A 461,373-nucleotide genomic window follows, 5' to 3' on the forward strand; every position below is an offset into this window, starting at 1 on the left:
TTCTTTCGGACCTTCATCCAGCACGATTTCATTGTTCGCCCCGAGCATACCAACAGAGTCTAAACGATATACCTGTAGAACTTTATTTGTTGGAACTTCAGCAAGATACAAATAGTTGTTTGTATTCTTCTTTACTTTCACTCCAAGTTTTTCAAGCTCTTTTGTAAGATCAGCCCCACCGTGTTCTTTTGCAACAATAATTAATTCCTGTTTTGATTGTTCACTTGCAGCAAGTGAGGCAATCTCCTGTGTGACAGGAAGCTTAAATTTCTTCGTTTCTGTTAAAGCGGCCTCAGCTTTTTCTGGATTATACGTCATTCCCGCGAATGAAGAAGCAACAAGAGAAGCGCCCGCAACAATAGTCAGGACTTTTTTCTTAAACGTCATTTAATTAAATCCCCCTTAGTAATTTGTGAAGTTCCTGCAATCGATCCTCCTTATGAGTGGAATTATTATAATAATTCACTATTTTCAGTTTAATTATAAAGAGATTAAGAGTCAATCTTTAACTGTTAAAATTGTGAAATTTTTTGATAATTTGTAGATATTTTAGGACTTTTGTCCATAAAAGCTTAATAATGACGTAGTGAATAAATCCTCTCAAACGCTCAGTTAACTAGATAACATAAAAAGAAGCGTCAGTATTTTCACTGACGCTTCTTTTTTATTGAACAAGCATTTGATCAATATCCCAAGCTTTTGTTTGATTTATGGCTGCTGGACCACCTAGAATCCGATATTGATTTATTCCTTGATTATTCAAATAGAGAATGGACTTCTCTAAAGAATTATTCTCTCTAGTAGGGTGAACCAAAATAATAGAATGACCTGATAACGATGCAGCCGCCCCGCCAGTTAAAGCATCTGGAAACTTAAGACCAGTAGCAAAGTAAACTCCCTCACTATTTTCTGCTACTCCAAACCTTAGCAATACTTTGAAGTTTGTATCAAAGCGGTCTTCTCCCCCAATTCTCTCCGTATTGGAAGATGGGATTTGAGAGTAGACTCTCTTACCTATGATCGATTCTCCACCAATAACATAAGCTTTGTCTGGATCAAAATCGTTCAAAAAACCCTTCGTTTCAGCTGGTAAAAAATCACTTTTCGTAAAAAGAACAGGGGCTCCGAACCTTGATGCAAAAGATGAAATAGACAAAGCATCTGGGAACTTTTCACCAGAAACGATGAATGCTTCTTTTGTCTTTTCACTACCGACGATATTCGCAATTTTAGTCGCTGTTTCATAGCGGTTATCTCCTGCAATGCGTGTACTCGATATCCCTTCCGCTTTAAGCTGTTCTGTAATTGCTTCAGGAATTGCATTATTCCCACCTATAACTAAAACATGATTAGCAGATAACCTACTAAGTTCCCTCATTACATTGATAGATAGACTATTTTTTTTCGTGAGTAGAATCGGACTACCAAGCATAGAAGCAAGCGGAGAAGCGGCTAAGCTATCAGGAAATTCATCTGAGCGAGCAAGTACTACGAAGCGACCTTTCTTGTTATCGCCTCCAATGGATAGCGTTTGTTCCTCCAACGTAGTCCAATTATTTTTGGAAATTTCGATTGCTGTATCAATTGCAGTGTCACCATAGATACGGTTAAACTCTGTTACTCCGTTAATAGCTCCTTCCATATTTAACACGCCACTTCCAAGGTCGTATGAACTAGTCAGAGCACTAGCCGTTTGCTTTAATAATTTAAACGTTTGCTTATTCGTTAAATATGGAGCATATTCCTTTAGTAAAACACCTGATGAAGCGACAATTGGCGCAGACATACTTGTACCTTTGTCAAAAGCATATTCTCCATTCAATGAAGTACTATAAATGTCCGTGCCAGGAGCAGCAATATCAACTAATGATCCATAATTTGAAAAGGAAGCTTTTTCTTCAGTTCCTGTTTTAACAGAGGCTACGGCTAAAACGTCAGGATAAGCCGCTGGAAAAACCACTCCTGAATCATTATCATTACCGGCTGCACCTACGATAAGAATATTTTTTGAAATCGCTTCTTCAATTACAGTTCTTAGAGCAAACGAGTTATTATAGTTTCCTAAACTTAAATTAATTACATCTGCATCGTGATCAATTGCATAACGAATACCTTGAACAACGGTTGATAAATTGCCAGTACCATTTTCTGTCACTTTAATTGGCATAATCGAAGTTCCACGCGAAGGAGAAACTACCCCTAGTTGATTGTTCGTTACAGCTCCAATAAGTCCAGAAACTTTTGTACCATGACCATCAATATCCTGAACCGATTTAGACGGTTCCACTAGGTTAATCGCATCTACAAGATTTGGTTTTAAATCTGGATGAGTCAGATCAACTCCTGAATCAATTACCGCAACCTTTAATGAACTTGATTCAACATTAGCAAGCTCCCACCCTTTTATGAGATGAATCTGGTCGATCCATGGCTTTTGATATGATAAAAAAGTGTCATTGGGTTGTACTGAATCCATTAAATAAACTGGTTGGTCCATTTCGACATGCTGAACATCTTTATTTGCTTCAAACTGTTCAATCATTTTATCTACTTCATTGACAGGTACATTAATGACTTCTACTTTGGTAGAAAGTTTCGAATCTCTTGATGGACTTTTAGTCTGTTCATATGTAACAAGAATACGCTCTGTCTCATTATCAGATTCCGCTTCTGATAATTCAGGATTTACTGAAAAGAAGAAACTGCATAATAACAATAGAAAAATAGTTTTTGACTTCAGTTGTGACACCTCTCCCATGATTGAATAACTTCATTTCTGCTATCTCTAGTCTATAACGAATTTTTCGACAAATCACTAGAATAGTATCACAATAAGAGTTAGAAAAAAATGGTTTAGGGGGAGTAAAGTCGCATATATTTGGGAGTTTTATCGCTGAAAAAGGGGTTAAACACGTTCATGTAGAAGATTTTGGTGTTGTTGCTGGATTGCCTGGAGTTTTTCTTCGAGGTTATGTTGTTCTTTCCGCATACTTCCAATAATTTGAATCAAACTCGTGATCATTGTTTCTACGCGTTCTAACCGATCTTCTTGCATTTTCGACACCTCCTTTTCATTTTCATCATTTTACCATATAATGGTCAGTATCGTTCGAAAATTCTTTCGACAAACTCATGTTGGGAAAACTACGTCGAAAATAGGCATTTAAACCCTATAAATTCGTTTATATTTCCCAACCTCAAAACTATTCTCTTTTCTGAGAATTTTTAGTAAACTGTAATCAAATAGTTCTAGGAGAAAGGGAGCAAAGAATGATTGGAGCAAAAATCCGATACTTCAGACAAATGAAAGGCATCACTCAAGAACAACTTGCTTCCGGTATCTGTTCTATTCCTTATCTAAGTAAAATTGAACACGGACTTGCCCAGCCAAGTGAAGAACTTGTCGAACATCTATGTAATGAGCTAGGTGTCTCTTTAGAACAGGTTGATGATGAAGATAAAATGAAAAAACTTCATCTTGATCTTGATGCCTGGTACAAAGAAATGCGTCTTCGTAATTTTGAAGAAGTGATAAATTTTAAAAACCGTATTGATGAAGAGATTGATGGTGTAGAAGATCCAGATACTTTAACTAAATATCTCCTTCTATCATTTAGATACCATATATTGTTAAGAGAATCTGATAAAGCTAATGATATTTTAGAAAGACTATATCATGTACAAGAAAGATTATCTGAACAACTAGAATTTTATTACTTTTACTTTTTAGGATTATACTATTACCAGAATAGTAAGTTTAAAGAAGCAGGTGAGCAATACAAAAAGGCGCATTTTCTTCTCACTTCTATGAAATCGAATTCGGCAGAGTGGGCGGAGTTTTATTATCAGCAGGCACTTGTTCATAATCGCCTTAGTCAAATCACATTATCCAACAATCTAGCAATCAAGTGCTTGGAGATGTTTAACAAAGAGTATAACTTTAAAAGAGCGTCTGATACTGAAATATTGTTAGGCGTTAATAATAGAGTCATTTTAAACTACGGAGAAGCAGAGCATCACTTTCAAAATGCTCAAAAATATGCAGAGTCTTTCAATGATAAAAGATTAAAAAGTATTATTTATCACGACCTTGGATATGTGTATTCTTGCCAAAATGAATCTGCTTTGGCTTTAAAATATTATCAACTAGCATTACAAAACAGTGAAGTCCATGAGATTGAAGATCGAGCTAAAACAATTTATTTAATTGCTTCTGAGTATACAAAAAGCGGTGACTATGAACTAGCTCGTAATTCAATCGATGAAGGAATGGAACTAGTCACTAAAACAGAGTACTTAGAATATATTCATCATTTTAAAGTCTTGATTTTAAAACTTAATACGAAACAAAGTGAAAATCAAGAAATGCTCCTGAAAGAAGCAGTGGAGTATTTTGAAGAAAAAAATCATTGGTACTATGTTTCAGAGTACGGTGAAATGCTGGCAGACCATTATTTTAATAATGGCCAATATAAAAATTCAAGTTTTTATTTTAGGTTAGCGAACGATGCCAGGAAAAAAATCATGAATTAGAAAGGGAGAAATAAAATGAAAAAACTAATGGTAAATGCACTACTTATTACTAGTTTGGTAGGAATAGTTACACTTGGAAATCACGATAGAGTACCTGATTCCCATGATAGAGTACCTGACTCAAGCCCAGCAAAAGCTGAAGTACACATCTAATAACCAAAACCCGGCTCAGTTTGAGTCGGGTTTTTTATTTGCCCTTCCATCCTCCCCAACGCTATACTAGTCATAATTTAATTCGAATAGGAGAGTGCTAATATGGCTTTTTATATGTTTGATGTTGATGGCGTTCTAACAGATGAGAATGCTAGACCAGATAAAGAAGTTGTTAAGATGATTGAAAAGCTAGCTACAGAGGGACATATTCTTTCTTTCGTCACAGGGCGTTCTAGAGGCTGGCTTTCCGATCACCTCTTCCCTCTATTTGATGATGAAATTGATTGGTCTTCCCTATATTGTGTTTCTGAGCACGGGGCGATAAAAGGGCGCGGAACCGATATTTCTTCCTGGGAGCTAGATGAGGAATATGTGATCGCGGATGAGGTAAAAGATAAACTATATAAAGTTAGTCAAAAAGAACAATATGATGGTCTTATTCAATGGGATCAGACAAAAGAATCTATGGGTACGGTTGAAGCTGTTCATGGTGATCCTGGTAATAAAGAGCACTTAAAGAAAACACGAGAAGCTCTACAGGAATACGCAGATGATGTAGGTTCGATTTCTTCTAAATCTGGTAATAAAACAGTCGTTTCCACTTATGGGGTCGATGTGATTCATCCAGATTTGTCTAAAAAAATTGGAGCGACGTGGATTATTGATGAAATCCAATCTGCCGATAAAGTGTTTGTTTTTGGAGATAGCGGCGGCGATATGGTTATGGCTGTAACTGCTAGAGAGCATGAATTAGATAACATTACGTTTCATTGGGTTGGAGAAGGTGAAACACCAGAAGAAAAGAATATCACTTCTATTTCAAGCAAGAAGTCCTATTCAGAAGGAACGAAGGAACTTCTAGAAAAGCACATTGGCTAATCCAATGTGCTTTTTTTATTATACTAGCTCAACTGGTTGATTTTTATCAATAGATTCATAGCAAGCTTCTATCGTTTTCAAATTATTTACTGTCGCTTCGCCGGAATATGATGGTGTATGCTGGTTTTCAACACAACGCGTGAAATGTTCAACCATAAGTGTATACTGCTCACCTTCAGCCATTTCTTCTCTCACGTTGCCTTCGCTATTTTTAATTCGAATTAAACCACCAGCTCCAGGCGCGTCTGGACGGTATGCAAATGGAACATGAATACTTCCTTTTGTACCAAGAATTTCATAGGAATTGCTCATTTGTCGTTCAAAGCTACAATCAAATGAAGCTGTTACTCCATTTGCAAACGTAAAGATTCCTGCAGCCGAAAGATCTACGCCAACTTCCTTAGGAATGGAAGCCTGAGCGTAAACTTTTAATGGTTCGCTTCCAATAATGAACCTAGAGGAGTGAATACAGTAACATCCCACATCCCAGATGCTGCCACCACCTAGTTCACTGTTGAGACGGATGTTATTTGGTTTGTCACCGATATAAAATGAAAAATTAGTACGCATATGCTTGACGTCACCAATTTCACCTGAAGCAATCACTTCTCTTACAATTTCATGTTGGGGATGGAATTGATACATAAATGCTTCCATAAAAATAACACCGTTGTCTTCACAGGCTTGCACCATTTGCATGGCATCACGGGCTGTAATGGCAGCAGGCTTTTCGCATAGTACGTGCTTTCCTTTTTGAGCCGCTGCAATTGTCCATTTTTTGTGTAATGTATTGGGAAGTGGAATGTAAACCGCATCGATTGATTGATCATCTAGCATCGCTTCATAACTGTCATGATAATGCTCAATACCCATTTCTGCTGCAAATTCTCTTGCTCGACCACTACCGCTAGCAACACTTACCACTTCAGCACCTTGAGCATTTTGAATAGCTGGAATAACAGCTTTTCTAGCAATATTGGCTGTTCCCATAATACCAAATCTAATTCCCATATTTAGCACTCCCTTTCTAAGTATACTCGTATAATTTTACCATATTATCCCACGAAGAGAACTGTATCAAATTCTTTCATTCTTCCTACCATTCTACCCCCAGCGTAATAGCGTATAAACCGAAACATTAAGTAATCCCTTTAATCCCCCCTTTTGATTATAAGGAAAACAAGAGCCGTACTCGTTATGACGAGTACGGCTCTTTTAATTAGTGATTCTTACATAGTAAGTTTTCATTTATATTAGCAACTAATCTACGAGCTTCTCTAGCAGTAACAAAACGACTGACTCAATCTACAAATCGCTTGATCACTTCCATAAGCTCAGGGCGAATATGATGCTCTAAATCTTTAATTTGAGATTGGTTACGGTATTTTTTTTCAATAAGATCTCGCTGCTTACTATTTTCTAACAACCAGTGCAACCAGTGCTTATCATCCGTTTCCGTAAATGCTTCTGTTTTTTCGTACTTGTTATGTAGATCTTTCAACAAATGACCGAGACTTTTCTCTGGATGTTCATTCCAATATGTTCGTAAAGCATCGCACAGTATTTCAATTTCTTTTTCCTGGTGCAAGACATCACATCCTTATCTGAGTTTATTTTGCTATATGTCTCTCGTTATGTCCACGTTCTTATAAAAATGAAATTACCCATTTTAATTATAATAACATAAAACACCTCTCTATTTTTAAGAGAGGTGTCCATTGCTAATTTGATAGTTTATCAACTGTTTCTTCAACAGGTTTACTAATAGCAGCTTCCCCGCCCAAGAAGTAGTATTCTCTACTCATTGATTTCTTAACATACTGTTCAGCTTCATTCGATAGTTTATTTTGCTTCGTTAAAATGACTGGTGCGCTCATGGCAGCAGCAAAGGGCGATCCAGGAAGTGCATCAATAAATACATCTCCATTTGCAAAGAAAACACTCTTATTTTCAAAATCAAATGTTTCTGCAATCTTCACGCTTGTTTCGTAACGATTATCGCCAGCAACTCGTTTGACCGTTGAAGTTGTAGCAAGTTTGTCCTCAACAACACTTGAAACCGCATTTTGCCCACCGATAATCGTAGCCGCAACAGGTTTCGTTGTATTCATATACGAACCAGTAGCTTCACTTAACTTTTCACTATTAGTCAATAAGATTGGAATTTGCTTTGAAGCTGCATAAGGAGCGATTGATAGAGCATCAGGGGAAGTGTCATCTCCTGTTGTCACGATCACTTGATTACTATTCCCTACTTCATTAGCAACTGCGATTGACGTTTCATATCGATTTTGACCGCTTATTCTTTCTACATCAGAAATATATCCTTTAGTAGAAAGTTGATCAATTACCTTCTCTGAAATGGCTGCTGGTCCACCTAGAATATAAATCTTTTCAGGTTGTAAACGATCTAATTCTTCCTCAACGACAGAAGGCAGTCCCTCACTTTTTGTTAAAAGTAATGGAGCATTGTACTTCTTAGCAAGAACGCTTCCCGTAAGAGCATCTACTGAAAGATCTCCTCTTCCAAGTACAACAACATCTGAGGAATGCTTCCACCCATCTTTTGATATAGCTACGCTAGTTTCATATCTATTATTTCCTGCAAGTCGTGTAATCAAGTTTGTTTCAAATGATTCTTTGACTAATTCTGTCCCAGGATAATAGAATGATAGAATTTGTTCGTAATTACGTCCATCTTTGGACTGTTGATAAGCTCCGTATTGGCTCATTCCAATACCATGCCCAAACCCACTACCTGAGACGACAAATGAATTACTCGTTTGTTTAATTTCTTTCACATAAGGACTTTTCATAATCGTTGTACCAATCATAAATCGGATATTATAAGAAGTATCCTCGATTTTCATCGTATGCTTTTTCAATTCCCCATTTGTATCCATAACAAATCCATCTTTGCTTTTTAAAAAATACTGAATCTCGACACTACCTCTTAATACTTCATCAGATTTAAATGGTGGAACTGTGAAATTAATATTCGAAATATCGGTGATTTTTATTTCATCTGTAGATTTAATTTTCCCTTTAGATAATAGCCATGACTTCATATTCTTTAATTCTGTTACGTTTGAACTTAGCTCAGTCACGTTAGACCACCAGGACTCAGGCTTTTTCAAATCTAGTTTTTTAGTGTCAATTTGTTGCTTTCCTAATGTATAGTCCCAATAATCAAAGCTTGTTATCATCTTCTCATCATATGGATCTACTTTCGTCTGCAAATATGGAATCCAACTACTTCCCCACGAGTTCGTATTGGACATAACCATTCCACCATTTGTGGAAGAATAAAAGGCACCTATGTACTTCCCGTTATACTTTAGTGCTTTTCCAGCAGTTGCATCTACCGCTTCGTTTGTCGTTTGATACCAGTCATAACCTTTATAAACTTGACTGGATTGACTATCCATTAGAGAATCTTTCTGTGGTAAAGCGAAAGTCCTAGCAGCGATTGCCTGGGCTTTTAATGCTTCCATTCCACCATTATTTCCCCAGTAGGCCGGCATTTCGCTTGGCACTACCCCTTTTAAATATTCCTCAATAGAGAGCGTATTTATCGGACGGATGTACTTTCCATCAATTGCAAATTTCATTTCTCCGAGATATTTTTTGTCACCTATTCCCACATAGCTGTCCATCGCTTTGGATATTGTTGGAACAATCGTCATAGAGTCCCCGAAATCTTCAAGCTGGGTATTGCCTCGATAAAGGACCACTTTACCCGCTTCAGCTTTTACACTGTATTCATCAGCCTGGGAACTGTCTATTTTAATGCTACTACTTTCAATCTGATAACTGCCTGTCACATTAAATTTGATTACGGTCGTATCCTTAATATAGTTTACTAGTTTAACCGTAACTGACTCTCCTGCAGCCTGAACACCATTCATGGATAAAGAAAATGCTAAAATGCCAATCAAAAATGACGTAAAAAGTTTCAAATCTTTTCCCCCTAAGATTTTTTAAGAAAATATTAGTTCTATTCTCCCTTTTTAACACTTTAGCATAAATTTTACATTAAAATATCATCCAAATGACGAATATTACAAAAATAACATAGAATACCCAGGTACATTGTCGAATCTATAGGTTATTTTTACTATAAAAATAATAGTAGTGATTTTTGAAAGAGTATATGTTAATGAGAAATGTTGCATTTTGCTTCTACGCTCTGTTCCAAAACTCAACAGTATAAGCTGAGCTTTCACATTAAAAAAGCTCCCGCTATGCGAGAGCTTTTAAGATGGAGTAATGCCATATTTTATAAAGGATAACGCTATGTAGGCATCCAGCAAGATCCACAATCACATCAGTGATTAACGCTGTCCTTTCTGGTAAAAAAGCTTGAATAAATTCATCCGTCACAGCAAAAATAGCTACAACAATAATGACAATGAATGTACGAAAAACAGATGATTCCCCTTTAAATAGCTGTAGTAAAACTAATGCTATGAAACTGTAAACAAAGAAGTGACCTAGCTTACGAACGACAAAATGTGCCAATCCTAGTTCTCCGTTTTTTTCTAAACTTAACGTCAAAGGTCCGTATTGGAACTCCCTAGACTGGATAATGGAGGATACACTATCCACAATGAAGGGAGATGGTTCATGCCCTATTAGTGTAAGCATTGCCATACATGAAATCAAAAAACCGATTCCTAACCAGCACTGAATACAAACCGAAACGATAGTCCGAGACACCGACATGATTGTCTCCTCCCTAAATAAGCTCTCTTAAGTATCGCCTAATGGGGAAAAGGTTATTCCGTTCGTTCAGCCATTTTCTTTAATTCAAGGGCTCTCTTTTCTAGCAGATTTTTCATATACTTTTTTAAAAACAAAAGGTTTGCGATGCTACCAATTAAACCAAACGGAGCTTCATAACTAAATTCATCGATCATTAACGTTACATCATCGATTTCCTCAAAACGATGAGAATGAACAAAAGATTTAAATGCTCCCTTTGTCATTTCATCAATAAACCAATCTGGTTCCTGCATCCCAGTGATTTTGGCAGTTAATTTTTGCTTAATGCCAAAGTGAGTCGCTTCCCATGTAACGGCATCACCATTGCCTAGCAATCCTTTCGTAACCCCGCTTACCGCTTTCTCATTTGTTTGCTCTGTGCTTCTCATATGTGCTTCAACACTTCTTGCGTAATTGAAGCAGATTTCAATAGGAGCTTCAATCAATGTTTCCAGGTAAATAACAGGCATGTATCAACACCTCCATAATTCTTTAGACCTTATTCTCTACCATTATTTTGAATAAAAACAGGCCATAAAGATTATTTCATAAAATTCGACATTTAAGGCTAAATTATTTAAACAAATGAACCGATAATAAAAATAAAAGACACATCACTTTCACGCGCATTATACATGAAAGTGACGTTACTGGGCGGATTCATATGAGACGAAACTGGAAAACTCCTGAAGAAATTCAATTTCAAAAAAAACGCAAGGAAAAGATCCTTTTCCTTGCCATTCCTATCCTATCCATTCTGTTAGGAGTTGTTATTGCGATAGCCGCTAATAGCGGATTTTAAGTGTTTTTTTACTGTTTTCTTTTTTCTGCTTCGTTTTCTGTTTTTAAAGGGTGGAAGGCTCTCTATAGGAGTTCGATTATTTGTTATTTTAGCGTTTGCTTTACGCTTTCTCAATAAAACCGGGCTTTACGAAATCTTCGAAAGAAAGCATTCACGCTTTAAATATGACATTGGGAAACCTGCTCTACAAAATCTATATTTGATAAAACAAATTAAATGCACTTTCCCAATATACATCGTTTCCAGAATACGCTATACTTGAAACTGTAGTCATTTTTCGACAATTTTTAATTTTTTATGACTTCGTTTTCTTATTTTTATATGCTACTAATCGTACGAGAATGGCAAAATCATTGAAAAATGATGACGCAAAGCTATAGGGACTTCGCGGACTGATTTCCGACAGTCAGCCAGCTGCCGAATACGGCCTCCACTGCGATTGTTGCAAGAACCAAGGGGGATATGAATGATGAGAGAATCATGGCTAACGCCAGAGGAAATCCAGTACAGACGACAACGTAAAGAGAAGATGGTTTATCTTCTTCTACCCGTTTCAGCTATTGTGATTGGAGCAGCTATTGCTTTCCTTACACAAATGACATATTAAAACCGGGGAAGGGGAGCGAATCGTAGCTCTCCTATTTTATTGATCTTTTTTGAACAAAATAAAAAAGACAACCCTCACTTCAGGTCATCTACTTCGCATCGCTCTTATTTGTTACTGATTTACGTAGCTTTTTTATTCCAATTAAAATAAGGCGTATGGCCACATATAGTATAAATAACACAATAAAGCCCTGCAGTCCAACAACAGCGTCTGCAAACTCCATATTTCCTCTTCCGGTGATTTTCTGTTGAATTTCAATGGCAAAAACGACTACAAGCAATACAGTTACCGTATAAATAAACGAAATCGCTGTGATACTCCAATTTGCAAGTATACGGAACAAGAATTGCACAACAATAAATCCTGCCATCCCTAGTAAGCCAATCACCCAAAAGTGTAGTTGTTTATCTGTGACGGAAAAGCCTAGGCTATACATTAACATAATGACAATATCATGAAGCTCATTAACAATGGCAACGATTAACTTGATAAACTCTCCCATATCACACTATCCTTTTAAGTCGAATATTCATTATTCTAGGCGTCTTTCATTCAGGTGACAAGTACCACTAACCATCACCCAGAGCTTTTCACGCAAAGCTCGTCCTAAAGAAAATAAGTAGGTCCATTATAGGTTATTTCTTCTCTACTACTGCCTTATAAAGGTAGTCCTCATTGTTCACTTGAATTTCCGTTAAATCTTTTCCACAATATGGACATATCCATTCTCCTTGATAATTACTGCTATAAGAAGGTTTTTGACATTTATCACACGTTTTCTCTACCATTTCACCACTCCATTCAATCTTTTTTATTTCATTCAGAAATCCTAGTTGTCTCCATAAAGTGTACTGACAAACATATTTTACCAAAGTGGATGGTTTTTTCAAGTAAAAATATTCTGAACTCGAGATATTTTTGATCTGTTATTAAAATTTCAAGCTATGTTATCTTACAAATTTAGATCTCGATTTTTGCTCATTTGAGTAAAATTTTTGTATAAAGAAGCTTCCTGGAGCGAGCCCCCCTCCCCTCAGTAAGAATGTTTACGTAAATAGCTCAATATAAAAAGTTCAAAAAAAATTCGACGAACAGCTAAGGCTGCTTTGTCGAATTATTAAACCGTTGAAGAGACTTGTAATTGATTAATGGTGGGCCGACCTATAGAGATATAGTGTAGTGGATATTTCGCCGTATCTTCTAATGAATAACAATTCCTTCCGTCTATCACAATGGGAGAAGTCATTCGTTTCACATATACATCTAAATCTAGCTCTTTAATTTCTTTCCATTCTGTTATGATGAGTGCCGCATCTGCTCCAGTTAAAACCTCTATTAAGGATTCTTTAAAGATCACTTCTTTAGGCAAGTGGCCTTTAGCATTCGATATCGCAATGGGATCAAAAGCAAGAACTTCTGCTCCTTCTTCTACTAAAGAGCGAGCAATTGGGATAAAGGCCGCCTCACGCATATCGTCTGTATTAGGTTTGAAAGCTAAACCGAGTAACGCTACTCTTTTCCCTTGAAGTGGTCCAACTACCTCTTTCGCTTTTTGAATAAGCTTATTTTGCTGAGTATTGTTGACCTCGATAACAGATTTCAACAACTGAAAGTTATGTTGGTTATTACCTGCAATTTGTACTAGAGCGTTTGTATCTTTTGGAAAACACGAGCCCCCATAGCCAATCCCAGCTTGTAGGAATTGATCCCCAATTCTCTTATCCTTTCCCATTCCAAGAGCCACATCATCTACATTTGCCCCAACTTTTTCACAAATAGCTGATATTTCATTTATAAAGCTTATCTTCGTTGCTAGAAATGCGTTAGACGCATATTTAATTAGTTCAGCGCTTTTCCGATCCGTATGATAAATTGGAATGCCAAAAGGCTGATTAATGTCTTCTAATACTGCGGCGGCTGTTTTATTCTCTGATCCAATAACAATTCGATCTCCATGAAACGTGTCATATACAGCTGAACCTTCTCGTAAGAATTCTGGATTTGAAACAACTTCTATTTTAATGTTCGACCTTAACGTTTGCTCAATCCACTTTTGTATCAGTTCATTTGTTCCTACGGGGACCGTACTTTTCGTTACAACGATACTATCCTGCTGAAGTGATGTCCCAATATGTCGGGCAGCTTGCTGGATGTATTGAAGGTCGGACGTTCCATCAGATCGTTGTGGTGTACCGACCGCAATATAGATCACGTCCACCGTTGCCAATGCTTCCTGATGAGCTGTTGTAAAGTGAAGCCGATCATCCAATAAATTTCTTTTCATTAACTTCTCTAAATCAGGTTCGAAAATAGGCGAATAGCCGTCAGTCATCATCGCAATTTTCTTGTGGTCGACGTCAACGCACGTTACTTGATGGCCGATTTCAGCTAGGCATACTCCTGTTACTAGACCGACATAACCGGTACCGATGACAGCAATCTTCATCTTATATCTCCTTTCTCTTTCATCTATTTTCTATTATAAGTGAGCAGAAATAATTTCAGATCCCCTTCACTCGATCAACACAAAATCTTAATATTTCTTTGGAAAACCACTCCCTATTATGCACGAAATTCGGTATGATAGGGACTAAACTGCTTAAGAAAGAAAGTGGAAAATGCATGAAATGGTTCGGTAAGCGAAAATGGCTTAGCCTCGCACTCTTAATGATGATCATACTTTTCATCTCCTCTAATACCCCTTATCAAAAACAGGATATGAAACCGTTCTTTAAAGGAATGATTTCGATCCAAGAAGAGGATTTACCCCCAATTGAATTCACCTATGATGGTGCACTTGTTACACCTTCAGCGCCATATCAATATGTTGAATTTTTTCTTAGGAAAGGAGCCCATGTTGCCTCGTTCGGTTTACTAGCTTTTTTATGTATCATGGCATGGAAAGAAAGCAATCGAAAAGCATCCCTTATCCTAGGCTCATTAACAGCTTTTCTCTATGCATTATTTGATGAATACCATCAAAGTCTCGTTGAGGGTAGAACGGGACATTTAATTGATGTGCTTGTACCAGACTCATTAGGTATAGTGCTTACGTTTATGGCCTTTGTCATCATCTCACAAAGAAAAAGTAAAGCTGCACGCTGAAAAGCCCCGCTCAATTTGCGGGGCTTTTCAGCGAAATTATAGAAAGTTAAAGATCCTGTCTCGCCTCAGAGGACTGTGATTTATCGGTCATTTGCTCTTCGTTCTCAATATCTTTCCCCATCCCTTTCAAAAAAGTGATTAGAATGGTTAAAGATCGATTAATCTCCGGATCTTTTAGTGCGCGAAGAAGACTCAGATAGCTAGTCTTCTCGTTGTCTTCAGAATGCTCAGCAACATTCTCAATACCTGAGTTTACCTTTAAAAGCAATGGCTCAAGATCCTGAACATTAATCTTTCCTGCTGCTCCAAAGAGAAGCATCAGATTTTTTAACGCCGTTGTATTTTCCGGAACATTTAATAGATCGACGATGACCTTCAGAACGCGGTCGCCTTCTCCAAAAAGACCGTTTAAAAGCGTTAAGATGCCTCGATCTTTCATCCCACCTACAACGCTTAATGTTTCAAGAAGGGCATCTTTATTTTCAATCAAAGCATCTTCAATCTCTCTAAGATCACTCGCGCGTTTCTCTTCTTCAGAAACTTCAATACGTTTGATTTGCTTAATGGCTTTTGCCATAGTTAATGCCCTCCTTTTTCACCATATCTCCAGGGAAGAGATAATCTTTTCTAGCCCATTTCCGCTCAACCATGACCCCTTTTTGAGGCTGTGGATTTCCATAGCGATGATTGATCTTTGGAAGTGGTGAAGTCCCTTTGTCTTTCAAAATTTCCATCTTCGCTTTCACTTCTTTATAAACAGGCGTGTCAGTATCTTTATCCGCCTTGCTACTTGTAAGTAAGTTAATCGCCGCATCATCTTGATCATTTAGCGGAATGTATACTTCTTTTCCTTGCACACGGTCTGTTACAAGACATTTAATCTTAACAGCTCCATATGGTGACACAAGTCTAACTAACGTTCCGTCAGATAACCCTCTTTCTTCTGCTAATTCAGGAGAAACTTCAACGAACGTACTTGGTGTTTTCGATTTAATGCCTTCATTTCGATACGTCATATTTCCTTCATGAAAATGCTCTAGCAAACGCCCATTATTAACATGAAGATCGTACTGCTCATCGTACTCGAGTGGTTTTGTCCATTCGACCGGGAATAGTCTTGCTTTTCCATCCGGAAACGGAAATTCTTCTGTAAAGAGTAGTGGTGAATCCGTGCCATCTGCCGCAACTGGCCACTGCTGACTCTTATATCCTTCAAGACGTTCATAAGAAACCCCAGCAAACATGTCAGCAAGCTGAACAGCCTCAGCCATAATGTCACTCGGACTGTCATAATCCCAACCTGCTCCCATTTCGTTTGCGATTTCCATGATGATTTTCCAGTCGGGTTTCGAATCACCAAGTGGTTCTAGTGCCTGATAGAGACGTTGAAAACGGCGTTCCGTGTTTGTAAACGTTCCTTCTTTTTCAAGGCTTGGACTCGCTGGAAGTACGACATCTGCAAACTGCGCTGTCTTCGTAAGGAAAAGATCTTGCACGACGAAGAAGTCTAGCTTCTCAAATGCAGCGTGAACATGGTTAATGTTAGAATCGACAATTCCCATGTCTTCTCCTTTTAAATACATCGCTTTTAATTTTCCTTCATGAATATGTTCGACCATTTCATGATTATTTAAGCCGACTTCTTCAGGAAGTGGCGTTCCCCATGCTTTTTCATACTTATCACGCACTTTTTGATCGGTCACATTTTCGTAACCAGGCATTTTATCAGGCATGCTTCCAAAGTCACTCGCACCCTGGACATTATTATGACCTCGAAGTGGATAGGCACCTGCTCCTGGTTTGCCATAATTTCCAGTAACAAGAAGTAAATTTGAGATGGCAGTACTCGTATCTGACCCGCCACTATGTTGTGTGACGCCCATTGCCCATAGCGCTACAGTTGTCTTTGCTTCATGGATCATTTCAGCGATTTGGATTAATTCCGCCTCTTTAATCCCTGTTACTTCAGATGCATAGCTCATAGTGTACTTCTCAAGACTGGCGATATAGTCATCAAGACCATTCACGCGATCCTTCAAGAAAGCCTTATCAGCCCACCCCTGATCAATAATATACTTCGTTACGGCAGAGAGCCAAACAAGATCAGAACCTGAAGAAGGACGAATAAATAAATCAGAGCGTTCAGCCATTTCATGTTTTCTCAAATCGGATACGATGAGTTTTTGACCGTTCAATTTATTCGAACGCTTTACCCTTGTTGATAAAACAGGATGAGATTCCGAAGTGTTCGATCCAATAACAATGACAAGCTCAGACATTTCGATATCTTTTATCGATCCAGCATCACCACCGTGGCCTACTGTACGGAATAACCCTACTGTTGCTGGAGTTTGGCAATAGCGAGAGCAGTTATCAATATTATTTGTTCCAATGACACTTCTTCCTAGCTTCTGCATTAAATACGATTCTTCATTTGTACACTTGGAAGAACTAATAAAGGAAAGAGCATTTGCACCATAATCTTTTTTCACCTCAAAAAACTTTCGGCTAATGAGTTTAAGTGCCTCTTCCCATTCTGCTTCTCTAAATGAATCACCTTCTCGAATAAGTGGTTTTGTTAAACGTTCTTCACTATTCACGTAATCCCAGCCAAATTTCCCTTTTACACAAGTAGAAATCCCGTTCGCTGGAGCTTCTACTTGTGGCTCTACTTTTAAGATATCTCTCCCTTTTGTCCAAATGTCAAAACTACATCCTACACCGCAATACGTACATACGGTTTTTGTTTTTTTAATTTCATTTTCACGCATGGACGATTCCATATCAGATATCGCAAGAATAGAATTATACCCAGTTTCCACGTTTTTTGTTAATTCGATCATAGGGCGAAGCGTATCCTGTTGAATACCAGTTAAAAAGCCAGCCTCACCTTCCATGCCTTTCTCCATCATGGCATTACAAGGACACACGGTTGAGCAATGTCCACAAGAAACACAAGAAGATTCATTAATATCAACGTCATTATCCCAGATGACGCGCGGACGTTCTCTCTCCCAATCAATTGTTAACGTCTCTGTTACCTGCACATCCTGGCAAGCTTCGACGCAGCGTCCGCAAAGAATACACTGATCTGGATCGTATCGATAGAAAGGATTTGAATTATCAACAGGGTCTGGTTTTTGTTCGAAAGGAATCGCCTGATGATTCATCTTCATTTGTTTCACCGTATTATGTACTTCACACGTGCCGTTATTGTAATCACAGACAGTACAATAAAGCTCGTGATTATGAAGAATACGATCCATTGCAATATTCTGAGCTTCCTTTACGTGAGAAGCTGTTGTGTTAATGCTATCTCCATTTGAGAGAGTCGTTGAACAACCTCTTACAACTTCTCCGTTTACTTCCACCATACATGTGTCACAAGTTTCGATAGCTCCAAGACTTGGATGATAACATATGCTCGGCAAGTCTAGATTATGATCATTAAGTGCTTGAAGCACACTTTTCTCACTTGAAATCTGTTCACTTTTACCATTAATCGTTACATGGATGGAATCCGACAAATGACATCACCCTTTATCATAATTTTCAGTATTACTAATTATTTCTTTCCCTACTTATTATTGGTTTAGACAATATTTTCTAAAAAATATTTATTAACCTATTAAAATATTTAAATGCTCTTGCTTTTCGTAAGATATTAAGGCTTCTAGTGTTGATTATCACATTTAAGTAAAATCAAAAAAACACAGCTCATATCGAGCTGTGCTTCAGTTGATTTTTTAAATGATGGAGAAAAGAATCTTTCATTGGTAAATCAACTTTTCCAGTTACGCCATCCACCATATAAACTTCTCTTCTATTTCCTTTGATATAGCCTACCCAATAAGGCAAATACAGTTTGGATGGTTCCTCTAAAGAAATGTTGATCTGTTTTTTCTTTTTTTCTTTTCCAAACGCTTCCCAATATAACGCATGTTTTGCTTTATCTGGATCTGGAGAACAATGGGTAAACATTTCCCCAGGAACCTTCCCTTCTTTAAGAGGGTAGTCCACTGGTAGAATAGCTGCTTGTTCAGAGATTGACTCAATTGCAATTCTTCCGGTAATTCCTTCTTTTAATGAGGTTGTTTTTAGATGATACTCATACATCCAAAAAGGGAGATAAACGAGTTCACTCGATTCAATCCTTTTTTTATTTTCAACGATGCGCAGCAGCAGACTAGAGGTATATTGTTTCATCGCTTTCAAAGCTTTCTGCCGATCAATTGTTGGTTCAATATAATAAGTCATCTTCTATAACCTCCTTTAGATCAGGCCTATGAGATAGAGCACAATCATAACGACAACGAAATACCCAACTAAATAAATCGGCCATCTTGACGTACGGCGTTCTTCTTCAATTTCTTCATCACTTAGAGACGACGCTGCTTCAGAACGTGCTTTTAACACTTCTTGTATATCGTCATCTAAATCAAACAGCGTAAGCCCTGCTAGTTTCTCAGCTTTAGGTTTTGCTCCAATAAAGCTAACAACATATCCAACCCCTACTGAAACAATCGCCCCTACGAAATTATTGTATAACCATGATACTTCAGCAAACTGAGTAACGCCCCAAACAGAAAGCATCCCCGCTATAATACCAGTCACTGCACCTACGCCGTTTGTTCGCTTTGTAAAAATGGCGAGGATAAACACACCCAGAAGTGCACCATAGAAATAGGAGCCTATCTTATTTACAGCTTCAATAACCGGACCAAGATTAGCTGCAAAGAAAGCGAAAATTGTTGCGTAAATTCCCCAAAAAATTGTAGCCCATCGCGATGCTTTTAAATAATGCTGATCCGATGCATTCTTTTTAACGAATTGACCATAGAAATCTCGAATCGACACGGCTGACAATGAATTAAGAGCAGAGTCCAGGCTAGACATAGCGGCTGCAAACACCCCTGCAATAATAAGACCCGAAATTCCTGCTGGTAATTGGTTTACAACGAATAGTGGAAATAGTTCATTCAAGTTATCAACATTTGGGTCACCAAATGTTTGATAGAATGCAAACAAAAGTATACCGATAAAAAGAAAAAGCAGCATTTGCGGGATTAATAGAACTCCACTTAGAACGAGTGAAAGTTTACTTTCGCGTATTGACTTACTTGTTAAAACACGCTGAATTTGACTTTGGTCTGTTCCAAAGTAAGCAGCATGAAGGAAGAAGCCGCCAATCACACCAGCCCATACGCTATATTCAATAGAAAGGTCAAAGGAGAAATTGAGCGATTGGAGCATACCTGCGTCTGAAGCGCTGGCAAGAATACTAGTCATTCCGCCCGGAACTTTCACTAAAATAACTACGATACTAATAGCCGCACCTAACCATAATACGAACATTTGGATTACGTCAGTCCAGATAACGGCACTGATCCCACCAAGTACGGTATATGATACCGCTATCACAGCCATTAAAATAATCGTTATCTTAATATCCCATCCAGTTACAACGGATAGTACTAATGCTGGGGCATAAAGAACGACACCTGTCGCAAGTCCTCGAGCCACTAAGAAGAGGGCGGCGGATAATGTTCGTGTTCCCGTTCCGAAGCGTCTCTCTAAATACTCATAAGCCGTATAAACTTCTGCTCGATAGAAAAAAGGGACAATTGTAGCGATAAGAAAAGCCATTGCAAGCGGCACATTAATAAACGTGTTAATGCGCTCTAGTCCACCTTCATATCCCCAACCAGGTGCACCTATAAATGTGATCGCACTCGCTTGTGTTGCCATAACTGAAAGCCCGATTGCCCACCACGGAATGCTTCTTCCGCCAAGAAAGTAATCCTTTGTCGTGTTTTGATTCTTTCCAAAACGCGCTCCAAACCAAGCAATCCCAAGAATATAAACAACAAGAACCACGTAATCTAGCATTGTGAATTGGCTCATTTTCTATTCTCCCTTCCCCTCATTAATCCATTGATAAAGCGTCATAAAGCGCTTGCTTGCACGGTACAATAACTCTGGTCCTCGAGTCATGGCTACTTTCAATTCCATTGGCTCATCAATAATAGGTAGAACGGTCATAATGCCCATCTCCCTATCTTCTAGAATCGTAGAAGTACCAGCGAAAGCGATCGCAGGAACATTAACAGATTTAGCTAGCCGAGAAATACCCGAAGGCACTTTACCATATAACGTTTGGGCATCTAGCTTTCCTTCTCCCGTAATCACTAAGTGACTCGACTTCATTTGTTCTTTTAAACAGCTATGCTCAGCAAGTAAAGAGAAGCCGCTCATAAAAATTGGATCTAAGTAGGCTAGTAGGCTAAAACCAAACCCGCCAGCTGCTCCGCTTCCATCGCTGTTCTCCAGATTCATGCCAAATTTTTCACTCACTCTATTCGCATAGTTTTTCATTCCAGCTTCAAATCTACTAATATCGTTTACACCCTTTTGTGGACCGAACACAGAAATAGCGCCTTCCTTCCCAAGTAAAGGATTCGTTACATCAGACGCTACTACAACTTCTACGTCTTTCAGACGAGAATCTAATGCTGTAAGGTCGATAGAAGAAATACGAGCAAGAGATGCTCCATCTGCCTTTATTCTTTCACCTTTCTGATCGAGAAACTGAACCCCGAGCGCTTCAAAACAACCAGTTCCTGCATCAACAGTTGCGCTACCACCTAAACCGAGTATGATTTTTCGTGCCTTCTTATTCAGAGCATGCTCAATTAACTGTCCTGTCCCATAAGTAGAGGCTTGATGCGGATTGAGTTCACTTTCTTTAAGAAGAGGGAGACCTGAAGCAGATGCTGTTTCAATAATCGCAGTAGATGTTGATTCTACCCAACTATATGTCGCCCTAATTGGCCGGCCAAGAGGATCACTGATGCCTTCCACTGCGATCTCTTGCCCATTAAGAATAGTAGCTAATGCATCTACTGTTCCTTCTCCACCATCTGCCATTGGTATGAGAATCGTTTCTGCATCAGGAATAACTTCCTTTATCCCACGATTAATGGCGTGGGCGGCATTAAGACTACTCATAGATCCTTTAAAAGAATCAGGAGCTATAACGATTCTCATTCACTCACCTCCGATGTTGCACACACCCAAAGAACTTCATAAGGAGATAACGTTATATTCGAAGAAATTTCACACTCGGAAATGAGATCGAAAGCAGTACCATCAAAATAAAGATCAAGTATTTCTCGTTTGAGCGTAACGGTGTCATCCGAAACATTTGTAATCGCTACAACTCTGTCTCCTGTCTGTTCATTCGTACGAACAACAGAGAAAATGCGCTGATCCATTTCCAACACTTCTTGAGAAGCATTGGGATGAAAAGCTTTAGTTGATTTGCGCGTTCTGATAAGCTTCTTAAGATCATTGAAAACTAGATTCCGTAAGCTTCCTTCTTTTTGAAGTTCATCTTCAAGCGTTGATCGTGTTAGCTTCTCTCGATTAATCGAGCGGTATCGTCCTGTTTCATCGACGCCACTTTGATCATTTTGAGAGCCTAGTAAACTATGAACGTAGATACCAGGTACGCCCATCAATGAAAGCAGGACTGATTGAGCTGCAATAAACCGCTTTGCCTTTTTCTCATTCGATTCTCCATTATTTGAAATCGCATCTAAATAATTAATGTTCAATTCATATGGACTCTTTGTTCCATCACCATTATTTTTATAAGATACGTAACCACCATTCTCTTGAACTTTATCCGCCATTCTCTGCACTTCAGATGCTGATAGGATACCTTCTACAGGTCGAACACCTACTCCATCATGGGAAGCTAAAAAATTAAAATAAGTGGTTGTTTCCGTAGTAGCTTCAAGTGATTTGGCCCATTTCGTTAACTCCGATGCATCGCCAGTTTGAAAGGAATGGAGCGTCAATGGAGGTAAAGGGAATTGATAAACAAGATGTGCTTCGTTTGAACCGTCCCCAAAATAACTAATGTTATCTTTATGGGGAACGTTGGTTTCTGTAATTACGATCGTTCCCGGTGCTGCTTCTTCAAGTACTTCTCTCATAACCTGCACTAGCAAATGAGTTTCCTCCAGGTGAATCGATGTCGTACCTAGTTTTTTCCACATAAAGCCAATCGCATCTAATCTTAAAAAGCGTGCTCCTTTCTCAACATAAGTGAGAAGAATATCAAGGACTTCAAGGAGCACACGATCACTTTCGTAATTTAAATCAATTTGATCTTCACTAAACGTCGTCCAAATGTGCTTCTCTCCATTGTTCGTTTCAACTTTTGTTAAAAGAGGAAGTGCGCGAGGACGCGTCACTTTGCTATAATCCGCTTCAGGATCAGCTTCAATAAAATAATCCTGATAAGCCTCGTTTCCTTTCAAATATTCTTTAAACCAATTACTTTCACTTGAAATATGATTTATAACAGCGTCAAACATTAGATCCGTTTGATTAGAAAGCGCTTGAATATCGTCCCAATTACCAAGCTCTTCATTTATTGTTTTATAATCCATTACTGAAAATCCGTCATCGCTCGTATAAGGATAGAAAGGAAGAATATGCACCGCATTGATTTCATTAGTAAGGTGATCAGATAAAAATTCTCCAAGCGTTCTAAGAGGAACTTCCCCCTCTTCTTTAATAGAATCACCATAAGTAATCATCATAATATCTTTTTCATCTACCCATTTTTTCTCAGGCTCTATTTGCTTTCGCTTATATGATTTAATTAGTTCCATTACTTCAGATGTCACAGAAAGCGCTCTTTGTTCTCCGTATAGTCGCTCTAACTTGTTGTATATGCTCCCTTGAATTGATGTTCTCATCTGTTATGCCTCCCGAATTATGTTCTACTATTAGTTTATTAAATCTCACGAAAGCTTTCTATGTTACAGAGAACTAAAAAAATGCGTATTACACATATGTTTTTAGTACACATAATAAAAGACACTTTTTTCAAAGTGTCTTTTACGTAGGGTTGGATTTATAAAAAGCAAGAGCTACTTGCAGAAGAACAGCATCCTCATAATTTCTAGGGTCATATCCAGTAAATTCACTAATTTTCTTTAAGCGGTACTGAAGAGTGTTCTTATGGATATATAAATCACTCGATGCTTTTTGAATGGAGCCATTTGCTTTATAGAAAGCTTCAAGCGTTTCAATCATTTGATCTTTTTTCTCTAATTGTTCTAAAGGGAGAACCCGTTCAACAAAATCTAATCTCACTTCTGGGGCGAGATCATACACAAAAGATTCAATGCCAAGTTGATCATAGAAAAACAAATTACTCTGCTTTCTGGAATGAAGCAAGGCTTTCTCTGCTTCTTGTACAGACCTTGATATTTCTCGTGGCGTTGTATACATCCTTCCAATACCCGCAGCCATTGTGAAGGGGTAAGAAGATTCGATAGCTTGCTGGATTTGTTCCAGTCGAAATTGAATCTTTCCTTTACGATTCACCTCGGCCACTTGATCATTAACGGATAATAAAAGAATATAACGTGTACTTCCTGTTGGTATGATCACATGCTGACTATTGGGTGGAAACCTCGATTGAATCTCTTGAAGAATATCTCGACGAAAACGCTGAATTTCAAGTTCTCCTTTAACATCAGCTTGGTAGCTTGATAATTTATTATAAATAAGATCATTCATCCCGATCATATCAAGAATGACAGCGACTCTCGGAATATGGACATTGATGCCAAGAATCCATCCTCTTGATGCAAATAATTTATCATTTTCCCACTTTCCATCGATCCATTCATCAATAAAAGCTTCTTTCGCTCGATCTTCTAGTTCGAGCTGTTCATCAAAGTAAGCTTCCTTTACAAGAATTTCAGTCATTTTTTGGATTACCTCGCCCATCTGTTTGATTTCTTCAGGGGCTCCGGTAATACCGATCACACCAATAATCTGGTCATGCAAAAAAACGGGGAGGTTTATGCCTTTTCTCGTTCCTTCTAACTCATCATCCTCTTCGATCACTAAACTTTGTTGCCGTTGCAGAACATTATAGGCTCCTTCATGGAAGTGCCCGATACGATTTGGATCAGTACTAGCAATAATTTTTCCTTCACTATCCATAAAATTAATATTGCGACTAATGATCCTCTCTGTTTCTTCTACGATTGATTGAGCTAGCGGAGGTGAAATAATCAACCATTGTCGCCTCTTTTCTGTTTGATTAGCGGTAAAGGTATCGCTTAAGAAAAAAATATCTAATAAACAAAACCTTACATGAATGCTACTACTATTTCCATGCTTTCAAGCTGTTTTAGTGATGGAAGAATTTCTAATATAAAAAACGGGCAGCTTCTTACCCGCTGACCCGTTCTTCTAAATTCTTTACACCTACACTAACGTTAAGCGTGTGAGCTCCGCCGATATATACCCCTTTTAGAGGAGAAATATCACGATAGTCTCGGCCTACTGCAATCCGAATGTGCTGTTCGCGAGCTACGGCATTATTCGTTGGATCAAGGCCAATCCAGGCTAGGCCCGGCACTTTAACTTCAAGCCACGCATGAGTTGCCGCGTCCCCACGATAAGCGGAATTCTCCCCAATATAAATATATCCACTAACATAGCGAGCTGGAATTCCTCGATGCCTACAGAGCGCAAGCATTAGATGAGTATAGTCCTGACAAACGCCTGTACGATGAGTGAGAATTTTTTCAGCGGTCGTTTCAACATTTGTGGCTCCTGACACGTACTCCATCGTGTTATAAATATGTTCATTAAGCTTCACTGCGAAGTCAAGTTCATCTCTAGCATTTGCCCAAAGCTCTCGCGTTTCTTCTTCCATCACGTGCTTGGAGATTGTCGTATAATCCGTTTCGATCATATATTCGGCATGTGCTTGCTTAAAAGATTCTGAATGAAGTTCAGCTAGCTGGTTATCCGTAAGTGGTAAAGTAACATCCAGCGCAAGTGGATGAATTTCAATCGTTGAAATCGTTTCAATTTCAAGATCTTGATGTTCACCCCATAGATAGAACGTTTCAACATAGTTGCCCCAATAGTCGGTATGTCCGTAAGTCTTACTATCAGGTTGGATGCGAACGCGATAGTCATGAAGCGTTTGTTGCACATCATGAAGTGGTCGCAATCTGAACTGATTAATACTCTGCCTTACTGGCAGCTCATAGTGATAAGTGTTCGTTTGGGTAACTTCATATTTCATGGTATCACAACTTCCCCCAGGTAATAGGTTTTCGTAATGTGCATGCCGATCGTCATACATCTGTGTTGAAAACTCTGAAGAAACGCATGAGCTCCTTGATTCAAAATTTCTTCGATTGAGAAATCATAAAGATCATTGGCAAGGTGCTCGAGCTCTTGTGCAAGTGATTCTGAATAATGTTCGACATGACCATCTTCAAGCGCGACAAATGCATTTCGCACTTTTTGAATACAGTACATCATTGACCTCGGAAACTCAGCATTTAAAATGAAAAACTCAGCGACATTGCGACTTTTAATCAACGGTCGATACGTTTTAATGTAAGCTTCATGTCCACTCACAGATTGAAGAACTGACCACCAGTGATGATACTCCACAATTTCTGTATTCTGGTAGCTCTCTAAATTTTTGTGATAATAAACATCCAATATGCGAGCTGCCTTCTCAGCTCTTTCCAGGTGTTTACCCATTTCCATGAAAAGATAAGCATCTCCTCGCGGCATTGTTGCTTCAACAATCCCCTGAAATAGAAGAGATTCCTTCTTAACAAATTCACAAATATCGCTAACTTCTTCCATCGTCCATGGCGTGTGGCTTTGTTGCTTTAATTTTAAATAAAAAGAATTAATACTTTCCCATAGTTCATTGGGAATAATTTCTCGAACGGCGCGTGCATTTTCCCTAGCAATAGTTATTGTATTGAGTACTGAATTAGGATTTTTTGCTGAAAACAGTAGAAACTCCATCACATTTCGATCCATCGGTCGATCATGTTCTTCATCAAAAACTTCTTGAAATCCGCTTATTTCAATCAGTTCATACCAGTTCTGATTCGTCTCTTCGATTGGATTGGCATTCTCAAGACGACTCGTTAACTTAACCGCGATCAATCGCGCATTATTCTCTGCTCGTTCGACATTTCGGGTTAACCAATAAAGCGAATCAGCTACTCTGCTTAGCATGGTTGTCACTCCCCCCCCGTTACAATTGGATTCTCTTCTAGTACCCACGTATCTTTCGCTCCGCCTCCCTGTGAAGAATTGACAACAAGAGACCCTTCCTTGAGAGCGACACGTGTTAACCCACCAGGAAATACGTGAGTCTTCTCTCCACCAAATATAAACACGCGAAGATCAACGTGACATGCAGCAAAGCGGTCTTCTTTAAATGCTGGGAGGCGAGATAATTTAATTGTCGGTTGAGCAATAAATTCAGATGGATTTTTTAAAATTTGCGCTCGATAGGCTTCAATCTCCTCTTCCGTAGCATGAGGACCGATGAGCATGTTATAACCGCCTGAAGCGTTCGTGTGTTTGACGACTAACTCTGACAAATGATCAAGAACATATTCCAACTGATCGTCATATCTCAGAAGATATGTATCGACATTTTTCACTAGTGGCTCTTCCTTTAAATAATAGCGAATCATATCAGGAACAAAATGATAGATCGCTTTATCATCGGCAACTCCATTACCAATACCATTTAATATCGAAACATTTCCCGCACGATACACATCAATGAGCCCTGGAACCCCAAGAAGCGAATCTTCACGAAATTCCAGTGGGTCAAGAAACTCGTCGTCTATTCTACGATAGATCACATCTACCTTCTTCAATCCACGAGCAGTTTTCATAAACACCTGTCGCTCCCTCACAACAAGGTCTCTGCCTTCTACGAGTTCAATTCCTGTTCGCTGAGCAATAAAAGAGTGGTCGTAGTATGCTGAATTATGAACACCAGGTGTTAATAATACAATCGTCGGTGATGTGCTATCATCAGGAGCAAGCGAGGCCATTGCTGAGTGAAGATATGAAAATTGCTGTTCAAGAGATTGAACAGAATATTGATTGAAAAATTCAGGGTAAACTTTTCTCATTACATAACGGTTTTGAAAAACATAAGAGAGGCCAGAGGGATTACGAAGATTATCTTCTAGAACGCGATACTCCCCATTATCATCCCGAATTAAATCAATTCCTGCCATAAAAATATGCTGCCTTCTCGGAAGATCAATCCCTGCCACTTGTTCGAAAAAATGCTGGCAATTGACGATCAGATCCCGTGGAATAATGCCGTCTTTAAGAATGTTTTGTTCGTGATAGACGTCATCAAGAAAAGCATTGAGCGCATCAAATCGCTGCATGAGTCCTCGCTCAAGATGTTGCCATTCGTCTGGTGGAATTATTTTGGGAACAAAATCAAATGGCATTGTCCGTTCTGTACCCTCATTGTCACTATAAACGGTAAACGTAATGCCCTGGCGAAGAAAATCGCTTTGCGCTAGTTCATACCTCGACTGTAATTCTTCCGGAGCTACCTCGTTTAATTTCTCATGGAACGGTTTGCAATGTCCCCTTGGTTTCTTGCCTTCTTCAAGCATTTCATCAAAGTAACCATCTACTTTATACGAATGAAACATCAGCACTCCCCCTCCACTATTATAAGATCACTTATTAATTTTACCATTTTTCTAACTATTCTAACAAATTTCAAGATAAAGCATCGAAATCCCTCTATTTAAGACACTCATTCAAATAAAAATAGCAATGTTATCTCATGATGTTGTTTTCTCGATTTTTGAATCATCCATGTGAAAGGTCATCACAGAACGTAAATGAGTAAAAAAAAGAACAGCATGAGCTGCTCTTATCAAAAGTGGATTTCACCCTTTTACTGATCCCGCAAGTAATCCTTTTACAAAAAACTTACCTAAGAAAATATAAACGAGTAGAGTTGGCAGTGCAGCAAGGAGTGCACCTGCCATTTGTACATTCCATTGAACGATTTGACTGCCGGATAAATTCTGAAGAGCAACCATAACAGGTTGTTGATCAGATGTTGTGATCGTGACAGCAAATAAAAATTCATTCCAGATGTTCGTAAACTGCCAGATTGCGACTACAACAAACCCTGTAATTGATAAAGGCATCATGATGAAACGGTAAATTCCGATAAACCCTGCCCCATCTATTTTGGCAGATTCAATCATCGAATCAGGAATGCTAGCATAGAAATTGCGAAACATAAGTGTCGTAATCGGAATCCCATACACAACGTGAACAAAGATAAGCCCTGCAATAGAATTATATAATCCGATTTCTCTAAGAAACTGAATGAGCGGGATAAGGATACTTTGATAGGGTATAAACATTCCGAACAAAATAACCGTAAATAGCGTATTTGCGCCTTTAAACTTCCACTTTGAAAGTACGTAGCCGTTAAGTGATCCTAATAACGCTGATAGCAATGTAGCTGGGATAACAAGATAGAAACTATTTAATAAGTTTGGAGCAAGCTTCGTAAACGCTACTGAATAACTACTAAAATCAAGTGTTGAAGGTAACTGCCACATTTGACTTAAGGTCACTTCTTCAAGAGGCTTCAGGCTCGTTATGATCATGACGTAAACTGGCATTAAATAAAAGCATGATAAAGCAATAAGAAGAGCATAAAGAAGCGGACGGGTGATCGTTCTAATCGCCATCAAGTTTCCCCCTTTCGACTCGACCACAGATATGGAACGATAAAGATAGCAACAGCGAGAAGCATGACCACAGCAATGGCTGCTCCGTTTGCGTAATAATTACCACGGAACGTCGTTTCGTACATATATACACCTGGAACATCGGTTACAAAGTTCGCTCCAGGACCTGTCATTGCGTAAATCAAATCGAAAATTTTAAGTGAAATATGAGCCATAATAATAATGACACTAACCGTAATCGGGCGAAGGATCGGCATGATGATTTTCCAATATACTTGGAATTCATTCGCTCCATCCATTCTCGCTGCTTCTCGCACTTCTTCAGGCACCCCACGTAAACCGGCAAGATACATGGCAACAGAGAAGCCCGTCATTTGCCATACTGCAGCAATCACAACGGCAATCATCGCTATCGGAATCCCGAATTCAATCTTTCCCCATCCAATTGCAGGGAAAATGGTTGTATCCGTGTACCATTTTGAATCAAGACCAATCTTTTCAAGAAATAGGTTAACACCTGTCGAAGGGTTTAATAGCCATTGCCAAACTACACCCGTTACAACAAACGAAAGCGCCATCGGAAAGAAAAAGATATTTCGAAAGAGTGACTCCTGCTGGATTTTTTGATCAAGAAGAATGGCAAGAAACTGCCCCACCACAATCACGACTAGAATGAAGAGAATCGTAAAAAATAGTGTATTTCGTAAGTCAGCTTGAAAACGAAAATCACTAAACAAGTAGATGTAATTTTTCAATCCAACAAATGAAAAGTCTGGTACAAGTGAATTCCAATTACTCAAAGAGACATAGCCAGTCCATCCGATAAAACCATAAACAAAAACACCTACTAATAGGATGGATGGAATAAGGAATGCAATGGCGATTATGTGATCTTTCGTAAGTGAACGTCTTTTTCGAGTTGTTACAGCTTTAACAGATTGGTTTATCATTGTTTCAGTCTTCATCCTCATCCCCCTTACGATAGAAAAAGGGAGAAGAGCAATCCCTCTCCCCCCATCCTCTTTTACTTAAGATCGCCTGAAGCATCTTCTAGCGAACTAATAAATTGATCCACATCCTGCTGTGTAACAAAGATATTAATCGCCTGGTTCACTTTTGTGACAAAGCCTTCAGGTGCAGCCGATCCGTGGGCAAGACTTGGAGCAAGACTAGCATTTTTAAAGTCTTCAATTGTTTCTTTCCCATACTCATCATAGTTCGAGAGATCGGCATCAACACGAGCTGGAATAGAGCCTTTTAATGGGTTGAACGCATCCTGTCCTTCAACAGAACCAAGAACAGATAAGAATTTCTTAACGTCTTCAGGATTTGAAACTCCCTTTGGTAGACCAAATGTATCTGTAATGACCATAAACATACCGTCTGTTCCAGGTGTTGCCACCCAACCAAAGTCTTCTTTCACCTTTAAGTTAAGGTCGTTCACAAAATAACCCTTTGCCCAGTCTCCCATAACGTTCATCGCCGCTTCTCCATCTGCAACAAGCTGGGAAGCATCCTGCCAATTTCGTGAGCTATGGTCTTCATTCACATAGCTGAGCATCTTCTTAAAGTTCTCAGCGGCTTCCTTTACTTTCGGATCACTAAACGACATTTCTCCAGTGAAAAGCTTTTTGTAATCATCTGCTCCAAGCGTTCCTAAGAGCGCAGTCTCAAACAAATGAGTTGCTGTCCAGGGCTCTTTGTCTCCAAGAGCAAGCGGCGTAACACCAGCTTCTTGTAATTGGTCAGCAGCAGCGAAAAATTCATCAAACGTCGCTGGCGGCTCCACACCGTTCTCTTCAAAAATGCTCGTGTTATACCAAAGAACATTTCCGCGATGAATATTCACAGGAACCGAATAGATATCTCCATCTTTACTAACAAGATCAATTAAATCTTCAGGAAACTTATCTCCCCAACCTTCGGATTCATACAGGTCGTTAAGCGTTTCCATTTTGTCAGCCGCAACCCATCCATCGTTCAATTCAGAACCACCATGAACCTGGAACGTTGCTGGTGGATCATCACCCTGCATGCGACTTGCAAGCACGGCTTTCGCGTTCGTTCCTGCTCCGCCCGCAACTGCTGCGTTTTCTACTTCAATATCAGGGTATTCTTCTTTAAATAAGTCAATTAGCGCATTCAATCCATCCTCTTCACCAGCACCTGTCCACCAGCTAAAAATATCAAGCGTTTCTTCTTTACTAGCACTTCCTTCACTACTGCTATTCGTTTCCCCAGAGTTTGAACAAGCAGAAAGTGGTACAAGAGCTAGGACAAGAACGAGAATCCATCCCGTAAGTTTTTTCAACGTTCCCTTCATACAATCAATCCCCCCGTTTCTTTTATTACATTTACTTTATCAAATTGAATGGCTCCCAACCCATGTAAGCGCCTTCATATTTTTGTTGTTATCTTCACTTTTTTGTGGTCTTGCTCATAAGCTAGTACAGAACTACGAAAGAAAGGATCTCTTGATTAAAAGGAGAAGAGAGTTACTAAGAAATGTCCTAACGAGGTGAAAGAGAAATGATGTTTTCTGAAGTTAATCTGGACAATCTCTCAAGGCAACAAATTACTTCTTTCATGTTCGATAGCATTGTAGATGATGGAAAAGATGGAGAGTGCATTCTCGTTTTTGGTGCAAAAACGATCCATCGCGTTCAAAAAGCAGCCAGACTATATCATAACGAGCGCGCTCCAAAAATTTTAGTTTCCGGATCTGCAGCAAGATGGGGTAAAGAAGAAGAGTCAGAAGCCATTTGGATGAAAAACCACTTACTTAACTTTGGCGTACCCGAGGAAGATATTCTTCTCGAACTCGAAGCAGCGAATACGACAGAAAACGTCATTGCTTCACTTATGGTACTTCAACGCTCATTTGGGCTGAATCACATCAATAGACTTCTGATTGTGAGCTCCCCCTATCACATGAAAAGGTGTCACTTAACTCTCACCACCTATATGCCGGACTGGATCTCCTATACTCTCTGCCCCGATGACAGAGAATCTGGACAGGGAGACAACTGGTGGAAGAATGATAGAGAAAACGCTAGAGTCATGAAAGAACTTCACTCCATGCAGAAGTATATACAGAAAGGCATTTTGAAGGATCTACCATTCCAATAACAAAAAACCGCTAGTCGGTTTCTTTTTTTGTCATACGTGCAATTGTTCACGGTACTGAGATGGTGAAAAACCTGCTTTTCGTTTAAACACTCGACTAAAATAATTTGGGTCCTTATAACCAACATTGAAACAAATTTCTTTCAAGCTCTTTGAAGGATCAAGCATTTCTCGTTTCGCTGCTGTAATTCTAACTTCTGTAACATAATCTATAAACGTCATACCACTTTTGTCTTTAAATAATTTACTTACATAATAAGGACTAAGATCAACATGCTCAGCTGCTTCTTCGAGTGTTAGCTGCTCATGATAATGTGTGTGAATGTATTGCTTCACCTGTTCAAGACGATCTCCTCCATGAAGCGAACGCCATGTTTGCACACTCTCATTCAATTTCCGAAGCTTTGCTCTGGCTAGATTTCTTGCCTCATTTTCGCTTTCCGCTTGAATGTACTTGTAGGAAGTTAAGAAAATTCCGTTATTTTGTAAAATTCGTTCTGCAACAAGAAAGAGCTCGTTCACCTTTTGAACAAATATAGCAGGCTGTTCACCTGAGATCATACCAAGATACACTTCAAGTTCTTGCATCGCTTTGGTGAAATCACCATTATTAATGGCGTTGATCACGATAGACTCCTGCTCCTGAGTTCCGCTCTGGCGCGGTACGTTAGGAATCTTGCTTTCTTGATAAAAGGCATATGTGACCTCTCGTTGAAAGTCTAGTGTGTTTACAGCATGAAGCGCTTCGCGATAAGATTCAACAAATTGATCAGCTTCCTGATAAGGTCTGCCAACGCCGATACATACGACCTCTCGGAAATCCTGATAAAATTCATGAAGAAGTTGTCTTAACGTAGGCTGTAACTTCGCTTTTAATCGTTTATCCTTCTCCAGAAGATCTTCACTAAAAAGAAAGCAGGGTAAATACGTATCATCCCTCACTCCAATCATCGCCTCACCAGGCACGTTGGATTTCATTTTTTCTTTTACCCACTGAACCATTTCATTGACGATCGCTTTTCTTTCCTCAGGAAATTTAAAGATAACCGCATACCCAACTGTCGTCTGAAAGCCTAACAGCTCACTCCACTCTGAAGGACTAAACTCTGTGACGTGATCCATTAGGATCGCGTTCATCCACTCTCCTTCTAGAAGATGAACAGCTTTTGTCAGCTGTGCTTGTACATGATCTTGCTTCTCAGCTTCTACTCGTTCATTTTCAATTTCGGCTGAGAGACGGGTAATGGCGGAAAAGATCTCTTGCTTTCCCCCTGGCTTTAGTAAATACTCTTTCACTCCCTGCTTCATCACTTCGCGGGCATAGTCAAACGTATCGAACGCGGATAGCATGATAAATTTTATTTCGGGTTGATTTCTCTTTATCGTTTTCACTGCTTCTACCCCATCGATACCTGGCATTTTAATATCCATAAAGACAATCTCCGGCTGAAACTTTTCGGCAAATTCAATGGCTTCTCGTCCATTTTTCGCTTTCTGAATGGTGACTTGATCTCCATATTCTCTTTTAATCATCAATTCGACCGCTTCACGCTCTAACTGCTCGTCATCTACAACCATAATCCTAAGCAAGCTGTTCATCTCCTCTCATCTTCGTATAAGGTAAATTCAGACGAACGGTCGTACCTGAACCTTTTGTGGATTCCACCGTCATCGTGCCTGTTTCCTGATAGTATAATTCAATTCTTTTTTTTACATTTTGCATGCCAAGCCCCGTCGAATGTCCTTGTCTCTTCTCAGAAACCGATCGGCCGTCATTGAAGAGAAGCTGTGTTAGTCTTGCTTTATCAATTCCAACACCATTGTCTGCCACCTCCACAACAACATCATTTTGATCAGAATAGACCCGAATGACGATTTCTCCCCCTTCTTCATACGACTCCACTCCATGTATAAACGCATTTTCCACGATCGGCTGAAGCGTTAAGACAGGGATCATGCAATCAAGAACCTCTTCATCTGCCACTACGTTAAACGTAACCCTTTCACCAAATCGTGACTGCTGGATAAAGAAATATTCTCGAACAATATTCAGTTCTTCTTTTAATGTGACATCCTTCGCTAAATTTCCTAGATTGTAACGAAGAAGTGCGGCAACAGATTCAATGAGCTCACTCGTTTGATCCGCGCCTTCGATATAGGCACGTCTCGAAATCGTATTTAGCGTATTAAAAAGAAAATGTGGGTTGATCTGACTTTGAAGACTTTTGAGCTCCATTTCTTTCAACAGCTGATCTAACTCTGATTTCTGTTTTATCTCTTTAATTAATCCTCGGATGTTCTCTTGCATGCGATAAAAAGTATCCGCTAGTAGCTGTAGCTCATTTCTAGATCTCACAACTACTCTATTCGCCGTAAAGTCCCCTTTCGATAGCTTCTTAGCTGCTGCTGCAAGCTCGTGTATGGGCCTTGTGATACCTCTTGAGAACCAAAATGCCATCAACAAACTAAATAAAATCATCGAAACGAATAATGATATGCCCATCCACTGCAAATACGTACTCTTTTCCTCCATCTGGTTGTAAAACATGCGATAATCCGTTAGCTCAGAATTAATTAATGTTAGCGTCGTTTCTTGGATAAATGCTGAGATTTGAGCAGCTTCATTTAAATGACCTGAATATTGATTAATATCCTGTCGTTGAAAAGCTTGCACTGTAATATCACATTCAAGCAGGAAGCTTTCGATCATCTTTTCATAATTCGTGACGGTTTGATCGTTCGCTTCATTTTTTACCGAGCTAAGAAGCTCGTCTTTTTCTTCAGAGAGAATCTTTCTCTCCATGGCGTATGCTTCTAATTCTTTCTGTGTCCGTTCTGTTAGAAAGGTATTCATCGCCTCATACACTTTATTTGTTTGCTGTGATATTTCGTTCAGCACGATAAAGCGTTCAAAGCTCGTATGGTAATCATCAATAGTTCGTTGACTGCTATGAAACAAATAGAAAGCGACACCATTCATTAAAATGACGAGCATGGTAAAAAAGAGAATAAATTTGCCCTGGATTTTCATGGTAGTTTAATCCCTCCCGGCGTCGTTCTTTCTAGTTGCTTTAAGTCTTTTTTTCTCAATACTTCTGTCATCGTATGATGATACGTTGAAACATCCTTTCCTTCGATAATTTGTATCATTAATTCCACCGCGTTATATCCCATCTCATATGGCTTTTGTTCAACTGTTGCTTCTAACTTTCCATCTTTAAGTAGCTGCATCGTCTCAGGAAGCACATCAAAACCAATAACATAAACCTGGTCGGTCATCCCGATGCTTTCAAGAACCTGCACGATACCGATCGCATCAAGAGCGCTCGTCCCATAAAAAGCATTGATTTCAGGATGTGCTTTTATCATTTCGTACGTTTTCTCCGCTGCTTGTATTCGCGTAATTTGTGAGGCATCGATGGCAACAACATCGACGCGATCGCTATTTTTAATAGCATCTTTAAACCCTTCTACACGAAGCTTTTGATTCGCTGAATCAAACCTTCCCGTAATAATCCCAACCTTTACTTCGTCATTTGTATCTTTAAGAAGCGCCTGACCTGCGAGAAATCCAGCGTAATAATTATCTGTGCCTACATATGCCACACGCTTACTATCAGGAGCATCTGTGTCCACTGTGAGAAAAGGAAATCCTTTCTCTGTGACACTATTGATAATTGTCGCGGATACGTCTTGATTTAATCCCTGTGCCATAATGCCATCAGGTTTAGATGCCGCTGCCATCTCAATCGTTTTGATATGTTCTTCAAGGTTCGCTTGTTTTGGCCCTGTGTATTCAAGTGAAACATTGTACTTTGTAGCCGCTTCCCGCGCTCCTTCCTCCACAAGTCGCCAGTAATCGTTATCGATCTCCTCCGTTACAAGAACGAAACGATAATCCGGTACTGTATAGGAGGCAGAAGGGCGATCAGGCGTAATATTGAAAGCCCTTACAGAATAGAAGATAAAAAAAGAAAAGGACAAAATCACTAAAAAACCCCCAACAACGTAAATCCAGCGTGCCATCGCTCAACCTCCTTTTTTTGATGGGGGTCAGGTACGTACCTGACCCCCTCAAAAGACACTTGTTCTCGCTCACGAGACTCTCTTACCTTTACGTCATTATATATCGTAGTAGCTTCATAGAATCAACTTGTTTTTCATATAAGATTAGCAGCAAAACAAAAAACTGCCTCTATAAACGGTTCTAAAACACGTTGATAGAAACAGCTTTTGTTCTTTAACGCCATTGCTTCCACTTTTCCATAAACTGTTGTTTTTTTAACTGAAGTAGTGTATTTCCTTCTTTATCTTTATTTTGCTTCTGCCATTCGTAGAAACTTGCAACAGTAATGAGTGTAGCTCCTGCGATTAATAGGTAGGCCCACCATGGCATATTCCCCCAATAAGGTCGCGTTTGCAGAAGAAGGTTCAAAAGAAGAACGCTACATCCGATGACAAAGTATGATTTAATGCGATAGTAAAAACCTGCAAGCACGGAACCAAGGGATAGCCCACCAGCTATGATCGCATCATATATTGTATTACTCATCAAAGCATCACCTACAAGAACTGCTGCTACGATTAAAAGAATGCTCCATTCTATGAAACTCATGATTTGCTTGCTTTGATTCCACGTACGCTTTGATAAATAAATCGTTAACGCAATCCATGGCAATACATAAACTTCTGTCACAATATACTTATTGATTTCAATGTGATGAAGGAGCGTGTAATAAGGGACTAATAATGACAGGGCAGTAATGCTTTTCATTACTTTTGCAGCCAAACCAGTCGGCACTCTCCTTACTTGAAGTGCGAAAAAAACAAAGATAAACAGTGCTCGTAACTCATCAGCCCAGAAAGAGTCGAATGTAAGCTCTTGATAAAGATTAAGTACTGTTAAAAGAGCTGTTACGGAGTACCAATCAATATGCTTTTCCTTCAGTTGCTTTACTCTAAAGGAATAGAGCCTTTTATGAATAAGGAAGCCCGCAGTTAACATCCCTACTGCCACTCCTACAAAAAGAAGCGTTCGCATCTCCATTGTCTCAACGGGGAGAAGAAATACCAGCGTTTGAACGAATAGGAGAGGGATAATCGTGATGATCTGCCAATCAGATTGGTGAATCAAGTAAAGCAGCAGAATCGCATAGAGTAGACCAACACTAAAAGGCACAGAACTGATTTCACTGTATTCGGTTATAAAAGGAAGAAATCCTAAGATAGCAAATGGAACCGCATACCACTTAATCCTCTCTTTCCACCTTCCACCAAGGAAAAACCAAAGCGCAAACATAATGATACTTGATGCAAATCCTGTATACGTGTATGCCTCACCGTCTAAATTAAAAGTATCAACTAACGCCATGTAGAGAAAAGGAAGAACGGTAAAACCTGCATAAAGAAACGTTCGAACCTCCCATTCGATTTTCCTTGTTAGAACGGAATAAGCATAAACGAAAAGGCCAACGATATATAAGACTGGCTCATTCCCCTGCTCTAAAATGGTATAAATGAGAGCGATCGGCAAATAGACATGTCCTAAATAAAAATAACTACGCTGTATAACAACGTCTTTTTTTCCAAGCGTGTCAGCAATCAGGATCAGCAGAACCGCCCCGATAATCCACTGAAACATTCCTTGAATAGGAAATGCTTCCGCAACAGAAAGATAAGCACCCAAAGTAAATACACTGATCACTGGCCATAACGTCTCTTCCTCTGTGCGCTTAAAGATCAGATAGAGTACGCCAATAGCTCCTACCAACAGTCCCGAGCGAACAAATAATTCCTCTACCGTCGCGCCGAACAAGAGAAGCAATGCCAATCCATAGAAGCTGACACCGGTCCAAAAAGCCATTTCCTCCAGGTCTTTTACATTCCTTTTTTGCCAAATAAAATGAGTACCGATAATGAGTAGCGCTGCAATCGCCGTATGGAATGGCGCACCCAAGCTATCTTCATAGAAATCATTTTTCGCCAATAAAGGATAAAGCGCCAACAGCGCAGTTCCCCATGAAATAGAATGCAGTAACGCTCCCGTTTGACGAAGCCATTTCCACTTCCCTTTTCGATAGATCGATAGATGAACAATTCCTAACATGAATAATAGGATACTTTCTAGCCACCATAGCTCGCTAAGAAGACCAAGCAATAGGGAGAGCATCATAGGACCAAAAGAAACGAAGAGCGATCCAGTTTGAATTCTTTTTGTCACGCTCCATGTATTCAAATAATAGCCACCCACATATATCGTTACGCCTGTAAAAAACAAATGAAGCATCACTGTTTCAACCGATGGATTCGTATAAAGTAAACTTATCGCATACAGTCCTGCAGCAGCTAGAAATAGTGGAGCCAAAAAACCAAAAATTCGATAGCGTGATAGATTAGCAAGGTATATATAATTAAGACTAATGAGCAAGTAACCAAACACAAGCAGCCAGGACGGATCATCAAAGCGCAAAATCAAGCCTTTGTATGTGATAAAAAAGAATGCACATAGTGATACAGCACCACTTGTCAGTTGGAATGCTTTTCTCATATATGGATTTTGAAGACGATCCACCGACTGTAAGCCAATAAAAATAAAGCCGACAAGTGCGTATAACATAACGTCCGCAGCTTCAAGGAACGAGTGCTCAATAAGCTGATAAATGCCATACACAAGTAAGAACGTAAAGACAAAATGATATTCCTTTTGTTTTCCAATAAAAATCATAGAAAGATAAAGAAAAGCCGTCACGATCACATTAAAACTATAAAAAACGTCACTTTCATAAAAGAATAGTAGGAGCAGCGTTGAGAGAATAAGATTCCCCTGCGCATAGATAGGAAGTTCTTTCGTAAAAAGAGCGAAACTCTTTATATTTTTTGTTTGAGCATAGATTAGGAGCAACAGTCCATTAAAGATCACGATTCCAAGATAAAAGAGATCTACATGCGGGTTGAATACCTGGATAAAAAAGGCCGCACCGATGCTTAACGTCACAAAAGAAAACCAAACAAATAAACGTGATTGTTGCCGATTTGCTTGCAGGAAATAGAGAGGCAAACAAACCAAAACACCAATAAGACCAAGCACTTCATTCCCATCGCCTCTCACAGATAACCAATCTCCAAAAAGTTGAAAATAACCTGCTGAAAATACGACGATAGGCAGAAATAGGCTTCCGAGAACTAAAAAGGAGAAGGCAGTCTTCTCAATGCGAAGCTTATGTCCACTGAGCCAGCTAATCCCAAAGAACACAGCCGCAATTCCGCCAATGAGCGCGGTCTTCATGATCGATGTCATCACATCCCACGTACTAGTGGCAAGTACCAGCGCACCAAGTAACAAGAACACCACACCAATAACCAGAATCCATGTTAAATTTCGATCTCTAAGCTCCTGTGTTGATTTCACTTTCTTTTCTTTTACAGGATTTGGCGCCTCTGACTTAGTTGGAACTATTTCTCGTGGGACAATTACTTCCTCATGCTTTTCCTCCGCTTCTATAGCCTCATCCATCATTTTTTGATACGCGTTCGAAACAGTACCGTATGTCTGCTCTGATATGTAATCTTTCACCCTGAGCTTTTGCAGCTCAGATTGAAATGCTTTTTCCCTCTCTTCCTCATTCATTTTTCACACCTCCAATGATTAACAACATTTTCCTAATTTGTTTCTTGCTCTTAGTTTACTCATACTCATTTCTTCCTTGCAATATGATTCCTTCTATTTTTCTGTTTATTCACAAAACAAAGCGATTGTCCATGTATGGTGGACAATCGCTTTGTTTTATCTTTGAGTGGGGTCAGGTACCGACCTGACCCCACAAATAACCTTTCTGTTCTAACAATTCCTCATGTGTGCCCTTCTCAATGATTTCACCATGATCGAGGGCGATAATTTGATCAGCTCGTTGAATCGTATTCAGGCGATGCGCGATAATGAAGCTCGTTCTACCTTCCATTAACGCCCAGAGCGCCTTTTGAATTTGAATTTCAGTTCGTGTGTCAATGCTGCTCGTGGCTTCATCGAGAATTAAAATCGCTGGATCGGCAAGCACCGCTCTTGCGATGGAGAGAAGCTGTCTTTGACCATGACTAATTCCCCCTCCATCCTGGTTCAATACAGTATCATATCCTTCTGATAACCTGGAAATAAACGTATGAGCATTAGCAACTTGAGCTGCTTTTTCTACTTCTTCATCGCTTGCATCCAGTCTCCCGTAGCGGATGTTTTCGCGAACCGTTCCGTTGAAAAGAAACGTGTCCTGAAGAACGAATCCCATATTTTGCCGCAAGCTTTCTCTTGTCACTTTCGTAACATCATGATCATCTACTTCAATCTTGCCACCATTCAGTTCATAGAAGCGCATCAATAAGTTTACGATGGTGGTCTTTCCGGCACCAGTTGGCCCAATAATTGCGATCGATTCACCTGGCTTCGCTTCAAAAGAAATATTCTTAAGCGTCGAACCTTCTTTATCATAGCCAAATGAAACATTTCGAAACGCCACTTTTCCCTTTACCTGTTTCAGTGCTACTGCATTTTCCTCATCCGGACGCTCTTCTTTCTCATCCAAAATAATAAAAACACGCTCTGCACCTGCAACCGCGGATAGTATCGTATTAAACTGATTTGCAAGATCGTTTAGCGGTCTCGTGAAAAGTCGAGAGTATTGGATAAAGGCTACAATCACACCGATCGAAACCATCCCTTTAATAGACAGCCAACCGCCTGCCGCTGCTATGAGTAAAAAACTTAAGTTATTTAACACGTTCATCAATTTAGGTATAAAACCAGAATAGGTCATCGCCCAGAATCCTGACGTACGTAGCGCTTCATTTTTTTGATCTAACTGCTTTAGCACACGCTTTTCTTGAGAAAATGATTTGATAATTTGCTGTCCAGAGAGCGTCTCTTCAATAACACTGTTCATCTCACCTAGATTACGCTGCTGTTCTTTAAAATAATGTCCTGTTCGGTTCGTGATCCACTTCATTCCGAGAAACATAAGAGGAATGATAGTGAACGTAATTAAAGTAAGCAGCGGACTTAACCACAACATCAGCCCTACCGTACCAACAAGAGTGAGCACACTTGAAAAGATCTGGATCACAGAACTATTTAACGTTCGACTCACATTTTCTATGTCATTTGTTAATCGGCTCATTAGCTCTCCGTGCGTCTTCTTATCGAAGAATGGAATCGGCAAACGATGCAGGTGATGAAATAAATCTTTCCGCATTCGATAGACCGTTTCTTGTGCAATCCCAATCATCCAGTAGTTTTGGAGAAAGGTAGCTGCTGATTGTAATACGTACACCCCGACTAATAGTCCGAGAATGAGCAGTAATCCATTTAAATCAGCTGGTACAAGATATTCATCAATTGCAATGCTCGTTAGATAAGGCCCTAGAAGACTAAATCCTGAACTAAAAAGAACCATCACAATGACGAGGAAAAGCAATCCTTTTTGCATCGATAAATAGCGCCAGATGCGCGCAACAGTTCCCTTCAAATCATCTGGTCGCTTTCTCGCTTGTTTATTAGAGGGTTTGTTGTTTGAACTCATTGGACGCCTCCTCTCCGTACTGAGACACATAAATCTCACGATAAACGTCATTGTTCCGAAGAAGTTGCTCGTGAGTCCCTTCTCCAATAATTGCGCCATCTTCAAGTAAAATAATTTTATCCGCCTCTTTAATTGAACTGATTTTCTGAGCAATTAATAAAATCATGCTTTCACGATGCCTTAACGCTTTTTGTAACTCAGCTTCTGTTTTTAGATCAAGTGCACTTGTACTGTCGTCAAGAATAAGGATTTCCGGATTACGGATAAGGGCACGCGCAATCGATAAACGCTGTTTCTGCCCTCCAGAAAGGTTAATTCCTTTTTGTCCAAGTACCGTTTCATATTGATTAGGAAGCGTCTTAATAAACGAATGGATTTGGGCTGCTTTAGCCGCTTCTTCAACCTCTTTTGCGGTAGCATCTTCCTTTCCCCAGCGAATATTCTCAGCAATGGTGCCGCTGAATAACACAACTTCTTGAGGAACCACTCCCATACGGCTCCTTAATTCATCAATACCGATATCCGTCTCATCCTGTCCGTTGAACGTAATGTGACCTTCTACAGGTTCATACAATCTTGGAATAAGCTGAACCATGGATGACTTACCTGAACCTGTCGCACCCATGACACCAATGAATTGTCCTTTCTCTGCAGTGAAATTTATATCTCGCAGCACATCGTCCTCTGAATCGGGATAACGAAAGCTCACATGGTGAAACTGAAGTTTCTCTAACGCTAATGGCTGAACACCTGATGCTTCTTTGGAAGACGTATTTGTATCCAACACTTCCTCCATCCGATAGGCAGAAGCTCTTGCTCGTGAAAGAAGCATCAAAATAAACGAAAACATGGTTAGCGCTACTGTAATCCGTGTGCCATATGTAATGATGGCTGAAATTTCACCAACCTGAGCTGTTCCACCGACCACTTTCACTCCGCCAAACCAGATTACGGCAACAATTGCCACGTTCATAAGAATCAACAGTACCGGCGTAGCAAGTTCAATCAAACGAAGAGATGTTACCGTTTGATTCATTAAATTCTCGTTCACTTTTTTAAACCTTTGTTGCTCATGCTTACTTCGAAGATAAGCTTTAATGAGTCTAACGCCAACTAGATTTTCTCTCATCACTCCATTAACTCGATCAAGTTTTTCCTGTACTGAGCTGAAAAGCGGAACTCCCTTTTTCATCACAAAATAAAGAAAGACAATGACTAAAGGAATCGCTGCTGTTAAAAGAAGGGCGAGCTGTACATCTACAACAAAGGCCATGATTACCCCACCAACCACAAGCAGCGGGGCTCGAACCATAATACGGAGTCCCATAAATACTACGAGCTGCACCTGATTCACATCATTCGTTAGTCTTGTTAAAAGAGATGAAGTGGGGAAGCGGTTAAAGTCAGCAAAAGCGAAAGACTGTACCTTTTCAAAGAGAGCTTTTCTGAGGTCAAAGCCGAAATGTTGACTAACGTATGAAGCAAGGTAAGTATTTACGATCGAAGCAATAAATGAGACAACCGTTAAAACAAGCATCCAGATCCCCAGTTCAGTAATGACACTAAGGTTTTCCTTCGCAATACCGTTATCAATAATATCCGCCATAAATAGCGGTAGCCAAAGTTCAACGGCTAATTCAACAAGCATTAAAAGGGCCGCTACAATCGCCGCCACCTTGTATGGTTTAATAAAGGATAGTACTTTTTGCATGGCATCCTCCCTCATCCTACATCCTTTTTCTTAATTTTATATTATACAGGATATTTAGGGCCTCGAACAAAAATGAGCTTTTTCATAATCCCTACGAATATTCATCGGAAATAATAAAGGCCAGCTCACTTTCGAGCTGGCTTAGAACTATGCTTTATTACTTTTAGAAACAATCATTTCAAGATCGCCTTCTAGCTTACAATCTTTCATTGTGGCAGGGATGATTAGATGGTCTCCCTGCTTAACAGAGTGAGAGGTTTCCGAAGATATAATCATGCCTTCTCCACTCAGCACACTAACAAGTAAATAAGGATGATCTTGCGAAAGAGAATATTCTCCATCAAGTTCCCATTTATAAACCGTGAAATATTCCGATGATACAAGCTCAACCTGGTTTAATCCTTCTTCTTCCGTTACGACAGGTGAGAACGGCGGATCTTCATGCGGAATCGTGGATACATCAACCGAGCGTTCAATATGAAGCTCACGTGTGTTTCCATTTACGTCTGTACGATCATAGTCGTACACGCGATAAGTTGTGTCAGAGCTTTGCTGAGTCTCAAGAATCATCGTTCCGGCACCGATTGCGTGAATGGTTCCGCTTGGTACAAAATAAAATTCACCTGGCTCAATCGGAACACGACGTAGTAAACTGTCCCATTCACCCTTTGCAATCATTTCTTCAAAAGACTCTTTTGACTGTGCATGATGGCCAAAGATCAGTTCTGAACCTGGATCACAATCAATAATATACCAGCACTCGGTTTTCCCATAGGCTTCACCTTCTACTTCTCTTGCATATGTATCACCAGGGTGAACCTGAACAGAAAGATCACGATCGGCATCCAGAATTTTAATCAAAAGTGGAAAATGCTCTCCGTCTTCATTCCCGAACAATTCACGATGACTATCCCAAACTTCATTTAACTTCTTTCCTGCAAGCGGACCATTTCTTACCTCACTTGGCCCATTCTGATGAGCTGAAATTCCCCAGCATTCTCCAGTCGTTTCTGTTGGAATCGTATAGCCGAATACATCTCTCAGTTTTGTGCCGCCCCAAAGACGATCCTTAAATTCTGGCGTTAGAAAAAGTGGTTCATGTTGGTACATACTATGTGCCCCCTAATTTTCTTTATATTTTTCATTTTCAAAATTCTGCCGGCCATGCATAGCGGCACCAATTATCCCAGCCTTATCATGCAGATGTACTGGTTCAATCTCTATTTTCCCACGTAGTCCTTCGTATACATAAGAATCTACTTTTTCTTTAAGAAGTGGTAGAATCATATCCTTTGCCTGCATCACGCCACCGCCCAGTATAATAACAGATGGATCAATAGAATGAACGATGTTCGCAATGCCTATCGCTAGTGCATCCATAGCTTCGTCAATAATAGCAACAGCTTCCTCATTTTCTTGTTCCGCAAGCTCAAAAACTTCTTCAGCACCACCCGAAATTTCAAGTCGTGCCTTACCTTCTCTTGCAATCGACGTCCCAGAAGCAAGTGCTTCAAGAGATCCTGCGTTCATGTTGGCATGCTTTTGACCTCCAGGCTTAATGATCATATTACCGACCTCAGCACTGTAGCCATGCTCGCCTTGAATAAGGCGATTATTTTGAACGTAACCCCCACCGATCCCCGTACTTACAGTTATGTAAAATGAGCTTTCGCGACCCTTTCCTCCTCCATACAATGCTTCACCAAGAGCAGCAGCGTCAGCATCATTCACAAGATACGTAGGGATACCAATCGCTTCCTCTACCATTTCTGTAATCGGAACATCTTGCCAACCTGGAAGATTAGGCGGTGATACAACAACTCCATCAAAAGGATTAAGCGGCCCGGGTGAACCAATCCCAATAGATACAGCTGAATACGCTTTTTTTACTTCTTTTATTAGTTCAACCATTCTAGTTATAATCGATTCGTAACCTAAGCTTGCCTCTGTAGGTATTTGTTTTACTTGTAGTATTCGTCCGCTCTCGTCTACGAGACCGACGCGGAGATTTGTACCGCCAAGGTCAACTCCTATATATACATTTTCCAACATCCTACCTCCCAAACTTTCTTTTCTATATATTATCACGAATTTTCACTTTATAAGAAACGAAACAGCGATTACGATAGAATCTCCAATTTTAGATATGAAAGAACTAGAATGAAGACAAAGTTATAAGATGGCTATATCAATGATCCAAGCATTAAGAAATCAACAATATTAACGCACCTAGTCTAACAGATTGGAAATTAATATATTATTTCAGAAAATTCTTCCTAATCATCCAAACCTCTGCTAAACTATTAATAAAACTACACAAATCGGGTGACTCAATGGTTTTTGACGGCATTTTATTATCTATTCTTGTCGGGTACCTACGCAAAGGTAGCTTAAAAGGCTTTGCTTTTCTTTCCTTTAAAGCAGGTTGGATCTTCCCCCTGTTGCTTCTTATTGAAATTGGCATTTTCACATTCCAATCTTCCTATTCCTGGCTCGGCACGCTGAGCGCACCACTCTTTATGGTTATTTATATTGTAGGACTCATTTTTCTTTGGTTAAATCGTAAAATGAACATCGGCATTATGCTTCTTTTCATAGGAGTGCTCCTTAACTTTATCGTAATGGCGATCAATGGAGGGCGAATGCCGGTATCACTTGAAGCGGCAAACATACTTGATCCCGCATATGCAGAAGCCATCAAAAATGGTCTCTATGGAAAACATGCAGTCCTAACCGACAGTACTGCCTTTGGGTTTCTCGGTGACATCATTCCTATTACTGATCCTTATCCAAAAGATCAAGTCATTAGTATTGGCGACATCATTATGAACATTGGTATTTTTATTTTCATCCAGCGCGTTATGGTTAAGTCCAAACATCCAGAAGACCTCATCAAATCACCTGCGCCTCAAAAAGGAATATGAAGGGAGGTGACGTTCATGGAACGTAAAGAGGGCATTAAGCTAACAGGCATCCTTGTGAATATCGCTATCATTACTACTGCTGTTATCGCACTAACTTCTGGATTTAAATTGGTTTAATCAAGATGGAGAGGCATTGCTTCTCCTAAAAAACTAAATTTAAATGAGAGTGATCGAGACATGAAGGGCATATTTCAGAAATTCACTAATGTTGTAAGCGTGTATATTACACTGGCATCTATCACAGGGATTTCTTTATTTCTCACTCAGTACTTCTTGACATATACACCTCTTAACTGGAGTCTGGCCTTCACGTTTGTAGCGGCAATTTTACTATTGAATCACTATACAATTCTATTGCCACCAAGCGGCAATTCCCTATCAATGGATTCAGCGATCTATTTGGCAGTCCTATTTGTATTTGGTATTCATATGGCGCTAACCATCTTGTTACTAACCTCGATCATCTATGCTCTGTATAAAAAAAGCGTTGTTTGGTGGAAGCATTTATTTAATTTCTCTATTTATAGCATCATGATTATTGGAACGTATGAAGCTTTCTTTCTATTTGGTGGAACTATCGGAACACTATCATTTTTTAATGTAACTTCGTATATGCTTTCGCTTAGCGTTTATTTTCTGCTGAACGTGTTATTCATTGGGTTTTTCTTTGTTTTAACCGCCACCGAGAATCTTCTTCAAATTGTTAAAGGAATGTTAAAGGAAACCATCTCAAGTTATTTAATCACGTTAATTCTTTCCTTGAATCTTGTCCTACTCATGAAGCAGCAAATTATACTTGGCGTTCTATTATTTCTAACTGTAGCCGTGCTACTCTCCATTTCCTTCAAACAATATTTTGAGCTCTATCAAGAAGTATCCCAAAAAGCGGACATTGATCATCTAACAGAACTATACAATCATGGCTATTTCAAATCTCTTTTGGAAGAAGAAATCAAAACAGTAAAACTAGCAAATCAGCCTCTATCAATCGGTTTGATCGACCTTGATGACTTCAAGAAATACAATGATCAGCACGGGCACCTTCAAGGAGATAAGCTTCTTAAACACTTCGGAGCAGAATTGAAAAAGAGTGCGAGCGACGCGTTTACAGCTGCTCGCTATGGAGGAGAAGAGTTTGCACTGCTAATGCCTGGTAAGACGGAACTCGAAGCCTATCAATTCATCAATCATTTTCGAAAAGACATCAATGATCAATATTTCGAAGGAGTCGAAGTGCTTCCACACGGCTGTCTCTCGTTTTCTGCAGGAATCATCCAATACAACCAGGACATGTACGATTCCTCAGAAGTCCTTGAAAAAGCCGATCAAGCGATGTACTATGCCAAGACTAAAGGAAAGAACAACGTTTGTATTTTTGACGCTGATAATGTACCTGCTAAAACCTTTTATAATAACAAAGAAATGGAATTATTGGAGCAGCAGCTAAAAATCTTTCTTTATAAAGATGTGTACACGTACAAACATAGCAGAAGAGTTTATGAATATGCGATTGAGTTCAGCAACAAGCTTAACTTGAATAGCAATGATCAGAAAATACTTGTCATGGGAGCACTCATTCATGACATCGGAAAGCTTGAGATTCCTCGTGACGTTATCAACAAAAAAGGAAAGCTTACGAAGGATGAGTGGGAGATGGTTCAGAAACATGTCATTTGGGGGAGGGAAATTGTATCAACAAACCGCGAGCTAGCTGATCTTCTTCCACTCGTTGAACTTCATCACGAACGTTATGACGGGAAAGGCTATCCGTACGGATTAAGCGGACAAGAAATCCCTCGACTTGTTCGCATGTTAACAATTATCGATTCCTTTGATGCCATGACGACTGAGCGCCCCTATCAAAAAACAAAGTCAATTAGTGAAGCGATAGACGAATTACAAAAATGTGCTGAAACGCAGTTTGATCCCGAACTTGTTCATGCGTTTATTGAGGTGATTCATTCAAGTCCACTGCACAAGCATTCAATTGAACAACCAAACAAAATCAGCATTTAAAAAAGCGAATGTGGCCGCATTCGCTTTTTTGTTTCCGTTAGAAACGCTTCACATTTTATTTTCGCTACCATAACGGCTCATTATGATCAGTTACTTCAAAAAAATATGGAAGAATGAAGACCGTACCAACCGCCATCACGACTTCGATTGGGATAATGACTGAAATGGGAACTTGGAATGCGATCATTGGTAACCATAGAAGCGCAACAATACTTGGAATAACAGATAAGTTATTCCTTGCCCGACGTGTTAAATACTGTTCCCTATCACAATAGGGACAGACAACAGCTTTTTTAAACGAAAACAACATAAGGAACGATTCTTTCCACGTCCACTCCGAATGACATTGCTGACAAGTTGTCATTTTTATGACCCCCATACTACTTATACGAACTCAACGTCATGAGAGTTTCAAAATTCTGTTAATCTCCTTCTAAATCCGATAAAGCATGAATCATAATCTTAATGGCGTCTCGTATGCTAGTGAACGGAAAACCAGTATGTGCTGAATGATGGAGCGTCATCTCGAATGTAGGTGGAACATGAATGAATCCTGCTGGGATATCGCTGTCTTTTTGTTCAAGTGCATACAAAACGCTATACATCACGTTGTTACATAAATAAGTTCCAGCTGTATTGGATATTTCTGCAGGTATACCATTTTGTACAAGTGCCTCAGTCATCTTTTTAATAGGAAGAGTTGAGAAATAAGCTGCCGGTCCACCTTCCACGATTGGCTGATCTTCCGGCGCACGCCCCACATTATCTTCTACACTATCATTCACATTAATTGCAATTCGCTCAGGCGTTACTTTTGTTCGGTCAGCGGCAAGTCCAAGCATGATCACAGCAATCGGTTCACATTGTTCAACATACTCAATCAGCATTTCTGATGCTCGCTCATAATCAACAGGAAGAACACGTGAGATAATTTCATAGCCTCCTATCACTTCCTCATCCAATTCCTTGACGATTTGCTCAGTTGGATTATGACGATGTTCAAGAAAAGGCTCAAAACCAGTCAACAATAGCGGTCTCATTCTCTTCTCCCCTTTCGCTTAATAACAAATTACTCCAAATAATCTGAACACTCATCTTTCTATTACCTCTTTCAAACCGGTTTAACCTTCAAATTATAGTCATTTTTTACCACCTTTTCATTTTCTTCACAAGCGTTGAATGATCAATCCTTAATTCCTTAGCTGCAGAACGAAGAGATGGATGTTGTTGAATCGTATCTAATATGATTCTCTTTTCAAAACTTCCTACTCGCTCTTTCAATGAAAGTGGTTCGTTCCCTTTTATACGATAATCCGTAATATGAACTGGTAAATGATGCGGTTCAATAGAGATGGTAGGAACAGATACGACAAGACTTTCAATCATATTTTTCAGTTCTCGAACGTTTCCAGGCCAACGATAAGCAAGCAAGGCGCTACGTGTTTCTTTAGTCATCCGTTTTTCAATATGATATTTCGAACAAAAATAAGAAAAGAAATGATCTACCAATACTTCAATATCATGGACGCGATTAGCTAACGGAGGAATAGAAATCTCAATAACTTGAAGCCTGTAATAAAAATCTTCGCGAAATGAACCTTTCTCGATTTCTTCTAACAACTGTTTATTTGTAGCAGAGATGATCCGAATATCAAGTTTAATCGGTTTATTTCCACCAATTCGATAAAACTCGCTCTCTTGTAAAACCCTGAGAAGTTTCACTTGGAGAGAAACAGGCATCTCCCCTACTTCATCAAGCATAACCGTCCCACCCTGGGCCAATTCGAGCAAACCGATTTTTCCTTCCTTACGCGCTCCAGTGAACGCGCCTGACTCATAACCAAATAACTCTGATTCTAATAAATGTTCAGGGATAGCTCCACAGTTCACTTTAATAAAAGGCTTGTCCTTCCGATCACTTTCATAGTGAATTAAATTAGCCACAACTTCTTTACCTACGCCTGATTCTCCAGTTAATAATATGCTTGTAGGGTATGGAGCTACCTGTTTTACTTTCTCGTAAATGACGCCCATTTCTTTACTTCGAAAAACAACCTTGTCAGCTACCCCTTTCAATTGAAGGGAATACCTATTTTGATTCAACTCGGAGAAAGTTTTGGCACGATCAAGCTCAGAGCGCAAACCGTTTAATTGTGTGATATCTCTTACGCTTGTTACCACCAATTCGATCTCGTGATTCTCATCAAAAACCGGACTTCCCGTCACGATAACGTCCTTCTTACCCCCGATTTTTTGTAGAATGGACACCCGCTCTTTTTCTTTTAGTACAAGCAAAGAAACGGACTGATCGATATACCCTTCTTGCATTAAATCTTTCATATGTCGCCCAATTAATTCAGAGCGCGGAAAGCCGGTCATTTCTTCATATGCAGAGTTAACGTAAATCGTCGTTCCCTCTTTATCCACAACATATAATCCGTCTGTCGAAAACTCAATAATTGATTCAAACTGTCGCAGCAAATCGCGGTAGTGTTTCACTTCCGTAATATCCTGAATGACACTAATGACGCCAATAAGCTCTTCGTCCTGATATAGAGGCGTTCGATTGACAACACATTCACGATCAAACAGTTGGAGACGTTCACCTATTAAACTATGCTCGTTTTCAAGTACTTCGCTGATTCTTGAATTTGGAACGAAAGCACGAATAGTTGCCCCTTTCCAATCCTGTACACGAAGAAGGTCTTCAGCTGATGCATTCATGTAAATAATTCGTTCTTCCCGATCTATCATAACAACCCCATTGTGTAAGGAAGAAAAGACCTCTTCCCAACCAGTTGTTTTGGCTATATTCAGCATAAAACCCACCTCTCTAATGGTGAAATTTATCAACTTATGGTGAACTACGACACCACTTAAATATTCAATCTATTCAGACAAATACCTGCCTACTGGTGAAAAAAATCACCTAACAATTGTTAATTTATCTAAAAAGGCTATGTTGTCAGCTTTTAAAAGTTGGCACCAAACTTGCATCACTAAAAGTCGTAACGAAAGATCTAACTGTGCTATCTGAACACACCCACACCAGACCATTACTTAAGAAAGAAGTATTCCAAAGATCATCTGTATGGTCTCAATACCCCTTAGCGTTAAAAGGTTAGCGTCTCAACCCTTGAATGAAATTTTTCACAATTTAAACCAACATAATAGGAGGAATATGAATGAACATTATTAACAAACACCCGAAATTGTACGTAATGGATAATGGGCGTATGAGTATGGATAAAAACTGGATGATTGCGATGCACAATCCCGCTACGATTACGAATCCCAATGCCCAAACTGAATTTGTTGAATTCCCTATTTACACAGTTCTAATCGATCACCCGGCCGGCAAGATCCTTTTTGATACAGCTTGTAATCCAAATTCGATGGGACCAGAAGGCCGTTGGACAGAAGCGACACAGCAAACTTTCCCCTATAAAGCTAGTGAGGAATGCTACCTTCATAATCGGCTGGAGCAGCTGAATGTACGTCCTGAAGACATTAAATTCGTTGTCGCTTCTCACCTCCATCTTGACCATGCAGGATGTCTTGAAATGTTTACGAACGCTACCATTATTGTTCATGAAGATGAATTGAACGGAACGCTTCAGTCCTATGCGCGTAATCAGAAAGAAGGCGCCTATATTTGGGGAGATATTGATGCATGGATTAAAAACAATCTTCAGTGGCAAACCATTAAGCGAAATGAAGACAATGTGCAACTTGCAGAAGGTATTAAAGTATTAAACTTTGGCAGTGGACACGCCTGGGGAATGATTGGTCTGCATATTCAGATGCCGGAAACCGGTGGAATCATTCTCGCCTCAGATGCCGTCTATACAGCCGAAAGTTTTGGGCCACCGATCAAACCACCTGGCATTATCTATGATTCTCTCGGCTACGCAGCATCAGTAGAAAAAATCCGACGACTCGCAAAGGAAACGAATAGTCAGGTATGGTTCGGTCATGACTCAAACCAGTTTAATAATTTCCGTAAATCAACAGAAGGCTACTACGAATAAAAGGAGGATTTGAATGACTTTTTCCAAACTCGTCTTCACCCCACTAAGCTACACTGGCTGGGGATCACTTGCACAACTCTTACCTGAAGTTAAAAAATATACTGCAAAGCGAATTTTGGTCGTAACTGACCCTGTATTAAATGATATCGGTATCGTAGATCGCGTCAGCATTCCTTTAAAAGAGGCCGGATATTCAGTCGATATATATACTGATATACAGCCAGAGCCACCGCTTGCCATCGGCGAAAGACTCGTCAACTATACGAAAGAAAATGCATTTGACCTCGTTATAGGACTCGGAGGAGGAAGTGCGCTAGATCTCGCGAAATTAACAGCTGTTCTGTCAGTACATGAAGGTTCTGTTTCTGACTACCTCAACTTATCAGGAAGCAGACAGATAACCGATAAAGGTTTGCCAAAAATATTAATCCCAACAACTGCCGGTACCGGGTCAGAGGTTACAAATATATCTGTTCTTTCACTCAAAAGCACAAAAGATGTCGTCACACACGACTATCTTCTAGCTGATGCAGCCATCGTTGATCCCGAGTTAACCGTTTCCGTTCCAGCAAAAGTGACCGCAGCAACCGGTGTCGATGCGCTTACCCATGCGATTGAGGCTTATGTCTCGATTAACGCTAGCCCGACAACGGATGGCCTCGCTCTCCAAGCAATTAGGTTAATTAGTCGCTCGATCAGACGTGCTGTTTCGGATGGTGAAGACCGCGAAGCACGAATCAATATGAGTAACGGAAGCTATATCGCTGGCCTTGCCTTTTTTAATGCTGGCGTAGCAGGAGTTCATGCTCTTGCCTATCCTCTTGGAGGGCAATTTCATATCGCTCATGGTGATTCCAATGCCGTTCTTCTTCCTTACGTGATGGGATATATTCGGAAAAGCTGTACGAAACGAATGGGAGATATTCTGAATGCGCTTGGCGGTAACTCACAATTCCTTTCAGAAGAAGAAGCCTCGTATGAGTGCGTACGAATGCTAGAAAGACTCGTTCAAGACGTTGGCATCCCAAGTACTCTTGGTGGATTCGAAATTCCAGCTAACGCCCTGGAGTCCTTAACAGAAGATGGCCTGAAACAAAAAAGACTGCTTGCAAGAAGCCCTCTCCCTCTTCATGAGGATGATATTCGCGCAATCTATCAATCAGCATTTAAGGGAGAAATTGTTGAAGCATCCCCTATTACTATTCAACATCCATAAAGTCATTCAATCATAAAGCCCGCTTACGCAGCGGGCTTTATGATTGAATTCACCTTTCATAGGGAACAACAATTAAAAACGAATTAGGTGGTGTCACTCTTGGGTTACTTCTTACTTCTTATACTTTCGGTTACCATCATGATTTTTCTTATACGAGTACCGCTATCCGATCGCTTCCCTCCTGCTATTCGCAAAATGGGCGTGATCTTTCTTGGATTAATATCGATTATCTTTCTCGCATTATTGATTGCTTCATTTATTTGATGATCAAAAAGGCGAAAGAGTCCGCTGTGAGTGGACACTTTCGCCTTTTTTGTTTGTAGTGGGGGTCAGGCTCGAGCCTGACCCCCACTTTATACAAACGTCGTCGCTAAATAAATGACCACCGGCATCGTCGCTAAGCTCGACACGGTGGAAACAAGCGTTGCGCTTGAAACGTTTTGGGGTTCAGTATGAAACTGAATCGCGTACATTGTCGTGTTCGCGGCAGTTGGGGTAGCAGCCATTATTATCATAATTTGCTTTGTTAATGGATCAACAGGCATAAGAAGCACAATGCCAGCGGCAATCAGCGGAGCAACCATAAGCTTAAGTGATAATGCCGTTGATAGCTTGCGCCAGTCAATCGCCCGAATACGAATGTTCGCAAGCTGCATACCAAGCGTCACCATAATAACGGGAATAGCCGCATCCGCAATTAAATCCACGCCATCACTTATTGTACCCAAAGGAAGATGTAACCATTGAAACAACAGCCCGACAATGGCGCCGTAAACCATCGGCATTTTCCTAACAGCTTTTAAAGCTGCCTTTATCCCATCGTGGTCCGGACTTCCCTTTGCGGCATAATATACGCCAAGTGTGCTCATTAACAGTTGCTGCAACACCATTAAAACAATCGCTGTTTCCATCCCGACTGCCCCAAACAGAAAGAGAACAAGCGGAGTTCCGTAATTTCCGTTATTCATAAACGCGCTCGATAAAACCAATCCGCATCGTTCTGATTCGGTATAGCCATATAGTTTTGAGAGAATGCTCACGATCCCAATAAGCGCAAAGCAAAGTCCAAGCATGTAGATCGACAAATAACCATAGGAGGAATCAATTTCTTGCTCATAAAATGTTCGAAAAACGAGAAGCGGAACGAGGACATATAAAGCGAGGTTTGAAAGCACCCTTGTCTCCAAGTTAAGAAAACGTTGCGCAATATATCCGACTACAAATACGAAGAAGATCGGCAGCAATATGGTTATGATCGACATCTTCATTCTCCTTCAGCTTCTTAAAAGGATAGCGTGCCCTGGAATACGAATAAAACAGGATGAAAGGGAACTGATAAAATCAGCCCCCTTTCTTCGCTTATCCGTTAAAAACGATAATTTTTTCTTCTGTCATTTCTTCAATCGCATAGCGTGGACCTTCTTTTCCCGTTCCGCTTTTCTTCACACCACCATATGGCATATGGTCAACGCGATAACCTGACGTATCGTTAATAATCAGTCCACCCACATGTACCTCATTGATCGCTTTTAACGTAAACGCTAGGTCGTTCGTGAATAGGCCAGCTTGAAGGCCATATTCCGAATCATTCACTCTCGCAATCACTTCATCTGTGGAACGGTACGTGCTTACGGCAACGACTGGTCCAAAAACTTCCTGGCGACATACTTTCATATTATCATTTACATTTGAAAGAATAGTAGGTTGGTAGAAGACGCCATTTCTTTCTCCGCCTGTTTCAACAGTAGCTCCCTGCTCAACCGCTTCGTTCACCCAACTTTCTACACGAATGGCTTCACGCTCAGCAATCATCGGCCCAACATCGGTTGCCTGATCCATTGGATCTCCTAAAACAAGGCCTTCTGTTACTTCCTTCATTTTTGCAAGGAACGGCTCATAAACATCTTCATGAACATAAACGCGTTGAACAGAAATACAAACCTGGCCAGCGTTATTAAAACTTTTCTGTGCGGACTGAGTAGCAGCTGTTTCAACATCTGCATCGTGATGCACAATTGTTGCGGAGTTATTTCCTAACTCAAGCGCTACTTTACGTAAACCAGCTTTTTCACGAATATGCTGACCAACGCGAGGGCTTCCCGTAAATGTAAACATGTTCACGTCCTGGTTAGATAGAAGCCATTCACCTACTGTAGCCCCGTCCCCAGTGACAAGGTTCAGGCGGCCTGCCGGAAGACCTGCTTCTTCCATAATCTCTGTTAACAGAATCGCACAAACCGGCGTAACTTCAGCTGGTTTTAGTACAACGCTATTCCCGGCGGCTAGCGCTGGGCCAATTTTGTGGCAAACAAGATTTAGCGGCACGTTAAACGGCGTAATCGCTGCGACAACACCAATCGGAAATCGTCTCGTGTAAGCTTGACGCTGTTCAGACCCTGGCGCTGACTCCACTGGGATTCCTTCGCCGTGGATCCGTTTGGCTTCCTCTGCTGAAACTTCCAAAGTTAAAGCAGCTCTTCCTACTTCACCCTTACACTCGGCTAATGGCTTACCAACTTCTTTCGCCAGCACTTCACCTAGTTCATCTTGACGAGCTCTGAGCACTGCAGCTGCTTTAATAAGTACCGTATATCGTTCATAAGGAGAAAAAGTGGTTTTCAAAGCTTCTTTGGCAGCTTGGACCGCATCTTTTACATCTTGTTCTTCAGCGGCAGCCGTTTTGGCCGTTATTTCTTGGGTATATTTATTTAGCACATCATCCGTTGTCGTTTTATCTCGCCATTCTCCGTTAATGTATAATCCGTACGTTCGTACTGAAGTTTGCGTTGTCACTTTAACATCATCCTCCCTTTTTATAACGTTACTACCTTTTTCTCTGACAAAAGTTCTTCTGCTTTTCCTTGACTTCCAAATACGCGAATTTTTTCTTGTACTTTTTCCTTCATTCGTAAACGGCCAAGACCAAGTGAGCTCGCGAGCACAATGTCATTTTGATTTTCGCCAAAAGCTTCTTGCACGCCTCTAGTGAAAGCTTGACGTAGCTCAGTATCAACATTGATTTTCGCAATACCTAGAGAGATCGCGCGCTGTACTTGCTCATCTGGCACATCTGAACCGCCGTGAAGAACGACAGGGCGCTCGACTGCCGCCACAATTTCTTTCAGTCGTTCGAATCGAAGATTTGGCGTTTCTTTATAAATACCGTGTGCTGTTCCAATTGATACAGCGAGATAATCAACATCTGTCGCTTCTACAAAAGCAACAGCTTCTTCAGTAGTTGTAATAAGGGCGTCCTTTTCATCAACGGTAATATCATCTTCAGTTCCACCGATTTTACCAATCTCACCTTCAGAACCAATGCCTAGTGCTCTTGCAATGTCGACCACTTTCCTCGTTGTCGCCGTATTTTCTTCAAACGATAAACCTGAACCATCGAACATAACGGATTGGAAGCCCATTTGAACAGCTTGCATCGTTTGTTCGAACTGACGACTATGATCAAGGTGAATCGCAACAGGAACATCAATTTCTTTTTCGTACGTATCAATTAGACCTTTTAATGCTTCCATACCTAGCGTTTGAATCACCTTTTGTCCAACTTGAATCATAATTGGTGCTTTTTCCTCAGCAGCTGCTTCAAAAATTGCTAGCACTGTTTCCGCATTATGGGCGCTAAAAGCACCTACCCCATATCCGTTTTGAAAAGCATGATCCAGCATTGTTTTTCCGTTAATAAATGGCATAACCATTTCTCCCTTCTATCGCTTCAATTCAATATTGTAGTGGTACTGATCACTTCGGTATTTCGTTTTGGTGTATTCTATTAGATGGTCATTTAGTCCATAGCTGAGACGTGTCATTTCCAGTAGCGCTTCACCCGGCCGTATCGCCAAAGAATCCGCTTCATCCAACGTCGCATTAATCGCTGCAATTCGCTCCTGTGCTTTGTTTAAATAAATCTGATAGTTTTCGAGTATTTCATAGTATTTCGCTTCATTTAAATCATGTTGAATTAGTAGCTTGCCAATCGATTCTGGCCAGCATGTGCGTTCAAGCGCAACTGGCGTCTCATCAGCAAATCGTATTCGTTCTACAAGTAGAATAGGTGACCCCTCTGCCACTTGAAGCATTTCACTTTCATGGAAAAGGTTATACTTGAATTCAGCTCGGATAACTTTTGACGAAGGAACTTGACCTTTTTCCATTACTTCTTCCGCAAAACCTTTCAGCTGCCCAAGATTCCCAACCAATTGATGAGGCTTGACGATGGTCCCATGGCCCTGCTTTTTCTCAAGCAGTCCATTCTGAACGAGAATCGTAATCGCCTGACGAATTGTTGTTCGACTCACACCGAATTCCTTAATGAGCGCTTGCTCTGTTGGAATGAGCGTATTCGATTTCCACGCACCAGTCTGAATGCGCTCAATAAGGACATCTTTGATTTGGAGGTAAAGAGCATCCCCATTTGGATCAATCTGATTAATCGACATAGATCTCATTCCCCTTTATAGGTGGTGGATACGTCGCAAGATCTTCTCCAATGAGCGGCTTCAACCATTCATAGTAAGCCTTCTTATTTTGAATGAACGCATCAGGCAACACACGTTCACCAGCTGCGACAACTTTTTCAAGTTCAATCGGAAGCATTCTCACCGAATAACGATGATGAGCATTCCTTTGAATTGAAACCATAACGTTTGATAATCCTTCACGAATCCATTCAGCGCCAACTCTTCCAACCGTATAAGCTTCTTCTCGATCAACATCTGATATGACTGCGGAGAAGCTTCGCTGATTCATTCCTAGGAGTTCAGCCCTTGTCATAACGCTTAGCTCATTTTTTAAAAAGTGAGCCACTTGACTTGAAATGCCACCCAGTATTGTTCTGCCATCCACATTTCCTCTCTCAACCTGACCACTATTCCCAAATAAAACACCTTCACTTACAACGACTGTTGCGTAACCAAACCGGTTCAAAGCCGTATTTACATTCTCGAGAAGGACTTCTTTTTTTATAGGGCGCTCAGGTATAGCGATAAAATGAGGGCCTTCTTCTTCATATTCTTGTAATAACCCTGACGCTGCGGAAAGCCAGCCGGCATTTCTTCCCATCGTTTCAAGAACCCTGACCTTTTCAAAGTTCTGCATCGACGCGAGATCCCGGCTCATATCTCTTGTGGCCTGGGCGACATATCGTGCTGAGCTTCCAAAACCTGGCGCATGATCCGTCCCTCCAAGGTCATTATCAACCGTTTTAGGGAGTCCAAGAACCTGAAGCGAAACGTTTTGCATTCTCGCTTCGGCTTCTACTTTGGCTAGCGCCTCCATCGTTCCATTACCACCGATAAAAACAAGCACATCGACACCCTGCGCCTGAAGCAAGCGCACACCATTTTCAATATGCTCATCTGTTAACGGAAAGCGTCCAGAACCAAGACACGCACCCGGGACATCCTGATGTAGATGAACGCGACTAAGCATCTCACTATCTCCGTCAAGATACATTCCGTGCGCCAGTCCTTCATAACCATTTTGAATAAAAAGCAGGGCATGATCTCGTTCGATTTCCTTCACAAACCCTGCGAGGGTAGCATTAATGACGGCCGTAGGTCCCCCGGCCTGGCCAATGGCGACCTTTTTCATGCAACTGTCTCCCTTCAGTTCTTCGTATAGATCGTCGTCTCAAGCCCAAGCTGCTTACCAAGTTCAACAAGCTCATCCGCAACATCATCATAAATAATGGCGTAATGTGGTTCGAAGCCCTCTTCCATTAAGCCGTATAGCGTATCATTTATTTCCGTTTCCAGTTCCACTTCGACAGACGTACCATTGAAGCGCTGCGGCGTATCCAATGCGTTCCCCCTCATAACCAACAAGCGATAACCTTCTGGCGTATAACCAACTCGGAACATCGTTACGCGACCTGGCTTTAAACCGAATTCCATCGTAAAGCCGAGCTTACGGTTTGGATGAACGCCAGGTCGAGCGCCTTGATCAGGATGTGCAAGCGAATACGCGCCTGCGCCGCAATGCCAGAACACAACTGAATTACTCGCCTCGTTCACGTGAACCATATCACCAAGGTATGGGGCGCTTCCTGTTAGCTGCTGAAGAATAAACATCGAAACGGAACCATGAATATCCGATTCACACGATGAAACCACACCGTCTTCTGTAAATTGAGAAAGAGTTGAGCATGCTGCAGCGCCAAGTTCATTGAAAAAGTCAGGCCAACAACGTATCGCAAGCGCCGAAACATCTTCCGCATCAATTTGCTCCTGCACGTACGTTGTAAACTGAGCAAATCGCTGAACGGTTTCTTCGTTACGATTTAGCCCAATCACCTGCTGCTCCGCTCGTTCAATCGCGCCTTCCCATCTTTCCCGAGGGAGCTTCACACATTCCTCAAACGCTTTGTTTAAATCAAAGTTTTTCACTGTCACACCAAGCTGTTTTTGCAAGGCTTCTTCATCCGTTCCTGAAAAGAAAAAGCCTGGAGGATGCTCCCCGATCACACCAATGGTGAGACCTTTGAGATCTTCAATCACCTTTTGAACCTTTAGTTGAATCTTGATTCTCTTTTGCACCTGCGCTTCATCGCCATTCCCAAATACAAAGCTAAATGGATGATTCGCACATCGAAGCACATGACTTGTGCTATTGCCGCCGGTTAAGGAGTTTAAGCGAAGTCTCCCGCCAACACTTGGTTCACGAACGGACCAGACAATCACTGGCGCTTCTACTTTTTTAATGAGGGCCTCAATGAATTCACCGTCCGCAAACGTGACGCTTTGATAAATACTAGCAACAATGTCTTCGCTGTTAACGTTTTCAAGAAAAGTTTCTAGATCTTCAGGTGATGTGATGATCTCTTCAGGCTCAATCACATTTGCCGTCACACTATGAAGAAATTCTGAACTTTTCTTTCTTTGTAGTTCCCCCGCTTCAAGATCAAACGTTTTTCTACCAATTGGTACATATAGAATGCTTGTTTTAGCCACGATTGGTCACAACCTTTCTCCTCTGTTTGTTACAAATACTATATCATACATTATTATGTTTTAAAATAGGTAGTAACCTTTATATTTACTTTCTTATTTTAACTCAAGGGCTGCTTTTTGGAATACGTCTGCATAAGAAGAACCCTTTCGATAGAAAACAGGAGTTTCTCCGATTGGAGCCTTTACTTCAACTCGTCCTCCACCAATCTCTTTGCCACTCCATAAATGAACCCATTCATCTTCAGGTAAGTACACGGACCAGTTTTCTTTTCCTTCTTCATAAACCGGGGCGACAACCATATCTGATCCAAGCATATATTGATATTGAATGTCATAAGAGGCTAGATCATTCTCATATTCCATAAACAATGGACGTTGCATCGGTATTCCTTTTTCAGCATTTTCTTTGCTCAGCTCTTTAAGATAAGGCTTAAGTGCTGTATAAACGTTCGTCATTTTCACAAAATGCTCAAGCGTCTCTTCGTCTTGATCAAACTGGAAGCAATCGTCAGGACGGTTGCCTTCGTGCGTTCGCATGACGGGAGTAAATGCCGCCATATCAACCCAGCGAAGCAACAGTTCTTTGTTCCGCTTGTTCCCATGAAGACTTGTATATCCGCCGATATCACTATGGTGAACGCCATTCCCACTCATTCCAGCAGATAATGCAGCTGGAATAACAGATGCAAGACCATCGTCAAGGCTCCAATCGACACTTTGATCACCAGCCCATAGAAGTGGACAATACCCCTGACTTCCTGAGTATCCTGCGCGCATAAAGTAAACAACATCGCCCCATCGTCCAGCTTTCTTTACAGCATTGTGATTCACTTTTGCCCACATCACTGGCCAAGCATTGTGCATTTTTGTAGCAGATTCACCATTGTGAAGTCTTAGATCAGTCGGCAAGTACTCACCAAAATCGGCCATCCACCCGTCCATACCAAAATCAATCATGTTCTTTTGAATGACATCTTCGTACCATTCACATGCTGCTTCGTTTGTAAAGTCGACCACGCCGCAATAAAACTCACCAAAGTCAACGATATAATCACCGCCATCTAACGCTGTAGCAAGATAGCCGTTGTCATAAGCTTCACGGTAAAGATCACCTTCCACAGCGACATAGGGGTTAATATAGCCCATAAAACGAATCCCTTTTTGCTTCCATTCTTTCACTTTTTGGTCAAGCTCCGGGTACTCCTCTGGATTCCATTTCCAATTCCACATTAATCGCTTACCGAATGACGTCACACGCTTTCCCTGCCAATCTTGACACCAAACAGCACCGATTTTCATCCCTTTACCAATAGCGCGATCAAGCTTATTTTGTACTCGTTCTGTTCCTCCTTGCATTCCGAGCCAGATGCCATTATACGTCCACTCAGGCAGCTCGGGTTGTCTGCCGAGACGAGAAGTTAGTTTTTCAACGAGATCCTTATATGTTTGTCCCGTTTCAAAAAGAATCGAGGCTGGCGCTTCCCAGATATGCAGCTCATGAAAATCGTCTCTTTGAAAATCAAAGTCTGCAAAAGCAGTTGTCTCTACATGGCAATAATATTTATTCGTAGATACATAGGTTGGTTGCGGATAATTCGTATTGTAATAGTCACCACCAGCTTGATCTTTCACGTCGGCCTGCCAAGTTGTATACGTAGATTTATTCCGCCCCACACCAGGTTCAGACGTCCATAAAGGGAAATTCTTTCCCCTTAAATTAAAGTAGGAAAGCTGTTCCCCACAACCATAAATCTTCTCATCTGCATCGGCTACAACGCGAACCCAGAAGCGATTAAAAAGTGGATCGACGAGCTCGAAAGAAACGCGAAGTCCATCTTTGTCCTGCTTTAATACCATTGTTAGTAATTCATGATCATGAGAGAAGTGACGAAAGCCGATTCGACACGTCTCGCCTTCATACCGCACTGTGGCATAACGAAGAGCTACTCGTTCCACTACATAATCCTTTATTTTAAAATTCCCTCTATACATATCAATCGTTTCTTCACCGCTACCAATGAAAATAAACGGGCGGGCAGGTGAATGCCGAAACAATAAGCGACGGTCAAAATAAACTTCGAATTCTTCTCCATTTTGCTTCACTTCAAAACCAGGTTTAGTCTTTAGTGTATTCAATGTAATTCCCCCTACCTTCTTTTCGTTTAAGCACTTCTAAATTTTTTCTCAGCGTTTACCGCTTCTTCATGTTTTCTTGTTACAAAACCTGAATATTTTTTATTCCAGGATTTTAATGCGAAAAGATAACAAAGCGTTCCGACTACAGCCGCACCTAGTATTGATGGCCAGAACCATGCTGAAACCATTCCACCTGCATAAGCAAGTCCAATAGGGGAGAATAGGATATAAACCATAACAACGAGACTAATCAGAACAACAGAGACTGGAATCGTAAACTTCCATGGAACCATATCAACCTTAGGGTTTGCTCTAAATTCATACGCTTCAGGAAGAGGACTAATGCGACCGACAACCATCATGATAGCAACTTCAATAAGGAAAAGAATCGCTGAGATATGAATAAAGTTCATCGTAATCTCAATGCTAAATAGCTGGTTTAATCCCCATACAAGCATGTAGTACGTAATCACATGGAAGATAATCGCGATTTTTGCACCAAGCGCAGGAATGCGTTTAGAAACTATCCCCACAAGAACAATCGCAATGATCGGTATGTTAAAGAATCCTGTAAAACGGCGAATCAAATCCCATAATCCATCAGGTGCGTTCATCAGCATTGGCGCAATGAAAAAAGAGACAAGTGCGAGAACGCTTCCAAAATACTTACTGACATTGATTAGTTGTCGATCTGTTGCATTTTTATTAATACCTGCTTTGTATACATCAAGCGCAAACATCGTAGCCGCACTATTTAATAGAGAGTTAAAACTTGAGAACACGGCACCAAGAAGCACAGCTAGAAAGAGTCCAGACATAAATGTAGGTAGCAAATTTGATACAACCGTTGGATAAGCTAGATCAACAGGATCCATTGAACTGCCATAAAGATGAAAGGCAATAACACCTGGAATCATCATCATAAACGGAACAGTTAATTTATAGAATCCTGATAAAAGAACTCCTTTTTGTCCTTCAGCAAGGTTTTTCGCCCCAAGCGTTCGTTGAATCACGTACTGGTTTGTTCCCCAGTAGAACATATTCATAAAAATCATACCGGTAAAAATCGTTGAAAACGGAACAGAATCCGTACTTGAGCCAATTGCATTTAATTTCTCAGGGTTTTCTGTCGTAATGGTTTTTATCCCATCTAACATGTCGCCATTTCCAAGTGCTATAAAACCTAGTACTGGAACAATTAATCCAATAAAGAGAAGACCAATTCCGTTCAGGGTATCAGAGACTGCCACCGCTTTTAATCCTCCGAAGATCGCATAGATGGCACCGATAATACCAATAACCCAAATCACGACCCAGACAGAGGATTGAAAGGAAATACCGAGTAGCTCCGGTACATCAAAAAGTCGAAGAATAGCAAGCGCTCCTGAATACAGTACTGATGGAATCGTTACAAACATATAGCCAAGCATAAACAGAATAACTGTATATCTGCGAACGCTTTCATCATATCGTTTACTTAAAAACTCAGGTAATGTTGAGAAGGCTCCGCCAAGATAGCGCGGCAGCAAAATTAATGCCATAATGACAATTGCAAAAGCCGCCGTTACTTCCCAGGCCATGTTGGAAAGATTTGTTCTATAGGCCTGTCCATTCAAACCAATTAACTGTTCTGCTGATAAGTTTGTGAGCAAAAGAGATCCTGCAATAAATCCTCCTGTTAACCCACGACCTGCGAGAAAGTAACCATCCGAGTCATTAACTGAATTTCTTGTTTTTAAGTATGAAACCCAAGCAACTAGTGCCATGAAAAAGACGCACGATACTAATGTGAATGTAATACCAGACATGAGCTTGTCCTCCTTTATAGCTTGCTGTAAGCAACTGTTATATTTTCACCGACTATTCCTTCGTGTGCGCCCTGTGCCATAAAACGTTCATGTTCACGATGAGCAAGAAGCCATTTATTTTTCATGAATAGAAGCGGATCGTGCCCTCTTTGCGATTGTGCTAATGGTAAATTTGTGCCTTCAGGTAAGATCACCGTACATTTAAATCCTTCATCACTTACTTTACAAGGAGCAAGGTGAAGCGTCGTTTGGTACATTTCAATCGCGGTGCCTTCTGGAACATAAAATACCTGGATGTTCTTCACATCGTATGTATGATCCACAACGTCATTCATATGTCCTAGTAGGAGCACAAAATCCGTCACTGCCACGTTTATTTCGCTGCCCTTATGAAACTCAAGTCCTCCAAGAGAAGAATTATTCCCGTTGCAGTACCCAATTTGGACCGGCATCCCTCCATAGTAGCTGTTCTCGATGAACTTTTTGATACGATCATCCTCAAGTTCTTCTTTTGAAGGAACGTACTGATTTCCTTGTTCAGGAATAACCGTTTCCTTCATTAACTCCGACATTTGTTCATATGGGAAATCATGAAGAATTCTGCCATACGTCTTAAAAGCTGCCGAGTCAACTGACTGCACATCCAGATTTGGATTCCGTTCCTTTACTATTTCAATCATAGCCGAACCTCCGATATAAGTAGTAATGTTTATTTAAACATCATAACCTTTTATAACATTATATTGTAAACGTATTCATGATTGCAATGGTTTTTTTGAAATTATCAGTAATTTATATCACAGAGGTGGTCAGGTACGCGCCTGACCCCCTCTGCGATACCACTTTAATATACCACAGCATTTGTTAAATCGATGTTATTCACTTCTTCTCGACTATCAATCAACCATTCCCCTCCGCTTTTTACAAGTTTATAATGAAACGCACTTGAGGTTACCTCTGTCTTCACATTGCTCTCGCCTCGGTCATGGTTCGCTGAATCCATCGTAATGAGAACGTCGATTTCTGCTTTCTTTCCGGAAGAATCGATGTAGAGGCTGTCGAGGTCAAAAGCTGCTTCTAACACTTCTCCCGTAAAGGCCGCATTATTTTCTTTCACAGAAATAAAGCGATCTTCAAAATACGAATTTAGCTCAGGTGTTAGATTTGAAAAGTAGCCCGTATCTAAATTCTCATAAGCCATTATCCAGTCATATAAATACGTGTTTACTGCCGCTATTACTGCATTCGACTCATCATGATCAGTCTCTGGAACATCGATTGCCACTTCCTTCTCGATCACTACAGGCTCTTGTTCACTATAATCAATAACGAAATAAACATCATCACCTTCAAATTGAACGGAAGGACTTTTAACTACGCCAGCTTCGAAGTTTTTTTCTGCATGCATCACAACCGAACCGTCTGTTGGATAGGGACCTATTTGACCGGTTTTGCTAATCGTTTCCCCGGTATCTTTCCCATTAATAAACAAGCGAGCATCCTCATAATTGGAATCAGGTGTTAGAAACGCACCGTTTACAGGAAGGTCCACTTCTAAATGTTTGCCCGGTTTAATCAATTCTACTTCCGCTTCTCCCCGCATCTTATAACCTTCATTTTCTAACTTTGTTTCAAAATGATAGTCCCCTGGAAGGAACGGACCCATTTTCTTCCCCTTTTCTCCAATTGTGCCGCTATCTTCTTCGTTAATAAATAGAGCTGTTTTAGAGAATTGTGTATGAAGCTGTACGTAAATAGGTACAGGTGAAATGACATAATCATTGAAAAGATAAAAAGTTTTCCCTTCCTCTACTAATTCCAATTGGATAAGCAAGTCTTCGTTCCGACTCAGGAGTGTATGGTCCTCTATCGCTCTTGCTTGTCGTTCTAAATCTTGAAGCAATAGCGTCCGTTGATCTGGATGATTCTTTAATAACGATACAAAACTCGCAATCTCAGCTTCATGCGAAAGGACAGGATTAACCTTTGGAATAGCTTCCCCGATCGCTTCATAATCCTCTTGCAACAGAGCCTCTCGAAATTGATCAACTGCACGTTCAGGAGAAGATATCCAACTTAATGTAAAAAAACTGCCTATTAGTACGATCATAATTCCTACAACGATTGCTCCCCATAACAGCCACCCATTTTTCTTTACCTGTGCAGGAGCTGTTCTTGTTACCTTTTGTCCACATTTTACACAAAATGCACCGGCCTCTTCCCTGTTGCAGTGATGACACCAATTCATCTTCCCACCTCCACCCATTATTCCAAATCATATGGGAGAGATTTCTAATTATGACCACTTTTCCCTACTATTTTCCTATGCATTTTTTAACATGATTAAGGACTTTGTACATAACTATGAAAAAGTACGTGAAAAGCACAAGCTCCCTGAAAATCCTGACAAGAAACTTTTATTTCACTTAATAAGGAGGAATGATAATGTCAGATTTGCAAACTAAAATAGGCGGAGGACTATCAAAACTTCAAGATGGTCTTCAGCAAGGAAAAAGCAAGCTTCAAACAGCTCAGGAAGTTTCACAACTTAAGAAAAACGCGAGCGATGCTGCCACAAACCGAACAAGAATCATTAGTCAGCTTGGCGAACTCACCTATCGTTTGATCCGTAAAGGGGAGATCCAACAACCCGAATTAAATGAACAAGCTGAGCGCCTTCTTCAATATGATCTAGAACTCTATCAAGCGAACAGAGCTTTAGAGAGTCAATTGCGAAAGGAACCGGGTGGTGACGTATGTGAGTGCGGAGCAGCCGTTAATGAAGAGGATACGTTTTGCGGCAGCTGTGGCAATCGAGTTCAATTATCAGAAGCACCAATACCAGTACCGACAGTTCAATGTACCACCTGCAAGGAAGAAATCCCTGAGACGGCTTTATTTTGTGGGTGTTGTGGTTCGAAAAACGGCTAGGAGGTGATCAAAGTCATGTACTGTACAACGTGTGGTAACGAAGTTCCGTTTGGTGATAATTATTGCCCCTTTGATGGGACATTTCAGCTTCACACAGAACATCACACCGTCACGACTGCATCACCAAAGTTTTGTTCAGATTGTGGTACATCGAATACTTGTGATCATCCCTACTGTATTCAGTGCGGTTCTTTTCAACTCACTCTCATTCCATTTAAAGTAGAACGCGTAAAAGAAAAAGTAGCAGCTCCCTCGCACGCGATACCAGATCTTAGCGCCATTAATAAAAAGCTTGCGATACTATGCGGTTTTCTCGCATTTCTAGTTGTTGGTATTATGTCGTTTATTGTATCGGAGGGATTTCAGCAACAAGCCGCTACTTTTCAGCAAACCCTTGAAGAATTCACTGAGTTAGGTCCAACGGAAGTAATCAATGATTTTTATTATTACTTTGGCAACGAAAATTCCCAGTTAACTGTAGAACCTTTTTATGGAATGACAGACTACTGGATGTCAGCTCACCTTCTCAATTCAACCCTTTCTTTCAACACGCAAGGGGCGGGAAATTTATTGAGCGGAGAGATCGAACTCCATTCAGGAATGCTCATTCTTTTATTACTACCTCTCGTTGCACTACTGCTTGCTGGATATATGTATGGACGAAAAACAACGTGTACCCTCCAGCAATACTGGCTTTCTTCACTTCTTATCGGAATGATTTACGGATTACTGACAGCGATGATCGCTCTTTTCGCTGGATTCAACTTTGAAGCTTCTGCACAAGAGGGTGGAATCGTTTCGAGTTTATCAATTGAAAATAACTATCCGCTTTTGAAAGCTTTATTTGGTGGTTTATTCCTTGGAACAATCTTTTCGTTTATTGGTAGTTTGTACGGCAGTCGTTCAATGAAAGAATTAACTTCTTCTCCCCTTAAAGAAGGAGTGCGCACACTCACACTAGGGGTCTCCATCTCAATCGTCTTGATGATTCTCTTCCTTTATCGCTTTATGTTCGAAGATAACTCACTTATTAGCTTTCAAGATATTCCGGCGAGTTATTTTCTTATCATCGTTTTTCAAGGAGGGTTTCTTCTATGGAACACACTGAACCTTTCTTCCCTTACCTTCGATATAAATATTCCAGGCGAGAAATTTCAAATGATCTATTCAGTACTTGGTGGGATGAAGATCGAAACAAATGAATCTATTTCTATTTTCACCTACTTATTTAGCGACCCAGGTAACACGAAGATCTACATGATGATTGGTTTGCTGATTCCACTATGTTTATTCATTTCGGCAGGTTATCGGATGCACCAGGAAGGAGCGATTCAGTTCCACCGCATGATTATCTTCGGCTTGCTATACGCCTTTATGATGTCGCTATTAGCAGCAGGCTTGAATACAGGATTCACCTTTAATTTGGAGAGCTTCGCCGGAGAAATTAGCGACATAACAGAAGTCCCGTTTCTATTCATTGGTTTCTCGGCAATTGCTACATTTTTTAAGTGCTTTATCTACTCAACTCTCCTAGCCATTTGTGGCGCCTATTGGAAGAGATACCGAACACAATAAAAAGGGACTTTCTTTCGTTCCTATTCAGTCCTCTGAGGGTGGACATTTCCTTCTTTTTGTCTTTTTAGGGGGTCAGGCTCGCGCCTGACCCCCTTACATTTTCCCCTCACTCATATCCATTCGGATTATTTTGATGCCAGCTCCAGGCATGAGATACAATCTGCGCGAGCTCTGGGTATACTGGCTTCCAGCCAAGTGCGCTCATTGCTTTCGACGAAGAGGCTATCAGTGTCGCTGGATCTCCGGCACGGCGTGGCGCTACTTCTGCTTCGATCGTTTTTTCTGTCACGATTCGACACGTATCAATCACTTCTTTAACCGTAAACCCTTTTCCATTTCCAAGATTGTATACGCCGCTCTCATTCGTTTCTTTCATCTTTTTCAAAGCAAGGTAGTGAGCCTGCGCAAGGTCAAGCACATGAATATAATCGCGCACACACGTGCCATCCTTCGTATCATAATCATTACCGAAAATAGATACCTTTTCTCTTTGACCAAGTGCAGCTTGTAGAACGATTGGTATAAGATGAGACTCGGGTTGATGATCTTCCCCAATTCTTCCTTCTGGATCAGCACCAGCAGCATTAAAGTAGCGAAGAGAAGTTGATTTAAGCCCATAAGAATCATCACACCAGCGAAGCATCTTCTCAATCGCTAGCTTTGTTTCGCCATATGGATTTGTTGGATTAGTAGCGTCACTCTCTTGAATCGGCGTACGTTCTGGATTCCCATAGGTGGCCGCTGTCGAGGAGAACACAATGTACTTTACATCGTGTTCAACTAACTTTGAAACAAGCGCCTGAGAACCCGCTACGTTATTTCGATAATATTCAAGCGGATTCGAAACACTTTCTCCAACTAGCGAGCTCGCAGCAAAGTGAATGACAGAATCGATCGAATGATCGGCGAAAATTTGATCAATCACTTTCCCATCTGTTAAGTCCCCTTTATACAAAGGAACGTCAAGCACAGCTTGCTCGTGACCTTTTGTTAGATTGTCCAGCACGACTACGTCTTCTTTTTGCTCACGCAAGTACATAACCGTATGGCTACCAATATAACCGGCTCCACCAGTCACTAAAATCGCCATGTTATTCCCTCCATTTAGTAAAAATTCGTCGATATCCATCGTTATTTCCCGGAAAATACTAATTAAGCTTTAGTACAGACGATCCAAGCGGTTTAATAGACATTTCTCCACTAAATTCATCATGAGAAACGGCATCTACCCAGGTTCCTTTCGGCAATGTTAGCGACCCTTTTTCGTCCGTCGAATGATTCACAACACATAAGAATACCGCCCCGTCTTGTCCTGTACGCGTGACAGCTTCTACGTTTTTACTTGAAGCGATCGTTGTTACGTCTGTTTCTTGGAAAACTTCTGCATAAAGAGCATCCATTATTTCCTCCTGGAGTGCAGAGCCGATGTAATAGACCGTTCCTTTTCCATATGCGTTTTTTGTAATCGCCGCCGTTTTTTCGTAGAAGCAAGATCGATATTCAGCAAGTACTTCCGCAGTTGTCGGCTCAACAAGATCACACCAGATGGAAGCAACGGAGCTCATACCTTTCATTGCACCTTGAACGCCTTCAACCTCGTTGTTTTGTCCGAGCTGAAGTGATTCATATTCATTAATTTCTACTCCTGCAAGCTCACGTAATGCGCCTGGCAACGTATCTTCTACAACAAAGTTATTCTGTTCCTTCACACCGGCGCGATAGGATAAGATCACCGTTCCACCTTGCTCAGCAAAACGTGAAATTTTGTCGTTTACAACTGGGTCTGTAAGGAAATAAACCGGTACAACGAGCACTTTGTACCCATCCAGCTTGCTTTCTTTCGTCACAATGTCCGTCATGGCATTCATACGGTGCGCAGGGCTATAGAAGCGGAGGAATTCTCGCTTGTATTCAAATGCATTGCTTTGTGGCTGAATACCCCATGCCCAGGCGTTCTCTACATCATAATACACAGCGACATCCGCCTGGTACTTAGACGCAATCCAATCATCTCCAAACACGCTAAGAGAATCGATTACTTCTTTTACTTCATTATATTTACGCTTTGGCTTACCATCATGATCGAGCACACCATGGCAAAACTCTTCCGTCCCAAAGCGTGCCGCACGCCAGCGGAAATAAACAATTGCTTCCGCTCCACGAGCAATCGCCTGATACGTCCAAAGTTTAATATGACCTGGACGAGGTAAGTAACCGATGCGACTCCACCCTTGCGCTCCTGAAAGTTCTTCCATTACCCAGAAGCCTTTTCCACCCTTTGAAGAGCGACAAAGGTCGTGTTGATGTGCGATCGCAGCAGGCGCAATCGGTTCTGGTAAACCGCCCCATACCGGATAGTTATCAAATGAAATGAAGTCAAGATCCTTTGCCATATCCCATTGATTAATCGCTAAGTCTGTAAATACGAAGTTATGCGTAATCCACTGATCCGAGCGAATATGTTTACGAAGAATGTCAGTTTGAATCTTATTATAAGACGTATACGCATCCGCACAGAAACGATCAAAATCAAGAAGCAAGCTTGGATTATGTTCCTGTAATACTTTACGAGGCACAGGGATTTGTGACCACGCTGTATACGTTTGACTCCAGAAAACCGTACCCCAAGCTTCATTTAAAGCATCAAGCGTTTCGTATTTTTGCTGTAGCCAAATTTGGAATGCTTTTTGATCCACTTCTCCATAGCTTCGATCAGATTTTTCATGACCGTATTCATTGTCTACTTGCCAGCCAATAATTCCTTCGTGCTGACCATAGCGTTTCGCCATTTTCTCAACAATCTTTGCTGTCAATTCTTGATATACTTCACTGTTCACGGTATAGTGACGTCTCGCTCCGAATGAAATGACTGTCCCGTTAGGATCCACAGGTAAAATTTCTGGATACTTTTCAACCATCCACGCAGGCGGCGTGGCCGTTGGTGTCCCAAGAACTACCTCGATGCCGTTACTTGTCATTAGGTCGATCGCTTCATCATAAAGCGAGAAATCAAACGTTCCCTCCTCAGGCTCCATCAGCTGCCAGCCGAATTCAGCAATTCGAACGACATTCACACCGAGTTCTTTCATCAATCGTACATCTTCTGTCCAACGCTCTTTCGGCCATTGTTCCGGGTAATAATCAACACCTACATACATCATGTTAGCTCCTTTTACCGATCTATTTTTTTGAGTATTACATCAATGAGAAAAGAAGCCCGCCAGAATCGGCAAGCTCTTATTGGTTTAAATGGTTGTTAAACTCATGTGTAAAGCGGTCAAATGCTTCCTGACCTGAAGCCGTTCGTTTAAAAACGCCTGCATGGCTTAAAATATTGGAGAAGATCAACCCAACCTCATGACGCAATCGTCCCTGTACATTCGATGAATTCAGGTCTGAATACTTCTTAAGAAGAGAATCAGCCCATGTAACATGTTTCTGAATGCGATCATCTTGCTTAATACTTTCTAGCGGATTTTCACTTATAAGAGATTCACCAAGCAAGTGAAGCTCTTCTTGTAATCTACCAGGAAGCACAGCTAGCCCCATTACTTCAATTAAACCGATATTCTCTTTTTTTATATGATGCACTTCTCCATGGGGGTGAAAAAGTCCCATTGGATGCTGTTTCGTTGTTCGATTGTTCCGGAGTACAAGATCAAGCTCATAGCGCTCGCCATTTCGACGAGCTATAGGTGTAATCGTGTTATGAGACTCATTACCTGTAACCGCGCGAACATCAACACTCTCATCACTATATCCCTTCCAGAATTGAAGAATCGCATCAGCCAGTTCACCAAGTTCATCTCGATCGTTGCTTTGAAGTCGTAGCACAGACATCGGCCACTTCACAATGCCTGCCTTCACGTTCGGATAAGCTGATAGAACGACGTTTCGCTCCATCTCTGCTTTCGCCATCGGGAACTCATGCTTCCCTCCCTGGAAATGATCATGACTTAATATCGAACCGCCTACAATTGGTAGATCAGCATTCGAGCCGATAAAATAATGAGGAAACTTGCCAACAAACTCTAGTAGTCTGTCAAACGTACCTCGTGAAATTTTCATCGGCTCGTGTTCACCGTATAACACAATCGCATGTTCGTTATAGTAAACGTATGGAGAGTACTGCAAATACCACTGTTTCTCTTCAAGGGTTATAGGGATCATCCTAAGATTTTGTCGCGCAGGATGAGTTAATCGTCCCGCATACCCTTCGTTCTCTTTACAAAGCAGACACTCAGGATAGCCGCTTGACTTCATCGTTTTGGCTGCCGCAATCGCTTTCGGATCTTTCTCTGGTTTAGAAAGGTTGATCGTGATTTCCATCTCACCATACTCTGTTTCCGTAAGCCAGTCTTCATTTTTTGCTATGCGATCGGTACGAATGTAATGAACGTCTTTTGAATATTGATAAAAGTTAGCCGTTGCTGCTTCAGGGCCGGCATGTTCATAAGTCGCTTCAAACTTCTCAATCACTTCTGAAGGTCGCTCGGTTAAACACCCCATAATTTTTGTATCGAGCAAGTCACGATAAGTTACCGTATTTTCTATTAGTCGATCATGATCATATGCCCAATTCAGGATGCGATCTAAAATAGAAACAGGGCTATCTGGAATATCCGCAGGAACATCACTTGTATCAATCTCCTCAAGCTGAAGAACTTCTAGAATTTGATTGCGAACATATGATAAATCCCACTCACGAAAAAGATGTTTATTCAATCCGTATTGGAGGAGACGGTTAATCTCTTGATCGATGTTCGTCATGGTTTCTCTCCACTCCTCTCCAGAATTACAGTGCTTCCGAAAGCTGATTTATTTCTCTTGCTCCTGCACCTATTTCCACAACGTAAAATTCAGGTGTTAAGCCCGTTTTCTCTTTATATGTTTTCGCTACATTAGTTTGGAATGATGTTAAAAATTGATCCTCCACAATGCTGATCGTACAGCCACCAAATCCTGCCCCAGTCATCCGAGAGCCAATCACACCTTCTTCTGACCATGCAGCTTCTACTAAAGCATCAAGCTCAAGACCAGTTACTTCATAATCATCGCGCAAGGAAACATGTGACTCATTCATTAACTGACCAAATGCTCCAATTTCTCCAGCCTTTAAACGTTTAGCCGCTTCAATCGTACGAACGTTTTCATAAACTGCATGTTTCGCACGTTTCTGATCAATCAGATTTGTGATGTGGTGTTTATGCGCTTCAAACGAGTCAATTGTTAAATCACCAAGTGATTGAATCGAAACATGTTCTTGAAGCTCGGCGAGTGCCCGCTCACATTCAGAACGTCGCTCATTATATTTTGAATCAGCAAGCCCTCTTCGTTTATTCGTATTTGCAATAACGAGTGAAGCTTTTTCTAGAACTACCGGGCTGTATCTATAAGCAAGCGTGTTGCAATCAAGAAGAACCGCTGCTTTTTCTTTCCCCATCCCAATGGCAAACTGATCCATGATGCCACAGTTTACGCCTACAAATTCATTTTCAGCACGCTGACTCATCTTCACCATTTCTACCATCTCAAGATGAAGGTGATTTAGTTCATTTAATAGAACAGCCGTCGCAAGTTCGATTGACGCTGAAGACGAAAGTCCCGCTCCATTCGGAATGTTTCCAAAGTAAAGGACATCAAATCCGCTAACGTCATAACCTGACTCCTTAAAGATCGAAACAACGCCTTTCGGGTAATTCGCCCAATCATGTTCAGCATCATACGCAAGACTTGTTGAATCAACTGTCATCACACCTTGCGTTTTGAAGTTCAGCGAATAAAACCGAATAAGATTATCTTTTCTTTTCCTAGCAACGGCATAGGTACCAATACTAAGCGAGCATGGAAAAACATGTCCCCCATTATAATCCGTATGTTCGCCAATTAAATTGACGCGCCCTGGCGAGAAGAAGCTTCTTATCTCGCCACCTTCTCCATACATCTCTCGAAATGTTTCGTATAGGGTTTTCATTAATTTCACCCGGCCTCGTTTATTTACTGCTCTTCCGCAGCTTCAGTTTTGTCGACATCGTCACTTTTTTGGCTACTTTCCTTCTCAATAGACGCTCCATCAAAAGGCCAACAGCCGTTTCACCCATCAGTTCTGTGTACACTTTGACCGTACTCAAAGCAGGATAAACATACTTCGAAACGCTAATGTCATTCACTCCAATTAAGCTAACGCGATCAGGAACAGCTACGCCGTTCTCATGAAGAGCGCGGAGACACCCAATCGCCATTGTGTCATTTCCTACAAAGAACGCAGTCGGTAGCTTCTCTCCAAGCTCTTCGATCGCACGATTCATAAGGGAATAACCATCATCTACCGTAAACGATCCTGTGTACACGTAAGATTCATGATCCTGATCACGTTCCGTCATATAGCGCTTGAACGTGATTTCGCGTTCATCAACAATTTCAGCACTAGCATCTCGAAATGTTTCTCTGCCACCAATGTAGCCAATTCTCTCATGACCTTTACTCGCAAAATAATCGAGCACTTTTTTGGTCGCCTTTTCAAAATCAACGACAACCGCGTCGTACTTTTCATTGTCTGGATCATAGTCAACGAATACGATATTAGGGGTGACTTTATTTAATGAAGCTATTTCTTGACTACTAAATTTACCTACGGCTATCATGCCCTGAATGTTTTCTTTTTCTAATTCATCATAGTTATCTTTAAAAATTTTCACGAGTTCAAGCCGCTCTTCCTGACAGCGCTGCTCGACTCCTAGTCGAATCGACATGTAATACAGGTCATTCAACTCTTCCTTTTCGGTATACCAATGGATAATTGCAATTTTCGGTGTTAGTGATTTTTTTCCGCGTTTTTTACTATAGGAAAGCTCTTCTGCCACTTCGAAAATCCGCTTTTTCGTATCATCTGAAACAGATAACGTTTCATCGTAGTTAAGGACGCGTGAAACAGTCGATGGTGAACATTTCACTTTTTGTGCGATGTCCTTAATCGTTGCCATGGTCATCATCCTTTTTTATTCTGCTTTTAAATAAAACACTTTCGATTGAAAGTCACCACCGCGCTCAGCTTGCTCGCCATTCGCTCCATTGAACTCAACCGGAAGCGGAATGCCGTGCTGCATCAGTTCATCTCCGAAGTATGTCTCCTCATCGACGTTATAATGACGATCAGGAGCTAAACCTTTTAATTTCACAAACTGATTGGTGCGTGGATTCGGAGTGCTTGATGATTTATACCAGCCAACAAGCGCTTCATTTCGATTCGACGAAACGACCATCCAGGCCGTTTCATTGCTTTCAAATGGACTTTGTAAGCGAATGAAATCACCATCACGGACAAGCTGTCGAAATGACTGGTATCGTTTAATTTGTTCTTTTACAATTTCTTTTTCTTCATCAGACAGGGTTGAAGGATCCAATTCATAACCAAAGGTTCCAAAATACGCAACATCTGCCCGCATTGACAGCGGAGTTGAACGAAGCGTTTGGTGGTTTGGTACGGCTGATACGTGAGAACCCATGCTATAGATAGGATAAGCGATAGAGGTACCATATTGGATTTTCAGACGCTCCACCGCGTCTGTATCATCACTCGCCCATGCTTGTGGGGCGTAGTAAAGGAGAGCCGGATCAAAACGACCACCGCCGCCCGCACACGATTCAAACAGTACATTTGGAAACTCTGATGTTAACCGTTCATAAAGATCATAGACACCGAGAATGTAACGATGGAAAAACTCTCCCTGGTGCTCTAAACCTGCAGAGTAGGCCTCCGTAATGTTCCGATTCATATCCCATTTAATATAATCCAGATTCGTCGACTCAATGATCGTTTTCATTCGTCCGAAAATATAGTCCACTACTTCTGTACGCGTATAATCAAGTACGCGCTGATTCCGGCCAAGCGTAAAGTGCTCACCTGGAATACCTACAGCCCATTCAGGATGCTCTCTGTAGAGCTCACTATCAGGACTAATCATTTCAGGCTCAAACCATAAACCAAATTGCAAACCCGTTTCCTTCACTTTTTCAGCTAGAGAGGCAATGCCATCTGGGAGTTTGTTAAGATCAACCGTCCAATCTCCTAGTGAAGATCGGTCATTGTTTCTCTTCCCAAACCAACCATCATCAAGGACGAAAAGTTCAACACCAAGTTCTTTTGCCTCTTTCGCAAAATGAATAAGCTTCTCTTCATTAAAATCAAAGTAAGTAGCTTCCCAGTTATTAATTAAGACAGGACGCTCTTTCTTTTTCCACTGTTCACTAATCAACTGATTGCGGTAAAGATGATGGAACGTTTGGCTCATCCCGTTCAATCCTTGATCAGAGTAAACCATAATCGCTTCTGGTGATTGGAACGATTCACCGGGACTAAGATTCCACTTAAAACCAAGCGGATGAATACCAAGCTGCGCACGTGCCACGCCATAATGATCAACTTCCGTTTGCGCTAGAAAATTCCCGCTATACACGAACTGGAATCCAAACACTTCACCCGTATGTTCTGTTGCATCCATTGTTTTTAGTGCAAGAAATGGATTGTGATGATGAGAGCTTGCTCCACGTATACTCGAAACGGACTGAATGCCCTGCTCTAATTTCCTCGTTTTCACATGACGCTCACGGGCCCATGTTCCTGAGAGGTGCACCATTTCCATATCAGCATAAGGAAGATCAACAGACAGTGACATCATTCGATCAATGGATAGCTCGCTATCTGTGTTGTTAATAAGACGCGCGTTCCTCGCAATCACAGATTCATTTTCAAAAATCGTGTAGCTGAGATGAAGCTCAACCTTCTGATACTTATCCTCCAACACAATAAGTAACGTCTCCGCTTCTTGCGCATTCGCATAAGTGGCCGGCAAACCTTTCAAGCAAGGCTTCCCTTTCACTTGCTCATGTGATCTATAAACAAAGTTCGCTATAGGCTTTTGACCTGCTAACACCATAAAGGCAGGCTCTCGAAAATCTCCTTTTCCATAGGCCGGGTACTCCTGCCTAATCGTTTCAAGCGAAAAAGCCGCGTCGTTCTCATATGAATGACAGCTAGCCGGCGTTGGATTGTTCGTGTTCTGAAAATGACCATAATCACGATCAGGACGAAGCGCTTTTCCGAAATACAAATGACCGAGCTGACCATTTTTTAAAATATGAAAGATGTAGCTGATCTTTCCATTTGTTAGATGAAACTGCTGTTGGTTAATCAGAATGCTCATTGCCATCGATCCTTTATCCGAGTTTAGGTTCGTTCACTAGTTTTACGCTGCTTGCAGTATGTCCTTCTAATTCCAGAACGACAATTTCATTTGTACCTTCATTTAACAGTGGACCTGGCAAGTAAAGGCGCTGCTGTGGTCCCATCGTTTGCCAGTAGCGACCAAGACTAAAGCCATTAATATAAACATTCCCTTTTGTAAACCCTTCCAAATCAACAAATGTATCATAGCATTGATCAGCATGAAATTCGCCTTTGAAATATTTCGGATAACGTTCTCCTGATGAATACGTCTTCGGTAAACGATCTCCTTCAATTTTGATCATTTCCCAGTCAAACCAATACTGGTTGTTTAGCCAGAGATTCTGCACAATCCCCTTCTGGTCAGATAGATGTTTTCCATAATTCACTCTTCCAAGGTTTTCAACAAGTATTTCAAGAGCATTTACTTCATTCGGAAACGGAATCATAACCGATTTTGACTCATCATTTACTGAAACCGTCGCCTCATGTTTCCCATTGACGTAAAGAAAAGCTCGATCATGAATTGGCGTTGTATCAAGCTCAAACGTTCCAGTGTCGTTAATCGACGTTCGATAAAGCGTGTAGCCGAAACTCTGATCAATCTTCTCCATGCTCCGTGGTGCAACGTGCTCTACCCTGGTTCCTACTTCTTGGAGAACATCGAACAGGCTTGCGCTCTCCACTAGCTTCACTTCTCCATAGCTTTTCGTCTCAACTTTAGAAACGTCTTCAATCGAAACGTCTGCTACGCTTTTCAACACCTCCGCCATTGCGAGATACTTGTCTGTCACGTCGCCCCATTCTGTTAAAAGCGAATCGTAGTCATAGCTAGTAATCGTCGGAGCATATTTTTCGTAATGATTCGCACCGTTATAGAAACCAAAATTTGTTCCACCGTGGAACATGTAGAAATTCACAGATGCGCCCATATCCATTAACTTCTGGAACACTTCCGCTGCTTCCTTTGCGTCACGTGTATGATGCTCGCCGCTCCAGTGATCAAACCAGCCGATCCAAAATTCCGTGACCATTTTAGGTGAATCAGGTTTCATCGCTTCAAGTGCCGCAAAGGCTTCTTCTGGCCTTGAGCCAAAATTCAGCGTCGTTACGACATTATCCATTGAACCTTGTTTAATGAAATCCGGTCCGTCTGATGTGAAGTAAAACGTATCAATGCCATGTTTCTCGTACTGTTCTTTATGAAACTCAAGATAGTTCTGATCGTTGCCATATGCGCCATATTCATTTTCAATTTGAAAGGCAATCACCGGACCGCCGTTCTTTTGTAAGAAAGGCTTCAACCGTGGAAGAAGGTCATTAAAGTATTCCTCTACATGTTTTAGAAAAGCAGGATGACTACAGCGAAGTGCCATGTCATCTTCTTTTAGTAGCCAAGAAGGAAGTCCCCCCATTTCCCACTCTGCACAAATATAAGGAGAAGGACGAACAATAACATAAAGCCCAACGTCCTGTGCTTCAGCTATGAACCGCTCCACATCAGCCATTCCTTCAAAATGAAACTGACCCTTCTTCGGTTCATGAAAATTCCATGGTATATACGTTTCTACTGTATTCAGTCCAAGTGCCTTCAGCTTCTGAAGGCGATCTCTCCAATACTCAGGGACAACTCTGAAGTAATGAAGACCTCCTGAAAGAATTTGGAAGGGTTCGTCATTTAAGTAAAAGTGGTTCTTTCTCGCTTCCAGCATAACAGCCTCCTACTATTTCAAGGCGCTTCCGAGCATACCTGAAATAAATTGTTTTTGCAGTGTTAAGAAGAATGCAATGATCGGAACAGTCGCTAACGTAACGCCCATCATCACTTGACCGTAGTCGATATAAGAGAGTCCCATTAAGCTAGATAGCGCAACAGGGAATGTGTACATATCGTTCGTATTCAATACAACGAGCGGCCACATAAAGTTGTTCCACTGCGTCATGAAAAGGAAGATCGAAGCAGCTGCTAAAGCTGGTCGCATCGATGGAATGACGATCGAGATAAAGATACGCGTTTCGCTTGCGCCATCAAGACGTGCTGACTCCATCAACTCTGTAGGGAATGCCAGGAAGTTCTGTCTTAATAAGAAAATCGCAAATGGGAAGCACAATTGCGGTGCGATAACTGCAAAGTACGTGTTTAATAGATTAAAATCAGACATCATTTGGAACAACGGTATCAGTGTTGCCTGGTAAGGAATCATCATGGAAAGCAAGAATGCAGTAAAGATGAACTTTTTCCCTTTGAAGTTGTACTTCGCTAGAACGTAGGCTGCGCTCGCACAAACTGCAAGGGAAATCACTACATAAAGTCCTGAGACGAAGAGAGAATTAAACAGTACTCTGAAAATACCAATTGACTCATTTAGATTGGTTAAGTTCGTCATAAACTGATCGCCAGGTAAAAGCGTTGGCGGGTTCGTAAACATTTTACTAGAGTCGTTCGTCGCCCCGATAAACATCCAGTAGAACGGGAAGATCGAAACAACAAGGAAGATGCTTAGTAGCGTATACATCCAAACGGCTTTTAGCTTATTTTTCTTTTTCTTAGGTTTCTTTTGTTGCCTTTGAGCAAGGGTGAGTTTATTCGTCGACTGTTCAATTACCTCAAGGTTCTTAGCCATTAATCATCACCTGCTATCTTAAATTGGATAATGGAGAGAATACCAACCATCACAACAACCGCGTATGCAATTGCGGAAGCGTAGCCGAAATCAAAGTATTCAAATCCACTCTGGTAAATATAAAGTCCAAGGGTCATCGTTGAATCCGCCGGTCCACCGCCTGTTAAGTTGAATGGCTCGTCGAAAAGCTGAAGCGTTCCGATGGTTGACAGAATACCTGCAAAAAGAATAACGGGTTTTAGTTGTGGAACAGTAATGTAGAAAAATTGCTTAAACTTATTCGCTCCATCAAGAGAAGCGGCTTCGTATAAATCTTCTGGAATGTTTTGAAGAGCTGCTAAGAAAATAACCATGTTATATCCTGTCCATCTCCACGTCATGGCGATAATGATCGAAGCCTTTGCCCAAAACGGATCAGATAACCACGGAATTGCGGTAATCCCAATGTAGCTTAATGCCGTGTTAATAATTCCTTCTTCTTGAAGCATGATCGAAAATAAAATCGAGTAAGCTACAAGCGATGTGACAGCCGGAAGAAAGAATGAGACGCGGAAAAATCCTTTTAGCTTTAACAACTGGTTGTTCAACACGTTGGCTAGTACCATTGCAAGAATGATCATAACTGGGACTTGAACAACAAAGATAATGAATGTGTTCTGCATCGCCGTCCAGAAAATATCATCATTCCAGAGACGCGTATAGTTTTTCAATCCTGCAAAAACGTATTCTCCACCAACTCGTTCCTGAAAACTGAGAACGAAGGAAGCGATAATCGGATAGACGGTAAATGCTAGGAAAAGCAGAATGGCCGGAGCTGCGAATAAATATGGAAAACGTTTCGCTCGATTCATGAATATCCCACCTTAACATGACAGGGGTCGAAATGAATCAACCCCTGATGATTTCTGTAGCTTATTGAATACGGTTTTTCAAACGATCTTCTGAAGCTTTTAATGCTTCTTCAATGCCTTTACCGTTCGCAATTTCAGATTGCGCTTTAACAGCTTCATCCTTCGCTACGGCATAGTCTCCTGTGTAGTTAACAGCAGGAATGCTATCCATTTCGTCAGCAAGTAGACTCCAGATCGGCTGATTGTTAAAGAACTCAACTTCTTTTGTAAATGCCTCGTTACCATAAATCGTGTTTAGTGAAGGGAACAAACCACCTTCCATTGCAGTTAATTGAACATCTTCATCTGTTGAGAAGAATTCCATAAAATCATACGCTAGATCAGCATTGTCGCTTGCACTAGGAATCATGTAGTTACTTCCGCCCAAGTTAGATGCGCGATTGCCACCTTCTTCAAACGCCGGTAGCTCAATTAATCCCCATTTTCCTGAAGTATCCTTGCCCTGCTGAGTGATCGAACCGTACAACCATGCACCCGATGGAGCTGTCGCAACATCTCCACTAGTCATAGCGCTAATCCATGCGTCCCAACCTACTGTTTCTTTAACTAGTCCTTCTTCATTTAGATTCTTTTGTACTTCCATTGCTTTTTTTGACTCTTCTGAAGTGAGGGCTACATTTTTCTCATCGTCAAAGTAGAATGTGCCTTGCTGATTGAGCATCATACGATAAAGACCGTCATCACCGTTCAGATCAAGACCAATCATTGCTTTATCCGTTTTTTCTTTAATTGTTTTACCAGCTTCGATATAGTCATCCCACGTTTTAATATCTTCCGCATTTACGCCAGCTTCTTCAAAAATATCGGTGCGATAGAAAACTCCTGTTGGTCCACCGTCAAACGGGAATCCGTACATGGCGCCGTCTTTTGAAACAAGCTCTGTCTTATAAGACGGGAAGCTCTCTTTCATTTCGTCAAATCCTTTATCGGAAACGTTTACAAATGCGTCCGGAAAAGCACTCATATAACCTTGAACGCGGTCATCTTCCACAAGAACGATATCTGGTAAACCTTTACCTCCTGCTTGAAGACCAGTTGTTAACTTCGAGTAAACATCGTCAGTACCCATTTCAACAACTTCTAGTTCAAAATCCGGATTTTCTTCTTTAAATTTCTCGGCTGCTTCTTCAAGCACCGGTACATTAATATTCCAAGCCCAGGCCGTTACTTTATTGCTATCGCCTGATCCTTCACTATCATCTCCACCATTCCCACACGCCGCAAGAAACAGACTTAAGACAAGCATCATACTTATACTAACTAGACCCGTTACCTTCTTCATCGACTACCCCTCCAATTAATTACTGAAAACTTTCAAAATTCGTAATGAAAGCGTCTACACTTATTAGAATAGTCGAAGAGGTAAACATAGTCAAGTAAACTTTTACTAAAAGTTTACTACTTTATTTACTTAACAATTAATGGAAGTTGTTACACAAGAAGAAAGTGTCCATCTATGACGGACACTTTCTTCTTTTTGTCTTTATAGGGGGTCAGGTGCGTACCTGACCCCCGCACTATTATTGAATCCGATTCCTCAACCGATCTTCAGCCGCTTTATAAGCCTCTTCAATCGATTTCTGACCATTCATCACTTCGGATTGTGCTTTGATTGACTCATCACTTGCAAGCGCATAATTACCTGTATAGTTCACAGAAGGAATATCATTCATCTCGCTTGCAAACAGCTCCCAGATTGACTGATTGCTAAAGAATTCCACATCCTTTGTGAATGCATCATTTTCATAAATCGTGTTCAGCGTTGGAAATAAACCATTGTCCATCGCCGTTAGCTGTACGTCATCACTAGTAGTAAAGAATTCCATGAAATCGTAAGCCATATCCTGATTCTTGCTCGCGCTTGTAATCACATAGTTACTTCCACCAAGGTTCGCTGCACGGTTTCCATCTTCTTCAAACGCCGGAAGCTTAAACACTCCCCAGTTACCTTCTGTGTCTTTAGCTTGCTGTGTAATAGAACCGCTCAACCACGCGCCAGAAGGAGCCGTCGCAACATCACCTTGTGCCATTGCACTAATCCACGCGTCCCAACCCACTGTATCTTTAACTAGTCCAGCTTCTTTCATCATTTGTACTTTTTCTGCCGCCATTTTAGATTCTTCAGAAGTGAAGTTCACATTCTTTTCATCATCAAAATAGAATGTTCCTTGCTGCGTCATCATCATACGATAAAGACCGTCATCACCATTCAAATCAAGGCCAAGCATTGCTTTTCCTGTAGCTTCTTTGATCTTTTTCCCCGCTTCAATAAAGTCATCCCATGTCTTAATATCATCGGGATTTACACCAGCTTCTTCAAAGTAATCTGTTCGATAAAAAACGCCCGTTGGACCACCATCAAATGGGAAACCATACATTGCATCTTCTTTTGAAAGAAGGTCTGTTTTATAAGTAGGAAAGCTATCCTTGCTTTCATCAAACCCCTTATCAGATACATTTACGAACGCATCGGGGAATGTTTCCATATAACCCTGAATACGATCATCCTCGACAAGTACGATATCTGGCAACCCTTTCCCTCCAGCTTGAAGGCCAGTCGTTAATTTCGAATAAACATCTTCACGACCGAGTTCCACAACCTCTAGTTCAAAATCCGGATTTTCTTTTTTAAACTTCTCTGCCGCTTCTTCAAGAACTGGAACATTAATGTTCCATGCCCATGCTGTCACCTTTTTACCATTACTATCTCCGTCTCCCGCCGACCCTTCACTTGAGCTATTATCACTAGAACAAGCACCGAGAACTAACATCAGAACAAGCAAGAAACTAACTCGACCGATTACCTTTCTCAAAATAACCCCTCCTGTTTGTTTACTAAAAAATATTGAACGACAAAAATGAAAGCGCATTCATGTTTATAGATTAAGGTACATTCAAAACTTAGTCAAGTAAATGTTTACTGATTAATTTACTTTTTTGACGGCTATATTCTTTTCATTCTGCCTCATGTATTTTAAGTTTTTGTAAAATATTGAAGAAAAGCAAATTTCAAAGGTATAAATGCTATAGTATTAGGTGGATTATATTTAATTATTGGAGGAGCTATATGGTATTTAGTAATCTCGTTTTCTTATTTGCTTTTATGCCGATCGTCTTATTTTCTTATTTTTTTGCTAGAAAAAGTTTTCGAAACATCGTGCTTCTTATTGCTAGTCTTGTTTTCTACGCATGGGGAGAACCACAGTATGTCTTTCTGATGCTCTTCTCTATTATAATGAACTATGGTTTTGGGAGAGGAATTGGCTATTTTCATAATCAGCTCGCAATAAAAAAATTCCTCCTAACGTTATCGATCGTCGGTAACATTGCAATTCTTGGTTACTTTAAGTACGCAGGCTTCGTATTAGCTAATGTTAATGGCTCCTTTGGGACAAGTTTTGAACTTGGAGAGCTGCCTCTTCCAATTGGAATCTCGTTTTTTACATTCCAAGCGATGAGCTATGTCATTGATATTTATCGAAAAGACGCACCCGTTCAGAAAAATGTTTTCTCACTAGCTCTTTATATCTCTCTTTTCCCACAGCTCGTTGCAGGGCCAATTGTTCGATACAACACCGTTGATCAACAAATTCATTCTCGCTCTATAACTGCTGATAAGGTACACGAAGGAATCAAACGATTTATTATTGGTTTATCAAAAAAAGTACTGTTAGCTAATAGTTTCGCAGTTGTTGCGGATCAGGCATTTAACACTCCCGCAGGTGAAATGAGCGTGATGATGGCGTGGATTGGTGTTATTGCTTACACACTACAAATTTACTTTGATTTCTCAGGGTATAGTGACATGGCCATTGGTCTAGGAAAAATGTTTGGCTTTGATTTTCTAGAGAACTTTCGATACCCCTACATATCTAAAAGCATTTCAGAATTCTGGAGAAGATGGCACATTTCTCTTGGGACATGGTTCAAAGATTACGTTTATATCCCACTAGGTGGGAATCGCCATGGAAAGCTTGTGCAGGTACGTAATCTTCTAATCGTGTGGACGATTACTGGGTTCTGGCATGGCGCTAGCTGGACGTTTATGGCCTGGGGATTCTACTACGGGGCAATTATCGTAATTGAAAGCCTCGGATTTGGTAAATGGTTAAGTCGCCTATGGTCGCCTCTTCAACATATCTATGTCCTACTGCTCGTCATGATCGGCTGGGTCTTTTTCCGCGCTGATAACTTTACGTATTCATTTGAATACTTACAAACGATGTTCGGCTTTAATCAGGCTGCTTTCGCAGATTCAATGTTCCTATTGCAGTGGAATGATAACTGGGTGTTATTCCTAGCTGGCGTTATTTTCAGCACACCTTTCATAGCGAATATCGGCAACATTTACAATCGAATGGCGACGAAAGCAAAGGGACTACAGGTCGTCACGCTTTTCTCAGAACCAGCGATTTATATGACGCTAATGATTTTCGCTATGGTTCGATTAGTCAATTCTAGTTACAACCCATTTATTTATTTCAGGTTTTAATGCCAATAAAGGAGCTTTGCTATGATTCAGCGACTTGAAAAGGCAAGGAAGTGGATGCTCATTATCTTATTCTTTGCGTTTATCTTTACCGTTTTCTTCTATCTTACAGTTTCAGCAGATATTGAAGTATCTGACGTAGAAAAAAGAGAACTAGCTCAAAACCCTGATCTTTCAATTGAGAATGTTTCGAACGGAGAATACATGAACGATTTTGAATCGTATTTTCTTGATCAGTTTCCCGGTCGAAATATCTGGTTGAAATCATATCTTCAATATCAGCAAATGACGAACAAAACCTATATTTTTGATTACTATGTATCTGACTCGAATTGGATCATCCCAAAACCGAGTTATAGTAAGCCTTCTACCCATATTGATGAGGCAGTTGATAACTTAAATGAATTTGCGACAACGATAAAGGATGAGGGTAAGGAAGTTTATTTTGCTTCTCTTCCTCATAAAGTGAATACCATCGACATCCTGCCGTCTTATATTGAAGAGGGAACAGGAATAGAAAAGAAAGATTACTTTTTCTCAAAATTTAACCAAAAGAGCATCCCAACAGTTGATGTTGGGAAAGAATTTAAAGAAGAATATACTGATGATGAATTGAAAGAGCGCTACTTCAAGACAGACCATCACTGGAACATGTTTGGGGCGTTTGAAGGCTATCAAAAAGTAGCAGACCTTCTCTCTGAGAATTCAACTTACTACACAAACATGAACGAAGACGACAGTGACTATGAATTAAAGTGTTATAACGACAAACAATTTATTGGAAGCTATAATAATCAGCTTTATTTAACGGTTGATGCAACAGGTGAAAAGATCTGTCACATGTTACCTAAAGATAATCTATTTGATAACTATCAAATTACCTGGAACGGCAAAGAGCGTACATTTAAACAGGTCTATGGTACAGACATATTTAGAGATAACGATCCTATCGATTTTGGTGGGCTGTACATGAACAATACAGCTGAAATTACAATCGAGAACCCTGCCGTTCAAGAAGAAAGTCGACTATTGATTTTAAAAGATTCCTACGCAAACCCAATTGCGTTCCACATTGCCCAGCATTTCTCCAATACGACTGTTTATGATATCCGTTATAACGATGATCAGATATTAACAGAGTATATGGCGGATAAGGATTTTGATGTAGTCCTGTTCTTGTATAATGACGCCATGCTTCAAGGCGAATCCTTCCGCTTCTCAACACCAATGGAAGACTAAATCGAACGAAGTTTTAGTTGAGCAAAATAAATGAAACCAGCTCTCAATGAAGAGAGTTGGTTTTTTTGTCTTTGTTTTGAGAACAGCTGTCTTTTGTTGGGGACAGGTACGCACCTGACCCTCCCCTCATACTTCCGCAGTTACCCCATATACAGACTCATGAAAATGGTGTATTTGAGGTTCAAGTCCATTCTCTTTAAAAATCTGCATCATCTTCTCAGAAGAAATTCGCTCATGAAGTGGTGGGCCCATATCCATTTCAATGGCTTCCCATTCAAGTACAAGCAATTTCTGTCCCGCCTTAATAATTCGCTTAAATTCTTGGAATGCTCTCGTAAGATCGGGCACTTCATGAATCACAAACGCCGCAATCGCTTTGTCAGCGACGTGATCTGCCAAATTCATCTGCTCTAGGCTACTGACAACGTACTCGATATGTCCAGCTAGATCTTCTTCTGAAACACGCTTCTGAAGAAGATCTAGCATCTGCTTTTCAATATCAACCGCATAAACCTTTTCAGCTGCTTCCGATAACGGCAATGTAAAATACCCATTACCCGCTCCTAAATCAGCTACATGATCGGTTGCCTTTACACCAAGATGAGCGATAACTTGTTCAGGTGAAATAATTTCCTTTCGTTTCGGATCAAGTAGTCGATCCGCATTACCTGGTTTGAATCGTTTACCAGCCACAACGAGAACCTCCTTAGAATTTCTTTCTAATTCTTCACAACCCTACTGGCAGATATACAATATTTAAACACTAAAGCCCACTCATTAATGAGCGGGCTTTAGTGTCCTCTATAGAAAGACAGCTGTCCTCCGTGGGGGTCAGGTACGCACCTGACCCCTCTTATACCCATCAGGATTTTCCGACTGCCAGCGCCACGTGTCGCGGCACATTTCTTCAATGCCTTTTTCCGCTTTCCAGCCAAGCTCAGCTTCAGCTTTCGCCGGATCTGCATAGCATTCTCCAATATCGCCAGGACGGCGCGGAGCAATGGAGTACTTCACTTCTTTCCCAGTCGCTTCTTCAAAAGCCTTCACCATCTGAAGCACGCTATACCCATTTCCCGTGCCAAGGTTATACGCTTCTACTCCCGTTGTACCTAGGATATGCTCTAACGCTTTCAAATGCCCGTTAGCCAGATCCTCCACATGGATATAATCACGAACGCCTGTACCATCTGCTGTATCGTAGTCATCTCCAAACACGCTAAGCTTTTCGAGTTTTCCAACCGCAACCTGACTAATATACGGCATGAGGTTATTTGGAATCCCGTTAGGATCTTCCCCAATTCTTCCGCTCACATGAGCTCCGATTGGATTGAAATAGCGAAGAAGGGCAATGCTCCAGTTTGAATCAGAAACATGAAGATCACGAAGAATCTGTTCAATCATGAGCTTCGTTTGTCCATACGGATTCGTTGCGCTTAAAGGGGCTTCTTCAGTGATTGGCATAAGATCAGGCATACCATAAACGGTTGCAGATGAGCTAAACACAATGTTTCGAACGTTAAATTTCTCCATCACTTCACAAAGAATGAACGTCCCTGTTAAGTTATTATGGTAATAATGAAGTGGCATGGAAACCGATTCGCCAACAGCTTTCAAGCCTGCAAAATGAATGACTGCTTCAATTTCATTTTCTTCAAACACCATTTCTAAAGAAGATCGATCAAGTAGATCCACTTCATAAATCGGAAAATCTCGCTCAGTTAACTCTTTCACACGATCAAGCGATTCCATTTTACTATTCGAAAAGTTATCCACGACAACAATATCGGAACCTTGATTAAGTAACTGAACACACGTATGACTTCCAATATATCCAGCACCGCCTGTTACTAATATAGCCATTCTTACTCCCCCACTTCTTGTTATGTCACCAAAAAATTCCTTCTCATCATATCACATTCATTCCCATAAATTCAGCGCAAATAATGAAAAAATCGCTCTCTATGAGAGCGATTCTGCTATAGAAGGAAGCAAATCATCTAGACAAGAGTCTGGATTTCTTTCGTTTTCCTTTCTCTTCTGAATCAGCAGCTAAAAGACCTTCCTGCTTCTTCATTCCTTCTTCTTTGAAGCGACGCTTTTCTTCTTTCGACCACGATTTATACTCTTTAATAAAAGCTTCATACTTCGGCATGATATCTTTCATTGCGCCATACTCACGGATCGTGCCATGTTCAAGCCAGATTGCTTTATTACAAAACTTCTTCATCTGGCCGTTTGAATGACTAACAAAGAAAATTGTTTTTCCTCGTTCCTTAAACTCCTCCATTTTGACAAGGCACTTATCGGCAAACGTCTTGTCACCTACAGAAAGGGCCTCATCGACGATCAGAACATCTGGGTCAACGCTAATGGATATTGAAAAACCTAGACGTGATTTCATACCACTGGAATATTTTTTAACAGGCATATCGATAAATTTACCGATATCTGCAAAATCAATAATGTCAGGCTTCATCTTTTCAATAACGTCTTTCTTATATCCCATCATAAGCAGCTTCAATTCGATATTCTCGCGCCCTGTTAGCTCTTTATTTAAGCCAGCAGAAACAGCGATAAGGGAAACATCACCTTTTACGTCAATTTCCCCACTAGTTGGTGGCGTGATATTAGCGACAAGGTTTGAGAACGTTGATTTCCCGGACCCGTTCACTCCGATGATACCAACGACATCACCTTCACCTGCTTCAAATGTTAAATCACGAATGGCATAGAAATCCTCCCCGTAGCCACCAGGGAGAAGAATATCCTTGAGCTTATCAGAGTTCTGCCTGTGCATTTTATATTTTTTCGTAATCCCGTTTAATTTAACTGAATAACTCATAAACGACAGTCCTTATTAAATATAGTCTACGAAATGACTCTTGAACTTCATATGCAGGTAGGAACCAATCATCAGTAAGAGCACAACGACTACCCAGTAGTAAAGGGTATATTGCAGTGTCTGATGAACCCAGCCCATGCCGAGAAGTGCATCTCTGTAGCCTTCCACTATATAGTATAGCGGATTAAGTTTCATCCCAATCTGAATAAATCCAGGAAGATCATCAATTGTCCATAAAATTGGTGTTAAATAAAGAAACATCCGAATAAACGACTGAAGCATTTTGTGCACATCTCGAACGATTGTCGATAGCGTCGACGTAATGAGAGAGATGGCAAAAATGAGAATAATTAAAGCAAACATATAATACGGTAGTTGAAGCAAATGCCAGGATACCCCCTGGCCAGTTAATAACACTGCTGCAAAGTATATACCAAGTAAAATCAAATGTTGATAAAAGACTGACATAATCACATAGCTCGGAATCGTACTCATTGGAAAGTTCATTTTGGATACCATTGATATCCTAGTATAAATCGACTTTGATCCTTGAATAACAGCAGGATTAAAGAAGAACCATACAACAAGACCAGCGGACATCCATAGAACAAATGGGACGCCATCAACCGGGTTCCCGTTTCGTATTCCAAAGCCAAATACAAACCAGTAAATACTCATTTGGAAAAGGGGATTTAGAATCTCCCAAACCATACCAAGATAATTATTGCTATTCGTGCTCTTTACCTGATAAACCGAAAGCCGATTAATTAGGTAGAAGTTGCTAACTTGTTCTTTTAAAACTGCAATCATAGAATTCATGCTTATTTTGCCTCACTAACAAAAATTTGGTCAACAACCTTTTTGGTAGCAGACCCTCCTTCAAGGTAACAATAAGTGTTATAGAAATCGTTATACTTTTCTTCAAATACGCCAAATCCTTCATTTTCAAACGTTTGAATGGCGTGTAAAACTTCTTCAGATGTTGTCACGACAGGACCTGGCGCCTCTTCTTCAAGATCAAAGTAAAAGCCACGCAATTTATCACGATATGAAGCAAGATCATAAGCGAAGAAAATAATTGGTCTCCTCAAATTAGCATAATCGAAAAAGACAGATGAATAATCTGTAATCAACACATCAGAAATTAAATAGAGATCATTGACATCGACACCAAGTGATAAATCAAAAACAAATCCTTCATATGGAGAAAGATCAAACTGCTCTGCAATTAAATAGTGCATCCTTAATACAATAACATATTCCTCGCCGATTTCACGTCTCAATAAATCAAGATCTAATTTCAGCTCATGTTTATATTTCCCCGGTTGATAAAATTCATCATCTCTCCAGGTTGGGGCATAAAGAACCACTTTTTTTTCTGTAGGAATGCTATACTCCACTTTCAATGCATCAATTTTTTCTTGATGATTTTCAAGATGAAGACGATCATTACGTGGATAGCCCGATTCTACCATTTTTTTCTTAAAACCAAATGCTCTCTCAAAAATCTCAGATGAGTACCGATTCGGCGAGATTAAGTAATCCCACTTCGCTGCTTCCTTATAGAAATTATCTTTATAGGAAAGCGTGTTTGTTCCAGGCATGTACACTTCTTCCATATCACCTGCAAGCTTCTTAAGCGGCGTTCCATGCCAAGTTTGTACATAGACAGTGTGAGAAGGCTTAGGAATCCAAAGCGACATCCGACTATTAGTCACCCAATAACGAGCACGAGCCATGAGATAAAACCATCTTAGCGAAAAACGCTTTACAGTAGGTATACCCCTTTTACGGAAAGACTCAGCATGAGATTCTTCAACACTCCAAATCATGTCTAAATCATAGTCGTGCTCTAACAGATATTCGTAGATCGCCCTTGGATTACAGCTGTACTGCTTTCCAGAAAAGCTCTCAAAAATAACAAGGCGCTTGTTTGCTGGAAAACGGCCCAACGCCACAAAAAGAAGTCGACTAAACGCCTTCATTAACGGATATATTTTCAACATTCTCAATAGCTTTTTCATGAAATGGACACCATACTCCCGACTAGTAGTAGATTACCTCTATTCGAAATGCGCTGTCGCTTTGAAAAAACAGGATAGTGCCATATCGCCTTCACCAGCGGCAGTACCCTGTTTCTCTAAAGTCTATCTACATTTCAGCTTTCTCGGGCTCAAATACCCTATTAATTACTTTTCTAGAAGCGTGCCCATCATCAAGATGACAATATTTATCATAGAATGCATCAAAATTGCTTTGATAGGTAGCTTCTATTTTATCGATATGCTCAATCGCATCTATGACACCGTCCGACGTTTTAAGAAGCGGACCTGGTGCTTCATTCTCAAAATCCATATAGAATCCGCGAAGAGAATCGCGATATTTTTCAATGTCATAAGTGAAAAATAAAATGGGACGACGTAAATTTGCGAAATCAAAGAATACGGATGAATAATCAGTAATCAGAATATCTGATAATAAATAAAGCTCCGCAATATCTCCGTAGTCAGATAAATTGTATACAAAATCGCTCATTCCAGTCGTATCAATATGCTCTGCAATTAAATAATGCATGCGTAGACCAATCACATATTCGTCACCAAGACGTTCCTGCATTTCGCTAAGGTTCAGCTTTAAATCAAACTTATACTTCCCCTTACCGTGAAACTCGTCATCCCGCCACGTTGGGGCATAAAGAATGACTTTTTTATCAGCAGGAATACCAAGTTTAGCCTTTATTTCCTGCTGACGTCTAGCTTTTTCTTCATCCTCAAGATAGAGGATATCGTTTCTCGGATAGCCCACATCAAGAACTTCTTTCCCGAACTTAAAGGCTCTTCTGAAAATAGAAGTCGAATAATCATTTGGCGAAACGAGATAGTCCCATTTTTGTGCTTCATTGTAAAAGTTCCGCTTATATTTTTCTGTTGTCGTGCCAGGCATACGTACTTCTTTCATATCAGCTGCCAGTTTTTTGAGCGGTGTACCATGCCATGTTTGTAAATAAACTGTCTCAGGACGTTTAATCGCAAAGTTTGGCATTCTGGCATTCGATACCCAGTACTTGGCAGTCGCAAGATGGTAATAGTAAGCGGGGCTTAAGCGTCTCACCTGCTTAGGATTCCCCGGTATATCCTTTTTCTTTTTATCATAAACCCATAAATAATCATACTTATGATCGCTTTTTAACAGTTCTTCATAAATGTAGCGAGGGCTATCTGAATACCCCTTACCACCGAAGCTCTCAAGAAGTACTTTTTTCGGTTTCATTGGCATTTTCACAAGAACCGTTCGGTAAAGCTGACGCATGAGTAAGTGTTTCTTCCTCAATGATCTACGCCACTGCCTTAAGCGTACTCGAAACATCATTGACTTCAGAACGGCTTCTTTTTTCCCCTTTTGTAGAAGACGATGCTCTCTTCGTTCGATGATATTCCGTCTCTTAATCCTTCCAGGTGCTACTAAAGAGAGACTGTTCTTTAAAGCAGTGAAATGATCAAACAAAACGTTAGAGTTCTTCACGGCTTTATTAGTTATGCTCTTTGAATAATAATTTAACAAGAGAAGGTCCAAATAGCGACTAATGCTTTTCGTATCAGCGTACGACATCTTCATTTTATGATAGACATAAAATAAATCAGGCAACTTCTCCTCTACAGAATGGAGCATGAGAGTTGGGTGGTCGATCGGATCATAGCATTCTCCTTTTAAATAAGTGGGAACGCCTGTAATCATCGGAATCTCCTCTGTATTTACTATTGCTGGAATGGAGAAGGTAAGGTCCGTGTAAAAGGTAGCTTGTTCATCAAAACGAAGCTCATGAACATCCACAAAGTCTTTGCGTAGCAACAAGTTAGTAGCACTCCTACGACGAAGTGCTTTGATTTTTCTTCCACCACTTAATCTACGCAAATAGTAGGAATCTTCCCCGATTTCCATTGGAATAGCAATTTTTCCAGCTTTGAAAATAGAACCACCAATGAAGTGATCTTCTCCTATGTTGTTTAGGAGAAGGTCTAGTGTGTATGGCGCCAGGTAATCGTCACCGTCAACAAAATAGATAAACTCGCTTGAAGCGTACTCGATCCCCATGTTGCGCGCTTTTGAGACACCAACATTTTTATCTAGATGATAGCAAGTCATTCTCGAATCGCTGTAACGCTCAATAATCCCCTTACTATTATCAGTTGATGCATCGTTAATCAGAATGATTTCTATATCCTGAAAAGTCTGCTGTAATAGGGAATCAAGGCATTTTTCGATATAGTCTTCTTTATTATAAACGGTTACTATTACACTAATTTGTCCCATAACAATTCCTAGCACCTCAACTATTTATTCTTTCTTTCTACAATTGCTTATCCGTTAGATACAAGTAGCTCTTTCTTGATTTTCGATGTCGAAATTCCCGCTGTGCGAGGAAGATAAATGACTTCACAATGATCTTTCAAGAAATCAAATTTCCCTTCCCAATCATCACCCATCACAAAGATGTCTACATCGTGATTTTTTACGTCATCTACTTTTTGCTCCCAGTGTTCTTCTGGAATCACTTCATCAACATAGCGAATTGCTTCTAATATCATTTTGCGATTTTCATAGCTATGATATGCTTTTTTATTTTTAATTTCATTAAATTCATCTGTTGAAATAGCTACAATAAGATAATCACCAAGATCTTTCGCTCTCTTCAATATATTAATGTGGCCCCAATGCAATAAATCAAATGTACCGTAAGTCAAAACCTTCTTCATTTCGACCCCTCCAGTTAGTAGTGTTTAATAATTTTTACGAGACGTGAATTAACATACAATTTACAATCTTTAATAACACTTAACATCACGCGAGTTCATTATGATTTATAATGGATTTATATTGAATATTAGCTTTTATCAAATGAACGTGATGTAATGAAGACCCGTAGGCCTGTCTTTAATACAAGCATGGCAAGGAAAAAGGATATATAGTAAAGTAGCAGATCTACTCCTGTTAGTTGTTCAACAATGATGATAACAACGACAGCTACAAAGAAACCAGGTAGACCGAGCAGAACAGCTACAATATCAAAGAATAATGATCCATCTCGAATCGAATTAACAGGATCTTGAGTGGTTGATTGTGACATCGTCAGCTTCGTTAATTGATAAGCAATCGGAACGAGTAATGCCATAATAATCGCAACAAACGTCGCATAAACAAGAACCATTTCGAGAATACTAACATCTAGCATTCCAGCTTGTCTTAATACCGTTAAAACCATCGATAAAAAGACAGGTAGAGCAGCTGCTTGGATAATAATATCAATATAATAACCTTTCGACGACGTTTGCTTCGTAATGCGAGCAACTTCACCATCTACACAATCAAGTAGATAACCGAGATTGTAGAAGAGCGCCGCAAGTATAATGGATAGTGGTGTAGCGATCACAAGTGATAAGCCTGAAATGAGAATGAAGAATACACTCATCCAGCTTATCGTATTTGGTTTTATACGCATCTTACAAAAAAGAATTGTAAGGTAAATCGAAATTCGACGCAGTACGTACCATGACCACAGGTCTTCTTTGTAACTTAATGTTTGAGACTGCTTACGATATGCAAGGATCGTCTCATTATCAAGAAATGTGGTCGGTAGTAATTCTTGCCCATTTTTCATGACCGGTCTTCACCTTCCAGTATTGTTTGCTAAAGTATCCGCCTACTAGTCCAAGTCCTCTCGTAAAGTGAAGCAAAAAGAACTGCATCACAGTTGGGAAATAAGCGCGGAAACCATGTTTTTTAATAACTCCTAGCGAAGAAATGCCGATCATCATCATATAAATAGTAACGAGCGTGATTAAGCTGATTAGAAACCCATTGTTAAATAGCGCTCCAATTCCAAGACCTGTTCCAGTTAGAAATGCTATTAACGGAGCAAGCTGTCGGAATCTCATCACACCTCGAGTACTTCTCGATGCAATAATACCCCATTTTCCATCTGCATAGGATTTCTGAACAAATGCTTTCAGACTATCTCTTGCGTAGTAAGTGGAAGCAATTTCGCTTGATAAATAAAACTTGCCACCCTGATTCCGTACTCTCGCATGAAATTCAATATCTTCACTTCTTCTTAAGTTTTCGTTGAATAATCCGGCTTTCTGGAACACTTCACGTTTGTAAGCGCCATAGGGCACGGTATCTACTCGCCCTTCCCATTTGCTAGAGCTCTTTGTGATGCGGAACATAGAGTTCCCAACGCCCATAGGATGTGAGTAAACATAAGCATTAATCGTTCCCCAGAACCCTTTTCCTTCTGTTCGAATGACTCCACCAACGCAGTCCATATCTGGCTGACGCTGAGTTAAGTCGTAATAACTCGTAAGGAAATTAGTTGGAATCATAGTATGACCATCTACTCGAAGAATGTATTGCCCCTTCGCGTTTTGAATGGCAAGATTCCATCCTGTCGGCAACGTCTCTTTCGGATTTTCAAACAACCGTATTCTTCCCGGGTTCTTACTACTAACATCTTCTATAATATCCTTCGTTCGATCGGACGACATTCCATCTACTACTAGAATTTCATATGAATCTTGAGGAAACTCCTGTTGCAAGACACCTTCCAGCAACTTTCGTATATACCTCTCTTCATTCTTCACGACGAGAAGCACGGAAAAGAACAATTCTTTCATTTCTTTTCATCCCTTCACAACTTCGCCTTATCTCTCTTTTAATCTAAGAGACTTACATAAACCTTTTCAATCTAATATTTAAGTATACATGATACAGGTTAAAGAATCATTGTAAAAATAAGGGAAAAGTAATTTATTTTCTTTCAATTGTGTGAACAATCATTGGCCATTGCTGTCGTTTTCTAAGAATAAACAAAGACTTATCGCAGAAAAGCGAGTTTGAAATGAGCAGTATTTTAATATTTCATAATGCATTTACGTCTTAATTAACATACTGACATCCTTCGTCACTCTCATTAAGATTGTGGCCCTACAATCACTTGCAATAAATGGATGCTTAGTTAGAATCACGTACTTTAGTGACCTATGCAATCTAAATCCGGCACATACTTTTTGATTGCTATGGGAATAGGAGATTCTATCGTTGAAAAAAATGATCCATTTTATGCTTAAACAGACTTATACATAGTTAACCTACATTACCCTTTTAGATGTAATTAAAAACAATGAAGAAATGAGAAGTAAAGGTCAATAAAAGCAAACAAGACCCAATAAATACAAAGGAAAGCGTTATTTCGTTATGCTTTATCATAACATTACCCAAATGAGAAGGATACCGACTATCGCTGTCGAAAAATCTGTTATGGAGGCTAACGATAATGAAGAATGGCTTCTTATTTGGAAAGCTACGTTAGCTTAAATTGTTGATTCTTGATTTTAGGCTAATTCGAGTGAAGTCTTCCTATCGTCATGTCTTTTCATTATGAAAATGCAGGAAAATAGTCATGATATATGTTAATATTAGTAAGCACTTATTGGGATTTTGAAAACAATTAGTTACTGGGAGGATTCAACATGAGAGTTAGAAAGGCGATTATACCTGCCGCTGGTCTTGGAACAAGGTTCTTACCAGCAACTAAGGCACAGCCAAAAGAAATGCTACCAATCGTGGACAAGCCAACGATTCAATATATTGTAGAAGAGGCTGTCGCTGCTGGAATTGAAGACATTATCATCGTTAGCGGTCGCGGAAAGCGTGCTATTGAAGATCATTTCGATAAATCATATGAGCTCGAAGAAACGCTTATCAAGAAGCAAAAAGACAAGATGTTAAAAGAAGTACAACAAATTTCTAATCTCGCTAACATTCACTACATTCGTCAAAAAGAACCTAAAGGACTTGGGCATGCCATTAATTGTGCTAGCCGCTTTATCGGCAATGAACCTTTCGCTGTTCTCCTTGGTGATGACATTGTAAAATCAGACCAACCATGTATCGGCCAGCTAATGGATAGCTACAATCGTTACCGCACTTCAATCGTAGGTGTTCAACAAGTGGCTGACGATGCTGTTTCTAAATACGGAATCATCTCTCCTAAGGGAGAACAAATTGACAACGGCATTATTCCAATTAAGTCACTCGTTGAGAAACCATCCCTTGAAGAGGCACCTTCTAATTATGCCATTCTTGGACGTTATATCTTAACTCCTGAAATCTTCTCCATTCTTGAGAACCTACCTAAAGGTGCAGGCGGAGAAATTCAGCTTACAGATGCGATTAAGGTGCTAAATGAGCAGCAAGCAGTCTTTGCTCATGAGTTCGAAGGTCAGCGTTATGACGTTGGTGATAAATTTGGATTCATAAAAGCAACAGTTGATTTTGCCCTTAATCGTCCAGATCTCCAAAAAGATGTGATGAACTATTTAAAACAAGTTGTGGATCAAGAACTCACAACAAAGAAATAAATAAGTAAGTAAGACAAAAACCGCACTCCTCCCATAATAGAGGAATGCGGTTTTTATTATTTGATTTTCTCTAGCTGTTTCTCTGCAAATTCACCACCAATCGGTAGCTTATACATCTGTCCCTGATAAGCTTTTACCATTAAGACAATCCAAACAATTAAGCTTAGCGGTGGCAATATAAGAAGAGAGACAAGCGATCCTATAATTGGAATCACATTCATAACAAGACTTGCGACAAATAATGTTCCGAACACAACGATCGACTGCATGGCATGAAAACGCACAAACTTGTTTTCCTTTTCAATCAACAAGAAAATAATACCTGTCACGAACCCCAGCACATAGGTCAACAGTCCTGCGACATTTTCCTCCATACCACTCGATGTTTTGCGAGGGGTTTGGCCCATTTTTTCAGGGTTATTCCCTGTTTCCACTGCGATACCTCCCTTATTTTGTAAATTCTGAATATTGTTTAAATTAATTTTATCAAAAGAAGGAATTGGAGGGTAGTATACGAAAGTATACTACTTAGACAAAAATCGAGTACTTTTTCAGTGGAGTGTGATAAGGATGAACCTTCCAGATAACCCCAATCAAGAACAAATTCAGTCGAAGGCTTTTCCGTTTAATATTACGAGAGAAAAAGAGTTAGCCGTATTTTCTCGTTTGCTAGATCAAAACGGTAGCAGCATTCTATCCGTATATGGACAGCCCGGGACAGGAAAAAGTGAGCTAATGACGCATTATCAAAAGGAAGCGTCAGACAGAGATATTGTTTTCTACCTTGTAAACGCACAGTATTCAAAGGCTGAACCATCCGCTTTTCTCCAATTACTATTGGAGCAAATGGGAGCATCTAACCTATACATTTCGCCTCTTGAGGCAATTAATATGCATATTCAACATCTTGAACAACAAGGAATTCGTTTCGTCATAGCCATTGACTCCTATGAACGCTTTGAGAAATTAGATGAATGGTTTAGACAATCTTTCCTTCCATCTCTTCCCTCTTCAAGCATTCTTATTTTTTGCGGACGTAAAAAGCTCAGGGAATCCTGGAGGGCATCGATCTGGTATCCGTTCATTACTTCCATTGAATTAAAAGGTTTCAGCATCGGACAGTATGATTCTGCCTTTCGCACTCTTAAACCAGAGCTCACTAAGTTAGCCTGGCAATTTTCAATTGGTAATCCCTATGCATTATCGCTTTGCGTTCAGAAACTAAACGAGACGCAGGAATGGAATGAAAAGGATGAGCAGAAAATTTATAGAACCGTCGTCCAAGAATGGCTAAGTGAACTTGAAGATGATCGCCTCCTTCCCTACATAGAAGTGGCGTCGATTGGTCACTACATTCAACAGGAAAAGCTTGAAGTAATGCTGGATCAAACGATCTCGCGAAAAGATTTTGAAGCACTCGTATCCCTTTCCTTTTTTGAGGAAACAGAGTCAGGGTGGCAGCTTAACACTCTTTTTCAACGGGCAATGAGAGACGACCTGCGTAGAAGAAAACCCACGTATTATCATCAATTATGGAAACGCGCCCTGCTCTATTGTCGATCCTTTTTTAAGCATGACCGTGTCATGGATTCCACCGAAATTAGCGAATTCTTCTACTTGCTTGGTGAACCAATGATGCGTGCTTCTTTATTTGATCATGACACGCTCTCTACTTATAGCATGACATCTGCTAGCTCAGACGATTGGGACGTGGTCCTACCTTATTTGAAGAGTCCTCCCACGATGAATGAAGCGTTGTTTGATGATGATCAAAGTACCAAGGGTTTTCAGCAACATGTTCCAAAGAGCCGTGATAAGCAATCAGCCTATATAACGAAGGAAATGATTGAGTCTGTAGGGATTCAGCATGTGAAACTGCTACGTCACCGTGGTGGAAAAGTCATTGGAATCGCGTTTCTTATTCCAATCCAGTCCAGCACGCTTAAGAAGCTACAGCAAAGCCCTGTTACAAGAAGTTATTTTAAGAGGCTGTCTTCTGCAGAAGAAAAAAGTATTTTGTCTCAGGATAAGCCGGCAGGGTGGGTCATTCGATACCTCGGTGTTAAAAATGTGAGTCAAATGGAAGATCGCCAGGCACTTTTGTATCATCTTCTGCCTCTTGTTCTAACAGAAGGAATTCTCGTTGCATCGACACCGCTTCCTTTTTATCAAGATTTATTAGAGCAGTTCCGTTTCAGCGAAGTACACGAGGCAATGCATTTTGACTATGGTCCAGACCGACCTTCCAGGACTTATGAACTTGATTTAAGAAACGCTCGTCTTTCCCAGTACCTTGAAACATTCGCCCAGGCGCTCGGCGTAAATCTAACCGAAACACCACACCATCCATTTCAGTTTACTCCGCGTGAAGAAGAAGTTGTTACACTCGTCATCCAAGGATACTCAAATGCTAATCTTGCTGCTGAACTCTCCTTAAGCGAAGTGACTATCAAAAAGCATTTAAGTCGAATTTATGAGAAAACTGGTGTAAAGAACCGCACGCAGCTAACGCGTATTATGCTTGAGAGGAAATAATGGAAGAGCGGGGGTCAGGTGCGGACCTGACCCCCGCTCCTTTAAAGAGGTGAAGCGCTAAATGAATGAAACGAAAATTTATCTTGTACGTCATGCTCATTCTTCTTATACACCTGATGAATACGGACGAGGATTATCACCGAAGGGCAACAGGGATGAAAAGAGCCTTACACATCTAATGAAAGAAAAACAAATTGATGTTGTGCTTTCTAGCCCTTATAATCGAGCGATTCATACAGTTGAAGCCATCGCAAAACATCACTCGATAGACATTCAAGTTATAGAAGCATTTAAAGAGCGAACACTTGCTGGACAACCTGTTGATGATTTTCAATCCGCGATCGACGCTGTTTGGCAAGATGAAACGTTTAGCTACCCTGGTGGTGAATCCAACGAACTCGCTCGTAGCCGAGGAGTGAGCGCCCTACAAAACGTACTAAAAACATACAAAGGAAAAAGCGTAGTGATTGGTACTCATGGGAATTTAATGGTTCTCATGATGAGTCATTTCGATGATCAGTACGATAGACACTTTTGGGAAAATCTCGATATGCCTGATGTCTATTGCCTCACCTTTCAAGGAGAAGAGTTAATGAAGGTGGAGCGTATTTGGGAAAGAACAGCATAAAAAATGACGGCCCTTATGCGCCGTCATTTTTTATGCTGTTCAAGTGTGTGGTTTACTTTCTTGTGAAAAGCTTGAATCCTCGATATGTCTCAATTTAAAGAACCTTACTCTAAAATCCCCTCTTTCTTTAACTTCTCCTCTACGCTAGCGAGAATGTTTCGATTCCCTTCATTTTCAGGACCTTTACCATGAAAATCTTCACTACAGTGTGACTCTGTTAAATAAAAAGCATTATAAAGGAGGCGGCGATCTTCTATAGTGATTCCGCTATTTGGGAACAAATACGTACAGCTTGTATCAATTTCAGTACGTTTGTCTTTTTGATCCACGTAATAAAATTCATCCGTTACTGCCCCGTATTTCATATCTTCCGTTGAAGTTAAATACGTACCGTCTTCGCTATAGGGAATAACTGTAAATCCTTTTTCTTGTTTTAATTTCGGAGCGCCTTCCACGTTGTAAATCACGATCAATTTCCCCTCAAACCCCTCAGGAACTAAATGAACGGTATCTGTTTTTTCATGATGAACGGTTGTAGCCTTAGACGAACATGAAGCGGCCATCAACATTATCAAAACCACGATGAGTAATCTGATCCCATACATACGCTTCTCCCCCTGACCGTTTGTACCTTTATCTTTTTCGACGGTGGTGGTTGCACTTCCTTCACATGGAAAAATTCCTAACAACAAACTGACCGGGTTATGACGATGCACTATGTCAATCGAGTTATTCTTCTCATAAAAAAAAGCCCGCCTTCTATGGAAAGCGGGCTTCATCCGTTAGTTAAACGGCAATATCTTTTTCAACAGCATTTGAATCATTGAACTTATCGTGGTTCAACTTGCCAAGAATTCGTGATGTGAGTGTACCTGAGGTCATCGCACCATTCACATTTAACGCCGTCCGCCCCATATCAATGAGTGGCTCAACAGAAATGAGAAGACCGGCTAAGTAAACGGGTAGGTTCATAGAAGAAAGAACGATTAACGCAGCAAATGTCGCTCCGCCTCCCACTCCAGCCACACCAAACGAACTAATGCCAACGATTAAGACAAGTTGGATTAAAAAGCCAGGACTGAGCGGATCAATACCTACCGTTGGCGCAATCATAACTGCGAGCATCGCTGGATAAATTCCCGCGCAACCATTTTGGCCAATCGTTGCACCAAAGGATGCAGACATGTTCGCTGTTCCTTCATCAACACCAAGGCTATTTTTCTGAGCGGAAATATTCAAAGGAATTGTCCCTGCACTTGAACGAGAAGTGAAGGCAAACGTAAGAACAGGTAATACCTTCTTCAAATATGTTAGTGGATTTAATCCACCTGTCGCAACCAAAATCAAATGAATGATAAACATCACAAGCAGTGCTAAATAGGATGCAAGAACGAATTTCCCGAGTTCGAGAATACCGCCTACGTTCGTTTGAGCGACGGTAGTTGCCATCAAGCCCATAATCCCGAATGGAGTTAACCGAAGAACTAGTGTGACGATTCTCATAACGATCGCATAGACAGCATTCACACCTTTCGTAAAGATGGCTGCTTGCTCTGGATTTTTACGACGTACACCTAGTGCCGCGATTCCAACAATAGCTGAGAATATAACAACGGCAATCGTTGAGGTCGGGCGAGCTCCTGTCATATCTTCAAACGGATTTGCAGGGATAAACGCAAGAATTTTATCTGGCGTACTCATATCTTTCACACTACCAAGCGTTTCTTCTAGATAGCTTCCACGATCCTGTTCCGCTTGCCCTGCTTCAATTTGCTCTGCATTTAAATCAAAGACGAGCGAGCTACCTACACCAACAATCGCTGCAACCATTGCGGTTGATACAAGAATTCCAATAATCCAGCCTGACATTTTGCCAAGCTCTGAAGTCTTCTCAAGGTTCGTAATCGATTGAATGATCGAAACCATGACAAGGGGTATAACAATCATCATTAGAAGGCGTACATATCCGCTCCCTACAATGCTATACCAATCTGATGTTTGACTCACAATCTCTGAGCTAGCTCCGAAGACAGCTTGCAAGTAAACACCTAACACAACCCCAAATCCTAAACCAGCAAACACACGCTTACTAAAAGACACATGTTTCTGTTGCATCTTAATTAAAACACCAATAAGAACAAGTAAAATGGCAATATTCACAATGACTAAAAATGTATCCACGCTATTTCCCCCTTTTATTTTCTCTATAAAACCAAAACTTTATAATCCATATAAGTTTAGTCGGCATTAATCTAAAATACTACCAATTTGTGGCACTGTCAAGCGCTGGTGCCTGTCACTCCCCGCTATTTGTCGAATGGAGGAAAAGGCTTAGGAAATCTCCATCTTAAGTATGAGTTGAAAACCGAACTGGTGACTGGTTTATTTGATAAGCATACGGCGTAGACTGTAATTAACAAGGAAAGAGAGAAACAAGGAGGTGCTGGACATGGAGAACATTTACGTTCTTGAACAGGAAATTATTAATAGGCGCTAACCAACACATTCGTTGAATCGGAGGGGAACATTTCAATGATCTTATTACTCATCAAGAACTATTTTCAACCAGGTGCTGATCAACAATGTCAATGGAAGGAACATCGCAATCGCCATCTTGATCTACTCGCAAAATCCATCTATCATATTTAGCCCCCTAGAAGTTGAACAGTAACTTCCAGGGGACTTTTTTTCTCACTAGATATGCCTAATCAACTTAACGTAACTTGTAATGCTTCTAATCCAAGAATTGCTTCCACTACATCATTTTTCGTCACATGACCTGAAGGGAAATGAATGGACTCCCCATCTCTCGTAGCGTATTCTGCGATAACTTGACCTATGCTCTCCACATTTGTTGGTTCAATGCCAATTGACTCTAACGAGAGGGGCAAACCTATTTCTTTATAATAGGCAAATAAACCTCTCACCTCTTCCCACTCACCTTCTAGTACAAGTTGCACAAGTATGCCATAAGCTACTTTCTCACCGTGAAGAAACGAATGAGCTTCAGATAAGTGTGTTAAACCGTTATGAATGGAGTGTGCCGCTGCAATCCGACCATAGCGATCGCCAAGACCTCCTACCATTCCTCCTGATAAAAGATTTGTTTCAATCACCCGGATAAACGCATCACTCAAACGACCATTCTGTTGATCCCTAACCGCTTTTTCTCCGTCTGCTACAAGGACATCACGGCAGCTTCTTGCTACTTCATACGCTAGTTTTATGGGAATTGGCGTTGAAGGCAGTTCCTCAATGAGTGCTCTCGCTTCATACCATTTGGCCAGCGTATCACCAATACCTGCTTTCAAATAAGCGATTGGTGACTGCACAAGAATTTCAGGCTCTACAAGAACAAGATATGTACTTCTTGGAAAAATAGTATACTCAATAAACTCTCCCTCGTCTGAATACTTCACACTAAGTGGCGTCGTTGCGGCACAAGTAGACGCGAGCGTTGGCACAAGAGCCACATCTTTGTTTACTTCATTACCAACCGCTTTCGCTACATCCAGAACCTTTCCACCACCTACACCGAGTATCAAATCGGCACCGTGAATATTGGCTAATTCAGACTGTCTTTTAATTTCCGTTTCTGAACATTCACCACTGTACGTAGAATAAGCTACATGAAAGGCAGATAGATCTGGAAAATAACCCTGAGCTGCTCCCCAAGATTGATGTCCAGAAATCACAAACACTTTTTGAAACTGCCCATCCTTAAGCAATCGTGGTAATTCTTGAAGGATACCTGATCGACATTCATAATGTCCTGGCGTTGCTCTTACCTGAATTGATTCCATCTTTTCTTCCTCCTAAATCTGATGAACAAACTGATCATGAAGTTCATTTATTGAAGACACACCTGCTAATGACAATGAAATACAAAGATCTTCTTTTAACTTAATCCTTCTTCAAACGAGCGGAGAGAACATTCCCAAACGATTGGAGTCCCTGAACAAGGACAATAAGGAGAAATACCGTAACGTACATCACATCGACTTCATATCGCAAATGACCGTATCGATAAGCGAGATCACCAAGCCCACCTGCTCCAACGAGCCCAGCCATTGCCGTTGCCCCAATCAGTCCAATTGTCGCAATCGTTAATCCAAGAACGATCGATGAACGAGACTCCCTTACAAGAACATGCCAGATAATGTGTCTGGTTTTTACCCCCATTGCTTCATAGGCTTCTACTACTCCACGATCGACCTCAAGAAGAGCGGACTCCATCAACCTTGCGATATACGGCGCCGTAAAGACAACGAGCGGCACAATCACACCTTTTACTCCAATTGTTGTACCTGCAATCATTTTTGTAAAAGGTAAAATGAAAAACAGTAAAATGATAAATGGAATCGACCTGATCACGTTTATAGCCGCATTTAATATGCGGAAAAGAACTTTATTTTCTAATGCTTTTTCAGGTCTAGTTAAAACAAGTAGCACACCAAGCGGGAGCCCAATCAACACTGAAATCAGTAGTGAGATCCCAACCATTTGAAATGTTTCAATAATCGCGTTCCAAATGTCTGCACCCCAAAGATCAATAAACTCCGATACCTTAGCTGACATGAGCTTCCACCTCCTGAACATAGCCTTCTACTACGACGCCACTTTCCTCTAAAAACGCAACGGCCCGAGCCGTCTCTTCCGCTTCCCCATCTAAATGAACGACTAGCCTACCAAAAGGCTGATCCTTCAGTTGTGTAATGTTCCCTGCTAAAATGGACGGATACACGTCGAACTTCTTACTAACAAGCGCAAGAGCGGGACTACCTGATTTCTCCCCAATAAATGAAAGATTCACGATCTGACCACGCTCTTTCAATCGAGACACAAGCGACTCTGGAAGCTCATCCTGGAATAACGACTGAACAAATCGTTTGGCCGTCGTTGTAGCAGGCTTACTAAAGATATCGATCACTCGCCCCTGTTCAATCACCTTCCCGTTCTCCATCACAGCCACTTCATGACATATTTTCTGGACAACGTGCATTTCATGCGTAATGAGTAAAATCGTGATTCCAAAATCACGATTGATTTGTTCCAATAAAGATAGGATTGATTCTGTCGTATCTGGGTCAAGGGCACTCGTTGCCTCATCGCACAGTAGCACTTCAGGTTCATGAGCAAGCGCACGGGCAATCGCCACACGCTGCTTCTGACCACCTGATAGCTGGGAAGGATAAGCATCCCGCTTATCCGATAACCCAACGATACCTAAATATTTATCAACTCGCGCTTCAATCTCTTTTTTACGAAGACCCGTAAGCTTCAGCGGAATAGCAATGTTTTGATACACAGTGCCTGTTTTCAATAAATTAAAAGACTGAAAAATCATCCCGATGCGCTGTCTTGTTTTTTGAAGCTTTCCAGTAGACAAAGAAGTGAGCTCAATGTCATTGATAAATACCTTTCCATCTGTCGGTCGCTCCAGAAGATTCACCATTCGGACAAGCGTGCTCTTTCCAGCACCACTATAACCGATGACGCCATAGATGCTTCCTTTCTCAACTTCTATGGAAACATCATCAACCGCCTTCGTAATCGTCTCACCGCTTTTATACGTTTTCGTTATATTTTCTAATCGAATCATCGTGCTCACTCCTCTTTCGAATTACCAGGATGCAACAACAGAACCGTTAAATTCGTCCTGGATAAATTGCTTCACTTCATCTGATTGATAGTAGTTCACTAGCTTTTGAATACGTTCATCATCTTTGTTCTCTGTTTGTGTTGCAATCACGTTCACCCACGGGGAATCTTCGGGTTCCATTTCAAGAGAATCTTCTTTCGGTACGCGTCCACTTTCCATTGCAAAGTTCGTATTAATTGCTGCAATCGCAAGCTCACCAAGCTGTCTTGGAATTTGTGAAGCTTCTAATGGAACAAATTCGAGATTATAAGGGTTCTTCTCAATATCTTTGATCGTTGCTTTAACACCAACGCCATCTTTCAACTCAATAATGCCAGCTTGCTCAAACAACATTAGCGCTCTAGGTTCACCTGTTGAATGGTTAGGCAAGCCAACTTTGTCGCCTTCTTGCAATTCATCAAGACTCTTATATTTGTCAGAATAAATTCCCATTGGGAAAGTAATCGTAGTTGCTACCTTGGAAAGCTCGAGTCCTCTTTCTTTTACATAATCATTCAAATAAGGTTCATGCTGAAATACGTTCGCATCCAATTCCCCTTCATCAAGGGCTGTATTTGGCATCACATAATCATTAAACGCAATCACTTCAATTTCAAACCCGTCTTCCGCTGCGATTTCCTTCACCTTGTTCATCACATCTTCATGCGGACCAGCCGTTACCCCTACCTTCAGTGGGCCATCTTCTGAATCTCCAGAAGCCTCATTTCCAGAACAACCTGCCAAAAAGACTAAAATAAGTGCACCTAATAAATACAATGATTTCTTCATTTCTCAATCTCCTTTAAAGTTCATATAGTAATGTAAAGCGTTTTAGCGCTAAAATATAAAAGCGCAAAAGTGCTTCGATCTGCTAAAATCCCCTCCCAATAAAAAAACTCCCTCTGTAAAGTACAGAGAGAGTTGTATCATTTCATCATTATCAGCAGCGCTGAACTCTCTCTCATCTTTCAAACGATTGCTCGTCTGCTGGAATTAGCACCTTTCTCACGAACTGAGATGGTTGCTGGGCGTCACAGGGCCAGTCCCTCTGCCACTCTTGATAAGAGTTTTCAATATTATTTAACTATTTTCAATAGTATAGTATCTTTCTCGAAGGGCGTCAAGGGAAGATCTCAAAAAGTGCCTGTCACCGCCCGCTATTTGTCGAAAGATTTCTTATTGTCTTCCTTCTAGGTAATTGTCGAACCAGTTTCCTAGATGCTTAAGTCGTTCCACTCGTAGTTCTGGATGACCGCTTCTTGATAAATTATGATCAGAATCTGGGAATCTTACAAACATCGTTTCCTTCCCACGATGCTTTAAAGCCACATATAACTGTTCTCCTTGCTCTATAGGGCACCTGTAATCATTTTCGCTATGAAGAATTAAAAGTGGGGTTTCGATTTGGTCCACATACTTAAGCGGTGAATGATGCCATAGCTTAGCAGGGTTTTCATCTAAATCACTTCCAACTTCCCACTTTGTGAAAAAGTATCCGATGTCACTAACGCCATAGAAACTCTGCCAATTCGAAATGGAGCGCTGGGTAACCGCTGCTTTGAATCGATCGGTTTTCCCAACAATCCAGTTCGTCATAAAGCCACCGTAGCTTCCTCCCGTCACGAAAAGTTGAGCTTCATCAATAAAGGAATACTTGTTCAAAGCGGCATCAACACCCGCCATCAAATCCTCATAATCACCCCCACCATAATCTCCTCGGCAACCATTCACAAACTCTTGTCCATATCCCTGACTACCACGTGGATTCGTATAAAGGACAACATATCCTTTTGCTGCAAGAAGCTGAAATTCGTGCATAAATGAATTACCATACATCATATGTGGTCCACCGTGAATTTCAAGAATAAGGGGATGTTCCTGATCTTCCTTAAAATCCTTTGGCTTCATGAGCCAGCCCTGAATCTCCAAACCGTCTTTCCCAGCGTATGTAAACATTTCTGGTGTCGAGAGATCCAGGCATTCGAGAACGTCAGCATTTGATTGAGACAAACACAGTTCATTTACCCGATCTCCATGAAACGAAAGCGTATAAATATCGCCAATGTTAAGTGGATCGCTAATTGCAACAGCCGCTTCATTCGCGCCTGGCAAGTAGTGAAATGCATAATGGTGCCTGTCACCACCCGCTATTTGTCGAACCGTGCAATCTTCTCCGACGAAATAAACACCAGTGTTTCCTTCTTTACTAGCAAGGAAATAGAGTCCATCTCCATTTTGGCTCCACATCGCACCAGGAGAAGCGCCTCCCCAGTGCATATCTGAAATCAATACATCCGAACACTCTAAATCAACCTCCTCTGTTAAACAAGTAAACTCTTTCTTCGCTATGTCAACAGTCCAGATTTTATTCAACGTAGCTCCTTCATGCTCAAAGTTATGCCCAATGAATGAGAGCTTCTTCCCATCTGGTGACCAGTTCGGTGTGCTAAAGCTCCCACCCTCACGATTTAACTGATCAGGCTCTGATCCTTCATTCAGACCCTGAATAAAGATGTCGGCTCGCATGTAGGACCCCTGTTCTTCATATCGATCTCTCACATATACAATGGATTGTCCATCCGGTGACCAGTTAGGGCTAGAATGATTAAATGGTGCATCTGTTAGCCATTCTATTCTCTTTTCACCTGAGGTTACCTCGATCAAGACAACTTGCATATGGTGATTGTCAAGCAAACCACTGCTGTCTGCTTTATAGCGTAAGTCAGTCACAACGAGAGGCTTACGTCCTTCTTCTTTCTCTTTTGTATCCTTACTTAAAACAAGTAGCGAAGAACCATCGGGTTTCCAAACAGGAGCGGAAACACCACTTTTAAAATCAGATAGTTGTCGCGCTTCGCCACCATCAGTTGAGATAAGCCATATTTGATTTTCTCCTGATCGATTCGAAACGAAAGCAATCGTCTTCCCATCAGGCGACCAGCGCGGAGAGTGATCTTTTTTCTCCCCAGAAGCATATGTCCAATCATGCTCAATTTCAGTATCGCGATTTACTATGACTAAATTTGAAGTATATTCTTTGTTCTCATTTATTACTTTCTTTACATAAACAACGTAGCTCCCATCCGGTGAAAGTTGGGGATCACCAACAAAAGTAAAATCATAAAGGCTTTCTTCCAATTTCTTTTGTTTCTTGGCACTTCCAATTTCTATTTCCATCATCCACACTCCCTTTCTACATCTTCTCTACTTCCATTGAATAGGAAAAAACTCCTGCAGAGGGAACAAATCTCCTTCTAAATCCATCTCTAATTTTGATTCTAACCATCTCTTCTAGAATAAAGATCACTTCATCCAGTTTGTTTAAAAGGAGGAAACAACCAAAATACACATTTTTTTCAAGCCAAATCCAAAAAACAAGAACATACATTCTCTTTATTACTCTTATTCCCCGAACTTCCGCTCACTTTCATAGCAATTTCACATCGGTTCCCTGCAATATATCTCATTTTGGTATTTGAATCATCTCATTGTGAGATGTATAATAAAATTAACAAATTGAAAGCGGTTACCAAACAGGAATTGCCGCTTAAAATACAGGGAGGATTTACAATGAGCCAGCAAGCACGAAACCAATTTATTGATCTTTTGTGCGACAAAACGACAATGAACAGAGAAGAAGTTCTGAGAATGTCTGATGCGGAAGTAGAATATTTTCACTGGCTCTACTTTGATGACTCACCAGCGGACTTAATGATGTAATAAATATTTACAGCCCCTGCGGTAACTCCGCAGGGGCTGTTTTAATAGAAAGAATGCGATGTGTCTTTGTTGAGAAAACAGATGTATTTAATAGGGGTCAGGTACGTCACCGGTAACGCACCTGACCCCTTACCTATCTTCACCCCTCCATCGCAGCCACAAAATCCCCATCCTTCTCCTCAAGCAGTTGCCTCGCTCGATCCGCATCAACTCTCCGCAAAATCATCAGCACCGCTACCCGCGCATCACCTTCTGCCTGTTCACTGTAGCGTTCAGCTTCTGCTTCACTCACTCTCGTTAACTCCTGAATAATCGAAACTGTTCGCTTCCGTAGCTTTTCATTCGATGCTTGAACGTTCACCATTAAATTACGATAGACCTTCCCAAGCTTGATCATCGATGCTGTCGTAATCATATTTAATACCATCTTCTGTGCTGTTCCTGCTTTTAGTCGAGTTGAACCTGTCACCACTTCGGGACCTACTGGTAATTCAATCGGATATGTAACCATTTTTGAAAGCGATGCGCCTGTATTACACGAAATCCCTGCTGTCACTACACCCATTTTATTCGCTTCTTCGATAGCGCCAAGCACATAAGGGGTTCTTCCGCTTGAAGCAATACCGATAACCAAATCGTGTGCACTTACATGCTTCCTTATATCCTCTCCCCCCGTTTCCCGACTATCTTCGGCCCCCTCGATTGGATACCTGAGCGCTCGGTCTCCTCCAGCAATTACCCCATTCACTAGGTCAGCCGCAACACCAAATGTCGGCGGGCACTCAGAAGCATCTAACACGCCGAGACGCCCGCTCGTACCAGCTCCAAAATAAAAGAGCTTTCCGCCTTTTTTCATCACAGCAATAGCTTGACCAACCACTTTCTCAATCTCGGGAAGGGCGGTTTTTACAATTCCGGCTACGCTCCCATCCTCTTCGTTCATCAGTTCGATTATTTGAAGCGTTGAAAATTGGTGCAGATTTTCCGATTTAGCATTTCGCATTTCTGTCTTCATCTCATTCACATCTGTCAACGTCATCTCTCCCCTAGTTTAGCCGTCCATTACGTGATGAGACGACATCAGATTTACTTTTCGTTCGTCTACGATCGGTACGCCACAACAAAGCAGTGCACAAATGCATGCCCCTACAGCTGGAGATAAGTTAGGGTAATACACATCGCTTACCCCTCTTGTTTTCAATTCTTCAAGAAACCCATTTCGAAAGAAGGAGGATTGCATTAGCCCTCCGCAAATCACAAGTTGATTGCCCCTAATCTCGATAGCACGAACTAATTCACTCAAACTTTCACAAGCTCTCTGAACGATCTTCAACGCCGTTTGATTTTGTCGCTCAGCAAGCTCGATGACGTTCTCAGCAACAGAAGCGATTTTCATACGCGCATAGGAATCCTCATAAATCGCCGTAATTATTTCAGGCGCACCGTTTACCTGTAAGAAGGAAAGGATGTTACTACAAAAAGCTTCGTCCAACATCATTCTTCCATCATGCATCATCGCAACTGTCCGGAGCGCCTTCCGCCCAATATCGTAGCCGCTTCCTTCATCACCAAACAAATAGCCCCAGCCTCCCACACGACGGGAACCATTTGCATCAATCGAATAGGAAATCGAACCAGTACCCGCAATGAGAACGGTCCCTTCCATCGAAAATGTACCGCTTGCAAGCGCACCGTAAGCATCGTTCTTAACCTTGAGAATCCCTTCAAAACTCGGAAGCCTTTCCCTCAGCCATCTTTCCCAGCGCTTCTGATCCTCTTCTCGGTCACCACCCGCCGTTGAAACAAAGATTCCTGCAAGCTTTCCATCTTTTAATCCCGACGTTAATTCTGTAATCACGTGATGAATGGCAGATCGCACCTCTTGTTCTGCGCGAGATTTTAGATTTGTCGAACCTGCCGTACTTTTAGCTAAAATCACTCCATTTTGATTGCACAATAACCCAAGAGTTTTCGTTCCTCCGCCGTCTATGCCAATGTAGAATCGCTTATTTAATTGCACCTTGAGTAAGTCCTTCCATAAATTGTTTTGATGCGATGAAGAACAGGACAATCATCGGAAGTGACGCAAGGGTCAGACCTGCAAAAAGGGATCCCCAATCTGCAGAGTATTCGCCAAATAAGGAAAGCATGCCAACTGGGATTGTCTTTTTCATGTCATCGGTAATAAAAATAAGTGGGAAGAAAAAATCGTTCCAGGCTTGGATAAATTGGATGATCATCACGGTTCCAAGCGCCGGTCTCATCAGTGGTAGCACAACACTCCATAAAATACGAAGGTTTCCAGCTCCATCAATACGTGCAGCTTCTTCTAGTTCACGAGGCATCGTTCGAAAGAATCCAGTCAAAATCAAAATCGACAGTGGTATTCCCGTGGCAACATACATAAAGATCAGTGACCAGAGCGAGTTTAGTAGATTAAGATCTTTCATTAAAATAAACAGCGGCACAATGCCTAGTTTGATCGGAAGCATCATTCCCATTAAGAAGAAAAAGAAGATGATGTTATTCCATACAAACGTGAAGCGTGCGATATAGAAGGCTGCAAGTGACGAGGTAATCAAAATTAATAGAACAGAAACGACGCTCACAAACACGCTATTCATGAAATACGTTGTAAACGGTATAATCTCTAGTAAATTCCGATACGTATCAAGCGTGAACGTCTTCGGGAATGAGAGTGGACTTGTGAAAATCTCTGCGCTTGTTTTAAAGGAAGAGAGGATCATTAATAGAATTGGATAGATGCTAATGGATGCGATGAGAAAAGCAAATACATAGTAAAACGGTCTCGTCCAAATCGTATGGTTCATAGTATCGCCTCCTTACATGTCCACTTGTTTTTTCTGCATATAGCGTAAATAGAGTGCGGTAAAGAATGAGATAAAGAGAAAGAGCACCACCGCAAGTGCTGATCCTAATCCGACTGCCGTTGTCGATCCTCCTGCAGAACCTCCGAATGCGAGACGATAAAAGTAAATCGCAAGCGTATCAGTAGAATGGTAAGGTTCTCCCTGCGATCCCTGCATCGCGTAGACGAGTTCAAACGCTTCAAATGACTGAATAAATGTGAGGACTGTCATAATCATGAACGAAGGAACCATTAACGGAAGCACGATTTTACGTATCATCGACAAACCATCTGCGCCATCAAGCTTGCCTGCTTCGAACAGTTCTTTCGGGATCGACTGAAGACCGGCAAGAAAAATAAGGACACCGAACCCAATACCATACCAGCAGTTAACGAGAATAATAGAAATCAAAGCTGTATCTGGATCACCAAGCCACGCTTTTTGAAGCTGTTCCAAACCGAGCTTTTCAAGAATCACATTCAGTGCACCGTAGTTAGGATTTAGAATCAGCTTCCAGAGAAAACCGACAACGATGACGGATAGAAGTCGCGGCAGGAAATAAGCAATTTTAAGAAATTCCGATCCCTTCACTTTTTTATAAATAATATAGGCAAGTACAAAAGCAAGGCCGTTCTGGAAAATCATCTGTAGTACAAAATAAAGAATGTTATGGCCAAATGCGCCCCAAAACAGTCCCGAAAAAGGCTCCAGCGTAAACAGATCTTTAAAATTTTTCAGCCCCACGAACTCCCCACGTACAATTCCTTTCCAATCAAAAAAGCTGTAGGTTAAGGCTGCAAACAAAGGATAAACAATGAAAAGTCCATATATAATCAGGGCAGGAATCGGGAAAAGGTGAATGGTCCACCTTTTCCAGTTCCTTTCTTTTTTGATTTTCACGATTGAATTTGTAGCTAGTTTCATATTGTCCGCCCCTTATTACTGTAGTGGCTCATACCAGGACTGTGCGCTTTCTTGAATAGTCTTTGCTACTTCCTCTGGTGTACGTTCGCCAAGATACATCCCCTGAAGCTCTGTTTCGATCGTCGCTTTTGTGGAAGGATTTCCACCAGCGAAATGAACGAGCATCATGTACGGTGTTGACTGTTCTTCTGCTGCTTTTCCAAGCGCATTGACAAGTTCATCTTCCGACTCAATACCAGGGATTGCGCTGATCATTTTAAATTCTTCTGTGAACATCGTGCCAAACTCTTCTGTTGTCATAAACTGAAGAAATTTCTTCGCGGCATCTTTATGCTCCGAGCTTGCATTGATTGCATAAGATCCATCTACCCAAGTTGTAATCGTAGGTTCTTTTCCTACAGCAGACGGCATTGGGAAGAAGCCAAGTTCAAGATCAGGATTCATTTCACGTAGCACTTCAATTTCCCAGCTTCCAAGTGGGAACATCGCTGCATCACCTGTAAAGAACATCGTACGAATATCTTCCATTCCAAGACCTTCGTAATTTTCTGGGAAGTATTCTTTCAGTTCATCCATCGCGTCAATCGAACTCTGAAATTCATCACTTGTAAAATCCGTCTCACCAGCTGTAATTTGATCAACAAATTCATTACCACCATAGTGAGCTGGACCAATAATTCCGTGCGATAATGATAAGAGCCACCCTTCCTTTGTTCCAAGAGCGATCGGTGTAGTACCTTCCTTCTTTATTTTTTCATTTAGCGTCATGAACTCTTCCCACGTTTGCGGTTCTTCAAGACCCATTTCTTCAAACATTTTCTTGTTGTAGAACATTTGCGTCGTGCTCATATTTAGCGGCACACCGTACTGCTTATCATCCGATCCTTTCGAAGCAGCAAGGGTTTCCTCTGGATATTGATCTAGTCCTTCCAGATCATCTAGCGGCTCAAGGTATCCAGCATCCGCAAGCTCGATGCCCGGTGTATAAGGGCGAAGGTGAATGATATCAGGACCTTCCCCACTTTGAAGGGCCGTATTTAAGATCGTGTTATACTCCGTATTCTTTGAAGGTTTGAATTCCACGTTAATATCCGGATTTTCTTCATTAAAAGCATCAATCATTTTTTGATAGCTTGCTTTGTCTTCTGTTCTCCAGCTTCCGATCGTTATCGTAACGCTATCTTCACTTGCTTCAGAGTCTCCCGAATTCCCACCACTTTCTGAGCTACACGCAGATAGAACAAGAATCAACGCTAGAAAACCAGAAAAAGTAAACACTTTCATTTTATCCATAATATTTCCCCCTCATTTAATTAGTAAAAGAGTCATGAATCAAAGAATGAAGATGAGGTCTAATCTGTCTCATGTTGTGGTTTCTTCCGTAATGCACGATATTCGTTAAAAAAGTGACGATCAGCTCTTCTTTAGGATCAATCCATAAACTAGTACCAGTAAACCCCGTGTGGCCGAAGCTTCCTTCTGACCACCCCCTTCCACATGATAATGCCTTTCCTTCTCCGTTCCAAACCTCAAAGCCAAGCCCACGATTTTGTATCACATGCTTTCTAGCATTCCTAATCGTCTCTGGTGACAGCACCTGCTGCGTTTCTGGATACAGAAAATATCGACCGAATTTTCCGACATTTTTAGCTGTAGAAAATACACCTGCACTTCCGCTTGCTCCGCCTAGGTGGAGCGCTTTCTCGTCATGCACCTCCCCCTGAACGTAATGATCGTAATGCCATTCTGTTGCAGCAATTCCCTGGTGTTGCGGAGGATTGAACATCGTTTTCGTTAACCCCCATGGCTTGAAGAGTTTAGTATTCGTGAAGGTAGGTAAATCCACGCCGCTCACACGCTCTATTACTTCTCCAAGTAAAATCATGCCTAGATCACTATACTGCACAACGCTCCCTGGTTGATGGATAAGATCTGCGTTGACAACTTCTTGCAAAATCAACCGCTTTTCGTCTCTTTTGATAGGCGGATCAATGTCTGCAGGTAAGCCTGTTGTATGTGTAAGTGCTTGGTGAATCGTGATATCTGAATGGTTCAATTCTGGGATGTAGGTTTGAATGGTGTGATTTAATTCAACTGACGTGTTGTCGATCAGCCATAAGATAGAAGGAAGGGTTGCCACCACTTTTGTTAGGGAGGCTATATCAAAAAGCGTTGTGATATTCATGGTGTGAGATTGTTGTATCCTGTCTTGAAAACGACCGTAAGCTTGATGAAAAACAGTGCTCCCTTTATGTTGAACATGAAGAACAGCGCCAGGGAGCTCCTTTTCGTCAATTAATTTTTTTAAGTAAGCATCAAAATCATACATGCTTCTTCACAACCTCAACTGCTTTTCGCGTTCGCTCAAGTGCAGCAACGCTCTCATCGTAGTTTCGACTGGTCATGCCAACATATAGAATATCAATGACGTTCAGTTGGGAAATACGTGAGCTCATCGCACCACTTCGAATGCTCTTTTCAAGAGAGCTTGTGAAAAGCTTAATATCAGCGAGGTCAGAAACTGGATTTGTACCGTATTTGGTTAAGGTAATCACAGTGGCACCATTGTCTTTTGCGATTTTCAGAGATTCAATAATGTCTCTTGTTTGGCCAGAATAAGAAATGCCGAAAACGACGTCAGCTTCTCCGAGGTTTGCGCTAATCGTCCCTTGTGTATCATAATCGACTGCAGCTTCACACCAGCGATTAATACGAGAAAGTTTTTGTTTGAAATCCTGGGCAATTAATCCTGATGCTCCAATACCATACAGCGCAATTTTCCTCGCACGACTTAAAACAGTGATTGCTTTCTCTACTTCCTCTTTTGATAGAACAGAAATTGTATCATTAATCGATTGAATATTATTGTTTGATACATTTTCAATAAACGAATCCACCGTCCCATCAATCGATATTTCTTGATAAGATTTGCTCGTCTGCTTCGTTGCAAGATCACCTGCGATTCGAAGCTTCAATTCTTGAAACCCTTTGTAGTTCAGCGTTCGAGCAAGGCGGATAATTGTCGCTTCACTCACTTCTGTTCGTTTCGAGAGTTTCTGAATGGAAAGGTTGATTACTTCTTCCGGATAATGAATGATATATTCCGCTACTTTTCGTTCTGAAGGTTTTAATGAAGTGATTGATTCCTGAATACTGATCAGGCCTCCGTTCATTCCTAGCCCACCTTTACCTGAATAGATTTTCAATCATTTCATTTTAGCATATCTTATTTAGCGATTCTTACCTTAGCTTGTCACAAAAGCAGATTCAATCGCTTTTCGCAAATGCCCATCATACCTTTCTAATGTCGAATGAACGATTTCTCCTTTTAATCCTGTTAGTAACGAAAGAATCGCTCCTTTCGTTGATCCGTATTCTTCAAGAGCTTTCTCCGCCTCCTCAGCAGATACACCTGAAATTTCTGCAACAATGTTCTTACCACGCTGAACAAGTTTACTATTTGTTGGTACAACATCAACCATCAAATTGCTATAAACTTTTCCAATTTTAATCATCGAAGCAGTCGTTAACATATTTAATACAAGCTTCTGGGCTGTCCCCGCTTTCATCCGCGTCGATCCAGTGACAACTTCTGGTCCAACATTCGCAACGATGCTGTGGTGAGCCACTTCTTCCATCTTTGTATTTTCACTACACGTAACCGCTCCAACCGTTGCACCAATTTCTTTGGCATAAGCCATTGCAGCTACCGTATAAGGTGTGCGTCCACTAGCTGCAATCCCTACGATCACGTCTTCCTTCGTAAGCGACAGCTCTTTCATGTCTAAGACAGCCTGCTCTTCATCATCCTCAGCACCTTCAAGCGCATATTGAAGAGCTTTATCGCCACCCGCGATCACACCAATCACCTGATCTGACGGCGTTCCGAACGTTGGAGGGCATTCAGAGGCATCAAGAACGCCAAGTCTCCCACTCGTCCCTGCCCCAACATAAATTAAGCGACCATTATGTTGAAAGCCATCTACAATTCGATCAACAAGACGTTCAATAACTGGTAGGGTTTCTTTAATAGCGTCTGGTATAACATGATCTTCCTCGTTTATGATGTTAAGAACTTCATATGTTGTCATTTGATCAATGTTCAGTGTGTTTTGATTTCTACGCTCGGTCTGGATGTTATTTAAATTCATTGTCTTAATTCCTTTCATGAGTAGCATCAGTTTTCAAAAGTAATTCAAATGGTTGAGATGCCCCAATGTAATTTAATAGAGGCAAATCTTCTCTAATCACATTTCCAATAACATTCACACGATCGTCCTCCGGAAGATCGTGCTTTACAAGTTGAATTTCACCAGCATAGCGGCCATAGTTCATATTATCAATCGTGATGGCGCCGCGTTTTCTTTTTAATGAAGGTATTGGTTCAGGACGATGTTGTAACTGTCTCGACTCTACTGAACGGATCACATCCCGCGCTGGATCGGGACGGTTCTTATGTTTTCCCTTCACCTGAAAACTTTCAAACTGATCATCCACTTTCGAAACCTCAAGCGGAATCACTCCTTTTGCAAGGAGTGAAAGCTTTTCTAATTGGTTATCACTTACTGAAATATCTCCTATCAGAACTTTATCAACTTGATAATGATAAAGTAGCTCAGCACAGGCCATATGAGGAGACATAGAACGATGTTTCTCAAGTGTTGGAAGGCCAGAGTAAATCGGTCCTCGAAGGTTTTGATCGCCTGGAATAAATGCCATTGTTTGAATGCCATATTCTCTAAATAAACGATTTCGTTCTGAAAAAAAATCAACGTCTAATCCAGTTTCTGGTCTTGGGTAGTAGTTATGCCACGCCTCTAGGTTCGAAACGTTTGCACCCATTTCAAGCCACGTCTCAATTTCCTCTCTCGAAACAGTACTTGCATTCAAGCCCACTTTCATCAACTGAGATAAAGAAACAATTAAATCATCGGTATAACCATAGTCCGGACGAACGCCATTCACTCCCCAGTCCAATAACTCTTCATAATGTTGAATATTTAAATGGATAATGGATTCTGGCGAAATATCTGCGACAAGCTCCATCTCAAATTTCCTTGCTAATTGACCAAGCTCTTTCAAACGAGTTTGATAGAGCGAATGATCATCTTCAGGGATATGGAGGGATGTAAAGATAGCATCGAATCCAATTGATTTAGCTCTTTCTAAGCGTTGCTCAACATCTCCTCCATCACTTCCAAGATAAACAGATATTCCAAGCATGACATCTGACCCTCCATTTTCTTATGCAGCTGTGTTCGTTGAAGCCCCTTTATCAATCGCAACGGTCATTTCTTCTTTAAACCCGAAGAGATACGTGAAGACAAAACCAAAGAAATAAGCAACAACGAGAGAAATAATATAATATAAAATTTGATTTGAATTCACGAGGAAGATCAGCGGTAAGCCAGATACTCCGATCGCAATTGTCGCCACTTTAAAGAATGCGGCAAACGCGCCTCCAATGGCTGCGCCAAGACATGCCGTAATAAATGGACGACCAAGTGGTAGCGTCACACCGAAAATCAGTGGTTCTCCGATCCCTAAAATGCCGACTGGCAAGCCAGCTTTGATCACTTTTCTTAGTTTCTTATTTTTCGTTTTGAAATATATCGCGAAGGCTGCCCCTACTTGACCAGCGCCTCCCATGGCAAGGATCGGAAGCAATGGATCATCACCAATCGTGTTGATTAATTCCATGTGAACAGGCGTAAGCCCTTGATGAAGCCCTGTAACAACTAGAGGAAGGAACGTTCCTGCTAGAATCAATCCGGAGAAAATACCTCCTGCGTCAATCAATCCTAGTAGCCCTTTTGTGATAAGGTCTGATACAAATCCACCAATTGGCTGTAGGACAATTAATGTCGCAAATCCCGTAATCAAAACAGAGATCGTTGGCGTCACGATAATATCAAGAGACGATGGAACAAAACGACGCACGCGGCGCTCGGTCCATGCCATGAAAAACGCTGCAAGCATGACGCCTACTAAGCCGCCTCGACCAGGTACAAGCTGTTCACCAAAAAGCGTAATATCAGCAAGTGCTGGGTTAATGATTAAAATACCAGCGATACCGCCGAGTGCAGGGGTTCCACCAAATTCCTTGGCTGCGTTTATACCAACGAAAATGCCAAGGTAGCTAAACAAGCCCCAACCAATAAAGTTTAGAATAGAAACAAGTGACGTTTCCGGATCAACACCTGATCGAATCACAATATTCGTTATTCCAGCAATTAATCCTGACGCAACAATAGCTGGAATAAGTGGAATGAATATACTAGCTATTTTTCGTAAAAATAACTTAAATGGCGTTGCATTCTTTTGCTTAAGATCTGATTTTGTTTGATCTGCGAGTCCTTCAAAAATGTTCTCATCATCTTCCAAATCCTCCGCATCAACACCACTCAGCTTTGAAACTTCTTCTGCTACCTTTGTCACAATGCCAGGACCTAAAATAATTTGGATTGTTTCAGCTTCCACAACGCCAAGCACGCCGTCAATTTCTTTCAATCGATCAAGATCTACTTTTGTATCATCAATCGGTGTTACCCTGAGCCTTGTCATACAACTTGTTAATGAGTTAATGTTCGATGGTCCACCTAAATGCGGTAGAATCTCCCCTGCTAAGCGTTCTTCTTTTCTCACAAGCCTTCCCCATTTCTTCTTATGATTTCGTGATGTATTCCGTTTCCTCATATTGATGGAGCCTCTGGCTATGTAGTAACTGCCTACAAATGTGCCCTAATCAATCCTGTTTATTTCGTTCGTGATCCGCCCTCCTTTATATCTGTTCATCGAATTGAATTTTCTAATAATTTCAGTTTAACAAGTTTTATTTAATAATGTAAGTGTTTTTGTGAAGTTTTATTACATAAAATAAAAAAAGCACTCGACGCTATGCGAGTGCTTATCAATCTATCTAGTATAGTAAATAGTCTTCTCTTACTTCTTTAAAATCTTTTAAATCATCTTCCCACTGCTTCTCCATCTTTTTCACGCTGTCTCCATTTTCAATGCCTTCTCGAATCCATCCGTTTCCAACGAGAAGGTCAAAGAATGAGACGCCTGCGCTATTTTCTGCGCGAAACTCAAAGTCTTCAGGATAGAGATCGTGAATGTTTTTCACTAGGCTTAATCCTGTTTTGACTGGCTTGAACGCTTCTTTATCAGTCACATGAATTTGAACGCCATGTGTTAACTCTCCCGCATGCTTCGAAAACGAAGGAGTAAAGGAAGCTGCCCTAAAATCAACGCCTGGAAGTTTCAATTCGTTCAGTTCACTGGCAAGTTCTGTTGCGTTAATAAATGGTGCACCAATTAATTCAAATGGCTTTGTGGTGCCTCGACCTTCAGATACGTTTGTTCCTTCGATCAAGGCAGCTCCAGGATAAGCGAGTGCTGTATCGAGCGTTGGCATATTAGGCGAGGGCAATACCCATTCAAGTGGCGTATCATCGTAATACATATCCCTCTTCCACTTATCCATTTCGACGACTGTTAAATCAGCACCGATTTCAAATTCTTCATTGAAAAGTGAAGCAAGCTCACCTACTGTCATGCCATGACGAAGTGGAATTTCATATTTTCCGACGAACGAAGAGTATTCATCATCAAGAACGGGACCTTCCACCGCTTCCCCACCTAGAGGGTTAGGACGATCAAGCACGATAAATTCAATGTCATTCTCGCTGGCAGCTTCCATAGCATAGGCCATCGTATAAATGTACGTATAGAAACGCGTGCCTACATCCTGAATATCGAAAAGAAGAACATCAATGCCTTCTAGCATTTCTGGCGTCGGCTTTTTAGTAGATCCATAGAGACTGTAAACGGGTAACCCTGTTTCCTCATCCGTATAATACTCGACATATTCTCCTGCCTGTGCGCTTCCACGAACGCCATGTTCCGGTCCATAAAGTGCCTTTAAATCAACATCGGAATCATTGTGAAGCAAGTCAACAATGCTATTAAGCTCCTGATCTACCCCTGTAGGATTTGTAATCAGGCCAACGCTTTTTCCTTCGATAAGCTCTTTTTGATCTTCGAGTAGAACTTCCACACCAAGCTTAAACTTCTTACGCTTATCATGACCGTGTCCTTTCCCATTGTTATCAGCGAATGCCACAGATAATGATGATAAGACAAGCATCGTAGTTAACACCATCACAAGCCACTTTTTCATGTTTAAAACGCCTCCCCATTTTTTAAGAATCGGGAAGAACAAGTCTTCCCGACCACAATTTTAGTACGTTAACCCATGACCAAAGTTATAAAGCACGCCGCCCGTTTCCCCCGGGATCGTTATTGGTAGCTTACCTGACGGGGCATTTTCACCAAAAATGGTAGCTGCTGTTGCTTCAAAGCTAGCTGTTCTAAAACCATACTGAGCAATATAACTGTCAACGTTCGGATAAGCCATAATGTCATATGGATTTCTGATTCCAATCGCAATCACATCCGCATCCGTTTCACTCATAATCGTATCGACCATCATCATCTGTGGATGCTCAGGCGAACGCGTACTCACACTGTACGTATACGTGCCAATGATAATTTGATCAGCGGACGCAAGAGTTTCACGCTGTTCATCTGTTAGTGTGTAGCTTGCATTTACTTCAATAACCGTCGTATTGTCATGCGCTGCTTTTACTGAGTTACCGAGTGATTCAACAAAACTTCGTCCAATAACGACAACGTGATCATCACTGTTCCCGTCAAGAGGAAGGACATTGTCATTCTTTACAAGCGTAATGGATTTATCCGCCGCTTCTTTCTCAACGGCTTTATGCTCGTCTGACCCTACTGTCTCGAGCGCATCTTGAATTTGTTTATTTACGTCACTCGGGTTCTCCGACTTGATGATTCCGCGATTTACTTTTAATGTTAGGATTCGTTTCACTGATGCTTCGATCCGTTCTTCAGATATGTCACCTGATTCAACTGCTCCATATAATCCTTCTGCCACTTCTTGAAGTCCAACTGGCATCAGGACGATATCGGTTCCTGCTTTCACTGCGCGAATCGCTGCGTCAACAGATCCGAAGTGATCCTGGATAGCACCCATGTTCATCGCATCCGTTGTAATGACGCCTTCATACCCCATCTCATCACGCATTAATTCTGTTAAAACTTTGTGCGAGAGTGTGGCCGGAAGAGAAATTTCTGTACCATCTTTTTTGGAAATCACTTTCGTATCATCGATTTTAGGGAACGTCACGTGCGCTGTCATAATCGCGTCAATCCCAGCTTCCATTGCCTTCTGAAATGGATAGAGTTCGACTTCCATGAGACGTTCTTTATCATAAGGCACTTCTGGAAGTCCTAGATGTGAATCAACTGCTGTGTCTCCATGTCCTGGAAAGTGCTTAGCTGTTGCTGCAACGCCAGTTTCCTGAAGACCTTTTGTATACGCAATACCAAGGTCCGCAACAAGCTCTGGATCTTCTCCAAATGAGCGAACACCAATAACAGGATTATCGGGATTGTTGTTCACGTCCATATCAGGTGCGAAGTTCATGTTAATACCGAGGGAGGCAAGCTCTTCCCCAATCGCATTTCCAACTTCCTTCGTCAGATCTTTGGAACGCGTAGCACCGAGCGCCATGTTCCCTGGCATATCTGTGCCCGACTGAAGACGCGTTACAATGCCTCCCTCCTGATCAATTGTCATAAGCAGACCGTACTTCTCGGATGCTTCCTGATAATCAGCAACAAGCTTTGTCGTTTGCTCGGTTGTAACCACGTTTTCTCTGAATAAAATCACGCCTCCAAGATGATATTCTTCAATTTGCGCTTCAATTTCCGGAAGCATCTCTGTTACATTTTCACCGTTCCAATTTCGATAGTCCGGCATCAGCATTTGACCGACTTTTTCTTCCATCGTCATACCGTCAATCGCATTTTCGATAATGTCGTATTGGTGCCCTTTCTGTTTAATCAAAGACGGAGCGGATGATTTTTCATTTGATTTATCCACTTTATAATCAAGGGCAATCCGATCTTTGTTCTTACCATCTGAAACCGTAATGAACGTCCGGCCACGCTTACCTGTCAGCGTTACGTTCCCTTCACGATCTACTTTTGCCACCTTTTTATTGGATGACTTCCACTTTAGATTTTGATCTGTTTTCATAAAGTGACCATCATCGTAAATGTGAAGCGCATGCAATGCAATGCTTTTCCCATCAAATTCTGAACTCACTTCAGGAACATTTTCCATTAAAATCAACTCGGGTGAACCTGCTTTTTTTGCGGAAGCTTTCCCCGGTAACATAACTGCCTGGGAAAAGATCATTAACAATGCAAGAAAAGTGACAATCATCCGTTTCTGTCTCGTTCGCATGCTATCCCTCCTGGTTTTTAATATGATCGCTTCATCCATTCATCACTCGTCAGCGTGACTGTTGAGCCATTCACCTTCAAATCATCAACATACCAACCACGTTTGTTTGTAGAGCCATCTGTCTTATATGTGAAGCGAACGTACTTTGTGTTTGCAGGAAGAGCGACTTCTCTCGCCTCCCATTTCTTACTGCTTCCTGTTAGCTGAAGCGCTTCGGTCCATTCATTCCCATTCTCTGAAACCTCTACTGTTCCCATGTCGTAGCCTTCCTCAATTTGGTACCACGTATCAAAAGTAATAGTAGATTCTTTATGCACGTTAACTTTAGCAGTCAGATACTTCGATTCGTTATCTCCATAGCCGGCAAACCAGGGATCAGCTTTCTTGTTCATCGCAACTGGAATCGCATCGGCTACCTTTCTTGCAAACTTCCGTCTCGTTGGAGAAGTAGATACGGTTTCACGCGTCGGATGAACCCGATTCGTTAATAAGATCGCAATTGTCTGATTCGTTGGACTGACAACGATTGACGTCCCTGTATAACCTGTATGACCGAGCGTTGTGCTTTCAGATAGAGCATCCATGAACCAACCTTGTTGAAGCTCCCAACCGAGGCCATGATCGTCACCTGGAAACTCTGGAATCCGATTTTCTGTTAAAAGTTTCACCGTCTCCGGTTGAAGAATGCGTGTCCCACCATAGCGTCCTTCCATCAGAAACATATGAGCAAATTTAGCGAGATCGGATGCTGTCGAGAAAACACCTGCATGACCAGCGACTCCGTCCAATGACCAGGCACTCTCATCATGAACTTCCCCCCAGACAAGCCCTCTGTTCGTCCATGCCTGGTATTCCGTAGCCGCAATTCGTTCCTTTAATTCAGCAGGAGGATTGTACATCGTATCCTTCATATCAAGCGGATTGGTGATTTCTTTTTTTACATATTCATCTAGACGTATCCCAGACAATCGTTCAATGAGAGCACCGAGTGTAATCATGTTAAGATCGCTGTATGTATACTCACTCCCCGGCTCTGATTGAAGTGGATAGTTAAAAACATACTCCAGGCGATCTTCTCGATCGCCTTCGATCGTATAGAGTGGAATCCATGGTTTGAATCCCGATGTATGTGTCATCAGTTGTTCGATGGTAACGCTTTCCTTTCCGTTCGCTGCAAATTCCGGAATATACTTCGCTACCGGATCATCCAACTTAAATTCCCCATCTTCATAGAGCGTCATTGCCGCCGTTGTTGTGAAAAGTTTGCTAATTGAGGCAAGATCAAAAATGGTTTCCTTACTCATCGGAATTGGGTTGTTCATTTCAGTAAACTCATCATCTGTGTATTGCGCAGCATAACCGTAAGCTTCTTCCTTTACGATATGTCCTCTTCTCGCTACAAACGCAACCGCGCCAGGCATAACCTGTTCATCGATGGCGCCTTCAATCAAATCATCAATCTCATTAAGTGGTTCTACTCGCATTCCGGCCCCTTTGACTGAACCAGGATGCAGCACAGGCGATGTCGGTCCAGGATTGTCCCACGAAAAAGTTGGATGACTTTTACTTTGACTCATGTTGATCTTACCCGCTTTCTCAATCGTTGGACCAGGTGCAGCCAAACCAGATCCTGGAGCTAAAAGTGACGTACCAAGCGCGGTGGTCAAAAGCAGTGACAGCGTTTTTCTTTTCATAGTGCCCTCCCCATTGTTATTGAATACAAGTAATAACGAGCTACCTCCTCAATGAAACAAAATAACATTCAGAATATTCTATTCAAATCGTAACCTCTTCCTTTATAGTCGTCTATACCACTTAAGTCATAGATAAGAGAAAAACACCCTGATTTATCTATCTTTATACCCGGGTCATTGGAATGATTTTGGAGTTTTATACCGTTTTATTTATTTCGTTTCCGTAGCTTTATTTCAGAATATGAGTGTATACGTTAAATAAACGTTTGTTTAGTAGCGGTATATTAGGTGGTGCCTGTCACTCGCGAATTCGCGAGTGACAGGCACCACGAATTCCGCCCTTCTCACTTCAACGCATTAATCAACAATCCCCAAAACTTCTCTTGATTAATGCCATGCGCAAACTTCACATTCGGCTTTCTTCTCGTCACATGCAGACGATCAACGCACGTTGTACCGTATGTAAATTCTCCTTTTGTCTCAATATCCACTCGAACCGTCTCGAATTCAAAAATCGATTCATCAATTAAATACGCTATCGTGCATGCATCGTGAATAGGAGCTCCTTCAAAACCAAAAACCTCTTTATACGTTTTCGTGAAGAATACAAGAAGATCCCCCACAAATTTCGAAACGTTCGTGCCAATCGAAGAAATCTCCTGAAGAATCGTCGGCGTTGTAATCGCCTGATGCGTAACGTCTAGACCAAACATTGTCACAGGCACTCCACTGTTAAAAACAACATCCGCCGCTTCGGCATCGACATAAATATTAAATTCCGCCGTAGGTGTCCAATTTCCAAACGTCCCTCCACCCATCAGTACGATTTCACGAATCTTTCCAACGATCGCAGGTTCCTTTTCAATCGCTAAAGCGATATTCGTGAGGGGACCTGTCGGAACTAGCGTAATCTCTCCATCAGAATCTAACAATCTCTCAATGATAAAATCGACAGCATGCTGATCGATCATCATTTTCTTTGGAACTTCCGGAAGCTCTGGTCCATCAAGACCAGAATCTCCATGAATGTCTGGTGCGAATTCACGCGTTTTAACTAGTGGCTGCTCAGCTCCACGAGCAACTGGCACGTCGAGCCCTATGAAATCACATACTTTTAACGCATTAAGCGTTGTCTTCCCAACATCTACGTTCCCCGCTACCGTCGTAATGCCTTCAATCTGAATCTGATCACTAGAAGCTGCAAGAATAATCGAAATCGCATCATCATGGCCTGGATCACAATCTAAAATCACTTTTCTCTTTTCCCTCATTCAGCATCTCTCCTCGTTGTTAAAATAGAAGAACCCTGAGCACCTCCAAGAAAGGAAGCTAATCAGGGTTGAGTTATTATTGAATAGACTCGTATACGATATTCGCGATATGTTTCGAAAGTCCTCCAGTGCTTGGATAGGATCCAGATTCGAGAGGGCCGTTATTTTGTTTATTAGTTAACACAATAATTTGGAGATCATTAGATGGGTCAAAGATCACTTGGGTCCCTGTAAAACCTGTATGCCCAAAAGTCGCTTCTGAATGTTTGTCACCCATGTACCAGCTCTTGTCGAGTTCCCATCCATAGCCCTGTCCAAAACGCTGAGGGGTTGTAAAGTCTTCAATAACCTCCTGATCATATAGCTTCACTTTACCGTAACTCCCACCATTCAACATCGCCTGTCCAAGTACGGCAAGATCTCGTGCCGTGGAGAACAAGCCAGCGTGTCCAGCTATACCTTCGTTTGCATAAAAACTATTACCGTCATTAACTTCTCCAACAAGTGTTTCAGTTCGCCACCTTCCAAAGTCCTCAGCTCGCTCAGGAACGTTGTAGCCGAAATCAGGATCATCAACCATTTTATATTCAAAAGGATTCCCCCATGAGGTGGCTGCGATTTTATCATCAAGGTGATCTGAAGGAGTAAACATCGTATCTTTCATTTTCAATGGCTCATAAATATTTTTCTGAAGATAATCATCAAGCTTCTCTCCGCTTATTTCCTCAATGATGAACCCTAGCGTCATAAAACTAAAATCACTATAGCGACGATCTGTGCCGGTTTCGTATTCGAGTGGAAGTGCATTAATATAGTTTAGAACTTCTTCCGAATTCTTAGCATGAAAATAAGTCGGCTGCCAAGGAGTTAAGCCAGAGGTATGTGTTAAAAGGTCTGCGATTGTAATATCTTCCTTACCATTAGAAGCAAAATTAGGAATATATTTTGCTACTCGATCATTTACTGATAATTCCCCATCACTGACAAGCTTCATAATTCCTTGCGTTGTTCCCATTACTTTAGTTAAAGAGGCAAGGTCAAACATTGTTTTCTTTTTCATTTTCCTTGGTTTTTCTAATAGATTTCCCATATCATATTTTTGTGCATCTCCATAGGCAGACTCTTTTACGACTTTACCACTTTTAACCACAAGTACCACTGCTCCAGGAGTTATATCATTACTTATAGCTTCTTGCACTACGTCATCAATTTCCTCAAGTGTAGTAGCATTCATTCCAGCACTCTTCGGACTACCATGACTCAGCTTCTCTCCGTTGGCAGTAGCTGAAGCTGTGGAAAAGACAGAGATATTCAACAGCAGAACCACGATCGGTATTATAAAAATTCGTTTCTTCATATATACTCCTCCTTAGTTTTTGAGGATTTGATTAAGAAAGCTAGTACCTGCTTCAGTGGATTCAATACGAAAATAATCACTCAAGGTTGCCCCTATATCTGCCATAGTATTTCTTATCCCAATCGATACTGGCTTCACTTTAGGACCAGTAACCATAAGAGGAGTATACTCTCTTGTATGTTTTGAGTGCCCGATCGTAGGGTCATTCCCATGATCTGCCGTTACTATTAAAATATCATCTTCTTTAAGTAGAGGAATAAATTTCTCCAGCCAATTATCTACTTCTTCAAGAAGTGATGCGTACCAATTCGTATCCTCTGCATGACCAGCAAGGTCCGTTTCTTGTACATTTACTAGAAAAGCCCCATGCTTTTCTTTACTAAATGTTTCTTTTAGTTGTTGAAGCACCTCCGCTGTATTCACAATAGAATAAGCCCAATGCTTTCCTTCGAGTACATCTGCCGTTTTCCCAATTCGATAAACTGGAATTTTAGATTCAGCTAGGGTCTGGAATTGTCTTTGTACGTTAACACCATATCCCAGGTGACGAACTTGATAGTCTGGCCCATACAAGCCTGCTTTAGGGCTATCAATTCCCCACTGCCCCGCTTCCCCTTTTTTTACTACTGATAGAAGTCGCTCGACCGAAGTGTGAGGACCGCCTAATGTAATAACTCGACTTGTATCAACAACTCTCCTTACAACGCTTCCTACTTTAAGCGCATACTCAAACGAAACCTTTGTCAGGTCTGCCGTAACATTAATAATATTTCCAGGGGTTGATTCAATGTTATCTGCAATAATGATTGCATCGTCAATTAACAATATTGGCAAATCTTCAAAAGGATAGGTTACTTTGAAATTTTCCCTTAGTAGACTCGTAGCTATATTCTCATGAACGTCTTTCATCAATCGTTTGGCGGGACGTTTCGGAAGACTTCCTACAATCTCTTGGTGTCCCATATAAGTATCAGCTCCGTAGTGTGCGAGTCGTGCTTTTCCGTAAGCTCCTTTTGGTGTTCCGGTTTCATCTACAAGTTGATTAAGTCCAAGCGAATACATGGTGGGAATGGCCATCGGTACTTTTTTTCGAATATGCTCGTACGTATTTGCTATGCAGTCCCCTGGTTCAAAATCTGCACAGTCATCCATTGCTCCAATCCCAAAACTATCGAGAACGAGCACTACGATACGTCCCATCGTTAACCTCTCCTTTCAAAATGTACAATTTCTGGAACACCATCATGTAACCCACGAACAAGGGCAACATTTGCCCTTGTTACAAACACTTGCGTCCGAAAAGCATATATTGCCGTATCACCGATAGATACTCTTGATTCACGTTCAAGTCTTCCATAGTAATCAATGTACTCAGAATTTAGAGGCTTGCCTTTTAAAAATGTATCAAAAATACGTTCAGGGGAGCTTCCGACGTAAGCGCCTGTCATATTTCCCCTTTCGTAAAACCCTCCTCCAATCACATAAAAATTCTCCTCATCTTCATGAGAGACTTCAGATACATAGATAATAGCAGGATCCTCAGGAAGAGTTCGCACCGCATGAAGTGGGGTAGTCCCTGTTAGAGCATGTCCAGGTTCCCCATGTGTAACCCCGGCTTTTTTTAGCATTGGAATCGTTTCTGTACTTGTTGCACTTGGACCATTTACCTGACGAATATGAAATCCCGATGCTTCAAGGATTGCTTTTGCCGAAAGAATTGTTTTCAGGTTCTCCGTAAACAATAGCTCCTTACGTTCTTTGTCCATTAGCAATAACGGAAATGAAGTAACGCCCATTACTTCGATTCCTTTCAGCTGCTTTAGCTCTGGAATAAAACCTTGAAGCTCCTCTACCTGAAATCCTCCCCACTGTCCAGGATAAATCGTGTCTGATGAATTGATTACTCGCAGAATGACCTCCTGTTTTTTTCCCAGTTTCATAGCTGCATCTGATACTTGTCTTGCTCGCTCAATCGAAAAAACCGTCACAACTTCTGGATCGAAACTAAGAACCTCATCCCACTGATGTTTCCCAGGTTGGACAAGATGACCCACGTTACCAATACTGACACCGGAATGATATAGTCGGTAAGCTTCTTCAAATTCAACGGCAACAGCTTTTTCAATTCCATGTTCCGCAATCCAATTCCCGAGATCGCCTATACGACCAAGCTGCTTACTCATAAAATACAATGTAAAATCATTCTCTTTAGCAGCTTGCGCCATTCTTCTGACATTGTGGGCTATTGTGTCAAGGTCGAGAACATACGTATTGGGAGGAATAAGCCCAGATTGGTGAAGTTTTACTCCCGCTTTAATGAGTTCTGGATTTCTCTTCTTTGTAAGTGAAAGAAACAATGTAGTAGCCTCCTAAACAACAGCGTATAGATTATGTCTTGATGTATACTTACTCTCCTCGCAATGATTCTCGAAGAATACGAATAACAGTCTCTGCTCCAGCCTTCATAGGGTTAATCCGTAAACCATATTCAAGTAATGCGGGTGTACTTTCGAGGAAACTACCAGAAACTCGATAAATCATTGGAACAAGTTCAAAACGTGATTCTGCTCCAATTGGATATGTTGCTGCTCCAAAGGCCTTACTTCGCTCGATTACTTCACGGGCAACTGGCTCTTTCAGTTCAACAATGACATTCTTTGATTGAGAGTTTGTAATATATGCCTCTTTTACTCCATACACTTCACCTTTATTTAACAAGTCACATAGAACTTCAACTTGCTGACTCTGAATAGCTAATGAGACAGGTGCAAAAGGTAGGGATCGAAGTAACTCCATCGCTTCTGGTCCCTGAACTTGACTGCCTCCAGAATAATTTCGCTGTTGAATTGTTTTAATGGCGCTCTTCCCTATCACTACTCCAATTCCTTCAGGTCCAAGTAGCTTAAATCCGGAAAAAGTGGAATAATCAGCGCCAGCCTCTACACCAATTCCATGCATTTTCAATGCACAATAATTATCATCAACAACTACAATCATTTCAGGGTTGATCGTCTTAACTAACTTAATCACTTCTTTAAGACGATAAGTGTCGATTGGTTGCTGCCTTGCATGTTGGATATAGAAAACCTTTGCTTCTGAATGAGGAAGACTTTGTTTAATAGCATCTAAATCATTGAAATTCACTTCTTCCGTTCGTAACCCAAGCATTCGGATCGTTTCTTTAGTCGTCATATAAATAGGTGCAGTGTGAATCATCATGGATTCTCCCGGTTCAAGGAGGGCACTTAAGAGAGATCGAATTGCACCGGTACCCGATCCTCGCACAAGTACTGCCTGATCACCTCCAAAAATACTAGCAAGAACGTTCTCAACTTTCGCAGTTGTTCTAGGTCGTTTATAGATCGGATGCACACCGCGATCGCCATCATGGAACATTTCATTGTCTTTAAATTCCTTTGTGATATAATCCACAATTTCAAATTGTTTATTTGTTGCTTCTGCAAGTGACATCTGAGGTATAACAGATTCCTGGTATTTCAATGTTATGCAATCCCCTTTCGACTGAAAGCATGAGCTGGATTATCGATTAGCATCATTCTGATATTCTCATCAGACAAGCCTGCTTCTTTTAAACGAGGAACAAATTCATTGAGAACATAGTCATATCCAATACCTCCGTGCTTATGCCAATGTGACTTTCTAGTTAAATCAGCTGATAATAAAATCTGCGCACCATATCCTCTTTCAAATAGACGACAAATTGTATGAATTCGCTCTTCATCAGGTCGATAATTAATTTTTCCAATCGTATCAAATCCTACAAATGCCCCTGCTTCCACAACAGAAAGTACTCGTTCATCATCTTGATTAAGGTCTTGATGCCCCACAATCAATTGGTTCATTGGCAATCCAAGGGCAGAATAAAGTTCAACTTGCTCGACTCCCATCGTTCCGAGCGTTGTATGTGTGGTGAGCGGAAGCCCCGTTTCCATTGCTGCGATTCCCGCACCAGTTAAGAGCTCTTCTTCAATAGGCTTGATTTCATAGTGACTGCTCCCTATTTCTCCAATAACGCCAGGATAAACGTCTGTTCCTTCAATTCCGTTCTTTATTTCATCAATCATGTATTGTGCAAACTGATCGCGATTCCACTCAGTCGCTTGGTTTGGAAGGAATGGGTCTTTGTAAAAACCGGTACTTGCGATCAAATGCACTCCTGTCGTTTCGCTTAACTTTCTAAGGAGACTTGCATTACGACCCATTCCGTCATTCGTAACTTCTATCATCGCCTGCCCACCTGAAGCTTTAAAATAGCGAAGTTCTTCTTCCATTCCGCCTATATCGTCAAGAATAGTGTCAGGATCATTTTTAATTCGTGATAAATCAATACAAAGATGTTCATGAGCGGAACAAATCCCGAGCTCAGTAGGATCAATTGGTCCTCTAACCGTTTGAATCATCTTATCTCCTCCTTCTACTGTGGTATTTGCATGAGGCCAAGTACGACAAGAACATTCGCCAAGATACCAACTGCTATTGCGCCAATCGGTCCTACTGCCATTCGCACAATTGGACGGCCTGCAATCTCATTTAACAAATAGAACCCTGCAATGATAAAAAATCCAAGCCCTGGAGCAATAGCATTAGCTGCGTTTGCACCACCAATTAAAAGAGCCACTTCTAAAATTCGACTCATCGCTGTACGAATATTTTCTCCTGATTGTCGTACTCCGGGATATTTGTCAAGGAAACGTGCAATCTGACTCAATAACATAACCTCAAGAAAAACAGTAATAATACCAAGGATAGCCGCAACCCATACATTAGGAACAAGCAACCCTACAACGAAAATGATTGTAAACCCAACTGGACTATACACCCCTGTTGCAATCGCCGTACTAGCAACAAGTGGGATGAATCCCAGCGCTCGGGCTCCTGCAGCGATAGCAGCATCTGTTATTTTTCCGTCTGCTATTAAATTTAAAGATATTGGATCTCCAGCCATAATCAGAAGGTTCGTAGCCGCAGCAATAAGCCCACCCATAATCATGAAATAAACCACATGCTTTTTAATGCGATCGACTCTCTCACTGAAAACCGAAGCAAGATCAATCCCGCTTCCGTCCCCTTCAGGTTTTTGACGCACAGCATATGTAATTAAGAAAATCATTCCAGTAATGAGAGCCATTCCTTCTTGATTTAACGTAACCGTCGTATCACCAAAAGTCATGGCACCGCTTTCATTTAACCATACAGCTAATTGCCGAATAATGGCTGATGTAATAAACGTCAAAACACCTTTTTTAACACTGAATTGCAACGCCACTGCTAGAGCTGGAAATGCCATGAAGGTTACCACGACCGGCGATCCCACTTGCCCCATCGCATCTAGAAAATTCAATGGTAGTTTTTCAAATAAGGTGACAAATCCTTCTAGTCCAACTAACAAACCTGCACCATATGCGCCACCAACAATTGCTGCAACAGGCGTACCCCATTTATTTCGCGGGGTGATTAATCCAATAATATCTGTTCCAAGCAGAATGCTATGGATAAGAATAATACTCGCTGTAATGGTAAACGGAATCCCAAAACCAACTACAAGTCCAAAACTCATAGCAAAAGCCGTTAAACCAAGCTCTTTACGTCCCATTCGCCCTTCAGTATTTTCAGGTACAATTGGTCGTAAGCCGTCATTAAACACAGCTAAATTTAAATTTGCAAGAACAGCTGCCATAGCCCCGATCAAAATGACGAGAACCATTTCCATGTGCCGAACCCCCTTCTAAATTAAAGTGCTTTAATTGCTCTCATAATCATTGGAACGACCGTTTCCATATGATCAGCAGTAAAACCGAATGCTTTCTTTCCGTCCTTAACAGCCTGTTGAATTTTCTCTTCACTCGGTTTTCTTCCTGGCATTGAAACAGTTTCACAGCTTGGTTTTCCAATAATAGCAATCGCCATTGCTAACGCACCTCCACCACCAGTGTGACACGCTCCAACATAGTATTCTGCTTGACCTGTTTTTACTGCCATTGCCGCTTCTACATCTGATTTAATGGAAGTTTCCACTCCATTTGGTCCATGTTCCTTCACTAGGGCTTCGACTTCCTTTTTATCTACCTGTCCACCAATAACAATTTTCATAAAAAATCTCCTCCTATTTCATTTCTTTAAAAATAGATACATAGTGCATTTTTAAAAAAGCGATCTCAGATTTTGGAATTTCCTCACCCCAATTGGATTTAAGCCAATTAATCTCTCTATTCGCTAGATCAATTTGCTCAGATTTCTCTATTTCTGAAAAAAGCTCATCAGGTGGGCCGTCGACCGATTCACCGCGGGACATACGCGTTAAGGCTGATGCAAGATGAGTAACGAGCATTTCTATTTTATTTTGAGGAAGCGGCCTTTGCGTATGGTCACTTAATCTTTGCACCGCTTCCTCAGCGATAGTTGATGCTTCCTCACTAATCACATCGCCAGCTTTCAGAATATCTAGTCGTTCCTTAATCGTTGACATAAAAACCAACCTCCAATATACAGGATTTAGTATATTAAAATCATAGGGATTCAAAATGAAATCCCGCCTAATATCGAGGATAAATTTCCCCCTTTTCTACTCGAACTTGTAGCTCCTTGACGTTAAATACTGACAGGTCGAGTAGTGCATCTCTAAGTTCTATCCTCTCCCTATTTAAGAGCATAGTTGCTTCATTCACCTTTCGACTTAATTCCTGAGCTTTTATCGAACGAAACGATCCTTTACCCATTCCTTCAGAATGAATAATCTCATCCTTATTCCAAACTGCTGCATCAATTTCATTGTTCTTAAGCATCTCCATCATCTGCATGTAGTTCACTTCAATTAGCTGAACATCAATACCTTCTATTTCATACTCCGTTAGAAGATGCTGATCAGCTGAAGAATAATCAATACCTACCCGCATGCCGTTTTGAATACGCTCTGTTTTAGAGTCTGAAAAAAAGATTTCATGTCCGGAAACATATGAGTTATTTCCAAATGTTTTTGCCATTTCGATACGAGCGTCATTCCGAACAGCAAGCTCAGCCGCATGCCTTGAAACAATCACAAAATCATATCTTCCAGCTTTCAATGCCTCTATTCTATTCGATGAGCCTCTCATGAAAGCCAAATTAAAAGGTATTTTCATCATTTCAAGCACCTGAACTAAACCAGTAGCAAGGCCTTCATATTTTCGCGAATATGGTAAAGGCATTGCCCCCATAACAGAACCAAGTCCTGCAATATCCCAAAGTAGCTCTCGATCCGTTCTAACAAGAAACGTACCAAGGTGTCCTCTTGCTTCAAGAACAATAGCTCCTATTTCTTCGAGTAGACGTAACGCTCCCTGAATTGTCCCCCTTCCAAGTGATGTTTCTGTAACAAAATCACTTACGCGAGGAATACGGCTTCCTGGCTCGATCGCTATTAGATTAGCTGCAATTCTCCTAGCTGCCAGTCCATTCTTGCTGTATAATTTCTCCCATTTGCCTTCCATATCCTCACCTCAATATACAATTTTTCGTATTTTCACTTTAAAGAATAAATCAAAAATCTGAAAATTTCAACTGATTTCCTAAAAAAGAATGCGCGGTGTAATTAGTCACCTCGCATTCTTACTGTCTTTTTAACTATTCTATGCTAATAAAACTTGTTGATTTCTATAGGTTTGACACCTTCAAATAAAATATTGATTCACTCGACTTTTAGCGTGATATAAGGGTTATAAATAAAATAATAAAGTGAAAGCTAACAAAGCAAAACCGTTCTATATAAATTCTATAATTAAAACAAATTAGAATTAATCACCTTTGGTAAGTAAAAAGCAACATCCGGTACAAACGCAACTACTAGCAGTACTACGAGTACTATAGCTATATATGGCATAACGGCACCTAGTGAACGTTCAACTGGTAATTTTCCAATTTTCGCAGCTAAGAGTAAACATAAACCATATGGGGGCGTCACTAGACCTACAGCTAAAGTCATGATTGTAACGATACCTAATAGAATGGGATCAATCTCAAAACCGATCGCAACTGGCAAGATCACTGGGATAAATAAAATCATTGCTGGTATAGCATCCATGAATGTTCCTACAAAGAGGAAGAATGCAATGATAATTAATAGAAAAACCCATTTACTATCGATATTATTTGCGAAAAATTGTTCCGCCCATGATGATAATTGGTAGTAACTCATCAATTCTCCTAAAGCATTTGCTGCGGCTAAGGCGAATAAGGATAATGAACTAAGTGTTAACGTATCCACTAAAATTTTAGGGAAATCTTTTATTTTTAGTGTCTTGTAATAAAAAAGGCCAATGATGACTGTATAAAGTGAAGCAAATGCCGCTGCTTCAGTCGCTGTGAAAATTCCGGTGATAATCCCACCAATCAGAATTACGGGTGTCATTAGTGCAGGAATTGTGCCAACAAACTGTTTCATGAAATTTTTCATTGAAGCTTTCTGATATGTGGGATATCCTCTCTTCCTAGCAAGAATATAAACAAGGATCATCATACCGAGTCCAACGAGGATACCAGGGATAATTCCTACTAAGAACAAAGCGCCAACTGATACATTTGTTAGCCCCGCAAAAATGATCATCGGGATACTTGGGGGAATGATAACACCGATTGTAGAAGAGGCCGCTGTAATACCAACAGCTGTTTCAGTGTCATATCCTTGTTTTTTCATATTAGGAATTAGGATTTTACCAACCCCGGCCGTGTCAGCTTGAGCGGCGCCTGAAACCCCTGCAAAGAGCATAGATACGAGAATATTGGCGTGCGCTAATCCACCACGGATGTGCCCGACAATTGCTAGTGCTAAGTCTATTAACTTTTGGGAGATTTGGCCGCTATTCATCAAGTTAGCTGCTAGTATGAAAAGAGGAACGGCTAATAAAACAAACGAATCGAGACCGTTCAGCATTTTAACTGGTACTGTTACTTCAGGAATATAAGGTACGTTCATAATTCCTAGCAGGGCTACAATTCCGATTACGAAAGCAATAGGAATACCAAGAAACATCAGGATAATAAAGAGACCAACTAACAGAATACCAATCATTCGGTTACCTCCTTCTTAGAGAAGCTTCTTACGTTACGTAAAATGTGAGCAAACGTATATATCATCATCGTTCCACCCATAATCGGAATTGAAATCCATACATACCCCATTTTTAATTCCGGGATAGAAACCCAGGTATAGTTCCAGAAGTTTTGAACAGCTTCTATTCCTAAATAAAATAAACCTGTACTAAATACTAGAAGAATAAGATCATTAATGAGATATAGGCTGTTCTTACTTTTGCCAGTTAACTTATTCAACAGAAGATCGAATTTAAAATGCTCTCTTCGATTGAGCATGACGGATGCCCCCATAAACACGGCCCAAATAAAGGAATAAGTCGCAACTTCTTCCGTCCAAATAGCTGAAACCCCCATATACCGCGTAATAACCTGGATAATGATCGTGATAAAAAAGACAACTAGAAACAAGACACCAACAGTTAATTGAATTTTCTCAAGCAGCTTAACGAGCACGGCTAACTTCCCCTTTCTACAAGCGCAAGGCTAATGATTAGAATAAGAGCGAAGGTACCGACTATACCCTCGCTTCACTCTTTACTTATTTCAAATCACGAATTTTTTTCAAAAGATCCGTCGCACCAATTTCTTCTGCTGTTTTGTCTTGAATAGGCTTCGCTAATTCAATGAACGGTTTACGATCAATGTCATTTACTTCTGCCCCTTCATCAATAGCTTTTTGTTTGTACTCTTCTTCTTGCTTGTGAAGGACCTCAATCTCTTTCTTTACTGAAGCTTCAGCTGCTTTTAATACGGCATCTTTTTGCTCATCTGTATAAGAATCAAATTTCTTTCCATTAATGAGTAATAAACGAGTCGTGTAGTCATGCGCTGTTTCTGTGATGTACTTTCCATTTTCAGTTTTATGGTGATTTTGTTGAACGAAGTATGGATAAGCGTTCTCAGAGGCATCAACGACACCTTGTTGTAAAGCTTGATATAACTCTCCCCATGCTACCGATGTTGGTACAGCTCCAGTTTCTTCCCAGTACTCTGCAATAGCACCAGAAGTTTGCGTCCGGAATTTCATCCCTTCAATATCCTTCATGGAATTCAATGGCTTTTTCCCATAGTAATGACGAACTCCAGCTGTCCAATAGCCCAAAACTTTGAATGTATTATCAGACTTCTCATTAATCGTTTCAGCAATTTGATCGCCAACTTCTCCCTCAACTGCTTTCTCCCAATGTTCATAACTATTAAATACGTAAGGCATAGCGAATAGATCGATTTCTTTAATACCCGTTTTCGACATAAAACCAGGAGACACGAGAACAACATCAGCACCGCCAAGCTTAAGCTTTTCCACAAGTTCTGATTCACTTGTGCCCAGAGTTCCTGCATGGACTTCTACTTCAATATTACCGTCTCCATTTTCTTCAGCTACTTTTTTAAATTCCTTCATCCCATATTGGTAAGGATTTTCAGGTGAAGTTTGGTTATGTGCCGCAATAATTTTAATCTTGCCATTTTCGTTTGCTCCAGCATTTTCACTGTTACCGCACCCCGTCAAAAAACCTAGAGATAAAATCATAACTAACAATAATGTAAATACATATTTCATAAAAGCTCCCCCTTTATTTTCTGAATCCGCTTTCAAATAATGAAGTATGATTTGCTCCTCTTAGCTTTTCAACATATTGACTTGCCAATTCTTTTAAACTATTGAAATCGTCTTCTGACGTTAGATGATCACATTGAACAAGTTGGCCTCCAATCCCAACAACCTTAGCTCCCGCTTGGAAATAATCAAGCATATTTTCCTTATCGATTCCACCAGTTGCCATTATTTCAATTTGAGGTAGAGGACCGAGAATATTTTTTATATAACGAGCGCCCATTGTGTCCGCCGGAAAAACTTTCACCATATCAGCGCCTGATTCATAAGCTGTCACCATTTCCGTTGGGGTCAAGGCACCTATAATGCATGGGACTCCATATCTTTTCGCCACTTTAACTGTATTTAGATTCACCGTAGGAGAAACAATAAAATCGGCACCCGCCATAATAACTGCTCTGGCTGTTTCACCATCGAGCACAGTTCCTGCACCTATTAATAACCCATCAAAACTATCTCTAACTTTCCTAATCAACGTTTCAACCTCTGGTGTTTCAGCTGTTATCTCGATTGCTTTAATACCACCCTCATATAAAGCTTGAGCAATTGGTAATATATTGTTTTGATTTGCTTTACGGATGACAGGAATAATTTTTGCCTCCTGTACTTTTAGCAGGTTAGCCATTTAGTACACCTCTATTCCATATTTGCGTGTTTGGAAGTCATTCTTTCGTTATCCGTTTGCTTTGATTGATTAATTGTGTAGATGATAATAGCGTCTAGGAGCAAGTGCAGCGATTGATCAAATTGGTTTCCAAGCGGCTGAATCGTACTAGGCTCTTCTGGTAATCTCTTTTTAGTTGCTGCAGGAACGACTAACACATGATCACTTATTCCAGCAAGCCTAGAGCTGCCATTCGTTGTAACCGCTGAAATACATGCTCCTATTTCTTTTGCTTTTTCTGCATAAAAACAGATAGACTGAGTTGAACCTGATCCAGAGATAGCGATTAACAAATCACCAGTTTCGATATTCGGAGTAACGGTTTCCCCTGTAACATATACCTCATATCCACCATGCATTAATCGCATAGCAAATGCTTTTCCCACTAGTCCAGAACGTCCCTCACCAGTCACAAAAATTCTTTTAGCTTCTTCTATATGAGTTGAAAGCTGCTTCGCTTGATCTTCGTTCACTTCTGATAACACCTGATTAACTTCATTAACTACAGTGTGAATGACTTTTTTCATATTCCTTGATCGCCTCCTTAATTTGTGCAGCCGCTTGTTTACGGTTATCCTGCTTCGTAATGCCTCCCCCAACGATTAAAGTATCGGGAGCGTAAGAAAGAATTGATGACAGAGAATCAAGGTTGATTCCACCTGCTACAGCAATTTCTATACCTGAGGATTCGCTTACAAGTTCAAAGAGATCACCGGTGATATTTCCTTTTTTCTGCATATCTTTACCAAAATGTAGACTAATGAGATCGACTCCAAGGTTTTGGAGCTGATTGATGCGCAATTTATTAGTAACGCCCAGTAAATCAACCATTACTCTGCCTTTATGCTCTAAGGCTACGTCTAACATATCGGAAATCGTTTGATCTGCTGCGAAAGCCATGACTGTCGTAATATCAGCCCCAGCTTCAAAAGCCTGAGCAGCTTCATGTTTGCCCGCATCACATGTTTTCATATCTGTTACAATGATTAATTCAGGAAAGGACTCTCTGATTTCCGTTACAATTGACATTCCGTATTCTTTGATAACACCAGTTCCAATCTCAATCCAGTCGATGGAATCATATGTCTCTCCCAAAATGTCTAAACACTCTTCACGGGATAGCCTGTCCAATGCTAATTGAAGTTTCATCTATCTCACCTCTCAATAAATTCTCTTTCTCCAAGCTGTGTAAGAACTTCACTTAGTTCTGGCAACCCTTCATTATCTCCATAAACGCTCACTACCATAGAACCAATTGCATTTGAGAACTTAAGAGTTCTTTCAAGAGTCCAGCCATTTAGTAATCCATAAACAAACCCTGCATCAAACCCGTCTCCTGCTCCTACCGTATCGACCACTTTTTTTGGAGGTATTGCTGGCGCATGAACAAGTTGACCATTCTTATAAGCACTAGCTCCATGCTCACCTTTTTTGATCGCTATTGTTGAAATACCGTATCTTTGACAATCCTGCGCAATTTGTTCAGGTTCATGAACTCCAAAAAGTAATTCAGCTTCATCTTCACCAGTAAGCAGTACGTCTACATATGGAAGCAGTTCTGTTAAGCCGTACTTAGCTTCTTCGGGAGACCACAATTTCAATCGTATATTAGGGTCGAAAGTGATTATCGCTCCATTATCTTTTGCTATCGTGGCAGCTTTTTGGAGAAGTGAAATATTCTTATCCGGATTAATTGCAGCAAAAACGCCAGTTATATGTAACACCTTGCAACGTCTCAGCATAGCTTCATCAAGGGTAGCCTCTGTCAGTGCCTCCGTAGGTGATTGATGACGATAATAGAACGTTCGACCATTACCGTCTTCTCTAATCTCCTTGAAATTCAACGAGGTTGAATATCGATCGAGCAACTGCACTTCTGAAACATCGATTCCCTCACCTCTAGCAAAATTACGAATATATTTTCCAAACTCGTCATTCCCTAACCTACTAATCCATCCTGTTTGTAACCCGAGCCTTGCACATCCAACAGCGAAATTAAATTCAGCTCCACCTGCTTTTCTTTCAAAATTGGAAGCATACCGCATTGGGCCATGATGTGAAGGATCAAATGTGATCATCGCATCTCCAATCGTAACAACATCTTTTTTCATGCCCGATCTCCCTTCTATTTAGTTAACTGATTCTCTTATCATCAATTTTGGTTCAAAACGATACTCTGGCTGATCATTTATCCTTGTCGTTTTGTTAATTTTATCCAACAAAATCTCGGCTGCCATTTTACCCATTTTAAAAGTAGGCTGCGCAACTGCCGTGATGGGAGGAGTAAAGAAACTCGCATACGGTACATCATCAATTCCGATAACAGATAAGTCCTCAGGAATGCGCAAAGATTGCTGCTTGGCAAAACGAAGCACTTCTTTTAGTACAAAATCATTTCCTGCAATAATACAATCTGGAGGTGAAGGAAGTGCTAACATCTTTTCAAGTGATGAAGCAATCAAATCTGGATCAACACATTGGATATAATCTTCTTTTAATTCAATGTTTCGTTCAATCAGAGCTTTTTTATAACCTTCTACTCTCTCATACCGTGAAGAGATGTTATCTATAAAAGATGTAGTCATAATGGCAATACGCTTATGCCCTTTACGAACAAAATGTTCAACAGCTAATTCGGAAGCTTTTTCATTGTTGAGCATTATAGAGGATGCTGGAATATCTGGAACTAGACGATCTAGAAAAACGAGCGGATATTCTTCATCCAACATTTGTTTGTAGAGTTCACGGTTGTTACCCGTTGGAAAGATAATCAATCCGTCCACCTGTTTGGCACGAAGCATTTCAATGTAACGCTTTTCTTTAACTGGATCATCATCAGCATTACAAATGATTGTATGAAAACCTTTTTCATGACACAAATCTTCTACTGCTCTACTCACTTCTGTTGAAAAAGTATGGAGAATATTAGCAACAATGACTCCAATTGTTTTCGTAGATTTTTGTTTCAAGCTCCTGGCTACAATGTTTGGTTGATAACCAAGCTCTTTAATCGCTTCTTCAATTCTTACTTTCGTTTTTTCACTCATATAGTCATATCGTTTGTTTAAATATTGCGAAACGGTGCTCTTCGATACTTGTGCTTTTTTTGCAACGTCTGCCATAGTTACAGTTCTCATAAATCATTCTCCACATCTAAAGTGATTTTACTAAACCGATTTAGTAAATCGATTTAGTTGTATTATAAAGGGTATGTAAGCGTTTTACAACCCTTGATTTTAAAATCGACAGATTATTTAGTCAATACTACGGTTACGGTACAAAAGAGAAGGAAAAAATAAAAGAGTGGGAAAGACATTTGTCTTCCCCACTCCTCTAAGCCCTCACATCCCAACAAACTCCTTCTTCCTCTCTCGAAACACCGTCCAATTCTTAAATCCAATCTCCTTCAGCTTTGTTCGAACTTCTTCAAATTCTTCTCCAACGCGTAAAGGCCAATGAGCGTCAGATCCGAAAGTAACTCCAACACCATAATGGCAGGCCATTTCGAGCATGTCATTCGCGGGATACCAGCCGCCGCAGTCTTTATGCTTACCAGATGTGTTGATTTCAATCGTTGACTCAAGCTCTCCGAGTCGCTTCAATGCTTTTTCGACTTCAGGTGTTTGAACGTTTGCGAAGTCTGGATAAAATCCCTTCATGGCATCAATATGGGCTAGAATATCGAAGACGCCGCTTTCAGCTGATTCTACGATTAGCTTGTAATAATGCTCTTTTTCTTTGCGTATGTCTTCTTCAATTAAATTTTCCCATCGACTTTTATCAAAGATGTTAGTTCCATTACTAAAATGAACAGAGCCAATTATATAGTCAAACGGGTACTGATCATAAATGCTTTTATATAACGGGTAATGGTCTCGAAAAAAGTCAGATTCAACACCAAGCAAAACGTCAATCTTGCCACGGTACTTTTCCTTCAGCGAGAGCACTTCTTCTACATAAGAAGCGAACTCACTCTTGGCCATAGCAATGCGAGGCAACGCTCGATCCTTCTCACTTGCAAAAAACGGTGAATGATCAGAAATTCCGATCATCTGCAAATCATTTTGGATTGCTGCTTTTATGTAATCTTCAATTCCTGCTTCTGCATGACCACATCGTTCATGGTGCGTATGGTAATCAAATTTCATCGTACCGCTCCTTCCCAATACTTGTAAGTCGTAATATCGTTATCCTACCATATTTGTCTTATAAGAGTTGACTTTCACGCAATGTATTTACAGAAAATTGATACTCACGATCTATATTTTTGAAAATTCTAACATAATTAAATTGACATCGTTTTCATAATTCAGTAAAGTTAAATCATAATAAAGAACACCGTTCCTTATTAAGGAACAAGGAGGAGGCAGTTTATGCAATCACAATTGGATGTCGTCACACTCGGTGAAACCATGGTGCTTTTTGATGCCGCTTCTACCGGCCCTCTTCGATATACGAATCAGTTTAACAAGCGAATCGGCGGGGCTGAATCAAACGTAGCGATCGGTCTTTCAAAGCTTGGTCACTCTGTAGGCTGGATCAGTAAGCTGGGCGATGAAGAATTAGGTCATTTTACATTAAATGCCATTCGTGGCGAAGGGGTCGATACAACGAATGTCCTTATGGACCCTGAAGAACAAACGGGCTTATATGTTAAAGAAAAGCGAACAGATCACAATCAAGTTTACTATTACCGCAGTGGTTCCGCTGCAAGCACTATGACTACAGCAGACATCAACTGGGACTACATAAAAAGGGCGAGAATCGTTCACTTAACTGGCATTACTCCTCTGTTGAGTGAATCTTGTTATGAGCTAGTGAATGAGGTTTTCCACTTTGCTAAAAAACATGAAATTAAGGTTTCATTTGATCCTAATATTCGAATAAAACTGCTGAAGAATATTCCAAATGGACAAGAAAAATTGCTAGACCTCGCAAGACAAGCGGATATTCTTCTTCCAGGACTAGACGAAGCTGAACAATTGATAGGTACAAGTGATCCTGATGAAATCATTTCATTTTTTCTAGCCTCTGGCGTTCAGAAAATCGCGATAAAAAACGGAGCAATTGGGACCACCTTTGCCACAGCAAATGGTGAGAATGGATTTGTGAAAAGCTATCCTGTCTCTAAAGTGAATGATCCCATAGGAGCAGGAGATGGTTTTGCTGCAGGAGTTCTCTCTGGCCTTCTGAAGGGGAAAACATTTCAAGAATCTGTTGATCTTGGCTCATTAATTGGTTCCATCGTTGTTTCTGTATTTGGCGATATTGAAGGGCTTCCAACGATTCAAGAAATTGAATCTTTAAATGCAACGAAACAGGATGTATTAAGATAAAAGGAGTGGGAGAATGAAACAGGCGATCTTAACAAAAATGATTGACGGTGGTGTTGTAGCCGTCGTTCGAAAAGTTGACCGAGATAAAGTGATGCAAGTGATTGAAGCGATCGTAGATGGCGGGGTTAGTGGGATTGAAATCACACTTGATTCTGATGGGGCACTTGATGTGATTCGTGAAGCAAATCTTGCTTTTAAAGGTCAGGCAGTTGTTGGGGCAGGTACCGTTCTTGATGCGCAATCAGCAAACATGGCGATTCACGCTGGTGCCGAATTCATTTTCTCTCCAACAATGAATACAGAAACCATTTTGACCGCTAATCGATATGGTAAAATTGTGATACCTGGTGTATTCACGCCGACAGAAATACTGCAAGCCCAACAAGCTGGGGCAGATCTAGTGAAAATTTTCCCTGCAAGCGTACTTGGACCAACTTTCATTAAAGATGTAAAAGGCCCTCTCTTTCACGTGCACATGATGCCAACCGGCGGAGTAAACCTTTCAAATACAGCGGAATATATACGAGCTGGGGCAGCTGCCGTTGGTGTTGGTGGCTCCCTATTACAAAAAGATTTAATTGCAGAAAAGCGATACAGCGAACTACAATCCCTCGCAAAGCAATATTGTGTTGAAGTACAAAAAGGCCGACATGTCCTTGTCAATTCGAATTAAATCGTTCTGATTGTCGTGATCGGTCTAGGAAAGGAAGATGTTATGATTCAGTCTGTCGATCGATCACTTCAAATTTTAGAGCTATTGAAAGAAAAACCAGAAGGAATGGGCATTACAGAGCTCGCTAACAAGCTTAATGTGGCAAAAAGCACGATACATCGACTAGTTTCTACCCTTGAGTCACACCAATATATCCAGCGCTCGGCTGATCAAACATCTTATCGACTTGGGTTGAAATTCATTGAGATGTACCATGTGGTTGTCGATGAATTAAATATTTTAGAAGTCGCCCGGAATGTTCTTGAGGAATTAAGTGAACGAACTTCAAAAATCGCTCACCTTGTTATGATCGAAGAAGATCATCAAGTCATTTATCTTGATAAAGTAGAGACACAATCCACAATTCGAATATACTCCCGTACTGGGCGAAAAGCTCCGCTTCATTGCACAGGTGTAGGGAAAGCGATCTTAGCATATTCGAGTGATAAGCAACTAAACGATTTCCTTTCAACTAAAGAGTTATTTAAGCTAACAGATCGGACCATCACGGACGCTACAGAATTTCAAAACGAATTAGAAAAAGTTCGTCAAAATGGCTTCGCTATTGACGACGAAGAACACGAAGAAGGCATTCGTTGCATCGCTGTTCCGATCTTTGACCATCTCGGAAGTGCAACGTACGCGATCAGCATTACAGGCACCGTTCCTCAAATGTCAGAAGAGCGTTTAGCTGAATATTTACCCATTCTGAAACAAGCCGGGAAAGAAATATCGAGAAGACTCGGGTATAAAGGAAGCCGATAGGAGTGATCCTATCGGCTTATGATGGTGCCTGTCACTCGCGGTTTATGTCGAATCTCTCTCCCCCTTACTATCCAACCTTTCTCCCATGTCTATCGGTCTGTTTTTAGTAAATTCTGATATTTTACATTCAATCCGTTTACTATCCTCCGTTCCTTATATATACTAAAATCGAAACGTTTCACTAATTTTGAAAGGAAGTGGATTCATGAGAAAATTTCTTTTGTTTTTTCTTGTAGCAGCCATTGTTTTAACCGGATCCTTGCCAGTCACTAATGCTGAAAGTTCTACCAAAGGAAAGAATCATGCCTTTTCCAAACAATTGAAAGCGATTTCAAAGACGACGTATCGGTACTTTGAAGATTTCACGGATGAAAAGACTGGATTAACGTATGATGCCGTTCGAATGAAGAATGGTGAAAAGACAGTACAAGACTTTACATCACCAACAAACATCGGCATGTATTTCATGAGTACAATATCTGCTCAAGAAATTGGGATAATTTCAAGAGATGAAGCAGTCCACAGGATTCAAACTACACTTCAAACATTAGAAGAACTCGAGACGTGGAATGGTTTATATTATAACTGGTACTTCACTAAGGATGGTTCACTTATGACCGACTGGGGTGAGTTCATCTCAACCGTTGATAACGGCTGGCTATCCGCTGGTTTAATCGTAGCCGGACAAGCTTATCCTGAGTTAAATGATCAAACAAGTGAATTAGTGGAAGCGATGGACTATTCTAAGCTCTACGATTCAGAGGTTGGCCAAATGCGCGGAGGGTACGATGTAGCAACTGAAAGTGTTACAGAGCATCACTACGGAGCGTTTTATACAGAACCACGCCTTGCGAGCTATATCTCGATTGGTAAAGGAGACGTTCCTGTAGAACATTGGTGGAAAATGTACCGGACAATGCCTGCAAGCTGGGATTGGCAATCTCAAGTACCAGAAGGCTATACCAAAACATATGATGGGATTGATGTATTTGAAGGTCACTATACATACAATGACCAAAAGTATGTACCAAGCTGGGGAGGTAGTATGTTTGAAGCCTTGATGCCGGGTCTTGTCTTGAAAGAAAAGGAACTTGGCCGAAATGCCCTCGGCTTAAATAATCAAAAGCATGTGGATATCCAAATCGAGTATGCAAAAGAAGAGCTTGGCTATCCTGCATGGGGATTATCTCCTGCCGCAACTCCTGAAGACTATTCCGAATTTGGCGCAACTCCTCTTGGTATGGAAGGTTATAGTGCAGAAGGAGCAATTGTAACACCACACGCGTCTTTCCTTGCATTAGAGTACGCACCTAAAGAAGTGTACAAGAACTTAAAAACACTTAAAGACTTTGGTACTTACGGGAAATACGGCTTTTATGATTCGGTAAATGTCCTAACTGGAGAAGTAACAGAAGCGTACCTCGCGCTTGATCAAGGAATGTCTATGGTTGCGATCGCAAACTACCTGGAAGATGGCATTATTAAGGAATACTTCCATGAAGATGGCATTGGCGAAAAACCAGAAGATTTATTAATAAAAGAGAATTTCTCAATTAAATAAGGTAAAAATAAACCGGGATATCGAAACGTATCGATATCCCGGTTTCATTATTTTATTCCACAATTACCTCAAATGTTACATCATAACCAAATTTCAATAGTGTTCATGCCGCTATTCAAATACTTTTCAGCAACTGCCTTTCGAACAACCATTCCGCCCTCACGATAACGATTAGAGCTAAGAGCTGTTTCAACTCGCTGACCGTTAATATGAACTTTTCTTTCTTCATTTGTTAGATGATACTGAAAAGTAACGTCCAGCCCCCAGAACTGATAGTGCAATTGAAGGCCATCTAGTCTATTAGGAAGGATAGGGTCAAGCACCATGTTTCCTTCTTCCTGGCGGATGCCAAGTGCATTTGTTACAAGCTGATTCATATAAATTCCTGGTCCACTTGAATAAATCCGCCAACCGCCTTTCACCGGAACTGATCCGCTTTTAAGATCATCAAACCGATTCTGCGCCTCGTAACGCGTATTGAATTTCCCATCTGAACTACTGAAGTAGGCATTACTTTGTCGTTTCTCTGCGTTTGACACCACATCCGTAATACCAACCGGATTAATAACTTGTAGCCCCTTCCAAACTTCTTCCCTTTGGCCAAGTTTCGCCATTGCCTCAATAAAACGAATATGTGCATGAACATATTGAAGTCCAATTTCTCTTCCAAAGTTCGCTGCTTGCTCCGCTCTTTTGAAATGAGTACTCACTCCACCTTTATAATTCGCAGGCTTATCCATTAATCGAACACCATCCGGACATGTGAGCTTTTCTTTAATAATTTGGTAATGATCTCCTGCTTCCTCTGCAGATAAAAGCTCACTGATCATCCCTCGAATCATCGGTAATAAACGATAATGGATACCTGTCTTCTTATCCTCTGGATGAAGCATCTTTTCAGGACGCTTTTGATCTTCCATATATAAAAACCCTGGAAGAACTCCTGTATCGAGGAGAAATTTCTGATAGTCGCGTTCAATTCCAAGTGCAAGCTCCTGAAGATCCTTTTTCCATTCAGGCTCTACTAGTGCATCCGCAAACTTACGCACAGCCTGGTAAGTCAGCGCAACCGTCCAGCTACTCACCATGTATTTTTTTAATTGAGCGTTCGCAGGCTGAAGGGTATCATCCCAATCCCCATCACCATAAGAAGAAAGGAAGGTATCGTTGAGAAAATGTCGTTTCACATACTCAATCTGTTTTTTAATATGTTCCTTCAATGAATGTTTCTTTTCGCTAAATGTAAAATCTTCTCGCAGGGTATATGGTAATTCCATAGCTAAAATTGTATGATCACCTGTTACAGCAAGGTAGTCAGCGACGACTTTTAGCGGCCAAATCACAACATCCCCATGACTTTCCTCCTGCTGAACACCCCCATACTCATCAAACATAAACCACTGTGGCCAGTTACCTTCATCTTCATATTGATGAGCATATACTGTTTGAATGATTTCTTTCACAGAGTCATAATTCTGCGTCGCCATGAAATATTCAGTTGGCCCCTGGCAAACATCTCGTGTTCCCCAAGCTGCCCCAATCGATTGCTCAAGACCTCTTGGAACAGAATAATGCACAAGCATATTGTGCGTGTACCACCAAGCAAGTGCGTTCATTCTGTCTAACTCGGCATTCTTTTCTTTATGACTGAGATGAAACTGATTCATAACCTTTCCTAAATAGTCCCGGTAGCGTTTAATTTCAGCACTTGCATCTCGTTCAGAAGGAGCATACTCTCCATCACGTGTCCCCTGTATATGTAATGAGAACTGTTGTGTAGATTGAATTTGAAGCACAACAAGCGAAGCATCCCCTTCTTCAATAGGATGAACGAGTAGACGCTCATCTCCCACTTCCATATCAGTACCGGAGACGGACAACTGATAAGTGAGGTTAGGATTGACCTTTGTACTTTCGGAACTATGTGGTCGGAACGTTAAAACACGACCTTTCTGCTCCACATCATAGACTTCTTCATATTCATGGTTAGCCATTGAGATTTGATTCGTAACCAAATAGCGATATTCTTTACCACTTTTCGAACTCACATCTAACTGCACTTGCTGAGAATCAACGGTTGTAAAATTTGTGATGATAATAGTGTCGTTCTCAAATTTGTAATACCAGCGCGCGTAATTAAATCCCATTTCAAATAATGAAGGCATTGTTAAAAGTCGATAGGTTCCTTCGTATTCCACATACAATCTCTGGCCCGACGTTTTTAGAACATTAAGGGGATTACGCTGATTGCTCATCATCTTATGAAACGATGTATTTCCTAAAGAAATTTGGGAATTGAAGACACCATACATATAGGACGTTGTCGAAATAACATTCCGATTCAATCGATCATTTTCCCCAGACATCAAAATATGCCCATGTGGCCGTTCGACTAGAAGTTCTTTTTGCTTTAATACGACGTGCTCATACGTATCGGTGAAAAAAGATAGTAGCGCCCCATTCTCACGCTCTTCTTGTTGACGATTAGGAAATAGCTCGATGATATCTTCCTCTGTCATATCAAGAGATTGAATAGGCTGTCCGACATGATGCTGCACTCGTTCTTGTGCTTTTTCTAGGTGTGGGTCCAATTTAATCGAATCCCAAGAAGCGATAATGTTATCTCGACTAACAGGCTTTGAAGTCGAATGAGGATGATCATTTTGAAATAGTCCATAAAAAGTGAATTCTTTTTCTCCATTTAACTTCACGCGATCTGTTTGAAGAGCTGTATAGGCGAATTCATATTGATAGATTTCATTTGCTAGCGACTCTTCCTTCAACCTTTCTGGTTCATTTGTTTCCTTATAAGATAACCCGAAGAACTGAAAACCATCTGTAGAATAGCCTTTTGTATTCCCGAGTGAACCTTGTTGAAGGTAAGGAAATCCCCCCTGTTGTGGTTGATTTTGACGTGTACAAACGATGTAACCATCCTCTTCAAAAACGGTATGATCCATATACTGAGACGTGTATGCTTCATTTGTTCGAACACCGCCTTTTTCAGCAAGTCCAAGATCCTGTCCGTATACAACGTCTACTTCAACATCATTTCCTTCAAGCGTGACGTTCCAGAACCAAAGATTCTGTTCCGTAAGATGAAAAGCAACGGTATAGTGCACATCCGCAACTTTCCCTCTCCAAATTGCCTCAGACGTTCCAAATTGAAAAGTACTATTGGATTTAGTTCCGATTAAAGGGTATGTGCTAATTTCTTCATTCGTAAACACTCGTAAATATAAATTATTTAATGCACCATCAATAGCATTCGATAGCACTTGATTGATCATAATATTTCCCGTCGTTAATTCATAAAGATCTCCACTTTTTAGAAAAATGGCTTCCATGTCTCCAGCTCGTAAACATGCTTTTCCTCGATCGATCATTATCACTCGAGCCCCACTCCTTTACTTCACTAATTTAAATGGCAATTCTTGAACGTCATGACTGTTAGAACCAACAAAAGCAATATAGTTTCCTGGATCGCTTTCAAAAGATAAATCACTATGATGATAACGAAGTTGCGTCTCTGTTATTGTAAAGACAACTTCCTTTGTCTCACCGGGTTGTAACGTAATTTTCTTAAAATCTTTCAGCTCTTTCATTGGTCGTACAACCTCTCCAGCGATATCTCTTACATATAGCTGAACGACTTCCTCACCTTCATATGACCCAACATTTTCAACAGTCACGTGAACGACTAAATCTTCTTCACTCATAATAGAATCGGATAGTGTCGCATTACGGTAAGTAAAGTCTGTATAGCTTAATCCAAAACCAAACGGAAATACCGGTTCATTCGGAATATCAAGATATTGCGACACATAGCGAACTTGCGCATCCGGCGCATCTTTCGGACGTCCCGTGTTAAAGTGATTGTAGTAAACAGGTACCTGTCCAACTGAATGTGGAAACGACATCGCTAACCGTCCAGAAGGATTCGCATCTCCGTAAAGAAGATCAGCAACTGCCGCCCCTCCTTCCGTTCCTGGATACCACGCCTCAAGTAACGCATCAGCTTCCTCAACCACACCGTGAAGATCAAGCGGCCGTCCATTAAAGAGCACAGCAACGATAGGTTTATTCAGCTTCTTCATTTCAGCAATGAGCTCAAGCTGAACCTTCGGAAGACGAATGTCGCTTCGACAACCTGCTTCACCACTCATATCTGAATCCTCTCCAAGAGCGAGCACAATCACATCTGCATCCTTTGCAACCTCAACCGCTTCTTTTAACGCTTCTTTTGAGCCATTTTCGATATCGCACCCTTTAGCAACTTGCAAAAGAGAAGAGTCTATTTTTGATAACAATCCTTCCTTTAAAAGAACGGCTTCATCTCCTGACCCTAACCAAGACCACGGGCCAAGAATGTCATTACTCTCTCCAAATGGTCCGATAAGCGCTACTTTCTGCTCTTTCTTTAGAGGAAGCACAGAATCATTTTTTAACAGCACGCTTGATTTCTGAGCAAGCTTTCTTGCCACTTGCCGATGTTCTTCGCATAAAACAACTTCCCTTTCCCGTTCAACATCAGCCCCTCTGAATGGATTTTCAAACAATCCGAGCTTCTCCTTCAGATCTAGAATTCGAAGTACAGCTTCATCAATGACCTCTTCATCTATAGCGCCTTCTTCGACAAGCTGTGGTAGGTGGTGAACATAAGTCGAGGTCATCATCTCAATATCCACTCCTGCAGCAATCGATTTTAATGCAGCTTCTCGCTCATCTTCCGCAACACCATGAGGAATGAGCTCCTTCACGGCCCCCCAGTCAGAGATCACGACACCATCAAAACCCCATTCTTTACGTAGTAAATCGCGCATTAACCGCTTATTCCCACTTGCCGGGATGCCATCGACCGTATTAAATGCCGTCATCACCATTTCACAACCCTCATCAAGGGCAGCTTTGTACGCAGGTAAATAGGTTTCGCGAAGCTCTCGTTCTGATAAATCAACATAGTTATAATCACGACCGCCTTCAACGGCACCATATGCAGCGAAATGCTTCACACAAGCGGCAACTCGTTCAGCATCGTTTCTCAAATCTTCTCCCTGAAAACCTCTCACAAATGCCCGTGCATATTCACTATTTAAATGTGGATCTTCTCCAGTCGATTCCATCACTCGTCCCCACCTAGGGTCTCGAACAAGATCAACCATCGGAGCAAAGGTTACGTGAATGCCCGAAACGCCCGCTTCCCGAGCTGCCACTTTTGCGCTTTCTTCTGCAAGGTTCAGATCCCATGAGCATCCAATGGCAAGTGGAACCGGAAAAATCGTTTTATAGCCATGAACGATATCAGACATAAAAAGAAGAGGAATCCCTAATCTACTTTCTTCAAGATAAGTCTTCTGGATATTGCGGATATTTTCCGCTCCGGATGCTCCGAGAACAGAACCACTATGACGAACCTGTTCTTCATCAAGGTTTAGCTGTTCTAATGGACCCGTTATCTCCCCAGCTTCTTTCGCCCCTTTAAAGAAAGGCGTTGCGAGCTGCATCAACTGAGCTGTTTTTTCATGTATCGTCATTTGACTAAGTAAGTTCTTCAATTCATTAGGTTTCATTTCTTTCCTCCTCACCTTTTATCGAAACGTTTCAATTTTATCTTAGTTGAATTATAAGCATGTCTAAAATAATTAGTCAAAGAGTGATTTCATTAAATTTCTTCATAAAACCATATTAGTAAAGCTTCTAATCACCGTTTTCAAATAATTTTAACAAAAGTGTTGAAAGCGGATACACATTTGATTATAATCGAAATATCGAAACGTTTCAATAAAGTTTGTATGTCAGTCGCAAGTTAGTAGGCATGGAAAATAGAGTGAAAAAGGAGATGGATTGCATGAAGAAGAAAACCGCAGCACTATTGGCTACGTTCTTACTTACAATTTCAATGGTTCTTGGAGCTTGTTCAAACGATGACAGTAGTTCAAGTGATGGCAAAAAGGAAATTACGGTATGGGCAATGGGTGAAGAAGGAAAAAAACTTAGTGAGCTCAGTGATAAATTCGAGGAAGAAAATCCCGACATAAAAGTAAAGGTTCAGGCCATCCCCTGGGAAAACGCCCATGATAAGCTGCTAACAGCTGTCGCTTCCCAAAAAGGACCAGACATTGTTCAATTAGGAACAACCTGGGTACCTGAATTCGCAGATGCCGGTGCTTTACTTGATCTTTCTCCTTATCTTGAAGACTACCCTGAATTTAAGCCAGAGAATTATTTCGAGGGTGCTGCTGATTCCATGACATTCGATGATCAAGTCATTGGCGTTCCTTGGTACGTTGAAACACGCGTCCTCTATTATCGTACAGATTTATTGAAGGAAGCTGGTTTTGAAGAACCTCCTGCAACGTGGGATGAACTGAAAGACGCAGCAACAAAGCTTTCCGATCGTGGAGACGACTACTATGGACTTGATATTGATATGAACGATCAAATCACCCCATTTATTTTCGCATGGCAAAATGGATACGAGATGGACGTTGAGAACAAAGATCTAAACTTCGACAGTCCAGAATTCCGCGAAGCAATGAAGTACTATAACAGCTACTTTAAAGAAGGACTCAGTCAAACAGCTGAAGGCGTTGATATTGTCCAGGCTTTCAAAGACGACAAGAAACCAATGTTTTTCAGCGGGCCATGGATGATTAACATTTTGAACGACCAGGCTCCAGATCTTGAAGGCAAGTGGGATGTAGCCGTTATGCCTGAGAAGGAAACAAATACATCAAGTATCGGAGGATCGAACTTCTCTATCTTCCATAACTCTGAAAATGTGGACGAAGCGCTAAAGTATCTTTCCTATATGAACGATGTGGATACACAATTGGAATGGCTTGATGTATCGAACACTCTTCCATCTCGAGTGGAAGCTTGGGAAGACCCTGCTTTAAGCGATAATGAAATGTACGCCACGCTAGGTGAGCAGCTTGAGAATACAGAAGGTGCTCCACAAATGAAGGAATTTGAAGCAATGGCTCAGGAACTACTAGCCTCAATTGAACGAATTAATGTTGGCGGTGCTGATGTAGATAAAGAGCTTGATGAATTTAGCAAAAAAGCAAATGAAATGCTAGAAGACTAATCACTGACGGAGTTACAGGCGTATATCGTCTGAACTCCGTTTTATCGAAAGAAAAGCGCTCTTCAGATAGGTGGGATAACATGCGCAGTATACTAAGAAATGCCTTTCAAGCAAGACATGGACTAATGTTCATCGCCCCTGCAGTTCTCATATTAATTGTCTTCAGTATTGTTCCGATTCTCATCGCATTTTTTATCAGCTTCACGGATCTGAACCTTAAAGGGCTTGCTGACTGGTCAAATATTAGCTTTATTGGATTCGAAAACTACGTGGATCTTTTCTCAGACGATCTGTTTCATAAATCTGTTTTTAACACGATTTTCTATGTGTTAATTGGGGTACCACTCGTCATTTTCTTCTCTCTCGGTATCGCCCTTCTATTAAACTACGGAACATCAAAACTGTTTACGTTCTTTCGGGCAGTCTATTACATGCCATCCATTACTAATATTATTGCGATCGCAGTCGTATGGGGCTACCTCTACAATACCGAGTACGGGCTCTTTAACTATATCCTTTCGTTGCTCTCTGTCGATTCGATTCCATGGTTAACAGAACCTACGATTGCAAAACTATCACTTATTATTCTTGCCGTCTGGAAAGGAATCGGGATTAACATGATCATCTTTCTTGCCGCTCTTCAAGGCATACCAAAATCTTATTATGAAGCGGCACAAATTGACGGCGCCAATCGGATTCAGGTGTTATTCAATGTCACCATTCCTTTACTGCGATACGCCACATTCTTTGTGACCGTAACAACATTGATTGGTTGGATGCAATTTTTCGAAGAGCCGTTCGTCATGACCGATGGTGGCCCGCTAGATGGAACCATATCAATGGCGCTCTTTATTTACAAAAACGGCTTCCAGTTCAGCGAATTTGGCTATGCAGCTGCAGGCTCATTTGTTCTTTTTATTTTCATTATCATTGTCACGCTTGTTCAATTTAAGGTGCGAAAATCGGATACAGAATATTAATAGACAGGATCGGAGTGAAAAGAATGGAATCAAGATCCTTTTTACAAAAAATCGAAAAGCCTTTTGTGACGTTACTGCTCATCGTAGGTGGCGTGGTTGTCTCCATCCCTTTTCTTTGGATGCTTTCAAGCTCGTTCAAGCAAGAAAGTGACGTCTTAAACATACCGCCACAACTCATTCCAAGTAATCCAACGTTAGACAACTATATAAACCTTTTTCAAAGCTTAAACTTTGGGCTTTATTTGAAAAATACGCTGATTATCGTACTCTTCTCTTTCCTTGGTCTTCTATTAAACGCAATGGCAGGATATGGATTTGCGAAATTTAATTTTAAAGGAAAAGAAAAGATCTTTTACATCGTTCTTGCTACAATGATGATCCCAGCCCAAGTGACGATGATCCCTGTTTACCTTCTATTAAATGAAATGGGGCTAACGAACACAATGACCGGAATCATTCTCCCCGGCCTCGCCGTCGCCTTTAGTATTTTTCTCTTCAGGCAATTCATGACGACGATTCCGACGGATTTAATTGAAGCGGCCCGCCTTGATGGCGCTGGTGAGTTCTATATTTTCTTTAAACTTATCATTCCTATCGCAAAACCAATCTTTGCTGTGCAGGGAATCTTAACATTCATTGGCGCTTGGAACAGCTTCTTATGGCCGTTAATTATCGCAAATGATGAAAGACTATATACGCTTTCTGTTGGGCTGTCACTACTGAAGGGACAATATGCAAATAACTACGCCCTCCAAATGGCAGGAGCTGCTATTATGGTCGTTCCGATCGTCATCATCTTCTCTTTCTTTCAGAAATACATTGTGGAAGGATTTACAATGTCAGGTCTTAAATAAAAGTGAGCTGGAAGAAGTCGGGCAAATGATTCACCTGACAATTGCTAACAATTAGTTGTACACTTAAAGTAAACATATTATAAAGTTGTCTAGATAGAGGATGTGAAAAGATGGCAACGATAAAGGACGTAGCAAAACGCGCAGGTGTAGCCGTCTCAACGGCTTCCTACGCATTGAATAACATAAAAAAAGTTAGTCCTGCAACGGTGAAGAAAGTGCAAGACGCCGCCAGAGAACTAAACTATCAAAAAAATGGCTTTGCTTCTGACCTAAAGCGAACAAAAACAAATACGATTGCATTGATTCTAAAGGATCTTTCAGGACCCTATTACTCTGAGCTGATTAAGGGCGTTCAAGAAGTAACCATGACAAATGGTTTTGACTTGATCGCCTGTAGCTCAATAGGTGGCGCTCAATCCACTGCGGTAAAATTTCTCACGGAAAAGCGCGTTGATGGGGCAATTATTTTAGCTCACAACATAACTGATGAAATCATCAGTGAAGCAGCTCGTGAAGGCTTTCCTCTGGTCGTACTTGATCGAACATTAAACAATGATCACGTTATTCAAGTAGAGGTCGATAACATTCAGGGTGGTTATCTCGCAACGGAACAGTTAATTCAGAATGGTCACAAGGATATCGCTTATATTAGCGGCCCATATAATTCTCATGACAATAAAATGCGCTTCAAAGGATATGAACAAGCATTAAAGGAACACGAGCTTCGTTTTCAAACGAGATGGAAAATCTCAGGTGACTTCACTAGAGAAGGTGGCTATCGTGCAACAAAAATGCTAATTGCTCAAGGCAACCTCCCCACAGCTGTTTTCTACGGAAATGATGAAATGGCGATCGGAGGCATTCAGGCATTTAATGAAAAGAAAATCTCTGTCCCAGATGATATTTCCATCATTGGCTTTGATGACATCCAGCTATCCGAATATGTCTCACCACCGCTAACAACGATTAAACAACCCAAATATGAGGCCGGCGCTCTTGCCGTTCACCTTATCTTCCAGCAGCTTTCACTCGAGAAAGTGGATCGCTATTATAAACTTCCTACAGAACTAGTTGAAAGAAAGTCTGTTGCTAGGAAGGATTAAAATCAAACCACCGCGGGGCGTGCCTGCGGTGGTTAAATGGTGCCTGTCACCCGCGGTTTATGTCGAAATTATTAATATTCTCATGCTAAAAGTCCTGATACCACGAGTGCTATTTTCCCCTCACTTTTGAACCACGTTACAGGTTTATTAGCCTCTTTCAAGAGACCTTCCCCTCATTTTTTCCTGTCCATCCCTCCTAACCTCCACTTCAACGCTTCTAACAAAACAATTGAATTCGCCCTTTTCTATTTAAAAATCCGCCTTATGTAAATCACCATTTACATTCATTGAATATACTATCAGTTGAATCGATTTTGAAAGGATGATAGTGATGAAGATGAAGCGGAGATTTAAAATTGCAGCATTATCAATGAGCATTTTCTTATTTGCAAGTATGCTCCCGACTGGAGCTGCCTCAGCAGTTGAAAAGGACAAGTCTCCAGGCATGAACTCTAACAAACTATTAAACGTAGCTCACAGAGGTGCTTCTGGACATGCTCCTGAACACACGCTTGCATCCTATAAACTTGGGGATGAAATGAAAGGCGACTACATTGAAATCGACCTTCAGATGACGAAGGATGGTAAACTCATTGCCATGCATGATGAATCAGTTGATCGGACCACAAACGGGACAGGCCTTGTAAAAGACTATACACTTGAGCAGCTAAAAGAGTTAGATGCAGGTAGCTGGTTTAATGAAAAATATCCTGAGAAAGCTAATCCTGCTTACGAAGGGCTTCAAGTGCCTACTCTTGAACAAGTACTCCAAACATTCGGGAAGGATGCTCGCTATTATATTGAGACGAAATCTCCCGAGGTATATCCTGGTATGGAAGAAGAGCTCCTTCGCATTCTTAACAAGTACAATTTAACAGGTGTTAATGAACGATCTAGTAAAGTGCTTATTCAATCTTTTAGTCAGGAAAGTCTATTGAAAATGCATAACCTCAATCCTAATTTACCGCTTATTCAGCTCATCTCATATAAAGAGCCAGCAACAATTTCTGAGGGAGAACTTCAAGAACTAGCTGAGTATGCAGTCGGCGTCGGAATGTCTGCTTCAAAAATTGACGAAACGTACGTACAAAAAGTAAAAAGCGCTGGTTTACTCATTCATCCTTATACAGTGAATGAGAAAGACCAAATGACGCGCTTATTAGACTGGGGCGTAACGGGGATGTTTACGAACTACCCTGATCGTTTGAGTGATGTACTTCATGGTAAATAATCACAAAAAAAGGTATCAGTTGGTAACTACCAACGAATACCTTTTTGACGTTTACCAGCCATATTGCTGAAGCAGCTCTGCAATCGCAGAATGATCGCTCTCTTCCGCTAACGCAAATGCCTCTTCACTTTCCTCAATAGAAGAAGGAAGGGCTCCCGCTACGAGGAAAGCTTCAACAAGTGAAGGATTGTCTTGTTTGATTGCTTCAAATAGCAATGGATCTCCTTCGTAACGAGCATTCGCATCCCCACCTCTACCTAGTAGCAAAGAAACAAGTTCGGTAGACTTTTCTTTGGTGACTGCCGTAACTAGTGCACTTTCATCGTTTTTTTCTACCGTAAAGTTTGGATTTGCTCCAGAATCAAGGAGTAATGCACTTGTTTCTTCATTTCCTTGTGCGATGGAATAAGTTAATAAAGTATCATGCTCGCCTTCCACTTCTATTTCTAGGTTCGGATTATAACCATTGTGTAATAAAATTTTGATGAGCTCGATGTTTTCTTCCTTTACAGCTTTGACTAACATTTTCTCATTTCCGATTTCAAAATGAGCACCCATTTTTAATAGCAAGTCAACAATTTCGTTATTTCCTTGTTCGACTGCTACTTCTAGAAGGTTCTCATTTTTCTCATGATTTACTTCAGCATCCCCATCGTGATCCGATTCTTCATGATCATGTACCTCTACCCCATTCAGAAGTAGGAACTCAACAAGCTTGCTATCTCCTTCCATGACCGCATAAGTGATTGGTGATACGCCATCATTGTTTACTGTATCTGGCGAAACGCCCTCATGAAAAAGATCCTCCATCTCCTTTAATGTCGTTTCATCTGAACGATTCTGATAGAGGAGTTCCCACAATTGGTCTTCTTCTGTAAGAACGTCGGTGTCTGTTCCTTGATTTTCTGCACTAGCTTCTTTATGTGATTCAGACGTCGTTTTATCTTGATTTAATTCAGAACATGCCGCTACCACGATCAACATAGGCATGATCATCCAAAGTAACTTTCGCTTCATTGTTTCCCTCCAACTTTATAAAAAGTCAATTCCTAAACCATTATATCGTGAAACTCTCTGAGGAAAGATTAAAATTTAGTGAAATATGTCTTCGAATGGGACAACTTCCGCCCGTCATACACTTTAATAGTCAAGCTTCAGGGAGGACGAGACGTTGTCATACTTTAAAACGAGGAGGAAGCGCGGAGGTTCAGGAAAGGTTATTTTTAGCTTAATCGTCTTGCTGCTTCTCGGTGGCAGCATCGCTATTTGGATCTGGCAACAGCCTAAATCACAAGCTGTAGCAACTGTAAAGGAATTCTATTTATATGAGCAAAGTGGTGATTTCAAAAAAGCCTGGAACCTTTTTCATCCAGAAATGCAGAATCGGTTTTCAGATGAACAGTACAGTCAATTACGCTCCCAGTTGATTACACAAGATATTGGCGCTACCTCGTTTACGTTCGATATTGGCAAAGTAAAAACAAAGAAAAATTGGCGTTCTGGAGTAAATGGAGTGATCATGAAAAAAGTTTACACAATGAAAGTCACGCTTCAGTTTCACGATCAGTTTGGAAATTTTGATCTCGTTCAGGAAGTGTTTGTAATAAAAGAAGAGGGAGAATACAAGGTCTTGTGGGATTACAAGTAGAAATAGAAGATTAAACAAACGTTTGATTAAGGGGAGGTGCCGGATAAAGTCGGCATCTTTTTTATTTTGAATTTAGCTTAAACCTTCCTTCTGTGATAAAAGGGATTGCACAATAACATCTCTTCGTGCCATCACGAACTTACAGTACTGCTTTTTCTTTTGATGGATAGTCCCAGGATAGCCTTCAATTAACGGAAGTAAATAAAGGTAGGGTTTATTAGGTTTATTACGTAAACGGTAGTAGTGATAGCTCGACCATGGATAATCTTCTGGGTCTGAGACAAGGTTTGCTTTTACGGGATTCAAATGAATATAACGGCTAACTTCAAGCATGTTTGATGAGCTATTTAACGGTTCATCAAAATAGCGTTTTTCAAAAACGTGGCCAGTTAACTCATATCTTCCATTGAAATAAGTCGCGTATCGTTTGTTAATGAGTGACATGATCTTTGAAATGGAATGTTCTTTGGAGCGAAGTTGAAGATGATAGTGGTTGTTCATTAAACAATAAGAAGCTAACTCAAACGGGTGTGTTTCGAAGACTTGATCGAGGATAGACAAAAACGTTCGATAATCTCTGTTATCGTAAAACAAAAGTTCTTTACGATTTCCTCGACTCACGATGTGATAGAAATGATTCGGAAGCCAAACTCTTGGTTTTCTCACCATACCATTAGTGTTGTTGCATGTGGATTTAATAGATTCCTGTAACAAAGTAGCTTCGTCATTTTTCTTCCTCCCTTGTCAGTAATCTTCTCTTTCTCCAAGAATAATCTTCCCTCTCTTACTCGTCAATCAAATTTTATCGACAGGATTCGGGGAGTGACAGGCACTCGCAATTTTAATACCAAATTAAACCAAATTAATGGTAGTATAGGGAAGTATTGGGCAAAAAGGGGGATATAAATGAAAAAAATTCACTTATTTAGCTTTGTTTTACTAGCTATAATCGGGAGTTTAGTAGGGTTTGGATGGGGCGACATGGGCACTATTGATCTAGATCAAGTTACATTATCTACTAATGAAAGCAGTTCTACAGCTGAAGCTTCTCATCAAGAAGATCATGAAGAAGAAAAAATTAATGAGCAAGAACTTAGAATTCGAAAACTAGAAGAAGCTGCTGAAAGAGGAGCTGCTCCTCATATACCTGTGTTAACCTATCATAATATAATCTCAAAAGAAAATTTGAAAGAGAGACACTATGGCGATGATGGTAATCTATCAAGCACCATTGTTTTACTTGAAGACTTTAAGCAACAAATGAATGTTTTGCATGAAAATGGTTTTTTTACGTTAACGCTTGAGGAATTCGAAAAATATATAACTAGCGAAATACCTGTCCCTGAAAAAAGTGTTTTACTTACGTTTGACGATGGTCATAAGAATAATTACATAGAAGCTTATCCGGTATTGAAGAAATATGATTTTCACGCTGTTGAATTTTTGATTACGAATCGAAATAAAGACAAAACCGTTCCATATAATACTGATACAAATCAATATCTCAGTCATCAAGAAATTGAAGCAGCAAGCGACGTCTTCGAATATGCAAGCCACACCAACAGTTTTCACAATTTGGATAACGGCCCACCTTATCTAATCTCAAAATCTCTTCCTGAAATTCAAGAAGATGTAGAAACAAGCATTGAATTAATTGGTGATACAAACGCACTTGCTTATCCTTATGGGGCTTACGATGAACAGACGATGGAAGCAATGGATGTTGCTGGAATCGACTTTGCTTTTACTGTACAAGCTGGCTACGTTCAGCCCGGAGATGACATGCTACAGATTCGCCGAAATTCCGTGAGACCTTATAATACAATTGAAGACTTTAAGAATGTGATGGAAATCAACTAACTTTATGCCATATAAAAGAACAGGCCATTGTGCCTGTTCTTTTATATAGCATTCGGCACCAATCCGGTGGTATCGGGTGGTGACAGGCACTATTGCCTCTACACCTTATTTGGCGCCTCTTCTCCTTCAAGTACTTTCAATAAGTTCATAGCAGCGACTTCTGCCATTCTCAACCTCGTTTTTACACTTGCACTCCCTATATGAGGAAGGGTAACGACGTTTGAAAGACGAAGCAAGGGATGATCAAGCGGTACTGGCTCTTCTTTAAAAACATCTAAACCCGCAGCCCATATAACACCATTCGTTAGGGCTTCATAAAGAGCATCTTCATTTACAATTCCTCCTCTTGCTGTGTTGATTAAAACAGCGCTCCTCTTCATCGTTTCAAGCTGCTTTACCCCAATTAAATTCTCAGTTTCAGGCGTTAATGGTGTCAAAACACATACAAAATCAGACTCCTTTAAAAGATCTTCAAACTCTTTAAACTGAAGATCTAATCTACTTTCTGCTTCCTGATTCCGACGACGGTTGTGATAAACCACATTCATATCAAATCCTCTAGCTCTTTTCGCCACAGCTTCCCCAATTCTCCCCATGCCTATAATCCCTAATGTCGCCCCATAGATATCCTGCCCTGTTAGCTGCATAGGTGACCAGGCTTCCCAGTTTCCTTCACGCAAATAATTGGATGCTTCAGGAATTCGGCGTGCGGTAGCCATTAGTAAAGCAAAGGTTAAGTCGGCTGTTGTTTCCGTCAGAACCCCCGGAGTATTCGTCACAACAATCCCGCATTCTTTAGCTGCTTCAATATCAATGTTGTTATAACCTACAGCCATATTGGCTACTACTTTCAGGTTGTTGGCTTTTTTTAGAAGTGAGTGATCTACTTGTTCAGTTAACATACAAAAAAGCCCGTCCACACGCTTAATTTCTTCTTCTAAGACAGCGTGCGGCACTGGTTCTTTATCCTTGTCCCACATCCTTACTTCACATGTTTCACGAATAGGCTTCACAATTTCATCTGGCAACTTCCGCGTAATATACACTTTGGGTTTCATCCACATTCCACTCCTTAACTCAAATTGTCTCTATCCTACATGTTTCACGAATAAAAACGAAATTCCTCTTCCACATAGAGACATTACCCGGGAAATTTCGAAGCGATACGCAAAATAATAACGGAATATTGTGATAAAATAAAGAAAATCGAAAGTTGAGGTAAACCATGTTACATAACTATCACTTTTCTTTTCCCATCCGCGTTCGTTACTCCGAAATCGACGGTCAAAAAATTGTATTCAATGCCCACTATTCTACTTATATTGACATTGCTACCACTGAGTATTTCCGACACGTCTTAGGTGATCGATTACAGAAACTTGCTGAAGATCGGTTGTTTGATCCGGTATTAAGGAAAATAACGATTGAATTCATCAAACCAGCAAAATTGGATGATCTCCTTGATGTGTACTGCCGAATTACTAAAATAGGTCAGAGTAGTTTTCAACTTGAGCACACTATAACAAGAAATGAGGAAACTCTTGTAAAAGCAGAGGTCATACAGGTGAATTTTGACTCAACTACCGGCCATGCAAAAGCGATCCCTCAAGAAATTAAACAAGCGATTACTATTTTTGATAAGATAAGTGATCATTAACCTTCTCATCATTTTGTGGATTTACAGAAAAAGTCGGCATGCCAATGTAATATGTACCCTATAGAGTAGACACTTAAAAAAAGTCTGCCCTATAGGGTACTTTTATGTATAATGAGGACAAATTCTACGATGGGAAATGATTATTAATGAGTAAGAAAGTATTCTCAGAGGAAGATGTCAAAACACTTGCCTCTAATAAATTTGTGAAATCAGTTAGTGAAAAAGGAATCACATACAGTGATGAATTTAAGCGAATATTCATTACGGAGTATGAAAAAGGAAAACTACCGAGTCAGATTTTTAAAGAAAATGGATTTGATGTCGATACTCTCGGACACGAAAGAGTACATTCTGCCGCGAGAAGGTGGAGACAGGGTTATAAAAACAAAGGGATTAATGGACTTACTGACACTCGTAAAGAAAGCTCCGGAAGATCCAAAGATAAGGAACTGTCTTTAGAGGAAAAATACAAACGTTTAGAAGCTCAAAATAACCTATTAAAAGCAGAGAATGATCTCCTAAAAAAGCTCGAAATGATGGAAAAGGGGATGGGAAAAAAGAGATAAAATTAGCTGCTTCTCTCAAGTTTGAATTAATCCGCCATATCATCCATGAGTATCAACTTAAAAATATGGTCCGATACTTATGTTCCGTAGTGGGTGTCTCACGATCTGGTTATTATCGTTATTTCACTGAAGGTGCTCGAAAGCGTCGAACAGAAAACGAGGCGCGAGACCAAGTTTTAAAAGACTGGATCCTAAAAGCCTATGCCTTTAAAAAGCGAAAAAAAGGGGCACGTCAAATCAAGATGACGCTAGCTAACCAGTATCAAATAACCTATAACTTAAAACGCATACGCAGAATCATGAAAAAATACGGAATCGTATGTCCGATCAGAAGAGCGAATCCCTATCGTCGTATGGCGAAAGCAACGAAAGAGCACAGCGTTGTACCAAACAAACTTGAGCGAAACTTCAAACAAGGCATCCCAGGGAAAGTACTTCTAACTGACATTACCTATTTGTTTTATGGAAATAAGAAGAAAGCGTATCTATCTACCATAAAGGACGGCTCTACGAATGAGATCCTAGCTTATCATGTGTCTGACCGAATTACGCTCGATCTAGCGACAGATACGTTAGTAAAACTTAAAAACAACCGTAAAGCAAAACTAGATGCGAATGCCTTTATTCATTCTGATCAAGGCTTTCACTATACTCACCCTACCTACCAAAAACAGCTAAAGAAATACGGTTTAGATCAGTCTATGTCTAGAAGAGGAAACTGTTGGGATAATGCCCCACAGGAATCTTTCTTTGGTCACTTTAAAGACGAAGCCTCAATAAAACCTTGTCAAACACTAATCGAATTAAAACGTGAAGTTAAGAGTTATATGATGTATTACAACCTGGATAGATGTCAGTGGAACTTAAAAAAGATGACCCCTGTTCAATACAGGAATCATCTTCTTAATGTTGCCTAGTCTTTTTTAAACTGTCCTTTACACAGGGTACATATTAATGAAAGCATACCGACTTTTCTATTTACTACGGTGACCAAAAAAGTTGAAAATGTGAAACTCCTTCATGAAACAACTTCATTATCTGCGAATTTTACTCCTTCTGAGCAATCCGCACTGCTGTTTGATAAAGCAATTGCACTCCTTTCTCAATATCATCCATTTCCGTAAACTCAAGCGGGTTATGGCTAATCCCCTTTTCACATCGAACAAAAATCATCCCATAATCACTGATATACGACATAAACAGAGCATCATGGAATGGTCCGCTCATTAAAACAGGGGATTCGAAACCGAGCGCTTTATCCTCTTCACTCATGATTTCTTTAATCCAGTCAGCACAATAGCGCGGCTCACTTCTTGTATCTTCGGTGATCGTATAGGTAAGTTTGTAAGTCGTGGCGGCTTCTTCAATGATCGTGTAAAGCTTTTTCTCAAGCATCGTACGGTGCTCCAGGTCGATGTCACGCAAATCCATTGTAAATTCAACTTTTTCAGGAATGATGTTACGTGAATTCGGAAATACCTGCACACTTCCCACAGTCCCAACCGTTGTTTCTTTCCCCTCTTCTTTTATTAACTGATCAAATTTCGTAATGATCTCACTGGCTCCAACCATCGCATCTTTTCGTAACGGCATCGGAACAGAGCCTGCATGTCCAGCGAATCCTTCAAGTGTAACGGTTAACCAGATAGGACCTGATATTCCCGAAACAATTCCTACAGGTTTGTCTTTAGATTCCAGAACCGGTCCCTGTTCAATATGAAGCTCGAGAAACGCTTCAATATCGCCTTTCTTGTATACCGGGCTTTGTGAAAGATCAGGCTCGACACCGAATTCTTTCAGTGCTTCTTTTCGTGTCATCCCTTTCTTATCTTTTCGCTCGAGTTCACCATCTTCTAAAAGGCCAGCAAGAGCCCGAACTCCGAAAACACCTTTATTAAAACGTGAACCCTCTTCATCAGAGAAACAAACCACTTCGATCGTTCGCTTTGGTAATACGCCGTTGTCCTTCATCGTATGTACAACTTCAATCGCTCCAAGAGCTCCAGCCGTGCCGTCAAAGCGACCTCCATAAGGTTGAGAATCGATGTGAGAGCCAAGCATGAGGATTGCCTTATCTTTTTCTGAGCCTTCTATTCTGCCAATTAAATTCCCAAAACCATCAATTCGAGCAGTTAGTCCAGCCTCTTCCATCCATCCCTTTACAACTTCCACAGCTTCCCGATCTTCTTTCGAGTGAGCAAGACGACAGACTCCTGTTTCCCCAATCTTTCCAATCTTAGCGAGTTCTTCAAGATGACTCTGTAAACGACTTCGGTTAATCCCCATTCACACTCATCCTTTTCGGCTTTTTATTCACTATAGCAAAGCAAATGCCATCGCACATTATACAAAACGTAAGGTATTAGCTGGTTATTATATATACTTCGTCTATTCAGGCAAGATATTGCCCCAAATGACATGGTATGCATTCGACATTATCCACCATAAAACGGGTGGTGACAGGCACCATCATACCATCACCCTCTTGCCACAGCACCCTTCATTGCATATAATAGAGCTAGATAACATAAAGTATAAAAAAAGAACGCCGGTGCTTTCGCACCAGCGTCCATACAGCTGCTCCGCATGACGAGCGGCGGCTCAAAAGGCAAAAAGTAACTCACCTTAATCCTTGGCCGGGGCAGGGTGGGTTACTTCTTTTTATTACTGGAAACAGTAATAATCGTGACCACGAGAGAAGCAAAACTGATCATCAATACAAGCGCCTCGTATGTGCTCATCATTATAGGCAGCACCCCCTTTCATAAACGGGGTACCGCCGCCCACCCTGCTTTGCAGCTGATACTATTCATTTTATCATAGACATCTACCCTATTTGGATAGACCATTTACCTATGTTAGTGTCAAAACAAAATATGCCAAGATTCTAAATAAGGCTTAACGATGCGGGGCCACCCCACCTCGTTAAGCCTTTTCTCTTACAATGGACGATCATCAAAATCATAGTCTGCTGGATTCGGCGCAACTCGCGCCTTCTCAAGTGCAGGAGTATCTGGTCGTGCAATCTGATAGACGGCTGCTCCTACAATTTCCGCAACATTTTGGAGTTTCTCTTTACTTATTTTATCAATCGTATCATCTGGAGAATGGTACCACGGCTCAAGCGGCGCATGAATAAAGAGAGCAGCCGGTATCCCTTTTAGAAAGAAAGGCACGTGATCGCTTCTTCCGAGTTCTCCATAATCAACTGCGCCTGAAATCCTCGCTCCAGCTGAAGCACCAAGATCGGTTACAAGATTCTTGTTCCCATCAGGCGTGAACATAATAAGTTCCCCAGCATCACGACTTCCCACCATATCCATTTGGAAATGAGCAACCGTGCTTTCTATTTCATCATCAGTCAAAGAGTCTGCATAGTGGTAAGAACCGACTAATCCTTTTTCTTCAGCACCAAATGTAACAAATCGAAGCTCTGTATCTGTAGGGGTTTTCGCCATGATTCTGGCTAATTCTAGCGTTGCCGCTACTCCAGATGCATCATCGTTAGCTCCGGGACCATTAGGGACGGAATCGTGATGCGCACCAATGCTGACAATTTGTCCATTATCCTTATTCGGGTGCGGTTCTTTTTTCGCAATGACGTTATAAGAGGTTTTATCAATTGTCCCAGCATTTTCTACGCTTACAGTAGCTTTCACGTCTTCATTATTCAGCTGCTCCACAAGTTGAAGGCCAGCTTCTCTTGTTATCGCTACCGCCGGGATATCCTGTCCTTCATAAGCGTAGCCAAATGAATTGCCAGAGCGTCCTTCTCCGTTAAACATAATGACGCCAATTGCTTCCTTATCATAGACGTTCTGAATCTTTTCATAAAAACTATAAGTCCCACGCTCAATTAATGCGATCTTCCCAGCAACTTCAACACCTACTTCATCCTGAGAACCAAGTCCTACATAAACAAGAGATCCTGTGGCGTGATCGTTAATGGATCCTTCAAACGTATAAACATCGCCAGAAAAGACTTGCTCATTAAGAGAAAGCGATGAAGCTCCACCATCCCACTCCTGAATGGTAAAAGGCTGTAATTCCGTCTCATAGCCATAGCGTTCAAACTCACTTTTTATGTACTGTACCGCTTTGTATTCCCCTTCTGTACCTGATGCACGAGGTTGCTTTGATAATAAGGCAATGTTGTTATACATGTTTTCGCTGCTAATTTTCTTTATCACTTTGTTGTCAAATGCGTGGTCAGATTGTTCATTTGGAACAGGCTTAGCTGCATCAACCGAGAAAGACATTGGACTTAGAACCAGACCTGTTGCCAAAGTAATTGTTAGCGCTTTCTTATTCAAATAGTATTCCTCCTTAAGATGAAGTAATCAGCATAATTATTCCATTAATTGAATGTTTAGTAAATTACTCATTTAATCCTAATAAGAGCTTAACAATCCAAAATATGGACTTTTCACCTACAAAAAATTGAGCAATCTCAACCTTTTTCAGTCGAAATTTGTATATAAGTGTAGAGAAAATGAGCATTCTCGGTCATTTTTTAATTGTTTTTATTTTTTTCGTAAAACACTTTTAATTACTGTCCCATTGCAGTTATTTGTCCGCTTACTATAGAATGCTATCCAAATATAAATAAAGAGCCCTCCAATGAAGAAGAGCTCCTAATTAATATTTCCTTATTTATCATTCGACAAATTCTCTCAAAAAGCGGGTAGTGACAGGCACCATTTCACACCTTCCATAACCTCAATACTACATCTTCCTGAACCACAGCATGTTTCTTCTCCGTCATCAAACTCACGCTCACATAACTAAGAAACGAAAGCAGTACCGGCAACACAACCGTATGCATCCCAAATGCATTTGGCATAAATGTATTAAATCCAATATAGCTTCCAACTCCAACAAGAATGGAAGCCATCGCACCGCTCGCATTTCCCTTCTTCCAATAAAGTCCCATCACAACCGGCCAGATGAACGCAGCTTCAAGGCCTCCAAAAGAGAATAAGTTTAACCAAATGAGAAGTTCCGGAGGGTTAACAGCCATTGCAAACACCAACATTCCCAATACCATTGTCACACCTACGCTAATTCGCTTGATCGTTTGATCGCTCGCTTCAGGCTTCACGTAATTCAGGTAGACGTCTTTCACGATGGCAGAACTAACAAGTAACAACAGCGAATCCACTGTCGACATGATAGCAGCCATAGGAGCAGCTAAAACAATGCCCGCGAGCCAGGAGGGTAGCACTTCTAGAGCAATTCTCGGCATAACTGTATCTCCTACCTCAATTCCAGGAAGCACCGCGCGTGCAAACACCCCAGTGAGATGCATTCCGAGCATAATGACGCCAACTACGATCGTTCCAATTATTAAAGCACGATGCATGCCTTTTGAGCTTTTATAAGACATCGCTCGAACGGCCACCTGTGGCAAACCAACGACCCCAACACCCACGAGAATCCAGAAAGACGATACATAAAGTGGTGTTAAAGATCGATCAGCACCAAAAGGAGAAATTAAGTCAGGATTCTCAGACGCAAGCGTGGTAACAATGCTCTCAACGCCACCACCCGCTATAACCGTTCCAACTAGGATAACAAGCGTTCCACCTAACATCACGATGCCCTGAACCGTATCCGTGATCGCAACCGCGCGAAATCCTCCGATAATAACATACACAAGAACAGACACCGCAAAAATAAACAGTGCCCCCGTATAAGGCAACCCTGTCAGCGATTCAATGAGTCTTGCACCCCCGACCCACTGGGCAGCCATCGCAGAAAATAAGAAAATAATGATACTAAGCGCAGATAAAATAACAACCGCTTTGCTTTGGTAACGTTCCTTCAGGAAATCAATCAACGTTACTGCCCGAATTTTCCGAGACATAATCGCGAATTTTTTCCCAAGAACAGATAATACGAAATAACCAGTGGCAAGCTGAGACATCGATAAAAGCACCCATCCCAGCCCCATCGTGTAAGCTACACCAGGGCCTCCGATAAAACTACTGGCACTTCCATATGTAGCAATCATCGTCATCGCAAGTATAAATCCACCAAGTTGCCGACTACCTAGAAAGTACTCTTGCAAAAAGTTCGAAGTCGATTTCAAATGTGTTGAGGCATAAAAACCAATAAGAAAAATGATAACAAGAAAAATAAGGAGAGGAATCACAACTTGCCAATTCATTCGTCCTCCTCCTCATCAAACGGAACTTCTTTAAACAAGAAGACAACCGCAAAAATCACAAGGACAATCACAATCCCAGTTCCAAGCAGACAGCTGTAGAAAAACCACGCTGGTAATCCCCATATATAGCTATACTCCTCTACTGGTTTTGAACCAAAACCGTAGGCAAATCCATACCAGAGTATAAAATTTATTAAAACAAGCCCAACGCCAATAAGCGCTTCACGATTGGCCACGAGGTATCGCGGATCATCTTTAGGCGTTTCTTCGTGTTGCTTCATGCTTTTCCTCCTTCAAAACAAACCTCGTTCTATTATAACCAGAAGGTCTTCTTCAACCATAATGAAATGTTTATCACAGCGGACTCCTTAATGAGTATAGCAGTGAAACATTATAAGGATAAAAGAAATAATAACATGCTGCCATGTTTTTCTTTATATATCTCAGTAAACTAGTTTAAATAAGTACAGGCAAGCTTAGCCTACGTTAAAAGAGTGAAGCGCCCTATTCATAGGACGCTTCACTCTTTTATTTTGATATTAAACAAACGTTTATTTAACACCCATTACGCCTTCCGATAAGCCCTTCTCTCCGCATAGGACACACATTTAAAACAAACCGGCTTCCGATTTCCCTCATCATCTAAATAATATTGAGGACGTGTAGGTTTCCTATGACAAATCATACATTTCTCTAATCCAATTAACCTTCGAAAAAACCCCTTCATATTTGTCACACTCCTAATCTTTAGTAAACTAATATACAGTACGAACCAAAATCACAACTGTTCCTTCAATCAAACTTTATCAGAAGGAAGTTGAGAATACATGATATGACAAATATCGGGGAGTGCCTGTCACCACCCACACAACCCAAACGAACAAAGGATGAGCATGCATGAAAGTAATCCTCGCTACCCCTTTCTTTCACCAGCTTCGTGGAAATACGATCACCGTTCAGCGTATCGCTGATGGATTGAATCATTCTGGTGTCGAAACGGAAGTGATCTCCATAACAGAGCAAGACGATCAGCATCATTCCCTTAAAGATGCTGATTTGATTCACGGCTTTAATGCTTATCGTTTTTATCAATTTATAAAAGCAATAAGCCTTCCAATCACAAATTATACCGTTACACTAACGGGAACGGATTTGAACCATGATCTAAAGAACCCAACTAGAAAAAACGATGTTATTGCCTGTTTAACAAATGCATTAGCAGTCCATGTTTTTGATGAAAAGGCTAGGCGCATTGTTCTCGATATTTTACCGAAGTTAGAAAATAAGCTTTATGTGATTGCTCAAGGAACGGTTACCTCAAGAAAAAGAAACGTACCAGAGAACACCACACCGGACACGTTCCATTTTCTTCTTCCCGCAGGTATACGAAAAGTAAAAAACATTCCGTTCGCAATTAACAGTCTACTGGAATTACGCAAAACTCACCCAAACATTAACTTAACAATTGTCGGCCCAATAATAGAGCCTGATGAGGGAGAGCTCGTTCAACAGCTAGTTTTAGAAAACAGTGGCTGGGTGACTTATAAAGGAGTGATTCCTCATAAAGACATGGAAGCATTATACAGAAATGCAGATGCTGTGATTAATACATCCCATAGCGAAGGACAATCCTCTGCCATCCTCGAGGCGATGAGTTTCGGTTTACCTGTACTCGTCTCAAAAAACAAAGGAAACATGAGCCTCGTTTCGAACGAAGAGACTGGATTCGTTTATGACGGCATCAATCAATTCTTAACATATGCTATTCGTTTAATCGAGAAAGCGTCTCTCCGAGAAGTACTAGGTGAAAATGCAGCTGCGTATGTTGAAGAGCACCATTCTGCGACACAAGAAATCTCAGCTATGGTTAACATGTACGAAAAAAGTCTGGCAGAGCTAAAGAAAGGAGGAAACGATGATGATTAAAAGTCCATGAGTCGTTGACAGCTCCAGGGTTGTGTACGACTCTATTGATCAAAACGTCATTACATCAGGAGAAAAAGGAGCAAATAAGACAGTCATCTTAACCTTTGATGATGGTCCAGGACGTGTGCTTCCTAAACTTCTCGATATTTTAAAAAAGGAAGAGGTACAAGCCATGTTTTTCTGGCAGTCACGCCTCCTCTATAAAGAAAGACCTTGGAAAAGAGTGCTAGATGAAGGTCACCTAATTGGCACCCACTCTTGCAAACATCCTAATTTAACAAAACTTAGTTATGCCGAGCAGTTTGAGGAGCTTGAATACAGCAAGCTAAAAATCCACGAAATCACCGGCTCACCTGTGACTTATTTTAGGCCGCCGTTTGGTCAATATAACCTTGATACAATTAAAGCAGCTAAGGATCTTGGCTTAACAACGGTGATGTGGCGAATTAGCTCAATGGATTGGGAACTTGCACGCCATCAGGAAGAAATCTTACAAAATGTGATTCAGAACCTTGAAAATGGTGCCATTATTCTCCTTCATGAACTACAACAAACTATCCAGGTGCTCCCAGATCTAATCAAAAAAATCCGCGCCGAGGGCTATGAATTTTCCTTACTACCACCGTTGGAAAAATAAAAAAGAGGAGGTGGCTCATAAATGGCTACCTCCTTCCCTTTTTAGATCACGCAACGACTCATTTACCCTTCAACCTCTACTTCATTTACGCCTTCCACTTTTCGAAGAAGCTGATAAATATCCGTCGTATGATTTTTTTCAAACGTCATAAGTTTCAACTCAACTTGCGGGTTTCTATCTTTTGTATCTCGCACACGAACGTGTCGAATCTCAAAATCATTTGCCACAATGGCTTTCATAAAATGAGTCACATCTACACTTTTCTTTAACGTGATTTTGGCACGCATTTCCCGCTGTCTAAGTGCCTTTGGTCCAATCCGTTTGATGATCCATGGAAGAATATTCACACTGAACAGAATCAATCCAGCACCAACAAAAGCTTCATAATAAAAACCGGCACCCGCTGCTATTCCTAATCCAGATGCTCCCCAAATAATCGCTGCAGTTGTTAACCCAGAAATCGCATCATTATTACGCCGCAAGATTACACCAGCACCGATAAAACCAATCCCAGAAACAATTTGAGCGGCCAATCGCATTGGATCCGTTCGAATATTCGGGGAAAGCTCCGCGAACGTTTCCGCTGATTCAATCGACACGATCGTTAACAAACAGCTGCTTACTGCAATGACAATACAAGTCTTTAAACCGAGTGGCTTATGCTTTAACTCGCGTTCAATTCCAATCAGTAATCCAAGCAAAGCTGAAATACTTAGTTTAATAAGCACAACTACCATCGTTCGTCATCTCCAACGTCGTAAAATAGAAGTAGCGCACCTCTGTATTACTCTATTCAGGAGAAGGAAATATTAGAATAAGACCACTAGTCACTTTGAAATACTTAGTTGATAGTTCGACAAAATGTGAGCTTAATCGGGCGGTGACAGGCACCTTCGCGCCCCGCTACGCGCTACCCCTCAACCTCCACAAACGTTGCGCCGTCAATGTCTCTTAGCTGCTGATAAATACTAGTCGTATGATTCGCTTCAAAGGTAAGCAGACGCAAATCTATTTGATGGTTCTTTTCCTTCGTATCGCGAACGCGGACGTGCTTGATTTCAAAATCGGCCGCCTGGATGGTTTTCATAAATGCGGTAATGTTCGTTCCTTTTCGAAGCGTAATTTTTGCTCTCATCTCACGCTGTCTTAGCTGGCTAGGGCCAATTTTTTTGATAATCCAGGGAAGGATATTTACGCTAAACAGAATCAAGCTTGCCCCTACAAACGCTTCAAAATAAAATCCCGCTCCTGCGGCGATACCTAGTCCAGAAGCTCCCCATATAATCGCCGCAGTTGTTAATCCTGAGATGGCATCATTATTTCGTCTTAAAATAACGCCCGCACCGATAAAACCAATCCCAGAAACAACTTGAGCAGCAAGTCGCATTGGATCTGTTCGGATGTTGTCAGATATCTGAGAGTACGTTTCAGCGGATTCAATGGAAACAATCGTTAATAAGCAGCTGCTCACTGCAATAACCATACACGTTTTTAAACCTAGAGGCTTATGCTTTAACTCGCGTTCAATTCCAATCATGAGTCCTAGACAAGCTGATATACAAAGTTTAACGACGATAACTACCACGCGACACACCTGCCTTCAATAGATATTTCTATTATTTTACCAATAAAAGGAGCAAAGGATCAAAAGGAATTTACACTCACCCACGAAATAAACCAAATGCGTGAATTACACCACAAAAAAAAGAGTCGCTAGAGGATCATCCCCTGCAACTCTCAAACGACTTTTATATCATCACTAATGTATATCTTTTTTCTTAAAGCGACCGCCTCTTACTTCTGCAATATCGGCCATCGCAAGGAAAGCCGAATCATCATGGTCAGCGACAATGTCTTTTAATTTCGCTTCTTCTAGTCGAGTGATCACACAGAAAATCACTTTCTTATCATCACCAGAAAAAGCACCCTCGCCGTGCAAATAGGTTACCCCTCTGCCTAAGCGGCTTAAAATAGCATCGCCGAGTTCTTTATGGTTATCACTAATAATCCAAACGGACTTTGATTCATCAAGACCTTTGATCGTAATATCGATCATTTTATAAGCAACATAGTAGGCGAGCAATGAATACATCGCGCGATCAAAGCTGAATACGAATCCTGCGCTACCAAGAATGAACAGGTTCGCGAACATGATAATTTCTCCGACAGAGAACGGAAGCTTTTTACTCGCAAGAATCGCAAGAATTTCTGTTCCATCAAGTGATCCACCAAAACGAATGACCATTCCGACCCCAATTCCAAGGACCACTCCGCCAAACAATGTGGCTAAGAGAATGTCATCAGTAAAAGCCGGGACAGGATGCAATAGCGCAGTCGATATGGATAAAATCACGATACCGTACAGCGTTGAGAAAGCGAACGTCTTGCCAATTTGTTTGTAGCCAATATAAATAAACGGAAGGTTAAGAACGAATAAGAAAATTCCTAAGCTAATGCCACTTAAATGGGAGAGCATAATGGAAATACCAACAATCCCTCCGTCAATAACCTGATTGGGTACTAGAAAAACTTCTAGACCAACAGCCATAATAACGGCACCTAATGTAATCATAAACGTTCTTCTCGCTTTTTCTTGAAGCGGTGTTTTTTTATGAATTTTCGTTTCATTAATTAACTCTTCTAACGGTTTACTTTCACTCAAAATATTGCCTCCTCTTTATCTATCAAAACATTGTACTTATTTAAAATAAGATAACACTAACTGCAGTACACGATGACTAGACAGTTCCCTGAGAGCTTAATCCTCCCCATAATTGGGAGGGTTAAAAGAACAGCCCATCCGAAACGTTCAAGCTTGCTTTGCCATCATTATTTCGCTCAACTATGGGCATTCACCATTTTAAACTTTTCAAGAAAATGACATAGTAGTTCGGCATCATTGCTATTAGTGAATGATTGTTTATAGAAGGTTGATGAGGTAATTAGAGTGAACAGCATATACATTCAGGAAGCCTCTCGCATCAGGAAAAGCTTCTATTTGCATCATGTTTTTTTGAGGATATGTAAGATGATCCTGAAAGTTCTGCTCACTCGTAAACGGAACAAAAGGGCCAATGATCTTTTGTTTCTGAAGAGAAACTGATGTCGGGGGAGGAATCAACTTTGCATCTGGGAGATAAGCAAATTCACTGATCGTCGGTTTATCGGCAGAATGATAATCATATTGATTTAATTGCTGTGCTGGATATATAAACACGAGAAAACCAAATAACATCAGCAGTAGCACCTGTCTCATCTCAAACCCTCCTCTCCCTGTCATACTTATCCACATCTTATTAATTTTATCACTGCTTGAAATTATTTGTCCACAAGTAGACAACGCACGATAGAAGTACTCGACAAAACTTGAGTTTATTCGGGCGGTGACAGGCACCATTATTTCCCACCTCTTCCTAAAGAGCAAGACTATTACACTACTGTTTTTCCAACAAAGGAAAATAAAACCATTTTTACAGGCTCTTTCACATGTTGACCCTCCCCAAATAAGAGGAATACGATTGGAAAGTACTTTAGAAATTCAAGCAATCTATTAAGAAAGAAGGAATTGTTATGTGTGGCATTACAGGTTGGATTAATTGGTCTGGTGACCTCTCAACGGAGCAAGATACGCTAAAGAAAATGGCAGATTCTATTGCTCACCGTGGACCTGATGAAGAAGGATTCTGGCTATCAGAACAGGCGGCACTCGCTCATCGTCGTTTGATCGTTATTGATCCTCGCGGCGGTAAACAGCCGATGACGTCATCAGATCAACAACTTGTTCTTACGTATAACGGGGAACTCTACAATTATCGGGAATTAACACAGGAACTACAGCAGAAAGGGCATACATTCACTTCTAATTCAGATACAGAAGTAGTCCTACACGCTTACATGGAATGGAAAGAAGAATGCGTGAAACATTTTAACGGCATCTTCGCATTTGCGATCTGGGATAAAAAGGAACAACAGCTTTTCCTTGGCCGTGACCACCTCGGTGTCAAGCCGCTTTTCTATTCAAAACAGGGCGATTCACTCTTCTATGGCTCTGAAATGAAAGCGATTCTCGCGCACCCATCCGTGCAGCCACAAGTCGACCGTAAAGGCCTTGCTGAAGTTTTCGGAATGGGACCTATGCGAACACCTGGACAGGCTATTTTCAAAGGGATTGATGAAGTTCGTCCTGGGCATTACGTGATCGCAACAGCCGATTCCATCGAAGAGCACCGCTATTGGAAGTTAGAATCAAAGCCTCATACAGATGATGTTGATAAAACTACTGAAACAATTCGTGAGCTTTTAACAGATACTGTTCAACGTCAGCTCATCTCTGATATGCCTGTTGTTTCAATGCTTTCAGGAGGACTTGATTCTAGTGCCCTAACAAGTCTAGCCGCTCAAGAATTCAATCAATCGGACAAAACGCTAGGAACCTATTCAATTGATTTCGACCAAAACGAAGATCACTTCCAAAAGGATTTCCTCAGACATGATATGGACGAGCCGTGGGTCAAACGAGTGTCTGACCATGTTGGAACAGACCATCATTCTGTCACGTTCGGAGCGGACCAGCTGCTTTCAAATCTCCTTGAACCAATGAGAGGACGAGATCTGCCCGGCGTCGGTGAAATCGAAACATCGCTCTATCTTCTTTTCACAGAAATGAAAAAGGATGCTACCGTGGCGCTTTCTGGTGAGTCTGCCGATGAGGTATTCTCAGGTTATCCATGGTTCCATCAGGAAAAATATCTGGATGCTGAAGTATATCCATGGCTCGTGAACCTAAAAGGCATTTCTTCCGTGCTTTCTGAAGAAACGAAAAAACAAATTCAGCCTGAGCAATACCAGAAAGAGCGTTTTGCAGAAGCTTATGAAGAAATTCCATTCCTTGAAGGGGAAAGTGAGTTTGAAGCGAAACAGCGTCAAATGTCTTACTTTTTCATCACACGCTTCCTACCGTTTATGCTTGATCGCAAAGACCGCGCAAGTATGAAAACAGGCTTTGAAGTACGCGTACCTTTCTGTGATTATCGTATCGTTGAATACCTGTGGAACGTTCCAATTGATTACAAAAACGTCGATGACATCGAGAAAGGAATCCTACGTCGCGCTATAAAAGGAACGCTTCCAGATGATGTCCTTTATCGTAAGAAAAGTGCGTATCCAAGTGATAAAGACCCAGTTTATCTTGAGGGCGTACAAAATTGGATGATCGACATTCTCGACAATCCAGATTCCCCTATTCTTTCATTAATTGATACGAAAAAAGTTCGTGCGATTGCTTCGAATGAGGCAGAAGGATTGAATACCGATCAAATGAAAGGTCTACTCGACTACTTGATTCAAATCAACGCATGGCTTGATGAATACGATATTGAGCTTGTCAGCTAGACAAATATCACCGGAGAACGACTAGGTCGTTCTCCTTATCTTTTTAATTCAATTGTAATCGTTAGAATGCTTCGTCTAATTTTCATAAGTCTTTACATTCCTTCTTAAATGCAACCAAACTAACGATTTAAAGGCATTATTGAATCAAAAAACCTCCAATTTTCGACAGTGAATCCGTGATACCTCCTTATAATTTTTACAAATTTAAAAACATTTTAAAAAGGTGCACTTTTTCATTAACGCTTTAAATTGACAAATAATTTGCTAAAATGGGGAAGTTATAAAAAATTGGAGGTTTGATTATGGACACCACCATAGACGAGAAGCCAACGAAAAAAGGGAAGCTAAAACACCCTCCTGGCTTGTATCTTTTGTTTATCACAGAAATGTGGGAACGCTATAGCTTTTATGGTATGCGTTCAATTCTCATTCTTTATTTAACCGCTGAGTTAATTAGCGGAGGACTGGGGATGGATCAAGATAAAGCACTACTGCTATACGGTATGTACACTGGTCTTGTTTATTTCACACCATTAATTGGTGGTTATTTAACCGATAAATTCATCGGATTAAGAACGGCCATTACCATTGGTGGTATTACAATGGCCATCGGTGATTTTACACTGTTTGCTGTCCAAGAACAATGGGGCCTTTATACCGGGTTATTGTTACTGATTATCGGTAATGGTTTTTTCAAACCTAATATTTCCACTCTTGTTGGAGAGCTATACAGTAAGAACGATAAGCGAAAAGATTCAGCGTTCACCATTTTCTATATGGGAATTAACCTTGGTGGCTTGATTTCACCATTAATTGCCGGTCTTTTATACGCTAATGTTTTCTATACAAATACAGGCGGCGTTGAAACATTTGGATTTAAATATGCATTTCTAGCATCATCAATTGGGATGATTATCGGACAAATTACTTTTAATCTACTTTCTAAAAAATATCTTGGTAATATTGGAAGAACACCATCCAGTAACCGTGTAACACCAACGATTGAAGGAAAAGCTAAGCCGCTTACAAAAATCGAAAAGCAGCGTACTTCAGTCATTCTAATCCTAGCCATTTTCACCGTTACATTCTGGGCAGGATTCGAACAAGCAGGTGCTTCCTTTACGCTTTATACAAGGGATTTCATAGATAGAACGGTCTTTGGCTACGAAGTACCAGTATCCTTCTTCCAATCACTGAACCCCATGTTTGTATTATTGCTAGCACCAATCATTTCAGCCATTTGGCTAAAACTAGCAAAATCAAAACGCGGTGATTTTGCCATTCCTACAAAAATGGCATTCGGTTTAATCCTACTGGGTGTCGGATTCATGGTAATGGTTCCGGCGGTTATGATGACCGGTAGTGATGAAGGAAACATTGCAGTGAAAGCTAGCATGCTATTTATGGTTGTGACGTACTTCTTCCATACACTTGGCGAACTATCGCTTTCACCAATCGGACTTTCTCTAGTTAGTAAAATGTCTCCAGTTAAAATCGCTTCACTATTGATGGGTGTTTGGTTCCTAAGTAACGCTGCTGCTAACTACCTGGCAGGTTACATCGCTTCACTCACAACATCAGCGGGCTATCTTGAAATCTTCATTTATTTAGGTGTCGCTGCTCTAAGTTTAGGTGTGATCCTGCTCTTGCTTTCTAAGAAGCTACAAAAACTCATGCATCTTGAAGAATTTAATGAGGATCATGTTGCTAAGCAGATGAACTAAACCAATAAAATAGGCTAGTCAAAAAAGGGTTTGCTCTCCAAATGGAGAGCAAACCCTTTTCTATTAATTCCTCACTGTTCTTACTATCGATAAACAATATATTTCTGTTCAGACCTCACTCTACCTCTCAAGCTCAATATTATAGTGATATTGATCGCTCCGGTACTTCGTTCTCGTATATTCGATCGGATGATCATTTATACCAAGACTTAGACGCGTCATTTCCAGGAGCGCTTCACCAGGGCGAATACCTAGTGCGTCTGCTTCGTTGATCGTGGCGTTAATGGCCGTGATTCGCTCACTCGCTTTTTTGAGATAATAGTGATGTTGTTCAAGTACTTCATAATACATCGCCTGATTAAGATCAAATTTAATTAAAATCTCGCCAATTTCCTTTGGCCAGCACGTTCGTTCAAGAGCTATCGGCACCTCGTCCGCAAAACGAATACGTTCCACAAGAAGGATTGCCTCACCTTCCGTTACCTTCAGCATATCGTTCTCATGGTAAAGGTCATCACGAAATTCTGCTCTCAGCACCTTTGAATGGGGAGTTTGTCCACGTTCCAGCACTTCTTCAGCGAAGCCCCTAAGCTTCCCAAGATTTCCGATCAAATTCTGTGGTTTGACTACCGTTCCGCGCCCCTGCTTTTTCTCTAACAAGCCATTCTGCACAAGAATCGAAATCGCCTGCCTGATTGTCGTTCGACTTACATCAAATTCTTTGATGAGATCCTGTTCAGTAGGAATCAACGTATTCGGCTTCCAGGCACCGGTTTGAATTCGTTTGATCAGAACATCTTTTATTTGAAGGTATAGTGCTTCACCTTTATTATGATTGAGTTTATCTGATGACATATAAGCCTCTCCTCTTGAGCCGCCAACTGTTTGGCTCGGTTCATACATTCATTATAGCTAAAAAGGAGCTCGCTTTAAAAGAGTAGTACCATTCTTGAGGCTAGGATCCCTTTTTGATATACCACTCGTTCGACAAAGAAGGACAAACATCGAGCGGTGCCTGTCACCGCCTAACCTCTTCCACATTAAGTAGACGATTAACACGCATTAATCTAATACCGAGTTTGGTTGTCAGAGCTGAGATCTTGAGTGCAATTCGTTCTGAATCCACACAGATTTCAGCTGGCAAGAAACCGAGTTTATTAAGCATTTCTACTAGTGCAGCCTGTAGCTGTTTTCCATAATCTACTCTCTCAAACACCTGATAATAAACGATCATAGCCCCTTCATCTTCAACCCCAAGAACAACATTCGGAAAAAACGGACGTTCTCCATCTCTTTCCTGAATCGCTTCTTCTTCAAAGTATGATGCAAACTCAAGACGCATTTTCACCTGTCTATATTTCTGAATCCGCCTCATTTCAATCTCGGAAATCAGCACCGCCTCTTCCTCTTCAGGTTGTATAACAGCATTCATCACGCCATTTACCCACTGACCTGATTCCAGCAACCGTGCACGCCACCGCCCATCATAACCTTCTAACAAGTAGGCGTCATTCTTCTCCGTCTCTTCTACCACGTGAATCGCCTGCTTTAAGATCTCACAAAACGTCCGTACTTCCTTTCGAGAGAAATGCCACGGATAATATCCGGATGACATACTTCTAAAAACCGGCCATTCCTGCCGACCACGAAAACGAAGCCCCAGCTTTTTAATCCACCGAAGATCCTCTGTCTTTAACTCATCGCGAGCCTGAAACGCCAGCAATAAGCTAGGCTCATATTCAATTACAGTCTGAATATCATCACGGCCATCCCTTACCGCCATTTTATAAGCAAGACCGTCATTACCAAGGTGGACGCCAAGCCCAAAGTGCTGCCCATTCATCCCGAGCACCGAACAATAAGCAACTTCACCCGTTCCCGGTATTTCTACAATGAACATCTCGTTGCTATGAATCCACTTCCAAGGTTGAAGCTTTCTATAGGCCATCGTAAGTTCAAAAAGCTCTTTCCACAGATCATGCTCACCTACCTCACTCTCCCTAAAAACAGCAATTTGCTCATTAATACGCTTCATCTCACCTGCAGAAAGCATTTTTCCTTGCTCATACTGATCTCGCTTCCCTTCTTCAGGTGCGCCTTTATAGACCATTAAACATGTTGGAAAAGTTGCATCCTTCCGACCGCTAAACGCTTTTTCCAGAAAAATCTCATGCAGCCAGTTCTCCTCCGAACCATAAACGTATGTTAATGAAACCTGCTCCTCATTTAAAACATCTGAAATCCGAACTTTACGTTCATCACGCATTTCCATTCCAGCGTTTTGAGAATCTACTTGTGTGGGACCAATGAATAATTCACTTTCTTCATCACCTAATGTAAATAAATCGCGATGATCCATAATAAAATAATGATGATGTGCGTTCGACCAATTAAAAGCAATTTGTATGTATTCATGTAGCTCACTAAGAAAGATCGAATCATCTACCTCAAGTCGTCTCCAAATCTTTGATTTCATCTCAACTAGGCTTACTTTTATTTGGAAAATCACCATCTCTCATCCTTTCCTTACACTCTTGTAAAATGACTTTTTTCACAGTATAGCATGTCCCTCCGAAACACAGACTCGCCATTTTATGTGATAAATGACCTATCCCAGCAATATACATAGGATAGTAGCTTACTAAGACATGTTCGGAGGAATGTGTGTTGAAAAAAGGCCTAATCCTTACCCTCTCCATTGGAGGCGTAATCGCAACCATCCTTGTCAGCGTTTTAATCGGAGTGTTAATTGGGAACGCGGATCTTGAAGAAAACTACACCGAGGATTTGAAGAAAATCAAAGCAGAGATTACTGAATCTGAGAAGGCAGCGAAAGAAGAAGGTGAGAAGCTTCTATCGATTCAAAATGAAATGAGCAGTACAGAAGAGAAGCTTGCGACTGAAACTCAGAATCTAGAAGAAGCTAAAGTAAAAGCTGAGGAAGTAAAAAAGTTACTCGATGAGAAGGAAAATGTCTCTGCAGATATTGAAAAGTTAAAAAAAGAAAAGGAAAGCACGAAAAAAGAAATGAGCAAGCTTGAAGATGACATTAAAGCGAAAAAGGATAAAGTGAGCACACTAGATGACACAATCAAAGCAAAGAAAAAGGAGATTGATCAACTCGAAGAAACCATTGTAAAGAAAAACGAAGAACCTATTAAACTCAGCGCCGGCCAATATATTGTTGGCAGCGATATCCCAGAAGGTCGTTATCAAGTAACGAACGTTGGAGAAGGCACAAACTTCTTCGTTTATAACCCTAGTGGATTACCGACAGTAAACACCATACTAGGAGACAGCATTGTTGGAACGGGGGATTTCGTCTTCTTCACCAGTGATGGGGATGTGATCGAAACGCTGGGACCGGTGAAGTTAATTCCAGTTGAATAAACTGAGGTATGACTAAGAGAAGCCCATAGGTTAAATCACTCAGGGTTTTTCTTTTATTTTGTTACTTCTATCACGTTGGGATTCTATGATATAGTTTATTAAATCACAAGTACCATTTTTACCCAAAATATCAGAGGTGAATTTATGAACATAGGTTTAGATATAAAAATAACAAACTATTTTCGAGATAGTCTCGCAGCAAAACTTAAAATAGACTTTAAAAATGAAACTTTTGAAAGTGTGAACAAACAAGACTTTATTAATGGAAAAATCGATGTTGAAGTTTCCAAGAAGTTCTTTGAGACAAAAAAAAATAAACCTAATCTATTAAATATTATTATAGTAGCAAAAACGATTAAAACTGAATTTATAGCTCAAGAAAAAAGAAGCTCCGACACCGATGATTTGACTGGTATATTTTATGTTCCAGCAACCTTGGATGAGAATGGAAATTTACATCCTCCTGAAGGAAAATACCCGTGGATTCCAAGAGAACATCTTTACCCAATTCTAGAAGAAGAGCTAGCGATAGGTCACCTGAGTGATTTTGATGATTTCTTAAGTCACAACTTCCATAAACTAACTAATGATGTATCTTGGACAACCTATTTTCATTTTGCCAAAGATATGTATGAACAGGTTACCAAATCCTCTATTATGGATTTAATAGTTGGGAATATTAACCTTAATAAAAATATTTTTATTTTTGAAGATAAAACAGTCAACGCTAACCGAAGTATTCTTTCCCTTTATGATCATTTATTGAATAGTAACTTAGATAATGTACCACTGTTTAAAAACTTTATTAATACAAAATTCAGCCCTCAGAAGGAACTCATTCAAAACTCATCATATGAAATGATGAACCACGTTGCTCAAATGGGCGGGGAATACCCTCTCTCACCTTCTCAAAGAGAATGTGTAAATCATTTTAATCATATGAAAAACGGAGATATACTGGCAGTTAATGGACCACCCGGCACTGGAAAAACCACGTTGTTACAATCTATAGTAGCAAACCTATATGTTGAAAAAGCTTTAAAGAAAGAAAAGGCTCCTTTAATTGTGGCTTCTTCAACAAACAACCAGGCAGTTACAAATATTATTGAATCATTTGGCGAAATAAAAAGACAGTGGAAAGAACATAACCTCGAGAAAAGGTGGATAACAGGAGTCGATAGTTTCGCAGTATATTTCCCTTCGAAGAGCAAAGAAAAAGAAGCCCTGAGTAAGAATTTTCATTATACCAATGCGAAGGGTGAAAACTTCTTTACTAACGTCGAAAGTGAAGAAAACTTACAATCTTCTTATGAGAATATGATTAATGAGTGCAGTGAATTTTTTCAAACCAAGTTTACAACCGTTCAGCAATGTAAAAACGCAATACACGATCAATTACTTCATTTGAATCAAGTACAAAAAATGTTTATAGAGCTTTATAAAGAATATGAAGAACTATGTATTGAGCCTATTAGTATGGACACTTTCCTAAGTCAAATTGAATCAGATCAAGAGGATATAGTAAATCAAATAGAATACAATCAATCAAGAGTAAGTGAATGGGATATGATTTTCATGAAAACCCCATTTTTATTCCGACTTCTTCCCTTTCTTCCTGCTTCCAAACGTCATGTGAAATCTCTAATAAAACTTCATTTGAATCATGATGAAATGCCTCTAAATGTTGCCATGACAAGAGAAGATATTCTGGATTATTACGGTAACTATTCTCAAAAATTAAGAGAAGAAATGCACGAGAAGAAACTACTATTTGAGAAAATAACAAACATAAAGACAACCTACCGCGGGTTACTAAACGTAATCACTTATTACTATACTCACAATAAAGAAGTCGAAGAAATTCATTCTCTAGACAAGATCAATAAATTTCTCGATACGACCATTCGATACTCTTCTTTCTGGCTTTCTGTTCACTATTTTGAATGCAAATGGATATTAGAGAAACGGTTAACGGAAAAACAACAAGGGAAAAATTTCGAAAATATACTAAACCAATTCCATAATAATTTAAGTATGATCACTCCTTGCTATGTTATGACGTTTTTCCAACTTCCAAAATTATTGCTTGCATATAATGGAAGTAATGATTACTATCTCTATAATGAAATTGACTTACTAATTGTGGATGAAGCCGGACAGGTAAGTCCTGAAATAGCTGCCTGCTCTTTTGCTCTCGCTAAGCGGGCAATTGTCGTTGGAGATGTGTATCAAATAGAGCCAGTTTGGAACATTTCCCCTGGATTAGATCTTTCACTCGCACACTCTTCAGGGCTCATAACCAAGAAAAGTGAATTTGATAATTTGGGAAAAAACGGACTAAATACATCCCAATCAAGTGTGATGAAAGTGGCCGCAAAAAGTTGTTATTATGAAAAGAATAAAGAAAGAGGTTTATTTCTAAGCGAACATCGAAGGTGCTATGATGAAATCATAGATTATTGCAACAAGCTGGTTTACAGAGGGAACTTGGAGCCATCAAGGGGTTCAGGTGACTTGGATGAAAAGAATTCTTTAAGAGCCCTTTCGATTCCTTATATCGGTCACTATCAAATAACTTCAAAAAAATCCAAGAAAAGTTCCGGAAGTAGAATAAATCATTATGAAGCAACTGAACTCGCTAATTGGATAGAAGAAAATTTCGATCTTATTAAAATGGCTTATCCAAATGAAAACCCTAATAATCTTTTAGGTATAATTACGCCATTTAAGATGCAAGTTTCCAAAATCAAAAAGGCTTTACCACTTTCAGTTAGGGAAAATATTAGTGTAGGCACTGTCCATACCTTTCAAGGAGGAGAAAGAAAAATCATCCTTATGTCCACAGTATACGGAAGAGATGATGGTTGTTATTTCATTGACTCAAATGCTAGTTTATTAAATGTAGCGGTATCCCGCGCAAAAGATAGTTTTCTTACCTTCGGAGATCTTGAATGCTTATCCGAAAACCAAGATACACCAAGTGGACTTCTTAAAACGGTAATCAAGAATAATCAAGTACCTACTGCAGTATTGCCTCCTAGGTAAGGTAAGCCAACAACTAGTAAGATCAATTTTTTCGATAATAGCTGAGATATTCGTATGATGACACCTCCGTATTACAGTAAATTATTAGTATTTAATATTGAAAACCCCAACTAATTTTAGCTGGGGTTTTCAATATTCGACAATAGTTGCGCTATTCCGGGCGGTGACAGGCACTCGCGACTTGCGAACTCACGCAAACTCACTTCGGCAGCCGCACCGTACTAAAGTTCACTAACTTCCTCACTCCAGGCCATACCGATACCCTCGTCAATACATCTCTAACAAAAATCCCCCACCAGGAAGAAGGCAAGAAGAAGCTCGCAAACCTTCTAGCCGACTTCTGAAGCTTATCGATATCTGGATGGAGAGACCGTTCATAATCCGTAAGCGCAGCTTCCAAATCATTTGGATGTTGATCAAGCGATTTTGCAAGCGTATATGCTCCCGCCATCGCCATGGAAGCACCCTGCCCGGCTAGTAACGAAATGCACTGACAGGAATCACCCACAAAAGTAATCCTGCCGTTTCGCCACTGGGATAATCCTACTTGCGACACCTCATCGAAGTAAAAATCCTTCGCCTCTTTGCCTGCTTCGAGCAAATCTGGAACAATCCAATTCATATGACCAAAATATTCATTCAGTTGCTCCAGTGCTTTTTCCTTTTGCACATGCCCCTGTTGTTCTGGATAGCGATATAAGAAAAACGTCGCCACTTTATTGCCTCGAATCGGATACACAGAAACCTGGCGATTCGGTTCCGAATACGTATAAAAATTCTTATCAATTTTTTCAAGAAAAGCAGGGTCTTCAACAATATAAGCCGCTGTATAATAACCCATGTAGCGAATTGGCTCCTTCTCTTCCTTAAACAAAAGAGAGCGCACTTTCGATCGCATACCGTCCGCACCTACAACTAAATCACATGTAAACTTCGTACTATCTGAGAGACTCACATGCGCCTTTTCCGCATCCTGTTCAATTAGCTCTGGAGATACCCCAAACCGAAACGTAACCTGTTCTCGAACCTTCTCATAAAGCACTGTCTCAAGATCTCCGCGCATAAAATTGAAGTGCTTTTGATTTAATAACTCACGCAGAGACTGATAGGAAACCCTGTATTTCTCCGAGCCATTTCCCTTCAAAAAAGCAAGTGAATCGATCGGATAATGAATACGACTTAAATCATCGAGCATGCCCAGCTTTTCAGCCACGTCATAACCTGCTCCAAAGAAATCAATCATATACCCTTCCGTTCGTATCGAAGGAGATTTCTCAACAATCGTGACTTGATCTCCTCTTTCACTCAAACAATAAGCAAGGGTTAATCCTGCAATACCGCCACCCACAATACATACGTCCATCACGATTCACCTCACTTTAAAATAAATGTAAGCTTACGACCCGTTTGCTCTAACACTTCTTCAAGACTGCGCTCCTCCTGGTAAAGGTAAATAAGCGTTTCAAACATCACTGAGCTATAAATAAGCTCAGCGGCAATTTCTACTTCGAAATAATCCTGAAGCTTACCTAGTCGCCTTATTTCCTTAAGAAGTTCAACCAGCTCTTCAATAAACATAAAATCGAGCTGCATCAAGCTCTGCAGGAATTCTGGTTTACTTTGATAAGCATTCAATGATGCCACAATCAATTCTCGAAAAAGCTTCTTCTCTAGCAAACTGAAGCCTTCCAAACGCTTCTTTAAATAATTTCGAACGGTAGCTTCAGCTGTCTCCTGAACTTCAAAACTTAGATCCTTCCTCTCTTCCATACCTGTAAATTCCGCTCGCATCACTTCAACGAGAAGCTCTGCTTTAGAAGGAAAGTAATTAAATAACGTTCCTGAACCGATCCCGGCCCTCCTAGCTACAAGCTCTGTTGATGTCGCTTCATATCCTTTTTCAAGAAAAAGACCTTTCGCTACCTCCATGATCGTCTTTCTCGTTGCCTGCTTCTTTTGTTCACGTAGTCCGCTCATCATAACCTCCTAACAGCTCAGTTAATTTATGACTGCGCTCATTTATGAGTATACTCATATTTTAAACCTACTCGTATGAAACTGCAACCTTGCATGGCAAGACTTCCTTCTTCTTAAATCCACATTAAAAAATGCGTTAGAACGATTCCTTCTAAAAAGGAATCGCTCTAACGCAAAACTCGACTTTATTCGTGCTAATTCGGGCGGTGACAGGCACTCGCGAACTCACCTCTACCCCAGAAACACTGCCCCATACGCCAGTGCCCCGACAATCACAAACGCCGGATGCACTTGCATCTTCTCCATCAGTACAAAACTAGCCACAATCAGAAAGATCGTTTGAACCAGCCCCGCACCTTCATACGAACTAGCAAAGAACTGAAATGCCATCACGCCAAGCAAGATCGCAATCGTCGGGCGAATGAGGGCCGTCATTTTCTTCACTTTTGGTGAGTTCTTAAACCGATTTAATAAACTTAGTAAGACAATCATCAGAACGAGCGAAGGTGCCACTGTCGCAAACACACCAACAAATGCGCCAAGAACCCCTCCCTGCTGAAACCCTATGTAACCTGCCATTTTCGTCGCAATTGGTCCAGGTAGCGCATTGGCCATCGCTAGCATTTCACTAAATTCATTCACACTCATCCAGCCGAACCGACCAACAACTTCATTTTCTACAAGCGGGATAGACGCAGGTCCGCCTCCGTAACCAACAATTCCAGGTATGAAAAACGCCACAAAGATATCCCAGTAAATCATGAGGACGGCCCCTTTCTCACCTGATCATCATCGGACTTCCCAGCATTACGAGTCGGCTTAAGCAACGCATAAAGCAGCAAACATCCTATTACAATCCCCGGATGTATCCCCGCAATTTCAATAAATAAAAAGGAAGCAACCGTCAACGCAATTGTTAAAATCCACCCTAAGTTGCCCTGTGCTTTTCTGAAAAAATCATACGTTAACACGGCTAGCATAACACCAACCACTGGAACAACGGCCTGCGTCATCCCCTGTACCCATGCTTTTTCTCGAAACGTGGATAGAAACGTTAGTAAGAAAATCATAATTGCGATCGTCGGCACAATCGTTGCCAGCACAGCATTCAGCATCCCCGTAATTCCTGCCACTCGATGGCCAATATACCCCGCCATTTTCGTCGCAATTGGTCCTGGAAGTGAATTCCCCAATGCCAAAACATCTGCAAATTCATCATCGTTCATCCATTTGTATTTCTCAACTACCTCTTTATGTACCAGTGGAATAGAAGAAGGTCCTCCTCCGTACCCAAGCATTCCCACTCTAAAAAAAGCGAGAAAAAGATGCCACTGTTGCATGACCCACCACCTTCCGAAACCTCCCGCCCCTTTTAATAAGCGGCGATCGTTCCGTCTGTTCTTGATTCTGTGCCTCCAAATAAGGTCCCTGACTGCTGATCACGCCAGATAATTTGTCCGCGGCCGAACGCACCCTTTTCCAACTGAACTTCGATTTGATGACCTTTTCGGCTAAGCGCCTCGGCAAGATGAGGCGGGAAAGTCGACTCCACCCACACGCGCTTCCCTTCAACCCACTGCCACCTCGGCGCATCAAGGGCAGACTGCGGATTTAAATGAAAATCAATTAGATTCGTAATCACCTGTAAATGCCCCTGCGGCTGCATAAAGCCTCCCATCACGCCAAACGGGCCAACCGCGTTACCATCTTTACTGAGAAATCCAGGAATGATCGTGTGATACGTCCGCTTTCCACCTTTTAGCGCATTGTCATGCTCAGGATCCATTGAAAAATTATGCCCGCGATTTTGGAGCGCAATCCCGGTGCCAGGCACCACGAGTCCTGAACCAAAGCCCATATAATTACTCTGAATAAACGAGACCATGTTTCCTTCATCATCAGCCGTCGCTAAATAGACGGTACCGTCTTTTGGAGGCTGGCCAGGAGAGGGCAAAAACGCTTCATCACCAATTAACTGACGGCGACTTTCACCGTAAGCAGGCGAGAGCAAACCCTGAACCGCGACTGACATTTCCTGCGCGTCAGTAATGTACTTCTGTCCATCCGCAAAAGCGAGCTTCATCGCTTCAATTTGCTTATGATAGGTATCGACGGAATCTTTATGATCAAAATCAAACCCATTTACGATATTCAGCGCAGACAACGCAATCAGTCCTTGCCCATTCGGCGGGATCTCCCAAACGTCATATCCGCGATACTGAACCGAAATCGGATCGACCCACTCAGGTGCAAACCCCGAAAGATCTTCCTTCGTCAAATACCCATTATACGCTTTCGAAAAAGCATCAATCTTATCTGCAATTTCTCCCTTATAAAAAGAAGCGGCATCGGTTTCTGCGATTTGCCTTAACGTCTCCGCGTGACCCATCGACTTCCAAACCTCGCCTACTTCAGGCGGACGACCGTCCGGTGCAAACGTTTCAAACCAGTGCTGAAACTCTTCTTTCTTTAACTCTTTTTCAAAATGCGCATAAGCATTCTTCCAAAACTTACTTAAAATCGGAGAAACCGGAAAACCTTCCTCAGCATAGTGAATCGCCGGCGCAAGCGCCTCTTTTAAGGAAAGTTTCCCAAATCGTTTCGACAAAGCAGCCCACGATGCCGGAACGCCTGGCACAGTAACAGGAATCCAACCGTATTTCGGAATTTCATTATACCCACGTTCTTTGACTGAATCAATGGAGATCGATTGTGGCGAAGGTCCACTTCCATTCAAACCGTGCAATTCACCCTTCGTCCAAACAAGAGCAAACGCATCTCCGCCGATCCCGTTCGACGTCGGCTCCACTACCGTCAATACTGCCGCAGTCGCAATCGCCGCATCAATCGCATTCCCTCCCTTTTTCAACAGATCTAGTCCTGCCTGTGCCGCTAGCGGCTGGGATGTTGCTACCATTCCTTTGTTCGCTACTGTTGTCATGCGCTGAGAAGCATAGGGATAATGTAAGTAGTCAGTTGTCATTGTTATAAAAGCTCCTTTCGATTTATGTAGAGATGAATAAGCTAAGCACTATTTCCGAATCTCAAAAAATCCATAAAAAAAGAAACCTCTTCATACCTCAGAGATTTTCCCATTATATAGGAAGCTCCCTTGGATGAAAAGGTTTTCTTTAGAATATTTTTATTTTTCGGTCATTTATCAAATTCTTCTCCACAAACGAGACAGCTCACCCAAACGCACTCCCAGGATGATACTCTCCTAGATCCAACTCATTCCTCTCCCCAAGCACCAACCGCGCAAGCTCAGCGCCAAGAAACGGTCCACTCGTTAATCCCGAAGCTCCAAGACCATTCGCCACCAGCAGTCCTCTCACGCTAGGAACCGCTCCTGCAATCGGAACATTCCCTGGCGTAAACGGCCTGAAGCCTACCTTCGTCTCCACATACGTACTATCCGATAGACCCGGAGCTACTTTCAACGCACGATCAATAATATGCTGAACCCCCCCCATTGTAACGCGCAGATCAAAGCCAGCCTGGTCTTCCTGTGTGGACCCGACGACAATTCGCCCATTTTCAAATGGTAGGAAATACTGAATAAAAGGTGGCATGACAATTGGCCATTTTCCTGTATCCGTTTCAGGCAGATCGAGATGCACAATCTGGGCTTTTTGAGGTGAAACGAGGAACTTCATCCCAAGTGGCTGAAGCAGTTCACGCGCCCAAGCACCTCCAGTGACAATCACATTGTTCGCAAAATAGTTCTCGCCATTCACCTCGACTCCGTTGACCTTCGCATCACCCCATAAAAGTGAGGCATCCCCATGAATCACCTTCGCACCGTGATTTTTTGCTCCTCGAATGAGTGCATTTCGTAAAGCTCCGCCATTTACACGTGCTGCCCCACTCACATGAACAGCGGCGTAATGATCTGAAAGCGGAGGAAACAGCGCATTTGTTTCAGCAGCTGAAAGCCGTGACACCTCTCCCATTTCAGGCGTATCCTTCCGTCGCTCCATCGCAAGCGCAAGCTTTCTCTCAAGCTTCGCCTCACCTGAATAAATGTTAATCGCGCCAACGCGAGCGTAGCCCGTATCTATTTCGCCATCTTTTCTCAACTCTTCAATTAATTCCGGATAATAACGCGCCCCAGCTTCAACGAGACGATAGAAAGCCCCTCCACGTCGATTCGTTAGCCATGGACATACAATCCCAGCCGCCGCTTCTGTCGCCTGTCCTGCATCTTTCCGATCAACGAGCATCACATCCGCTCCCTGCTTAGCCAGATGATAAGCCGTTGACGCTCCTAAAATACCAGATCCAATTACAATCATTGATTTCATATCTTACACCTTTTCGTCGTTTGTCTGATTAGGTATTTTACAGGAATGTCGGAGGAGACTCAAACATGGCATAACTTGTGATCAAACAAACTTCATGACAAACTGAAGAAAAGGAAAGACTGTAGACGTATCCTGCTATTCTCACCTTTAATCAAACGTTTGTTTAAGAAGGAGGAGTCCCAAATGAATTTCAAAAAAATCATTGATCTCTCGATTCCAGTTAATAACGATACGCCTGTTTTCCCAGGTGATCCGAAACCGAACATCTATCCTGTAGCGGAGCATGACAAAGACGGATATCAGGTGACCCAAATGAATATCGGCACACATACCGGCACACACCTTGATGCCCCTTTCCACTTCCAGAAAGATGGCGATCCCATCGATCAATCAAGTTTAACGAAGGTGATGGGACCCGGCCACGTCATTGATGTAACAGGCAAAGAGCCAGGCGAACAAATCACATTAAACGATGTAGCACACCAAATCGATAGCATCGTTCCAGGAACGATCGCTCTTTTCCATACAGGTTGGTCTAAACATATAGGAACACAGACTTATTTTAACTACCCTTACCTATCCGTCGACATTATTAATACACTACTAGAAAAAGGCGTCACCACTTTCTTTGTTGATGCGCTTAATGTTGATCAACCAGGTGGTTCAACATTTCCAGTTCATGAAGCCATAACCTCCAACAACGGTATTATCGGAGAGAATTTATGTAACCTCGACCAGATCGATTTTGAAAATCCGCTCATCATTGCGCTGCCGTTAAAACTTGAAGGATTGGATGGATCACCTGTGAGGGCAGTTGCGGTGGAAATGGAATAGAAATCTTCCTTTACTTCGATTTCAACATCCACTTATCAACATTTTAGGTACCAACACAAACCAACTCGATCAATAAAGCATCTACTAGTAGTAATTCATTTTATAGGAGGTGCTTTATTGAATTTAGACGAGGTTAAAAAACCGTATGATCTTATTGTGAGTTTGGGTAGTTCATGCAGTCCTGCAGGTCATCTTAGAAGAAATCACTTAAGGAAATTTTCAATGCCTTTTGACTGGATTGTTACTCCGAAACTATCTGACATTAATCGAGTGATTCAAAATCAGTTTAAGGATTTCATGTTACTAGAAAATTTACAACGCATAGATGGACAAGCAAACTTCCTCGACGATAACGAAGTTGCTCAAAATTCAAAAGCTTATTTTGTTCAAGATACGCATAATAATATGCTGTCTGTTCATGATTTCCCCATTCTTCCTAATAAAGAATGGAGCGATACCTATCCGGCCTATCGACAGAAGCTAGAGCGACGGATTGAACGATTTCTTCTGCAATTACAACAGGCTTCCTCCATTCTATTTATCAGATGGTCTGGTAACTATGCAGAAGCGATCGAAATGCAACAAACGTTAAAAAAATGCGTCAACGGATCATTTCATATTCTCTTGCTGACCCCTGATCCAAACCTCGAAATCGTTCAGGATACACACGTTCCAATGGAGGATATTTGTATTCTAAAAGTCCCTAACCAACCAGATAACACGTTAATGTGGGACAAGATATTAGATGGCATCTTATTAAAGCCATAACTTATTCTCGCAATAGGTCGATCATACACAAACAGAGCCCTTCTCTCCCCGAGAGCGGGCTCTGTTTCATTCGACAAATAATTGCACAGTTCGGGCGGTGACAGGCACCTCTTAATTTAAATCGAACTCCTCAGCAATCTCCGCCATATGATAAGGCATCACTTCATCGTTCATAACGTTTTTAGCGTTCTTGAAGCGAGTGGGGTTTACTTTACGAACCTTCTCCGCACCCTTTCTATCGTTTAATTCTCGATTCGCTTCATAACCTACATACGAAGGATATCGTGGCACTTCGATATCATCTTCACTTCTCATAGTCGTTTTAGAAGCCTTCCCTCTCCATTGATCCGTTAAGTCAATTGCTGCATCCGCTCCTTTAAGAATGGCTTTTCTAGTTCCTCTTCTTGCTCTCGTAGAAAAAGTAAGCAATAGGAGAGCAGCAGTCACTAAACTCCAAAAACCGTTTCTTTTCTTCCACATCACTAAGAACCTCCCAACAAATGGTATACCTACCTAATTATTTTGCTACAAATACCATTACATTATTCCCCTATCTACCGATCACATCCTAATCGTTTCTACCCCCAAATAAAAAGAGAGCCTCGATCAAACCGAGGCTCTCAAAATCATTCTATGAAATAAAATTCTTCCAAACATTAGATGGAGAATTCTCTCCATTAAGTATAAATATTTAAGTTCCCTGACGAACCTTCAATCTTACAAGATGCTTCTCCAACACTTTATTCACTTCCGGAGACTTCTCAAGCGCTACCGAATGACCCGCTCTACCTATAACCTCGCATCGTCCATTCTCAACTGCTTTCGCAATGTTCTCGGACAGTTTAATCGTATACGCATGATCTTGCTCGCCTGCAACAGCAAGAACCGGCACGGTTACGCCTTCCAGCTCCTCAAGCACACTCTTTCGATGAATAACCTGGTGAGCCGCATCCCCTATGGATGGCTCAAGTTTTTTCATATAATCTCTCCAGTAGGTACGCTCTCTTTCGAATTCCATCGACCCAAGCGATGCATCACCAAACATGATGTACATCAGCGTATCCACAACTTCCTCCGCCCCATTCTTCTGAAGCTGTGTAACAAGCGGCTGGAACTCCTCTTTCTTGTACTCTGCTTCACCAGAGCTTCCAAGAACAACGCACGAATGAAGAAGATCCGGCCTTCTAGCCGCAAGTCTTAGAGCTATGAAACCACCCATCGAATTACCGATAAAATGACACTTCTCAATCCCAAGACTTTCAATCAACGCAGCAGCATCATTTGTAAGCGTATCCATATCGAGGTTTGCTAAAGAAGACCTCCCGCTATTCCCTTGACCGCGGTGGTCATAGCAAATGACTCTATAGTCTTTTGAAAAATGCTCCACCTGATGTTGAAACATATCTGAGTTAAAAAATAACGAATGACTAAAAACCAAAACCGGTGCATCCTTTGGACCATAATCTTCATAATAGAGCGGTGTTTCGTTCACTTCGATAAACGACACGGTAAACCATCTCCTTTAATATGAATTTTGTTATGGTATAACTCCTACAAAGTTCGCTACTAAACAGCATATCCCTCTTTTATAACTGCCTAATATCAAAACAATAGTGAAGAGAGAAACATTCGACAAATTCTTTCATATATCGGGCAGTGACAGGCACCGTCCTCCACACCACGACCAAAGACACAATTCCACTAAATCTCATTGACCACGCTTCCATAAAAAGGTACCTTTAATATGACACTTATCCTTGCTGTCGTTTATTTTGTATCATACAAGGAGGCTACCGTATGGCAATTTATTCTGAACGAGAAACTTGGAGCACCGCTCAAATGCACGCCCATCAATTAGAAGGATTAAAACGAACAATCAGACACGCCTACCAGAACATCCCTTTCTACCACGAGACTTTCAAGAACATACATATAACCCCAGATGATATCCAGTCACTCGACGACCTGCAACGACTTCCATTTACAAAGAAACATCACCTAAGAGAAAATTACCCTTTCAAGATGCTCGCCTGTCCTATGGACGAAGTTGTCCGCATCCATGCTTCATCTGGGACGAGCGGTAAACCAACCGTAATCGCCTATACAAACAATGATATTCAAAATTGGGCTGATATTGTTGCAAGATCGATCACACTCGCAGGTGGACAAAAGGGAGACATCCTTCATAACGCCTACGGATATGGACTGTTCACGGGTGGTCTCGGTCTCCATGCAGGATCAGAGCGACTTGGCTGCGCAACAGTCCCGATATCAGGCGGAAATACAGCTAATCAAATTACCCTAATTCAAGATTTTAAGCCCAGAATTATTTGCTCCACTCCATCCTATCTCCTCAACATTGGAGAAGCGATGATGATGCAAGGCATTGATCCAGCTTCAACCTCATTACAATTCGCCATTCTTGGCGCTGAGCCTTGGTCGGAAGAAATGAGATTTCAGATCGAAAAATTATTTCACCTGAAAGCAACGGACATTTATGGATTAAGTGAAGTAATGGGACCGGGCATTGCAATGGAATGTGCAGAATGTCAGAATGGCCTCCACATCGCAGACGATCATTTTATCGCTGAAATCATTAACCCTGATACTCTCGATCAAGTCGACGAGGGACAATACGGCGAACTGGTTTTCACTAGCCTTACAAAAGAAGCTCTTCCAATAATAAGATACCGAACAGGCGACATTGCATCCATTACGAGAGAAAAGTGTCTTTGCGGCAGAACAACCACAAGAATGAGCCGTGTAAAAGGACGTATTGATGATATGCTCATTATCAGAGGAGTTAACGTTTTTCCTTCTGAAATCGAACGGTATATTTGTAATCTAGAAGAACTCGTCCCGCACTATCAAATCCACTTGCAGAAAAAAGGCCACTTAGATCACGTAACCTTGCATGTCGAAGTAGAGCAGGAGTTTTATAAAAAGCTAGAAATGAATTTTAACCATCCTATGGCGGTGAAGCTTGTTGAGAGTCTTGGAAAAACTCTTAAAATCAAAACGCTTATATCAGTGGATATCCAATTGAAAGAGCCACACTCAATACCTCGCTCCGAAGGAAAAGCAAAGCGAGTGCTAGATGCCCGTACAAAAATTATTCCTAAAACTTCTATCCATTAATTCAAAACAGGCTGACAATTCCTCTCGTCAGCCTGTTCGACATTTAGCGACATAGTTCGGGTGGTGACAGGCACCGCGCAACCGCGCACCAACATACCACCTACCCCCTAAATAACCGCCCGCTCACCCTCTACCTCAACCACTCGCTTCGTTTCATTCGCTTCCAGTGCAGCTAGAATCACCTGCAACGATTTCATTCCTTCTTCACCACTGACGGCTGGTACAGTATCGTTCGCAATGCAATCCACGAAATTCTCAACCACGTGCGTCGTTTGCTGTCCCCCCGCTTCATTCGTTTGGATTTTCTGAAGCTCATAATTCACGACATCACCGTTTTTGTACTGAACAACCAGTGAATGCTCCGGATCATCCTCTAGGCGAAGCACCGCATTTTCCCCATAGATTATGGTTGAATTATCACCGCCAGAAACGTAAGACCAGCTTGCTGTGAGTGTGCCAATCACTCCCGTCTCCATTTTAAGAATGCACACCGCGTTATCATCCACATCCGTGTTATCCTTCGCCTTCGTTTCTACAAACGCGCCTACCTCCACAATTTCTCCAAGCAAATAGCGCATGAGATCTGATTTATGTACGCCAAGGTCTCCCATCGCTCCGATAAACGCTCGCTCTTTATCGAAGAACCAGCTACCCGCTCCATCAATACTCCACCGTTCAGGTCCAGGATGACCAAACGTGGTGCGGAAGCTGTAGATCTTTCCAATCTCGCCGCCTTGGATCAATTCCTTCGCTTTCACGTGTGACGCGACGAATCGCTGATTATGAGCAATCATTAGCTTTTTGCCATTTATCTCCGCAGCTTCATTCATTGCTTTCGCTTCCTCAATTGAAGTCGCCATCGGCTTCTCACAGAGAACGTGCTTCCCTGCTTTCAAGGCCGCAATCGATACAGGTGCGTGCAACGCGTTTGGTAAACAAACGCTCACCGCATCAATTTCATCATCTTCAAGTAACGTGAGATAATCAGTATATGCCGTGCCGCCATACAAACTAACCATCTCCTCTGCGCGCTCTTTCACCACATCACAAACCGCTACAATTTCCACATTTTCCTCTGCATTGTACTCTGGCAAATGACGCCGTCTCGCAATACTTCCACAACCGATAACCGCTACTTTCAATTTTTTCATTCCCTATCCCTCCATCGTCTCAGATAAACTGTCACTTGGCATTGCATCAGGTTGCTTGCACTTACTCGTCATCTCATAATGCTTACCTTTCACTGAGGATTCATGTATACCATGCATCGTTTCTAGTACATGATAAGCAAGTTCACCATTTGCCCGTGGTTTCCGCTCTTCTCGTAAAGCGTTCACCATGTCCACCACACCAAGCCCACGGCTATTTTCAATCGATCCATGCGTAAGGGAAACTTCCTTCCATTCAACTTCTCCCGCATTTCTTACTAGTACCGGACCGCCGAACGTATTCGGATCAGGTACACTTAACGACCCATTCGTACCGTAGATTTCTAGAAAAGGAGTTTTCGCTCCCCATACATCAAAGCTCGTGATGATCGTACCGATCGCACCATTTTCAAAATCCAAAATGCCTGCAACGTGCGTCGGCGTTTCAACCTTAATCGTCTGTCCAGACTTCGGTTCGCTTGTAATCATCCGTTCAGGCGAGGTGATCCTTGTCGATCCAGTCAGTCGACGAATCGGGCCAATTAAATGAATGAGAGCAGTTAAGTAATAAGGACCCATATCAAACATCGGCCCCGCTCCCTCTCGATAGAAAAAGGCTGGATCAGGGTGCCAGCTTTCCGGTCCGTGACCCATCATGAAGGCGGTCGCAGCAACCGGTTCCCCGATTGCGCCATCCTCGATTAGTTTCTTGCACGTCTGAAGTCCACCACCGAGAAATGTATCAGGTGCAACACTTACTAAAAGACCTTTTTCCTTCGCCTTCGCTAGCACCTTTTGCCCGTCTTCAAGCTTTATCGCTAGCGGTTTCTCAGAATACACATGCTTTCCTGCTTCTAATATGCGTAAACTAACTTCCGCATGTGCCGCAGGAATCGTTAAATTAAGAACGAGTTCTATGGTCGGATCTCCCAAAAGGACATCCACATCCAGAACACGAGCAATCTCATATTTCTCTGCTTTCTCAACTGCTTTTTCGTGATTCAAATCAGCTACTGCAACCACTTCAAGATTCGCATACTCGCGAAGATTCGTTAAATAAATGTCGCTAATGTTGCCACAGCCGATGACACCAATTTTCATTTTCTCCATAATCTCCCACTCCTTTCCAGGTTCCCTAACCTTTCACTGCACCACCCGTTAGTCCTTTTACTACTTTTTCTTGTGAGAACAGGTACACAACGAGCATTGGAAGACTCGCAAGTGTTAATGCCGCCATCAAACCAGGGACATTTACTGAAAACTCTCCATAGAAATCTTGCAATCCTAATGGTAGGGTCATGTTCTCAGGGCTAGATACGAGAACGAGCGCAAAGATAAATTCATTCCACAAATGAATAAAATTATAGATAAAAACCGTCATAAGAGCCGGCGTTAACATCGGCAGAATTATGCGCCAAAAAATACCGAAATGAGAACAACCATCAATCTTAGCAGCTTCTTCTAATGACTTCGGAATTTCTTGCATAAATTGCGTTAAAATAAAGATCGAAATCGGTAAACTGAAAGCAATATAAGGTCCAAGTAAAGCTAGCAATGAATCATACAACCCCATATTTTGAGACAGCTTAAAGATCGGGATAAGCGTGGCATGAATTGGTAGCATCATTCCTGATATGAAAAGAAGAAATAAACCACGGTTAAACTTGAAATTCATTCTACTTAATGGATAACTTGCTAGAGCAGCAATTAACATAACCGCCACAACTGCCACAACCGAAACTAGGATACTGTTTAAAAAATAACGAGTTAGCCCCATCTGGAATACATCCGCGTAGTTACCCCACTCGATCGAGGTGAAAATAGCAAATGGTCTTTCAAAGAAAGTGCTTTGATCTTTTAATGAGGTCGAAATCATATAAACAAATGGATAACCTGTGAAAACCAAAAGCAATAATCCGATTAGATACAAAGGCATCTTCCTGAGTGATTGCACCATTAGAAAGCTCCTTTCTTCTTGCGGTTATAATCAACGATTTGGATCAGTACAGTAACAACGAGCGCAATGAGAAACATTAGAAACGCAATCGCACTTGCATAGCCCATATTGAAGTTAATAAAAGCCTGCTTGAACATATAAGTGCCCATCAGCTCTGTTGCGTGATTCGGTCCACCACCAGTCATAATATAGAAAATATCAAAAGCCTTTAAGGATCCAACAATGGCTAGAATGGATGAACTCACAATGGTTGGCATAAGCAAAGGTAACGTGATGTGGAAGAACTTCTGCCAGGAATTCGCTCCATCGATTTGGGCAGATTCATAGAGTTCCTCTCCTATCCCGACCATAGCTGCCTTAAATAGGATCATATAAAAAGGTGAGAACTGCCAAACGACTACTAATAAGATCGCAATCAACGATGTGTTTTCATCACTAAGCCATGCTACATTTTCAAAGCCAAGTAAATTCACAATCTGATTAATAATCCCGTTGATTGGGTCAAACATATACACCCATAAGAGGCCGATCGCAACCGTAGACATTAAGAATGGAAGAAAATAAACGCTACTAAACAAGCGAATGCCTCGTATAGGCGCAAACAGCATCAGCGCCATGATCATGCCGAGTGGAATTTGGACAAAGACAGACGTCAGAACAACCCATGCATTGTTCGTAAGCGAAGTCCAAAAGACGGCATCGTTAAATAATTGAACGTAATTATCGAGGCCAATAAACGTTTTGTCATTCGTTCCATCCCAGCTGTAGAAGCTATAACCTAATGTCGATAAAATGGGGTAAATCACATAGACAAGATAAACAATAAGGGCTGGCGCTGTGAATAAACCAATCGTGACCGCTTTTCTCATATTGCGCTTCTTCATTCCGTGAGCCACTCTCGCCGTCTCGCTTCTTCTCGCCACTTCAGCTGTTTCCATATGTAAAGCTCTCCCTTCTGTAGATAAGAAAGAGGGGACTCATCCCCTCCTTCACTTATTCAAGAAGCTCTTCTGCCTTGGCTTCCATTTTGTTAGCTGCTTCTTCTGGCGTCATTGATAGACCGAATAGTGCCTGCGTCGTATCTTTATGAAGTTCAGCAAGCTCTGGAGGAAGTGTCTGGTCATAAGGCATTTGAATATGAGAAGCATTCTGAGCTACATCATAGAACTGCTTTACAAATTCATCCTCAGGAACAACATCTTTTACAGCTGACAGCGTTCCCGTGCGATCCGTGAATTTCTGTGCTGTTTCTTTACTCGTTAACGCTTGAATAAACTCAGCTGCTAAATCAGGATTTTTAGATTCTTTTGCAACTGACCAAACCGGTCCAGTGGCACCACCGACTTGCGTTTCATTTCCTTCCCCACCTGAAATCGTCGGGAATACGAAGAATCCAAGTTTATCCTCGAACTGTGGAGCTTCTTCTCTCACGTTATTTAAGAAAGAAATCGTCATATCCATCATCGCAGCTTGCCCGGAGTACATGAGCTGTCGACCGCGGCCTTCATCGTAAGGAATACCGTTAAATCCAGCATTAAATGCATCCATCTTGACGAGATCTTGAATATACTCACCCGCTTCAACATAAGCAGGGTCATCAAAACCGCGTCCTTCGCGATTAAATGCGCTCTCGAATAAATCTGGTCCACCAATTCGACTTGCAAAATTCATTAAATAGTACGCTCCTGGCCATTTCGTTTTATTCGTTAACGCAAGTGGCGTCACATCATTCTTTTTCAGCGTCTTAATCACTTCAGTAAATTCCTCATACGTCTTTGGTTCTTCAAGATCATACTTTTCAAAGATTTCTTTGTTGTAAAAAATCACATCGAGCGATAAACCCAATGGTACACCGTACACCTTTTCATCGAATGTCCCGTTATTTAATGCCATTTCTAAGTAATGATCTTGATCGATATTTTCAGTAATATTTTGCACATTTCCCTGATCAACGAAATGCTTCAACCAGCCGCCACCCCAGCTCTGAAAGATATCTGGTGGATTTCCACCCGACATCGAGACAGCTAATTTCTGCTTGTAAGCATCGTTTGGTGTTTGGAGTAACTTCACCTTCACACCATCATGTTCTTCTTCAAACTGCTTCGCTACTTCCTGAAAAAGCTTTTCCCGTTCACCCGTTTCAATGTGCCAAACTTCAATTACCTTCTCATCCCCGTTGCCAGAATCAGAACTTCCAGATGCTCCCTGGTTCCCCCCACATGCCGCTAACAGCAACAACACCAAAACTGATAATAAAGCCGTTACTTTCTTCATGCTTTACCCCCTAATTTGTAGTAATGACTATATAGCAACTGATCAAGAATGCTTACTAAGGAAATAGTTCATACTCATTTCAATACTTTCGATAGGAGAGCGCTTACATTTATCTTGTTCAACAATCCACCAGTCAACGTTAGACACATCGCCTTGATTGAGGACTCCATTAAGGTCAACCCCTCCTGTGCCGAGCTCAGCGAAGAATTGCTCCCCATCCGTGGTCATGTCTTTCAAATGAACAAGAGGCGTGCGATCTTGATATCGCTTCATCCACTCTACCGGATTTTCCCCAGCCCGAGTGAGCCAATAAATATCAAACTCCGCCTTCACCCACTCTGGATTCGTTTCATCTAAAATGGTCTCAAGCGCCGTTTTACCATTCGACAGCCTCTCTAATTCAAAATCATGATTGTGATAACATAACGTGATCCCTTCTTTCGAGCACTCTTGTCCAATGTCATTCAAGCTTCGAATGACCTCCGAATATCCTTCCTCTGTTCGCATTTCAGGTGCAAGAAACGGACAAACAAGCTTGGTACTTCCAATTTCATGCTGATACGCTATCACACTACTTAAATCTTCCAATAGTTTATCGAGAGGAATGTGGCTAGAAGCTGCCATTAATCCAAGGTCATCCATTACTTTCTTCAAATCCTTTGCAGACATATCGTAATACCCTGCGAACTCCACACCTTGATAACCGATGTCCGAAACCTTTTTCAAAGTACCAATAAAGTCCTTTTCACTTTCCTCTCGTAACGTATACATCTGTACTGCAACAGGTATATTTGCCATTTACTATCTCTCCTTTAATAGTTGATTAGTTTAAATCAGCTGATAGTCCGTTCTTCACCTCCTGGAAATAGTAGACTTCATAAATGTAATGGATTACATTTATGAATATAATTGTTTGCTAAAGGGCTTGTAAATAAAGGTTTCTCCACCTCTTATAAAGTAAACGATTACATTTCAGTGAAACAGAATAGTCATCAAGACTAAACCTGCTTTTTATAACCGCATGACTCTCTGATAATAAGTTTCGTATCAAGCACGTGCTGCTTTTTCGTTAAGGTTTCACCATTAATTTGCTTCAAAAGGAGTTCCATAGATCTTTGTCCCATTTCCATAAAAGGTTGCGCTACTGTCGTAAGCGACGGCTCAAAGATATCTGAGAACTGAATGTTATCAAAACCAACAAATGCAATGTCTTCCGGTACTCTAAGCCCGTGAGCTTTTACCGCTTTAACGGCCCCCATCGCCATGCTATCATTTGCAGCAAATATAGCTGTAGGAGGGTTTTCCAATGCAAGAAACTTATTCATCTGATTGTAACCAGAATCGTACTTATGATCTCCCTCTTGAATAAGTACACCATCGACTCCTATGCCGTGCTCAAGAAGCGCCTGTCGATAACCTTTTAATCGATCCCGACTTAACGAAATATCTAACGGACCTGTAATCATTCCAACTCGTTGATGTCCAAGCTGCAGTAAATGCTCCACAGCATTACGTGCACTGCTAATATTATCAATGGCTACAGTAGGAACGTTGAGACCTGCAATAAAGTCAGATGTAAGCACAACAGGATATTTGTCAGCAATGTCGGTAATAACGTTGTTATCCAACCTCGTTGTTAATAATATCACCCCATCTACCTGTTTCTGCTTCAACTCTTCAAGATAACTGTAAGCTTTATCCGGATCTTGATAGGTATTTCCAAGAAGCACTTTGTAACCCGATTGATGGGCGATCAAGTCAATTCCGGCAATCATTTGCGGAAAAACATTATTCTCAATAGAAGGAACCATCACGAGGATTGTCTTTGTTTCAGTCCTTCTAAAATAACGAGCCAGAACATTTGGCTGATAGTTTAATTCTTCAATTGCCTGAAGCACTTTCGTTCGCGTCTTTTCTTTTACAGCATCAGGATTTTGAATTACCCTGGACACAGTAGCTGTTGATACATTCGCAAGCTTTGCTACATCTGTCATATTCGCCATTTCAATTATCTCCCTAGTGTTTAAAATAGTATCTTTATTTTAAACTATAAATGGCTGATAGTGAGAATTCAAGCAAAATGTAATGGATTACATTTAGTGAACCGATTATCTATTTCCTGCAACTGATGCTCATTATAGAGAATAAATAGGCAAACTTCAATAGATTTCAGAAAATTTATTTAATTAAATTAATTAGAATGCACTTACGATACTTAGATCCCCCTCTCCTCGGATCTAAAATTCATTCTAAACAAATCCACAAAAAAGAGCCCAACGTAACCTAACCATTGGACTCTCAAAATTAATGTGACCTTAACGTTGCGAGAAGTTTGCCACCTACTTGATTAACAATAGGGTATTTTTTATACCTTCTCCACATTGTGGAGACAGCATCGCTGCTCTTCAACACTTCTTTGAGCGTTTTTCTTCTTGTTACTTCTTTCTCTTTTTTCTTAATTTCAGAAAAGATCCTTGAGCTGTTACCATCATCAATATAGTTAAAGTACTCAAATCGCTTGCTGCTAATTTCAGGTTTTTCAGCGAAATTCGTGCTCGCATACTCTTCGAATTTTGAAACTAACGCTGCGGAAGAGTATGCGACATCTCCAAATAATTCTTTGTTAAGATCCATATAACTTCCCTGCAATTCATTATACTTACTCAAATCAAAATGGAAAAATAGCACTGGCTTCTTTTGATAATACATTTCCCAGGCGACACTGGAATAATCCGTAATTAACATACTGGAGCGCATCAGGAGATCATTAATCTTTTCCTCACCGAATTGAATGACTCTTACATGCTCATTTTCACTAGTAAAATGGGCGACATAGGGCATGAATTTAGGATGAACATAGAAATTGAGAAGCAAATTATTTTTCCTTAGCGTGTCATGTAGCTCATTAGAGTTTAGCAGAGCATTATAAGCTTTATAGTAATCGGATAGCACAAATTCGCCTTCTTCTACTTCATCAAGCCAATTCCGCCAGGTCGGCATAAGAAAGACCTCTTTTTTCCCGCTATCGGTTGGCTCTTGGGAACGGTCTTCTACTACATCCCATCTTGATAAGCCCGTCACAATAATGTTCTTCGCTTTATATCCAAAGTGGTCCATGACGATTTGCTTTTCAAAATCGGAGGACACAACGAATAAATCAGCTGAATTCGCTGAACCAACCTTAAACGTATTTTCTACCTTCTTCAGTCCCAACACACCGTGCTGTAGAAAGACGTAGCGCTTACTATTCACATAATCACGAATCGGTCCACGAGCCACCCTCCAGGCATAACCGTGTCCCTTCGCTTCAGATGAAACAATCACTTTGGAAGATAGGATTAAGAAAAGGTGTTTAATGCTCATGAAATAAACGACTCGTTCCTTATAAGGAATTAAATTGCGTTCATCTTCAGACCCTTTTTTAATAACATAGTAAACCTTCTTACCTTTATGTTCTTCAAAGCAATGTTTAAAGAAGTAATAGGCATTATCTTGCGCTGTTTCTGAATATTTCTCATGAATTAACCAGGTAGGTTTCCAAAACGCATTCCAGTAGAAAAGGATATACAAATAGTACGCAATGTACTCATTCATTTTGTACTTTATGCTCTCATATTCGCCTTTATAGCGATAAGTGATACTAACCCCACCATTAATCGTGATATAGGGATAGATCATGTAGCCATTGGATTGATTTAAAGTGTATTTCCCCATCCGATGTTTCAATTGCTTATGAATAAGTAAATTATCACTAACTACTCTAATTAATCTCGTCTCGTGATTATTTACTTTTACTGAAATAAAAAAGTCCCAATAAAACTGTTCAAATTCAACTTCATTTAATTGAATGCGGAAACTTACTTTTTGTTTATTAGCGGACGTTTCCACCACTTTATGATAAGGTACACTTACTCGTTTACTCTTATCACTACGTAGCCTTAAGACGAGCTCCTCCACTTCGAAGCTTTTTATTCTTTTCATTGAAACCGTAGCCGTCAACTGCAGTTCACCATTTTGTTTAAGATTCAAACGATGAAGAGAAACGTTACCAGGATACTTACTTTTTAAATATTGCTCCTCAGTACTAACGTAAAATGAAAATTCATGATCATTTGTTAAATAAGGTGAAAGATAAAGATCCTCCGTTATAGGAAGATGACCGACATGCCGTTCGAGGTGGTTGAGAGGGTTATTATACTCACCGACTCTTCTTACCTCAACTAGGTTAGCGTGCCGAATTTCAACAAAAAGATCCCAACGGCTTGTGTTAGTAAATAATCCATTGAATTGGCTTATAGACACGCCGATTTCTTCCACTGAACCATGTAAATGACGGGACACCTCCAAATTCACGATCTCATCTCTTTTACGTTTCTTCAAATAAAATTGAATTTCATTCGCATATTCGATGAAATTCGTAGAAACATCAAATAAGATGCTATCGTGCGTAACACGTAAGTTCTGAGCATGAAGCTGCCCCTTCACTATTTTTGTAGATAAAGGTTGCACGATTGGGGTCACTTGACTATTCTCAAAAGTTAACGAATAAACTTCAAGAATATTTCCACGCTTAAAATGAAGTTGAAGCTCACCTTCTCCATTTACAAAGTCATTCGTGTTTTCATTATGCATTGTTACAGATTTATCTTCTGGATGATAAGATGAAGGGATCTTTCGGGAAGTTAAATCATTCGTGTGAACCATTACTGGTGAAGAAGGAAAGTACTGATTGATATGTAGAATGAGACGGTTGTCTTCTTCTTTCATGGAGATGACCTGACTTTGGAAATGAACAACTTCAAAACTAACTTTTTCTAACTCACTTATACTCCCTATATGCAAGGAAAGTTCATTCCGATCCGTAAGATAAGGAATCCAAGAGTTCTCCTCCATTTCAACAATCGGTTTCAAATACCTTTGTGCTCTAGAAGCTATCGGAGCTTGATAGACACCAATCCTCTTTCTATCCATACTTTTACTTCGACCATTTATTATAAAGAAATCCCATTTTCCTGAGCTTAACCCACTGAAATTCTCTTTAAATAAGCTGAAATTAATAAAAGAACCTACTCTTTCTTGTTTAAAATCCGGCCAAATATATTCTTCATTTTTACGATTTATAAGACATAGATTGAGAGATTCTAAATCATGAATTTCTTCATTTTTTATCTGGAAACTTAACATCTCTCCATCCCATCGCACATCGTTTAGTGCAATAGTTCTTTTTTCAACTTGATGACGTTTAACAAGCATATATCTCTTCCTTTGTACCATTAATTTTCCTTTTAATTAGGCAAAAACAGCTATTTATTTTCACACTCAACTAGACGCATCATAGATCTTTATCCATAACAATAGCCTGAACGTAATTTACAATTTCTTTACAAAGAATAAATTAAAAAAATACCTCGTTTTCTATTTTCAAAACAAAAGATCGTTTGATTGAAATAACGGTAAAAAACTCTACTCCCTTAAAAGAGATGTAAAGTCGAATGATTGGATAGTCGTTTTCGGATTCCATTTATACCCATTTAAAACCAATGATAACCAACACATAACGTTAATATTACCACTTATAGATTCGTTTTCAAGCATATCTGACTAAAAACTAGTCAATTAGTCATGCATGTGTCTATTCTCATAGATTGAGATCCGCTTCTTATCACACTAATTTTAACGGAGATATTGATACAAAAAAAACCCATCACCTAAATATGATGGGTTCTTTACGTTCATTGGAATGGATTAATCAAACGTTTAATTAATTCCAAGTTCCTGTTGATTCAGCATCTTTGTTTTAACAACAGGGCCTTTTATCCCCTCGATGTTGATGACAATTAACCTTACTAGCTTACTAATGAAAACCGACGTTCCAAGCACTAGGGTGAAGATAAGTACAATATATTCTTTTTGCCATACCGCATCTGGCAAAATACTTGAATACGCGAAAATCATGAATGGAAAGATAAAATAGAGGCCTATTGTGTTTTCCCCAATGGAGTGCAAGAAAATATCCAACAGCACCACTTTTCTAACTGATCGATAAATCCCTACCAAGGTTATCGTTATCACAGGCACCGTTATCATAAGAAACCATTCTGCCTGATAGATAGAGCCATTCATCAAATAGTAGGTAACCTCGAAAACAATTAATCCAATCAATGGTACAAGTCCGAATCGATTGAATTTCTCTAGAAAGTTCTGTACAGAATCCCAGTGCCGAGCTAAGTAACCTCCAAGAACAAAGAAGAAAAGCCATTTCAAAAGCAAACCGTCTTGGGCCAGAAATGCATTACCTTCCGTTAAGACTGGAGATACGAAATAGTAATGAACCAGTCCAGTAATAACTAATAGAATCGACCAACCAACTTTAGTTTGAACAAGCTTCAGTAAAGGGAGAAATAGAAGAAATTGTAGAACGACTGAAATAAAAGACAAGTGATAGAATGAATCCCCCATGGCAAAAGTAAGAATAGAATCTTTCCAACCGGTAAACATCTCTACGTTCATGGCTACTTTTGCAAGAACAAGATAGAAAAGGCTCCAGAGAACGAATAGAAGAATAACCTTAGAAACTTCAAAAGCACCTAATCGCTTCTCCTTCTTCGGCGATGGTTTAAATAGATATAAGCTAACGATCACTGCAAACATCGCAATCCCAAATTGACTGAGTTGATAAGTAATAGAGCTAATCTCATTCAATGACTGTCCTTCTCCAAAGAAAAGCATTTCCAAAACATGAACGAGTATTAGAAATAAACAAGTAATCGCACTTAGAAAAATGATTTCGCTTTGACCTTGATTCGTTCTCTGCATGAGCTCACATCCCGTTGTGGTTTGACTTGATACCTCTATTATAAGGATGTGACTCTCGCTGTGGAGGGATAATGGCTATTCTTTACAAAACATTAATAGAGCTGACATGATCCTTACAATGCCTTGATCCGCACTAAATAATATTCTCGAAAGAGCAAGAATAGCCTTCGACAAATATCGGGGAGTGACAGGCACCGCGAGCCGCAACCGCACCACCGACAGCAAAAATAAGACTGCTAAGCTACGCTTAGCAGTCTTATTCCATTCCATCAACTCGCTTCATTCGCAACAAGATACACTTTCTTGTTCCTTTTAACAAGAAAGACATATGCTCCTACGGCAATCAGTTCACATGCTGCAATCACAAGAGCCATTGATAAACCACCTTCCCCTAATCCTACAATTGGGGCAACAATAGCACCGAGAAGAAATGGTAATAAACCAAGTAATGCTGAAGCACTTCCGGCATGCTCAGCTTGATTTTCAAGTGCTAGTGAAAAGACGGATGTATTCACCACACCTACACTTGAGACGGTGAAAAACAAAAGAATGCAAACATAGATAACAGGTGCATCCATTGCGATCACCATTAGCAATAAAACACTGCTGATCATAGCTTGCGATAAACCGTAAACAAGCAGGCGACTCTCTCCTACTTTTCCGGCAAGCCTTCCTGTAGTTTGGGTCGCGATGATTAGTCCAACGCCGTTCAACGCAAAAACAAGACTAAACATTTGAGCAGAAAGTCCATACACTTCTTGAAGCACGAATGTGGAACCTGAAATGTACGCAAACATCGCACTCATCACAAATCCTTGTACGAGCACATAACCGAAAAAGATTTTATCTTTAAAAAGAAGTCCGTACGTCTGAAGAACCTCTTTGAACCCTCCTGTTTTTCGCTTATTAACAGGCAGTGTTTCTTTTAAACCAAATAGAACCGCAAAAAACATAATGGCGCCGATCACAGTTAATACGCCAAAAACACCACGCCATGATAAAAATTGGAGAAGCTGTCCGCCTGCAACTGGCGCAGCTATTGGTGCAATTCCATTCACAAGCATAAGTAGGGCAAAGTACTTCGTCATCTCTGTTCCTGAGAACTTATCACGTAGACTCGCTCTTGAAATCACCATTCCGGCTGCACCTGAAAGTCCCTGAAGTAAACGAAGGGCAATGAATGGCCAGATCGACGTCACAAAGAGACAAAGTAACGAAGCGATCGTATAAATAGTTAGTGAAATGATGAGAGGCTTACGTCTTCCCTGTATATCACTAAATGGTCCAACCACGATTTGCCCCAGCGCTAAACCAATTAAACAAGCTGTTAAACTTAGTTGTGCCATAGACGCATTGGTTTGCAAATCATCAGCCAACGTAGGAAGTGCCGGTAAATACATATCAATTGTTAAAGGACCAAACGCACTAAGAGCACCAAGTATAAAAATAAAGAAATAGATGGATTTCTTTGAACCGCTTGAGGTCGCTGTTAATTCTTCTTGTTTCATAATTGCTCTCCCCTCAATATCTTATAACAGAACAATCATAAACCCTCCAGTAACTGGAGGGTCAAGTTTTTTATTATCTTGAAGAAGAATTTAGTGGGAAGAGTAACTGAAAAGAGATAATGAATTTGTGAATTCAGCGTATCCTTAACCTCCATTTATGTAGAACCGACTCACTCCTTTTACCCCTTAGCACTCATATATGAACTAACCTTCTTCATTCTCGCCGATCTTTTATCATACGTTTTAGTTCTTCTGTTTCACTTAGCTGTTGCTCCTGGTAAGTCATGATCTGAGACAGTCCAAGCAGAATAACCCCAAAGAATAAGCTACTCCCAATAACGTTCACACCACCAAACCAGGATTGAGATACATTCCATACAATGATCCCAGTGATTACTCCAAAAATAAGAATCATCCAACCCACTAAGAAGGCGGCCACTTTAATCCCACTGTCTCTCTTTGTATTCATGATAGCACCTCTTTTTTTTCTTATTTTAACACGAACTGGTAAATAACTGGATATGAATAGCAACCATCTAACACGAAAGAAGGCACTAAGAACTCGTTTCTATCAAACTAAAAAGCACCCCTGGAAGTAACCCAGAGATGCTTTAATATACCTTTTCGAATTGTCATTATTTCTTCAACAACCGATTAATAACATCTTTATCAAACGACTTATACCCCTGGGATATAGCCCAGTCCATCATATCCTTACGATCAGGATGATTCACATCATTAACAATTTGGAGGAATTCTTCAAATCCTCCTTCTCCACCTACATCTTCAGGAGGAGCATTTCCTCCCCCATCAAGGCAAACAGAATAATTTAAATCTGAATTTTGAATGACTCGTTCTACCTCAATTTCATGCACCCAGTAATCTCCATAATCGTAGGTATACACCATGCGAGCAGGCAGATAATCCGAAAGTTTCTTTCCTCCCTCTAATGCCATTGGCGTTTCTCCTTGAAAGTCAAATGCATGCTTACTACTGACTAAGTTCATAAGTGGACGATTATTATTTTTATCTGCTTCCAAAGGATAAATCATGAAATCATGAAGATGAGCATTCATCCACCCAAAAGTGGTTTGTAAAATTCTATGGAAACTCGAAAAGGTTGTATTCGTCGGTACTCTTAACCTTCGCCATACATTATAATCCCTGAGTTGCAGCGTTACCTTCAGAACTACCGCCTCTATACTAAAAATCTCCCCACCTGAAAGCTCTTCTAAGTCTTTGTACAATTCCTCATTTGGTACAATGTAGCTATTCTTTCCGTTTCCATACAACGTATTGCTAACCCATTGACTCAATTCTTCTTGGATAATTGTATCAGGGTCAATCATATCTTCACCGAATTCCACGTTTTCACAAGCTTTGTTTAATCTCGCAACCGTTGTGCGATTTTTAGTTTTGGCATAAGTCGTCTGTCCCGCGTTCTGAACGACTTGATCAATAATCTCTTTCTTAATCCCTTCTGCCGCATACACTCGTTCAATTCCTTTAAGTAATAGCTGATCCAATTGCTTAAAGTCTTTCGCTTTTACACCATATAGTACAATTGCATAGCGATTTTGATCATTAACGAAAACTACTACCTTTTTCCGTCCAAGCTTAATGACGTTAGCATGCCAGGAATGTAAAGGTTCCTCATCTACATCTATCGCTACGTCGTCTTTCACTTCATCTAATAGTTTTTTGGTACATTGAATTAGCATGTAAGAGCTCCTTTTTAAAGTTGATTTAGAAAAAGACCCACTCAGTCAGTAAATTTCGCTTCATGTATTCATTCTCTAACTCCAGAAGTGTTTCGTCAAATGGCGAATGACTTATATCGTTATGAATGAAACTAGTATTCCACTCTAACTCCCCCTGCAACTCAAACCAGTCCACTGCTTTACATAAAATAAAACGGCGGGAGTTAAACAAACGTTTGTTTAACTCCCGCACCATTCATTTAATCGTCTTTTGAAACCCTCTTAACCTCTTGAAGCAACGGCTCATACAGGTCTGAACCTTTTTTTACATAATGAAGTTCCTTCACCCCAGGTACCTTCAGGTGTATTGCTCCGCTTTCCTTGTTGTACCACAACCTTAATCCATCAAGAAAAACGGACTTTTCTGTTTCGGAAACTTCTAGTTTCATCATTTATCTCTCAATCCTTTCTTTAGTTTAGTAGTGCTCATCAACAAATACCTGCTCTTCATCAGCAGACAATAACCGACTCGCCTTTCCGACTGACCCGTTATTCAAGCTCCAGAGCTCGTTATGAACGTAGACCGCATTTTCAAAATTTCCGTTTTTCCATTTCATTAACGCTTGCTCATATAAGTCGTAATGTTCATATTCTCCCTTACCTTCGACTTGATCCAGAATGGCGAGCATGTCGTCAATACGCTCATCGGTCATTTCAACAAGCGTCCATTTTTCATCAGCAAAAACTTTCTGATGTGTCATGCCGTGAAGAGTGTTCATAAAATGTTGTTCACTCGGTATATCATTATTCGCTGTTGAATCCGATCCATCATCAATATAGCGTTCATGATCAATCTCATCTGCCGCTTCTGCTGAGCCCTCATCAGATGCTTCAGTTACGCCTTTGTCTTCTAGTAAAGTTGTATTCATATCTGAGATAAACCAATAGCCAAGTCCAAGAGCCAAAAGGACGATTGATACGATTGAAATCAGTATTGTTTTAGTGGATGGCATGTTTGGGACAACTCCTTAGTATGATTGTTCGTTCAATTTATCTTTTCGTGCTAGATCTATGATTCCAGCCAGGTTAACGATACTTTGCTTAAGGACGACATATTGTTGTTCAATTTCTCTCGCTTTTTCAATGCTATCGTCTTCAAGAGATGCGGAGTCGTTTGCAAGAGTGTCCGCTTTTGTATAGATTTTATCTATCTCGCTTTTTAATGCCGGAAGTTCATCCGAATAGTTCATCGCTAGTTCCATCCGATCTCTCACTAACGCACTCCGATCATGGATTTCTTTAATACCATCAACGTTCACAACCCACCTAAAATCAACTTCATTATTATAGACTCCCACGACAGGAGGCGATAAAAGTTCGACTTCTATGTCAGCTGCCTTTTCATTGATATATCCCATAACGACGCCCATATATTGATCTTCTGTCGGAAGAGGTTGATCGTCAACTTCAGGGTCTCTTTGCCCCCAATTAATACTCGAAATATATCCAGTATCTTTCGAAAAACTATAACCATTCTCGTATTCAATATTGGACGGAATTTCTGAATCCTCCAATGAAATGCGATTTTCTTCTGGCAACTCCCATTTCAATAAATAGTCATAAATTTTTTGGTAATGCTCATCAGGAAATTTCCTTTTATCAAATTCAGCTTGTTCATTCTCCATTTTTTTCTCTACTTCATCATCACCAACAGATAAATCTGGTTGTTCTTGTTCTTCTTTTTCCAGCCCTTGTTCTGTTCCAAAATAATTAGCAACTCCATTAGACCCAAGAATAAATACCAAAAGTAAACAAGTAACGAAAGATAGAGCTGGGACCAATCGTCTTGGTTTCCGCTTGGAAGAACGACTATGAATTACGGTGTAATAAATCCGCTCCTTCTCCCTCTCACTCACCTCGCCCTTCTTCAATACCGTTCCATCCATATCCTTACGAAGATTTTTCAGCTTGTCCTCCATCTACTCAACCTCCTTATAAAGCTCACGAAGTTGCAATTTAGCACGCCTTAATCTTGTTTTAACCGTCTCTGTTTTAATACCTGTTAATTCTTCTATTTCCTGAAGACTTAAATCCTCATAATAGAACAATATAATCACTTCTCGATATTTCACCGAAAGCGAAAGAACCTTCTGAGAAATCTCTTCCCCTTCGCTCTTTTGAACGAGTATCTCATCAAGCCCAGTGGCCACCTCCACCTTTTCATCCTCGCGAAAAGGTACTATCGACCTGAACCACTTACTTTTCAAATAATCTTTGCATCGATTGACCGTAATTTTAAACAACCAGGTTTTATAGCTACTTTCTCCCCTGAAATGATCTATGTTTTTAAAACAAGAAATAAATACTTCTTGCGTAATATCATCCGCTACCGCCCAATTTTTCACGTATGTATAAGCAAGCCGCTTAATCTGCTCGGCAAAGTCATCAATCAACTCCCTAACGATTTCATTTCTCTCAAACTCATTGTCTGTTTTTTTCTCCCCCAACTAGCTCCCCCCTGGATTCACCTGTATGATAGACGACTTACCTTTCGTTATCGGTTCAAAAATATACCATCTTTAGCAGTTTACGACCAGAATTAATATCAAATTTTATCTAGCTAAAGATATTCAACACAAAAAAGAACCGCAGGAAGTTCGGGGGTTCCTGGGGTTCTTGAGTTGATATTTCGTTTTCAAGTACTGACATTCTTTCAACCAAATGATCAGCTCTTCAAAGAACGAATGATACAATTTTGAATAGCTCTTTTATTTTCGCACAAGCATATTCTTCTTCACATACGCCCAGTTCTGCGGAAACGAAAAGCGAAGCCTCCAGTAAGTCGTACCCAGCAAACCATAAACTTGCATTTGTTTGTATTTGGCTGTGACGCTTTGGATATCTTCATACCAAACTGAGTGCGACGTATTTGCAAAGGTGTAGCGGTAGTTTGGCGCCTGTGCGGTTTGGTTGTATTGAATCGGAATCCACGCATTGACTGCTCGATTCTGGGCTATTTGCGCAGAAATCATTTGAGCTGGTTTAGACTGAATCGGCACCGTCCAGTCATATCCATACAAACTCATCGCCATCATGACTTTGCGAGCATCGATCTCCCCAGTGGCGTAAGTTAATACCTGTTCGATCCACCACACAGGTGAGATCGGGTCAGCTGGACCAATCGCGTAACCGTAGTCAATCGTCATAATGGAAACTATGTCCACAACCTCACCAACCGCCCTGTAGTCAAGAAAACCGACTAAACGGTTTGTTGGTATGTCGCTGCTTTTGGCATGCGCATTGAGTTGGAGTGTTAGATTACCCAGCCCTTTCTTTAACTCCATTAAAAAGGAGGTAAAATCATTTCTTCTCTCAGGTGGAACGAATTCGAAATCAATACTAATTCCTGCATAGCCTTTTTCTTTTACTTTCGCAACGAGATTTCGAACGAGTGTTGCTCTTCTTTCTTTATTTTGAAGAACCGTAGCGGCTAACTCCGCACTAAACATTTGCACGTCATAGTTACTGATGACAAGTAATGGCTTAATGTTCAACTGTTTCGTTTGCTTTAAGATTAGATCATCATCGATTGTAATAAGCTCGCCTTCAGTCGTGAATGAGTAAGTGAAGATAGCTAAATAGGTTATAGAATCTGCTAATTCATTCAACGTTTCTAAGTAAGGTGAGCCTTCTATTGCATCAAAGAAGACGAGGGTTTCCATAGGATATTTCTGCATAGTAGGAATCCGAATTCTTGCACCGATTGGAATCGTTGTCGGATTAATATTAGGATTAGCCGCAACGATTGCTAGCACGGATGTTTTATATTTTTGAGAAAGGTTCCAAAACGTATCTCCCTCTTTAATTTGATAATATCGCTCAGGTAACTCCTGATCGGGGATATACAAATTCAAGCCAGGGACAAGCCGATCAGAAACGAGACCGTTCACTGTCTTCAAAGTGGAGATTGGGACACCATAGGTCATTGAAATGCGCCAAAGATTATCCCCCATTATTACTGTGTGGACCGCCATTGAATCTCCTCCCAATTATGCAGCAGACTATACTGTTAGTGTATTTTGGGAAGGAGAAGTTCATGAATCATCCTATATTTCGACATAACTTTTCATACTTCGGGCGGTGACAGGCACCATTCACCATCAATCCAACGAAAGAATATCATCCTCTACACCAGGTCCAACAGCACTTGTTCCACCTAAAATAATATAATCAGTCGTTTGCTCTTCTTTGAAGAATTTATAAGTAGACTCTGGTAGTTGATTTTTCTTAGTTAGAATCGTAGGTGCACCAAACTTGGCTGCTAAGACAGACCCAGTCAAAGCATCAGCAAATCCTTCACCCGTCGCTACAAAGACGCCGTATGTGGGTAGCTTCAGCTTCTTCGTAACAGCTATTGATGTTTCATAACGATCATTTCCTTGTATCCTTGTTGCCGATGGAAGTTGTTTTTTCACTTTCTCACTAATCGCATTCGGGCCGCCAATCACGTACGTTTTCGTATAACTTGCCATCGCATCCTTTGTTGCTTTTGATAATTCATTTGTATCCGTTAGAAAGATTGGGTGACCGTACATAGCTGCATATGGAGCCATGGAAAGAGCATCAGGGAAGTTCCCACCATCAACTACGACTGCCGTTCGATTTGGTAGAAGCGTCTCCGCGATCGCAGCTGCTGTTTCGTATCGATTCTCTCCTTGAATTCGATTAACGGTTAACTTCATATCTTTTTTTAATTCATTTTCTACCGCTGACGATATAGCATTCGGTCCACCAAGAATCGTTACCTTCTTCACGCCGAAATCTTTCATTAAATTCCTTACGCGCTTATCAAGCTTGGCTTTTGGAGTTAGAAGAATCGGTGCATCCATTTGGAATGCTAGCGGTGCCCCTGCTAGTGCATCTGGAAAAGTAGAACCGGTCGCAAGAACCACATTATCTGCTCCATTTGGCCACCCTGCTCTAGCAATCTCGATCGCCGTTTCATAGCGATCGTCACCTGAGATGCGATCAATATACTCCATATTCATGGCAGATAAAGCATACATGCTATCTGAACCACCGCCATTTAAATCAAGAGCTCCTATATAATAAGTTCCTTCTGGAATCACATATAGTTGAATTTGAACTCCGTCGTAAACCTCATTAACATCTGGAGTTAACCAGTCCCCATGTCCATCAGCAAGAAGGAAACCGAGGTCAATCCCACGTTGTGAAGCGCCTGAAACAACCAATTCTATCGGATTTTTCACTTCAATTTGATAGACGTCAACATCATCCCATTCAAACGTGCCATACACCGTATCATCGAGATTTAATAGATTCGCTCGATCCAACGTATCATTGGGTTCATTCTCCCAGTAATCCGTTAGAGTTTTTACCTTATTGGGATCAGTAGCAAGCTTGTCTCTTACTTGTGATTGAATTTTCTCAAGTTCTTCTCCAGTAAAAGTCGTTCCTTTCTTCTGCTCCACCTTTTTAATTTCATTTTTCAACTCGTCATGACCATCGTTGATTGCATAACCTTTTCCCGGAAACGTTAATCCACTTAATATTAAAAGACTAGCTACTAGATAGAAAACCACTTTCCTCATTCAACCATCCCCCGTTTTTCCCAAATAGTGTCATAAGCACCACTCTATTATATAGGCACTAGGAACCAGAAACCATGGGAGGTTCTGTCGAAGCATAGGAAATATGAAAGAGGAATAAGGGTGACCTAGTGTCAATCTATGTCAGTTAGATGAGCTACTAAAATATGAAAAAAAGAGCCCGAATCATCAATAACAATGATTCGAACTCCCTATCATTCATTCCTTACGTTTTTCATTCCATCAATTATTCTGCGCCGCAAACTTCTTCGTTAACTTTGATAGCAGCTCCGGCGTATCGTCACGATGCATGACAACTTCGATAAAGCAAAGCTTCTCATCTTCTGCATTAGCACTAGCGAGCACCTGATCAAGCTCTTCCTCCGTCACTGCTTTAAACGTCGTGAAGTGCTCCTCCGCTCCAAACGCATGCGGAAGTTTTTGATAATCCCAAGTCGCAATATCGTTATAAACTTGCTCAGGTCCATGAATCGCGCGTTCAACCGTATAACCATCATTATTAATGAGGAAAATGATTGGCTTTAAACGATGACGCATGATCTTCGATAGTTCCTGTGCTGTTAGCTGGAATGAGCCATCCCCGATAAACAAAAGATTTCGTCGATCAGTATCTGCGAGCTGAGAGCCAAGTAAAGCGGGCAATGTGTAACCAATTGAACCCCAGAGCGGTTGACCGATAAAACGCGCTCCTTCAGGTAAAGGCATCGTCGCTGCACCGAAGAAAGACGTTCCTTGCTCAGCTAGAAGGACATCGTTTTTCTTCAAGAATTGAGCCATTCGCTCATAAAACCACTTCTGCGTGATTTCATTTGAACTTGAAGAAACATCATCCTCTGCAAATCGCGTTGCCTCCGCTTCCCCCTCATATCGATCCAGACGAGCAGCTAATTGATCCATCCCCTGAATCATTGAAATAGGAGCGTATTTTGCTTCCTTCCGCTTCACGCCATACGGATTGATCTCGACAACCTGTTCTTCCGTAAATTGATGAGAGAAACCACCCGTAATCGAGTCACTAAGCTTTACACCAATCTGAAAAATAACATCGGCTTCGTCTATTCGTTTTTGTACCTCCGGAGAGCTCAGTTCACCGTTATAAACCCCGATGAATTGAGGATGAGATTCTGGGAAGACTCCTTTTCCCATGCTTAACGTCGCAACAGGGTAACCTGTTTTTTCTGCAAAACGAAGCAATGCTTCACGTGCTCCGAAACGGTCCACTTCATAATCAGCTAAAATGACTGGCTGAGTCGATTCATTTGCTTCTCTCGTAATCTCACGCACCATTTCATCCAGCACTTCCTCATTTCCTTCAAACGATAAATTCAATGGTGAAGCTGGTCTGTTAACCGGCTTATTGTACACATCAATTGGAAGATTAATATGTACCGGACGCTTTTCCATCCAGCATGTTTGCAGGACGCGGTCGATTTCCTGTGCCGCATTTTCTTCCGTTAACGTCGTTTGCGCCACCGTTACTTCTTCAAACATTCTCGCAAAGCGATCGAACTTCCCATCACCAAGCGTATGGTGAACAAGCGATCCATTTTTCATCACAGCCGTTGTTGGTGTGCCTGTTATTTTTACCACCGGCACGCGTTCAGCGTATGCGCCAGCAATTCCGTTCACTGCACTGAGTTCTCCAACGCCAAACGTTGTGACAAGTGCACCCGCACCATTCATTCTTGCATATCCATCCGCAGCATAAGCTGCATTCAGCTCATTAGCATTTCCAATCCACTCCATTTTTCCATCCTCAAGAATCGTATCAAGAAACGCAAGATTATAATCTCCGGGTACGCCAAACATATGGCGAATCCCTAATTCAGATAAACGATCTAATAAATAATTTCCCACTGTATATGTTTGTTGCATCATTGAACACTCCTTTAATAACGTCAACTATGTTGACTCAATAAAAGGGTATCAAACAGAATGATATAGGTCAAACTTGTTGACTCTTTATTGGTGACGAAATGAGCGCAGTGGTATACTAAGAAATACAACTAATGCGATATGTTCAAAGCTTCAGGGGGTAGTGATGAAGGAAAAAACGAACGAACAAATGAACGAAGTGCTAGCCATGTTTTACTTCGCCTACAAAACGTTCACAGAAGAACCAGATATTATGATTGAAGAGTACGGCATCCAACGCGTGCACCACCGCATTCTTTTTTTCATTGCACGTTTTCCTGGACTTAGTGTGAATGAATTATTATCATTGTTAGAAGTAAGCAAACAGGCGCTTCATCGACCAATGAAAACTTTAATCGAAAAAGAACTTGTCACAACATCAGAAGCGGAACACGACCGCCGTGTTAAACAGCTGTTTCTAACGGATAAAGGCGAACATTTAGAGGAAAAGCTGAGCAACACACAAAAACAGCACCTCACTTCCATTTTCCAAGAACTAAAGCCTGAACAAGTCGATGCCTGGCAAACGATTATGGAGAAATTATCGGTCGAGCGGGATGGGTTTGAAGCGTGGAAGAACAAGTTAAAAAATGAACCAGATAACTCTAAATGATGTTGTTTTGAGTAAATTATTTGAGAGATAAAATAAGCGGCTAGCTTTATGACAAACTCATAAACTAGCCGCTTTTAAGATATTTGTTAAAATATACAATTGATCAATAAAAACACCTTTACCTCTTTATTATATAATTCGGAGCTTTTCTTTCCAGGGTGTTTTCCTTATTATTCTGTCCATTCGTTTTATCAACTGTATTATCATGCAGTAAAAAACTATACTTTCCAATCGGTAGTCCGTCCATATCGGATAAATCACTCACGATTTGATCGAATATTTCCTTGTTTGGTTCAACACCAGGTTCCTCCATATACAGTTGAATAAGAACACTAACCATAGCCGGATTGATTGATTCCCCTTCTAACATATTGACCCATTCATCTTTTGGGAGATCCGAATTTTCAAGATACTCGTTCAAAAGTTTTTCTTGCACAACACCACCGTAAATGACTACTTTATAATAAGGGGTTGTATGATAATTACCCACACCATTTTGGTTAGCTTCTTCAGAGATACCTACTACAGGATACTCTTTCACTTTTCCATCTAAATACTGATCAAGTTTCTGAAATTCATCTTCATAGATCCACGTGTATAATCCACTACTAATAGCAGCTCCAACCTGACCTTCTTGCGACCAAACCCCAGTAGAATCTACTGTCTCTGATTGCTGATCGACAGAGATAATTGCATAGGAGTAGAAATGTGGTTTGCCCACCGATTCGACAAAAACAATTGCACCGTCTACTGCTCCCACGATGCTATGTACCTTTACTTTGGTTTGATAGTTTCTCTTAAAATACTGCTTTACTGCCCGATCAACCTCTTCGCTATGTTCTTCCGCAATCTCACCGTTTCTTTCACCTTTCGCAAGCGTATAACCTTCCCCTGTATATTCTTGAACAGAGAGAAAGTATTTTTCTTCTACTCTATCTTTTATGGTGCTGCTTTCTTTATTGGCACACTCACTTATGAATAACAGACTAAGAATCCTGAAGAGAAAAAGAAAGTTTTTCACTAATTACTCCTCTCGTATAAATAAAATAAAAGTAGGATTAGCACTATTCATTCCAATAAAAGTAAATCTATTGTATCTTTTAATAGAAGAGACATATAACCTTTAACTTGGAGGTATCAATGAAACAACCAATTACTCTAATCATTCTTCTCTCTTTTCTTATAACAGGTTGTCAAATAAGTAATGAGATCAAAACAACTGATCCTGAAAAAGTTGATCCTAAAGAACTACCTAAAGTAAGAGCTTTTAAAGATGAGTTTACGAGAGGTTTCTTACAATCCATTAAAGAGACAAGGGAGGGATACTATCTTTTTCGATCAGATACCAACCACTACACAATGGACTTCCCTTCCGGAGGAGTAATAGGTGAGATGGGATATTCCATACAAAAAGTCTCTGAAAGTTTCCTTGTTGGTGTAGAAGGTAAAAATACTGATTCTGAAATATCTATAAAATACCTTGAATTTATGAAGAAAGAATTGAGAGAATCAAGAATTGAAACGCTAATAAAAAATTCAAAATCCCCACTTAATTTTGAAACAAGGGAATTGGATGATCGTACAATAAGTACAGCTTACTTCGAGACTGATAAGGGTTATTATGGATACGTGGCCCTAGTCCAAAATACTAAAAGATACGGGGCTGTTGAGGTAACTTACACTTCAGAATGTAAAGTGGACCTATCAAATTGTGAAGAAGTGATAAAAAGTAAAAAAAATTCCTTCACTAACTGGATTGAAAGCATTCATTTTATTAATCAAGAAACACACGAAACATCCAATTAACCACAAATCAAAACACCGCGAACGTTAACAGGCATCTCACTATAATAATGGGGAGGTTATCGCCAAACCAACTAACCTCTCTACTCTAAGAGTTCTCTCATTAGTCTAAGCAAATACTCCAGATTGTACAGAAAGCAATAGGAGAAAAAACACTTAACAGAAAAAATCCATTCATCAAAACGACAATAAATCAAACATAGCACAGCTAGTACTAATGTCTCTACTTCGCTGACCAAACAAAAAAATCTCTCAGTTACATTCCAAGAAAAGGATATCTATTGTATCTTTTAATAAGAGCCCTATAACAACCATATGAAGCTGGAGGATCACAATGAGATTAATTATTAGTCTACTCATGGTTTTATCTATATTTTTAGGAGGCTGTCAAATGAGTGAAGAAAATCAAACAACGGATCCAGAGAAAGTAGATACAGAGAAACTGCCGAATGTAAAAGCATTTGAAGATGAATTTACTAAGGGGTTCATTCAATCAATTAACGAAACAGAAGAAGGATTTTATCCTTTTCTTTCTGAAACTGGTGCTTATAGTATGAATTTTCCTCAAGAGGGCGTTATAGATGAAAGAGGATATTATGTACAAGACGGTACTGAAAAATATAGTATTGGTCTAAAAGATAATAATGTCAGTACCAGAATCAATATTAAATACTATCAATTTATGAAAGCTGAATTTATGGAGTCTAGCTTGCAAACGCTTGAAGAAAATTTTGACCTCCCTCTTCAATTTCAAGAAAAAAAACTTGATGGACGCACTATACAAAGAGCTTTTTATGAAGATGAAGATGGTTACTTTGGAGTAGTCGCCATGGTTCAGAACACAGAAAATAATGGAGCTATTGAAGTGACAACACTTTCAGAGTGTAGTAAGGGTAATGCCGACAGTCACTGTAATCAAGTTAAGAAAGATTACAAAACCACTATCTATCATTGGCTAGAATCCATTAAATTCATTACGGAAAGTGAGTAAACTTATGACGATTCAACTATCAAATTCTCGCGAGTTTCGTCTAAGAATAACAGAATTGGAGTATAGCAATCTTTCCGATAAAGAGTTCATTCAAGAAGTACAACAAATTTATCTTGAAGAATTCGGGGAAGTTCTTCCTGCTAACATAGATATCTTCCACTCATCGGAGTCTGTCAGACTTGAAGGAGATACTTCAGGTTATGACGGTACAGCAATTCATTTTAAATCAAAAGAAAATGATATCAATGAAATATATGTTATTTCACAGGGCTCCCAAGGAAATGACGATTGGACTTATAACATTAAAGCTATGTTTGCTGGTAAAGATTATTCACAAGCGCAGATGACAAATGAATTTGTTAAAGATGTAAAAAATGAATTTCAAATTTCAGAGAAAGACAATACTGTCCCGATAATCGGACTTTCTCATTCACTAGCACATAACAATAATACAACTGCTCTACTTTTATACAACACATTTGATGAAGTCTATAGTGTAAATGGTGCACAAACTAATTACTATCAGTTATTTGAGGCTGATACTAATTTCCAAAGAGAACTTGCAAAAACATTTTCCATTTCGCCTGATAACCGAAATGCTATCTACACTATAGACCCCAAAGCCCTCGAAGCCTTCACCAAAGATTACTACAGCCAAAAAGCAAAAAGGGTTCATCAAACCATCTCCTATGATGATCCGTTATATGGGGCAAGTGGTGTAAGAGGATTTGTTACTCTTGGGGAAGTAGACATGATCGATACAAACCCAACTTATAAAGGCATTCGTGAATTGGTTGATGAAATTCCTGACCATGTTATTGAAGACTTTCAGCAGCTTGCCATTAATTATACGGTTGCCTCTAAAAAAGATGGAAATGATCAAGTGATTAAGGATTTGGTAGGTTTCGATCCTGAACTATTAAACGGCAACCCAATCGCAAATATTTCTGGCACATATCTGCTCGACCAATCAAAATTTAGTGATATGGTCGAAAGCATGAACGAAAAAGTTCCTGACCTTCTCGATAATGTTCAGGTCATTACTCAAAACGCCGACACCATTTTCGGAAAGTTAGTAGAAGCCAACTATATTACAACTGACCAAAAAACCGAGCTTGTGCATGTCTTTGAGAAAGTAAAGAAAGATTTACAAGACATTGAGGATATTATTTGGAAAATGGATCAGATTCGCTTCGATTCAGTGATTCCCCAACCACCGCCTATCGCTGGAGATGCAATTTTGACTTCCAGACTTTATCATAATTACACGCAGATTCTCTCGCAGCTTGAGACTTTAAATAAAGAAGAATACAAGAAACTTATGGATACGATCGTATCCAGTCATAGCATAGCTGAAATGCTTGAGGCCATTAGGTCTGGTAATAAATCCTATCAGGGTACAGATATGGTTTACTCCACAAGTCAGAATGGTGAGACCATTTTGGTGAATATATCCGCGTCTCTCCGCATGTATCGGGATGGAAAAACGGTTATTCAGGAAAAAGAAGAGGCAATCCGAAGGTTTGAGCTCGCTGTGAATAGAGAGATCGAGGAAGAATACTTAAAACAAAAGCATCAAGTTTTTACGAAAGTAAATGATATTGAGCAAAATCCAGCTCATTATAGCATGTATCTTCGAAAGCACATCTATTTCAGTCGATTAAGTAAAACCATTCGTCATATCTCTGTTCACGAATCTATTCCTCCTCTTCAAGGTGTTGATTTCGACTATGAGCTGTCTGCTCTTCGTAAACAAGTAACTAAGGGGTATGACTATATCGAAAAGTATCGAAAAGCTATTGAAGATTTGTTTCACGAAGATGACCGAGTTTCTACGCTTTTTTCACTCATTTAATGAGTTGCCTAAGGAGGGTTTTTCTTGAAAGAACTACATTCATTAACAGTAAGAGAACGAATTCTTGAATCCACAAGTCTATTACATAAGCAAAAACAGCTTCAGGATGCCATTGACGACATTCATCATATCGACGAACAGTTTCTAAATTTGGTACGGACTATTATCATTAGCGAAGATCAGCAAGGCGAAATTGTTAAAGCAATGGTAGAGGAAACCGAGCGTTATACAATGACAAACCGCACTCTGCTAACAGCTTTAGAAAACCAGTCTGAACAGGCTGTCAAATCTTTAGACAGACAGGCAGATGATCTAAAGGTTCAGAGTCTAACGATTACTTATGAAGATACTCCTTCTGCTTAACTTGTACACAAAAAGCGTCTCACCTCATTCCCCTATGAAGTAAGACGCTTTTCTAATACCGTGTTCACCTTTCGCCTCCCCCACTAATCCTCGCAATCACTTCTTCAATAAAAATAAAAAACACCGTTCTCGTTTTTTCAAAAGGAAGCAGGCTGTTATCCTGATTAAACTTCGATAAATAGAAAATATAATCCGCCATCGAGTTTAACGTGTTCACATACTCTTCTAGAATCAGCATGATATCTGCACCGTTTTGCTTTGTTTCTGTAAATAAATTTTCAAACGATGAGAATTTCCCTGTAACGGAAAGAACGATCAGTAACGTGTCTTCATCTGCCAGTCGGCTCGCAAAGTCTTCACTTTGCGCTACGGTAATATTTTTATTTGTGACAACTGTCAGCTTGTACGCAAAGTACTCTGCACTAATAAAAGATGGACCAAGACCGTAGATGATCACCTTCTTATACTTTTGAAATACAGAAACAAAATCATCAATAAGGGCAGGATCGAAGTTTTCTAGGAACTGCATTAAGCGCTCAATTTCGTTTGATTTTTTTTGTTTTTCAAGGTTGATTTGCTGCCCGCTAAAGTAAAGCTTATATTGCTTAAAGTTATCGAAGCCTAATTTACGTACGAGCTTCGACACTTTTGAGGGGGAGACTTCACATAGCTCAGCGGCATCGATGATTTTCAACTTATCGTTTGTAGCAACAACATCCGATAATTTGCCGTGAACTTCTTCTTCTAATTTCGTTAAATGATTCGTATCTAATTTGATCATACTTCTTCCAGTCCTTTCACTTTGCTCCTGACTCGCGCAGCGAAAACAAGCAACCGTCATTTCCTATTAGAAAATAACGATTGCTTTTCTCCTAATTGAAACGCTCATGTCACAATTTACAATAGGTCTACCATAACATGATTCCCTAAGAAGGCTTAATTAAAAATCGGATAAGAAAGCTTTAATATTTCATCCGTATGCTTTCTAACGTTTTTCACAACTGTTTCGTTCAACTTGTTGTAGAATTCATAATGACTCTGCACTGGAGTGAACGTTTTTTCCGTTTTTACCATTTGCTCGATCGCCTCTGGGAACGTATCATACACTCTTAAATGCTTCGTTGCACTAATCGCGGCACCTAGACACGCGCTACTACTTCCCATGCGTCGGTGAACAGGTAAACCAAACAAATCAGCGATAATCTGCATGATCACATCGCTCTTTGAACCGCCGCCAATGACGACAACCTCGTTCAACTCAACATCAATTTCATCTAACATCTCTTCAATGTTGTTTTTAATATTAAATGCAATCGCTTCGAGGATCGATCGATAAATATGGTACCTGGAATGTCTTTGATCGAAGCCTAGCATTATCCCTTTTCGGTACGGCTTATCAGGTGAAGCTAACCAATCTAGGATCGTAATCAACCCATCACTACCAACAGGAACTTCTTCCGCCTTACGATTCAAGAACTCTTCTTCCGAGATCCCTAACTTCTCTGATTCCGTTACAAGCTCTTCACCGATTAACTTCTTAAACCAGCTAACCGTCCATAATCCACGTCGAATACCGTTAGATTCATAGACGTATTTAAAAGGAATGGATGCAAAGGTTGGAAAAAAGTTTTTCGCGTCCTCATAATAGTTGTCTCTTAATAACATGGAAGAAATAAAGGTACCCAATGAAATCATGATTGAACTGTCGTTCTGAATACCTGATCCAAGCACTTCCACCGCTTTATCGTTCGAAGTAGCAACGACTGGAATGCCTTCGCTTAACCCAAATTCCTTTGCAAGCTCATTACGAATGGAACCGAGATTTTCACCTGGTTTCACAAGGTTAAACAGCATATCTCTTCGTAAGCCGTTCGCTTCAATTACGGCGTCATCCGTCGACCAATCTAACGTTTCACGGTCAATTGGCCAAAATACTTCCTGATTACCAGCCGTATCGTTGTATTCTCCCGTCAGCTGTAATCCTAAATAGCCAGAAGTTGTTGTCACATACTGTACGCGATCGTCTTTATGCTCATACGGTTTTGATAATCTAGCATCCATCCAGCTAATCGCTGGATGGGCTAAATCACCGTCTTCATTAAGTAAAACGCGACAGCATCGGATTGTACATAACCCGATTGCTTCGATTTCTTTCGGATTACCGTCAAAATTCGCTAAACAGTTTTTCACACCGTAATAAACACTATCCCATAAGTCATCGTCTGGGTGAATGACGACGCCTGGTTCAGGTGTTAAGGTTTCCCTTAACGCCTGTGAACCATAAGCGACTTCATTCCCTTCTAAATCAAAGATCACTACTTTTGTACTTTGTGATCCATTATCAATCCCCATGATGTATCGATTCGCCATGATTTGCCTCCTAGCCTCTAATATACTTTTTCACTTCGCTAGGTTGAGGGAAAATCGTTCCGTGGTTCATGATGCCTTTTGGATCAAACGCTTCTTTTAACTTCTCAAGCATATAGTATGCAGAACCGTGCTCTTCTTTTGTCCATTCAGAACGATACTTCCCAATACCATGGTGGTGACACATAGATCCGCCAAGCTTCAACGTTTCTTCAATAATGATTTGGTGAATCGGGTGGTGATAAATGCGCATTTCATCTTCTGGTGCACAGTTAATTGTGTAGTTGTAAACAAAATACATATTTGTTCCGTTCAGATAGCTATGAGAAGAGTGACCGCCAAGCATCGTTAGCTCATCTGCACGATCAAACTCATTTTTAATCCGTTCGATAACATTGTTATAAAGTTTCGGAATCGTCTCCCAGTCAGCCGACACTTCTGTTGTAAAACCATCATGCGTGTTGTGGTCGATCATATCCTGAATTTCACGCTCGATGCGGCTTTCATCCCAGTTCAGGTTGTTGAACCATGTTTCAATGATAGAAGAATCGACCTTTTCAATTACCCCATCCTTGAATGTTTCGACTGCTTCTTTAATCCCTGCATTCGTTGCCTCTACAATACCTTTAGGGCCTTCAGCCATAAAGATCAACACGCATTTATTATCATAGAAATGCTCAAAGTGCTGTCTTGCATCTTCTTCAGAATAAACACGCGCAACCGATGGACGATAGCCGTTCACCATCACTTCTCTTAAAATTTTAATGCCTGTTTCTACGTCTTTTACAAGGTAGCCGTGGAAATTATTATTCTCCGGTGTGTATTTAAAAATCTTCACTGTTACTTCTGTGATATAACAAAGCGCGCCTTCGTTCCCAATCGCGATGTGGCGAATATCCGGACCACCAGAACGTCTTGGAACGTTTTTAATTTTTGAAACTTGTCCTTCTGGGAATACACACTCAAGACCAACAACCATATCTTCAATCGCACCATACAAAGTGGAAAGCTGACCAATACTTCTTGTGGAAACAAGGCCACCATATTGAGCAACTGGCTTGGACTGTGGTGAGTGACCAGTCGTATAGCCCAATTTACGTAGCTCATCTTCAAGCGTTTGAAGCTTCACCCCAGACTGAACCGTAGCCTGCATGTTGTACGTATCCATTTTAATAATTTCATTCATCTTAGAACCGTCGATGACGAGCGTCGTTTCTTTCCAGTTCTCAAGTCCACCCTCAGTGCCTGTTTTCCCACTTCTAGGGATCACGTTAATATTATTTTCATTACAGAACATGAGAAGCGTTTTAACTTCTTCCGTTGAATGAGGGAACACGATCGCCAGTGGTGCTGGAACATCGAGTACATTTTTCGTTTTTGCGTATTTCTTATAGCGATCAGCTGATGCATCGTAGAGCGCCTCTTCATTTGTTACGATTTGATCCTCAGAAAGTAGAGATTTTAACTCTTCTAATAGGTTTTTCATAATTGATTCTCCTTTTTAGTTATCATTTTTAATAGATTTATCGAACGAGGTAACCACCATCGACATTAAGTAACGTTCCATTTACATAGTTAGAAGCGTCAGATGCCAAGAAAACAACTGCTCCCATGAGATCCTGAATGTTTCCCCAGCGATTCGCTGGAATGTGATCGAGTATACGCTGGTTGCTTTCTACATTCTCTCTTGTCGCCTTCGTTACGTCTGTTGCAAAATAACCCGGCGCAATGCCGTTTACTTGAATATTGTATTGAGCGAGTTCATCGCAATACGCTTTTGTAAAACCTGCTAAACCATGTTTTGTAGCAGCATAGGCCGGAGACCATTGACCCCCAAGGTACGAAAACAGTGAACAAGTGTTAATGATTTTTCCACTTTTTTGTGGAATCAATTGCTTCGCTACTTCATGTGACAGTTCAAACGGCGCATCCAAGTTAACCGACACCATTTTATCCCAATGTAATCTCGTAAACTTTGTAACGTCAGGCTCATTGATGTTAATTCCAGCGTTATTAATAAGAATATCGATTTGTCCAAAAACTTCTAAACATTCATCAACAATCGCTTTACAAAAACCGTCTTCTGTCAGATTTCCAAGCATTAAATGATAACGAACACCTTCTGCTTCAATCAGTTTCTTCGTCTGGTCATCATCTTCTGCCATACTAACCGCAAAGATGTCGGCACCAGCTTTAGCTAATGCAAGTGCAAACCCCTGCCCTATACCTGAATTGCCTCCAGTGATAATTGCAACTTTTCCTTTAAGGTTAAAAAAATCCATCGTAAAATCAGTAATTTGATTTAAATCGGGGTTCATACTCCATCTAGCCACCTTTCATAATTGTTTAACTACGTTTAGTTTAAGCCTTCAGTAGTTCAATATCAAGTATTTTAAAGAGAAATTTCTCTTTAAATGATAATTAAAGTTTTAATAAAGGAAAATTTTCTTATTAACCACGGATTAGTGTTACCTCTATAACTCCTTTTACATTAAAAACAAGAAAAAAGAGACAAACCTATTAAATCTCTAATAGGTTTATCTCGCACATTTAAACTATTTTTTTCTTATATCGTAGGTTTTTTTACTTACTCCCCATCATAATTACTTTCCGGAAGCGTATCCCAGAAAGTAGTGTCGGCTGAATCAATCGAATCATCTGCCAGTGCATTTAGACTCGCTTTCATTGCCGTAACCGCTTGTTGGATTAAATAACCATTGCTCTTCTGCCCGAGAACATAATCATCGCGATAATGATCGGCCATACCACGCATTTCAAAAAGAAGTGTTGCAATGCCATATTCAATCGCGAGTCCGTTTCGACTAATTGTTGGCGCACTTCCTCCCGGATACTTCGACAGTAGGCCATATCCTTTTGCTTCAACCGCGTTATACACAACGGATCCGAGTTCTTTAGACTGCTCCACCACTTCTGGATCAACGTCTCCGTTTGTAGGATAAAGAATAGAACCAGACACAAGCTCGCCCGTGTCGCCTAACGTTGTTTGTGTCCCCTGATGATGAAGGTCAATCATATAATCCGGCGAATATTTTTGTAGTACATTCTCGTGTAGCGCCTGTGTTTCAGGCTGCTCGCGATCCACATGATCACGGTTAAGATCAACTTCGTTTGCGTTATAGCGTGTATGCGTACCAGAAACATAGTCTTCTAAGGAAAAATTCACATCGCCTTCTGCCCCATCGACATTAAGTCGCGGTGCAATCAGCACATTCACGTTCTCAAGGATATTCTGCACGTTGTTTCCATTCGACGATAAATACTTAATCATCTCAAGAGCGCCTTCCGTCGTTAACGTTTCATTTCCGTGCTGCTGTGTTAAGAATAGAATTGTTGGATTATCTGGGTTCATGGTACCAAACTTAGCAAGGTAAAGATCTCTCCCTTTAACCGACTGACCGTACACTTCAAGCTCCAACGCTTCAGAGCGCTTATCGACTTTTTCTAAAAAGCTCACCATTTCTTCATAAGAATGCAGGCGTTCATTTTTTATCGTTTCATTGCCACCATAGTTCGGTCCATTCGGTCCGTTATCTCCCGCTAAAGCCGTATTCCCTGTTAAAAACGAACCAGACACAAGCATCGTTCCTGCTACTGTTAATGTAAGAATTTGTTTTTTCATATATATCCTCCTCTAAATCATCAATGATTGGTTGTGTTTCCGCTTATAAAACTCTGTATCTAACTGGACTATCGTTCTGTTAATGGGATGCTATCATAATCCTCAGGGTCAATTTCATAAACATCTTCGCTCACTACGCTGTCAATAATGCCATTAAGTCCAATTTCAACGGCCTTAATCAGCCTTCCTTTTTCCTTCTGACCATAGCTTTGCGTTTGACCAGTTACCTCAAACAGCACTGCGCCGCTTCCATTAAGTGCAAAAGAACCAAGTGCAGTACCAGGTAAATCAAGATTCTGTGGATACAGGCTAATATGATCAAATGGGGAATTCCCTCGTTCTTGCAGAGCGTTATAAGCAGCAACATTTAACTGCTTTGAAAAATCGCCATCATATGTATCAGCATACTCACTGTATTTCGAGCCTTCTTCACTTTCAGGATCAGGAACAAAATCCCCTGAAATCGAAAGCGTCACTTTATCATCTGTGCCTTCAACAAAATATTCGCCTTGATGATGCAAATCAACGAACACATCGACTACTCCATACTCACTCAACAACCCTTTGTAAACATCACGAACCGTTTGGGCTTCAGGAGTAATGTACCAGCCTGGATTTGAAGAGTTATTTGGAAAATCTTCAGGTTGTGGCACATAGTTAAGATTTGGATTAAAATCTCGGTTCACATCAAATCCCGGATTCGAATCATAATCCCAATATTGGTTCGTATACGTGTAGTAATTCCAAGATGGCAACGCACTAGCGAGCTGAGGGAAATCTTCCACAACTTCACTCCAGGACATATCATTTCCCCGTCTGTTTAACTCTGTCGCATCCGGGTTCACCATCGGCATGGCAACAATCGTCACTTCATTCCTGATTTTCTTTGCTTCTGGGGAATTCGAGCCAAGCTTCTGCAGTAAATTCAATAGTGCTGCCGTACCCGTTTTTTCATTTCCATGAATTTCGCTTTGTACTAAAATGACTTTGTCACCCGATCCAACTGTCGCCTTATAAATTTCACGGCCTTGATTGGAGTAACCTGCAACCTCCACATTAACCTGTCCCTGACTGCTTTTATCAATTTGCTGAAGTTTTTTACTTAGCTCCGCATGACTAATAAAACCAGAGATCGCGTATTCTTGGCTTTGCGCTTGCACTGGTTTGGCGTTCGGCGCTGCCATCGTAGGGCTAGCAAATACTGATGTCAATAACAGCGTGCTACACAACAACGTTACCTTTTTCTTTCGATTCATCTCATTCCTCCTCCGTTTTTAAAGACTCTACCACTCCGTCATTCTCGATTTCCATCTCCTTCCCTTTTAAATCTGGCGAAAACGAAACGTTTGGACTAAGGGTTATGGAGAAAATAGGTCGATTTACATGGGGGATTTTAACATCGTTATAAAAAAGAAAAGGACATTTGACGGTGATTGTGATTTTTTCAACTCCAAGCAAATTCCAATGCTTTCATCACCGTGTTCTTCTTCATTGTCATTAGGATTTGCTATCATATTGTTAATAGAAATTTTCCGATTTTACGATTTTTATTTAGTATGGAAATGATTTGTTTTTACGATTTCAGGTAGCTAAAAAGTGATGCCCATCTTTCTTTTGTCTTTCATCACATAAAGCAGATAAACGAAAGTTAATAAATGAATTTCAAAAATCCACAAAAAAACCAGGTAAACTAATCAATTAACAGATTAGCCCCTGGTTTTTCTGTATAATCTTGTAAGTTAATTTTAAAAAACGATTTCTTTTTCAGCGGGCTTTTTCTAAAACGCCCCTGAACCTCCTCCCCCACCTCCTACGCCTGATCCACCGCCACCGCTAGAACCAGCTGCTGATACGGCAGTATGTTGATCTGCTTTCTCAAAGCCTGACTGAAACGTTTCAGCTAAAAGTAGGTAAATCATCCACTCATTATTTTGTGACGTAGAAGCAAATTGAGCGGACACCTTTCGCTTTCCTGCTCCAATTTGGTATAGAAGAGCCGGAACTTGCTCATCCTGATCCCACTCTTTCCATTGATCGCTGACCTTTAGCGGCGTCACTGTTTCCATAATTCTTCTTCCCTTTTCATTTAACGGTCGGTAGGCGATGGGAAAGATGAAAAAAAAAGGAAAAGCAAACTAACCAGAAGCATCCAGAGAAACAGTTCATGATAAGCAAACAAGAAGATGCTTATGAAGGATCCAAGTGCGGCTAATCCTGAAATCCAACGGGTTTTCACTGCTTTTTCAGTCAGGTCATACTGCTTATACTCTCTCCGTACCGCTTCTTTCCAGCCTGAAAAGCTTTTTTGATATTTCTCATGATTTTTCTTCTCTTCCACATAGCTTTCCAGATCCTTCACGTGAAAGATATGACTTGAAGCAATATCATCAAATAGCCATTCGATTAATCTTCTTTCATGCTTAAAATCAGTATCTCTACTCACGAGTTCAAACTCTTCATCTGATATCTTTTTGATGTTTTCTTTTCGAACAAGTTCAAGTAATGAAGCAATAACCGCTGATGCTTTAAGATTACCTCCTGTAAGCAATAGAATCGCAGGCAAGCTCATTTCTGTATCTGGAAAGCGACCATTTCCGCTAATCTGCCGTTCAATCTCAATACCAGTCAACCTCTTTCTTCTGATTGCTTGAACGAGCAATCCAATTACAATTAGAAGCAATCCACCAACAATAACAGGAGCAACCCCACCCCAACGCTCTCTCGCCTCCCTTTCGGCAGTTACTTCCGCGTCCGTTTTCTCTTGATCAGCAAGAATGTCACCAAGCATTGGCATTTCAGCTGTCAAAGTTGCTTCTGAAAAAAGTGAGGCATCATATGCAACGCGAATATCGCCGTTTTCCTCACTCGATACTTCCCCGAGATTGAAAACGACTGTCTCCTCATCAATCGTTTCAACAGCATCATAAGCTTCATCATATCCGTACGCTGCCTTCACATCAGCAGGTTTGGGAGGTACAACCGCTATCGTCATATTTTCGTATGTCGTTTCATTGCTTTCGTCAAAAAAAGGATAATAAAACTGGGCAACATCTTCGAATCGTTCCACGCCATTAGTAATCGTATAGGCGATGTCGACAGTCACGGTTTCATCAGAGCCACCACGGTATACTTTATACACATCTCCATCTTTCTCTACCTTAAGTTCCTTCCCATTTTCAGTAGCTTGGAAGTTCTTAATTGTCGTCTTTTCTTTCGAGATAAGTCTCCTTGTGATGCCCTTAAAATCTCCATCAAATTCATACGTGTGGCTTTCTTTTACATCTACCTGACCGTCCTCGTGTAGTTGGGCAGTGATATCGGTCGCTTCAATAGAAAACTCAACCGCCCATACATTTACAGGAATGAGTAAGATAAAAAGAAAGAAGCCTAAAACTAACACCTTTTTCATAGACGTAACCTTCTTTCCTGTACATTTACACTTTTATATACGGATAAAATAGGTAAAAGTTACAAATTGATAACGGCCGGTATGAAATTGATTTAACATTTACGCAACGGTTTTCATAAAAATTACAATGCAAACGGTTGCGTAAATGTTAAAGGTTGGTATATACTATTCAAAGAAAACGCTTTAACATATTAACGATGCATTCCTTTACTACTTCACGATTCTGGTGAGGCATATAGCTTATTTCTAAAGCGTTATCACAGCTAATTCACTTTACAGACAGCTGATCGCTAACATTCGCGAGTACAGCATTTATTTTTCGAATTACATGCAAGCGATTGCATTAACTGTGCTCTTTCATCTACACGCCATACATATACAGGAGGAAATTATGCTACAAGAACAAGTTGCCACAACGAATGAAAAAAGATATCAAAAAGAATTACCAGCTCTACCTCTCACTACAATCTGGTTAATTAGCTTCGGTTTTTTAGGCGTTCAAATGGCCTTTTCATTACAAAGCGCGAATATGGGGCGCATTTTCCAAACCCTTGGGGCAGATCCTCATAATCTCGGTTTGTTCTTTATCCTACCTCCGCTTGCAGGATTAGTTGTCCAACCTCTAGTTGGTTATTTTTCCGATAGGACCTGGATTCCAGGGCTTGGTCGACGAATTCCTTATCTACTCGTTGGAGCTGTAGTTGCTGTCATTGTCATGTGTCTCTTGCCCAATTCGGGTAGTTTCGGATTTACTGCAGTAACAGCCATGACGTTTGGTGCCATCGCCATTCTATTTATGGATGTTTCATCAAACATGGCGATGCAGCCGTTTAAAATGATGGTTGGGGACATGGTGAACAAAGAACAAAAAGGATTTGCGTATTCAATCCAAAGCTTTTTATCAAATAGTGGTGCTGTGTTAGCTAGTATTTTCCCGTTTCTATTAACAATTATCGGCGTTTCGAACAGCGCGCCAAAAGGCGTCGTGCCACAATCTGTCGTCCTTTCATTTTATGTTGGTGCAGGAGTTCTCATCTTCTGTAGTATGATAACGGTATGGAAAGTAAAAGAGTATACACCAGATGAGTTCGCAGTTTATCACGGCATTTCGAAAGAATCGACGAAAGAAAAGGTAAACATTTTCAAATTACTTGGAAGCGCTCCAAAAGTATTTTGGACCGTTACACTCGTTCAATTATTCTGCTGGATGGGTTTTCAATACTTGTGGACGTATGGCACCGGTGCCATTGCGTTAAATGTTTGGAATACGAGCGATCCTTCTAGCGCAGCGTACCAAGATGCCGGGAACTGGTTTGGGATTTTAACAGCCGTTCAGTCGATTGGCGCCGTACTCTGGTCTCTCGCGTTATCCAGAATTCCAAACAATTCACGTAAATTTTATTACTCCATGAGCTTATTGTTAGGTGGGATCGGATTTGGATCTGTCTTCTTCGTGCACAATCAGTGGGCACTCGTTATTTCCTTTACGTTAATCGGAATCGCTTGGGCTGCGATGATGACCTTCCCATTCACGATCTTAACGAACGCGCTGAAAGGAAAGAATATGGGTACATATCTTGGGTTATTTAACGGTAGCATTTGTTTACCACAAATCATTGCTTCATGCTTAAGCTTTGTTTTATTCCCATTGATCGGCTCTTCTATGCCGTTTATGATCTTGCTTTCAGGTGTGTTACTTGTAGTGGGGGCGTTGTCTGTACCGGTTATTAAGGAGACGTATGCGGAGTAGATGACGCATATCTTGGATTAAGTGAGATGTAGTTAATTCTTATTCTTGCAAATAAAGAAAAACCAGATCACCTGGTTTTTCTTTAACTATGATTACTTATTAATTGAGCATTCTAAGGAGGAGTTACCGTCATAATAGTTCTACGCCATATACTGTTAAACTTATAGATATGTCAGTGTCATGTTCTTTTTCAAGTTTCCCATTCTTAACGTAACCTATCTATCACCTCATACAGAAGCAACTTATTAAAAATTACTGTTCTTTTAATTTCTGTTCTTTCTTCCATTTAATAAATTCAATCAATTCCTTATACTCACTCAAATGTATGGTTTCAATCCCGGCTTTCTTTGCTTCTTCAATAAAATGATTCCAATCGTATTCTTCATTTGAAGATTTTTTATATAAATCTTCATCATCTAGAATATTTGCGATATCAATATTTAATTCTTTTGCAATTCGCTTAATAAGATTAATAGAAGGATTGTCTTTAATATTTCTTTCCAAACTGTTCAAGTAAGATTTCGATACATTGGATCGTTCAGCTAATTCAGTTAAAGTAATTCCTTTTTCATGTCGATACTTTTTAATCTTTTCTCCAATCATACCCATCTTCACCTCTTCTTTTAATCACTAAATAACCCAACTTGAAAAATCGTTTAATTAAGACTGCATTCGGAAGTTACACACATTTAGTTGATAAAAAACCAATACAACTATTTAACAGCTTGAATATCTATATATATCTAAATTTTTTTCTTATTCACAATTCCGTTCTTCAAAAAGAACGGAAATTAGTTTATAATCATCCTAATTCCTCTATTAAGGAGATGAATAACTTTTGAAGCTATTGTACAACCTCAAACGCTCGACTCTTATACTATCCTTAATTATAATCTCGCTGATTAGTCTTTTATTGTTTTTACTCCTTCATGAAAATACCACTACTCTTTCTCTTCCACCTGGAACTGTTCAAGTTGAGTCTCAAGGAGCTAAGGGGGATGGCGTAACTGATGATACATCTGCGATTCAAAGTACGATCGATAACTTGAGTAAGAACGAAACAGGAACAGTATATTTATCATCTGGTAAAGAGTATGTTATTACATCTACCCTAACGTTAAAAGAAGGTGTACAACTTAAGCTAGGAAATAATGCTAGATTGCAGGTAAATGGTAATTTTAATGCGATCGAATTAGAAAAAGGTGCTTCAATTAAAGGCGGAGTTATAGAAATCATTAACTCATCATTTGATTCTGATGTTATTCGACTTAATGGAGAAAATAAATATTACGGAATATGGGATTCAACTGAAATTAAAGAAGTGAAAATCGTTAATTCAGTTAGTAACATACAAGGTACTGCACTTTCTCTATATGCTAGCGGGCCTTCACACTTTATCTCATTCATTAATTTTCAAGACATCTCTATTTCAGGTTTTGAAACAGGTGTTAAACTCTTAACAGAAGATCCTAAAAACGGTGAGTATAGTTGGATTAATGGCAATCGATTTCAAAACTTCTCTATGGAACATTGTGTGAACTTCATCGTATTGGAGGGAAACGTAACAATTCCTCATGAATCAAGCGGAAATCTATTTACAGATATGCAAGTACAGCTGGATAAATCTACGGAAACACTCCTAACTATTGACGGTTCCGACAACCGATTTGATGGAGTAGTATGGGATGTGCAAACGTTATCTCATTCCGAACCTATTCTGTTTCTTACAAATCAATCATATAAGAACGTTATTCAGTTCAATCTTGATCCAGAGTATATATACAATGAAGGTGAAAAAAATCAGTTGTCTTCATTTAAATAAAAGAGTTTTGTTAAGAGGGAGACTAACACATGTTAGTCTCCTATTCTATTACTCTTATATCCTCGCATGCTTTCTATAGGCATTTACGGAGTAGTGGGAAAAATACCAGATGGTCCTAATAATATTCAATTCCTGTGTTTTTCTATACGTGTTCCATGTTTTTTTTGCTGATTTCAACTTATTACCTGAATCTGATTGACTGGATTTACGGTAATAAGCAAGTTCTTCGTTTAACCTTACAGCAGTGATTCCCTTTTTCAGGATTGATAACCATAGCGCAAAGTCCTCAGTACAATTCCTAACACTAGTCATTTGAATTGGACCAACCATTTCTGAATTTAACATTACCGTAAGTGTGCCAATTATTGTGTTCTTTAATAGATATTCAAAGTCAATTTTATCTGGACCAATAACAACTCGATCTGTTTTCTCTCCGTTCTCTTTCACTATCCTATAGTTCGTAAAAGAGAACGGTAGGTCATATTCCTCCATAAAAGCTACTTGTTTACTAAGCTTTTCAGAAACCCATAAATCATCACTATCGAGAAAAGCGATATACTTACCTTTTGCCCTTCTCAACGCCTCATTCCTAGCACCTGCAGGCCCAATGTTTGTATCAAGAGTAATGTAATGAACACGAGGATCATTTACAGCTTCTTGTTTCAAAATAGAAACAGACTCATCACTTGAGCAATCATCTACAATTAATAGCTCCCAATTACTATAAGTCTGCCCTTTGACCGATGCTATTGTTTCCTCTAAAGTTTGAGCAGCGTTATAACAAGGAGTGATTATGGAAACAAGTGGTTGGATAGACTTCATTAACATTGTCCTCCTTCTTCATTGTGTTACTAAATTTGAGTAAGTGACTTTGGATTTGTTTGTTCTCCTTCACTTGCAATTACTTGCTCTTTTATTTCCTTCTCAAATTTCTTTACACCACCTGCTTGTTCTCGTTGAAGAACAACTGAAACGGTTTGGAAAAGTATCTTCATATCAAGGAGGAATGAATAGTTTCTAATGTATAGAAGATCAAATCTGAGCTTGTTATCCACTGTAGTAGAATAGTTTGAAAGAATTTGAGCAAGCCCAGTAAGTCCCGGTTTAATAGCCATGCGATAGGAATAATTAGGAATTTCATTTTTAAATTGATTGATAAAGTACTCTCTTTCTGGTCGAGGTCCAATTAGACTCATCTCACCTTTTAGCACATTAATCAATTGTGGCAATTCATCAAGTCGCGTCGACCTAATAAAGCGACCAATGTTGGTAACTCTTGGATCAGCATCACTTGCTAGTACTGGTCCAGTTTGTTTCTCAGCATCGTTTACCATACTTCTAAACTTATACAGAAAATAATGTTTTTCGCCTTCACCAAGCCGTTCTTGTTTAAATAATGCAGAACCTTTTGATGTTATTGGAATAAAAAAGAAGAGCACCAAGATGATAGGACTGCTTATTATTAATAGAACAGATGCAACCATGATATCAAATACCCTTTTTGCTAATCTTTGAGAAGAAGTCAATCCAAGCGGATTAATGGATAGAACTGGCATATCATCGATTTGTTGAAGTGATGATTGGTGAATAAACAGTTCTTCCAATTCTGGAACGATCATGATTTCTATTCCTCTTCTAGAACAAGTGCAAATAATTTCGCTCTTTTCATCTCTGGAAAGCGAAGGACAAAGTACAATAACGTCTGTTTGGCTTAAATAATAAGGAAAACTTTCTTTTTCATATGATGGAATATAATGGTTGAGTTCAAACCAGCCTTTGGAATGATTGAGCAGTTTAAAAATCGTCTCATAATCTGCTTTATCATTAGCTCCTAAAACAAGCACCCTCTTTTTACCTCTTGTACGCCTTCCAATATACCAGTAAAGACTTCTAGAACAATTGAGAAGAAGTAATTGGATTACCAATGTTGTCATCAGGGTGATCCCATTTCCATTAAGTAACGGTTGATAGATCATGGATAAAAAAAGCAGTACGGTATATGAGATAATCACCGCAATACTCACTGATAACAATAATCTCTTAATACTTTTGCGTTTCCAGTCCGCGTACAAGTTATACAGATACAAAAATGTAATAGATAGACTACATGTCATAAACCAGGCGATTGGATTCTCTACCGTTCCGAAACTCCCCCCCAAATAAACCCATCCGGAAATGAAGGTGCTTAGACTGATTAGTAACATATCTGACAACACAAGGGTAATATTTCTTAAGCGTCCAGTATGATCGTGATCCATTCCACCTTCCACCTTTCTTACTTTATTAAATAATTAATTCTTAATAAAGAACATTCAAACGAAGGTATCGCTCTAAGAGTTCGTTTTACTAACATTTTTGTGTCCATTTACATGATGAATAGAAAATACTTTTGAAATCATGTTATAAGCACGTCTTTTGAGTTTATGTTTGATCATAAATAACTTTTTTACTATATTTGAAATACTATAGTCTACTCGCTTTCCATCAAATAAGGTCAAATTACCTACTGAAGAAATCGTATGCGTTCCATCAGAGTATAAGCTATTACTTTGTGGATTAATATAAGTATACACCTCCTCATGGTACGCATTAGTCGTTAACACGTTTATTCGATTGATACTAATCCTTCCACCATATGTTAATGAACAGTCTTGCGCAGGTCGGTATAAAATACGATCTTTTTGAAAAATTGTACCGGCTGGACGACTAGATCGGACGTCCTGCTTTACTGGATTTAGAAGATGAGGTGTCCAAGGACCAAACAAATCCTTCGAATGAAAAATGTATAAATCCCTTAGAGAACCATGATCAGCATTCGTACAAAAAAGCCACCACTTGCCATCATGTTTAATAATGGTAGAGTCAACTGCAGGGAAATCTCGTATTAATACTTTTACTTTCCTCCACTCGCCTGTCTCCTTATCTAACTTGTAGATCGCAACCTCGCGCTCTTCTGAAGTTTCTGGAATGCAATAGGTTTCTTCCTTATCCTCTAGGATGAAAGGGTATGACATATGACTTGGAAGTTTTAGCACTGACTTTTCAATGGAAGAAAGTTCGCCGTGCTTTAGAGTAAACCTTGTTAAATAACCCGAAACGACCTTTTCATCTAATTCTTCCACCATTAGATAGCATTCATCGCCTTTTTTATAAGCAAATGGATCAGCATAATATAAATTATCTTCTTTTAATAGCCAGGTCACCTCTGCTTCAGAATGACTTATGAATGACTCAATTGGCTTATTACTAATCCCAACATTCCAGTATTCGTATCGGAAAAACAGATCAAATAACTTCTTGGTACGGTGCTTAATAACTTTGCCAATATAGATCAAGTAGTCTTGATTTGTAGGTGTTTGGTGATGGATTATCCTGTCATTGATCTCAACCAACATTGGTGAAAATGTATTCGTCTTTATTGTTAAACTAACCAAAGCTGCCCAGTCTGCAATCACTGTTTGAAGATGTTTTCTATTCTTAAAGTAAGAACTTGATATGGTTGAAAAAATCCCCATTTTAATTACCTCTACTCTTCGCTTACTATGACCTAACCTAACCAAATAACCTTTTGTCACGGCCTCTTCGTTATAAACTTCCCAGAACCCTTGTACTTCTCCACCGTATTTAGTAATATCACTAAATTGAAAAGCCCATACTCCATAGCGGGGAGCAGTTAAGACATCAGTTGCTAGTTGGGAACGTGTGAAACGAATAATAAAGTCCAGATTATGATCCTGAATAACTTTTAAGTCCTCAGATGAATACATAACTAAACCACCAACATCTTTTGAATCAACACATCTAACAGACATATCCGGATAGATATTTTTTAAGTGACTAAGTGCTTTCCCCCTACTTAGTACTCTATCCAATCGTTGTTCTGAAACATTGAACAGAAGATTTTTTCCTGACCTTTCTGTTTTATTATTTTTTTCAATGAGTACGAGAGATAAATTATCGTGCTTCTCACTTAACTTGTTCATACATGATAACTGCCACTTACTTAAAGAATGTGAATCGATGATAATTCCGTAATTCAAACCTTTACTATTCACCATGAAAAGAGCGCTCCTCACTATAGATTCAAATATTCATTTAGTGTTAACTTAGTCATGTTCTCAGAAGTAAACTGACTTTCCACCTTAATTCGCCCACTTCTAGAAAAAGAATCCCGAACCATGTCATTAGCTCTCATCTCCATGATTTTTTCAATAAATGCTTGAACAGAATAGCTCGATATTAGGAATCCAGTTTCGTTATCATCAATCGCTTCACTTATCCCGCCAGTATTCACAGAAATAATAGGCGTACCTACTGCCATTGCCTCCAGTAATACCATTGGAAATACCTCTCGATGGGAGGTTAATAACAAGACATCCATATCCGCGATGAATTTCTCTGGGTCATTCACTTCCCCAAGTAGCACAACCCTGTCTGTTAAGTCGTATTCTTTTATAATTGCTTTAATTCTACTAAGCTCCGGTCCGTTACCTGCAATATGGAACATCAATCCTGAAACATCTTTTAAAGATTTGGCAATATCTAGAAATAATTTGTGGTTTTTTTCTTCCGACAGTCTCCCGAGTATGCCGATATGAAAAACCGATTTTTCACTATTTTTCTGGTGGTAGGAAAACTGACTTAAGTCAACACCATTGTGGATTGTTATCACTTTCTCAGGTTTAACCCCTACCCTAAGAAGATTCTCCCTTTCATGATCGCTTACAGTAATCACTCGATTAATAGAAGAATTGAGAAGCCGAGCTAGTAATCTCTTGTTATGCTTTTCGAAAAAAGTAACATTATGCTTAGTGTAGATAATTTTCAACTTCTTACGAACCATCATTTTGATACCAATAGCATAGAACACCATTCTTAAGCTATTGGCATGAATAACATCAATTTCTCGCTTTTTCACTTCACGACACAGTCTTACCAGATTGACTAAGTGTCTTTTACGGGTCAATGGTATGAAGTTTGTCCTGTTACGAATCTTTTCGATCAGCTCTCCACCTGCAGCTGCTGTAAAAAAGCTAGCATCCTTACTGAATTCTTTCTCTAGCAAATTCTCCAGTTTACAAAAATAAATTTCTGCTCCACCCATGATTAATTTATCGGTCATTAGTAATATTCTCAACTTCCTTCACGCCCTTCCATTGAACTATAAGATATCTGATAATCAATGGGCTTTAATAACTTAGTATCGTTCGATCGCACTTTATGAGTAAGCAATACTGATACCACTGCTAAATACATAAATATCATTTCATTAATAATGAGAGACAAAGACATCATCTGGAATACAATTCCAATCAGCGCAAGGATTAAATAAGTGTTTGGTTTCACCAAAGGATGTTTTATGAGAGACACTCCTACAGTAAAGAGGAATATTACAAAAAGAAGAAATCCAAATATCCCTGATTCTGATAAAATATCGAGAAACATATTATGAACTTGAATGTTCTCCCCATGATAAAATTCATTATAATCAGGAAAATTATAAGCACCTATACCTATTAAGAAATGCGAGGTGAAATAATCCCAGGCGCGTTCCCATAAAACAAAACGTCCGCTTCCGCCATCATTAGAGAAATCTGAAATTCGTGACTCAATAATTCCTAGCACGTCGAATTTTAAGTAATAAATAAGAATATAACCAAATAGAAGAGTTGATGTAATAAAACCAAACAGCAATTTCATCTGTGCAATTGGATTATTCATTACAAAATATAGAGCAACAATTAGGAACATAGCAAGAAGTCCGCCCCTAGAAAAAGTAAGGAAGTTTGTAAGTATACATAGAAGCAACCCAACTTTATTGATCGAACCTTTCCGATTACAAAGAAAATATGTGAAAAATAGTGTGTTATAAAAAATATAGAAATTTGGATCAGGGACACTCCCGATTAACCTGGGATAATCTCGATCAAGCATAAGGCCAAAAGATCTTACTCGGTCTCCTTGGAATTGAAAACCTAGGCTCGCCATCCCAATTACATATAATCCAAGACTAGTTAGGTTAAACAAAATTCCAGCAATGGCAATGGAGCGTTCAATGATATTCCTAGTAACACCTTCCATAGCAAATTTCATAATGAAATAACAGACGATAAGAATGGAAAAACCAAGCAAAATTCGAATACTAGATGCAGGATATCTCGAAAAAGCACCTGTGTAGCAATAAAAAAGATAGAAAAGAATAAGAAACACTTCAAACCAATACAGTTTTCTAATTTGAAAGGTTGATAAGTGGAAAAGTAGATAAATGAGCAAAAAAATCATAAATGGCTTAATTGAAAAACCTATATAAAGATTAAAATTTGTTAATGTAACAAGAAAAAACATGATGATTAACATATACTGTTTTTTTAGGTCGCTACTTTTATAATCCACCCCCAGCCTCCCTAGATTTTCCGACATTTCCTCTTGCAAATGATTTTCTTAAAGATTTGATTTTAGCTAACCCTTGATGACTTAGTTCCTTATCTAATAAGACTAGAATCACCAACAAAATAGCATGAACCATGACTGCTGCGATTGGATAATCTTTAAGAACATTCTCTAAAGTTACAAGACAAACGGTGAAATAACACAGATAAGGTATAAGAACCCTTCTGGCAATAACATTACGATTAGGATTTAACAACCAGAATCCGAATAGAGCCATTCCCTCAATCAGGACACCAGCATAACTAGCACCCATGACTCCTATAGACTTACTCATATAAAAGTAGAGAAAAATGCCTGCTATCACTGATATCGACTGAATAAGAGTCCTTTTGTTCTGTCGCCCCATTGACGTCAAGCCGTCTGCCAGTGCAATCCCCATGCTTTGAAAGATCAACATTAACGAAAGAACCTTCAACAACCCAGCTGCAAATATCCATTCCTCTCCAAATAACAATTGAATAATCAGATCTGACATATAATAAAAAGGAATAGCTACGCCCATACCAATTAATGCCATGATTTTCACTTGTAAAATATTCAAGTTCAGATGTTTATTTAGTTCTTTGCTATTGAAGTATCTGAATAGGACGGGAAAGAAGGCCCCTGCTACCACATTTGGTAACTGGTTTAATGCTTGTGGTATACGGTATGCTACTGCAAAGAACCCAACCTGCTTTAAAGTTACTGTCTTTTCTAGAATAATTGGGCCTAATTGAGGTAGTAAAACAAACAAAAGCCCACTAAGAAGAAACGACCAGAGTTGGAATAAAAGCCCTTTATGAAAAATGGATTTTAAATTGATTTTGATATGGCGATGAACAAGTACAATGGCACAAGCCCCCGCCAGGAAATAGGAGAAGCCATACAAGAAACTAATTACAAAAGGATGTAGTGACAACGCCATTCCTATAACAATGGTGATAATTAAACAAATCGATGAAAGCATTCGAATGAATCCAGCATACTGCATCTTTTCTACTAATTGAAAATAGGTAGTTCCAATTCCTTGCATCGCCACCCCCATTACCATCGGAATAACAAGATAGTAGGCAGTACGAATTAACTCTTCATTTGTATTTGTAAAGTGAATTACCATAAAACCCAAAATGAAGGTAATTCCTAGCAATAATATCCTTAATTTGATGTAAGAAGAGATAACAGACTGAACCGAAGTTTTCTTTTTCGATCCTTCTCTTAAAACAATTTCGCTTAAGCCAGAATCAGTGAAATAGCTCATAATCATCGCAAAAGCTAATGCTACACTCAATAATCCATAGCTTTGAGATTCAAGGTAGTTTGCTAGAATAATAAGGGCAAGTGCATTAAATACACTCGATAGCACTGTACTGTAAAACATGTGTATGACGTTAAGTCCTATTGAGTTTTTTTTTCCGTTCATAACCTCACCTATTTTCAGTTTATCTGGTAAATAGCCCCCAGGATCCGATTATTGGCTCTTTCAACATCTTTTTTCAATAATGATATCTCTTCATTTGTTGTAAGCTGCTTTTTCACAACTAACACCACTCCATCACAAATCTTCATTAAATCATGAGCCTCTGAAGATTTGGTTAGAGAAGGAGCATCATATAGCACTAGATCATATTGTCGCTTCCACTTGTCTCGAATATTTTGGAAACGATCTGAAAGCGAACTTCGAAATGATTCATAAGATATTGATCCAGCTGTCATAATTGTTAAATAAGGAATCTTTGTCTTCAAAATACAATTGTGAGTAATCATCGGATTTCCAATAACATCAGTGAATCCTAAGTTGTTTTCTACCTGAAATAGGTGATGAAGATGGGGGGAACGAAAATCTGTATCCACGAGCAATACTTTTTTACCTTGTTCGGCAAAAGCAGCCGCAAGTTTAACAGTGATTAACGACTTCTTTTTATTTTGGACAGAGGAAGTGATCATGAGGAATTTTGCATCATTAGTGGAAGCCATCGTATGTTCAAGATTTCTGCAAGCTAAGCGAATTTGTTCTGTACTCTCATACATTTCACTTAATTGCTTGTAAATTTTTGTCTTTCTCTCCCTTTTTACGACCATTATTTTGCCCCCTTTCTGACTTACTACTTATAAACCTTTCCTTAATCCAGAAAGATACATATCTTTTTTTCTTTATGTCTACCTGCCCTAGAATAGCTAATCCATGATGAATTTCAATCTCCTTCGACTCTTTAATCGTTGGATCAAAGCTCTCTTTAACAATTGCAGCACCAATTCCTAAAAAAAGACCAATAATACAACCAATAATACTACCAAGTAATTTATTCGAGTTCGTTACCAAAGTACTATCTTCACTTAAAACTTGAACTTCTTTGAATTTAAGTACTGAATCCATTTTATCCACAGATGTCGTTGCCACATCTTGCGTCACATTCTTAACTATTTTTGGATTATCACCAGTGACCGTAATTTTAATGATTTGAGATTCTTTAGTATTGGTAACAACAAGATTGTCTTTTAAATCATATTTACCTATGTTATTTTTTTGGAGTACTGTATTCATAACCATCGGACTCGTAATAAAATCAATTGAAGAAGCTACCATTCGATTGATTTTTTGATTCTCTTCATAGTAATCTTTAGAATCATTATCTAAGTTCCCAATTAATATATACTCATTGGCTTCATAGGAAGGTTGCACAAAATAATATACACTTAGTAACGTGACCATCGAAATACTCATGGCCACGATTAAAATGGTCACTATTCGTCTCCGTAATATACTTACTAGTTTCTTCAGCGTTACGCCTTCTTCTACCATTATGCCACCCTCCAAACATTCAACTTTAATTAAAGTAGTTCATCATGATTGCCACTTTATTGTATGGAATTAAACATCCCACACCCTGGATGTTCATTATAAAGAACAACATGGTGCGTCTTACCCTTACTTGAAGTCTACTGTACCCACTACGAAATTCTTTCGACTTTAGGAGACTTGCTTGATTGTAAAAGTATTGAACTTTTCAACAAACGCTTCCTCAAAAATGTTGTCATTGGTTTTTCAACAAAAAGATAAATCCAAACACATGATACTGTTGTTAAAGAAATAATCAAGGTTAAGAATACAAAAAACCAATCTGCTCATAAATTCGGAACTTTGCAAAAAGCAGCAGAAAAAATTGGATGACTGGACCATGACAAATATATATTGAATAAGAAGCATCGCCAAGTAATGAAAGTTTAGATGGAATTTCCCTATTTGTCTTAAGGTCCATTGTCGCTATTCCTAAAATTATCAACAAAGAAAACACAGAATACGTGAATAGTAATTCATGTCCTAGAACTTTGTTAACATTCATTACCCAGAGAAACAAAAAGCCAAGTATTCCTGCGATGACGAGTACCTTTTCAAATCGAATATTGAAGTGAAGAACCAAATAAGCTACAAAGCAACCTGAATAGATTTCCAAATGATTAAAACTGAGAAAAAAGGATTCATGCTTCGTAAAGAATTGGGTAAACAATATCATTGTGAGCCAGATCGGGACAACATACTTTATTATCTTTGGTTGATACAAGTACGCAGCAAAAATAAGATAGAAAAATAGAATGAAGCTAAGAGACCAGGTTACGGCAAGTATTGGATCAGTTGTAAACAAGAATACGTTTTTGACAAATGTTAAACTTGTTAAAGGAGGCCCCGAATCCAACGTTGGAACTAACAAAAATAAACCAATTGTAGCCAATAACATTAACCAGTACAAAGGAAATATTCTTATTACTCGTTTTAACAAGAATTCTCTTGCTTTGAAAGGATTTCCTCTGTTTTTGTGATATATATAATAAATCATAAAACCACTAACAACAAAGAAAAAATCCACACCACCTGTTCGATCCCACTGAGCAATGTTGAACCAATCGTAGTCAAACTGTTTGTAAAACAACCCGTTCGCGTGACCGATTAAGACAAAGAGAATGGCAACGGCTCTGGAAATTTGCACCAATGATAACTTGTTTTTATTAGCTCTCAACTCCCCAGTCCCCTTTTATCAACCAAAACAATGTTTTATTTATCTTACCATGTTCTTTATAAAGAATAAAGTGTTATTTATAAAGTCCGACCTTGGTATCTATTCTTAAAAAATTGAATTCACAAAAAAAGCTAGCACTCTATGTTAATTCAAAGAATGCTAACATTATATAAGAAATGAATATAATACAATTAAATAAACAAAAGGTTTAATTCATTGCTAGTACCTTTGTCACTAATTCTATTATTCGGGACCCCTTTTACATTAAAAGTATTAACAGAGCTCTTATTTGTTAAGTTGACCAGGGCACCCGTTGCAGTAATACTAGCCAAGTCCCACACCAATCCATCTAAGAAATTGTACTGTCCATTAATAATAAATAACTTTTTTGTAGCACTTGTTGGTTGAATTTGCATATTGGTAAAGTAGTTGCCTGTACATTCGTAAGGAATCGTTTCTCCACCAATAATCGTAATATTATTAACACAATCATCCAATGAAAAATTAGTAAATCGATTTGCATTCACATAACTAAAACCGCTAGTAGCTTGCACAGCCTCTAACTTTACTGCAGTGTTCATTCCAACTATTTTTATATTCTCAAAGTCCATAAAAGATATAGCATGACCTGGTCCATTAGAGTACAAATAGACACCGATTCCTTTATGACTTTCACTCCAGTTTACTATGGTTACATTCTGAACAACTGATCTCCACCAAACATTATAATACTTGTACTTTCCATCTAGATAAATAACAGCGGAGTTGAATTTAGAATCGTCGATTGCTACATACGCTCCTGATAAGGAAGAACCTCTTTCTAGTTCAATTACATTGAAGTTTCCATAAACAACAAATCGAGAACCATAGCCAAATTGAAGTTTTACCCCTTCCTTCACAATTATTTTTGAGGTAATGATATAATCTCGATCCGATAATTCGACCGTCTTCATATTTTGTCCATAAGCAAAGTCAATCGCTGCTTGTACGGTTTGAGAATCATTAGAACCAGAGAAAAGATCTGCATTTACACTGCTCACAACACCACTCCATTCTTAATGATTACAAATGTGATGATCCCAAAACCCTTTCGTTGCTTGTCTACTCACCACATTTTAATTATTATATGTATGGATTGATACGAATGAATGGGCTAGTAACTGTTTGTAGTGCCTTATTGTAGTAATCAATGTAGGTTTTCTACTTGGTGGTTCAATTCTTAAAATCGGCTATTTATATAAAATGAAAAAGTGCATACAAAATAGATCAGTAGAATGGTTATCTATGATTATTAAAATCACCTTCAAAGTCCTAGCCTGACGAAAAAGACCATTTGCAAAACAAAAAAAGCCTCTAGAATCCTTCCAAGGCTTTTTTGTACTATAGAAAGACACTCTTTACTAAAAGTGATGACTTATTTAATGGCATAGATCAGTCTCCATGGTGCCTGTCACCACTACCCCATCCGCGCCAACCGCTCATAAACCTCACGCAAATTCGTAAACCCCATCTCCTGAATTCTCTTCAAGTAATGACACCACAGCTCAGCTGTCATTTTGGCATCTCCCAGGGCATGATGGCGATCTTTCACCTCAATTCCGCAATTTGTACAGCACTCTTCTAATTGAAATCCTTTTAGCTCAGGATCAGCAATTCGTATTAAAAAGGAAGTATCCACAATGCGATGATCGAAACTGGCACGCATCAAACTCCAGGTGGCTTGTTGCATGAAAGACTGTTCATGCTTCGCATGATGCGCAACTAAAGTGTGCCCTTTCATAAATTCATAAAATCGAGCGAGCACATCTGAGAGGGGCGGTGCGGAATCCAGATCTTCCGCCTTAATGCCCGTTAATTCAGTAACCTCTCCGGATGGGGCGTTACTAGACTGAACTAATGAATAAAAAGTATCTTTTTCGATGGTTTCACCGGTTACTTTCACCGCCCCAATCGACAGGATGGTGTCCCCTTTATTCGGATAAAAACCAGTTGTTTCAAGATCAAACACAACGACTCGTAATTGATTTAAGGGTACTTCTAACGTGTTTTTCATTTTTATTTCTTTTTGCATCTGTCTTAGCATGGAAATATGATGAGGATTTGATTGATCTTGAATTGATGCGTACATGCTCGTATTCACCTTACCGGACAGCTGCTTTAAATATTGAACCATTTGATTCATCTTCATTTAGAACACCCTTTTTCGATGTGCTTTGTGGTGTCGTTGTAAAGCTCAATCCCTTTTTTCATAATCTCCTTAAGCTCTTTCTTCTGTTCTCTAGGAAGGGAATCAATCGTCACATAATGAACGGCTTCATAATCTTCTTGTTTTCCATAACGAAGTCGAAACTGTAAAAGCTGCCTAAATTTATCTTCATACTGCTTCCACTCCGAGCGGCTAATGTCTGATAAAGCACCAAGTCTTGCTAAAGTAGACGTCGTCATCACGCTCTCCTTCAATGCAAGAAGCCTCACTGCGTTAACATAGGGAAATAAAGCCGTCTGTTTTAAATTGATTTCTCCAGTATGAGTACCATGCGTTTCGACGAGTATTTGTCCGAATACACCGATCCCTTTTTGAAGCCTCATCGTATTTTTCAGCATTCTTTTTAATAAGTATGGTGATTCCTCGATATTAGAGTGAATGACTTGCTTTAAATCTTCAATAAACGTATACCGACCAACTAACACTCTCGCGTCAATAAAAATCAATAAATGACGAATGGCTTCAAAACTTTCATCATCCATCCAATTTTCAAGCTGCCTTTTCCACTCTTCTATTGATTTACACCAAAGTGGATTAGACGCCATCACATTTCCATCACAGAATTCATATCCAATCGTATTGAGACCAACCGAGATTTCTTTTCCAAGCTTAAGAAAATAGTTGCTCGCCTCTTCGCTCGTAACTTCATAGACAATCCCATGATCCTGGTCACTCCATAGCGCTTGCTCAAACCGCCCGCCGCTTCCCATTAAAAAAAATGAAAAAGGAGAGGGAGGTGGCCCCCACTCTTTTTTCACTTTCTCTACTGCTAGATGCACGATTTGACTCATCAGCTGATCATGGAAATGATTCAGTGCAAAATGATCTGTCGCAACGTTCTTGATTTGTTGTTCTCTCATTTTGTTTAGATCCTCATAAGTTTCAACACCGTCATCCATATCGACAGCCCCTTTGCATCTCAATTAACCGGATTTTGAGCTTTTTCCACCTTGTTGTACTGGCTGTTCGCTCGTCTGCAAGAATTCTGGATAGCCATAGCTACCGTGTTCACTCAGATCAAGACCGATAATCTCTTCTTCTTCAGTGACACGTAATCCGTTTAGCACTTTCTTAATGATCACTAAAAGAAGAAATGAAACACCAAAGGCATAAGCCCCACTCGCACCAACACCAAGCGCTTGAACGCCTAGCTGCTCGAAGCCGCCTCCGTAGAAAAGTCCTGGTTTCCCAACAGTCGCAAGTTCTGGCGTTGCGAACAAACCGTTTGATAACGTACCCCAAACGCCTGCTACACCGTGAACAGATAAAGCAAAGATGGGGTCATCCACTTTCCGTTTTTCGAAAAATCTCATGCTGTAAAATACGATCATTCCGGCAACTAATCCAATCACAACCGCTGCCCATGTGTCGACAAAGGCACAGGAAGCTGTAATGGCAACTAATCCTGCTAATCCACCGTTTAACATCGTTGGCACATCCGCTTTTCCTGTTACGGCCCACGCCACAACCAAAGCGGCTACCGCTCCAGCACCTGCTGCTAAGTTTGTATTCATGGCAACAAATCCAAAGAATGCAGCGTCAGCAGATAACGTACTACCTGCATTAAATCCGAACCAACCTACCCATAAAACAAGCACACCAAGCGCCGTAAATACCTGATTATGTCCGGCAATGTTGTTTGGAGAACCATCTTTATTGTATTTACCAATCCGTGGTTTTAAAAGAATCGTTGCGGCAAAAGCGCCCATTGCACCTGTAAGGTGAACAACCGTTGAACCCGCAAAGTCCTGTTTCCCATGCTCAGCTAACCAGCCGCCGCCCCAAATCCAGTGGGCAATCACAGGATAAACGAGGACCGAAAATAAAACCGCAAACAGAATATAAGCTGTTAGTTTCGCACGTTCAGCAAAGCCACCAAATGCGATCGTTAATGAAATACCTGCGAACGCTAACTGGAATAAGAAGAAAACTGGCGCCGAAAGTCCTAATCCCTCAATTTCATAACCTGAATAGAAAAAGTCCGTTAAACCGAAGAGAGCATTTCCTTCACCGAAAATTAACCCATACCCAACTGCCCAAAAGACTAACGAAGCAATCCCAAATGTGAAGATCGTCTTACCAGCAATATGGCCAGCATTTTTCATTCGTGTTGACCCAGCTTCAAGTAAAATGAAGCCACCTAGCATCAAAATAACGAGTACTGCTGAGAACATCACCCAAAGACTATTCATCAAAAACATCGAATCCATTCCAACTTCCCCTTTCACTTTTCAGAACCATAATCTTATTTTTAGAAAATGTTAATTAATCTGACATTTATTATTATAAGTATTTTTGCATGAACAAAAATTGTCTACAACAATCATGTCACATTATCTCTCTGACTATATGTTGAGGGGTGGTCAGATCACGTTGAGGGAGGTTTTCTAGGATTTTGTGAATATGATTAGTAGGGTTAGTTTAAAAAGCATATTAATCAAACGTTTGTTTAATATGCCATTTACCTAGTCTGAATGGGTACGATCATCATTATCCAATTTCGATCGTTTATATTTTTAAACTTAAAAACGGTAGCACAGATCTTATGAACAATAGTTCTACCGATTAACTGAATTTATTATAAAAAAAACAGGTAAGCTAAGTAATAGCTTCCTGTTTTTTTATATGGAGATCAGTTTTAGCTTACGAGAGTTCACTAAGAACAGCCCTTTTCCCTACTTATGTAAGAGATTTTAACTCTAAAATGAACCATTAGTATCATTCAAGAACTGTGAAAAACATGGTTTTCCCTCATATTAGTCCACCGCTCTCATTTATAAAAAGTAAGAAACCCAAAGCCAATCGGCATGGGTTCAAAATGGAGGATACTGAGTAGTTTAAGTATCAACACGAATCACATTCATTGCACGTTCGGATAATTGCTGAACATAATCATTATCCAGCTTTTGATCGGAAAGAACGTGATCGATCATATCCAACTCTGCAAAACGAGCGAATGCCTGGAGACCAAACTTGCTATAATCCACCATCACAAAATTAATATCCGCACTATCTAACATTTTCCTCTTAATGCGAGCTTGCTGTTCATTTGATTCACTAATTCCTCGGCTTAGATGGATACCTTTACAAGAAATGAAGGCTTTATTAACATGATAATCCTCAAGCGAAGCCTCAGCGAGTGGACCAAGATAAGACATTGATTTAGCATGTAAAGAATCACCGAGACGGTTCTACTGATTCACTCTCTATTCCTAATAGAAAACCAGTTAGCTCATCAATGAGGTGGTGATTTAACTGGTTTTTTGATTAGTATTTGCGAAAATCTGTTTATACTTTCAAGTGCCTCATGAGCACCACCCCCGTGATTTCCAATTTCCTTCATTTCAAGACAAACCTCTATCTACAGTAATTTGATATTCTTTCATTTTTCTCCAGAGTGTTGATCGACTCATACCTAGACTCTTTGCAGTTTTGCTACGGTTATATTGTGTTTTAATTAATGTTTGTAGAATGCGTTCTTTTTCATTGGTTGGATGGTCATCAAGTTTTCCAGGTGAGGTGTTGTGAAGAACTGCTTTTACATCTGACTGAGTAATATTAGGCGTGTATAGCACAGCTAATCGCTCACAAATGTTATAGAGATGTCGCACATTTCCTGGCCATGAATAATGCATTAATAATTGTTTCGCTTCTTCTGTAATTTCAATCTCAGGATAATTTTTATGGTAATAATCTTCGACCAAGAAAGGAATATCACCTTTATGTTGTTCTAAGGTAGGCAATTCAATCCTTAAAACATCCAATCTATAAAACAAATCTTCTCTAAATCGATTCTCTTTCACTAAAGTTCTTAAATCTTTGTTCGTTGCAGCGACAAGACGAATGTCTACTTTAATAACCTCATCACTTCCTACCCGCATAAATTCCCTTTCTTGTAGAACACGTAGGAGTTTGGCCTGAAGGGTTAACGGTATTTCGGCGATCTCATCTAAAAAAATAGTTCCACGATGAGCGATCTCAAAAAGTCCAGCCTTTCCATTTTTATTAGCTCCAGTAAAACTTCCAGACACGTAACCGAATAGTTCACTTTCTAGGAGCTGTTCAGGTATAGCCGCACAGTTAATTGCCACAAACGAATTGGAAAATCTGTTGCTTTCACGATGTATACTTTGAGCAAATACTTCTTTACCAGTACCACTTTCACCTATTAAAAGGATATTCGAATTCGTACGACTATATCTTTTTGCTACTTTTATAATTTGTTTCATTCTTTCTGTTTCTCCAATAATCTTTGAAAAAGTGAAACTCGCTGTATGACCTTTACTATAAATTCGTTTTCTTATACTGCCCTCTAGTAATTGTAGGTCTTGAACCGCTTGAATTGTAAATACAATATCAGATACTACTTCTTTAACTTTAATAAAGCGTTTATTGATATTTAGCATTATTTTGTTGTATTGAAAAACCTCATTTGTATACTCATTTGTATCTTGCATTAATACTTTAAACTCCGGTAAAATAGTTGTGTTTTCTATTTTTTGTTCATTAGTAGTCTTGTCGAGGTCCATTAATTGGGCTGCTTTAGGATTCAACATTACGATTTCGTTACTCTCATTTATCACAATAACCCCATCGCTAGAACCATCAAGGATCGCCTGTAATCTTTTTGCCTTTTCTTGTTCTCTTAAAGCTGTGATAACCATTATCTTCGCCTGTGTAATTGCTTGCCACAGCGCCTCGGGACTTGATTCAATTACCATATTATCAATTTCTAAATCTTCCGCATATTTACACGTTTTAATTCCACCTAGGATAATTTCACAACCACTAGCATGAGCTTCTTTTACCAAATAACTCCCGTTCCAATTAGTACCCAGTCTATACGTTTCGATAGGTGCATCAAGTAAATCATATATATTATTTAAACCTGCTAACATGTTGCTTGCAGCAATGACACCTATTTTCCTTCTACCAAATTGCTCACTACACTTACGAATGGTGCGAAGTATATCAGAAGAAGAAACAGCGATTTCAACAATTGGGATATTCCCAGAAACTCTCCTTAAAATTTCAGCTAGTAGTCCCCGAGTAATAATAATATCTGCATGGATTTTAGCATGCTGATTTTCCTCAGCAATTACAATCTCCTCAAACTCAAATAGATATTTTTGTTGATTTGAATCTAATTCATCATGTTCTTTAAAAATAGTAGCAGCATCTTTGATAAAGTCCTTGCACGGAACAACTAAAGCAATTTTAATCACTTAATTTCCCCCTTCTAGTTCGTATAGTAGCTTTTATTATGGGGCCATGGGATAGTAACTATATTTCACTATTAAAAAACGAATGAACGCAAGAGATAGCGCTTACAAAAAACGCAGAACACCATAGGAAGATGCCCAATTAAAAGTTTTCTTAATCGTAACATAATTACCCTTCCTTTCTCGTTTAATGACACAAATTGTTGAAACAAATATGTCTCATTAAACAATATTATGAACCAATGAAGTACTAAATTTATACTTAATAAACTCACAACCCTTTTAAACTGCGCTTTTTGAATAATATATAAAATCATAAAAGTTGGCATACTTCTTGCTACTTATATAAACGAAAACAATCGAGGAGGGTTTCAAGTGCTAAAGTTAAACAATGTATTTAAAAACCGTGTAAAGGATCAGCTGTTAGGTAATAAAAAAATGTCCGCTGGGTGGCTACAAGCCTCAAGTCCCATAACTGCAGAAATTATGGCGAAATCTGGTTTTGACATTTTAGTAATTGATATGGAGCATGGACCAGGAGATATAATGTCATTGCTTCATCAGCTCCATGCATTATCAGGTTATGAAGTAACACCTTTTGTAAGAGTACCATGGAATGATTTTGTAGTAATTAAAAGAGTTCTCGATGCCGGAGCTCACGGAATATTAGTTCCCTATGTCAACTCCGTAGAAGAAGCCAAACAAGCAGTAAAGGCTTGTAAATACCCTCCCGAAGGCTTTAGAGGGATTGCGCCAAGTCCGAGGGCTGGAGGGTTTGCTATGAATGGTAAAGATTATCTTGAACACGCAAACGCACAAATCAGTTTGTTTGTTGCAATTGAAACGAAGGAAGCAGTTGATAATTTACCAGAAATCTTAAATGTAAGAGGAATTGATGGGATATTTATAGGACCAATGGATTTATCTACATCTATGGGTTACTTTGGGAATCCCCAGGCATACGAAGTTAAGGAGACAATTAGTAAAATAGAAAAGTTAGTATTACAATCAGACAAAGCCCTGGCAACGGTTGCGAGTAATATTCATCAAGCTAAGGATTTATATGAAAAAGGTTATCGTATTGTGGTTATGATGTCTGATACTACGACTCTAGGAGAACTCGCAAAAAACACAGTATCAAAATTCAATGAATTATATCCAAAACATTAAGAAAGTTATGGGGGGATAATAATGATTAACACGGAACCACAGTATAATCCTCAACCGGAAAAAGTTGAATTCAAAAAATTGACGTGGAAACAAACACTGAAGTCTCTAGGACCTGGGGTAATTTTTATGTTAACAGGGCTTGGTGCTGGAGATTTAGTAGATTCCTCGGTTGCAGGTTCACATTACGGATATGCTCTAATGTGGGTTTTAGTAATTGCTTGTATGATTAGATTTATCGTTGTCAATATTCTGACTCGTTTCGAACTTTGTAACATCGAAAAAATATCATTATTTGAAGCCTATACAAGAATTAGTAAAATCTATCCGTTCCTATTTATGACAATGGCTATTGTATTAGGGCATATGGCTATTTCAAATATGGTGAAGGGATCTGGTGAGGCACTCTATTATATTTTCAACGGTTTTGGAAGCCCTTTCTTTTGGTCAGTTATTGTGATTATCTCTTGTTTTTTCCTATTGAGAACGAACGTTTATTCTCAACTTGAGAACGTCATGAAAGTTTTATTGGCTGTTATGACCATAGCATTTATCTACCTAGCGCTTACGAGTACTCCAGATCCAAATGAATTAGCAAAAGGCGTTTTTACATTTGAAATGCCAGAGGGAACCGGTTTGTTTGGTTCGTTAGCCATAACATTATCAATGATTGGTGCAGTAGCTGGCTCAATAGTTAACTTTCTATATCCACGTTCCATCCGTGCAAAAGGTTGGAATAATTCATCATATAAGAAAATACAAAGAAATGAATTGCTTTTCACCATAATTATAATGGTTGTTATCAATCTATCTATTTGGGTGGTTGGTGCCGAAATTCTTCGTCCGCAAGGTATTGAAGTAACATCATTAAGTGACATCGCAAGGGCATTAGAAGGAGAGTTTGGACGTATAGGTGGACTTGCATTTTACCTAGGAGTTTTCGGTGCATTATATAGTACAATACTTGGCATTATCCACGGCTATAACAATGTTGCCATGGATAACCTATGGATTATAAAACCCGAAAGAAAAGAAAAGTATTCCACAACTGAGAGCGATCCTTTATACAAGTACATTGCTATATTTTTCATGTTTTCAGCATTTATTTGGTTTATACCTGGAATGCCCGGCTTCATTGAATTAACCTTAATGACCACAATTCTACAAGCAGCATGCCTTCCTGCTATAGCAATTGGATTGCTGTTTCTAGCTACAAGAAAAAAATATTTACCGACTCAATTTCTTAATAATTGGTTTGAAAATATTGTATTGATTGGAACTACAGTCCTTGCCTTATGGAGCTCATATAAAATAGTAATTGAATTATTTTGAAATCCAGAAAACAACAAAAGGTGGTAATGAATTTAATGGACAGGAAAATAATTGTCTTAGACGATGATCCAACCGGAGTTCAAACCATTCACAATCTTTCCGTATATACCTGCTGGGATATTAATTCCGTTAGGGAAGGTTTCAATGAATCTAAGGAAATGTTTTTTATTTTAACTAATTCAAGGAGTTTTTCAAAAGAAAAAACGATTAAAACACATCAAGAAATAGCTAAAAATATCGTTAAGGTTTCGAAAGAAAGTGGCAAAGAGTTTGTAATTATTTGTAGAGGAGACTCCACTCTTCGCGGCCATTATATCTTGGAGATGGATATTATCTCTGCGACTATTAGAGAGTTAACAGGACGCGAAATGGATGGACAAATCATTTGTCCAAGCTTTTTTGAGGGCGGACGTATCACGATTGACAATGTTCATTATTTAAAAGAAAATGATAAATTAGTTCCTATAGCAGAAACTGAATTTTCCAAGGATAAGACCTTTGGTTATTACCATTCGCACCTTGGATTGTATATCGAGGAAAAAACCAATGGACTATATAAAGAGAATGAGTGTATGTATATTGATCATAAAGAATTGAAAAAAGCAAACATATATCCATTAATGAATAAACTAGATTCCATAACAAATGAAAAAAAAGTAATTGTGAATGCCACTGAGTATAGTCAGTTAGAATTTTTTTGTGAATCGTTGCGACTGTCCCTTGCAAACAAGAAAAATTTCATCATCAGATCTGCAGCTTCTTTTGTTAAAGTGTTTGGAAGAATTCCTGACAAACCATTATTAACAGGTAAGGAATTACTGAATACAAACAATCAAAACGGTGGTTTAATCATCGTTGGCTCTCATGTAGACAAAACAACTAAACAACTGAAAGCACTAATGGATTCAAATCTACCAGTAACTTTTTTGGAATTTAATATTCAAAAAGTGATTAAGCAAAATGAAAAAAAGGTTATTCAAACTATATCAAATCAAGCACAGAATTTAATTCAAAAGGGGCAGAATGTAGTTATCTTTACAAGCAGAGAAGTATTTATATCGAAGGATATGGACGATGAGGACCTATTAGAAATTTCCGTTCAAATATCCAATGCCCTTAGTAGTATTGTAATGAAGCTTGAAAGCACACCTTCTTTTATTATTGCCAAGGGAGGAATTACCTCTAGTGACATAGCCAAAAAGGGCTTAAACGTAAAAAAAGCTCAAGTTCTAGGTCAAATAAAGAAAGGAGTACCAGTTTGGATCACTGGAATTGAAAGCAAATTCCCCAACTTCCCATATATCATCTTCCCTGGCAACATTGGAGAAGATTCCTACCTTAAAGACATTATCGAAGAACTCGGGAAGAGGGAGACACCTACTTCATACTAAACTATAACCTATAAATTAGACACTATGAATAACGTTCTCTCTTGAATTGCAATCTATAATATAGATAGTTGAAACCTTCAGGGGGGGTTCGAGACCACTCATAAAGGCTAAGCGAGAACACCTGGGGGACAAAGGGACAGATAGAAGCCACTGAAAAACGACTCCTAAAAATAGGAAAATAATAAAATACGAAAGAAAAAGCCCCCAAATTTGGTAAGATAGAATTGACTAGAAACCATCTACCAAATTGGAGGCTTTTTCTTATGCTCACTCATAATAAGCAAGCTAGTTTATACTCCATATTATATAATAAAATTCCCGAAAATCATACGCTTAAAGTCATTAATGAATCCATTGATTTTAGCTTTATTAATGACTTACTTGAAGATTCCTATTCTAAATACTACGGTAGACCAGCTAAAGAGCCTGAACTAATGGTGAAGCTGTTAGTTCTACAATATTTATATGATTTATCCGATGAACGCTTAATAGAAGAAGCTTCCTTAAATCTGGCGTATTTATACTTCTTAGGTATAAACCCAGAGGATGAGTTGCCTGATCCGAGTTTATTATCAAAGTTTAGAGTTCACCGGTTAGGAGATTCATTGCTAGATGAAATTTTGGAGACGATTAACCGTCAGTGTGTGGATAAAGGAATCATTGAATGTACAGGTCTAACCATAGATACAACTCATACAGCAGCACATACATTCCAGGCCACGCCTGAAAGAGTTATGAAACGTCTGGCAAAGAAAATCTATCGAAACCTCGATGAAGAAAATGGTTCTGTTCCAGAAGAAGTGGACCAAGACATTCCAAATTACAAGGATATTGAGAACCACCGAGAAGCTAAACAGACGATGAAAGATCATTTAGAAAAAACGATGCAACAGGTAGAAGAAACCATAGAACTTGCCGATCACCCGAAAACCAAAAATACTATTGAGAATGCCAAAGAAATACTTGATGATCCTAAATTCCTCCAATCTAAAGGAGTACGTTCTATTGTTGATCAGGAAGCACGAGTAGGTCACAAGAGTAAAACGAAACGATTTTTTGGTTACAAAATGGAGTATATGATGACAACCGAAGCACGCATTATTACGGCTGTTCATGTAGATCATGGAGCTTATGTAGATGGAAAAGTGTTTGACGAACTATTAGAAAAAACCAAGAAATCAGGGTTAAATATAACCGAATTTTTCGGTGATAAAGCTTACTTTCGTAAGCCTATTTTAGATAGCATTGAATCATTGGGAGCTACACCATATATTCCAGTTAGCGAAATGGCTTATAAAATTGATGAAGACCGCTTTAGTTACAATAAGGATTCAGATGAATGGTTTTGTGATCAAGGGAACAAGACCATCAAAAAGTATCATAAAGTGAGAAAGAGTGGAAAGCAATCACTCAAATACTATTTTGATCGTGAGACATGTAGGAACTGCCCTCTTAGGGATGAATGCATAACTGCAAACACCTTGGCGAAGATTATGGAAGTCGGCGTGAACACACCTGAATTCTATCATTATAGTCAGCGTCAAAAGTCTGATGAGTTTAAAGAGAAGTATCGAAAACGAGCTTGTCAGGAATGGAAAAATGGGGAGATGAAGAACTTCCACGGATTAGATTGTGCCAGGTGGTACAGTCGATTAAGTATGTCTAAACAAGCCAAGTTAACGGCTATAGCCGTTAATCTGAAGAGGATAGGTAAAATCCTATCCTCTGATAAAGCTAAATATGGTATATCTTTTTCCAATTTATTGGATTATCAAACCACAAAAACTCTTAGGCTCAAATTAGGGGGTAAAAAACACCTCTTTTTTCAGTGGCTTCAGCCTGTCCCCATGTCCCTTGAGAGAACTAGCAGAGCCGATCGTTGATGGAAGAGGCATCATGCCGTATGCCCAGCTTCAAAGCAAGCTCGACGTCATGGTCCCAGAGCACGTTCCCGTACATGGAACCTCTCTTTACTTCAAAGGACTAACAGATGACGTCATCGATACGCTGCTAACAAAAGTTGATCAAGCACCAGCGCCAAGTATACTGGTTCAACTCTGGTCTCTCCACGGCAAAATAAACCGTGTTGCTTCAAACGCAACGCCATACGCCATCCGTGATGCCAACTTCGTTCTACTTACCGATATTATGGCAATGGATGTGGAACTCGATCTATGCAAACAGTGGGCAGATTCGGTTTATGGAAGTCTACTGCCATCCTCCCATCACGAAGCCTCTTACTTAAATGGCATTACGCCAAGCGAGAATGTGGTCAAAGCTGCGTTCCGTGGGAATTACGAGCGTCTAGTGAGCGTTAAGAATATGTATGATCCTAGAAATGTGTTTTGTCATAATCCTAATGTTGTGCCAGGGAAGTAATAGAGAAAGGTAAAGCTAAAACACTAGCTATTTGGATGTGGTGTCTTAGCTGAACGGATTTTTCTTTTTAAGATAAAGAAGCTCAAGAATCAGTAGATTCTTGAGCTTCTTTTACTTTTAATGTTTTTACTCATTCTAAAAGCGAGAACTAACCCCTGTTACAATCTTTTATTCAAAGTAATAAACTTTAGGGCATGGAGAGAAAGGTGGAGAACGGCGTTTCCCGCTAGCATATATTAAAATGCTTTTTGCAAAACGATTAAACCTACCGATTTTTTAGTTTTTCTTCCGTGCTACTCATCCCCAATAAATCCCAAAATCGGAATATGACTCACAGCTTATTAAATTAACGTTATAAAGGATTTATTACGGTTTTATTTAAGTGAACGTTGATATCAACTTATTCTGTTTTCTCGACAACGACTTCTGCGTTCAATTCCCTAGCAGCTCTTTCAGCTTCTTCTAATTCTTCCCAATATTGAATAGACAGCTCTCGTTGCGATTTATTCGTGTAAAGCTGACCAACTGTTGGAATGGAATAAGAAGGTATCTTTGCTACAAAACGCTGTATTTCCGATTTGTCCTTTTTCTTCCCATTCTCTTTCTGAGGATTATATTTGAAAGTAGCACCCAGCTTTTCCAACTCTTTTTCAGCTTCTATTTTTTTCTTAGTTATTGAATTTAACAATTTCTCCATTTCCGATCGCATCTTTTTTTGGTCCACTTTATTTTTCTCATAATCTTCATTTAAAGTAGCCAGTGTTTCAATTATCAGTTCTCTTTCTTGAATGATAGCTTGATATTGTTCGACCAATTCATGATCAACTTCTTTCACTTGTATTTCACCGAAAAGCTTTTGATCATTCTGTGCGATGGTCTGTATCTGTTGAAAGATTTGCAAAGGGATTTTTGTATTGATTTGTGACATAATTTCTTCTTCAAAATAATTGGTATTTGCGGTTAAATTATTAACTAGAGATGCAATTTTCGCTTTTTCGGATGCAAACCTTTTCTTTGCTTTGTTTTTGCCTTTACTAATAAATACAATGGAATGAGCTATAGCATCTTTTAATTCTTGCTGCTTTGCCTTCATTTCATCTACATTCATTGAGGTTAGTAGTTCAGGGTGGTCTTCCTCTAGTTCTTTTATCTTCCTTGTAATTTCTTCCTCTTCTAATTGCTTATTTCGTATTTCTGAGAGTAATTTTTCTTCTTCCTCTTGAGTATTTGCTTCATTTTCGTTATTTTTCAAAATCGTTAAATCCTGTTCTTTTTCATAAGCTACCTTTTGGTTACGCAAATCACTTTTTTTGCTTTCCCATCTATCAAACTCAACTGTCCGTGCAACTTCAGCAATGGTGCTGTTCATCAACTGATTATACTCATCTACAATTTTATTGAGCTCGCCAACTATTTCCTGATACTGTATTTTAGTTGGTTTATCAATCGTTTCAACTTGAGAAAGTATCACCTCCACCCTTTTTAAATACTCTCTCTTTTTTTCACCACTTGTTGAAAGCATTGATTTAAGCTTCATAATAGTTTTAGTTGCAATATTCGCTCCCAATTTCTCTTCTTTATTCATGTTGGTTATTAAATTCGTCAAATAATTTTTTAATCGTATTAACTCGTTATCCCATTGCTCATATAAAACATCTACTGTCACTTTTTCACTACGATACTTGGGGTGAATTATCCACTGATAGGTAACTTCTCGAGCAAGTCCTTCATATTCAAAATTTGGTTTAAAAGATGCATCTTTAATATCATGAATTTTAGTAGCTGTAATATTACCTAAATCTTTTTGAACGTTCGAATGTAATATAACTTGTTGATCAAAGTTCATTCCTTTTCGATTTTGGATAAGCTTATTTGATTTAATTTGATTAAGGGCAACTTTTGAATGGTACTTCCACCAATCGGATTGTTCTTTCATATGTTTAAACGCCAACTTGATTGATTGGCCATCTAATTTCATTCCAAAGAATTCTTTGCTTCCATCTGTATGTTCTGAAGCTAGATGACTAACAGTCAATACTCCATCCTCTCCATCAGCAATGAAAAAGTTAAGAGGGTTACGTTTCCGTCCGTAAACCTCAACTTTGAAAGAGTTCAACTTTTGTAAAACGTGCTGTTCATCGGAAAAGGATCCTATGAAAAGAGTTAATTTAGTTCCTGCTTCTAATCTCATAATTAAAAGTTCAAAAATATCCTCACTCACATTCCATGAATCCAAGCTGATTACAATCTGATTTCTAGATCTATTTATAATATCTTTTATTTTTTCTGTCAATTCTTGTTTAATGGAATTATTAAATAAGAAAGTCTCAGTACCGTACACAGGAAAGAGATCAAATGGGGCTTTCTTTGATTTTTCCTTATTTTTCATATGCAGTGGTAAACTGACTTCATAAGAGTCAAGCTCCCAAAAATTCCAACAAAAGTAGCTGAAAGCCTCTTTCACTTGCTGAGCCTGAATTTTAAAGTGGCTTATATGAGAATAGTTACTTAGCGCATGGGTATTCGCTATCACACCTCTAGAAAAATTCTGATAACCGGGGTCGACCAATACCATCGTCCCTATTACATTCGAATGATAGCGTATCAAAACTTTTCCTAGAAGAGTTTGTTCATATGAGTCGTACCACTGATTTGTTAACAAATATATTCGGACCTGTTTTTCTGCTAAATCTGAGAGTACGGATTGAATAGAATAGGGAAGTTCTTCATCTACAATCAAGCACACAGTATGTTTAGCTTCCGGTAAATGAAGTTCTAGATAGTTTAGAAGAGTTAACTCATCTGGAATTGTTTCTTTATCAACTTTCTCCCATATTTCAGAAATTATTTTTTCACCATAAAATACGGTTTCACTGCCCGATCTAGGTTCGATTTTATGCCAGTTGAGCACCTTATATCACTCCAGTCGTTTGAAATTTTTCTGAAATAAAGCTTTTTAGTTCTTTTGGAAATAAATTCGACTCTAACTGAATAAAAGAAATATCCTTCCAATATCCAATTGTATCGATTGTAAGGTCTACTAAAGAAAGATGAGGAGGGAATTTGTATTGGTCTAGTTCTGCAGTCATCTTAAAGTAATGCCATCGGTCATCTGTTTTAAAAGCAAAATAACGATCATGTGGCCAGTCGTAAGTACTGGTGTAAAGTTCAGAATACAGATTTGTCTTATATTTAAAATCCGAATACTTAACAACTTCAGGGGAAAGTACAGTAACTTGTTCTTTTTCAACGCCATGGTGTTGGAAACTTTTAGCGAAGAGTTCAAACTTTTTAACCTGCGTTCGGTTCTTTAAATATTTGCTTGAATAAACGAGAGCGCTCGGAGTTTTATCCCCCAATATAGAATCCACCACTTCTTTCATAGAGTAGTGTTGCCCAATCGCAATATTTTTTGTTGTAATTACTTGTTTATGATTCATTTCTGGTTGTAAGTCCATAGGGGCTTGTAAATGCCAATAATGCTCTGGTTTTTTTTCTTGTTTGTACATACTTGTTAACTGTTTCGTTGTAATAAGTACAAGTGATTCCTTAAAAGGTTTAAATTGATCATACTGGCAATACTCTTCTAATAGTTGATTAAATTCCACTTCACTTATGAAAGCCATTTTTATCTTTTGAGATAATAAATACAACATCCAATTGTGTGCGTCTAATTCCGATTTTGGCATGATCGGTACATCTGTGATCTTTGAGGACTCAAAACTCCCAAATTGCGTATCATCTGGATGAATGGAAAAAGTCTTTTGCATTTTCTCCAACTCATGGTTTGATTCTACATCTGAAAAATTCACTTCAAACGCTTTGCATTCATAGTTCCATACTAACTCAGGGTATTCAAGCGAGATTAATTGAATTACCCACTCTTCCATATTGATTTCTATATCCTTATCTATCAAATACCTTTTAAATGGATATGAACGATTGTCTTTGATTTCTCCGTTTAAATACAGCTTAGATTCGTCTAAGTCTGTATCCATTTCCCACTCCATAAAGTAGGTCGATTTAAGTTTATTATCAGGTACAAAAGTCACAGCTGGCGTATTAAACCGGTACCTTTCGAATCTTTCCATAAAGAAAAGTTCATTTTCTAAGACAGCCTTAAACTGCTTCCCTTCAATTTGTTCTATATTTAAAACGTTTCCACTTTGCACATGTTTCTCATAACTTTTCTCTCTTCTAAAATGAATCAGCATGTCATTTAATAACTTATCTTGTATGAACCAAAGTTTAAATTTTCCTTTTTGTCGAAGTGGATAAAGTTTTGTTTTCAAAAAGACGTTGGCGTTTTCTGTTAATTCGTGATCCTGATTGAGGAATTCTTCTCTAACTAAGTGCTTAACAATCCCTACTGCTACTGATGGTTTCGAAGTCATACCAATTAGCTCACTTATCATTTCATAATTCACACCATATTCTTCAATTAAAGAGAGAAGGTTGTATATATCATTTCGACCTTTTTGAAATTGTACAAGTGAACACAACGCGTCAAAAACTTGAATTTCACCTGTTCGCCTAAGCTTTAATTTCATTTTGCACCGCCTCCACTGATCGAGTTAGATTCTCTTGCCAGGTTTCTTAGCTGTTCCGATTGTGTCTGTAAATAAAATGATCTCTTACCAATAATAACTCTCTGATAACGTGCCCTCGTAATAGCAACGTTTAATCGATTTGGATTATCCATAAAGCCCTCTTTGTTAACTTGAACCATTGAAATAAAGGTGAGATCAGCTTCTCTTCCCTGAAAGCGATCAACAGTACAAACTGAAATGAACACATTGTTTTTTTCAAAACTATTAAAATTTCGAGGAGAAGCACAGTAATCACGCAAGAATTCACGTATCTTCCCTTCTTGTCCCCTATAAAAAGTTAAGCAAGCTACCGTCCATTTTTCATTATTTTTCTTAGGGTTTTTTTCTGCCCATTTTACAAATTCTTTTAACTCTTCTTTTAATTTTCTTACTTCGTCTCGATTGAAATTCTTTTCTTTCCGTCCATTTACATCAATCCAAATACTTCGACCAGAATACCGTTCATAACTCCAAGTTCGATCAATAGTATCAGCATCTCTTAAAGCTTCATTATTATAAAATTGACGTCTTGGTAAATCAGATATTTCTGGATGCATACGATGCTGATAATCAAGACACTCATACCTACTCATAAGGTCTTTCTCATTAAATCCACTATTTAATACTGTTGGAGGTGAATGACTACTGTTCTTCCGCTGATGACCAATACCAGTTTGTAATGCTTCAAGAACGGATGGTAAAGCAATATCTTGGACAAGATTCATGCGCCTTTCAACCTTTTCTCTATTAATAAATGGCATAAGCTGCATTAAATCGTTTTCAATCCATTGTTTACTTTTATTAGTGTTGGAGAGCTCATAGAGACGAATTATTCTCCAGGCTACTTCCTCACTCCAACGCTGTGTCTTCAGTAGTTTATTATGCAATTTAATAATATCCTGAACATCTGAGTACGACTTTTTAGATTTTGGATCGCGGTATTGAATTCGATTAAAATCTCGTTCATAGAAGCTTATCATTTGATAAAACTGTGGGCTCGTCTCCCAGTCAGTTCTACTAAGAACTAACATGCTAGTCGGAATAAAATCTTTTACTATTGCTAGTTCTGATTCTTTAATAAACAAAATATCCGTCGTCATAAGTAACCATGAAGAAGCGTTTCCATCGATACAGCTTTGAATTGGAATTTCTGCAAAAGAATCACAAACTGCATGGACAGCATATTGAGTTAAAAAAGTGACGTTCTTATGATGGCTGATTCCTTTTTCATTCATTTTTATAAGCTCATCTTTTATATGCTCGATGACGTTATCATGATAGACAATACAATATGGAGGATTGTTGCTTTTATTTTTAAATAGATATTGAAAGATTAATAGTGATGCCATCTGTGCATCTCTACTAAAAAATGATCGACCATTTCCTTCCCTATAATCTTCTAAGTTAGCTATAATGTGTTCTCGTTCTGTATAAGGTGATAGCTGCTTAACATCCCCTACAAGAACCCATTTTTCAGCATACAATGCAGGTACTAAAAACTCCTGAAACGTTGTCTTGCTCGATTCATCGATAATCAAATAGTCATAAAGTGGTTCAACCGGTTTTTCACGCGTGCTATTCTTGTGAAAAAATGGATGATTTAATATACCAATGGTCGTTCCGCATACTAAATTTGCTGACTCAATAATCAGATCGCTGTAACCGGTTTGTGTTGGGGCAATTTGATCTATTGAAAATTCTCTTACCGACTCGGCAATATTATCAATTCCACCTATGCGAATGGGTAATATTCCTTCTAATAAATTATCCTGTTTGATTCTTTCAAGCACATTATCAATGGCTACGTGAGTTGATGCTGCTAATAAGACTGTTTTACCTCGTTTTATCAATTGCAAAATAAGCTCTATAATAGCTGTTGTCTTACCAGACCCCGGCGGCCCCTCAAGCAACATAAAATCATTTGTTTTTAGACCTTTTTCAACGAAGCGTCTTTGAGATAGCGTTCCTGGTCGGTCCGTATTCGTCAAAACCTTCCAATCTGAAATGTGTTCTTCTCTATTATGCGTCCATGGTCTGCTAATTTCTTTATTTTCAGACAAAGCAAGAAGTGGAAGTTGTGATGAAATTGGCCTTGCCTTCAATGATTCGATTGCATTCAACTGCATTTTAAGTTGATGAAGGCTGATTGATACAAATAAACGGTCAGGAAGATCACCGACATTAAGAGGGTTTTCTTTGAATTTGCCACTTTTTAAGGAAACAGCTACTTTCCTTTCTTCCTGCCATTTCTTTACTCTGTATGTTACTCTTTGAGGACCAAATTGCCCATTGTCTAGCTCGTTAAAGTCTTCTTGAAAGAATAAATCAACCTTTGATAGGCTCATTAAGTTTCCATCTTCCAGCTCATCTTCGTCGATCAATTCAATCATAACTTGGTCATTGGTTACTCTTGTTCTTTTTATATCTAATTGGTATGAAATAAATGGAAGATTTGCATCGAACACCAAATGATGATTTAGTAAATCTTCTCCATCAAAAACTTTATAGTTCATTTTATCTCTTAACAGAAGATACTCTTTTTCTTCTGTTTTAATCCTTGACGGTTGTCTCAATTCCACAATTTTATAAGGTGTCTCAACGTCATTAATAAATAATGGCTCATGATCATTCAAAACTTCATTAACATAAATTTGGCTTCCGCTATGAAACAGAATTGGTATAACCCTATCCCCAAGTCTGATTTCATTTGGTAAATCTTCTATCTGTTCAAATGACCATTTCCTTATTTTTATTCCATTCAAGAATAAATCTTCACCTTCTACTATTCCCCCTTGAACAGAAAGTAGATATTGATTATCGGCGGATTGATTTTTCACTCCACTTACCAAAAGATTTCTTTCCTGTTGATGGAGCTGTAGTGAATTTATTTCGGGTTTGAGCAGCGTTAAATTCACCGGTTTAAAATCCCAAAACACTTGTTCATCCTCTTCAAGTAGAAAATCAAATCGAACATAAATGGTTTCTTCTTGAATAATGAGATCATCTGAGTTAGCTATAGTAAATGAGCCATGTGCTGAAGTGACACAAAGTCCAGTCGTATCTATGTCATTAATAGTAAAATTTTCAAGTCGGTACCAGTAATCTTCCCATATGACTGAAATATGAGTGACAGTTTCTATTTCAATTGCTGTGACCTGGGGTATCAAATTTAACTCAATTGGTTCTTTTATCTCTCTCCATCTAAAAGAGACCCTCTTAGAATTTTGCGCGTCTATGGCTACTTTTAAATAATTTTCAAAAGATGAAAAATTTTCTTTGACTGCATGAACTAAAGCTTCAGCTTTTTTACCGTTTGAATATAAAGCATTATAATATAATAATGACATTCGCTCTCCTCCATCTAGGTATAATGGGTCATTACTATTATCGGATAGTTTTAGCTATATTTGTAATATTCGACAAAGAAAGACATGATTTCCCTAGTCTGGTAGACTCAACCCTATTGAAATTTAAATTGAAGTGTAACATTGAAGGAATTAAAAAAGTCAATCCTCAATAGTATTTTCGAAGATTGACGTTTTTCAAATAGTTATCCTGCTTAAGTTTTTTATGAACTTCATTTGGAATTGTTATAGCACTTCAAAAATTTCACACGAGAACTTTTTTCACTTTTCATTACCTACTACTCTCTCCCCCTCCCCACAAAATCCTCCCCCCAGTATGCCCAGTATTTTCATGAACCTCTCGATCAACAAGTTGCATGACTCCCGGTTCCTCATTATGGTGCCAAACGTATCCCTCTGGTGTTTCCCCTCTCTCTAAACAAGCAATATCTTCAGAAGATAACCCGATTTCTTCCGCTACACCAGGATCCTGTTGAATCGCATTAAGTAGAGTGTTATTTGCTACCTGGAAATGAGTATGGTCACTTGCAGTATAGATGTCTTCGGAAAGGAGAACTGTAAAATCTGAATCGAATACAGGGAAAACACCCGATGTTACACCACTTGGTAGATCAACCTCTTTTTCTACGAATGGGACATTTGTCTCTAAATGAACGTTACCAGAAAGGTGATCATTTCTTGTTTCAACGGTCTCTGCTTCAACTAGATCAATACCATCTGCGTACTCTAATACGCCAATAGCTAAAGTAGAGACAGCGACTACTTTACCAACACCTTTAGCACCTTCTATCATTAGATCTCGATCCTTGTACAGGAACCCCTTCAACGTAATCCCAGCATGAACGCTTGTATACTTTAATGTACTGCCAAGTCCTTTTACAGTCCTACCTGATGCATCATATAGATTACTTAAACCCTTAGTTTTATATTCCTCGCTTTTACTAATCAGACCGTACGTTCCCTGAGTAACACCATCTATAAATTGACCCGTATTATCAAAGGCGATATAAGAAGCTTGCTTAACCCCTTCACCGACCTCTTCTACCCATCTATTGTTAACCCTTTTACCTATAAATTTTATTCCTCCCCCCATTACTGTTCCCGTAGCTGTTCCTAACCCTCTTCCTATTGCTCTAAAAACGGCCATAGTTGAGTCCCCCTAGCTAATTTCTAGTACTTATTTCCAGTGATCTACGCCTTATAATTATACTTATATTTAGAATAAATGGAAATTTACTCCGAAAAATTCTATTGAACAACCACCTATGTGTGACCGTCAAGTAGAATGGGTTCTTACGCTCTTTTGGTGAAAGATTCTAATCAATACTTTCTGGGTATAGTAGACTAAAACCCTCAAAGGTGGTGAGGCAGTTGTGTTCCTTCTTTGAAGATCAGGTCTTTGAATTTGAAGAAGAAGTTCGAATTCTTCATCAAAGTCAAACCGCCAATGAATTGTTTTTTATTATTGAAGATTTGTCGACCTCTTCACACTGCCCTTCTTGTAATTCTTTTTCAAACCGACCTCATAGTAGATACTCTCGTCATGTTCGAGATCTCCCCGTTTCCCAATACCGTGTTCACATACAAATTTTTCTTCATAAATGGTTCTGTAACCAACCAGATTGTCATAAGAAAGTTTTTACACAAAGACTATCCTGGCTGCAACCCTATAAAAGATATACCGAAAGGTTAGAAGGTGTCATGCGAAAGATCGCTTTTTCTAATAACTGCTTAACTGCCGAAAAGGTTTGTCGTGTTCTTCATATTCCTGTTAGTCACGACACCTTGCTTCGACTTGTGAAAAAAGGTGTGAGTGATGTAATCCCATCTCCCTTTTGTGGGCATAGATGATTTTGCGTTCAAAAAGAGAATGAAATATGGAACGATATTTGTTGACTTGAAAACGAGAAAACCCATTGACCTATTGAATAGTCGGAAACATATAGATGTGACAAAATGGCTTAAAAAACACTCGGAAACAGAGCTCATTAGTCGTGATGGGTCAAAGGTTTATGCCAAAGCAGTTCATAATGCGTCAGAACGGATATTGCAGGTTGCAGATCGATGGCATATTCTTAGTCAACTGTTTGAGGCAGTTAAGAAAACCATTTATCGTGGAATTCCATCAAGATGGTCACCTGACAATCAGAAGATCCCGATTGAAGAAGACCAATCAGTGTTTCCTCCTCATCGGAAAACGGATATTTCTAGAGTGAATAACGAGCAAAAACGGTGGAACCGAATCAAAGGAGTTCAAAAATTGCATCAAAAAAAGTATACCGTGACATCAATTGCAAAGAAATTAAGTATTTCAAGAGGAACGGTTTATAAGGACTTAAAACTAAAAAAGAAACCCGTACATACGCGTCGTTCTCGTTTCGACTCTGTACGTCCAATCATTCGCTCCTTACTGGCAGATAAGCAAACCGCCAATCAAATTGAAAACGTATGTCGAAATAATGGATTTGACGGTGCAAGGTCTACATTGAATGCTCTCATAGCTCAAGAAAGACAACAGTTAAAACATAAAGGAAACCATGAAGTCTTGTCGCTGAGGCAAAAGATATTGAAGATTATATGGGATTTTAAATCAGAAGACCATTTGAATAGATTCGAAAAGTTACATCCTGATCTAACTAATACGTTCCCTTATATTCTGATACTAGATAAACTTGTAAATTCGTTTCGAACGTTGATGCGTGAGCAAAAGGCCGATCAATTAAGAAACTGGATGGAGAGATATCGTCAAGTTGAGTTCGACCATATTCAATCTTTTATTAATGGAATGGATCAAGATATTTCAGCCATCAAATTGGGTATAAAAGAAAACTGGAGCAATGGTGTAACTGAAGGCCATGTCAATCGATTGAAGACAATCAAACGAATGATGTACGGTCGCGCTGGATTTGAAGTATTAAGAAACCGTGTTCTCTATCAATTGTAGATATTTTAGAAAAACATCTCTGGAATACTATATAGTAAGTTCAATTAATTCACCAAAAGAGCGTAAGAACCACTTTAGTTTAGCAGTCACAGCTAGTCTATTACATCAGAGACAAGTCTACGATGGCATAGGGAAAACAAAGCCTCTCCTAAGTTGATTAGTAATATTGCAATGCTGAGCTAGTCTGTCCTTTATATTCTAACAAGTGTTATTGCAATATAGAATCACGAGAACCGTCCCCATGATTCGCAAAAACTATCCGCCTTGATTCATATTCCTTATGGCTCTAATATATCAGCAATCCTCTTACTCGCATAACCATCACCATATGGATTACTCGCTTGACTCATTTTTTCATATTCTTCTTTATCTTCAAGTAGGATTTTAAAATTCTTATAAATGTTTTCTTCATCTGTACCTACTAATTTCAATGTTCCTGCTTTTATACCTTCAGGTCTCTCAGTGGTATCACGCATAACTAGTACCGGTTTACCTAAGCTTGGAGCTTCTTCTTGGATACCTCCACTGTCAGTAAGTATTAAATATGATCTTGAAAGGAAGTTATGAAAATCTAGTACTTCCAATGGTTCAATGATTCTAACTCTATCATTATTACCTAAAATTTCATTTGCTGCTTCTCTAACAGTCGGATTCATGTGTATAGGATATACCGCTTTAATATCTGGATATTCATCAACAATTCTTTTAATTGCTTTAAACATATTTCTCATTGGTTCTCCAAGATTTTCTCTTCGATGTGCTGTAATCATAATAAGTCTACTATCTGATGCCCAGTCGATCTGTTCATGAGAATAATCATATCTAACTGTAGTATTAAGGGCATCTATGGCAGTGTTTCCCGTTACATAAATAGAAGATGAATCTTTTCCCTCTTTTAATAAATTTTCTTTAGACATCTCTGTTGGTGCAAAATTATACTTCGCTATAATTCCTACAGATTGACGATTAAATTCTTCAGGGTAAGGAGAGTAGATATTATAAGTTCTTAGTCCAGCCTCCACATGGCCAATTGGAATTTGTAAGTAAAAGCATGCTAATGACGTAACAAAAGTTGTTGAAGTATCACCATGGACTAACACCACATCAGGCCTAACATCTTCAAGCACCGCTTTCATTTTTTCTAAAATATTTACTGTTACATCAAACAGTGTCTGTTTTTCTTTCATAATTGACAAGTTATAATCAGGAGTAACATTGAACGCCTCAAGAACTTGGGTTAACATTTCCTTATGCTGACCTGTAACACAAACTACAGTTTCAATATTATCACGTGTTTTCAATTCTTTAACTAAAGGGCACATCTTAATAGCTTCAGGTCTTGTACCGAAAACCGTCATTACTTTTCTCTTCATTTCTATCAACCTACCTTACTTTATATTCAATAAATACGTTAATACTATAACGTATTCCAGGTAAATATGAGGAATAGGATCAATGCCTGGAAAGTTTTTACTGACTCTTACCCCAAAATTAATTTATTACATGCATATAATTTCTCCACTATTTTTAACGAGTAGCCGATTATTTTGTTAATGTCACCTCTTTTTTTCAATAATCAAGAAATAAAAGAGTGAATCATGAGAACCGTCACCGTGATTCAATCTTCCGCAATTGGCGGTTTAATTTTGCGCATAAGTGGCTCATTTATCATGCAATATTCAGCAGCAATTGCGGTAAATATAAAGAGGACGCAGCGATTGCGACCTCTCTTTTTATGTTTATTTGGTTAAAATGATTACAGCCATTGAATTGAACCAGGTCAGCCATCTTTTTGATCCACCTCTGCCATCATATTGATCCACTTGAGACAAAGCTGATCCAGCCTCCTATATAATAAAGAAGCACCTTAACGGTGCTATTTTTATTATGTAGGAGGTTTTTCATGGTTAAATATCGAGAAATTCTAAGGCTTCATGCGCAGGGAGTCACACAAAGGGGGATCGCTTCTAGTTGTGGTCATTCAAGGAATACAGTGAGAGATGTTATTAAAAAGGCTGAGGAAATAGGTGTGGTGTGGCCACTGGAGAAGGATGTGACAGATTTAGATTTACTATCCATTCTCTTTCCGGAAAAACAACTTCCTTCTGATCATCGCCGCAAGCCAGATGGAGAATACATCCATAAGGAACTAGCGAAATCAGGTGTTACCCTATCACTATTATGGGATGAATACTCTCTCCCGTGCAGGGCTAATAACGAAATTCCATACAGTTACCGCCAGTTCTGCCGGTTCTACAACGATTACGCTAGGAAAACGAAAGCCACTATGCGTATTAAAAGGAAACCTGGAGAACAGATGGAAGTCGACTGGGCTGGCCAAACGATGTGTCTTACAGATCATTTAACAGGAGAAGAAATCCCTGTCTATCTCTTTGTTTCCGCACTTCCGTGTAGTCAATATGCTTATGTCGAAGCTTTTTTATCCATGAACAGTGAAAGCTGGATTACAGCCCATATTCATTCATTTCAATTCTTTGGAGGAGTAACAAGAATTGTCGTTCCAGATAATCTAAAAACAGGTATTGTGAAAGCGTCTCGTACTGAGCCCATCATTAATCCCAGTTATCAAGAAATGGCCGAGCATTATCAGACCACCATTATCCCAGCTCGAGTTCGTCATCCGAAAGACAAGCCTAGTGTAGAAGGTATTGTGGGTCATATATCAACCTGGATTATTGCTTCTCTCCGCCATGAGAAGTTTTTTACTCTCGCAGAAATAAACAAGGCGATTAAAGGTAAATTAGAAGAGATAAATACGAAGCCTTTTCAGAAAAAAAGTGGAAATAGGCAGCAAGCATTTTTAGAAGAAGAGAAGTTCGCTCTCATGCCCCTGCCTACTTCACCGTATGAGATGGCGAGCTGGGCAAAGACGGTTGTCCAACCCGACTATCACATAAAAGCTGATGCCAAGTTTTATTCTGTTCCTTATGATTATATCAAATGTACGGTGGACGTTCGTATAACAAGAACGATTATTGAAGTGTTCTATAAAAATGCCCGCATTGCTTCTCACAAAAGAGTGATTGGTAAAGGTGATGCCTATCAAACGATACCAGATCATATGCCTAGAAAGCATCAGCAATATTTAGAGTTTGATAGAGAGTATGTCTGTAAATGGGGCGAGTCCGTAGGACCTTTCACATCATTAACGATTGAGAAAATTTTCGAATCTTATCCCTCCGAAAAGCAAGGTTTAAAGGCAACCTTCGGTTTAATCAAGTTGGCCGATAAATATTCAATTGAACGTGTTGAACTGGCTTGTGAAAGAATCCTTTCTTACACACCTCGACCTAAACTGAAGAGCATACAGACGATATTAAAAACCGGACAAGATAAATTACCTAGCGAGAAAACGTTGAGGAAATCTATTAAACAAGAAAATGAGAACGCTTACGGTTTCACACGTGGTGCGAACTATTATGGAGGCAAGGATTATGACAACCGATAATACTTTAACGAAGTTGAATGAAATGCGAATGTCTGCGATGGCAGATACTTTTAGAGATCAATTAAGGAACCCTGAATACCAAGAGTTATCATTCGAGGATCGCTTCGGTTTATTAGTAGATATTGAATGGTCACGCAGACAAAATAGTAAACTCGAGCGTTTGATAAAAGCAGCTGAACTACGGGATACTCAAGCATGTATTGAAGATATTACGTATTTTTCTGACCGAAGGTTAGATAAGGCACAAATCTTGCGCTTGGCGACCGGAAACTATATTGAAGAACATCATAATATCATATTAATGGGGGCTTCTGGGAACGGAAAAACTTACTTAGGATGCGCATTTGGAAACGCAGCATGTCGTCAGTTTTATAAGGTGAAATACATTCGACTGCCAGACTTACTAGACGAATTAGCCATCGCCAGAGGCGAAGGAGTTTATAGAAAGGTCATGGCAAAATATAAAAAAGTAAATCTACTTATATTAGACGAATGGCTTCTAACTCCGTTAAACGAAACAGAAGCGAGAGATCTTTTGGAAATTGTGGAAGCACGTCACCAACAAGGGTCTACTATTTTCTGTTCTCAATTTGATCCGCGAGGCTGGCATGAAAAGATAGGTGAAAGTACACTAGCTGATGCCATCCTAGATCGAATTGTTCACGATTCATATAGTATTGTCATTGACGGTGAAAAATCTATGAGAGAACGTTACGGTCTACAAAAATAGTATTATAGCCACTATCATTTATGATAGTGGCTCACTTATGGCACGAGTGGATCAATTTCTTGTCTTAAGTGGATCAAAAAGATGGCAGAGGTGGGTCTAACCCATGTCCTTCTTCAGTTAAAATGTGTAAAATCGCCACTTATGGACCAATCGTTATTTTCTTGGTGAAAAAAACAATGGTTTTTCACTGATCTCGAACCGTCTTCGTGATTTCAGTCATAGAGATTGAGTATTGCGGAACGAAAAAGCCACTTGTGCGAAGTTTTGAGCCATCAATTGCGGAGAATGGAGCCAGTGAATGCATAGAAGAGAGCCACCGGGTAAATTTCACTAGTGACTCTCTTCTTTAATATGGTCAACGAGGAGCGACTAAACTATGCCTTTCACGCATTGATATGTGGCCATCGATTATTATTTTATAAGAGTCATGTACAATCCGGTCAAGAATCGCATCAGCTACCTGGGCTTGTCCGAGTTTGGAATGCCACCCTTCGGGTGAGAACTGGGAACAAAAGATGGTAGAAGTCCGCTTGAGCCTCGCGTCGATAATTTCTAAAACGTGGAGCACTTGATCTTGAGACAGCTCACTCAGGAGCCATTCATCCAATATCAATAAATCAATCGATCTGTACTTTTTAATCAGTTTGCGAAAACTTCCATCTGCCTCATGTTTGGCAACTGCGAGTTCATCCAATAATTCGGGCAATCGGATATATTTCACCTTGTAGAACTGCCGGCAGGCCTGAATGCCGAAAGCATTTGATATCCATGTCTTTCCATTTCCTGAAGCGCCCATAAGGATAATATTATGATGCTTCTGAAGATAGGTGCCGGACGCCAGCTCTAAAATTAACTGCTTATCCAACTTACGGTCAGCGTGATATTCGATCAGTTCAACGGCTGCGCTCGAGTCATCAAATGTGGCTTGTTTAATCAATCGGTCCAGCTTATTCGATCTTCTGCGATCATATTCTGTATCCACCAATAGGTTAAAACGATCATCAAAATCCATGCCTTGGAAGTCTTTATTTTCATTCTGTAGTTGATATAACTCCGCCATTCCACTCATCTTCATGTCCATTAACTTTCGTAAGGTTTCTTGGTTAATCATTTTTTATCCCTCCCAAAATAGGTAGCGCCTCTGGTAAAACCATAGTCCTCTGTTTGCGGTTCTCCAACTAGCTGTTTGTTCACTTGCTTTTTCTTCTGCCTCTCCAAGATACTTTTAAGAACGGCAACAGTGGGATGGGAGGATATCTCCAGTAAGGTCTTGGTCGCTTCCTCAAGCTCAGATTCCGTTCTTTTAGAGGCTGTACTTCTCAACCCGTTCAATATATTCAAAGCTTTCTTTTCGACATTTGTTTTCAAGATATGTTCAACTAGTCGTTCCGTATTCGGTCCGACAGTCCTTGCCCATTTCCGGTTGTTTTCTGGATTGTGATCGAGATAAAGCCGATGGTGGTCTGGCATGTGATCCGGATTTGTGGCATATGAATCTTCTGTTTTTTGTTTACGTGGATGGGATGCAATCCGCACATCTTTAAAGTACAATTCAATTACATCCGCAGTGATTCGGACATCGACATCCTCGCGGACGTATTCATAAGGGACGGAATAGAACTTATAGTCCACTTGAACGTGGTAGTTCGGTTGAACTTTGGCAGTCGCCCATTCCGTCATCTTGAACCGTGTTGGAGGTAGAGGATGAAGGTGGCTCTTCTCCTCTTCTTCAAACACTTTGGACCTAGAACCCTCGCGCTTTTGGAAATTCATCGTATTGATTTCTTCCAGCTTTTCAAAGATTCGTGCATTTAAATCCTCTAGATGAAAACACTGATAGTTTCGTAGTGATGCAATGATCTGCCTTGATATGTATCCGACAGTTCCTTCTACACTCGCTTTGTCTTTCGGCTTTCTGACGCGACTGGGCACCACAACCGCCCGGTAGTAATCGGCTAATTCCCGGTAAGCTTCATTGATCATTGGATCGCCCCGATGGGGCTTAGTCACGCCTGTCTTCAAATTATCAGGTACCAAAGCCTCGGTAACGCCTCCAAAATATTCGAATGCATGAATATGTGCACGCAGCCAGGAAGTTGATTTCATATCAAGAAATGCCTCTACATAACTCAACTGACTGTAGGGAAGGGTTGCAATGAATACATACGCTGGTATAACCTCGCCGGTCGAATTATCTATGATCTTAAGCGTCGTTCCTGCCCAGTCCACCTCTAAGATCTCGCCTGGCTTTCTTCTGATTGGCATGGTTAGCTTATACTTCTTTGCGAAGTTCCCATATTTTTCAGCGAATGTTCGATAGGCATAAGGGACTTTTCCATCTTCTCTAGCTGCACTGGCATATTCGTTATGCAGAAGCGTCAGGGTGACATTTTTCTTTTGAAGTTCTTTGTGAACCCACTCAAAATCAACGGGGCAGTATCCCTTTTCAATAGCTTGTTTTTCAGGGAACAAGTAAGTCCCAAGCCACTGATTATTCATGGAATCCTCTAACTCCCTTAACCCTCTTTCTTTAGCCCGCTGGATAACTTCAGCAATAGTATTTCGCGAGTGGCCGGTACTGGAACTGATCGTCCTCTGGCTTATACCATCGAACTCCATCCCAAGAATCTTCCGATAATTAACCATAAAAAAATCCTCCTTCTACACAAGTGTCATGCTTTTTAAGCATGTTACTTAAGTATACCGGAGGTATTTATCGTGAAAATATGTTTTTGGCTCTATATTACGCATACGGTGGCTCAATCTTCCGCAATTGGTGGTTTAATTTTGCGCATAAGTGGCTCATTTATTATGCAATATTCAATAGAGATTAAAAAAATTCAGTTTATTTAATCTTCTCTCGTATATCTTCATAACTATCTAAATATTTGTTTACGGTAGTTTCTATTCTATATTTTTGTTTGGTGTAATTACTTTTATTAAGGATATCTTGTAGTAATTCAGCTCTTTTATCTAAGATATGAATTTTTTTAATTAAATCTTCCTCGTTACCCGGTTGGAAAAGTAAACCGGAGTCGCCAATTACCTCTCTTAATCCAGGTACATCACTCCCTATAATTGGTAATCCAGCCGCCATACCTTCAACCGCTACTAATCCAAAGCCTTCCCAATGAGACGATAAAACAAATATATCTGACGATTTCATTATAGATGGTACATCGGAACGACTACGAAGAAAATGAATATTTCCACTACCAAATTTTTCAGCATAATTTTTGACTACATTGAAACGCTCTCCATCACCAACAAATAGAACATGATATTTCTCTGATAAAAGCATTGAAGCCCTAATAAGGGTCTCATGATCCTTCTGTTTGCGCATAGCCGCAACCATAAGTATTATTTTATCACCATCTTTATAATTTGGTACAAGTTCATATCTATTTAATGGCAAAGCTTCTTCATATTGATTGAGACTTATTCCATTTTCAATAATTTCTATCTTGTTTCTTGTTTCAGGTATATACTTTACTAACTCTTCCTTTGCACCTACAGTAATAGCAAAAATTCTCTTATATTGATGATACATCCATTTTTCTAATAGCTTAAAAAATCTCTTTCCACGTCGTTTATTATGAGTATTATGCTCTGTTGTAACTATAGTAACATTTTTTGGCAAAAACTTTTTTGCTATTGCCACATAAAGCTGAGGTGCATAAAGGTGGGCATGAACAATGTCGAATCCATTTTTCATTTGTTGTCGAACAGTAAATAATTGATTAAGATTATAAACTTTGTCACTAATACCAAAATGTATTGGAATTCCTAAATCGGATAGTTTTTCTTGAAAAAAGGCTTTATTTCGGGATAATACCAGTACCTCAACATGAACATTCTTTTTTGTCATTTCATCCATAATATCAATCAACATTTTTTCTGCACCCCCACTACTCAAGGTGGGGATAATATGTAGAACTTTCAACGTATTTTGTCCTTTCATAGTATTAAATTAGAACCCATATAGTTCGGATATTGAATTTCTTAGAATTAATCTCCTTTATTTTAGTAAACTGTTATGTATCTTTTTATAAAATGAATTTCTCTTTTCACTCAACACATGGTAATCAAATTCCTTTGCTTTTTCAAAATTCTGGCGAGATAATCTTAGCTTTAAAGGTGCATCTTCACTAATTATTTTTATTTTTTCAGCTAACGCGGTAAAATCTCCTGTATTAATTCTATATTCCCTATCAATAATATTCTTCAACCCTCCTGCATGGGAAGATACAACAGGACAAGCCCTTGACATAGCTTCAATTGTAGCTCTCGGTACGCCTTCAGTCATACTTGGTTGGATATAAATATCTATTTCATCTAGCCAATTAAATATCTCTTCTCTTTCCAAAACACCTAGAAATTCCACTTGATTTTCTACCCCTATTGAAGTAGCAAGATTCACTAGCCAAGTATGATCACCACGACCTACAACTTGTAATTTATATTCTTGACCTAAAATCTTTAAAGACTTAATTGCTGTATCAATTCCCTTTATTTTGTTGTACGTATATCCTATTAATCCAATAGTTATTTCACTTTTACTAGGTTCCCTCACTATATGATCTTCTCGAATTTTCATTACACGCTGATCAATATTAATTTTAGCGCTTGGACAAATAAGCTTTTCACCAGTTGTAGGATACCTTTCTATTAAGTAGTCATCAACATAATGAACGTAATCGGCATTCTTTGACATTTCCTTTATCATTGATTTCATTATAGGTGCCATAGCTCTTTTAAACTTCGAGTCCATATTTATTAATATATCGTAAACACACCCTCCTATATAAACTATAGTGGGTTTATTGTATTTCAATGCTTTTTTATAAGCAAGATAGCCATTTAACCCGAAACATATTACAATATCACTTCTTTTGATTACATCTTCAAGCACACGATTCATTTTCCTTAAATTACCAAAAAGTCCCCTTCGATTAGATAATGATTCCAGTAAAAAAACCTGGTATTCACTTGAAATCAAGTTACCAGATGACTCGTGAATATTATTTCTCGCAATAAATGTAACATCTTCAAATATCTGAGTAATTGTACTATAATGTTGTATATTTGCACCATTGTAGTAATATTCTCCATTATTTTGACTGAAACCGTTATCCGTTACAAAAGCAATTTTCATATTTTACCTCAATTCATTCTTTTGGTATTTTCACTTTCCTATTATCTAATTAATAGACTCTATATTTTTCTATTTTATATTGATTTTCTTATTTTTACTTATAATTCCACTTATTAACAATACACTACCGACAATAAATATCAGCATTACCATTTGTCCAGGAACAAAAGAAAATGCATTTCTAATATTATTTATAAAAATAGCACACATTCCAGTAACTAAAGTTAAATTCAAAAATCTATCGGAATTATCACCAATTTTCGAAAGAAAAAATACTATAAGGAAAGGAATCACAATCACACCAAATACACCAAAGTTATAATAAGATTCTGCAACTATTGAATAACCCATTGTAGGTAATCTATCCCTAAAGGAGTATGGTTTTCCATCATATTCAATAGGAGACATAAATGGGATTAAATTTGATAACCCTCTCTGAAAAGGAACCCAAAACGACTCACCATGTATTAATTCTTCCCCATTTTCAACCCAACCAACTGTGTAGACAAGTGGTCTTAAAGTATATCCAATTTCTACAAAGGGGTCTACTACTGAAATATCAATTTGGGACAGCGAAATTTCATCACTATTTCTTAATTCTTTCACAGTAGGAATTAACAGAAATACAATAAGTATAAGCAATGTGATTATTTTAAAGTTGGGTTTAAATTTCCTAGTTATCAATACACCCAATCCTGCAAGTAACGGAAAGAAAATCTCCCCTCTATTACCTGTTATCACCAATAAAATAGCAGGGATTAAGATTAAAACAAGGTATTTTTTATTATTTGACAGATTGTCAATATTTGATAATATCATAGTTATTCCAACGGCATAAAGGAAAATCCCTGTAGAATAAAACTCTAATTCATTAAGGGAATTATGAAAATCACTATATAAACCAAACAAGGGTAGATTTCCGGTTACACCTTGAAAGAGAAAATATGTTGTAAATATTACTATTAACAAAGTTCCAGTAAAAATCCACTTTTTATCACCAATGTTTTCAATGCTGATATTATTATAGTTTTTATTGTAATTATTATTTTTATTAAATAAATTTAAAAGAACAGCGCTTATACAATAAAATATAATAAAAACGAAAGCTATCAAAACAGCCTTTTCTTTATTCTCCGAATAATCATACCAACTAGTGTTTAACGTAGTATTAATAAATGGATCTTTTATAAATAAATCCACTATTTGAATTCCAGCATGTGTAAAAAATAGATAAGTAAAATACACTAAGGTTAATCCTAATTTCATTCTAAACAAAAAGTATGATGTTAGTAAGTAAGCAAGTAATATGAGAATTGTGAGATAACTTTGGTTACTTGTAACTTGTTGAACCTCAATAAAAAAAAGCAACGCAATAATAATTAATGCACTAATAATTACTATATTTTCCTTTTTAATCATTTGTGAAATTTCTCCATAATCCATTATATTTTCCGCAAAACTATATATACTGAGTATTGTACTCTTCTAATCTGTCCTTCCATAGTGATATAATCAATAATCTCTATATAATTCTGGGTATAATTTAAGCTTTTAATGATTATATAACTTATTATAAATATTCAGTATTTCCTTTACATTTTTCTCCATAGAAAAAGGAGAATTTCTTAGATTATCTATTAAGAATTCTACACTTCTATTAGAATCATTGGATTCCAGAAGATTTAATGCCTTTTTTTTCCATAATTCTAAAGGATCATTAACATTTAAACATATTAGTTTAGAATAATGTGCTTCTAATTCTTTAATTGAAGGTATGTCACTTCCTAAGACTGGTACACCATTGATCAAAGATTCTAAAACACTACCAGGTAGACCCTCTCTTTTAGATGGAAAGATCATTAATGAACTTGAACTTAATAATTTGGGAATGTCCTCCCGTAATCCTAAAAAGTTAACACTGCCTTTTAATGAATTTGCAGATATAAACTCATCAAGTTCTGCTTTAATAGTACTATTTACTTGACCAACGAATAGTAATTTATGATTATTATTAACTTTGTAGATTTCTCGGAAGATTTCTAATACCTTTATATGATTTTTATCAGGTATCATTCTTCCTACATGTAAAATATACTTAGGATTTTCTTGTGCTATTTCCTTATAAATTACTGATTCAGAAAATCCATTATAAATTACATTTACATTGGTAGGTACTTCTTTCTTAAAAATTGCATTTTTAACACTTTCACTAACACAAATTATATCAGTAGATTGTTTTACTAATAACTTTAGTAATACTTCATCCCTTTTCTTCTTTATAAAAGGTTCTTTTTTTCCAGTTCCTGTACTTCTAAAATGACTTACTCTAACTGGGACTTTATTTTTTTTAGCAATGAATTGAATTAAACCAGAAGCAAAGAGTAGATGAGAATGTACAACATCATACTTTTCCTTTTTAAATAATTCATCTAATTTTGAAAAGAAACGACTATCTTTTAGTTTAAGATAATTTATCTTTGAACCTTGTTCTATTAGCGAATCATCAAGAATTCCCTTTTCACCAGATGTACATAAATAGTCGAAACTAATGCCATGCTTTTTTAATTCTTGAGCTAAAGATATTGTCCGTAATTCCGCTCCACCTTTATCTAATTTTGAAAATACATGTAGCACCTTCACAGTATATTTAAACACTCCTTCCATAACAATATTCAATAATTTTATTCACCAAAATTTATCAACCAATGTTTTTCTTTTTAAATCATGAGGTAGTTTTTTAGTACTCATGGTGTTAGTAATTGATTTTTCTTTATATTGTTCATATGTCCTAATTACCTTTGCAGGTACACCAGCAGCAACAGTATTGGAAGGGATATTCTTAGTTACTACAGAACCTGCACCAATCACAACATTATCACCAACTGTAACTCCCGGCATTATTATGGAATTAATTCCTATGAAAACATTATTACCTATTATTATTTTCCCAAAAACATCAATTTCCGGAAATTCCTCGCGAAATACCCAAACCCCACCATCGTGTGTTATAAATTGAACATCTCCTGTTAATGTTACATGATCCCCTATTTTAACCAAATAAGGTTCTGAACCAAATGTTCCTGCTTTCACACCAAGAAACCTACAATTTTCACCCACATTTACACCAATTATTCTAGCGTACTTGATAGGATTCTTTTTTATCTTATACTCCCTATTAAGTTTTTTAAGTAAACGTATCATCCTTAAATACTTCTCCTTTTTTTAAGCAATTTTACTAAGATAATTAAATAAGCTAAAGATGTTATAAAATAACCTACTACTATTGACCAAGCCATTCCCACCAAGCCATAATCATCTACTAATAAAATGGCTGTTAAGGAAACTGACAAAAGACTACTTAGATGTATAAAGGGTTGTATTTTAAATGCCCTTAATGCTGTAATACCTGTACCGAGAAAAACAGAGCTATACAATAAGGAAATGCCCGATACTAATATCATCAAGATATTTGTATATTTTAAATAATCTTTTGAATACATAATTGTTAAAACTAACTCTCCAGCAAAGTAAAAAAATATAAACATTACTACACTGAGTAACACCCCAATTATTACCATCTTCTTTATTAAGGATGTGAAACGTATATAATCTTCGTTTTTTACATAATTACTTAGTTTCGGCATAAATACCTGAGATACTGCGTTTAACAATGTACTTCCAATGACCAACAGATAAGAAATACCTGAAAAAATACCCAATTCATATAGTCCGAGTTTATTCTCAATAATATATCTTGGCACATTCGTATTTAAAGAGCCTATTATTGTAGAAAGACCAAGAGGTAAGGCTAGCCAAAATAATGATATTAGTTTTTTAAATTCAAATTTTTTGTGATCCTTATTAACATTCGTATACTTATTTATATTTCTTTTATCATAAAAAAGATATATTGCACAGTTACTTAATACCATTCCTGCCATAGCAAATATTAAATTATCACTATACCAATAAATAATAGATATCAAAAACAGGTTAAGAATACCTCTTATCATTACAGATTTTGCCATAATATTGAATAATAGCTTTTTTTGAAAAAAACCATAGAATAAATCTATTTTCATTTCAAAAAACTTTGCTATCGAAACCAATAAGATCGTTAAGGAAATATATAAATTATACTTAGCAATTATAACAATGCACAGAATCGCACAAAAAGCAACAACACCTGTTATACTTCTTAAATTCAGATAATCCCCAAAATTATACTCTTTCTTAGAATCTGTAACAACTACAGTTCTAAGCCTTAAATTTAGAAATAAAAATATCGGAGAAACAACGGATAAAGCTAATGTAAAGATTCCGACTTCGGTAGGACCACCTAATTTCGCGATAACAGACAAAATCATAAATTGAGTGAATGCATATATTATATTCCCTGAAAAAGTCCATGAAATATTAGGTAAAAAAGCTTTTCCTTTCACAGACTCCACCTCAATTTCCTTTAGTTATATTCATGATTTTACACTTTAAAGTAGTTAATTCTATTCTACTGTATTCTAATTTAAAGTACTCATCTTAGGTATTGTTACAAAATTATACTAAGATGAGTACTAGTAAACTCATTTGAAATAATATTATTAGATTATTTATAGATTTTTTTTATACCATTCAATTGCTGCTTCAATCCCCCGCTCAAAGCTCCAGTCCGGATTATAACCTATCATTTCTTTCGCTTTACTAATATCAGCATTACTATGTTTAATATCACCTTTACGATCAGGCCCAAAAACAGGTTGAGTATCTTTTCCTAATGCATTTGATAAATTCGTATATATATCAATCAAAAACTCTCTTCCACCATAAGCAATATTATAAGAGTGTCCTGCCGCCTCGTGGGGGGCATTACAAGCCTTCAAATTAGCCTCAATTACATTTTCAATGTAAGTAAAATCACGACTCTGTTTACCATCTCCATTAATTGTTGGTGCTTCATCATTCAATAATTGCTTAATAAATTTTGGAATGACGGCTGCATAAGCCCCTTCAGGATTTTGTCTTCTACCAAAAACATTAAAATAACGCATACCATAAGTATCTAGACCATACAATTTTGTATAGAGCTTTCCATATTCCTCATCTACTTTTTTGGTAAGTGCATAAGGTGATAATACGTTACCTTCTCGTCCCTCTTGTTTTGGAAGATTCGGCTCGTCGCCATAAACTGATGAACTAGAAGCATAGACAAATTTCTTTACACCTGTTTGTCTTGCCGCTTCCATCATATTTAAGGTCCCTTTTATATTAACCTCTTCATAAAACAAAGGCATCTCGATACTTCTCGGAACACTGCCCCAAGCAGCTTGATTTAAAACGAAATCGACTCCTTCACATGCTTTCATACAGGTGTCATAATCCCGAATATCTCCTTCGATGAATTCGTAATTAGGATTGTTTAGAAACTCCTCTACATTCTCTCTTTTTCCAGTTGAAAGATTATCAAGCCCTCTAACTTTATAGCCTAAATTAAGTATCGCTTCTACTAAATTAGAACCAATAAATCCCGCTGAGCCAGTAACTAAGAATGTACTTTCCTCAGGAAACTTAATATTTTCATAACCCATTTCTATAACCTCCAATATGCAAATCCAGTATTTTCTGCTTCTTCTTTATTAAAGATTCCTTTTAGGTCTATCAATACACAATCTTCACTATCAATGTCTGCACCATTCTCAGAAGTTGCAGCTACTTCATTCATAACTTGTGAATTTATATACCCTCTTGATCCAAACATTGCTTTTACTTCTTCTAATTGAATACTTTTAAATTCATTGTGAGGAACTGCAAAAATCACTGCATCCATGTCTTTAATATCTTCTACTTCACATAGATTAATTCTATATTCATTCAATAGGTCTTCTTTATCCGCTTCAGGATCTACAACCTTGACGTCGACTCCGTACTCTTCTAATTCTTTGATTACATCAACTACTTTTGTATTTCTAACATCAGGGCAATTCTCTTTGAACGTTACGCCAAATACAGCTACTTTCGCCCCATTAATTTGTTTATTTGCTTTAATCATCTTCTTAACAGTATTTTCAGCAACATACTTACCCATATCATCATTAATCTTTCTTCCTGAAAGTATTATTTGAGAATCATATCCTAACTGTTCAGCTTTATAAGTTAAATAGTATGGATCTACTCCAATACAATGGCCCCCAACTAGTCCAGGTGAGAATTTCAAGAAATTCCACTTTGTCCCCGAAGCTTTTAATACTGCATTTGTATCGATGTCCATCTTATTGAAGATAATAGATAACTCATTCATAAATGCAATATTTATATCACGCTGAGCATTCTCAATAACTTTAGCAGCTTCAGCAACTTTAATGCTTTCTGCTTTATGTACGCCTACATCAACTACTAATTCATATACCTTCGCTACAGTTTCTAACGTTTCATCATCCATACCAGAAACTACTTTAATAATTGTTTCAAGCCTATGTTCCTTGTCACCTGGATTAATTCTCTCAGGAGAATACCCTACTTTGAAATCCACTCCGCATTGCAATCCAGATTCCTTTTCTAGAATTGGTACACATATCTCTTCTGTTACCCCTGGGTAAACCGTTGATTCAAATACTACAATTGAACCTTTAGTTAAATTTCTCCCTAATGTACGTGTAGCGGATTCAACTGGTGTTAAGTCTGGTGTTCTATCGGATTTAACAGGGGTTGGTACAGCTACAATGTGAAACTTAGCTTCACTTAACCTTTTTTCATCTGAAGTGAAATCCACAGTAGTATGTTTTATTACCTCATTGCCAACTTCTTTAGTTGGGTCTACACCATTTTTGTAGCTTTGAATTTTCCCCTCATTCACATCAAATCCAATAATATCAATCTTTTTAGCAAAAGCTACCGCTATTGGCATGCCAACATACCCTAACCCAATCATTGAAACCTTTTCTTCTCTATTAATAATTTTTTCATACAGATTCATATCGGTTCTCTCCAATCAATTTTATCCCCATTGTTTCCATAATGGATTTATTTACAATTTCTACATCATACTTTTGTTTTGTAATAGAGGCAGCTGATACACCCATAGAGTGGCACTTTTCCGGATCATTAATTAAATCTTGCATTCTATCGATTAAACTTTGAGTATCTTTAACCCCTACTAGATATCCATTCACACCATCTTGAACAGTTTCTCTACAACCTGGAGCATTACTTGTAATAATAGACCGTCCCATTGCCATCGCTTCTAGTACAGTTTTTGGTGTTCCTTCGTGATAAGATGGCAACACGAAAGTACTGCATTGAGAAATATATGGTCTCACGTCGTTCTGCTCCCCAAAATATTCTATAATTCCACTTTCAATATAAGGTTTTAGTTCTTCAGGTTTCAAAGCAGAGGGATTACTATCATAGGGGCCAACGAGTAAGCAACGAACCTCTTCGTTATTCTTTTTTATTTTTTTACAAGCCTCTAAATATTCAATTACTCCTTTATCTTTTATTAGTCTTCCTATGAAAAGAAATCCGTTTTTTTCTGGGAAAGGAGTAGGTTTAAATTTGTTTAAATTAACACCAGATCCATTAATAATGGTTGTCTTATCTATGTTTATCAAACCATGATTAATAAACTCGTTCCTATCATCATGGTTTTGAAAGAAAACCTTTTTGCTGAATTTACAAGCTATCCAATATTCAGTTTTCATAATTGTTTTTATAATACGGTTTTTCAGGCCAGTCCCTCTAAAAATTGAGCCTAATCCGGCTATTAATGGATAAAATTCTGAAACACCATTTAATTTAGCAGCAACACTACCATAAACAACGGTTTTGGCTTGATAAGCAAATATTTTATCTGGCTTTTCTTGCTTCATAAATTTATAAAGTGATAAAAGTGTTTTTATATCTTTAATTGGGTTAATTCCATTCCTGTCTACTGGAACTTGTTTATATTGAATATTAAACTCCTTAAACTTTTCCTTCCATTCGTTTTCAGGCTCGGAACCTAGTGCAATAACCTCATTTCCATTTTTGATAAAATCTTTCATCATATCCATACGAAACCAAAAGAGCGATGACGTATGACTTGAAAGGACTGCAATTTTCATAATATAACTCCTAAAATCACGTTTGATTAGATTTTTTATTTTTGAGGTATTGTTGTACTTCTAAATGAATTCCATTACTAAATGAAAGGGGTTCATAGTTAAAATCAACCACCGCAGCCTCATGGGAATAACTTCTATTCTCACCCATTCTCTGAACCCTTTCAATATAATCGATTTTTCCGAGTGTTATGATTTTAATAATGCTAGCAATTAGTACTCCTGCTTTTAATGGCACACTTATAAATGTCGTTTTCTTATTTAATTCATTACTAATTAATTTAAATACTTCAATCATTTTTATTGGTTGCTCACCTGAAAGTGTATAATTCTTTCCGGAAGTTTCATTAGGCGATACCAAAACTTTATAGTATGCAACTCCTAAATCTCTTGCATTGACTGGTTGAATTAAGCTATTACCTTTGTCGACAATGGGCATAAATCTAAAATTATCAACAAGTTTAATAAATTTACTCATATTTGCATCACATAAATCGCCGTAAATCATAGTTGGTCGAAGTATTGTAACTTCTGTCTTGCCTGTATTACTTTCTATTAATTTAGTGATTTCGTTCTCAATATTCTTATATTCTTGAGAAGCGTATTTGAATTGAGAATATATTCCAGTCGTATGTACTAAGATCACTCTGGAAACGTTATTTTCTATTGCTGCTTTTACAATCATTGGAGAGTAATGAATGTTATAAATATGCATAACAGTATCAACATCATTCATTGCTTCATCAAACAGATTTTTATTAGTTAAGTCTCCTTCAAACTTCTCAATGCTTAAACCACTATTATCTAAAGAAGTAGTATCAGAAGACTTCCTGACAACGCAACGAATTCTTCCTTTATAGTTATTTTTGATTAGTTCATCTAAAAAATATCTCCCAGAATGCCCTGTAATTCCTGTCACTAATAGCATTAAGCCACCTCAATTATGAATAAGCCCTTCTTGATCACAACTTTTTATTTTTTTGAGACTTTCCTTCGACTACTCCATCACTTTTTAAGACGCTTATAAAGGTCCCAAAAAAACATCTAGTGTCCATTAAAAAGCCAATGTTTTTCACGTACTCACCGTCTAATTTCGCCTTAATATCTATTGGAAGTTCATCTCTTCCATTAATTTGAGCCCAACCAGTTAGACCAGGATAAATACTATTTGCTTCAAATTTATCTCTTTCTTCTATTAAATCAAATTGATTCCAAAGAGCTGGTCTAGGTCCGATAATAGACATTTCACCTTTGAAAATATTAATGATTTGTGGTAACTCGTCTAAAGAAGTTTTTCTCAAAAACTTACCTACTTTTGTAATGAACTGCTCAGGATCATTCAATAAATGAGTTGGGGTATCTTTAGGTGTATCAATTTTCATCGTTCTAAATTTCAAGATATAGAAATGAGTTTTATTAATTCCAATTCTTTTTTGCTTAAATAGAATTGGCCCTTTAGAATCTACCTTAATTGCAATAATTAAAATGACGAAAATTGGCGATAATAAAATAATTCCTAGTGAAGACAATACGACATCTATCGTTCTCTTAACTTTTAAATACAGATTAAACACCTTCTTTCTAACTCAATAACTTATTTTTGTGTTAAGTCTAAATTATAAAAAATACTCAAGTTCGACTTACTACTTAGCATATGAAAGTTGTTTTTCACTAATATCAACCCGATTATGCGCAATATCCAAAGCCCTCTCTCTAACACCCAACTTATCCATATCCTCAAACCGACCAACAAAATCCATCACAACACTCAAATCCGCATTAACCGACTTCCCAACATAAATCTTCGGATAAATCTGCTCATCATGAACCTCATCCTTACCAAGAAGCTCTTCATACAATTTCTCACCAGGTCTCACACCAGCAAACTTAATCCCAATTTCATCAACGGAGTAACCGGACAATTTAATGAGGTTTTCCGCAAGATCCACAATCTTAACCGGCTCTCCCATATCAAGAACGAAAATTTCTCCGCCTCGTGCCATAGCGCCAGCTTGGATCACAAGTCTTGAAGCTTCTGGAATTGTCATAAAGTAACGAACCATATCTGGGTGTGTGACGGTAACCGGTCCACCTTTTTGAATTTGCTTCTTAAAGAGTGGAATGACACTACCGCGACTTCCAAGGACGTTACCAAATCGAACCGCTACGAATCGTGTTGCGCTAATGTTGTCCATTTGTTGGACGATCATTTCCGCCAGACGCTTCGTTGCCCCCATGACGCTTGTTGGGTTAACGGCTTTATCTGTTGATACCATCACGAACGTATCAACATCCGCATCACTTGCGGCTTCGGCAACATTCTTTGTCCCGATGACATTATTTTTCACCGACTCATGCGGGTTTGCTTCCATTAAAGGCACGTGTTTATGTGCTGCTGCATGATACACAACATTTGGACGGTGCGTTTTCATCACTTCGCCAAGGCGTTCACGATCCTGTACGTCCGCAATCACTGGAATGAACGTAATGGTATCACCATATGTATTGCGGAGTTCCATTTCAATTGTATAAATGCTGTTTTCACCGTGACCGAGTAGAACAACTTGATCTGGATTAAATTTCGATACCTGGCGACAGATTTCAGAACCGATTGAACCGCCAGCACCCGTTACGAGAACGGTTTTCCCAGTTAGCGTTTCTGCGATATTATCCGTATCCAATTTAATCGGCTCGCGGCCTAATAAATCTTCTACTTTTACATCACGGAAGCTGTTGATCGACAGTTTACCCGTCATTAAGTCTTCAATCATTGGAATGATTTGCGTTTTCGCTTTTGTTTTCGAGCATTCTTCATAGATACGTTTCATCTCACCTTTAGAGAGAGATGGAATCGCAATAACGATATTATCGATTTCAAGCTTTCTCACTTGTCCTTCGATATCATCCGTAGAGCCAAGTACAGGAACGCCCATGATTTCTAAGTTTTGTTTTCGGATATCATCATCGATAAAGCCAATTGGATTCAAGTCAGAATCAACACTTTGCCTTAACTGCCTAACGATCATTCGACCTGCTGAGCCAGCACCGATAACGAGAACGCGCTTTTTCTTATTCTTCGTATTCATATACGTATCTCGGAACATTCGCCATGCAAAGCGTGATCCACCGATCAGTAGCATATGAATCATCCACGTAATCGATAGAGCTCGGAAGTAGATATCCTGTAACATGACGAACTGTGCTAATGCTGCAAGAGCAATCGAGAACGTCACGACTCGGAAAATAACGACTAACTCCCCGATACTCGCATACTGCCATGCTCGTTTGTATAGCTTGTAATAGTATGAAAAGAAATGATGACCAAGTAAAAGTACAATCGAGCTAGCAATGATAGGTTTTGATGATAAAAAATCATGATAATTTAAAAGAAAGCTACTAATAAAAATCGCAAAAGCTACAATCAATGAATCTATCACGATTAACGACGATAACCGCTTTCGATATGTCATTTACTTGCACCCCACTTTTGATTTTGTTATACGCTCTTCAATGGATCTGTTCAATAACCCCTGAATTTCTAGCAGCTTCTGATCTGGTGCATCTTGCTTAATGTACCGAATGGCTTTTCGAATCGATTTAGGCAATTGATCCGTCCCCTTCATTTCACCACTCCCCCTTTTGATAAACGCTTTCGGTGACTTAAGGCGCGCATCTTAAGTCACGCTATTCTCCCAAAAAAATACTTCCCTAAAGAAGTATTTTCCTATTTATTTCTGCGCGTAATAGTAATAATAGCTACCATCTTTCATTTTCTTACGGTTAAGCACAACCCCAAGCAGCTTCCCCTTAGCTGAATCAAGTCGTTCTTTTGCTTTTACCGCTGCTTCTCGCTCTGTCGTTCCGCTACTAATGACAAGTACTGTTCCCTGAACTTTATTCGCGATAATTTGCGAATCTGCCACCGCAAGTACTGGAGGACAGTCGAAGAGTATAATGTCATAGTGCGTAAGTGCTTCTTCTATTAGTGCATCCATTGCTTTTGAACCAAGAAGTTCAGATGGATTCGGTGGAACTGGACCGCTTGTTAGCACGTCTAGATTCGGTACTTCTGTTGCCGTCGTAACATCCGTTAACTCCGCTTGACGCGTAAGCACATTTGTTAATCCTCTTGTGTTCATCACGCGGAATGTATAGTGAACTGTTGGTTTACGAAGATCCGTATCAGCAATCAAAACCTTTTTTCCTTGCTGGGCGAGCACAACACCAAGGTTCGCGATCGTTGTAGATTTCCCTTCCATTGGACCAGAAGAGGTTACCATGATCGTACGCATGTCTTCTTCTACGGAAGCAAATTGAATATTCGTTCGGATCGTTCGGTATTGCTCTGCAATTGGTGACTTAGGGTTTTGATGCGTTAAAAGACTTCTTTCTTTGTCAACTTTAATAGCTCCACGCTCTTTACGACTCAACTGCTTCACCCCTTACTGACTTTTTGCCTTTGTTCTTGGAGATACCTGCTTCTTTGTCTTCAATGACAGCGATTGTTCCAAGTACAGGAACGCCAAGGACTTTCTCGATATCTTCCTCGGATTTAATCGTGTTATCCAGGTATTCAAGTAAGAATGCTAGTCCAACACCAATCATTAAACCAACGACGAATGCAATCGCCATGTTTAGAACTGGATTCGGATTTACTGGAGAAGGTGTGCCTTCAAAGCCAGCTTTTGAAAGAATGCTAACGTTATCGACATTCATAATGTTGCTAATCTCTTTTTCAAATACGCTTGCTGTTTTATTCGCGATATCAACCGCAACCGCAGGATCAGGATCTGTAACAGATAATGAAACAACTTGAGAGTTTTGCGCATTGCTTACTGAAATTTTGTTATTTAGCGCACTTGTTGTCATATCTAATGAAAGTTCTTCTTTTACATCGTCAAGAATCGTTGGACTTTTAATAATGACGCTATATGTATTAATAAGGTCCACGTTTGTTTTTATTTGGTTATAGTCAAATCCATTTTCGGAATCTGCTTTTTGATTTACTAGAATTTGGGTTGAAGTTTCATAAATTGGGGTAAGAAAGAAATAAGAGACAACACCGCTCGTTGCTGTAGCGAGTAGAGTAATAAGTAGAATGAGTGCAAGACGTTTTTTGAGTACTTCGAATATTTCCTTTAAACTAATCGTTTCTTCCATAAGGTGCCTCCAACGCAATCGTAATTTATTTTGGTACAGAAAGAATTACAGGTTTTACTATAACACAGAAAATCAGTAAAATTTAGGGTTTTTTTTACGTCAAAACCATTAATTCCTTAAATAGTAAGATAGATACATAGAACGGTGTCGAATAGTGTCGAAGAAAACGCTTCCTTTACAAAAATTTAACGAAATTTCTTCATAGGAAAAATCCGCTCATTTTTAAACAAGCGGATTTTCGTGTTTTTTCGCTATTAAAACAGTCCAAGAACTTTTTTCTTTTTGATTCGTTCCGGAATGTCCTTGTCGATCATCTTCCCTTTGATCATATCCTCTGGATTTTCTTGAATCATGTACCGGAAAGATGTCCCTAACTCTTTTTCAACCGTTTCATAAGCGTCCCTTAAATCAAACGGCCTCGTTGTCGTGTTATGTGAATCGGATGCGATGAAGTGAGCCAGGTTATGCGAAAGCAAATCAAGCGAGAACTTCTTAATCTTCTTTCCCATTCTTCCCGTTACGCTGGATGCCGTAACCTGACTAAGCGAGCCTTCTTTAATCAAACGATAGAGTTTGGATGGATCCTCCATGATCTCACGGTTTCGCTCAGGATGAACGATAATGGGAACGATCCCTTTTAACTGAAGATCAAATAGGAGCTTATTTGCATAGCGCGGCAAATGGCTTGATGGAAATTCAATTAGCATGTAAACCCCTGAATTGTTAACGGTAAGAAGATCCACATCAAGATCCTCTTCCATCTCTCCGTATATTCTAACTTCCTGACCAGGAAGTATCTCTAGATCAATTCCTTCCCTCACTAGTTCTTTGTTTAGTAGATTTACTTCTGACAGAATGTCTTGCAAGTTGTTATTATAGCTTCCATTCTTATGGTGAGGGCTTGCGACAATTTGGGTAATACCCTGCGATTGTGCCTGACGTGCCATTTCAAGACTATCGTTTAAGTCTTGGGCGCCATCATCGATCCCGGGTAAGATATGACAGTGGATATCAATCATTTCCCCATTCCCCTTTCTTTGCTGTAGCATGTTCTATTCATTGTTTTATAGAAACCGGCATGTTCTTTTTGAAGAACGTCTTTTTATGATGTTACCATAATCTTCAACTTTGTGCATCTCGAGCTGATCATTTTCTGGTAGGTATTTACTTTACAAAATAGTTCGACTTATAATGAAAGATAGACTTTTAACCTTTCAAACAGACAACTACTCTATGGAAAGCTGGAATGTAAAATGAAGAAGTTCCTTATTATTGTTGGTGTCATTCTAGGTGTTCTTGTAATAGCCGGCGGTGGCTACGCCTATTATTTATATGACTCCGTAAAAGACACCGCAAGCGATATGCATGAGCCCATTAGCCGTGAAACCTCTACACTAAGAGCGGATAAAGTAGAGACGAAGGAGAAAGACCCGATCTCGATTCTCTTAATGGGGGTTGATGAACGAGAGAATGATCAGGGGCGCTCCGACACAATGATCATGATTACGGTAAACCCAAATGACAATTCAATGATCATGTTCAATATCCCCCGCGATACGCGAACGGAAATTATCGGTCGTGGTACAGTTGAAAAAATGAACCACGCCTACGCATACGGTGGCGTTGAAATGGCAATGGATACAGTTGAGAATTTCCTCGACGTTCCGATTGACTATTATTTTAAAGTAAACATGGAAGCATTTGAAGATGTGGTATCCGCATTGAATGGCGTTACAGTAGACAATCCATTTGCGTTCGACTACGGTGGCTACACCTTCCCTAAAGGTGAAGTAAGCTTAAATGCAGACGAAGCTCTCGCTTTCTCTCGCATGCGCTATGAAGATCCGAAAGGTGACCTTGGACGAAACGATCGCCAGCGTGAAATCATTAAGGCCATTATCGACAAAGGCGCGAACGTTGGAAGCATTAATAAAATCGACGACCTGCTTGAAGCCGTCGGCAGCAACGTTAAGACGAACATGACGTTTAAAGAAATGAATGATATTTTCAAGAACTACAAAGGCGCTCGCAATAACATGGAGACATTCGAAATTGATGGCAGCGGTGAGATGATTGACGGTCTCTGGTATTACATCGTATCTGATCAAGAGAAGCAGTCGATTACACAGAAGCTGAAGGACCATCTTGAAATTAGCTAGCTAATTAGTAAAAGAAAGCCTCTTCCAATTGAAATGGAAGAGGCTTTCTTTTTGCTATTCTATTTCTAGTTTTGATAGTGACATGTTCTTTGATAGGATCTCTCGAATCTGGTCTATGTAAGGCTTCGCCTCGCCTGCCTGCTTCGCTTCTCCCTCAACCTGCTGCACAAATTGCTGTAATTCATCCCACATTGGGTTTTGATTCTCTTTCCCTTTCATTCCAAATCCTCCGTTTTCTAGTAAACTATTTGGCGATTATACCACCGTTTTCAAGTAATTTCCATAGAATGATTGTTAATTATCTGTAAATTTATTTAGCGCTTCTTCTCTACATTCTATTAACCGGTATATCAATTGCTTAAACGGGGTATACTCTAGTAAGAGGGTTTAAACAAATTGAACCAAAACACGCCTGATTCTTTTTCGTAGAACGACAGATTATGATTGCGTTTTCATGTATGATAGATGAAAGTCACCCTGCCTTAAACCGGATGGACTTTCAGTCAAAGGGGATGAGCATATGCATTACCAGGAAGAAGGCAATTTTGCTAAAGGAATGGTATGGGGCGTCTCATTAAGTATTCCTCTCTGGATCGCATTGTTTGGGTGGGCGAAGATTATGTTAAGCGTAGTAAGTTGATATAAAATGAAAGAAGGACAGTGCCTGGGCACTGTCCTTCTTTCATTTTATTTATATTTTGTTTATGCTCTCCTATTCTCCAAACATCTCCCAAATCTCATCCTCTACGTCTTCACTAATCGCATTCGGTCCACCGAAGATCGTGAAGAAGAATGTATCTTTATCCATATATAGTTTTTTAACTTCCTTAGGTAGCTCGTCCTTTCTCGTTAGGAGAACAGGTTCGTAGAAGTTTGCGGCAAGAACGGAGCCGGAAAGAGCATCTGCGAAGTTTTCACCCGTTGCGAGGTTAACCGCATACCCCGACGTATCGAGCTGCCTTGCCACCTGAACAGATGTATCATAGCGGTTTTCTCCTGAGATCCGCTTTGGATGTGGGAGCTTATTGAAGACCGTATTGCTGACAACGGCCGTTCCGCCAATAACGTATGTGTCATTGTAATTTTTTAATGCTTTTGCTGTTACAGCTGGAATTTCTTTTGTTTTTGTTAATAAAACCGGGCTCCCCTGTGCGGCCGCAATAGAAGCGACAGATAACGCATCTGGGAAGTTACCTCCGTAGGTGACAAACGCCGTATCACTGAAATAGGGATCGATTTCTTTCGCAATTTTGGCGGCTGTTTCGTAGCGATCTTTTCCTTCAATACGATCGAACGTAATGCCCATTTTTGTGAGGGACTTTTCTACATTTTTTGAAACAGCTGTTTGCCCACCAAGGATCGTGACGTGCTCTGTTCCAAAATAGTTTAGCGCTTCTTTCACAGAAACTGGTAGCTCTTTCGTTTGGGTGAGAAGAATTGGCGCGCTAAACTGATAAGCAAGTGGCGCTCCGGCAAGGGCATCAGGGAAGTTTTGTCCTGTCGCAAGAACAACGTGTCGCGTGTAGCCTTCTTCAAATCCCGTTTTCGCGATTTCAACCGCTGTCTCGTAGCGATCTTCCCCTGCGATCCTCATAACGATTGGATCATTGGAGTACGTAAAGGCGGAAAAATAGTAGTCTACGTTATTATTTTTATTAGCGGAATCCGTGACTCTGAAATAGTAGGTTCCAGGCTCGAGCTCCTCGATACCTCCGTAGTAACCGTATTCGCCTTCTTCATAATCTGGTGTGATTTTCTTCTGATTCTCATCATAAAGGTCAACCCAAAGCTCCATTGTTGGCTCTTCTTCATCCGTACCTGCACCGAAAGATAATGATACCGGCTCGTCTGCTTCGACTTCGAATTTATAGAAATCTTGATCCTGATCGGTTAATTTACCGGTCATGACGTCATCATTCATATAGGAATTTGCTTCTTTGAAACTATTATTTGGTTCGACTTCAGAGATGTACTCCCAGTCATCATAACCGTCGTTCATCGTCATTTTCTGCGCTTTTTTCAAAAGCGCATCGTGGGTGGAGGCAGAGGCAACAGGCCCACCGATGAGGCTTCCTGCCAGGAGTGCGGTTGATACTAGTCCAAGTACTTTTTTCATTCGGATCTTTTCCCCTATCATTCTCATTTTTTTAAGCAAAACGAGCATGTCCCCTGCTCCTTCATCACCCTTCCATTTCTTTACACTAAGAGGATTATATAGGAGAAACAAGGGTTGCGCTATAGGCTGTTTTTGTCGAATGGGAAGTTTTTTTAGAAAGAACGACTTGTTATGACACCCTACTATTTCATTATCAAGACTACTAACATTCTGGTTATTTATTTTCAGATAATTCAACCGATATAAAAAGGATGTGAGCGAAATACGGCGAAAGAAGTATCCAATCACTTCCAAAAAGGAGGGCTACGATGAAATTCGTGCTAAGCCGTAAAGGATTCGATGCGGGAAGCGGCGGAAGACTATCGCCATACAATGAACAGACGGGTAAATACGTGTGGTTACCGATTCCAGAGCGAAAAGCAATTTTTCAAGCTAGGATTAGATATGATGAAATTCCAGTGGCTAAAGGGTATTTAGGTGGTTATGAAGGGATGAATGTGAGTGATGTTTATCAGGAGATCTACAACACGTCTAAGATTAAGGTAGGGAATGAGGGTAAGCGTGACATCAATGATCCGGATATTTATGCGCACTTCGACCCGATGCTTGGTCGCCCCCCGTGGATTCCAGAGCAGAGTCAATTTGCGATTGGAAGAGGCTTTGGTCAAGCAAATGCGGCACCGCATTTGCGGAAAATGAATGTAGGGGATGGGGATTTGTTTCTTTTCTTTGGCGGATTTAAGGTGATCGGAAAAGCTCGGAAAGGACATTTTTTATATGGATGGATGAAGGTAAAGAAGCGGATTGAAACGTATGCTGATGCCACGGTGGCTTCGGATGAGTACGGACTAGGGCGCCATCCTCATGTGACCAAGGATGCCTTTTCGAAATTAAATTATGTGTATGTGCCGGATGAATGGCTGTTTGAAGATCTTGGGATACCGGGATGTGGATATTTTAAGACTTTAAATGAAGGATTGCGCTTGTCTGCTCAGCTTAATGGGCGTCATGGCACATGGGAGTTACCGTCGTTTTTGTATAAGAATTTGAGTCAAGTTCATCATAGAACCTGGCAACAGGATGTTGACGGATGTACCGTTTCGACTGGGATTGGACAGGAGTTTGTTTGTGCGAATCCAGGTGCTGATGGGAATGCGTGGATTAGGGAACTGTTTGTGCGGAATCAAGGGAATATTTTTCGTGAAGGAGTTAGGAGCGTGTAGGACTATTCTCTTTCTTAGGTCCATGTGCCTTTATGAAAGTTAGAAACTGGATAAAACTAGACTTTCGATGGGATTTGATGCTAAAGAAGAAAGGTACTCCGTTCCATATCTTCCCTTGATTCACTGTATTATAATGAGGGTTAACTTATTCGAGAGGGGCTTGCTAATGAAATTCTTACATGTACTTGGTTCTCTTGTCCTTGCATCATGCTTTTATTTATTCGTCTTAGAGGACAATGCATCGGCAATGATGGACACGGGATCAAGAGGATCAGAAGTTCAGCACATGCAGTCAATTTTAGAGAAGCTCGATTACTTCCATACGACGCCAACGGGCTATTATGGATCGGTGACGAAGGAAGCAGTTCGTGATTTCCAGGCGGATTTTGGACTTAGCGCAGATGGCGTAGCGGGTACGAATACGCTGAACATGCTAAGTAATCTTGAGATGATCGCACATGTTGTTCATGGTGAATCTCGTGGTGAGCTCTATGAAGGTAAGGTTGCGGTCGCCGCTGTTATCTTGAATCGCGTTCAATCCTCTTCGTTTCCAGGGAGTACATACGGGGTGATTTATCAGCAGAATGCGTTTACCGCTTTGAATGATGGCCAGTACTGGCTCACGCCTGATGCTTCTTCTTATCGCGCTGCTAAGGATGCTTACTTCGGTTGGGATCCATCTGGAGGTGCAACGTATTACTACAATCCAGGTGGCGTAACAGATGAGTGGATTTTTTCGCGTGATGTGATTAAGACGATTGGGCAGCATGTGTATGCGCGGTAGATGGCAATAGAGAGAGTTTGAAAAAAGTGAAGGAGCAAAGTCCGTGTGAGATGGACTTTGCTCCTTTTTTGTTTGTGAAGGGGGTCAGGCGCGCGCCTGACCCCCTTCACCGCACCCCGCTCCACTTCTTTCCCACATTCTTTGTTAATTTCTTCACAATTTCTTAACACACAAAAGAAGCAAAACGCGTTATGCTAGAGTCAAACGTGATAGTAAAGGAAGGAGGTTGTGTTCATGGGAGTTCAACTCCGTAAAGGCATGATTGATCGTCGAACCTACCTAATTCGTAAGTTACTAAATTCACCACAAAATCGAGAAGACCTTACTCAACTTCATAGCCTTACCTTAACTGAGCTTGAGAAGAAGTATGAGAGAGAAAATCGTATGAAAACATTGTAAACAATAGTTCAATAGATAGAAACCCGCGCATTGTCCGCCTGAGGCGGACAATGCGCGGGTTTTGTTTGTATGGGGGGTCAAGCACGTGTCTGACCCCTTTCGATTTCCACTACATGAAAAAGCTCACCCGCTCGATCACGTAGCTGCTTCTCTACCTCTTCATCATAAGAAACTATAAAACTCGTCGATGGTCCTGATGATTTATGAACATCTAGCTCTACCTGTATCTTTTCAGCCGTCACTTCATCATCAGATAGAAGCTCATTTAACTCATACAGTATCCCTTTTGATCCAACAGGTAACACAGCCCGAACACCTTCCTGCTCACTCACCCACTGAAAAAGATCAAGTGGTGCTATCGCATTCGGCTCGTTCATCACTTCATCGCCAACGAGCGGTTTCCCAATTACGGCGAATCGGATACCGTCACTTAGCGATACTTCAGGAAGTTCGTTTCGTTGCTTCCGTCCAATTACCACAACACCAAGTGCTGATTGAAGAAGCGCCATATTTGTTTCAGAGCTTCCTGTGATCGTAAGCTCGTTCATGCCTAATTCTCTTTTTCCTCGCTCGATGCCGCTTACAAGCTCCTCCCACTTTGCGCCGCCGCAGAAGTTATGTAAAACGACAGAAAGTGGCGTTGCTCCATGCGCGATATTTTCCATTACCGCTACGCGAAAAGCGAAGTAAGAAAGCACATCATATGGCACGTTCACGATATCATGCTCTTTCTCTCCAATGCCTCCGCTGTTATCGCTTGTGATCACGAGGTATTCGTTATCGAGCGGAATCATCGTACCGTCTCTCATAAGCTCGCAAGTCCTTTTTTCTCAAAAATCGTCGCTAAGCGTGGGATGAGAGCCATTGAAAGTACGAGATTGATCGCTGACGCAACAACTAGCCCTGGCATAATCGCCATGTAAAAGCCCGTGCCGAGCATAAAAAGAAACGGTAGTGGAGCAATAACTCCGTTTCCTACTAAAAAGAGTCCAACAGCTATTTTTCGTTTACTTTTCTCATAAAGCGCACCGAACAACCAAACAAGCACCGCCATTTCTGCCGCGATTAGCAGATGCATGGGACCGAGCGGAAAGCCGACAATAAGCGCAGATAGTAAATGACCGAATCCTGCGATCAGCGCACCGCTCCTGCTTCCGAGGAGAACCGCAGCTACGAGCGCCGGAAACGCATCGAGCGCAACGCTTCCGATAACGGATGGGATTTTAATAAGCGCGCCAACAACGGATAGTGCAACGAACATGGCGAGAAGGCTTGCGCGTTTTCCCGACATGCCTACTCTCCTTTACGCTTGCCGCCGCGGAACACTTTTGCGCTTCTTGCGTACTCCACGTCTTTTACATTCAAACGGAAATTAATCACGCGAGCAAGGGCGAAAAAGTAATCTGATAGGCGGTTCAAGTATTTCATTGGAACGGGTGGAATGTTTTCTTCTACTTTATTTAACGTAACAACGTGGCGCTCGGCGCGCCGTGTAATTGTGCGAGCGATATGAATCGTTGCGGACGGCTTGCTTCCACCCGGTAAGATGAATTTCTCAAGCGCTGGCGCTTCTTCAATAAACTCATCGATCCGTCCTTCAAGGTACGTAATCGACTCTTCCATTAGCTTCATTTCTCGTTTTGGTGAGACGTTCGCAAGGTCGCCGCCACAGTCAAAGAGCTCGTGCTGAATTTTCTCCAAATCTTCTAAAAGATCCGTAAATTCATCTGAGCCAAGCTCGCTTAATTCAACGATCGCCTGTCCAACGAAGCCATTCGCTTCATCTACCGTGCCGTAAGCTTCTACTCGTACATCGTCTTTATCGACTCTTCCCCCGATAATGCTCGTTTTTCCCTCGTCACCTGTTCGTGTATAAATTCTCATCCCTATTCCCCCTCGATTATTTTAGCTGCTGATTGAGTCCGTACCAGATCACATCAACACGGTCCGCTAAGGCCGCTAAATCCTGGTACGCCCATCCTGTTAAATCACGCCATTCACGCTCTTCTTTTTCCATTGGTACAATTCCTTTAGTAATATCCGCGCCTATGATCACGACCGTTCGCTCATGTTGCTCGCTTTCCCACGAGCGCCAGATACCTAGCAGCGACTGCCATATTGCCCGGCATTCTTCATGTCCTGAGTCAGCCGTAAGTCCTTTGATCCACTGTTCCACACCTTCAAGTACAACGACATCTCCGTAAAAGCGGCTTACATTAAGCGGGATTTTCATTTGGTCATAAGCGGACCTCCAGCAGTGATCCTCCGTTAATCCGTAGAACGTTTTCACCCATTTCGATTTGCCGTTATAGGCACCTCCTGTAACGAAGTGCATCGCATATCCCTCCTTAAATCATCTCGTTTCCATTCAAGCTCGATTCCTGAACCGTGGGGAACTTTCCATTCCCAAAACGAACGCTTATCTGGGGCATACTTGGTAAGCAAATAGCGAATAACGCCTCCGTGTGTAATCACGATGCCTCTCTGATTCGGTGATTCAATGACCTGTTCGACGACCGATTTAAACCCTTCCTCAATTCGCTGACCAAATTGAGCGTAGTTCTCACCTCCGGGTGGAGAGATGGTGAATGGATCATCAATCCAGCTTCTGTATTGGATATCATGTTCAAGGTCGGCATACGTTTTTCCTTCCCATTCCCCAAACAGGATTTCCCGCAACAGAGGCACGGGAATTCTTTTCCGATTCGGAAAGAGGCGTTTCGCTGTTTGCATGCATCGCTGCAAGTCGCTCGTGAAAATAAGATCATACTGATCAGCGTCGACTGTAGCAAGTTCAGCGGCTTCATTAAGCGGTGTATCTGTCCAGCCAATATAAGCCCCGCGCTTGTTATCATCCGTTATCCCATGACGAAATAATGTAATAGCCACACGCTCATCCATAAGATCACCTCCATCCCTTCAACGCTCGCGCCGAGCACATCTCCGGTTACGCCGTTAAACCAGCTAAGTATCTTTCTTCTCATCGCGATCGTAAAAAGAACTGTCATTGCACTTAACAACAGCATGCCTAGAGAAACCTCCGGTGAGAGTAGCACCATCATTCCGATGAGCATGATCCAATAAATCGGATAAATCCATAAGCTTGATCGCTGAATCGATTTCTGAAAAAAGTAAGCAAGCCCCTCTTGTTTCGAAGGTTGAATGCTTAACAGAAAATATCCCATCACACTTTTGCTAAAAAAGGGGATGGACGCAATGAGGAGATACGAGCTGAACGTCGCCATTTGAATGATTTCATAAAGAAAAAGAAACCTTGCCGAGAGAAGCACAATCACCGACAGCACGCCGAAAGCCCCTGTCCGTGGATCCTTCATAATCTCAAGACGTTTCCCTAGATCGCGATACGAGAAAAACGCATCGCTTGCATCCATCCAGCCGTCAAGATGAAGACCACCCGTTAGCGCCATCAGAAACACCCATGTAATGAACGCAATCGCTAGTGATGAAAAAGGCGTCCATTCGATGAGCCCGTAGAGAAGCGCTGCCGATAGCATACCTTGAAGCAGTCCAAGAATCGGAAACGTTTGAATGGAGCGCGTTAACGGCTCCCGTTCCATTGAAAGTTCGCGTCGCACCGGGATAACGGTGAAAAATTGCACATTAATGAGAAAACCTTGCCACAAACTCATTGGCGCTCACGCTGAAACATGATGCTTTTCATAAGCTCCCAGTTCAAGTGTGGCTTCAGCTGATTGGCGAGATGATCGTACGTTTTCTCTTTCATGCTGGCACGGTTGATTTGCTCTTGTTGCGGCAATCCTTTCCGCATTCGCAGACGATTCAGCCACTCGGTTCGCCATTCATCATTATGAAAAAGATGATGCAAATACGTGCCAATCACACGACCTTCTTCGCCATAGTAGCCTTCAGGCCGACCCTCGATCTGGAGAAAAGGTTTTGATGTATGAGCAAAACGTGTTTCCCCTAGATGAATTTCATAGCCTTCAATTGGCATTGCTAGATTAGTAGCTGAATGAAGTGAAGCGCTCACTCGTACGGTAGTTTTTTCTTTATGAAACGACGTTTGCGCGGGAATGAGGCCCATTCCTTTTACCGTTTTCCCAGACTCACCGGTATCTGCGCCATAAGGATCAATCAGCTTCTCCGTCAGCATTTGATAGCCGCCGCATATGCCAACAACGCTTCCACCACGTGCTATGTAGCTTTGTAACACGTCATCAAAACCTCTATCCTTCAACCAATCCAAATCACGGATTGTACTTTTCGTTCCAGGAATAATGACCGCATCTGGATCGCCAACTTCATCCGAGTGCTGCACCCAGCGAACCGTGACGTCCTCATCGTTAAACGGCTCCATATCGCTATAGTTCGAAACAAACGGAAGCTGAAGCACGACGATTTCAAGCGCACCCTTTTTCTGTGTAAACCGATCGGTCAGTGAGAGAGAATCTTCCCCTTCCACATGATGCTCTACGTAAGGAAGGACGCCGATCATTGGTAGACCGGTTCGCTCTTCAAGCCATGTGATGCCATCTTCGAAGAGCGCTGGATCGCCACGAAATTTGTTAATGATGATGCCTTTTACCCGCTGGCGTTCGTGAGCATCCAGGAGCGCAAGCGTGCCGACGATGCTTGCAAACACGCCGCCGCGATCGATATCCGCCACAAGAATGACAGGAACATCAGCCATTTCAGCCACCTTCATGTTCACGAGCTCGCGATCTTTTAAATTGACTTCAACCGGGCTGCCCGCTCCTTCCATCACAACCACATCATAGTTTTGCTGTAGGTGATCGAGCGCACGCTCAATGCTTTCTATGCCCATCTCGTAGTACGATTCTCGGTAATCTTTACCCGAGAGCGTACGGTAAGAGGTTCCGAACTGAACCACTTCCGCATGCTGATCGGATCTTGGTTTTAATAAGATCGGATTCATCCAGACGCTCGCTTCGGTTCTAGCCGCTTCTGCCTGCGCGCCCTGTGCCCGTCCGATCTCTTTTCCTTCCATTGTTACGTAAGAATTGTTCGACATGTTTTGTGATTTAAACGGAGCGACGGCATAGCCTTCGTTTGCAAGAAGACGGCAGAGGGCCGTCACGATCAAGCTTTTGCCAACGTCTGATGCCGTGCCTTGAATCATGACACCCTTCATGTGATTCCGTCTCCCTTCATAACCTGCGGCAGGCCCATTTCAATCAGATAAGCTTCGTCCGCTTGGCTAACAATCCACTGATGAATCTCACCAAGCAATCGCGCATAAACGGAGACAAGTTCCCCATCTAACGGTTCATGCCCAAGTTCATTGCTAACAATGACGAGGGCTTCTGAGCTTTCGTTAAGTTTTTCGATATCAAGCTGAATTTTCTGTTTCGTCTGTTCCTGAAAAATGGCGTTTGACCAGTCTCCGTTTTGAAACAATTCATTAGATAGAAGCGTCGTTACGCAATCTAGCAAAACAACCGCGTTTGCCCCAAGCTGCGAGGTCGCGCTTCCTACATCCTTTGGACATTCGACTGTTTGCCATGGAACGATGGCTTTTTCCCTATCCTGCTGGTGACGACGAATTCGCGCTTCCATCTCTACGTCACTTGCCTGACCGCAGGCGATGTAATGAAGCGTGCTATTTGCTGTCCGGACCGAAGCTGCTCGTTTTTCCGCAAAACGACTTTTCCCGCTCCTCACGCCACCGGTTATAAAGATTAGCTTCGCCATGATGCTAGCACCTCCATGAGTCGGTCGTTTTCATCAGATGTTCGAATCGCAAATCTGAGCCATCGCCCGTTAAGACCTGGAAAGTTCTCCGTATGCCTTGGGACGATGCCGTTTTTCATCAAGTAGTGCATGAGCGGCGCTTGATCGGTTTGATCAGGATCTTTTAGCAAATAAAAATTTACGCTCGAACGTGAGTAAATATAGCGATGCTTTTCGAAAAAAGTCTGGAGCTTTTCACGCTCCTCCTCAATGAACTTTCGCGTTGCCGTCATATACGCCTGTTCTTCGATACAAATTTCACCAGACATAAGTGCCAAGGCGTTGACGCTCCAGTGTGGCTTGAGCTTTTTTATCGCGCGAATCACTTCGGGATGCGCCATCATATAACCTAAACGCAAGCCTGGAATGGCGAACATTTTCGTTAACGAGCGCAAAATGATGAGGTTCCTATTTGTCATGAGCTCGACGGTATAGCGGGGCTCTTTTTGTAAAAAGTCAGCGAAGGCCTCATCGATGATGAGGTAGCAATCTTGCTTTTCCGCTTCAGCAATCAAGGTTCTGACTGATTCAGCATCGTACGAAACACCGGTTGGGTTATTTGGCGTACAGAGAAAAATGGCGTCAAGGTGATTCATTTTTTCAATAAGTGGGTTTGGGTCGAGACGCCACCCCTCTTCAAGCGTATGGTAAGTAATTTCGCAGCCTGCACTACGGCACGCTTCTTCATACTCTGAAAAAGCAGGCTGCACAATACAAACTCGTTTATGAAAAAGAAAACGGCCGACGAGCGTGATTAGCTCAGCACCACCGTTACCTACGAGAACGCGACTTTCTTCTGTATTGTGCATTGCTGCAAGCTTTTTCGTTAGCGAGGACGCGTGGGGGTCAGGGTATGTTGTGATGAGGTTGAAAGCGTCAGGCCACTTTTCGATCAGCGCCTTTGGAGGACCGATTGGATTTAGGTTTGCGCTGAAATCGAGCGTCTCCTCAGGCTGTGCGATACTCAGCGATTCATATAAATAGTGCGGATTAGAGCCGTGTGATGGTAGCAATGAAAAGCCCTCCGATCCATAAGATAAATAGAAAAAGAATGCTCGTGCGATTCATGATCGCAATCGCTTTTGGAATATGTATGGCGCTTAGCTTAATAATGGGATCACCGATAAGCGCACGGTTTGAGACGATGCCTTTATATGTGTTCACCCCGCCAAGCTGCACGCCGAGAAGCGCTGCCGTTGCCGCTTCACCCCAGCCGCTGTTTGGGCTCGGATGCTGTTTTGCATCGCGAAATAAAACGTGCCAGGCGCGGCTTCTTGAGGTATGCTCCGGCTTTTTGGAAAGCATCATGCAGCAGCCTGTGATGCGACTTGGAATCCAGTTCACAGCGTCATCAAGCTTCGCAGAGGCATAGCCAAATGCTTCGTATTTTTCGTTTCGATAGCCAACCATTGAATCACACGTGTTAATCGCTCGGTAGGCCACCGCCCCAACGCTACCGCCGATAAGCGCCCAGAATAGCGGTGCCGTAATGCCGTCGCTAGTGTTCTCAGCGACCGTTTCAACAGTGCCTCGCACGATTTCACTTTCATCGAGATGATCTGTATCACGTCCAACGATCCAGGAAAGCTTGCGTCGCGCCTCTGTCATATCACCTTGCTGGAGCGGCTTATATACGTCCAGTGCCGCCTGGCGCAAACTTTTCTGCGAAATCGTAGTTGCGATGAGAATGCCTTCAAAGAAAATCCCCACAAGCGGGTGAAGGGTGTAAGCAAGAAAAACGGTCAAACCGGTTAGAGTGATCACGACGACAAGAACGGTGAGCGTCATGAGGGCACCTTTTTGTTTGCGGTTCGCACCATAGTTCCAGCGTTTGTCGAGAAAGCTGATAAGTGAGCCAAACCACTTCACTGGATGCGGCCATTTTGGTGGATCGCCAATCAGCAGATCTAGAAAAAAAGCGAGGCTAATCGCAAGAAGGTGATACATGATCATAGCGAGAGCCTCGTACGGTACTTTTCAAGTGCCTCTGTCGTACAGTTGTAAACGGCGAGGCTAATCAATTTTCCGAGCGTTGTAATCGTGCCCGCGTATGCCTGATGCTGTCCACGCTGTGTCGCGGCGACCAGAATGCTGTCTGTAGAAGTACCTGTTGCTATGGTGCCTGTCACCGAGTCTTTTACTTGCTGGTCGTGCATGACCTTAACTTTTGCTTCCGTTGCGGTCATGATGCTTTGGATGAACGCTTCATCTGTGAGCGTTCCGTTTACGAAAATCCACGTGTTGATCGTTCCAGGGAGCGGCTCGTATACGTGCTCTGCGCTTTTCGAGGCATCAACGGCGTTTCCAACGCCTGCCGTTACAACGACAAATACCGAAACGCCTTCATCTTCTACTAAGCGGTAAGAGACATCCTCTAATCGAACGGCCGTCATCATGCCAACTGTTTCTGTCGGATCGATGCCGTGCTCCTCTAAAAACGTCGCCATTTCTTCTTTATGATCTGAACAGCTGTAGCTTTTAGGGACGTGGCGGTTGACGAACGTACCATACCAGCCAGTTCCAGATCCTACGACACCCGAAGACATCGTCCGAAGCGGAAATGGTGTCGTGAGAGTGATCATGTTTTCTGACCGCTCAAGGTAGCGCTCATCAATGGTAAGATCGCTTTGATCCTCTGCCTGTTTTTCTGGTAATAAGAGCATTTGTGGCTTTGGCACGGTCGGATGCGGATGCTTTTCAATTTTTGTGCGATAAACCGATTGAATGCGCTGTTCGTTTAGGACGTCATTTGGCTTGTTGTGCATGTTGATTTTCCCATTTTCAAGAAGAAGCAGGCGGTCACAGTACAGACCTGCCAGATTCAAGTCGTGAAAAATCGAAATCACTGTTAGCCCCTGTTCGCGCGTCCATTTTTTTAAGAGATCGAGCAGTTCTTTTTGATAAGAAAGGTCGAGGTGGTTCGTCGGCTCGTCTAATAAGAGAATCTCGGGTTCCTGCGCAAGCGCCTGTGCGAGAAAGACGCGCTGACGCTCACCGCCTGAGAGTTCGTTCACGTAGTTATCCGCGAAGGCGGCGATTCCCGTTTGCTCCATTGTACGCTGTACAACCGCCTCGTCATGCTCGCTCCACATTTGAAACCATCCCGTCTGATGGGCGTAGCGTCCGAGCGAAACGGTTTCTTTAACGGTATAAGGAAAAGCCTGATCCGCATGCTGTGGAAGAACCGCGAGCACGCGCGCTAGCTGTTTCGCTGAGTAGCTTGAGAGCGGCTTATCTTTAAGCAAGATCGAGCCGGACTTTGCTTTTAGAATGCCGCTAACCATTTTAAAAATAGTCGTTTTGCCGCTTCCGTTTGGTCCAACGATCCCGAGAAGCTCACCTTGATTCACATCAAACGAAATGTCATCAAGTACGTCGTGACCGGGGTATCCTCCTGTAACAGAATGTACGCTTAGCATGCTTATCCTCTTCTTTCCTTACGTCTTCGTATTAAAATAATGGCAAACACCGGGGCACCGATGAGCGATGTGATGACGCCAATCGGTAGTTCAGTTGGTGAAATGATCGTTCGTGAAATCAAATCAGCGATGATCAGAAAAGCAGCTCCAAGTAAAATGGATAGTGGCAGTAAATGCCTGTGATCCGGGCCCCATAGAAGGCGCGTTAAATGCGGAATCACAAGGCCAACGAAACCAATCGTTCCTGAAACCGCAACAGCTGCCCCTGTTAAAATCGAGCCGCCGATGAGAATCCAAAGCTTTCGTTTCGCGACGTTCACGCCGATATGCTGAGCGCGTTCTTCACCAAACGACATTGCGTTCAGCTCCCTGCTGCTAAAGAGCAGGATCCCTGAGCCGATGATGAAAAAGGGAAGAATAATTCCGATATATTCCCATCCTCGCATCGACACGCTTCCAAGGAGCCAGCCGATAATTTGACGAAGCTCCTCTCCAGTTAAAGCGATCATAAGTGACAGAAGTGAGCCAAGAAATGAGCTAAACACAATTCCTGTTAGGATGATCGTCTCCACGCGCATCGATCGCTCTATTTGTCGTGCGAAAAAGAGCACGAGAAAAATCGTGAGAATCGATGCAGCGATGCTCATAACTGGTAGGGTGAACATGCCGACAAACGGAATGGACAGGTTGAAAAACAGCACGAGTACCGCTCCAACTGATGCTCCGGATGAAACGCCGAGCACGTACGGATCCGCTAGTGGATTACGCAAAAGACCTTGAAAGGCGGCCCCTGCTATCGCAAGAGACGCCCCCACAAGACCTGCCAAAATGACGCGCGGCAAGCGAATATCCATCACAATTGTTGTAAACATTGGATCGGTTTTGCCTATGAATGGAAGGTGCAAAACTTCGCTTCCGATTAATTTTAGAATGGTAAGCACTGGAACTGAAACAGTACCGATTGAAATGCCAAGGAGCATGGCACCAATTAAGAGTGCTATCGCAATCGGATAGGCAATGAACCGTTTATTCAGCAAAAACATCCGGGTAAACCGCTTTTGCAAGTTCCTCTACTCCTTCAGTAAGACGAGGGCCAGAGCGCGTAACGAGGTCAGAGTGTACGTCAACAACCTGCTCTTCTTTGACAGCCGTTACGTCCTGCCAGCCGTCGCGGCTTAACACTTGTTCAACTGGCTTCTCTGTATAGTAGCCGTACGTTGTGATGATCACGTCAGGATTCGCTTCGATAATCGCTTCCTGATCCACCTGGTTCCAGCCTTCCTGATCGTGCGTCACGTTCTTCGCGTGAATCATCGTTAGCATGTCATCCATAAACGTATTCTTCCCTGGAGAGTAGATTTCAGGCGCAGGGGCAACTTCGACGAAGACATTTTTCTGATCTTCTTCACTAATGCTTTCTGCTTTTGCTTGAATGTCTTCAAGATCTTGCTTCATTTCATCGATCGTTGTTTCCGCTTCTTCCGTTTCACCAGTTGCTTGTCCGATCATTTCGATGGAAGCGTACACTTCATCGAAGCTTTTCGCATCGTTCACAACGAGTACGGTGATTCCAGCATCACGAAGCTGCTGTAGACCTGCTTCTGAGTTATGTGCGCTTGAGCCGTGTGCAAGTACGAGATCAGGCTTTAGAGAAATGATTTTCTCCACGTTAAATTCCATGCCGCCGATTTTTTCGATATCAGCCGTTTCTTCCGGATAGTTGGCGAAGTCAGATACGCCAACGACTTCTTCCCCTGCTCCCAGGTCGAAAAGGATCTCAGTGTTACTCGGGATTAAGGAGACAATTTTTTCAGGATCTTTTTCGATCGTAACATCCTGGTCCAATGCATCCGTTATCGTTACTGGGAAAGCGCTATCTTCTGACTGTTCAGCTTGCTCTGTATTCGCATTTCCTTCATTTGTCGCGCTGTTCTCTTCACTCGCTCCGCAACCTGCGATGATTCCTGTAACGAGAAAAAGTAAAACGAGTAGTGAATAAAGCTTTTTCATGTGTGTTTCTCCTCCTGTTTTCTGATGTCTCTAAACTAAAAAATCCCCACGCACGAGGGCATGGAGATGGTCGAATGGAAGTAACGGTGTGCCAAAGGCAGCACCTGAATCCGTTCGCACATCCCTATCCTCGTAGGCTGTTCGCGCTAGACTCAGGCAGGTCTCCTGGCTCATGGTTATCGCATGCTGCTCCTTCCCATTCGCTGTTACGAACAGTGGATTCTGCAGCAGGCGACCATTTACAGTGGCGGGACCGCGCTGGAATTGCACCAGCTTCCCTATTAAGTCTTCATTGAAAAGACACCTGAATCGATCACTATGTAATTGGTAACAGGTTTATTATACATGATTGCGGGAGTGGGGGGAACAGTTGTGTTTTGAGGGGGTCAGGCGCGAGCCTGACCCCCTTCACAAACAAAAAACCATCATTGTCCACCCACGGTGGACAATGATGGTAATTCCTTTACTCTTCCTTCGCTTCTTCTACCATTTTCTTCAGGTCATCAATTGTTTGTCCTTCAAACGGCTCGCCGTTCACAAAGAGAGCTGGTGTGCCAGTAACGTCGAGATCACGGGCTTTCGATAAGTCGTAGTCGATCGCCGCTTCTCCTTCGCCATCTTTAAAAGCTGCAAGAACCTGTTCAGCTTTTTCTTCATCAGTCACTTCTTTTAGCGTGTCTACAAGGTAATCTTCTGTGTAGATGTCCTGCTTTTCCGTGCCTTCTGTTTGCTTTTCATACATTAATGAGTGGAATTCCCAGAACACGTCATTCCCAAGCTCCTGGTACACCACTTCAGCAAATTCCGCTGAGCGATCGGAATCAACATTAATAAATGGATAGTTGATAAACGAGAATTTGATTTCCCCTGTTTGAATTAACTCTTGATCAATTTGCGGGAAAAAAGACTGTTCGAATGCTTTACAGTAAGGACATTTGTAATCTCCAAATTCAATCACTTCTACCTGCGCATTTTCATCACCGAGAAATGGTTGCTCCATCGCTTTTTCCTCTGAACCATCAGAACTCGAGCCGCTTGAAACGACGATCACGATTACGATAACTGCAGCGACAGCGGCCACTAACCAGTAGATCCATGCTTTCGATTTTTTCTGCGCATTAGCTATTGTTTGCTTGTTCGGTTGCTTTTTCTTATTCTTATTTGCCATGATTCTTCCTCCTATGATTGTTTCGAAAAGTATTTGTAATCAACGGAAATGGCTCCACCTCCGCTAATCAAAACAGCGACTGACATACCGAGAAGAGCAAGATCCAATTCATACCCTCCGATAAATCCTGTCGTTAGTTTAACCGTAAAGATCGCTCCTAGCATGACGATCATGAAAAGCAAAGAAACAATGCGTGTGCCTAGTCCTACGATCATAAGAAGACCTCCGACTAGTTCAATCGTTGCAACGACATACGCTAAACCACCCAAAATGCTAATGCTCTCGAAAAATCCAGCGGTATTTCCAATCCCTCCAGCAAATTTATCTAGGCCGTGAACCGTAAAAATAAGACCGAGAACGATTCGTAGTACGACAAGGGCAACGTTTTGTGATAAATTCATAAATTAATTCCCTCCTAATTTTAACACTACGATATGTAGTGTTTGTTTCCGAAAAAGAATTAGGGTGTCGCCACCATAAACATGATGGATAACCCTAACACAATATAAAGTGAGTAAAGTACTGTCCCAACAGGCAACGTTACGTGCACTTCTTTTTCTGGCGCAAGAATATGTTGTATGCGATCGTTCACAGACGTTTCCGCAAAAGATACAGCAAAAGCATGACGCTGTCTGTGATCGCTTTTTAATAGTTTTAATAACGCGCTACTAAGATCAAGCATATTTGCTTCTTTCATCGCAAACCGATCCGCGGCAATTTCGCGTAGCGTGTGATAGTGATTTGATACCCATTTCAAAATCGGCACGTACCAAAGCGCGTGGACGAGAAGGGTGATGATAAATTTTTTCAATGGATCACGATGCTGCTGATGAAAAGTTTCGTGATAAATCACGGCGCGCAGCTCTTCTTTGCTCAACAGGCTAACTAGTTCAGTCGAAAGAACTATTTTGGGTTTAATCATTCCATATGTAAGCGCGATAGGCTCATCGCTTCTAATCACCTGGAGTGCCTGCTTTCCTAAATCGAAATTCCGAATGACTACCTGTGTGACAGTGTCTTCACGAAGAAGCGACAGCCGTTTCGAAAAGGTGACATATCGATAAATTTGCTTCACGATCATCATCACGATTAATGAAAATGTTGAGAGAATCAGAACTTCTAATAGCATGTTCATAGATGATAAACCGATCGCGCGAAGCATATTATGGCAGGCTTCAAGTACGCTTAACATAAGCGTCCAGTTCGAATATAAATGCAGACTGTATAGTGACATTTGAACAATCATCGTGGCTACAAGAAAAAAAGACAGCATAAACAAAAATCGCGGCTGTTTTATTCTCATCTTACTTCTCCTTTAGCTGCTTGATTTTTTGCTCAAGCTTTTCGATCAAAACTGGATCCGCTTCATCGAGCGCATCAAGCATATGATTCACAGCAAGCGGACCAAATTCATCCATTAGATCCTTTGTTAATTCCTTCGATTGCGTTTGTAAAAAATCTTCTTTCGATAGAAGCGGCTTAAACATTGACGTGCGCTTTTCAACTCGTTTTACTAGAATTCCTTTATCCACGAGACGATTCATGACCGTCATAACCGTGTTAAAGTTCGTACTTTTCTCTTGATCAAGCTTCTGTTTCACATCTTTGATCGTCATTTCTGGACCTTCAAAGAGTATGTCCATAACCTTCGCTTCAAGAGAGCCGAAAAAGCGGTTTAACCCTGTTTCATTCGTTTTGAACTGATGAATTTTCATCGCTTCCACCTCACACTACACAGTGTAGTCCAAAAGGATAGTAGGGTCAAGAAGGAAAAGAGAGGATATCTTCGAATGTGTTGGAGTGTCTTTCGTGCGGAGACAGTTGTTTTTAAAGGGGGTCAGGCTCGCGCCTGACCCCCTTTAAAAACACACCCCTCATCCATTTTTCTCATTAGCCCTCTCTTCTCCTCTCCTTCTTTCATAAGCTAGTAGCAACTCTATATGTGAACAAGCAAGAAGGGAGATTTATTTATGATAGAACCACATGGCGGTCAGCTAATAAACCGCATTCCATGTGAAGAGGATCGCCTGGCGCTTCTCGAGAAGGCCACAATGTTTCCGGTCGTCACCTTAACACCATGGAATTTATCCGATTTATATATGATCGCAATCGGTGCTTTTAGTCCGTTAACGGGCTTTATGAATCAAACAGATTATACGCACGTTTTAACTAAAATGAGGCTCGCAAATGGGACAATCTGGAGCTTGCCTATTACGCTTTCTGTATCCAAAGAAACGCGTGACAAGATTTTTACTAGTCCTACTGTTTGCCTGAAGGGTGAAGACGGGGAAATCTATGGATTAATGGAAGTAGAAGATATTTATGAAACAGACAAAACAGAAGAAGCTCGACGCGTCTATGGAACGAACGACGCTGAGCATCCAGGCGTTCAAAAAACGTACGAGCAGGAAGCGTTTAACCTCGGTGGCCCAATCACGCTCCTTCAGCACCCAACAGCTCTTCAAGACCATTTTCAAACGCCGGCAGAATTAAGAGAAACATTCCAACAGCGCGGCTGGAAAACAATCGTTGGCTTTCAAACGCGCAATCCGATTCATCGCGCACATGAATACCTTCAAAAGACGGCACTTGAAACCGTTGATGGCCTTCTCATCCATCCACTCGTTGGCGAAACGAAGAAAGATGACATTCCAGCGGATATTCGGATGAAAAGCTACAGCGCTCTTTTAGAAAACTATTATCCGTCTGATCGCGTCATTCTCTCCGTATTCCCAGCCGCGATGAGGTATGCTGGCCCGCGCGAGGCGATTTTTCATAGTCTCGTTCGGAAGAACTTTGGCTGCACACATTTTATCGTCGGCCGTGATCACGCAGGTGTTGGCGATTATTACGATACGTTCGCGGCGCAGAACATTTTTCACCAATTTGCAAAAGACGAAATCGGCATTGAGATTATGGCCTTCGAGCACGCGTTTTATTGTATCAAGTGTTCGAGCATGGCTACTGCCAAAACGTGTCCACACGATGGCGAATTTCACATTCATCTAAGCGGCACAAAGGTTCGAGAGATGCTGAAAAATGGCCAAAGACCTCCGAAAGAGTTTTCTCGCCCTGAAGTGATTGAGATTTTATTAGATGAGGTGCAGCACGATCATGAAGACGAATGATGCCGCGCGCGCTGAATGATGGCATTCTATTTCGTTATGATCACGATGAGCATCATGCTTTTCTGTCTTTTCTTTGAAAAAGGACGACCTGAGGTCATTCTAGCCTCGGTTCTCGTCTTATTTCTATTCACTGGCATTATTACGCCTGAGGAAGCAACGGCCGGATTCTCGAATGAAGGGATGCTTACGATTGCCCTTCTATTCATCGTGGCTGGAAGCATTCAGCGAAGTGGCATTGTGGATCGCCTCTTTCAACGTCTCCTAAAAAGCTCGCATTCGCCAAAGAAACGCCTGACTACATTGCTATTTCCAATCTCCATCATTTCGGCATTTGTGAACAATACTCCGATCGTGATCGCTTCTACGCCAATGGTGAAAAAATGGTGCGATGAAAACAGGGTGTCTCCTTCGAAGTTTCTTATTCCGCTTTCCTACGCTACGATTCTTGGCGGCACCATTACGTTAATTGGTACGTCGACAAACCTTGTCGTTCATGGACTGCTACTCGAAAACGGCTATGCTGGTTTTTCTTTTTTTCAGCTTAGTGCGGTCGGAATCCCGATCACGCTATTCGGTCTCGCGTATTTGATCTTCTTTAGTAACAAGCTGCTTCCAGATCGACGTTCTTCATCCTTCACTGAACCTGAATTGCTCAAAAAATACACCGGTGAAGTGCTTGTTACAGAACAATTCCCCTATATCAATCGCACTGTAAAAGAAGCGCAGCTACGGAGCTTGAAGGGGTTATTTCTCGTCAGCATTATGCGTCACGAGCGTGCGATCGCGCCTGTATCAGGCGAGACGATTCTGAAGGAAGGAGACCGGCTTGTTTTTAGTGGTGACATCTCAACGATCGCTGAGATCCAGCGGATGAAGGGACTACAGCTACAGGGAAGCTCCGGCTCTTATTTTCCAGAAAATCACCAGCTTATTGAAGGGATTGTGACACCTCATTCGTCACACCTTTTCAAAAAGATAAAGGACACCAATTTCAGACACCAGCATCAAGCAGCCGTGATCGCTGTTCATCGCCAAAATCAGCGCCTGAAATCGAAAATTGGTGATATTGTCTTAAAACCAGGTGACGTTCTCTTAATGATCGCGGGTGAGCAGTTTCATAAGAAAAAGGATTTCTACGACATTACACCAATCGATCATAAGCTCGTTACGCAGCGTCAAATCAGATTAGGCTGGCTTTCGATCGGGTTGCTTGGTGTCATGATTATTCTCGTTACGATTGGCGTTCTCTCCATGCTAACTGCTATGGCCGTTACGACGCTGCTTCTCTTTTTAACAAAGGTTGTGACGCCAGGCGAAGCGCGTGATTTGATTCAATGGCACGTTCTCCTTATGATCGCTTGTTCGTTTGGTATTGGTACAGCGCTGCTGAATTCAGGTGTAGCCGCTTCGATGGCAGGTCTCCTTATCCAACTAACAGCGCCGCTCGGACTTCTTGCAACGTTGCTAAGCATTTATGTGTTAACGAATATCTTTACAGAAATGATGACAAATAGTGCTGCCGCTGTCTTTATGTTTCCCATTGCCATCGAGGTTGCCCATACGCTTGAGATTGACCTCCTCCCCATTGCGATGATTGTCGCAATTGCAGCCTCCGCAAGTTTTATGACGCCGATTGGGTATCAAACGAATTTGATCGTCTATGGCGCCGGCGGCTATCGCTTCCACGACTTTTTGAAAATTGGTTTCCCATTAACGCTGATCGTTATGGTAACGACGCTATTAATCGTTCGGTTTATTGTGATGATTTAATGAAAGGAGGACGAATAAATGAAAGAAAAACATGTCACCTGGCATGAAGGAAACGTGACAAAACAGGATCGTGAAAAAATGAAGTTGCACAAAGGCGCTGTCCTCTGGTTCACAGGACTATCCGGGTCAGGAAAATCAACGATTTCGGTTGAGCTTGAGAATGCCTTACATGCAGCAGGCGTGCATACTTACAGGCTAGATGGTGATAACGTTCGACACGGGTTGAGCGCAGACCTTGGCTTTTCTGATGCGGATCGGATTGAAAATATGCGAAGAATCGGTGAAGTGTCTCGTCTCTTTGTTGATGCTGGCCTTATGACACTTGCTGCGTTCATCTCCCCTTTTCAGCAAGAGCGAGATAAGATTCGAGGACTTTTCAGAGACAAAGAATTTATTGAAATCTATGTGAAAGCCAGTGTGGAAACGTGTGAGAACCGTGACCCTAAAGGCCTTTACGCCAAAGCACGAAAAGGTGAGATCCGTCAGTTCACAGGAATTGACGCGCCTTATGAAGCTCCGGTTTCGCCAGAGCTTACAATCGATACGGAAACGGAAACGATTGAAGAAGCTGTTCAATCGATTAAATCCTTTTTGGTGAAAAACGGGTACTTAAATGTGTAAACAGGCGGGCCCCCTGTCCACTCCTCTTACCATTCTTCTTCATAGGATAGTAAAGCAAGTCCACCACGTTTGCTTATTAAAGGAGGTTTACACGATTGACTGACACAAAGCTACCACGCTTTTTATTAAATTCGATTCCGAAAAGCGGGACGCATCTTTTAAAACAACTACTGCTCGGTGTACCTGGTATGCAAAATGATCCGTTTATTGGTATGTACGGACATTATCATTACCAAACGGAAGAAAAATTGGCCACTGCAAGAGCGTTTCCTAACCACAGCTTCTTAAATGGACATTTCCATTATTCCAAAGAGTGGGAGACATTTTTTGAAGATTTAAAGTTAAAACAAATTTTTGTACTGAGAGATCCACGTGACGTGCTCATTTCATACGCACATTTTATTCCAAAGGTGCCAGCTCACCATCTCTATGAAACGTTTATGCAGGAAGGATTTACGCACAACGATCGAATTCAATTTCTAATCGAAGGGGGCGTTCCGATCACGCCTTTTGTTGCCGTGCAACCTCATTTTGCTGAGTGGTACCGAAGTTTTAGTGAGTGGATGGGGCGTCCAAACGTTCACTCTGTTCGATTTGAAGACCTGATGTCATCAGAAGAGAACAGAAGAAAAGCCGCTGGTGAGATTATTGATTTTCTTTGGGGTGATACAGCGCATAGCTACAATCGTGAAGAACTGATCACGAAAATGACGGCAAACATCAAACCACAGGAATCCGTTACGTTCCGAAAAGGAAAAATCGGCAGCTGGCGTGAAGAATTGAACGGCGAGCTTGAAGCGCTATTTATAAAGCATGCAGGGCAGTTGTTAGATGAATTGGAGTATGGGAGATAAATTTAGTTTCCCCCTCTGGTTTTCCATTTATTAGAGATGAGTTATTTTAGGGAAAATGAAACTTTCTATAAGCAAAATGGCTTTCTGTAAAAGACACTTTGTTGCTTTTGTTTGTGAAGGGGGTCAGGCTCGCGCCTGACCCCCTTCTCTTTTTTCGTTTAATAGGAATCCTCCAATCGGGGTAGCATACGAGTAACTAGACCTATGAAGGAGGAACGGTCATGACCATGAAGCTCGTTACGATTGCTGCTTACTTGTATTTGCTCGCCTCTTCACTCCTCTTCTCAGGAGATATGTCGGGTACTAATGATGTACTGATTGCCCCCGCCGGCTATACATTCGCGATTTGGTTATTAATTTATTTACTTTTGCTCATTTCACTCGTTAGACAATTCACAGCGAGTGAGTGTGATCAGGTCCTCTATGTGAAAGTTTCCTATCTTTTTGCATCTAGCATGCTGTTATCAGGAACAGCTCTCCTTGTAAGTAAATCGGTTGCGCTCTTGTTTATCGCGGGTTCATTAATTACTCTGTCTATCCTTTACGCTATTATTACGAAAAATTCTGAGCGCTCTTCCTTTTTTAGCGTACCGTTCTCTTTCTATCTCGCTTGGACATCGATTGCAACGATCGTGGATGCATTCGTCGTCGCGCAAGAAAATAACGTATCGCTGATTTTTGGTATGAATGAGTTAACCTGGACGATTATCATGCTCATTATCGGTGCAGGACTTGCAGTCTACTTCAGTCTTTACAACGACGATTTGATCTATCCAATCGTGTTTTTATGGGGCTACTTTGGCATCTTTGTGAAAGATGATAAACCAGTGCAGCTGACGTACACGCTCAGTATTTTAATTATTGGACTTGGTGTGTTTGTAATTTGGAAAGTAGTGCGTGAGGTGCGTGGGCGGAGAGTGAGAGCGGAGGCGGTTTGATGAGTAAGGCGCGTTAGAAGGGGGCCAGGTGTGAACCTGGCCCCCCTTCTCCCTTAGCTATGCTGCTTTTCTAAAATGGTTTTAACGAGTTGCTCATAACTCTCTTCCACTCTCGTTACCCCGCTAGTATGGTAAAAAGTGCTCGCTTCTTTTGCGTTATGGAATCCATCTTCATTGAATAGGTAAACCGGGGTGTCTCGACCTAACGCAATCCCAAGTTCAATATGAGTTCCCTTTCCTCCTGGAAGCAGAACAATTAGGAAATCAGCTGTTCTTACTGCCTCTAATTCTGCTTCTCCGATTGAAGCAAGTTCATCGAACGTAGCGGCTTTTTCATTTTTCGTCCAATCGTATGTATGCTTGAAGCCGTGACGTTTTAATTCTGTAGCGAGTGTTTGCACGTGTTGTTTGTTTTGAAAACTCGATGCAATGTAAAAGTTCACTTTGTTTCCCTCCGCACTCATTCGGTTGTGAAACAGAAATCCGTTTCATTTGTTTTCTCAACCGGATGCTAACTGTTTTTGGATTACATTTTTCAATTTCCGTTCTTTTCGATCTTCATACATCGGTGATTTTTCAAGCTTTTTTATGTTCATTTTTCCAATTACATTTCGTACAGAAGAATTTTCTTGAATTAACTTGTTATATTGAGGTTTCTCAATAAGCTCGACGAACCAGCTATATGCCATGAGTGCGGCAATATTCGCTTCAATCCGCTGCCCATCTGGAGGATCTCTCCAAAAAATAAGATCACCTGCTAATCCTAACATCTCTAAGAACAATTCCAACTCCTCGCCCCCTCAAATAAGATCATTTTACATTTTTGACCAATCTTTATATAGATACGAATTTGGAGGTCGTATTGTTTCATAAGTTGCAGGAAGTAAATAAGCTGAAGTGTCCTCAATGTGGGGACTTTTCAGCTTATTTTGGTGGTTTTGTCTTTATTGGGGGTCTGACTCGCACCTGACCCCTTTTACTCTTCTCTCCACACCTTATCCGGCACAAGGCTCCCACCTGTTGCCCATACAAGATGCGTACCACGCATACTCTTTCCATCTACCGCTGTTACTTGTGGCCCGCTCATTCCTGCGAGAGCGGAAGGCTCAAGCTTAATTTGCTCGGTTTCATAAATCCAGCGGAGCATTTCTTTCATTCGCTCATCCGTGACGGTGTAAACACCATTAAGAATCGGTTGAACGACGCGTCCAACAAAGCCTGATGGTCTTCCTACAGCAAGACCGTCTGCCGCAGTGATGTTGTCGATCCCAAAGTCTTGAACGGACACTTGATCGTGTAAGCCTGTCATTAAGCCCATAAGCATTGACGGGGAATGCGTCGGTTCTGCAAAGTAGCAATGCACGTGTTCTCCGAATACCTGAGAAAGTCCAAAAGCAATGCCGCCAGGGCCGCCGCCTACTCCGCATGGTAGATACACGTGAAGCGGGTTCTCAGCGTCCACCTTTATGCCTCGCTCATCGCACTGCTTTTTCAAACGAAGCGCTGCTACTGCATATCCGAGAAAGAGGTCTTTCGAATTTTCGTCATCAATAAAATAACAAGTCAGTTTCTTCTCGCACTGCTTCCGCCCTTCTTCTACAGCAGCACCATAGTCTGCTTGATGCTCCACAACTTGAACGCCTTTTTCGCGAAGAAGGTCTTTCTTCCATTGCTTTGCGTCACTCGACATATGGACCGTGACATTAAAGCCGAGTTTCGCTGACATGATTCCGATGCTTAAACCGAGGTTTCCTGTTGAACCGACCGCAATCGAAAAGGCTGAGAAGAACTCAGTGAACTTTTTGTCAGCTAGAATGGAATAATCGTCATCTTTCGTTAAAATCGCATGTCCGATCGCAAGTTTTTCTGCATGTTTGAGCACTTCATAAATGCCTCCACGCGCCTTAATGCTGCCGGCGATTGGGAGAATATCATCCCGTTTTAGAAGAAGATCCCCTGGAAGGCTGATCTCTTCTTCTTTCTCTAGCTTCTCTTTCATCTTGGTAATATCTGAAATAGGAGATTCAATGATGCCATTCGTTTCTGGAAATACTTTGCGAAAATAAGGAGCAAAGCGTTTCATACGAGCTTCAGCATCTTGGATGTCTGTCATCGAAAGCTCAGTTGTTTGAGCCATTTTTCCTTTTTGCGGATTTCTCCAATATACTTCTTTTAATTGAAGAAGGTCGTTTAATAATGGATGGTCACTTTTCCACTGTTTAAGTGTTTTTCCGGCTATTGTCATTGTTCCTTCACTCCTTTACTGTAGTGGGGGACAGAGAGGGGGCAGACCCCTTTACGCTATACAAAAGCCTTCTGACCGAAATCAGAAGGCAGTTAAGATTATTTTACCGTAAGTTTAGCGAGGTCGTCATCAACATGGATAACGTCCGGACCGCCGAGAAGAACAAAGCGGTTTAGTTGCTGAGCACCGATTGATTTTTCCATTGATGCAGACAGCTCATTTTTCTTTGAAAGAATTAACGGCGCGTCATTTTTAGCAGCAAGGACGGCTCCTGTAAGAGCATCAGCAAATCCTAAGCCATTTGCTACATAGCCAGTCTTAGCTGCATCCCCGAAGTAATTCATGATTTCTTCAGCCGTGCTGAATCGGTCATCGCCTGCAAGGCGAATGCGATCATCCGACAGTTGGTTATAAACGCTCTCGTTCACAACATCTGACCCACCTACAACAATTGTCTTGTTAATATCAGATAGGGCATCCTCAGTCGATTCCGGGAGCGAGTTTTTTTTCGTTAATAGAATTGGCATGCCTTCTTTTGCAGCATAAGGTGCTACTGCAAGAGCATCTGGAAAATCCATTCCTAATGCGACAACTGCTTCTTTGCTATCTGATTCAAGTTGCTGCGCAATAAGCTCAGCTGTTTCAAATCGATCGTCGCCACCGATTCTGTTAATTGTCATTCCCATCTTGGAAAGTTCGTTTTCAATATTTCGACTAACTGCATTATCACTTCCGAGAATAATGGCTGTTTTCGGATCGAGACGTTTTATTTCGTTTCTAAGTTCATTCGTTAGCTTATTATCTGGTGTTAGCAGAATTGGTGCATCTTCTTGATAAGCAAGAGGCGCTCCTGCTAAAGCATCTGGAAAGTCACCACCACGACTGATCACGACTGTCTCTGCACCGTCTTGCCAACCATCCTTCGAGATTTCAATGGATGTGTTGTATCGGTTGCTACCTGACAGACGCTCAGTTATCGGATTCAGACTGCTTGAAGCCATGTATCCTGTTCTTCCATCAGCGAGTTGTACATGGTAGCGAACCCAATGTTCAATAGGACTGTTCTTTGTTTCATCCACATAAAATTGGCTATCTAAGACAGTTGCAATGTGTGATTCTTTAATCTTACCCTCATTCGTACCGCTTGGAGAATCCTTCATTATTTTACCTGCTACCGTTGAAACTTTATCGCCTTCTTTTAATAGTGTTCTCGAGCGAGTCAATTCTTCATCAACGGCATAATGCATTTTATTAAATTCTATAGGATCATCTTCCTTAGGGTCATAAGAAAAATCATCGCATTCAAAGATGATCGCTTCCGTATTCAGATCTAAATAATTATGATCTTCTAAAAGAGTAAAGACCCTATCTTGATACGTATCTAGATTTCTCGTACCGTCCTCAGCATCGCGGAAATATGGACTATTAACAGGGACAGTGCCATTGTAGGCCATAATCGCAAAATACCAGTGTTCTAGAATATCTCGATCATTTGTGTTAATCGTTGGAATAATCCCATCCACACCATAGCTCCACTTTTCATTTAAAATATCTAAACCGGCATCGATGTTGTATCGTACATCATTTCCGAGCTGTTCAGGGTTATAGCAATCCTTTGTTTCATCACCTTCACATACGTGACTGGTTACTTGCATTAAACCAATGCCGCCATCTTTCGCATTAACGAATGGCTCCGTTTGCGCGCCATCCGACCATTGCGTCCACGCGCTCTCTTTCAGCGCCACTGCCTTCGCAATCTCTGGTGGAATATTATGTTCTAACGCACTCTCTGTTATCATCCGATTGATATCATTGTATGTAACCTTTTCTTTCCCTTCAGCTCCTGCCATTGATGGCAAGGCAAGCGTCAGAATCAGCATCATTACTAGTAAACTCTTCATTTTTTTACCCATCATTTCCCCCTTATCGACTTCATACGTAAACTCATCTCTCATTCTAGCATTCACTGGTTTCTTTTCCAATTTTTATAATAAAATTAATAGATTTATCTTTTAGGAGCTGAGTACTTCCGACTAAAATAAAAAATAAGCGGTACGAGTACAATCGTAGGCAAAATCCAAAGGTAAATACTCCGAAACCCTCCACCTAATAGTCGGGGAGCTCCAAACACGGTAAAAGCCGTCACGGTTGATATGGAACAGGCGATCATGCCTTGTATGTGTTCGAGCAACCAGCTATTTTTCACAGGCATTGGGCAAAGCCAATATGCTAATTGACCAAGACCTAGAAAAATACCGAGAAAGGGAAAAAATGAGATGAGCGTATTTCCTGATGTAAAACCGTAAATGGAGCAGGCGAGTCCTGATAGAAATAGTAAGCTTGCGAAAGCAAGATCACCAGGGTGACGATGCTGATCGGCTTTGCGCTTAAAGCGAAGAACGCGCAAACCATAGTACGCGGTCGATGAACTAAGAACTGCAATGAAGAGCAAGAAAATCGAAAAAGAAAAACGTTCTGGGGAAGTATCTGGCTGAATGAAAATACGAAGAAAAGCCATTCCAGCTGCTGTCACACTTACAATCGCCATCATCGCAACAAAGAACCAGCCGATTCGTATGTGCCACCTACCGCCTTTTTTTAGAACAAGGGGTAGCCAAAATGTGAGAAGGGCGCTAAACCCTGCGAAAATGTGAAGGAAAAGAAAGAGTTTGAACATCGGATCGTCTCCTTTGTTTATGTGTGGGTGGGGGTCAGGTACCTCACTGACCCCCACCCCAAGGTGATCTTATGAATAAAAAAACCAGCAAAAGCGTCCGCTATAGGTGGACACTTTTGCTGGTTTTGTCTTTAAGCGGGGTCAGGCACGTACCTGACCCCTTTTGAAAAATCAATGCGCGCGCTTCGCCCCTAAATACCTCGGTGCCCAGTAGCTTGATGTCATGTCGCTAATGGTGACGCCTGTTGAAGAGCCGGCGTGGATAAATTTATTGTTTCCGATGTAGATGCCTCCGTGTGACGCACCTGGTTTGTATGTTGTGAAATACACGATATCTCCTACGGATGGAGAGCTAACAGCTGTTGTAACGTTCCACATTTGTGCCATTGTTCTTGGCAATGAAACGCCCTGCTTGTTAAACACATAGACGAGGAATCCGCTGCAGTCAAAGCCCTGTGTTGGCGTGTTTCCACCCCACACATAAGGAACACCTATGTATACAGATGCATCTGCAATAAGGTCCATCACGCTAAAGTTGGAACTGCTGCTCCCGCTGTCCCCATTGCTATTCCCTTCATATCCTGTCGATTGCTTTAGCTTTTCCCATGTTGCTGGTCCGACGATACCATCAACCGTTAACTTGTTACGTGATTGGAAGTTTCGAACAGCTCGATCTGTTCCATTTCCAAAATCGCCATCAAGCGGACCGCTATATAAACCAATCGCTTGTAATTTAGATTGAAGCTCTTTCACAAGTGATCCTGTTGAGCCTTTCTTTAACAAATCACCATAATCTTCTCCAGTTGAAGGGGATGACTCGACTTTATCTGTTAAGCCGTCAAGCGCATTCATTGTTTCCTTTGTTGCAGTGCCTGTCACCTGCAGTTTTTTTGCTTTCTGAAAGTCCTTGACCGCTTTTTCAGTGACAGGGCCAAAGTAGCCTGTCGCCTCAACGTGGAACGTTCCTGCTTTTTTAAGTTTATTTTGTAGATCCGTTACAGCACTCCCGGTTGAACCAACTTTAAGAACTGTTGACGTCTCTTGCTGACTTCTGGATTTCAAAGCATCGATCGTTTTATCATCCGCAATGCCTGTAGCCTGTAAACCTACGATACTTTGAAACTCTTTGACCGCTTTTTGCGTAATACTACCAAAGATCCCGTCTATGTTATAGGAATAGTAGCCACGATCATTCAATAGCTGCTGAAGATTTGTTACGGCACTTCCTCGAGAGCCAATGGTAAGGCCGCTCGCAGGTTTTGCTGCATTCCCACTCTCTGAGAGGGCCGATAAGGTTTTACTATCCGCTACGCCTGTTTGTGACAGTCCCTTTGCCTTTTGAAAATCTTGTACTGCTTTCTTCGTGATTTGACCAAAAATGCCATCTACATTATATGTATAATAGCCTTTTGCTTTCAGCTTTGACTGAAGATCCGTTACTGCACTCCCCCGCATCCCGATGGAAATATCGGAAGAAGAGCTTGATGATTTTGAGCTTGATGAACTTGCGTTTGCAAGGGCACTGATCGTTGTAGAATCTGCTTTCCCTGTTACGGAAAGCCCCTTTTCTTTTTGGAAATCCTGTACAGCTTTCTGAGTAATTTGACCATAAATCCCATCCACGTTGTAGGAATAGTAGCCAGCCGCTTTCAGTTTGGACTGAAGATCAGTTACTTCTTGCCCGCGGGATCCGACTTGCAAAGTGGATGAAGACGACGCAGCTGACGATTGACTTTTTGATGTTCCTCCTAGCTTCTGAAGGGTATCCGTTGTCGCTACCCCCGTAACCTTTAACCCGACAGCCTGTTGGAACTGGCTGACTGCATCCTTTGTAATTGGACCGTAGTATCCTGTTGACGTGTGGTAAGTAAAATACCCCTTCGCCTTCAATACATCCTGTAGCTCTTTGACGTCCTGATTTTTCATGCCTTGCTTAAGCTCTTGATCCCCAAACGCTGCTTCTGCACCATCAGGTTGAACAAACATTACTCCAGCGACAAGCGCAGAACCAGTTATTGCTTTCTTGACCAATGAAGGTTGCATCCAGATCCTCCTCATTCCAATTAAATTGCTGCCACAAATATCGACACTCTGTCTTTACTATCGGCTATAATTCAACAAAGTTTAAGAGATATCCTGTTATTTATTACAAAAAATAAGAGATACAGGTCAAATTCCCTGTATCTCTTACTATTGGAAAGTATTTTTTGTCGCATTATTCCTGATATAAGCGCTGTTCAACTTTTCCATTGATTGCTGACTGACCGCCTAACAAGTTGAAGTCGTTCATACCTTTCATAGCTTCTACCGTTCCTTTTGGAAGCTCATCAGACTTTACTAGCAAAAGGGGTGCGCCATCTTTCGCCGCTAGCACAGAGCCTGCAAGGGCGTCGGCAAAGCCGAATCCTGTCGCCAAATAAGCTGATTTAGCTTCTGGATAAAAGGTGGTTTTCACTTTAGCTGCCGTTTCAAACCGATTGGCACCTGAGATACGCTCTGGTGACGAAAGACCTTGATACACTTTTTTTGTAATAACACTTTCACCACCAATGACAATCGTATCATCAATGTTTTTCATTGCGAGTTTTGTTGCCGCAGGGATTGTCTCTTTATCCACTAACAAAATGGGATAGCCATTTTGCGCAGCATATGGTGCAATCGCAAGAGCATCTGGAAAATTAAGACCGTAGGCGATCACGGCTTTCTCAGGATCTCCTCCCATGCGCTTCGCAATTTTTGCGGAAGTATCATAGCGATTATCACCACTAATCCGCTCAACCTCTAGTCCGAGTGACTTGATCTTCTTTTCCGTTGCAGGTGAAATCGCGTTAACTCCACCCAAGATAATCGCTTTTTTCGCCTCGAGTCGGTTGATTTCATCTACCGTTTCTTTTGGAAGTTCGTTCGTTTTCGCAAGGAGAATAGGCGCTTTTAGTTGATAAGCAAGTGGCGCACCAGAGAGAGCGTCTGGGAAATCTAAACCTCTCGCAATCAAAACCGTCTCCGCCTTATCATACGTTTTCGCACTCACATTCGCTGCCGTATCAAAACGAGTCGCACCTTCAATTCGTTTTACTGTGTTTGCTGACGTTTTCACGGTCAATTCTGGGCCATTCGTTGTAACATAGCCTTTCTTATCCACCGCTTCTACTCGAAAATCATAGGATTTATTCTTGGTAAGCCCCTGAACGGTAAGTTTTCTTGTCGTGGCTTCCACTTCTTTTAACACGCGATCATTTTTATAGACGATGTAAGATTCAACGCCAGAAGCATCTGTCGCCTCTGACCAATTTAATGTAAGTCTGTCATTTTTGATAGAGCTAGCCGTAAGCTCTGCGTTTTTAGCCCATACAGGTGGAAGCTGATCGTCTCCCTGTGGCACTTTCACTGAAACCGTCATCGTATCGCTATTCGGATCAACGACCGTAACTGAAACGCCTGAACTAGCCCCTGAATACACTTTACTATTTGGTGATGTAGAGCTATTAAAGCGACTGTAGCCATTCCCGCTATAATAATGATCGTAGTATAATCGCGTATTTGGATCTTGATCTAATTCCGGGTAACCCAATTTACTTTCATTTGCTTCTTCCACATCCACCGCTTTATGTGATTCATCTCTATTGTTTTGACGATTTTTCAGCTGCTGCTCATCAATATGCCAGATGGCAATTCCAGGCGACGTCACCTGATCAGCTAAGCCGATATCAAAGCCAGTAAACTGACGATTTTCAATTAAAAAGTACTCCGATTCATCGGTTGTTTTTAATTTCAATACGGAATAGTCGTCAGTAGTGAAATTCCCTACTTCATATGAGCCATTATTTTGCACTTCTATAGGTCGCTCTAAGCCAAGCACCATTTTGGACCATGGATCGAGATGAGTTGGATAAGCTCCTTCGTACTCATTGTTATGGGTTGTCCAAGAACCGCTCCCCATTAAACTGTGGATGCCAACCCCATCTGAAGTGCCGTCCGTATCATAAAGATCCGGTAGCCCCAGATCGTGGCCCATTTCATGTGCAATAATTCCAACGGTTGCCATATGTCCGCCATGTTTCTCCCCAAACATCGTGTAGCCGCCGTTCCCTTGATAAGAGCCTACTTTTACTCCATCAATACGAGGAGCTTCGCTTTCATAAAGGCTCGACATGTGACCCCAAACCACTTTCCCCGTATCTCCATAGCTTGCTTCACCACCGGCTACAATGGTGACAATATGTAATTCCTCTGAGGATATAGAACCGTCTTTATTTTGATCAAATTGAGCATAGTTTACTTTATCATTCGATGCCTTTAGCGCATCTTTTATGATTTGTGAGTATGTACTATCTGGATTTGTTGCCGTCTCAGGACGAGGGTGAGCATACGGTAATGTGACCCTTACGATCCCATCATTTGTTCCGCTTGATTCGGCAGCCCCTTTAAATCCGAGCTTTCCTTTTGAAACTTCATCATAATAGTGATTAAGCGTACTCCCACTAGTGCCAAAGAATCGGTTACGCCAGTCTGCATCTGAATAAGTGATTTTTGCATCGCTATATTCAACTAATAAAACAAGCGTGTTCTCCTTCGCTCCTGCACTCAATAAATCAAATGAATCATCCGTATTTGGAATCTCCTTTTGCTTTGTATTCATTCCTTCAGTCGGTTGGAGCTTCTTCACATCTTCAAGCTCTGCCGCGTCAGAAGGCTTTTTATTAATAGCAAATCTAGCTTGTGTAACTTCTAGACGTTCACCAACAATACGAGTGTAATACCAGTATTGGTCTTCCCCTATTTTAATCACAGATTCATCGTTCGCCGTCCACCAATGAAAATTCTCATTGCCGCTGAGTGACGCCTTAAATGTCTCTCCTGAAGGCTGAACGAGCTCCTGCGTTTCTTGTAACGCAGGCATGGCATTTGCCTTGCCTGCTCCCAAAATGATGAACAGACTACATAAAAGTAAACTGATTCCATAGATGCTTTTCTTCATCCTGCTCCCCCTATAGTTGACCAAAGTGTTTCAGTAGATTTTATACTCTACAAGTCTACCATTAGCGAGTAAAAAATTGCCATAATTCTGCAATTTTCGGTAACAAAAGGGACCAGCTCGTAAGCTGATCCCTCAGAAATCATTATTCGACTATTCAACTCCCATAAGCTCCCTTTCAATGGAAGGACTAACCGCTTTCGGACCTCCTAGAATCGTAAAATGATAGATGCCTAACTTTTCTTTTGCTTCAATGACCGCATCCTGCATATTATATGGATCTACTAACAAAAAACTACTGTCCCTTTTGGCAGTAAGAACACTTCCGGTTAGCGCATCTGCAAATTCAAGACCCGTTGAGACAAAAGCCTTATGCGATGGATTTAATTCCATTGCAATAATTGAAGCTGTTTCATAACGATTCTTACCCCCGTATCGCTTTGCTTTTGGTAACTTTTCGAAAAGGCTTTCCGAAATAACAGCCGTACCGCCCACGGCAATACTCTCAGGATATTGTTTGAGAATTTCGGCCGTATCTTCTGGAAGCTGATTCTGTTTTGCTAGCAAGATAGGATACGTATTTTCCGCTGCGTAAGAAGCAATTGCAAGAGCATCTGGAAATTTCATGCCGTTCGCAATAACAGCTTTATTTGATGGAGGAAGACTCACTGCAATCATTGCAGCTGTTTCATAGCGATCCGCTCCTGCTATTCGTTCAACTGGAATTTCCATTTTGCCTAATTCATCTTCCACATCTTTGGAAAGAGCCTGCTCTCCTCCAAGAAGAATCGCGAACTCTGGGTCGAGTCGTTCAATCTCATCCTTTACAATTTGATCAAGACCGTCAGAGTGTGTTAATAAAATAGGGGAATTTAAATCATAGGCAAGCGGAGCACCAGCTAACGCATCAGGAAAATCATCGCCTCTTGCTATCACAACTCCTTGCGCGCTTTGCTTCCACCCTTCCTGAGAAATTTTCACTGCTGTCTCATACCGATTAGCTCCAGCGATTCTATCAACATTTGTTGGCAAATTCAATTTCACTTGCTTCCAAAATTCATCGGCGATCGCCATGTAACCTGCTGCCGACGGATGGACGTTTTTAGGATTTGGCAAATAGGTTGCATAATCCGTTGAAATGGCATCATAGGTAGGAACATAGTGGCTGAATGAATCGGCCGCGATCTGCTTAATGATCCCATTCACCGTCTTTGTCAGTTCCACGAGCGGACGCTGATCAGCCTCAGGGAACGCGTAGAAACCATTGTAGTATCCCATTAAATAAACATCTGCGGACGCATTAACGCTTCTTATAATTCCCATAATAGAAGCGTAATTTTCCGATAGCTCAGTGATGATCTCTTTGACTTCTTCTGGGTCCTTCAATCGTTCCGGTTCCGAACCGAGTACTTGAAGAAAATCGTTCGCACCGATCGTAATCGTTATCATATTTTTGGAGGCGATCTTAACTTGCATGTCACGATCCATCAAAGCGTTCAACAAATCTTTAGAAGTCGCTCCAGGCACCGCAAAAGGTTTTTCGTAGCTTCCTAATAAACCTACCCGATCTAGATCCTGAGCTATGTAGTCGCCATAACTTAAACCGAGAGTATTGTTCGACATGACGCCAGCCGCGAGTGAATCACCAAGGGCAGCATAATAGACATTATTTTTTTCTTCATCGAGACTGGCAGTGGCGAACGCTTGAGACGGCATAAGCATGGTTATCACGAGAATCAATAGCAACAGCGGACTGATTTTTCGCTTTCCCGACCTATTCAATCAGAACCCTCCCCAAAAATAATTCGTTATAACGAATCGTTACGTATACAATTAGCTTTCCTTTCTTCAATACCTGCCTATTCATAAAATAAATATCAAAAAAGCGCAGGAGACGTTCCCCGCGCTTTCTTAATAAATGGATTACTTTTTGAGCTGATCTAAAATGTCGTTACTTACAGCATTTTCTCCACCAAGAACGTTGAAGTCATAAGCTTCCATGTCCTCGATCGCTTCTGCTGTTTCTTTCGGAAGCATATTCGGCTTCACTAATAGCATTGCAGCATTTTGTTTCGCTGCAAGAACAGATCCTGAAAGGGCATCAGCAAAGTTCATGCCAGTGGAAACGTAAACGCGTGCTGAAGGGTTAAGATTTGTAGCAATATCAGCCGCTGTACCGAAACGATTGTCCCCTGCATAGCGATCTTCAGCATGTAGCTTCGCATCGAGCTTACCGTTAACAGCTGTTTCGCCACCAACGATGATCGATCCATCAATGCCTTTAAGCGCATTGCTAGTTGCTGATGGAATTTCATCCGCTTCTGTTAATAGAATTGGATAACCTTTCTGTGCAGCGTATGGCGCAATTGCAAGAGCATCCGGGAAGTTCATGCCGTTTGCTACAATCGCTTTATTTGGAGATCCGCCAAGACGCGCTGCAATGTTTGCAGCTGTATCGAATCGGTTGTCCCCTGCAATACGCTCAACTTCAATTCCCATACCTTCAAGCTGGAATTTCACGTAATTGCTTACCGCACTTGTGCCACCAAGGATAATGACATCTTTCGCACCAAGACGTGCAATTTCTTCTTTCGCCATTTTATTCAGTGATCCGCTTTCTGTTAAAAGAATTGGCGCATCGTATTTATAAGCAAGTGGTGCTCCTGCTAGTGCATCCGGGAAGGAATCGCCACGTGCGAGAACAACCGTATCTGCAGTTTCCCAGCCTTCTTGCGAAATTTTCACAGACGTTTCATAGCGCGTTTCACCCTGGATACGCTCAGCATCTGCTTCAACGATACGTGCTTCGTCTTTCGCTTTAACTGTTCCAATTTCATCGAGATACTCTGTAAATACTTCAAAATCTACGAAGAAAAGTTCGTTCATACGACCGTCAGCGGCAGCTTCACCCATTGCATCGTATCCGTCGCCACCTTGAGCGATATATGCGTTAGTTGCAACAGTGTAAGTCGCTTCTAGATCAATATCTTCATAGCCGTTTTCAGTTTTCACATTTACATCTAAAATTCGTTCACTAGAAGGAAGATCTTTATCAAAGGAATATCGAAGTCCTGCTACTTGAGCAAAACGACCTTCCTGAGTTTCGACACCGCTTACCCCATGCTCCAATGAATCAATGATTTCTGCACCAGTCATATCAAGCGTGACGAGGTTGTTACCGAATGGCATCGTTGTGAGAACTTCTCCTAACGTAATTGGTCCCTCATCGATTGATTCACGGATTCCTCCGCCGTTCGTGATTGCGATTGTTGCATCAGTAAACTGCTGAGCTTTGTAAAGCATGCCGTCTGTAATTAAGTTTCCTAGATTCGTTTCACCTGTTCTAACGGATGCACGTTTTCCATTAAGATAAACGTCAGATTGACCGACTACTTCTTTCTCAATTTCCTCGAGTGGTTTCTTCAGTTCATCATAGAGAGCTTTTGCTTCTTCGTTAGGCTCGAACTTACTTTTACTACCCAAATCAAGAAGTTCATTATCCCAATCAGTTAGCACGCCTTCTTCGTTAAACGTCACTTCAAGATCACCCAAGAAATTGCTATATTCATTTGCTTGTACAACTAGAGTTGGATCTTCAAATGTATCAACTACAACCGCTTCTTCAATTGTTGTGTGGCTATGACCACCAACAACAACGTCGATGCCTTCTACTGATTTAGCTAGTTCAACTTCAACCGCTTTTCCGAGGTGAGTAAGGGCTACGATTTTGTTTACGCCTTTATCCTCGAACATTTTAATCATCTTTTCAGCTTGCTCCTGATGATTTTGGAAGGAAATCGTTTCGCCAGGGCTTGATAGCTCATCTGTTGATTCAATCGTTAGACCGAACACACCCACTTCTTCGCCGTTTACATCAAGGATAACGGCTGGATAGATGGTACCATCATCACCAGTCATCGCCATTTCATTTTTATATAGAGGGCTAAGATAAGGATCTTTGCTGTAATCAATATTTGAGCTTACGATCGGGAATTTCGTTTGCTTGACGAACTCAGAGAACGTCTTTGGACCCTCATCAAATTCGTGGTTACCCGGTACCATCGCATCGTATTTCATCATGTTCATAAATTGTACGTCTGCGAGACCTTTATATTTATTGAAGAAAAGCGTACCAGAGAAAACATCACCAGCATCTAATAAAATTGTATTGGCGCGAGCTGCACGAATTTCTTCTACAGCTGTTACTCTTTTTGGAGCATTATCTAGATGCGCATGTGTATCATTTGTATGCATAATTGTAAGATCAAAATCGCCCGCTGCCGCCTTAACAGGTGTGGACGGTGAAGCTGCTGCAATTCCCATTGCTAATGCCGCTGTTGATAGAACGCCGAAAAGAGGTTTTTTCATATTCATGTAAGTAATCCCTTCCCTTTCGAAAACTCAAATTTTGTCGGAATGTCTCCGCGATTTTCATTATATACTAGACTACTAGGTGAATGTTCCTTTTTGTCACAATAGTTAACATATTCAAAACATTACTTTATAACTAGTTTCATAGAAAAGGAGAAGGCGGAGAATTCCCGCCTTTTTCCCAGTTTAGTTGTTCTTTAGTTCATTCATTACGTCGTCGCTAATAGCATTCGTGCCACCAAGGATGTGGAAGTTGTGCATGTCATTTTCGTTAATGGCTTCAGCAATTTTCTCTGGAACCTTATCTTTCTTAACGAGCAGGATCGCTGCATCTTCTTTCGCAGCAAGAACTGAACCAGCAAGCGCATCAGCAAACTTCATTCCTGTTGCTACTATAGCTGTGTCTGCATCTGGTGTTAGAGCGGTTGCGATCGTTGCTGATGTTGCATAGCGGTCATCTCCGCTAATTCGAACGGCATTGGAAAGACTGTCTACAACCTTTTCACTGATTGCACTTTTTCCACCAACGACAATTTGCTCGTCTGTTGTGTTTAATATTTTCTTCGACACAGCAGGAAGCTTGTCGTTATCCGTTAGTACGATTGGATAGCCATTTTTGGCTGCATAAGATGCAACAGATAGGGCATCTGGGAAGTTAAAGGCATTCGCCAGGATCGATTTTTCAGGCGTCCCGTCAAGCTTCGCTGCAATGTTCACAGCTGTTTCGTAACGCGTTTCTCCTCCGATACGATCAACTTTCAGCCCAAGGCCTTTTAGTTCATATTCTGTGTAAGACGAAATTGCGGATGTTCCACCAAGAACGATCGCTTTTTTCGCGCCAAGACGTTTAATTTCTTTCTTAGTAGCAGTGTTTAGCTTGTTTTGTTCCGTTAAAAGGATTGGTGCATCATATTTGTACGCAAGCGGTGCTCCTGCAAGGGCATCCGGGAACTTATCGCCTCTTGCGATCACTACTGTTTCAGCACTTTCCCATCCCTTTTTCGAAACTTCAACCGCAGTCTCATAACGTGTTTCTCCTGAAGTGCGGTCAACGCTGTTGTTCATTTGAATCTTCGCAAGCATTGGATCGTGATCACTTGCGCGGCCATCTGCTTCACTAAAATCAGAGTTAATGTTAATGCTATCAATCATCGTACGGTTTGCTAGATTGTTCGATACGAGAATATGATCGAGCACCTGCGCATTTCCTTGATAGTTGTAGGAGTAGCGTTGCTCTGTTGGAAGCTTTTTGACCATATTCGTTAGTACGTCGCCTTCAAGCGTTTGGATTGGCTTTGAGAATTCAAAGTCATTCAAGTCACCTAGAACAACAACCTTGCCATTATCCATGTTCGTCACGACGTCATTTACGAAATTGTTTAAGATGGACGCCTGTTTCACACGCTGTACTTCACTTCCTAAAACAACAGGGTGATCAGCGCCAAAGAGTGCGCCATCTCCGCCTTTTGAATTAAAATGGTTCGCTACAACAACCACTTTTTCACCATTAAATTCAAATTCAGCAGCAAGTGATTTACGGGAATCTTCAAACGCTTCATTTGTTGGATCAATGCGTCCAGGATTAAGCGTTAGTCCGTTTTCATCGACGCCAACTGAAGTTGTTGCATCACCAGATTTCTTCTCAGAGAAATTAACGCGATCAGGATTATAGATGAACCCAACGCGAATATTTCCACCAGGCTGTCCGCCATCTGTTTTATCCTCAGGTGCGATTTCAGTAAACTTGTATGTTGGGCCGCCTGCTTCTTCAATCGCTTGAATAATCGCTTCATAAGATTCGTTTGCACTTGTCGTGCCGTTATCTGTAGGACCATTGTTATCTTGTACTTCGACTAAACCAACGATGTCTGGTGTTTTCATGTTCTTTACAATCGATTCAGCAATTTTGCCTGTTTTCTCTTCCCCAACACCAGGATAGTAGTTTTCAATGTTATAAGAAGCAACAGTTAGATCGCCTTCTGATGACTCCATTTTCGTTACTTCACGTTCTGTATTACCATCAATCACGGATGGGAATGTGCCCGTTGGACGGATTTTGAAATTACTGTAATCGTAGCTCACGATTCCAGTGACGGAGCCATCGAGACGATCACCAGTCGTTACGTCAATATCAATACCTTCAACGTCAATTAAGAGACGTTCAGGGTTTGGATCTTCTGCTGAAAGCAGCAGTCCGTTTGCACGAGTAAGAAGTTGATCTTCACTTGTGTTTACGTATACAGGAAGCTCATCGTATTTCACAGGCCCTGTTACGTTTGCATCCGGAATCTCAATAAGCATTCCTTCAAGACTTTCATAAAAGTCCAGTCCATCTGTTTCAGGATCAAAAGATTTCATTTCGTCATCTTCTACGATTTCAGTTGGAGGCGTGCGGTCTGTTCCGATTACGATCGCTTCTGGCAATGTGTTATCGGAAGAAGCAACTGTAATGGAAGAGGCAGTAATTTGAGTAGTTAGAAGGTCTTTCGCGTCACTATAACCACCTTCTTTATACTCTTTCACCTGACCGTCTACTTCTACTTTGTCGCCAACGTTTACGCCAGCGCCGCCGCTTTTATAAACATAGATTCCTTCTGAAGTGGAGTTGCTATCGTCAGGATTTACTTCTTGCATGTAGAAGGCGTTATTGCCGTCTTTTGCCGTAACGATCCCAGCAATTTTCGTAACAGCCATTCCTTCATAAGGAGAAGTGTGGTCTGAACCTTGAATATCGTGAATGCTAATGCCATCAGCAGACTTTAAAACAGTGTAATCAAAAGTGGCGACTTCACTTAATTTATTGTCTTTGGCTGCTACGGCTTTAATCGTTGTATCTTCAGTTAGTTCAATTGGCGCTGTGTATTCTGTGCTTTCAGCTGTCGGTTCGCTACCATCTGTTGTGTAATGAACCGTCGCACCTTCTTCTGCTGTCGCAAGCTTCACCATCGTGCCTTCAATAACAGATCCTGATGCAGGATTTGCCGTTACTGAGAAAGCTGTTTCGATAACGTCAGCTGCGCTTCGAGTTACGAGTTTGTATTCGTTAAAGTTGTAGTCAATAACACCTTTAAGAATTTCATAGGTTTTACCTACTTCAAGTAGAGACTTATTTGTTGGTTTAATGACAAATTCACCTGAAGCGTCTTCAGCAGTGAAATTACCATTGCCATCGACTGACTTAACAGTGACATCATTAAATTGTGTGAATGCAGCTTCATGCTGTTCACCGTTATCTTTGGAAAGATCAGTGGATATGAGTGACTGAGGGGACGGGATACCTTTGTCTTCCGTTGTGATGGCTACATTAGAGGCACTAGTTTGTACTTGCTGCATGCCATAATAATCTGACATGGCGCCTTCTACAGTTACTTCATCACCTGGTTGAGCCGTAATGCCTGCAGCACGCACAATAATGGCAGCAGTGTCATCCTGGATAAACAGGTTCGTTTGGCCGCCAGTTTCAAAGGATGCTGTGGCAATGCCTTTTATTTTCACTTTTGTACCGTTTTCTACTTTTCTAGCATCAGTGATTGTTGAGAGTTCGATAGGTTCTGGATCTGGGTCTGGAGCTGTGCCGTCAGATTGGTGGGCACCGAGGTAGTCAGTCGTGTCTTTTGCATATTGAGTCCATTCTTTCGTAATGTCTACTGCATCAGTAGTATCTGTATCACCAGATTTAACTGAACCTTTACGAACAAGCGTCATATCTTTCGCAAAATCGCCGGCTGAACCAATTTGGCCAATAGAATCAATAACAGTGTCTGTTTTTTTGAGGACAACAACATCATTTCCGTTAAAATTAACGACGGATTGATTTGTTACATCAGCCTGATCTAAAATTGACTGATTGGATTTTTCGTGGGCAAGTACAAAGACTTCTCCAGCGGCAAGCTTACCTTCTAATGGTAAAGAATATTGTGGAGTGGTCTCCCCATTGGAGTAAAGTTCAAGAGTGTAGTTTGCTAAATCAATTTCATTTTCTGTTCCATTGTAAAGTTCAAGCGCTTTGTTGAAGCTCCCACCTTCAATGTATTCTGAAATGATTAAGTCCTGAAATGTGTCTTCAGCTGCTGAAGCATACTGAGAAACAGGAAGCGCGAAAAAGCTAAGAACCATTGAGAATATTAGCGCAAAGCTAATAAAACGACTGGTTGACCTTCGTTTCAAATTTCATCCCCCCGGATATGTAGTCGAATTTTGGTGATGATACCACCAATTGTCAGTATACAATAACTTTTGACCCAGATGTGTAAAAATAGCGTAAATTGTCTAAATTTAGATGGCGCTTTCATTTTGTGGTAGGGGTCAGGCGCGAGCCTGACCCCCTTCACATACAAAACCGCTGTTTTCGCTGCTTTTGTCCGCGTTCACGGGACACTAATTGTTCCTAGAAAACTCTTTCTTCAATCTTTCACATTGTAAAGAAACGGTGAAATTAATATATAACGATAGATTTCATTTTTCCTTACTCTTTCATTTTCTGCTCACATACTAGTCTAAAGTACTAGTTTCCAATCACAAAGAAAAACCACCCTATCGATGGCTCGATTGGATGGTTAAGAGGCAGGTTTATCTTCTTCTTTCTTACATCTCTTCCCTGATGGGTTGGATCCATCATGCTCTAGTCGGGGAGATGATCTTGAAGATCCTTGAGGGATCATTACACGTTAGTCTAGCGGAGAGTATACTAGTTTGGTGACTCAAGAGTATGTGGGTTTTCTAATTCGTTTTCAATTGAATGAAAATCAATATAAGGACGTATACCTTGCTTCATTAGACAGTTTGTCCCCTGCCTAAATCGAGCATCATTGCTATTGAAAACAGAGACGTTTCTTGCTTGCTTCCGCGCAAAGTGAGCTGTCGTCATAGCACCACTTTTCACTTTAGCTTCCATAATCACGACATGACTTGACCATGCACTGATTAACGCATTTCGCTGAATAAATTGCTTTGGTGTAGGTGCTGTGCCAGGTGGATACTGCGATATGACAGCGCCTTCAATTGATATTGCTTCGAAGAGCGAGCGGTGCTCTTTCGGGTAACAAGTATCAACTCCATTTGCAACAAAAGCAATCGGTTGCCCACAATTTGCGAGGCAGGCAGTGTGAGCAGCATGATCGATTCCTTTAGCGAGACCACTAATAACAGGGATGTTCAGGCTTGAGAGTTTGGTGGATAACTCTTTCGCAGCACGTCGCGCCTGATTAGAACAAGAACGGGAACCAACTATTGCGACAGAAGGTAAGCTTGGCTTGATATGACCTTTGTAATATAAGAGAACGGGCGATTCAGGAACATTTTTTGCATAAACAGGGTAAAGCGGGTCATCTCGGGGTAATAGCCAGATCTCCTTTTGCTGAACAAGTTCGAGAATGCGCTTTGGTTTCTCAAGTGAACGGGTAGCCATTATTGCTTCGCGTGCAAGACGAGAGATTCCACGGACATTCTGAAGTTCAGAGAGAGAGGCATCATAGACTCGTTCAGGAGTTCCGAAAGCGGTCAACAGCTTTTTTTGTGTCACCGGACCCACATGCGGAATCGAACTTAGCCAGATCCAGCGCTCCATTCGTTCACTTCTCTTTCGTGATTAATTTTTATGGCAGGATTTTTTCCCATCGTTACTCTGGAAGTTTGGAGAGCACATACACTTTGCTACCTTTTCGCTCTGGCCATTGTTTAACAAGATCTGGTGGTGTTGAGGATTCACTATTCTCGACATAAAGCTGGTAAGCTTCCCGGGAAGGTTCCTGAAAAAGTGAGAGTATGTAATCCGGGAAAGCGTGTGGATTCTTGCGATCAGAAATGTACGCACGATAACTGCTCCACATATAGTCCGCTGGCTTTACTACCATACGAGCTTTAACTGGATTAAGGTGGATGTATTTACTCACGTCAATTTCATAATCAATCGAATCGAGAAGTTCAGCGAAATAGCGACCTTGAAAGACATGTCCTGTGTACTCATATTTGTCGTTGAAATATCTTGCATAGTTGGAGTTGATCACTTTCATGATTTCACCAGGGGGATGATCGAAGGTTTCGATGGAGAGATGCACATGGTTAGTCATGAGACAGTATGCGTGTAGGCGAAACGGAAAAACGAGACGAGCTTGTTCTAAAAGTAATAAGTACTTCAGACGATCAATACGCTCTTCAAAAAGTGGTCCTTTTCGATTCCCTCGACAGATAATATGGTACTTAGCACCAGGGAACCAATTGCGTTTCTTACGAGCCATTCGAATTGCTCCTTTAGTAAGGAAAATGGGGAATTTCTACCATATCGGGGTTAATAATTGTAGTATACCACCTTTCAAGAATTTGGGAATAGTTAATTTGTAAATTATTCAGAAATATTTTTTAATTCATTAGAAGGAAAATGGAGAGGGAGGTAATAGAGGTGAATGAGGGGGTCAAGTACGTACCTGACCCCCTCATTCACCCCATACCGTTAAACCCTTATCCACTATAGGTTCAATGCAATTCAAGGTTCATTTGCAACGAAAAAAGTGTCCACCTGTGGCGGACACTTTTTGGTGTTTTGTCTTTTGATGGGGTCAGGCGCGAGCCTGACCCCATTAAGCATTGCCTACTTCAATCCCTCCACCACATCATCATTAACCGCATTGACTCCACCTAAAATGGTGTACGTATCTGCTTTTAGTTCTTCAATGGCTTCAGCTGTTTCAGACGGCAATTCATCTGGCTTTACAAGAAGCATCGCTGCACCTTGTTTGGCAGCTAGAACAGAACCTGTTAACGCATCAGCAAAGTCCATGCCTGTTGCGATGAACACTTGCTGAGATGAGTTAAGTTCAGTTGCAATTGACGCCGCTGTACCAAAGCGGTTTTCTCCAGCATAGCGCTTCGCATCCGGTAGCTTGCTGAACGCTTTCTCACTAACCACTGCTTCACCACCAGCGACGATCGCCTGGTCGACACTGCGAAGGGCTACTTCCGTTGCTTTTGGCACAACGTCCTGCTTTGTAAACAGAATTGGATAACCATTTTCTGCTGCGTAAGATGCCGCAGAAAGAGCATCAGGGAAGTTCATTCCACTTGCTACGACAGCTTTATCAGGATTGCCACCAAGACTCGCCTGGATATTAGCAGCTGTTTCGAAACGATCATCTCCATAGATTCGTTTCACTTTCAAATCGAGTCCTTCTAACTGATATGCGATAAATTTCGGTACGGCTGATGTCCCGCCAAGAATAATCGCTTTCTTCGCACCAAGGCGCTTAATTTCGTTTATGACCGATTTCTCAAGCCCCTTTTCACGCGTTAAAAGAATAGGTGCATCTAATTTATACGCGAGTGGTGCCCCTGCTAGCGCATCTGCAAAGTTATCTCCTCGTGCAATAACAACAGTATCCGCTTCGTCCCAGCCTTCTTTTGAGATCTCAACAGCTGTATCATAGCGATTATCTCCAAATATCCTCACTGGTTCCTTCGATTCCGCTTCACCAGCATCAGATGTTACTTTCCACGTATATTTCTTCGTATTCTTTCCAATCGCTCCACCATCGTTATTGAAAATTTTAGATTTATTTTCTTCAGATGGTTCAATTGTAATTGGTATTTCATTTTCACCATTTACTAGCTTTACTTCATGTGTGAACGTCATATCTTCATTCACTTTTACTTTCTCACCATTAATTGTTAGGTTTCCTTCTTTGATCGCATTTCCTTTAAAAGTTACCGTATCGCCTTCCACAACGGCACCATTTTCAGGAGAGTTTACGACAACGGGCATATCGATCCAACGGAAAATTTCATCTTGTACAACCATTTTATTACTGCCCTGGTTAGTTACCGTCACTTTAAGATCTGTACCTTCTGCTCCGTAACCATAGAAGCTGACGTCATCATCAGACTTATCATTACGCGTATGGTCGGCAAGTCCTTCCTGATCCCATGACTCCCCTTTTGCATATTTGTACGTTAAGACCGTTCCTTCCGGGAAAGATTTTTGTAGTTCCCAATCCGGTGATACCGCTCCATTACGAGACATTTCCCATGCACTTGTACTCCACCCATTTTGATCACCAGGCATCGTTACTTTTGCGCTAAGCGGTGTATCGTCAGGCGCATGCACTTTAAATGTTACGTCTACCATCACAATATCCGGAGTTACCGTTACTTTATTAGAAGCGGTTTGATTTCCAGCTTTGTCATACGCTACGATGCGATAGGTGTACGCTTTGCCGTTCTCAACAGCGAAGTCGGTGTACGTCACTGCTTCTGCATTATCTAGAAGTTCAACCGTTTGACTATCCCGCTCAACCGCTAATAAGTAAGGGTTGTCTGCTCCTTCAAGTGCCCAGTTTAATGTTACCTGTCCAGATTCCTTTAACGGCTCTTCAAGCTTCACAGCATCTGCAGGGGCCTTCGTATCATCCTCATTTTGAGAGAACGTGACTTCTTCTGTATTCGTTGTTTTCCACGTAGCCCCACGATCAGTTGAAAAAGCTAGTCGGTAAGCGTATGTTCCTTTCTCAATTGGGCGGAATTCCGCTTTAAATCCATTAGCCTCTTCTTCCTGTCCTGTGTAAGTCGCTTTAGACTCTTGCCACTCACCGTCACGCTTCACTTGAAGTTTTCCAATTAATCCTTCTGCAAGGCCTGATTCCGTTGCGCCATCTATTTTTACACTAGCTTCGATTGCGAAAGTGTTTGATAGATCCAACACTTGATCATCAATGACTGAAACTGAAGAAATTTCGTATTTTCCTTCTTTCCACTCGATGTGCGGAATCGTTGGTTCCTTCGTTTCCACTTTTACCGATTCATTGCCATCCTCATCGATCGCCGTTACGGCAAAAAAGTAAGATTGGCCATTAGTTAATCCATCAACGGTAAGTTCCTTGTCTTCCGTTACACTCACTTCTTCATACATCGCCCCTTGTAGCGTTGAGCGATACACTTTGTATTTCGCTGCATCTCCTGTCCAAGAAAGGGTTGCGCTTCCTTCTCCGGCAGAAACTTTCAAATCGCTAGCCGCTTTTGGTCGCTCAAAATTCTGACCTTCGTCAGCTATTAGCATGCGGCCAGTCATCGCAGGAATCGTTACCGAAACCTTGCCACCCTTCACCGTTACGCTGTCATCTTTCGCGAGTCCATCTGTAAATGATATGTTGTTTTTCACAACTTCCTTCACATTTAGCTCGATCGTTTGCGCCTTAGTACCGCGGTTCACTGCAATGATTGCTGCACCTTCATCATTCGTACGAGCAAATGCATAGACATCCCCGTCTGCATGCAGGGTTGTGAGCTTCCCGTATGCAAGAAGATCTGCATTTTCAGTACGAACAGCTCCTGCAGCTTGATAGTGCTTTACTAACTCTGCATTTTCATCTCCCCACGGATACGTGCGACGATCATCAGGGTCTTTAGAACCTGTTACACCTGCTTCATCACCGGAATAAATCGTTGGGGCACCTGGGTAACCCATTTGCAGAACCGCAGCTAGCTTTAAGCGCTGCACGCCAAGCTCGTGATCGTAATTCGGATCAAACTCAGCTCGTTCATACGTGTCAGTTCCGCCACCAAGTACATAGATTGCACGCGGCGTATCATGAGACCCCATTAAATTCATGAGCGCATGAAACGCCTCATCAGGGTAATCCTCCTGTACTGCCATCAACTTCTCATCTGTACTTGCTGCATTCCCATTTTTCAAGAAATCAAGAATAGCACCTTCGAAACGATAGTTCATCACGGAATCATATTGATCCCCAAGGAAGTACTTTGATGCGTCATCCCAGATCTCACCTAGAATCAGCGGCTCTTCCCCATCCTTCAGCGTTGCTCCGGCACCGGCCATTTCTTCAGATTTCAATTCATCACGGAACTCACGCCAGAATTCCATATCGACTTCATTTGCGACATCAAGGCGCCATCCGGAAGCCCCATTTGTTAACCATGATTTCGATGCAGAATCTTTGTCATACATAATGTAATCAGAGAATTTCTCATTGTTTAACTCACTATCATAATCAACTGCGTCTCCTTCAACGCTTTTGATTTCAGGAAGAGAATCATATCCCCACCACGCCTGATAGTCGTAGCGTTCCTTCCCATTCTCATCCTCCACTTTTTCATTTTTGATATTAAACCAGTTATGAAAGCCATATTCGTCATTAAACGTTTGGCCTTCTTTTTCAAGCTGTTTTCGTGCTTCTACTTTCGCATCTTTTTCACTCATGTCCTCGTCATTCATTAGGTCATAAATACGAGACCAATATTCATAAGCCCCAACGACATCGTACTTACTATAGCGATCAAAGTAGATGGAGTCATCCCCAACATGATTAAATACGCCATCCATAATCAGGTGCATGTCACGTTTTTCAAGTTCATCGGTAAATGCTTTAAATTCCTCAGGTGTTCCAAACATTGGATCAATCGTTTTCCAATCCGCTGCATCATATTTATGATTTGATGCTGCCTTCGCAATTGGATTTAAATAAAGGGTATTTACACCAAGGGATTGAATATAATCAAGCTTCTTTTGAATGCCTTGGATATCCCCACCAAAGAAATCGTTACTCCATATCTTATCTCCATCATAATCTGCACTGTCCGAAAGCCTTGGATTATCGGGAAGCTCTCCCCACTCCTGGTGCTCAATTGGTTCATGACCACGTGCGGTTTCCTTTGCATCATCGTTTTCTTCATTTCCATTATTAAATCGATCAGGGAAAATTTGATACACAACAGCTTCTTTCATCCAGTCTGGCGTTTCGTATCCTGGGTCGAAGACCGTTAATTGATAAAGTTCAGCATTCGTATCAACTGCTTTTCCAGCCGCTCCTTGCTTCGTATCTTCTCCATACTCCGCTTTTGCTGAACCATCACGCACAATAAATTTATAGCCGTAAAGTCCTTTTTCTTCAGGCGTTACTTTCGCTTCCCAAAAATCTTTCCCATCATTTGTGGCTGCCTTCTCCATTGAGATCAGCTTGCTTGTACCCGTATTTTGATTCTTGATGTAGAGGTCGGCTTTCGCTACATCATCTTTCTTTGCTGCTAGACGTAGCGTCACCGACTTTCCTTCTTTCACAGCACCAAACGGAGCACGATAAGCTTCTTCCCATGAGTTATGTAGAAGACTTGCCTTATTTACTGCACCATCTGACCCTTCAGCACTATAATCTGTGCTTACTTCTTTTGAATCGGCATTGAAAAAGAACGTGACGTCTGCCTTTTCAATGACGTTCAACTTTGCATTCTCTGCAGGATAATCGTCTCCCCATTTATCGCCAAGTACCACTTTATACTCATAATTCCCTTTTGGTACGCTTGTCGTAAAGGAATAGACATTATCAAATTGATCATCAGTCAGAAGCGCTGTTGACTGATCAGGGCTCCACTCTGCTCCTGCATCAATGGCAGGCTGGATCGAGCCAACAAGTCTAGGTGATTTTTCTTCTAGCGGTGTGTAAGTAGTTGAATCTGCAATCGCATGTGTTCCATCATGATAATAAAACGTTACTTTTGTTTTCTCATCCAGCGTTAATTTAAGATTGTTTCCACCATCACCATAGCTCTCTCCCCAAGATTGATTGATCGCTATTTTATATTCATAACTCCCTGCTGGAAGTTCACCAGAGAATTCATAATATCCTCCTCCCATGGCTTCCATCTTTGTTTCCTCAGCTGTTGGATCCCATTCCTTTGAAGCACCGAGCTCGTCCTGCAAATCGCCAACAAGGGTGACAATTCGTTCGTCTGTCACCTCGCCAATCGTAAAGGTACTATTATCGCCACCATTTGGATTTAAAGGATCTTTCATCCATTCATCTCCCACGATAAATTTGTACTGATGAAGTCCATCGGATAGACCATCTATCGTTAACTCCCAGACGTCATCTACCTTCTCGAGTGGAAGTGCCCCTTCCTGCCAATTTGTAAAATCACCTGCAACAAGGACCGATTCTTCGCTCCCTTCTCCTTCATAAATAAACGTAGCTGATGATCCGTCTATGAGAGGACTAACTGCTGCCGCTTTCACTGCTCCAGGAATAGCTCCAGCAAGCAATTGAATCAACAGAACGACGACGAGTGACAGTGAAAATCTCCTTCGATTACCCCTTTTCATCCTTTTCCCCCTTGAAAATACGATTAGTGAAACCGTTTGCACAAAACCGTAAATTTTAGGAAACCGTTTGCAGTTACAAATAAAAAAATAAGCTAACTGTTCCAAATCCCAGCAAACGCTTTCAAGATCTATTTTGCCACAGGATTTGGAAGTAATCAACTTATTTTTAGAAAATTTCATTATTTTTCGTACAGCTCGATCGGTAGACCATCTGGATCACTGAAAAAGGTGAAGCGCTTCATTGTAAGCTCATCCACTCTTACATCTTCAATAGAAGATACTCCTCTTTCTGTTAGATGATTAACGGTCTTATCAAGGTCTAATACTTCAAAAGCGATATGTCTTAATCCCATTGCTTCAGGGTAGCTTGGTCTCTCTGGCGCATTCGGGAATGAAAATAATTCAATTCTTGTATGATCTCCGACGGCAAGATCAAGTTTGTATGAATTTCGTTCTTCTCTGTAAGTTTCCTCGATAACCTTAAGACCGAGTGTGTCTACATAGAACTTTTTTGATTTTTCGTAATCTCCGCAAATAATCGCAACATGGTGCACTTTAGTAAACATCTGCTTCACCTCACCCTAAACGATAAGCTGACAAATGAGCGTCGTCAATAAGAAACCCGAGCAGCTAGTCATTATAACAGCGATTCCGCCCCATCTACATACATCTCTGTCCCTGTTACATGACTGGATGCATCAGAAGTTAGAAAGTAAACGACGTCTGCCACCTGTTGTGACGAACCTGGTTTTTGCTCAAGCGGATGACTTCCTTCAGGATATTCTACTGGAATTTCAATTTCTTCTACACCATCTTTTTTGTCTGTGTTTTGATCAATGTTCGTATCGATTGCCCCAGGGCAAATGGCGTTTACGCGAATGTGATATTGAGCTAGTTCAAGAGCAGCCATTTTCATAAAGGCTACCTGTCCTGCTTTTGAAGTACTATAAGCAGACATACCGAAGTTCGAAAAAGTCCGATTGCCATTTATGGAACTAGTAATAATGATACTCCCTCCATCTTCTTTCATATAAGGGATTGTATGTTTCACCATTAGAAAAGTACTTCTTAAATTTGTTTCAATCGTCTGATCCCACTCATCAACCTTCATTTCTTCAATCGGATTCAGTGTGCCATTAATTCCTGCATTGTTAAACAGAATATCAATGCGTCCCCATTTGTTAACAACTTCCTTCAAACCATATGTAACTCGTTCTTCATCGGCCACATTCACATCAAGGACAAACGCCTCTCCGCCATTTTTTACGATCGACTCCTTCACTTGTTCAGCTCGACTTTCCTTCAAATCAAATAAGCAAACTCGAAGGCCTTCTTTTGCAAAGCGTTTAGCTGCGGCTTCTCCAATTCCAGATCCACCACCTGTTATAACGGCTACCTTCTTCATATTTAGCACTCTCCTTTTTTCTGACTATTCCCGCAATCCAACTTTTTAAGACCAATATTTATCAAGAAACGAAGATTGTTTGATCGAACAAAAAGTGTTCCGTTTATCCACTATCGATAAACGGAACACTTTTCTGCCTCTCTCATTCTATCTACCTAACCATCCTCCATCTACTGCCAATAGATGTCCATGTACATAATCAGACGCCGCGGAAGTTAAATACAAAATTGTACCTTTAAAGTCTTCTGGATCGCCCCATCTCTCGGCTGGAATACGATCTAATATTTGGGAGTTTCGGGTAGCATCTTCTAATATTGCCGTATTCATATCCGTTGCAATATAACCTGGGACTATCGCATTCACATTCACGTTATGTTTTGCCCACTCGTTTGAGAGCGCCTTCGTTAACTGAGCCACCCCACCTTTAGCGGCCGCATAAGCTGGTACGGTAACCCCCCCTTGAAATGAAAGTAAAGAAGCCAGGTTCACAATTTTCCCATGTCCTTCAGGCACCATGTATCGACCAGCTTCCTGGCACAGAAGCCATACGGCTTTTAGATTAATATTAATCACATCGTCCCAGTCTGATTCTAAAAAGTCTATAGAAGGTGACCTTCTTTGAATTCCAGCATTATTGATCAAAATATCGATTCTACCGAAATGATTGATGACATTTGGAATTGCTTTCTTCACCTGATCTTGATCTTCCAAATCGCAGGGAATAATCACACACTTTCTTCCTAGAGTTTCTATTTCATTCTTTATGTCTAATTGCTCCGGGTTTCTTTGAAGGAGAGCAATGTCTGCTCCCGCTTCCGCTAATGCTACTACCATTGATTTGCCTATCCCTCTTGTAGCTCCTGTAATAGCAGCTACCTTACCTTTTAGATTAAACAACTGTAAGCTCATTTCCATTCTCCTTTTTAGTTGACTATTCGATTTCTATTAACCACTACTCTATTAAGTTAGGTATAAAGGTAACAATTGTCGGGAAAAAGACAATAAGTAATAGCGCGACACATAGAACTCCTACAAAGGGAACTGCACTCTTCATAGCGTGGTCCAGTTTTACACCTGAAGATGAACATGCGACGAATAAACATACTCCTACTGGTGGAGTTAGCGTGCCAATCGCAATATTAATAACAATCATCACACCAAAAACAACAGGATCCATACCAGCGCTCATAGCGATCGGTAACATAATAGGGACAAACATAATCAATAAAGCAAGTCCCTCAATAAACATCCCACCGACTATGAAAATGACATTGATAACTAAAATAATAAAAATAGGGTTATCTGATATACTCAAAATAAGATTGCTTAAAATCTGCGGGAAATTATGACTTATGAGAATCCAACTGAACAAAGATGAAGCTGCAATGATAAGCAACACATTTCCAGAACTGATAATTGCTTCAACAAAAATCCCAGTCATATCTTTAAATTTTATGCTTTTATAGACGGCCAAACCCAGAATTAGCGTATAGACTACTGCGATAACACTAGACTCAGTAGGTGTGAAAATCCCGGTTAATATTCCTCCCACAATGATAATTGGTGCCATTAGAGGTAAGATTGCTTTTCTAAAACTCTTTATAAAATAAGAAATAGAAAATCTTTTCTTTTCAGAAGATCCATAGTTTTTTATCGAACAAATAAATCCGGACACTACCATAAGCAAAATACCAATTAGTAACCCTGGGATGATCCCGCCTAGAAAAAGTTTTCCAACTGAAATACTGGCTATTCCACCTAAGACAACCATTGGTATACTCGGGGGAATGATAATCCCGATCGAACCAGATGCCGCTTGTAGAGCAGCAGCAAACCTTGCAGGAAAGCCCATTTTCACCATACTTGGCGTCATAACACTGCTTAAAGCAGCCGTGTCAGCAGGTGCTGAGCCAGATATTCCACCCATCAGCATACCCGAGGAAACACTTACATAACTCATCCCACCTCTCGTCCATCCAATGATCGAGTCAGCAAAGTTTACAAGCTTTTGCGTTAATCCACTTTTATCCATAATGACACCTGTCAGCATAAAGAAAGGAATGGCTAATAACGTAAAACTATCCATTGAAATAAACATCTTTTGTGGAACGACCAATAACGGAATTGAACCTTCATACAATATTGTAAAAATGGATGCTACACCTAAAGAAATACCTACTGGAACACCGAAAATAAGGAGTAGAAAAAACGAAATAAATAAAAGCGCTATCATAAATTCTCCTTCCCTCTAACGTTTATGAGAATAATAAAGATAATCGCCAAAATGCCTGATAGGGGAATAATTGAATAAATATAACCGATTCCAATAGGCAATACCGAAGCAGTTCCTGAAAAGTTTTCAATCACAAACATAGTCCCTTGCCAGGTTAGCACACAGAAGAACGCCCCTGTGATGATGTGAATAACCACGTTCACTCCCTTAAAATACTTCTCAATCTTTTCAACAACAAATGTTATCGCGATATGTCTTTGTTTATAGATCCCCATCGTTATGCCTAAGAACATTAACCACACAAATATAAATCTTTCGAGCTCTTCCGCCCACACCATTCCGCTTGAAAAAACATATCGGAGAACGACCTGCATAAACACCAAAGTCACAAGGACTAACATTAAAATTAAAATAACTTTCCCCATAATGCTTTCTATTCGATTACCTACTGCGGCACTTTTATTCAAGCTTCTCCCCCCTGACTGTAATAATGAAATAACAGATGGGGCGCTTATGAATTCGCCCCTAGATTTGTTATTTTGTATCAATTATCTTTTGAATTAAATCTTCTCCAAATTCCTCACCGTACTCTTCGTATACAGACTGTACGGATTTCCTCCATGCATCTTTATCGGGGTCCTTCTCAATTTGTAACTCTCCAGTATCTTCAAGAAACTTGATCTCTTCCTTTTCCTTATCACGGATCAATTTTCTTTCATAATCTCCCGCTTCCTTGGCAGCCTCCAATAAAGATTCTTGAATATCGGCAGGGAGCTTATCGAATTTCTTAGGGTTCATAATGAGCAACATTGACGTATACGTGTGGCCATCAAGGACCATATAATCCTGTACTTCATACATCTTAGAACTTTTAATTGCAAATACTGGTCCTTCTTGTCCATCCACTACACCATGTTGGGAAGCCATGTATAATTCAGAAAATGGCATCGGCACAGGATTTGCCCCCAAAGCTTCTGTCGTTGAAATCAATACTGGCCATTCTGGCGTTCTAATCTTTAATCCTTTAAGGTCTTCAGGAGATTCAATAGGTCTAGCACTATTCAAAAAGTGTCTGAACCCCGATTCCCAATAACTCATGACTTTGAAGCCACCCTTTTCTTCAGCCTCTTCCGCAAGTAATTGTCCAACTTCTCCTTGCAAAACCTTATCTACGTGCTCTGCGTCTCTAAAAAGAAAGGGAAGATCGAATATAGAATATCGCGGATAATATTTTGTAACGCTACCTGAAGCAACTAGAGAAATATCCACTGTCCCCATCTTAGTGCCCTCTGCCAGCTCACCCTCATCTCCTAGCTGACTATCATGGTATACTTCTATCTCCACTTGACTATCTGTCTTTTCTGCAACTAATTCTGCAAATTTCTCAGCACCAGCATGAAATTGGGAGCTAGTAGGTTGATTGTGTCCTAACTTAAGCCTAATAGTTTCTCCATCCCCAGCTGATGTGCTGCTTTCACTCGCACCGCACCCCGTTAGACTGATCGTAAGAACGACTGTTAACAAGAAAATTGAAATACCCTTAAACTTTCTCCCCATCTTTTTCCCTCCAGGTAAATAGAATTGTATAAAACAGCAATGGTCAATTACTGTAGCTACCAAATTTCAAAAACCTTTCACTATGTAGATTAACCCTTATTGCGCAAACCTGTTAGCGCTTACAAAGTGTAGAAAATTTAATCATTGTTATACCCTTTACTTATGCAATAATAAAAGCCATTAATCATTATATATAATATATAGTGATTATATATAATAATTAATGGCATGTCTAGGGATTATATATAAAAACATAATTTATATATATAATCCCACTATTATATTAGTGATTTTTTATATGATTTCTTCTGACTTCTTATTTAACCATTTTCATAATATGTTCTCTGAAAGCTTCCTGAACTTCTTCTACATCACCTTTTTCCATTAATTTCACCAGATCTAAATGATATTTATATACTTCATCAGGACGGATTTGAACTTTAGGATTGAGCGCTGTAATATACCTCCTGATATGTCCAGTTAGCATATTCCATATTCTAGTGTAGACTTCTATTTTGGACCATTGAATAATGGTTCGGTGAAACTCCATATCTAAATCAGATTGCAATAAATATTCCGGCTTACCGAACTTCATTCGATCCACAATGTCATAAAGTTCTCCTATATCTTTTTTTCTCAAATTAGGTAAAATAATTTCTAATGCATTCGTTTCAATTTCTGCTCTCATTGAAAATATATGGTACATTTCCACCTTATCAATTTCAGTAACGAAAGCTCCTTTATACTTAACCGTGCGAATAAGCCCTTCTTCTTCTAATCCTCTTAAGGCCTCTCGAACAGGAACCTGGCTTATTCCAAACTTCTTTGCTACTTCTGTTTCCACTATTCGATCTCCAGGCTTTAGATTGTTTAAAATAATATCATCTCTTAAATTTTTTTTAACTTTATCCTTTAAGGAGACTAACGATTGTTTACTTGGTTTTCGTTCTTCCATTTTTCCCAACCCTTTTCAAATAGTATTAAAAGCTTTTACATTGTAACGAGTAAAAAATGTTTATAAATGATGTTTCAAATTATATATAATACCATTATATATAATTTGAAACATCATTATAAGAGAATTAAAAAAAGAGACCCGTTAAGGTCCCTATTGCTGGTTTTCAGTTTCATCATTCGGTTGCTTTTCAGTGTCGTCCATGTCCCCTTCATCCATGTTACCATCTTCATCTTTATCGCCTTCTTCTGAACCATCCTTATTCATTGTATCATCGTCTTCCTGATCAATCGTTCCATCGTCTTCGTTAACATTCTCTTCATCTTCTGGTGTATCTTCTTGCATTTCGGGATCTTCTACCGGTCCTTCTTCTTCATTTGCATTCGAACAAGCCGCAATACTCAGGGAAAGAAACATCGTCATCAGTAACAACATCCACTTTTTCATAGAAAAACCTCCATCGTTGTAATAGTCCTATTTTGACCATCTCAAGTGGATGTATGTATTTTCCTAACACCAAATTTAAAAAAAGCTATTTATTTACAAAAAAAGTCATATATTTTTGATATTTTTTACAAATTACAACACATTTCGTAGGTTTAATGGCCTATTATAATAGTAGGATTTTCATAAATATATGATGGATCGTACAAAGTATCCTCCAGAAAAGGGCAACCATTTTTGAAAAAAAGTGGGCGCAAAGTAAACAGATCTAAGGAAGCTTGTTGATAGAAGGCTTCTATGATGGCTGAACTACCTGGAAAGAGTTTAAGGAGGAGTTACATGGGCGTACATACGGAAGAAAATCTGGACGAGGAATGGATTAAATTAATGAAAGAAGCGAAGGAATTGGGCATCAAAATTTCTGAAATCAAAGCGTTTCTCAAAAATGAGGGAATGTAACCTGAACGAAAGCGGCGGAACGGACGTCGCTTTCGTTCTATTTACGGAACAATAACATACTGGTATAATTACATACAATCAAAGAATTTTGTCGAAGCATCGGAGGGATACACGTGATAGGTGAAGAAGTAAAGAAGTATCGTTTACGCAAAGGGTTATCTCTTTCAGAATTAGCGGAACGTGCGAATGTGGCCAAGTCATATCTGAGTTCAATTGAACGAAATATACAATCAAATCCCTCTATCCAATTCCTAGATAAAATATCTAATGTTCTTGATGTTTCGGTAGAGGTACTACTTCAGGGAGATGATCCTATTCATCAGAGTGAGTTAGACTCGGAATGGAAAAAGATCGTTAAAGAAGCAATGGAGTCTGGTATAAGTAAGGACCAGTTCAGGGAGTTTCTGGAGTTTAATAAGTGGCGTGCCAAACAGGGATCTGATCAATAAATTGTTTTTTTAAGAGCCGACATCTTCCAGTAGGCTCTTATCTATTTAGTTAACAGGATATATACCTAATAGCCGTGGATACACAATATGAAAGAATATAATGTTGAAGCCACGATTAATAAAATCCGTATTAAACCGGATTTAAAGTGATGAAATTTTAAAAGTAAGGCGATCAAAAAAAGAGACAAACCTATTTATACATTAGGATAACAAGTGGATCCATTTGAAATAGCATTCGCATTAATGGATTCACTTCTCCGATCCATCCATTTTGAACTCCACAATATGTGATAAATCCATCAAGAGCGTTAATCCATGCTAAATAAATAACAAAAAACTGCTCCTACGTTTTCCCTTTATTCATAATGAGACGATATATTTTGGTTTTGTATAATCTCCCTAAGTTCATCGTACATTTTCTGTTCATCTCGGATTATTCCTTTGATGTCTTGTTCTTTATTTTCAAGTCCGTGGATTTTCTCTAGAATAAAAGATAAATCGCACTTCCCTTTATATTCGTCATTGATGTAGAGTTTGGCGATCTGTTTATCAACCGCAATGATTTTAATCCTCTTCCCTAAAATATAAGAGACAAAAGTCCCTTCCCCTAATTTGATCACCATCATTCCTCCTTATTTTTTTGAGGAATTGATTAGAAAATCCTTCACTTCCTCCTTAGATAATCCCATTCTTCTTGCAATTGAAATAAGGGTCACCCATTCCTGATCCAATTTTTCGTCAGTATACGTTTTCATTCCCCATCCCCCTTATATAATTCAGCAATAAACGACATTAATAAAGAACGTTTTGTTCTTTATTTAGAATGTACATCTAATATAGTCTTATTTTGGAAGATTAAAAAGACTGAAAATTCTTTATATAAGACTGTTATCAGCTTATAATCTTCTATATCCTACCAAATACTCTCTCGTTCTTAAATTTTAAATATTTTGTTCAAAGAGACTTTTAGAAAATTAATATAAAAACACGACATTTGTTCTGTTTACAGAACAAATTGTTCTTGATAAAATTAACACAATAAATAATGATAAAGTCGAGGTAAAGGGATGATAGGGGAAAAAATTAAACTTTATCGGAATCGTATGGGACTGTCTTTAACTGAACTCGCTAAACGGGCAGGGGTTGCCAAGTCTTATTTAAGTTCGATTGAACGAAATCAACAGGCTAATCCTTCTATTCAATTTCTTGAAAAAATAGCGGCAGAATTAAAGGTTCCTATGGAAGTGTTCATATTAGAAGAAGATCACGAGGAGCCGGCACTCGACACGGAGTGGAAAGAATTAATCGAAGAAGCGATGCGCTCAGGTATTACAAAAAAAGATTTCGCAGACTATTTAGAGTTTAAAAAGTGGCAACTCCATCATGGCAATGATGAATAAAACAACTACTTAAAATCGAATTTCTATTGAAATATGAAACTCCTGTCCACGAAGGACAGGAGAGAAAGTTCTTATTCAGCAGAGTTCTCAGAGTTTTCGTTAGCCGTTGGCTCTTCGGTGTTGGTTCCATTGTTCATAGAGTTATTGCCGTTCTCAGAATCATTTTCACCGCTGTTACACGCTGTGATTAACATTACAGCTACTAACGAAGTTGCAATTTTGAGCATGAATTTCTTGTTATTCATTTCCAAAATTCCTCCCTGAACTCGATAAGTTTTACCGCTATGTAGCGGTTGAGTAAATCATAGCAGGTAAAAAAGGGTATTTGTTAGAATTTACATAGTCTCTATGATCGTTTAACATTACATCAACATTTGAGTCATCATCGAGCCTCTACTAAAGTGAACTTCACACTCCAAAAAACCCCTATTTCCGTATAAATTACGGAAATAGGGGTTTGCTTGTCCTACTTCAATGCAAACATAATCTCGGCTTCAGCTGCAACTTCGCCGTCCACTGTTGCTGTTGCTTTACCTTTGCCGATCGGTCCTTTGATACGAATGATTTCAACTTCGAGACGAAGCTGATCTCCCGGTTTAACCTGTTTTTTAAAGCGACATTTGTCAATACCAGTAAAGAAAGCTAACTTGCCTTGATTATCTTCCTTCTTCAGCATCGCGACAGCACCTACCTGAGCAAGTGCTTCAACGATTAACACACCTGGCATAACAGGGTAATCTGGAAAATGTCCATTAAAGAACTCTTCATTCGCTGTTACGTTCTTAATACCAACTGCTCTTACTTCTTCTTCTACTTCAAGAATTCGATCAACGAGCAGAAAAGGGTAACGATGCGGGATAATCTTCTTAATGTCCTGACTATCTAACATAATTCATTCTCCTAACTGTTACTCTTCTTTTTTGACGATATCACTAATCTTTACCCATGTACTCTTCTTAAAGACGTCTGCAGGGCTTCCGTCTCCAATGACACCGTAACCGATCATCGCACCTGCTACAAGTGAAGCGACGAGCAATAGGGCAACGAGAAGAAGGCGTAGCCAGATTGGAATTAACCGAATCCTTGGCTTACGCTCTTTAATTTCTTTATTCTTATTCGTTTTTATGGCCTCTTCATTAGGAAGTTCCTTATGCTCTGAGGTCTGGTTCACCTTTTCATGGTTGTTCGCCATTATGATTACACCCTTACGAATAGTTTCCGTTCTAATTTAGACTAATTTTTTCTTTGCAATTTTGTCAATATGCTCAAGCATGAGGCCTGTCCCTTTTGCAACGCAGCTCATTGGCTCTTCGGCAATGAGTACAGGTACCATTAGCTCTTCAGCGAATAGCTGATCAATACCGTGAAGCAAAGCACCCCCGCCTGTCATGATGACACCACGGTCAATAATATCTGCTGAAAGCTCTGGAGGAGTTCTTTCAAGTACGCTCTTCGCGGCCATTACCATATGTGTAATTGGCTCCTGAAGGGCCTGCTGAATTTCATCAGATTTCACTGTGATCGTGCGTGGAAGTCCTGAAACCATATCTCGTCCACGAATATCAAGTTCTTCTTTCCGGCCGCCTGGAAATACCGTTGCTACGTTAATCTTAATTTGTTCTGCTGTCCGCTCCCCTATGAGAAGCTTATACGTTTTCTTGATGTAATCCAGGATTTCGTAATCGAACTTGTCCCCTGCCATTTTAATGGAAGAGGCGGTGACAATATCGCCCATTGAAAGAACTGCGATATCCGTCGTTCCACCGCCAATGTCCACAACCATATTACCGCTTGGCTGAAATATATCCATACCAGCGCCAATCGCTGCTACTTTTGGTTCTTCTTCAAGGAAAATTTGTTTTCCACCGCTTTTTTCAGCAGCTTCTTTAATCGCTTTCTTTTCAACAGACGTAATGTTTGTTGGCGTACAAATTAGAATACGCGGTTTAGATAGAAAGCTTTTTACATTAATTTTGTTCAAGAAATGTCTCAGCATCACTTCTGTAATATCGAAGTCTGCAATAACGCCATCTTTCAATGGACGTGTTGCAACGATGTTTCCAGGAGTCCGGCCAACCATTTGTCTTGCTTCTTCACCTACAGCAAGTGCTCTTCCAGTACCAGTGTCTAATGCCACGACAGAAGGTTCATCCAACACTATGCCTCTGCCTTTCACATAAATCAGTACGTTCGCGGTACCTAAATCAATCCCAATATCACGTGAAAACATGACTTATCCTCCCTGTATTCTTTCACTCATCTATTGTCTCAGTCCTAGTATGTTTAAACTACTTATCCATTAGTATATTGTACCACAAATAAAGAACCAGGAAGAAAGTATTTAGAAAAAAATGTCGTTTTTAGGCGTATTATTTGACAGCTTCTTCTTTTTCCGTATCCTTTCTATATTTTATTCTCGTCGCTTCGCCGCCGCGGAGATGGCGTATCGATTTATGATACTCGAGAATCCCCTTCACCTCATTGGCGAGGTCCGGATTAATTTCGGGAAGCCGTTCTGTTAAATCCTTATGAACGGTACTTTTGGACACTCCAAACTCTTTGGCGATCACCCTCACCGTTTTCTTAGTCTCCACGATGTAATTTCCAATCTTGATGGTTCGCTCTTTGATGTAATCGTGCACACCACTCGCCTCCCTAAATTGGATGTGAGAGATGCGAAATGAGACTGATAAAGTGATCATGCTACGAAGCTCTAGTCATCAGGTCGACCTACATGATGTCAGGAGTATTGCATGCAAGAATACTTCGAAGCCTTACCACAACTTCTCACCTCTGCCCCTCATTTACTAAGTTTTGTAACATTTTATTAAGGCAAAGGTGGTTATATACCAAAAAGTCAAGAGGGACAAGGGATTTTATTTAAATTTTCTTATAATGAGCGATTTTTGCCTTTTTTGTATGCTAAATCATTTCCTAAAAGAACCTCTTCTATAGAATTTCTCTTCGCATCTTTGCATGCGATTATTTACTAATTGATTTCTTTAATCCTCAAGATTCAGAGCAATTTCAATGCTTTTTTAAGCAATAAAACTGGAATTAGCATGCTATTTCCCGGGAAAGGTCGAACGATGTCATGTTGAATTGTAAACAAATAAAAAAACCCCGATTGCTCGGGGATTTCTGTTACTCTGAATCCTTTGTATCTGATTTTTGATCATCCGATTTCTGCTCATTGTTATTTTGCTCGTCGGATTTATCCTCGTCAGCACTCTTTGCATCATCTTCGGCGTCTTTCTCAGCATCCATTTCGGATTCTGTACTGTTGTCTTTGTTCTCAACATCAGTACCTTCTGAGGCTGATGGGTTGGAAACTTCATTTCCAGCTTTTTCTGGACCTTCAATTGCTGAAGAAGGTTGATTAAAAACATCAAGTGGGTTAACTGGAGTACCATCTTTACGAACTTCAAAGTGTACGTGTACACCAGCGTCTGTATCAAATGTGTTTGTTCCAGCCTTACCAAGCTTATCGCCTTGCTTCACTTTATCGCCTTCTGCCACTTCAACTGCTTCAAGCGATTCATAGACAGTAACAACCCCATCTGCATGTTCTAAATGAACTACATTTCCTAGCAGCTGGTCGTCTGATACTTTAACAACCTTTCCACTCATAGCAGCTTTAACTTCAAAGCTTGCTCCATCTTCACTAGCGTAGTCAATTCCTGCATTTTGGTAGTAGGTATTATTATAGAAAACAAGGGCTGCTTGTTGTTCTTGCGTGCTAGCTGATGTGTCATAGAATTGTTTCTGCACAAATACACCACTATCTTCGGATGCAGGTACTTTAAAGACTTCTGAATCACCAAGGACTGGAACGGACTCGTCATTAGTGTCAAAGGCACTTCTTTCTTCATCAATTCCGCTTAAATCTTTCGGGCCAGCATTTTCTTGCCCACCTTGCATCCAAAGAACGGCTGCAAGAACAATTGCTGCAAAACCAAGATAGACTGCCGGATAGATCCAGCGTTTCCTTGCTAGCTTCTGCCATTTAGAAGCGCTTTTTTCAACAGGATGAGATCGTTGTTTTTCGTCTCCCATTTGTTCATCACCTCAGCAACATTGTGGTCAGGTTGCGAGATTTATATACATGTTCCTAAAAAAATGTCTATTTATTTTTTGATAAGGGGGATGTTTTTATTCATGAATTCGGTTTTCCCAGTATTTACTTACGATTTTAGGCGTATTTTTCTATATATGCCATTATTTCTTGTTTTATATTTTGTTATCTGTTTGTAAGAATGATTACTTGAATATGAGGGTATATAACCTTTAACAACACTTTTGGCACTAAAATCCGTTTTGATTTATTCAAGACGAGAATGAAGGGGATTACTCTATTATGAATTACGTCATTACATCAACACTGCCCGAGCAATTTGGAGGCAGAACAAAGTCCCTCCTCGATCGTACTAAGAAATTAGTAGAACAGGCTGACCTGAACTATACCATTATTACAACAAATTATAATCCTTACTATGGGGACATATATGAGCAATATTATAGTGAAAACAAAGTACCGCGTTCGGTGAAAATGATGAACATCTACGACTATCTTGCCGATCGTTCTTATTCTGGTGATAGAGTCGAACAACCACTTGAGGAAGAAGGACTTACGTATCGTGAAATTAAAAAGAATAAAGCCTATCGCTATTTTGAAAACGGCGAATACGTTCTTTATAAGAGTTACGATTCGGAAGATGGATCACTTAAATTCATTGATTTTATGGATCCTTATAATCGCAAACGTGCGTGTCGAAAGGAATTTAATAAACGAGGAAAATGCCATCGGAAGATCAATTACAAACAAGGGACGACAAATAAGCTTGAAGAAATCTATTATGATGATCGCGGACATGCTTATGTTAACCAAACATACGATGGGACGAGTGACAACAAGATTATCCGTATCCATCATTTCACTGAAAAAGGCATCCTTGAATTTAAAACAGAAAAAGATTTCTTCCGCTATTGCCTGGAGCAGATGATTGAGGATTCTTCTACCATTATCAATGACGCTCGTCTTCTTGATAAACCTATGTGTGAGCTGAAAGGTAACGATCTTACGAAAATCGCAATTCTTCATAATACACACTTACAAAGTGAAGATATCAATGATATCAAATCATCTTATCAATATATTATCGACCATGCAGATGAAGTTGATCATATCGTCGCGTTAACCCAAGAGCAAAAAAACGATCTCTCTCATTTAATTTTTAACAATGAAAAGATTAGCATTATCCCGCATTCTATCGCGCCATCAACCTTAAATCTGAAAGGAGAGCGTGAAAATAAATTTGTTTTCATCGGTCGCTTAACTGATGTGAAGCAACCTGACCATTTAATCGAAGCCTTCCAATTGGCTAGAGAACAGCTGTCTACTTTCACTCTTGATATATATGGTGAAGGCCCGATGAAAGAAAAGCTCGAAGAAAAAATCAAAGAATATCAGCTTGAAAAGCACATTTTCTTAAAAGGGCTAACAGATGACCCAGAAAGCGTATTTGCTACTGCAAAAGCATCTTTCCTGCCAAGTCAGTACGAAGGGTTTGGACTCGTTATCATGGAAAGCCTAAACAATGGTTGCCCAGTTGTAGCTTATGATATTAAATACGGACCAAGAGATTTAATAAAAGACCAGGAAAACGGACTTATGGTTGAAAAAAATAATATTGAGGCTTTGTCTGAAGCAATGGTACAAGTTAAGGATAAATTATTTGGCAAGATCGAAGTAGATAAGGAGTACCGTGAGCCAGCTTTCGTAAAAAATTGGACAACACTTATCGGAAAACAAGAGAAAAAATTTAAGTTACCCTTCTTCAAATAATAGCTATTCACAAAACTTACCCAAAGATAAAAGGCCGCATTAAATGCGGCCTTTTATCTTTGGGCTGTAAAATTCGTCACGTATTTTTCCATTTCACTAATGGCAACACCTTGATAATAATATTTAACGATATCAGAGTAAGCACTGCCGTCCTCAGCCATTCCATTAGCTCCATATTGACTCATGCCTACGCCGTGCCCAAATCCTTTCGTGGAAACAGTAATCGTATCGCCGCTCCGGTCCCATGTGAAGTCAGAAGAACGAAGGCCAAGAAGGTCCCTGACTTCTCTTCCTGTAAACTGCTTCCCATTTATTGAAACTTCCGCAACTCTTTTACCTTCCGTCAAGTTTTTGATCGTTCCAATCGATTGGTCATTAGTGAGCGTGACTCCTAACTTCTTTTCGAAGTCGGCTACTGTAAACGTCGCTTTGTCTTCATACTTTGGAGAATCAACGTCCCAAGGACTTTCGACACTTCTTAAGTACGGAGCTTTATTTTCCCAATAATCTTCCGAATTCTCGGTATAGCCGTTGCTTGTTGAGAAAAAGGAAGCATAAATCGGATTCCCATCATACGTTAAAATTTGCCCTGCCGTGGCTTGAACTGCTTCTTCTATTCTTGCATATTTCTCTTCAAAGTCTTTGCCCCATGCTTTCTTAAGCTCGGCTTCATCTCTATATACCTGATCCTGAACCGTATCCGTTACAACCGCTTGATCGGGAAGGTCCGCAGGAGGGTTTGTGAGCTTTGTTACGACAAATGTTCTCGCTGTGAGAGCTTGAGCCTTTAAAGCTTCCATATTGAAATCTGTAGGCATCTCAGCAGCAACAACGCCTTTCACATAATCTTCGATCGGTATGCTCGTCGTCACAGTCTTTGCTGAACGATAGACCGGGACTTCCACTTCCACCACTTCTGCCACCTTCTTCTCAGCCATCTGATTTCCTTCACTTACTGGTTGCTTCATCTCCGTTGTTCCAAAAGGTAAAACCAGGATAGATGGAAGAAGGATTAGAATCGCTGCAAATAGAATAAGTGAACCTACCATTCGCTTCATCCGCATGCCTCCTTCTCGATTGTTTACCCCTATCATCGTATGGAGTTGGACAACCATTTAGAACAGAAATGCTAGCAGCCAAAACGTTTTTTCCCAATAATCTGTCAGTCATTAAATATAGTATTTATTTTGGTTGCATACAAAAAAGGAGGCCAGTGGCCTCCTTTTTTTCTTTATTATTAGATTATGCAAATTTTGGTTTCATGTTAACTGATTGCTCTTCAGTTGATTCTGTTGCAGGCTTTGCATCTTCATCAACTGTTACGCGTTCAACGTCAGCTCCAAGACTTGCAAGCTTTCCGGAGAAGTTCACGTAACCGCGATCCAAGTGCTTAAGCTCATCAACGCGAGTGTAGCCATCAGCTACAAGGCCAGCAAGAATCAAAGCAGCTCCAGCACGCAAATCAGTAGCGGATACTTCTGCACCTTGAAGTGTAGAAGGCCCTTCGATAATAGCAGCGCGTCCTTCAATCTTAATGTTACCATTCATGCGGCGGAATTCTTCCACGTGCATGAACCGATTTTCAAATACTGTTTCAGTAATCACACTTGTACCCTTCGCTTGAAGTAGCAACGCCATCATCTGGGATTGCATATCCGTCGGGAATCCAGGGTGAGGCATTGTTTTCAAATCAACAGGCTTGAGCGTTTCAGGTCCAACAATACGAAGTCCCTGACCTTCTTCTGTAATTTCTACGCCCATTTCTTCCATTTTCGCAATAAGTGGACGAAGATGTTCAGATACAGCATTCTCGATCAGAACGTTACCACCAGTAATTGCAGCAGCTACCATGAATGTTCCTGCTTCAATACGGTCTGGAATGACAGCATGCTCTGCTCCAACTAGTTTCTCTACGCCTTCAATGCGGATTGTAGCAGTACCTGCACCGCGAACTTTCGCACCCATAGCGTTCAAATAATTTGCAAGACAAACGATCTCAGGCTCTTGAGCAACGTTTTCCATTACTGTTGTACCTTCAGCAAGTACAGCAGCCATCATAATGTTCTCAGTGGCGCCTACACTTGGGAAATCAAGATAAATCTTTGCTCCTTGAAGTCTTCCTTTGATGCCTGCTTCAATAAAGCCGTTACCAATCGTAACTTCTGCACCCATCGCTTCAAACCCTTTAAGGTGTTGATCAATTGGTCTTGAACCAATTGCGCAACCTCCAGGTAGTGCAATACGAGCATGACCCACACGGGCCAAAAGTGGTCCCATTACAAGAAACGAAGCTCGCATTTTACGAACTGCTTCAAATGGTGCCTCTGTTTCCAAAGGTTTTGTTGCGTCTACTTTAATCGTGTTGCCTTCTATTTGCGTCTCAACATTAAGATAGCTTAATACTTCACTTATCGTGTGTACATCTGAAAGGGCAGGCACATCTTTTAACGTGCTCGTGCCTTCTCCTGCTAAAATAGATGCTGTGATGACGGGCAAGACTGCATTTTTAGCTCCTTCAACTTTCACAGAGCCAGACAATCTCCTGCCACCTCGGACGATGATTTTTTCCAACGTATTCCCCTCCGCGTCCTATTTGTATATTAATATTCAGTCGTAATTATTGGTGTGCCAATTGTTGCGGTTATTCCGCCGCCTATTCCTGTATTGCGTAATGCTATTTGTATGTTCATTCTCTTGTTGTTCGTTACAAGATCTTCTTCCCACTCTTCATGGTATGCGGAAAGAGATACAAACGTCTCTTCATTGATTTCTTCTACTTTTGAAGCGGAAAAAGCTCCTAACAGCTTGTCTGCTTCATTGTACAAAACAATGTTCATTGTATCATTTTTCTCGCCTACAAAACAAGTGAAAACTGGTGATTCTTGCGGATATAATTGTGTCTTTTGTGCCTTAAAACGTTCGTACGTTGTTCGCCATTCCTCCTGAGAAAATCCTGTTATTTCCATTTTGTAAATAAGATAAGAGCTAATGCGATTGTTTTCTGGATAAGACACGAGTGTCAGTGTTTCTTTCGTACCTAGCTTAGAATCAATTCTTGTCCCACTTACTTTTACATTTCCATCATTTTTTACCAGATCACCCCATGAAAAACCGGGTGCTCTTTCTGTAAGCTTAGACGTAATACCTTTGTACCCTAAGGACTCCTTGATGAAACTCACTTTTTCTCGTGTGTAAAGAGACCAGCCCTCAATTGAATAATTGTGGGTTAATAAAACATTCGCCATTTCGGTTACTTTTACTTCCGTGTCATCTTCAATTGAGACCGATGTACCATTTGAAAAACTCGCTAAAAGTAAAATAGATAATACTCCGATTAGAAGCTTCATCTTAACCCTCTCCCCGTTCAGGTCTTCTTATCTTTCAGTGTGACCACGAGGAGGGAGTGCATACATGGAAGTTGTAGTCAGTTCCCGACAAATTCCGTACGAAGCTTCTGTATGTTAACGCTGGTGTGTTTGTTTAGCTGCTGCGCCACAGTCCCTTAAGTCGCTTCGGCTTTCAGATTGAACGCATGTGTTCGTGCTGAATGGTTCCAGCGCTTGTCGGGTTGAAACGGGCACATTCGCTTTTCTTTGTCTAGCTACAACCCCCAGTCCCTCGATCGCTTCACCATTTAGATTGAACACAAAGACCGTGTTCATTCTAAATGGCTCCAGCGCTTGTCGGGCCTAAACGGGGGTTTTCGCTTTTCATTTTTCAAAAGAAATATTGTAGACGGAGTGACCAGTTGTAGTAATCTAGGAAGAAACTGCTTGCGAGGGAGCCGATGCTTAGGGTTAGTAAGATCATGAGGACTTTCGCCTGTGGACTGTTCGGTTTTTTAAAGAATACATCGAACCGAACGGTTTGTAGCGCCCACCAGGTGATCATAATGAAAACCAGGTTAATGACAATCGTTAAAATCGATTGTTGCGCCAGTGCTTCTGTCATCTTCTCTACCCCCCATCTGCAAGTGCACCATTCGACAAACGTACATTTTTCCATCTAAGAGCCTATTATAAAAGATTTCCACTCAAATGAATACCCTACTTTCCCACTATAAAAGGGATTATTTCAATTCAAAATAAGTCATTTTCGTCATAATCTGGTAGGAATGCACTCATTCATGAAAAAAACAGCAGAATGATCTGCTGTTCTAAGGATTAAAAATCTCTAGAAATTGAAAATGATCATGTATAAAGGATAACGCAATGGAAGGGAAAACCCCAAGCAAAACGGTTCCAGCTGCCGTTATAGCTAGCACGGTGACGATGCCATTTGATGCCAAAACCGGCCTTTTTGTTTGGGAAGGTCTAAAGTACATTTGAATAAACAGCCCAAAATAATAAACATAGGAAAGCACTGTGCCCGCTAGCATAGCGACTACTAAAAAATATCGCTTCGGTTCGGTACCAAGAGCACTCATGAAAATCTCAAACTTACCGATAAAACCAGCTGTGAGCGGGATACCAGCGAGAGATAGAAGATAGATCGTCATAGCAATGGTTACATACGGCGCTCGCTGAAATAGTCCTGCAAACGAAGCCACCGTGACCTCCTCGTCATTTTCCGCCAAGGCATGGATGACAGCGAAAGCCCCCAGATTCATCAACAGATAAGCGGCGAGATAAAACCACACAGCATCAAAGACTAACTCAGAAAGAGCGGCAAACGGTACGAGAAGATACCCTGCGTGCGCAATGCTGGAATAAGCCAAAAGTCGTTTTGCGTTCAGCTGTCTGAGTGCCATCACATTTCCTATAAGAATCGTTAGAACAGCTAATAGAACAAGATAAGGTCGAACCGATACAAGTAGCGTTTCATAGCTGATTCCCTCTGGCGTAATCACTTTTCCTGTACCAGGTGCAAAGACAAACGGTACCATTAGCAGTCTAAGTGTGATTGCAAATCCAGCTATTTTAGAAACAACACTAAGATAAGCTGTAATCGGTGTTTCGGCTCCCTGGTATACATCTGGTGCCCACATATGAAACGGAGCAGCCGTAATTTTAAAGGCTAGACCAACGAATATCATGAGAAAAGCAAAAACGGCAAGATAACGATTTTCCGTTACTACTTCGCTTCCCATTAGCGCTTGAATTTCATATATATTCGTTTCTCCAGTAAGTCCAAATAAATAGCTCATCCCAAACAGCGTGATCGCAGTCGCTATACCGCCATTAACGACATATTTAAACGCCGCTTCATTTGCGAGCTTATCTTTCTTTCGAATTCCCACTAGAACATATGAAGATAAGCTTAATAATTCTAGACCTACAAAAAGCGTAATCAGATCTGCACTCGAAGCCATCATCATACCACCTAGTAAACCCGTTAGAAGAAGGTAGTGGTACTCACCTTTCACTTCGCTTAGATCATTCGTTTTCAAGCCTAGAAGCATAACGAAACCAGTCCCAATTAGCATAAGAAGCTTAAACGCTTTCGCAAAAGAATCCAGTCGGTAAGTTTGATTTAGAATCGTGACAACTCCATTATCAAACTGAAAAATAAGAAAGACAATGGCCAGTGCGATGCCGACGATTGCGAGCCAAACGAGAATAGACCTATCTCGCTTTTTATCCATAAAGAGATCGATCAACGAGAGTGCAACTGCTGTTACTAGTATAGTGAATTCTGGCATCATACTACTCCATTGGTACGCTAGCAACGTATCGATATCCATTCGTTAACCTCCGATCCCGAGTGTACGAGCGATTTGAAGTGTGTTAGATAACACTGCAGGATAGACACCAATCCAAATAATCATACTGAGAAGAATAGCTGCTGGAACAAGCTCAACGGCAGATAGATCTCTTTCCTTATCAAACGTTGGGCGTCTTTCACCAAAGGTAACCGCAAGAACGGCGCGAAGCATATAAACCGCTGTTAAAATGAGACCAATCACGCCTATGCTTCCGATTACAGGCATCGTTTCAAATAAGCCTAAAAAAGCTAGAAATTCACTGATGAAACCGCTCATTCCAGGTAATCCAAGTGATGCCAGCCCGGCTGCCAGGAAAAAACCTGCAAAAAGGGGCGTCTGACTTGCAATACCACCTAATTCTCCAAGTTTTGTCGTGTGAAAACGGTCGATCAGTACACCAACAAGCAGGAACAGCAGCGCTGCAATAAGACCATGAGAAATTGTTTGGAACACTGCCCCTTGAAGACCCGCGGTATTAAATGAAGCAACGCCCAGAATGACGATTCCCATATGCGAAATCGAGGAATAGGCTAGAATAGCGCGAAGTTCTGTTTGAACTAGGGCAATAAAAGCACCATACAGCAAATTAATGACGCCAAGAATAGCTAGAAGAACTGCCGTTTCTTTTAGCTGCTCTGGAAAGAATCCCGCTCCGAAACGTATGAGCCCATATGCGCCTATTTTAAGTAATACACCGGCGTGAATCATCACAATGGCGATTGGAGCCTCCACGTGTACTCGTACCATCCACGTATGTAGCGGTACGATTGGAAGCTTTGTACCAAATGCTAGTAACAGCAGGGCAAACAGCCACATTCTAGTGTTTCCAGATAAAATTTCATAGGACTCTGTCTCTTGTAAGAGCGAGGTTAGCTCACTAATATTCGTCGTTCTCGTCTCAACAAAGAGAACGATAATGACAATCAACAATAGGATCGAGCCTATCCCGTTGTAAACTAAGAAAGAGAAGGCTGCTTTTTCCCGCTCATATCCGCCCCATTTCCCTACAAGTAGAAACATCGCAACAAGAGTCATTTCAAAGAATAAGAAAAACAAAAACAAGTTTTCGCTTGAAAAAACGCCGAGAATGCCAAGTTCCAGTATCAAAAACAGGATATAAAAGCCTTTCACACCTTCTTGAATGCGAAGGGCTGCAAGTGAGGCGAGAAACGTAATCAATGAAGATAGCATTAGAAAAAGAAGCGATAGCCCTGTCACCCCAAGGTCATAAGTCACTGGGTAAGGCTCGTTGGGACTAATCGCGGTCATTAACTCAAACCATTGATGTGTTTCCGCAAATTGAACGCCTGATAATGTTCGATCGTATAAGCTAAATACAAAAATCGTTAACGTTAGTGGTAGCACTGTGCCAAGAATACCAACTGTTTTGATTGATTGATGCTGTGAGGGCATCATAGCAAGAACGATGACACCAAGTAGTGGGGAGAAAATCAAGATCGTTAGCAAGTAAGACTCATCCATTAGAAATACCCCCCAAATACTGCAATTAATAGGAGCACGACCACTAAACCAGAGAATGCTACGGTGCCGTATGATTGAACTTGACCGGATTGAATTCTTGCTCCCACTTTTCCTAAGTGCTTTACAATTCCCGTTATGCCTTGAGCGCCTCCTTCAATAATAAAGCGATCAAAATACAACCAGAAGTAACCGATCACACGGGTTCCTTTTACAAAGGTAGCTTCGTATATTTCGTCGATATAATATTGATGCGTTAACAGCTTATGCACTTCGCTCCCTCCAACTGGAGCCAGGCCTTTTCTTACATACATGAACCAGGCGAGTCCAATTCCTGCAATGGCTAACAAACTCGCACTGACCGGAATCCACGAGGGTCCTGAATGATGATTGGCTAATATCGGATACGGGCTCGTTTCTAGCCAGTCACCAAGAAACGAACCGAACCACGTTGTCTGAATATACCCTGCAACAATAGCCAAAGCCGAAAGGACAATCATTGGAATCAACATCACCCGAGAAGACTCTTTCGCTTCACTCGAACCTGTGCCAGAAAAGACGAGGAAGTAAAGGCGAAACATATAAAACGCTGTCAGAAAAGCGGTTGCTAAAGCAATCGCAAATAAAATGTAGCGCCCATCCGCATAAGTCGCGACAAGTATCTCATCCTTACTAAAAAAACCTGCAAATAGCGGAAATCCAGAAATGGATAAGCAACCTATTAAGAAGAGAACTGCTGTGATAGGCAGTTTTTTTCGAAGCCCCCCCATTTTATGAATGTTTTGTTCATGGACCGCATGGATCACACTTCCTGCAGCAAGAAAGAGTAAGGCTTTAAAGAACGCATGAGTTGTCAGGTGGAAAATCCCTGCTGTATAGCCCGCTGCACCAAGGGCCAGCATCATATACCCTAGTTGACTAATGGTTGAGTAGGCAAGTATTCGTTTAATGTCTTTCTGGACAATGGCGATTGTCGCTGCAAAAATGGCGGTGAATCCACCTGTTATGGCAACGGTTGTCATAGCCGTTTCTGTACTTGCGAAGAGTGGATACATGGCAGCAACTAGATAAACACCCGCAGCAACCATTGTCGCTGCATGGATTAGAGCCGAGACTGGAGTTGGACCTTCCATCGCATCAGGAAGCCATGTGTGGAGCGGGAACTGACCAGATTTCCCTATCGCCCCTACGAAAATAAGGATCGCTATGAGCGTGACCATTGAAGGGGCAATATCACCTGCCTGAGCCGCTTCAAAAATGACATCGAGTTCAAAGCTTCCTGTTTGCCAAAAGAGAAGAAAAATCGCAACAAGCAGACCAATATCTCCAATCCTTGTGACGATAAAAGCTTTTTTTGCAGCTGCCTTTGCTTCTGGTTTATAGAAATAAAAACCTACTAGTAGAAAGGAACAAACACCAACAAGCTCCCAGAAAACATAAAGTTGAAGAAGGTTTGGTGAGAGAACGAGAGCCGTCATTGCAAAAGTGAACAGACCAAGATAACTAAAGAACGTTGCATAGCGCTCGTCATTCGCCATATAACCGATCGAATACATATGTACGAGAAAGCTGACAAGCGTGACGATCACGAGCATCAAAGCATTTAGCGGATTCACTTCAAGGCCCACCGTAATCACCACTAAATCGATGGAGAGCCAGTTGTGTTCTACGAGATAGTTCCCTTGAACGAAATGACTGTAAAGCACGAGAAGGGAACAAATAAAGGCAGCACCAGCGAGAACGGTGCCCACAACGCCGGCTTTTCGATAAAGAATCGGCCTAGTGAATAGAATGATGAGAAACGATAGAAGCGGCAACATTGGTATAAGCCAGACATAGTCCACTTTTATACCCCCTTCGCTACTTTTTGAGTGTATTCATTTCATCTACATTGACGGTAGCCCTGTTCCGATAAAGCGCCATAAGAATGGCAAGGCCGACAGCGGCTTCCGCTGCAGCGACTGTAATGGTAAAAAGAGAAAATACCTGACCCCGAATCGAAGCACCTACGCCATATTTTGCAAAAGCTACAAGATTTAAGTTCACTGCATTCAGCATTAACTCGATCGAGATGAGGACGATGACGGCGCTCCGCTTCGTTAACGCCCCGTAGAGACCGATACAAAAAAGAATCAACGCCGTTAATAGAAAAGCCGAAAGCGGGATTGAGCTCATGACTGCTCACCTTCTTTATCATCGGGATCATCTTTCTTTGCAATAATGATTGCTCCGACAAGAGCGACGAGTAGGAGCACAGATACAAGTTCAAATGGAATAACGTAATCTGTGAACAACATCATACCTATTTGCTCCGTATTATTTTCGTGCAAGCTCTCTGCTTGTGGCCCGAGAGAAACAGTACGAATGCCTTTAAAGACGATCAGAAAGAATACGGTGATCCCAGTTAAAACGAGCCCTTTCTTTGCCCAGCTTGTTTTCGTTTCTTCTTCAGAATGTTTCGTCAGCATGATGCCAAATAACATGATGATCGTAATAGCGCCAGAATAAATCAGAACTTGCACAACAGCCACGAATTCTGCTGAAAGCATCACGTAAAGTCCAGCAATGCCGAGAAAAGTTAGCACTAACGCCATCATCATATGAATCACTTTCGTTAGATTAATCATCAGCAAGCCGCCAGTAATCGTCACAAGAAATAGGAAAAGAAAGACGAGCAGCTCTCCGGTCATACTTTATTTTCCTTTCGAAGGTTCGTGTCATTTTCATCGAGCCATTCTAAATTCTTAAAAAGATCATCCCGGCTATATTCGGCAAGCTCGAAATTATTCGTCATAATGATCGCTTCGGTCGGGCATACCTCTGTGCAAAGGTCGCAAAGAATGCAAATTTCGAAGTTAATATCATACGTGTCGATGATTTTTCCTTTCTTGCTTGGGTCTGGATGCTTCTTACCTGATAAGGTGATGCAGTCAGTTGGACATATGGCGACGCATTGATTACAGACAATACACTTTTCAGGATAAAACTTCTGAATGCCACGAAATCGATCTGGTAAGGCTAGTGGCTGATCCGGATAGTTATAGGTTACTTTCTCTTTCGTCATATTTTTGAGGGTGTAAGCTAAACCTTTCGCAAGTCCTCGCATGTTGGGCTTCCTCCCTTATCTAGAATGAACGAATGATTTCAATGACAACGGTCGTTAGAAAAATGTTCAATAGTGCGAGTGGCAATAGTACTTTCCAGCCAAAGGACATGAGTTGATCCGCTCTTAGTCGAGGGAATGTACCGCGAATCCAGATCATCACGAAGACGACTAGGATAAATTTCAGTGCAAACCAGACTGGTCCTGGAATAAAAGATAAGTAAGGAATCGCCTGCCAGCCGCCAAGAAATAGAATCGTCGTTAGCGAAGCCATAGCGAATAAATATACGTATTCTGCAAGCATGAAGAACGCCCAGCGGAAGCCAGAATATTCAACATGATATCCGGCTACGAGCTCGGATTCCGCCTCGGGTAAATCAAACGGCGTACGGTTCAATTCAGCAACAGAAGCGATTAGAAAAATCACAAAGGCGAGCGGTTGCTTAAAAAGAAATGCCACACTCTCCTGCTCGGCAATAATCGTGTTTAAATTAAGCGAACCTGTCAAAAGCACGATGCCGATCACACTCATGACAAGTGGAATTTCATAGGAAATCATTTGAGCCGCTGAACGCATGCTACCAAGAAGAGCGTACTTATTGTTTGATGCCCATCCACCTGCCAGGATTCCGATCGTAGAAATGCCAGAAATCGCAATATAATAAAGCAAGCCAACGCCAATGTTCGCAAACGAAACCCGTTCTGTTAATGGAAGGGCGGCAATCACAATGAAGGCTGGGGCAAACGCGACAACCGGTGCAATGATAAACAATGGACGATCTGCATCCCTCGGGATGGTATCTTCTTTAAGTAACAGCTTCAGCACATCCGCTACCGTTTGCAGTAAACCGAACCTTCCCCCTACTCTGTTTGGACCATGGCGGAGCTGCATGAAGCCAAGTACTTTTCGCTCTGCCAAAATAGCGTACGTTACAAAACCGAGTACGACCATCAACATCGCAGCACCTACAAGGAAAAATCCAAGTGTCTGCCAGTAGCTCGGTGTAGATCCAAGCATGTCGTTGATCATTACCCATCCACCTCCCCGAGCACAATATCAATACCCCCGAGGATCGCAATCAAGTTCGAGATGTTTTCCCCTTCTAACAACTCAGGTAGTATTTGTAAGTTATAAAAGGAGGGACGGCGGAACTTTAGTCGATAAGGCTCCTTCTTTCCTTTTGATGCGATATAGCACCCGATTTCGCCACGTGGTGATTCAATTCGAACGTAAGTCTCTCCTGCAGGCGGTTTAATAATCCGCGGTACTTTTGCCATAACAGGACCTTCAGTTGGAATTTGCTCTACCGCTTGTTCTACAATCTTCAATGCTTCTTCGATCTCAGCCATGCGACAATGGTAACGCGCTAGCGCATCGCCTTCACGGAAGACTGGAACATCAAATTCAAAGCGGTTATAAAGCGAATACGATTCGTTTTTTCTAAGGTCCCATTTCACACCCGTACACCGAAGGTTCGCTCCACTCAAGGAATACGAAAATGCTTTTTCTTTCGAATAAGCACCTACTCCTTTGATTCTTGCCATAAAAATTTCATTCCCCGTCACAAGATCGTGATAGCCAGCAAGCTGTTCTCTCATATAAGGAACAAAAGCACGAACTTTATCAAGCCATCCATCTGGCGCATCCCACTTCACTCCGCCTACGCGCATATAATTAAAGGTAAGACGACCACCTGAAATTTCGGTTAGTAGGTTAATGATGACTTCTCTCTCTCTGAACGCATATAGAAATGGGCTCATCGCACCAATATCGAGAAGGTATGTTCCGAACCAAACGAGATGACTCGCTACTCGTCCAAGCTCCATGACAATAATGCGAAGATAATCTGCCCGCTCTGGAAGCTCCATTGCCATCATCGTCTCAACGGCATGACAGAGGATGTAATTATTCGTCATCGCAGCCAAATAGTCCATCCGGTCGGTATATGGGATGATCTGCGTATATTGAAGGTTCTCCGCAATTTTTTCTGTTCCCCTGTGCAGATAACCAATAACCGGCTTAGCTTCCTTAATGATTTCTCCATCAATTTTGAGAACAATGCGAAAGACACCATGAGTGCTCGGATGCTGAGGTCCTACATTCAAAAGCATTTCCTCTGTCCGTATCATTGCTACACCTCCACATCATACGGCTCATAATCTTTTCGAAGGGGATGCCCTACCCAGTCATCAGGCATCATAATTCGTGTTAAATTGGGATGCCCTTTAAACACGATGCCAAGTAAATCAAATCCCTCACGTTCGGGCCAGTCCGCCCCTACCCAGAGGGACGTGAGGGAATCAATAACTGGTTCGTCTCGATCTATCTTCACCTTGAGCGCTACGCTCTGGCTGTTCTGATAGGAGTAAAGATGATTGTAAATTTCCATATGCGATTCAAAATCTGTTCCATGTGTTTCTGAAAGATAGTCAAAAGCGAGAAGCTCATTGTGTTTAAGAAATTGGGCGAGCTTCAAGTACGTGTGTTTTTTAGCAACGAGCGTCGGAACGTCTTTTGCAAGACGATTAATATAAGCGTCTTCTAAAAGATCGTCACCAAGATTTTGTTGAATGATGTGAAGATAGCGGTCAAGGACAGGTTGATTCGGTGAAGGGGTCTCTTCTACAGGCTCTTCGTTTTCTTCAGATGCTTTTGCTTTCGCCTTTGCAGCCGCTACTGCTTTCTTTTTTGCTAGATCGGCATCGGTATCCCCATCTTTGCTTATTGCTTCATTCTGCTGCATTTCTTTTTGCTTTTTGATAGCCGCCGCTTTCGCCTTTGCGGCTGCTACTGCTTTCTTTTTCGCTAGATCAGCGGCTCCATCTTCGCTAGTTGTTTCATCCTTCTTCAATTCTTTTTGCTTCTTGAGAGCTGCTGCTTTGGCTTTTGCTGCTGCGACAGCCTTCTTTTTCGCTAACGCTAGGTCGTCTGACTCTTCACTTACTGATTCATTTTTTTCCAGTTCTTTTTTCTTCTTGAGGGCAGCTGCTTTGGCCTTTGCAGCAGCCACTGCTTTTTTCTTCTGAAGCTCTAGGTCGTCTGCAGGTTTCTCAGCTTCAGCAGCCTTCTTTTGTCGTAACTCAGCGGCTTTCCGTTTTGCCTCTTCGACCGCTATCCGCTTTTCTTCTGCTAGCTCTTCAGGTGTTTTGCCATCTGTCATCGATTGGTCACCCGCTTTCCGGTTCGAGCTTCATAGCGAATTTTTTCCTGTAATTTATTAATTCCATAGATAAGTGCTGCTGGATTAGGTGGACATCCAGGTATATATACGTCGACAGGTACGATTTGATCGACCCCTTTGACGACCGCGTAGGAATGAATATAAGGGCCACCAGCTGTGGCACACGAACCCATGGCGATAACCCATTTAGGTTCAGGCATTTGGTCATAGAGACGCTTTAGCACAGGAGCCATTTTCTTCGTTACGGTTCCTGATACAATCATGACATCAGACTGTCTTGGCGATGTTCGAAAAAATGTTCCAAAGCGATCAAGGTCGTAATGGGAAGCCCCTGAACCCATCATTTCAATTGCACAGCATGCGAGACCAAAAGTAAGCGGCCAAAGCGAATTACTCCTGGCCCAGGCCTTTACGTTTTCAAGCGTTGCCAGGAACACATTCTGCTTCATTTCTTCATATTCTTCCGGTGTAATATTCTCTAAATTTATATCCATTTCAGCACCTTCTTTTTCCATGCGTATAGTAAGCCAATTAAGAGCATGACAATAAAGATCATCATTTCGATGAACGCAAAGAAACCAAGCTTTTGATAAGCTACCGCCCACGGATATAAGAAAACGGTTTCGACATCAAATATCACAAAAAGCAGTCCGAATAAATAATAGCGAACGTTATACTGGATCCAGCTTTGGTGAAACGGCTCTATGCCGCTTTCATAGGTTGTTTGTTTCTCAGGTGTTGGTTTTGAAGGACGAAGGAATCTTCCTGCTGTTAGGGCAACAGCTGGAAGGAGAAGGCCAAGTAAAAGAAACATCATTACGAAGAGATAACTATTTTGGTACACGTTAAGCGATTCACCCATTCAGGTCTCTCCTCTCATCGTGCTGTAAAGTTGCTAGTCTTGTATACTAATTCAACATCCCAACTCTTATTCTTGCTTTTATTTGTAAGTTTTTTTAAAATTTCGAACAGAGGTGATCGTATGCCAGACAAAAGAATCAGAACGCTTACAGAGAAACTGTGGGCAAAAAACAAATATACCGTGATGGCAAAGGGATATGAACATTATCAAAAGGTGGGAGAAGCATTAAAAAACGCTCAGTCTCATGAAGAGCTAGTTGATGTTTATGATCTCATCAGTGAAAGCTTAACTCTCCCCTATACTAAAAAAGGTATGCGGACAACACTCCAACATATGTGGGGCTATTTCAAAAAACAGGCAACAAGTGAGGAAAAAGAAGATTTTTTTATAACGTTGAATCTACGAATCACTCCATCATCGCCCCTAACCGATCAAGACATTGAAAGCATTCGTAGCCATCTTGCCGTATTACTTAAAAAGTACCCATCCGATTACTTGTTACAAAGCAGCTTTGTGCAAACGAGCAGGAAGTGGAATGAAGTATATGATCAAAAACAACTAAAAACAATTTCTAGAAATGATTATTCTGAATGAAATAATTGAAATTGTGGAGGATTATCGCTTTAGCACATCGTAATTAAATCATGACTAGTTTCAAATCTGAGGCATATCAAAGTGAATAAAGGGTGGGACAAGAATGACGAGCTATATTGGATTATTAAGAGGGGTTAACGTTGGTGGAAAAAACAAACTAAAGATGGCTGAGTTACGAGATGCCCTGACAAAGGAAGGCTTTCTACATGTGAAAACGTATATACAAAGTGGAAATGTCTTTTTTGATTCAGAAGAATCGGAAGATGGTTCAAGGAGAAGAATGGAACAAATCATCAGCACCGAGTTCGGATTGAAAGTGCCTGTATTAATAAGATCTGCAACAGAGTGGCAAAGCATGATCGAGAGTTGTCCGTTTCACGAGGAACAAATTGCAAAAGCGCAAGAAAAGGCTGTTGGAGAAAGCCTTTATGTAGCTATGTTAGCGGAACCACTCCGGGCAGATGCTAAAGAAAAACTTGTTTCATATGCTTCTGAGAAAGAAGAATGTGAGCTGATCGGAAGAGACGTTTTCCTTCTGTTTCATGATAGTATTCGAAATTCAAAGCTTGCGACCTACTTAACTCGAGTCAATGAGTATGCAACAATTCGAAATTGGAAAACCATTAATAAGATAGCTGACATGCTCCCTAATAATGTAACTTAACACCTATATTTCCGCGAAAAAAAGCACCAGAGGAACGTCTCCTCTGGTGCTTTTTCCTTATTTACCTGCCAAATCCAGGCGGTTGATTGCACGCTTAAGCGCTAGCTCAGCACGCTTGAAATCAACATTATCCTGCTTCGCTTGATTTAAGCGTTCTTCTGCTCGTTCCTTCGCAGCACGTGCACGTTCCACGTCAATATCGGAAGGTAGCTCTGCAGACTCAGCAAGGATCGTTACCTGCTTTGGTCTTACTTCAACAAACCCACCGCTAACGGCCAGTACATGCGTGTCAGCTCCATTTTTGAAGCGAACTGCATTGATTGTAAGAGGGGTAACTAGTGGAATGTGTCCTGGTAAAATTCCTAGCTCACCGCTAGTTCCTTTTACGCTGACCATTTCAGCTTCCCCTTCGTATACCGGGCCGTCAGGGGTGACTACACTGACATCCAATGTATTCATTGTACCCCTCCCTGGGTGTGATCGTAATTAGAAAAGCTGGCTTATCGCCCAAATAGCCAAAAGTGGGAGCGAAGGCCCATAGGTCTCCACCCTACTTTTTATTTACGCCATTTGTTTCGCTTTCTCAACTACTTCTTCAATTGTTCCAACAAGACGGAATGCGTCCTCTGGAATATCATCGTGTTTACCATCAAGGATTTCTTTGAATCCTTTGATCGTTTCTTTAACTGGTACGTAAGAGCCTTTTTGTCCAGTAAACTGTTCAGCTACGTGGAAGTTCTGAGAAAGGAAGAACTGAATGCGACGAGCGCGGGAAACAGTTAGCTTATCTTCGTCAGAAAGCTCATCCATACCAAGGATAGCGATGATATCTTGAAGTTCTTTGTAGCGCTGAAGTGTTTGTTGCACTTCACGCGCAGTATTATAGTGCTCGTCCCCAACGATTTCCGGAGAAAGCGCACGGGAAGTTGAAGCAAGTGGATCCACCGCTGGGTAGATACCTTGCTCAGAAAGTTTACGTTCAAGGTTAGTTGTTGCATCAAGGTGAGCAAACGTCGTTGCCGGAGCCGGGTCAGTATAATCATCGGCTGGTACGTAGATTGCCTGAATTGAAGTAACAGAACCTTTGTTAGTTGAAGTAATACGCTCTTGAAGTTGACCCATCTCAGTAGCAAGTGTAGGCTGGTAACCTACTGCTGATGGCATACGTCCAAGCAATGCCGATACCTCTGAACCAGCTTGTGTAAAGCGGTAGATGTTATCGATAAAGAGAAGAACGTCTTGTCCTTGCTCATCACGGAAGTACTCTGCCATTGTAAGACCTGAAAGGGCAACACGCATACGTGCACCTGGTGGTTCGTTCATCTGACCGAATACCATTGCTGTTTTCTTAATAACGCCAGAATCAGTCATCTCGTAGTAAAGGTCATTACCTTCACGCGTACGTTCACCAACACCTGCGAATACCGAGATACCGCCGTGCTCTTGGGCGATGTTGTTGATCAGTTCCTGGATAAGTACCGTTTTACCTACACCGGCACCACCAAATAGACCGATCTTACCACCTTTAACGTATGGTGCAAGAAGATCTACTACTTTGATTCCTGTTTCAAGGATATCAGTAGTTGTTGAAAGTTCATCAAATACTGGTGCTAGACGATGAATCGGATCGCGGCGAACTTCGCCAAGTTCTTCATTAAGGTCAATTTTCTCACCTAGTACGTTAAATACACGTCCTAGTGTAATATCCCCAACTGGAACGGAGATTGGTGCACCTGTATCTAGAGCATCAACTCCACGTACAAGACCGTCTGTTGAACCCATTGCTACGGTACGAACAGAGTTATCGCCAAGGTGAAGCGCGACTTCAAGCGTCAATTCGATGCTCTCTTCGGCACCAGTTTGAGCGATATAGTTAACTTTAAGGGCGTTGTAGATTTCTGGAAGCTTTCCGCTCTCAAACTTAACGTCTACAACCGGACCCATAACCTGGGTAATGTATCCCTTGTTCATCCTGTTCCCTCCTAACTTGCTTTAAGCTGCCTTTGAAAGTAAGTCTTTCAAATAGCATTTATGGTTTATCGTAGTATTGTCCAGCTACACGAGCCAAATCCTCCGGCTGTTTCACCCATTCGATTGAGACATAAACCGTCTCATTCTCATGGCTTCCAACAACCTGCGGATTTAAACGGGCTCGTTCCGCTTTTCGTCTGTCCAGCTACAGTGGCCAGGCCCTCGAGTCGCTTCACCTTTTCGATTGAACACAAAGTGCGTGTTCATTCCAAAAGCCTCCAGCGCTTGTCGGGCCTAAACGGCCACTTCCGCTATTCTAACGCTGCCGCTCCACTTACAATCTCAGTAAGTTCCTGAGTGATTGAAGCCTGACGAGCACGGTTGTAAGAAAGTGTAAGATCGCCGATAAGATCGTCCGCATTGTCCGTCGCACTTCTCATCGCTGTCATACGAGATGCATGCTCGGCTGCTTTCGCATCAAGAAGCGCTCCGTAGATCAAGCTTTCGGCATATTGAGGAAGTAGTACTTCAAGAATTTCTTCTTCAGATGGCTCATACTCATAGCTTGCGAGTGATTTGCCTTCGCCCGTCTCAATATCCGTTAACGGAAGAAGTTTCTTCTCCGTTAAATCCTGCTGAATGGCACTTACATAGTGGTTGTAATAAAGATAAAGCTCATCGAAAGCTCCGTCTTCAAACATACCTACTGTTCGAGATGCAATATCCTTAATGTCTGCGAAGGCAGGCTGATCTGAAAGACCAACAATGCTTTCTACGACAGGCATTCCGCGCTTTTTAAAGAAGGAAAGTCCTACTTTACCAGCTACGATAATTGCGTACTCATCTGTAGAGTTGTGACGCTCATTAATTGTTCTATACACATGACGTAGTACCGAGCTATTGTACGCTCCAGCAAGTCCACGGTCTGATGTGATAACCACATAGCCCGTTTTCTTCACTTCACGGCTTTCTAGCATCGGATGACGTACGCCACTTGATCCATTTGCAATGCTTCCGACAACCTCTTGAATTTTCTCCATGTATGGAACGAATGACTTCGCATTCATTTCAGCACGGTTCAATTTCGCAGCGGAAACCATCTGCATCGCTTTTGTAATCTGCTTTGTTTTCTTAGTCGACGTAATTCTCGACTTAATATCGCGTAAAGATGCCACTCATTTCACCACCTTTTAAGCTGGCCACGGCGTTTCCGCCGCATCCCTCTTATTCAGATACTGCGAAGCTCTTTTTGAATTCTTCGATTGCACCGTTGAATTCTTTTTCATCAGGAAGAGCTTTTGTTTCACGAATTGTATTGAAAATGTCTTTCTTATTGTGTTCGATCCATGTCATCATTTCAGATTCAAAACGCTGAATGTCGCCAACTGGGATATCATCAAGGAATCCACGAGTTAGTGCGTAAAGAATAGCAACTTGCTTCTCAACTGCAAGTGGCTTGTTTAGTCCTTGCTTTAGAACTTCAACCGTACGAGCACCACGGTTCAGCTTCGCTTGAGTTGCTTTATCAAGGTCAGATCCGAACTGAGCGAATGCTTCTAGCTCACGGTATGATGCAAGGTCAAGACGTAGTGTACCCGCAACCTTCTTCATCGCTTTAATCTGAGCGGAACCACCTACACGGGATACAGAAAGACCGGCGTTAACCGCTGGACGTACACCCGAGAAGAAGAGATCAGATTGAAGGAAGATCTGTCCATCTGTGATGGAGATTACGTTAGTTGGGATATAAGCTGATACGTCACCAGCTTGTGTTTCGATAAACGGAAGGGCAGTTAGTGAACCTGCTCCTTTTGCATCACTAAGCTTCGCTGCACGCTCAAGAAGACGTGAGTGAAGATAGAATACATCCCCTGGATATGCTTCACGACCTGGAGGACGACGAAGTAGTAGGGAAAGTTCACGGTAAGCAGAAGCCTGCTTTGTTAAGTCATCGTATACAACAAGAACGTGCTTGCCGTTATACATGAATTCTTCACCCATTGTTACACCAGCATATGGTGCTAGGAAAAGAAGCGGAGATGGCTGAGATGCACCAGCTGTTACAACGATTGTGTAATCAAGGGCACCCTGCTTACGAAGCGTTTCAACAACGCCACGTACCGTAGATTCTTTCTGACCAATCGCAACGTAGATACAAATCATATCTTCGTCTTTTTGGTTCAAAATTGTATCGATCGCAATTGAAGTCTTACCAGTCTGACGGTCACCGATGATAAGCTCACGCTGTCCGCGTCCGATTGGAATAAGAGAGTCAATTGCTTTGATTCCTGTTTGAAGTGGCTCATGTACTGATTTACGATCCATAACCCCTGGTGCTGGGCTTTCGATCGGACGAGTTTTTGTTGTTCCAAGTGGGCCCTGTCCATCAACAGGTTGTCCAAGTGGGTTTACAACACGGCCAAGAAGCTCTTCACCGACTGGAACTTCCATGATGCGTCCAGTACGACGTACTTCATCGCCTTCACGAATTTCAGTGTATGGTCCAAGGATAATGATACCAACGTTGCTCTCCTCTAGGTTCTGAGCCATACCCATAACACCGTTTGAAAATTCAACAAGCTCTCCTGCCATCACGTTATCGAGACCGTGGGCACGAGCAATACCATCACCAATTTGGATAACGGTACCAACATCATCAACTTTAACATCAGTTTGATAATTTGCGATTTGCTGCTTGATCAGCGCACTGATTTCTTCAGCATTGATGCTCATGCATATTCACCCCTATCTTCTAGCTCTTCGCTGAAACTAATTCTCGTTCCATGCGTTTAAGTTTTCCGCTAATGCTACCGTCAAAGATGCGATTGCCAATACGTACTTTAATACCACCGATTAAAGTAGGATCGATCACATTCTCGATCAGAAGCGTTGTTTTGCCTACTCGTTTCGCAAATACTGCAGAGACCTTCATCTGCTCCTCTTCCGTTAGAGGCTTCACAGAATAAACTTTCGCTGCCGCTTTTTGCTGCTGCTCATAAGTAAATCTTTCAAATTGACTAACAAGATCAAAAACGATTGCAACACGCTTTCGTTCGATCAATGTAAGAAGCGTATTCATAACAGGTGCTGATAGAGAAGATCCAAAGCTTGTTTGGATAAGCTCTTTCTTCTGTGCTTCTGTAAATTTCGGATGTTCAAACACGTTCATTAGGTTCGGTGTTTGATGAAAAACATCCTTTACTACGACAAGCTCATTCTTGACTTGCTCGACGTTATCGTTCTCACGAGCGATGTCAAAAAGAGCACCGGCATAACGCTTTGCGATTACTTCAAGATCTCTACTCATTTCTGATCGCCTGCCTGATCAAGGTACTCATCGATCAGCTGCTTTTGAGCGCGCTCATCCAGTTCCTTCTCGACAACTTTTGAAGCGATCATAACGGATAGTGATGCAACCTGCTCACGTAGAGAGGCAACTGCACTTTCACGCTCACGCTTGATTTCAGCAGTAGCTGCTTCTTTCAAACGCTCAGACTCAATACGAGCCGCTTCGATCAATTCCTGACCTTTTTGGTCAGCCATTTGCTTTTGGTTCTCAAGCATAGCTTTTGCTTCCTGACGAACACGCTTCATTTCGTCGCGCTGCTCATTCAAGAATGCTTCCGCTTCTTTGCGGTTCTTCTCAGCCGCATCAATTTCGTTCGCAACGTGCTGCTCACGCTCTTTCATGATGCCCATAAGAGGTCCCCATGCAAACTTCTTTAATAATGCAAGAAGCACTAAAAATGCAAAAAGTTGGAAAATAATATCTCCTGCAGCAAATCCTGCTCCTAGAATTAAACTATTGAACACCGTGTTCACTCCCTTCAGAGGTCATACAAAACGAATGGCGAAGGTTTCATTTCGAAACTTTCTCCGCCATCATGAAACGATCCAAAATTACTATAAAGTTCTTAAATTATTGACCTAGTACGATGAAGGCAATAACAACACCGATGATCGGCAATGCTTCAACTAGTGCGATACCGATGAACATTGTTGTTTGAAGAGTTCCGCGAAGTTCTGGTTGACGAGCGATTCCCTCTACTGTACGTCCTACGATAAGACCGTTACCAATACCGGCACCTACTGCCGCTAAACCTACTGCAATTGCAGCTGCAATTAAACCCATGCTAAACTTCCTCCTTATAATTCATAAAATAGTTTTTTATATAATGAAAACTCATTGATACCTTTTTTTAATGGTCATCTGCCACTTTGTGTGCCATGTAAACCATCGTTAGCATTGTAAAGATAAACGCTTGAATTGTACCGACAAAGATACTGAATCCTTGCCATGCGAGCATAGGAAGAAAGGCTCCAAGCGCTCCAGCGAATGATGCTCCACCAAGTCCTGCGAGAAGTCCAAGCAGAATTTCACCGGCGTAAATGTTTCCGTAAAGACGTAGACCAAGTGTTAATGTATTGGAGAATTCCTCAATTAACTTAAACGGGAATAAGAATTTAAGAGGACTGAAAAATCCTTTTCCATATTCCTTAGGTCCTTTCATTTTCACACCGTAATAGTGTGTAAGAACCACGACCATCGTTGCTAGTGTTAGCGTGATTGTCGGATCTGCAGTTGGAGACTTCCACCAGAGTTCTGAATCGACTGCAATGGCGAATGGAAGACCAAGCATATTTGATACAAAAATGTACATGAGTAGCGTCATCCCAAGAAACAGGAAGCGCCCACCGGTTTTCCAGTCCATCGTACTTCCAATAAGTCCTTTAACAAAGTCCATCACCCACTCAATGAAGTTCTGCAATCCCGTAGGACGCATTGCTAACGAGCGAGTTGCTACAACAGCAAGGATAAATACAATAGCAGAAGCAATTGTAATCATAAGAACATTGGAAAGATTGAAAGTAAGTCCTAGAAAGTCATGTGTAGGTGCATGATGTTCCAACAGCTTTTCACCTCTCTTCCTACTTAAAGCGTATTTTGGATATTGAATCTATGAGAATGATAATGTAGGTGATCATTAACCCAATTACCACACCTAGCAAGCTGAAGTGTTCCGGATATCTTGTTGCAATTGCAACGGCTAGTCCAGCAACGGCCAGTCTCGTTAAAAAACCGAGTGACTTTGCCTTCTTACCCTCTGCAGCCGCTTCACCAAGACGATTAATCTTTCGGAACATATTGAATAGGTTGTAAATACTGAAAATAGTGCCAAGAATTAACCCGAGGAATAATGCTTTATATGAGGTAATTCCCCAACCCATCACGAAAATGGCGAGCAAATACAGGGTGAGTTGCATGTAACGGCGGAAACTTTGAGTATATTCTGTCATCTAATCTTCCCCTGTAAACTTATGTAGAAGACGAACCAATCCATAAATCCCTCCGCCCAAACCGAGCAAAAGGCCAATAATAAGAAAAAGTGGAAAGGTGTCGAATAGGCTGTCCATCCACTTGCCTAGGAACACCCCAGTAAGGATCGATCCAACTAGATAAGATAGAATGGTTGTATAGAGTGCCATCGCCTTCAAATCAAGCGCCCCTTTGCTATAAAGGTGAGTCATTGAAAAGCATATTTTGAGCAAATGAAAACCTTATCACTATACCCTTTGTAAGTCTACAATAGGGTGTACTTGATGTCAATGCGTTTAGGGGAAATGGTGTGATCAAATTCACAAATAGAAAAACACTCAAAAAACCCAGTAATACCAAGGATAGTAACGCTTACACGAGCAGAGATGTGTTATTTAGACGAAACAGGGAATCATTCCCTATTAAATACAGCGGAATTTGTCACCTTTTTTTCACATTTGTCGTCATCCGCACATTATTTCACCGATTCATTGAACCATTCTTGACCTTTCAGACACTCCTCTTAAATCGTGTTTCCTTACTTCCAATCAAAAAACCCCTTCCGTTTAGGGAAGAGGTTTTGGAATCCTTTATTTCGTTCCGTATAAGCGGTCTCCTGCATCACCAAGACCTGGAACAATGTATCCTTTTTCGTTTAGCTTCTCATCAAGACCAGCAATGTAAATATCAACGTCAGGGTGAGCTTCGTTCAGAAGTTCCACGCCTTCAGGTGCTGCGATCAGACACATCATTTTGATGTTTTTAGCTCCGCGCTTTTTAAGGGAGTTGATGGCTTCAACAGCTGAACCGCCTGTTGCAAGCATTGGGTCGATCACGATAAATTCGCGCTCTTCAATGTCAGCAGGAAGTTTCACGTAGTATTCTACAGGCTGAAGCGTTTCAGGGTCGCGATATAGCCCTACGTGTCCAACTTTTGCAGCTGGGATTAGTTTCAGAATGCCGTCTGTCATGCCAAGACCGGCTCTTAGAATTGGAACAAGTCCAAGCTTCTTACCAGAGAGAACTTTTGATTTCGCTTCTGTTACAGGTGTTTTCACCATCACTTCTTCAGTCGGAAGTTCTCTTGTAATTTCATAAGCCATAAGTGCTGCCACTTCGTCTACAAGTTCACGGAACTCCTTCGTTCCTGTTTTCTCATCACGAATGTATGTAAGCTTATGCTGAATCAACGGATGATCGAACACGTATACTTTACCCATCGTATGCACTCCCCTTTTCGTTTTGGTTTCGTTCCTAAATCTTCTTCGCAATTCTACATAAAAACACGGTTTGATTCAAGGCTTTATAAGATGATGAAATATTCACGCTCTTCCTATTAAGTTAGCAAGACTCTTTCTTGGTGTCGATTCGTCGTTTTTTCTCTATAAAAACGCCGGAAGTTCATAGGCTCCCGGCGTGTACATCTATATTAGTAGGAAATACTTTCGTACATTGGAAATTTATCCGTAAGTTCCTGAACACGTTTCTCTGCTTTTTGAAGCTCGTCTTCGTTCTCATGATGCTTCAATACGTCACCAATAATACTAGCGATTTCTTCCATCTCTGCTTCACCAAAGCCGCGTGAGGTAACAGCTGCTGTTCCAATACGGAGACCGCTCGTTACGAAAGGACTTTGTGGATCAAAAGGAATCGTATTCTTGTTTGTTGTAATCCCGATATCATCAAGTGCTTTTTCAGCTACTTTCCCTGTCATATCAAGACTCTGTAGATCTAGAAGAACAAGGTGATTATCGGTACCATTAGAAACAAGATTAATCCCCTCTTTTTCAAGTGCTGAAGCGAGTTTCTTCGCATTCGCAATCACTTTTTCGGAGTAAGTTTTAAACTCTTCAGAAAGTGCTTCACCAAATGCTACGGCTTTCGCTGCAATCACATGCATCAACGGACCGCCTTGAATTCCTGGGAAAATAGACTTATCAATTTTCTTCGCGAATTCTTCTTTACAAAGAATCATTCCTCCACGAGGTCCACGAAGGGTTTTATGTGTTGTTGTTGTAACGAAATGAGCATGTGGTACAGGGTTTGGATGATGACCTGTCGCCACTAGACCAGCGATATGAGCCATGTCGACCATAAGGTAAGCATCCACTTCATCCGCAATTTCACGGAAACGTTTGAAATCAATTTCGCGTGGATAAGCACTTGCACCTGCTACAATTAATTTCGGACGATGGGTTTTGGCTTTCTCAAGAACGTCATCATAGTCAATACGCTGTGATTCTTTATCTACACCATACTCGACGAAGTTATATTGCACGCCACTGAAATTAACAGGGCTTCCGTGTGTAAGATGGCCACCATGAGAAAGGTTCATTCCGAGAACAGTATCTCCCTGCTCAAGAATCGTGAAATAAACAGCCATGTTCGCCTGTGCCCCTGAGTGAGGTTGAACATTCACATGCTCCGCGCCAAAGAGCTGCTTCGCACGGTCTCTTGCAATATTTTCAGCGACATCGACATATTCACAGCCACCATAGTAACGACGACCGGGATAGCCTTCCGCGTACTTGTTCGTTAGTACTGATCCTTGCGCCTCCATAACGGCTTCTGATACAAAATTCTCTGATGCGATAAGTTCAATCTTGCTGCGCTGTCTACCAAGCTCGTCTTTCATTGCCTGTAAAAGTTCTTGATCCTGCTTTGCTAGGTTTTGCATTGATATCCCCTTTCCATCCCACACATATTTCCATTCGTCAACACGAACAGTTGTGATGCAATCTCGATTGCATTGTACCACAGAAGTTTGGATCCGTATATTACTTAAACGAACTAATTTATTGTTCGGTTTTGAGGCTAAAAGCAATGCTCATTTTTCCCAAGATATGAGGCGCGTTCTCCCCCAATGAGCTTCGGTCTTGAGCGAACCATTGTTAAGTGAGCTTCACCTATTGACGTGTGCCTACCTCGAACTGGTACTGCCACATGCCTGATGTGCATACCAATAAACGTATCGCCAATATCGATTCCTGCGTCCGCTGAAATAAACTCAACGAGAACTGGATCATTCATTTGAGCATAAGCATGCGTCGCCATCGAACCGCCTGCTCTCGCAGTCGGGATAGCCGCTACAATTTCATAACCCTTGTCATAAGCCGTTTCTCGCTCAACGACAAGCGCTCGATTTAAATGCTCACAACATTGAAAAGCAAGCTGAACACCTGTTTCTTTTTGAAACACATCAATACTTTCATAAATAGCCTCCGCTGCCGAAACGGTCCCAGCAGTCCCAATGCGCTGACCGATCACTTCGCTAGAGCTCATCCCAATGACGAGCAAGTGACGATCTGTCAGACGGGCATCTTTCTGAAGGTCTGAGAGCGCTTCAAGCGTATGCCGAGTAATTTGACGCGCTGTTTGTTCATCCACAGGTAACGCCCCCCTTATTCTTTTACTTCGTATTCTGTAATTTTGCCGACTCTTCTAGCATGGCGTCCTGCTTCATAGTCGGTTTCAAGCCAGACCTTGGCAATCTCCGTGGCAAGGCCAGGGCCAATGATACGTTCGCCCATCGCAAGAACATTGGAATCGTTGTGTAGTCTAGTCGCTTTCGCACTAAAAAGATCATGTACGAGCGCACATCGGATACCATTGACTTTATTTGCTGCAATCGACATTCCAATCCCTGTTCCGCAAATCAATATGCCGCGATCCGCTTCTCCTGAAGCTACTTTTTCTGCGACAGGAATCGCATAATCGGGGTAGTCCACGGAATCGTGACAATCACACCCAAGATCGATGACCTCCATACCAAGCTCCTGAATTACTTTGATGATGTCACCCTTAATGTTAACGCCCGCATGATCTGCACCTATGGCTACTTTCATTCTTACCCCTCCATGTCTTCTTGACGGATCCGTTCCATCATTTGCTCAATCGCTGTCTCAATTTCTGTATAAGTTGTTCGATACTGTTCTATTGTACCGCCAAATGGATCGGATATATCCATTGAAGGCAAACCTTGTTCAAGCGCTTGCAATTCTCCAAGATCTTTTTTCATTTCCGCTTCGAATTGATTGCGCTTCTGCTGTTCATCTTCTCCTGTAACGTTTTGGATCTCATGATGAAAAGCCGCTCGCTTCATTTCAATCTCAGCCGCTTTCTCTTGATAAGAATCGTATTTCTTCTCATCTTCTGTTGCTGCATATTCTTTTAATGTATAAACCTTATCAGCTAGCTCTGGAAAATCACGAAGTACAAGTGCTTTGTGACTACTAGTCATCGTAAGAAGGAGATCGCTCCATTCTGCTAACTGTCGATCTAGCATTTTTGCCGTATGGGCAAATGGAACATTTTTCTCTTCTAGAAGTATTTCAACCTGACGACTCGCAGGAGCACCGTTCGCTGCAAAAACACCTGCTGATTTCGCTTCAACTTCTTTGCTTTTATTTTTTAGAATCACTTCCGCCATTGGACTGCGGCATGTGTTACCTGTGCATACAAATAAAACTCTCACCATGTCCACTTCCCTTCTCCTCCTATTATGAGAGATGAAGGGGGATAAATCCACCCTCTATCGCCCAACCGTTATTGTGAAAAAATATGGGAATTACGAAACCTTTTTGTTATCTGCACGTAATACTTGTTATAAGAAAATCGAGGGGGGAAGTTAGATGTCACAAAGAAAAATTGTCATCCTGTCAGGTGCGGTTGTTCTATTTCTTATCCTGGGGGTCATTCTAGTTACAAGCTGGTATACAGTGGATGAATCAGAGCAAGCTGTCATTATGACATTTGGGAAAGTAGATGAAGAAATAAGCGAGGCTGGTCTTCATTTTAAACTGCCATGGCCGATCCAACAGGTGGATATTTTACCAAGAGAGACGTTCAGCTTAACGTTTGGATATGATGAGGAAGATGGAGAAATTGTGGATTTTCCAGAGGAAACAAAAATGGTAACTGGAGATGAAAACATCGTACTCGCCGACCTGGTTGTGCAATGGCGAATTACGAATCCTAAACAATATTTGTACTACTCTGATGAACCGAAAGAAATTCTCTATAATGCTACATCCGCTTCATTAAGAGGTGTGATCGGTAGCTCAGAAATAGACGAAGCCCTTACGTCAGGTAAAGCGGAAATCGAAGGAAATGTTCGCGATATTCTCACCCAATTAATTGATCGTTACGAAATAGGAATTTCCATTCTTGATGTGAAGCTTCAAGACGTTGAACTGCCAAATGATGAAGTACGTAAAGCGTTCACAAACGTCGTCGATGCCCGTGAACAAAAAGAAACGACAATCTACGGTGCGAAGAAATACAAAAACCAGGAGCTCAATGTTGTAGAAGGTCAAAAGGATGCTCGTATTTCGAAAGCTGAGGGTGAAAAGGCTCAGCGAATCGAGCAAGCCCGTGGTGACGTTGCTACCTTCAATGCTCTTTATAATGAATATAAAACCAATCCTGATATTACAAGACAGCGCCTTGTGTTAGAGACGTTAGAAGAAGTTCTTCCTGATACGAAAATTTACATTACCGACGAAGGTGGAGACACCGTCAAATACTTACCGATTCAGCCAGCAAAAGAAAAAACAGCTGAAACCCCAAAGCCAAAGGAGAGTGAAAAGAATGAGTGAGAACGTTTTTAATATGGATGAACACCGGCGTAAGATGAGTCCTAGAAAAATTGTAAAAACCGCAATACTTATCGTTCTCCTTCTCATTATGATTGGCGGGCTTTTCAGCACACTATTTGTTGTAAAGGAAGGCGAGTACAAGGTCATTCGTCAATTTGGTGACGTCGTTAAAATCGAAACAGAACCCGGACTAAAATTTAAAGTACCGTTCATTCAGTCAGTTACGACGCTACCAAAGTATCAAATGCTTTACGATGTCAATCCAGAGGAAATTACAACGAAAGATAAAAAGAGGATGACTGTGGATAACTACGCCGTTTGGTCTGTCAGCGATCCACAAGATATGATCACTAATGCACGAACAATTGAAAATGCCGAAGCGAAAATGGGTGAATTTATTTTCTCAGTCATCCGATCTGAGCTCGGTCAGCTTGAATATGAGGAAATCATAAACGAAGAGAAATCTAACCGTGGTAGCTTCAACGATAACGTTCGGGAGCGAGTAAATGAACTCCTCGATCGCGATGCGTACGGCATTCAGGTAACGGATGTGCGCATGAAGCGCACCGACCTCCCTGACGCAAACGAACAGTCCGTTTTCCAGCGAATGATTTCAGAGCGTGAATCCAAAGCACAGGAGTATTTATCTCAAGGTGACGCGGATTCCGATCGAATCAAGGCGGAAACAGATAAAGAGGTCGATACCATAATTGCTAAAGCAGATGCCGATGCGGAAGAAATTCGCGCAGAGGGAGAATCTGAAGCGGCTAAAATCTACAACAAAGCATTTAGTAAAGATCCTGAATTCTACGAGCTTTATCGCACGCTTGAGTCGTATAAAACGACTTTGAACGACGAAACAGTGATCATGCTCCCAGCAAACTCTCCTTATGCGAGGCTTTTACAGGGGATAACGGAGTAATTCAGCTTATCTTAAGCTTCAGGGAGGGTGTCCGCAAGTACCTTAGCCTTCCCTGGAGCTTTTTATTGGCTGAAATTTGGATTTATTGGCCAAACACACTTAACTGCACATTACAAAATCAAAAGCTTCAGCCCAAACCCAAATAGTATGCAACCGCCGAGAAGTTCGCTGTACGAGCCGATCCAGCTCTGAAATTTCCGACCCATCATTAAGCCTGACCACGTTAAGAGCATGCTAATAAGCCCAAATAATAAGATCGTGATAACCACTCTTGCACCGTAAATGCCAAGACTTAGCCCAACGGAAAAGCTATCAAGACTAACGCTTAAAGAAAAAATAAGTAAACCAAACCCCACTGGAGTGACAAATGGTTTATCGCTCGATGAAAGTGATGATAGTCCCATTTGAATACCTAGTAAAAGCAATAGACCGCCGCCGATCATTGTTGCAATCGTGCCAAAATGCTCGGAAAGCACGCGCCCGATGATCATGCCGGCAAGTGGCATCCCCATATGAAATAGTCCGATCACAACGCCGATTTTGGCAATTTGGCGAAGCCGGAGCGGGATCATACCCATGCCTAGTCCAACTGAAAAAGCATCCATGCCGAGAGCAAATGCCATTATACTTAACGTTGCGAGCTCACCAATTAATGCAGTGGAAAACATTTCATCTCCTCCCGGGACGTGCTATTCAACTTTTATGCACGTCCTCTTGAAAATAGAAGGGAAAGGAGGAATAATAGGTTAAGAAGGGCTCGTTAAGGGTAATGTTCTAGTATGGAATGAGCCGAAATGGAGGAACTAATTAGATGAGCGTTCACAAAGGTATTTCAAATCAGCTTAATGAAAAAAATCGTGAAATTAAATTGTTTATTCAGTTAGATAAAGAGCGCGAAGCAGCGATTGCTCATGCTGTTGAACAATGTGAAGCGAACAAATCTTATACAACTGAACGGATCAATGAACTTTCACTTCAAATTAATGAACTTGCTAAACAAGGAAGTATCCCTACACGAACTTACGTAACAACGAAAATGGTAGAAGAGTTTGTGGAAAAGAAACGCAATAATAATTAGCCTCGATGAAAAAACCCGCTCAAATGAGCGGGTTTTTACTATTCTTTCATCACACGATTGTTTGCAGCTTTTGATAGCCGGTTCATAACCGCTGCTCCTACTCCCTCATGTGTGAATATTTCGCTATAAATTTCATCCACATCGGATTCATCGAACTGCCTCAATACATCATAAAGACGATTCGCTACAGAAATAAGGTCATCTCTTGATCCACATGGAATGATGATATCTGCTTGATATAATGACTTTGATTCCTCTGTTGCGAGGATGCCTATTTTCAATCCTTCTGCTCTACGCTTGTCCACGATCGTTTGCAAATGCTTTTCTGAGCCATCCACAAGCGTAACAGGAGCTGTCGGTGCATAGTGTTTGTACTTTACACCAGGAGACTTTGGCTTTTGGCGATCATCACTTAATGCTGGATCAACCTTCACTTCGCCGACCACTTCTTCTAACTGCTCCTTCGTGACACCACCTGGACGGAGAATTGTCACGACATCTCCAGAACAGTCCACAACAGTAGACTCAAGACCAACACCAGTCGACCCTCCATCCACAATGCCAGCGATCCTTCCGCTCAAATCATGAATGACATGATCGGCTGACGTCGGACTTGGTTTGCCTGATAGATTCGCGCTTGGCGCTGCAAGAGGTAAGTTCGCAGCTTTTAATATGGCCAGTGCTACAGGGTGATTTGGCATGCGAATGGCTACCGTATCGAGTCCCGCTGTTACATTTCTAGCCACACTCTGTCCACCAGGTAAAACAATTGTTAGTGGTCCCGGCCAAAATGCATCCATCAGATCATCCGCTTGCTTCGGAATACTCGTTACTAACTTTTCCACATGTGGACGAGAGGCAACGTGCACAATAAGCGGATTATCTGCCGGCCGTCCCTTCGCTTGGAAAATTTTTGCGACGGCTTCTTCAGATAAAGCATTCCCACCAAGCCCATAGACCGTCTCAGTAGGAAAAGCAACGACTTCATTTTGTTTTAAACATTCTGCTGCTTCCACAATTTGTGGATAACTTTTTTCGCTACCCACATTTTCATCCACATACCAAACATTTGTGTGGATACCTTCCATGTTATACACCTTCTTATATCATAAATGCTAATAAGCCCGGTTATTTCGGGGAGATATGTGATCTTTCCACAGGATTCTACACGATTCGTAAAAACGCTTCCTTCGTCTTATTACACTAATATCCACATTGTGTGGATAAGGAATGCTTGTTTTGTGTATAACCTTGTTGATGAGATCCCCTACGTTAACCGTTTTCTCATAATCACTCGCTGATCTGAATGATTTGTAAATAACTCATTTGTCTTCAACGTTGTCGGGATATTTTCTACAGGAATTGTCGAGAAACCGAAAACTTGAAAGAAAAAGGATTCTTCTTTTGACGTAAGGTATAACTCGTCCAATTGGTTTTTCTTCGCCAATTGAATCACCTGATCAAAGAAACGTAGCAAACGCTCTGAGGTGGATTCGGAGCTGTTTAAGACGAGAGCTCTAAGTAAACCTGCATTACCAAACGTTTCAAGGGCAATGACACCGAATAGCTCCTTCTCTTCTGATTCTGCGATAAGGAAGGACTCAATCTTAGGTAGCCCGTCCACTTCGAGTCCAGAGCGTTTCACAAAATCCCAAACGGCGGCGACATCTTCAGTAGTTGCTTTTCTAACTAGAAACAATTGAATCTTCCTCCTTCAAATTCTTTTTTGAGCACAATACCGTTCTGTTATGGTCTTATGCTTTGAAGGAGGAAAATAGACCTTTTAACTGAAAATCCCTTTAATCCATTCAACAATCGTATCAATTATTTTGACGAGGAAGAATTCAACTTCTACTTCTTCAGATGGTTCTTCCACTACATCACTTTCAGCTTGGACGGCATCACCATTTGAGAAATCAAGAAAGCAAAGCGGTGGAAACAGTACGCACCACCAGTTATCCCCAAGCCCTTCACCAATCGTAATGAGCACAGCTTCGTAATCACCTGCTGGATACACGAAGTCGCCATAAAGCTTCGTTGGAAAAGCCACTTCTCCGAACGTAACGGAAAAAGATTCACGACTACCGATCATTTCTAATTGCTTGCTTACGATGGCTTCAATCTCGGCCAGACGACTTTTAATCACATGACGAGATTCTTCAATAGAAGTTAGATCAGCAACCCATTCATTAATCGATTCATTGACTTCATCACGAATGCTGCGTTTCACGGTTTGATCTTCATTGCTATTGCTATTGGCTAAAATGCGAAGACGAATCGCTTCGTCTGGAATAACCTGTTGATTTGCTGTTACTATTCCCGAACTCTGGAGACTTGAAGCAAGAATAAAAAATGAGATTAATAGATTAATAAGTCCTCTTTGATTCATCTTGTATCCCGTCCCTTCTAGCTCTCATTCTGGCCAGAATCGAACGTTTTAAACGTAGAACTCTTCACCAGAATGCGAGTAGAATCGACAGGGTTATTTTACAACACCAAATACCATCCGTTCTTTCCCACTAATATCTTTCACAACTTCCACTTCAATGTCCTCACCAAAAGAGGATTCAAGCATTGTAGCAACGGTTCTCGCCTGCTTTTCTCCTACTTCAAATCCAATTAATCCTGGAGACGAGATCAAACTAGGGAGACCTTCCGCAAGTCTTCGATAAAGCTCATATCCATCTTCTCCTCCAACGAGTGCCTGAATAGGTTCATGATCTCGAACCAACGGGTCAAGAGTTGCGTATTCTTCTTCAGAAATATACGGAGGATTTGAGACAACGATATCAAGCTTACGTCCTGCTAACGGCTGAAGTAGATCGCCATGAAGAAACGAGATTGGCACCTCAAGCTGTCGCGCATTTTCCTTCGCAACTTCTAGAGCATCTTCAGAAATATCGACCGCAGTGACTTCTCGATTTTGAAGTTCAAGCGCTAGACTGATTGCAATTGCCCCACTTCCCGTTCCAATGTCAGCAATCGTTGCCTTTGTCGGATCGAGAAATAGCTTCTTCAATCTTGTAAGGATGCCTTCCACAAGCTCTTCTGTTTCAGGTCTTGGAACGAGAACATGATGGTTGACCCGATACGTTCTACCATAGAACTCTTCCTTTTCGACAATGTGCTGAACAGGAATGCCGCTTGCATGCTCCTGGATTTTTTCTTCAAAACTTTCATAATCAGGCATTTCGTCTTGCATTCGAAGGAGCAATTCCGTTCTCGTTACATTTAACTCATGCTTAATCAGCCACTCAGCTGCTGACGCTTCACGTCCATGCTTCTCTAAAAAAGAAGAAGCCCATTTAAGGGCTTCGAATACAGTCTTCATAAGGTCACTCCCCAGCTTCTGCCATTAAGCGCGTTTGCTCTTCTGTAATTAGCGCATCAATGAACTCATCAAGCTTCCCTTGAAGAATCTGGTCAAGTTTCTGAATCGTTAAGTTAATTCTATGATCCGTCACGCGGTTTTGTGGGAAGTTATACGTACGGATTCGTTCGGAACGGTCGCCCGTTCCAACAGCGGATTTACGGTTATCGTCATACTCTTTCTGTGCTTCTTGTTGGAACTTATCATACACACGAGCACGAAGAACCTTCATCGCTTTTTCTTTGTTCTTAATTTGTGACTTCTCATCCTGACACGATACAACAACACCTGTTGGCGTATGGGTTAAGCGAACAGCTGACATCGTTGTATTAACACTTTGTCCACCTGGTCCACTTGAAGTAAATGTATCAACACGAATGTCTTTGTCATGGATTTCAACTTCCACTTCTTCCGCTTCAGGAAGCACGGCTACTGTTGCCGTAGACGTGTGAATACGTCCACCTGATTCTGTTGAAGGAACACGCTGCACTCGGTGTGCGCCGTTTTCATACTTCATTTTGGAATATGCGCCGGCACCGTTGATCATAAAGATAATTTCTTTATAACCACCTAGCTCCGTTGAACTATATTCGATGACTTCAGACTTCCAACCTTGCATTTCAGCAAAGCGGCTGTACATTTTGTACAAGTCACCAGCAAATAATGCGGCTTCGTCTCCACCCGCAGCTCCTCGAACTTCGATAATTACGTTCTTCTCATCGTTCGGATCTTTAGGAAGGAGTAGCACTCGTAAGCGCTCTGCATACTCTTCTTCTTGTGGTGTAAGCTCTGAAAGCTCTGCCTTCACCATTTCACGCATTTCTGCATCTTTTTCTTCCTCAAGCATCGCCTTCGCGTCTTGAATGCCTTCGAGAATTTCCTTATATTCACGATACACCTGAACGGTTTCCTCAAGGCTAGCTTGCTCTTTGGAATATTCGCGGAGTTTCGTCGTGTCATTAATGACTTCTGGATCACTCAACAACTGATTTAACTTATCATAACGTTCTTCTACAATTTCTAAACGGTCTAACAAGATCTTTCACCTCGTTTTCGTTGCATAACATTCTAATTATAGTATAGGACATTTCGCCAGTCAAAAGCAAAAATAGCTTTAACATCATTTTTTAAGGGTAAACTGAAAGTAGGCTAGACTGAACGATTAGGAAAGGGGCTGCTTATAGATGAAGTTTGTTATTATTGGCGGAGATGCGGCTGGTATGAGTGCAGCAATGCAAATTATTCGAAACGATGAGGAAGCGGAAGTTGTGACGCTTGAAAAGGGAGATATTTATTCGTATGGCCAATGCGGGCTACCTTATGTCATTAGCGGAAAAATTGAATCTACGGATAAACTGATTGCAAGATCCGTCGATACATTTCGAGAAAAGTATGGAATTGACGCACGTGTCTACCATGAGGTTACAAACGTTGATACTGAAAACAAAATTGTAAAAGGAATCAATTTAAAAACGAATGATCACTTTGAAGAAAATTACGATAAGCTCCTGATCGCTACAGGAGTAAGTCCTGTTAAACCAAACTGGGAAGGCATCGACCTTAACGGCATACATACATTAAAGACCATTCCCGATGCTGAAAAAGTGATAAAAGATCTTGATGATTCCGTACAAAATGTGGCGGTCATTGGCGGTGGATACATTGGACTCGAAATGGCCGAAACGTTCCGTGAACTCGGTAAAAATGTACGCATCATTGAGTTAGGACCGCACCTTGCCAGTATTTTTGATGACGATATGGCTAAGCTTATACACGAAGAAGCCGAGCAAAACAGTGTTTCGGTTCATACAAATGAAGGCGTTCAGTCTTTCAAAGGGGATAAGCGCGTCAAAAAAATCGTGACTGACAAAGGAGAATATGATGCAGACCTTGTTCTCGTCTCAGTCGGCGTCAAACCGAATACTGGTTTCCTCAAAGAATGCGGTCTTCATACAACTTCTAACGGTGCTATTCAGGTGAACCGCTACATGCAAACAAGTAAAGAGGACGTATATGCAGCTGGAGACTGTGCGACGCATTATCATCGCATTAAAGAACGAGATGACTTTGTTCCTCTTGGCACAACGGCAAATAAGCAGGGGCGCATTGCTGGTCTTAACATGATTGGGCAACCAAACACATTTAAAGGGATTGTCGGCACTTCTGTTATTAAATTTTTCGGATTAACTCTTGGCCGCACAGGCCTTTCTACTAACGAAGCAAAAGAATTAAATTTACCATTCTCAAGCTGCTCAACCGAGGCAACTGACATTGCGGGTTACTACCCAGAAGCTCGTGAACTTTGCGTGAAAATTATTTTCCGAGATGATAACGAACGAATTATCGGTGGACAGTTTATTGGAAAGTACGGCGTTGATAAGCGAGTTGATGTGCTTGCAACGGCTCTTTACCACCAGATGACGCTTCATGACATTGAAGATCTTGATCTCGCTTATGCTCCGCCTTACAATAGCGTATGGGATCCATTGCAACAGGCAGCCCGACGTGCCCAGCACTAAACATATAAAACAAAACAACCCTCTCGTATGAGAGGGTTTATCTTGCTCGCACATGAATTTTGTATCTGGGTACGGCTTGATAAATTTTAGCAGCGAGGTTTTTTTTCTGTTCATTTAAACTCGCATCATTTTTATTGCTAAATTTCACATTGACCCACGCGTGATTTCCTGTAATTGAAACGACTCCAGCATCGTAACCTTCTGTCTCGACGACTTCACGAATCTTATCTTGATCGTCACTAATTGTTGGCTTATCAACACTCATATTGCGATAAGACTGAGGATTTAAGTTAATATCTGTGTTTAAATTCTGACCTTCTCCCGCTTGTCCATCCGCCTCTGGTGGCTTTAATGGCGAACAAGCAGCTACAAGTAAAAGGAATGCAATCATCAAAGTTGAAGCCTTTCTCATCAGTCAGTCACCTCCTCGTTTTAAGGTGCCCAAAGATGACAGGTTAGATTCTCCTTCTCTCCTTCTATCGAAATGAAACCAGATGTTTTCGCGCATTAAAAAAGCCCGGTTTCCCGGACTTATTTTGATATTTGCTGCTCTTTATTGTCTCGCGCCGTTGGTTTCCCTGGTACTTTGTGACAATGACGACAGCGTGGTTCATAGGATTCTGACGCACCAACAAGGATAATTGGATCCTCATAATGCGCGGGCTTCCCATCAATCAAACGCTGGGTACGGCTTGCTGGAGAACCACATACAACACAGATTGCTTGTAGCTTCGTAACTGATTCAGCAACCGTAAGAAGCTTAGGAACTTGCCCGAATGCTTCGCCGCGAAAATCCTGGTCCAGTCCTGCGACGATTACACGAACGCCTTCATCAGCAAGCTGCTGAGCCACATCTACGATTTCTTCATCAAAAAACTGTACTTCATCTACCGCAACCATATCTGTATCCTCTGAGACGCGGTCCAGGATCGCTTGTGAATGATCAACTGGGACAGCGATAACGGACATTCCATTATGAGACACAACAGATTCTTCGCTGTATCTATCATCAATTTTAGGCTTGAACACCTGGACTTTTTGCTTTGCATAAGTCGCTCGCTTCACTCGACGAATCAATTCTTCCGACTTTCCGGAAAACATACTTCCGCAAACAACCTCAATCCAGCCGCTGTGCTTCATGACATGCATTCAACCGCTTCTCCTTTCTCCAGCATAAGCATTAAAAAATGACTGATCAGCACAGTCTTTATTTTGCGTATACTTTCATCCAATTATTGATTTTAAACGTTTATAATTTCATCGGGTATGATCTCACTCATTGACTTACTCACTTGTAGGAAGAAACGAGTGAGCAAATTTATTTGCTCGAGCCGTTTCTTCCTACAAGTGCGGAGGTGAGTCAAAAATCTTCCCCTACCTTATAAAAAAAGCGTTGTTTCCACTAAGAATATTGAGTAAAAAAACAGGCAAGGAGTAAAAACTTGCCTGTTCTATCATTAACCTTTTAGGTTGTATTTTCTTCTAAACTTATCTACGCGTCCACCAGCGTCATTAAACTTCTGACGTCCAGTATAGAACGGGTGACATTCAGAGCAAACCTCTACGCTGACGCCGTCCTGTTTTGTAGATCCAGTTTCGAATTCGTTACCGCAAGCACATCTAACTTTGATGTTTTCATAACCAGGATGAATTGCTTGTTTCATGAATTTCATCTCCTTCCGCCCTGATTCCTGAGGAACCAGAGTTAAATGAAGCTAAAAGGCATGACCTTTTAGCTTCTGCACACATAGAAGTATTATAGCAGGGAGGTAGAGACAATGCAATTGATCATCCTGTGACGAAACAATCCCTAATTAGCGAGATGAACCGCTTTTTTCTTTCTCAAATAGATCGAAAAATTCTTTGTTTTCCTTTGTTTTCTTAAGGCGTTTCAAGAAATTATCAACGAATTCAAATGAGTCATCCATGCTCTTACGGATTGTCCAAAGCATTTCAAGCTGTTCTTTTGGAAGAAGTAGCTCTTCTTTACGCGTGCCAGAGCGACGAATATCAATCGCTGGGAAGACACGTCGTTCTGCAAGACGTCGATCAAGATGCAATTCCATGTTGCCTGTTCCTTTGAATTCTTCATAAATGACATCATCCATACGAGAGCCTGTTTCCACAAGAGCTGTCGCTAAGATCGTCAAGCTTCCACCTTCTTCGATGTTTCTTGCCGCACCAAAGAATCGTTTTGGACGATGGAAAGCAGCAGGATCAATACCACCTGAAAGTGTACGTCCACTTGGAGGAATTACAAGGTTATAAGCACGAGCAAGACGTGTAATACTATCAAGAAGAATCACAACGTCTTTCTTATGCTCAACAAGACGCATAGCTCGCTCTAGCACAAGCTCAGCTACTTTAATGTGATTATCCGGCGTTTCATCAAAAGTTGAATGAACAACATCGCCATCAACAGAACGCTCGATATCCGTTACTTCCTCAGGACGCTCATCAATGAGAAGCACGATAAGTTCTGTGTCAGGATGATTCGTTGTAATGCTGTTAGCAATTTCTTTCAGCAACATTGTTTTCCCTGCTTTTGGGGGAGCTACGATCAAACCACGCTGTCCAAAGCCGACAGGCGAGATCATATCAATGATACGAGTTGAAAGGTTGCCTGATTTGTTCTCAAAGTTCATTCTCTTCTCAGGATACAGCGGCGTTAGCGCTGGGAAATGCACGCGTTCTTTAGAAGAATCAGGGTCTTCTCCATTTACTGCGGCTACGTGTAAGAGACCGTAGTAGCGCTCATTTTCTTTAGGCGGTCTTACTTTACCCGATACGCGATCACCGTTACGTAAATCGAATCGACGAATTTGTGAAGCGGAAATATAAATGTCTTCTGCACTAGCTGAGTAGTTAATCGGTCGTAGGAATCCAAATCCTTCAGAGGAAATAATCTCTAGAATACCTTCCATGAAAAGAAGGCCAGATTGTTCAGCCTGCGCTTTCAATATGGCAAATACAAGTTCTCGCTTGTTCAACTTGCTATAGTATGAGACTTTGTATAGTCTTGCCTGTTCATATAGATCTTTTAACGTCATTTGTTCTAATTCTGATATATTTACTGCCATGTTGACACCACACTTTTTATATAATAATAGGTTTGACCCTAACGGCTGGAAAATGATATGAGTGCGCAAAGAGGTTTGCTTTCACAACGTAAGTACGTTGTATAGAGTTGACCAATTTGACGGTTGAGAAAATAAATAAAGAGAGAAAGAGTTTGTTGAGATCCTGTGAGAGGCTATCCATTCAGGCATCTCTTAAGTGAGAGTAGAGGAAGTGCACAACGAAGGTGTTGCTTAGCAATCGTTACTCTGATAATTCTCGGCTTGTTCGAGCGTCATCTTTGGCTCATGATCAACTTGCAAAAGAAAGCACGGCGAGTATAAGTACCTCTTCTCCACAGATCGAATGAGCCAGGATTAGTTTACTATCTATTTCGTTCACATTATAGTTTCGGTAACTAAACGTACTAACAATAATACAGCACCTTATAGTTTTACCAGATTCCTTAGGAATATTCAACATGTAAAAACCAATGTTGCATGAGATCTCGCTTACTTTATAGTGATTTAAGGTCGAATGACCAGATCAGGCTTCTTTTGTAAACTATGTTTTCCGTCTATGAAACGAACTGTTCCTGACTTTGCACGCATAACAACGGATTGCGTTGTACCAGAAGTTCCCTGGAACCTAACTCCCTTTAACAATTCACCATCAGTAACACCTGTCGCTGCAAAAATGGCGTCATCGCCCTTCACAAGATCTTCCATATGAAGCACGCGGGAGACGTCTTCAATCCCCATTTCTTTACACCTGCTTAATTCTTCCTCATTTTGCGGTAGCAGCTTACCCTGTATTTCTCCACCAAGACATTTCAGTGCTACTGCAGCAAGGACACCCTCTGGTGCTCCACCAGATCCAAACAAAATATCGACGCCCGTATCATCAAACGCTGTGTTAATTGCTGCTGCTACATCTCCATCAGAAATAAGCTTAATTCTAGCTCCGGCAGAACGCACTTCTTCTATAATCTTTTCGTGGCGCTTACGGTCTAATATGACCGCCACGCAGTCTTCAATATTTTTTCCTTTTGCTTCAGCTACTGCTTTTAGATTCTCGTGTACGGAGGCATTAATATCGATTTTCCCTACTGCTTTTGGTCCAACTGCGATTTTGTCCATATACATGTCAGGAGCATGAAGAAGATTTCCGTGATCGGCTACCGCTAGAACAGCGAGGGCATTCCATGTTCCTGCCGCAACAATATTTGTTCCTTCTAAAGGATCAACAGCAACATCGACACGCGGACCATATCCAGTTCCAAGCTTTTCACCGATATAAAGCATTGGTGCTTCATCCATCTCGCCTTCTCCGATGACAACTGTTCCTTTCATCGGAACCGTATCAAAAACGTCACGCATAGCAGTCGTTGCAGCATCATCTGCTTCTTCTTTCTTGCCTCTTCCCATCCAACGCGCTGAAGCAAGCGCAGCTGCCTCGGTCACTCTAACAAGTTCCATCGATAAACTTCTTTCCATCATGCTTCCCCCTAAGTTTACACGATCTCTATTTTTTAAACGCTTACACGAAAAGATGACAGAATGGCGGCTTTCACCGCCTGTTCTGCATTCTTAAGAGCTTTCCACTTCTTTAAGCTCTTCTTGATCTAATTTCTCACGCCAGACTCTCGCGCCAAGATTGCTCAGCTTTTCTACAAGTCGTTCATACCCACGATCAATGTGCTCAAGTCCTGAAACTTCTGTAACGCCTTCTGCCATTAATCCAGCAACGACAAGGGCAGCACCAGCTCTCAGATCAGAAGCACGCACCTTCGCACCTTGAAGCTTAACAGCTCCATTAATGATGGCAGACCGTCCTTCCACCTTCACATTCGCACCCATTCGGCGAAGTTCATCAATGTGCTTAAACCTTGCGCCATAAATCGTATCGGTCACAATGCTACTACCCTCTGCGTTCGTTAAGAGCGATGTAAACGGCTGCTGTAAGTCTGTTGGGAAGCCAGGATAGACGAGTGTCTTCAGGTCAACGCCTTTCCAGCCTTCGCGTGGTGAACGAATATAAACCTGGTCTTCATTCGTCTCTACCTTTACACCCATCTCACGCAGTTTCGCGATAAGTGACTCAAGATGTTGCGAGATGACATTATCGATGACGACTTCGTCTCCCATCGCCGCTGCCATAATCATGTAAGTGCCCGCCTCTATGCGGTCAGGTATGATCGAGTGGTAACAGCCACTTAGCTCGTCAACACCATCGATACGAATGACGTCTGTCCCTGCTCCTTTGATCTTCGCTCCCATACTAGATAACAGTGTGGCAACATCAATAATTTCTGGTTCTTTCGCTGCGTTTTCAATGACTGTCCGTCCTTTTGCACGAACGGCTGCAAGCATAATATTAATCGTAGCTCCTACACTTACAACGTCAAGGTAAATACGGGCCCCTCTCAGTTCATCAGCACGAAGGTAAATTGCACCTTGCTCATTTGTTACTTTTGCACCAAGAGCTTCAAATCCTTTAATATGCTGATCAATCGGACGCGGTCCAAGGTTACAACCGCCTGGAAGTCCGATAACCGCTTTATTAAAACGACCCAACATCGCACCCATCAAGTAATAAGAAGCACGTAGCTTCTTTACTTTTCCATTCGGCAGTGGCATGGCAATCATGTCCTGTGGATTCACAGTTAATGTATTTCCATCAAGCTCAGCTTGTCCTCCGATTTCCTCTAGTAAATCACGGAGAATTCCCACGTCAGAAATGTTCGGCAAATGATCAATTGTGACAGTGGAATCTGCTAGAATAGCCGCCGGAATTAATGCAACCGCACTATTTTTGGCGCCGCTCACTTGAACTGTACCGCTTAATCGGTGGCCTCCAGCGATCATCAACTTTTCCATAACGGTCTCCCTTCTTCGTCCGCATCTCATTCCTGTTCATGTTTCTGTCGAATTTTGATACTTCTTAAGAATAGTATGGGCAAAAACAGGAAGTTCATGCCAATTTAATATGACTATTTATTTGCTTTCTTCGCTTCTTCCCAGTCAGAAAGGAATTGATCAATCCCTTTATCAGTTAGCGGGTGTTCTAGCATCTGAAGAACGACCTTAAGTGGCATTGTGCCAATGTCAGCGCCACGAAGAGCCGCTTCTGTTACGTGCATTGGGTGACGAATGGATGCAGCAATAATTTCAGTCTCAATTCCATGTACCGCAAACAGTTCGGAGATTTCAGAGATGAGATCAAGACCATTTTGGCCAATATCATCAAGACGTCCAAGGAATGGCGAAACGTAAGACGCACCAGCACGTGCTGCAAGCAAAGCCTGGTTAGCAGAGAAAACAAGCGTTACGTTTGTTTTAATTCCTGCTTCGTAGAATGCTTTGACCGCCTTCATCCCTTCACGATTCATTGGAACCTTTACTGTAATGTTTGGTGCAATTTCAGCTAATTGTTTTCCTTCTTCAATCATTTCTTCAGCAGTTGTTGAAACAACCTCTGCACTAACAGAGCCAGATACTAGGCTTGTAATTTCACGAAGACGATCATGGAAATTCACCTTTTCTTTCATAACAAGAGATGGATTCGTAGTTACTCCAGCTACTACTCCCATATCGTGTGCTTCTTTAATATCATTCAGGTTTGCAGAATCTATGAAAATTTTCATTATGTTCGTCCTCCTTTAATTTTAGAAAGCGGTTACGAGAAAGATTTTAACATATTTTGTTTTAAGTTAGCTGATTTGATTGTAAATAAATGAAAAATAGTCGCAAGGTAGTAGTTAGGGGATTAAAAAACGGAAATCAGAAACCGCTCATAATAGAGCGGTTTTGATGATCCGATTTTAAGAAGTTATTACGCTTTGTTAGAAGAACCAAACTCACGCATTTTGCCGATTACTGTTTCTTTAATCGCGTCACGTGCTGGTCCCATGTATTTACGAGGATCGTAAAGATCTGGCTTTTCTTCAAGTACAGAACGAACTGCTTTAGCAGAAGAAAGTTGGCTCTCAGTGTTCACGTTAATTTTAGCATGTCCAAATTTGATCGCTTTTTTAACGTCAGCAGTTGGAATACCAGTACCACCGTGAAGTACTAGAGGAACACCAGTCATTTTGCTGATTGTTTCCATGCGGTCGAATCCTAGGTTAGGCTCGCCTTTGTAAGGGCCGTGAACAGAACCAAGTGCAGGTGCGAAGCAATCTACACCAGTTTCGTTGATAAGGCGCTCACACTCTTCAGGGATTGCGTATGCAGCTTCAGCATCGTCAACGATAAGATCGTCTTCTTGTCCGCCAATGCGTCCAAGCTCAGCTTCAACAGAAACACCAACTGCATGTGCAGCTTCTACTACTTTTGTAGTTAGAGCGATGTTTTCGTCTAGTGGGTAATGAGAACCGTCGATCATAACAGAAGTGAATCCAGCGTTGATCGCTTGCATACACTTCTCGAAGCTAGAACCGTGGTCAAGGTGAATAGCAACTGGTACTGTAACCTTGTACTCTTCCATAAGCGCTTCTACAATTGTAACAATTGTTTTGAATCCGCCCATGTAACGAGCAGCACCTTCAGAAACACCAAGGATAACTGGTGATTGTTCTTCTTGTGCAGCTTGTAGGATAGCTTGAGTAAACTCAAGGTTGTTAAGGTTAAATTGGCCAACTGCGTAGCCTTCTGCTTTACCTTTTTCGAGCATTTCTTTCATAGAAACTAAAGGCATGGTAAATCCTCCTCAATATAATTTAAAATTGCCAGGATGATACCTGGAACATCTTAATAACGAATACTTGTCATTGAAGCATGCAGATGTATCCAGAAAAACTGTCTTCTTCAAGATGGCACAAACGCGATGTTTTTATGTATGCCGTCGTCCAAGAATTTCCCGCTAAACTGAATTCATTTGCTCTACAATTTCTCCAAAAACACGGTTCTATTATAGCATATCACTTTCATAAAAGAAGGGGAAAAGCTTGATTTAATGGGATTTGTTTATGTAAGCGTTACCTTTCTTTATGAAAGCGATGCTAATTCTTTTTTTACTGCTGCTCGTATCTCGTCAATGTCAAAAGGCTTCGCAAAATGGGTAATTGCTCCTAGATCCATCGCTTCGTGAATCATATCTAGTTCACCGTAGGCAGTCATAATAATGACAAGCGCCCTTGCTTCCATTTTTTTGATTCTCTTTAGAATTTCAAGTCCGTCCATTCCTGGTATCTTCATATCGAGAATGACTAAGTCGGGATCCTCACTTTTTACGATCGATAGTGCTTGAACCCCATTCGCTGCCTGGAAGGTTTGATATCCTTCTTTTTGGAAGATTTCGTTTAGAAGAATACGGATTCCATATTGATCATCTACGATTAAAATTTTTTCATTCATGTGAGAGCACCTTCTTTTCAGTTAGTCTTACTGTTTATGTTCGCTTCAAATTGTTGAATCCCTTCCTGATTATACATCGAGGGCTGTAATTCGCAAGTGTCATGTAGTTTCGTTATAATAGGAACCTGCGATGAGCAAAAAAATTGTTCATCTTCTTTTTCGGTATAATGAGATTCATTCATATATTTATATCCAAAATACAGCCAAAAATCAGTTCTCTTTTTTTATAAAAACTTTGAAAGGCAGTGATAAGATGCTTAAAATTTTTACGACTCAGCTGATGGGGAAGTTTAAGATTATTCAGGATCAGCATGAGATGGTGATTGAAGATATATCCCGATTGTTCGCACAGACGATAACAGGAGGCGGTACGGTTTATTTTTATGGCGAGCATGAGCTCCAGGGCGCTGCTCTTGAAGCAGTGTACGGATCTGAGAAGCTTCCTTCAAGTGCGATTCTCCATGACCCTGCCGCATTAACTGAAAATGACTGCGTGATATTATTTTCACGGTTTAACGATGACAAACTAGCGGCTGAGCATGCTGAGAAATTCAAAGCAACAGGAGCTCAGGTTGTTGGCATATCAGCAACGAAAAAAGAAACTGATCCTCTCCTTGAGCAAAGCGTTCATTTTCACATTAACACTGGGCTTACTTCCGGTCTCGTTCCAAATGATGATGGGGAACGAATCGGTTACCCTTCTCTACTCACTTCTTTGTACATTTATCATGCCCTTTATTTAACTACAAGAGAAATATTAGAAGAGCATGGCTACAAATTTTAATGCTATCTTCTTCTAAAAAAGCCTCTTCTCCGAACGGAGAAGAGGCTTTTTGTAATTATTTGCTGTTAGCGATAGAAGCGCCAATAAATTCTTTGAATAACGGCTGTGGACGAGTTGGACGTGATGTGAATTCAGGGTGGAATTGTGATGCAACAAACCACGGGTGATCCTTCACTTCTACGACTTCTACAAGACGGCCATCAGGGCTAGTTCCAGAGAAGATGAAGCCTGCTTCTTCCATTTCAGTACGATACTGATTGCTGAACTCATAGCGATGACGGTGACGCTCATAAATTACTTCATCGTTATAAGCTGCATATGCTTTCGTACCTTCCGTTAGCTTACATGGATAAAGACCGAGACGGAGTGTACCACCAAGATCTTCAACATCCTTCTGTTCAGGGAGAAGGTCAATGACTGGATATTTCGTTGTTGGCTTAATTTCAGCTGAATGAGCACCTTCTAGATTCAGAACGTTACGTGCAAATTCAACAGAAGCAAGCTGCATACCAAGACAGATTCCTAAGAAAGGTACTTTGCTTTCACGCGCGTACTGAATCGCAGTAATTTTCCCTTCAATTCCGCGATCGCCGAATCCACCTGGAACGAGGATGCCATCTACGTCAGAAAGAAGTTCCTCAACGTTTTCCTGCGTAACTGTTTCAGAATTAATCCACTTAATGTCAATGTCAGCATCAAATGCATAGCCAGCGTGCTTAAGCGACTCTACAACGGAAATATAAGCATCTTGAAGAGCGACATACTTCCCTACAAGCGCAATTTTTGTTTTGCCTGAGAGGTTTTGAACTTTCTCAACAAGCTCATTCCATTCAGTCATATCCGCTTCTTGGCAGTTCAATTTCAAATGTTGACAAGTGATCTCATCAAGCTTTTGTGCTTGTAGAGCAAGAGGAACTTTATAAAGCGTATCAGCATCTTGCGCTTCAATGACCGCATGCTCATCAATATCACAGAACAAAGCGATTTTGTCTTTCATTTCTTGTGGAACTGGCTGTTCCGCACGAACAACAATAACGTTTGGCTGGATACCAAGGCTTCGAAGCTCTTTCACACTATGCTGTGTTGGCTTTGTTTTCATTTCACCAGCTGCTTTAAGATAAGGAAGAAGCGTACAGTGAATGTACATAACGTTCTCCTTGCCGATGTCACTCTTGATCTGACGAATCGCTTCAAGGAATGGAAGACTCTCGATGTCTCCAACCGTTCCACCGATTTCAGTAATAACTACATCAGCGCTTGTTTCGTTACCTGCGCGGAAGATGCGCTCTTTGATTTCATTCGTAATGTGAGGAATTACCTGTACTGTTCCTCCAAGATAGTCGCCACGACGCTCTTTACGAAGAACCGTAGAGTAGACTTTACCTGTTGTTACGTTTGAATTCTTAGAAAGGTTAATGTCAATAAAGCGCTCGTAGTGTCCAAGATCTAGATCCGTTTCAGCGCCATCATCTGTTACGAATACTTCACCGTGCTGATAAGGACTCATTGTCCCTGGGTCAACGTTAATGTACGGGTCGAACTTTTGAATCGTTACGCTCACGCCGCGATTTTTCAAAAGTCGTCCTAATGAAGCTGCTGTAATTCCTTTACCAAGCGAAGAAACAACACCGCCTGTTACAAAGATGTACTTCTTATGTTTTGCTGTCATCTTTCTGCCCCCTCATGGTTTGTATTCTGCCCTTCAAGAAAGGAAGGGGATTCATCTGAAACGAGAGATTTTATGTTTTTTAATAAAATCAATGCAGATGGTTACATTTTTCTTAACTTAATCGGAAGGTCCACTCGTACTGGCTAAATTCCAGCTTCTCAATGCATTTCATCAATGAGCTTATTAGAAGAACATGCCAACAGGTTCTAACAGAAGCCATCGTTCTTCTTATACTTTAGCCCTTTAAAAAGCTTAAAATCCTTAAAGTATAAAAAACAAAAAAAACAAAAGTGGCACCTGTCCCATAAATGAGGGGGCACTTTTGTTTTCATATCGTATCTATAAATTAGTTTAGTATTTTGGTGAAGCCCAAAAATGATTCTACCGATTTCACTACCGAAAGTCAAGAAGCGACAGAAATTATTTCTTTTCTTCTTCGTCGTCTTCCACGTCGTCATCATCGTCATCATCAATGTCTTCATCGTCCAAATCTTCTGTATCATCATCGAAGTCATCATCGTCAAAGTCGTCAAGATCATCTACTTCTAGATCTTCAAGATCGTCTTCATCATCTTCGTCGAAACCAAGCTCATCGTCAGTTGATTTCTTGCGTTTCTTTGGTTTAATCGTCGTAGCAAGCTCTTCTTGAGATTGCTCAACAGGATACCAGCCCTTAAGGCCCCACTGGTTATCTCCAAGCGTTACGAAACGACCGTCTGTGTTCAAGTTTGTATAAACTTCTGCAAGCATGTCCTGAAGCTGAGAAGAAGTTAGACCTTTCATTTTTCCAATTCGTTCCATTAACGTATAGAAAGAAACAGGTTTTTTCTCGTCCTGCAGGATGAAATACATAATATCAATCATGGATGTTTCTTGGATGTCTTCAGCAGACAGCTGCTTTAAGCTATTCACGATATCGGCACTCCCTTTCAATTATCTCCTATGAATAATAGCTGCTAATTTGAGAAACTAGCTTATCACTATTTTTAAACGATAGCATTTATTTCAAGCTACTTGTAAATCCTAATACAAAACATACCATTCATTATAAACAAAATTACGCAATCTATGCTACGATTTTCAAACAAATCTATTGAAATAGAAGGATTTCACCTTCAAATGATGTACCTTTTCGTACGAAAAGGAGGAAGGCTACTCCTTCCTCCTACAATAATATGAACGCTTGCATTTGACAAGTTCTTAACGGTCTACATATTTCGACGGTATTTTCCACCAACTTCATAGAGTGCGGTTGTAATTTGTCCTAGACTTGCTACTTTCACCGTCTCCATTAATTCTTCGAAAATATTTCCTTTACTTAACGCTGCTTTCTTTAAGCGATTCAGCGCATCTTCTGTCGTATCCGAATGCGTTTCTTGGAACTGCTTTAAGTTTGTAATTTGCTGTTCCTTTTCTTCCTTACTCGCTCTTGCAAGCTCCATGTTCCACTCTTCTTCTGCAGGTGGATTTGGATTCTTATACGTGTTCACTCCAACGATCGGAAGCTCACCGCTATGCTTTAGCATCTCATAATGCATAGACTCTTCTTGAATTTTACCGCGCTGGTACTGTGTCTCCATTGCACCCAATACACCGCCACGCGCGTTAATCTTCTCAAATTCACTAAGAACAGCTTCCTCCACAAGGTCTGTTAATTCTTCAATAATGAATGAACCTTGTAGTGGGTTTTCATTCTTCGTCAGTCCATGCTCTTTCGTAATAATCATTTGAATTGCCATAGCTCGACGAACGGATTCCTCTGTTGGTGTTGTGACAGCTTCATCGTAAGCATTCGTATGAAGCGAGTTACAGTTGTCATGAATCGCCATTAAGCCCTGCAATGTTGTGCGTATATCATTAAAGTCCATCTCTTGCGCATGCAAAGAACGTCCTGACGTTTGCACATGATACTTTAACTTCTGGCTACGAGCATTTGCCCCGTACTTCTCTCTCATTACCGTCGCCCAAATTCTGCGCGCCACTCTTCCAATAACGGTATATTCTGGGTCAAGTCCATTACTAAAGAAGAAGGAAAGATTCGGTGCAAACATATCGATATCCATACCGCGACTTAAATAATACTCGACATACGTAAAGCCATTCGCAAGCGTGAACGCCAGCTGTGAAATAGGATTCGCACCCGCTTCGGCAATATGGTAACCGGAAATTGACACTGAATAATAGTTGCGCACATTCTCATTGATGAAGTACTCCTGAATATCCCCCATCATCCGAAGCGCAAATTCTGTTGAGAAAATACATGTATTTTGACCCTGATCTTCTTTTAAAATGTCCGCCTGAACAGTACCACGAACCGTGCTAAGCGTGATTGCCTTAATATCGGCAAGCTCCTGCTCGTTTGCTTTACGACCTTCTTTTTCTTCAAACCCTTGAATTTGCTGCTCAATCGCCGTGTTCATAAACATTGCGAGTATGATCGGCGCAGGGCCATTAATCGTCATAGATACTGAAGTCGATGGTGCACATAAATCAAAGCCTGCATAAAGCTTTTTCATATCGTCGAGTGTACAAATACTCACGCCACTCTCGCCAACTTTTCCGTAAATATCAGGACGATAGTCAGGATCTTCTCCGTAAAGCGTCACAGAATCGAAAGCGGTGCTTAAGCGCTTCGCATCTTCGTTCTCAGAGAGGTAATGGAACCGTCGATTCGTTCGCTCAGGCGTTCCTTCGCCTGCAAATTGACGCTTCGGGTCCTCTCCTTTTCGTTTAAATGGAAAGACGCCTGCCGTGTACGGGAATGAGCCCGGCACGTTCTCTTTCAATACCCAGCGCACAATTTCTCCCCAATCTTCATACTTCGGTAGAGAAACCTTTGGAATATCCAATCCTGAAAGACTCTTCGTCGTTAGTTCTGTTACAATTTCTTTCTCGCGGATAACGGAAATGAATTCTTTCCCACTATATTTCTCTTTCACTTCAGGCCAGCTTTCGATAATCTTACGCGTTTCTCCATGCATATCGTCCATGTTTTCATCTTTCATCTTAGAGAGCATCGCAATCGTCTCGTCATTGACTCCCGCACTCTCTAGCATCTCAATCGTCCCTTGAAGCTGGAATGCTTTCCTTGCAAGCTGAACCTGCTTTTTAACGTATTCATGGTAACGACGAACGGAACCAGAGATGTCCTGTAAATATTGCTGACGCTGCGGTGGAATAATGAGATTCAGCTTTTCTACGATGTCACTTGTTTCAATGTTTGTTGCCCAGTCATTTCGACATTTACGATGAATCGTATCAACCAATGCTTTAAAAAGCGTATTCGTGCCCGGATCATTAAACTGACTTGCGATCGTGCCGTAGACAGGCATGTTATCTAGATTTTGCTCAAACAGCATGTGACTACGCTGATATTGCTTCTTCACGTCACGCAGAGCATCTTCAGAGCCTTTGCGTTCGTATTTATTAATCACAATCAAATCCGCAAAATCGATCATATCAATTTTCTCAAGCTGTGAAGGCGCACCAAATTCACTTGTCATCACATACATCGAAACATCAGAAATTTCAACGATCTCGGCATCCCCCTGGCCGATTCCGCTTGTTTCAATAATGATCAAGTCATATCCAGCCGCTTTCACAACGGTTAACGCTTCACGTATTGAAAGTGAAAGCTCAGTTTTTGATTTTCGCGTTGCGAGACTTCTCATAAACACGCGGTCATTGTGAATAGCGTTCATACGGATTCTGTCACCGAGCAGTGCGCCGCCAGTCTTTTGTTTTGTCGGATCAATGGAAAGGATCGCTACCGTCTTATCATCAAATTCATTAATGAAACGGCGTACGAGCTCATCAGTTAAGGAGCTTTTCCCAGCTCCACCAGTACCAGTAATCCCAAGAACTGGAGAGTCGGTTGCCATATTCTTAAGCTTATCAAACACTTGCTCAGCAGCGGCCGCCGTCTCTTCTGTACGTTCTCCTCCATAGCTTTCAGCAAGGGTAATGAGACTCGAAACAGCCTGCGGATCGCGCTCATGCAAGCGATCAATCTGGTTATCAATTTGTTTAAACGTCGGAAAATCACATTCCTTGATCATCATATCGATCATCCCTTGCAGACCAAGATCACTTCCATCATCAGGTGAAAAAATGTGAGAAATTCCGTAAGCATGCAGCTCTTTAATTTCCTTAGGAATAATAACGCCGCCCCCACCGCCATAAATCTTAACGTGTGAAGCGCCTTTTTCTTTTAAAAGGTCATACATATATTTAAAGTATTCCATATGACCGCCTTGATAAGACGAGATTGCAATTCCCTGCGCATCTTCCTGTATGGCAGCGTTCACGACTTCCTCAACAGAGCGGTTATGTCCGAGATGAATAACTTCTGCACCGCTCGCCTGCAGAATGCGGCGCATAATGTTAATAGATGCATCATGACCATCAAACAAACTTGAAGCGGTTACAAAACGAACATGGTTCACTGGTTTATACGTTTCGACTACACTCACTGCTGTTCCTCCTCTATCGGTTCGTAGTTTCTACAGGATTTAAAGCTTGAATCAAAAAAGCCTCCTGCATTCTTGTATACTCTTCAATGGAATAATGAGACCGAAGCGCCCAGCGCCTGAACACCCACATCTGTCCCTGCACGAGAATGTTATGAGCAGCTCCGTAAATTTCCTCTTCTGTAAGCCGAAGTTTTCCTTCTGCTACACATTCTTCAATCAATCGCTCAAAAATTTCTGCCATGCCTAGCTCTTTTTTCAATACATAAGGGAGCGTTTCCCGAGGAAGGGACTTTGCTTCCTGGTACATAACAAGCACTTCATCCTGCATATCGTCCATCACATGATAAAACGCATGAAGGGCCTGCCTTAAACGCTCGATTCCTGTTATGTCAGGCTTAAGCTGATCTTCTAGACGCTCTCTCACTTCATCATAAATGCTGTCACAAACGAGATATAACACATCTTCTTTTTTGCGAATGTATTCATACAGCGTACCAATGCTAAAGCCAGCAACACGCGCAATTTCTCGCGTTGTCGTACGATGGAACCCTTTTTCCTTAAAAAGGGAGACCGCTGCTTTGATCATTTGCTCACGTCGTTTCTGAATGAGTTTTTCATCCTTTACCATCGAAGGAACGTTTTTCTTCACCTTCCCATCCCCTTCCTCTCAAGGCTGCCCATATAATCCTGAAGCAGCTTCACAGCGGCTGAGTAAGGGTCGATGGCGCCACTTTTCACTTCATCAATCCAGCCATTATCTTCTGCTTCGCGCTCCATAAGCTGCTTCATCATTTCATCATGCACCACTTCGATCACTTCTCGTTCAAGTGAGGTTTTGCGTCTAGCATCGCGCTCACCAGACTCCTTACTGTATTCAAAATGCTCCTGCATTCGTTTCCAAACATTCTCAAGACCTAGATTTTGAACAGAGATCGCCTTCACAATCGGTGGACGCCAAGGCGCATCATGCTTCACCAGATCGAGCATGCTTTCAAGCTCAGCCAGTAGCTTGGGGACACCAGGTAAATCTGCTTTATTGACGATAAAAAGATCCGCAATTTCCATAATGCCAGCTTTAAAGACTTGCACAACGTCCCCGCTACCTGGGTTCAACACTACGGCAATCGTATCCGCGATCTTCATAATATCGAGCTCTGATTGCCCAACCCCAACCGTTTCAATTAAAATGACATCGAATCCAAAAGCGTCCATTAAGCGAACCGTTTCCTTCGTCGTTCGAGAAAGCCCCCCAAGGCTCCCTCGTGTTCCCATGCTTCGGATAAAGACACCAGGGTCGGTAAAATGCTCCGCCATCCTGACACGATCTCCTAAAAGGGCACCCCCGCTAAACGGACTCGTTGGATCAACGGCCACAACACCAACAGTGAGATCCTGCTTTCTAAGGTGGGTAATCAGCCTGTTAACTAGCGAACTTTTACCGGCACCGGGTGATCCGGTCATCCCAATATAGTGGGCACGCCCCGTCATCGGGTGGATATCCTTCAGTAATTCCAGTTTGTCTTCAGCATCATTTTCAACAAGACTGATCGCCTTTGCGAGCGCACGTTCATCCTGATTTGAAAGTCGTTCTGCGAGTGGATGCATAGTGCTTCTTAATCAGCCATCAGCATTCTTGAAATAACAAGACGCTGAATTTCATTTGTACCTTCATAGATTTGCGTAATTTTCGCATCACGCATATAGCGCTCAACTGGATAATCCTTCGTATAGCCATAGCCACCAAAGACTTGCACCGCTTCTGTTGTCACTTCCATCGAGATATCACCAGCGTATAGCTTAGACATCGCCGATTCCTTGCCGTAAGGAAGACCCTGACTTTCTTTCCATGCAGCCTGGTAAGTTAATAGTCGAGCTGCTTCAATTTTCGTTGCCATATCTGCCAGCTTAAAGCCAATGCCTTGATTTGCGCCGATCGGCTTGCCAAACTGCTTACGCTCCTTCGCATAAGCTGTTGCCGCATCAAGCGCACCCTGTGCAATGCCGACAGCTTGAGCCGCAATTCCGTTACGCCCACCATCAAGCGTCTTCATCGCAATTTTAAATCCCTGTCCTTCGTCGCCAAGACGATTTTCAACCGGCACACGGCAGTCTTCAAAAATGATTTCGAGCGTAGGAGAAGAGCGAATGCCGAGTTTTTTCTCTTTCTTACCCATTGAGAAACCAGGCGTTCCTTTTTCAACGATAAACGCTGTAATCCCTTTATGACCCCTTTCTTTATCGGTCTGAGCAAACACGATATATATTTCCGCTTCGCCGCCGTTTGTAATGAAAATTTTCGAGCCATTTAAGATGTAGTGATCGCCATCAAGCTTCGCCGTCGTTTTCATCCCACTCGCATCTGATCCTGACCCTGGCTCTGTGAGACCGTAAGCTCCCATTAGCTTACCTTCTGCCATTGGACGTAAGAACTTCTGCTTCTGCTCTTCTGTACCAAATGCATTCAACGGCCAGCCTGCAAGGGAGGTATGCGCAGAAAGCGTTACACCTGTAGATGCACAAACGCGCGATAGCTCTTCCACTGCAATCACATAGCTTAAATAATCTGAGCCAATACCACCGTACTCTTCTGACCATGGGATGCCCGTTAAACCAAGCTCAGCCATTTGATCAAAAAGCTTTCGATCAAAGCGCTCTTCTTCATCACGCTCAGCCGCTGTTGGTTCTACTTCTTTCCTCGCAAAATCTCGCACCATTTTCCGTAGCATTTCATGTTCTTCTGATAGTTGAAAATTCATCTTGTTTCTCTCCTTTTTGGTGGTTTGGACAATAAAAGTTGATTTTGGACAATATATCTCGAATTTGGCTAATAAAAATGAAGTTTGGCCAATATAATGGTTTTTTGGACAATAAAACGGATATACCTGGCTTTTCTGATCCAGCTGCTGTGACCAGACCCTCTGTCACTTCACCTTCCAACTCGATCACAAAGACCATGTTCGGTTTGGAAGCCTCCAGTGCCTGACGGGTCTTAACGGTCACTTCCGCTTTTCTGATCCAGCTGCTGTGACCAGACCCTCTGTCACTTCACCTTCCAACTCGATCACAAAGACCATGTTCGGTTTGGAAGTCTCCAGTGCCTGACGGGTCTACACGGTCACTTCCGCTTTTCTCTATTTCATCAAGTTCCGACTAATGACGATTTTCTGGATTTCGCTCGTTCCTTCGTAGATTTCGCATACTTTCGCGTCTCGGAATAGGCGTTCTACTGGGTAATCTTTCGTGTAACCGTAACCGCCATAGACTTGAACCGCTTCAATCGAGGCTTTCACGGCTGCTTTCGATGCAAAGAGCTTCGCCATCGAGACTTCCTGCATGCAAGGGATCCCGTGGTTTTTCAGATCAGCCGCACGATAGGTTAGGAGTTTCGCTGCCTCTACTTCTGTTGCCATATCGGCAAGCTTGAAGCCGAGACCTTGATTTTGCCCGATCGGCTTACCAAACTGGTGACGCTCTTTCGCGTAAGCCGTCGCGTAATTTAGCGCCGCTTCAGCAATTCCTAGTGACTGTGCCGCGATCCCGATGCGGCCGCTCTCAAGGTTTGCCATCGCAATTTTGAATCCCTGACCTTCTTCGCCGAGACGATTCTCAACTGGCACACGGCAATCTTCGAAAATGATTTCAACCGTATTCGAGCCGTTTAGCCCCATTTTCTTTTCTTTCTTCCCAACGCTAAATCCAGGCATGTCATGTTCGATAATAAAAGCAGTTACGCCTTTGCTTCCTTTTTCCTCAGGATTTGTTCTTGCGAAGGCAACATACGTATCCGCCTCGCCGCCGTTTGTAATGAAAATCTTTGAGCCGTTCAAAATGTAGTGATCGCCATCTCGGACAGCCCGCGTTTTCATGCTGCTTGCATCTGATCCTGAACTCGGTTCCGTCAGCGCAAACGCACCAAGGTATTCTCCGGTTGCTAGCTTCGGAATGTAGCGCTTTTTCTGTTCTTCTGTACCAAACGCTAGTATCGGCAGTGTCCCAACGGATGTATGAACCGATAGAATTACGCCGACCGTGGCGCTCACTTTTGAGAGCTCATGGATTGCAATGATGTATGACGTATAATCCATTTCCGCTCCGCCATAAGCTTCTGGAATCGGAATCCCCATTAAACCAAGCTCGCCCATTCGTTTAATCACTTCGCGTGGAAAACGATCCGTCTCTTCCATTTCTTCAACGATTGGCGCGATTTCTTTTTCCGCAAAATCACGCACCATTTTCTGCATCATCTTCTGCTCTTCCGTAAATACAAGCTCCATGCTCGTTCCTCCTCGTGGTGTTAATCCTGGTATTGGTAGAAGCCTCTTCCTGTCTTACGTCCGAGCCAGCCAGCTTTTACATATTTACGTAATAGCGGACATGGGCGGTATTTATCATCGCCGAATCCTTCTTGAAGCGTTTCCATAATATAAAGACACGTATCAAGACCGATAAAATCTGCGAGAGTTAATGGTCCCATTGGATGATTCATGCCGAGCTTCATCACGCTATCGATATCCTCAGGGGATGCCACACCTTCATAAACGGTGTAGATCGCTTCGTTGATCATTGGCATCAAAATTCGGTTGGAAACAAATCCTGGGAAGTCGTTTACTTCAACCGCTGTCTTACCGAGATCCATCGCTAGCTTTTCAACGGCCTGGTAGCTTTCGTCTGTTGTTGCTAGACCGCGAATAATTTCAACAAGCTTCATGACAGGCACCGGATTCATAAAGTGCATACCAATCACTTTCTCAGGGCGCTTTGTTGATGCTGCAATTTCCGTAATTGGGAGAGAGGATGTATTCGTTGCAAGAAGCGTATGATCTTGCGCAATTTCATCCAGCCGTGCGAAAAGGTTACACTTCACTTCCATGTTCTCAACAGCTGCTTCAATGACGATGTCTACATGCTTTGCATCCTGCAGATCTGTCGTCGCTCTCAAACGTTCCATCGTTCCGCTTAGATCTTCCTGCGTAATCCGCTCTTTGGAAACTTGTTTCGAGAGGTTTTTCTCAATTCTCTCAAGTCCTTTATCAAGAAACTCCTGCTTCAAATCATTTAAATAAACTGTATAGCCAGAAGCTGCACACACCTGTGCAATTCCAGCTCCCATTTGTCCTGCACCAATCACCATAATTGTTTTTATTTCCATCATCATGCTCCCTTCTATACCTGAACCATAATAGCGTCGCCTTGACCACCGCCGCTGCAGATCGCTGCTATTCCGATGCCACCGCCGCGTCGCTTCAATTCATGAATAAGTGTTATTAAAATGCGTGCACCACTTGCTCCAATTGGATGACCAAGCGCCACTGCACCACCGTGCACATTGACCTTTTCTTCATCGAGTGAGGCAATTTTTCCGCTCGTTAGCGCTACAGCTGCGAACGCTTCATTGATTTCAAATAGATCAATTTCTTCAATTGATTTTCCTGTTTTCTTCAATAGCTCATTGATCACGAGACCCGGCGTCTTAGGAAAATCCTTTGCTTCAACAGCAATTGCTGTATGAGAAAGAATTGTGGCCATGACTTCTTTGCCTTCTTTTGAAGCACGTTCTTCAGACATAAGGACAAGCGCCCCAGCTCCATCATTTACACCTGGTGCATTCCCAGCTGTAATCGTTCCGTCGGCACCGAAGACTGGCTTTAGCTTTCCTAACTGCTCCTCTGTTGTGCCTTTTCTAGGTGCTTCATCATGTTCAACGACGAGAGGATCTCCTTTTCGCTGTGGCACGTTAACAGGGATAATTTCTTCTGCAAAAATCCCCGATTCCATCGCTTTCACAGCACGCTCCTGACTTCTTGTCGCCCAGCGATCCTGCTCTTCTCTAGAAATCTCATACTCTTCCGCTGTCGTGTTTCCATAAACGCCCATGTGACAACCATCAAACGAGCACGTTAAGCCATCATGCACCATGAGATCAACCACTTGTTTGTCGCCCATTCGCATGCCCCAGCGCGCGTCCTTCATGATGTATGGGGCGTTGCTCATCGATTCCATTCCGCCGGCAACAATGACTTCTTCATCACCAGAGCGAATGATTTGATCAGCGAGCGTCACGCTACGAAGACCTGAAGCGCATACTTTGTTAATCGTTTCCGTCTTTACTTCCCAAGGAATACCAGCGTGTCTTGCTGCCTGACGAGATGGAATTTGACCTTGACCACCTTGAAGGACAGACCCCATAATCACTTCTCCTACATCTGCCGGATCAATTCCAGCGCGAACCAAAGCTTCTTTAATCGCTGTTCCACCAAGCTTAGATGCTTCTATTGATTTAAGAGCCCCACCAAATTTTCCAAACGGCGTTCTCACACCGCTAACAATGACCGTTTTGCCCACAAAAACCTCTCCTCTCATTTTTGAAAACGCTACCATAATTGATTAAATTGCGACTGAACGCTCGCTCACCTTACCGACAAAGTAACAAAGGAAAGAGCTCATGCCGGTCGTAAAAACCAGCATAAGCTAACCCTTTGCCAAACAGTCTATTGGAGAACAGTTTCTTTTTGAACAATGGAGCGTTCTAAAATCTCGACAATATCTAGTGTTGCTACTTCTTCTTCTACTTCCTTCGCTTTCGTACCATCACTCATCATCGTTAAGCAGTAAGGACACGCACTTCCGATAACGGATGGCTTCACGCTAAGTGCCTGTTCCGTTCTCGTTACGTTAATGCGAGATCCTGTATCTTCTTCCGTCCACATCAAACCGCCGCCTGCGCCACAGCACATACCATTTTCGCGGTTGCGGTCCATCTCGATCACTTCAACGCCTGGAATACTGCGAAGAATTTCACGTGGTGGATCGTATACTTCGTTGTAACGTCCGAGATAACAGGAATCATGATACGTGATTCTCTCGTTTACTTCGTGTTTCGGCTTCAGTTTTCCTTCTTTGATCCAGTCATACAATAATTCGGTATGGTGATAAACCTCTGCTTCTAGTCCAAACTCAGGATACTCATTTTTAAGTGAGTTATAAGCATGAGGGTCGATTGTAACGATTTTTGAAATATTATGCTTTTGGAACGTTTCAATATTTTTCTGTGCAAGATCCTGGAACAAGAACTCGTTTCCTACACGTCGTGGCGTATCGCCAGAATTCTTTTCTTTGTTACCAAGAATAGCGAACGAAATGCCAGCTTCATTCATGATCTTCGCAAAGGAAGCGGCAATCTTCTGGCTACGATTATCGTAAGAGCCCATCGAGCCAACCCAGAAGAGATATTCGAATTCTTCGCCTGCTTTTTCTTTTTCTTTTACTGTTGGAACAACGATATCATCACGCATATCGCGCCAGTTCTCACGCTCTTTACGGCTAATCCCCCACGGGTTGCCCTGACGTTCGATGTTCGTAATCGCACGCTGTACATCGCTATCCATCTTCCCTTCCATTAAGACAAGGTGACGACGCATATCGATGATTTTATCAACGTGCTCGTTCTCAACTGGACATTGATCTTCACAGTTACGGCACGTTGTACAAGCCCAAATTTCTTCTTCTGTAATCACGTTACCAATTAATCCATCGCTCACAAGCCCTTCAGCTGCTGCAGCTGTTTCCTGCTGAGCACGTGATTGATAAGCAATTTGATTTCCTGCTGTGTTAGAAAATGCATATGCAGGAACCCACGGCGTTCTTGATGTAACGGCTGCGCCTTTTTCTGTCAGGTGATCACGAAGCTTAACGATCAAATCCATCGGAGAAAGGATTTTTCCTGTTGCCGTTGCCGGACACATATTCGTACAGCGTCCACATTCCACACAGGCATACAAATCAACAAGCTGCTTTTGATTGAAATCTTCAATCGTATTCACGCCGTAAGTTTCTTGACTTTCATCTTCAAAGTTAATAGATGCAAGCTGCCCTACTTTGTTTGTACGACCCAAGAAAACGTTGACTGGTCCTGCAATTAAGTGAGCGTGCTTGGATTGCGGTACATACACCATGAACGTAAGAAGCACGAGCAGGTGAATCCACCAGAAAAAGAAGAATAGCGCAATCGCTGCTGTTTCATTGATCCATGAGAATAAGAAAGCAATTCCCGAAGCAACTGGCGCACTCCAAGAATAACCAGCATCATGCCAGATAATTTCCATACCGCCTGCAAAAAGAACGGATATCATTAAAAGTCCAATGAACAATAGTACAAGTCCCGCTTTAAAACCTTTCTTTAAACGAGCGATCGCCTCAATATAGCGACGGTAGAATGCCCATACAACTGCTGTTAAAATCATTAGCGTCACGAGCTCCTGGAAAAACGTAAACGCTGGGTAAAGCGGTCCAAGAGGAAGATGTGACCCCGGTGATAAACCTTTCACAATCATATCGATTGCACCGAATTGAACGAGAAGGAAACCGTAGAACATCATCACATGGATGGTTCCACTCTTCTTATCTTTAAGTAATTTCTTTTGCCCAAACACTTTGACTACAATAGCTTCTAGTCGTTCTTTCATGGAATGATCAAATTCTGCTTTCTTTCCAAGCTTAATGTATTCATATCGAGTCTTCACAACATACCCAAATAAGAAGAATGCGTAAGCGGTTACAAGAATGAAAGCAATCCAGTTAGCGATCAATAAAACATCCATGCTGGCAAACCTCTCCTTTCGTGTCATTCCTTCTTAGCCGCTTCGTGATGCTTGAACAAAGATGCTCCCCGACAGTTCAAACAATTTATGAAAACGCTTTTAAGTCAGAATGAAAGTAATTTTCTGACTTTAGTATAACACATAAATAACTGAATGAGCATTCAGTCAGAGAATTTTTTTTACTTTTTTTAAGTTTAGGACAAACTAAGTCAACAGTAACTATTGAAAGGAGGGGAAAATCGTGGAGATCTTTTTAACAGTCCTACTCGCACTCATATTGTGGTTAATAACCGACCTTCATACAGGCAATAAGAAAAGAAAACTCGCTCCTTCCTCTTCACGTCAAAAAATGACGGGAAACCTGACTTTCATTAATGATGGAGATGATTTTTTTAGAGCACTAATAAATGATATTGATGCTGCAGTCTATCAAATTCATATGATGTTTTATATTTTTCGAGATGACGCCACGGGACATATGATTATCGAGCATCTTTGTCAAAAAGCAACCTCTGGCGTCTCTGTCTATTTACTCGTGGACTATGGAGGTAGTCACAGCTTAAAGAAAGCCACCATAAGAAAAATGACCTCCTGTGGCATCGTTTTTTCCTATTCCAGAAAAATTTCTTTCACACGATTTTTCACTTCCATAAATGAGCGTAATCATCGAAAAATCACTGTTATTGATGGAGAGATTGGCTACGTTGGTGGCTTTAACGTTGGAAACGAATATGTAGGGAAGGATCCTAAGTTTGGATATTGGCGAGATTATCACCTTCGCGTGACTGGCGAAGCCGTGCAAGGACTTCAAGATCAATTTTTCCTTGATTGGGAAGAGAGTCATTCCCCTATTAATAAGCATAACGTTTATATACCGCCGCTCGAAACAGGTCAGCATAAAGTCTCGTTTCATATTACGAATGGTAATAGCGTAGAGGAAGCTTTTGCCTCGTATATTGATAAAGCTACAACATCTATTATCATTGGCTCCCCCTATTACATTCCAGGACAAACTGTTCAAACGAGCCTGCTACGCGCCCTGAAATGCGGTATTAAAGTCCAGGTTATTTTGCCAATGCGTGCCGACCATCCTCTTGTAAAAGAAGCTTCATATGAATACCTCGTTGAACTGATTCGTGCCGGTGGAGAAGTTTATCAATATATGAATGGCTTCTACCACGCCAAAGTTATGATCATTGATGAGACATTGTGTGACATTGGTACAGCGAATTTTGATCAACGAAGTTTCCACATTAATGGGGAAATCAACTGCATTATCAGCACTCCTTCTCTCATTGTTGAAATCAAAGAAGCGATCCAAAAAGACATTCTACAATGTGAACGTCTGGACTTGAAGAGACTTCAAGATCGAACGATCGGAAACCGAGTGCTTGCCCCACTAGCAAGACTCTTCAGTCCGTTTCTTTAAAAAGTTCGATGTGCTTTCCTTTGTTTCAATTCGCTTGCACAGGGAAAGAAATGACCAGCCCTTTTTTTGAAAGGAGACCACTTATTATGAAGCTCAGATTTGGATATGTATCAAACGCACTTGCGTTGCACGAAGCTTCACCGGCGCGTACAATGACTTTTTCCACCTGGTCAAAGCTTTCTGAAGAAGAACGTTCAGAGAAGCTTCATACAATTACAGAAACGAATTTAAAGAGTACGTTACGTGCGCTGCACTACAATATTGCACATGAAATTGATTTGTATCGTATGTCTTCTTCCATTGTTCCGCTTGCGACGCATCCTGAAGCAAAGTGGGATTACATTACGCCTTTCCGTGACATGTTTGAAGAGATCGGTGAGCTTGTTCAAAAGCACCGCCTTCGTGTGAGCTTTCACCCGAACCAATTCACTCTTTTTACAAGCCCAAAACAACACGTAACGGACAATGCTATAGGTGACTTGAACTATCATGTTGCTATGCTAGATGCGATGGGACTAGACTCTCGCTCCATCGTTAATATACATATTGGTGGAGCTTACGGAGATAAAGAGGAAACCCTTAAGCGTTTTTACGCGAATTTTGATTCCATTCCTTCTCATCTTCGCTCGCATGTGACGCTTGAAAATGATGATAAAACATACAATGCGAAAGAAACGCTCGAGGCATGTGAGCAAACAGGCGTCCCGTTTATTTTCGATTACCATCATCATCTAGCGAATCCAGGCGACGGACTACCTGAGCGCTTTTTTGAACGCGTTCATGAAACATGGAAGCCAAAAGGACTTCTACCGAAATACCACCTTTCCTCTCCCAAATCTGCTAGCGCCTACCGGAGTCATGCAGATTATGTGGACAGTGAGTTTGCCATTCCGTTTATAGACATGTTGAAGGAATACGGAGAAGATGCTGACATCATGATTGAAGCAAAGAAAAAAGACCTCGCAGCTCTGCAGCTTGTCGACGATCTTTCAGCGATACGTGGCGTCAAAAGACTTAGTGGAGGTTCTGTATTATGGAAATAAAAAATCATTTCGCTATCGATGCAGCTACCAAAAAGCTCAATCTACAGTGACCAGAACCCTGATAACCATTCATACGCCTTAAATCCAAGGTATATCCCAACAATCCCAGCAATGCCTGCGAATGCAGGTGGAGCTGGGATGGGTAGCTTCAAAAACGCAAAAATTAACCCGACCAAAAATCCTGTTAATGTTGCAATCAAAACTGTCTTCATCACATCACCCCTTTTTTAAAGTATGACCGAATGACCGATTCATTATAAAAAATGTGAGCGTGTAAGAGTTTTTAACCTACGAAACCAGTTTAAAATTAATCAACGTATCATTCGCATAAATAGAAAAATCCTATCGCTCATGCGATAGGATTTTTTTATTACATTTTCTCTGGTGCAGTGACGCCAATGATTTCAAGGGTGTTTTGAATCGTTTGACGAACGGCTTTCATAAGTTTGAAACGAGCCGCACTTTTCGCAAGATCTTCTGGATCAAGAACTCGTTCAGCATTGTAGAAGCTGTGTAGTGCTTGAGCAAGTTCAAATGAATAGTTTGTAATGCGATGCGTCATACGCTTATCCGCTGCTTCCGCAATCGCTTCAGGCAATTCACCGAGCTTCTTAAGAAGGTCCATTTCTTTCTCAGATGTAATGAGAGATAGATCCGCATCTTCTGTTAGCCCCATCTCTTCTCCCTGACGAAGAATACTGCATACGCGAGCGTGCGCATATTGCACGTAATACACAGGGTTTTCATTCGAGCGTGATACGGCAAGGTCCATATCAAAATCAAGGTGAGAATCTGAGCTGCGCATTGAGAAGAAATAGCGCATTGCATCGATACCAACTTCATCCATCAATTCACGAAGCGTAACAGCTTTACCTGTTCGCTTACTCATCTTCATTTTTTCGCCATCTTTAAAGAGGTTCACCATCTGAATAATTTCCACTTCTAGCTGCTCACGCTTATAACCAAGTGCTTCGATTGCCGCTTTCATTCTTGGAATATAGCCGTGGTGGTCAGCTCCCCAAATGTTGATCAGCTTATCGAATCCACGAGAAAGTTTATCTTGGTGGTAAGCAATATCCGGAGTTAGATACGTATAAGAACCATCGCCTTTAATCAAGACGCGATCTTTGTCATCGCCGTAAGTAGTCGAGCGGAACCACGTAGCACCGTCCTGCTCAAATGTTTCACCGCGTTCATTTAGCTTCGCAAGAACATCATCGATTTTGCTTGATTGATAAAGAGAAGTCTCAGAGAACCAGACATCGAATTCAACACCAAATTCTTTCAAATCCTTCTTTAGCTTCTCAAGCTCGCGCTCAAGACCGTACTCGCGGAAGTAAGCATAGCGCTCTTTCTCATCGAGTTGAAGTAGACGGTCGCCTTCCTTCTCGACAAGATCTTTCCCGAACTGAACGATATCCTGACCTTGATAGCCATCTTCAGGCATGTCCTTTTCTTTTCCAAGTGCTTGCATGTAGCGAGCTTCAAGAGAAACCGTTAAATTATGAATCTGGTTCCCAGCGTCATTGATGTAATATTCACGCGAAACATCATAACCGGCACGATCAAGCACATTACAAAGCGTATCACCTACAGCCGCTCCTCGTGCATGACCAAGGTGCAGGCTTCCAGTTGGGTTCGCTGAAACGAACTCTACTTGGATTTTTTCATTCTTGTCTGCAGATCGGCCATAGTTGTTTCCTTTATCAAGAATCGTTGGAATGAGCTCTGTTAAATAAGCAGTATCCATAAAAAAGTTAATAAACCCAGGACCAGCGATATCAATCTGCTTAATCCCTGCTTTTGTCATATCAAGATTTGCTTTAAGATCCTCAGCAATAGCTCTCGGCGCTTTTTTCGCGATACGAGCAAGCTGCATCGCCATGTTCGTCGCATAGTCACCGTGAGCCTTGTCTTTAGGTGATTCCAAAATCACTTCCGGCATTTCACTCTCTGATGCAAGACTAGCCTTTAATACGGCCTGCTTGATTTCTTCTTTTAGCTGTTCTTTCTTTTGTTCCACACTGTTCATTGACTTGCTCCTTTCCAGCTTAGCGACAGTTCGTGTCGCTGCGTTTCATCTTCCTCGAGATTAAGCAAATAGCGAAGCGTTAGGCGTCCTTTGTGCTTCTCCTTGTCCACCAATTGCTCAATTCGTTCCGTCCGAATTTGCATCGGCATCGATCCGAACGGCGTTTTATATAGAGATTCTGACACTTGTCCTGGCGCAAATTGCTGACGCATCGATAGCGCTCCTCTTCGAATCACGGTCACTTGCTCTTTATCTATTTTAACAGTAGTTGAAACCTTGCCAATCTCAAGGCTTTCTTCATAGCGTAAATAAAGCGCCTCTCCCTTTTCAACGAGGTTTCCCTGCACGGAATAGTTTGTAGATTCTTTTTCTTTTCCCGATTGGATACGGGAATCAATGGTTATTTCAATCGGATGATCACTCATCACTTCACGTCCTTACTAAATCATTAACTTTCTTATTATAAGAAAAGCGGCAGCGCCTTGTCCACCCCCGACCAGCTTAAGGCGACTCTCAATGTGACGTTCTTTGTCACAATGAGAGATGACTTAAGACCTCGAGGGGGTAGGCGCTGAAGCTAGATCATCAAAAGCGGCAGCGCCTTGTCCACCCCCGACCAGCTTAAGGCGGCTCTCAATGTGACGTTCTTTGTCACAATGAGAGATGACTTAAGACCTCGAGGGGGTAGGCGCTGAAGCTAGATCATCAGAAGCGGAAGCGCCTTGTCCACCCCAGCTCATTTTCTGTGTTGATTTTTAGCTCATATATGCAGTGTAAAACTAAGGTTTCACTCAAATAAGCTAAAAGTCGCGCACGGAACATACAGAGCATCCAAACAAAAAAAGACTGTATTCAAAATGAATACAGCCTCTCTGGATTATTTTTTGTGAGTCCAGCCGAGAAGCATTTCACGGATAAATTTACTAGCCGCAATCGGCGTTTGTTCGGATGGGTCATAAGCTGGTGCAACTTCAACAAGATCCGCACCAACGACGTTTATTTCAGAACCAGCAATGGCTGAGATCGCCTCAAGCAACTCTTTGGATGTGATCCCACCTGCTTCAGCTGTGCCTGTCCCAGGCGCATGAGCAGGGTCAAGAACATCGATATCAATCGTTACATACACATTGCGTCCTTTAAGCGTTGGTAGGACTTTTTTAAGTGGTTCTGCTACTTCAAATTTGTGCATGTGCATACCGGATTCTTTGGCGAATTGAAACTCTTCACGCATACCAGAACGAATGCCGAATGAGTATACGTTCTCAGCACCAATCAATCCACAAATTTTACGAACAGGTGTGGAGTGAGAAAGAGGCTCTCCTTCATACTCTTCACGCAAATCCGCGTGTGCATCGATATGGATCAACGCAAGATCATCGTATTTTTTGTGAAAAGCTTTTAGAATGGGCCACGTTACAAGGTGCTCCCCACCCATACCAAGTGGGAATTTTCCCGCTTCAAGCAACGAATCAAGATATTCTTCAATCATATCAATGCTTCGCTGAGGATTACCGAATGGAAGTGGAATATCTCCTGCATCGAAATAACGAATTTCTTCAAGATGACGATCTGCATAAGGACTATATTCTTCAAGTCCTAATGAAGCCTCACGAATGCGTCCTGGCCCAAAGCGAGATCCGGGACGAAAGCTAACTGTCCAGTCCATTGGCATACCATAGATAACCACATTACTTTCGTCGAAGGAAGGGTTACTTAGAATAAACACGTTACCTGAATAAGCTTCATCGAATTTCATGCTCATTTTACAAGATCCTGTACGAATTTCGGAAGTGCGAAGCAAGCATTGTGAAGCTCTTTCGTATAGTACTTAGTCTCAATCTCGTGGAAGCGACTTTCAGGTACTTCAAGCGGATCATTCTTTTTAGATCCAATCGTAAACGTCCACAGGCCACTCGGGTAAGTTGGAATGTTCGCTGTGTATACGCGCGTAATCGGGAAGATTTCTCTTACATCTTTTGATACTTGCGTAATTAAGTCCGCTTTAAACCAAGGGTTGTCCGTCTGCGCAACGAAAATACCATCTTCTTTTAGTGCTTTTGAAATGCCTTCATAGAAGCCACGTTCAAAAAGCTTTGCAGCTGGTCCTACCGGCTCAGTGGAATCAACCATGATCACGTCATACTCGCCTTCGCTTTTCGCGATATGCATAAAGCCATCATCAACAAGAACCTCAACACGCTCGTCATCTAGCGCTCCTGCGATAGTAGGCAAGTACTTTTTCGAATACTCGATCACTTTGCCATCGATTTCAACAAGCGTTGCTTTTTCAACAGATGGATGCTTCAATACTTCACGAATAACGCCTCCATCACCGCCACCAACAACAAGAACGTGTTTTGGGTTTGGATGTGTGAAAAGGGGCACGTGTGCGACCATCTCATGGTAAACAAACTCATCCTTCTCCGTTGTCATAACCATACCGTCGAGTACGAGCATGTTACCGAATTCTTCTGTTTCAATCATATCAAGACGCTGAAAGTCCGTTTGTTCCGTATGCAGCGTCTGCTTAATTTTCGCCGTAATGCCGAAGCGTTCCGTTTGTTTCTCTGTGTACCATAATTCCATGTAAACCACTCCTCTATGTCATTGCTACACTAAGTCCGTTCCCGAACCACATAGGTCCAAACACCATTAGTATGTAGCAAAAAAATGTATCTAAGCATTCTTAAAGTACAAGAAAAGTATAGTCGACTCTGTGTAAAAAGCAAGAGAATTTTATACTTTCAACTGTCGGCTCAAAAAGTTATTTAAGTGAACGACTCTATTAACACTAAAATAAAATCATCCAAACAAAAAAAGCAAGCACAAATCTGTAAATCGCAAAAGGGATGAGACGGACGCGTTCAATGAATTTAATAAATGTTACAATAGCCAAAAGCGCCACTAAAAAGGCTGTTAAAAAGCCTGTTAGGAACACAGGAATGTCGGATACAGATAAATACTGATAACTTTGCAATAAATCATATCCACTCGCCGCCACCATCATTGGTACAGCTAGAATAAATGAAAATTCAGCAGCTGTTTTATGAGTTGTTCCGAGCAAGACGCCGCCTGAAATCGTTGCACCTGACCTTGAAAATCCAGGCCAGAGAGCAAGACATTGAAATACTCCAATAGAAAAAGCCTGCTTCCATGTTAATTCATCCAGGCTCGAGCTAATTGGCGCCTCCTTCTTTAAGTCAGCTACGATCATTAACACGCCACCAATCACAAGTCCGATCACAACCGTGTAAGGGGAGAAAAGATAACTTTTAATAAAGCTATGAAGAAGAAATCCTGCTACGACAGCTGGAATCATTCCAAGCATAAGATGAATCAGGGTTAATCCTTTTCTCTCGCTATTTGGTGATAATAAATCCGCAAATCGATGCCGATACATCACGACCACAGCTAAAATAGAGCCAAGCTGAATCACAATCTCAAATGTTTTTGCCCGTTCACCAGTAAAACCAAGCCAATATCCCGTTAAAATCAAATGACCTGTAGATGAAACGGGCAGAAATTCCGTTATCCCTTCTACAATTCCAAGGATAATCGCAATCATCATCTCCATACTCTTCTCTCCCTGCTCTCAGTAACATTCATTATAGTTCATCCTATTCAAAAGCTGGACAAATATTTTCCCTTGTTCATCTGAAGAAACGCATTCGCCCATTCTAGCCTATCCGCGTTGGATAAAAAGGACAATTACCGAAGAGAAACGTGTTTAAGAGTTTCTAGATTGTCACATACTAGATTTAAGATGATGTGGGGGTGAACCACATGAAATGGCTCAGAACTGAGCGATTCCATTATTGGAAGCGTTGGACAATGCTTCTAAGTAGGCTAATGATGATATGTATTGTAATAATCGGGCTATCCGTTGGATCGCTCTATTTGCTAACTGTTTTCATGGGAGCTCCTGAGCTTCAAGTACCGCAAACAACGATTTATTATGATCATAAAGAAAATGTAATTAGCGAGAGTAATAAAGACGGTCAGAATCGCTACTGGGTTGACCTTGATCACATTTCTCCTCATGTCATAGATGCCACGATTGCCATTGAAGATCGGCATTTCTATGATCATATGGGCTTTGACTTCAAACGCATTGGCGGGGCTATTCTCGCTGATATAAAAGCGATGGCCAAGGTTCAAGGAGCAAGTACGATTACGCAGCAATACGCCCGTAATCTATTTTTGGAACATGATAAGACGTGGAAACGAAAAATCGCAGAAGCTTTCTATGCTTATCGACTTGAAGTTCATTATTCAAAGGAAGACATTCTAGAAGGATATTTAAATACGATTTATTATGGTCACGGCTCATACGGAATAGAATCAGCCGCAAGAACGTACTTCGGAAAAAAAGCTGAGGGTCTTTCGGTTGCTGAGTCTGCCATGCTCGCCGGCATTCCAAAAGGACCAGGTTATTACTCTCCATATGCTGATGCAGAAAGAGCAGAGGAACGACAAAGCACGGTACTTCAAGCGATGGTAACTAATCATGCTCTAACCGAATCAGAAGCAAAACAGGCAGATATGGAACAGATGGCTCTCGAAACCTTTACAGAAGATACTAAGCCTGAAATTGCTCCATATTTTGCACAAGAGGTTAAGAAGCAATTAAAATCCGTACTTTCACTTGATGAACGTGTTATTGAGCAAGGAGGATTACACGTTTATACGACGCTTGATACATCAATGCAAAATGCTGCCGAAAAATGGGTAGAATCAAGTATTGATAAAAAAAGCGACATACAAGCTGCTCTCGTAGCGATGGAGCCTACATCAGGAGCTGTAAAAGTAATGATTGGTGGCCGCGATTATACAGAAAGTAAATTCAACCGAGCAACAATGGCCAAAAGGACACCAGGATCGACGTTTAAGCCGCTGCTTTATTATGCCGCAATCAAAAATGGCTTTACGCCGTCTACGCTTATTCGCAGTGAACCTACAACTTTTTACTATGATAATGAACGCAAAACCTACTCACCTCATAATTATGGGGATGTTTACGCGAATGATGAAATCACACTCGCCCAGGCACTTGCCCTTTCAGATAATATAGTCGCTGTGAAAACACACATGTTTCTAGAAGAAAAAACGCTTGTGAATACAGCCAAATCATTCGGCATTAGAAGTAAGCTGTCTGCTATTCCCTCATTAGCTCTCGGCACTAAGCCCGTAGGTATGATGGAAATGACGGAAGCCTATAGTATGCTTGCTAACGGTGGATATGGCGTCTCACCTTATTATATTGAAAAAGTCACGGATCGAGATGGAAAGGTCATCTACGAACACAAATCTGAATCTGAACTTGTATTGGATCCTGATGCTGCCTTTGTCACGACAAGCATGATGACGGGTGTTTTCGATGAATCCTTAAATGATTATACGCGTGTAACAGGCTCAGGCGTTGATCATCTATTAACACGTCCAGCTGCCGCTAAAACAGGTTCTACTTCAACTGATAGCTGGATGGTTGGATTTACGCCTCAGTTAACAGCGGCCGTCTGGGTTGGTTATGACAGAGGAGAGAAGCTAAATCATCGAAACGATGGTTCGTATACGAAGAAAATCTGGGTGAATTTCATTGAGGATGCACTGGCGGAAGAAAAAGCGACCGATTTCGAGCAGCCTGAAAATGTTGTCGGTGTTGAAATTGATACGCAAACAGGTTTAATCGCTACTGAAAACTGTCCTGTGAAACGCTTAACTTATTATATAGAAGGAACCGAACCAACTCACCTTTGTGAAGATCATCCCGGAACGGTCCCTAATGGAAAAGAAAATGAACAGAAAGGACTTTTGGAGCGATTCTTCCAATGGGTCCGTTAAAAAAGACGGATGAGTACATCCGTCTTTTGATTAGCCCTTTATTTTGGATCTGCTTTCTTTAATGCTTCAAGGTCTTGCTCAATACTCATCCACTTCTGCTCTGTCATGCCAATTGCATCTGAAATACCGGCATTGTATAGAGTTGGCCCGATCTCTGCCATAACAAAATGGAGAAAATTCTCTGCTGCGAGCTCACCTATTTCTTCATCACGTTCATCATAGAAATATGATTGAATGCGCTCAATAAGCTCTTTCTTTTTCTCACGAGGGATTTGATTCCACATTTAGCTCACCCTTTCTACATATAAGAGTATAACATGGAAGCGCTCACTTCATTTTCGGGGACAACCAGAACAGCCCGGGGAAGATTCCCCGGGCTGCTTTGGGTCCTAGCTATATGTGTTGCGTATACATAAGTTTACGCTCAGTTTTAGGAAACCTCAAGTGATTTTATCAATTAGTCAGAAAACGATATGAAAGTTAGTCTTGAAGTCCTAATTTCACGTCATCACTTGAACGCTCATAGACGTCTTTATCGAACTCAATCAAATACTCACGAAGCATTTTCTTGGATTTGTCATCCATATGGTCCACGACCACTTTACCTTTCATGGATTTATCCATATTATTCACATGCTCTGGCATGCTTTTCCATGCCCGCTTCGCTTCGGCATTTAAGAAGAATTCACAGGCACCAATGCCATAATAGAAAGGTCCTTCTTCACTTCGTTGAAGGGTAACCCATACGATCCAAGCAGTATGGCCATCAGGTACTTCTTCACGTGTCTTAACGAGCTTCTTCCGTTTCTCAAGGGCACTACGTGCATGCAATGCGCCAACATCAACATAAATTTCATCCGTTGTCGGATCGATAATCACAGGGGAAACGTTATCGAGGTTGATCGTTCCTACTCCATAACCGCCGTGTCCATCTGTGGAGTCCCCACTTAAAATATTAAAACCTGTTGAAGGCTTCTTTTTTGGTTTTTGTTCTTCTTCATTTGCCATTCTTTGTACCTCCTTCATTCACAATTGTCCGCTCTCATTTTATCACAATTACACTTGTGTATTCATCCGACAGCCATTCACACCTTTATCATCAACTATTTTAGATTACCCCTTGTCAAACAGCTTTATTACGAATATTATAGTATTTGTGTTTAAAAAACGTTCGTATTTAATGGAGGTATTATCATGTTTAACTCCTTTTTCCGCTTAAAAGAAAATGGAACAAACGTTAAAACAGAATTCCTTGCAGGATTAACGACTTTCCTGACAATGGTATATATTGTAATAGTTAACCCAATTATACTATCTTCAACAGGCGTGCCATTCGATACCGTCTTCATTGCCACGATTATTGCAGCTGTTGTTGGAACACTATGGATGGGACTTTTCGCGAATTATCCAATCGCGATCGCTCCAGGTATGGGGCTGAACGCCTACTTTGCGTTCTCCGTTGTAGGTGGACAAGCAGGCGTATCCTACCAGGTTGCCTTTGGTGCCGTATTTATTGCCGGACTACTGTTCATTATTCTTTCATTAACACCGTTTCGCGAAAAGCTTATCGAAGCCATTCCTACGAATTTGAAGCTTGGTATTACAGCAGGTATCGGACTTTTCATCGCGTTTATCGGACTTCGCATGACAGGGATTATCGTCGCGGATGAAGAAAACCTTGTTGGTCTAGGAAATCTTCATTCCCCTGAAGTTCTTCTAGCGCTTTTTGGACTTATGATTACACTTATTCTGATGGCCCGAAATGTTCCAGGTGCACTCTTCTTCGGAATGATCATCACGGCTATCATTGCTATTTTTACAGGACAGCTTGAATTTAAGGAAGGCTTCATGCAAGCACCTTCTGCTCCCGAACTTTTCATCTTCGGAAGTCCACTTCAGGCCATTAAGGATATGATTGAATACGGATTATATGCCGTTGTCTTCTCATTCCTACTCGTCACACTCTTTGATACGACGGGCACAATGGTCGGTGTGGCAGAACAGGCTGGTTTGATGAAAGGAAAGAAAATGCCACGTGCACGTCAGGCACTTCTTGCTGACTCGATCGGAACAACTGTCGGAGCGATCTTTGGAACAAGCCCAACTAGTGCTTACCTTGAATCCTCTGCTGGTGTTGCTGCCGGCGGGCGAACTGGGTTAACATCAGTCGTCATTTCTGTACTCTTTATCGTCTCAGCTTTCTTTGGACCACTTGTCGGTTCTCTATCTGGACTTTCCGCCATCACAGCTCCCACTCTTATCATCGTCGGAAGCTTAATGATTGGCGCCGTTGGTAAAATTGATTGGAGTGAATTTGATGAGGCGTTTCCTGCCTTCTTGATCATTCTCACAATGCCACTTACGGCAAGTATTGCAACAGGAATCGCGCTTGGGTTTATTACGTACCCCATTTTAAAGATCGTAAAAGGGAAATGGCGTGAGGTTCATCCGCTTCTTTATCTTTTCGCTGTGTTATTCTTCTACCAGCTCGCTTTCCTCCCACATGCTTAACCAAAAAGATCTGCCTATTCAGGGCAGATCTTTTTTCATACCCATTTCACTAACCTTTTCTCTTCACTACTCTTTAATGCAAGCTCGATCACTTTAATTACTTTAAGGGCTTCTCTTGCTGTTACAGGCGCAGTACTTTGTTCACAAATCGCTCGGTGCAGTTCTATGTAGTATGTTTGATAAGAACCAGGTGTGGTTGGAATCACTCTATCGCGATTATCTTTCGTTAGCACGCCGTACTGATCGCTCTCGTCTTCTCCCCAGTGCTCATCCCCTGGTAATTGTCCCTTTTTCAGCGCTTCTTCCTGAGGATCAATACCCCATTTTACAAACGATCCCTTTATCCCATGAATTTGATAGCGAGGTCCGTGTTTTTTTACGAGAGAGCCAGCGTGGAGAATCACTCTTCTTTTTCCGTAATGCAAAACCAAGTGAAAGTAATCGTCCGTTTTCCCTTCTTCTTTTTGAGTCAAAACATCTCCATATACGGCCTCAGGCTCGCCAAATAGAGTCAGTGCCTGGTCGATTAAATGAGAACCCAGGTCAAAGAGAATACCAGATCCCTTCTTATCCTGCTCTCGCCAACGATCATGTACCTCCGCACTATACCGATCATAATGCGCCTCGTACGAAAGGACCGTTCCAAGCTCCTCTTCATTTATGAGCTTCTGAATTGTAAGAAAATCATTATCGTATCTTCTGTTATGATACACACTTAGCAATCTGTCATGGTTTTTAGCTATTTGAATTAACTCTTCTCCCTCTTCTACACTTACCGTGAATGGTTTCTCAAGAACAACATGTTTCCCTGCTTCAAGAGCCTGCTTCGCCATTGGGAAATGAAATTCATTCGGTGTCGTAATAATGACTAACTCTATTTCTCTATCATTTAAAAGCTCGTCTATTGAAGCGACCACTTCTATTTCTGAAAACTGCTCAATTACTTTCTTCGGATTAGAAGAAACCACTTTTGTGATGGTTAACCCCTGTACAGATTCAATCACTGGCGCATGAAAAGTCGCTCCCGAAAAACCAAATCCAACTAACCCTACCTTCACTTCTTTCATCTCCCTCACTCCATTTCAATAATGTAAGACTTTTGAACCCTTTTTGTTATTCGACAAATAAGTTCTATTTTCTCGACTTGTTTTTCCAAGTTTTGATATAGAGAAACGATTATACTAATCATCAAACGGGTATTTATGTAGTGAACTCGAAGTATTTGTAAAAGGTGGTATGATTATGAAAAAATATCTTTATTCTTCCCCCGCAATTGGCTTCTCAATTGGCCTACTTGCGTCCCTTATTTATACGATTATTTTAGCAGCCGGAGGCTATAAGTATACGGGACTAGCAGGTTTCTTTTCACTACTTATTATCCTAGTCGGCTACTTTCTACTTTCGACATTCTGGCTTCCTACCCTTCTTAAAACGAGACATACAATTGCATTGATTTCAGGGATAACCTTCCATACCGTCTCTTCTTTTACGCTAGTCTTTATGATGGCAGGAACCTTGCCTAACATATCCGAACTTCTATTTCCTTATATCAGCACACTGGCATTCTCTTTTCTCCAAATGATTGCAATCATTGTTGCTGGTGTCATTCTTTCAAAAGTCGACCTTACAAAACTCTCTGAAATGAGTCAGAAGAAATTTTCGATAAAAAGTTAATTTCCGCAACAAAAGGTGCCCCTAAGGGCACCTTTTGTTTGTAGAAATATCTTATTCTATTAAACTAGATACAAATGACCTTTAGCATCCTAGCTTTTCTATAAATGTATAGGCCTCAGTAATTTCATCATCAGAATAATTCTGTTTACGTTTGATGGTATGAACCTTCTCAACCACTTCTTCCTTTGAAAGGCGATCGAAGAAAAGAATGGTTGAAACAAGCTCAAGAAAACGTGAACTTTGACTATTGATTTCATCGATGCATTGATGTAATTCCGGCATTTGGAAATCATAATGACCGAGAAATTCATGACCTTCATCTGTTACCGTGTATTTATATTGGTAATAGCCACCTTTGCTTTCCTTCACCTCTGTAACAAGACCAAGGTTACAAAGCTCTTCCACTCGTAGCGTCAATTCTTCTGAATACGGTCCATAGAAATGGAATTGATACTTCTCGTTAAATGGAAACTGTAGCTTCTTACAAATGTAAATGATTTTCTGAAGTTTCTTACGTCCAATGACCTCTCCGGCTTCCTTCAACACAGCTATCACTTTCGCGTGATCTTCTAGCAACCTGCACCCCTCCCATGTACTTTTTACAGGTTGTCCAAAAAGCTTTCTTATCTATTAGAAGATGCTTAAACGTTCAGTTGAAACGGGAGCTCACTCCCAAATTAAACTCAACGTTTTAAACACCACTATTTAGCGATGCCTGTAGCGGAAGTCGTCTTCATGCCAGGATCACTTTTCTTTTTGAACAGCTAATCGATTTGAAGCAATGACTTAATACGACGAGTAGCATCTGTATTCCCTTCAAGAATGAAATCTGCAGGGAAATACAGCTTGTGGTCTGTTCGCTTCTTACCAGAAATCGCTTCAACCACATCAGATTCACGAGAAAGCTCACGCAAATCTCCACCTGGTTTCAACAAATGAATCGGCAAACGTTCTTCCTCTTCTCCAGGCCGATAGAAATCATACGGTAAATCAGAAGATGAATCAACCTCAAGATAGTAATCTGGATCAATACCTGCTTCATGAAAAGAGTCATAAAGCTCTCTCCACGCATTCATTTGCTGCATTGGGTTAAATTCAATGTACTTAAACAGTCTTCGATTCATAAATCGTTCACAGAGGTCTCTTAGGATATCATCCTCTTCCTCCTGCCAGATCTGGAAATAGAACATAACGACAGAATCATCTAGCTTAAGAAAGTCTTCTAGACGGATATCTTCTTTAAATAGTGAATAGAAGTGAATCGGATCGTGTTGAAAATGATAACCCTCTTCAAACAGTCTTTTCGCACGATGGAGAATTTTACTTAGAATCACTTCTGCACTTCGTGTCACAGGGTGGAAATAAATTTGCCAATACATTTGATAGCGGCTCATAATATAGTCTTCAACTGCATGCATACCGCTTTGTTTAATCACAATTTGATCATCACCAGGTCGCATGACGCGTAAAATTCGTTCAATATCAAATTGTCCATAGCTCACTCCAGTAAAATAGGCATCACGAAGAAGATAATCCATTCGATCGGCGTCAATTTGACTTGAAATTAAGCTAACCACAAGCTTGTTGCTATGTGTTTTGGCGATTACATCAGCCACTTCCAACGGAAAATCATCGCTTACTTTTCGAAGCACTTGATTGATTTCAGTGTCCCCAAGGATAACCATCCGAGTAAAGTCTTCATGGTCCAGGTTAAACACTTTTTCAAATGAATGTGAAAAAGGTCCATGACCTACATCATGTAACAGCGCAGCACACATACTTAATAGCCTGTTCTCTTCGTTCCAGCTATCATATTGTGAAAAAATCTCGTTAATACGCCTTACAATCTCGTATACACCGAGCGAGTGACTAAAGCGACTATGTTCTGCTCCATGAAAAGTTAGATACGTTGTTCCGAGCTGGCGAACCCTTCGCAAACGCTGAAATTCCTTAGTACCAATTAGCTCCCAGATTAAACGGTATCGGACATGAATATAGCGATGGACAGGGTCTTTAAATACTTTTTCTTCGCTTAATCGTTCGAGCATTCCGCGATAGGCTCCTTCCGTCAAAATCATTCATTCATTATATAACACCCATTCCAAAATGAAAACCTTCCCCCACTTTGTGATCAAACACATCATGAGGGAAGGCTCCTGTTGAACGGGCATATGGAAAGAATGGAACGACTAACAATAGCTATATATACGAGAAAATGTTTCCTTTTTTCATTTAAAAGGTTCGAATCTCATACTTTATGATGTTATAGAACAGTCTCTGCTTCTTTTCCTTCACGCTTCTCTTCGGATTTTGCAATATACATCGCACAAGCCGCGTCACCTGTAATATTAACAGCGGTACGTGTCATATCAAGTAGACGGTCAACTGCTAGAATCAATCCAATTGGCTCTACTGGCAATCCAACTTGCTTTAGAACCATTGCGAGCATGATAAGTCCTACACCTGGCACACCAGCTGTACCTATACTAGCGAGCGTTGCTGTGACGACAACAATGATGAGCTGTGTAAAGGTAAGATCAACCCCGGTAATTTGAGCGATAAAGATCGTAGCTACACCCTGCATAATTGCCGTTCCGTCCATGTTAATTGTTGCCCCAAGCGGTTGTACAAAACTACTCACCTGCTTAGGAATCTTCAGATTTTCTTGAGCGGTTTTCATAGATACAGGAAGCGTACCGCTACTTGAAGATGTACTGAAGGCAACAGCCATTGCGGGTGCAAAAGCTTTATAGAATTTAATTGGATTCTCTTTACAAAGGAAATATATCGCACTACCATATGTGAAGAGAAAATGGATGAGGAGTGCGCCAAGTACTACTAGGAAATACATTCCCATTGACTGTAACGCTTCTTTACCTTGTCCACCAACAGCGGAAGCAATAAGTGCAAATGCACCATATGGCGCTGTTTCCATAATAATCTTAACAAGATACATCATAACGTCGTTACCCTGTTCAAAAAGATTACTTAAGGCTTTCGTACGCTCGCCAAGAATCGCAAGGGCAAAACCTACGAAGATAGCAAATGCGATAATTTGGAGCATGTTTCCTTCAACCATGGCCGATATCGGATTCGTTGGGATAATATTAATAATAGTATCCAACACAGGAGGTGCTTCTTCTGCTTTAAAATCAGCATTTCCTGAGAATGAACCTTCAACACCCGGTTTAATTAAGTAAGCAAGCGCCATCGCAATGGAAATAGCAATGGTTGTTGTAACAAGGAAAAACGCAACGGTTTTCCCACCCATACGTCCAAGCTTCTTCGGATCGCTTATTCCAGCCGTTCCTACCACGATTGAGAAGAATACAATTGGTACAACAAGCATCTTAATTAAGTTAAGAAAGATTTGTCCAACAGGACCAAATAGATATTGATCGACAGGTCCAAATGCATCTGGTGCAAATAAGTTAAAGATAACACCAACAATAATACCTAGAACTAGACCTGCAATAATTTTAACTGTTAGCTTCATAAACATGTCCCCTTTCGTCAAATCGACGTAAATACCACCGTTTCCTGTTCATGAAGAACGATCCAACGCTGGTTGTTTCTCCTATATGTAGATTCTTCGTATGATCTTAGTCATATATGAAAGCTCTTACATACATTCCCATTTCTTTACTGTATATACCCGCTCGCTCGCTAACTTGAAACTACCGTAATTATGATTATATCATTTTAGACAATTCTCGCAATTTCCTTTTTTTCGTAATAGATATATTTCTTTATAAAATCAAAGTTTTAAAGGGAAAATAAGAAGTAAATTAGGAAAAAAGGACGAGTGTTTTGTCATCACCCGGGAAATACTGTCGGATGATGTCTAATGTCTCATTTCTTCTGCTATAATAAATACGATTAGTTAGTGAAGAAGGGATAAGAAAATGCCAACAAACGATTCCATACTTTTTCAGCCAAAATGGCGAATTATAGATCAATCAACACTAGGCCCATCCTTTGATGCGCTGCAATCTTTTGCAATGGATGATACCCTTTGTAATTCTGCTGGAAGTGGTGAATCCCCACCGATTTTGCGCTCATGGGTGCATCACAATACGATAGTTCTCGGTATACAAGATACACGCCTTCCCAACTTTGAGGAAGCCGTTCACTATTTAGAAAGTTTAGGTTATCGCGTAATTGTGAGAAACTCTGGAGGTCTTGCTGTCGTCCTTGATGCAGGAGTGTTAAATCTCTCACTTGTTTTAGCTGAAAAGCAGCAGCATATTGACATTGATACGGGGTACGAAGCAATGGTCGATTTCATTCAGGAAATTTTGTCGCCATATAACGTAACAATTGAAGATAGGGAAATTGTAGGATCTTACTGTCCGGGTCGATACGACCTAAGCATTAACGGGAAAAAATTTGCCGGCATTTCGCAACGCAGACTTCGCGGCGGAGTCGCTGTTCAAGTTTACCTTTGTGTCGATGGAAGTGGATCAGAGCGCGCATCTATCATTCAGGAATTCTATAAGCGGGGCGTGAACGGAGAACCAACAAAATTCACTTATCCTGAAATTGTTCCCGAAACGATGGCTTCGTTAAGTGAACTCATTGGGGAAGAGCTAAGCGTTTCCGACATCATGATGAAAACTCTTAAAACGCTTAAGCAATATACCGAATCATTAACAACGGCACATCTTTCCATTCCAGAGCTGTCTCTTTACGATTTCAACTACCAGCGAGTGTTTACTCGAAATGAAAAAGCACTTGGCTAATAAATAAAGCCCCTGAAGGCGTGCCTTCAGGGGCTTTCATTTATTATAGGCTCTGCATTGCTGTAATCAATGCTAGCTTGTACACGTCTTCCTCGCTACATCCGCGAGATAGGTCGTTTACTGGTTTGTTTAATCCTTGAAGGACTGGACCAACGGCCTCATATCCACCAAGACGTTGAACCATTTTGTAGCCAATGTTACCTGCTTCAAGACTTGGGAATACAAATACATTTGCTTGTCCTTTAAGTGGTGATTCAGGTGCTTTCTTTTGTGCTACTTCTGGAACAAAAGCAGCATCGAATTGGAATTCGCCGTCGATCACTAGATCTGGCGCCATTTCTTTCGCTAAACGTGTTGCTTCTTCAACTTTCTCTGTTTCAGGAGATTTTGCAGAACCTTTAGTAGAGAAGCTTAGCATCGCTACTTTAGGGTCCATTCCAAACATTTTTGCAGTTTCAGCACTGCTTACACCGATTTCAGCAAGATCATTGCTGTCAGGAGAAATGTTAATTGCACAGTCAGCAAAAACGTACTTCTCATCACCTTTTACCATTACAAAAGCACCAGATGTTTTCTTCACACCTTCTTTTGTTTTGATGATTTGAAGCGCTGGACGAACTGTATCACCAGTAGAATGAGCCGCACCACTGACAAGGCCATCTGCTTTGCCTGTGTGAACGAGCATTGTACCGAAGTAGTTCACGTTAAGAAGAATATCCTGCGCTTGTTCAGCTGTTGCTTTACCTTTACGACGCTCAACAAATGATTCCACAAGGGCATCCATTTCAGAATACGTTGCTGGATCCATAATTGTAAGGTCGCTGTGCAATGTAAGGCTTAGGCTTGACGCTTTATCCTGGATTGCATTTTCTCCTCCAATAACGATTGGCTTAAGGATGCCATCCTCTGCTAGGCGGTTTGCTGCTGCTAATACGCGCTCATCTGTTCCTTCAGGGAAAACGATTGTCGGATAACCTGCTTTAACCTGGTCTTTCATGTTTGTAAAAAGATCACTCATTGGTTTCACCTCATTATTTTTAATATCCAACTCCTACGATAACCCTTTTTCCCGAAAAACGAAAATAAATCCGCAAGTGTAAGCCTTTGCATGAAAAAGTTCTATTTTTCAGACGAATCAAAAGGGACTATAGTAGTTTTCAATCTTAATTCTCTTCTAAATATAAGCTAACGTAATCGTATTTAAACATTGATACTGATTTACCATCGGATTTCTGAATATCTTTTTCATTCAATCGTCACTCTCAATCGCTTTTAAAGAGGTACAAGTATTGGTATAGTAGGTAGTGGATATAGGGAAACTTCCATCAAAGTGGGCATTGAATGATTTGCGCTGATGGTTAGTTGAACCAATCGGACCATTAGGGGCAGTTGCTGTATGAATGTAACCTGCCTTATTGGTGTGATAAAAGATAAGGAGTGAATCAGATATGAATCAAGCAGCAGTTACTCTCGATGGCTGGTATTGCCTTCATGACTTCCGTACTATGAACTGGACGGCATGGAAACAGCTTTCAAGCGAAGAACGTGATCTTGCGATGAATGAATTTCTAACGTTCCTTGAAAAATGGGAAGTCACAGCAGGCCATAAACAAGGAAGTCATACGCTTTATTCCATCATTGGTCAGAAAGCGGACTTTATGTTAATGCTTCTCCGCCCAACTATGGAAGAGTTAAATGAAATTGAAAATGCTTTTAATAAAACGGCATTAGCTGAATATACGGTTAAAGAATACTCTTACGTATCTGTCGTTGAGCTTAGTAACTATATGGCTGGAAAAGATAGCGACCCTGATAATGACCCGCGCATTCAGGCCCGTTTGAAGCCAGAATTAGCAGAAGCTCCTTACGTGTGCTTCTATCCAATGAACAAAAAGCGCGAAGGAAACGACAACTGGTACATGCTTTCAATGGACGAGCGTCGTGAAATGATGCGTAGTCACGGACTGATCGGCCGTAGCTATGCTGGCAAAGTAAAGCAGATTATCACAGGCTCTGTTGGCTTTGATGACTGGGAATGGGGCGTTACGCTTTTCGCAGACGACGTGCTTCAGTTTAAAAAGCTTGTCTACGAAATGCGCTTCGATGAAGTAAGCGCTCGTTTTGGTGAATTTGGTAGCTTCTACGTTGGAACGCACCTACCGAAAGAGCGCCTGCCTCAATTCCTATACGTTTAATAGAGAAAATCCCTTCTGACACTTTATTGTCTGAAGGGATTTTTTGTGTATTTGAGTGGTCTATGTCAAAGTCATATTCCTTCAAATCGTACATACAATGAGTTACGTAGAGTCATGGCATCTTTCTTACTTCTTGCACATGGGTACAACTGAGATGAGGTGTTGTTATGGCGGTGATTCAGACAAACGAAAATGATGTAAACCTTTTGGCTCGCTTGATGCGTGCAGAAGCAGAAGGTGAGGGGCAGTTAGGTATGCTGATGGTAGGCAATGTAGGGGTAAACCGTGTAAAGGTGAGATGCCTTGATTTTAAGAACATCAACACGATGAACAACATGGTTTATCAGAGTCCCGGCGGTTTTGAAGCGACTCAGAAAGGCTACTTTTACCAACGAGCACGCGAAAAAGATAAGCGTCTTGCTCGCAAAGCCATCAAAGGGATGAAATACCATCCTGCCAGCAACTCTCTCTGGTTCTTTAAACCAGGCGGCACCTGCCCTGACCAGTGGTATAACCAGTGGAATGCAGGACGCTTCAAATCCCACTGTTTCTACAAGCCTACCGAAAGTGAATGTGCAGACGTGTACAACAGCTTCTAAGAGAATGCTTAAGGAGGGTTATGATGAACAATCAATACTGGAACACTTCACCGTCACAAAACCAGGGGGGCGGCTATGGTCAAATGCCGCAGCAAGGGCAAGGCGGACAGATGGCACAGTATCCTTCAGGCTATCCTCAAGGCCAGCAGGTTCAGGGAGCATCAACACAGGGAGGCGGAGGCTTTCCAGGACAGCTACCCGTCGAGCAATCATACATTGAAAACATCCTGCGCCTAAACCTTGGAAAAATCGCCACCGTGTACATGACTTTCGAGAACAATGAGAAATGGAACGCCAAAGTATTTAAAGGAATTGTAGAAGCAGCCGGAAGAGATCACATTATTCTATCCGATCCTCAAACAGGCAAGCGGTATATTCTACTCATGGTTTATTTGGACTATATTACATTTGATGAAGAGCTTGAATACAACTACCCTCTTCAACAAACGACGCAATATTCTCCGCGATAGCGGGTATAGAAAAAGCTGCCGGATTTCCGGCAGCTTTTTGTTTTGGCCAATAAACCGCACCGGCCTGCCACGGTTCGACAAATAGCGGGCGGTGACAGGCACCATCAACCGCCGACCCCCGCACCTCTACGCCTTAAACGCAGCCACAACAACCAAAATCCAGGCTGTAATAAACGCGACGCCGCCTAGTGGAGTAATTGCACCAAGGATCTTAATTCCGCTCAAGCTAAGCACGTACAAGCTTCCGGAAAAGAGGACGATCCCAGCAAACATGAGCCATCCAGCCCATTGCATGAGCCCTGCTGATTGAAGCTTGTCAGCAGCAATGGCTACACCAACTAAACCAAGAGCGTGATACATGTGGTATTGTACACCGGTTTTAAACGTCTCTAGCATTTTTTCTGATAGTCTTCCTTCTAATCCATGTGCCCCAAATGCGCCTAGTCCAACTGCAAGTGCCGCATTAATCGCACCAATAATTAAAAATACCTTTATCACATTATCCGCTCCTTCATCTGAATCTACTCTCCCATCATAGCGGAAAGCGCTTGATCGAAGCAACGAAATCTCGAATTGTTCATACACCTTTCGATTTATGATAAAAAACTTTTTATGATTGCATGTTTCTATGAACGATCTGGAGACTCTCCTTAAATACAAACCATCCGCCTAGCGGAAAGAGTACGACTCCTAGCCAACCTGGGAAGGCAATCCCCGTCACGATACACAGTAGAAGAAAACATGGCATCGACACTAGTTTTAATGCTTGTTTCCCCGCTTCCTCTTGGATCGATTGATGCCATTGAAATAGATTGGCGTAGCTGCTAGATGAGAATTCACTCCAGTCTGCCCTTGAAAGGCCAATCAGCGCATAGAGCGCAAATAGAAGCACGACCACTTTGACAATAAGAGGTAACAGTAATATCGCCGCTGTACCCCAGCCAATGACTTGTATATAGTACTGAACCTTCCCCATTGATCGAAGAAGCCATTTCAAATAAACGTCTCTCATTCTAACTTCTGGAGACTTTTTCTTACTGATTCGCCCAGATCCTCTAAAAAGCATAGGCTGCTTTCGAGTGAAAAGGGGCATTGGCGCAACACCTACTCGCCCCATCAAAAATTTCGTCACGCTCTGCTTATGCCCGCGCTCCATCACCACATCATGGAAAAAAGTCCCTTGCATATTCATTCGTGCTCGTAACTGAACAAGTAAAAGGAGAAGCAAACTTCCTCCTCCAAGAGCAACTGCCCATTCATACCGCCATCCTATCCCACTCATGAGAAGCAATACGATGATCGAGATCAGGTTCACTAAACCAATCGGGAGCCATTTCACCCAAATAGAAGGAACAAATAACTCTATAAAATACCGGCTAGTTTTTATATTCCAACTGACTAAAAGGACAAATAGGCCTGTGACGGCACATTGCTCTATGCCCAACCCCCATCCTGTAATAAGCAAGGGTAAAACAAGGGTCATTCCAATGATCGTCGCGACCAGTCCTTTTAGAAGAGAATAGCATATTCCCCATTTCTTTAATCCGTCCATAAGACTCACATTTTGCAACAAATAGACTTGATCAGCTTCTTCTGTATACAGTCGTAATGTCCAGAAAGTTGCAACTATAAATAACGGCAGAACCGCCAACTGTTGCGGTACTTCCGCGAGCCATTCAGGCGGAAGAATCCACCAGGAGCGGTAGTACTCCACTCCAATCACGAGACCTGGGATAAGAATATACAGCCATACCGTCCAATCGAGTGCTGAGCGAAGATCTCGGATTTTATAACGCTGATCGTCACGTTCGCGTTGCCACCATAGCTGGAACGACGTCATATTCGTTGCTCCATAAAGGCATCAACACAATCAAGAAGTGAACTTTCCCGAGCGCCTGACTGCTCACGCATGTCTTCAAGCGTACCTTGAGCAAGAAGCGTTCCGTTTGCGAGCAGAACGAATTGATCACAAATTCGCTCTGCCGTATCAAGCACATGCGTACACATTAAAATACCTGCTCCACGAGACCGCTCCTTTTCAATAAGCGCGAGAAAATCCTTCGTAGCGCGCGGATCTAGTCCAAGAAAAGGCTCATCAATGATATAAATATCCGGCTTGAGCATAAAAGCCGTTATGAGCATCACCTTCTGTCGCATTCCTTTTGAAAAGCTTGACGGTAGGTTATGGATTACGTGCTCCAGTTGAAAATAGCGAATCAGTTCTTGAGCTCGCTCTTCCCATTCCTCGTCTCCAAGAACCGCCGCTGCAGCAAGCTCCAAATGCTCCCACAGCGTTAAGCTATCATAGAAGACGGGTTGCTCTGGCACATACGCATAGCGCGACCCTTTCTCAAACGTCACGCTTCCTTTCCACTCTTTCAGTAGCCCTAATATCGTCTTGATTGTTGTGCTTTTCCCAGCTCCATTTGACCCTAATAACCCCAGAAGTTCGCCGCCTTTCACTTCAAATTCGATCAGACGAATGGCGCTATCTTTCTTTTCATAACCTGCTTGTTCGATTTCAACCTTAAGCATCCGCTTCACCTCTACCTCTTTATACGGAAGAAAAAGGGAAAAAGTTTCTTACCCCTTCCCTTTTTGATCTTCAATAAATTGTTCAAAGTTTGGCACATCCTCCATATTGTATTTTTCCACCGCTTCAAGAACTTTTAATACTAATTCCTGACGCAAATCATCTCTGTTTTGAGGGGAAGTTTGCCTGAGCTCTGCTTCAATTTTCTTCTCAAATTGATGAATAATGGCGCCGAGTTCTTCTTTCTCTTCCTGCTTTGCCTGTTGTAAAAGCGTATATAGTCTTTTCTCCATAGTCATCCCTTCTTGTCAGTTTCCTGATCCGCCACCGCACTTGTTAAATCATCAATTTTCTTTTCTAGCCGCACGAGTAAATATAGTGAAACGACGATCGGAAATCCAAGATCTCCAATAATGGCATTAATCACCGTAGTTATGCTCATTTATCCCCCTCCTTTCCTGCTTCTCTTAGCTTCTCAAGCGCACGTTTACGCCTTCTGCTCGCTGCCTGTTGAGAAATCCCCGCCATTTTTGCAATCTCCGTATCAGAAGCTTCATATCGGTAAAAAAGTTCAAGAACTTCCTTCTGTTTTGGCGTTAATCGGGTATATCCTAAATAAAGTGATTTCTGCTGAAAACTTTCGGCAAATGAAATCGTTTCACCACACGTTTCCGTACTTTCAATGAAATCAATCCAGGCATCACCAGACATACCTACAGGCTGATCGAGCATAAGAGGAAAGCGAAGATGCCCAAGTCTTCGCTTTCGGTCAAAGTTGATGGCCGTGTAGCGAATCAGCTTCGTGACGTAAGCAATAAAACGAATTTCTGTATAGTACTTTTGAAAAAGTGAATTGAGCTTATTTACCGCCTCACGATCCTCTGATGCATATGCCTCCATAAAACTTGTCCAATGCTTCTCTTCTTGAATGAATGACTTAAATAGGAGATTTCCTTTTAAATCATCATACATCTCATTTGTTAAACGGCATCCATTCTTCATCCTCACCTCTCCTTTCTCTGTCTGTAGGAATGAAAGTATCCTGAAAGCAAGAAATCACAACCATCATTTCGAACGTATGTTCTTATTTTAATTATAGAAAAAACTCATGCAAATGACCATGAGTCAATACTTCCTTTTTTAGGTGGGTCGTTTGAACTAGAGAGAAAGATCAACAAGTAGTCCCTTTATTTCACCAACAAGCGATAATAAGGTCATTCCATTCTTCTCTTTTTCTCTCATCTCTTCTTGCAGTTCAACCAGCTTGTTCTCTACTGTTTCCACAAGCTTATACGTTCGATTTCTTCCATAATGGTCCATGCTGTTTTTCTCTGATAGCGTTAGCCCCTGACTTACTGCTTCCTCAAGAAACTGTTTCACCATTCGCTTGTATGCCGATAAGTTCTGAAACGTTCGTTCCTTTCCAAGCAGCTCCCCCTGACGATCAATTTGCTGTAGCAGTCGCTTTAGTTCTGCTCCCTTCAGTTCCTTTGATGCTTCCTGAATCACCGATTGAAACGCTACCTGCTTGTTACCTTTTGGGAGATCCATTTTTAAAGAGTCCAGTGACGTTTGGCCATGCTGCTGAATTTTCATCGCTGTTCAGACCTTCCGTGAATATTCACAATCAGCTCAACTTCGCCGACACCGCAATTAAGGATTCTTGCAATATCCGTCACCGAAAAACCCTGTGAATGAAGCTGAAGAGCTTTTTGATTTCGTTCGTTGTTAGCTGAAGGGTGCTGGATGATGACCGGCTTTCTTTGCTCCTCCACCTCAGGCGATACAGTCTTCCCATGTTCTAACACACGAAGGCGCGTATCAAGCTGGTTTTCACGTTTATCGACGTAAGATTTCACCTCAGTCATCAGTCGATCATTTTCTTCCTCTAGCTGTTCAATATACACTTCCATACCCGTGGCGATCTCTTCACTTACATCTGAACTCTTCGTTTGCTTTAGAAACAAGAGAACAATACATAGAAAGCTCACGAGATGAAGGGCAATACTTATAAAGATGAATGGATACATGGAAATCACTCCGATTACATTGATTGAACGTGTTCTTTATTAGCTCGGAGGACACCCTTCATCCGAAGGAGCGCTCTCGAGTGTAGTTGCGAAATTCGGCTTGTCGATAAACCTAAGATTCTTGCAATCTCTGTAAGTGTTAACTCTTCAAAATAAACAAGAGATACAACAAGTTTTTCTTTCTCAGGTAGACGTTCAATCGTTTCAGCTAGTAACTCTTTAATAAAATGTTGGTGCAAATGCTTTTCTGGTAAATCAGCTTGTTCATTTTCAATTACACTATAACGCTCAATTTGCTGCTGATCGTCATCGTGCACGGGCTCGTCTACGGAAACCATTGTAGACAGAGAAGCATCTTGAATCACCCGCTGTACTTCTTCAATTGTCATACCAAGATACTCTGCTACATCATGGTCGCTGCTTGACGTTTGATTTTGCTGTTCTAAAGCAGCGTAGGCTTCTTCAATTTTACGTGCTTTGTCACGAACGGAGCGTGGCACCCAATCATTCTGCCTAAGCCCATCAATTATGGCCCCTTTAATGCGCCAGCTGGCATAAGTTTCAAATTTCAAATCACGTTCTGGCTCGAATTTTTCAAGTGCATCAAGAAGCCCTTGATACGCGAAACTATTAAGATCATCACGCTGAACGGATGACGGAAGAGCTGCCGCATAGCGCTGTACAGCGAAATCAACGAGCGGACGATAAAGGGCAATCAATTTGTTACCAGCCTCTTCATTCTTCTCCTCTTTCCATGCTCTCCAATATTCGATTGTCTGTTTATCCATTTTGGGTTTCATGAAGTTCACCACCTGAAAAATTCTTCCCACTTATTTATGAAACAGCATCTTTGTTAGAAATCCTTTTACACCAAGCTTATAATTTGAAGGAAAATCTAGATAAGCATGAACTAAATCATCTATGGCCTTCGCTGCTCTGGAATTTGGATACTCTAGTAGATAAGGCGACTGAGCAATCACCGCCTTACGAACGATAGGATCATCCGGAATCCATCCGAGTACATCAATCGACTTATTCAAAAATTTTGCAGAGGCTTTTTGGAAATTGCGCGCTGTACGCTCTGCTTCCTCAGTATTAGTAGATCGATTCACAATTAACTTAACAGGTAACTGAGCATTTCTTGTATGTAATGCTTTTAGAACGCCATAGGCATCTGTAATAGACGGTGGCTCTGGATTAATCACAAGAAAAACGTCATCCGCTGCCTGCAAAAACCGGATCCCTTCATAGGAAAGGCCCGCTCCCGTATCGAGAATAATGTAATCGACTTTGCCTTGAAGAGAGCCAAATTCCTGGAAAAAGTGATTCTGCTGATTGCCTGTTAAAGTTAGGATCTTTCCAATTCCGTTTCCACCAGCAATGTATTGAAGACCATTTACTCCTGTTTCAATGACAGCATTTAAAGAGAGTTTTTTTTCCAGCATGGAAATAAGCGTTTCTTTAGGCGTTACACCCATGAGCACATCAATATTCGCCATGCCAACATCTAAATCAAAAATCATCACTTTCTTATTAAGCGCTGCAAGACTGAGGGCAAAATTCAGTGATACATTCGACTTCCCCACGCCGCCTTTTCCACTTGTCACAGCAATAACCTTCGTCTTTTTCCCACTAGCATTCGGATGAATTCGCTTCATCACTTCTTCCCGCAATTGGTTTGCCTGATCAGACATTCACTCGCTCCCTCATGACCAGATCAAGAAGGAAATCCGGTGTTGTTGTCACCATATCATCAGGTACATTTTGTCCTGTCGTTAGAACCGAGATCGGAAGTTTGTATTCTTCCATCAAGTTAAAAATGGGGCCGCGAACTTTTGTTTCATCCATCTTTGTCATCATCACCTCAGAAATACCAAGAGAGTGAAAATTATCGGTGATCGATTTCATATCAGAATAGCGATGTGTGAGGCTTAACATAAGCGTGATCGATAATTCTTGACCGGATAGCAGTTCTTCAAGCTGTGAAACGTAGCTGTACTGCTGATAGTTGCGTCCCGCTGTATCCATTAGAATGACATCACATGATGAAAGGTTCGCTAGAGCTTGACCCAAATCCGCAGGAGACTGAACGACTTCTAGTGGAATACCGAGAATATCAGCATACGTCCGAAGCTGTTCAACTGCTGCAATCCGATAAGTATCTGATGTAATCAGTCCCACAGATTGACGCTCTTTTAATAATAAATGACCTGCTAGTTTTGCGATCGTTGTGGTTTTTCCTACGCCTGTTGGGCCAACGAAGCATCTTAGCTTCTTCTTTTTTATTCCTATATCAGGATAATTCTTGATTCGCTTTGCGAATTCCTGTCTCATCCACTCAAAAGCATCTTCTTTCGTGTAAGTAGGGTATGATTTTGATTTAATCATTAGTTCCGCCATCACTCCTGAACGAATCGCATGAGAGAATTCCTGTGCTTCTAAATACGTTTGAACTGGCTTTAACTGTTTTGGTAGCCGTTCATTTTCCATCAGCTGCATCATGATTTCTTTCATAGACTTCAGCTCATCAAGTACATTGGCTTCAAGCGCCTCCCGTCGTGGCGGCGTTTGTTTCTCTTGAATCACCTCTGGACTTTTTTCAACCCGTTCAGGCGTTTCTTCACGACGCTTTTTTTCAGATTGCAATAGCGTGGCAAATTCTCGAGTTTCTTCCTTCTCTACCTTTTTTTCATCAAGGGCAGCGAGCACTTCTAGACGCTGTTTTTGGAAAAAACCAAAGATCCCGCCCACTTTCACCTTTTTTGTATTTAAAATAACGGCTTCCTGACCAAGCTCCTGCCTTATCAGCGGCATTGCTTCGCGAAGATGGCTGACTACATAGCGTTTAATCTTCATGGTAGATTAATCACTCCTACACTTTGGACTTCTACATCGGGTTCTAATTCACTATAGGAAAGGATCATCAGCTCCGGCATGTAACGTTCGAGAAACTGACGTAAATACATGCGTATCGCTGGTGACGTTAGTAGAATTGGCTGAATACCTGACTGCTGCAGGCGGCTTACTTGTTGAAGTACTTCCTGGTAAATGGCCTGTGACGTTTCAGGATCAAGCGCAAGGTAGCTTCCCTGATCAGATTGCTGAACAGATTCTGCGAATCGCTTCTCCAATCTGGCCCCAGCTGTTAACACTTTAACCGCTTCGCCAGGCACGGCGACCTGAGATGTGATTTGGCGTGATAGCGACTGCCGCACGTATTCAGCTAGCACATCCGTATCTTTCGTTCGAACTCCGTTATCAGCTAACGATTCTAGAATCATATCGAGCGAACGAATGGATACTTTCTCCTTCAGTAGTCTCATCAACACCTTTTGAACATCCCCGATTGTAAGGATATTAGGGATTAGCTCCTCAAGCACTGCAGGAGACGATTCTCTCACATTATCAAGAAGATGCTTCACTTCTTGGCGACTTAACAGCTCATGCGCATGACGCTTAATAACTTCCGTTAAGTGCGTTGATACTACAGAAGGTGGATCCACGATCGTATATCCTGATAGCTCAGCGCGATCCTTCATTTCTTCTGTTACCCATAAAGCAGGAAGTCCGAAGGCTGGTTCAACTGTTTCGATCCCTGAGACTGTTTCATCTTCAAGTCCGCTACTCATCGCAAGATATTGGTTTAATAGCACCTCTCCACCTGCAACACGGTTTCCTTTGATTTTAATAACGTATTCGTTTGGCTCAAGCTGAATATTATCGCGGATGCGAATAACTGGAACAACAATTCCAAACTCAAGTGCGATTTGTCTTCGAATCATAATCACGCGATCAAGAAGATCACCGCCTTGCTTTTGATCAGCAAGAGGAATTAATCCGTAGCCAAATTCAAACTCAATCGGGTCGACCTGAAGAAGACTTGTGACGCTTTCAGGCTTCTTCATTTCTTCTACTTCTTCTTGACCAGCAGCTAGCTCAACTTCCTTCGTCTGATCAAGATTCTTCTGCATCGTCCAGCCGCCATAGACGAGTAATCCTGCGATTGGAAAGGTGAGAAGCGGGTTTATGGGAGTTGCAAGTCCAAGGAGCGTAATAACCGCTCCAACAACGTAAAGCAGCTTTGGATATGCAAAAATTTGTGCAGTAATATCTGAACCTAGATTGCCGTCTGATGCCGCTCTCGTTACGACGATACCTGTAGCAGTCGAAATAAGAAGAGCTGGGATTTGACTGACAAGACCATCACCAATCGACAGCAGCGTAAAAGTAGTTGCCGCATCACCAACTGGCATGCCGTGCACAACCATGCCGATAATCAATCCGCCAATAATGTTAATCAACGTAATGACGATTCCAGCAATCGCATCCCCTTTTACGAACTTACTGGCCCCATCCATTGCCCCATAAAAATCAGCTTCGCGCTCAATTTTCTGACGTCTTTCTTTTGCATCGCGATCTGATATCATTCCTGCATTTAAATCAGCATCAATGCTCATCTGTTTCCCCGGCATGGCATCAAGTGTAAATCGAGCACCAACCTCTGCTACTCGTTCGGATCCTTTTGTAATAACGATAAATTGAATAATAACAAGAATAAGAAAAACAAGGAGTCCGATGACAACACTTCCGCCAACAACGAAAGAACCAAACGTTTCAATAACCTGTCCACCTGTTTTATTCGTCAGAATGGATCTTGTAGTCGAGACGTTCAAACCAAGTCGGAAGAGCGTAGTCAGCAATAAAAGCGATGGAAAAATCGAAAATTGTAGCGCTTCTCTCGTATTCATGGCGACAAGGATAATTGTTAAAGCAAGACTAATATTCAGCATAATAAGAAAATCAAGTAGGAGCGGAGGGAACGGAATAACCATCATGATCACAATCATAATGACAGAAACGAGCACGGCATAATCTTTTATTTTCATTGTTAGTTCCCTCCTCCCGGGTAGCCTTTTATGCTATAAACGTACGCGAGCACTTCTGCAACAGCTTTGAAAAGATCCTCAGGGACGCCGTCACCTATCTCTACCTGGTGATAGAGCGCTCGAGCTAGCTGGACGTTCTCTGATGTTATGATGTCATGCTCTTTTGCTTTTTCTTTAATTTTTAGCGCAACGAAGTCCATTCCTTTTGCCACAACTGTCGGTTTATCCATTTCTTTTGGATCGTACTTAAGCGCAACAGCAAAGTGTGTTGGATTTGTAATGACGACGTCAGCATGGGGAATTTCCGAGATCATCCGGTTCATTCCAAGTGCGCGCTGCTTTTCTTTAATTTTTGATTTAATGAGCGGATCGCCCTCGCTCTTTTTATATTCATCTTTAATGTCCTGCTTCGACATTCGGATGTTTTTTTCGAAGTCATATTTCTGATAAACATAGTCTAATAGGGCAAGGAATAATAATAGAATTCCAACAGCTAAGCCCGTTTGAACGATCAATGAACCAACAAGTGCCATTGCTTCACCGATCGACTTTTGCGAAATGAGCATCACTTCGTCTCGTTTATTCCAAAGAACAATGAAGGTGCAAGCTGAGATAAACGTAATTTTAATTAACGACTTTAATAGTTCGACGAGCGTTCGAGCTGAGAATATTCGTTTCGCACCTTTTAATGGGTTAATTCTTTCAAGCTTTGCCTGAAGGGGATCTGTGGAAACGAGAAATCCCACTTGCATATAATTTCCTAGAACTCCCATGACGAGCGAAATTCCCATAAGCGGGGCTGCGATCATTGCCGCCTGCCACACATTTTCTTTAAGCATGCGATCAACATTCTGTTCTGTGAGCGTCCAATCTGTAATCTGAACAAGATTGCCTCGAATCATGGACTCGAGGCTTTCAATCATCCACCCACCAATGAAAGACATAAACAAAAACACACCAATCATCATAAAGGCGGATGGAATCTCAGCACTTCTCGCCACTTGACCCTTTTTACGAGATTCTTGCTTCTTTTGTGGTGTTGCTTTCTCAGTCTTTTCTTGTGAAAAGAATTGGAGATCCATTTGTAAGCGATAAGTTCGCATCGTACTACCCACCCAGTATTTGAATAAGCTGCCCCATCGTAGCGAGCATTTCTTGAAAAATCCCTCGCAGTAAAAAGAAAAATGTAGGAATCGTCACTAGAATAAGCACGAAACCGACAAAGATTTTTAACGGCAAACCGACAACGAAAATATTCACCTGAGGTACTGCTCTCGCAAGAAGGCCGAGCGCCACATCCACAAGAAAAAGGGAAGCAACGATCGGTAGCGCGAGCTGAAATGCTGAGAAGAACATCCCTGCAAATACTTCAGCGATAAACTTTGCAAGGGACTGACTATCCGCCTGACTCAGCAGCTCATCAGCTGGTAGAAGTTCATAGCTTCTAACAAGCCCGTCTAGCATCATGTGGTGACCATCAACGGAGACTAGAAAGAGAAGAGCAAGCATGTATTTGAAATTCCCGATAATCGGTACTTGAGCTCTTGTCTGGGGATCGATTACGTTTGCCATAACAAAGCCCATTTGAAAATCAATAAACGCTCCCGCAACCTGAACTGTATACAGGATAAGGGAGGCAATAAATCCAAGTGATAGCCCGATAAAAAGTTCTTTTAAAATAATGATCACGAACGCGAGATCAAGCGTTAGCTCTGCATCAGAACCTAATCCGGCCGTGACGATTAACGCAAAAAAGAAACCAAGTCCAATTTTGAAGCGGTTTGGAACGCTTCGTGTTGAGAAGATCGGCGCTGTTATAAAAAAAGATGTCGCCCTCATAAACACAAGCAAAAATAAGGGAAGGGCGTTAATGACACTTTCCATATCTAGCCGATAAACCTATAAAGATTTTGATATAAGTTCGTTGTGTAATCGAGTAGCGTTGTGAGCATCCACGGTCCAAACAGAACGATCGTTAACAGAACGGCAACGATTTTGGGAATGAACGCAAGCGTCTGTTCCTGAATTTGCGTCATCGCCTGAAACACACTCACGATTAACCCAACGCCAAGTGCGATTAAGAGAAGCGGAGCTGAAATAATAATCACGGTATAAACAGCATCTTCTGCAAGTGAAATGACCATATCCGGCGTCATCGTCGTCCTCCTTA

413 protein-coding genes, 3 pseudogenes and 4 riboswitches (2 of these 420 only partly in view) are annotated in these 461,373 nt (G+C 40.9%); of the genes and pseudogenes, 86 read left to right on the forward strand and 330 right to left on the reverse strand.

Going from position 1 to position 461,373, the window contains the following annotated elements; translation table 11 throughout:
• The 3 genes from AC0VYH_RS19140 to AC0VYH_RS19150 all read right to left on the reverse strand — a co-directional run.
• On the reverse strand, window positions 1-387 hold the 5' portion of the coding sequence (locus AC0VYH_RS19140; protein ID WP_475367982.1) for a cell wall-binding repeat-containing protein. Its footprint begins 3,765 nt before the window's first position; 387 of the gene's 4,152 nt are visible here — the first part of the coding sequence; the start codon lies at window positions 385-387; its stop codon lies beyond the left edge, outside the window.
• 277 nt (window positions 388-664) lie between these two features.
• On the reverse strand, window positions 665-2,749 hold the full coding sequence (locus AC0VYH_RS19145) for a cell wall-binding repeat-containing protein (RefSeq protein WP_475372929.1): 2,085 nt from the start codon (window positions 2,747-2,749) through the stop codon (window positions 665-667).
• A 156-nt stretch (window positions 2,750-2,905) separates the two neighbouring features.
• Window positions 2,906-3,055, reverse strand: coding sequence for a hypothetical protein (locus AC0VYH_RS19150; RefSeq protein WP_226615326.1), 150 nt, complete (start codon window positions 3,053-3,055; stop codon window positions 2,906-2,908).
• Window positions 3,056-3,270: 215 nt separating this feature from the next.
• On the opposite strand from AC0VYH_RS19150, the gene AC0VYH_RS19155 reads away from it, so the two are divergent.
• Together AC0VYH_RS19155 and AC0VYH_RS19160 are read left to right on the forward strand one after the other, a co-directional pair.
• Complete coding sequence (locus AC0VYH_RS19155; protein WP_475372930.1) at window positions 3,271-4,533, forward strand: helix-turn-helix domain-containing protein; 1,263 nt, start codon at window positions 3,271-3,273, stop codon at window positions 4,531-4,533.
• Between the two features lie 255 nt (window positions 4,534-4,788).
• Window positions 4,789-5,565 (forward strand): HAD-IIB family hydrolase, encoded by a 777-nt coding sequence (locus tag AC0VYH_RS19160; RefSeq protein ID WP_475367986.1) that lies wholly within the window; start codon window positions 4,789-4,791, stop codon window positions 5,563-5,565.
• Window positions 5,566-5,583: 18 nt separating this feature from the next.
• Here the strand turns inward: AC0VYH_RS19160 and AC0VYH_RS19165 are convergent, their stop codons facing one another.
• From AC0VYH_RS19165 to AC0VYH_RS19185, 5 genes are all read right to left on the reverse strand, one after another.
• The gene (locus AC0VYH_RS19165; protein ID WP_430245811.1) at window positions 5,584-6,576 is read right to left on the reverse strand and encodes a Gfo/Idh/MocA family protein; all 993 of its coding nucleotides are present in this window, start codon (window positions 6,574-6,576) and stop codon (window positions 5,584-5,586) included.
• Window positions 6,577-6,865: 289 nt separating this feature from the next.
• A complete protein-coding gene (locus AC0VYH_RS19170; protein WP_226615331.1) occupies window positions 6,866-7,153 on the reverse strand; it encodes a hypothetical protein in 288 nt (95 codons plus the stop codon).
• A gap of 133 nt (window positions 7,154-7,286) precedes the next feature.
• Window positions 7,287-9,524: a SpoIID/LytB domain-containing protein gene (locus AC0VYH_RS19175; protein ID WP_475372931.1), complete on the reverse strand. Its 2,238-nt coding sequence runs from the start codon at window positions 9,522-9,524 to the stop codon at window positions 7,287-7,289.
• A 283-nt stretch (window positions 9,525-9,807) separates the two neighbouring features.
• Window positions 9,808-10,290 carry a VanZ family protein gene (locus AC0VYH_RS19180; RefSeq protein ID WP_475367988.1) on the reverse strand — a complete coding sequence of 161 codons (483 nt, stop codon included), beginning with the start codon at window positions 10,288-10,290 and terminating at the stop codon, window positions 9,808-9,810.
• 53 nt (window positions 10,291-10,343) lie between these two features.
• The gene (locus AC0VYH_RS19185; RefSeq protein WP_475372932.1) at window positions 10,344-10,799 is read right to left on the reverse strand and encodes an SRPBCC family protein; all 456 of its coding nucleotides are present in this window, start codon (window positions 10,797-10,799) and stop codon (window positions 10,344-10,346) included.
• A gap of 194 nt (window positions 10,800-10,993) precedes the next feature.
• Between AC0VYH_RS19185 and AC0VYH_RS19190 the strand changes: the two genes are divergently transcribed.
• Together AC0VYH_RS19190 and AC0VYH_RS19195 are read left to right on the forward strand one after the other, a co-directional pair.
• Window positions 10,994-11,131, forward strand: coding sequence for a hypothetical protein (locus AC0VYH_RS19190; RefSeq protein WP_475372933.1), 138 nt, complete (start codon window positions 10,994-10,996; stop codon window positions 11,129-11,131).
• A gap of 333 nt (window positions 11,132-11,464) precedes the next feature.
• Window positions 11,465-11,553: riboswitch (cyclic di-GMP riboswitch) on the forward strand.
• A 44-nt stretch (window positions 11,554-11,597) separates the two neighbouring features.
• Window positions 11,598-11,738 carry a hypothetical protein gene (locus AC0VYH_RS19195; protein WP_404683357.1) on the forward strand — a complete coding sequence of 47 codons (141 nt, stop codon included), beginning with the start codon at window positions 11,598-11,600 and terminating at the stop codon, window positions 11,736-11,738.
• Between the two features lie 88 nt (window positions 11,739-11,826).
• Here the strand turns inward: AC0VYH_RS19195 and AC0VYH_RS19200 are convergent, their stop codons facing one another.
• The 3 genes from AC0VYH_RS19200 to AC0VYH_RS19210 all read right to left on the reverse strand — a co-directional run bounded on the left by AC0VYH_RS19200 (window position 11,827) and on the right by AC0VYH_RS19210 (window position 14,184).
• The gene (locus AC0VYH_RS19200; protein ID WP_475372934.1) at window positions 11,827-12,240 is read right to left on the reverse strand and encodes a hypothetical protein; all 414 of its coding nucleotides are present in this window, start codon (window positions 12,238-12,240) and stop codon (window positions 11,827-11,829) included.
• A 133-nt stretch (window positions 12,241-12,373) separates the two neighbouring features.
• Complete coding sequence (locus AC0VYH_RS19205) at window positions 12,374-12,526, reverse strand: hypothetical protein (protein WP_303534131.1); 153 nt, start codon at window positions 12,524-12,526, stop codon at window positions 12,374-12,376.
• A 329-nt stretch (window positions 12,527-12,855) separates the two neighbouring features.
• Window positions 12,856-14,184, reverse strand: coding sequence for a UDP-glucose dehydrogenase family protein (locus AC0VYH_RS19210; protein WP_475372935.1), 1,329 nt, complete (start codon window positions 14,182-14,184; stop codon window positions 12,856-12,858).
• A gap of 176 nt (window positions 14,185-14,360) precedes the next feature.
• On the opposite strand from AC0VYH_RS19210, the gene AC0VYH_RS19215 reads away from it, so the two are divergent.
• A complete protein-coding gene (locus AC0VYH_RS19215) occupies window positions 14,361-14,843 on the forward strand; it encodes a VanZ family protein (protein WP_475372936.1) in 483 nt (160 codons plus the stop codon).
• Window positions 14,844-14,889: 46 nt separating this feature from the next.
• Here AC0VYH_RS19215 and AC0VYH_RS19220 read toward each other — a convergent pair whose 3' ends face one another.
• The 13 genes from AC0VYH_RS19220 to AC0VYH_RS19280 all read right to left on the reverse strand — a co-directional run bounded on the left by AC0VYH_RS19220 (window position 14,890) and on the right by AC0VYH_RS19280 (window position 31,784).
• A complete protein-coding gene (locus AC0VYH_RS19220) occupies window positions 14,890-15,420 on the reverse strand; it encodes a helical membrane plugin domain-containing protein (RefSeq protein WP_430245797.1) in 531 nt (176 codons plus the stop codon).
• On the reverse strand, window positions 15,404-18,370 hold the full coding sequence (gene fdhF / locus AC0VYH_RS19225) for a formate dehydrogenase subunit alpha (RefSeq protein ID WP_475372937.1): 2,967 nt from the start codon (window positions 18,368-18,370) through the stop codon (window positions 15,404-15,406). The genes AC0VYH_RS19220 and fdhF overlap by 17 nt, the downstream gene beginning before the upstream one ends.
• 190 nt (window positions 18,371-18,560) lie before the next feature.
• On the reverse strand, window positions 18,561-19,100 hold the full coding sequence (locus AC0VYH_RS19230) for a hypothetical protein (RefSeq protein ID WP_430245794.1): 540 nt from the start codon (window positions 19,098-19,100) through the stop codon (window positions 18,561-18,563).
• A gap of 15 nt (window positions 19,101-19,115) precedes the next feature.
• Entirely contained in the window at window positions 19,116-20,747 is a 1,632-nt protein-coding gene (locus AC0VYH_RS19235; protein WP_430245793.1) for a sodium:solute symporter family protein, read from the reverse strand.
• A gap of 3 nt (window positions 20,748-20,750) precedes the next feature.
• Window positions 20,751-21,890 carry a glycerate kinase family protein gene (locus tag AC0VYH_RS19240; RefSeq protein WP_430245791.1) on the reverse strand — a complete coding sequence of 380 codons (1,140 nt, stop codon included), beginning with the start codon at window positions 21,888-21,890 and terminating at the stop codon, window positions 20,751-20,753.
• The gene (locus AC0VYH_RS19245) at window positions 21,887-23,614 is read right to left on the reverse strand and encodes a sugar phosphorylase (RefSeq protein ID WP_430245789.1); all 1,728 of its coding nucleotides are present in this window, start codon (window positions 23,612-23,614) and stop codon (window positions 21,887-21,889) included. Before AC0VYH_RS19245 ends, AC0VYH_RS19240 begins: the two co-directional genes overlap by 4 nt.
• 142 nt (window positions 23,615-23,756) lie before the next feature.
• Window positions 23,757-24,950: a CdaR family transcriptional regulator gene (locus AC0VYH_RS19250; protein WP_430245788.1), complete on the reverse strand. Its 1,194-nt coding sequence runs from the start codon at window positions 24,948-24,950 to the stop codon at window positions 23,757-23,759.
• A gap of 157 nt (window positions 24,951-25,107) precedes the next feature.
• Window positions 25,108-25,974, reverse strand: coding sequence for a transglutaminase family protein (locus AC0VYH_RS19255; protein WP_475372938.1), 867 nt, complete (start codon window positions 25,972-25,974; stop codon window positions 25,108-25,110).
• Window positions 25,971-26,936 carry an alpha-E domain-containing protein gene (locus AC0VYH_RS19260; RefSeq protein WP_303534155.1) on the reverse strand — a complete coding sequence of 322 codons (966 nt, stop codon included), beginning with the start codon at window positions 26,934-26,936 and terminating at the stop codon, window positions 25,971-25,973. The genes AC0VYH_RS19255 and AC0VYH_RS19260 overlap by 4 nt, the downstream gene beginning before the upstream one ends.
• A 5-nt stretch (window positions 26,937-26,941) precedes the next feature.
• Window positions 26,942-28,396, reverse strand: a complete 1,455-nt coding sequence (locus AC0VYH_RS19265; protein WP_475372939.1) for a circularly permuted type 2 ATP-grasp protein — start codon at window positions 28,394-28,396, stop codon at window positions 26,942-26,944.
• A 243-nt stretch (window positions 28,397-28,639) separates the two neighbouring features.
• Window positions 28,640-29,461, reverse strand: coding sequence for a carbohydrate ABC transporter permease (locus AC0VYH_RS19270; RefSeq protein WP_475365887.1), 822 nt, complete (start codon window positions 29,459-29,461; stop codon window positions 28,640-28,642).
• Entirely contained in the window at window positions 29,461-30,426 is a 966-nt protein-coding gene (locus AC0VYH_RS19275; RefSeq protein WP_475372940.1) for a carbohydrate ABC transporter permease, read from the reverse strand. The genes AC0VYH_RS19270 and AC0VYH_RS19275 overlap by 1 nt, the downstream gene beginning before the upstream one ends.
• Before the next feature lie 59 nt (window positions 30,427-30,485).
• Window positions 30,486-31,784, reverse strand: a complete 1,299-nt coding sequence (locus tag AC0VYH_RS19280) for an ABC transporter substrate-binding protein (RefSeq protein WP_475365889.1) — start codon at window positions 31,782-31,784, stop codon at window positions 30,486-30,488.
• 206 nt (window positions 31,785-31,990) lie between these two features.
• Here AC0VYH_RS19280 and AC0VYH_RS19285 point away from each other — a divergent pair, with 206 nt between their 5' ends.
• Window positions 31,991-32,590, forward strand: a complete 600-nt coding sequence (locus AC0VYH_RS19285) for a YdcF family protein (protein WP_475372941.1) — start codon at window positions 31,991-31,993, stop codon at window positions 32,588-32,590.
• A 30-nt stretch (window positions 32,591-32,620) separates the two neighbouring features.
• Here AC0VYH_RS19285 and AC0VYH_RS19290 read toward each other — a convergent pair whose 3' ends face one another.
• The 8 genes from AC0VYH_RS19290 to AC0VYH_RS19325 form a co-directional block, all read right to left on the reverse strand.
• A complete protein-coding gene (locus tag AC0VYH_RS19290; protein WP_475372942.1) occupies window positions 32,621-34,177 on the reverse strand; it encodes a response regulator in 1,557 nt (518 codons plus the stop codon).
• Window positions 34,170-35,618 carry a sensor histidine kinase gene (locus AC0VYH_RS19295; protein ID WP_430245774.1) on the reverse strand — a complete coding sequence of 483 codons (1,449 nt, stop codon included), beginning with the start codon at window positions 35,616-35,618 and terminating at the stop codon, window positions 34,170-34,172. The genes AC0VYH_RS19290 and AC0VYH_RS19295 overlap by 8 nt, the downstream gene beginning before the upstream one ends.
• Window positions 35,615-36,613, reverse strand: a complete 999-nt coding sequence (locus AC0VYH_RS19300) for a sugar-binding protein (RefSeq protein ID WP_475372943.1) — start codon at window positions 36,611-36,613, stop codon at window positions 35,615-35,617. The genes AC0VYH_RS19295 and AC0VYH_RS19300 overlap by 4 nt, the downstream gene beginning before the upstream one ends.
• Before the next feature lie 214 nt (window positions 36,614-36,827).
• Complete coding sequence (locus AC0VYH_RS19305) at window positions 36,828-40,214, reverse strand: hypothetical protein (RefSeq protein ID WP_475372944.1); 3,387 nt, start codon at window positions 40,212-40,214, stop codon at window positions 36,828-36,830.
• Window positions 40,215-40,386: 172 nt separating this feature from the next.
• Window positions 40,387-42,153: an ABC transporter ATP-binding protein gene (locus AC0VYH_RS19310; RefSeq protein ID WP_475372945.1), complete on the reverse strand. Its 1,767-nt coding sequence runs from the start codon at window positions 42,151-42,153 to the stop codon at window positions 40,387-40,389.
• Window positions 42,128-43,864, reverse strand: a complete 1,737-nt coding sequence (locus AC0VYH_RS19315; RefSeq protein WP_475365895.1) for an ABC transporter ATP-binding protein — start codon at window positions 43,862-43,864, stop codon at window positions 42,128-42,130. Before AC0VYH_RS19315 ends, AC0VYH_RS19310 begins: the two co-directional genes overlap by 26 nt.
• A 147-nt stretch (window positions 43,865-44,011) precedes the next feature.
• Window positions 44,012-44,974, reverse strand: coding sequence for a mannose-6-phosphate isomerase, class I (manA, locus tag AC0VYH_RS19320; RefSeq protein WP_475372946.1), 963 nt, complete (start codon window positions 44,972-44,974; stop codon window positions 44,012-44,014).
• A 12-nt stretch (window positions 44,975-44,986) separates the two neighbouring features.
• A complete protein-coding gene (locus AC0VYH_RS19325; RefSeq protein WP_475367997.1) occupies window positions 44,987-45,913 on the reverse strand; it encodes an ROK family protein in 927 nt (308 codons plus the stop codon).
• Window positions 45,914-46,197: 284 nt separating this feature from the next.
• Here AC0VYH_RS19325 and AC0VYH_RS19330 point away from each other — a divergent pair, with 284 nt between their 5' ends.
• A complete protein-coding gene (locus AC0VYH_RS19330; RefSeq protein ID WP_430243444.1) occupies window positions 46,198-46,788 on the forward strand; it encodes a DUF5317 domain-containing protein in 591 nt (196 codons plus the stop codon).
• 177 nt (window positions 46,789-46,965) lie between these two features.
• Window positions 46,966-48,804, forward strand: a complete 1,839-nt coding sequence (locus AC0VYH_RS19335) for a diguanylate cyclase (RefSeq protein ID WP_475372947.1) — start codon at window positions 46,966-46,968, stop codon at window positions 48,802-48,804.
• A 64-nt stretch (window positions 48,805-48,868) separates the two neighbouring features.
• Here the strand turns inward: AC0VYH_RS19335 and AC0VYH_RS19340 are convergent, their stop codons facing one another.
• The 3 genes from AC0VYH_RS19340 to AC0VYH_RS19350 form a co-directional block, all read right to left on the reverse strand.
• Entirely contained in the window at window positions 48,869-49,168 is a 300-nt protein-coding gene (locus AC0VYH_RS19340) for a TIGR04104 family putative zinc finger protein (RefSeq protein ID WP_475367998.1), read from the reverse strand.
• Window positions 49,169-49,226: 58 nt separating this feature from the next.
• The gene (gene pcp, locus AC0VYH_RS19345; protein ID WP_430243439.1) at window positions 49,227-49,844 is read right to left on the reverse strand and encodes a pyroglutamyl-peptidase I; all 618 of its coding nucleotides are present in this window, start codon (window positions 49,842-49,844) and stop codon (window positions 49,227-49,229) included.
• A gap of 106 nt (window positions 49,845-49,950) precedes the next feature.
• Window positions 49,951-51,624 (reverse strand): sigma-54 interaction domain-containing protein, encoded by a 1,674-nt coding sequence (locus AC0VYH_RS19350; RefSeq protein WP_475372948.1) that lies wholly within the window; start codon window positions 51,622-51,624, stop codon window positions 49,951-49,953.
• Window positions 51,625-51,989: 365 nt separating this feature from the next.
• On the opposite strand from AC0VYH_RS19350, the gene ahlS reads away from it, so the two are divergent.
• From ahlS to AC0VYH_RS19365, 3 genes are all read left to right on the forward strand, one after another.
• Window positions 51,990-52,835: an AhlS family quorum-quenching N-acyl homoserine lactonase gene (ahlS, locus tag AC0VYH_RS19355; protein ID WP_194218682.1), complete on the forward strand. Its 846-nt coding sequence runs from the start codon at window positions 51,990-51,992 to the stop codon at window positions 52,833-52,835.
• Window positions 52,836-52,848: 13 nt separating this feature from the next.
• Window positions 52,849-54,051, forward strand: a complete 1,203-nt coding sequence (locus AC0VYH_RS19360) for an iron-containing alcohol dehydrogenase (protein WP_475372949.1) — start codon at window positions 52,849-52,851, stop codon at window positions 54,049-54,051.
• A gap of 99 nt (window positions 54,052-54,150) precedes the next feature.
• Window positions 54,151-54,315: a hypothetical protein gene (locus tag AC0VYH_RS19365; protein WP_475372950.1), complete on the forward strand. Its 165-nt coding sequence runs from the start codon at window positions 54,151-54,153 to the stop codon at window positions 54,313-54,315.
• An 89-nt stretch (window positions 54,316-54,404) separates the two neighbouring features.
• Here the strand turns inward: AC0VYH_RS19365 and AC0VYH_RS19370 are convergent, their stop codons facing one another.
• The 10 genes from AC0VYH_RS19370 to AC0VYH_RS19415 form a co-directional block, all read right to left on the reverse strand.
• The gene (locus AC0VYH_RS19370) at window positions 54,405-55,313 is read right to left on the reverse strand and encodes an AEC family transporter (RefSeq protein WP_475372951.1); all 909 of its coding nucleotides are present in this window, start codon (window positions 55,311-55,313) and stop codon (window positions 54,405-54,407) included.
• A 97-nt stretch (window positions 55,314-55,410) separates the two neighbouring features.
• Window positions 55,411-56,844 (reverse strand): aldehyde dehydrogenase family protein, encoded by a 1,434-nt coding sequence (locus AC0VYH_RS19375; protein ID WP_475365901.1) that lies wholly within the window; start codon window positions 56,842-56,844, stop codon window positions 55,411-55,413.
• 20 nt (window positions 56,845-56,864) lie between these two features.
• Window positions 56,865-57,755: a class II fructose-bisphosphate aldolase gene (locus tag AC0VYH_RS19380; protein ID WP_475372952.1), complete on the reverse strand. Its 891-nt coding sequence runs from the start codon at window positions 57,753-57,755 to the stop codon at window positions 56,865-56,867.
• Window positions 57,756-57,770: 15 nt separating this feature from the next.
• Complete coding sequence (locus tag AC0VYH_RS19385) at window positions 57,771-58,502, reverse strand: GntR family transcriptional regulator (protein ID WP_283153553.1); 732 nt, start codon at window positions 58,500-58,502, stop codon at window positions 57,771-57,773.
• Entirely contained in the window at window positions 58,492-59,655 is a 1,164-nt protein-coding gene (locus tag AC0VYH_RS19390) for a diphosphate--fructose-6-phosphate 1-phosphotransferase (protein WP_475372953.1), read from the reverse strand. Before AC0VYH_RS19390 ends, AC0VYH_RS19385 begins: the two co-directional genes overlap by 11 nt.
• A gap of 14 nt (window positions 59,656-59,669) precedes the next feature.
• The gene (sftI, locus tag AC0VYH_RS19395; protein WP_475372954.1) at window positions 59,670-61,013 is read right to left on the reverse strand and encodes a sulfoquinovose isomerase; all 1,344 of its coding nucleotides are present in this window, start codon (window positions 61,011-61,013) and stop codon (window positions 59,670-59,672) included.
• Window positions 61,014-61,106: 93 nt separating this feature from the next.
• The gene (locus AC0VYH_RS19400; protein ID WP_475372955.1) at window positions 61,107-63,149 is read right to left on the reverse strand and encodes an alpha-glucosidase; all 2,043 of its coding nucleotides are present in this window, start codon (window positions 63,147-63,149) and stop codon (window positions 61,107-61,109) included.
• A 26-nt stretch (window positions 63,150-63,175) separates the two neighbouring features.
• Window positions 63,176-64,957 carry a solute:sodium symporter family transporter gene (locus tag AC0VYH_RS19405; protein ID WP_475372956.1) on the reverse strand — a complete coding sequence of 594 codons (1,782 nt, stop codon included), beginning with the start codon at window positions 64,955-64,957 and terminating at the stop codon, window positions 63,176-63,178.
• Window positions 64,958-64,971: 14 nt separating this feature from the next.
• Window positions 64,972-65,637: a DUF4867 family protein gene (locus AC0VYH_RS19410; protein WP_475365907.1), complete on the reverse strand. Its 666-nt coding sequence runs from the start codon at window positions 65,635-65,637 to the stop codon at window positions 64,972-64,974.
• Between the two features lie 164 nt (window positions 65,638-65,801).
• Window positions 65,802-67,205 carry a zinc ribbon domain-containing protein gene (locus AC0VYH_RS19415; RefSeq protein WP_475372957.1) on the reverse strand — a complete coding sequence of 468 codons (1,404 nt, stop codon included), beginning with the start codon at window positions 67,203-67,205 and terminating at the stop codon, window positions 65,802-65,804.
• Between the two features lie 197 nt (window positions 67,206-67,402).
• On the opposite strand from AC0VYH_RS19415, the gene AC0VYH_RS19420 reads away from it, so the two are divergent.
• Together AC0VYH_RS19420 and AC0VYH_RS19425 are read left to right on the forward strand one after the other, a co-directional pair.
• Window positions 67,403-67,888, forward strand: coding sequence for a zinc ribbon domain-containing protein (locus tag AC0VYH_RS19420; RefSeq protein ID WP_430243409.1), 486 nt, complete (start codon window positions 67,403-67,405; stop codon window positions 67,886-67,888).
• A 15-nt stretch (window positions 67,889-67,903) separates the two neighbouring features.
• Entirely contained in the window at window positions 67,904-69,463 is a 1,560-nt protein-coding gene (locus AC0VYH_RS19425) for a zinc ribbon domain-containing protein (protein WP_475368007.1), read from the forward strand.
• Between the two features lie 106 nt (window positions 69,464-69,569).
• Here AC0VYH_RS19425 and galE (AC0VYH_RS19430) read toward each other — a convergent pair whose 3' ends face one another.
• From galE (AC0VYH_RS19430) to AC0VYH_RS19480, 11 genes are all read right to left on the reverse strand, one after another.
• Window positions 69,570-70,553, reverse strand: coding sequence for a UDP-glucose 4-epimerase GalE (galE, locus tag AC0VYH_RS19430; RefSeq protein ID WP_475372958.1), 984 nt, complete (start codon window positions 70,551-70,553; stop codon window positions 69,570-69,572).
• Between the two features lie 58 nt (window positions 70,554-70,611).
• A complete protein-coding gene (locus AC0VYH_RS19435; protein WP_475372959.1) occupies window positions 70,612-72,624 on the reverse strand; it encodes a beta-galactosidase in 2,013 nt (670 codons plus the stop codon).
• A 76-nt stretch (window positions 72,625-72,700) separates the two neighbouring features.
• Window positions 72,701-74,233: a UDP-glucose--hexose-1-phosphate uridylyltransferase gene (gene galT / locus AC0VYH_RS19440; RefSeq protein ID WP_475368009.1), complete on the reverse strand. Its 1,533-nt coding sequence runs from the start codon at window positions 74,231-74,233 to the stop codon at window positions 72,701-72,703.
• 25 nt (window positions 74,234-74,258) lie between these two features.
• Window positions 74,259-75,437 carry a galactokinase gene (locus AC0VYH_RS19445; protein ID WP_475365913.1) on the reverse strand — a complete coding sequence of 393 codons (1,179 nt, stop codon included), beginning with the start codon at window positions 75,435-75,437 and terminating at the stop codon, window positions 74,259-74,261.
• Between the two features lie 19 nt (window positions 75,438-75,456).
• Window positions 75,457-76,446, reverse strand: coding sequence for a LacI family DNA-binding transcriptional regulator (locus tag AC0VYH_RS19450; protein WP_283153541.1), 990 nt, complete (start codon window positions 76,444-76,446; stop codon window positions 75,457-75,459).
• Window positions 76,447-76,461: 15 nt separating this feature from the next.
• Window positions 76,462-78,666 (reverse strand): alpha-galactosidase, encoded by a 2,205-nt coding sequence (locus AC0VYH_RS19455; RefSeq protein ID WP_475372960.1) that lies wholly within the window; start codon window positions 78,664-78,666, stop codon window positions 76,462-76,464.
• 13 nt (window positions 78,667-78,679) lie between these two features.
• On the reverse strand, window positions 78,680-80,398 hold the full coding sequence (locus AC0VYH_RS19460; RefSeq protein WP_475372961.1) for a glycoside hydrolase family 35 protein: 1,719 nt from the start codon (window positions 80,396-80,398) through the stop codon (window positions 78,680-78,682).
• A gap of 12 nt (window positions 80,399-80,410) precedes the next feature.
• The gene (locus AC0VYH_RS19465; protein WP_475367522.1) at window positions 80,411-81,202 is read right to left on the reverse strand and encodes a carbohydrate ABC transporter permease; all 792 of its coding nucleotides are present in this window, start codon (window positions 81,200-81,202) and stop codon (window positions 80,411-80,413) included.
• A 107-nt stretch (window positions 81,203-81,309) separates the two neighbouring features.
• The gene (locus tag AC0VYH_RS19470) at window positions 81,310-82,161 is read right to left on the reverse strand and encodes a carbohydrate ABC transporter permease (RefSeq protein ID WP_159785293.1); all 852 of its coding nucleotides are present in this window, start codon (window positions 82,159-82,161) and stop codon (window positions 81,310-81,312) included.
• 61 nt (window positions 82,162-82,222) lie between these two features.
• Window positions 82,223-83,503, reverse strand: a complete 1,281-nt coding sequence (locus AC0VYH_RS19475; RefSeq protein WP_430243389.1) for an ABC transporter substrate-binding protein — start codon at window positions 83,501-83,503, stop codon at window positions 82,223-82,225.
• Window positions 83,504-83,741: 238 nt separating this feature from the next.
• A complete protein-coding gene (locus tag AC0VYH_RS19480) occupies window positions 83,742-85,034 on the reverse strand; it encodes an ABC transporter substrate-binding protein (RefSeq protein WP_475372962.1) in 1,293 nt (430 codons plus the stop codon).
• Window positions 85,035-85,288: 254 nt separating this feature from the next.
• On the opposite strand from AC0VYH_RS19480, the gene AC0VYH_RS19485 reads away from it, so the two are divergent.
• Together AC0VYH_RS19485 and AC0VYH_RS19490 are read left to right on the forward strand one after the other, a co-directional pair.
• A complete protein-coding gene (locus AC0VYH_RS19485; protein ID WP_475365917.1) occupies window positions 85,289-86,713 on the forward strand; it encodes an MBOAT family O-acyltransferase in 1,425 nt (474 codons plus the stop codon).
• A gap of 21 nt (window positions 86,714-86,734) precedes the next feature.
• Window positions 86,735-87,949, forward strand: a complete 1,215-nt coding sequence (locus AC0VYH_RS19490; RefSeq protein ID WP_475365918.1) for a DHHW family protein — start codon at window positions 86,735-86,737, stop codon at window positions 87,947-87,949.
• Window positions 87,950-88,075: 126 nt separating this feature from the next.
• On the opposite strand, the gene AC0VYH_RS19495 is transcribed toward AC0VYH_RS19490, so the two are convergent.
• From AC0VYH_RS19495 to AC0VYH_RS19535, 9 genes and pseudogenes are all read right to left on the reverse strand, one after another.
• Window positions 88,076-88,642, reverse strand: coding sequence for a class I SAM-dependent methyltransferase (locus tag AC0VYH_RS19495; protein ID WP_475365919.1), 567 nt, complete (start codon window positions 88,640-88,642; stop codon window positions 88,076-88,078).
• Between the two features lie 138 nt (window positions 88,643-88,780).
• Window positions 88,781-89,809, reverse strand: coding sequence for a UDP-glucose 4-epimerase GalE (gene galE, locus AC0VYH_RS19500; protein WP_430243381.1), 1,029 nt, complete (start codon window positions 89,807-89,809; stop codon window positions 88,781-88,783).
• Between the two features lie 196 nt (window positions 89,810-90,005).
• A pseudogene (tagH, locus tag AC0VYH_RS19505) lies at window positions 90,006-90,791 on the reverse strand (teichoic acids export ABC transporter ATP-binding subunit TagH); the annotation flags it as partial.
• Between the two features lie 15 nt (window positions 90,792-90,806).
• On the reverse strand, window positions 90,807-91,610 hold the full coding sequence (locus AC0VYH_RS19510) for an ABC transporter permease (RefSeq protein ID WP_226615391.1): 804 nt from the start codon (window positions 91,608-91,610) through the stop codon (window positions 90,807-90,809).
• Window positions 91,611-91,612: 2 nt separating this feature from the next.
• Window positions 91,613-92,815 (reverse strand): CDP-glycerol glycerophosphotransferase family protein, encoded by a 1,203-nt coding sequence (locus AC0VYH_RS19515; protein WP_475365920.1) that lies wholly within the window; start codon window positions 92,813-92,815, stop codon window positions 91,613-91,615.
• 127 nt (window positions 92,816-92,942) lie between these two features.
• Entirely contained in the window at window positions 92,943-95,102 is a 2,160-nt protein-coding gene (locus AC0VYH_RS19520; RefSeq protein ID WP_475365921.1) for a bifunctional glycosyltransferase/CDP-glycerol:glycerophosphate glycerophosphotransferase, read from the reverse strand.
• Between the two features lie 47 nt (window positions 95,103-95,149).
• Window positions 95,150-95,545 carry a glycerol-3-phosphate cytidylyltransferase gene (gene tagD, locus AC0VYH_RS19525; protein ID WP_194218652.1) on the reverse strand — a complete coding sequence of 132 codons (396 nt, stop codon included), beginning with the start codon at window positions 95,543-95,545 and terminating at the stop codon, window positions 95,150-95,152.
• A 128-nt stretch (window positions 95,546-95,673) separates the two neighbouring features.
• Window positions 95,674-96,447 carry a CDP-alcohol phosphatidyltransferase family protein gene (locus tag AC0VYH_RS19530; protein ID WP_475365922.1) on the reverse strand — a complete coding sequence of 258 codons (774 nt, stop codon included), beginning with the start codon at window positions 96,445-96,447 and terminating at the stop codon, window positions 95,674-95,676.
• Window positions 96,407-97,462 carry a glycosyltransferase family 2 protein gene (locus AC0VYH_RS19535; RefSeq protein WP_430243374.1) on the reverse strand — a complete coding sequence of 352 codons (1,056 nt, stop codon included), beginning with the start codon at window positions 97,460-97,462 and terminating at the stop codon, window positions 96,407-96,409. Before AC0VYH_RS19535 ends, AC0VYH_RS19530 begins: the two co-directional genes overlap by 41 nt.
• Before the next feature lie 855 nt (window positions 97,463-98,317).
• On the opposite strand from AC0VYH_RS19535, the gene galU reads away from it, so the two are divergent.
• Complete coding sequence (gene galU / locus AC0VYH_RS19540) at window positions 98,318-99,208, forward strand: UTP--glucose-1-phosphate uridylyltransferase GalU (protein ID WP_303534280.1); 891 nt, start codon at window positions 98,318-98,320, stop codon at window positions 99,206-99,208.
• A 56-nt stretch (window positions 99,209-99,264) separates the two neighbouring features.
• Here the strand turns inward: galU and AC0VYH_RS19545 are convergent, their stop codons facing one another.
• A complete protein-coding gene (locus tag AC0VYH_RS19545) occupies window positions 99,265-99,642 on the reverse strand; it encodes a DUF4870 domain-containing protein (RefSeq protein WP_430243373.1) in 378 nt (125 codons plus the stop codon).
• Between the two features lie 136 nt (window positions 99,643-99,778).
• Here AC0VYH_RS19545 and AC0VYH_RS19550 point away from each other — a divergent pair, with 136 nt between their 5' ends.
• Both AC0VYH_RS19550 and AC0VYH_RS19555 read left to right on the forward strand, forming a co-directional pair.
• The gene (locus AC0VYH_RS19550) at window positions 99,779-101,743 is read left to right on the forward strand and encodes a LuxR C-terminal-related transcriptional regulator (RefSeq protein ID WP_475368015.1); all 1,965 of its coding nucleotides are present in this window, start codon (window positions 99,779-99,781) and stop codon (window positions 101,741-101,743) included.
• Between the two features lie 61 nt (window positions 101,744-101,804).
• Window positions 101,805-102,371 carry a histidine phosphatase family protein gene (locus AC0VYH_RS19555; RefSeq protein ID WP_475368016.1) on the forward strand — a complete coding sequence of 189 codons (567 nt, stop codon included), beginning with the start codon at window positions 101,805-101,807 and terminating at the stop codon, window positions 102,369-102,371.
• Window positions 102,372-102,475: 104 nt separating this feature from the next.
• Here AC0VYH_RS19555 and AC0VYH_RS19560 read toward each other — a convergent pair whose 3' ends face one another.
• The 7 genes from AC0VYH_RS19560 to AC0VYH_RS19590 all read right to left on the reverse strand — a co-directional run bounded on the left by AC0VYH_RS19560 (window position 102,476) and on the right by AC0VYH_RS19590 (window position 111,189).
• Complete coding sequence (locus AC0VYH_RS19560; protein ID WP_475368017.1) at window positions 102,476-102,976, reverse strand: DUF6843 domain-containing protein; 501 nt, start codon at window positions 102,974-102,976, stop codon at window positions 102,476-102,478.
• A 181-nt stretch (window positions 102,977-103,157) separates the two neighbouring features.
• Complete coding sequence (locus tag AC0VYH_RS19565; protein ID WP_475372963.1) at window positions 103,158-104,552, reverse strand: L-cystine transporter; 1,395 nt, start codon at window positions 104,550-104,552, stop codon at window positions 103,158-103,160.
• Between the two features lie 527 nt (window positions 104,553-105,079).
• Window positions 105,080-106,174 carry an iron-containing alcohol dehydrogenase family protein gene (locus tag AC0VYH_RS19570; protein WP_475368019.1) on the reverse strand — a complete coding sequence of 365 codons (1,095 nt, stop codon included), beginning with the start codon at window positions 106,172-106,174 and terminating at the stop codon, window positions 105,080-105,082.
• A gap of 100 nt (window positions 106,175-106,274) precedes the next feature.
• Entirely contained in the window at window positions 106,275-106,949 is a 675-nt protein-coding gene (locus AC0VYH_RS19575; RefSeq protein ID WP_194218643.1) for a methionine ABC transporter permease, read from the reverse strand.
• A complete protein-coding gene (locus AC0VYH_RS19580; protein WP_194218642.1) occupies window positions 106,939-107,973 on the reverse strand; it encodes a methionine ABC transporter ATP-binding protein in 1,035 nt (344 codons plus the stop codon). The genes AC0VYH_RS19575 and AC0VYH_RS19580 overlap by 11 nt, the downstream gene beginning before the upstream one ends.
• A gap of 21 nt (window positions 107,974-107,994) precedes the next feature.
• Window positions 107,995-108,801 carry a MetQ/NlpA family ABC transporter substrate-binding protein gene (locus AC0VYH_RS19585; protein WP_475365927.1) on the reverse strand — a complete coding sequence of 269 codons (807 nt, stop codon included), beginning with the start codon at window positions 108,799-108,801 and terminating at the stop codon, window positions 107,995-107,997.
• Between the two features lie 169 nt (window positions 108,802-108,970).
• A riboswitch (SAM riboswitch) is annotated at window positions 108,971-109,079 on the reverse strand.
• Between the two features lie 109 nt (window positions 109,080-109,188).
• Entirely contained in the window at window positions 109,189-111,189 is a 2,001-nt protein-coding gene (locus AC0VYH_RS19590) for an alpha/beta hydrolase family protein (protein WP_475365928.1), read from the reverse strand.
• Window positions 111,190-111,582: 393 nt separating this feature from the next.
• On the opposite strand from AC0VYH_RS19590, the gene AC0VYH_RS19595 reads away from it, so the two are divergent.
• Window positions 111,583-111,732 carry a BH0509 family protein gene (locus AC0VYH_RS19595; RefSeq protein ID WP_159785356.1) on the forward strand — a complete coding sequence of 50 codons (150 nt, stop codon included), beginning with the start codon at window positions 111,583-111,585 and terminating at the stop codon, window positions 111,730-111,732.
• 139 nt (window positions 111,733-111,871) lie between these two features.
• Here AC0VYH_RS19595 and murQ (AC0VYH_RS19600) read toward each other — a convergent pair whose 3' ends face one another.
• From murQ (AC0VYH_RS19600) to AC0VYH_RS19755, 32 genes are all read right to left on the reverse strand, one after another.
• Window positions 111,872-112,771: an N-acetylmuramic acid 6-phosphate etherase gene (gene murQ / locus AC0VYH_RS19600; protein WP_475365929.1), complete on the reverse strand. Its 900-nt coding sequence runs from the start codon at window positions 112,769-112,771 to the stop codon at window positions 111,872-111,874.
• 12 nt (window positions 112,772-112,783) lie between these two features.
• On the reverse strand, window positions 112,784-113,752 hold the full coding sequence (locus AC0VYH_RS19605; RefSeq protein ID WP_475365930.1) for an N-acetylglucosamine kinase: 969 nt from the start codon (window positions 113,750-113,752) through the stop codon (window positions 112,784-112,786).
• The gene (locus AC0VYH_RS19610; protein ID WP_475365931.1) at window positions 113,739-114,563 is read right to left on the reverse strand and encodes a carbohydrate ABC transporter permease; all 825 of its coding nucleotides are present in this window, start codon (window positions 114,561-114,563) and stop codon (window positions 113,739-113,741) included. The genes AC0VYH_RS19605 and AC0VYH_RS19610 overlap by 14 nt, the downstream gene beginning before the upstream one ends.
• A 12-nt stretch (window positions 114,564-114,575) precedes the next feature.
• Window positions 114,576-115,526 carry a carbohydrate ABC transporter permease gene (locus tag AC0VYH_RS19615; protein ID WP_475365932.1) on the reverse strand — a complete coding sequence of 317 codons (951 nt, stop codon included), beginning with the start codon at window positions 115,524-115,526 and terminating at the stop codon, window positions 114,576-114,578.
• A 15-nt stretch (window positions 115,527-115,541) separates the two neighbouring features.
• Window positions 115,542-116,810, reverse strand: a complete 1,269-nt coding sequence (locus tag AC0VYH_RS19620) for an ABC transporter substrate-binding protein (RefSeq protein ID WP_475369076.1) — start codon at window positions 116,808-116,810, stop codon at window positions 115,542-115,544.
• A 25-nt stretch (window positions 116,811-116,835) separates the two neighbouring features.
• Entirely contained in the window at window positions 116,836-117,855 is a 1,020-nt protein-coding gene (locus AC0VYH_RS19625) for a serine hydrolase domain-containing protein (RefSeq protein ID WP_475368021.1), read from the reverse strand.
• Window positions 117,848-118,699 (reverse strand): MurR/RpiR family transcriptional regulator, encoded by an 852-nt coding sequence (locus tag AC0VYH_RS19630; protein WP_283153521.1) that lies wholly within the window; start codon window positions 118,697-118,699, stop codon window positions 117,848-117,850. The genes AC0VYH_RS19625 and AC0VYH_RS19630 overlap by 8 nt, the downstream gene beginning before the upstream one ends.
• 72 nt (window positions 118,700-118,771) lie before the next feature.
• A complete protein-coding gene (gene murQ / locus AC0VYH_RS19635) occupies window positions 118,772-119,677 on the reverse strand; it encodes an N-acetylmuramic acid 6-phosphate etherase (RefSeq protein ID WP_430243347.1) in 906 nt (301 codons plus the stop codon).
• A gap of 4 nt (window positions 119,678-119,681) precedes the next feature.
• Window positions 119,682-120,749 carry a DUF871 domain-containing protein gene (locus AC0VYH_RS19640; protein WP_475368022.1) on the reverse strand — a complete coding sequence of 356 codons (1,068 nt, stop codon included), beginning with the start codon at window positions 120,747-120,749 and terminating at the stop codon, window positions 119,682-119,684.
• Between the two features lie 21 nt (window positions 120,750-120,770).
• Window positions 120,771-122,171 carry a PTS transporter subunit EIIC gene (locus AC0VYH_RS19645; RefSeq protein WP_430243343.1) on the reverse strand — a complete coding sequence of 467 codons (1,401 nt, stop codon included), beginning with the start codon at window positions 122,169-122,171 and terminating at the stop codon, window positions 120,771-120,773.
• Between the two features lie 274 nt (window positions 122,172-122,445).
• Window positions 122,446-123,708, reverse strand: a complete 1,263-nt coding sequence (locus AC0VYH_RS19650; RefSeq protein WP_475368023.1) for an exo-beta-N-acetylmuramidase NamZ family protein — start codon at window positions 123,706-123,708, stop codon at window positions 122,446-122,448.
• Between the two features lie 60 nt (window positions 123,709-123,768).
• Window positions 123,769-125,868 carry a glycoside hydrolase family 3 protein gene (locus AC0VYH_RS19655; protein ID WP_475372964.1) on the reverse strand — a complete coding sequence of 700 codons (2,100 nt, stop codon included), beginning with the start codon at window positions 125,866-125,868 and terminating at the stop codon, window positions 123,769-123,771.
• Between the two features lie 17 nt (window positions 125,869-125,885).
• The gene (locus AC0VYH_RS19660) at window positions 125,886-127,562 is read right to left on the reverse strand and encodes a serine hydrolase domain-containing protein (RefSeq protein WP_475368025.1); all 1,677 of its coding nucleotides are present in this window, start codon (window positions 127,560-127,562) and stop codon (window positions 125,886-125,888) included.
• 344 nt (window positions 127,563-127,906) lie between these two features.
• Window positions 127,907-128,833 carry a nucleoside hydrolase gene (locus AC0VYH_RS19665; protein WP_475368026.1) on the reverse strand — a complete coding sequence of 309 codons (927 nt, stop codon included), beginning with the start codon at window positions 128,831-128,833 and terminating at the stop codon, window positions 127,907-127,909.
• A 76-nt stretch (window positions 128,834-128,909) separates the two neighbouring features.
• On the reverse strand, window positions 128,910-130,190 hold the full coding sequence (locus AC0VYH_RS19670; protein ID WP_475372965.1) for a serine hydrolase: 1,281 nt from the start codon (window positions 130,188-130,190) through the stop codon (window positions 128,910-128,912).
• 12 nt (window positions 130,191-130,202) lie between these two features.
• Window positions 130,203-131,390: a phosphopentomutase gene (locus AC0VYH_RS19675; RefSeq protein ID WP_475368028.1), complete on the reverse strand. Its 1,188-nt coding sequence runs from the start codon at window positions 131,388-131,390 to the stop codon at window positions 130,203-130,205.
• Between the two features lie 2 nt (window positions 131,391-131,392).
• Complete coding sequence (locus tag AC0VYH_RS19680) at window positions 131,393-132,547, reverse strand: YhfX family PLP-dependent enzyme (protein WP_475368029.1); 1,155 nt, start codon at window positions 132,545-132,547, stop codon at window positions 131,393-131,395.
• 49 nt (window positions 132,548-132,596) lie between these two features.
• Window positions 132,597-133,691 carry an aminotransferase class V-fold PLP-dependent enzyme gene (locus AC0VYH_RS19685; RefSeq protein ID WP_475368030.1) on the reverse strand — a complete coding sequence of 365 codons (1,095 nt, stop codon included), beginning with the start codon at window positions 133,689-133,691 and terminating at the stop codon, window positions 132,597-132,599.
• A gap of 2 nt (window positions 133,692-133,693) precedes the next feature.
• Window positions 133,694-134,611 carry a phosphotriesterase family protein gene (locus AC0VYH_RS19690; RefSeq protein WP_430243329.1) on the reverse strand — a complete coding sequence of 306 codons (918 nt, stop codon included), beginning with the start codon at window positions 134,609-134,611 and terminating at the stop codon, window positions 133,694-133,696.
• A 14-nt stretch (window positions 134,612-134,625) separates the two neighbouring features.
• Window positions 134,626-135,921 (reverse strand): YhfT family protein, encoded by a 1,296-nt coding sequence (locus tag AC0VYH_RS19695; RefSeq protein WP_430243327.1) that lies wholly within the window; start codon window positions 135,919-135,921, stop codon window positions 134,626-134,628.
• Between the two features lie 20 nt (window positions 135,922-135,941).
• Entirely contained in the window at window positions 135,942-136,301 is a 360-nt protein-coding gene (locus AC0VYH_RS19700; RefSeq protein WP_226615500.1) for a DUF2620 domain-containing protein, read from the reverse strand.
• A 13-nt stretch (window positions 136,302-136,314) separates the two neighbouring features.
• Window positions 136,315-136,677 carry a PRD domain-containing protein gene (locus tag AC0VYH_RS19705; RefSeq protein ID WP_475368031.1) on the reverse strand — a complete coding sequence of 121 codons (363 nt, stop codon included), beginning with the start codon at window positions 136,675-136,677 and terminating at the stop codon, window positions 136,315-136,317.
• A 67-nt stretch (window positions 136,678-136,744) separates the two neighbouring features.
• Entirely contained in the window at window positions 136,745-137,677 is a 933-nt protein-coding gene (gene yhfZ / locus AC0VYH_RS19710) for a GntR family transcriptional regulator YhfZ (protein WP_475368032.1), read from the reverse strand.
• Between the two features lie 287 nt (window positions 137,678-137,964).
• Entirely contained in the window at window positions 137,965-139,254 is a 1,290-nt protein-coding gene (locus AC0VYH_RS19715) for a TRAP transporter large permease (RefSeq protein ID WP_430243320.1), read from the reverse strand.
• A complete protein-coding gene (locus AC0VYH_RS19720) occupies window positions 139,251-139,730 on the reverse strand; it encodes a TRAP transporter small permease (RefSeq protein WP_194218612.1) in 480 nt (159 codons plus the stop codon). Before AC0VYH_RS19720 ends, AC0VYH_RS19715 begins: the two co-directional genes overlap by 4 nt.
• An 85-nt stretch (window positions 139,731-139,815) precedes the next feature.
• Window positions 139,816-140,838, reverse strand: a complete 1,023-nt coding sequence (locus AC0VYH_RS19725) for a TRAP transporter substrate-binding protein (protein WP_475365949.1) — start codon at window positions 140,836-140,838, stop codon at window positions 139,816-139,818.
• A gap of 13 nt (window positions 140,839-140,851) precedes the next feature.
• The gene (locus tag AC0VYH_RS19730) at window positions 140,852-141,517 is read right to left on the reverse strand and encodes a bifunctional 4-hydroxy-2-oxoglutarate aldolase/2-dehydro-3-deoxy-phosphogluconate aldolase (RefSeq protein ID WP_430243314.1); all 666 of its coding nucleotides are present in this window, start codon (window positions 141,515-141,517) and stop codon (window positions 140,852-140,854) included.
• Between the two features lie 11 nt (window positions 141,518-141,528).
• The gene (gene hxlB / locus AC0VYH_RS19735; protein WP_475365950.1) at window positions 141,529-142,083 is read right to left on the reverse strand and encodes a 6-phospho-3-hexuloisomerase; all 555 of its coding nucleotides are present in this window, start codon (window positions 142,081-142,083) and stop codon (window positions 141,529-141,531) included.
• Complete coding sequence (gene hxlA / locus AC0VYH_RS19740; RefSeq protein WP_475365951.1) at window positions 142,055-142,705, reverse strand: 3-hexulose-6-phosphate synthase; 651 nt, start codon at window positions 142,703-142,705, stop codon at window positions 142,055-142,057. Before hxlA ends, hxlB begins: the two co-directional genes overlap by 29 nt.
• A 5-nt stretch (window positions 142,706-142,710) precedes the next feature.
• Window positions 142,711-143,667, reverse strand: a complete 957-nt coding sequence (locus AC0VYH_RS19745; protein ID WP_475365952.1) for a sugar kinase — start codon at window positions 143,665-143,667, stop codon at window positions 142,711-142,713.
• 18 nt (window positions 143,668-143,685) lie between these two features.
• Complete coding sequence (locus AC0VYH_RS19750) at window positions 143,686-144,693, reverse strand: LacI family DNA-binding transcriptional regulator (protein WP_475365953.1); 1,008 nt, start codon at window positions 144,691-144,693, stop codon at window positions 143,686-143,688.
• Window positions 144,694-144,897: 204 nt separating this feature from the next.
• A complete protein-coding gene (locus tag AC0VYH_RS19755; protein WP_475365954.1) occupies window positions 144,898-145,704 on the reverse strand; it encodes a histidinol-phosphatase in 807 nt (268 codons plus the stop codon).
• 225 nt (window positions 145,705-145,929) lie between these two features.
• On the opposite strand from AC0VYH_RS19755, the gene AC0VYH_RS19760 reads away from it, so the two are divergent.
• The 4 genes from AC0VYH_RS19760 (at window position 145,930) to AC0VYH_RS19775 (ending at window position 149,930) form a co-directional block, all read left to right on the forward strand.
• Window positions 145,930-146,892 (forward strand): sugar kinase, encoded by a 963-nt coding sequence (locus AC0VYH_RS19760; protein ID WP_475372966.1) that lies wholly within the window; start codon window positions 145,930-145,932, stop codon window positions 146,890-146,892.
• Window positions 146,893-146,905: 13 nt separating this feature from the next.
• Window positions 146,906-147,565 (forward strand): bifunctional 4-hydroxy-2-oxoglutarate aldolase/2-dehydro-3-deoxy-phosphogluconate aldolase, encoded by a 660-nt coding sequence (locus tag AC0VYH_RS19765; protein ID WP_475365956.1) that lies wholly within the window; start codon window positions 146,906-146,908, stop codon window positions 147,563-147,565.
• Window positions 147,566-147,607: 42 nt separating this feature from the next.
• Window positions 147,608-148,369 (forward strand): IclR family transcriptional regulator, encoded by a 762-nt coding sequence (locus tag AC0VYH_RS19770; RefSeq protein WP_475365957.1) that lies wholly within the window; start codon window positions 147,608-147,610, stop codon window positions 148,367-148,369.
• A gap of 205 nt (window positions 148,370-148,574) precedes the next feature.
• On the forward strand, window positions 148,575-149,930 hold the full coding sequence (locus AC0VYH_RS19775) for a glucoamylase family protein (protein ID WP_475372967.1): 1,356 nt from the start codon (window positions 148,575-148,577) through the stop codon (window positions 149,928-149,930).
• 80 nt (window positions 149,931-150,010) lie between these two features.
• Here AC0VYH_RS19775 and AC0VYH_RS19780 read toward each other — a convergent pair whose 3' ends face one another.
• Complete coding sequence (locus AC0VYH_RS19780) at window positions 150,011-153,316, reverse strand: GH36-type glycosyl hydrolase domain-containing protein (RefSeq protein ID WP_475373806.1); 3,306 nt, start codon at window positions 153,314-153,316, stop codon at window positions 150,011-150,013.
• Between the two features lie 21 nt (window positions 153,317-153,337).
• Entirely contained in the window at window positions 153,338-155,500 is a 2,163-nt protein-coding gene (gene bglX / locus AC0VYH_RS19785; RefSeq protein ID WP_475368036.1) for a beta-glucosidase BglX, read from the reverse strand.
• Window positions 155,501-155,778: 278 nt separating this feature from the next.
• Between bglX and AC0VYH_RS19790 the strand changes: the two genes are divergently transcribed.
• The 5 genes from AC0VYH_RS19790 to AC0VYH_RS19810 all read left to right on the forward strand — a co-directional run bounded on the left by AC0VYH_RS19790 (window position 155,779) and on the right by AC0VYH_RS19810 (window position 161,188).
• Window positions 155,779-157,020 (forward strand): sugar ABC transporter substrate-binding protein, encoded by a 1,242-nt coding sequence (locus AC0VYH_RS19790; protein WP_475368037.1) that lies wholly within the window; start codon window positions 155,779-155,781, stop codon window positions 157,018-157,020.
• A gap of 80 nt (window positions 157,021-157,100) precedes the next feature.
• Window positions 157,101-158,000, forward strand: a complete 900-nt coding sequence (locus tag AC0VYH_RS19795; RefSeq protein ID WP_242057221.1) for a carbohydrate ABC transporter permease — start codon at window positions 157,101-157,103, stop codon at window positions 157,998-158,000.
• Window positions 158,001-158,023: 23 nt separating this feature from the next.
• On the forward strand, window positions 158,024-158,854 hold the full coding sequence (locus AC0VYH_RS19800) for a carbohydrate ABC transporter permease (protein WP_303534977.1): 831 nt from the start codon (window positions 158,024-158,026) through the stop codon (window positions 158,852-158,854).
• Between the two features lie 110 nt (window positions 158,855-158,964).
• The gene (locus AC0VYH_RS19805) at window positions 158,965-159,957 is read left to right on the forward strand and encodes a LacI family DNA-binding transcriptional regulator (RefSeq protein WP_475368038.1); all 993 of its coding nucleotides are present in this window, start codon (window positions 158,965-158,967) and stop codon (window positions 159,955-159,957) included.
• A 337-nt stretch (window positions 159,958-160,294) separates the two neighbouring features.
• Complete coding sequence (locus AC0VYH_RS19810; protein ID WP_475369077.1) at window positions 160,295-161,188, forward strand: glycerophosphodiester phosphodiesterase; 894 nt, start codon at window positions 160,295-160,297, stop codon at window positions 161,186-161,188.
• A gap of 51 nt (window positions 161,189-161,239) precedes the next feature.
• Here AC0VYH_RS19810 and AC0VYH_RS19815 read toward each other — a convergent pair whose 3' ends face one another.
• Complete coding sequence (locus AC0VYH_RS19815; protein ID WP_475368039.1) at window positions 161,240-162,205, reverse strand: ankyrin repeat domain-containing protein; 966 nt, start codon at window positions 162,203-162,205, stop codon at window positions 161,240-161,242.
• 154 nt (window positions 162,206-162,359) lie between these two features.
• Between AC0VYH_RS19815 and AC0VYH_RS19820 the strand changes: the two genes are divergently transcribed.
• The gene (locus tag AC0VYH_RS19820; RefSeq protein ID WP_303534981.1) at window positions 162,360-162,836 is read left to right on the forward strand and encodes a hypothetical protein; all 477 of its coding nucleotides are present in this window, start codon (window positions 162,360-162,362) and stop codon (window positions 162,834-162,836) included.
• A gap of 72 nt (window positions 162,837-162,908) precedes the next feature.
• Here AC0VYH_RS19820 and AC0VYH_RS19825 read toward each other — a convergent pair whose 3' ends face one another.
• Window positions 162,909-163,550: an REP-associated tyrosine transposase gene (locus tag AC0VYH_RS19825; protein ID WP_404683449.1), complete on the reverse strand. Its 642-nt coding sequence runs from the start codon at window positions 163,548-163,550 to the stop codon at window positions 162,909-162,911.
• Window positions 163,551-163,742: 192 nt separating this feature from the next.
• Here AC0VYH_RS19825 and AC0VYH_RS19830 point away from each other — a divergent pair, with 192 nt between their 5' ends.
• Window positions 163,743-164,696 (forward strand): polysaccharide deacetylase family protein, encoded by a 954-nt coding sequence (locus tag AC0VYH_RS19830; RefSeq protein ID WP_475368040.1) that lies wholly within the window; start codon window positions 163,743-163,745, stop codon window positions 164,694-164,696.
• A gap of 98 nt (window positions 164,697-164,794) precedes the next feature.
• Here the strand turns inward: AC0VYH_RS19830 and AC0VYH_RS19835 are convergent, their stop codons facing one another.
• Window positions 164,795-165,754 (reverse strand): 2-hydroxyacid dehydrogenase, encoded by a 960-nt coding sequence (locus AC0VYH_RS19835; RefSeq protein WP_475365963.1) that lies wholly within the window; start codon window positions 165,752-165,754, stop codon window positions 164,795-164,797.
• 167 nt (window positions 165,755-165,921) lie between these two features.
• Here AC0VYH_RS19835 and AC0VYH_RS19840 point away from each other — a divergent pair, with 167 nt between their 5' ends.
• A complete protein-coding gene (locus tag AC0VYH_RS19840; protein ID WP_303534985.1) occupies window positions 165,922-166,353 on the forward strand; it encodes an acyl-CoA thioesterase in 432 nt (143 codons plus the stop codon).
• 146 nt (window positions 166,354-166,499) lie between these two features.
• Window positions 166,500-167,836 (forward strand): IS3 family transposase gene (locus AC0VYH_RS19845; protein ID WP_430241928.1). Its coding sequence is split into 2 segments (ribosomal slippage): window positions 166,500-166,884 and window positions 166,884-167,836, totalling 1,338 coding nucleotides; the frame shifts between segments, so codons are not numbered across the junction.
• A gap of 130 nt (window positions 167,837-167,966) precedes the next feature.
• On the opposite strand, the gene AC0VYH_RS19850 is transcribed toward AC0VYH_RS19845, so the two are convergent.
• The 5 genes from AC0VYH_RS19850 to AC0VYH_RS19870 form a co-directional block, all read right to left on the reverse strand.
• Window positions 167,967-169,205 (reverse strand): hydantoinase/carbamoylase family amidase, encoded by a 1,239-nt coding sequence (locus AC0VYH_RS19850; protein WP_475372968.1) that lies wholly within the window; start codon window positions 169,203-169,205, stop codon window positions 167,967-167,969.
• Window positions 169,206-169,570: 365 nt separating this feature from the next.
• Window positions 169,571-169,663 carry a putative holin-like toxin gene (locus AC0VYH_RS19855; RefSeq protein ID WP_242057220.1) on the reverse strand — a complete coding sequence of 31 codons (93 nt, stop codon included), beginning with the start codon at window positions 169,661-169,663 and terminating at the stop codon, window positions 169,571-169,573.
• Between the two features lie 195 nt (window positions 169,664-169,858).
• Window positions 169,859-171,232, reverse strand: coding sequence for a M28 family peptidase (locus AC0VYH_RS19860; RefSeq protein WP_475368041.1), 1,374 nt, complete (start codon window positions 171,230-171,232; stop codon window positions 169,859-169,861).
• A 389-nt stretch (window positions 171,233-171,621) separates the two neighbouring features.
• Entirely contained in the window at window positions 171,622-173,088 is a 1,467-nt protein-coding gene (gene panF / locus AC0VYH_RS19865) for a sodium/pantothenate symporter (protein WP_475368042.1), read from the reverse strand.
• Window positions 173,085-173,369 (reverse strand): YhdT family protein, encoded by a 285-nt coding sequence (locus tag AC0VYH_RS19870; RefSeq protein WP_283153483.1) that lies wholly within the window; start codon window positions 173,367-173,369, stop codon window positions 173,085-173,087. Before AC0VYH_RS19870 ends, panF begins: the two co-directional genes overlap by 4 nt.
• 616 nt (window positions 173,370-173,985) lie before the next feature.
• Between AC0VYH_RS19870 and AC0VYH_RS19875 the strand changes: the two genes are divergently transcribed.
• A complete protein-coding gene (locus AC0VYH_RS19875; RefSeq protein ID WP_475372969.1) occupies window positions 173,986-175,014 on the forward strand; it encodes a glycosyltransferase in 1,029 nt (342 codons plus the stop codon).
• 31 nt (window positions 175,015-175,045) lie between these two features.
• A complete protein-coding gene (locus AC0VYH_RS19880) occupies window positions 175,046-175,651 on the forward strand; it encodes a polysaccharide deacetylase family protein (RefSeq protein ID WP_475372970.1) in 606 nt (201 codons plus the stop codon).
• Window positions 175,652-175,713: 62 nt separating this feature from the next.
• On the opposite strand, the gene AC0VYH_RS19885 is transcribed toward AC0VYH_RS19880, so the two are convergent.
• From AC0VYH_RS19885 to AC0VYH_RS19900, 4 genes are all read right to left on the reverse strand, one after another.
• The gene (locus tag AC0VYH_RS19885; RefSeq protein WP_283153480.1) at window positions 175,714-176,388 is read right to left on the reverse strand and encodes an MgtC/SapB family protein; all 675 of its coding nucleotides are present in this window, start codon (window positions 176,386-176,388) and stop codon (window positions 175,714-175,716) included.
• A 173-nt stretch (window positions 176,389-176,561) separates the two neighbouring features.
• Window positions 176,562-177,236: an MgtC/SapB family protein gene (locus AC0VYH_RS19890; RefSeq protein WP_194218586.1), complete on the reverse strand. Its 675-nt coding sequence runs from the start codon at window positions 177,234-177,236 to the stop codon at window positions 176,562-176,564.
• 174 nt (window positions 177,237-177,410) lie between these two features.
• Complete coding sequence (locus tag AC0VYH_RS19895) at window positions 177,411-178,223, reverse strand: YitT family protein (RefSeq protein WP_194219568.1); 813 nt, start codon at window positions 178,221-178,223, stop codon at window positions 177,411-177,413.
• A gap of 348 nt (window positions 178,224-178,571) precedes the next feature.
• A complete protein-coding gene (locus AC0VYH_RS19900) occupies window positions 178,572-178,907 on the reverse strand; it encodes a hypothetical protein (protein ID WP_475372971.1) in 336 nt (111 codons plus the stop codon).
• A 314-nt stretch (window positions 178,908-179,221) separates the two neighbouring features.
• Here AC0VYH_RS19900 and asnB point away from each other — a divergent pair, with 314 nt between their 5' ends.
• Complete coding sequence (gene asnB, locus AC0VYH_RS19905) at window positions 179,222-181,042, forward strand: asparagine synthase (glutamine-hydrolyzing) (protein WP_475372972.1); 1,821 nt, start codon at window positions 179,222-179,224, stop codon at window positions 181,040-181,042.
• 302 nt (window positions 181,043-181,344) lie between these two features.
• Window positions 181,345-182,766, forward strand: coding sequence for a peptide MFS transporter (locus AC0VYH_RS19910; protein ID WP_194218583.1), 1,422 nt, complete (start codon window positions 181,345-181,347; stop codon window positions 182,764-182,766).
• A gap of 120 nt (window positions 182,767-182,886) precedes the next feature.
• Here AC0VYH_RS19910 and AC0VYH_RS19915 read toward each other — a convergent pair whose 3' ends face one another.
• Both AC0VYH_RS19915 and AC0VYH_RS19920 read right to left on the reverse strand, forming a co-directional pair.
• Window positions 182,887-183,621: a GntR family transcriptional regulator gene (locus AC0VYH_RS19915; protein WP_475372973.1), complete on the reverse strand. Its 735-nt coding sequence runs from the start codon at window positions 183,619-183,621 to the stop codon at window positions 182,887-182,889.
• Between the two features lie 163 nt (window positions 183,622-183,784).
• Complete coding sequence (locus AC0VYH_RS19920; RefSeq protein WP_475372974.1) at window positions 183,785-185,275, reverse strand: plasmid pRiA4b ORF-3 family protein; 1,491 nt, start codon at window positions 185,273-185,275, stop codon at window positions 183,785-183,787.
• A gap of 158 nt (window positions 185,276-185,433) precedes the next feature.
• Here AC0VYH_RS19920 and AC0VYH_RS19925 point away from each other — a divergent pair, with 158 nt between their 5' ends.
• Entirely contained in the window at window positions 185,434-186,156 is a 723-nt protein-coding gene (locus tag AC0VYH_RS19925) for a hypothetical protein (RefSeq protein WP_475372975.1), read from the forward strand.
• A 144-nt stretch (window positions 186,157-186,300) separates the two neighbouring features.
• Window positions 186,301-189,201 carry an AAA domain-containing protein gene (locus tag AC0VYH_RS19930; RefSeq protein WP_475372976.1) on the forward strand — a complete coding sequence of 967 codons (2,901 nt, stop codon included), beginning with the start codon at window positions 186,301-186,303 and terminating at the stop codon, window positions 189,199-189,201.
• Window positions 189,202-189,400: 199 nt separating this feature from the next.
• Here AC0VYH_RS19930 and AC0VYH_RS19935 read toward each other — a convergent pair whose 3' ends face one another.
• The 6 genes from AC0VYH_RS19935 to AC0VYH_RS19960 form a co-directional block, all read right to left on the reverse strand.
• Complete coding sequence (locus AC0VYH_RS19935; RefSeq protein ID WP_475372977.1) at window positions 189,401-190,564, reverse strand: FAD-dependent oxidoreductase; 1,164 nt, start codon at window positions 190,562-190,564, stop codon at window positions 189,401-189,403.
• An 11-nt stretch (window positions 190,565-190,575) separates the two neighbouring features.
• Complete coding sequence (locus AC0VYH_RS19940) at window positions 190,576-191,178, reverse strand: TetR/AcrR family transcriptional regulator (protein ID WP_475372978.1); 603 nt, start codon at window positions 191,176-191,178, stop codon at window positions 190,576-190,578.
• Between the two features lie 231 nt (window positions 191,179-191,409).
• Window positions 191,410-191,940, reverse strand: coding sequence for a chromate transporter (locus AC0VYH_RS19945; protein ID WP_475372979.1), 531 nt, complete (start codon window positions 191,938-191,940; stop codon window positions 191,410-191,412).
• Window positions 191,937-192,518 carry a chromate transporter gene (locus AC0VYH_RS19950; protein WP_475372980.1) on the reverse strand — a complete coding sequence of 194 codons (582 nt, stop codon included), beginning with the start codon at window positions 192,516-192,518 and terminating at the stop codon, window positions 191,937-191,939. Before AC0VYH_RS19950 ends, AC0VYH_RS19945 begins: the two co-directional genes overlap by 4 nt.
• A 32-nt stretch (window positions 192,519-192,550) precedes the next feature.
• Window positions 192,551-194,161 carry a gamma-glutamyltransferase family protein gene (locus tag AC0VYH_RS19955; protein WP_475372981.1) on the reverse strand — a complete coding sequence of 537 codons (1,611 nt, stop codon included), beginning with the start codon at window positions 194,159-194,161 and terminating at the stop codon, window positions 192,551-192,553.
• A 205-nt stretch (window positions 194,162-194,366) separates the two neighbouring features.
• On the reverse strand, window positions 194,367-195,482 hold the full coding sequence (locus AC0VYH_RS19960) for an NAD(P)/FAD-dependent oxidoreductase (RefSeq protein WP_475372982.1): 1,116 nt from the start codon (window positions 195,480-195,482) through the stop codon (window positions 194,367-194,369).
• A 183-nt stretch (window positions 195,483-195,665) separates the two neighbouring features.
• Here AC0VYH_RS19960 and AC0VYH_RS19965 point away from each other — a divergent pair, with 183 nt between their 5' ends.
• Entirely contained in the window at window positions 195,666-196,316 is a 651-nt protein-coding gene (locus AC0VYH_RS19965; protein ID WP_475372983.1) for a cyclase family protein, read from the forward strand.
• 117 nt (window positions 196,317-196,433) lie between these two features.
• Window positions 196,434-197,084, forward strand: coding sequence for a DUF1796 family putative cysteine peptidase (locus AC0VYH_RS19970; protein WP_475372984.1), 651 nt, complete (start codon window positions 196,434-196,436; stop codon window positions 197,082-197,084).
• 111 nt (window positions 197,085-197,195) lie between these two features.
• On the opposite strand, the gene AC0VYH_RS19975 is transcribed toward AC0VYH_RS19970, so the two are convergent.
• Window positions 197,196-197,564: a hypothetical protein gene (locus tag AC0VYH_RS19975; protein WP_475368057.1), complete on the reverse strand. Its 369-nt coding sequence runs from the start codon at window positions 197,562-197,564 to the stop codon at window positions 197,196-197,198.
• Between the two features lie 211 nt (window positions 197,565-197,775).
• The gene (locus tag AC0VYH_RS19980) at window positions 197,776-198,591 is read right to left on the reverse strand and encodes an alpha/beta fold hydrolase (RefSeq protein WP_475372985.1); all 816 of its coding nucleotides are present in this window, start codon (window positions 198,589-198,591) and stop codon (window positions 197,776-197,778) included.
• 290 nt (window positions 198,592-198,881) lie between these two features.
• Between AC0VYH_RS19980 and paaK the strand changes: the two genes are divergently transcribed.
• Window positions 198,882-200,222: a phenylacetate--CoA ligase PaaK gene (paaK, locus tag AC0VYH_RS19985; RefSeq protein WP_475372986.1), complete on the forward strand. Its 1,341-nt coding sequence runs from the start codon at window positions 198,882-198,884 to the stop codon at window positions 200,220-200,222.
• Between the two features lie 107 nt (window positions 200,223-200,329).
• On the opposite strand, the gene AC0VYH_RS19990 is transcribed toward paaK, so the two are convergent.
• The 19 genes from AC0VYH_RS19990 to AC0VYH_RS20080 all read right to left on the reverse strand — a co-directional run bounded on the left by AC0VYH_RS19990 (window position 200,330) and on the right by AC0VYH_RS20080 (window position 223,130).
• Window positions 200,330-201,373 (reverse strand): Gfo/Idh/MocA family protein, encoded by a 1,044-nt coding sequence (locus tag AC0VYH_RS19990; RefSeq protein WP_475372987.1) that lies wholly within the window; start codon window positions 201,371-201,373, stop codon window positions 200,330-200,332.
• A gap of 3 nt (window positions 201,374-201,376) precedes the next feature.
• On the reverse strand, window positions 201,377-202,480 hold the full coding sequence (locus AC0VYH_RS19995; protein WP_475372988.1) for a Gfo/Idh/MocA family protein: 1,104 nt from the start codon (window positions 202,478-202,480) through the stop codon (window positions 201,377-201,379).
• Window positions 202,481-202,505: 25 nt separating this feature from the next.
• Complete coding sequence (locus tag AC0VYH_RS20000) at window positions 202,506-203,327, reverse strand: carbohydrate ABC transporter permease (RefSeq protein ID WP_283153465.1); 822 nt, start codon at window positions 203,325-203,327, stop codon at window positions 202,506-202,508.
• A complete protein-coding gene (locus tag AC0VYH_RS20005) occupies window positions 203,327-204,265 on the reverse strand; it encodes a carbohydrate ABC transporter permease (RefSeq protein WP_475372989.1) in 939 nt (312 codons plus the stop codon). The genes AC0VYH_RS20000 and AC0VYH_RS20005 overlap by 1 nt, the downstream gene beginning before the upstream one ends.
• A 55-nt stretch (window positions 204,266-204,320) precedes the next feature.
• A complete protein-coding gene (locus AC0VYH_RS20010) occupies window positions 204,321-205,601 on the reverse strand; it encodes an extracellular solute-binding protein (protein ID WP_475372990.1) in 1,281 nt (426 codons plus the stop codon).
• Window positions 205,602-205,643: 42 nt separating this feature from the next.
• Window positions 205,644-206,399 (reverse strand): sugar phosphate isomerase/epimerase family protein, encoded by a 756-nt coding sequence (locus AC0VYH_RS20015; protein WP_475368064.1) that lies wholly within the window; start codon window positions 206,397-206,399, stop codon window positions 205,644-205,646.
• Between the two features lie 200 nt (window positions 206,400-206,599).
• A complete protein-coding gene (locus AC0VYH_RS20020) occupies window positions 206,600-207,604 on the reverse strand; it encodes a LacI family DNA-binding transcriptional regulator (RefSeq protein WP_475372991.1) in 1,005 nt (334 codons plus the stop codon).
• Between the two features lie 301 nt (window positions 207,605-207,905).
• Window positions 207,906-210,854: a CDP-glycerol glycerophosphotransferase family protein gene (locus AC0VYH_RS20025; RefSeq protein ID WP_475365991.1), complete on the reverse strand. Its 2,949-nt coding sequence runs from the start codon at window positions 210,852-210,854 to the stop codon at window positions 207,906-207,908.
• A 504-nt stretch (window positions 210,855-211,358) separates the two neighbouring features.
• Window positions 211,359-212,417, reverse strand: a complete 1,059-nt coding sequence (locus tag AC0VYH_RS20030; protein WP_475365992.1) for an acyltransferase family protein — start codon at window positions 212,415-212,417, stop codon at window positions 211,359-211,361.
• Between the two features lie 269 nt (window positions 212,418-212,686).
• Window positions 212,687-213,925, reverse strand: coding sequence for a multidrug effflux MFS transporter (locus tag AC0VYH_RS20035; protein WP_475365993.1), 1,239 nt, complete (start codon window positions 213,923-213,925; stop codon window positions 212,687-212,689).
• Between the two features lie 214 nt (window positions 213,926-214,139).
• Window positions 214,140-214,394, reverse strand: coding sequence for a hypothetical protein (locus AC0VYH_RS20040; RefSeq protein WP_194218555.1), 255 nt, complete (start codon window positions 214,392-214,394; stop codon window positions 214,140-214,142).
• A gap of 166 nt (window positions 214,395-214,560) precedes the next feature.
• Entirely contained in the window at window positions 214,561-215,646 is a 1,086-nt protein-coding gene (locus tag AC0VYH_RS20045) for a plasmid pRiA4b ORF-3 family protein (protein ID WP_475365994.1), read from the reverse strand.
• Window positions 215,647-215,885: 239 nt separating this feature from the next.
• A complete protein-coding gene (locus tag AC0VYH_RS20050; protein ID WP_475365995.1) occupies window positions 215,886-216,077 on the reverse strand; it encodes a hypothetical protein in 192 nt (63 codons plus the stop codon).
• A 24-nt stretch (window positions 216,078-216,101) separates the two neighbouring features.
• On the reverse strand, window positions 216,102-216,638 hold the full coding sequence (locus AC0VYH_RS20055) for a DUF6241 domain-containing protein (protein ID WP_430243228.1): 537 nt from the start codon (window positions 216,636-216,638) through the stop codon (window positions 216,102-216,104).
• Between the two features lie 15 nt (window positions 216,639-216,653).
• A complete protein-coding gene (locus tag AC0VYH_RS20060) occupies window positions 216,654-217,604 on the reverse strand; it encodes a hypothetical protein (RefSeq protein ID WP_430243226.1) in 951 nt (316 codons plus the stop codon).
• On the reverse strand, window positions 217,605-218,132 hold the full coding sequence (locus tag AC0VYH_RS20065; protein ID WP_475372992.1) for a sigma-70 family RNA polymerase sigma factor: 528 nt from the start codon (window positions 218,130-218,132) through the stop codon (window positions 217,605-217,607). It abuts the gene before it with no gap.
• A 261-nt stretch (window positions 218,133-218,393) separates the two neighbouring features.
• Window positions 218,394-219,659, reverse strand: a complete 1,266-nt coding sequence (locus AC0VYH_RS20070; RefSeq protein WP_475372993.1) for a LysM peptidoglycan-binding domain-containing protein — start codon at window positions 219,657-219,659, stop codon at window positions 218,394-218,396.
• Between the two features lie 126 nt (window positions 219,660-219,785).
• Window positions 219,786-221,237 carry a cell wall-binding repeat-containing protein gene (locus AC0VYH_RS20075; RefSeq protein WP_475366000.1) on the reverse strand — a complete coding sequence of 484 codons (1,452 nt, stop codon included), beginning with the start codon at window positions 221,235-221,237 and terminating at the stop codon, window positions 219,786-219,788.
• A 240-nt stretch (window positions 221,238-221,477) separates the two neighbouring features.
• Window positions 221,478-223,130: an alpha-keto acid decarboxylase family protein gene (locus AC0VYH_RS20080; RefSeq protein ID WP_475373807.1), complete on the reverse strand. Its 1,653-nt coding sequence runs from the start codon at window positions 223,128-223,130 to the stop codon at window positions 221,478-221,480.
• 166 nt (window positions 223,131-223,296) lie between these two features.
• On the opposite strand from AC0VYH_RS20080, the gene AC0VYH_RS20085 reads away from it, so the two are divergent.
• Window positions 223,297-223,782 (forward strand): MarR family winged helix-turn-helix transcriptional regulator, encoded by a 486-nt coding sequence (locus AC0VYH_RS20085; RefSeq protein WP_475366001.1) that lies wholly within the window; start codon window positions 223,297-223,299, stop codon window positions 223,780-223,782.
• A 118-nt stretch (window positions 223,783-223,900) separates the two neighbouring features.
• Here AC0VYH_RS20085 and AC0VYH_RS20090 read toward each other — a convergent pair whose 3' ends face one another.
• Window positions 223,901-224,803 carry a DUF1672 family protein gene (locus AC0VYH_RS20090; protein WP_371017714.1) on the reverse strand — a complete coding sequence of 301 codons (903 nt, stop codon included), beginning with the start codon at window positions 224,801-224,803 and terminating at the stop codon, window positions 223,901-223,903.
• 119 nt (window positions 224,804-224,922) lie between these two features.
• On the opposite strand from AC0VYH_RS20090, the gene AC0VYH_RS20095 reads away from it, so the two are divergent.
• The 4 genes from AC0VYH_RS20095 (at window position 224,923) to AC0VYH_RS20110 (ending at window position 228,794) form a co-directional block, all read left to right on the forward strand.
• Window positions 224,923-225,588 (forward strand): hypothetical protein, encoded by a 666-nt coding sequence (locus AC0VYH_RS20095; RefSeq protein ID WP_475366002.1) that lies wholly within the window; start codon window positions 224,923-224,925, stop codon window positions 225,586-225,588.
• A 388-nt stretch (window positions 225,589-225,976) separates the two neighbouring features.
• Window positions 225,977-226,576 (forward strand): hypothetical protein, encoded by a 600-nt coding sequence (locus AC0VYH_RS20100; RefSeq protein ID WP_194218544.1) that lies wholly within the window; start codon window positions 225,977-225,979, stop codon window positions 226,574-226,576.
• Window positions 226,577-226,580: 4 nt separating this feature from the next.
• Window positions 226,581-228,431 (forward strand): DUF6792 domain-containing protein, encoded by a 1,851-nt coding sequence (locus tag AC0VYH_RS20105; RefSeq protein ID WP_475372994.1) that lies wholly within the window; start codon window positions 226,581-226,583, stop codon window positions 228,429-228,431.
• A gap of 24 nt (window positions 228,432-228,455) precedes the next feature.
• The gene (locus AC0VYH_RS20110) at window positions 228,456-228,794 is read left to right on the forward strand and encodes a hypothetical protein (protein WP_194218542.1); all 339 of its coding nucleotides are present in this window, start codon (window positions 228,456-228,458) and stop codon (window positions 228,792-228,794) included.
• Between the two features lie 64 nt (window positions 228,795-228,858).
• On the opposite strand, the gene AC0VYH_RS20115 is transcribed toward AC0VYH_RS20110, so the two are convergent.
• From AC0VYH_RS20115 to AC0VYH_RS20150, 8 genes are all read right to left on the reverse strand, one after another.
• Window positions 228,859-229,575 carry a MurR/RpiR family transcriptional regulator gene (locus AC0VYH_RS20115; protein WP_371017716.1) on the reverse strand — a complete coding sequence of 239 codons (717 nt, stop codon included), beginning with the start codon at window positions 229,573-229,575 and terminating at the stop codon, window positions 228,859-228,861.
• Window positions 229,576-229,730: 155 nt separating this feature from the next.
• Window positions 229,731-231,164: an FGGY-family carbohydrate kinase gene (locus AC0VYH_RS20120; protein WP_475372995.1), complete on the reverse strand. Its 1,434-nt coding sequence runs from the start codon at window positions 231,162-231,164 to the stop codon at window positions 229,731-229,733.
• Between the two features lie 10 nt (window positions 231,165-231,174).
• A complete protein-coding gene (locus AC0VYH_RS20125) occupies window positions 231,175-232,647 on the reverse strand; it encodes an FAD-binding oxidoreductase (protein ID WP_475372996.1) in 1,473 nt (490 codons plus the stop codon).
• A 37-nt stretch (window positions 232,648-232,684) separates the two neighbouring features.
• Window positions 232,685-233,479, reverse strand: a complete 795-nt coding sequence (locus AC0VYH_RS20130) for an SDR family oxidoreductase (RefSeq protein ID WP_475372997.1) — start codon at window positions 233,477-233,479, stop codon at window positions 232,685-232,687.
• A gap of 269 nt (window positions 233,480-233,748) precedes the next feature.
• The gene (locus tag AC0VYH_RS20135; protein WP_475372998.1) at window positions 233,749-234,801 is read right to left on the reverse strand and encodes a M14 family metallopeptidase; all 1,053 of its coding nucleotides are present in this window, start codon (window positions 234,799-234,801) and stop codon (window positions 233,749-233,751) included.
• A gap of 68 nt (window positions 234,802-234,869) precedes the next feature.
• Window positions 234,870-236,057: a M14 family zinc carboxypeptidase gene (locus AC0VYH_RS20140; protein WP_475372999.1), complete on the reverse strand. Its 1,188-nt coding sequence runs from the start codon at window positions 236,055-236,057 to the stop codon at window positions 234,870-234,872.
• A 522-nt stretch (window positions 236,058-236,579) separates the two neighbouring features.
• The gene (locus AC0VYH_RS20145; protein ID WP_475373000.1) at window positions 236,580-236,867 is read right to left on the reverse strand and encodes a hypothetical protein; all 288 of its coding nucleotides are present in this window, start codon (window positions 236,865-236,867) and stop codon (window positions 236,580-236,582) included.
• A 20-nt stretch (window positions 236,868-236,887) separates the two neighbouring features.
• Window positions 236,888-238,210: a DUF2207 domain-containing protein gene (locus AC0VYH_RS20150; RefSeq protein WP_475373001.1), complete on the reverse strand. Its 1,323-nt coding sequence runs from the start codon at window positions 238,208-238,210 to the stop codon at window positions 236,888-236,890.
• A 391-nt stretch (window positions 238,211-238,601) separates the two neighbouring features.
• Between AC0VYH_RS20150 and AC0VYH_RS20155 the strand changes: the two genes are divergently transcribed.
• Window positions 238,602-239,960, forward strand: coding sequence for an SLC45 family MFS transporter (locus AC0VYH_RS20155; RefSeq protein ID WP_475373002.1), 1,359 nt, complete (start codon window positions 238,602-238,604; stop codon window positions 239,958-239,960).
• Between the two features lie 252 nt (window positions 239,961-240,212).
• Here AC0VYH_RS20155 and AC0VYH_RS20160 read toward each other — a convergent pair whose 3' ends face one another.
• The gene (locus tag AC0VYH_RS20160) at window positions 240,213-240,563 is read right to left on the reverse strand and encodes a helix-turn-helix domain-containing protein (protein ID WP_475373003.1); all 351 of its coding nucleotides are present in this window, start codon (window positions 240,561-240,563) and stop codon (window positions 240,213-240,215) included.
• A 235-nt stretch (window positions 240,564-240,798) separates the two neighbouring features.
• Here AC0VYH_RS20160 and AC0VYH_RS20165 point away from each other — a divergent pair, with 235 nt between their 5' ends.
• Window positions 240,799-241,782, forward strand: coding sequence for a glycosyl hydrolase family 28-related protein (locus tag AC0VYH_RS20165; protein ID WP_475373004.1), 984 nt, complete (start codon window positions 240,799-240,801; stop codon window positions 241,780-241,782).
• 54 nt (window positions 241,783-241,836) lie between these two features.
• On the opposite strand, the gene AC0VYH_RS20170 is transcribed toward AC0VYH_RS20165, so the two are convergent.
• From AC0VYH_RS20170 to AC0VYH_RS20240, 15 genes and pseudogenes are all read right to left on the reverse strand, one after another.
• Complete coding sequence (locus tag AC0VYH_RS20170) at window positions 241,837-242,604, reverse strand: glycosyltransferase family 2 protein (RefSeq protein WP_475373005.1); 768 nt, start codon at window positions 242,602-242,604, stop codon at window positions 241,837-241,839.
• A 29-nt stretch (window positions 242,605-242,633) separates the two neighbouring features.
• Window positions 242,634-244,040 carry a sugar transferase gene (locus tag AC0VYH_RS20175; protein WP_475373006.1) on the reverse strand — a complete coding sequence of 469 codons (1,407 nt, stop codon included), beginning with the start codon at window positions 244,038-244,040 and terminating at the stop codon, window positions 242,634-242,636.
• Window positions 244,041-244,112: 72 nt separating this feature from the next.
• Window positions 244,113-245,840: a glucosamine inositolphosphorylceramide transferase family protein gene (locus tag AC0VYH_RS20180; protein ID WP_475373007.1), complete on the reverse strand. Its 1,728-nt coding sequence runs from the start codon at window positions 245,838-245,840 to the stop codon at window positions 244,113-244,115.
• A 17-nt stretch (window positions 245,841-245,857) separates the two neighbouring features.
• Window positions 245,858-246,919, reverse strand: coding sequence for a glycosyltransferase family 4 protein (locus tag AC0VYH_RS20185; protein WP_475373008.1), 1,062 nt, complete (start codon window positions 246,917-246,919; stop codon window positions 245,858-245,860).
• Window positions 246,916-248,175, reverse strand: coding sequence for an O-antigen ligase family protein (locus tag AC0VYH_RS20190; protein WP_475373009.1), 1,260 nt, complete (start codon window positions 248,173-248,175; stop codon window positions 246,916-246,918). Before AC0VYH_RS20190 ends, AC0VYH_RS20185 begins: the two co-directional genes overlap by 4 nt.
• Window positions 248,165-249,631, reverse strand: a complete 1,467-nt coding sequence (locus tag AC0VYH_RS20195) for an oligosaccharide flippase family protein (RefSeq protein ID WP_475373010.1) — start codon at window positions 249,629-249,631, stop codon at window positions 248,165-248,167. The genes AC0VYH_RS20190 and AC0VYH_RS20195 overlap by 11 nt, the downstream gene beginning before the upstream one ends.
• Before the next feature lie 14 nt (window positions 249,632-249,645).
• A complete protein-coding gene (locus tag AC0VYH_RS20200) occupies window positions 249,646-250,290 on the reverse strand; it encodes a CpsD/CapB family tyrosine-protein kinase (protein WP_283153433.1) in 645 nt (214 codons plus the stop codon).
• Window positions 250,241-251,011 carry a YveK family protein gene (locus AC0VYH_RS20205; protein ID WP_475373011.1) on the reverse strand — a complete coding sequence of 257 codons (771 nt, stop codon included), beginning with the start codon at window positions 251,009-251,011 and terminating at the stop codon, window positions 250,241-250,243. The genes AC0VYH_RS20200 and AC0VYH_RS20205 overlap by 50 nt, the downstream gene beginning before the upstream one ends.
• A 298-nt stretch (window positions 251,012-251,309) precedes the next feature.
• The gene (locus tag AC0VYH_RS20210) at window positions 251,310-252,224 is read right to left on the reverse strand and encodes an acyltransferase family protein (RefSeq protein WP_475373012.1); all 915 of its coding nucleotides are present in this window, start codon (window positions 252,222-252,224) and stop codon (window positions 251,310-251,312) included.
• 191 nt (window positions 252,225-252,415) lie between these two features.
• Complete coding sequence (locus AC0VYH_RS20215) at window positions 252,416-253,264, reverse strand: hypothetical protein (protein ID WP_475373013.1); 849 nt, start codon at window positions 253,262-253,264, stop codon at window positions 252,416-252,418.
• Between the two features lie 416 nt (window positions 253,265-253,680).
• Window positions 253,681-254,412 carry an exonuclease domain-containing protein gene (locus tag AC0VYH_RS20220; RefSeq protein WP_475373014.1) on the reverse strand — a complete coding sequence of 244 codons (732 nt, stop codon included), beginning with the start codon at window positions 254,410-254,412 and terminating at the stop codon, window positions 253,681-253,683.
• Entirely contained in the window at window positions 254,409-255,389 is a 981-nt protein-coding gene (locus AC0VYH_RS20225) for a DUF294 nucleotidyltransferase-like domain-containing protein (RefSeq protein WP_475366040.1), read from the reverse strand. Before AC0VYH_RS20225 ends, AC0VYH_RS20220 begins: the two co-directional genes overlap by 4 nt.
• 24 nt (window positions 255,390-255,413) lie before the next feature.
• Window positions 255,414-256,700: an ammonium transporter gene (locus tag AC0VYH_RS20230; RefSeq protein ID WP_475366041.1), complete on the reverse strand. Its 1,287-nt coding sequence runs from the start codon at window positions 256,698-256,700 to the stop codon at window positions 255,414-255,416.
• A 627-nt stretch (window positions 256,701-257,327) separates the two neighbouring features.
• Window positions 257,328-257,663: pseudogene (locus tag AC0VYH_RS20235) on the reverse strand (DeoR/GlpR family DNA-binding transcription regulator); the annotation flags it as partial.
• Window positions 257,664-257,834: 171 nt separating this feature from the next.
• The gene (locus AC0VYH_RS20240) at window positions 257,835-259,715 is read right to left on the reverse strand and encodes a sigma 54-interacting transcriptional regulator (protein ID WP_475366042.1); all 1,881 of its coding nucleotides are present in this window, start codon (window positions 259,713-259,715) and stop codon (window positions 257,835-257,837) included.
• 372 nt (window positions 259,716-260,087) lie between these two features.
• Here AC0VYH_RS20240 and AC0VYH_RS20245 point away from each other — a divergent pair, with 372 nt between their 5' ends.
• The 5 genes and pseudogenes from AC0VYH_RS20245 (at window position 260,088) to AC0VYH_RS20265 (ending at window position 265,981) form a co-directional block, all read left to right on the forward strand.
• Entirely contained in the window at window positions 260,088-260,882 is a 795-nt protein-coding gene (locus tag AC0VYH_RS20245) for an HpcH/HpaI aldolase family protein (protein ID WP_475373015.1), read from the forward strand.
• Window positions 260,883-260,903: 21 nt separating this feature from the next.
• Entirely contained in the window at window positions 260,904-262,211 is a 1,308-nt protein-coding gene (locus tag AC0VYH_RS20250) for an Nramp family divalent metal transporter (protein ID WP_475366044.1), read from the forward strand.
• A 35-nt stretch (window positions 262,212-262,246) separates the two neighbouring features.
• Window positions 262,247-263,602, forward strand: a complete 1,356-nt coding sequence (locus AC0VYH_RS20255; protein WP_475373016.1) for a four-carbon acid sugar kinase family protein — start codon at window positions 262,247-262,249, stop codon at window positions 263,600-263,602.
• A gap of 263 nt (window positions 263,603-263,865) precedes the next feature.
• Window positions 263,866-265,404, forward strand: a pseudogene (locus AC0VYH_RS20260) (IS1182 family transposase); the annotation flags it as partial.
• A 94-nt stretch (window positions 265,405-265,498) separates the two neighbouring features.
• Window positions 265,499-265,981 carry a BBE domain-containing protein gene (locus AC0VYH_RS20265; protein WP_475373017.1) on the forward strand — a complete coding sequence of 161 codons (483 nt, stop codon included), beginning with the start codon at window positions 265,499-265,501 and terminating at the stop codon, window positions 265,979-265,981.
• A gap of 400 nt (window positions 265,982-266,381) precedes the next feature.
• Here AC0VYH_RS20265 and AC0VYH_RS20270 read toward each other — a convergent pair whose 3' ends face one another.
• The 4 genes from AC0VYH_RS20270 to AC0VYH_RS20285 form a co-directional block, all read right to left on the reverse strand.
• On the reverse strand, window positions 266,382-268,892 hold the full coding sequence (locus tag AC0VYH_RS20270) for a hypothetical protein (protein WP_475373018.1): 2,511 nt from the start codon (window positions 268,890-268,892) through the stop codon (window positions 266,382-266,384).
• Between the two features lies 1 nt (window position 268,893).
• The gene (locus tag AC0VYH_RS20275; RefSeq protein ID WP_475373019.1) at window positions 268,894-270,531 is read right to left on the reverse strand and encodes a hypothetical protein; all 1,638 of its coding nucleotides are present in this window, start codon (window positions 270,529-270,531) and stop codon (window positions 268,894-268,896) included.
• Window positions 270,528-273,917, reverse strand: coding sequence for an AAA domain-containing protein (locus tag AC0VYH_RS20280; RefSeq protein WP_475373020.1), 3,390 nt, complete (start codon window positions 273,915-273,917; stop codon window positions 270,528-270,530). The genes AC0VYH_RS20275 and AC0VYH_RS20280 overlap by 4 nt, the downstream gene beginning before the upstream one ends.
• Window positions 273,918-274,206: 289 nt before the next feature.
• The gene (locus AC0VYH_RS20285) at window positions 274,207-275,082 is read right to left on the reverse strand and encodes an HNH endonuclease (RefSeq protein ID WP_475373021.1); all 876 of its coding nucleotides are present in this window, start codon (window positions 275,080-275,082) and stop codon (window positions 274,207-274,209) included.
• Between the two features lie 215 nt (window positions 275,083-275,297).
• Here AC0VYH_RS20285 and AC0VYH_RS20290 point away from each other — a divergent pair, with 215 nt between their 5' ends.
• Complete coding sequence (locus AC0VYH_RS20290) at window positions 275,298-275,786, forward strand: transposase family protein (protein ID WP_475373022.1); 489 nt, start codon at window positions 275,298-275,300, stop codon at window positions 275,784-275,786.
• The gene (locus tag AC0VYH_RS20295; protein WP_475373023.1) at window positions 275,773-276,879 is read left to right on the forward strand and encodes an ISL3 family transposase; all 1,107 of its coding nucleotides are present in this window, start codon (window positions 275,773-275,775) and stop codon (window positions 276,877-276,879) included. The genes AC0VYH_RS20290 and AC0VYH_RS20295 overlap by 14 nt, the downstream gene beginning before the upstream one ends.
• 278 nt (window positions 276,880-277,157) lie before the next feature.
• On the opposite strand, the gene wecB is transcribed toward AC0VYH_RS20295, so the two are convergent.
• Window positions 277,158-278,252 carry a non-hydrolyzing UDP-N-acetylglucosamine 2-epimerase gene (wecB, locus tag AC0VYH_RS20300; RefSeq protein WP_475373024.1) on the reverse strand — a complete coding sequence of 365 codons (1,095 nt, stop codon included), beginning with the start codon at window positions 278,250-278,252 and terminating at the stop codon, window positions 277,158-277,160.
• Between the two features lie 530 nt (window positions 278,253-278,782).
• On the opposite strand from wecB, the gene istA (AC0VYH_RS20305) reads away from it, so the two are divergent.
• Window positions 278,783-280,348 carry an IS21 family transposase gene (gene istA / locus AC0VYH_RS20305; RefSeq protein WP_475372703.1) on the forward strand — a complete coding sequence of 522 codons (1,566 nt, stop codon included), beginning with the start codon at window positions 278,783-278,785 and terminating at the stop codon, window positions 280,346-280,348.
• Window positions 280,335-281,078, forward strand: a complete 744-nt coding sequence (istB, locus tag AC0VYH_RS20310; RefSeq protein ID WP_475372702.1) for an IS21-like element helper ATPase IstB — start codon at window positions 280,335-280,337, stop codon at window positions 281,076-281,078. The genes istA (AC0VYH_RS20305) and istB (AC0VYH_RS20310) overlap by 14 nt, the downstream gene beginning before the upstream one ends.
• A 355-nt stretch (window positions 281,079-281,433) precedes the next feature.
• Here the strand turns inward: istB (AC0VYH_RS20310) and istB (AC0VYH_RS20315) are convergent, their stop codons facing one another.
• From istB (AC0VYH_RS20315) to AC0VYH_RS20400, 18 genes are all read right to left on the reverse strand, one after another.
• A complete protein-coding gene (gene istB, locus AC0VYH_RS20315; protein WP_206889188.1) occupies window positions 281,434-282,189 on the reverse strand; it encodes an IS21-like element helper ATPase IstB in 756 nt (251 codons plus the stop codon).
• Entirely contained in the window at window positions 282,186-283,724 is a 1,539-nt protein-coding gene (istA, locus tag AC0VYH_RS20320; RefSeq protein WP_283152642.1) for an IS21 family transposase, read from the reverse strand. The genes istB (AC0VYH_RS20315) and istA (AC0VYH_RS20320) overlap by 4 nt, the downstream gene beginning before the upstream one ends.
• Before the next feature lie 199 nt (window positions 283,725-283,923).
• Complete coding sequence (locus AC0VYH_RS20325; protein ID WP_475373025.1) at window positions 283,924-285,021, reverse strand: glycosyltransferase; 1,098 nt, start codon at window positions 285,019-285,021, stop codon at window positions 283,924-283,926.
• Between the two features lie 75 nt (window positions 285,022-285,096).
• Entirely contained in the window at window positions 285,097-286,233 is a 1,137-nt protein-coding gene (locus tag AC0VYH_RS20330; protein WP_475373026.1) for a glycosyltransferase family 4 protein, read from the reverse strand.
• A 69-nt stretch (window positions 286,234-286,302) separates the two neighbouring features.
• A complete protein-coding gene (gene wzy / locus AC0VYH_RS20335) occupies window positions 286,303-287,652 on the reverse strand; it encodes an O-antigen polysaccharide polymerase Wzy (protein ID WP_475373027.1) in 1,350 nt (449 codons plus the stop codon).
• 132 nt (window positions 287,653-287,784) lie between these two features.
• Window positions 287,785-288,909, reverse strand: coding sequence for a glycosyltransferase (locus AC0VYH_RS20340; RefSeq protein WP_475373028.1), 1,125 nt, complete (start codon window positions 288,907-288,909; stop codon window positions 287,785-287,787).
• 9 nt (window positions 288,910-288,918) lie between these two features.
• Entirely contained in the window at window positions 288,919-289,434 is a 516-nt protein-coding gene (locus tag AC0VYH_RS20345) for an acyltransferase (protein WP_475373029.1), read from the reverse strand.
• Between the two features lie 2 nt (window positions 289,435-289,436).
• Window positions 289,437-290,675, reverse strand: coding sequence for an oligosaccharide flippase family protein (locus AC0VYH_RS20350; protein WP_475373030.1), 1,239 nt, complete (start codon window positions 290,673-290,675; stop codon window positions 289,437-289,439).
• Between the two features lie 165 nt (window positions 290,676-290,840).
• On the reverse strand, window positions 290,841-291,815 hold the full coding sequence (locus AC0VYH_RS20355) for an SDR family oxidoreductase (RefSeq protein WP_475373031.1): 975 nt from the start codon (window positions 291,813-291,815) through the stop codon (window positions 290,841-290,843).
• 2 nt (window positions 291,816-291,817) lie between these two features.
• Complete coding sequence (locus tag AC0VYH_RS20360; RefSeq protein WP_475373032.1) at window positions 291,818-293,200, reverse strand: nucleotide sugar dehydrogenase; 1,383 nt, start codon at window positions 293,198-293,200, stop codon at window positions 291,818-291,820.
• Window positions 293,187-294,326, reverse strand: a complete 1,140-nt coding sequence (locus AC0VYH_RS20365; protein ID WP_475373033.1) for a glycosyltransferase family 4 protein — start codon at window positions 294,324-294,326, stop codon at window positions 293,187-293,189. Before AC0VYH_RS20365 ends, AC0VYH_RS20360 begins: the two co-directional genes overlap by 14 nt.
• A gap of 16 nt (window positions 294,327-294,342) precedes the next feature.
• Window positions 294,343-295,242, reverse strand: coding sequence for an SDR family oxidoreductase (locus tag AC0VYH_RS20370; RefSeq protein WP_475373034.1), 900 nt, complete (start codon window positions 295,240-295,242; stop codon window positions 294,343-294,345).
• A gap of 43 nt (window positions 295,243-295,285) precedes the next feature.
• Window positions 295,286-295,888, reverse strand: a complete 603-nt coding sequence (locus AC0VYH_RS20375; RefSeq protein WP_475373808.1) for a sugar transferase — start codon at window positions 295,886-295,888, stop codon at window positions 295,286-295,288.
• 78 nt (window positions 295,889-295,966) lie between these two features.
• Window positions 295,967-297,793, reverse strand: a complete 1,827-nt coding sequence (locus AC0VYH_RS20380; RefSeq protein ID WP_475373035.1) for a polysaccharide biosynthesis protein — start codon at window positions 297,791-297,793, stop codon at window positions 295,967-295,969.
• Window positions 297,794-297,946: a hypothetical protein gene (locus AC0VYH_RS20385; protein ID WP_475366093.1), complete on the reverse strand. Its 153-nt coding sequence runs from the start codon at window positions 297,944-297,946 to the stop codon at window positions 297,794-297,796.
• 105 nt (window positions 297,947-298,051) lie between these two features.
• Entirely contained in the window at window positions 298,052-298,753 is a 702-nt protein-coding gene (locus AC0VYH_RS20390) for a CpsD/CapB family tyrosine-protein kinase (RefSeq protein ID WP_475366094.1), read from the reverse strand.
• A complete protein-coding gene (locus tag AC0VYH_RS20395; RefSeq protein ID WP_283153405.1) occupies window positions 298,743-299,483 on the reverse strand; it encodes a YveK family protein in 741 nt (246 codons plus the stop codon). The genes AC0VYH_RS20390 and AC0VYH_RS20395 overlap by 11 nt, the downstream gene beginning before the upstream one ends.
• Before the next feature lie 254 nt (window positions 299,484-299,737).
• Window positions 299,738-300,502, reverse strand: a complete 765-nt coding sequence (locus AC0VYH_RS20400; protein WP_475373036.1) for a tyrosine-protein phosphatase — start codon at window positions 300,500-300,502, stop codon at window positions 299,738-299,740.
• A gap of 234 nt (window positions 300,503-300,736) precedes the next feature.
• On the opposite strand from AC0VYH_RS20400, the gene AC0VYH_RS20405 reads away from it, so the two are divergent.
• Window positions 300,737-301,642, forward strand: a complete 906-nt coding sequence (locus AC0VYH_RS20405; RefSeq protein ID WP_475373037.1) for an LCP family glycopolymer transferase — start codon at window positions 300,737-300,739, stop codon at window positions 301,640-301,642.
• A 54-nt stretch (window positions 301,643-301,696) separates the two neighbouring features.
• Here AC0VYH_RS20405 and AC0VYH_RS20410 read toward each other — a convergent pair whose 3' ends face one another.
• Together AC0VYH_RS20410 and AC0VYH_RS20415 are read right to left on the reverse strand one after the other, a co-directional pair.
• Window positions 301,697-301,861, reverse strand: a complete 165-nt coding sequence (locus AC0VYH_RS20410) for a hypothetical protein (protein WP_475373038.1) — start codon at window positions 301,859-301,861, stop codon at window positions 301,697-301,699.
• 493 nt (window positions 301,862-302,354) lie between these two features.
• A complete protein-coding gene (locus tag AC0VYH_RS20415) occupies window positions 302,355-303,758 on the reverse strand; it encodes a cell wall-binding repeat-containing protein (protein ID WP_475373039.1) in 1,404 nt (467 codons plus the stop codon).
• A 308-nt stretch (window positions 303,759-304,066) separates the two neighbouring features.
• Here AC0VYH_RS20415 and AC0VYH_RS20420 point away from each other — a divergent pair, with 308 nt between their 5' ends.
• From AC0VYH_RS20420 to AC0VYH_RS20430, 3 genes are all read left to right on the forward strand, one after another.
• Window positions 304,067-304,981: an Nmad3 family putative nucleotide modification protein gene (locus AC0VYH_RS20420; RefSeq protein WP_475368135.1), complete on the forward strand. Its 915-nt coding sequence runs from the start codon at window positions 304,067-304,069 to the stop codon at window positions 304,979-304,981.
• A gap of 166 nt (window positions 304,982-305,147) precedes the next feature.
• A complete protein-coding gene (locus tag AC0VYH_RS20425; RefSeq protein ID WP_475373040.1) occupies window positions 305,148-305,765 on the forward strand; it encodes a cell wall hydrolase in 618 nt (205 codons plus the stop codon).
• A gap of 234 nt (window positions 305,766-305,999) precedes the next feature.
• Window positions 306,000-306,164 carry a hypothetical protein gene (locus AC0VYH_RS20430; protein ID WP_371017784.1) on the forward strand — a complete coding sequence of 55 codons (165 nt, stop codon included), beginning with the start codon at window positions 306,000-306,002 and terminating at the stop codon, window positions 306,162-306,164.
• 77 nt (window positions 306,165-306,241) lie between these two features.
• Here AC0VYH_RS20430 and AC0VYH_RS20435 read toward each other — a convergent pair whose 3' ends face one another.
• The 17 genes from AC0VYH_RS20435 to AC0VYH_RS20515 form a co-directional block, all read right to left on the reverse strand.
• Complete coding sequence (locus AC0VYH_RS20435) at window positions 306,242-306,973, reverse strand: ATP-binding protein (RefSeq protein WP_475373041.1); 732 nt, start codon at window positions 306,971-306,973, stop codon at window positions 306,242-306,244.
• Entirely contained in the window at window positions 306,970-307,455 is a 486-nt protein-coding gene (locus AC0VYH_RS20440; RefSeq protein WP_475373042.1) for an ECF transporter S component, read from the reverse strand. Before AC0VYH_RS20440 ends, AC0VYH_RS20435 begins: the two co-directional genes overlap by 4 nt.
• Before the next feature lie 2 nt (window positions 307,456-307,457).
• Window positions 307,458-308,048 (reverse strand): cob(I)yrinic acid a,c-diamide adenosyltransferase, encoded by a 591-nt coding sequence (locus AC0VYH_RS20445; protein ID WP_475373043.1) that lies wholly within the window; start codon window positions 308,046-308,048, stop codon window positions 307,458-307,460.
• Between the two features lie 16 nt (window positions 308,049-308,064).
• On the reverse strand, window positions 308,065-308,499 hold the full coding sequence (locus AC0VYH_RS20450; RefSeq protein ID WP_404683592.1) for a bifunctional adenosylcobinamide kinase/adenosylcobinamide-phosphate guanylyltransferase: 435 nt from the start codon (window positions 308,497-308,499) through the stop codon (window positions 308,065-308,067).
• Window positions 308,451-309,065 (reverse strand): histidine phosphatase family protein, encoded by a 615-nt coding sequence (locus AC0VYH_RS20455; protein ID WP_475373044.1) that lies wholly within the window; start codon window positions 309,063-309,065, stop codon window positions 308,451-308,453. The genes AC0VYH_RS20450 and AC0VYH_RS20455 overlap by 49 nt, the downstream gene beginning before the upstream one ends.
• Entirely contained in the window at window positions 309,023-309,814 is a 792-nt protein-coding gene (gene cobS / locus AC0VYH_RS20460; RefSeq protein WP_475373045.1) for an adenosylcobinamide-GDP ribazoletransferase, read from the reverse strand. The genes AC0VYH_RS20455 and cobS overlap by 43 nt, the downstream gene beginning before the upstream one ends.
• The gene (locus tag AC0VYH_RS20465) at window positions 309,811-311,298 is read right to left on the reverse strand and encodes a cobyric acid synthase (protein WP_475373046.1); all 1,488 of its coding nucleotides are present in this window, start codon (window positions 311,296-311,298) and stop codon (window positions 309,811-309,813) included. The genes cobS and AC0VYH_RS20465 overlap by 4 nt, the downstream gene beginning before the upstream one ends.
• Window positions 311,295-311,858, reverse strand: coding sequence for a bifunctional adenosylcobinamide kinase/adenosylcobinamide-phosphate guanylyltransferase (locus tag AC0VYH_RS20470; protein ID WP_475373047.1), 564 nt, complete (start codon window positions 311,856-311,858; stop codon window positions 311,295-311,297). Before AC0VYH_RS20470 ends, AC0VYH_RS20465 begins: the two co-directional genes overlap by 4 nt.
• Window positions 311,846-312,910 carry a threonine-phosphate decarboxylase CobD gene (cobD, locus tag AC0VYH_RS20475; RefSeq protein ID WP_475373048.1) on the reverse strand — a complete coding sequence of 355 codons (1,065 nt, stop codon included), beginning with the start codon at window positions 312,908-312,910 and terminating at the stop codon, window positions 311,846-311,848. Before cobD ends, AC0VYH_RS20470 begins: the two co-directional genes overlap by 13 nt.
• Entirely contained in the window at window positions 312,888-313,850 is a 963-nt protein-coding gene (cbiB, locus tag AC0VYH_RS20480) for an adenosylcobinamide-phosphate synthase CbiB (RefSeq protein WP_475373049.1), read from the reverse strand. Before cbiB ends, cobD begins: the two co-directional genes overlap by 23 nt.
• Window positions 313,847-315,316: an adenosylcobinamide amidohydrolase gene (locus tag AC0VYH_RS20485; RefSeq protein WP_475373050.1), complete on the reverse strand. Its 1,470-nt coding sequence runs from the start codon at window positions 315,314-315,316 to the stop codon at window positions 313,847-313,849. Before AC0VYH_RS20485 ends, cbiB begins: the two co-directional genes overlap by 4 nt.
• Window positions 315,317-315,318: 2 nt before the next feature.
• Entirely contained in the window at window positions 315,319-316,359 is a 1,041-nt protein-coding gene (locus AC0VYH_RS20490) for a FecCD family ABC transporter permease (RefSeq protein WP_475367531.1), read from the reverse strand.
• The gene (locus AC0VYH_RS20495) at window positions 316,343-317,326 is read right to left on the reverse strand and encodes an ABC transporter substrate-binding protein (protein WP_475366109.1); all 984 of its coding nucleotides are present in this window, start codon (window positions 317,324-317,326) and stop codon (window positions 316,343-316,345) included. The genes AC0VYH_RS20490 and AC0VYH_RS20495 overlap by 17 nt, the downstream gene beginning before the upstream one ends.
• A 138-nt stretch (window positions 317,327-317,464) precedes the next feature.
• Window positions 317,465-317,649: riboswitch (cobalamin riboswitch) on the reverse strand.
• 140 nt (window positions 317,650-317,789) lie between these two features.
• Window positions 317,790-318,494, reverse strand: a complete 705-nt coding sequence (locus AC0VYH_RS20500; protein ID WP_475366110.1) for a DsbA family protein — start codon at window positions 318,492-318,494, stop codon at window positions 317,790-317,792.
• An 11-nt stretch (window positions 318,495-318,505) separates the two neighbouring features.
• The gene (locus tag AC0VYH_RS20505; protein WP_475373051.1) at window positions 318,506-318,895 is read right to left on the reverse strand and encodes a DoxX family protein; all 390 of its coding nucleotides are present in this window, start codon (window positions 318,893-318,895) and stop codon (window positions 318,506-318,508) included.
• A gap of 59 nt (window positions 318,896-318,954) precedes the next feature.
• Complete coding sequence (locus tag AC0VYH_RS20510; protein WP_475366112.1) at window positions 318,955-319,797, reverse strand: M56 family metallopeptidase; 843 nt, start codon at window positions 319,795-319,797, stop codon at window positions 318,955-318,957.
• A gap of 1 nt (window position 319,798) precedes the next feature.
• Window positions 319,799-320,209, reverse strand: coding sequence for a BlaI/MecI/CopY family transcriptional regulator (locus AC0VYH_RS20515; protein ID WP_475366113.1), 411 nt, complete (start codon window positions 320,207-320,209; stop codon window positions 319,799-319,801).
• A gap of 255 nt (window positions 320,210-320,464) precedes the next feature.
• Between AC0VYH_RS20515 and sat the strand changes: the two genes are divergently transcribed.
• The 5 genes from sat to AC0VYH_RS20540 all read left to right on the forward strand — a co-directional run bounded on the left by sat (window position 320,465) and on the right by AC0VYH_RS20540 (window position 325,805).
• On the forward strand, window positions 320,465-321,622 hold the full coding sequence (gene sat / locus AC0VYH_RS20520) for a sulfate adenylyltransferase (RefSeq protein WP_475366114.1): 1,158 nt from the start codon (window positions 320,465-320,467) through the stop codon (window positions 321,620-321,622).
• 15 nt (window positions 321,623-321,637) lie between these two features.
• Window positions 321,638-323,392, forward strand: coding sequence for an SLC13 family permease (locus tag AC0VYH_RS20525; protein ID WP_475366115.1), 1,755 nt, complete (start codon window positions 321,638-321,640; stop codon window positions 323,390-323,392).
• A gap of 18 nt (window positions 323,393-323,410) precedes the next feature.
• A complete protein-coding gene (cysC, locus tag AC0VYH_RS20530; protein WP_475366116.1) occupies window positions 323,411-324,013 on the forward strand; it encodes an adenylyl-sulfate kinase in 603 nt (200 codons plus the stop codon).
• A gap of 95 nt (window positions 324,014-324,108) precedes the next feature.
• Window positions 324,109-324,867 carry a sulfotransferase domain-containing protein gene (locus AC0VYH_RS20535; RefSeq protein ID WP_475373052.1) on the forward strand — a complete coding sequence of 253 codons (759 nt, stop codon included), beginning with the start codon at window positions 324,109-324,111 and terminating at the stop codon, window positions 324,865-324,867.
• 221 nt (window positions 324,868-325,088) lie between these two features.
• A complete protein-coding gene (locus AC0VYH_RS20540; RefSeq protein ID WP_430247040.1) occupies window positions 325,089-325,805 on the forward strand; it encodes a hypothetical protein in 717 nt (238 codons plus the stop codon).
• 53 nt (window positions 325,806-325,858) lie between these two features.
• Here AC0VYH_RS20540 and AC0VYH_RS20545 read toward each other — a convergent pair whose 3' ends face one another.
• The 21 genes from AC0VYH_RS20545 to AC0VYH_RS20645 all read right to left on the reverse strand — a co-directional run bounded on the left by AC0VYH_RS20545 (window position 325,859) and on the right by AC0VYH_RS20645 (window position 358,770).
• On the reverse strand, window positions 325,859-326,248 hold the full coding sequence (locus AC0VYH_RS20545; RefSeq protein ID WP_475373053.1) for a nucleoside 2-deoxyribosyltransferase: 390 nt from the start codon (window positions 326,246-326,248) through the stop codon (window positions 325,859-325,861).
• A 57-nt stretch (window positions 326,249-326,305) separates the two neighbouring features.
• The gene (locus tag AC0VYH_RS20550) at window positions 326,306-326,593 is read right to left on the reverse strand and encodes a hypothetical protein (protein ID WP_475373054.1); all 288 of its coding nucleotides are present in this window, start codon (window positions 326,591-326,593) and stop codon (window positions 326,306-326,308) included.
• Window positions 326,594-326,781: 188 nt separating this feature from the next.
• Window positions 326,782-328,050: a D-serine ammonia-lyase gene (locus AC0VYH_RS20555; RefSeq protein WP_475373055.1), complete on the reverse strand. Its 1,269-nt coding sequence runs from the start codon at window positions 328,048-328,050 to the stop codon at window positions 326,782-326,784.
• 98 nt (window positions 328,051-328,148) lie between these two features.
• The gene (locus AC0VYH_RS20560; RefSeq protein ID WP_475373056.1) at window positions 328,149-329,963 is read right to left on the reverse strand and encodes a cell wall-binding repeat-containing protein; all 1,815 of its coding nucleotides are present in this window, start codon (window positions 329,961-329,963) and stop codon (window positions 328,149-328,151) included.
• Window positions 329,964-330,055: 92 nt separating this feature from the next.
• Window positions 330,056-330,727, reverse strand: a complete 672-nt coding sequence (locus AC0VYH_RS20565) for a DUF2306 domain-containing protein (protein ID WP_475373057.1) — start codon at window positions 330,725-330,727, stop codon at window positions 330,056-330,058.
• Window positions 330,728-330,898: 171 nt separating this feature from the next.
• Window positions 330,899-332,770, reverse strand: coding sequence for a C40 family peptidase (locus AC0VYH_RS20570; RefSeq protein WP_475373058.1), 1,872 nt, complete (start codon window positions 332,768-332,770; stop codon window positions 330,899-330,901).
• 172 nt (window positions 332,771-332,942) lie between these two features.
• Window positions 332,943-335,705 carry a cell wall-binding repeat-containing protein gene (locus tag AC0VYH_RS20575; protein ID WP_475373059.1) on the reverse strand — a complete coding sequence of 921 codons (2,763 nt, stop codon included), beginning with the start codon at window positions 335,703-335,705 and terminating at the stop codon, window positions 332,943-332,945.
• 150 nt (window positions 335,706-335,855) lie between these two features.
• Window positions 335,856-337,484, reverse strand: coding sequence for a cell wall-binding repeat-containing protein (locus AC0VYH_RS20580; protein WP_475373060.1), 1,629 nt, complete (start codon window positions 337,482-337,484; stop codon window positions 335,856-335,858).
• A 141-nt stretch (window positions 337,485-337,625) separates the two neighbouring features.
• Entirely contained in the window at window positions 337,626-340,076 is a 2,451-nt protein-coding gene (locus tag AC0VYH_RS20585) for a cell wall-binding repeat-containing protein (protein WP_475373061.1), read from the reverse strand.
• 183 nt (window positions 340,077-340,259) lie between these two features.
• The gene (locus AC0VYH_RS20590; protein ID WP_475373062.1) at window positions 340,260-344,240 is read right to left on the reverse strand and encodes a cell wall-binding repeat-containing protein; all 3,981 of its coding nucleotides are present in this window, start codon (window positions 344,238-344,240) and stop codon (window positions 340,260-340,262) included.
• 520 nt (window positions 344,241-344,760) lie between these two features.
• Window positions 344,761-345,639, reverse strand: coding sequence for a DNA-processing protein DprA (locus tag AC0VYH_RS20595; RefSeq protein ID WP_475373063.1), 879 nt, complete (start codon window positions 345,637-345,639; stop codon window positions 344,761-344,763).
• A 52-nt stretch (window positions 345,640-345,691) separates the two neighbouring features.
• Window positions 345,692-346,309: a transposase gene (locus tag AC0VYH_RS20600; RefSeq protein ID WP_475366130.1), complete on the reverse strand. Its 618-nt coding sequence runs from the start codon at window positions 346,307-346,309 to the stop codon at window positions 345,692-345,694.
• 350 nt (window positions 346,310-346,659) lie between these two features.
• Window positions 346,660-352,173 (reverse strand): alpha amylase N-terminal ig-like domain-containing protein, encoded by a 5,514-nt coding sequence (locus AC0VYH_RS20605; protein WP_475373064.1) that lies wholly within the window; start codon window positions 352,171-352,173, stop codon window positions 346,660-346,662.
• Between the two features lie 179 nt (window positions 352,174-352,352).
• Complete coding sequence (gene gloA2, locus AC0VYH_RS20610; protein ID WP_475373065.1) at window positions 352,353-352,739, reverse strand: SMU1112c/YaeR family gloxylase I-like metalloprotein; 387 nt, start codon at window positions 352,737-352,739, stop codon at window positions 352,353-352,355.
• Between the two features lie 71 nt (window positions 352,740-352,810).
• Window positions 352,811-353,578, reverse strand: a complete 768-nt coding sequence (locus AC0VYH_RS20615; protein WP_475373066.1) for an SDR family oxidoreductase — start codon at window positions 353,576-353,578, stop codon at window positions 352,811-352,813.
• A 147-nt stretch (window positions 353,579-353,725) separates the two neighbouring features.
• Complete coding sequence (locus AC0VYH_RS20620) at window positions 353,726-354,487, reverse strand: SDR family oxidoreductase (protein ID WP_475373067.1); 762 nt, start codon at window positions 354,485-354,487, stop codon at window positions 353,726-353,728.
• A gap of 43 nt (window positions 354,488-354,530) precedes the next feature.
• A complete protein-coding gene (locus AC0VYH_RS20625; RefSeq protein WP_430247055.1) occupies window positions 354,531-355,811 on the reverse strand; it encodes a TRAP transporter large permease in 1,281 nt (426 codons plus the stop codon).
• On the reverse strand, window positions 355,808-356,278 hold the full coding sequence (locus AC0VYH_RS20630) for a TRAP transporter small permease (protein ID WP_430247056.1): 471 nt from the start codon (window positions 356,276-356,278) through the stop codon (window positions 355,808-355,810). Before AC0VYH_RS20630 ends, AC0VYH_RS20625 begins: the two co-directional genes overlap by 4 nt.
• Window positions 356,279-356,345: 67 nt before the next feature.
• On the reverse strand, window positions 356,346-357,368 hold the full coding sequence (locus AC0VYH_RS20635; RefSeq protein ID WP_475366135.1) for a TRAP transporter substrate-binding protein: 1,023 nt from the start codon (window positions 357,366-357,368) through the stop codon (window positions 356,346-356,348).
• Window positions 357,369-357,684: 316 nt separating this feature from the next.
• Window positions 357,685-358,323 (reverse strand): GntR family transcriptional regulator, encoded by a 639-nt coding sequence (locus AC0VYH_RS20640; RefSeq protein ID WP_430247164.1) that lies wholly within the window; start codon window positions 358,321-358,323, stop codon window positions 357,685-357,687.
• 153 nt (window positions 358,324-358,476) lie between these two features.
• Window positions 358,477-358,770, reverse strand: coding sequence for a hypothetical protein (locus AC0VYH_RS20645; protein ID WP_475366136.1), 294 nt, complete (start codon window positions 358,768-358,770; stop codon window positions 358,477-358,479).
• Window positions 358,771-358,983: 213 nt separating this feature from the next.
• A riboswitch (cyclic di-GMP riboswitch) is annotated at window positions 358,984-359,084 on the forward strand.
• 22 nt (window positions 359,085-359,106) lie between these two features.
• On the opposite strand from AC0VYH_RS20645, the gene AC0VYH_RS20650 reads away from it, so the two are divergent.
• A complete protein-coding gene (locus AC0VYH_RS20650) occupies window positions 359,107-359,226 on the forward strand; it encodes an anti-repressor SinI family protein (protein ID WP_194218417.1) in 120 nt (39 codons plus the stop codon).
• A 113-nt stretch (window positions 359,227-359,339) separates the two neighbouring features.
• Window positions 359,340-359,675, forward strand: a complete 336-nt coding sequence (locus AC0VYH_RS20655; protein ID WP_194218416.1) for a helix-turn-helix domain-containing protein — start codon at window positions 359,340-359,342, stop codon at window positions 359,673-359,675.
• A 190-nt stretch (window positions 359,676-359,865) separates the two neighbouring features.
• Here the strand turns inward: AC0VYH_RS20655 and AC0VYH_RS20660 are convergent, their stop codons facing one another.
• Genes AC0VYH_RS20660 through AC0VYH_RS20670 form a run of 3 tightly spaced genes read right to left on the reverse strand, consistent with a single transcriptional unit; the run spans window position 359,866 to window position 360,430 of the window.
• The gene (locus AC0VYH_RS20660; protein ID WP_475367532.1) at window positions 359,866-360,003 is read right to left on the reverse strand and encodes a DUF5658 family protein; all 138 of its coding nucleotides are present in this window, start codon (window positions 360,001-360,003) and stop codon (window positions 359,866-359,868) included.
• A 28-nt stretch (window positions 360,004-360,031) separates the two neighbouring features.
• A complete protein-coding gene (locus AC0VYH_RS20665; protein WP_475366137.1) occupies window positions 360,032-360,295 on the reverse strand; it encodes a hypothetical protein in 264 nt (87 codons plus the stop codon).
• Window positions 360,296-360,307: 12 nt separating this feature from the next.
• Complete coding sequence (locus AC0VYH_RS20670) at window positions 360,308-360,430, reverse strand: anti-repressor SinI family protein (protein ID WP_226615716.1); 123 nt, start codon at window positions 360,428-360,430, stop codon at window positions 360,308-360,310.
• Window positions 360,431-360,742: 312 nt separating this feature from the next.
• Between AC0VYH_RS20670 and AC0VYH_RS20675 the strand changes: the two genes are divergently transcribed.
• Complete coding sequence (locus AC0VYH_RS20675) at window positions 360,743-361,075, forward strand: helix-turn-helix domain-containing protein (RefSeq protein ID WP_430245758.1); 333 nt, start codon at window positions 360,743-360,745, stop codon at window positions 361,073-361,075.
• Between the two features lie 71 nt (window positions 361,076-361,146).
• Here the strand turns inward: AC0VYH_RS20675 and AC0VYH_RS20680 are convergent, their stop codons facing one another.
• The 6 genes from AC0VYH_RS20680 to AC0VYH_RS20705 all read right to left on the reverse strand — a co-directional run bounded on the left by AC0VYH_RS20680 (window position 361,147) and on the right by AC0VYH_RS20705 (window position 365,131).
• A complete protein-coding gene (locus tag AC0VYH_RS20680) occupies window positions 361,147-361,320 on the reverse strand; it encodes a hypothetical protein (RefSeq protein ID WP_475366138.1) in 174 nt (57 codons plus the stop codon).
• Window positions 361,321-361,541: 221 nt separating this feature from the next.
• Complete coding sequence (gene fabZ, locus AC0VYH_RS20685) at window positions 361,542-361,964, reverse strand: 3-hydroxyacyl-ACP dehydratase FabZ (RefSeq protein ID WP_194218411.1); 423 nt, start codon at window positions 361,962-361,964, stop codon at window positions 361,542-361,544.
• Between the two features lie 18 nt (window positions 361,965-361,982).
• Window positions 361,983-362,267 carry a DNA-directed RNA polymerase subunit beta gene (locus AC0VYH_RS20690; RefSeq protein ID WP_475366139.1) on the reverse strand — a complete coding sequence of 95 codons (285 nt, stop codon included), beginning with the start codon at window positions 362,265-362,267 and terminating at the stop codon, window positions 361,983-361,985.
• A gap of 36 nt (window positions 362,268-362,303) precedes the next feature.
• Window positions 362,304-363,305, reverse strand: a complete 1,002-nt coding sequence (gene mreB / locus AC0VYH_RS20695; RefSeq protein ID WP_194218409.1) for a rod shape-determining protein — start codon at window positions 363,303-363,305, stop codon at window positions 362,304-362,306.
• A 139-nt stretch (window positions 363,306-363,444) separates the two neighbouring features.
• On the reverse strand, window positions 363,445-363,717 hold the full coding sequence (gene spoIIID / locus AC0VYH_RS20700) for a sporulation transcriptional regulator SpoIIID (protein WP_048311390.1): 273 nt from the start codon (window positions 363,715-363,717) through the stop codon (window positions 363,445-363,447).
• Window positions 363,718-364,219: 502 nt separating this feature from the next.
• Window positions 364,220-365,131, reverse strand: a complete 912-nt coding sequence (locus AC0VYH_RS20705) for a M23 family metallopeptidase (RefSeq protein ID WP_194218408.1) — start codon at window positions 365,129-365,131, stop codon at window positions 364,220-364,222.
• Window positions 365,132-365,432: 301 nt separating this feature from the next.
• On the opposite strand from AC0VYH_RS20705, the gene AC0VYH_RS20710 reads away from it, so the two are divergent.
• Window positions 365,433-366,920: a glycosyltransferase gene (locus tag AC0VYH_RS20710; protein WP_475368178.1), complete on the forward strand. Its 1,488-nt coding sequence runs from the start codon at window positions 365,433-365,435 to the stop codon at window positions 366,918-366,920.
• Window positions 366,921-366,973: 53 nt separating this feature from the next.
• Here AC0VYH_RS20710 and spoIID read toward each other — a convergent pair whose 3' ends face one another.
• The 16 genes from spoIID to AC0VYH_RS20790 all read right to left on the reverse strand — a co-directional run bounded on the left by spoIID (window position 366,974) and on the right by AC0VYH_RS20790 (window position 381,250).
• On the reverse strand, window positions 366,974-367,978 hold the full coding sequence (gene spoIID / locus AC0VYH_RS20715) for a stage II sporulation protein D (protein ID WP_430245333.1): 1,005 nt from the start codon (window positions 367,976-367,978) through the stop codon (window positions 366,974-366,976).
• A gap of 184 nt (window positions 367,979-368,162) precedes the next feature.
• Entirely contained in the window at window positions 368,163-369,491 is a 1,329-nt protein-coding gene (murA, locus tag AC0VYH_RS20720) for a UDP-N-acetylglucosamine 1-carboxyvinyltransferase (protein ID WP_194218405.1), read from the reverse strand.
• Between the two features lie 29 nt (window positions 369,492-369,520).
• Window positions 369,521-370,267: a YwmB family TATA-box binding protein gene (locus AC0VYH_RS20725; RefSeq protein ID WP_430245329.1), complete on the reverse strand. Its 747-nt coding sequence runs from the start codon at window positions 370,265-370,267 to the stop codon at window positions 369,521-369,523.
• 114 nt (window positions 370,268-370,381) lie between these two features.
• A complete protein-coding gene (locus tag AC0VYH_RS20730) occupies window positions 370,382-370,582 on the reverse strand; it encodes a hypothetical protein (RefSeq protein WP_475373068.1) in 201 nt (66 codons plus the stop codon).
• Window positions 370,583-370,637: 55 nt separating this feature from the next.
• The gene (locus tag AC0VYH_RS20735) at window positions 370,638-370,871 is read right to left on the reverse strand and encodes a DUF1146 family protein (RefSeq protein ID WP_098445370.1); all 234 of its coding nucleotides are present in this window, start codon (window positions 370,869-370,871) and stop codon (window positions 370,638-370,640) included.
• Window positions 370,872-371,076: 205 nt separating this feature from the next.
• Window positions 371,077-372,603, reverse strand: coding sequence for an NADH-quinone oxidoreductase subunit NuoN (nuoN, locus tag AC0VYH_RS20740; RefSeq protein ID WP_475368179.1), 1,527 nt, complete (start codon window positions 372,601-372,603; stop codon window positions 371,077-371,079).
• A gap of 3 nt (window positions 372,604-372,606) precedes the next feature.
• Complete coding sequence (locus AC0VYH_RS20745; protein WP_475373069.1) at window positions 372,607-374,106, reverse strand: complex I subunit 4 family protein; 1,500 nt, start codon at window positions 374,104-374,106, stop codon at window positions 372,607-372,609.
• Window positions 374,106-375,947: an NADH-quinone oxidoreductase subunit L gene (gene nuoL, locus AC0VYH_RS20750; protein ID WP_475373070.1), complete on the reverse strand. Its 1,842-nt coding sequence runs from the start codon at window positions 375,945-375,947 to the stop codon at window positions 374,106-374,108. The genes AC0VYH_RS20745 and nuoL overlap by 1 nt, the downstream gene beginning before the upstream one ends.
• 16 nt (window positions 375,948-375,963) lie before the next feature.
• Complete coding sequence (gene nuoK, locus AC0VYH_RS20755; RefSeq protein ID WP_475373071.1) at window positions 375,964-376,278, reverse strand: NADH-quinone oxidoreductase subunit NuoK; 315 nt, start codon at window positions 376,276-376,278, stop codon at window positions 375,964-375,966.
• The gene (locus tag AC0VYH_RS20760; RefSeq protein WP_430245320.1) at window positions 376,275-376,793 is read right to left on the reverse strand and encodes an NADH-quinone oxidoreductase subunit J; all 519 of its coding nucleotides are present in this window, start codon (window positions 376,791-376,793) and stop codon (window positions 376,275-376,277) included. Before AC0VYH_RS20760 ends, nuoK begins: the two co-directional genes overlap by 4 nt.
• A complete protein-coding gene (gene nuoI, locus AC0VYH_RS20765; protein WP_194218398.1) occupies window positions 376,790-377,209 on the reverse strand; it encodes an NADH-quinone oxidoreductase subunit NuoI in 420 nt (139 codons plus the stop codon). Before nuoI ends, AC0VYH_RS20760 begins: the two co-directional genes overlap by 4 nt.
• Before the next feature lie 19 nt (window positions 377,210-377,228).
• Window positions 377,229-378,236 carry an NADH-quinone oxidoreductase subunit NuoH gene (gene nuoH / locus AC0VYH_RS20770; RefSeq protein WP_475373072.1) on the reverse strand — a complete coding sequence of 336 codons (1,008 nt, stop codon included), beginning with the start codon at window positions 378,234-378,236 and terminating at the stop codon, window positions 377,229-377,231.
• Window positions 378,236-379,336 (reverse strand): NADH-quinone oxidoreductase subunit D, encoded by a 1,101-nt coding sequence (locus tag AC0VYH_RS20775; RefSeq protein WP_475373073.1) that lies wholly within the window; start codon window positions 379,334-379,336, stop codon window positions 378,236-378,238. Before AC0VYH_RS20775 ends, nuoH begins: the two co-directional genes overlap by 1 nt.
• Before the next feature lie 2 nt (window positions 379,337-379,338).
• The gene (locus AC0VYH_RS20780) at window positions 379,339-380,367 is read right to left on the reverse strand and encodes an NADH-quinone oxidoreductase subunit C (protein ID WP_475373074.1); all 1,029 of its coding nucleotides are present in this window, start codon (window positions 380,365-380,367) and stop codon (window positions 379,339-379,341) included.
• A complete protein-coding gene (locus AC0VYH_RS20785) occupies window positions 380,364-380,882 on the reverse strand; it encodes a NuoB/complex I 20 kDa subunit family protein (protein ID WP_194218394.1) in 519 nt (172 codons plus the stop codon). Before AC0VYH_RS20785 ends, AC0VYH_RS20780 begins: the two co-directional genes overlap by 4 nt.
• On the reverse strand, window positions 380,873-381,250 hold the full coding sequence (locus AC0VYH_RS20790; RefSeq protein WP_194218393.1) for an NADH-quinone oxidoreductase subunit A: 378 nt from the start codon (window positions 381,248-381,250) through the stop codon (window positions 380,873-380,875). Before AC0VYH_RS20790 ends, AC0VYH_RS20785 begins: the two co-directional genes overlap by 10 nt.
• A gap of 120 nt (window positions 381,251-381,370) precedes the next feature.
• Between AC0VYH_RS20790 and AC0VYH_RS20795 the strand changes: the two genes are divergently transcribed.
• Window positions 381,371-381,844, forward strand: a complete 474-nt coding sequence (locus AC0VYH_RS20795) for a YbgA family protein (RefSeq protein WP_475368183.1) — start codon at window positions 381,371-381,373, stop codon at window positions 381,842-381,844.
• Window positions 381,845-381,947: 103 nt separating this feature from the next.
• Window positions 381,948-382,508 (forward strand): DUF1697 domain-containing protein, encoded by a 561-nt coding sequence (locus AC0VYH_RS20800; RefSeq protein ID WP_475368184.1) that lies wholly within the window; start codon window positions 381,948-381,950, stop codon window positions 382,506-382,508.
• 57 nt (window positions 382,509-382,565) lie between these two features.
• Here AC0VYH_RS20800 and AC0VYH_RS20805 read toward each other — a convergent pair whose 3' ends face one another.
• The 15 genes from AC0VYH_RS20805 to AC0VYH_RS20875 form a co-directional block, all read right to left on the reverse strand.
• A complete protein-coding gene (locus AC0VYH_RS20805) occupies window positions 382,566-382,967 on the reverse strand; it encodes a F0F1 ATP synthase subunit epsilon (protein WP_194218390.1) in 402 nt (133 codons plus the stop codon).
• 102 nt (window positions 382,968-383,069) lie between these two features.
• On the reverse strand, window positions 383,070-384,479 hold the full coding sequence (atpD, locus tag AC0VYH_RS20810; protein ID WP_194218389.1) for a F0F1 ATP synthase subunit beta: 1,410 nt from the start codon (window positions 384,477-384,479) through the stop codon (window positions 383,070-383,072).
• Between the two features lie 311 nt (window positions 384,480-384,790).
• Window positions 384,791-385,654, reverse strand: a complete 864-nt coding sequence (locus tag AC0VYH_RS20815) for a F0F1 ATP synthase subunit gamma (protein WP_194218388.1) — start codon at window positions 385,652-385,654, stop codon at window positions 384,791-384,793.
• 49 nt (window positions 385,655-385,703) lie between these two features.
• The gene (atpA, locus tag AC0VYH_RS20820) at window positions 385,704-387,212 is read right to left on the reverse strand and encodes a F0F1 ATP synthase subunit alpha (protein ID WP_194218387.1); all 1,509 of its coding nucleotides are present in this window, start codon (window positions 387,210-387,212) and stop codon (window positions 385,704-385,706) included.
• Window positions 387,213-387,231: 19 nt separating this feature from the next.
• Window positions 387,232-387,786, reverse strand: a complete 555-nt coding sequence (locus tag AC0VYH_RS20825; protein WP_194218386.1) for a F0F1 ATP synthase subunit delta — start codon at window positions 387,784-387,786, stop codon at window positions 387,232-387,234.
• A complete protein-coding gene (atpF, locus tag AC0VYH_RS20830; RefSeq protein WP_194218385.1) occupies window positions 387,783-388,292 on the reverse strand; it encodes a F0F1 ATP synthase subunit B in 510 nt (169 codons plus the stop codon). The genes AC0VYH_RS20825 and atpF overlap by 4 nt, the downstream gene beginning before the upstream one ends.
• Window positions 388,293-388,398: 106 nt before the next feature.
• Window positions 388,399-388,611 carry a F0F1 ATP synthase subunit C gene (gene atpE, locus AC0VYH_RS20835; RefSeq protein ID WP_121681967.1) on the reverse strand — a complete coding sequence of 71 codons (213 nt, stop codon included), beginning with the start codon at window positions 388,609-388,611 and terminating at the stop codon, window positions 388,399-388,401.
• A 67-nt stretch (window positions 388,612-388,678) separates the two neighbouring features.
• Window positions 388,679-389,389 carry a F0F1 ATP synthase subunit A gene (atpB, locus tag AC0VYH_RS20840; protein WP_194218384.1) on the reverse strand — a complete coding sequence of 237 codons (711 nt, stop codon included), beginning with the start codon at window positions 389,387-389,389 and terminating at the stop codon, window positions 388,679-388,681.
• Between the two features lie 19 nt (window positions 389,390-389,408).
• A complete protein-coding gene (locus AC0VYH_RS20845) occupies window positions 389,409-389,777 on the reverse strand; it encodes an ATP synthase subunit I (protein WP_194218383.1) in 369 nt (122 codons plus the stop codon).
• Window positions 389,778-390,008 carry an AtpZ/AtpI family protein gene (locus AC0VYH_RS20850; protein ID WP_475366149.1) on the reverse strand — a complete coding sequence of 77 codons (231 nt, stop codon included), beginning with the start codon at window positions 390,006-390,008 and terminating at the stop codon, window positions 389,778-389,780.
• Window positions 390,009-390,386: 378 nt separating this feature from the next.
• Window positions 390,387-391,016: a uracil phosphoribosyltransferase gene (gene upp / locus AC0VYH_RS20855; protein WP_159786319.1), complete on the reverse strand. Its 630-nt coding sequence runs from the start codon at window positions 391,014-391,016 to the stop codon at window positions 390,387-390,389.
• Window positions 391,017-391,225: 209 nt separating this feature from the next.
• A complete protein-coding gene (gene glyA / locus AC0VYH_RS20860) occupies window positions 391,226-392,473 on the reverse strand; it encodes a serine hydroxymethyltransferase (RefSeq protein ID WP_194218381.1) in 1,248 nt (415 codons plus the stop codon).
• A 137-nt stretch (window positions 392,474-392,610) separates the two neighbouring features.
• Window positions 392,611-393,183, reverse strand: coding sequence for a TIGR01440 family protein (locus AC0VYH_RS20865; protein ID WP_276511787.1), 573 nt, complete (start codon window positions 393,181-393,183; stop codon window positions 392,611-392,613).
• A 14-nt stretch (window positions 393,184-393,197) separates the two neighbouring features.
• A complete protein-coding gene (gene rpiB, locus AC0VYH_RS20870; protein ID WP_283153341.1) occupies window positions 393,198-393,641 on the reverse strand; it encodes a ribose 5-phosphate isomerase B in 444 nt (147 codons plus the stop codon).
• 2 nt (window positions 393,642-393,643) lie between these two features.
• Window positions 393,644-394,273: a low molecular weight protein arginine phosphatase gene (locus AC0VYH_RS20875; protein WP_242057271.1), complete on the reverse strand. Its 630-nt coding sequence runs from the start codon at window positions 394,271-394,273 to the stop codon at window positions 393,644-393,646.
• A gap of 154 nt (window positions 394,274-394,427) precedes the next feature.
• On the opposite strand from AC0VYH_RS20875, the gene hflK reads away from it, so the two are divergent.
• Window positions 394,428-395,393, forward strand: coding sequence for an FtsH protease activity modulator HflK (gene hflK, locus AC0VYH_RS20880; protein WP_194218378.1), 966 nt, complete (start codon window positions 394,428-394,430; stop codon window positions 395,391-395,393).
• Window positions 395,386-396,315, forward strand: coding sequence for a protease modulator HflC (gene hflC / locus AC0VYH_RS20885; RefSeq protein WP_194218377.1), 930 nt, complete (start codon window positions 395,386-395,388; stop codon window positions 396,313-396,315). The genes hflK and hflC overlap by 8 nt, the downstream gene beginning before the upstream one ends.
• Window positions 396,316-396,425: 110 nt before the next feature.
• Here hflC and AC0VYH_RS20890 read toward each other — a convergent pair whose 3' ends face one another.
• Window positions 396,426-396,983: a manganese efflux pump MntP gene (locus AC0VYH_RS20890; protein WP_475366150.1), complete on the reverse strand. Its 558-nt coding sequence runs from the start codon at window positions 396,981-396,983 to the stop codon at window positions 396,426-396,428.
• Between the two features lie 143 nt (window positions 396,984-397,126).
• Between AC0VYH_RS20890 and AC0VYH_RS20895 the strand changes: the two genes are divergently transcribed.
• Window positions 397,127-397,393 carry a DUF2533 family protein gene (locus tag AC0VYH_RS20895; protein ID WP_194218375.1) on the forward strand — a complete coding sequence of 89 codons (267 nt, stop codon included), beginning with the start codon at window positions 397,127-397,129 and terminating at the stop codon, window positions 397,391-397,393.
• A 38-nt stretch (window positions 397,394-397,431) separates the two neighbouring features.
• On the opposite strand, the gene AC0VYH_RS20900 is transcribed toward AC0VYH_RS20895, so the two are convergent.
• The 5 genes from AC0VYH_RS20900 to prfA form a co-directional block, all read right to left on the reverse strand.
• Window positions 397,432-398,472 carry an L-threonylcarbamoyladenylate synthase gene (locus AC0VYH_RS20900; protein ID WP_475373809.1) on the reverse strand — a complete coding sequence of 347 codons (1,041 nt, stop codon included), beginning with the start codon at window positions 398,470-398,472 and terminating at the stop codon, window positions 397,432-397,434.
• 188 nt (window positions 398,473-398,660) lie between these two features.
• Complete coding sequence (locus AC0VYH_RS20905) at window positions 398,661-399,092, reverse strand: GNAT family N-acetyltransferase (protein ID WP_226615742.1); 432 nt, start codon at window positions 399,090-399,092, stop codon at window positions 398,661-398,663.
• Window positions 399,093-399,176: 84 nt separating this feature from the next.
• Entirely contained in the window at window positions 399,177-399,782 is a 606-nt protein-coding gene (gene spoIIR / locus AC0VYH_RS20910) for a stage II sporulation protein R (protein WP_475373075.1), read from the reverse strand.
• Window positions 399,783-399,875: 93 nt separating this feature from the next.
• The gene (gene prmC / locus AC0VYH_RS20915) at window positions 399,876-400,724 is read right to left on the reverse strand and encodes a peptide chain release factor N(5)-glutamine methyltransferase (protein ID WP_475373076.1); all 849 of its coding nucleotides are present in this window, start codon (window positions 400,722-400,724) and stop codon (window positions 399,876-399,878) included.
• Window positions 400,725-400,728: 4 nt separating this feature from the next.
• Window positions 400,729-401,799: a peptide chain release factor 1 gene (prfA, locus tag AC0VYH_RS20920; RefSeq protein WP_194218371.1), complete on the reverse strand. Its 1,071-nt coding sequence runs from the start codon at window positions 401,797-401,799 to the stop codon at window positions 400,729-400,731.
• A gap of 148 nt (window positions 401,800-401,947) precedes the next feature.
• Here prfA and AC0VYH_RS20925 point away from each other — a divergent pair, with 148 nt between their 5' ends.
• Window positions 401,948-403,282, forward strand: a complete 1,335-nt coding sequence (locus tag AC0VYH_RS20925) for a CoA-disulfide reductase (protein ID WP_475373077.1) — start codon at window positions 401,948-401,950, stop codon at window positions 403,280-403,282.
• A gap of 37 nt (window positions 403,283-403,319) precedes the next feature.
• Here AC0VYH_RS20925 and AC0VYH_RS20930 read toward each other — a convergent pair whose 3' ends face one another.
• The 9 genes from AC0VYH_RS20930 to AC0VYH_RS20970 form a co-directional block, all read right to left on the reverse strand.
• Window positions 403,320-403,694 (reverse strand): hypothetical protein, encoded by a 375-nt coding sequence (locus AC0VYH_RS20930; RefSeq protein WP_475373078.1) that lies wholly within the window; start codon window positions 403,692-403,694, stop codon window positions 403,320-403,322.
• Between the two features lie 119 nt (window positions 403,695-403,813).
• Window positions 403,814-404,431: a thymidine kinase gene (locus tag AC0VYH_RS20935; protein WP_194218368.1), complete on the reverse strand. Its 618-nt coding sequence runs from the start codon at window positions 404,429-404,431 to the stop codon at window positions 403,814-403,816.
• Between the two features lie 308 nt (window positions 404,432-404,739).
• Window positions 404,740-404,946, reverse strand: a complete 207-nt coding sequence (gene rpmE / locus AC0VYH_RS20940; RefSeq protein WP_303532428.1) for a 50S ribosomal protein L31 — start codon at window positions 404,944-404,946, stop codon at window positions 404,740-404,742.
• A gap of 150 nt (window positions 404,947-405,096) precedes the next feature.
• Window positions 405,097-406,362, reverse strand: coding sequence for a transcription termination factor Rho (gene rho / locus AC0VYH_RS20945; protein WP_194218366.1), 1,266 nt, complete (start codon window positions 406,360-406,362; stop codon window positions 405,097-405,099).
• A gap of 504 nt (window positions 406,363-406,866) precedes the next feature.
• On the reverse strand, window positions 406,867-407,835 hold the full coding sequence (gene glpX / locus AC0VYH_RS20950; RefSeq protein ID WP_427391357.1) for a class II fructose-bisphosphatase: 969 nt from the start codon (window positions 407,833-407,835) through the stop codon (window positions 406,867-406,869).
• Window positions 407,836-407,928: 93 nt separating this feature from the next.
• Window positions 407,929-409,218, reverse strand: a complete 1,290-nt coding sequence (locus AC0VYH_RS20955) for a UDP-N-acetylglucosamine 1-carboxyvinyltransferase (RefSeq protein WP_194218364.1) — start codon at window positions 409,216-409,218, stop codon at window positions 407,929-407,931.
• Window positions 409,219-409,331: 113 nt separating this feature from the next.
• A complete protein-coding gene (gene fsa / locus AC0VYH_RS20960; RefSeq protein ID WP_194218363.1) occupies window positions 409,332-409,985 on the reverse strand; it encodes a fructose-6-phosphate aldolase in 654 nt (217 codons plus the stop codon).
• 188 nt (window positions 409,986-410,173) lie between these two features.
• Entirely contained in the window at window positions 410,174-411,037 is an 864-nt protein-coding gene (fba, locus tag AC0VYH_RS20965) for a class II fructose-1,6-bisphosphate aldolase (protein WP_159786369.1), read from the reverse strand.
• Between the two features lie 290 nt (window positions 411,038-411,327).
• Window positions 411,328-411,696 carry a response regulator gene (locus AC0VYH_RS20970; protein ID WP_194218362.1) on the reverse strand — a complete coding sequence of 123 codons (369 nt, stop codon included), beginning with the start codon at window positions 411,694-411,696 and terminating at the stop codon, window positions 411,328-411,330.
• Between the two features lie 253 nt (window positions 411,697-411,949).
• On the opposite strand from AC0VYH_RS20970, the gene AC0VYH_RS20975 reads away from it, so the two are divergent.
• The gene (locus tag AC0VYH_RS20975) at window positions 411,950-412,480 is read left to right on the forward strand and encodes a DUF2529 family protein (RefSeq protein WP_194218361.1); all 531 of its coding nucleotides are present in this window, start codon (window positions 411,950-411,952) and stop codon (window positions 412,478-412,480) included.
• A gap of 55 nt (window positions 412,481-412,535) precedes the next feature.
• Here AC0VYH_RS20975 and AC0VYH_RS20980 read toward each other — a convergent pair whose 3' ends face one another.
• The 10 genes from AC0VYH_RS20980 to AC0VYH_RS21025 form a co-directional block, all read right to left on the reverse strand.
• Window positions 412,536-414,149 (reverse strand): CTP synthase, encoded by a 1,614-nt coding sequence (locus tag AC0VYH_RS20980; RefSeq protein ID WP_194218360.1) that lies wholly within the window; start codon window positions 414,147-414,149, stop codon window positions 412,536-412,538.
• A 420-nt stretch (window positions 414,150-414,569) separates the two neighbouring features.
• Window positions 414,570-415,061 carry a DNA-directed RNA polymerase subunit delta gene (gene rpoE, locus AC0VYH_RS20985; protein ID WP_430245258.1) on the reverse strand — a complete coding sequence of 164 codons (492 nt, stop codon included), beginning with the start codon at window positions 415,059-415,061 and terminating at the stop codon, window positions 414,570-414,572.
• 296 nt (window positions 415,062-415,357) lie between these two features.
• On the reverse strand, window positions 415,358-418,621 hold the full coding sequence (icmF, locus tag AC0VYH_RS20990; RefSeq protein ID WP_475373079.1) for a fused isobutyryl-CoA mutase/GTPase IcmF: 3,264 nt from the start codon (window positions 418,619-418,621) through the stop codon (window positions 415,358-415,360).
• Window positions 418,622-418,634: 13 nt separating this feature from the next.
• Entirely contained in the window at window positions 418,635-419,249 is a 615-nt protein-coding gene (locus AC0VYH_RS20995; protein ID WP_430245337.1) for a TetR/AcrR family transcriptional regulator, read from the reverse strand.
• A 17-nt stretch (window positions 419,250-419,266) separates the two neighbouring features.
• On the reverse strand, window positions 419,267-420,226 hold the full coding sequence (gene meaB, locus AC0VYH_RS21000; protein WP_475368187.1) for a methylmalonyl Co-A mutase-associated GTPase MeaB: 960 nt from the start codon (window positions 420,224-420,226) through the stop codon (window positions 419,267-419,269).
• An 8-nt stretch (window positions 420,227-420,234) separates the two neighbouring features.
• The gene (locus AC0VYH_RS21005; RefSeq protein WP_475373080.1) at window positions 420,235-421,377 is read right to left on the reverse strand and encodes an acyl-CoA dehydrogenase; all 1,143 of its coding nucleotides are present in this window, start codon (window positions 421,375-421,377) and stop codon (window positions 420,235-420,237) included.
• A gap of 375 nt (window positions 421,378-421,752) precedes the next feature.
• Window positions 421,753-422,895: an acyl-CoA dehydrogenase gene (locus tag AC0VYH_RS21010; RefSeq protein ID WP_371017840.1), complete on the reverse strand. Its 1,143-nt coding sequence runs from the start codon at window positions 422,893-422,895 to the stop codon at window positions 421,753-421,755.
• Window positions 422,896-422,915: 20 nt separating this feature from the next.
• A complete protein-coding gene (locus tag AC0VYH_RS21015) occupies window positions 422,916-423,770 on the reverse strand; it encodes a 3-hydroxybutyryl-CoA dehydrogenase (protein ID WP_475366161.1) in 855 nt (284 codons plus the stop codon).
• A gap of 14 nt (window positions 423,771-423,784) precedes the next feature.
• Entirely contained in the window at window positions 423,785-424,963 is a 1,179-nt protein-coding gene (locus AC0VYH_RS21020; protein WP_475366162.1) for an acetyl-CoA C-acetyltransferase, read from the reverse strand.
• A gap of 146 nt (window positions 424,964-425,109) precedes the next feature.
• Window positions 425,110-427,218, reverse strand: coding sequence for a (Fe-S)-binding protein (locus tag AC0VYH_RS21025; RefSeq protein WP_283153329.1), 2,109 nt, complete (start codon window positions 427,216-427,218; stop codon window positions 425,110-425,112).
• 241 nt (window positions 427,219-427,459) lie between these two features.
• Here AC0VYH_RS21025 and cls point away from each other — a divergent pair, with 241 nt between their 5' ends.
• Together cls and uvsE are read left to right on the forward strand one after the other, a co-directional pair.
• The gene (cls, locus tag AC0VYH_RS21030) at window positions 427,460-428,647 is read left to right on the forward strand and encodes a cardiolipin synthase (protein WP_475373081.1); all 1,188 of its coding nucleotides are present in this window, start codon (window positions 427,460-427,462) and stop codon (window positions 428,645-428,647) included.
• A gap of 86 nt (window positions 428,648-428,733) precedes the next feature.
• Complete coding sequence (gene uvsE, locus AC0VYH_RS21035; protein WP_475373082.1) at window positions 428,734-429,690, forward strand: UV DNA damage repair endonuclease UvsE; 957 nt, start codon at window positions 428,734-428,736, stop codon at window positions 429,688-429,690.
• A 41-nt stretch (window positions 429,691-429,731) separates the two neighbouring features.
• Here the strand turns inward: uvsE and AC0VYH_RS21040 are convergent, their stop codons facing one another.
• From AC0VYH_RS21040 to bacA, 6 genes are all read right to left on the reverse strand, one after another.
• Window positions 429,732-429,902 carry a XapX domain-containing protein gene (locus AC0VYH_RS21040; protein ID WP_194218349.1) on the reverse strand — a complete coding sequence of 57 codons (171 nt, stop codon included), beginning with the start codon at window positions 429,900-429,902 and terminating at the stop codon, window positions 429,732-429,734.
• Window positions 429,903-430,060: 158 nt separating this feature from the next.
• On the reverse strand, window positions 430,061-431,722 hold the full coding sequence (gene argS, locus AC0VYH_RS21045) for an arginine--tRNA ligase (protein ID WP_283153326.1): 1,662 nt from the start codon (window positions 431,720-431,722) through the stop codon (window positions 430,061-430,063).
• Window positions 431,719-432,147 (reverse strand): YwiB family protein, encoded by a 429-nt coding sequence (locus AC0VYH_RS21050; RefSeq protein WP_194218347.1) that lies wholly within the window; start codon window positions 432,145-432,147, stop codon window positions 431,719-431,721. Before AC0VYH_RS21050 ends, argS begins: the two co-directional genes overlap by 4 nt.
• Before the next feature lie 452 nt (window positions 432,148-432,599).
• Entirely contained in the window at window positions 432,600-433,478 is an 879-nt protein-coding gene (gene speB / locus AC0VYH_RS21055) for an agmatinase (RefSeq protein ID WP_303532832.1), read from the reverse strand.
• A 2-nt stretch (window positions 433,479-433,480) separates the two neighbouring features.
• Entirely contained in the window at window positions 433,481-434,308 is an 828-nt protein-coding gene (speE, locus tag AC0VYH_RS21060) for a polyamine aminopropyltransferase (protein WP_226615764.1), read from the reverse strand.
• Between the two features lie 205 nt (window positions 434,309-434,513).
• The gene (bacA, locus tag AC0VYH_RS21065) at window positions 434,514-435,296 is read right to left on the reverse strand and encodes an undecaprenyl-diphosphate phosphatase (protein WP_475373083.1); all 783 of its coding nucleotides are present in this window, start codon (window positions 435,294-435,296) and stop codon (window positions 434,514-434,516) included.
• 209 nt (window positions 435,297-435,505) lie between these two features.
• Here bacA and AC0VYH_RS21070 point away from each other — a divergent pair, with 209 nt between their 5' ends.
• Window positions 435,506-437,563, forward strand: a complete 2,058-nt coding sequence (locus tag AC0VYH_RS21070; protein WP_475368193.1) for a transglycosylase domain-containing protein — start codon at window positions 435,506-435,508, stop codon at window positions 437,561-437,563.
• A gap of 38 nt (window positions 437,564-437,601) precedes the next feature.
• Here AC0VYH_RS21070 and AC0VYH_RS21075 read toward each other — a convergent pair whose 3' ends face one another.
• Window positions 437,602-437,847 (reverse strand): DUF2164 domain-containing protein, encoded by a 246-nt coding sequence (locus AC0VYH_RS21075; protein ID WP_194218343.1) that lies wholly within the window; start codon window positions 437,845-437,847, stop codon window positions 437,602-437,604.
• A gap of 196 nt (window positions 437,848-438,043) precedes the next feature.
• Window positions 438,044-438,571 (reverse strand): YwhD family protein, encoded by a 528-nt coding sequence (locus AC0VYH_RS21080; protein WP_303532471.1) that lies wholly within the window; start codon window positions 438,569-438,571, stop codon window positions 438,044-438,046.
• 186 nt (window positions 438,572-438,757) lie between these two features.
• On the opposite strand from AC0VYH_RS21080, the gene AC0VYH_RS21085 reads away from it, so the two are divergent.
• Window positions 438,758-440,074 (forward strand): NCS2 family permease, encoded by a 1,317-nt coding sequence (locus AC0VYH_RS21085; RefSeq protein ID WP_475373084.1) that lies wholly within the window; start codon window positions 438,758-438,760, stop codon window positions 440,072-440,074.
• Window positions 440,075-440,109: 35 nt separating this feature from the next.
• Here the strand turns inward: AC0VYH_RS21085 and AC0VYH_RS21090 are convergent, their stop codons facing one another.
• On the reverse strand, window positions 440,110-441,141 hold the full coding sequence (locus AC0VYH_RS21090) for an oxidoreductase (protein WP_475373085.1): 1,032 nt from the start codon (window positions 441,139-441,141) through the stop codon (window positions 440,110-440,112).
• A 175-nt stretch (window positions 441,142-441,316) separates the two neighbouring features.
• Here AC0VYH_RS21090 and AC0VYH_RS21095 point away from each other — a divergent pair, with 175 nt between their 5' ends.
• Entirely contained in the window at window positions 441,317-441,748 is a 432-nt protein-coding gene (locus tag AC0VYH_RS21095) for a hypothetical protein (protein WP_475373086.1), read from the forward strand.
• Between the two features lie 81 nt (window positions 441,749-441,829).
• Here AC0VYH_RS21095 and AC0VYH_RS21100 read toward each other — a convergent pair whose 3' ends face one another.
• The 3 genes from AC0VYH_RS21100 to AC0VYH_RS21110 all read right to left on the reverse strand — a co-directional run bounded on the left by AC0VYH_RS21100 (window position 441,830) and on the right by AC0VYH_RS21110 (window position 445,244).
• Window positions 441,830-442,324, reverse strand: coding sequence for a YwgA family protein (locus tag AC0VYH_RS21100; protein WP_194218338.1), 495 nt, complete (start codon window positions 442,322-442,324; stop codon window positions 441,830-441,832).
• Window positions 442,325-442,512: 188 nt separating this feature from the next.
• On the reverse strand, window positions 442,513-443,796 hold the full coding sequence (locus tag AC0VYH_RS21105; protein WP_194219552.1) for an HD domain-containing protein: 1,284 nt from the start codon (window positions 443,794-443,796) through the stop codon (window positions 442,513-442,515).
• A gap of 215 nt (window positions 443,797-444,011) precedes the next feature.
• Window positions 444,012-445,244 (reverse strand): dicarboxylate/amino acid:cation symporter, encoded by a 1,233-nt coding sequence (locus AC0VYH_RS21110; protein ID WP_475368196.1) that lies wholly within the window; start codon window positions 445,242-445,244, stop codon window positions 444,012-444,014.
• A 409-nt stretch (window positions 445,245-445,653) separates the two neighbouring features.
• Here AC0VYH_RS21110 and lipL point away from each other — a divergent pair, with 409 nt between their 5' ends.
• A complete protein-coding gene (gene lipL, locus AC0VYH_RS21115) occupies window positions 445,654-446,490 on the forward strand; it encodes an octanoyl-[GcvH]:protein N-octanoyltransferase (protein WP_475373087.1) in 837 nt (278 codons plus the stop codon).
• 43 nt (window positions 446,491-446,533) lie between these two features.
• On the opposite strand, the gene pta is transcribed toward lipL, so the two are convergent.
• Window positions 446,534-447,508, reverse strand: a complete 975-nt coding sequence (gene pta, locus AC0VYH_RS21120) for a phosphate acetyltransferase (protein WP_194218335.1) — start codon at window positions 447,506-447,508, stop codon at window positions 446,534-446,536.
• Between the two features lie 430 nt (window positions 447,509-447,938).
• Between pta and hemQ the strand changes: the two genes are divergently transcribed.
• The 3 genes from hemQ (at window position 447,939) to gerQ (ending at window position 449,754) form a co-directional block, all read left to right on the forward strand.
• Window positions 447,939-448,685 carry a hydrogen peroxide-dependent heme synthase gene (gene hemQ / locus AC0VYH_RS21125; RefSeq protein WP_430245216.1) on the forward strand — a complete coding sequence of 249 codons (747 nt, stop codon included), beginning with the start codon at window positions 447,939-447,941 and terminating at the stop codon, window positions 448,683-448,685.
• Between the two features lie 167 nt (window positions 448,686-448,852).
• Complete coding sequence (locus tag AC0VYH_RS21130; protein WP_283153319.1) at window positions 448,853-449,284, forward strand: cell wall hydrolase; 432 nt, start codon at window positions 448,853-448,855, stop codon at window positions 449,282-449,284.
• A gap of 20 nt (window positions 449,285-449,304) precedes the next feature.
• The gene (gerQ, locus tag AC0VYH_RS21135) at window positions 449,305-449,754 is read left to right on the forward strand and encodes a spore coat protein GerQ (RefSeq protein ID WP_283153318.1); all 450 of its coding nucleotides are present in this window, start codon (window positions 449,305-449,307) and stop codon (window positions 449,752-449,754) included.
• 126 nt (window positions 449,755-449,880) lie between these two features.
• On the opposite strand, the gene AC0VYH_RS21140 is transcribed toward gerQ, so the two are convergent.
• The 16 genes from AC0VYH_RS21140 to fliP form a co-directional block, all read right to left on the reverse strand.
• Complete coding sequence (locus tag AC0VYH_RS21140) at window positions 449,881-450,249, reverse strand: DUF423 domain-containing protein (RefSeq protein ID WP_194219551.1); 369 nt, start codon at window positions 450,247-450,249, stop codon at window positions 449,881-449,883.
• A gap of 115 nt (window positions 450,250-450,364) precedes the next feature.
• Entirely contained in the window at window positions 450,365-451,594 is a 1,230-nt protein-coding gene (locus AC0VYH_RS21145; RefSeq protein ID WP_475373088.1) for an ABC transporter permease, read from the reverse strand.
• Complete coding sequence (locus AC0VYH_RS21150; protein ID WP_475366172.1) at window positions 451,591-452,289, reverse strand: ABC transporter ATP-binding protein; 699 nt, start codon at window positions 452,287-452,289, stop codon at window positions 451,591-451,593. Before AC0VYH_RS21150 ends, AC0VYH_RS21145 begins: the two co-directional genes overlap by 4 nt.
• Before the next feature lie 48 nt (window positions 452,290-452,337).
• A complete protein-coding gene (locus tag AC0VYH_RS21155) occupies window positions 452,338-452,580 on the reverse strand; it encodes a helix-turn-helix domain-containing protein (RefSeq protein ID WP_430245210.1) in 243 nt (80 codons plus the stop codon).
• 2 nt (window positions 452,581-452,582) lie between these two features.
• Complete coding sequence (locus AC0VYH_RS21160) at window positions 452,583-452,729, reverse strand: YvrJ family protein (protein ID WP_194218329.1); 147 nt, start codon at window positions 452,727-452,729, stop codon at window positions 452,583-452,585.
• The gene (locus tag AC0VYH_RS21165; protein WP_475373089.1) at window positions 452,726-453,289 is read right to left on the reverse strand and encodes a sigma-70 family RNA polymerase sigma factor; all 564 of its coding nucleotides are present in this window, start codon (window positions 453,287-453,289) and stop codon (window positions 452,726-452,728) included. Before AC0VYH_RS21165 ends, AC0VYH_RS21160 begins: the two co-directional genes overlap by 4 nt.
• A 156-nt stretch (window positions 453,290-453,445) precedes the next feature.
• Window positions 453,446-453,883 carry a YaaR family protein gene (locus AC0VYH_RS21170; RefSeq protein WP_194218327.1) on the reverse strand — a complete coding sequence of 146 codons (438 nt, stop codon included), beginning with the start codon at window positions 453,881-453,883 and terminating at the stop codon, window positions 453,446-453,448.
• Window positions 453,880-454,317 carry a DUF6115 domain-containing protein gene (locus AC0VYH_RS21175; protein WP_475373090.1) on the reverse strand — a complete coding sequence of 146 codons (438 nt, stop codon included), beginning with the start codon at window positions 454,315-454,317 and terminating at the stop codon, window positions 453,880-453,882. Before AC0VYH_RS21175 ends, AC0VYH_RS21170 begins: the two co-directional genes overlap by 4 nt.
• Window positions 454,318-454,331: 14 nt before the next feature.
• Window positions 454,332-455,117 (reverse strand): FliA/WhiG family RNA polymerase sigma factor, encoded by a 786-nt coding sequence (locus AC0VYH_RS21180; RefSeq protein ID WP_371017854.1) that lies wholly within the window; start codon window positions 455,115-455,117, stop codon window positions 454,332-454,334.
• A gap of 30 nt (window positions 455,118-455,147) precedes the next feature.
• Window positions 455,148-456,011 (reverse strand): MinD/ParA family protein, encoded by an 864-nt coding sequence (locus tag AC0VYH_RS21185; RefSeq protein WP_475373091.1) that lies wholly within the window; start codon window positions 456,009-456,011, stop codon window positions 455,148-455,150.
• Window positions 456,004-457,173, reverse strand: coding sequence for a flagellar biosynthesis protein FlhF (gene flhF, locus AC0VYH_RS21190; protein ID WP_475368203.1), 1,170 nt, complete (start codon window positions 457,171-457,173; stop codon window positions 456,004-456,006). Before flhF ends, AC0VYH_RS21185 begins: the two co-directional genes overlap by 8 nt.
• Entirely contained in the window at window positions 457,170-459,203 is a 2,034-nt protein-coding gene (flhA, locus tag AC0VYH_RS21195) for a flagellar biosynthesis protein FlhA (RefSeq protein ID WP_303532516.1), read from the reverse strand. The genes flhF and flhA overlap by 4 nt, the downstream gene beginning before the upstream one ends.
• Before the next feature lie 2 nt (window positions 459,204-459,205).
• Window positions 459,206-460,306, reverse strand: coding sequence for a flagellar biosynthesis protein FlhB (flhB, locus tag AC0VYH_RS21200; RefSeq protein ID WP_430245188.1), 1,101 nt, complete (start codon window positions 460,304-460,306; stop codon window positions 459,206-459,208).
• 4 nt (window positions 460,307-460,310) lie between these two features.
• On the reverse strand, window positions 460,311-461,087 hold the full coding sequence (fliR, locus tag AC0VYH_RS21205) for a flagellar biosynthetic protein FliR (RefSeq protein ID WP_475373092.1): 777 nt from the start codon (window positions 461,085-461,087) through the stop codon (window positions 460,311-460,313).
• 2 nt (window positions 461,088-461,089) lie between these two features.
• Complete coding sequence (gene fliQ, locus AC0VYH_RS21210) at window positions 461,090-461,359, reverse strand: flagellar biosynthesis protein FliQ (protein WP_098445458.1); 270 nt, start codon at window positions 461,357-461,359, stop codon at window positions 461,090-461,092.
• A gap of 11 nt (window positions 461,360-461,370) precedes the next feature.
• Window positions 461,371-461,373, reverse strand: the final stretch of a protein-coding gene (gene fliP, locus AC0VYH_RS21215; protein ID WP_226615792.1) for a flagellar type III secretion system pore protein FliP. 681 nt of this gene lie beyond the right edge of the window; 3 of the gene's 684 nt are visible here — the last part of the coding sequence; its start codon lies off the right edge, out of view; the stop codon is at window positions 461,371-461,373.

This window comes from Anaerobacillus sp. QJM3NY_32, assembly GCF_056173645.1.

Excerpts from the sequence above, each read along its gene's own strand:
- AC0VYH_RS20495 (WP_475366109.1), bottom strand. The coding sequence starts at position 317,326 with ATGAAAAAGCTTTATTCACTACTCGTTTTACTTTTTCTCGTTACAGGA.
- AC0VYH_RS20330 (WP_475373026.1), bottom strand. The coding sequence starts at position 286,233 with ATGAAAATTGCTTTTGTAACGGATAACGGTTTCAGTCAAAATAATGGA.
- AC0VYH_RS20255 (WP_475373016.1), top strand. The coding sequence starts at position 262,247 with ATGGACAGGAAAATAATTGTCTTAGACGATGATCCAACCGGAGTTCAA.
- AC0VYH_RS19385 (WP_283153553.1), bottom strand. The coding sequence starts at position 58,502 with ATGTCGATTAATCAGATTGATCCAAATGGGGATGCTCTTTACCTCCAA.
- AC0VYH_RS20925 (WP_475373077.1), top strand. The coding sequence starts at position 401,948 with ATGAAGTTTGTTATTATTGGCGGAGATGCGGCTGGTATGAGTGCAGCA.
- AC0VYH_RS19390 (WP_475372953.1), bottom strand. The coding sequence starts at position 59,655 with ATGAAAAAGGTCGCCATTGGCCAGGCCGGGGGACCTACGGCCGTCATT.
- AC0VYH_RS19675 (WP_475368028.1), bottom strand. The coding sequence starts at position 131,390 with ATGGGACGTATCGTAGTGCTCGTTCTCGATAGTTTTGGGATTGGAGCA.
- AC0VYH_RS19315 (WP_475365895.1), bottom strand. The coding sequence starts at position 43,864 with ATGCAAAAAGTACTATCCTTTATTAAACCATACAAGGTGGCGGCGATT.
- AC0VYH_RS20455 (WP_475373044.1), bottom strand. The coding sequence starts at position 309,065 with ATGGATGAGCGTGTGGCTATTACATTATTTCGTCATGGGATAACGGAT.
- AC0VYH_RS21015 (WP_475366161.1), bottom strand. The coding sequence starts at position 423,770 with ATGGAAATAAAAACAATTATGGTGATTGGTGCAGGACAAATGGGAGCT.
- AC0VYH_RS21085 (WP_475373084.1), top strand. The coding sequence starts at position 438,758 with ATGTTTAACTCCTTTTTCCGCTTAAAAGAAAATGGAACAAACGTTAAA.
- AC0VYH_RS21150 (WP_475366172.1), bottom strand. The coding sequence starts at position 452,289 with ATGCTTAAGGTTGAAATCGAACAAGCAGGTTATGAAAAGAAAGATAGC.
- AC0VYH_RS20075 (WP_475366000.1), bottom strand. The coding sequence starts at position 221,237 with ATGAGGAAAGTGGTTTTCTATCTAGTAGCTAGTCTTTTAATATTAAGT.
- AC0VYH_RS19745 (WP_475365952.1), bottom strand. The coding sequence starts at position 143,667 with ATGAAAAAAGATGTTGTTACGATTGGAGATGCGATGATCACATTTGAT.
- speB (WP_303532832.1), bottom strand. The coding sequence starts at position 433,478 with ATGAAATTCGATGAAGCTTATTCAGGTAACGTGTTTATTCTAAGTAAC.
- AC0VYH_RS20000 (WP_283153465.1), bottom strand. The coding sequence starts at position 203,327 with ATGGTGCAATCACTCAGGAAGATGCCTTTGTATCTAATCGGATTATTG.
- AC0VYH_RS20690 (WP_475366139.1), bottom strand. The coding sequence starts at position 362,267 with ATGGCGAACAACCATGAAAAGGTGAACCAGACCTCAGAGCATAAGGAA.
- AC0VYH_RS19840 (WP_303534985.1), top strand. The coding sequence starts at position 165,922 with ATGTTACATAACTATCACTTTTCTTTTCCCATCCGCGTTCGTTACTCC.
- rho (WP_194218366.1), bottom strand. The coding sequence starts at position 406,362 with ATGGCAGTAAATATATCAGAATTAGAACAAATGACGTTAAAAGATCTA.
- hxlA (WP_475365951.1), bottom strand. The coding sequence starts at position 142,705 with ATGAAACTTCAATTAGCATTGGACAGGCTATCCCGTGAAGAGTGTTTA.
- AC0VYH_RS20505 (WP_475373051.1), bottom strand. The coding sequence starts at position 318,895 with ATGAATTTATCACAAAACGTTGCCCTTGTCGTACTACGAATCGTTCTC.
- AC0VYH_RS19930 (WP_475372976.1), top strand. The coding sequence starts at position 186,301 with ATGAACATAGGTTTAGATATAAAAATAACAAACTATTTTCGAGATAGT.
- AC0VYH_RS20010 (WP_475372990.1), bottom strand. The coding sequence starts at position 205,601 with ATGAAGAAAGTAACGGCTTTATTATCAGTTTTGGTGTTGTTGCTGTTA.
- AC0VYH_RS20570 (WP_475373058.1), bottom strand. The coding sequence starts at position 332,770 with ATGCAACCTTCATTGGTCAAGAAAGCAATAACTGGTTCTGCGCTTGTC.
- murQ (WP_475365929.1), bottom strand. The coding sequence starts at position 112,771 with ATGACGTTGACAGATGTGAATGAGATGAAGACAGAAATGCGAAATGCT.
- AC0VYH_RS20135 (WP_475372998.1), bottom strand. The coding sequence starts at position 234,801 with ATGAAAAAACAAATTCTTACATTAACAGTAGCAGGAACGATGCTTGTG.
- AC0VYH_RS19530 (WP_475365922.1), bottom strand. The coding sequence starts at position 96,447 with ATGAAAAATGGGCAAGAATTACTACCGACCACATTTCTTGATAATGAG.
- AC0VYH_RS20005 (WP_475372989.1), bottom strand. The coding sequence starts at position 204,265 with ATGGAAACAGCTGAAGTGGCGAGAAGAAGCGAGACGGCGAGAGTGGCT.
- AC0VYH_RS20155 (WP_475373002.1), top strand. The coding sequence starts at position 238,602 with ATGCTACAAGAACAAGTTGCCACAACGAATGAAAAAAGATATCAAAAA.
- AC0VYH_RS20465 (WP_475373046.1), bottom strand. The coding sequence starts at position 311,298 with ATGAAGGGTGTCATGATTCAAGGCACGGCATCAGACGTTGGCAAAAGC.
- AC0VYH_RS19220 (WP_430245797.1), bottom strand. The coding sequence starts at position 15,420 with ATGGCAAAAGCCATTAAGCAAATCAAACGTATTGAAGTTTCTGAAGAA.
- AC0VYH_RS20410 (WP_475373038.1), bottom strand. The coding sequence starts at position 301,861 with ATGAAAGGGAAAGAGAATCAAAACCCAATGTGGGATGAATTACAGCAA.
- AC0VYH_RS19655 (WP_475372964.1), bottom strand. The coding sequence starts at position 125,868 with ATGCGAACGAGACAGAAACGGATGATTGTCACTTTTCTTGCATTGTTA.
- AC0VYH_RS20100 (WP_194218544.1), top strand. The coding sequence starts at position 225,977 with ATGAGTGAAGAAAATCAAACAACGGATCCAGAGAAAGTAGATACAGAG.
- AC0VYH_RS19485 (WP_475365917.1), top strand. The coding sequence starts at position 85,289 with ATGGTATTTAGTAATCTCGTTTTCTTATTTGCTTTTATGCCGATCGTC.
- AC0VYH_RS19380 (WP_475372952.1), bottom strand. The coding sequence starts at position 57,755 with ATGCCATTTATTAACGGAAAAACAATGCTGGATCATGCTTTTCAAAAC.
- AC0VYH_RS20130 (WP_475372997.1), bottom strand. The coding sequence starts at position 233,479 with ATGAACCCCGATTTAAATCAAATTACTGATTTTACGATGGATTTTTTT.
- AC0VYH_RS20780 (WP_475373074.1), bottom strand. The coding sequence starts at position 380,367 with ATGACAGATGGCAAAACACCTGAAGAGCTAGCAGAAGAAAAGCGGATA.
- AC0VYH_RS20080 (WP_475373807.1), bottom strand. The coding sequence starts at position 223,130 with ATGCAACAAACATATACAGTGGGAAATTATTTATTAGATCGTTTATCT.
- istB (WP_206889188.1), bottom strand. The coding sequence starts at position 282,189 with ATGATTAACCAAGAAACCTTACGAAAGTTAATGGACATGAAGATGAGT.
- AC0VYH_RS20275 (WP_475373019.1), bottom strand. The coding sequence starts at position 270,531 with ATGAAATTAAAGCTTAGGCGAACAGGTGAAATTCAAGTTTTTGACGCG.
- AC0VYH_RS20735 (WP_098445370.1), bottom strand. The coding sequence starts at position 370,871 with ATGACAGAAGCACTGGCGCAACAATCGATTTTAACGATTGTCATTAAC.
- AC0VYH_RS20355 (WP_475373031.1), bottom strand. The coding sequence starts at position 291,815 with ATGGGTTATGAAAATATTAAGTTTCCTGAGGAAAGTACATTCTTAGTT.
- AC0VYH_RS20085 (WP_475366001.1), top strand. The coding sequence starts at position 223,297 with ATGAAGGAAAAAACGAACGAACAAATGAACGAAGTGCTAGCCATGTTT.
- AC0VYH_RS19960 (WP_475372982.1), bottom strand. The coding sequence starts at position 195,482 with ATGAAATCAATGATTGTAATTGGATCTGGTATTTTAGGAGCGTCAACG.
- AC0VYH_RS20030 (WP_475365992.1), bottom strand. The coding sequence starts at position 212,417 with ATGCAGAGAACGAATCAAGGTCAAAGCGAAATCATTTTTCTAAGTGCG.
- AC0VYH_RS21170 (WP_194218327.1), bottom strand. The coding sequence starts at position 453,883 with ATGAAAATTCAGCAGCATGGCCAAACGTCACTGGACTCTTTAAAAATG.
- AC0VYH_RS20195 (WP_475373010.1), bottom strand. The coding sequence starts at position 249,631 with ATGAACGGAAAAAAAAACTCAATAGGACTTAACGTCATACACATGTTT.
- AC0VYH_RS19405 (WP_475372956.1), bottom strand. The coding sequence starts at position 64,957 with ATGTCTGGTATTACATTCACATTAGTATCGTGCGTCTTTTTCATGGCA.
- AC0VYH_RS20200 (WP_283153433.1), bottom strand. The coding sequence starts at position 250,290 with ATGGTCGTAAAAAGGGAGAGAAAGACAAAAATTTACAAGCAATTAAGT.
- AC0VYH_RS20725 (WP_430245329.1), bottom strand. The coding sequence starts at position 370,267 with ATGAAGCTTCTAATCGGAGTATTATCTATTTTACTTTTAGCGAGTTTT.
- AC0VYH_RS19230 (WP_430245794.1), bottom strand. The coding sequence starts at position 19,100 with ATGACTTATTATATTGAACCAACAATTGATCGGCAGAAAGCTTTGAAA.
- AC0VYH_RS20040 (WP_194218555.1), bottom strand. The coding sequence starts at position 214,394 with ATGAATACAAAGAGAGACAGTGGGATTAAAGTGGCCGCCTTCTTAGTG.
- AC0VYH_RS20425 (WP_475373040.1), top strand. The coding sequence starts at position 305,148 with ATGAAATTCTTACATGTACTTGGTTCTCTTGTCCTTGCATCATGCTTT.
- rpiB (WP_283153341.1), bottom strand. The coding sequence starts at position 393,641 with ATGAAAGTAGCCATAGGTGCAGATCATGCGGGCGTTAACATTAAGGGT.
- AC0VYH_RS21025 (WP_283153329.1), bottom strand. The coding sequence starts at position 427,218 with ATGGATGTTTTATTGATCGCTAACTGGATTGCTTTCATTCTTGTAACC.
- sat (WP_475366114.1), top strand. The coding sequence starts at position 320,465 with ATGATAGAACCACATGGCGGTCAGCTAATAAACCGCATTCCATGTGAA.
- AC0VYH_RS19775 (WP_475372967.1), top strand. The coding sequence starts at position 148,575 with ATGAGAAAATTTCTTTTGTTTTTTCTTGTAGCAGCCATTGTTTTAACC.
- AC0VYH_RS19535 (WP_430243374.1), bottom strand. The coding sequence starts at position 97,462 with ATGAAAGAATTGTTCTTTTCCGTGCTTCTCGTCGTGAAGAATGAAGAG.
- AC0VYH_RS20120 (WP_475372995.1), bottom strand. The coding sequence starts at position 231,164 with ATGGCGAATCGATACATCATGGGGATTGATAATGGATCACAAAGTACA.
- AC0VYH_RS20600 (WP_475366130.1), bottom strand. The coding sequence starts at position 346,309 with ATGGCTCGTAAGAAACGCAATTGGTTCCCTGGTGCTAAGTACCATATT.
- AC0VYH_RS20145 (WP_475373000.1), bottom strand. The coding sequence starts at position 236,867 with ATGGAAACAGTGACGCCGCTAAAGGTCAGCGATCAATGGAAAGAGTGG.
- AC0VYH_RS20015 (WP_475368064.1), bottom strand. The coding sequence starts at position 206,399 with ATGGCAAATATACCTGTTGCAGTACAGATGTATACGTTACGAGAGGAA.
- wecB (WP_475373024.1), bottom strand. The coding sequence starts at position 278,252 with ATGAAGAGAAAAGTAATGACGGTTTTCGGTACAAGACCTGAAGCTATT.
- AC0VYH_RS19265 (WP_475372939.1), bottom strand. The coding sequence starts at position 28,396 with ATGTTTCATTCGTATAAAGTAGATGGTTACTTTGATGAAATGCTTGAA.
- AC0VYH_RS20625 (WP_430247055.1), bottom strand. The coding sequence starts at position 355,811 with ATGATAGCGCTTTTATTTATTTCGTTTTTTCTACTCCTTATTTTCGGT.
- AC0VYH_RS19520 (WP_475365921.1), bottom strand. The coding sequence starts at position 95,102 with ATGGGACAAATTAGTGTAATAGTAACCGTTTATAATAAAGAAGACTAT.
- AC0VYH_RS21185 (WP_475373091.1), bottom strand. The coding sequence starts at position 456,011 with ATGTCTGATCAGGCAAACCAATTGCGGGAAGAAGTGATGAAGCGAATT.
- AC0VYH_RS19235 (WP_430245793.1), bottom strand. The coding sequence starts at position 20,747 with ATGAGCCAATTCACAATGCTAGATTACGTGGTTCTTGTTGTTTATATT.
- AC0VYH_RS20125 (WP_475372996.1), bottom strand. The coding sequence starts at position 232,647 with ATGAAAAACCTATTAGAAGAGTTAAAATCTCTACTTTCTGAGGATCAA.
- AC0VYH_RS20895 (WP_194218375.1), top strand. The coding sequence starts at position 397,127 with ATGAGCGTTCACAAAGGTATTTCAAATCAGCTTAATGAAAAAAATCGT.
- AC0VYH_RS20385 (WP_475366093.1), bottom strand. The coding sequence starts at position 297,946 with ATGAAGGGGACGGATCAATTGCCTAAATCGATTCGAAAAGCCATTCGG.
- AC0VYH_RS20670 (WP_226615716.1), bottom strand. The coding sequence starts at position 360,430 with ATGAAAACGTATACTGACGAAAAATTGGATCAGGAATGGGTGACCCTT.
- AC0VYH_RS20420 (WP_475368135.1), top strand. The coding sequence starts at position 304,067 with ATGAAATTCGTGCTAAGCCGTAAAGGATTCGATGCGGGAAGCGGCGGA.
- speE (WP_226615764.1), bottom strand. The coding sequence starts at position 434,308 with ATGGAATTATGGTACACAGAGAAACAAACGGAACGCTTCGGCATTACG.
- AC0VYH_RS19945 (WP_475372979.1), bottom strand. The coding sequence starts at position 191,940 with ATGATTTACTGGGATATCTTTGTGGCGTTTTTCATACCTGGAATTGTT.
- fabZ (WP_194218411.1), bottom strand. The coding sequence starts at position 361,964 with ATGTTAGATAGTCAGGACATTAAGAAGATTATCCCGCATCGTTACCCT.
- AC0VYH_RS20825 (WP_194218386.1), bottom strand. The coding sequence starts at position 387,786 with ATGAGTAGAGATCTTGAAGTAATCGCAAAGCGTTATGCCGGTGCTCTT.
- cobS (WP_475373045.1), bottom strand. The coding sequence starts at position 309,814 with ATGAGTTTGTGGCAAGGTTTTCTCATTAATGTGCAATTTTTCACCGTT.
- AC0VYH_RS19180 (WP_475367988.1), bottom strand. The coding sequence starts at position 10,290 with ATGTCGGTGTCTCGGACTATCGTTTCGGTTTGTATTCAGTGCTGGTTA.
- AC0VYH_RS19310 (WP_475372945.1), bottom strand. The coding sequence starts at position 42,153 with ATGAGTTCAAACAACAAACCCTCTAATAAACAAGCGAGAAAGCGACCA.
- AC0VYH_RS21010 (WP_371017840.1), bottom strand. The coding sequence starts at position 422,895 with ATGGAGCTTGTATTTACGGAAGAGCAGAAGATGATGCAGAAAATGGTG.
- AC0VYH_RS19370 (WP_475372951.1), bottom strand. The coding sequence starts at position 55,313 with ATGTCGATCATAACCATATTGCTGCCGATCTTCTTCGTATTTGTAGTC.
- AC0VYH_RS19670 (WP_475372965.1), bottom strand. The coding sequence starts at position 130,190 with ATGAAGAAACGAATTTTTATAATACCGATCGTGGTTCTGCTGTTGAAT.
- prmC (WP_475373076.1), bottom strand. The coding sequence starts at position 400,724 with ATGAAGACTGTATTCGAAGCCCTTAAATGGGCTTCTTCTTTTTTAGAG.
- AC0VYH_RS19350 (WP_475372948.1), bottom strand. The coding sequence starts at position 51,624 with ATGCTGAATATAGCCAAAACAACTGGTTGGGAAGAGGTCTTTTCTTCC.
- AC0VYH_RS20805 (WP_194218390.1), bottom strand. The coding sequence starts at position 382,967 with ATGAATACATTGGATGTCAGTGTAGTCACCCCTGACGGCCCGGTATAC.
- AC0VYH_RS20785 (WP_194218394.1), bottom strand. The coding sequence starts at position 380,882 with ATGGATATAAATTTAGAGAATATTACACCGGAAGAATATGAAGAAATG.
- AC0VYH_RS19245 (WP_430245789.1), bottom strand. The coding sequence starts at position 23,614 with ATGAGAACATCAATTCAAGGGAGCATATACAACAAGTTAGAGCGACTA.
- AC0VYH_RS20675 (WP_430245758.1), top strand. The coding sequence starts at position 360,743 with ATGATAGGGGAAAAAATTAAACTTTATCGGAATCGTATGGGACTGTCT.
- AC0VYH_RS19580 (WP_194218642.1), bottom strand. The coding sequence starts at position 107,973 with ATGATTCGATTAGAAAATATAACGAAAACGTATAAAAGCGGTGAGACG.
- flhA (WP_303532516.1), bottom strand. The coding sequence starts at position 459,203 with ATGAAAATAAAAGATTATGCCGTGCTCGTTTCTGTCATTATGATTGTG.
- argS (WP_283153326.1), bottom strand. The coding sequence starts at position 431,722 with ATGAACAGTGTGGAACAAAAGAAAGAACAGCTAAAAGAAGAAATCAAG.
- AC0VYH_RS19760 (WP_475372966.1), top strand. The coding sequence starts at position 145,930 with ATGCAATCACAATTGGATGTCGTCACACTCGGTGAAACCATGGTGCTT.
- AC0VYH_RS20710 (WP_475368178.1), top strand. The coding sequence starts at position 365,433 with ATGAATTACGTCATTACATCAACACTGCCCGAGCAATTTGGAGGCAGA.
- AC0VYH_RS20220 (WP_475373014.1), bottom strand. The coding sequence starts at position 254,412 with ATGAAGATGAATCAAATGGTTCAATATTTAAAGCAGCTGTCCGGTAAG.
- AC0VYH_RS20790 (WP_194218393.1), bottom strand. The coding sequence starts at position 381,250 with ATGGGTGAATCGCTTAACGTGTACCAAAATAGTTATCTCTTCGTAATG.
- AC0VYH_RS19150 (WP_226615326.1), bottom strand. The coding sequence starts at position 3,055 with ATGCAAGAAGATCGGTTAGAACGCGTAGAAACAATGATCACGAGTTTG.
- AC0VYH_RS19815 (WP_475368039.1), bottom strand. The coding sequence starts at position 162,205 with ATGAAGCGAAAGTTACTTTGGATGATCATGCCTATGTTGATCGTGGTA.
- AC0VYH_RS19335 (WP_475372947.1), top strand. The coding sequence starts at position 46,966 with ATGAAGGGCATATTTCAGAAATTCACTAATGTTGTAAGCGTGTATATT.
- AC0VYH_RS20955 (WP_194218364.1), bottom strand. The coding sequence starts at position 409,218 with ATGGAAAAGTTGATGATCGCTGGAGGCCACCGATTAAGCGGTACAGTT.
- AC0VYH_RS21130 (WP_283153319.1), top strand. The coding sequence starts at position 448,853 with ATGGCGGTGATTCAGACAAACGAAAATGATGTAAACCTTTTGGCTCGC.
- AC0VYH_RS19455 (WP_475372960.1), bottom strand. The coding sequence starts at position 78,666 with ATGAGCATTCTGATTAACCAACAGCAGTTTCATCTAACAAATGGAAAG.
- AC0VYH_RS20380 (WP_475373035.1), bottom strand. The coding sequence starts at position 297,793 with ATGACATATCGAAAGCGGTTATCGTCGTTAATCGTGATAGATTCATTG.
- AC0VYH_RS19855 (WP_242057220.1), bottom strand. The coding sequence starts at position 169,663 with ATGATGAGCACATACGAGGCGCTTGTATTGATGATCAGTTTTGCTTCT.
- AC0VYH_RS20050 (WP_475365995.1), bottom strand. The coding sequence starts at position 216,077 with ATGATGAAACTAGAAGTTTCCGAAACAGAAAAGTCCGTTTTTCTTGAT.
- AC0VYH_RS21175 (WP_475373090.1), bottom strand. The coding sequence starts at position 454,317 with ATGTATCCATTCATCTTTATAAGTATTGCCCTTCATCTCGTGAGCTTT.
- AC0VYH_RS19330 (WP_430243444.1), top strand. The coding sequence starts at position 46,198 with ATGGTTTTTGACGGCATTTTATTATCTATTCTTGTCGGGTACCTACGC.
- hflC (WP_194218377.1), top strand. The coding sequence starts at position 395,386 with ATGAGTGAGAACGTTTTTAATATGGATGAACACCGGCGTAAGATGAGT.
- AC0VYH_RS19950 (WP_475372980.1), bottom strand. The coding sequence starts at position 192,518 with ATGCAACAGTGGCATCTTTTTCTCGCTTTTTTTAGAGTGGGAATGCTT.
- AC0VYH_RS20365 (WP_475373033.1), bottom strand. The coding sequence starts at position 294,326 with ATGAAAATTGCAGTCCTTTCAAGTCATACGTCATCGCTCTTTTGGTTT.
- AC0VYH_RS20415 (WP_475373039.1), bottom strand. The coding sequence starts at position 303,758 with ATGAAAAAAGTACTTGGACTAGTATCAACCGCACTCCTGGCAGGAAGC.
- AC0VYH_RS19780 (WP_475373806.1), bottom strand. The coding sequence starts at position 153,316 with ATGATCGATCGAGGAAAAGCATGTTTACGAGCTGGAGACATGGAAGCC.
- AC0VYH_RS19800 (WP_303534977.1), top strand. The coding sequence starts at position 158,024 with ATGGAATCAAGATCCTTTTTACAAAAAATCGAAAAGCCTTTTGTGACG.
- AC0VYH_RS20105 (WP_475372994.1), top strand. The coding sequence starts at position 226,581 with ATGACGATTCAACTATCAAATTCTCGCGAGTTTCGTCTAAGAATAACA.
- AC0VYH_RS20265 (WP_475373017.1), top strand. The coding sequence starts at position 265,499 with ATGCCGTATGCCCAGCTTCAAAGCAAGCTCGACGTCATGGTCCCAGAG.
- AC0VYH_RS19695 (WP_430243327.1), bottom strand. The coding sequence starts at position 135,921 with ATGGAAATGGTTCTCGTCATTTTGATCGGGGCTATGGCAGCTGTTCTT.
- AC0VYH_RS20845 (WP_194218383.1), bottom strand. The coding sequence starts at position 389,777 with ATGACAGAATATACTCAAAGTTTCCGCCGTTACATGCAACTCACCCTG.
- AC0VYH_RS20225 (WP_475366040.1), bottom strand. The coding sequence starts at position 255,389 with ATGGATGACGGTGTTGAAACTTATGAGGATCTAAACAAAATGAGAGAA.
- AC0VYH_RS19410 (WP_475365907.1), bottom strand. The coding sequence starts at position 65,637 with ATGATTGAAATAGTAAAGGAACGGAATCCAAATCTGGATGTGCAGTCA.
- glpX (WP_427391357.1), bottom strand. The coding sequence starts at position 407,835 with ATGGAAAGAAGTTTATCGATGGAACTTGTTAGAGTGACCGAGGCAGCT.
- AC0VYH_RS20115 (WP_371017716.1), bottom strand. The coding sequence starts at position 229,575 with ATGATCAAATTAGATACGAATCATTTAACGAAATTAGAAGAAGAAGTT.
- AC0VYH_RS19995 (WP_475372988.1), bottom strand. The coding sequence starts at position 202,480 with ATGGAGAAAATGAAAATTGGTGTCATCGGCTGTGGCAACATTAGCGAC.
- AC0VYH_RS20975 (WP_194218361.1), top strand. The coding sequence starts at position 411,950 with ATGCTTAAAATTTTTACGACTCAGCTGATGGGGAAGTTTAAGATTATT.
- AC0VYH_RS20280 (WP_475373020.1), bottom strand. The coding sequence starts at position 273,917 with ATGTCATTATTATATTATAATGCTTTATATTCAAACGGTAAAAAAGCT.
- AC0VYH_RS20025 (WP_475365991.1), bottom strand. The coding sequence starts at position 210,854 with ATGCTTGTTAAACGTCATCAAGTTGAAAAAAGAACTATTGCACTAAAC.
- AC0VYH_RS19465 (WP_475367522.1), bottom strand. The coding sequence starts at position 81,202 with ATGTATACGCTACTAAGCATCTTCCTTGTTGTTTCGATCTTCCCGTTC.
- cysC (WP_475366116.1), top strand. The coding sequence starts at position 323,411 with ATGAAAGAAAAACATGTCACCTGGCATGAAGGAAACGTGACAAAACAG.
- AC0VYH_RS19305 (WP_475372944.1), bottom strand. The coding sequence starts at position 40,214 with ATGAATGAGGAAGAGAGGGAAAAAGCATTTCAATCTGAGCTGCAAAAG.
- AC0VYH_RS20450 (WP_404683592.1), bottom strand. The coding sequence starts at position 308,499 with ATGCACTTCGTTACAGGAGGTGCCTATAACGGCAAATCGAAATGGGTG.
- AC0VYH_RS20795 (WP_475368183.1), top strand. The coding sequence starts at position 381,371 with ATGCCAGACAAAAGAATCAGAACGCTTACAGAGAAACTGTGGGCAAAA.
- AC0VYH_RS19200 (WP_475372934.1), bottom strand. The coding sequence starts at position 12,240 with ATGGGAGAGTTTATCAAGTTAATCGTTGCCATTGTTAATGAGCTTCAT.
- pta (WP_194218335.1), bottom strand. The coding sequence starts at position 447,508 with ATGAGTGATCTTTTTACAAACATGAAAGACCAGGTTAAAGCAGGTTAT.
- galT (WP_475368009.1), bottom strand. The coding sequence starts at position 74,233 with ATGACGAACATCGATCAAGAGATTAACCGTCTCCTCCAATACGGATTG.
- wzy (WP_475373027.1), bottom strand. The coding sequence starts at position 287,652 with ATGATTAAAAAGGAAAATATAGTAATTATTAGTGCATTAATTATTATT.
- nuoN (WP_475368179.1), bottom strand. The coding sequence starts at position 372,603 with ATGGATATCGATACGTTGCTAGCGTACCAATGGAGTAGTATGATGCCA.
- AC0VYH_RS20285 (WP_475373021.1), bottom strand. The coding sequence starts at position 275,082 with ATGGCCGTTTTTAGAGCAATAGGAAGAGGGTTAGGAACAGCTACGGGA.
- bacA (WP_475373083.1), bottom strand. The coding sequence starts at position 435,296 with ATGGAGATGATGATTGCGATTATCCTTGGAATTGTAGAAGGGATAACG.
- bglX (WP_475368036.1), bottom strand. The coding sequence starts at position 155,500 with ATGAAACCTAATGAATTGAAGAACTTACTTAGTCAAATGACGATACAT.
- AC0VYH_RS21095 (WP_475373086.1), top strand. The coding sequence starts at position 441,317 with ATGAAAAAATATCTTTATTCTTCCCCCGCAATTGGCTTCTCAATTGGC.
- AC0VYH_RS19715 (WP_430243320.1), bottom strand. The coding sequence starts at position 139,254 with ATGATTGGTATTCTGTTAGTTGGTCTCTTTATTATCCTGATGTTTCTT.
- gloA2 (WP_475373065.1), bottom strand. The coding sequence starts at position 352,739 with ATGTTTACTAAAGTGCACCATGTTGCGATTATTTGCGGAGATTACGAA.
- AC0VYH_RS20360 (WP_475373032.1), bottom strand. The coding sequence starts at position 293,200 with ATGAATCTGTATGAAAAAATTATTAATAGAGAAGAAAAGGTTTCAATG.
- AC0VYH_RS19965 (WP_475372983.1), top strand. The coding sequence starts at position 195,666 with ATGAATTTCAAAAAAATCATTGATCTCTCGATTCCAGTTAATAACGAT.
- AC0VYH_RS20645 (WP_475366136.1), bottom strand. The coding sequence starts at position 358,770 with ATGAAAAAGTGGATGTTGTTACTGATGACGATGTTTCTTTCCCTGAGT.
- AC0VYH_RS19585 (WP_475365927.1), bottom strand. The coding sequence starts at position 108,801 with ATGAAGAAATCATTGTATTTATTAGGTGCACTTATTTTAGTCTTTTTG.
- AC0VYH_RS20095 (WP_475366002.1), top strand. The coding sequence starts at position 224,923 with ATGAAACAACCAATTACTCTAATCATTCTTCTCTCTTTTCTTATAACA.
- AC0VYH_RS20060 (WP_430243226.1), bottom strand. The coding sequence starts at position 217,604 with ATGGAGGACAAGCTGAAAAATCTTCGTAAGGATATGGATGGAACGGTA.
- AC0VYH_RS19750 (WP_475365953.1), bottom strand. The coding sequence starts at position 144,693 with ATGAGAACTGTAACTATGGCAGACGTTGCAAAAAAAGCACAAGTATCG.
- AC0VYH_RS20045 (WP_475365994.1), bottom strand. The coding sequence starts at position 215,646 with ATGCTAATTCAATGTACCAAAAAACTATTAGATGAAGTGAAAGACGAC.
- fliQ (WP_098445458.1), bottom strand. The coding sequence starts at position 461,359 with ATGACGCCGGATATGGTCATTTCACTTGCAGAAGATGCTGTTTATACC.
- AC0VYH_RS19755 (WP_475365954.1), bottom strand. The coding sequence starts at position 145,704 with ATGAAATTTGATTACCATACGCACCATGAACGATGTGGTCATGCAGAA.
- AC0VYH_RS20470 (WP_475373047.1), bottom strand. The coding sequence starts at position 311,858 with ATGGCGAAGCTAATCTTTATAACCGGTGGCGTGAGGAGCGGGAAAAGT.
- AC0VYH_RS20560 (WP_475373056.1), bottom strand. The coding sequence starts at position 329,963 with ATGGGTAAAAAAATGAAGAGTTTACTAGTAATGATGCTGATTCTGACG.
- AC0VYH_RS19835 (WP_475365963.1), bottom strand. The coding sequence starts at position 165,754 with ATGAAACCCAAAGTGTATATTACGCGGAAGTTGCCAGATGAAATTGTG.
- AC0VYH_RS19640 (WP_475368022.1), bottom strand. The coding sequence starts at position 120,749 with ATGCTTGGAATATCTGTTTATCTTGGAAGTGATGGAGGAGATGTTGAG.
- AC0VYH_RS20585 (WP_475373061.1), bottom strand. The coding sequence starts at position 340,076 with ATGAATATGAAAAAACCTCTTTTCGGCGTTCTATCAACAGCGGCATTA.
- AC0VYH_RS20635 (WP_475366135.1), bottom strand. The coding sequence starts at position 357,368 with ATGGGGAGAAAGTTTAAGGGTATTTCAATTTTCTTGTTAACAGTCGTT.
- AC0VYH_RS20395 (WP_283153405.1), bottom strand. The coding sequence starts at position 299,483 with ATGGAAGAAACGATTAGTTTAAAGGAAATATTCGAAGTACTCAAAAAA.
- tagD (WP_194218652.1), bottom strand. The coding sequence starts at position 95,545 with ATGAAGAAGGTTTTGACTTACGGTACATTTGATTTATTGCATTGGGGC.
- AC0VYH_RS19240 (WP_430245791.1), bottom strand. The coding sequence starts at position 21,890 with ATGAGAATCGTTATAGCTCCTGATTCTTTTAAAGGATCTATGAGTAGT.
- AC0VYH_RS19510 (WP_226615391.1), bottom strand. The coding sequence starts at position 91,610 with ATGAATTCTATGATTGCAGTTTTAAAAGAACAAGTTAGCAACTTCTAC.
- AC0VYH_RS21105 (WP_194219552.1), bottom strand. The coding sequence starts at position 443,796 with ATGCTCGAACGATTAAGCGAAGAAAAAGTATTTAAAGACCCTGTCCAT.
- AC0VYH_RS20440 (WP_475373042.1), bottom strand. The coding sequence starts at position 307,455 with ATGTCGGGAAAACGCGCAAGCCTTCTCGCCATGTTCGTTGCACTATCC.
- AC0VYH_RS19900 (WP_475372971.1), bottom strand. The coding sequence starts at position 178,907 with ATGAGACAGGTGCTACTGCTGATGTTATTTGGTTTTCTCGTGTTTATA.
- AC0VYH_RS20525 (WP_475366115.1), top strand. The coding sequence starts at position 321,638 with ATGATGGCATTCTATTTCGTTATGATCACGATGAGCATCATGCTTTTC.
- AC0VYH_RS20615 (WP_475373066.1), bottom strand. The coding sequence starts at position 353,578 with ATGAAGAAGGTAGCCGTTATAACAGGTGGTGGATCTGGAATTGGAGAA.
- AC0VYH_RS19805 (WP_475368038.1), top strand. The coding sequence starts at position 158,965 with ATGGCAACGATAAAGGACGTAGCAAAACGCGCAGGTGTAGCCGTCTCA.
- AC0VYH_RS19875 (WP_475372969.1), top strand. The coding sequence starts at position 173,986 with ATGAAAGTAATCCTCGCTACCCCTTTCTTTCACCAGCTTCGTGGAAAT.
- AC0VYH_RS20035 (WP_475365993.1), bottom strand. The coding sequence starts at position 213,925 with ATGAAACAAGAAGAATTAACAGCGACCTCAAGCGGTTCAAAGAAATCC.
- AC0VYH_RS19765 (WP_475365956.1), top strand. The coding sequence starts at position 146,906 with ATGAAACAGGCGATCTTAACAAAAATGATTGACGGTGGTGTTGTAGCC.
- rpmE (WP_303532428.1), bottom strand. The coding sequence starts at position 404,946 with ATGAAACAAGCAATTCATCCTGGTTATGAAAACATCAAAGTTAGATGT.
- AC0VYH_RS20140 (WP_475372999.1), bottom strand. The coding sequence starts at position 236,057 with ATGAATCGAAAGAAAAAGGTAACGTTGTTGTGTAGCACGCTGTTATTG.
- AC0VYH_RS20405 (WP_475373037.1), top strand. The coding sequence starts at position 300,737 with ATGAAGAAGTTCCTTATTATTGTTGGTGTCATTCTAGGTGTTCTTGTA.
- AC0VYH_RS19185 (WP_475372932.1), bottom strand. The coding sequence starts at position 10,799 with ATGCCTGTTATTTACCTGGAAACATTGATTGAAGCTCCTATTGAAATC.
- AC0VYH_RS19450 (WP_283153541.1), bottom strand. The coding sequence starts at position 76,446 with ATGGCAACGATTAAGGACATCGCACAAAAAGTGAAATGTTCACCATCG.
- AC0VYH_RS19615 (WP_475365932.1), bottom strand. The coding sequence starts at position 115,526 with ATGAAACTAGCTACAAATTCAATCGTGAAAATCAAAAAAGAAAGGAAC.
- nuoK (WP_475373071.1), bottom strand. The coding sequence starts at position 376,278 with ATGAGCTCAATCCCGCTTTCGGCTTTTCTATTAACGGCGTTGATTCTT.
- AC0VYH_RS19470 (WP_159785293.1), bottom strand. The coding sequence starts at position 82,161 with ATGAATCGAGCGAAACGTTTTCCATATTTATTCGCAGCTCCGGCCATT.
- AC0VYH_RS19160 (WP_475367986.1), top strand. The coding sequence starts at position 4,789 with ATGGCTTTTTATATGTTTGATGTTGATGGCGTTCTAACAGATGAGAAT.
- AC0VYH_RS20160 (WP_475373003.1), bottom strand. The coding sequence starts at position 240,563 with ATGATTGGAGAAAAGATTAAAAAGTATCGACATGAAAAAGGAATTACT.
- AC0VYH_RS19850 (WP_475372968.1), bottom strand. The coding sequence starts at position 169,205 with ATGGGGATTAACCGAAGTCGTTTACAGAGTCATCTTGAAGAACTCGCT.
- AC0VYH_RS20400 (WP_475373036.1), bottom strand. The coding sequence starts at position 300,502 with ATGATTGATATCCACTGTCATATCTTACCCGGGATCGATGATGGCGCC.
- AC0VYH_RS20555 (WP_475373055.1), bottom strand. The coding sequence starts at position 328,050 with ATGACAATAGCCGGAAAAACACTTAAACAGTGGAAAAGTGACCATCCA.
- AC0VYH_RS19690 (WP_430243329.1), bottom strand. The coding sequence starts at position 134,611 with ATGATTCAAACGGTTAGAGGACCAATTGATCCTACTGAGCTCGGGATT.
- AC0VYH_RS20055 (WP_430243228.1), bottom strand. The coding sequence starts at position 216,638 with ATGCCATCCACTAAAACAATACTGATTTCAATCGTATCAATCGTCCTT.
- AC0VYH_RS19935 (WP_475372977.1), bottom strand. The coding sequence starts at position 190,564 with ATGGACGTATGTATTGTGGGTGGCGGTATTGCAGGATTAACCCTTGCT.
- mreB (WP_194218409.1), bottom strand. The coding sequence starts at position 363,305 with ATGTTTTCACGTGATATTGGGATTGATTTAGGTACCGCGAACGTACTG.
- flhF (WP_475368203.1), bottom strand. The coding sequence starts at position 457,173 with ATGAAGATTAAACGCTATGTAGTCAGCCATCTTCGCGAAGCAATGCCG.
- AC0VYH_RS20995 (WP_430245337.1), bottom strand. The coding sequence starts at position 419,249 with ATGGTAAAGGATGAAAAACTCATTCAGAAACGACGTGAGCAAATGATC.
- AC0VYH_RS19610 (WP_475365931.1), bottom strand. The coding sequence starts at position 114,563 with ATGAACCATACGATTTGGACGAGACCGTTTTACTATGTATTTGCTTTT.
- AC0VYH_RS19260 (WP_303534155.1), bottom strand. The coding sequence starts at position 26,936 with ATGCTAAGCAGAGTAGCTGATTCGCTTTATTGGTTAACCCGAAATGTC.
- AC0VYH_RS19590 (WP_475365928.1), bottom strand. The coding sequence starts at position 111,189 with ATGGAAATAGAAATTGGAAGTGCCAAGAAACAAAAGAAATTGGAAGAA.
- AC0VYH_RS19295 (WP_430245774.1), bottom strand. The coding sequence starts at position 35,618 with ATGAAAATCCAGGGCAAATTTATTCTCTTTTTTACCATGCTCGTCATT.
- AC0VYH_RS20430 (WP_371017784.1), top strand. The coding sequence starts at position 306,000 with ATGGGAGTTCAACTCCGTAAAGGCATGATTGATCGTCGAACCTACCTA.
- atpA (WP_194218387.1), bottom strand. The coding sequence starts at position 387,212 with ATGAGCATCAATGCTGAAGAAATCAGTGCGCTGATCAAGCAGCAAATC.
- AC0VYH_RS20180 (WP_475373007.1), bottom strand. The coding sequence starts at position 245,840 with ATGGTGAATAGTAAAGGTTTGAATTACGGAATTATCATCGATTCACAT.
- AC0VYH_RS20620 (WP_475373067.1), bottom strand. The coding sequence starts at position 354,487 with ATGAGCTTACAGTTGTTTAATCTAAAAGGTAAGGTAGCTGCTATTACA.
- AC0VYH_RS19915 (WP_475372973.1), bottom strand. The coding sequence starts at position 183,621 with ATGTCATCAGATAAACTCAATCATAATAAAGGTGAAGCACTATACCTT.
- AC0VYH_RS19650 (WP_475368023.1), bottom strand. The coding sequence starts at position 123,708 with ATGAAAAAGTGGCTTGTGATGGTGTTAACTACGATGCTTGTCTTATCA.
- AC0VYH_RS21005 (WP_475373080.1), bottom strand. The coding sequence starts at position 421,377 with ATGAATTTTCAACTATCAGAAGAACATGAAATGCTACGGAAAATGGTG.
- AC0VYH_RS19975 (WP_475368057.1), bottom strand. The coding sequence starts at position 197,564 with ATGTGGAAGAAAAGAAACGGTTTTTGGAGTTTAGTGACTGCTGCTCTC.
- AC0VYH_RS21040 (WP_194218349.1), bottom strand. The coding sequence starts at position 429,902 with ATGAAGACAGTTTTGATTGCAACATTAACAGGATTTTTGGTCGGGTTA.
- AC0VYH_RS20445 (WP_475373043.1), bottom strand. The coding sequence starts at position 308,048 with ATGAGAATTTATACACGAACAGGTGACGAGGGAAAAACGAGCATTATC.
- fsa (WP_194218363.1), bottom strand. The coding sequence starts at position 409,985 with ATGAAAATTTTCATAGATTCTGCAAACCTGAATGATATTAAAGAAGCA.
- gerQ (WP_283153318.1), top strand. The coding sequence starts at position 449,305 with ATGATGAACAATCAATACTGGAACACTTCACCGTCACAAAACCAGGGG.
- meaB (WP_475368187.1), bottom strand. The coding sequence starts at position 420,226 with ATGCATCCACTCGCAGAACGACTTTCAAATCAGGATGAACGTGCGCTC.
- upp (WP_159786319.1), bottom strand. The coding sequence starts at position 391,016 with ATGGGTAAAGTATACGTGTTCGATCATCCGTTGATTCAGCATAAGCTT.
- panF (WP_475368042.1), bottom strand. The coding sequence starts at position 173,088 with ATGAATTGGCAAGTTGTGATTCCTCTCCTTATTTTTCTTGTTATCATT.
- AC0VYH_RS20970 (WP_194218362.1), bottom strand. The coding sequence starts at position 411,696 with ATGAATGAAAAAATTTTAATCGTAGATGATCAATATGGAATCCGTATT.
- AC0VYH_RS19300 (WP_475372943.1), bottom strand. The coding sequence starts at position 36,613 with ATGGCACGCTGGATTTACGTTGTTGGGGGTTTTTTAGTGATTTTGTCC.
- paaK (WP_475372986.1), top strand. The coding sequence starts at position 198,882 with ATGGCAATTTATTCTGAACGAGAAACTTGGAGCACCGCTCAAATGCAC.
- istB (WP_475372702.1), top strand. The coding sequence starts at position 280,335 with ATGACAACCGATAATACTTTAACGAAGTTGAATGAAATGCGAATGTCT.
- AC0VYH_RS20935 (WP_194218368.1), bottom strand. The coding sequence starts at position 404,431 with ATGCATGTCATGAAGCACAGCGGCTGGATTGAGGTTGTTTGCGGAAGT.
- AC0VYH_RS20980 (WP_194218360.1), bottom strand. The coding sequence starts at position 414,149 with ATGACAGCAAAACATAAGAAGTACATCTTTGTAACAGGCGGTGTTGTT.
- nuoH (WP_475373072.1), bottom strand. The coding sequence starts at position 378,236 with ATGATCAACGACATGCTTGGATCTACACCGAGCTACTGGCAGACACTT.
- AC0VYH_RS19205 (WP_303534131.1), bottom strand. The coding sequence starts at position 12,526 with ATGGTAGAGAAAACGTGTGATAAATGTCAAAAACCTTCTTATAGCAGT.
- AC0VYH_RS19285 (WP_475372941.1), top strand. The coding sequence starts at position 31,991 with ATGATGTTTTCTGAAGTTAATCTGGACAATCTCTCAAGGCAACAAATT.
- flhB (WP_430245188.1), bottom strand. The coding sequence starts at position 460,306 with ATGCGAACTTATCGCTTACAAATGGATCTCCAATTCTTTTCACAAGAA.
- AC0VYH_RS21145 (WP_475373088.1), bottom strand. The coding sequence starts at position 451,594 with ATGACGTCGTTCCAGCTATGGTGGCAACGCGAACGTGACGATCAGCGT.
- AC0VYH_RS20435 (WP_475373041.1), bottom strand. The coding sequence starts at position 306,973 with ATGAGAGACGGTACGATGATTCCGCTCGATAACGAATACCTCGTGATC.
- AC0VYH_RS19955 (WP_475372981.1), bottom strand. The coding sequence starts at position 194,161 with ATGACAACTGACTACTTACATTATCCCTATGCTTCTCAGCGCATGACA.
- AC0VYH_RS19940 (WP_475372978.1), bottom strand. The coding sequence starts at position 191,178 with ATGAGCGGACTACGTGAACAAAAGAAGCAGGCAACGAGAAAGACGATC.
- istA (WP_475372703.1), top strand. The coding sequence starts at position 278,783 with ATGGTTAAATATCGAGAAATTCTAAGGCTTCATGCGCAGGGAGTCACA.
- AC0VYH_RS19490 (WP_475365918.1), top strand. The coding sequence starts at position 86,735 with ATGATTCAGCGACTTGAAAAGGCAAGGAAGTGGATGCTCATTATCTTA.
- galU (WP_303534280.1), top strand. The coding sequence starts at position 98,318 with ATGAGAGTTAGAAAGGCGATTATACCTGCCGCTGGTCTTGGAACAAGG.
- AC0VYH_RS19595 (WP_159785356.1), top strand. The coding sequence starts at position 111,583 with ATGAGCCAGCAAGCACGAAACCAATTTATTGATCTTTTGTGCGACAAA.
- AC0VYH_RS20575 (WP_475373059.1), bottom strand. The coding sequence starts at position 335,705 with ATGAAGAAAAGCATCTATGGAATCAGTTTACTTTTATGTAGTCTGTTC.
- AC0VYH_RS20730 (WP_475373068.1), bottom strand. The coding sequence starts at position 370,582 with ATGAACACGGTCTTTGTGTTCAATCTAAATGGTGAAGCGATCGAGGGA.
- AC0VYH_RS20490 (WP_475367531.1), bottom strand. The coding sequence starts at position 316,359 with ATGTTTTTGCTGAATAAACGGTTCATTGCCTATCCGATTGCGATAGCA.
- AC0VYH_RS19460 (WP_475372961.1), bottom strand. The coding sequence starts at position 80,398 with ATGCTGGAAGCGAGAAAGAACCACTTTTACTTAAATGACGAACCCTTC.
- fba (WP_159786369.1), bottom strand. The coding sequence starts at position 411,037 with ATGCCTTTAGTTTCTATGAAAGAAATGCTCGAAAAAGGTAAAGCAGAA.
- yhfZ (WP_475368032.1), bottom strand. The coding sequence starts at position 137,677 with ATGGAAGGCAAATGGGAGAAATTATACAGCAAGAATGGACTGGCAGCT.
- AC0VYH_RS19515 (WP_475365920.1), bottom strand. The coding sequence starts at position 92,815 with ATGAAAAAGCTATTGAGAATGTTGAAAATATATCCGTTAATGAAGGCG.
- AC0VYH_RS19420 (WP_430243409.1), top strand. The coding sequence starts at position 67,403 with ATGTCAGATTTGCAAACTAAAATAGGCGGAGGACTATCAAAACTTCAA.
- AC0VYH_RS19990 (WP_475372987.1), bottom strand. The coding sequence starts at position 201,373 with ATGAAAAAATTGAAAGTAGCGGTTATCGGTTGTGGAAGTATTGCGAGA.
- AC0VYH_RS20250 (WP_475366044.1), top strand. The coding sequence starts at position 260,904 with ATGATTAACACGGAACCACAGTATAATCCTCAACCGGAAAAAGTTGAA.
- AC0VYH_RS19630 (WP_283153521.1), bottom strand. The coding sequence starts at position 118,699 with ATGAACGGAGGCCTGATCAGTATTCAGGAATCAATCACTTCATTAAAA.
- AC0VYH_RS20170 (WP_475373005.1), bottom strand. The coding sequence starts at position 242,604 with ATGAAGTCTATCCAACCACTTGTTTCCATAATCACTCCTTGTTATAAC.
- AC0VYH_RS19360 (WP_475372949.1), top strand. The coding sequence starts at position 52,849 with ATGACTTTTTCCAAACTCGTCTTCACCCCACTAAGCTACACTGGCTGG.
- AC0VYH_RS19620 (WP_475369076.1), bottom strand. The coding sequence starts at position 116,810 with ATGAAAGTGTTTACTTTTTCTGGTTTTCTAGCGTTGATTCTTGTTCTA.
- atpE (WP_121681967.1), bottom strand. The coding sequence starts at position 388,611 with ATGGGTTTAATTGCAGCTGCAATTGCAGTAGGTTTAGCGGCAGTAGGT.
- AC0VYH_RS21155 (WP_430245210.1), bottom strand. The coding sequence starts at position 452,580 with ATGGAGAAAAGACTATATACGCTTTTACAACAGGCAAAGCAGGAAGAG.
- AC0VYH_RS19255 (WP_475372938.1), bottom strand. The coding sequence starts at position 25,974 with ATGAAATATGAAGTTACCCAAACGAACACTTATCACTATGAGCTGCCA.
- AC0VYH_RS19475 (WP_430243389.1), bottom strand. The coding sequence starts at position 83,503 with ATGAAGAAGGTAACGGGTCTAGTTAGTATAAGTATGATGCTTGTCTTA.
- AC0VYH_RS19155 (WP_475372930.1), top strand. The coding sequence starts at position 3,271 with ATGATTGGAGCAAAAATCCGATACTTCAGACAAATGAAAGGCATCACT.
- nuoI (WP_194218398.1), bottom strand. The coding sequence starts at position 377,209 with ATGCGAGGACTTGCGAAAGGTTTAGCTTACACCCTCAAAAATATGACG.
- AC0VYH_RS20875 (WP_242057271.1), bottom strand. The coding sequence starts at position 394,273 with ATGGTGAGAGTTTTATTTGTATGCACAGGTAACACATGCCGCAGTCCA.
- spoIID (WP_430245333.1), bottom strand. The coding sequence starts at position 367,978 with ATGAAGCGAATGGTAGGTTCACTTATTCTATTTGCAGCGATTCTAATC.
- AC0VYH_RS19700 (WP_226615500.1), bottom strand. The coding sequence starts at position 136,301 with ATGAAAATTGTTATTGGTGGACAGGTAGATAAAAAGGAAGTCGAAGCC.
- murQ (WP_430243347.1), bottom strand. The coding sequence starts at position 119,677 with ATGAATTTAAATAACATCCAGACCGAGCGTAGAAATCAAAACACACTG.
- AC0VYH_RS19270 (WP_475365887.1), bottom strand. The coding sequence starts at position 29,461 with ATGGCGATTAGAACGATCACCCGTCCGCTTCTTTATGCTCTTCTTATT.
- AC0VYH_RS20745 (WP_475373069.1), bottom strand. The coding sequence starts at position 374,106 with ATGGATGAGTCTTACTTGCTAACGATCTTGATTTTCTCCCCACTACTT.
- AC0VYH_RS20345 (WP_475373029.1), bottom strand. The coding sequence starts at position 289,434 with ATGATACGTTTACTTAAAAAACTTAATAGGGAGTATAAGATAAAAAAG.
- AC0VYH_RS19435 (WP_475372959.1), bottom strand. The coding sequence starts at position 72,624 with ATGATGTATGTAGGTGTTGATTATTACCCGGAACAATGGCCGAAAGAG.
- AC0VYH_RS20205 (WP_475373011.1), bottom strand. The coding sequence starts at position 251,011 with ATGGTAGAAGAAGGCGTAACGCTGAAGAAACTAGTAAGTATATTACGG.
- AC0VYH_RS20800 (WP_475368184.1), top strand. The coding sequence starts at position 381,948 with ATGACGAGCTATATTGGATTATTAAGAGGGGTTAACGTTGGTGGAAAA.
- AC0VYH_RS20515 (WP_475366113.1), bottom strand. The coding sequence starts at position 320,209 with ATGAAAATTCATCAGTTCAAAACGAATGAAACAGGGTTAAACCGCTTT.
- AC0VYH_RS19550 (WP_475368015.1), top strand. The coding sequence starts at position 99,779 with ATGAACCTTCCAGATAACCCCAATCAAGAACAAATTCAGTCGAAGGCT.
- AC0VYH_RS19810 (WP_475369077.1), top strand. The coding sequence starts at position 160,295 with ATGAAGCGGAGATTTAAAATTGCAGCATTATCAATGAGCATTTTCTTA.
- AC0VYH_RS21160 (WP_194218329.1), bottom strand. The coding sequence starts at position 452,729 with ATGAGCATAACTACGGTGATTAATGCCATTATTGGAGATCTTGGATTT.
- AC0VYH_RS20760 (WP_430245320.1), bottom strand. The coding sequence starts at position 376,793 with ATGACCGGAGAGCTGCTCGTCTTTCTTTTCCTATTTCTTGTGACGATT.
- ahlS (WP_194218682.1), top strand. The coding sequence starts at position 51,990 with ATGAACATTATTAACAAACACCCGAAATTGTACGTAATGGATAATGGG.
- AC0VYH_RS19830 (WP_475368040.1), top strand. The coding sequence starts at position 163,743 with ATGAAAAAAATTCACTTATTTAGCTTTGTTTTACTAGCTATAATCGGG.
- AC0VYH_RS19215 (WP_475372936.1), top strand. The coding sequence starts at position 14,361 with ATGAAATGGTTCGGTAAGCGAAAATGGCTTAGCCTCGCACTCTTAATG.
- AC0VYH_RS20705 (WP_194218408.1), bottom strand. The coding sequence starts at position 365,131 with ATGGGAGACGAAAAACAACGATCTCATCCTGTTGAAAAAAGCGCTTCT.
- AC0VYH_RS21090 (WP_475373085.1), bottom strand. The coding sequence starts at position 441,141 with ATGAAAGAAGTGAAGGTAGGGTTAGTTGGATTTGGTTTTTCGGGAGCG.
- glyA (WP_194218381.1), bottom strand. The coding sequence starts at position 392,473 with ATGCAAAACCTAGCAAAGCAGGATCAAGAACTTTTACAGGCAATGAAA.
- AC0VYH_RS19730 (WP_430243314.1), bottom strand. The coding sequence starts at position 141,517 with ATGGCTAACCTGCTAAAAGTACAGGAGGCAAAAATTATTCCTGTCATC.
- AC0VYH_RS19575 (WP_194218643.1), bottom strand. The coding sequence starts at position 106,949 with ATGTCAGCTAAGGTATCGGAGTTTATTGATCTTTGGGGTGCAGACATT.
- AC0VYH_RS20020 (WP_475372991.1), bottom strand. The coding sequence starts at position 207,604 with ATGGCGAATATGACAGATGTAGCAAAGCTTGCGAATGTATCAACAGCT.
- pcp (WP_430243439.1), bottom strand. The coding sequence starts at position 49,844 with ATGAGACCGCTATTGTTGACTGGTTTTGAGCCTTTTCTTGAACATCGT.
- AC0VYH_RS20540 (WP_430247040.1), top strand. The coding sequence starts at position 325,089 with ATGACCATGAAGCTCGTTACGATTGCTGCTTACTTGTATTTGCTCGCC.
- AC0VYH_RS20640 (WP_430247164.1), bottom strand. The coding sequence starts at position 358,323 with ATGGAAGAACGAAAACCAAGTAAACAATCGTTAGTCTCCTTAAAGGAT.
- AC0VYH_RS20230 (WP_475366041.1), bottom strand. The coding sequence starts at position 256,700 with ATGGATTCGATGTTTTTGATGAATAGTCTTTGGGTGATGTTCTCAGCA.
- AC0VYH_RS19705 (WP_475368031.1), bottom strand. The coding sequence starts at position 136,677 with ATGTCAACGATTAAGGAACGACTAGATATTCTGAAAGCTGGCGATGTG.
- AC0VYH_RS19415 (WP_475372957.1), bottom strand. The coding sequence starts at position 67,205 with ATGAATTGGTGTCATCACTGCAACAGGGAAGAGGCCGGTGCATTTTGT.
- manA (WP_475372946.1), bottom strand. The coding sequence starts at position 44,974 with ATGTACCAACATGAACCACTTTTTCTAACGCCAGAATTTAAGGATCGT.
- AC0VYH_RS19340 (WP_475367998.1), bottom strand. The coding sequence starts at position 49,168 with ATGACAACTTGTCAGCAATGTCATTCGGAGTGGACGTGGAAAGAATCG.
- AC0VYH_RS19895 (WP_194219568.1), bottom strand. The coding sequence starts at position 178,223 with ATGATTACATTAGGTGCCGTTATTATGGCTGTTGGTCTAGAAGTTTTT.
- AC0VYH_RS19190 (WP_475372933.1), top strand. The coding sequence starts at position 10,994 with ATGAGACGAAACTGGAAAACTCCTGAAGAAATTCAATTTCAAAAAAAA.
- AC0VYH_RS21070 (WP_475368193.1), top strand. The coding sequence starts at position 435,506 with ATGAAATGGCTCAGAACTGAGCGATTCCATTATTGGAAGCGTTGGACA.
- AC0VYH_RS19725 (WP_475365949.1), bottom strand. The coding sequence starts at position 140,838 with ATGAAATATGTATTTACATTATTGTTAGTTATGATTTTATCTCTAGGT.
- AC0VYH_RS21165 (WP_475373089.1), bottom strand. The coding sequence starts at position 453,289 with ATGAAGAATGGATGCCGTTTAACAAATGAGATGTATGATGATTTAAAA.
- AC0VYH_RS21080 (WP_303532471.1), bottom strand. The coding sequence starts at position 438,571 with ATGGCAAATGAAGAAGAACAAAAACCAAAAAAGAAGCCTTCAACAGGT.
- AC0VYH_RS19770 (WP_475365957.1), top strand. The coding sequence starts at position 147,608 with ATGATTCAGTCTGTCGATCGATCACTTCAAATTTTAGAGCTATTGAAA.
- fliR (WP_475373092.1), bottom strand. The coding sequence starts at position 461,087 with ATGGAAAGTGTCATTAACGCCCTTCCCTTATTTTTGCTTGTGTTTATG.
- AC0VYH_RS21050 (WP_194218347.1), bottom strand. The coding sequence starts at position 432,147 with ATGAGTGATCATCCGATTGAAATAACCATTGATTCCCGTATCCAATCG.
- AC0VYH_RS20070 (WP_475372993.1), bottom strand. The coding sequence starts at position 219,659 with ATGGCGGTCCACACAGTAATAATGGGGGATAATCTTTGGCGCATTTCA.
- AC0VYH_RS19555 (WP_475368016.1), top strand. The coding sequence starts at position 101,805 with ATGAATGAAACGAAAATTTATCTTGTACGTCATGCTCATTCTTCTTAT.
- AC0VYH_RS19795 (WP_242057221.1), top strand. The coding sequence starts at position 157,101 with ATGCGCAGTATACTAAGAAATGCCTTTCAAGCAAGACATGGACTAATG.
- AC0VYH_RS20565 (WP_475373057.1), bottom strand. The coding sequence starts at position 330,727 with ATGTTCAAACTCTTTCTTTTCCTTCACATTTTCGCAGGGTTTAGCGCC.
- AC0VYH_RS19870 (WP_283153483.1), bottom strand. The coding sequence starts at position 173,369 with ATGAAGCAACACGAAGAAACGCCTAAAGATGATCCGCGATACCTCGTG.
- AC0VYH_RS19660 (WP_475368025.1), bottom strand. The coding sequence starts at position 127,562 with ATGAAAAGAAAAACGCTGTCACTGCTTTTGACCACCGCGCTTGGTACG.
- AC0VYH_RS20175 (WP_475373006.1), bottom strand. The coding sequence starts at position 244,040 with ATGGATCACGATCATACTGGACGCTTAAGAAATATTACCCTTGTGTTG.
- hemQ (WP_430245216.1), top strand. The coding sequence starts at position 447,939 with ATGAATCAAGCAGCAGTTACTCTCGATGGCTGGTATTGCCTTCATGAC.
- AC0VYH_RS20510 (WP_475366112.1), bottom strand. The coding sequence starts at position 319,797 with ATGAGAATAAAACAGCCGCGATTTTTGTTTATGCTGTCTTTTTTTCTT.
- AC0VYH_RS21110 (WP_475368196.1), bottom strand. The coding sequence starts at position 445,244 with ATGAAGCTAACAGTTAAAATTATTGCAGGTCTAGTTCTAGGTATTATT.
- AC0VYH_RS20150 (WP_475373001.1), bottom strand. The coding sequence starts at position 238,210 with ATGAAAAAGGTGTTAGTTTTAGGCTTCTTTCTTTTTATCTTACTCATT.
- uvsE (WP_475373082.1), top strand. The coding sequence starts at position 428,734 with ATGAAGCTCAGATTTGGATATGTATCAAACGCACTTGCGTTGCACGAA.
- AC0VYH_RS20500 (WP_475366110.1), bottom strand. The coding sequence starts at position 318,494 with ATGGCAAATAAGAATAAGAAAAAGCAACCGAACAAGCAAACAATAGCT.
- asnB (WP_475372972.1), top strand. The coding sequence starts at position 179,222 with ATGTGTGGCATTACAGGTTGGATTAATTGGTCTGGTGACCTCTCAACG.
- galE (WP_430243381.1), bottom strand. The coding sequence starts at position 89,809 with ATGGCTATATTAGTAACAGGCGGTGCTGGATATATTGGAAGTCATACG.
- AC0VYH_RS19165 (WP_430245811.1), bottom strand. The coding sequence starts at position 6,576 with ATGGGAATTAGATTTGGTATTATGGGAACAGCCAATATTGCTAGAAAA.
- AC0VYH_RS20930 (WP_475373078.1), bottom strand. The coding sequence starts at position 403,694 with ATGAGAAAGGCTTCAACTTTGATGATTGCATTCCTTTTACTTGTAGCT.
- AC0VYH_RS20650 (WP_194218417.1), top strand. The coding sequence starts at position 359,107 with ATGGGCGTACATACGGAAGAAAATCTGGACGAGGAATGGATTAAATTA.
- AC0VYH_RS19885 (WP_283153480.1), bottom strand. The coding sequence starts at position 176,388 with ATGGTAGTTGTGCTTATTAAACTAAGTATTTCAGCTTTGCTTGGATTA.
- AC0VYH_RS19560 (WP_475368017.1), bottom strand. The coding sequence starts at position 102,976 with ATGTATGGGATCAGATTACTCATCGTGGTTTTGATAATGTTGATGGCC.
- AC0VYH_RS19195 (WP_404683357.1), top strand. The coding sequence starts at position 11,598 with ATGATGAGAGAATCATGGCTAACGCCAGAGGAAATCCAGTACAGACGA.
- AC0VYH_RS19910 (WP_194218583.1), top strand. The coding sequence starts at position 181,345 with ATGGACACCACCATAGACGAGAAGCCAACGAAAAAAGGGAAGCTAAAA.
- atpD (WP_194218389.1), bottom strand. The coding sequence starts at position 384,479 with ATGAACAAGGGATACATTACCCAGGTTATGGGTCCGGTTGTAGACGTT.
- galE (WP_475372958.1), bottom strand. The coding sequence starts at position 70,553 with ATGGCGATTTTAGTGACTGGTGGAGCCGGTTATATTGGTAGCCATACG.
- hxlB (WP_475365950.1), bottom strand. The coding sequence starts at position 142,083 with ATGAAAAAAGTCATTCACACTGTAGTTAATGAAGTTAATCAGGTGTTA.
- hflK (WP_194218378.1), top strand. The coding sequence starts at position 394,428 with ATGTCACAAAGAAAAATTGTCATCCTGTCAGGTGCGGTTGTTCTATTT.
- lipL (WP_475373087.1), top strand. The coding sequence starts at position 445,654 with ATGCCAACAAACGATTCCATACTTTTTCAGCCAAAATGGCGAATTATA.
- AC0VYH_RS20680 (WP_475366138.1), bottom strand. The coding sequence starts at position 361,320 with ATGAATAACAAGAAATTCATGCTCAAAATTGCAACTTCGTTAGTAGCT.
- AC0VYH_RS20595 (WP_475373063.1), bottom strand. The coding sequence starts at position 345,639 with ATGGAGCGCTGGATCTGGCTAAGTTCGATTCCGCATGTGGGTCCGGTG.
- AC0VYH_RS19570 (WP_475368019.1), bottom strand. The coding sequence starts at position 106,174 with ATGGAATCAATTCAGGTAAGAGCAACGCCAGGACATTATGAATGTCGA.
- AC0VYH_RS20850 (WP_475366149.1), bottom strand. The coding sequence starts at position 390,008 with ATGACTCACCTTTATAGCAAAGGGGCGCTTGATTTGAAGGCGATGGCA.
- spoIIR (WP_475373075.1), bottom strand. The coding sequence starts at position 399,782 with ATGAATCAAAGAGGACTTATTAATCTATTAATCTCATTTTTTATTCTT.
- AC0VYH_RS19425 (WP_475368007.1), top strand. The coding sequence starts at position 67,904 with ATGTACTGTACAACGTGTGGTAACGAAGTTCCGTTTGGTGATAATTAT.
- istA (WP_283152642.1), bottom strand. The coding sequence starts at position 283,724 with ATGGTTAATTATCGGAAGATTCTTGGGATGGAGTTCGATGGTATAAGC.
- AC0VYH_RS19275 (WP_475372940.1), bottom strand. The coding sequence starts at position 30,426 with ATGAAGACTGAAACAATGATAAACCAATCTGTTAAAGCTGTAACAACT.
- AC0VYH_RS19625 (WP_475368021.1), bottom strand. The coding sequence starts at position 117,855 with ATGTATGATTTTGATGCTTACTTAAAAAAATTAATTGACGAAAAGGAG.
- AC0VYH_RS19790 (WP_475368037.1), top strand. The coding sequence starts at position 155,779 with ATGAAGAAGAAAACCGCAGCACTATTGGCTACGTTCTTACTTACAATT.
- AC0VYH_RS20775 (WP_475373073.1), bottom strand. The coding sequence starts at position 379,336 with ATGATACGGACAGAGGAAATGCTTTTGAATGTAGGACCTCAGCATCCG.
- AC0VYH_RS19280 (WP_475365889.1), bottom strand. The coding sequence starts at position 31,784 with ATGAAGGGAACGTTGAAAAAACTTACGGGATGGATTCTCGTTCTTGTC.
- AC0VYH_RS20605 (WP_475373064.1), bottom strand. The coding sequence starts at position 352,173 with ATGAAAAGGGGTAATCGAAGGAGATTTTCACTGTCACTCGTCGTCGTT.
- AC0VYH_RS20890 (WP_475366150.1), bottom strand. The coding sequence starts at position 396,983 with ATGTTTTCCACTGCATTAATTGGTGAGCTCGCAACGTTAAGTATAATG.
- AC0VYH_RS19445 (WP_475365913.1), bottom strand. The coding sequence starts at position 75,437 with ATGAAAACCCTATACGAAACATTTCGAGAGATGTATGGAGAAGGTGGC.
- AC0VYH_RS19665 (WP_475368026.1), bottom strand. The coding sequence starts at position 128,833 with ATGAGGGAAAAGAGAAAAGTGATTTTAGATTGTGATCCAGGCCATGAT.
- AC0VYH_RS21075 (WP_194218343.1), bottom strand. The coding sequence starts at position 437,847 with ATGTGGAATCAAATCCCTCGTGAGAAAAAGAAAGAGCTTATTGAGCGC.
- AC0VYH_RS19210 (WP_475372935.1), bottom strand. The coding sequence starts at position 14,184 with ATGAAGATTGCTGTCATCGGTACCGGTTATGTCGGTCTAGTAACAGGA.
- cbiB (WP_475373049.1), bottom strand. The coding sequence starts at position 313,850 with ATGATCATGTATCACCTTCTTGCGATTAGCCTCGCTTTTTTTCTAGAT.
- AC0VYH_RS21180 (WP_371017854.1), bottom strand. The coding sequence starts at position 455,117 with ATGAAACCCAAAATGGATAAACAGACAATCGAATATTGGAGAGCATGG.
- AC0VYH_RS20485 (WP_475373050.1), bottom strand. The coding sequence starts at position 315,316 with ATGCTAAGCGTACATTCTGTTACAGGAGGATACCCCGGTCACGACGTA.